Origin of the sequence: Nocardia sp. NBC_01329, assembly GCF_035956715.1 — a bacterium.
Taxonomy (GTDB): Bacteria; Actinomycetota; Actinomycetes; order Mycobacteriales; family Mycobacteriaceae; genus Nocardia.
In genome coordinates this window covers 287,893-747,980 of the sequence record NZ_CP108381.1, presented here as the reverse complement: position 1 = coordinate 747,980, position 460,088 = coordinate 287,893, and the positions used below count along the sequence as shown (strand labels likewise).

Below are 460,088 nucleotides of genomic sequence, written 5' to 3'. Positions count from 1 at the left end.
ATCCTGCACTGGTCCGCGAGCCGCCCCCGCCTCCGCAGGCTGGTCCACATCACCGGATACCGGGTCACCGTGCCCGAATCCGCCGAACACGATTACTCGGTCAGCGCCTACGGCGCCTCGAAATTCGAAGCCGATGCCGTACTGCGGGAACAGGCGAATTCCGTCGCGGTTCCGCTGACCATCGCCAATCCGAGCACCGTCCTCGGGCCGGGACAGTACATCGGCCTGGCCGAACTGGTGCGGGATCTCTGGAACGGTGATCTGCCCGCCCTGCCCGGTAACGCCGAAACCCTGTTGCCGATCCTCGATCTCGACTATTTCATCGACTTCCTCACGCTGCTGCCGGAGCAAGCGGATACAGCCGGCAAGTCCTATACCGTGCTCGACCCGGCGAGTCCACCGCTGCCGGAGATGATCGGCCTCCTGGCCCGCCATATGCACGTCCGTGCCCCGCGCTTCACGATCCCGCTGCCCCTGGTCGCCCGGCTGCCCGGCAAACTGACCGGGGTGGACCGGGAGCGACTGTCCTTCGTCGCCGGAGATCGTTACGACACTTCCCCCGCCGACGCGGTGGCCGAACGCGCGGGACTCACCGCACCGGCGGCCGGGACAGTGCTGCGGGCCTGGGCGGATCACCTGGTGAGCAGTCGATTCGGTGCGGGCCGGGCCGATCCGGCCGCCGGTTTCGACCGCGGCCTCTGGATCTCCGGCGAACGGAAGTCTCCGGAATTCGTGCTACTGCATGGCCTTCCCACCGACAGCGAAGCCTGGCGCGAGGTGCGCGACCTGGTGGGCGTACCGACCCTCGCCGCCGACCTCCCCGGCCTGGGCCGTTCGGCGCCGGGTACCGGTGAGCCGGATCAATGGCTCGACGATCTCATGGCTCCTGTCACCGGCCGCCCGATCCTGGTCGGCCATTCCCTCGGCTGCGTACCGGTACTCCGTTACGCGAGAGCGCATCCGGACCGAGTCGCGGGTGTCGTGCTGGTCGCCCCGGCCTTCTTGCAACCCCGCGGGTCTTGGCTCCTGCGTACGCCGATCGCCGCCGCGCTCCTGCGCCGGCTATCCGCCGAACGGCTGGCCGCCGCACTCCGGGTCCCGGCCGGCCCGGCGATCGAGAGCGCGAGTGCCAACCTGCGCCGCCCGGGGGTCGCGCGGCGCACCGTAGCGGCCCTGCGCGCCGCGAGTCGGCCCCGCGCGCATACGGCCGCGCGCCGCCTCCTCGACGAACTCACCGTGCCGGTCCATATCGTCGCCGGTTCCGATGACCCGCTCGCCACACCGGTCACCACGCCGATCACCGAGATCGACGACGCCGGTCACTACCCACATCTCACCCACCCTGGTGAGTCGGCCCGGACACTCGACGCGGTCCGGCAGAATTTCGCGAACCGTTCACCAGCGGAAACCGCGACCTCGAGGCACTGAGCCGAGACGCCCGGCCTGGACGACGTTGCCCAACACCCGGCCGGGCGGCAGGGCACCCTTCGAAGGCAGACCACTGCCCGCGATCTACCGCGATGTATCCACCGAAACTGCTCCCGACGGGACCGGCGGCAGCGCGGGCGCCACGGTCCTGGGGTCGACCCCGGCGAACGCAGGCGTGATGAACAATCCCGCCACCTCCTCCAGTTGCCGTGCCCGATGCAGCGGCCCCACCACAACCGGAACTGCCCCCGCATCACGCACCAGCGTTTCGACCACATCCAACGCAGCCGGTTCGTCCCCACACAGCAGGACGGTCGTCGTTGTTCCGGCCGCGCCCCATTGGGTGGACGGAACCAGATGGAATCCCTTCACCACCCGGCTACCCGGCGCGGCCTCGGCGATACGGTCGGCATTGGCGAGCCCCGGCGCGTTCAGCAGCACACCTACGCCGTGTTCGATCGGATTGGTCGGGTCGATGATCGGTATCCCGGCCAGACTCCCCTCGCCACCGCCGGCCGCCGCCACGACCGCACCGACCGCATCCCACGGCACCGCGAGCAGAACCGCGTCCGCGTCGCGAACCGCTTCCCGGCTATCGGCCGAGCGCGCTGCCGGGCCGAGTCGCCTCGCCAGTGCCGCCGCCTTCTCCGGCGTCCGGCCCGCCACGATGACCTGATGTCCGGCCCGCGCCCAGCACCCGCCGAGCGCTTCGGCCAGATGGCCCGTTCCCAGAATTGCGATCCGCACTGCCGGCTCCTTCGAATCCGCGCTGTCCTTTACGAGGGCTACCGTAGAAATGGAGATGCGCACCGATCGGTGCGTACCCGTCCGACGACGCTGGTGGACGATGACCGGAGACGACTACCGCAGTGCCGAACCGATCGCCGACTGCCGGCTGCGCGGGGCCCTCGACCTGTTCGCCCACACCTGGGACCCGGTCGTTCTCGCCGCGCTGGCCGACGGTCCCAGGCGGCGCGTCGACCTACGCACCGAGATCGGTGGGATCCGCGACAAGACGCTCACCGAAGCACTGCGGCGGCTCCTCGGCCGTGGCCTGGTGTTCCGGCGTCCGGACCCGGACGTGCCGCCCGGGGTGGAGTACCGCTTGACCGAACTCGGCACGAGCCTGGTGGAGGGCCCGCTGCGCGCATTGGCCGCGTGGGTGCGCGAGCACGGTGACGAACTCCCTGTACCCGAAGGCGCGGATCCCCCACTGCGCAGTTCCGGCTGACCCGGTACGGATCAGCTGCCCTCGGCCGGAGGACGGCTCCCGTCGGCCCGGCCCGTTCCCTGGCACCATCGTCACCGAAACCCCGGCCGCCGGAGCCTTCACCCGCAGCGGGTGACGACGGAGCGCGGCCGCCCGCCCTACAGTCCGCCCATGGGCAGACCCAACGCTGATCGGCCCCGACCGGCCGCCGCGTCCCGCGCGCAGCGCTGCGAACACGGCGCGCGGCAGCGGGAACGGACCCCGTTCGCTGTGGTCGCCGCCTTCGAACCGGCACCGGGCCGGGACCCGCTGGCTCTCCTCGAGTCGCAGGCGCCGGCGCGGGTGCCCGAACTGGTCCCGGTCCGCTACGGCCGGATGGCGGTCTCGCAGTTCTCCTTCTTCCGGGGGGCGGCACTGGTGATGGCCGATGATCTGGCCGGTTCGCCGAACACCGGTCTGCACACCCAGCTGTGCGGGGATGCCCATCTGAGCAATTTCGGGCTGTACGCGACCCCGGAACGTCAGCTCGCGTTCGACGTCAACGATTTCGACGAAACCTATCCCGGCCCCTTCGAATGGGATGTGAAACGACTCGTGGCCAGCCTCGCGGTGGCCGGGCGCGACAACGAGTTCAAGAAGAAGCAGCGCCGGCGTATCACCCGCGCCTGTGTGGCCGAGTACCGCGAGACGATGAGCTATCAGGCCGGGCGCGGTGAGCTGGATGTCTGGTACTCCCATATCGACGCCGGGAGAGATATGGCGGAACTACGCGATGTCCTCGATTCGTCGATGCGTAAACGGGTCCAGAAGACGATCGACAAGGCGTGGGGGCGCGACAGTTTCCAGGCCCTGTCCAAACTGACCACCCCGTGCGACGGGCAGCCGCGCATCGTCAGTATGCCGCCGCTGATCGTCCCGGTCGAGGAGCTCTTCGCCGGCGCCGACGCCGAATTCGTGCACCAGGCGCTGATGCGGCGCCTGACCGACTATCGCGGCACCCTGCAACCCGATCGCCGGTTCCTGCTCGACCGATTCGACTATGTGCATGCCGCGCGCAAGGTCGTCGGTGTGGGCAGTGTGGGCACCCGCACCTGGATCATCCTGCTGCGCGGGCCCGGCGACGAACCGCTGTTTCTACAGGCCAAGGAAGCACAGCCGTCGGTACTCGCGGGATATACCGCCGGGCCCGAGTACACCAACCAGGCGGAACGAGTGGTGAGCGGGCAGCGGCTCATGCAGGCGGCCAGCGATATCTTCCTGGGTTTCCAGCAGCACCCCGACCCCGACCCCGACGGCGTGATCCGCGATTTCTATATCCGTCAGCTCCGCGACGGCAAAGGTTCGGCGGTGATCGAGACCATGTCGCCGGACCTGATGGCCCTCTACGGCCGGCTGTGCGCGCGGGTGCTCGCCCAGGCCCACGCCCGCGGCGGTGACCGTTTCGCCATTGCCGGGTACCTCGGTTCCGACGACGAATTCGACGAGACGATAGCGGAATTCGCCGAGGACTACGCCGATCAGAACGCCCTCGACCACGCGGCCCTGCTCCGCGCGATCGCCGACGGGAAGATCACCGCGACACTGGGCACGGATTCGTAACAGCCATCCGCCGAATCGGCCCGGGCTCAGTTCACGACGGCGAAGGCGAAACCGTCCCAGCCCTTCGCACCCACCGTCTGGATCACGGTGGCGTCCACACGAGGTTCGTCGGCCAGCAGCTGGACGAGGTCCCGGCTCGCCCGCACCGCGGGGTCGTCGTTGTCCGCGTCCGCCAGCCGGCCGCCGCGCACCACATTGTCGACGACGACCACGGCACCGGGCCCGGTCAACCGCAGGGCCCACTGCACATAGTTGGAGTTGTTCACCTTGTCCGCGTCGATGAAGACCAGATCGTAGGGTTCCGGCTGTTCCTCCGCCAGCACCGGCAGATTGTCCAGGGCCGCGCCGACCCGGATATCGACCCGGTCGCCGACACCGGCACGATCCAGATTCGCACGGGCGACCGCGGCATGCCGCGGTTCGAATTCCAGGGTGGTCACGTGGCCCTGCTCACCGACTCCGCGCGCCAGCCACAGCGTGCTGAATCCGCCCAGTGTGCCGATCTCCAGAACGCGTTTCGCCCGGGTGGATCTGGCGAGCAGCGAGAGGAACTTGCCCTGCGCCTCGGACACATCGATGGCGGGCAGACCCGCGTCCGCGTTGGCCCGCAGGGTCGCGGTCGTCTCGCCGTCGCGGGCCAGCCGGTCCACCACGTACCGGTCCACATCAGCCCAATCCGGTGTGCTCATCCCCGCAGTCTGCCACCATCGAGGCCCGCCCGGTGGAACCCCGACCGCGCCCCGGCGCCGAGCGGAAGAGCGGTTATGAAGGCGGATTCGTTCGGAATGTCGGCCGGTAGGCCGCGGATGCTCATCGAGGCCTCGGCGGCGATATCGCCAGGGATATCGGTGTGGCGAGGTTGTCCTGCATCCACTGCATACCGGTCCGAGGTCGCCGGAATGCGCGGCGGGCGTCGGCCGCTCGATGAATTGCGCTTGCCCGCCTGCCCGTTGAGTTGGCGTCACGATCTGACGTGCCGTGGCGGCCGCGACCGCCGAACTCTTCGCCCGCAGCGAGGCCACCGGTTGCCGCCGTCGATGTAGGTACGGCGCTACTCGACGTCGCCTCCCCCGGCGATACCGAAGAGAAGGGCCTCGATACCCGCCCGGAACACCGCGTCGGCATCCACCGCGGCCCCACCGGCGGCCTCGCTGCGGGCGAAGAGTTCGGACAGATGGGGATAGTCACCGTGTCGCAGCATCGCCGCGATATGGTCGGCCCCGGCCGCAGCCGGGGCCACCTGTCCCGCGGCCTCCTGTGCGGAGAAAACCGTCACCCAGCCCGACAACATCGCGATACCGGTCATGGTGGCGGCCGGTTCCAGTCGCGCCGGGGCCAGTACCCCCACCATATGGTCGAGATAGCGCAGCCCGTTGGGGCCCAGCTCGCCGGGGTTCGCCCGGACCATCCACGGGTGGCGGCGGTACATGGCGCGCGCCTGGTCGGCGACCGAGAGGACATCTGCCCGCAGATCTCCGGTGGCCGAATCGAATTCGTACTCACCGGCTACCCGGTCGTACATCAGCGACACCAGATCGTCCTTACCCGAGACGTAGCGGTAGAGGGACGCCGCTCCGGTCCCGAGTTCCTCGGCCACCCGGCGCATCGATAGCGCCGGAAGACCCTCACCGTCGGCGAGCCGAACGCATACCGCGGCGATGTCGTCGAGGTTCAGTCCGGGCCGCGGACCGGGTCTGGGATCACCGGCCCGCAACCACAGCGTGTTCGTCGGATCAGCGGATGGCACCCGGTAAGCATGCCTCGAGCCAGTTGCGAACGCCGTTCGCATTCGGCTAGCTTTAACTGCGAACATTGTTCCCAATGAAGGAGTCGTCATGACCGCGATCGAGGTCGCCGGGCTGACCAAGAGGTACGGCGAACGCCCCGTCGCCGATACCGTCGACCTGCACGTGGACCCCGGCCGGGTACACGCCCTGCTCGGGCCGAACGGTTCGGGCAAGACCACGATCGTGCGGATGCTCGCCACCCTGCTCCGGCCCGACAGCGGCCGGGCCCGGATCGCCGGCTACGACACGGTCCGCGATACCGGCGAGGTCAAGCGGCGGATCGGGCTGGTCGGGCAGTTCCACGCGGTCGATCCACGGCTCACCGGGCTCGAGAACCTCACACTGTTCGGCCGGATGAACGGATTGTCCGGTCGGCAGGCACGGATTCACGCCGGAGAACTCCTGGACCGGTTCGATCTGGTCCACGCCGCCGACCGGCTCACCCGCGACTATTCGGGCGGGATGCGCCGCCGTCTCGATATCGTCGCCGCCATGGTGGTGCGTCCCGCCGTACTGTTCCTGGACGAGCCCACCACCGCACTCGACCCGCGAAGTCGCAACCAGATCTACAGCTATGTGACGGATTTCGTCGCCGAGGGCACCACCGTACTGCTCACCACGCAGTATCTGGACGAGGCCGACCGGCTGGCCGATACCGTCACCATCCTGGACGCGGGCCGGGTCGTCGCCACCGGCACCCCGCGAGCCCTCACCGCGGAGATCGGTGGCGGATTGGATCTGGTCGCCGACCCGCGGAAGTACACCGAGATAACCGGCGTCATCGCGGATTTCGGGGGCAGGCCGGTGGGTGAGGCACCCGCGCCCGGAGATCCGGAAGTGGCACTCTCCTACGCCTTCCGCTCCGCCGATATCCCCCTGCTACCGATCCTGCGGGCGCTCGACGAGATCGGTATCGATGTCCACGACATCGGCCGTCGCCGCGCCACACTCGACGATGCCTTCCTGGCCCTCACCGGCCCCGAACCGAGGACGACGACCCCGTGACCGCGACACTCCCCGCCCGCGTGCCCTCCACTCTTTCCGCCACCGCGATGACCTTCGGCCGGATCCTGTCGGCCTACCGCCACTCACCCGCACTGCTCGCGGTGACTCTCGCCGCGCCCGCGGGAATGATGCTGCTGTTCGGTTTCGTCTTCGGCGGCGCACTGTCCGGCGACGGGGATACCGGTGCCTACCGGTCCTACCTCACGCCCGGCGTGCTGGTTCTGGTGTCGGCGATGGGCCTGGCAGCCACCGCGTCGACCGCGAACGCGGACCTGAACAGCGGGCTCACCGACCGCTTCCGCGCCCTGCCACTGCCCACCTTCTCGATACCGGCGGGTCTGGCACTGGCGGAAACCCTGACCGGCGGTCTCGCTCTGCTGCTGATGTCGGGTATCGGCCTGGCGGCCGGCTGGCGAATCGATACCGGGATCGGGTCGGCGACCGCCGCGTTCGCGGTGCTGCTGCTGTTCCGGTTCGCGATCGGCTGGGTCGGAATCTGCCTGGGCGCGCTCGTCCGGGACGAGCAGATGCTCCAGCAGGTGGCGCCACTCGTCTTCGGCACCATCATGTTCTCGAATGTGTTCGTGCCCACCGAATCGATGCCCGGTGGCGTGCGCGCGGTCGCGGAATGGAATCCGGTGAGCGCGATCGTAGCCGCGGTACGCGACCTGTTCGGCGCGCCGGGCACCGTCCCCGAGGACGCGGCCTGGCCGTTGCGCGAGCCGGTCGCCGCCTCGCTGCTGTGGATCGCCGTGATCCTGGTGGTGACGGTCCCGGTGGTCCTGCGGCAGTACGGCGCGCTGCCGCGACGGTGAGCGGCGCTCACTTCTGGCGGGCGGTCCCGCCCAACGCTGGACACGCCGTAAAATCGCGCCCGCCCCGGCCGCACCCACTATCGTGATGACGCCGGCCGTATCGGAAGGCTGTACAGGGCAGCCGGTTCGAGGGGATGGTCACTATGCGCTGGTACGAGGTAGCTCCGTGCGGACCCGAATCCTTCTCGGCCCTCGCCGACGGATTCCTGCCCATGGCACACGAATTCGGTGAGCACGAGGGCTGGCAGGCCGGACTCACCGCCCAAGAGTCGAGCACCTATGCCCTGCTGCGCTGGGACCAGCACGGAAAACGCCTGTGTCAGCGGACCCGCCGACACATCCGCAATATCCCCGGGGACGAATTCTTCTGGGTCGTCGTACCCGATCGCGGTGAATTCGGCCTGCGGTTTCACGACGAGGTGACCAGTGTGCCGACCGGGCACGCTGTCATCGCGGGGCTGGAGGTCCCGTGCCGGCTGCACATACCCGATTCGGCGGCCTACGCGTTCCAGGTGCCGCGCACCGAGATCGAGCACCGGGTGCGGCCGGGCGCCCATATGAACCTCGTCCTCGATATGAACCGGGGGCTGGGGCGGATCGCCGCGGATATGATCCGCAGCGCCCACGCCGAACAATCCCGGTTGTCCGAACGTGAATTCAACGCGGTGTGCGATCGGGTCACCGAGTTGCTGTGCATGCTGGCGGTCGGCGACACGAAACCGCAGGCGGCGGACCGCGCACAGGTGGCCGAGAGCATCCGGCGGTACCTGCGGGGCCATATCGGCACATCCGATGTGCGCTTGCCCGCGGTCGCGCACGCGCTGGGCTGGTCGCCCCGGCAACTGCGGGTGGTGCTGAACGAGAGCGGGACGACCTTCCGGGACCTCCGCCGGGAGGAGGCCCTGCGGGTGGCGCGCGAACTTTTGGAGGACCCGCGCGCCACCATGACCATCGCGGAACTGGCGACCCGCTGCGGTTTCACACCCGCCTGGTTCTCCGCGGCGTTCAAGGAGCGCTTCGGCGTGACGCCCCGAGAGTTCCGGCGCAGCAGACGCGCCGAGCCCGCCGCCGCGCGGATATGAACCGGACGAGAACCCGGACCCGGCAGTCCGGATCCGGCCTTACGGCTTCAGCCGCACCGGAAGGCGCTCCGGACCCACCGTGCTGATCTGTACCGTGTACTCGACCGCGCTCGCGGGCACGGCCAGGGTCAGCTTCGGGTACCGGGTGAACAGCGTCTGCAGGGCGATCCGGCTCTCCAGCCGGGCCAGCGGCGCGCCCAGGCAGAAATGCGGTCCGCGACCGAAGGCGAGCTGGTCGCGGTGCTCGTGATCGATATCGAAGACATCGGCGTCGGAGTAGCGCAGCGGGTCCCGGCCGACGCCGCCGTGCCACAGCGTCGGTGAGCCTGCGGGGATGTCGACACCGGCGACGGTCACATCTTCGATGGGATAGCGCATGAGCGCACCCACCACCGAGGAGCTGTGGCGCAGCGCTTCCTCCACCACATCGGCCCAGCGATCTTCGTCCTGTGCCCGCGCGAGCTGGTCGGGGTGTTCGCGCAGTGCGACCACGGCGTTGCCCAGCAGATGCACCGTGGTCTCGTGACCGGCGACGATCACCAGCCACAGCATGCTGACCAGTTCTTCTTCGGTCAGTTCGTTCTCCGCGTTGGCCGCCAGCAGCGCCGAAGTCAGATCGTCACCGGGTTCGGCCCGTTTCCGGGCGAGCAGTTCGTAGAAATAGCCGCCCATCGCCGCCATGGCCGCGTGCGCTTCTTCGCCGGTACTCGTGACCGAGACGATCGTGAGCGTCCACTGCTTGAGCTGCGGCTGCTCGTCCACGGGCACCCCGAACAGATCGCAGATCACCCGAACGGGAAGGGGCGTGGTGTAGTTCGAGATCAGGTCGACCTCGTCGGTATCGGGGAAATTGTCGATGAGCTCGTCGGCGATCTGCTGGATCCGCGGTTCCAGCGCCGCGATCCGGGCCGGGGTGAACGCCTTGTTGATCGTCTGGCGCAACCGCCGGTGCGCGGCACCGTCCTGGTTGAGCATATGTTCGGCGTCGGTCAGGGCGCGCAGCGGCCAGTCGGCGGGAATCCGTCCGTCCCGCAGTGCCGGACAGTTCGAGGGATGTTTGGCGAAGAGCTTGTCGTCGAGCACCTCACCGGCGGCACGATGGCTGACCGCGATGTAGGCGCCGACCCCGCCGGGCAGTTCGATGGGCACGATCTCACCGGCCAGCCGTATCCGCTCGTGTGTCTCGAGAATTGATTCTCCGGGGGTCGGAAGCTGGATGATTTGCTCGGACATGCTGTCTCCCTGTGTTTTCGGTGCAACCAGGGAGAGTTTCAGGTGTCGCGCTCGGACCGCACAATCGATGCGCGACATCCTGCCCCGCACCGATAATCCGCTGCACCGAAACGTAATTCCGCGGCGTCGCCCCGTACTACTCGGCGTGCTTGCGAACCCTCAGATCGCGCACCGCGCCTTCCGATGCCGGGCGGGTGTTGTCGATGGTGAAGGCCACCCGGTCCGGCCGGTACCGGTCCTCGCCGTATTCGATCGGGGCCCCCGCCGCCGACGAGGTGTGCCGCCGTTCCCGCAGCAGCGGGGAACCCGCGGCGATTCCCAGCAGCGTCGCATCGGTCTCGTCGGCGCCGACCGCGTCGATGGTGTGCCGGGCCGAGTGCAGGTCCACCCCCAGGCCCGCGAGGTGCGCGTAGATCGACGCGGTATCCGGGTCGAAGTCGAACAGCAGCCGGCCGGCACTCTCGACGAAGGCGGCGCGTTCCACCATCACCGGTTCGCCGTCGAGCAACCGCAGCCGCAGGACCTCGATCACCGGGGTGCCCTCCTCGATTCGCAGTGCCGCCGCCGCATCGGCCGTGGCGCCTCGGCGGGCGATTTCCACGGTGCGCTGGCCGGGCGTCCGCCCGATCCGTTCGGCCCAGGCGGTGAAGGAGAGCAGCGTTTCGAACGGCTGCACGACCGCGGTCTCGCGCACCACCGGCCGGCGCCCCTGCCCGCCGCCGATGAGACCTTCGTGCCGAAGGGTCGCCAAGGCGGTGCGCACGGTGCCTCGGGAAGCTCCGAATTCGTGGCACAACTCGGATTCCGACGGCAGCGAGGCGCCTGCTGGGAGCTCGCCCAGCCGGATACGTTCCCGGAGTGCCGCGGTGACCCGGGCGTGCAGGGGTGGCGTCACAACGATCCTCTCGGCGGGTTACCCGAGGTCCGCTCAGCGGGGGCATGCGGGCTAGTTGAGCATACAAGTGACTCTCTTTCATTCTGAACTCTAGACTTTTCGCCTACTTACTGCCGAAACGGCCGGTGAACTTATATATACAAGTTGCCTGGATGCCTTGATCGCGCCGCGAGGATCTTGCGAGCATTCCGGCTATGGCACCCACCACCGACCCCGCTTCCCCCGAACTTCCGACCCATCCGGTCGACCTCGCCGTCGTCGGCGCCGGCATCGTCGGTCTCGCGCACGCGATCGATGCCGTGGAACGCGGGATGCGCGTCGCGGTCGTCGAACGCGACGCGCGCGCCGTCGGCGCCTCCATCCGCAACTTCGGTCATATCTGCGCGACCCCGCAGACCGGCGCCGCCCTCGACTACGCGCTGGCGGCTCGGGAGAAGTGGTTGCGCCTAGCCGGTCCGGCCGGATTCGAGATAACGCGAGCCGGAACACTGGTAGTGGCCCGTACCGCCGCCGAGCTCGGCGTACTCGAGGAGTTCGCGGCCGACCGCGGCGCCGAACAGGTGCGCCTGCTCGGCCGTGCCGAAGTGGCCCGGCTGTTCCCGCCGGCCGCGGATCCGGGCAGCGATATCGTCGGCGGCGCGCACCTGCCCCTCGATCTCCGAGTAGACCCCCGGGCTGCCGTTCCGGCGCTGGCGCGCTGGCTGACCTCGCGCGGTGCGCGATTCCTGTGGCACACCCATGTGGGCGCCGTATCCGAAGGCGTTGTGCACACCGCACGCGGGGAACTGGCCGCAGCCGCGATCGTGCACGCCGCCGGTCACGATATCGACCGCCTCTTTCCACTGATCGCCGAGGAGAACGGAGTGCGCCGCTGTCGGCTCCAGATGCTCGAGATCGCACCCCCCGGCGATATCCGCATCGAACCAGCAGTGCTCACCGGCTACTCCATGCTGCGCTACGGCGGATTGGCTGCCACCGCGGCCGCCGCGACGGTCCGGCGCGAGATCACCGACCGGGCCCCCGAAACTCTCGACGCCGTCATGAACCTCATGCTCACCCAGCGCCCGGACGGTTCGGTGGTGCTCGGCGACACCCACCACTACGCCCGCACCCATCTGCCCTTCGACGAGGAGGCTGTCGCGGACCTGGTGCTCCGCGAAGGCGCCCGGCTGTTCGGCGCCGACGCGCTGTCGGTGCGGAGACGGTGGCGCGGTGTCTACGCGGATTCGCCGGATACCGATTTCCTGGTGGCCGCACCCGCGCCCGGCGTTCGCGTCGTCTCGGTGACATCCGGGATCGGTATGACCACCGCGCTCGGCTTGGCGCCCACGGTCGTGGCTCAACTGGTGTGAGCGAGGTGAGGCCGGGTGACCCACCGTCGTGGATCACCCGGCCCCGGAAGATCAGCCCGCCGCGGTCTCGATCACCGCGGCGACCTCGCCCGGCTGCGAGACCAGCGAGGCGTGCGAGGCGTCGAGTTCGGTGGTCTGCGCGCCCATCCGCTCGGCCATGAACCGCTGCGAAGCCGGCGGGATGACCCGGTCCTGCTGAGAGACCAGGTACCAGCTCGGCATACCCGCCCACGACGGCGCGCTGGAGGGTTCCAGGTTGGCGGCCAGCGCGATCGAGTGCTGATGGGCGAGCATATCGGCGGCGGTGGCGTCGTCGACGTCCTGCGCGAAGACACTGTGGAAGGACTCGGGCGCCACGTAACCGTCGAGGTTGCGTCCCGCCACGCCCTGCGGATCGTCGACGACCTTCACCTGTAGTGCCGGGGGCAGCAGCTGGCTACCCGGGAACTGGATCGGGTTCAGGGCCAGCTGCGCGAATTCGCCCTGGGCCGGCGCGAAGGCCGCGACATAGACCATGGAGACGACGTCGGGGTCGTGCACATTGGTGATCACGAAGCCCCCGTAGGAGTGACCCACCAGCACGATGGGCCCTTCGACGGTGTCGAGGGTGCGCTGCACAGCGGCGGCGTCGTAGGCCGGTCCGCGCAGCGGGTTCTCCGGCGTCAGTACCTGGTAGCCCTGCCCGCGCAGCTGCGCGGCGACCCTGTCCCAGCTGGTCGGATCGGCGAACGCGCCGTGCACCAGCACCACCGTCGGCCGCGGTGCGGCCCAGGCGGGCATCGCGACGGCCGCCGTCGCGGCGAAGGCGATGAGGACGGCCAGCAGAGCATTACGCAGAGTGCGAATGATGGTCATCGGTCTCCCTGTCCGGTCTCGTTTCGATTTGCCACGAATTCGAGCAGTTCGGCGCGAACGACGCGCAGCGCCGCACAGGTGATACGGATGATCAGTGTAGCCGGGCCGACGCTGCGCGAAAGTGACGATTCAGCCGACGGACAGGCCTATTCCGGCGGCGAGATCGGCGAGCACCGCATCGAACAGCACCTCCGGATCGCTCACCGGCATCGGATAGTTCCCGAACACTTCCAGGGTGACATGCCCGTAGAGGCGCGCCCACATGGTCATCATCAGATATGCCACACCCACATCGAGTTTCTCGGCCGGGAACTTCTGCCCCGATTCCGCGAGAACGGCGAGCAGTTCCTCCTGGAATCCGATCAGATCCCCCCGCAGCGCTTCGGGGATGAGATCGGTCGGCGGTGTCGCCAGGTCGTAGGTCGCCAGCAGCCGGCCCGCGGCCTCCAGGAAGACCAACCCGAACGATTCGTCGAACCGGCGCAACCCGCCGGTGCCCCCGTCCGCCGGTGAAGCGAACACCAGGGTGAACTCGTTGCGATGGGCGAGCGCCCAGCACCGGAACCCCCGGCAGATGGCGAACAACCGGATCACCCCGTCATCGGGCAGTTCGGCCACCTGCGCGGCGAGTTCTTCGGACATGTGCACAACGACGTCCCGGCGCACCGCCGCCACCAGGTCTTCCCTGGACGGGTAGTAGCGGTAGAGGGCGGGCGCGGTGACCCCGAGGGCGCGCGCGATGGCGCGCAGGGTCAGCGCTTGGGCGCCCTGGTCGGCCAGGATGTCCCGGGCCACCCGCCGGATATCCGCGTCGCTGACCGCCGGCATCCGGCCTCGCCGCGCGGGTTGTGTCATTCGTATGCGACCTGCCAGTTCTTGATTCCGTTCAACCAACCCGACCGTAGCCGAACGGGTTCGGCGACCTGGCGCAGGTTCGGCATCACATCGGCGATGGCGTTGAAGATCAGGTCCAGTTGCAGGCGGGCCAGGTTCGCACCGACACAGTAGTGGGTGCCGGTGCCGCCGAAGCCCACGTGCGGGTTCGGGTTGCGGGTGACGTCGAACCGGAACGGATCGGTGAAATGGTCCTCGTCGAAGTTGGCGGAGGCGTAGAACAAACCCACCCGCTGGCCTTCGGCGATGGCCTGCCCGCCGATCTCGGTGTCCTGCAGCGTGGTGCGCTGGAAGGCGATGACCGGGGTGGCCCAGCGCACGATCTCGTCGGGCGCGGTACGCGGACGCTCGGCCCGGTACAGCTCCCACTGTTCCGGATTGTCGACGAAGGCCTTCATCCCGTGGGTGGTCGCGTTGCGGGTGGTCTCGTTACCGGCCACTGCCAGCAGGATGACGAACCAGGCGAATTCCTCCGACCCCAGCGCCTCGCCGTCGATATCGGCGCTGAGCAACTGTGTGACGATATCGTCGGCCGGGCAGCCCCGGCGTTCTTCGGCGAGATTCCAGGCGTAGCCCATCACCTGCGCGTTGGCCATCTTGTAGCTGTCGGCGTACTGAGGGTCGTCGTAACCCATCATCTGGTTGGACCACTCGAAGAGTTTGCCGCGGTCCTCCTGCGGCACACCGAGCAGTTCGGCGATCGCCTGCAGCGGTAGCTCGCACGCCACCTGCTCGACGAAATCGCCGCCGCCGTTCTTCTTGGCGTCGTGCACGATCCGTTCGGCGCGCTCGTGCAGCGCGTCGCGCAGACTCTGCACCGCGCGCGGGGTGAAGCCGCGGGAGATGATGCGGCGCAGTTTGTCGTGATCCGGCGGGTCGGTGTTGACCAGCATGGCGCGCTGGATATCGATCTCGTCGCGGGTGATCTCACCGTTGAAGCGGATCACCGCGGTATTGGCGTGGGTGGAGAAGACCTCGGAGTTCTTCGAGATCTCCTTGATGTGTTCGAGTTTGCTGACCACCCAGTAGCCGCCGTCGTCGAACCCGCTCACCCCGTTCGGCTGATCGACCCACCATACGGGGGAGGTCCGGCGCAGCTCGGCCCATTCCTCGATGGGCAGCCGGGCTGCCAAGAGGTCGGGATCGGTGAAATCGAAATCGTGGGAGAGGGACGGCGCGGCCACTCTGCCTCCTTCGAAGTTGATACACGCGGTTCGCGGAGGCCGAAGCGGCAGCGGAGGTATCGCGTCACTGCGTCTCCTTGCGGGAACCCTGTCCCCAGGAGTGAACCACACCACATCTCATTTGTGAATGGGTTTTAGTAAATAGTGTTCACATAACCCGGCCGCCACTCGATCGCGATCTTCAGGCAAATATTTCGCTACGTTTCTCCGGTCGCCCCCGATGCGCTGGGCGAACACGCCCCCGCATCGGACAATGAGATGTTCGGCCACATGACTACTGGCTATTCTGGTAGCCGCATGAGCACAACTCCCGACACCTCCGGAGGACGAAGCACATGACCACCATGGAAATGCCGCACGTCAGCGAATGCACAGTGAACAGCTGTTCGTACAATCACGACGGTTGCCACGCCTACGCGATCAATGTCTCCGGCCAGAACGGCAGCGCCGACTGCGCCACCTTCATCCCACTGGCGGTCCGGGGCGGCCTGGACACGGTCACCAGCATGGTCGGCGCTTGCCAGCGCGCCGATTGCGCACACAACGCCGACCTCGAATGCACGGCCGGTGAGATCCGGGTCGGCCCGGGCAGCGCCGACCATTCGGCCCGCTGTTCGACCTACACCCCGCGCTGACGGATCGGCCGGTCACCGACACCTTCGGGCGATCAGATCCACAACGGGTCCCCGTATACGACGCCCCGCTCATCCACGGCGTCCGATTTCATCTGGATTTCGGTGTACTGCCGGATCACCGCCGGCCCGATACATCCGTTGATGACCAGATGCACATCGTGGTACACCACCCGCCCCGGCACTCCCGGCACAATGTCCTTGTCCACCAACGGGACATCGGCGACCTCTCCGGGAGCGATCCCGATGGTGTACCCCGGGGACTCGTAGGTCACGCCCGCGCCGCCGGAGGCCCCGGTGAGCTCGACCGCGCACCCGACGTGATATCCCACGTGGAGTTCACCGCCCCCGCCCCCGTCGACGCTACTGTAAGCAGTCCCCGAGACGAAGACCTCGCGCACTGTCCCCGATGCGTTCAACGGCGGAACCTTGTTCACCGTCTCACCGGAATGTCCCACGACGAAAGCCGGTCCGTCCGCCGACGCGAACGTTTTCTCGTGCGGTGCCGAATAGACCACTTCGGCCTGGGCGGCAGGCGCTGAATTAATAAGAGAAATCAGAATCGAACCTGCGCCCATCGCACACGACAGAAGCCTTTTCGCGGGAGATTTCATGCGCGGAACAGTAACAGAGCGAACAGTTGACGCCGACTCGCCTGTCGGCGTGTCGATTCCGGTTCCTACCTGCGGTTCCGTCCCCGCGCTGCGCACTGGAACCGGCTCCGGAAAGCCCTCGGCACAGCGAGATTCTCGCCGGACGCACCGAGTGGCCGACTACCCGCTCCCCCATTCACACCGGCCGATCTCATCGGTGCAATGAACGGCACTGTTTCGGAAAAATTCTCCGCCGATACGCCGCGCGTGATCCAGGACGGAAATCCCGGCTCCCCGGTGAACGAAATGAACTACCCACGATCCCGACGCCGGTCGGCGGTGCGACTGTTTCCACGGAAACCGGGAGTAGATCGTGCGGATGGTGTCGCGGTATCGCCGGCACAGGTTCTCGGTATCGGTGGGGTCGGCGGCATCGAGCGGCCGGCGAACCTGCAGACCGACTCGGACGCCGCGGTGGTCACCGAATCCCACGAATGCCGGGCAATCCTCGACGGCCGTCTCGGTAGGTACCGTCCACATCCCGGCATGGCACCACCCCGTCCGGGGTGTCGGTCGGATGGTGCCGGTGGGTCAGCAGACCCTGGACGACTCGACCGGGAGCCAGCCCGAGAGCCGAATGATCTCCGCAGCGATCTCGGCAATACCGCGCCCATCGGTCACGACACGATGGACGCCCGGTCGACACCCGATATCCAGTCGGTGAGCCATGACCGCGCTGCGTTCGAGATGCGCGTCCAGAACAGAACCTATCTCCCGCTGGGAAAGTCGCTGGCGAGCAGTCTCATCTGTGCAGGTCAGCAGAATACCGACAGGCAGTGACGCGCTCCCGCAGCGGACAACTGGGCGTGAACCTCGAGACCGGGTTACGACCATAGCCAACCGTCGACGCTCGTCTCCGGGACCCGGATCGCCTATTTCGTGAGGCCCGCGTCTCCCCACACACCGTTGCCCGCCTGGCTGCAACTCTCCAGATTCCCACCGACGAACAAGAAACTGATCGTCAGGTTCTGCACACCCGTCACGGACACATCCACCGCCGGTGATTGCCCCACCGCGACGTTGCCCGAGGAATAGATCGATTTCCCGTCGGCGATCACCTCGAACTGGAGTACCGATTGGGAATTTCCGCCCTCGGCGATGCCGATTGTCGAGGAGAACCGCGACCATTCACGATTCAGGTTGTAGGTGTGGCTCACCTCGGTATCGCAACCGCTGAACTGCTGATAGATCGAATGCGGGTAGGAGGCGCCGTTGACCTGCATGGTCCCGGTATAGGCCGTTCCGCTGGTGGGCGACATATCCGCCAGGTACTGCTTGGGCAGCGGGGCGGCCGACGGGGCCGGGGCAGCGGGGGCCGAGCTCTCGCTCGTCGTAACTTCTTGTGCTGTATCGGTTTCCGCGTCTGTGGAACCTGCGCCGACGAGCAGCGAGACCACCAAACCGACGATGGCCAGCGCGACACCCGCTCCTGATACGAGCAATACCCCACGCTCGGTGCCGCGGGCGCTCTTACCGGGCCCGGCACCGGTCGCCAGTGAATTGGGGCGCGGGATCGGCCCGCGAGTGGGTTCGGTTGGGTTGGACACGCGCACACTCTTCTTCGACGGAACTCGACGGAGCCCGGCCGGGCGCCGCAGCAGAGATATACCACGCCGGGCGGAGTGATGGAATTGGAGCGCTGCGGTCGATTGTCCGGCTCGCCCGTTCGCGATTCGAATTTCCCGTGCTCGGCGGCGGAATATCGAAAAGATCAGCGGGCTTTGGCTTTTCACAGGTCCGGACCGAATGGCCCGCATCGGATGGGCGGCCCCGGGAAAGCCGCGGTGACGATGCGCCGAATCCACAGCAGAAGCAGCCGAAGACCAAGGCCTGCGCGAGTTGTAGCGGATCGACACCGCGGTGCCGGCCGTCGCGCGGGAGCTGCTCGACACCGAGTGCGCCACCAGCTGTGGTCCACCGCGTCCGGCCCGCCCCGCGACAGCACGGCGCGCGGCCCGGCCTCGCCGACCAGTCCGTGGATACGATCCTGCGCGCACTACAACCCGGCTCCTGAACACATCCGGACCTCGGCGCGGCACCAGCACCGGCGAGGCGGACGGAGATGGGTCACAACGTGCCACAGATCACCGCGCCGGAAAGGAACCGACGGTACGGTAGTGTCTCTGTAGTACCTGCGCCAGATGCGCACCCACGTACTCCTCCGTCGCGGATTACAGCCTTTCGCGTCGGGACCCGCGACACCGCCACCTCGAGTAGGCGCGGACAGACGGTCCGAACGGACGTCGCGGTATCACCTCCGATGCCGAAAGGCGCCCATATCTTCATGCTTGCCAACACTGCTGCTGTGCAGTCCTTCGCCGATCTCGGCGTACCCGCGGATATCGTCCGCCTGCTCGCCGGGGGCGGTATCACCCAGCCCTTCCCCATCCAGAGCGCGTCTCTGCCCGATACCCTCGCCGGCCGCGACGTCCTCGGACGCGGTAAGACCGGTAGCGGGAAAACCCTCGCGTTCGGTATTCCGGTGGTCGCGCTACTCGCCGACGCGAAGCGCGCACCGGGACGGCCCACCGGGCTGATCCTCGCGCCCACCCGCGAACTCGCGACCCAGATCGCGGCGACCGTCGCCCCGCTGGCCGAGGTCTGCGGCCTCCGGGTCACCACCGTATTCGGTGGGGTACCGGTGAATCGGCAGATCAAAACCCTCAAGCAGGGTGTCGATATCGTCGTCGCCTGCCCGGGCCGGCTCGAAGATCTGATGAAACAGCGCGCGGTATCGCTGGACGCCGTGCGGGTGACGGTGCTCGACGAGGCCGACCATATGGCCGATCTCGGATTCCTTCCCGGGGTGACCCGGATCCTCAACGCGACACCGCGCGACGGTCAGCGGCTGTTGTTCTCGGCGACGCTGGACAACGGCGTCGGGAAGCTGGTCGACCGGTTCATGCACGCCCCGGTCTCACATTCGGTCGACGAAGCCGCCGCGCCGCCGCCGAAGATGGAGCATCACGTCTTCGAGGTCGCCGGCGCCGCCGCCAAGAAAGACCTCGTCCGAGCCCTCGCCGCCGGTAGCGGACGACGCATTCTGTTCATGCGCACCAAGCACCATGCCCGCCGGCTCGCCGGCGAACTGACCCGCGCCGGTATCGCGGCCGTCGACCTGCACGGAAACCTTTCCCAGCCGGCCCGCGACCGTAATCTCGCCGCCTTCGCCGCGGGCACCGCCCGGGTGATGGTCGCGACCGATATCGCGGCCCGCGGTATCCACGTCGACGATCTCGAACTCGTGGTCCATGTCGACCCACCCGCTGAGCACAAGGCGTATCTGCACCGTTCCGGCCGCACGGCCCGCGCGGGCACCGCCGGCACCGTGGTCACGCTGGTACTGCCCGAACAGCGCAAGGATGTCGCGGCGCTGCTCCGGAAGGCCGGCATCGACGTGAGCCCGCGGCCGGTGACCCCCGATTCACCGGTTCTCGTCGGTCTCGCGGATTACTCCGTGCCCGCCGGACCCGCGGCCGGGCCCGGGACGGCCGCCGCTCGACCAGAGGCCACCCGGACCGCGACCGGCGGCCGGCGTGGACAGCGCGGCGGGTCGGGCACCCGCGCGGGCGACCACCCTGCTTCGACGAGGTCGAGCGGGCGCGCGACGGCGGGCGAACGGAGCCGGCCGGAGGGCGCCGATAAGCGATCGCGACAGGGCGAACGATCGGGTGCGGCCGAACATGCCGGGGCGCGGGGGTCCAGTGGCCGGCGCGGGAGTGCCACCGGGCGGGCCGGGAACCGGGCCACCGCCTCGGGCCACGAGGCCCGGCAACCAGCCACATCGCAGCGCAACCAGTCGGTGACCGGCGCGAAGCGCGGTACGGATTCGGCGCGCACCGGTGGCGCGAAGTCCACCTCCGGTCAATTCGACTCGGCACGAGGCCAGCAACGCCGGCCCCGCCGGGCCACTCGCCCCGCCGGCTCGTAAGGACCCGCTCACCGGGTCGGCCGCGACCGGGACAGTTCGCCCGGCACCGAGCCCGATACGACGACCGCCCGTCCTCGCGATACGCGAGGACGGGCGGTCGTTCTGTGGGACTCAGTGCGCGAGTACCGGTTCCCCTTCTGCCGGAGCCGGGAGAGCGTTCGGCAGCAGGAAGGCCAGCACTACCGCGCCGAAGACAAAAATGCCTGCGGCCCAGGTGAAGCTGGTGGTGTAGCTCTCGATGGCCGACTGAACGATGGTGATCTCGTTCGGCGTCCGGCCGGCCAGATAGCCGGTCGAGGCCGAGGCCGCGATGGTGCTCAGCAGTGCGGTCCCGATCGAACCACCCACCTGCTGGCTGGTGTTGATCATCGCGGAGGCGACCCCGGCGTCCTCGTGCTTCACCCCGGCGGTGGCACTCTGGAACGCCGTCGCCATCGCCCCACCGAGGCCGAGGCCGAGCAGGATCAGTCCGGGCAGGATATGCGAGGCGTATCCGGTGTCGAGGCCGATCCGGGTCAGCCAGGCCATCCCGAGCGCGGCGATCGCGAACCCGGTGCTGACGACCACCTTCGGGCCGAACTTCGGCAGCAGCAGTGACGGAGTCGTGGTGGAGGAAGCGACCATGGCGGCGACCATCGGCAGGAATGCCACACCGGTCATGATCGGCGAGTAGCCCAACGTCAGCTGCATGTAATAAGTGAGGAACAGGAAGATCGCGAACATCCCGATTCCCATCACGAACACCGCGAGATAGGCCCCACCGCGGGTGCGGTCGAGCACGATACGCAGCGGCAGCAACGGGTGTGCCACTCGCGTCTCGAGCCAGACGAACAGGCCGAGCAGCGCCGCGCCGCCGATGAGGAACGCCAGCGTGGCCGAATTCGTCCAGCCGTCGCTCTCGGCGTGGGAGAACCCGTAGACGATGCCGAACAGCGCGGCGGTGACCACGACCGTTCCCGGGATATCGAGCTTGGGCCGCGTGGTGGTGACATGCTTGGCCAGCAGCAGTACCGCCCCGACCAGCGCCACGGCCGCGAAGGCCAGGTTCACGAACATCACCCAGCGCCACGAGGCCCATTCGGTGAGCGCGCCGCCGAGCAGCAGGCCGATCGCGCCGCCGGTACCGGCGACCGCGCCGAAGATACCGAAGGCCTTCGCCCGTTCGGACGGTTCGGTGAAGGTGACGGTCAGCAGCGACAGCGCGGCCGGGGCGAGCACCGCGCCGAAAACGCCCTGGCCGATGCGGGCCGCGACCAGCATCTCGAAGTTGACGGCCGCGCCACCGATGGCGGAGGCCACCGAGAAGCCGATCAGGCCGACGATGAAGGTGTTACGGCGGCCGAACAAGTCGCTGAGGCGGCCCCCGAGCAGCAGCAGGCTGCCGAAGGCCAGCGCATAACCCGTGATGACCCACTGCCGACTGGCATCGTCGAAGCCCAGGTCACGCTGAGCCTCCGGGAGCGCGATGTTCACGACGGTCGCGTCCAGTACGACCATGAGCTGGGCTACGCCGAGTACGGCGAGGACCCACCAGCGCAGCGCGTGCGAACCGCGTCTGCCCGATGCTGTTTCCTGTGCGGACCGACCGCGATCGATCGTGGTAGTCATCTCGCCCCTTGGAGGAAGGTTGATTTCGGAGAAGGATCAGAGAAGCGGAGGAAAGTTCTCCGCTTGCATGAACGCTAACACAATAACGGAGGAATTGCCTCCACTTAATCCCGTCGTTGGTAGAATGCCGGTGTGAAACACGCCACGACCCTGCGCGCACCCCGGCGACTGCGCGCCGACGCCGCACGCAATCAGCAACGCATCGTCGAGGCGGCCAGCGAACTGTTCGCCGATCGCGGGCTGGAGATCACTCTCGACGACGTCGCCGAGCGAGCCGGCGTAGGTGTGGGCACGGTCTACCGCCGTTTCGCCAACAAGAAGGAACTCATCGCCGAGGTCTTCGAACACAGCCTCGGCGCGTTCGCCGAAGCCGCCGAAGCCAGCCGCGACCACCCGGATCCCTGGCTGAGTCTTGTCGAGTTCGTCGAATACGCGTGCCGCCACCTGGCCACGAATCGCGGATTCAGCGAGGTCATCCTCGAACTGGACCTCGAGACAGAACGTTTCCACGGCCTGCGCGACCGGATCAAACCCGCCGTCGCAGCGATCGTCGGCCGGGCCCGCGAAGCAGGGGTCCTGCAACCCGATATCGAACCGTCGGACCTCTTCGCGTTGATCCATATGGTGGACGGCTTGGCCGAATTCGCCAAACCGGTCAATCCCGAGATCTGGCGGCGCTATATGGCCATCGTCCTCAACGGAATCCGCGCGGATGACGTAGCCCGCCGGCAACTACCGGTCCGCGCACTGACCGACGACGAAGTCGACCGAGCGAAGACGGCCAACGCCGCCCCGTGCGTCGGCCGCCGCCGCTGACCGGAACCCGTAAACCCGTCTCACCCTGAGCACAGCTGTACGAGCCCACCCAGACCCCAGCGATCTGCTCCAGATCCAGCGACTCCGATGCGATGGTGCCGTCCGCGGCAACCGCAGTCCCGGGCACCGAACCCGCGCAGCCCGAAAACGGTATCGCCAGCGCCCACGGTTTTCGAGATTCTACGGCCTACCGCTGGATAGACCGCCGGAGTCGGGCTTGTCATCTGCCGGAGGCTCCCTGTCCGTTGAAGGCCCACCCTCTGTTGAAGTCTCACTCTCCGTGGAAGTTTCACCCTCCGTAGCAGGCCCGCTCTCGGTTGAAGACTCACCTTCCGTCGAAGACTCATCTTCCGTCGAAGACTCACCTTCCGTAGAAGACTTACTCTCGGTTGAAGACTTACTCTCAGTTGAAGACTCACCCTTCGTAGAAGACTCACCTTCCGTACCAGGCCCGCCCTCCGTCGAAGGCCCGCCCTCCGTAGAAGACTCACCTTCAGCCACAGGTCCATCATCTTTTGGAGGCTCGCCCTCCGTTGAAGGCTTACCCGGAGTCGGCTGGCCACTTTGCGGGGGTGTCGGAGTGGGAGCGGGCGCCGGAGCCTGCATGGAAGGTGGCTGAGCGTCGGACCGATCATCGTCGGAATCGCTGTCGTCTTCACTGTCGTCGTCTTCTCCGCCGAGACCCACCATGGCAGACACGAGACCCGCCATCGCGAGCGACGTCACCATGTCGCCGATGCCGCCGCCGGCGGCGGCGGCGCCCGAACCGGAGGGTTGAGTCTCCCCCTGGGTACCGCTCGGCTGGCCGCCCGAATCGGTTTCCTCTCCGGAAAGTCCATCGGATCCGAGTCCATCCGAGTCAGGATCGCTCGCTCCGGGATCGCTTGCTCCGGGATCGCTTGCTCCGGGATCGCTTGCTCCGGGATCGCTCGCTCCGGGATCAACCGTCCCCGGATCAACCGTCCCCGGATCAACCGCACCGGGATCAACTACGCCGGCTCCGGTCGGCCCGGGAATGCCCGCGCCGGGATCAGCCACCCCGGGATCAACCACACCGGGGGCAACCGTCCCGGGATCAACCGCACCAGGATCGACCGCGCCAAGTCCTCCGAGAGCGCCCGCGGCAGGGTCACCTGTCCCGACGCCCGCCCCCAGAGCTCCCGCCCCAGGATCAGTTGCTCCGGGATCGGTCGGCCCGCCGATACCGGGGGCTTCCGCAGAGTCCTCCCCGCCGAAACCGAGTTCATCACTCAACAAATATCCGCCAGCGCCGACAGCGGCGACGCCGCCCATGACCATGGCCGCGGTACTGGGCTTCCATTTCGAGTCCGAGCTGTCTTTATCACCGTCTTTGCCGTCTTTGTCGCTGTCTTTGTCGCTGTCTTTGTCGCTGTCTTTGTCGCTGTCCTTGTCGCCGTCCTTGTCGCCGTCCTTGTCGCCGTCCTTGTCGCCGTCCTTGTCGCCGTCCTTGTCAGCGTCCGGCTCCTCCGGAGTGTCCGGCTTCTTCTCCGAGGTAACCGGCTCCTCCGGGGTATCCGGCTTCTTCTCCGAGGTAACCGGCTCCTCCGGGGTATCCGGCTTCTTCTCCGAGGTAACCGGCTCCTCCGGGGTATCCGGCTTCTTCTCCGAGGTAACCGGCTCCTCCGGAGTGTCCGGCTTCTTCTCCGAGGTAACCGGCTCCTCCGGAGTGTCCGGCTTCTTCTCCGAGGTAACCGGCTCCTCCGGGGTATCCGGCTTCTTCTCCGAGGTAACCGGCTCCTCCGGGGTATCCGGCTTCTTCTCCGAGGTAACCGGCTCCTCCGGGGTATCCGGCTTCTTCTCCGAGGTAACCGGCTCCTCCGGGGTATCCGGCTTCTTCTCCGAGGTAACCGGCTCCTCCGGGGTATCCGGCTTCTTCTCCGAGGTAACCGGCTCCTCCGGGGTATCCGGCTTCTTCTCCGAGGTAACCGGCTCCTCCGGGGTATCCGGCTTCTTCTCCGAGGTAACCGGCTCCTCCGGGGTATCCGGCTTCTTCTCCGAGGTAACCGGCTCCTCCGGGGTATCCGGGGTATCCGGTCGGCCCTGATCCCCCGTATCGCCGTGCGTATTGCCGTCGCCACTATCGGAACCCCGACCCCGACCCCCGGTCGGCTCGATAGCCTCCGGGGCGCTGGCACGCCCCGGCCGCGGCGCGGACGTCGGCGGCGGGGCAGCGGGCCTCGCCGGAGCAGAGCCATCTGTGTGACCGCCCGGCGCACCCGCGCCGCCATCCGGCGTGGCCCGGCCCCCGCCTGTCAGCGATGAGGGGTCGCGCACCTGATATGACACCTGGGAGGTGTCGTTCCCGTTGTAACCCCGCCGGACCGGGTCATAGATATTGGGAATGTGGCCCGGGTTGATGATCGGCGGCGAACCATGGGGCGGCATTGCCATCGGGCCACTGGGTGGTGATGCCTGGCTTATGCGGTGCGCACCGTCCATATCCGCCCTGGCGAGACGGCTGACCGCGCTGCCGGCAGGGTCGGAACTGTTGCCCCGCAGTGCGCGTCCGGCGTGGCCGAATTTGCCTACCAACGTTTGCAGCGCCTCGATGACAGGCCGAAACAGCTTCACCGCTCATCCTCCGGCCTCGGATGAGGCCTTCTTCGTGCTCGATCAAGCGAGACCATCGGAATAGAACCTTCGCAACTGTGAGGTCTCCGCTGGGGACAGTCTGCTTTCGCAGTTGCTCGCCTGGTCGCCCCAGTCTGGGTTATCCCCACCGCCGGGGGTAGAACAACCGGTCACGCGGTGTGCCCCTGGCCCGGCCCCTGTTGCGCAATGTCGACACCGCACCGAATTGCGAACTAGCTTGTCCGAGAGCGACTTTCGCCGGCAGCCGGCTCTCCTTCCTTCGGTGAGGGTTCGGCAAGAACACTGTGGACCTGCTCGGTTTCTGGTGTCTCGACGCTCGACGATTCGGTGGGGGGCGGCGCGGTATCCGGTACGAACACCTGCGGGCCGGTGTGCGGGGGGTTATCGGATATCGGCGGCACCGCTTGGTGCGGTTCACCACCACGGTTGCCGGTTTCTCCGGCCGATACCGCCGGAACTTTCTCATCGGAGGGTTTCGCGGTGGGTGCGACACGTGCCACCTTTTTGCGGCCACGCGACCAGGGTGTTTGCGATGCCTTACGTCCGGAGGGTCGCTGATCGCCCGGTTTCGAGTCGGCCCCGGCTCGACCGGCACCCTGCGTCTTACCTGTCGTGGCGTCTGCGGGGCGCTGGCCGTTCGCGGCGGATGTCGCCTGCGACTGGGCCGGCGATGCCGAGGGAGTCCACTGGTCGGTTCCCGGAGTCGATGTTGCGGCCGTAGCGCCGCCCTGGTGTTGGGCCGCCGCCGATTCGGGTCGCTCCAGGCTGTGAGCGCTTTGTGGGCTTCCTGCCGAATTCCCATCGTGTCCGGAGGACTGAATTCGCTCCGCGGGGTTGCCGGTCGCGGAAAGAGCAGAGCCCGGTCCATCCAGCGGCATCGATTCCGGTGCGACGGCGGCCGGCCGGCCCGAATCGGTGGTTGGAGACGCGCCACCACGGGATCCGGCACTGCCCTCCGCATGACCGTCGCCGGGGCCGGAGGAACCGGCCTCCGTCCCCTTTGCGGACGACGCTCCGGGAGTCGGTTGTCCCGTCTCCTGGCTCTCCGACAATTCCCCGACAGTCGGTCGACTCGTTTCCGAGTCGCTCCCCGGCGACGGGACCGGAGATGTGCTCATCGGTTGATCGTTCAGGCCTGCGTCCACCGCCGGTGCCACTTCGGACGGGTCCGGCCACTCGGCGCGCTGGACAGTCAATCCGGGAGTCTCGAAGTCGAAGCCGTTCAGCTTCTCTCCGAATTTCTCGCCATGGGAGACCAGGTCGTCGGCATGGTTCTCCAATATCGCGACGTATCGGTTCACTTCCTCGGGGTCGATGTACAGACTCGACTCGGAGGCGGTGGTGGGCAAGGGAGGCGGGCGGAGTGCATCTCGGAGGAATTCGTCGAACTTCTTCAGGAGCGGTTCGATCGCTTTGATCATCACCTCAGCCGCGATGTACCACACCAAGACCTGTGCCATCGCCTTGAGAATCCGGCTCGCGGCGGAAGCCAGCAATGGGCCGGCAGCCGGGCCGATCGGACTGAGGACGGCCACCGTATAGCTTGCGACGAGCGCGGCGAGTTCGATCAGGACCGCGATCTGTATCGCCTCGATGACATCCGCCGCCACATCGAGCACCTGTGCTGTCACGCCGAATGCGGAATCCAGTTCCGCCATCTTCTCCTTGTGGTGGGCCCACCCCACCAGAATCGCCTGGTAGGAGTTCCCGGACATGGCCGATCCCAGGTCTTTCACAGCGCCGGACGCCCCGTCATAGGTTTCCCGGACGTCGCCGGCGAATTCACGGACGGTCCGGCTCAGCTCGCGGACCTGGTCCACGTCGACATCGGGGTACGGGATCCCCATCGCGTTGAGAAAGAGCACGACCTCGGTCGGTATGTGGATACTCAAGACCCGGGCCTCTTCGCAGTGGGTGCGGCGGCGGCCTGCACCGACCGACCGGACCGCGGCGTCCGCCCGCTGGGCACGCCCCCGACACGGTCATAGCGTCGGCACGCGACGTCGCCGGAGTCGCAGTGAGAGCGGTCTCTCCGCAGCCCGATGCTTCCGGTCTTCCAGGCTGATCGGCACACCGGCATTCCGAGGCCCCACACCTGAGCAGACTACCCAACGCCGAAATCCCGACGAAGCGATCTCAGCCCGCCGAAGCGCCGGTCACCCTGGACGAAAAGCCGGTCGGGGCCGCAGAGTCGGGTTCACACCACAGAGCAGGTGAGCCCAGTTCTTGCCAGCACAGGGAATAGCATTTCCGATCATCCGTCGACCATCCCCGCCGAACTCGCCTCGGAACCGGGCGGTCGCATGACGCATGCTGTTCACGGCCGAACATCGCCGGCCACGAGTGGGCGCATCAGCCTCTCGGTAGCGCCTGCACGATCCTGGTGATCCGGGCTCCGGCATCGCACACCTTCTCGATCTTCGCAGCGAGTGCGTCGCCTTCGAATTCTTCGGCCCGGCCACCCACACTGATGGACGCGACCACCGAACCGTCTCGCCCCAGGACCGGGGCCGCCACCGCGGCGACCCCGGGCAGATAGTCGGAGTTACTCACCGAGTAGCCGACCTCTCGGATCTCGTCGAGATGTTCGACGAGTACCCCCACATCGGTGATCGTTCGATCGGTGATGGCCGACAGGCCGCGGGCGATCCACTTGTCCCGCAGGGCATCCGAGTGAGCGAGCATCACGGTCGGTCCCGCCGCGGCGTGATACGGCATCACCGACCCGACATTGATCCCGGCGACGACGAGCGAGTTGCGGCCTTCGAGCAGATCGATGCAGACCGCGCCCTGTTCGGCCGGCACCATCAGATAGGCCGTGTTACCGAAGGCGGTCGCCAGTTCGGTCATGAACGGCTTTGCCGCCGAACGGATATCGAGTTTCGCCAGCGCCGCGGAACCGATCTCGAACACCGGCATCGCCACCCGGTAGGCGCCTTCTTCGGTGCGATCCACCCACCCCGCCTGGACCAAGGTCGCCATCAGTCGGAACACCGTGGTCTTGTTCATCCCGCTCGCCACGGTGAGGTCGTTCAACATCCAGGTGGGGCGGTCCGCACTGAAGTGACCGAGCAGCGTGCACGCCTTGAGAACGGCACCCACGACATCGCGCCCCCCGGACGCCTCGGACTCGGCGGGCACAGTCGCCTTCGGCTCGGATCCCACAACCGCCTTCGGCTCGGACGGCACAGCCACTTGATACTCACTCGCTTCCACGGTTCGGGCGATCGATGTCGCCACCTTACGAACTCGTTCATCGATCGGGGTTGACTTTGTGACCTGAACCACCTTACCGTCTCGTATCGAGATTTTGAAATGCATTCCGCATTGCGAAACGGAGAGTTGGACAGTGAGCAGCCCGACCTTGAAAGACCTCACGTCACGCGGCCTGGTCTACGCGCCCGGCGTATGGGACGGCCTGACCGCACGCCTCGCCGAACAGGCCGGTTTCAGCGCCCTGTGCGCCTCGGGATTCGCCGTCTCGGCGGCCCTGGGCCTCCCCGACGCCGAGCTCTACACCCAGACCGAGAACCTCCAGGCAGTCCGCACGATCCGCGAATCCTCGAAGCTGCCCCTGGTCGCCGATATCGACACCGGCTACGGCAACGCCGTCAACGCCGCCCGCACCGCCGCCAAGTTCGCCGACGCAGGTGTCGGCGGAATGTTCATGGAAGACCAAGTCTCCCCCAAGTCCTGCCCCATCTGCGTAGGCGACCCCGTCGACCTGATCAGCGTCGACGAAGCCACCGGCAAGATCCGGGCGGTCCGCGACTCGATCCCCGACGACGTACTCCTCATCGCCCGCACCGATGCCCGCGGCGACGACGCCATCCGCCGCGCCCAGGCCTACGTCGAAGCCGGCGCCGACATGATCATGCCGGTCACCAAGACCTTCACGACCGTCGAGGAATGGCAGCGCTGCCACGAGGAGGTCGGCGTCCCGCTTATGGCCACCCTCACCGCCTCGACCTGGACCGAACGCGATTTCACCCCCGAGATCCTCGACCAGATCGGCGTCCGCCTCGCCCTGCTGCCGACCCAGGTGCTGATGGCGGCGACCGGTGCCGCCCAGGAGGCGCTCCGGCGGCTCGCGTCGGGCGAAGCACCCGCCCAGGTCAGCGCCGACGCCCTCCAGCACCACGAGTTCGTCGAACTGATCGGCTTCCCCGAGGTCGAGGCCAAGCAGAACAAGTACCTACCCGCGAAACAGGACCGGTGACCGCCGTGGGCTACACGATGACCGAGAAGATCCTGGGCCGCGCCTCGGAGCAGGCCATGGTCCGCGCCGGCGAGAACCACGCGGTACAGCCATCGCGGATGATCGCCTACGACTTCCCCGGCTACACCGATGTGATGTTCCGCCAGATGCGCGACGACTTCGGGATCACCGAGTTGAAGGACCCGAGCCGCTACATCATCTTCATCGACCACATGCTCAGCAAGGGCAACGACAAGGAAACCGAAGTCCACCAGGTCACCCGCGACTGGTGCGAGTTCTACGGCATCGAGTTGCACGAGGGCCGCGGTATCGGCCATCAGCTCACCGCCGAACTCGGCTTGGCGATCCCCGGCGAATTCCTGGTCCATTTCGACGGCCACATCAGCGGAGTCGGCGCGTTCGGCGCCCTCGGCTGGGGTATCCGCCGCGACCTCATCGAAGCCTGGGTCACCGGCCAGGTCTTCGTCGATATCCCCGCCACCACCCGTTTCGACCTGGTCGGCGAGTTCCCGCCCGGCGTCGACAGCCGCGATCTCGTCCACACCATCATCGATATGGTCGGAGCCGACGGTTGCGCCCATCAGGTGATGGAATTCGGCGGCCCCGGCGCCCGCTCGATGGCCATCGACCACCGTCAGGGCCTGTGCGGAATGGCCATGTTCACCGGCGCCGTCTCGGCCGTCTTCGAACCCGACGACATCTCGCTGGCCTACGCGAACAAAGTCGCCCGCCGCAGCTTCGACCCGGTGTATCCCGACGCCGACGCCACCTACGCCGCCCGCTACGAGATCGACCTCGCCACCCTCACCCCCCGGGTGGTACTCCCCGGCTCGGCCCGCGCCGTCAACACCAAAACCGCCCAGGAACTCGCCGGCACCCCGATCACCAAAGCCTTCATCGGGTCCTGCGCCAGCGGCCGCATCGAAGACCTACGCGCCGCCGCCCTGGTCCTCGACGGCCGCAAAGTAGCGCCCGGCGTGGAGCTCAATGTCGTCCCCACCTCGCAGAAGGTCTACGAACAAGCCGAGAACGAGGGCATCCTCGACGTACTCCGCGCCGCAGGTGCGCATATCAATATATCGAGCTGCGACTTCTGCTTCGGCTACCAGAAACCCCTGCAAGCCGGCGAGAACTGCATCTCCACCGGCGTCCTCAACATCTCCGGCCGCATGGGCAGCCCCGACGCCAACATCTACATGGGCTCCCCCTACACCGTCGCCGCTAGCGCCCTGGCCGGCACCATCCAGGAGTCCGTTCAGTGAGCGCCTACCCACCCCCACCCGACGTGATCGAGGGCAAGGTCGCCTGGATATTCGGCGACGATTTCGATATCGACCTCGTCGTCGGCGTCGCCAACATCAAGTCCTACGACCCCGACCACCTGCGGTCGGTGTGTATGCAGGCCTACGACCCCTCCTTCGCCGACCGCGTCCGCCCCGGCGATATCATCGTCGGCGGCCGTAACTTCGGCTACGGTCATCCGCACTATCCGCCGATGGTCGCCCTCCGCAACGCGGGGATCTCGGCCATCGTCGCGGAATCCTTCTCGCCCGGCTTCTGGCGCGGCGAGACCTTCAACGGTATGCCGTTGATCACGATCCCCGGCGTCTCGACCTCGGTAAAGGTCGACGACCCCGTGGCCCTCGACTGGCGCACCGCCACCCTGCGCCTGCCCGAGGGAACCGACCTGGTCGGAACCCCACCGAGCCCGCGGACCATCAAGGTCATCGAAGCCGGTGGTTCGTATGAACTCCTGCTCGCCGAGCACGCACGCGAAAGACAGAGTCAATGACGAACACAGCACCTCGCGTCGGGTCCAGTGACCTCCACCCCTCCGGACCGCTGCCGGCGACAGCAGCGAAGAAGTCGAACTCGGTAGCCCGCCGCGCCGCCATCGCCGGCGGCGTCGGCACCCTCATCGAGTACTACGACTTCGCGGTCTACGGCTTCCTCGCCGTCACCATCGCACCCCTGTTCTTCCCCTCCGAGAATTCCGCGGTGTCGATCCTGTCGACCCTCGCCGTCTTCGGTGTCGCCTACGTGGCCCGCCCCCTCGGCGGTATCTTCTTCGGCCGTCTCGGCGACCGCCGCGGCCGCCGCTCCGCCCTCGTCTTGACCGTGGTGAGCATGGGCGTGGCCTGCGGCATCCTCGGCCTGCTCCCCACCCATTCGGCCGTCGGCGTCGTCGCACCCATCCTGCTGGTGCTCGTCCGTCTCGCCCAGGGCTTCTCGGCGGGCGGCGAAGTCGGCGGCGCGGCAACCTATATCGCCGAATCGGCACCGTCGGGCAAACGCGGCTTCTTCGGCTCCTTCACCCCGGTCGGCTCCACCCTCGGTTTCGCCGTGGCCGCCGCCGTCGTGGGCTTGGTATCGCTCGCAACCACAGATGAGCAGATGGAATCGTGGGGCTGGCGCATCCCGTTCCTGCTCGCCCTCCCCCTCGCCTACGTGTGCCTGCGCGTCCGTATGAAGCTCGAGGACACCCCCGAATTCGAGGAGATGGCCGAGAAGCAGCAGGTCACCAAGAGCCCGCTGCTCGACACCGTCACCAAGAACCCGTGGTCCGTTGCCCGCGTCGTCGGCGTCGCCATCGCCATGAACGGCTCCGGCTATATCGGCCTCACCTACTTCAGCGTCTACCTGATCAACGACCTCGGCTTCTCCAAAGACTCCGTCTACTGGACCTCCGCCATCGCCATCGCCCTGGCCTGCGCCACCTTCCCGCTCAGCGGTATGGCCACCGACAGGTGGGGCCGCAAACCGGTCCTCATCGCCGGCTACCTCGCCTACGTCGTGATCGCCCTCCCCGCCTTCATGATCATGGGCGCGACCAGCAGCATCCTCGTGATCGGCCTCGTCTACTTCCTCTACATGGTGCTGAACGGCGTAGTCCAGGTCCCCGCCTTCCCGCTGTTCACCGAACTCTTCCCCCGCACGGTCCGCTACACCGGCGTCTCGCTGGGCTTCAATATCGGCACCATCGCCGCCGGCGGCACCGCCCCCTACGTCGCCGCCCAGCTCGTCGAATCCACCGGCAACGCGATGTCGCCCGCCTACTGGGTGATGGGCGTCTGCGCCATCGGCCTCCTCACCGTCGCCACCATCCGCGAAACCAGCCGCAAGGAACTGCCTGCATGACCACCGGTAACACCGGGAAAGCCCCGTCCGCCGCACTTGATGAGGGTGCGGTGGACAGGGCATCCCGCCCGCGAGAGGTAAACGAACAGTTCGCCACCCTCGTGGCGGCATGGAACGACCGGGTCCAGCACGAACCCGACGCCCCGGCACTCGTCTACTTCGACACCACACTCACTGTCCGCGAGGCCGACGACCTCGCCAACGCACTCGCGGCCGCTTTCGCCGACCGCAGCGTGGGTCACGGTGAGCGGGTGGGCATCCACCTCCAGAACATCCCGCAATACGCGCTCGTCCTTCTCGCCCTGTGGAAACTCGGCGCGATCGCCCTGCTGCTCAACCCGATGTATCGCGGCCGCGAACTCCGCGAACTGGTCAGCGATGCCGAACCGGTCGGGATCATCACCACCGACCGCGATGTGCGGCAGGTCCGGGCGGATGTCGAGGGCACCACAGTCGGGTGGGTACTCGGCACCACGGAGTCGGACCTCCAGTCCCGCAACGACCCCCGCGTCTTCAAACCCGAAACCACCGCAGCCACCGAGGGCTCCGCAGACCATCCTGCCGATGCACCCGACCTACTCACTTTGGCCCACGAGTACGCCGGCCGGAAACCCCCAACGGTCCAGGTACACGGCGACGACCTCGCTTTCCTCGCCTACACCTCCGGCACCACCGGCCCGCCCAAGGGCGCGATGAACTCGCACGCCAACGTCCGCGCGGTAACCACCAGCTTCGCCGAACTCGCCGGCATCACCTCCGGCGACGTCGTCTTCGCCTTGGCCCCGCTGTTCCACATCACCGGAGCGGTCGTCATCGGCGCCCTCGCCCTCACCGAACGAACCTCCCTGGTCTTCACCGGCCGCTTCCACACCGACGTCGCCGTAGACGCCCTCCGCGAACACGGCGTCACCTACACCATCGGCTCCATCACCGCCTTCAACGCGATGATGAACTCGGAATACGCCACGGCCGAAGACTTCTCCACCATCAAAACGCTGTACAGCGGGGGTGCGCCGGTCCCACCGAGCACGGTCGCCCGATTCCAGGAACGCTTCGGCCACTACATCCACAACGCGTACGGCATGACCGAAACCTCCTCGGCAGTCACCGCAGTTCCTCCCGGAAAGAGTGCCCCGGTCGATCCGGACAGCGGCACCCTGTCCATTGGCCTACCGATGCCGGGAGTGAACGTCGAGGTGGTCGACCCCGAAGGCCAACCCCTCCCACCCGGCAGCCAAGGCGAACTCGTCGTCACCGGCCCCCAGGTCATCGGCGGATACTGGCGCAAACCAGAAGAATCCGAGGCCGCCCTACCCGAAGGTCGCCTTCGAACCGGGGACAGCGCGATCGTGGACGAAGAGGGCTGGGTCTACCTGGTCGACCGGATCAAGGACCAGATCAACGTCTCCGGGTACAAAGTCTGGCCGCGCGAGGTCGAGGACGTCCTCTACGAGCATCCGGCAGTGCTCGAAGCAGCGGTGGTAGGAATTCCTGACGAGTACCAAGGGGAGTCGGTTGCCGCCTATGTCTCGCTCAAGGACGGACACAACGCCCAAGCAGACGAGCTGGTCTCGTTCGCCAGAGAGCGTCTCTCACCCTACAAGCGCCCCAGAGTTGTGGAGATCTTGACAGACCTGCCAAAAACGCAGACCGGCAAGATTCGCCGCCGAGCGCTACGTGATCAACGACCGATGTCAGAAAGGCCCTGGTAATTCACGCACCGAGCCTTCGCGCTTGATCCACCACCACGTCTCTCAGATCGAAACTGAGGCCGCTAAACTCACCGGACCACCCGCGTTCGGCGCCAGCGCCGTCCGATAACTATCTAGTAGATGGTGACCCCACTTGGCGTAGTCAGACCAACCGGGCAAAATATCTGCATGACGGCTTGGCACGCACCGGAGCGCGGGGGTCCCCGGAACCTTGAACTGGTTTTCGATTCGGTCGTGAGATCCGATTCGACGCCCTCCAATCACGGCGAACCTTTGTTCGTTTTTCTAAATCGAGTTCACGGCGAGTTCTGGGACAAGACCAGAGACCTTATTCAAGAATGGATCAACCATATTCCGAATGAGGCCGAGTACCGAGAACTGAGAACAAGAATTCGATCCAATGACGACTACCAGTTCCGCAGCGCATTTCTTGAACTATACCTTCACGAGTCTCTCGTGCGAGCAGGGTTCAATGTTACAATTCACCCGGAGGTACTTCACACCACTCGACGCCCGGACTTCCATGCCGAGCGAGATGGAACCAGATTCTTTTTGGAGGCAATCTGCCCCGGGGCGAGCAAACACAGTATCGGAAAGATGCGTCGCAGTGAAGCTCTTTTCGATGCCGTGAACGCCATCAAGAACGACTACTTCTTCCTCTGGATCGTCAATCTCGATGAAGACGACGGGCCGGCACCGGCTGCCAGGCTGCGAAAGCAAATCGAGAAGTGGCTATCTAGCCTAGATCCCGAAAAATGCGGTGACGCTGCAGAATGGCCGATAGAAACCTTCTCGCTCGGTAGCTGGAGCCTCACAGTAAAGGCCATGCCCAAGCCCGTTCACAAAAGGGGAGCACATGAGCAAGCGATCGGTGTTTATGGCCACTATGGAGCGCAAAGAATAGACGAAGCGCCGAAGATAATGTCCGCAATCAGCGAAAAGCACAAGGCCTACGGCAATCTTGATGCACCCTTCATAATAGCGGTCGGAATGTACATGATCGACTCGGATCACTGGCATACCACAAATGCGTTATATGGAAACGAGGTCATGCAAATAGACTTGACAGAAAGATCCGGCTACGAAAATGTTGTCATCACTCGCGACTCGAATGGTTATTTCGGCGTTCCTTCCACGTGGATTCATCACCAGACTTCGGCTGTCCTCCTCGTAAATCAACTCATGCCCCATCATGTCCTCCAGGCAGAAGCAACACTGTGGAGGCATCCGAGTCCGTCGCACCCGCTCGCAGATAATCTGGGATTACCGTGGCCACAGGTAGTGTTCAACGGTCAGGGACTAACCAAGTCTCCCGCTCCGGTGTCATCCTCCGACTTCTTCAACCTTCCGCCCACCTGGCCGACCGGCGACCCGTGGCCACCTAGCTGACTTCGCACCTGACAGACATTTCACCGGGCGAAGTTAGCCGAGACCACCTGCCTAGACGAGTAATTCCCAGGGGTCAGTGATCATAGGCGGTGAGTGATCGGTGTATAGGTGCGCCGGTCTTGTCGTTGTGAGGGGCTCGGCAGATTCCGGACAGCGGCCTGAAGGGCTATTTCATGCTGCCGTCTGCCGATTCAGGTAATCGGCGTGCACCTGCAGTGGCGCCTTGTAGCCGAGTCCCGAGTGAAGACGTTTGCGATTGTAGAAGGTCTCGATGTATTCCACAACTGCGCGCCGTGCCTGATCCCGTGTTTCGAATGTCATTCGATGTAGCCATTCGTTCTTGAGGGTGCCGAAGAACGATTCGGCCATGCTGTTGTCCCAGCATACTCCCGTGCGGCCGACAGATTGCCGCATGTTCATCTGTCGCAGTTTCTTTCCGAAATCGTAGCTGGTGTAATTCGAGCCGCGGTCGCTGTGGAATATCGCCCGCGGTCGAATATCGATTCGGGTAGCGGTCATATCGAGTGCGTCGGCGATCAACGGGGTGCGGTAATGGTCGGACATCGACCAGCCGGCCACCATTTTCGTGTAGCAGTCGAGCACGGTCACCAAATACAGCCATCCCTGTTTCGTCCGGATATAGGTGATATCGGAGACGAACTTCTCACCCGGCGCCGTGGCGGTGAAATCACGGGCCACGAGGTCAGGGATCCGGTGGTCGATGTCAGCGTCGGTGGTGACCGGCCGCCATGGTTTCGGCTGGCACGGCACCAGATCCAGCTCCCGCATCAGCTTGCGGACGGTGTCATCGTCGACCTGGTGGCCCGAGGAGATCAGCACCGCGTGGACTCGCCGATGCCCGTAGGTGCCGTGGGAGTCGTCGAAGATCGCGGTGATCATCAGTTTCAGTTCTTCACGCCATTTCTCGTTCTCCGATGCCGGTCGGGTACACCATTCGTAATAGCCCGATCTGGACACACTCAGGTTCCTGCACATGAAGGCAACAGAGTAGGCCTTCTCCGCGTCCAGTTCTGCGATGAATTCGTATTTCACTGCTGCCGGCTCGCGAAGAAGGCCGCCTTAGAATCAACGGGTCAACGCAACGGTGCTGGTGGAGTGAGGGTTTGGTGGCACGGGTCGGTCGTCCGGGGATGTCGGATGCGGTAAAGGCGGAGTTGTGGCGGCGGTGGCGGGCCGGGGAGTCGATCAGCATGATCGCTCGGGCGCTGGACGTGGCCGCTGGGACGGTCTACACGCAGCTCAAGTACCACGGCGGGATCGCCCCGGCTCCCCGCCGGCCGCGAGCCGGACATCTCGACGCGCAGGAGCGGGAGACGATTTCGCGCGAGCTGAGCCGTGGAACGTCATTACGGGCCATCGCGGTCAGACTGGAACGGCCGCCGTCGACGATCAGCCGCGAGGTGGCCCGCAACGGCGGTCGTGACGCCTACCGGGCCCTCGCCGCCCAGGATCGTGCCGAGGAACGCCGACGCAGACCGAAACAGCGTGTGCTGGAACGTAATACCCGGCTGCGTGCGCATGTTGTGGAGAAGCTGCAGCTGGAGTGGTCACCGGATCAGATCGCCCGGCGGCTGCCCCTGGACCACGCCGACGACTCCGACATGCGGATCAGCCACGAGACCATCTACCGCAGCGTCTACACCAGCAGATGGAAGCTCATCCCGAAACATCTGGCCGAGACCGCACTGCGCACCCGAAGGCCGATCCGAAAGAACAAGCATCACAGCGTTAAAGGGCAGTGGAGATCGCAGATCATCGGTGCGCGTCCCATCGATGAACGACCCGAGGCCGCCGACAATCGCAGTGTTTCAGGACATCTGGAGGGTGATCTGATCCTCGGCGGGAAGACCAGCCAGGTCGCCACCCTGGTATGCCGCAAGACCCGGCACCTGACGATCGTGCAGCTCGCCGACCGGCGCGCCGAGACTCTCGCCGCCGCCCTTATCCAGCGCTACACCGTCATACCCACCGAGATGAAACGTACTCTGACCTGGGATCGGGGCATGGAGATGGCCGACCATCAGAAGTTCGCCACCGCGGCCGGCGTCGAGGTTTTCTTCGCCGCCCCGCGCAGCCCCTGGCAGCGCGGAACGAACGAGAACACGAACAAGCTACTACGCCAATACCTCCCCAAGAAAACTGATCTCGCGACATTCACTCAAGCCGAGCTCGACGCCATCGCCGATCGGCTCAATAACCGCCCACGTAAATGCCTCGGCTACCGCACCCCCGTCGAATGCGTTGCCTTGACCAGTTGAATCTAAGGCCGCTTTTTCCAGGAACTCGGCCTTCATCCGGAGCTCACGGTTCTCCCGCTCCAACTCACGCAGCCGCGCTCGCTCCGAAATCGCGAGCGGCTCTTCCTCGTCCGGGTGCTTCTTCCGGTAGGCCGCCACCCAATTGGTGAGCGTCCCGGAATTGATTCCCAGATCCCGTGCGACCGCCGCGATCGAACGACCGTCACTTTCCAGGACCATTTTCACGGCCTCGTCCTTGTACTCTGGTGAGTACTTTTTCCGCTGCTGAGCCACGACCTATTTTCCCTCATATTTCCGTCACTGCCCTATCAGGGGTCACTGTCCGGAGAGGGCCGGGCACCTCATTGTGCCAGATCGCAGCGGTGAGGGCGAGGAGTCGTTGCAGGACGCGGACGGTGACTCCGGCTGGGGTTTTGCCGCCGTGGCGTTCGAGGTCGAGCTGTCCTTTCAAGGTTTGGTTGATCGATTCGATGGTTTGTCGTAGCGGCTTGAACAGTCGGGTGCCGGGTCGGGTGGTGGTCTCACCTTTTCGGGTTGGACGCAGCAGTCGTAGGCCCGCTTCGGCGATGCGGGTTTCGAATGCGGCACCGAAGTAGTTCTTGTCGCCGATCAGCGTTTGTTCGGGCCGGTCCGCGACCAGGTGTGGGTCGGCCCGGAAGATGTCGAGCAGGGTTTCGCGTTCATCGGCTTTCGCGCCGGTCAAAGCGAACCCGACAGGTAGCCCACCGAGGGTGGCGACCAGATGTAGGCGTAGGCCCCAGAAGTAGCGGGAATGGGAGGCGCAGTAGCCGTATTCGGCCCATCCGGCCAGGTCCGAGCGGCGCACTGTTTCCTTCGATCTGCCGCACTCGACCGGTGTGGAGTCGATGACCCACACATCGTCGGTCCACAACGTCGTATCGACGGACAGTGCCCTGATCACGTTCTTGATCAGGGCGGCCGCATCCCGCAGCCGCTTGTTGTAGCCGGGTTGTTTGGGCAGGTACCGGAACAGATGAGTGAGGTGCTCGTGAGCGTGCCGTAACCATCGGGCCTCGGAGGTGAACCCGAGCAGGGCCTGCATCACCGACAACGTCACCAACTCCGCGTCGCTGAGCCGGGGCGTGAACCCGATCTCCGGACGCCACGGTGCCAGGTCGGGAGCGGCCTTCAACAGGTCGTCGATCTTGACATAGAGTGCTGTTGCGAGGGTGTTGATGTCGTTCGTCACAACACGATCTTGAACACCCTCGCTCGATCCTCTTGCCGCAACACCTTGCCGCCCAACCTATTTCGGACCATTACCTCTGCTTCTACCCACTGTCGAACTGGAAGCAAGACCATGCGCGCCACCATCGACGGGACACAGATCCGAACCCATGCGGACCTGCACAACGCTCTGTCGGGCCCCCTGGACTTCGGTCCGTACTACGGGCACAACCTGAACGCCCTGTGGGACCGCCTGACCACGGACGTCGAACGCCCGGTCGAGATCGTCTGGGAGAGCTCCGGGGTCAGCCGGGAGCTGATGGGTGTTGAAGCGTTCGAAGCGATCGCCTCCGTGCTGATCGAAGCCGCCGAGCTGGACGTGTCGAATCCGGTGGACGCGAGGCTCACGGTGCGCTTCGCCTGACGGGTGAGTGGACCCCTGAGCGCGGCCTGCCGCAGGCCGCGCTTGATATTTACAAGCACCAGGCCGCACCAAGCCAGGATCACCCCTGGGAATTACTCGTCTAGCCCGCGCATTCCACCAGTGGGGCAAACCCGAACAGTGCTACCGGGCACTGCGGGCTGCCGAACAAGCCGCTCCCGACGAAGTCCGCTACCGCAGACCCATCCAGAAGATCACCGCAGACTTGCTGCAACACCCGCAGGCTGCGACGCTGCCGGGCCTGCTGGCCTTCGCCAGGCGCACCGGCACGCATACGTAGTAGCCCGGCCGATCCACACGCCGCTACCCATCACTGCCGGGGTTCGAAATAAGTGACAAACACCCGAGAACCTCTTCCACGACGACCTGCTCGCCCGGGGCGGATACAACCCGGGAAACGACGGCGAAAGTTACGGCACCTATGACAGCTAAGAAGGTCCTGCTCGCGTTGCTGGTGTGCGCCGTTGTTGCGCTGACCGCATGTTCAGATGATGGAGGGTTGCTTTGGAGGAAGACCAGGCACTTTCGGCCGAACTGGCCGAACTGCGCCAGAACGGCGGATCGGTCAGCCTGCATGAGCTGACCGGCGGCGACTGGGATTCCATTTATGTGTCGCACCAGCCGGTCTCCCGCGACTACCTCGAGCGCGAGGTCGGGGGAAAGATCGACATGGACGAGACGTTCATGCAACGAGGGAACATTCTCGTCTTCCTGAGAAACGGTCAGATCGCGCGGGCAACCTACATCACCCCCGACCTGCTCCAGCCCGGTGAATACTCCAGCAGTGTCCGCATCACCGCAGACGGCTATCCCGCACTGCTCCAGATGTCCGAGTAGGGGCGGGCTGCGACACAATCGGCTGGCAGGTGTGGTGCCGGGCCGGTCTTCCCCGAAATTCCTCACCGGGCAGAGATGTGCGACCAGATCGCGGCATCGGTGACGGTGACGTTGAGGAATCCCGGCCCCGACGGCGTCACGGACTCGACGTGCGCGGCGTCGAGATGCCGCACCAGCGATGCTGCAAACTCGGCGGGCTCATGTTGCGGAAGATGCGGCCGTCCGACTACTGGGCGAGGAGTCGACGGTCGCACCTGCCTGATCAGAATGACGAGAAAGGGCTACTCGTACAACCGGGCCGCCTGCAAGACTGGGCAGGTGAGCACCCGCTATCCCTGTCCCAGCTGCGGACACCACGTGTTCGACGAGACGCCCGGCTCATTCGACATCTGTTCGGTCTGCACCTGGGAAGACGACCGAGTCCAGCTACGCTGGCCGACCATACCCGGAGGAGCCAACCGGATCTCACTGGTCGAAGCCCAGCGCAACTATCGAGACTTCAGCGCCTGCGACGATCGCGGCCGCACACACGCTCGATCCCCAGAAGCCGACGAACCACTCGACCCCGCCTGGCGTCCCATCGACCCCGCCCGCGACCACTTCGAAGACCCTCGAACCGGCCTCCGCCAGCCTTGGCCCGACGACCCCACCACGCTGTACTGGTGGCTACCGACATTCTGGCGACGTAACGCTCACAACAAGTGACTCCCATCGATCACCGCAGCCTCGTAGATTCTGATCGGGTCTGTCAGAATCCCCTCATGACTGCGGCACGCCCGGAACTCGTCATCTGGGATATCGACGGCACCCTGATCCCTGCCGACCTGAGATGGCTCCGAAGGGCTATCGCACGTACTTACGCTTTAGCGGAGCCCGATGTGGTTTTCCCGGCAGCGCGAGTGCATGGGTTCACCGACGAGTCGATCGTTGTCGAAACAGCTGTTACGTCGGGTATCCCGCAAGAACTGGCGCAGGCCGGCGTTGCTCGCTTCCACAACGAACTCGCGAAGGTGATGTCAGAAGGCGAAGAAGAGCTGGCGCGAGACCAACCGGCCTATGCCGGTGCGGCTGAGTCGATCGCCGAACTGGACAAACATGGGTTCGTTCAAACCGTCTTGACCGGCAACATGCGATATGCGGCAGAAGCCAAGCTGAGAGTGGCCGGCCTGGATTCGCTCCTGCGACTCGACCTCGGTGCTTACGGCTCGGATTCCCGGGACAGGCTGGAACTGACTGCTGTTGTCGCCGACCGATATCTCAGCCAGTTCGGAAGCCCGCTTTCCATTTCGCAGACTGTGGTTATAGGTGACGCTCCGAACGATATCTATTGTGCTCGGCATGCCGGCTTTCGGGTTATCGTCGTAACGCACCGGATGAAGCACAGCGAATTACTGGAACACTCTCCCGATGAGATCCTCGATGCCTTGGATCCGGACTCGGTTGTTTCCGCGGTCCAATCCCTGACCGGTACCGCTCACTGAATCTCGGTACTTCGGATCCGTTCCCGGAGCGCCCGGACAGGCTGCTCGTTGCGCCACGGTGTGGTTCTCTCGATTGCCCGATGTGCACGTTCGATACCACGTTGGTTACCCATGGCAACGAGACTGCTGTGGGTTTCTCCGAGAATCCGACACCCCTCTTCGAGTTCGCCGATCTGGTTGTATGCGCTCGCCAGGTCGACCTGTGCGGCGAGCCCCACATTCCGGTTCCCGTATCCAGTTGTGCTCAGTGCCGCGTCGAGAGCAACGATGGCTTTCCGGGGCTTGTTCAGGAAGAGCCAGCAAGTGCCTTCGTAGACAAGAAGCCGACTCGCATCCCAGTCACTGAAAAGCCCAGTACGGTCAACTTCATCAATGTCGTCAACTGCGCGCTGTGCGCGAGACAGCGCGTCCTGGCACTCCCGATCGAGCTCGAGCACCGCATATGCCTGGGCAAGCTCGGCGCCTATCCTTGCCCTGGCGGCAGGCGGCAAGCTATCCGTCATCGTCGCAGCGTCTCTGAGTATCCGCAGACCAATGATTACGTCGCCATCCGAGCCGATCAACGTCGCCGCATCCGACCGCAAGTTGCTTTCGAATATCCGAGCCACCCCTCCGATGACCGGATCACGCATGCTGTCTGCCAGCTTGCGAGCAAATGCGCAGTGCGAGAGCGCCATCGCACGATCGCCGACAGCACTCCATACTCGACTTGCAACAATGGAGGTCTCACCCAGCAGTGATCCGAGTCGTTCTTTCAGCCGGCTGTCGCTCGTATTCCGGAACAGGGCTGAAACAGTGTCCCGGTGTGCTTCGATGGGACCGAGGAGCGCACCCGGCGCCACGCTTTGGCGCTGGCCGGCCAGCAGACGGGTCACCTCGACGAGACTCGTGATCGCATGTTCGGACATCCGCTGCGACCGAAGGTGTGCACCGATCTGTTCGCGATCCAATGGCATGTCGAAATCTATGGCCTCCGATAGCGCCCCTGGATGAGTGCACGGGCCCAAGACGCCGATGGGCACACACTCACTTCGTTTATCCGCGGAACCCGCTGTGTCTACTCGGCTAACGTCGCGACGGGCGGCTTTCCGCTTTTGCTTGATCTGGTCGTGTAGCGCCATGAGCTCACCATCAGCGTCGAGCCCTGCATCTATAGCCGCAACAAGATCTCGGGAAGGTAGATTCGCGTCCTCCCATTCGGTCATGGACACGTACTGACGCGTATACCCGATTCGCGTTGCGAGTTCGCGCTGACTCAACCCCGCCGCCAGCCGCCGACGTTTTATTTCGCGCGCAAGTTCATCGGCCACCTGGGCGCGCTGACGATTGTGGTCGGGCACCACTACCCGTTCGACGTTCCCCTCCTGCATGACTCGATTCTGATGGAAAGTCCGCAACGGCAAGTCTCTTTCACAAGTTTTGCCACCTTTCTTGCCATTCGGTTCCACCGCTGTTCTGGGACTGACAGCCCACCGAATAGATCTCGAGGGGAACAGCAATGAGAACCACGGATGCCCGCGCAGTGACCGGATTTTCTCCGGACGAAGTGTCTTCAGTTGCTGCGGTCGGCAGACCCGCTGAGACCAGACGGTCCACGACACTGCATGGTCGCCAGGCCAGCTGTCACAATCACCGCGTCCTTCTGGAACGGATAGTTGCAGGGCTCCGCGCGCTCCACGACACCGACCCAATAGGTCCTTTTCAGACCGACCTTCCAATCCGCAACTACGCGCAGCCTGATCAGGCGGCGCCATGAACCACTCGATCGCGTTCGGCTGGATCGACTACGACATTAGCCGTGCTCCCGAATGGGATCGCGCCCAGGTACACCGCCTCGCCCGCCACCTCGGATACCGCCTCGTGTGGCCCGACGAACGATCGGTACTCCGGGTGGCCGACCAGGCACGCAACGCCCGAGCCGACCTGGTGATCCTGCCGGCGCCCGATCACCTGAGCCCGCTTGAGCTCAACGCGGTCATGGACGTGGCCGATGTGGAAACCGTGGTACCGCGACTCAGCTTCGCCCGCTGGGCATTCGCAAAGGTGAGTCCATGAGCGCCACGGTGGCGATCGGTTTCGCCATCGCGATCGGGCTACCGCTGCTGGTGATCGCGGCGACGATCTGGTGGCCGTGATGATCGGAGCACCGAACCGCTTCGCGCATGTGCACAAGTCGGCCGCGACCTATCTCGACGTCGCCACCAACGACCACGGCGACGAGAAGGGACTACTCGTATACCGGGCGTTGCAACGCGTCGAATCGCCTGAACCGCATCTCGTCGAGATCGGCCCGGGTGGCGGCGCTGCCGTCGACTACCTCGCGACGCGGGCAGCCGAGGAGCCACGCCCTGTACAACTCACACTGGTGGAGGCACCCGGCGTCTCCTCGACCTCGCTCACGGACGCGATCGGGCGGTTCAACGCGGTCGGGTCGTGCATGCTGGTGCACGGATGGGCTCAGGACATCGGGCGACTGTTGCGCGAACCGGTCGACGTGATCAGCGCGTCGGCCCTGATGCACGAGGTCTACTCCTACGGTGGCGGCTACTCCGGGCTGCACACCTTGATGCGAACCCTGCCGACCGTGCTCCACCCGTACGGTTACTTCGTCTACCGCGACGTCTACGCCGTCGCCGCACCGAGCCTGCACGAGCGGGTCGTGCAGTCCTACAGCTCACAATCCTGGTTGCAGTTCTGGCGCATGTTCGTCCCGCACTACCTGCGTGAAGGCACCCATCCCTATCACCATCACGACGACGAGGTCGTTGCGCGCCAGAACTCACGCATCGTGCCCGTAGCGGAACTGGATACTCGGGTGTGCGCGGTGATCGAAGCACCGGTCGGGCTGTTCCGCGAGGTACAACGGCACTACATCACCTGCCGCGGCCATGTCTGGCGTTCCGGGATCCTCGGGTTTCGGCCGGTTCTCGACGGACCACTGTCCAGAGACTGGATCGACTTCCGGACCGGCCACAAACGAGTGCACTACACCCTGACGGAATCGGATCGCATGCCGGCAATGCAACGGGCGAACGTCCTCGCGGTGAGTGAACCGTTCGACAATCACCACGTGATCGACGGAGATATCTTCGACGCCGTCAGCGACGTAGCCCTGATGGCATTCATGTCCGAGGCCGATCAGGGCGCCGACGACTGTGTCCGAACCTGGGATTCGTGGTTGACCCGCGAAGGCCGCGAGACCTACGCCTACCTCACCGTCGACGAGTTGCTTTCCGCGTTCGCGGTGCACTCGATCAACGCCCATCCCGGCCGAGACCTGGTCTTGATGCCGGTCTCGGCCGAGGATGTATTCACCCGCAACCGGCGCTACTACAACCGATTCCTCACCCACCGCCTATCGAACCCGCTCGTCGACGCGAAGCAGATGGTGCTGTTCCAGAACATCCCGCTGAGCGACACCGAAACCCTGCAACGCGCCCTCGGCACCCTGCAAACGATCTGCTCGAAACCGACACTCGCTCGACTACACACGGCAATTCACTGGAAAGGATGACCTCCCGCATGGACCTGATCGAGGTCGAACGCAAGCGCGAACTCGCCGACAGCGAACCCCTGCGCCGCCGCCTCGCCGAACTCGGCTATCGCGAAATCAGCTCGCTGACCGAAGTCGACACCTACTACAGCCGACCCGACGTCGACTACGTGGAAACCGTCGAATGCCTGCGGGTACGTCAGCGCGACGGCTCGGCCGAGATCACCTACAAGCCGCCGTCCAGCACAGCAACCCATTCGGATCACGGCGTCATCGCGAAACAGGAGACCAATGTTCAGCTGGCCGACACCGGCCAAGCGGGCGCGGCGAACGCACTGCTCGCGGCGGTCGGAATGGTCGAACTTGTCCGAGTTGAGAAGGCACGCACCACCTACCGCCGTCCAGGCAATGACGGCACGACCATAAGTATCGATATCCTCGCCGGGGTCGGCGCCTTCGTCGAAACCGAGATCCTCACCACTGACAGCGAGGACGCAGCTATCCAGCTCGCGGACATCGAACAGGCGATCGGTGTTTCCGCTCACCCAATCGTGCGCGTCCCGTACCGGGACCTGATGATGCACGCACACGCGACCTAGATTTTCACCTGTGCCGTCGAAATCCAAGACTTCGCCATCACGATCGGGCTACCGCACTCATCCGGTTGTTTCCCATTTAGGTACCATTTTGGTTCCCATTTCCCATTTCATTCCCATCGAGTGCCATTTGCTTGTGGCCATCGGCCTGGTAATAGCCGGTTTCGTGATCGCGATCGGACTGCCTCTGCTGGTGATCGCGGCGACGATCTGGTGGCCCTGATCGTCGCGTCGTGAAGGGGCCACCGGAACAAGGACCACTCCAGTCCTGGCTCGGACACCGTAATGCGACGGTGCAGCACGCTGACGGCGGCCGGACCTCACGCCGCGGGGTCGGTCGGCATCTTCAGTAGATGTCCACCGATGTCCGCCGGCAGTTCCAGCTTCCTGCCCAACGCGGAAACACACGCGACGAGAGCTTCGACCGTCGCGACCTCACCATGTTCGATCCGCGACACCCGCCCCGGGCTGACTCCCATGATCTCGGCCGAACCCGCCTGCGTGAACCCCAGCCGCTTCCGCTCCTCGGCAAGCTGGTAACCCCACTGCTCGGCCATGATCGACCGACGAAGACGCGCGGCCTCCTCTTCGCCCACACGGCGGCGATAGCCTTCACGATCCCAGTTGGAGAAGCTACTCATCGCCCTTCCTCCTCTGCCCGTTCCTTCAGATACACCGCGTACAGGAGGGGGTCGGCTCTGTACATACAAAGGCGGACTCGCGCAAATTCTCACCGGGTCTGCGTCCTGGAGACCGGGCCACGTGGTTTGACGTTGGCGCGCTGCGCACGCTTGTGCCCCGCTCTGCGCCACCATGCCTCGGCGTCGTCCAAGTGACCGCGGAGGCGGAGCCGTATCGCCATGTTGTGCATGGCGTCGGTGTGACCGGATTCGGCCGCCTGCTGATACCAGATGATGGCATCGTCGAATCGGAGAGTCCGGTCGAGCATGACGGCCAGGTTGTACATTGCGTCGGTATTCCCGGCTTCTCCCGCGAGCCGCCACCAACGCTCAGCGTCCTCCAAGAACTGTTCTTCGTAAAGCAGGTTTGCCAGATTACCCATCGCTTCGGGGTTACCCGACTCAGCAGCCTTGCGGTACCAGTCGTGGGCTTCAATGGACTGTTTGCGCGCGACCAGCAAATTGGCGAGATTGTTCATTGCACCGAGATGCCCCTGGGCCGCGGCACGCCGCCACAAGGCTTCCGCTCCGACGGTATCGCCCTGGTCGGCCGAGCGCTGTGCGCTTTCGAACAGGGACTCGCTATCCGCGTCCGTCCCCGGTGTGGTCGTAACCTCAGCATCGGTGGCCGGCTGGGGGTCAGGCGCGGTGAACAGGCGTAGCTCGCCGGCGATATTGACGCTTCGCCGCTGCGGCCGGGGCTGGCTGTTTTGATGCAGCATCCGATCAACCCTCTGATAGAGCTGATCCAGAGTCAGGCCGGTGTCTGCTGCGGCGCTCAACAGCGCACCGGTGAAAGCCGTATAGCGGTGACCTTCAGGCGCGAGTGACGTCTCGTCCCTCGCAGAGGACGTGATGGTGTAGGTACCCCTGATATCGATCTGTCCGCCGATCACGGCATCGGGCGAGCTCATCGCTTCGAACGCACGTCCCGAGAAACAACAGTCGAGGATCAGGATTCGGGCGCGGGCCCGACTTTCCATGAGCTCATCTCGGAGCGTCGTGAATGCCACCGAACTCCATTCGGGCTCTTCATGGTCGGTGTCGGGAAGCGCCAGGTACAGGCGTCCGCGCCGGTCCACCACACCATGACCGGTGTAGTAGACGAGCAGGACATCCTCGGCGTCACGCGCAGCCGCAGCGACAGCCTTTCCGACCTCGGCGCTCTGCCCGGGATCGCTGAGCACAGTGCAGTGCTCCTCGTCGAATGCTGCCCCGGGCCCGGTCAAGCTTCGGGCGAGGTCGCGGACGTTGTTGCCGGCAGCCGGAATGTCCGGGAATTCAGGATCGGAGTACCGGCTCACTCCGACGAGTGCGGCACGCCAACCGTTCCGTTTCCGCATCGCGTCACTATCGGTTGTCGAGCTGCTCCAGCATGGACTGCAGCGCTTGCGTGACTTCCGGCATCTTGACTCGTTCTGCATCGAGAGTGATCTCGGAGTCCGCACCGGCCTTGATAGTTATGGCGATCTTGGACCTCCGGAGAGTGAACCACGTGTTCAGCGACCTGGCGAGCGCGGTGGCCAGCCCACCGGCTCCGGCCGCGACGATCAGCACATCGGTCAGTCCACCCATCTGCCCGGGTCGAATTTGCTTCGGGGGCAGATCAACTCTGCCGCGCAGTTCATCGTTGTCGTTGAACCATTCGAGCAGCTGGAAGAGATCGTCGGCGCTGCCATCCATTTCGATGGTTACCTGGTCCACAGATTGCGTCATGCCTTCCGTCCTTTGCGTCGAGACCATACGCGGATGGTGGGTTTCGGTGCTCTCGCACGGATCACGGCAGATCCGGACCATGCTGGGCGTTGCGGCTCTGGCGGTATTGATCGGCCTCCGGCGTCTCGGTGAACTCGAGCATTCCATCGGCCACTTCCCGGAGGTGTTCCCGCACCTCGGCGGGTGTCGCACGAAAGAATTCACGACGCCGATTGACCTTGTTGATGCGCTTGTCCTCCAGCCGGCGGTGGAGCTCGGCTTCGATTCCGGCGGCGTCCTTGTCGAAGAACAGCGCGTGAACGTCGTATTTGAACGGCACCGACGCATTGCTGAGTTCGCTGATCCGCTCATACGGATGGAACCGTCGGGTCAACCCGATCTGCACTACGTCCGAACCGAACGCGCCGATATTGGAGATGACGTACACGTATCCGGCGCGAACATCGTCGACCCGGGCCTGGATGGAAGCGATGGCCCGATCCCGCTCCGCCAGCCTTTCGCGTAGCTCGGTCGCGGCATCGGTTTCCGCATTGCCTGCAGCCTCGAGGCCGGACAGGGCGTGGCGGTCCCTTTCCTGTTGCTGCTCGAGTTTCGTTTGCTCCCGAGCTAGTTCCTCCTGCGCCCGGCGTTCCTCGCGCAGCCGATCGCGTTCGTCGCGTTCCGCCTCTTTCTGACGTGCCAGCAATTCGAGATGATCGGCGGTCAGCTCCAGCTCGCGACGGCGAAGCCGGTGGTAGCCGGGAGCAATGCGTAGTTGCATGGTCGCACCGAACCGCTCGAGAGTGTCGGCCAGCCGGTCCAGACGGTCGAGCGTCTTGCCCAGCTTGTACGGCTTCAGACCGCGCACCAGGTTCTCGGCCTCTGCGTTATAGGCGCGCAGCATCAACTTCGAGTACTCCCGAATCATTCTGCGACCATCGGTGACCGACCCTTCGACCACCCACGTCTTCGGCGCCTCGATCGCACCGCCGTCACGACGAGCCAGAGCTTTGATCTCGCCCTGCAGTCGCCTCAACTCGTCTCGGTAGGCGACGGAGTCCGACAATGGGTGCCGGTATTCGTAGATCCCGATCTCCTGGAGGACGTGCTGCTCCCGCATATCGACCACCTGCTCCAACAGGTTGTCCAGCACCGCCTGCTTATCGGCGATCTGCGCCTCGAGCTGGGCCTGCAACCGCTGCATGTCGCCGAGCCCGAGGCCGCCGACCTGTTCCAGTTGCTCCCGTAGCCGCCGGTTTTCGGAGAGAGCTTCGGCGAGCGCATCCGCCTGCCTCTTCGCAAAGGCGCGAGCGCCGAACAACGGAACCTTCGACTGGTCCGCAGCGCCGGGATAGGCCTGCTCCGCGGACACCGCCCTCCGATCAGCCGTCCACGCCTGCCCATCCCAGTATCTCAGGAAGCCCTCGTTCTGCGGGTCGGGATACCAATCCGGTGACACCCTGCTCATGATCCCCCTTGTGACAGTTCGTCTTTCGAGAATGCCAGCTCACGCCGAGGCTCGCACAGCGAATCTCGAATCAACTCACACCGGAGTGAACTGACCGAACCGGTGCCGGCGCGCCCCCTGCTGACCACGCGAGGTATCGATAAGCACGCCGAGAAGCCGGACTCGGCGAGCCGCTATTTCTACTTCAGCACGAAACTCGGAATGATTCCTTCTCTTGGTCCGAGTTCGGAGGACAGTCGTCGAAATGAATTTCCCCGCACGAGCATCGGACGATTCCGTGACATCGGCCGTGCAGAGGCTGCACTCGCGAAGACCGAACGATGCGGGCGATCGAAGTCAAATCGGCAGGGAAACCAGGTATTGGGCGCCGGCCCAGCCCTCGACGACATCGACACAACTCTCTCGGAGCTGATGCAGCGGTCACCGAGGTTATCCGGCGTTGTCAACCCGGGAAAATATCTCGCCGGTGAGGCGCCACAGTTCGTCCGAAGTCACCTCACCCGGCCGAGACTGGACCGCAAGGTACAGGGAGTCCGCGGTCAATGCCCACTTGTCGAGATCATCCGATGTCGTGGTGATGAACGCGTGCTCGCCGTAGGTGCTTCGGAGTTCTTCAGGAACGGGCTCATGGTGGAAGAACGGCTCCGGATACAGATCCGCCTCCGCGGCGACCTCACGTTCACCGACCGGCACGTGTCGGGTGCTGACCAAGATGCTTCCCCGTACGTCGACCGAATCCGGCGACGGACAATACAGGACACAGAAGAACCGAGCGGGTTCGTCCTCGTCCACTACTTTCGGAGACAGCCCCTCGAACGCCGCAGGTAATATATCTTCGAGAGCTCCGGAATGACGCAAGCCGGTCAAGTCCGCGCTGTGACCGTCTACGCTGTGTGATGGTGACACCGAAGTCCTCCTGGTCGGTCCGAGGCTGTGGCCAATTCGCGGCTACAGCCGCTGACGGCGACTGACATCGTGGCACATGGAGACGTAACAATCGCTGTTCGGGGCGGTGTCAACCGACGCATCGGTGAGCTGCGGAGGTCGGATAGGCGGTGATGATGTCGCCGTTGGAGTCCTTGACAATGACGTTGTTCCAGAAGTAGTTGCCGGTCGATTCGCCATTACGCTTGTCGTACATCCAGATCTTGCGGGCGTAGCAGGTCTTGCCGTCCCGGTTCGATGTGGCTTCCGGATGCCGCAAGGCGGCCTCGATCGAGTAGTCCATCAGATTCATCCACTGGTCACCGGTGATCAGCGCCTTGTTCGACCAGTCGTCCAAATGGCGACCCTTGATGTGCTCGAACCCGTACTCCCGGTTGCCGCACACCATAAACGCCCGCCTACCGCCGTGGACGTCATAGGTTCCAATGGACTTGCGTTCGTCCGACATCCCACACGGACGGTACGGAGGAGCTCCGGGGCTCTGGGCAGTGCGACGCTGACCGTTCAAGCCGTCGCGTAAATGGTCGAGAGTGGCGCCTATCGGATCAGGCGCGCCCCAGGTGACCGTCGGTCCCGGAACCGCTGGCCACGAGTCGAGCGTGGTCGGCACGCCCGCAGCGGTCGCTCCGCCGCTGACGCCCATGATCGCGAAAGCGGCCATTCCCATCACGAACGCGGCCACCCTCCGGCGGGCAAACCTCGCACCGATCGGATTCCTGAGTGCAATCCGGTTCATTCGTCGCACCTTCCGTCGGACAACAACGAAATATGTTGCCTTCAGCAGGGTTCGACGCAGCTACCTGGGATATGGTTCCGTTGTTCTCACTAGCTTCGTAGGTAGGCACTCGTACAGTAGTCGATCCTTCAACCGGCTGTTGCCCGGCTACGATCGCACAGCGCGCCAGGCAGTACCTCCTCGGCGCCGACGGCCGGGCTTTCCTTGAAGCGATGCGGATGATCGACCGCGGCGAGATCGTCGGCGCCGCGACCGTAGTCGGTGTGTATCGGGCGCTGCTGGAGGACCGCGGGTTGGTGGCCGGCCGCACGCCCGAATCGGCGGAGCTTCGTTCACCGAATGGCTCGACGCCACCTACCCGGTCAAGGGCTGACCCCGCGGCCCCGTCCGATCAGCAGCCCTGCGGAGCCCGCCAGGCGTCCTGCGCGTAGGTGGTCGAGCCGACCATGGCGCCGATCATGCCGCCGATAATCCCGAACGGGATGGCCCCGACAAAGAAGACGGGCAGACCCGCGATCGCGCCGCTCCCGGTCCCGAGCAGGGCGCCCAGGCCGGCCCGAAGTTCGATGGAGTCGCCGGGCGCCATGCACGCCGCGATGGGCGCCACCGCCCCGGACCCCGGAACATCGGGTGCTTGCACCGGCGCGACCGGCGCGGGCGCCGGGGCGGGCTCGGCCGCCGCGACGCCCCCTGATCCAACAATGAGCAGCCCGGCAATGATGCTGCCGAGCACGGTGCGGGTCGATATCTTCAACATATGCGCGCAGTTCCCTGATCAGTCGAAAACAAGTATGCGACCTGAGTAGCCAGATCTGCGACCATAATGTCGTATCGGCCGGTGTAATGCTCGCTTTCGGTATCTCGGTCGGAGCAAGCCAGCAACCGTGCTCGTCGATGATCCGGCCTACCCCGCCGCCCCTCCTGCGCAGGTAGACCCGGTTTCAGTCCTCCCCCATGCCGTCGGCTCGAAGGAGTTGCCGTCCGGCTCTCGATCGGTTGAATCGGGTACAGCTCCTCCGCGCGACAAATCGCCTGCTCGTACCAGGGTGTTACCCGGCCTTGTCGCCGCCGGTCATCATGACCGCCGACCGCCACAGGTCGAACGCGAACAGCACTCGGATCATCGTCGGTCTTGGTCGCAACTGCTTCAAGCGGCCCAAAGCGCGGCGTCGTATGCCCGAGGAAGTCGGATTAGACCACCGACTATTCCGGGTTGAAGATGAAACTCGGAATAAGGGCCGTTTCATTCCGAGTTTCGGAGCGTGAGATCGACGACCTCGACGCAAGGGTCTGGCGACTGCTACTTCTGGTAGCGTCCGCCGCGTGAGCAAGATTCCGACGGCGGCCGAGGAGTCGCGGTTCTGGGAAATCATCGAGTCGGCGTGGGAACGGGTTGGTACCGACCCGAACGGGCTGCGAGGAGCCCTGATCGATCGCGAGAGCGATGATGAGGCATACGCCATTGACGAGTATCTGGAGGCGTTCCTCCACCATCTGGGTGCGCTGAGCGAGGGGCTGTCGGCGGCGGAACTGACTGCGTTGGACCGGGTGCTGGAGCGGAAGCTGTACGACATCGACCGCGCTGATATCCAGCAGGTGACCGATGGCTCGGATGACGGTTTTCTGTACTGCCGCGGGTTCATCGTCGCGATGGGCAGGGACTTCTACAATGCCGTGGTGGCCAACCCCGAAGTGGCCGTGCTGGACGCTGAATGTGAGGCCATGTGCTACTTCTTCGCGCATTTGCACGATGAGCGGTTCGGCGGCTTCCCGGACACCGGTTCCGGCATTTCCCGCGAGACCACATCGAACCAAGCTGGCTGGGACTGACCTTCTTCTTCGCCCAACAAGCTCTGTCGGCAGGAACTGATCAAACCGGTACAGCTGGTGCGGCGAGAGATGCTGGTGGGTGTCGCCGGACCTGTCGGCCTTCGCCGCGCCCCACCTTTTTCGCGGCATGAAAGCCAACCCATCGGCCACGTCGATGGTCGCCGCTACGACCGCCACCGACGTACTCCTGACCAAGGTCACCAGCACCCGGAGAATCGAACTGGCCGACCTGACGGCCGCTCACCGCGAACTCATGCGGAACGACCCGGCGGACGGCGACTACGCCGGACGCGTTCGCGACATGCAGAACTGGATCGGCGGCAGCAAGTACTCGCCACGCGATGCCCTGTACGTTCCTCCGCCGCCGGAAACCGTCGACGAATACCTGCAAGACCTCATCGGCTACGCGAACCGGGACAAAAGCGGACCCCCAGATCCGCGGTTCAGACAGGTCCTTCCAACCCTCTGCCCGCATCCTGATCTGTATATCGGCGACCCTGAACTTCGCCCCCTTCGGTAGCGCCAAAATCAGTTGCCGAGCGGTGTCCAAGGGTCAAATCGGCAGGGAAACCAGGTATGGGGCGCCAGCCCAGCCCTCGACGAGTTCGACGCACTCTGTCGGAGCTGATAGCAGCGGTCACGGAGGTTATCCGGCGTTGTGAACCTGAGTGTGTATCTGCCCGGGCCGGCGACGGTCAGCGCGGCCCGACGGCCGGGTAACGGGCTGCGGCGGTGACCGACCGGCGGACAGGGCCGGTCCGGTGCCGATGCGACGTCCGATTATCGCCAGCGGACGGTGCGCGGCAGACCGACAGTGAACATATGACCAAACCTTCCGCTATATCAGCCCTACAAGTCCTCGAAGGAATGTACCGGGCCGAAATCGAGTATCTCGCTGCCGGCGGTCCCGGTGCCGCCTCGTTCAGCACTCTCGAACCGTTCTTCGCCCCGGATGTCGAGCTGCGGCAGGCCGACAGCCTTCCTTACGGCGGAATCTGGCGCGGCCACGGGGGTTTGGAGCGGTTCTTCTTGGCCATGAGTGCGACCTGGGATCGATTCGAGATTGTCGGGCAAACGATCCTCTCCGATACCGATCCACTGGTCGCGCTGAACCACATACATGCGCGTTCCCGGGCCACCGGCCGCGAGCTCGAATTCCCCATCCTGCAAACGATCACCGTGACCGACGGCCGCATCACCGAGGTGCGGCCTTTCTACTGGGACACTGCGGCGATCACCGCAGTATGCGCACCCTCGCCTGGTCTCTCGCGAGAGGAGCACGGCGGGTAGCGCCGGAGCCGAAATACACCCGAAGTCCTACGCCCGGCCGGCGATCGACCCGTCGCAGGCGAGTCCGTTTCCGGTCGCTCGCGTGGCGGCGAGGAGCCTGGATCCCCAGTCCTTCATGAGGTCGGTCGCTTCGGGTGGCCCGTGCACGATGAACGGTGCTCCGATCGAGACGAGGCAGAAGGCCGCCCAGTCCAGGGATTCGGCGGCGATATGGACCTCGCACGAGCCAGGGTCGATGGCAGCGACGGTGCCGTAGTGGACGATCTCGGCTCTGACCCGTTCGGCGGAAGCCTGGATGGTGGCGTGCACCCGGTACCTGGAGGGCATCGACCCGATCCGGTCGCGGACGTATTCCACCGGATCGCCGCCGGGCATGCGGCGCGGTGCGAATCGTGCGCCGGTGCGGCGTGGTCGCGCGACCCGGTCGATTCGGAAGGTCCGCCAGTCGGCGCGATCGAGATCCCAGGCCACCAGGTAGAGGCGGCTTTCGACATTGACGATCTGATGCGGTTGGGCGGTGCGATGCGACGTGGCCGCGTCGCTGCCGCGGTAGGAGAACGAGACGGTATCGGCGTCCCGGCAGGCGAGCGCGAGAGTGGTCAATGCGGTGACATCGCCGATCACCGCACGGTTGTATCCATCACCGGCGGGGGTCGCGACCGTCCGGAGACTGTCGATCCGGCGGCGGATCCGGACCGGAAGGACCTGGACGATCTTGGCCATAGCGCTCATGGCAGCTTCCGCGGAGGCGGGATGGACGCCGGTGGCGATCTCCTTCAGCCCGAGCACCGTCGCGGCGGCCTCCTCCTCGCCCAGCACCAGTGGCGGCAGGCAGGCACCCGCGCTGAGCTGGTAGCCGCCGCCGGTTCCGCGCGTCGTGACGATCGGATAGCCGATCTCCTGGAGACCGAGTACATCGCGCCGGACGGTCCGCTCGCTGACATCGAGTCGGCGGGCGAGATCGGCACCGGACCAGTGGCGACGGCTTTGCAGCAGACCGAGAAGCGCGAGGGTGCGAGTGCTGGTGGACACATCCCGAGGTTAGGCGCGCTTGTGGCCATATCCTGTCCGCAACTGCGGCGAATCTGGGGTCACCAACCGAAAGGAAACAGTATGTCCACCACTCCCGCCGTCCCCCCGGCGCCCGCCGGATCCGCGACGGTCGACCCCTTCATCTGGACCGACGACGCGGCAGGTCTGCTCGACTTCCTCGTCGATGTGTTCGGGGCGATCGAGGTCCCCGAGGCGCGGACCGCCGATACCGACGGCCTGATTCTGCATTCCGAACTGCGGATGGGCGATTCGACGCTGACGATCGCCGATCGCAAACCGGACTGGCCGTATATGCCGTCCTTCGTCCGCGTCTACGTCGACGATCCGGCCGCCACGCTGAAACGCGCCGCCGCGCGTGGTGCGCGGATCGTGACCGAGCCGACGGATTTCTGGGGCGACGTACTCTCCCGCTTCGCCGACCCGTTCGGCCACCTGTGGTGGGTGTACAAGCACAATCCGGATAGCGCGTCCTGGGATGAAGGATCGGCGGACGGAACCGGCGAAGGCGACTGGGGGCAGGCCGATTCCGCCGAGGACGGCGCGGGCGAACAGTCCTGGGAGTCGTTCGCCACCCCGGAATTGACCGCCGTTCATTCCTCGCTCATGGAAGCGATGGCGTCGCTGCAGGATCCGCGCACCCGCTGACCCATCGGCTATGCCCTGCGGCCGCATATGCGCCGCAGGGCATCGGCATCCGAATTTCCGGGGCAGGGACTTCCGGGCCGCCCGTTGGGCCTGGGCCCGGTTCGTTCCCGGACTCCTGGTCATGACGGCGTTGTTCGGTACCGCCGGCACCGGCTCCAACCTCCAGCTCGACCTCCACAGCGGCACCCACCAGCGCCTGCTGGTCACGCCCCTGACCCGGTCGGCCCTCTTCCTGGGCCGCGCGATCAAGCGGTGACGCCGCATTGATCCCGTGATCGATTATCACAGGTCAGAGAGACCTTTCGCCAATTCCGGCACTTCATGCCGGAATTGGCATGAACAGGGGAAGCTAACTCGGTGTCCACTTGCCTGGGTGGACTTCAACGGCGCCGCAATGGGCTGCCCGCTACGGATGGTCCGACCAGTACCGCGCACTACAAGCCGACTCCGATCAGCGCCGGACGCCGCAACGCCTACTCGCCCGAGCTATCAAGGCATACGAAGAAGTACTGTCCGCGCAGGCGATCGCCACGCTGCGCCGTATCACGCTGGGAGCCGCTCGGAAAGAGTTGCGCGAAGCAGGTATCCAGCCGGTCGGACGTCCAACCGGCTGGTCCGACGCCGGCGAATTACCCGAGGTCGAATTAGACCTGACCGCCCTGGACCAGCGCTCAGCGCCCCAGAGACCGTTACTACCACCCATCAAATCAAACCCGCACCTCAACCGAACAGGCTTTGAGAAAGCTAGACCACTGTGTACTCGGCGCTGCAATCTCCGAAGCTGCGATTTTCATCGTTGCCGTGGTTGAAGGCTTGCAACACGAGGGCGATACGACCGGGTTCGGTTCGCACAGCGGGAATCGACAGCACATTGTCGGGGCCGTAGACCTTGGCAACCACCTCGGCTCCCCCGTTCCGGCCGGTGTCGAGATTCGCCCAGATCAGATTGAACTTTTGCTCGTAACTCGTTTCGGTTCCGGCATCGGTGAGCATGGTGAAGGTTGCGGCACCGGGACCGGCCGGTGCGGCGAAGGTCGCGCTGGAACCTCCGATGGTGGTGTCGTCCGGAGTCGGATAGGTGAACTCGCACAGCGCATCACCCTGGTCACTCGGGGCAGCTGAGACAGCGGGGGCCCCGCCCACCGCCATGCATACGGCGGCGATACCGAGCACTGTCGAACGAATTCGCTTCATCATTGTCCACCCTCTACTGGTTCTGGAATGTGGTCAACAGTAGCGTGATCGACGCGCGTGCCGACGACGATGCCCGTTTCACCTGTGTCGGATATCGGCGCCCTGCGCCCCGAGTTGCTCCAGAGCCTGGAGCGAGAGGAAGACCATAGGACCGGCATCCTCGAACTGGCTGCCGATGTTCCCGGCGATGCCGCCTTCCAGCGAAAGCTTTCCTGTCAAATCCACTTTGAGCTGCGGAGAGTCCTCGCCGAAGTCGAGATCCGCCAGATCGACCCACACGATATTGGGTCGCGTTGTGGACTCGTACACGTAACGCTTGTTCGTCAAGTCCAGAACTACCTGCCAAATCGTCTGCGACGCATCGGGTTTACCGGGATCCGGGATACGGAACGGCTGTGCCACATTGCGGACGAGGCTGAACATGCCGGCGATGGCTTCCAGTTGACTGTCCGGCTGGGGCAGACGCCTCGCGTAATACGCCGCCCGGGCGAAGCGATGCTCGGCCAGCGTATCGCCGGGCAACGGATCCTCTCCCCCGAGACCTGCCCAGCGCGTGAGCAGTTCGATCTGCTGATCGTATGTGGGAGAGTTCGTCATCACGCGATAGTCACGACTGTGGTAAACGTTCGGATGACCGTCGATGTACTCGATGATCGCCGAGTCGCCGTTCGCGTCGTCGAGAGCGAGGTGCAGCGCGGGCGGTACACCACCCGTCGGGTCGGGCATCTGCATGACCTGAACATTCGTTTCCGCGACCCAGTTCACGGCCTCGGTGACGGTGGCGAAATTGTCCAGGAAATACTGCAACCACATCGCCTGGCTCAACGCAGGACGAGAAGTGTCGCGTTCACCGTAGGTCGATTCGGCGAGCCACAGCACATGCCCGCCCAATCCTGCCTCGTTGAGACCGTCCACCGAGATGATGTCGAAGGCGGTGGCGATGACACTGCCATAACGAGAAGTCCAGGTGAGCTCACCGTCGACTCCGTCGTCACGGGTGACCCCCCGGGGTTGTTTCCACAAGTTGGTCATCAGGTCCTTGTGGAAGTCCATGTTCCGGCCTACCAGAACGGACCCGTTTGCGTCCGGCCAAACAACGCGAGTGCACATGAAGCCTCCTGGGCGTTTCACAATCGCAGAGGGTTGAGCCCACGCACCGAGCGAATCGGCCCGGCGTCGAGCACAGCGACACTTCACCGGAAGCCACTGCCCGGGAATCGTTCAGTCGAACGTGCTGTCCAGCCAATCGATCGTCTGCATACCGAACAGATCGGTGCCCCAGCCGTACAGGTTGGTGATCATCCGGGTCAGGCTGCAATCGGTCGGCGCGTAGGTCACATCGGTGCCCCTGGCGCGATACGTATCGGCCAGGGCGCGGGCGTCGCGGGCCGGCACCAGCGACATGGGGGAATCGTCGGCGGCGCACGAGGCGATCAAGATCTTGGATTCCGGCGTGCCCCGACCGAGTACGTTGTCGTCGAAGGCATGCTGGAAATCTGGTTCGTCGGCGGGATTGCGGCCCGTCTGGAACAGGGTGTGCAGCGGCAGGAACGGCAACCCGAAGTAGGCGGGTGTCTGGCATTGGGTGCGAAAGAAGTCGGCGACGGCCCGGCCCGCCGGATTCAATTTCTCGTCGATCCGCATCTCCGGGTACCAGGGCTCCAGGCCGAGCAGGGTGGCGAAGGCGAAGCCCGAACCCACCGAGCCGTCGGCTATGCGCATGAAATTGCGTGGTTCGACGACCATGCCTTCCAGCACAGTCGATTTCACATTCAGCTCGGGTGCGTAGTCCGGCTGCAGTTCGGCGGAGAAGCCCGCTCCCACACCGCCACCGGCGATCCCGAACAGGGCCGTCTGCGCGTCGGAATCGAGCCCCGCTTCGGGGAAAGCGACCGCCGCGCGGGCGCCGTCGAGTTGAGCGTGGGCAGCGAACTTCCCGGCGAAAACACCGTGCGGGCGCCGATCGGCGTCGTTGCCCACATCGGAGATCATCACGGCGTATCCCTTGCCGAACAACAGCGCGAGCGGGCCGAGCGCGGACCAGGACGCGCCGTCTATCGGCGCGCCACCGGTCCACTGGGTGCTGGGATGGCAACTCCAGCCCACGCTGTCGTTGGCCTCTTGGTAGGAGATGAGGCGGCGCTGCGAATTCGGCGTCCCATCCACCGGGACCATCAGGATCCCAGTGCTGATCACCGGGGTGGCGCCGTCGTTACCGGTGGTGACGTACATCAGTTTCCACGCGTCGAGGTTCGCCGGTTTCACCCCGGTGAACAACACATCGACCTTCTTCGCCTTCACTACCGTGCCGGGGCGCTCGGCACCGGTGAGCGGCGGTTCGTTGTAGAAGGGGTCGTCGGCGCGCAGCCCCCGGAAGATTTCCTCGGGCGAGGCGGGGGTGGCGTTCTGCAGGGTCCCGACAACGTACCCGTTGAAGACCTCGCCCAGCCCGGGTGTGCGCGGAGGCGCGAGGGCCCCGGGGCCGGCGGGCGGCGCCGGCTGGGGTACGGGAGGTTGGGCGCTGGACGTCGCGACCGCGGCCAGGACCAGCACCGAAGCACTGCACGCAGCCAGGGCTATCCGGCGAATACGCTGTGTGCCGCGGCGTAGGGGCCGAATGACGCGGCGATCGAGCTCAGACATCGTTACTCCGTATCCACAGGTATCCACACATATCAACGCACCTCAGTCCCGCCGCCGACGGGTACTGCGGCCGGTTCAGCCGCATCCAGCGGCGTCACTTGGATCTGCCGTAGCGCCGAATCGAGCAGCTGCGGAATGTTCAACAGGGGCCGATGCGATTCCAGCTGCACCTCGTAGGGCATTCGCAACGAAGCCTCCAACGCCGGCCACTCGTTCTCGACCTGAAACCGGTATTTCGGCAGCAATTCGGTGCTGATGTAATCCCAGCGTGGATCGAGCTCGGACCAGTTCCAGTCGGGCAGCGGAAGCGTCAGCAACGCGGGCCGGCCATCCACCATGGTGAACGGCACACGGACCGGACGGAATCGGCGCGGCGGTACGACTCCGGCCACGGACGGGGAACCGACCGCGCCGCTCAGATAGGTGACGGCTTCGCCGACCGAGCCCTTGTAGCCGCGTGCTTCATCCCACTGCGCGCCGATCGCCCAGTCCTGTTCTCTCCGCAGCAGGGCGGCGTTACCTTCTCCGATACGCGCGCCGTCTCCCGAGGCGATATCGCGCCAGGCGTTCATGATGCCCGCGTCGAAAAGCCCGGCGGCCTCGAATTCGGCGAGCGCCGGCAGCCCTTCGGTCACATAGGCCTCGTGCATGGGCATCAGATCGGAGAAAATATTCTTCTGCATCACCAGAATCAGGCCGATAAGGTATTGCAGATCCTGCGGAGTGATCCGCGGGCCGGCTTCGGCGAGCGCCGCCAGACCTCTCGGCAGCTGCGCAACGACCTGCGGTCCGGCGACCTGTTCCACCGCGCCGAGTATCGCGCGTGCTGTTTCGGAAAGCCCGGGCAGCCCGTAAATCCCGCCGAGCAACTCGAAGTCCACCAGTCCGCCAGCGAAATCGGCGCCCACCAGGCCACCCATACCTGCCCACTGCAGTTCCCGATGGGCCAGCTGTAGATCCTCGTAGTAACGGTAGGACTTGATCAGGTTGTCCCGGTTTGCCTGTACGCCAGCGCGCGGATTCCAGGCCGCCAGCTCGATTCCGGCACTGTTCGTGGCTTCGACCAGCCAGTACTGGTATAGGAGGGCAGCGTATCGCTGGGGCGCGACACCCTGCGCACGCACCTCGTCGAGCAGCGTGCGCAACCGGCCCGCGGCGTAGGGAAGTTCGGGATTCACACCGCCGGGCGCCACATCGGCCTTCCGATTGAGCAACGGCAGATCCAGATAAGCGGCCGATTCGGAGGCTTGGGCAGGAGCGACACCGACCAGTCCGAGTCCGATCGCGGCCACACCTGCCACCACGGCAGCGTGAAACGAGAAACCGAATCGCATCCCTCGGTCCAGCCTTTCTCTCACCAGATCGGCCAACTCGAAATTCGACTGTGGAACGTACTGCCGGGCCCCGACCGGATGCGGGACGCCCATTACCACACCGCACATATAGATAGCAAGGAGATAAACATATCCCTGGGTTCGGAGCAAGCCCGCCACGCGAGCGCCGGTCATTGCGTTCGCGACCGGATAAGCAAGAATCCCCACTCATCCGCGACGGACAAGGGCAGTGGGTGAGATCGTGACCCCCACCAAGCCGGCTTCATCATTCGAAGCCGACCCGTTCGTCGCGATCCGGGCTACGGCGGCGGGACGGCAGCTACCGGTTCGCCGCGAGCGCGGTGGCGATAACTTCCGCGCTGTAGGCGTGCAGAGCCTCGGCCGCGGACTTACCCGTCGCCGCGAGATAGGCGTCGACCAACCTGTTACCGGCGGAATACCCCGCTCCCGTCGGCAATCCGACCGGGGTCACGCCCAGGTGCTCGGCGATGGTGTCGCCGTGTACCCAGGCCGTGAAGTTCTGCATCCCGGTGATATCCAGCCCGGAAACAACTTTTGTGAACGACTCGTCGTCGTGCAGGGTCGGCACGCCGAGGCGGGCGTAGCCGAGATCGTCACCATAGAGTTCGCGAGCGAAGGCGTCGGCCAAACCCTCGCCCACCACATGCTCACCGACGGTGACCGTCATCGGATCCCACACCACACCGCCGGGGCTGTAGCGCAGGTTGTGGTGGAGTTCGTGCACCGCGGTGCACTCCAAACGCTCCAGGTTCTCCGGATAGGGCCACAAGGTGATCGTGATGTAGCCGGAGATACCGCCGAAGCCGGTGAGGCCCAGACTCGGAACCATGAAGTTGGTATCGCCCGGGTCGCCGAGCACCAGGAGCACGGTGATGTCCGGCGCCCGGAATCCCGTTGTCGCGGCGAGCAATACGGCTGCCGCGTCATCGACCGCTCGCTGCATGCGCTTCCAGGCATCGGCCGCCGCGAGCGTTTCGAGGGCGTCGAGGCAACGCTGTCCGTCGCGGTCGAGCGGGAACCCGGCCGACTGCCGGTGGAACGTCACCAGGTCCACCTCGCCCGGGAAGTACCGGTACATCCCGGTCGTGGGTTCGAGCATCGCCCGCAGCATGTCTTCCCGATCGGCCACCGGGGCCTGCAGGATTTGCTTCATAGTCGAGTAGGAGTCGAGAACAGTGATCGTCACCGGCGCGACGCTAAACCCTGACGTAGCGTGAGGTGCAACCCGAATCAGAACCCAGTCAGGTCGTAGGCCGTACTGCGGCCGCCCGAGTGCGAGCGTTCCAGAACCGCCGAGCTGCTGGAACGCACGCATGAACGCGGACATCGCCGCGGCGATCGACGCGTGCCGGGTGAGGACCGTGGCGACCTCCCCAGGGATACCCGCCGGCGGCCTCGTCACCCGCCTCGATCCGATGGCGTACCTGCGGTCGGCCGTCCCGGTCGGCGACGGCGCGATCGATGTCGGCGAGCTCCCTCGGGCAACGGCGGCTTGTCCGGCAACACCCGCCAGTTGTCGTCGCTATCGTGGACGACAAGGTCACCATTCAGCCGCTTGGGACAGTGGGACTCGCGAATCGGAAAGACGGCGTCGGATCATGGCAGAAGACCTGACCGTGACTCGGACGCTGGTGATACCCGCATCCGAGTTACGCGAGCGGTTCTCACGCTCGTCCGGCCCGGGCGGGCAGCACGTCAACACCACCGACAGCCGGGTTGAGCTGTCGTTCGACCTCGCCCGCTCGCCCTCCGTGCCGGAACGGATGCGCACCCGGATGCTCGATCGCTTGGCCACCCGCCTGGTCGACGGGGTGCTCACGATCGCCGCTTCGGAGCACCGCGCACAGCTGCAGAACCGCGCGGCCGCCCGCGACCGCCTGGCCTCGTTACTGCGTGACGCCGCTGCCGCCCCTCCGCCCGTTCGGCGCGCCACCAAGCCCTCGCGCGGCGCGAAGGAACGTCGCATCGCCGCGAAGAAGCGGCGCGGCATCACCAAGCGAAACCGCCGTGCCTTTCCCGACGACTAGGGTGATGTCAAGGAAGGCTGCCCCGCGCTGACGCGTGCGCTATGCCGGGGCCGACCTGGTGATCCTGCCGGCACCCGCCCACCTGAGCCCACTCGAGCCGAACGCGGTCACGGACATCGAGACCGTACTACCGCGCCTCAGCTTCGCACGCTGGAAATCCACGCAGGTGACACCATAATCGCCCTGGTAGTGATCGGTTTCGTGATCGCGATCGGACTACCGCTGCTGGTGATCAGCTTGCTCCGCGCCCGCCGGCCCGGCGGCGGTCCGGTCCGGCGGACCGGGCGACGTCACGCAGGGGCGCCGAGCGGCGGGTGCTCGAGCACGCGGGGCTTGTACTCGACCAGCTGGATGCGGCCGTCGAAGGTGCGGTGCCCGATCATCTCGAGGGCGACGTCCGGATAGCCGTCGTAGATGCGTTCAGCGCCCGTCGCCCCGGTGATCACCGGGAACATCACGACCCGGAAGCGGTCGACGAGTCCGGCTCGTAGCAGGGACCGGCTCAGGCTGAGACTGCCGATCGTGCTGAGGAGCCCCGAGCCACTCGACTTCATGGCGCGGACCGCGTCCACGGCGTCGTCGCGGACCAGCGTGGAGTTGGCCCACGTCAGTGGCTCCTCGAGCGAGGAGGAGAACACCACCTTGGACGCCTGCGTGAGCTCATCGACGGACGCCTCTTCTTCGGGCCTGAACTCGTCTTGACCATCCGGGACCTCACCGGCGGCGAAGCCCGACATCAGGCGGTAGGTGTTCGCTCCCATCAGGTAGGTGGGCTCGGGCTGCTCGCCGAGCCACGCGAGGTACTCCGGGCCCTCGAGGCCCCAGAACCCGGGCCATCCCTCGCCCGATGCGTAGCCGTCGAGAGAGGTGATGAAATCGACGAGAAGCTCCGACATGGCGGTGTCCTTTCCTACGGTGTCACAAGCTTCGACCGGCCGGGAGCCACAAACTCATCGGCCGCGGTGGCGAGAACCCATCGCCTCACCAGTACACCCACGAAACTGCGTTGCGGAGCACTCGACATGCGCCCAGCATGCCTTCGCGTCCGCGCTCTGCGAGGCATCCCCACGGATGCCGCGCTCGCAACGACCATCCCTACCCGCGCGATCCCTCAGAGATCAGTTCAGAATGAGCTTGAAGCCTCCTGGCGCTGTGCCGCAACCTATTTGACGACTTCTGTGTGGGTGACGCGGTGGTGACCGATGAGCTGTGGGTCAGGTTGGAGTCGTTGATTCCGGTGCCAGAGACGCTTCCGCACCCGGGCCGATATCGGTCCGATAGCCGGACCGCGCTGGAAGGCATCCTGTATGTGGTCCGCACCGGTATCGGGCGGAACCAGTCGCCGACCGGGTCGTTCGGCGTCTCGGTTGCGACCTGCTGGCGTCGGTTGAGCGAATGGTCGCAGGCGGGAGTGTGGCAGCAGGCATCACCTGATGCACTACTGAGTCCGGCCTGCTCGGCCATCTGCCTCCGGAAACTCATTCCGAACTGATCGCTGAAGGCGGGTCACACCGGTCGTCGCCGTCCGCACGTAAACGCGCTTCGTTCAATACGGTCCCACCTCCACGTGTCGTGATACTTTTCTGCCCGAATCGATCTGCTACAGCCGCGAGTCGGCGATTGCGGCGAACTACCCCCTGCTGGAGGTCAAGATCGTGACTCGTCCCTTTCTTCGTTTTCTGGGTGCGCTCGGCGGCATGGCATGCACGCTACTGGTGGCGACAACAGCACCCGCCGAACCGCTGTATCCGCACCCCGATCCGGACCCGTTCTACGCCGCCCCTGCCGACCTGGCGGCGCACCGACCAGGTGACGTACTCGACGTGCGGGTCCTGCCACCATTGGCCATCTTCCCCGGCGCCACGATCCGGCTGGTCGAGTTTCGTTCCACCAATTCGCGGGGCGCGCCGATCGCGGCGACCACCACGATCGCCACCCCCGCAGGTTATCGACCCGGCGCACCGCTGCTGTCGTATCAGCATTTCATCAATTCGCTCGGCACCGACTGCGCGGTATCGCACCGGCTGTACGGCGCTGATCTGAATCTGTCGATGATCATGCCGGCGTTGAGCATGTTGTTGCAGCAGGGCTGGAGTGTGACGCTGCCGGATCATCTCGGACCGCAGTTCGCACTCGGAGCCGGCCGTTTGGGTGGCCAAGTCACTTTGGACGGCATCCGGGCGGTGAAACAGCTGCCCGAACTCGCCGTTGCGGACAGCCCGGCGGTACTGGCCGGCTACTCCGGTGGCGGGCTCGCCACAGCATGGGCGGCGGTGCTGCAGCCGTCTTACGCGCCTGAGTTGCGGCTAGCGGGCGCGGCCATCGGTGGAGCCCCGATGAACCTGGTATCCATGGCGCGGGGGCTGGGCCACAATCCGCACCCGGCCTTCGGCTTGGCGATGGCGGCGGCCATCGGCCTGGAGCGGGAATATCCGAACCGGGTGCCGATCAGCTCGAATCTCAATCAGCGCGGTCTCGCGATCCGTGATGCGATGGCCAACAGTTGCACCAACGACATCCTCGCCATCGGCGCCGGTGGCAGCACTCGCCAGTTCGCCGCAAGCGCCTCCGTCTTCGACCAGCCCGATGCCTGGGCAGTGGTGGCGGAGAACAGCGTAGAACTCTACGACGGAGTACCGGCAATGCCTATATTCCAATGGCATTCGCCGTCCGACCCACTGATTCCGATCGACGCGATCAACAACACCAACCGCCGCTGGTGTGAGGCGGGGGTGCGATTGCAGACGCTGCAGGTCCCCGCGGTCGAGCATTTGTCCGCAGCGGTTGTAGGTGCCCCCGCGATGCTGCAGTGGCTCGAGGGTCGGGTTCGCGGCGAACCTGCGCCAGTCGCCTGCTGACGAATCGACACATCGGAAGGTTGTCGCGCGTCACAACAAACACACCGAGGACAGCCGCCTCATCGACCCGCGCGACAACCCCGCCGCCCGCCTGACCAAACCCGAACGCACCCGCTCCAACCGCCGCACTCTTCCCACATACCTGTTCGCGCAGATCGTCAAAATCGCCGCAACACCGGCAATGACCCGGACCTCGACAGCCTGCTGCGGATCACCCGGGCGGCCCGAGTCTGTCCGCACAGCACCTGCAGGTCCGCGGGCGTGGGTTCCGCCGGGTGGGCCAGCCCGGGCCGTCGCGGAGAGCGGCGCCGCAAGGGCGCGCTGGCGGCGTATCGGGACGCAGTGTTCGCCCCGGTCAAGCTCGCGCGGCACCTTCGGGCCAGATCATATCCACAGCCACCCACGCTGGTTCTGGTCGCGAATCTCGGCACCACCTTGGTCGCGAATCCCAACACCGCCCGATTTGGTGTTCGTGAATCTCGACCGCACCTCAGTCGGATGATCAGTATCGAACCGCAGCGCCGACGTCTGCTGTTCGCCACCCGTCAGGGGACGGCCTCACAGCGAGGCGTCGGACACCGACTGCCGTATTTCGTTGAGTGAACATGTTCCAAATCGCGATGCGATACCGGCGTTCGATGACCCGCCGAACGCCCTGTAATGCCGATGTGCGGGCATTCGGCGGAAGTCGTCGCTTTAACCTTCGGGGGTCTATCGTGACCCGGCGGCATGGCTAGCCGTGGTTCGTTGCGCCGTAACGTAATCCGTCGTACAGGATGGTGGCGATGTGTACCGCGTCGTCCTGCCAGCCGGTGGTCCGCATTCCGCAGATACCACCGAGGGCACGTAGGAGGACGCGGCCGCTGACACCGCCGCGCAGCAGGCACGCGTCGACGCCCGCAGCGAGCAGTTCGTCCAGGGCACGGGCCATCTCGGTGCGGGTGTCGTCGTAGATCGGGGAGTCGGTCGCCATGATGTTCTCCAGCACTTCGCCCATCCCTCTGCCTACTGCCGCATGCTCCACGAGCAGTAGCAGGAAGCTGCGCAGAGCTTCGTCCGGAGCGTGTAGCGCGAGCAACTGGGCAGGAGTTGCGCAGAGTTCGACCACCTCCTGGCGGTATACCTCCGCGACGAGCGCTTCGCGTGTTTCGAAATGGCGGTACAGCGTTCCGACGGACACGCCGGCTCGCCGAGCGATCGCCTCCACGTAGGCGTTACCGTCGGCGAGCAGCGCTGCGCGGGCCGCGCCCAGCAAGGCTTCACGATTGCGGCGGGCATCGGCGCGCAGTGGACGTGATGACGGCAATGATCCTCCGTAAGGTGAGTCCGACTCCGTTTAGGGTAAAGTTTCCGGAGTCGGGTTCACTTTACTGGGAGAGGACGCCCATGACGTTCGAGCACGAGGGACTCGCCGGGCAGCGAGTGCTGGTGACCGGTGGTAGCCGAGGGCTCGGGGAAGCGACGGCCCGTCGCTTTGTCGCCGCCGGCGCCACCGTGCTGACAGCCTCACGAACCGCACCACCGAAAGACCTGTCCGCCATCTACATTCCCGCCGATCTGCGGTCGGAGGCGGGAGTGGCCGAACTCGGGCGGCGCGTGTTGGACAGCTTCGGAGGCGTTGATGTCCTGGTCGACAACGCCGGAGCCGCAACCGGGACGATGCCGACCCTGCAGCGGTCCGACGCGTCCTGGCTCGCCGATCTGGAGATGAACCTGCTCAGCGCGATCCGCCTCGACCGAGCCCTGGTCCCGGGGATGGTCGAGCGCGGCTCCGGCGTGGTGGTGCACGTCTCCTCCATCGCCAGCCGACTCCCGCAACCCGACGAAGCGCCCTACGCCGCGGCGAAAGCGGCACTCAACGCCTACAGCCGCGAGTTGGCGACGGCGGTGGGCAAGCACGGAGTGCGCGTGGTGTGCGTGCTGCCGGGTTTCATCATGACCGAGGGAGCGGCCAGCCATCTTCAGCAGATAGCAGACAGCCAGGGCATCGGCGTCGGCGACATCGAGCAGCGGATCGTGGACCACCTCGAGATCCCGATGGGGCGCCCCGGCGAACCCGGGGACGTCGCGGAGATGATCGCCTTCCTCGCCTCCAGCCGCGCCAAGTGGCTCACCGGCGGGCAGTTCCGGGTCGACGGCGGCATCATCCCCGTGGTCTGAGCCGCACCCCGCATACAACAATCGAGGAGAAACACCATGAACGTCAGCCTGACGTCACTGATCATCGAAGCTGCCGACCTGGAGAGCGAGAGCGCGTTCTGGCACCGGCTACTCGGTGGCTCGATCACGACGACAGCAACGCACCACTTCCTGCAAACCGACGGATTCCCCGTGATTGTGATCCAGCACGCACCCGGCCACCAGCGACCCGAATGGCCCGACGGAATCTCCCAGCAGATGCACTTCGACCTCACTACCGACGACGCGAGGACGGCGGACCAGCGAGTGCTCGACGCCGGCGGCCGACGGCTGCGACCGACGGACGACGCCATCACCTCCACCCCTCAACCCTCTCGGGTATACGCCAGCCCCGCCGGACACCCCTTCTGCCTCCGCGCAGCCTGACCCGATCAAGGTCCTGACGCCCGGCAAGTCGACACACTCTTCTGCCGCCTATCGGTCACGCGGGGAGCGCGGACTCCTCGCCAAGCAAAGAGAGAACGCGTTCCAGTTCTGCCGTCGAGGTCCCCCAGCGGCAACGCAGCGATCCGTCACGACCACCGCCGACAACCCCAGCTACGTGAGGTCGGTTGGGTACCGCCGTACTGCAACCAGGCTGGTGCAGTGGTGTCGAGATTCGCGACCAGTCACGAACAAGACGCTGACGAAATTCGCGACCAAGCGGTGTCCGAATTCGCAATCAAAGCCAGCCCGCACCATCGGCACACTCGCGGTAGCGGGCGGCAACACCTTCGCGATCATGGGACGCGATCACACCAAGGCCGATGACCTGGCCGAGGCCCTGGGCGGCTGCGCGACAACGGGCAAGTGGCGCGCCGTCCCGACCGGGGACATCGTCATCGAGGCCCTGCTGTACGACAGTGTCGTTCCGGTCGTCACCGAGTACGGGGAACTCCCTCGCGGGCACGGTCATCGTCAACATCAGCAACCCCTTCGACGCCACGTTCGACGGACTGGCCCACAGCGAGGAGACCTCGATCGCGCAGGAAGTCGCCGAGGTAGCCCGGCCGGCGTCCGCAGAGCGCGTCGGGCTGTGTCATTCGTGTTTCGCCTCGTAGCGCAGCAGGACCGTGCCACCGGGGAAGGTGCGGTTCTCCAACAGTCGCAGGGAGATCCACGACGGCAGTGTCGGGAAAAACGGGGTGCCGCCGCCCACCGCGGTGGGCGAGACAACGATCCGGTACTCGTCCACCAGCCCGGCCTGCACGATCGGCGCGGCCAGCGTCGCTCCGGCCACCTCCAGCCTGCCGTCGGTTTCGGCTTTCAGTTTCGTCACCACCTCGACCGGGTCGCCGCGTTCCAGGCGGGAGTTCCAGTCGACCGACTCCAGGGTGCGTGAGAACACGACCTTGGGCATATCACGCCAGATGCGGGCGAAGTCGACGATCAGAGGGGTGGCGTCCGGAGCCTTGTCAGCGGTCGGCCAGTACGCGGACATCAGATCGTAGAGCCGCCGCCCGTAGAACGACAGGGCAATCCCCCGCTCGAAGTCGCACCAGTACCGGTGCAGCTCGTCACTCGGATCGCCCCAGTCGATGTTGCCTTGGGCATCGGCGATGTACCCGTCCACCGACACGTTGAAGCCATAGATGAGTTTGCCCATGGAGATCAGACTGCCCCGGAGGGCAGAACTCATCGCGACGCCACACGAGATATCGTCGAATGTCCCTGGGACCGAGACCCCCGGTCGGTGACGCTTGTTCCCGCCACGCGCTGGGCGCTGACGCCCCGCCCTCGTCTGCCGATGGGTGGACGTCGAAGCCGAGTACTGCAGTATGACGGCATGGCTGGTGAGAGTCCCGGGTATGAACCCAACGAATTGCTCGGGCGGTTGGTCGGGTTCCGCCTCTACTCCGTACAGTTCGTCATCGACTACGTCCAGTTGCACTTCGACGGCCCGACGCAGGACACACCTATCCTCAATTGCGACGTCATGCCGACCGTGGTGACCTCGGGCCGATCGTTCACGGACGGGTTTCCCGGATACGCGGAGGCACTGCGTTCGCTGATCTCGGGAACCGTGGTGCGTACGGAGGAAGCCACCGGGGTCGGCCTCAGGATCGAGCTCGACAGCGGGAGCGTCGTAGTGAATCCGGCACTCGATGAGCTTATAGGACCAGAGATCGCGATGTTGTCCGGTTTCACCGACGGGCATTGGATGTGCTGGCGGCCGGGCGAAGACTGTTTCTTCGCGTAGGTACGGGCGCCGAACAACGGGGCTTTCGGATGATCGTCGGTGCCGGGCCGGGCACGTTCTGCGGCGTCCTTTCGCCGGTGCAGACCTCGGGTCGGTGGTCCACGACTCGCCGTTCCGATACAGGCCCGGTACGCAGCCGCAGCGCTGCCCCCAGAATCATTCACCGACGCTTGCCGAGAATCGCTCGGGATCGGCGTGCCGGTGGCAGCTGGTGCCCGCGCTGACCGATGAGTTTCCCGTCGAGCGGACGTCATCCATCAGTAGCCCCCGAAAGCCCCCGAAAGCTCCCGAAAATCTGCTGAAGGATGTGACATGTCGGACAGTGAACCGGATGTTGTACTGGGACCGTTCTCGTCTCCGGACGCGCGGGCGACGCCGTGGGCGTCGGCGTCGGCCGTCATCGGGACGGCGGAGGTGTTCTGGCTTTCCACGGTGCGCCCGGACGGGCGACCGCACGTGACGCCGTTGTTGGCGGCGTGGAGTCTGGGTGGCATGTGCTTCACCACCGGCGGTCAGGAACGTAAGGCGCTCAACCTCGAACACAATCCGTACTGTGTGCTGACGACCGGTACGAACGCCTTGACCGGTGTCGATGTCGTTATCGAGGGGGTTGCGTCCGTCGTGGGTGAGCGCTCCGAGCGTGTACTGGCCGTCGCGGACTTCGAGCGGAAGTACGGAACGCATCTGACCGATCCCGCGGGGACCTGGTATCGGTTGGGCGAGGCGGTCATTGCCGGCGACGTCAGGCTGTATCGAGTCGCGCCCAGCATCGGTTTCGCGTTCGGCAAGTTGCCGACGTCCAGCCAGACTCGCTACACGTGGCCGAGCCGGTGAACATACCGACGGGGTGAGCGATCTCGGGCGCCTCCACTCACAAACGGACACCGCGGACTGTGACGGCCATGCGGCGAAGCCTGCCTCGTATCCGGCCGTCGGTGTCGGGCGTCAATGTCACGCCGGCCGTGTCGGCGATTCGGTCGGCTACCGCCGCCACCGGAGTCGTGTCGGTCCAGATATGTTCGGCGAACTCGGGTTTGCTCAGCTGTTCGAGGCAGAAGTCCAGCCTGTCCACCGCGAACTGTTCCGCACGCAGCCGCAGATCGCCCTGACCGACCGCTCGCAGAATGGGAGCGAAGCCGAGCCCACGATCGCGCAAACGATCCAGAACCGTCTCCCGGCGGGCCAGCAACGCGAAATGACGCACGTCGTGGCCGGATTCGCGCAACCGGCCGACCGTCTCGTCGAAGTATCGGAGGTCGGCGACGGTCATCGGGGCGATCACCACGCCCTCGTGCTCGCGCAGCACATGGTCCAGTACCTCGACCACGCCTTGCCGCCAGCTCGGATAGCGCTGGAAGTCGGTCCGGAGCTTCGGCGGCATCATCCGGTGCAGCCCGTATCCCACCATCTCCGGATCGCACACGACACTGCCGGGAAGCCGGCGGTGTAGCTCGAACGCGGTTTGTGTCTTTCCTCCGCCGAAGGGACCGTTGATCCAGAGCAGCATGATCACAAACCTATCCACACCGAAGTCTTGTGACACAGCCGGCCGAGCTCGAACATCCTTCGTGGCGCAACTCCTCCGAACGATCCAGCCTGGATAAGGCATGTGGGCAAGATCGTAGCTGCGAATCGGCGACTCGACCCTGCCGGTCGCCGATCGCAAGCCCGGCTGGCCGTATACCCCGACGACGCGTCGGCGCACGATACCGGCGTTTTCCGTCCCGCGACGGGGTCAGGGTACGAACACCTCGGCCGTTGCCGGAACACCCGGACGGTCGGTGCGCACCGTGAGCGCGACCCGCCCCGGGCCCGAGTCCACGTGCAGGTAGGACGGCCGGGAACTCGTGTTGCCCGCGGGAATGAAATGGCTCACCGAACCACTCCGGCCGGTGTCGAGGTTCCGCCAGTCCACGATCGCTGTGACATCACAGGCCAGGACCGTCGGCGCGAAATTGCCCAGCGGGGAGAAGCCCTGCGTGATCCGCAGTTCTATGGAATGGGCAGTCCCGGGAAAGGCGTGGTACTGGCCCAGGGGGCCGTCGTAGGCGACTCCGGCGGCACTCAGCATGCCGACGCAGATACCGTTGCCCAGCGTCCAGGCCGGGGCCGTCCGGACCTCTGTCATGGCGCAGGTACGGGGTCCGACATTGGACGCCCCGAGCTGGCAGGGATCGGCGGCGCCCGCGACGCCCGGCGCAGTCACGGCCATCGCTGCACCAACGAGTCCGGTAGCTGCTGTGGTAGCCAATTTTCGTGCGATCGTCATGCACGGATGATCGTGCACTGCCTCGTATGTATTACATTTCGCTCCGTCTCGGGATCGATCTCCCGGAGCGCTGTGGAGACAGGAATCGGACCTGCTGTTCTCGCCGGTAACGCCGTAGAATTGCGGTACCGACCCCGCGTATCGGACCGGCCACCTGGAAGGCAGGTGCACCAATGACGCATCACCATGATCCCCTTGCCGCCGGCATGCACACCGCACACACCTGGCTGCGGGCCGTCGCCGACGCACTGGGTACCGAAGATCTCACCTTCGCGCTACGTGCGCTGCGCGCGTGGATGCACACCGTCCGGGACCGGATAAGCGTGCCCAATTCCGCGCATCTCACCGCCCAACTACCCGATTTCCTGCGCGGCATCTGGTACGAGGGATGGGTGCCGAGCCGGGTACCGGGAAACCACGGCGTCGCGCAGTTCGTCGACGAGTTCGCGGAGCGCGCCGGAATCTCGGCGGGTGATGTGGCGTTCACCGCCGGCTGCGTCACTTCCGCGCTGGACCGGATGATGTCGCCCGGTCAGCTGAATCACGTGTTCGCCGTGTTCCCGGATCGCCTCGGCGTCGTGTTGCGCGGTGCGCGGCCGATGGCCGAGGCCTGACGCACCGCCGCCCGCCCCGAGCCCCCGGGTTCACCGAGCCGAAGGGACGGATATGCGCACCACATCGAACGAAGTCTGGCCGGCGCTACGGGTGGACGACTGGACCGATACCCGCGACACACTGCACATGTGGACGCAGATAGTCGGCAAACTCCGCCTGGCCCGCGCCCCGATGGTCAATCACTGGTGGCAGGTGACCCTTTATGTCTCCGCACGCGGATTGACCACCTCGGCGATCCCCTACGACCGCGGGATCTTCGATATCGAATTCGACTTCATCGACCACCAGCTACACATCCGGTCCTGCACCGGCGCGCGGCATCGGATCAATCTGGAGCCCAAGACCGTGGCCGCGTTCTACGAGGAAGTGATGGCCGCCCTGCGCGCGCTGGGTATCGACATCACGATCCTGGCCCGGCCGGTGGAGGTGGAACGCGCGATTCCGTTCGCCGAGGACACCACGCATGCCGCCTACGACCGGGACCACGCCAATACCTTCTGGCGCCAGTTGGTGGCCGCCGATCGCGTCCTGAACCGGTTCCGCGGGGAGTTCGTCGGCAAGGCCAGCCCCGTGCACTTCTTCTGGGGCGCGATGGACCTGGCCTATACCCGCTTCTCCGGGCGCAGCGCCCCACCACATCCGGGTGGGGCCCCGAACTGCGCCGACTGGGTCATGGTCGAAGGCTATTCACACGAACTGGCCAGTACCGGTTTCTGGCCCGGCGGCTCGGCCGAGGGCAGTTTCTACGCCTACGCCTATCCCGAGCCCGATGGATACGCGCAGACACCGATCCGGCCGCAGGCCGGCTACTACGACGCCTCCATCCATGAGTTCCTGCTTCCCTATGAAGCGGTGCGCACCGCCGACGAGCCCGAAGCCACCGTGCTGGAGTTCCTCCGATCCACCTACGATGCCGCCGCCGACGCCGCGGGCTGGGACCGCGAACACCTGAACGCGTTCGCGCCGCGGATGCGGTGACGCCACCACGAGAGAAGGGCCCACATCCTCGTGGATGCGGACCCTTCTCGTCAGTACACGTCACCCTTACACGTCACCCTTCGATCAGCTTGCGGCGCAGTCCCTCGGTGGCCACGACTATGGCGGGGACCAGCGTCAGGTGGGTGATCGACAGCGCGACCGTGGACGCGGTGTCGAAGTCGGCACCCACCGTCCCGCCGATGGTCGCGACGGCGAGCGCCGAACCGGTCACCGCGGCGACGCGCAGCACACCGATCCACCTGTAGGACAGCAGCGCGGCCGCGCCGAGACCGATCAGCATCGGGACCACGGTCATCATGATGATTCCGCCGGGAGCGACACTCTGCGCCTGGCCCGCATCGGCCGTTTCGAATGTGCCGCCGGCGGCCGCGCCGATCAGCCAGACGACGAGATTGGCCAGGAGAGCGGCGCCGATCGCACCGAAGACGGCGACAGGACGATTCAGTGCGGGGATGCGGACGGCGGTGCCGGAGAGAGTGGTCGCGGTGCTCATGATGATCTCCTGAGTTGTGCAGTTCGTGTGAAACCATCCTGAAACCTAAACAATTATTGAGGTCAATCCGATGAGGTCGAGACGTGCCGCAGATCACTCAGCACAGGATTCCGGCCCGCTCCGCCGGACACCACCGGCAGCACCGGCAGCACCGGCAGCACCGGCAGCACCGGCATCGGATCGCCCGCGGCCTCCGCGTCATCCATCAACCCGACCGGATCGCAGAACACGGCGCGCAATCGATCGACGACATCATCGACCCGGTGGCGCGGATGCCGATAGCCCGACAGCCACCGCAGGTTCGCCACCACCACCGGGTTCGGTGTGCCGCCTCCAGCCGTAGCAACCAGGCATCCGACAGCGCCAGCCCGGCCTGGCCACCAGCCGAGGTCACATACGCCAACTCGAACCCTTCGAGGTCCGCCGCTCCACCACCGAGCGACGTCGGCACCGACGTCACGGCCGCCAATTCTGCTACAGACCAACCGCATTCGGGGTTGCTTCGCCGAAGAGGCCCGAACTTCGCCAACTATCCCCGACACGACACTTCGGCCGACGCCGCCGTGTGTAATGTGGCCGGAAACCCGTTAGGCGATACGGCAGCTACTTCGGCCGGGAGGGAATCGGTTTCGATGTCCACACTGGTACTCAACGTCCGGTTCACTGCGCAGCCCGGCCGCGGGGAAGAAATGCGTGAGGTCCTGTTGGCAATGATCGAGCCGACCCTCGCCGAGGCGGGATGCGTCGGCTACGAACTCTTCTTCCACCCCGCCGACCCGACCCGCGCAGTGCTGATCGAGGAATGGGCCGACCGAGCGGCCCTGATCTCCCATTTCGAAACACCGCACCTGACAGCGTGTATCGCAGCCATGGACGATATCTTGGCCGAGCCGTTGCAGGTGCGGCAGTTCACCGAGGTCACGTAGAACTCGGTTCAGAATGAGTGCGCCGAGGGACAGATTCACCCGAGCCCTGCCGATACTCGAACGCGCGTCCGGCGTCGCGTTGATCGTGCTGGTATCCGGCCTCCTGCTGATGTGCGCCGGGACGCATCCTCGACTTCTCGAGCAGCGCGCCATAGGCCGTGGAGTACGCGACCCAGATCGCCGGCGCCTCCGTGACTCCGAGCCCGGCAGACCGGGCCGATGTCCGGGGCGGGCGATCAGCCCTCTTGCCACCGCGACGAGGGGGGAGCAGTGTGAAGGGACCGGTGGCGCCACCGGGGCGCCGCCTCGAGCAGAGAGGGGGTGGATCGTGTTCGCGCGATCTACCACCATTCAGGCGCGCCCCTCAGCTATCGATGCCGGGATTGCGCATATGCGAGATGTCGTTCTGCCCGCATTACGGGAGATCCCCGGGTGTATCGGGCTGTCGCTGCTGGTCGACCGGGACAACGGGCACTGCATCGCCACCAGTGCCTGGGAGTCCGAGGACGCGATGAACGACAATATGGAACAGGTCGGGCTGCTTCGTGACCGCGCAATGACGACGTTCGGTGGCAGCGCACAGATCGAGGAATGGGAGATCGCCGGTCTGCACAGGGCTCATCACGCGGATGAAGGAGCATGCGTGCGGGCGACGTGGGTCAAAACCGATCCGAGCCGTCTCGATTCGGCTGTCGAGATCTACAAGGCCGCCACCCTGCCCGCCATGGAGGACTTGGAGGGGTTCTGCAGTGCGAGCCTGATGATCAACCGGAAGTCCGGCCGCGCCGTATCGTGCACCAGCTATGACAGCGCCGAGGCGATGCGAGCCGGCCGTGAGCAGTCGGCTTCGCTGCGGGTCGATGCCGCCCGCCGGACCGGTGTCGAGGCCCTCGATGTGCGGGAGTTCGAACTGGCGCTCGCTCATCTCCGGGTTCCGGAAATGGCCTGATCGAATCGATCTCGGGCGAGCACCCGACAATGCCTTCACCGGTACCGCGCACCGCCACCGGATCCGAACGTGAGTGGCTGTTCGCGATGCTGGGAGGCTGCGGGCTACCCTCGGCATCCTCGCCAGACCGTTGGGCAGCAACCGATCTCGCCGCGCCGAGAAATGCTCGCCATGATTCTGGACCTGTGTCTCCCGCCGGGCATGCCATAGGGTTCGGTCGCCCTGTCTGTCACCGGCTACCGGAACCGGAGGATCGCCTCGTCGTCGCGGCGCCTCCCGGCCGTCGACCGGCCGTGCGATCACAGCTCGAACTCGTCGCCGGCACCCGCCGCTCGTCGCACGGTCGGCCGACGCCCCGGAAGGAGACCGATGTCATCAGTGCGTGGCCCCGCGATCGGGTTGTCCGTCTTCGGTGTCGTCGCACTGTGTTGCCTGAGCCTCGTCATGACCCGAGTGCGTGAACCGGTCGACAGCGCTGACGCCGAATACACGGCGGTCTTCGCCGATGTTTCCGGGCTGACCGCCGGTAGCGGTGTGCAGCTGGCCGGGGCCCGGATCGGAACCGTCACCGCGATCGATATCGCCGACGACACCACGGCGCAGTTGGAATTCTCCATCGACCGTGGCCGATCGGTCCTGGATACCACCCACGCCGCGGTCCGATATCAGAGCCTGCTCGGGCAGTACTACCTGGAACTGTTCGAGTCCCGGCCCGGAGGGTCCCCGCTTGCCGCCGGGGCGACGATTCCGCGCGAGCGGACCGGGCCGGGTTTCGACGTCTCGCGGCTGTTCGACGGGTTCCGACCCCTGTTCACGGCGCTCGACGTCGAGGAGCTGGGTCGGTTGGCGCAGAATGTGATTCGTGTCCTGCAGGGTGACAACGCGGGTATCGGACCGATCCTGACGGGTCTGGGCGACCTACTGCAGAATGCGACGAACGAACACGCGGCCGTCGCGGTGCTGATCCACAATCTGGGAAAGATCGCCGCCGAGATCGGCGGCACGGTCGAACAGGTCGCCGTGCTGATCGAGCGGATAGCCGGCCTCATCGAGCTGTTCGGCAACGCCGGCAAACTGGTGGAGTCGCTGTTCGCGGAGGATTCGACGATCGAGGGCGGACTTCTCGCTGAACCGGAATCTCGCATCGAAGGCGATCACCCGTCGCTGCACGAGCAGTTGCAGTTGCTCGCTTCCCGCCCCGATCAGCTCGTGGAAGTCCTGTCGCTGAAGCCGGAACTGATCGACGGGTTGGACTCGGATCATCCTGCGGGAAGCACGGTATCCGCTACCACCTGCCCGACCTGGCCGTTCGCCCCAGGGGGCCTGGCCGGAACGCAGGATCGGGCGGTATGTCGATGAAGGTCACCCAGAAGTGAGCGATACACAGCAGCGTGGCGGAGAGCGGATGCCCGACGAGCAACGCGCGTCCGGTTCGTGGGCCACCATCTCGGCGTGGGGGCTCGCCGCGGCGGCGTCCGCCGCCCTGGTGGTACTCCTCGGCTGGCGCTGGCATTCCGCCGAAACCGAGTTGGACGACCTGCGCGGCCGCATCGCCGATCGCGACCGTGCGGCCGCAGTCGCGGCGGACTACACCGAACGCTCGTTGACCTACGACTTCCGCAGTCTCGACGCCTTCTTCGCCGGTGTCCGGCAAGGAACTACCGCCGGGTTGTCCCATCGCTACGACACCGTCGGCGACACCCTCACGAAGGTCATGACCGAGGCCGAGGTCGTCGCGCAGGGCGAGGTCGTGAGCACCGCGATCGACGCCCTCGACGGCGACAACTTCATCGTCACGGTCTTCGCGAACCAGCAGACCCGCAATGTTCGGCACCCGGAACCGGTCGCCGCCTCCACCTTGGTCACCGTGAATGTGCAGCGCGTCGGCGATGAATGGCTTGTCGCCGACTATCGCCGGCGCTGAGCCGTCCCCTGGCGCGGCGGTCACCGAAGCTCGTGTCCCGGTCGAGAGATTTCTCAGGTCTGGCAACCGGATGTCTTGGGCCGCAGCACAACTGTGCAATGGTGGATCCCATGAGTGAGGAACGATTCGACGTCCGGCGTCAGATCGCGGCAACACCGGCCGAGATCTTCGCATTGTTGCGCTCGCCCGCCGGGCACGTGGCGATCGACAGTTCGGGCATGCTGCGGTCGGCGGAGGGCGGGCCCGTCACCGGGGTCGGGGACGAGTTCATCGTCCACATGGACCGTGAATCGCTCAACGACTTTCCGATGGGACGATACGACGTCACGGTGCTCATCACCGCATTCGAGGAGAACGCTCACCTCGAATGGACGGTCGTCGGCGTCTCCGACCCGCCGGTCGAACATCTCTACGGTTACCGCTTGGAGCCCAGCGAGATCGGCACCCTGGTGACGTCGTATTACGACTGGAGTCGGATCGCACCGCAATATCGTGAAATGGACATCTTCCCGCTCATTCCCGAAGCGGGACTGCGGGCCACCCTCGGTATCCTCGCCAGGACCGTCGAGAAGGATTAGCCGATCGACGACCGCCCTCGATGAGCCCCGCGATCAGGCGGGCCTCGACGAGCGGTGACCTGCCGAGACAGCTGCCTCGAGTGCGGCCGCCGGGGCGGTAGCGTGCTCACCGCCGTCCGCGGTGCTCATGTCGGTGGCGGATCTGCTGGCGCAGCACGCGATTCCGGAGGTCGATCTCCCGGTCGGCGCCGTCACCGTCTGTCTCGGTGGCGGATACCTGGTCTGGCTGCTCATCCGGGAGACCCGGCGCTGGTGAGCGACGGCGAGTACCGCCGGGCCGCCGCTCGACTTGAAACGGAACGGAACATTCCGCTATGCTTAAAACAGAAGGAAGCATTCCGTTCCAAAGGAGATCTCATGACCACCATCGACCCCTTCGTTGTCGACATTCCGCAGCCGGATGTGGACGACCTGCGCGAGCGACTGACCCGGGCACGCTGGACACCCGCCCTCCCGGGCACGAACTGGAGCCGCGGGGTACCGGTGGATTACCTGCGCGAGCTGGCCGACTACTGGCGGGACGAATTCGATTGGCGCGAGGCCGAGGCGGAACTGAACCGGTGGCCGCAGTTCACCACCGAGATCGACGGTCAGCGGATCCACTTCAAGCACATCCGCAGTGAGCGCCCGGCAGCGAAGGCCCTGTTGCTGCTGCACGACAATCCCGGCGGCGCAATGGGTTTGCTCGATGTGATCGAGCCGCTCTCGCGAGACTTCCACCTGGTGATCCCGTTCATGCCCGGTTTCGGGTTCTCCACCCCGCTGGCCGATACCGGGTGGACCGTGCCGCGGACCGCATCGGTATTCGCCGAGTTGATGACACGGCTGGGCTATGAGCGGTTCGGCGCCCACGGCGGTGGTGGCGGCGCGAACCTGTCCCTCGAGCTGGGCCGACAGGTGCCGGACCGGCTGATCGGCCTGCACGTCAACGCCTATGTCGCGATGCCGGACGAGAACGTCGACGGGCTCACCGAGGACGAACAGCGGCGGATGGCGGCGATCGACACATTCATGCGGGACGGGATCGGCTTCAACATCATCATGTCGACCAGACCGCAGACGATCGCGCACGGTCTCAACGACTCACCCATCGGCTTGCTCGCCTGGGTGGTAGAGAAGTTCAAGGAGTGGAGTGACCCGCAGGCCGACCTGCCCGAACGAGCGATCTCCAAGGACCAGATGCTCACCGATGTCAGCGTCCAATGGTTCACCGGCACATCGGGCTCGATCGCGCAGAGCTACCACGACCTGGCCCACGACCCGGCAGCCTGGGCGCCCAAGCCGCAGGTGACGGTGCCGACCGCGTTCGTCGTCGCGGCCGGCGACGTCACCGTCCGGCGGTTCGCCGAACGGGACACCACGGTGGCCCGATGGACCGAGATCGACAAAGCCGGCGCCTACCTCGCGCTGGAGCAGCCCGCTCTCCTCGTCGGCGACATCCGCGCCTTCTTCGGCGACCGGTGAACCGGAGACCGGCCCCGTCTCACAGCCGGTGAGAGCTCACAAACCCAGACCACGCGGCCTCCGGGTACGGTGGCTACCGCCCCCGAACACGGTGCGGTATTCCTGCTGACCAAAACTGGAAGTTATAGATGAGTTCTACCGCCGAAAAACTCGCCGACCTGCGTAAGAAGCTGGAGATCGCGCATGAACCGGCCGGCGAGGCGGGCGCCGCCAAACGAGCACGTAAGGGCATACCGTCCGCCCGCGACCGTATCGATATGCTGCTGGACCCGGGCACCTTCGTCGAACTCGGCGCGCTCGTGCGCAACCCCGCCGACAAGGACGCCCTGTACGGGGACGGCGTGGTGACCGGGCGCGGTCTGGTCGACGGACGACCGGTCGCTGTGTTCTCCCATGATCAGACGGTGTACGGCGGCACCATCGGCGAGATGTTCGGCCGCAAGGTCGCGGCGATCATGGAACTGGCGGGGAAGATGGGCTGCCCGCTGATCGGTATCAACGACTCCGGTGGCGCGCGTGTCCAGGAGGCCGTGACATCGCTGCGCTGGTACGGCGAGCTGGCGACCATGATGGAACCGCTCTCGGGTGCGGTGCCGATGGTTTCGCTCATTCTGGGCAACTGCGCGGCCGGGGCGGTTTACCAGCCGATCTGTACCGATGTCGTGGTGGCCACCGAGAGCGCGCATATGTTCGTCACCGGTCCCAAGATCATCGAGGACGCCATCGGTGAAAAGGTGGACATGGAGGAGTTGGGCGGGGCCTACAACCAGGCCGGCTACGGCAATATCCACCATGTCGCAAAGGACGAGGCGGCCGCCTTCGCGTGGGTCCGCAACTACCTGAGCTACCTGCCGTCGAGTGCCGTCGAGCTGCCGCCGGTCGTGAACCCCGGGCTGGAGCCGCAGGTCACCGAATCCGATCTGACGCTGAACACGCTCGTCCCCGACTCGGACAACGCGGTTTACGATATGCACGACGTACTGCTGCGGATCTTCGACGACGGCGAGTTCCACGAGATCGGCGCGGCGGCCACCAAGAATCTGATCACCGGTTTCGCCCGTGTCGACGGCAAGCCGGTGGGTGTGGTCGCCAACCAGCCCACTGTGCTGGCGGGTGCGCTCGACGCCAAAGCCAGTGACAAGGCAGCGCATTTCATCCATATCTGCAACGCCTTCGAGATCCCGCTGGTGCTGGTGGTCGATACCCCCGGCTTCCTTCCCGGCGTGGAACAGGAGAAAGTCGGCGTCATCAAACGAGGCGGCCGGTTCCTGTTCGCCTATGTGGAAGCCACCGTCCCCAAGGTGACCGTGGTGATCCGCAAAGCCTACGGCGGCGGGTGGGCCGTTATGGGCGCCAAGGCCCTCGGCTGCGATATCTACCTGGCCTGGCCCACCGCCCGTATCGCGGTCATGGGCGCGGAAAGCGCCGTCGGCCTGACCCAGCGAAAGGTGCTCGATGCCACCCCCGAGGATCAGCGCGACGAACTTCGCCGGCAGATGATCAACTTCTACAACGCGACCGTCGCGACCCCCTGGATCGCGGCCGAGCGCGGCTACATCGACAGTGTGATCGAGCCGTCGGCCACCCGCCTGGAACTCCGGCGTGCCTTGAGCCTGCTTCGCGACAAGAAGGTCATCCGCTACCCGCGTAAGCATCACCTGCTGCCGCTGTGAAACAGGTTCCGGCGGCACCGGATAGGCAGTGCCGGTGCCGGCTCGGAATGTTCGTCGACGCCGGGCGCGCGGCGTCCGATATCGGGTACGAGCAATGTAACGAAGCGGCACCTACGACCGAAACACGGAGCAGCGCACGCGTTCAGGGGTGCGTCACGGAAATCGAGGGGCGATCCATGCGTGGACACCGTTCGATGATCGATTCCGACAACTGAGAAAGATCGATATGCCCAGCTTCCTGAAGTACATCATTTTTCTGAACATCCTGACCATGCTCTCCAGTAGCTACTACTGATCCAGCCCCGGCGCGGCCGGTTTCCGGTCGCCGCCGCGGAGGGGCGCCCCGACACGGTGCAGATGCCCCAGCGCCTCGCGGTACGAGGAGATCAACCCGGTCTCGTGGTAGGGCACGCCGATTTCGGCACAGTAATCGCGGACAATCACCTGGGCGTGACGCAGATTCGGCGTCGGCATGCTCGGGAACAGATGGTGCTCGATCTGATAGTTGAGCCCGCCGAGGGCGATATCGGTCAACACGCCACCCCGGACGTTGCGGGAGGTCAGTACCTGCCGGCGTAGATAGTCCGGACGGTCGTCGCCGGTCAGGGTCGGCATGCCCTTGTGGTTCGGTGCGAAGGTGCAGCCCATGTACAGGCCGAACAAGGCCTGATGGACAGCGAGGAACGCGAAACCCTTGTCGGCGGGCAGAACCGCGAAAACCGCGGCCAGGTAGGCGGCGAAGTGACCGAAGAGCAGCGCGCCTTCGAGTAGGCGATGCTTCACCGACCGATTGCCGAGTGCCCGTACACCCGCTACATGGAGGTTCAGGCCCTCCAGCAGCAGTAGCGGGAAGAAGAGGAACGCCTGCGCCCGCCCGAGGAGACGAGCCAGACCACGGCTGGCCCGGGCCTGCCGTTGGGACCAGAGCAGAATATCGGGCGCGACATCGGGATCGAGCTCCTCGTGGTTCGGGTTGGCGTGATGCCGGGTGTGTTTGTCCTGCCACCAGCCGTAGGCCAGGCCGATACCGGCGTTGCCGACGACCCGGCCCACGATCGCCGTGGGCCGCCGCAGCCGGAACACCTGGCGGTGCGCGACATCGTGCATGACAAGTGCGACCTGGGCGAACACAACGGCCATGACCGCCGCGACCGCGAGCGTCCACCATGAGTCGCCGACCAGGACGAACGCCGCCCAGCCTGCCACGAACGCAAGCCCGACCAGGCTGAGCCGGACGCTGTAATAGGCGGGCCGCCGCTCCATCAATCCGGCGTCGGAGATCCGGCGCAGCAGACGGGCGTAATCACCGTCGGCGCCGCTGCGCCGCCGTGAACGTGGAGGTGAGTCGGGGATCAATGCCGGTGTCGTCATAGCTCTTCCTGAGTGTTGAGTCGGGGCCTGCCCCCACACGCTCGGGTTGCCGACCGGCCGATATCGATCGGAGATCTTATCCGGCGGATACCGTTCGGCGCGTAGGGACCGGACGACGAATTCTATGTAGGAGACGCTATCGGCCGGATTCTCGTCCCGGGTAATCCCCTGGTATGACGAGAGATCGCGCTGTGGTGTGGTATCCACATCGACGCGCCCCTGACTCCGGGAACTCCCTCCCGGACTGTTCCGGCCGGCCCGTCAGGCCGATGTCCCGATATCGACCACCCGCGCCCACTCCGGTGGCCCACTCCGAACGTACTCGGGATCGTGTTCGCTCCACGAGATCTTCCGGCGGAACAGCCCGACCACGGTCCGGCACCCGGGGCGGCTACTCGGCCAGGGAGTCTGACCGTCGGTCAGTACCACGAGCACATCGGGGGCGGGTCTGCTGCGAAGCGCTCTGGCGAACCCGGTGCGCAGATCCGTACCTCCCCCGCCCACCAGAGGTATCCCCTCCGCCCGGCACAACGGATGCACCACCTGTGCCGCGGCATCGCACGACAGCACGGTGACGAGATCGCGGCGACCGCCCACCGCACGGGAGATGGCCGCCACCTCGAGTAGCGCGCTTCCCAGTTCGGCGTCGCTGACCGAGCCCGAGGTATCGATGATCACGCTGACCCGGGGTGGCGCGCGCCGCAGGCTGGGCAGCACGGCGCCGGGCACCCCGGCCGAGCGGCGCGCCGGCCGGCCGTAGGTGTAGTCCTGACCTGCTCCGGGCGCGGAGGCCGCCGAGCGGAGAGCAGCACCCAGCAGGTCCCGCCACGGCTGCGGCGGGTGCAACGCCTCCTCGGCCCAGCGGCGCCACCCTTCGGGCGCGTTCCCCGGACGGCCGACGATCCCCTGCGCCACCCGGAAGCGGACCCCGGCGCGTTCCTGTTCGGTGAGACCGTCCGCGCCGTCGGGCCCCAGCTCCCATTCTCGGTCCAGCCCGTCCGCGCCGCTACCGCAGTCGAGCCAGGCCAGATCATCCGGGAAGTTCCCGAGCCGGAATTGCCGCAGATAGTCCTCCATGAGCTCGCCGGCGGACAACCCCAGAGTCTTCGGCAAAACCGCGCCTTCGGGCCGGACCAGCCCGTCGCCGAAGGCGTCGTCGTTGATCTCGGCATCGGCAGCGATGTTCATCCGCAGTCTTTCCGCCGGGCCGGTCAGGTCGTGCCGGCGGGCGAATCGGTCGCTGCGACCGTGATGGTCGCGCAGCAGATGCGACACCTCGTGCACCAGCACCGAGGCCAGCTCCTCCACCGGCGTGCAATCCACGAAGGCGGGCGAAACATAACACCGCCAGTACTTGTCCACGCCCATCGTCGGTACGCGTCGCGACTCGACGATATGCAGCGCGTAGAGGGCCGTCGCCAGATAGGGCCGGGCCCGGGCCGCCTGCAGGCGGGCGGCGAAGAGTTTGCCGGAGTCGAGCTCCGGGGCGTCGGTCATCGGCCGGTCTGCGCGGCGACGCGGGCCGCGCCGCGGTCCGCCCCCTGGGATACCGCGACCACGCCGGCGAGTTGTTCGATCGACGCCGGTACCTCCCAATTGTCGCCCCGCAAGGTGGCGAGCGTGGTCGCGGGCACGACCACCAGGTCCGGCGGGCCCGTTTCCGCCGCCTTGACGAGTACCGCCCACGCCGCGTCCCAGCGGGATTTCTCCGGACGCCGCCGGACGGCCGCCACCACCCCGTCGAGCACCGCTTGACGCAGATCACCGCGTTCGGGCAGGTCGACGGCGGAGGGGTCGGCCAGGAGTGTTTCGGGGTCCGGGAGGTCCATGCGGTCGATACTGCTCAGCAGTTCGAACCCGGGGCCGTCTCCCACAGTGCCGCGGACCAGCAGGGAGAGCACCTCCTGGGATGCGCCGGCCGCGGTGGCGAACGCGATCAGCCGCAATGTCATATCCCAGCTGCGTGGGGACGGCCAAGCACCGCCCCGGCGTGTTTCGCTGCTGGGGATCTGATGTACGAGGTTGGGGCGGGCCGCGAGAAGCCCGCATACCGCGCGGCGCGCGAACATCACCGCGTCGGCGAACTTCTCCGGCTCGAGTCGGGGCATAGTCGCGCGCGGCCAGATACCGCCGAGGCCGCGCACGACGACCTCGTGGTCGTGGATCCATTGCAGATGTACAAACCGGTTGGCCAGCGGTGGGCTCAGCTCCCAGCCGTCGGCCGCCGAGGAACGTGGGTTGGCCGCGGCCACGATCCGGACATCGGGCGGTAGTCGCAATGCGCCGATTCGTCGTTCGAGGACGAGGCGGAGCAGGGCGGCCTGTACGGCGGGCGGTGCCGTCGACAGTTCGTCCAGGAACAGCAGGCCCTGGCCGGCCCGCACCAGCCGCACCGCCCAGTCCGGCGGCGCCATCGGCACACCGTGTTGCGCGGGGTCGTCGCCGATGATGGGCAGGCCGGAGAAGTCGGACGGCTCGTGCACACTCGCGATCACCGTGGTCAGCGGAAGATCCAGGGATTCGGCGAGCTGAGTGAGGGCCGCCGTTTTTCCGATTCCCGGTTCGCCCCACAGGAGCACCGGCAGGTCGGCGGCCACCGCGAGCGTCAAGGCCTCCAGTTGGTCGTCGGTACGCACTTCGGTGGTCGAATCGTTCAGCAGGGTCAGCAGGTCGCCGGCGATATCGAGTTGGGAGAGGTGAGCTCGATCCGAGACAGGAGCGCTCTGGAGGTAAGCGGGCATATGTGAATCACCTTTGGGTCGTGAGGAATCGAACGGCGGCGGGGTTGCGCCGAGGGAGTGGGCTGTTGTTCAGCGTGCGGAGGCGTGGCGTGGATGCGCTCGGCGATCGCCGGGTCGCTGGTCGGTTTTGTTGCGGATGGGCGCGGCCCCGGACAGCCCTGCCCGGAACAGTCCGTAGGTGATCCGCTGTCGCGCGCACGCTTCCAGCTCGTTCCGCAACGGGCCCTCGCGCAGAACGGCGCCGGGGCCCAGCAGATCTTCGACGACGGCCAGCGCACCGGCGATGTCACCGTGGTCGAGACGCTCACGAACGCCGGCGAGACAGTCCGGCCGACGATGAGCCCGATCGATGGCCTGCAGACACGGCAGCGGAGTCCCGGTCAGGGCGACCAGCAGTTCCTCTCGGCGGATCTCGGCCGGGTCGTGATCGAGCGCGACCAGCACACCGCCGACCAGACCGATTCGGTGCTGCTCGCCCCGGCACTCCACCAGGTGCGCCCGGTCCGACCGCTGCGGAGCCCGATACGAATCGACCGGCGAACGATCCGGTACCAGCGCGGCGGCGACCAGCGGATGCAGCCGGTCGGCTGTGATCGCACCGGCGTGGATCAGTTCCAGGTCGGGCGCCGTCCAGGTCGCCGCATCGGGTAGGACGGGGAGTGCCGACACCGCACCACGCGGATACGACTCGGCGATCCGCACTGTGGGCGGATCGCCGCTGTCCGCGACGAGTTCGACGACGAGGTCTCGTCGTGCTCCGATCCGCACCCGCAGCGGCCCGCCGTGATGTCCTTCGGCCCGTAGCATTATCCGAGCCTCGTCCGCCCACCGCCCGACAGCGCAGCCTTCGGGCAGATTCTCCGGCAGTTCGGGTCTGGAGCCACCGGTATCCGAGAATTGATCCGCCCCGCAACGTAGCCGGAACTCATGGGCGCGTCGTGTGTCCCACAGGTGGCGGTGGAGATCGAACCGGAATCGCCGGTCCGGGCGGGGATGCGGACCGGTGCCGTCCCACAGCGCGAGGCCGACCCGCTGAACAGTATTCGCCCACGCGGGGGCGGTTCGAGCCACGAGATAGACCGAACCTGTTCTGCTGCCGTGCTTTCGACCGTCCGGCGATCCGTATCGTGCCAGCGCGATGGTCAGATCCGGCCGAAGCAACCCGTCGGGAGCGACTCTGGGCAGGTGCCAGCGCAACAGATCGGGAGCCAGATGGCTCAGATCCGCCCGGATCTCGGCTGCGAGATCTCGGCCGTACCGACGGGTCGATGACCGGATATCGATATCGACATCGAAACCCGCTGCGGCACAAGCCCCTGCCCAATCGCCGATATTGCGGCGGGCGGTCGCGGTTTCGATCATGGAGGGCGGCACGGCGAACTCACGCACGCGCCGCCAGAAGGAAATGCGGGAATCGTCCCTGTTCGTAATCGGAGTGCGCATCAGCACTCACCGTGTACGGACAGGACCCCCGATCTTTGCTCGGAGCAAGTAATCACAGGGTCGATCATATCGCTCTCCGCCGATGCCGACCATCCGAGACCCGCGAAAAGTATCGAATACCTTCACAGACAACAGGTTTCGGCAACCGACCGACCCTGGGCAGCACCGTCAATGGGCACCGAGCGCGTCGAGGATCATCGGCCGGGCGGTAGCGATCGCCTGCCCCCAGTAGGGCCAGGTGTGGGTGCCGGGGACGATATCGACACGAGCCGGGATACCCAGCGACGCGACTCGATCCCGGAAAATTCCGGCGGCTGCCGCGGCCATCGATTCCAAGGCCATCGCGTTCACCGTATTGCCGACCCCGTACGGCACATCCGGCGACCCGGGCAGGCCGTTTCCGGCCGAGATGTACATCGGCAGACCGCGCAGCAATTCCGCCTGCGTGGTCGGATCGTTGCGCTGCCAGGCGGGATCACCGGCCGGGCCCCACATATCGTCCACATTGAACCTGCCCTCGTCCCACAGCGCGGCGCGAACCGCTTCGTTCCACAGCGGGAAGGTCGGATTGACGAAACCGGAGAAGGAGCCGGCGAACTTGAACTGATCCCGGTGGTGCGCGGCCAGGGTCAGGGCCGCACCTCCGCCCATCGAGGCACCCACGATCGCGTTGTTCGTCCGCGAGACCCCATATCTCGCCAGGTAGGCAGGCAATTCCTCGGTGAGGAAGGTTTCCCATTTGTACGGGGTGACCTGGCCGTTGGTACTGCTCGGCCGATACCAGTCCGCGTAGAAACTGGAATGGCCGCCGACGGGGAACACCAGCGTGACGTTGTCGCCGGCGAACTGCCGCAGTACATCGGTATCGGTGGTCCACTGACTGTGATCGCGCGGTGCGCGCAGTCCGTCGAGCACGTAGAGCGCCGAACGGCCGCCACGCGCCGCCCACTGCACCTGAACTTCGATCGGGCCCATCCCCGACGGCACCACGAGTTTCTCGTACCCACCGGCCGGGGCCCGTAGTGCGGGGGCGACGATCGGCGCCGCATTCGCCATCGCCCCGGACAGCCCGGACAGCCCGGACAGCAGTGTCACCGCCGCGACAGCCGCACCGATCTTCCGCAGCCGCCCCGACACAACCCGCCGATTCTCCACTTGCACCCTGTACCCACCGTCGGTCTCGTATCGCGTCCAGCTGAGCACGGTACCGACCCGGACCCGACCTCCGCGCCCTCGGTATTTCCACCGCTGACAACCCCGGTAACCCTCGGGCCCACCGGAGCGCCGATCCAGACGCTCCGGGCGCACCCGAAGGGAGTCCGAAGTATCGCGTGTGCCGCTGATACGCGAATGCCTTGCGGCACCTCGAATCCGGCGGCGCGGGCGGACGGTGGCCGCTCGATCCCGGCGACAGCGGCCCGGTCGCCGTCGGCGAGCTCGCGGATCGCCGGTGCCATGACGGTGCCCCGTTCCGCTCCCCTGGTAGACGCGGCACCTACCGGTGTGTCAACGTTGTAGATCTACTGAATATCCGGGGATCGGAGCCACCTCGTGAAAGCTGAACCGTCCAACAATCGCAGAAAGGCCGCAGCCGGTCACCGGGACAGTCCGGTAACTCGGGCGGCGGTGCTGAACGCGGCGCTCGGGATCGTCGATCGCGACGGTGTCGACGGGCTGTCGATGCGACGCCTGGCCGAGGCCGTGGGCCGTGATCCGATGGTGATCTACCGGCATGTGCCGAACAAGGCCGCCGTCCTCGACGGTGTCGCCGAGGTCGTCTTCGCGGAATTATCGGTCGATGCCGCGGCGTCGGATTGGGTTGCCGAGATGCGACGGGTGGCCCGGGAGTTCCGGCGGGTGGCGTTGGCGCATCCGCGGGTGGTGCCGCTCCTGGTGACCCGACCGCTGGCGACCCCGCTCGGACAGCGGCCGGCGGTGGTGGTGCGGCCACTCGAGGACATGCTCGCCCTGCTCACGCGTGTGGGCTACACCGAGGTCGACGCGCTGCACATCTACCGGGCACTGTTCGGATTCCTGTACGGGCATGTCCTCAACGAGTTGCAGGAGATCGTGGAACGCCCGGAGGAAACCGACGATCTGCTGCGGCTGGGTTTGTATCGACTTTCGATCGGCGAGTTCCCGCTGGTACGAGGATTGGCATCGGCACTGGCGACCTATGACGGCGCCGTGGAACTCGAGCGCGGGCTCGATATCCTGCTGGCCGGTCTCGCGGCGACGTTGCCCGGGCCGGTTCCCGCCGCTGCGCCCGCTCCCGGCGACGCCACGCTGCCCGGACCGGATGACGCTCCCGCCACTCGGTGACAGGGCGTCTCGGGTCAGCCCGGGAACTGCTGCCGTGGCGCGACCGGGGTGAGGGTGGCGTCGAGGCCGGCGAGCAGGGCGTCGAGGCCACGTTCCAGCTCGGTGCCGCCGTCGTAGGCGGCCAGTTGCGAGGCGAGTCCGCGCAACAGCGGGAACTCGCCGATCGGCAGGTGGTGCAGACCGAGCCGCAGCAGGTCAGTGGCCTCTTCGGGGCGGTCGACGATTTCCTGTACCTCGTCGAGAGCATGTCCGTACAGGAATCCGAACAGTGCCCGGTAGATGCGCAACGCGTCGATTCCGCTGAAGTCGGCCCGGGTGAGCAGATCCAGAATATGTTCCAGTGGGCGCAGGGTGCCCGGCGGCCGCAGGCCGAGCGGGGTGGCCAACGGGTGGGTGACCAGGAGTGGCACCACATGCGGGTGCGCCATGGCGAGCCTGCGGAAGTCCCGGGCGACCATCCGTAACTGATGACGCCAGTCGGGATCGGCAGCATCGACTGTCAGTTGCCCGAGCACGAATTCGGTGACGCCGTCGAGGAGCGCGGCCTTGTTGTCGGCGTGCCGGTAGAGCGCCGCCGGGTCGCGGCCGAGCCGGTCGCCCAGACGCCGCATCGACAGCCGTTCGACACTGTCGCAGTCGATGATCTCGAGCGCGGCGGCCAGCATCATCTGGCGAGTCAGCGGAACGGCGCCGCAGTTGCCGGTGCGATCGCCCGGCCGGTGCCGGTCGGGCGGATGTGCTGTCGTGTCGTTCATCGCACGCTCCGCCTGTTCATCTATCGTTGATAACAGCGTAATTCTACACTGTAGACAGACGGTGTATTCGAGTCTAGTCTGTGGAGATAACCTGGATTCATGTGTCGACCGGTCGTCCGATCCGGGCGACCGCGACCGGACACGCATTCGGAGACGGGACCATTTCGATGGCCGCGAACAACACGATCACCGACCGATTTCGGGCAGCGAAAGCGAACCCGGCCGAACTGTGAGCGATTCCTCTCGCATGCGGGATGTTCGCACCGGCGACCGCTATCGATCAGGCCACGGCACGACACCCGGCGATTCGAGGGCATGAACAATGGCAATCACCGAAGTCGGTGCCTACGCGCACCTGAGCCCCACCGATATCGAAGCCCTCGGCGTCGAACTCGACGCGATCCGATGTGACATCGTCGATCAGCGAGGCAGCCGGGACGCGGCCTACATCCGCCGCACCATCGCCTTCCAGCGGGGACTGGACGCGTCGTCCCGGTTGGCGATCGCACTCAGCCGGAGCAGAGCGGGCTGGGTGCTGGGTACCGCCGGATTGGCGGTAGCCAAGAGTATCGAGAACATGGAACTCGGCCACAACGTCGGCCACGGTCAATGGGATTGGATGAACGACCCCGAAATCCATTCCGGCACCTGGGAGTGGGATATGGTCGGGCTGTCGTCGCAATGGCGCTACTCCCACAATTTCCGCCACCATATGTTCACCAATGTGGTCGGCATGGACGACGATATCGGCTTCGGCGTGATGCGCGTGACCCGAGACCAGCCGTGGCGGCCACGGCTGCTGTTGCAGCCGCTCCAGAATCTGCTGCTGGCGGCCGTGTTCGAGTGGGGCATCGCCCTGCACGACCTGTATTCCGAACGCGACCGCGCGGCCGGCCCCGAGGGAAAGACCGCGGAAACCAGGGCGTTCCTCACGAAGATCGGCAGGCAGCTCGGTAAGGATTATCTACTGTTCCCCGCGCTGAGCCGACGACGATGGCGTCGCACCCTCACCGCGAACGCGGCCGCCAATACCGCACGAAACCTGTGGGCCTATGTCGTGATCTTCTGCGGCCACTTTCCCGACGGGGCGGAGAAATTCGCTCCCACCGTGGTCGAGGAAGAATCGAAGGCCGAGTGGTATCTGCGCCAGATGCTGGGCACCGCCAATTTCGACGCCGGTCCGGTACTGGCATTCCTGAGCGGAAACCTGTGCTATCAGATCGAACACCACCTCTTCCCGGACCTGCCCAGCAACCGCTACGCCGAGATGAGTCGCCGGGTGCGGGCGTTATGCGACAAATACGATCTCCCGTACACCACCGGTCCCCTGCTGCGCCAATATCTATTGACCCTGCGCACCATTCACAAACTCGCTCTCCCGGACCATTTCCTGACCGCGACCAGCGACGACGCACCCGAGACGGCCTCGGAGAGGAAATTCCGGGACCGAAGCGAATCCGGCAACACCGACCTCGGTGGCCCGATCGGCCGGTGGGGCCTGCGCTCGGCACTTCGCGCGATGGCTGCCCGCCCGACCGACGGCGCGGCAGGCGGACGACGCGGCGGAGACCGGCAGCATCGACGGCGCCGGATGGCCTCGTAGCGATACGCACTTCGAGTCGCACAGCGGCACGAACAGCCGGCCCGACGGCTCCCGGCAGCGCCGCAGCCGACGTCGGCCGGATAAAGAAAGGTGAACATGTGCAAATCCGAACCAGCGGACCTCCGATTACCCACGAGGGCCGGTTTCGTTCACCGTGCAGCGGTCTGGGGCTGAGCATATGACTACGATCACCGTCTCCTACGCGCATCTGTTCCGGCTCAGTGACGAATGCGGGATCTTCGAACACGCGAGACTCACCGAACCCCTTGTCGAATACGGCTACTGCGTGGACGATGTCGCGCGCGGCCTCGTCGTCGCCATTCGTGAAGCCGAGCCCACCCAACAGCTGCTCGACCTCATCCAGGTGTATTTCGACTTCGTGGTCGATGCGCTCACTCCGGACGGACGTTGTCACAACCGGCGCGGATCGGACCGGCACTGGCAGGACGAACCGAGCCTCGACGATCACTGGGGCCGCGCGTTGTGGGCCCTGGGCACCGTTGTGGCACACCGGCCCGACCTGGCGCAGACCGCGCTGGCGCATTTCACGGTCGCTGCCCGGCAACGACCCCGTTCTGCTCGTGCGATGGCTTTCGGTGCGCTGGGCGCGGCCGAGGTCTTGCGCGCACACCCGGGAAATCACTGTGCCCGTGATTATTTGGACGATACGGCGATACTGATCGGTGCGCCCACCCGTCGATTCGACTGGCGGTGGCCCGAGTCACGACTGGAATACGCCAACGCCGTACTGGCCGAAGCGTTGCTCGTGGTCGGCTCGTTACCCGGCAGAGAGCGAATACAGGCGGACGGACTGGCGATGTTGCGCTGGCTACTCGAAACCGAGACGGCCGGCGATCACCTCTCGGTGACCCCGATCGACGGCTGGGCGACCGGGGAACCTCGCCCCGGTTTCGACCAGCAGCCCGTCGAGGTCGCATGTCTGGCCGATGCCTGCGCCCGCGCCTACGATGCCACCGCCGACCGCCGGTGGAAGGACGCGGTCATGCTGTGCGAAGCCTGGTTCCGGGGCGCCAACGATGTCGGCACCCCGCTGCTCGACCCGGACAGCTCCGGCTGTTCCGACGGATTGGACCACACCGGGAGCAACGAGAATCAAGGCGCTGAAGCGACTCTCGCGCTGCTCTCCACCCAGCAACAGGCCCGGCGACTGAGCCGGGAGTCGTAGGTACTGTGCGACACGTCGCGCGACAGGAGTGTCGATCATGACGCCACAACCGAACGGATTCAGCGCTCGCCGCCCGGAGTGGTCGGCCCGCCGCCTGCGGCTCGAGCTGGATGCCGCGGGCGGGGACGCCGACGGCGTCTGGTGGCCGCACAGCCGTGATCTCGTCGTCGAACTCGCACTCCTGTTCCGGGCGCTGCAACCCGGATTCGGTCCGGTCCGGCGCGTGATCTATCACCTCGACGAGTGGTCCACCGCACCGCGGGAGCTGGACAGCGGCGGGCGATGTATACGGCTCGACGGTTACCGGCGTCGGCCCGCGCGCGTTCTCGATATCGTCGGGGCCGGCACCACACTGACCCTTCGGCTCCTCACCCCGGTCGTCGAGGCCGGCGTGAGCACGGCCCGGCAGCTCAGGGATCCCGACGGTGGGTCGGAACTGGAAATCGCCACGTGGCTCAGAGCCCGTCAGCGCACTGCAGCGCGCCGAAGCGGATGAGAACGGCGACCGACAGGCCATATCCGGGCCCTATGGCGTAGACCTACACTGTTGACATCGAGCCCGGGTCAGCGTGTACTGGAAGTACCGAACAGATCCGAGAGATCGTCATGATCGTTATAGGGGCCGCTACCCGGTCCCGGTCAGGAGCGTCGCGATGACGCTACAACAGAAGAAGATCCCGCTGGAGCACCCAGCACGTTTCTCCCTCCGCAGCGGCGCGGCGCCGGCGTCGCGGCGGCTGCCGACACCGAGGGCACCGCGGCCCGGGATCGTGGACGGTGCCTGGTGGCCCCGTACCGACGATCTGGTCACCGAGCTCGCCGGTCTCGCGGCATTGCAGCGCGGACGGGCGGGCGCAGTCGATCGAATCATGTACGACACGGATACTTGGGGGCCGGCACCGAAGCGTACGACGGTCGGTGGGTGTCCGGTTCGCCTCGACGGATACCGGCATCTACCCGCGCACACTCTCTGTTTCCTGGGCTCGGACCGTACCCGCCGCGTTCTACTGGTGATCCCCGCGGAAACCGAGGCCGCGACCGCACAGGCGCTGCTGTCCGCCGCGTCCCGGCCCGGCAACGAACTCACCGCCGAAGAACTGATGTCAGCCGCCGAAGGCAACAGCCCGGAGCGCACCGCGGATGCCGCCGCGTTCCACCGCTGGGACAACGAAGGTGGCCACGGCGCGCCACCGCTTCGCACGCTCGCGCGAACCTCCGGTAGGCGGATATGACAGATGACCCGCAGGGCACGAGCGGTGGTCGCGCACCCGAGCGCGGCGACGGCCACCCCCGGACCCCGGCCGACGGCAGCCAGCCCTTCGCCGCACCCACCCGCACGCCGCGACTGGTGCTCGGCGACCCCGCCGCACCCACCGGGAGCCTCGACGGTGCGTGGTGGCCCAGGACCGACAATCTCACGACCGAATTGCACGACCTGATCACCGCCCTCACCACGCGCTTGGGGGCGACCACCCGGATCGCCTTCGACTGGAACCGGCTGAGCCTGTCTCAGCGAGGCATCGATCCTTCCGACGGGATCGAGGTCACCGGACCGCTTCCGGACCAGCCGCTCGAGGTGATGTATGTCTTCGGCGCGCACAATCGGCGAATACGAATACTGGTGATCCCGCCCGCCACGCCCGCTGACGCCGCGGAGACACAGATGCGCACGGCCGTGAGCGGCGCCGCGGACCATCCGAAGGCGTGAGGTTCCGCCCCGCGTTCTTTCGGCGGCGACGGGATCAGCGCCCGCGGCACTATCCGAACGCGCGTCCTTGCTCCCGATCGAGTTCTGTCTCGCTCTTGTTCTTCAGACCGAACACGTATACCAGCAGCGAAGCGAAGATGACGACGGTCACATACACGATGAACCACGTCACCTGCCCGCCGTTCTTCGCAGCCTGATAGATCATCGGCGCGGTCCCGCCGAACACCGAATTGGCCAGGGCGTAACCGACTCCCACTCCGAGGGCTCGGATACGAGAGGGAAACAGTTCGGCCTTGACGATGGCATTGATGGAGGTGTAACCGGTGAGCAGGACGTAGCCGACGCAGATCACCGACAGAGTCCCCACCACCGATGTCGCGTCCTGGAGGAAACCGATGAGGAACCAGGTGTAGGCGACGCCACCGATCCCGAAGAACACCAGGACGGGTTTGCGGCCCACCTTGTCGCTGATCAGCCCACCGACCGGCTGCAACACCATGAGGAAGATCAATCCGGCGAGGTTGATCCAGGTGGCCGTCATGCCCCGATCTTCGAAAGCGGTCTTGACCATGGCCGGAGCGTTCACGCTGTAGGTGTAGAACGCGAGGGTGCCACCCATGGTGACCAGGAAACAGAGCAGCAGCGGCCGCCAGTACTCGCGCAGCAGTACCCGAAGCGAGCCCGATTCGGTGTCCTCACCGCGCCGGACCGCGTCGAGCTGCTCCTCGGTGAGCGATTCGTCCATACTGCGGCGCAGCCAGAACACCACGACAGCGGCCACGCCGCCGATGAAGAAGGCTATCCGCCAGCCGAAATCGGAGATCTCCTGCTTGTCCAGGAACACCTGGAGTACCAACAGGGTGAGCTGGGCCAGCACATGACCACCGATCAGGGTCACGTACTGGAACGACGAGAAGAATCCGCGACGTTCCCGCGTGGCGGCCTCGGACATATAGGTGGCCGAGGCGCCGTACTCGCCACCGGTCGCGAACCCCTGCACCAGCCTGCACAGCACCAGGATCACGGCCGCCCCCAAGCCGATCGTCTCCCGGCCCGGCACGATCGCGATCACCATCGAACACGCCGCCATGAGGGAAACGCTGAAGGTCAGCGCCGCCCGCCGGCCGCGGCGATCGGCGTAGCGGCCGAAGAACCACGAGCCGACCGGACGCATGAGAAATGTGACGGCGAAGATCGCGTACACGTAGACGGTGGAGTTCTTGTCCGCCGAATCGAAGAAATGACTTTCGAAGTACGAGGCGAACACCGTGTAGACGTAGACGTCGTACCACTCGACGAGATTGCCCGAAGATCCGCGCAGCGTGTTCCAGACAGCGCGACGAGTCGCCGCCCGTGACGATGTGGGTTCGGCGGCCGGTGTTCCCCCGGTGGACACGTCCGGGTCCGGGGTGGTGGTCTCTGACATTCGTGATCCCTCTCGTTCACTCGTGCACAGAGTGCGCGGTGACCGGAGTCACGCGCCGCTCGCCACTCAGTGTGCAGGTAGGAACCACTTCACGGTGGCGGGGTCCGAAATATCGGGACTGGTCGGCGGCCTCACCAGCGGTTCCGCGTCGCCTCCGCCCCACCGACCACACCGTCGAGCTCCAGCCGGCGGTCGTCGTCGGCCCCGCCGTGTATCGCGAGAACGCCCGCACGCACGCACGCCGTTTTCTCCGGCATACCGTCCGGCTGTGCTCGGCGTCGCCGGGAACCGGGGACGTGGAATAGTAGTCCCGGTGAATACGCCGGTGACGGCAGCCGTTGTTGCGCTACGCAAAGGAAGTCGCCGCATCGAGGCGTCGGTGGGCCGAGCAGGTAGGAGCCTCAGGGCTACGGGGCACAGGCTGGCAGGCACGGTACGTAGTGCCGCAGAGACCTTCCGGCTCTCCGATCGGGAGATGGCTCGCCGCTTCGACGGGAGAATCGTTCCCGAGACGTTCGGTAACGCCCGGGGCAACCTCTGGCGACCCGAATTCGTCGTCGTGACCGGTCAATCGGCGGCGGGCAAGTCGACGGTCATTCGAGAGGTCGCCGACTCCTTCCGGAACCGGGGCGGCGCTGTCGTGCTGATCGGCGACGATCTGATGAAATTTCACCCGCGGTACGCGGAACTGCGGGTCCGCGACGATTTCACCGCTGGTGACCACATTTATCCCACGGCGGAGAGATGGCTCGACATGGCCATCGACCGTGCGATCGCCCAGCGCCACAACGTCATTCTCGAGGAGGGCGTGGGTGATCTCGCGCGCGCGGTTCGAACCATGCGCAAGTTCGACCACAACGACTACGGAGCACGGGTCGAGGCGCTCGCCGTCCGCCGGTTGCAGAGTCGGCTGTCCAACCTGAACCGCTTCCTGCGGGAACGCCTGGCGAGCGGCACCGGCCGATACGTTCCCACCGGCGCGCAGGACGCGTGTTACAACGGCTCCGCCGATCTGGTTCGAGTACTCGAGTCCGCGGAGCCGCCGGTATCGATCGAGGGCCTGCGGGTACGGTCGCGCACCGACGTGTTGTTCGAGAACGACCGGCTGTCGTCGGGTTCGTGGTCCAAGCAGCCGGAGGGATCGGAGTTGATGGAGTACGAGCGCAATCGACCGATGACGGCGGTCGAGCAGCGTAGCTTCGTCGATCAGCTGAAGGACCTGGACGAAGGCATCGCCCTCGGTCGGCAGCTTCGCCCCGACGAGGAACCGGTCTGGGAACGCTTGAGCACAGAGGCCGATGTGATCAAACAGTCGGCGATCCCGCTGCTCGGCCGGTTCGCGGAGTCGCTGTAGTGGCCGGGCCGCCTTCCGAATGGGAGCAGGTGCTGCACTACGAGGCCGCGGTGGATATCTTCACCAGCCTCATGGCGCAGTGCACAGCGGTCGAGTCGCTGGCCGAGCGCGCCGGCGACGTCATTGCGCGCGAGGAGATGCGGTCTCTGCGTCGGGCATACCTCGCCGAGTTGTCCGAACTCGATCCCCGCAACCGCGCGGCGGTCGACGAGACGATTCGTGAGTACGGCACCATCCTGGCGAGGAAAGTCGAGGCACCGCGGCCGGATCCGCCCGCGCGAAGCGGGCCACGTACCCGCGGACTCGACCGAGAAACGCGCGCCGCCCTGTTCCGGGATCGGATCGCACCGGAAACGATCGGGACGCCGTACCCCCGGGCGCGACCGGTGGCGGTGATCGTCACCGGTCCGCCGGGATCCGGGAAGACCACCGCATTGCGCCGCCGGTACCGCGACTGGGACGGTATCGCCCCGGCATTGATCGATCCGGGTAGCTATCGGGCATATCACCCGCATTGCTGGGATCTCGTCCTCGCCACCGATGCGCACGCCGACGACGTGCTCGGGCCGGACCTGCTGAAGTGGGCCGCCATGGCGGTCGACCACACTGTCGGCGACCGCGGCGACGTGCTGCTCGCGATCGGAACCGGTGGTCCGGACACTGCGGACGCCTACGCCACCGAGTTTCGCGCCGCCGGTTACCGAGTGGAGACCGAGGCGCTGACCGTCCCGGAGGACACCGCCGATCACGCGCTCTCGCTCCGCCACCGCTGCCGCTGCGGCAACTGGCCCGCCCTGGATATCCCGCCCGCGGTTACGGAGTAGGTTCCGCGGCGACGGGTTTCGGCGTGGATGGATCCGTGGCAGAAGATCGATCGGATCTCCCGGGGGTCTCGTCGCTCTGACACGGCGGCCGGGGCCGGTCGACCCGCGTCAGGAACACCTTCGTCTTCGGAGCGGCTACGGCGGGCCGGGCCGACCAGGGGGTGTCCGCCGGGGTGCGGAGGACGACAGGACCGGCGCGACGTTCGGCGCGACGGCGCGGCGGTCGCCGCGGCGAGCGGCCCGGCTGACCCGATCGCTCCGACCGACTCCAGGGCGTGGACCTCACGTTGTCGTCGGATTGCGGGCGATTCGGGGCGGCCGCCCGCGAACTCCCGTGGTCGCCGCCGGCGGCCGGCGCATTCCGATCGATCTGATCCGATGCCACCACGAGATGCGGTCCGGTGTCGGCTGTGGCCGGGGCGGCCGCTCGGAGATCGGCGTTGCCGCCGGGCGACGAGCCGGCCGTGCTGTCGAGCCGCTCCGGGGCTTCGGGCGCCGAGCGTTCGAACGTGCGAGAGATGCCGCTCCTGTCCGGATGCTCCCTTCCGCCGGTCGGGGACGAGTCGTCGCGAACGGATGTCACCGGACTGCGGGCCCAGGAGTTCACCGCCCGGGACGCGTCGTTCCCCGCCCGCTCGCCCGGTGCCGGTGCAGGTGCAGGGGCGTCCGGTTGCCGCGGTGGCGACGGCAACACATCCGTGCGAGACCACGAGGACGATGCGTCCGGCCCCGGCGACGCGGACAACGCATCAGCCCGCTCCGACGAGGCAGGTGTGCGAACCGTGGACTCCGGGGCCGTCGAACTGTCCGGGCCGGATGCTGTCCGCCCGACGGCCGGGCCCGGATCGCCTGGCCGCGATGGGGTGGTGAAGTCCAGCGACGCAACGTTATCGACGAACCGCACAGCGTGGTCCAGAACATCGTCGGCGTAATCGTCGAGCACCTGCGCGTAGCGCAGCACCTCGTCCGGTTCGATGCGCAATTCGGACTGGTTCGTACTCGGTGGCGGCACGCCGAGGGCGTCGGCGGCCTCGTCGACGACACCCTTGACCATGCGGGAGACGACGTCCTCCAGCGGTTCGACAGCCTTGCCGATCACCTCCGCGATGATGTAGCCGAGCAACATCTGCTCCAGCGCCGACACCACCCTGGTCGCGGCTTCCCGGATCGCGGCGGTGAGTGCCGCCGACACCCCCGCGGTCGCCACCGAGGCGGCCATCAGGCCGGCGTAACCGGCCGCCAATGCGGCGAGTTCGGCCAGCACTACAACCTTCACCACGGTGATCACCTGCGCGGCCGTGTCGAGTACCCGCGCCGCGATCCGGCAGGCGCGGTCGAGACCCGCCAGGTGGTCGGCGCTGATCCGCCCCCATGTCGCGACCAGCTGCTCATAGGAGTAGCCCGAGTACACCGAACCCATCTGCTGGATCGCGCCGGTCACCGACTCGTGGGTGCTCGCTACGCGGGTGGCGAAATCCCGTACCTGCCGCGCGAGTTCACGGATCTGATCCTCATCGATGTCCGGGTAGGGGACTCCCATGATGTTGAGGAACAGTGCTACCTCATGCGGTACTTCGACCGCCACGTCACGCCACCGAAACCGAATCTCTTTCCGACACATGCCAACGTTACGTCATCCCACCGCGGAGACTTCGCGCTCCCATGAGACGGTCGGTGCGGTCGGGGATGACACCCGGACCGGGCGGGTGAACGACAACCGGTCGGGATCTCGACGACGATGGAACTGATACTTTCAGGAGCCGTTGCCGACGACCTATTGTCCGGTCCGTGGCGCGAAACCCTCACCGCCGCTGCGGTGTCGAAGCCCTTCCGACGCGACCGCAATCACCTACGAGAGGTACTCGGGGTGCACTGTCGGCGAATCTCCGGCCACCAACGGCTTCGACCAGCAGGAATACTCCGGCGATGCCCTCGGCGGCGTTGGCCGATCGGACCCCCTCGCTACGTCGTGACAGATGACCTACCGGTCGCTCGACACGGCCGTTGATCCGGCAATCGCAGCAACCGACTCATTCATCGTCTCACTGACTGTCGGCAAGATCATAAGCAACGGACCGATCCAGCGGATCAAGCACGATTGAACAGGCATTTCCCGCGCCCCCCACCAGTTACGACAACACCTGTTTCATGTACCGTTAGATGACGGTACAGTTGTCGACGGCAATGTTTCGCAGGCCTTGACCCTGTGGACATCTCTCGATCGACAAACAGGGGAGGAAGCACCATGAGCCGACGCGCCGGCGTTGTCGAGTGTCGCCGATTGCCCCTTGCCCAGATCTGGCGAGCTCCAGGAAACGGCTCAGCTGAGCCGATACCAACGATCACCGAGGCTCGGGAGCTGGCGCCAGCGATCTTTTCGACCATCAGCACTTCTCGTAGTTTCGACAGGCCCTGGACCCCGAGTCCGATGCCCGCAACCGAGATGGCCGGTCGCGCACCAACCCGCTTGACCCAAAACTTCGCCGCGCCTACTACGTGAGCTCCGATGACACTCAACGGATTCGGCGACCGAGGTGAGAAGCGTAGCCGGCGAGCGCTACAAGGCGATTTCGGAAATGTGGACAAGATCGCCGGACCGAGAAAGTTGATTTTCGAAAATTCCAGCGCCGAGAAGGCCGGGTATCGGCCTGTAGGTAAATCACCTCGCGAGTGGAGAGATGACATATGACTTCCATAGCAGAATTAAAAAAACCAGCTGACTTCACGCCGGGAAAGATGACCGCAATGGACCAGCTCCGAGCCGAGAAAAGAGCTCTGAGACTTTCACTACTCGTCATCGGGACAATTATATTCGGAGTAGCCACCGAGTTTCTGGTGAAATCTTCGCTGGGCGCAGCGAGCTGGAATGTACTTGCGGAAGGAATTTCCCTTCACACCGGCATGACGTTCGGATGGGCCACCAATACTATTGCTGTCACCGTACTGCTCCTTTGGATTCCATTGAAAGAGAGGCCGGGACTCGGGACACTCTTGAATGTCTTTCTCGTGGGCATTGCCGCCGACGCGACAGCCGAACTCATACCCTATGCCGATTCTTTCCAGCAGCAGTTGCTGTATTATAGCGCCGGCCTGGTGATGCTATCTTTCTCTTGCGCGCTCTATCTCGGAGCACAGTTCGGTGCCGGCCCTCGCGATGGTCTCATGACCGGACTCGTTCGAGCGACAGGTAAACCTATCTGGATCGTTCGCACCATTATCGAACTCTTTGTAGTCGCTATCGGCTTCCTGTTAGGTGGAGTGGTCGGCTTCGGCACTTTATTGATCGCGATCGCGATGGGACCCTTGGTGCAGCTGTTCTTACGGTGGACCACGGTGCGACTGGCCCACAACGTATAGCAGTTGCTGGTAGCGGTCCCGAACCGAGGAGGAGCGACAACGGCGTCAGCTCCGACTCCGATGATTCGACAACGCCCTCGAACGAGCAGATGGTTGGTTCTTACCGGTCAGCTCCGCCGCGCGCCGACACTCGACGGCTGCATTTGCAGCGTCGGCGCGGATGGCCACCGGATCAGCTCCCGTGGGGCGGCAGGCCAGTTCGCCGCCGCGATACACAGCAGGATCACCAGATGCAGTGGCGCCGAAACCTCTTCGTAGACCGGCGCGTCGTCGATGACATGCGTTGTTACTGCGCCGGTGAGTAGCAACACCAACCCCGCAGCGCCGAGGAATCGGGACTGCCGGCGTGGAATAACCAACAGAATCGCACAAACCAGCTCCATCAGCCCGACCAGGTAACGCATATTCGGGTCGAAGCCCCAGTCGGCGAACTTCTCGGAATAGGCCGGGCCGAAGAAGGTCTCCCCAGGCCAGAATTTGGTTGCGAACCCCATAAAGAACTCGAAAGCCAAGAACCAGTACAAGCCGGTACGCAACCATGTTGGCACAGTGCGGCGTTTCAGCATTTTATTTCCTCCGGAAGTGCATGGACGATTCCCACCGTCCGGGGCGGGAACGGGTTCTTCCCGTTCGCAGATATGACAGTCCGGCTGCCGCGAATGTGACTCCTCGACGACACGACCTCGTGCCCGTCGCGGATGTCGTCGACAGTCAAGAAAGGGCGACGCCGGTCAGCCCCTTGGCGTACCCGTTGAGCTCGAGCCCGACCTGTTGGCCGCCCAGCCCGAACTGGATGTAGTACGGCTCGTCCACCACTGGTTCGACGCCCGGTAGCGTGCCGTAGAGCCCCTTTGCCTCGGCGAGGTTCGTTACGGGGAATATCAGGGTTCACCGGCGAGGTCACGGCTTCGTATCTCCTCTGTGCATCGTTGTCACACCGGCTCGGTTCGGCCGGTCATAGGTACTGACAGATCCCCCGGAAGGAATGTGACCGATGGACTACACCGAGTGGCTTATCAGAGAGTTCGAGGCCAACAGAACGCATCTGCGTGCCGTGGCATATCGCATGCTGGGGTCGGTCACCGACGCTGAGGATGCGGTGCAGGAGGCATGGATACGATTGAGCAGAGCCGACGTCGCCGACGTCGACAATCTGGCCGGCTGGCTGACCACGGTAGTCTCGCGGGTTTCCCTGAACGAGCTGCAACGCCGCAAGAGCCGCCGAGAACAGCTTTCCGGCACCGACGTGGTAGACGACAGGGCGGAGCGAGCCACCACGATCTCCCCCGAGCAGGAAACGATGATGGCCGATTCGGTCGGCTCGGCACTCTTGGTCGTCCTCGATACCCTCTCTCCGGCTGAACGACTCGCGTTCGTGTTGCACGACATGTTCGCTGTGCCATTCGACGAGATAGCCGAGATCGTCGGCCGTTCCAGCACAGCGACGCGTCAACTCGCCAGCCGCGCGCGACGCCGGGTCCACGGAATCGATCAACCCGCGGCGATCGACACCGCGCAGCGGAAACAGATCGTCGACGCATTCTTACGGGCCGCACGAACGGGCCGGTTCGACACCCTCCTCGAACTCCTCGACCCCGATGTGGTGGTGCGTGCGGACAACACCGTCGTCGCAGCCGGAGCCGCAGCGGAAGTCATCGGTGCCGACGCCGTGGCCCGAACCTTCACCGGCCGCGCACAGGGTGCCCGACCGGCCCTGGTCGACCGGGAACCGGGTGCGATCTGGACAGTCGGCGGTCGCCCGCGCATCGTCTTCACGTTCGCGATCCTGGACGCGAAGATCGTCGGCATCGAGATGATCGGCGATCCGGAAAAGATCGTCAGCATGGGTCTCTCCGACTACTGACGGCGACCGGCTCCGCCGTCAGCAGGCCGCGCTCGTCTGTCACATCGGGGCCTCCGGCGCGGTCAGATCGGTGTCAATGGAATCCGCCGTGGTCGGCGGAACACTTTCGAGGACCGATATGACCGAGATCCTGCGCATCGCGGCGAACAGCCGCTACCGAAGCGTTGTCTACTGGATAACCACCGCGATCGTCGCGTTCGAATCCGCGATGGGCGGTATATGGGACATCCTGCAGATCGATATCGTCCGCGACGTCGCCGTCGATCAGCTCGGCTACCCGCCCTACATCCTGGTGATTCTGGGAGTCGCCAAGATCCCCGGAGCCTTCGTGCTGGTGGCGCCGCGACTGCCGCGTCTGAAGGAATGGGTATATGCGGGTGTCTTTTTCATCTATCTCGGGGCGGCGATCTCGCTGGCGGTCCAGGGCGATCCCGCCGCAGTGGGGCCCCTCGGTTTTGCCACGATGACTTGTCTGTCGTGGGCAACCCGTCCCCGGGACCGCAGAACAATCGCGACCGGATCGTGGACACCAGGACGAGCCGACTCCAGCGACAAACCGAGATCGGCGACCACCATCGGCTTCTGGGCGACGACCGGCGTCGTGGCCATCGTCCTCTTCAGTGGTGGCATGGCCGATCTGCTGGGACGCGGTGCGACGGTCGCGGGAATGCTGGAGCTGGGATACCCCACGTATTTCATCACCATGCTCGGGGTTTGGAAGATATCGGGAGCCCTGGTGATACTCGCGCCCCGCCTCGGACGACTGAAAGAATGGGCATACGCTGGAGCGTTCTATAACTTTGCCGGCGCATTCGCCTCTCACATCGCGGCCGGATCATCCGTCGAACACCTCTGGTGGACGGCCTCGTTCGCGCTGTGCGTACTGACCTCATGGGCCCTGCGCCCCGCCTCGCGAAGCCTCGCGGCGGCATGAGAATGTCACAGGCGACTATCGCCTTGGAGTTGAATGGCTTGGCGGATTCGGGGTGCGGCCAGCTCGATTCGCTTGCGTACGACAGCGACGGGGATGAGGGCTTTGCCAGTGCTTCCGAGGTGTTCGGCGTGGTCGTAGTAGCACATCCAGGCGGGGTCTTCGGCGTGGTTGCGGGCGGCGAAGTGTTCGTCGGCGCGGGCGACTAGCGGCCCCAGTCGTGATTTCGCGGGCTGGTCGAGGCGGGCTTACTCTTTGATCTTTTCCAGTGGATACCCGGCGATGGAGAAGACGATGATCGAGTAGACAGCGATGCCGATCAAGACCGGGAGGGGTATACGGCGTTCGGGGTCGAGGGCGATGTAGATCGCGTAGGCGGCGGGCGGCAGGCAGAGCAGCGCTGCCGCGGTTTCCCAGTACGCGACGAGTTTGTTCGCCTTTTTCCGGCGTTCGGGGTCTGTCAGTGTCGTGTCGGGTATCCCTTCGCCGTATCCCTCCCGGTGGCTGGTCGCGACTCCCCGATAGCCCTTGGCAGCCGAATTCATGCAGGCCAGTGCCGCAACCGCGAAAATGAGAGCAACGATGAAAGCCTGCACTGAGTTTCCCTTCGGTGTCGGATGGCTCTTCGTCCTCCGGGCGGGCGGGTGCGGGCACCGGTGCTGTCTCCGATCTTTCGGATTGTGCGCCGATTCCTGGAGGCGCCTCGGGGGCGAGGGTCAGTTGTCGAGGTCGCGGCGTGTGTAGCCGTACAGTCCGGCCATCGTCATGGCGAGGGCTATCGCGGTGAGGGCGAGGGTCGCGCCGGGGTCCGGGGTGGTGTCGGGTACGGGGGCGAGGTGGGCGAAGGGGGAGATCTGGAGTACCCAGGCGGGGGCGCCCGCGCTTCGGGCGATGACGTCGAGGAGGAAGCCGCCGGCGACAGGGAGTGCGCCGAGGGCACCGACCGCGTTCGGGTACCAGCCCAGTGCGAGTACGGCGGCGCCGAGTGCCAGCAGGGCTACCGGGGCGATGTTGACTGCGCCGGCCAGGGCTTGTCCCGGTCCGAGCGGGGCGCCGGTGAGTGCCGCTCCGGCCCACAGACTGCCCGCCGCCGTTACCAGCAGGATCGCGATCCCGGTGGTGGTGGCGGCGATTTCGGCGCCGGCGAGCTGGTATCGGGACAGGGGCAAGCTGTGCAGGATGGTCGAACGGCGGGTTTTCTCGTCGGCGGCCACGGCCGCGATGCGGGTGGCGGCGTAGAGGCCGGTGGGAATGGCCAGGAGGGCGAACATCGCGGCGGCGAACCCTGGGGCCGAGCCGAGACCGCCGAATCCGGCGGTGGCGGCGAGTTCGGCGAATCTGGGTTTGTCGGTGAGGAATTCCAGAATCGAGGTGATCACCGCGCCGATGACCAGGAAGTAGGCGGCGATGCCTACCGCCCATCCGGTGGTGGGAGCCAGGGCACGGCGCGCGGCGAAACCGGTCACCGAACCCAGCAGCCGGGTGCGGGCGGGCCGTCTGTCCGGCACCTGGATCACCGCGGCGCCGAGCTCGCGGCGACGGGCGGTGGCCAGCGCGGCGAGTACCGATGCTGCGGCGGCGCCGATGAGGATCAGGACCGGCGCCAGATGGTTGCCGGCGTAGGGGGCGGCGCGGGCAGCGAGCCCGAAGGGGGTGAACCAGGTCAGCCAGGAGAGCGCGGAGACACCGTCGGCGAGCATGCGCAGTAGCAGGCCGACCCCGAGTACGGCGGAGGCGAGCCCGGTGGCCGCGCTTCGGGAGGGCAGCAGTTGCGCGGTGAGCAGCCCTGTCCCGGCGAAGGCTGTGGTGGCGCCGAATACGCAGAGGGCGTGGACGAGCGCGCCGGTGGTGTCGGTGCCGGTCGCGGTCAGGGCGATCCCCACTCCGGCGGCGATGGCGGCTGCGGCGAGGGTGAGTGTGACGGCGCTGCGCGTGACCAGGTCGAGCAGTCGGGCACGTCCGGCCAGCAGCAGGTCCCAGCGGCCACTGTCCTCTTCGCCGCGGGTCAGGCGGGTGGCGGCCAGCAGTGCCCACAGCCCGCACAGCACGAAGACGGGGGTGCCGGTGCGCCATACGGTGAAACCGCCGGGATCGTCGAGGGCGCGAGCGGCGCCGAACAGGACTCGGACGGCGGGGTTCTCGGTGAGCGCGCGCATGGCCTCGGAGTCGAGGGCGTCGGCGAACGTCGCCTGGTATTGGGCGGCGACGACGGCGGTCAGCCCGCCGGCGGTGAGAGCGACCAGTGCCGCGCTGCGCCGTAGTTGGCGCACGGTGAGTCGCGACAGTGCTCGCCCGGCTGCTGTTGTGGCAGTGGAGAGCTGGAGCGTGGCGGCGGTCATCGGGTGGCCTGGCCGTAGTAGTCGAGGAAGATCTCTTCGAGGGTGGGTTCGCGCAGTGACAGTGCCGTCACCTGGATTTCGGCGAGGGCGCGCAGCGCGGGCGCGGGTGGTCCGGACAGGGTGAACCGTATCCGGGTGCTGCCGATCTGCTCGATGGCGAGCACTCCGTCCACCCCGGCCAGTTCCGGTGGGTGGCCGTCGTAGGAGACCTCGACGGCGGTGCGTTGAAGTCGCCGCAACTCGGCCAGGCTGGCGATGTCGACGAGTCGGCCGGCGCGCAGGATCGCGACCCGGTCGCAGAGTGCTTCGACCTCACCGAGTTGGTGTGAACTCAAGAACACGGTCTGGCCGCGGTCGCGGGCTTCGGTGACGCAGCGGCGGAACTGGTGCTCCATCAGCGGGTCCAGGCCGCTGGTCGGTTCGTCGAGGACCAGCAGCGGGGCCCGGGTGGCGAACGCGGCGACCAACGCGACTTTCTGCCGGTTACCGGTGGAGTAGGTTTTGCCGGGCTTGTCCAGGTCGAGCGCGAACCGGTCGACCAGCTCGGTGCGGTAGCCGGTGTCGATGCCGGGTCCCACGCGGGCGAGCAGCTCCAGGATCTCGGCGCCGGTCAGCGTCGGCCACAGCGCCACATCGGCGGGTACGTAGGCGAGGTGGCGGTGTGCGGCGCGGACACCGCCGGCGTCGTCGCCGAAGATCCGGGCGGTGCCTGTGGTGGGTCGGATGAGGCCGAGCAGCATGCGGATGGTGGTCGATTTTCCGGCGCCGTTGGGGCCGAGGAAACCGAACACCTCGCCCGGGTTCACGGTCAAGGTGAGGTCGTCGACGGCGAGGGTGCGGCCGAATCGTTTGGACAGATGTTCGATCGAGATCGCCGCGCGGGTATCGCGGGCGGGCGCGGGCAGCGCCGCAGTGGTGGACATCGGAAGCCCTTCCGGGGTCGGCGAATATGACATTGCCGACCAGACTTCCCGGCGCACCTGGTGATGAGGCTACTCCGGTGCGGGCGCGCAACGGAGGGCTTTTCGACGAGATGGCCGACCCGGGGTCCGCAGGTCCGCATTTGCCCTGACAGGGGTCTTTACGGCATCTTTACGGTAGGAGAGCCGGGAAGTCTGGTCGGCACAGCCTGGTCCGGGAACGGGCCGGGCCCGTCAGCGATAGGTGAAGACCCTGCTCTCCTCATTCAGTACTTTCCCCGCCGCCGACCAGCGGCTTCTCCGGCCCGTAGCGGCCGATACCTGTTGGTGGACCGCCGAACCTCGCTTCTGGTTCTTCGAGCACGCCACTACTGCGGTGGACCGGCGGCCATCCGGCCCCGCCCCGCGGTGCAGCCATCGCGGTGAGCGTCGTTCAGCGGTCCGGCCGCGGCCTGTGTCACTCCGGCCGGCACCTGCGGTGAAGGCGGGACAGCGCCGATGAGCACCCCTGAGCCCCGCCCCGCTCTCCTGTCCCGCGGCTCCTGGCCGGAAGCTCGGCGGATCGCTTCGATCCTGCGCACCGAGACCGCCGGCGGGATTCTACTGATCATCGCCGCGGCGATCGGGCTGATCTGGGCCAATACGCCGTGGTCGCATGCTTATGAGGCCCTGCGCGATTTCGAGCTGGGACCGGTCGGGCTGCACTTGAACCTGTCGTTGGAGACCTGGGCGGCCGACGGGTTGCTCGCGGTGTTCTTCTTCGTGGTCGGCCTCGAACTCAAACGCGAGTTCGTCGCCGGCGACCTCCGCGATCCGCGCCGGGCGGCGCTGCCGGTCGTGGCCGCGATCGGCGGGATGATCGGCCCCGCGCTGATCTTCGTGGCATTCAATCTCGGCAACGGTGACGCCGTGCGGGGATGGGCGATCCCGACGGCGACAGACATCGCTTTCGCACTGGCGGTCCTCGCGGTGGTCAGCTCACATCTGCCCACCGCGCTGCGTACCTTTCTGCTCACCCTCGCCGTGGTCGACGACCTGCTCGCGGTCACCGTGATCGCGATCTTCTACACCGACGAACTGCATCTGCCCTACCTGGGACTGGCGGTGATTCCGCTTGCCGCGTTCGCGTTCGCGTTCGCGGTCCAGCGCCGGATCCGCTCACCGTGGGTACTGATACCGCTGGCACTGCTCACCTGGTGGCTGGTGCACCAGTCCGGAGTACATGCCACCGTGGCCGGAGTACTGCTGGGCTTCACCGTGCCCGTCCTGGCCACCCGCGCGGGCCCGGGCAACCCCTCACCGCAGGATCCGGGCCTGGCCGAAGCGTTCGAGCACCGGATCCGGCCGATCACCGCCGGGGTCGCGGTACCGATATTCGCGTTCTTCGCCGCCGGGGTCACCATCGGCGGAATCAGCGGGATCACCGATTCCCTCACCGACCGGGTCACGCTCGGCATCGTCGTGGGTCTGGTGGCCGGCAAGGCACTGGGCATCCTGTCCACCACCTTCCTGACCGCGAAACTCACCCGCGCCGAGCTGGACACGGATCTGAGCTGGGTCGACGTCGCCGGAGTGGCACTGCTCGGCGGTATCGGGTTCACGGTCTCGTTGCTGATCGGGGAACTGGCCTTCACCGATCAGCCGCTGCGCGAAGACCACGTCCGGATCGGGATCCTCATCGGCACCCTGACCGCGGCACTGCTGGCGACCGTCGTGCTGCGGCTGCGTAACCGCACCTACCGACGCATCGCCGAAGAAGAATCACGCGACGCCGACCACGACGGTATCCCCGACGTCTACCAGCAGAAGGACTGAAATAGAAGTTCCGGGTCAGGCATACAGCAGCACACTCAGCAGCACAGCGTGAGCCAGACCGAGCGCTGCGCCGACGAGTGCGCCTCGGATCGCGGTGTGCCCGACGGTGGTCCAGGTCAGAGGATATGGCCGGTTGCTGGAGTAGCTGACTCGGACGGGTACCTGTTGTCCTACGGGGTACTCACCGGGCACCGCGTATCGACGCCGCCGCCAGTCCGCGCCCTGATATTCCAACAGGGTGCGGCGAGAGCGCCGCGAGCACACGCACGAAGAAGACTCGTGCCCGGACCTACAGGTATGCGCCAGGACCACCGCCTCACGCCGACCGGTATAGCTGGGAGCGGACTTACTGCGCAGCGCCTCGTTGAACGGCACCAGCACGTGAAAGTAAGCCGCCCCGCACACCGCCCCCGCGGCCGCGGTGACAGCCACACCAGCGATCATCGCGACCAGGAACACCTCGGCATCGTATGGCAGCGCGAGATCAGCGGTTCCGGCAACAAGCGCGGCGCCGGAGCTTCGAGCTCCGGCGCCGCGCTGCTTTCACCTGCCTTACCCGTTCAGGTGCTCACCGGCTCCGAGGCCGGGGTCGAGGTGCGGCGGCGGCCGAAGTAGAGCAGTCCCGTGGCAAGCGCACCGATGAACAGTGCGAGCATGCCCGCGAACAGCGCGCCGGCACCGAAATTGGCGATCACAGGGATCGCGCCGGCGGTGACCAGCCCGCCGCCGAAGAACGGCTCCAGAATCAGCTGTTTGTAGCCGAATGCCTGGTATGCGGGCGTTTTCAGATCCGGGTCGGCGACGCGCAGCAGGATCAGACCGGTGGACGTCACCCCCATCGCCTGCCCGACATCAGCGATACCGCGTTCGAACCAGAAGTCGGGCAGCATCCGCCGAGCCAGGAACACGAACGCACCCACCGTCCACACCAGACCGGTGACCGCCAACAGTACGAACGGGCCCAGATTGGCGGCGATGGATTGCAGCGACAGGGTTCCCAGGGCAGCGATGACCAGGACATCGAGACTGAATCCCTGCAAACGTTCGATCAGCTGCACATCGACGATCTCTTCCTTGTCGAACACCTGGATCAAACCCTGCACGATGATGCCGCCGATCATCGCGATCGGGAACAGCGGCACATGCGCGAACAACTCCAAGGTGTCGGCCCACAGTTTCGACTCCAGCCACTGCAGCCCCGACAGGATCAGCCACCCGATCAGCACCGCCACCGCGAGCAACCCGAAATGCAGCGTCAACGGCTCGATCGAGGACGGATTGACCGTCAACGTCCCGGCCGAACGCCGCCGCTCCTTTTCCACCAGACCCGCCTGCTCCGACACCGACGGAGCAGCATTCGACTTCAACTCAGCGGTCTTGCCTGTGCGGACACCCCAGTTGATCAGCGCGATCCCGCACACCACACCGGACAGAATGCCGACGGTCGCCAGCCCCAGCGCCAGGTCCTGGCCTTCGGGGAAGTTGAATTCCTCGAACGTCCCGGCCATACCGGCCGCGGTCCCGTGCCCGCCCTCGAACCCGATCTCGATCAACGTGCCCGCCATCGCCGGCAGCCCGAACACCGGGCCCAGCACCAGCATCGCCAGCAGCAACCCGAACACGTACTGGCCGCTGGCGATAGTGATACCGAAGGTGATCTGCGGGCCCGCGACCCGGAACGCCTCGCGGGGCGACGGCAGCTTGTGCCCCATCAGCAAACCCGCGAACACCAGCGAGATCAACAGTCCCGGCAGCGTTTTCCACACGTCCAAGATCTCGGAGGTGAACAACCCCGACTCGGCGAACCGGTCCGTGCCCAACGCGGAAGCGATCCGCCCCAACACATCCGGGCCGATCAGCAACGCCAGCGCGCCACCGATGATCGAACTCGGAATGAACAGCTTCTGCGTCAGCCGCCACTTCACCCTGATGATCTTCGAAATCAGCATCATCACGCCGATCATCAGCAGCGCGAAACCGATCACTTCCGGGGACATTCCAACCCGCTTTCCTCGTAGTGTCGCCGCTCACACCTGAAACCGTGCTGGTCCGGCTGTGACGAACAGCAACCTTGCCGTTGTTTGACGGTACGATATACAACGGCCCAAAGACTTGTAAGGCGTTCTCCTCGATGGGAATACGTGCCTGCTACCGATCGACGAGCCGGACCCCGTGCGTCGCCGGCACCCACGAAGGAGCGGCCGCCGCCCGACCACGCGGACAGCGCTGCGGCCTGCCAACGGCTATGACTGCTGCTCCAGAAGCTACCGGACCCCATAACACCGGCCCTGCCGACCGAGGAACGGCCCACGCTGCGGCGGGCACGGCAACTCGACACAGAAGAAGTCGCGGAACTGATCGCCGGCTACCAGGCCGGAGCAACCGTGTACGAACTGGCCGCCCGTTTTGGCATCGAACGACGTACGGTCAGCACCATCCTCCACCGGCACCAGGTGCCCATGCGCCGCTGCGGTCTGTCTCCTGACCAGGTCGACACCGCCATCCACCTCTACCGGCTCGGCTGGTCACTGACACGCGTCGGCAACCACCTCGACGTCGCCCACACCACCGTCCTGGCCGCACTACGCCGACACGGAATACCCACCCGCGACTCCCACGGACGAGCACGACCGTCCTGAGTCGGCCACGTGGATGAGCGCCACCCGCACACGGCGTGGAAGAGCCTCGCATTACAGTGTCGATAGATCCGGCTGACCAGCCCCGAAAGGCGGCCACCAGCTATGCGGGTTGGGATCGGTTGGACTCGGCCGATGAGGTGTCCGGAGTCAGCGGAACCGCTGGGTGGCCTGCTCGATGGCGGTGTAGGAGATGCGTTCTTGCTCCAGCCGCACGGACCTGCCCAGAACCCCCTCCGCAAGGTCGGTGTAAAGGCTCGCTTCGTCCGGGCTGAGTAACTCGAGGTGCTCGCGGGTGGGGTTCGGCTCGGCGCCCCAGTGACTCTCGTGGGCAAGGGGACTGGTGCGGTCCATGAGCATGGACCGCGCACCTGCAAATGAGCGGCGCACGCTGTTCAGGATCGCGAATCCGTGGGTGTCGATGTCGCCCCAGTAGACGAGATTCTTCTGATCCAGCCACTTCAAGGGCTGCAACCGGGATGCTGCGTAGCCCTCACCGAAGATGACGACAGCGTCCTCGACAGACGGGAAAGCGAGGTAGGTGATCTCGTGCGGTCTAGCTGCTCGACGCCACGTCAGGCGCCCTGATCGGAAACAGTGGCGAGTCGCCCACCGCCGTCTATGTTGATGTGTCGCCGAGGAATCGCACGACATCGTCGACGAAATCCGAATGTGAGACCGCACCCATATGGCCGGTACCCGGATACCGGACCAGCCGCCCGTCCGGGATGCCGTCGGCGGTCTGCCGGAAGCTCTCGGCGCTGTAGGAGGTATCGCGCTCACCGCCGATGATCAAGGCCGGGACCATGATCTCGCCGAGGCGTTCGGTGACATCGAAACCATCTTCGGCAAGCAGGAAATGGTGGGTGTCGGCAGGCGACTTCGGCCGAACCAGCGGATCGACCAACCACATCGCCGCACCGACCAAACGCGCGCCCACCGGGTTGCCGACGGTGGTGAGCGCCATATGGTGCAGGCCGCGCCTGCCCGCCAGCACCGCCTCGGCGTAGCGCCGCTGACCGATCCGCAGCGCTGGATCCAGTCGGCAGGCCGCCGACACCACCACGAGCTTGCGCACCACGTCGGGATGATCGACGGCCAGTTGCAACGCGATCGAACCACCGGAGGACACCCCGAGGACATCGACCGGCTCACCGAACTCGGCACGCAACGCCTCGGCGTGTTCACCGGCGAGGTCGGCCATGGTGGCTCCGGCCGCCGTTCCCGGCGCCCGGCTCACCGCGTACACCCGGAAATTCCGTGCGAGCCCGGCCAGCTTTTTCAGCTCCGAGGACCGCATCCACCCGGTCGGATTCGCATGATCGGGAGTGAACCAGCGCAGGAAGACCAGCGGCCGTCCGTTACCCAACGCCAGATACGGCATTCCGTGCCGCAGCACGCCCTCGGTCACCGCGAACTCGTCGCCGCTCTTGCCCATCATCGCTCCGATCGTCGAATTGCTGTCGGCACCGACGCTGATCGCGCCGGTGCCCTCAAGAGATGACCTCTGAGGTCATGGATGCAGATCGTCCCGGTGGCTCCGGATCAACGCCTCCGGTCCGCGTCCGGAGGCGACGGTTGCGGAACGGGTGTTGCCCTGGTCTGCGATCGAGCAGCTCGGCGGACATTCCGGAAGGGCCAGTCATCGACCGGTCTCCTTCCATGTTCGGGTGCCTTATGTTCGGGAGTCCAAGCCCGGGATGATCACTGCGAAGGCCCGATCGGTCAAGTCGGCGGGGTCCGCTGCGCCGTCGCTGTCGCTCCAGCATTGGAGGACCGTGTTGAAGGCGGTCAGCGCCATTCCGGCAGCCATCCGCGGATAAAGATCGCGGTCAGGGTCGAGGTCGTGCCTGCGGGCTACTTGCGCGGTCAGGTCTCGGTGCCACTGCACCTGGCGTTCCAGGAAGCGCGAGCGGAGGGCGGGTGTACGCAGGATCAGTTGGACTACTCGGAGCGCCCGGTCGGCGTGATCGCCGCAGGCGGCGATGGGGACCCAGACAGCGTGCCGCCAGGCGACGGATGGGGGCTCGGCGATGGGGCGTGCGGCCAGTTCAGCGTGGATTCTCGTACCCATCTCGGCCAGGAACTGGACGACCACGTCCTCCTTCGACTCGAAATAGCGAAAAAAGGTGCGTTTGGAAACACCTGCAGCAGTGGTGATTTCGTCGACGGTGACCGCTTCGAAGCCCTTGCTCACCAGTAGCTGTAGCGCCGATTCGGTCAGCTCGCCGGCGACAAGTCGGCGTTTGCGCTCGGCCATGGTGATTCCGGCGGGATCAGTCACTCGACAAGCGTAGCGCACCATGCCGCATATGACACTTGCAGCCAGATTGACACTAAGTGACACTCCAGTCATCATGTGCCGTATGACTGAGCGAACATCCTGGGACGCCACGACGATTCCTGATCAGACCGGGCGGCTTTTCGTCATTACCGGGGCCAACAGCGGCCTCGGCCTGGCGACCACCCGGGCGATCGCCAGCAGGGGTGGGCGAGTGATCCTCGCCGTACGTGACAAGAACAAGGGACACCGCGCGGCCGCACGGATCAGCGCCGAGCAGCCAGGAGCTCGCCTGGAAGTTCGCAGCGTCGACTTGGCCGACCTCGATTCGATCCGAGCGTTCGCCGACCTAATTCGGGCAGACCATGACCGGCTGGATGTGCTGATCAACAACGCGGGCGTGCTGGCGCCACCACGCACCCTCAGTGCGCAGGGACACGAATTACAATTCGCCGCAAACCATCTCGGCCACTTCGCCCTCACCGGCCTGCTGCTCGACCTGCTCACCGGCGACGATTCACGAGTGGTCACGGTGACCTCGGCCAATCACCGTCAGGGACGGTTGTTCTTCGACGACCTCGCAGGCGAGCGCAAACTACGCGCCGATGCGTTTCTACAACCAGTCCAAGCTGGCCAACGCCGTCTTCGGCTGGGAGCTACACCGGCGACTGACTGCGCAGGGCAGTCAGGTCCGCAGCGTGCTCGCACACCCTGGTTACGCCGCCACCAACCTGCAGCGCGGCACACCCGTCGGCGCGATCCGGATGGTGTACGGCCGGATCCTCAGCCCGCTCGCCCAATCCCCGGACCAGGGCGCGTTACCGCAGCTGTTTGCCGCGACCGCACCCGAAGTGCGCGGCGGCGAGTTCATCGGGCCGGGCGGCGCGGGCGAATTGCGTGGCGCACCGAAGCGGGTGCGACTGTCCGCGGCGGCGACCGACATCGGAATAGGGCAGCGGCTCTGGGCGGTCTCGGAAAACTTGACGACCGTTCGATACACCTGAAGACACTCCTGCACCAGGGTCGGCCGCCGCAGGCGGTGTGTGGGCGAGCGTAGTTGTAGCGCTCGAACCATTGAGCGAGTGCGTCGTGGCGGGCCCGGACGCGACGGACCTCGACAACCGTGACCGGCGAAGAACAAGGCGGCGGCTTTCAGGAACCCCTAAGCCACGCTATGGGAACTCAGTATTCTCCGGTGGGCGGGCGGCGGTCGCCAGACGCTCGGCGAGGATATGCAGTTCGTCGCGAAGTTCGGGTGGCGCGTCGAGGGTGAAGGGTGCGTCGAGGGCGATGAGGGCCGTGGCGATCTTTTCGGGTGAGTCCGCGTGGATCGAGGCGGGTGTGTGCTGGCAGCAGGTCATCGACGCGGCGGCCGGTCACGGGCTGGCCCCGCTGAGTGGTTCGCTACCGCAAGTCGGTGCCGTGTCCTACAGCCTGGGGGGGCGGAATCGGACTGCTGGCCCGGCGATACGGTTACGCCGCCGATCAGGTGCGCCGCCTCGAACTCGTCACCGCCGACGGCCGGCTGCGTGAAGTGACGGCCGAGTTCGAGCCGGACCTGTTCTGGGCGTTGCGTGGCGGCGGCGGCAATTTCGGGGTGGTCACCGGCATGGAGATCGCCCTGGTACCGGTGCCGCGACTGTACGGGGGCGGGCTCTACTTCGACGCCGGCCCGGCGATTCTGGATGGCTGGCTGCGCTGGACGGCTTCCGTTCCGGAGGAGATGACCTCGGCGATACTGCTGATCCCGTTCCCCGACATCCCGGAAGTCCCCGACCCGCTGCGAGGACGTCTGGTCGCCCACATCCAGCTCGCCTACGCCGGAGACTCCGACGCGGGCGAGACAGTGATCGCGCCGCTGCGTGATCTCGGTACCTGTCTCGTGGACACCGTCCGCGATATGGCCTTCGCCGAGTCGGCCGCTGTATTCGACGATCCCTCCGACCCGCACTCCTATCAGGGCACCAACATCTTCCTCCGCGAAGGCACCGGGACAACCGAAACTATTCTGGCGCAGACCGGCTCGGAGCTGCCGCTCATCATCGGCCTACGCCATCTCGGCGGCGCGTTGTCCAGGCCACCGCAAGAACCCAGCGCGGTCGGCCACCGCGACGCCCGCTACCTGCTCAGCGTCCTGTCACCCGCGGACGGACTCGACCCCGACCTCCTGGGCACCGCGCACAACGGTGTCCTCGACGCGATACAGCCCTGGACGACCGGCGGATTCTCGCTGAACTTCCAGTTCGGGCCGGCCGACCCCACACGCATACCGGCCGGATACGCACCAGGGGACTACCAGCGCCTCCTCGACCTGAAAAAGCAGGTCGCCCCGATATTCCTCTTCCGGGGCGGCAACACCATCCCCGCCACCGCCCTCGGCAACGACTGAACCTTCGATACCGCCCAAAGGAACAGAAATGACAGAAAACTCGACGCGAGCGGCAGACGAAATTGAGGTGCCCGGCTCCCTCCGGACAGTGACCCTGATAAGGCGGTTACGGAAATGTGAGGGAAAATAGGTCGTGGCTCATCAGCGGAAGAAGTACTCGCCCGAGTACAAAGACGAGGCCGTGGCGCATGTGGACGAATGGGTTTCCACGATGCTGGAGACGGGCTCGATGAAGGGCAAGCCACTGGAGCCGTCGACGGTCCGGTTGGCGCTCGTCATGGTCCAGGAGGTCACCGAGTACGCGACCCGGCAAGGAATGATCCCCCGTGACCCTGCCGAATACGTGGATGCTCCGCGGCAGCGGCCGGGCAAGGTCACCTCCGCGGATGTGTGGACCCGCGAGCAGGTGCACACGTTCGCCGAGAAGGCGAAGGAGGATCGGCTGTATGCGGCTTTCCTGCTGTCGACCTACGGGCTTCGCCGATCGGAGGTGTGCGGCCTGCGCTGGTCCGACATCGACCTCACGCGAGAGACGTTGAGTATCGAGCAGGGGCACGTGGAGGTCGAGGGCAAGGAGCACGCGGTCGACGAGCCGAAAACGACGCGCTCGCGCCGTACGTTGCCGCTGCCGGCAGAGGCGGCTACGGCCTTGCGTGAACTGCGGACCCAGCAGGAAAAGGAGCGGGCGGCGTTGGGGCTGCCGTGGGATGAGGGCGCGCACATGTGTTCCTCGTTCGATGGTCGCCCGGTACTGCCGCGCACGTTCACAGGGTGGTTTCACCGCATCCGTATTGCAGCGGAGCTGCCCCGAATCACGCTGCGCAACCTCCGGCACACGTCGGTGTCAGTGATGCTGCACGCCAATGTTCCGGCGTCGACGGTCGCGGCGTGGCATGGTCACGATGTGCGGATGACGACCGCTGTCTACAACCGGGTGTATGACGAGGGTTTGACGACTGCGGCGGCGGCGATGTTCGGAGACATGGCCGAGGCTGTCTAGCTGGGCGCGGGCGGAAATCGAGTCCCCGCGCATTGGCAAGATCTTGGCACGCTGGCCGTGAAAAGAAAACAGGGCCGGTACAAATACCGGCCCTGATCTGCGTAAATGTAGTGGAGCTAAGGGGACTCGAACCCCTGACCCCCACACTGCCAGTGTGGTGCGCTACCAGCTGCGCCATAGCCCCGGATATTTGCCGCCGGTTCCCCGGCTGCCTGAACGAAGTTACACCACGTCGACACCAGGAACCAAATCGCCTGGATTCCGGGGGAACGCCGAGGTCACGGGGCCAGCTGCTGCACCCAGTCCGGCTCGTTGACATCGATCTTGGTAGCGACGTCGAACACACTGGGCGTGGCTGCGGCGCCGTCGAGGGCGGCCGTCAGATCGTCGAGTGTGGCGGCGGCCTGATCGGCTATCTGACCACGGCGGGCGCCGGAGGTGATGCATTCGCGGGCGGGTTCGGTGGCACCGGATTCGGTCGCGATGGTGAGCAGTTCGTCATCGCTGAGCTCGGAGCCCTCGTCCGGTTGCCGGGTGGTGAACAGGGTCTCGTGGAACTTCGAGTAGGTGGGGCCGGAACCGGTCTCCGCGACGCACTGCAGGGCGGCGATCGCGCGGGTGGAGTAGTCGCCGCTGGAGGATTTGGGGTCGAGGAAATTGACGAACCGGTAGCGGACGGCGAGTTTGCCCTCGTCGAGCTTCTGCGCGAGTTCCTGACCGTAGAGGGTTTCCAGGGTGCCGCAGGACGGGCACATGGGGTCCTCGTAGACCTCGATCGTCTTGGGGGCTTCCGGGTGGCCGAGGCGGACGCCGCCGTCGCTCTGCAGCGCCGCGGTCACCGCCTCGTTGTGTACCGTGCCGTAGCCGTCGTTGCGGACCTGGGCTTCCTCACGGCTGCCCCAGCGGTAGGCGAAGACCACGATCAGCGCGATCAGGACCAGGGCCAGTGCGCCGAGCGCGTAGGTGGTCCGGTTGGACATCGGCCGCGGCGTGTAGTCGGGCGACGAGTTGCTCACGCGACCACTCTGCCGTATCCGGGCGAACCGGTCACGTGTGAATCCGGCAGGCGCGAGTCAGGGCCGGGTTTCCGGCCGGCGGTCGAGACCGGTGGAGCGCGGAGAACCCGCGGCCGTGTCGACGGCGATGGCGCCGTTGTCCGTAGACTTCGATACGGAGACGCCGGAGCGCTCGGAGACGTTGTCCGGCGCCGGGGCCGCGGGGGCGCGGTCCATCGGTTCGGGGACGACCAGCCAGGCCAGTGCCGCGACGGCGAGCAAGGATCCGGTGACCGCGAGACCGGCACCGTAGGACAGCCGCTGTGCGATCGCGCCGACCACGATGGGTCCCAGGACCGTCCCCAGATCCTGGGCCATCTGGAATCCGGCGAGCATGGTGCCGCCACGGGCGCGGTTGCCGATGATATCGCCGACGGCGGCCTGCTGAGCGGGAGTGAACAGACCGGACCCGATACCGGCGACGAACGAGGTGGCCAGCAGCCAGGTCATATTCGGGGCGAGCCCTAGACCGGTGGTGCCGATCGCGCACACCAGGGCGCCGGAGATGAGCAGCGGGCGACGGCCGTGACGGTCGGACAACCGGCCGGAGAAGAACAGCACCGTCGCGTTGCCGGCGGCGAAAACGGTGAGCGCGACACCGGCCATTCCGGGCGATTGGCCCAGCACCTCCACCACCAGCAGCGGGACCAGCGCCATCCGGACGCCGAACACTGCGGCGCCGCTGGCGAAGTTGGAGAACAGGGCGGCCCGGTACTCCGGCCGCGCCAGCCCCTGCCGGAAACTGACGGTTGCCGCGTCGCGGCCCGATTCGAATTCGGTGATACGGGAGTCGCGCAGGTTGAAATAGACGACCGCGACGGCCAGCAGCAGGGCGACCGCGTAGATCAGGAACGGGGCACGCAGCCCGAAGCCGGCGAGGGCACCGCCGATCAGCGGCCCCGAGAGCCCGCCGATCAGGAAGCAGGTCGACCACAGCCCGGTGACCCGGCCTCGTTCGGTGGGCGGGGAGAGCCGGATCACCAACGCCATAGACGAGACGGTGAACATGGTGGAGCCGACTCCGCCGAGTGATCGCAGCACCATCAGTTGCCAGTAGGTCTGGGCGAAGGCGCTCGCACCCGTGGACACCGCGACGATCAGCAGACCGACCAGGTAGATCCGCCGCTCCCCCAGCAACTGCACCAACCGGCCGCTGACCGGCGCGAACAGCAGCCGCATGGCGGCGAAGGCGCTCACGATCGCCGAGGCGGCCGCCACTCCCACTCCGAAGCTGAGCGCGAACTGCGGCAGTACCGGCGACACCAGGCCGAATCCGATCGCGACACAGAAGGCGGCGCTGATCAGTACCCATATCTCGCTGGGGAGCGGGGGCTTCGCCGACGGGTTCGCACGCCGGCGGACCGGGAAGAGGCGGCGGAGTCGCGACGAGAGCACCGTGGCCTGCTCACCCGATCCGTTCGTACTCCCGGACCCGGGTCGATCATCTGCCACGGCCTCACCACTCACCCCGACAGTCAACGCCGGGGCGGACCCCGCAATTCCCCGCGTCTACGCGGGGTTTACCGGTCCGCGGGTCGGCAGGTGCCGGTCAGCACACCCCGCCGGCCCCGGCGATCTACCCGTCGGCCAGTACCCGCCCGACCATCTCCCGGGCTGCCTCCTGAACCTGCGCGAGGTGTTCGGTTCCGTGGAAGGACTCGGCGTAGATCTTGTATTTGTTCTCGGTACCCGAGGGCCGCGCCGCGAACCAGGCGTTCTCGGTGCTCACCTTCAATCCACCCAGTTCCGCGCCGTTGCCCCGGGCACGGGTGGCCACCTCGGTGATCGGTTCGCCCGCGATCTCGTCGCCGCTCACCTGTTCGGGACTGAGGCCGGCGAGCAATTTCTTCTGCTCGGGTTCGGCGGGAGCGTCGATACGGGCGTAGGCGGGGCTGCCGTAGCGGCGTTCGAGCTCGTGATAGCGGGTGGACGGGCTCTGCCCGGTGACCGCGGCGATCTCGGCGGCGAGCAGGGCCAGCAGGATGCCGTCCTTCTCGGTGGTCCACACGGTGCCGTCCATCCGCAGGAACGACGCACCCGCGCTCTCCTCACCACCGAACGCGAGACTGCCGCTGAACAGGCCCGGAACGAACCATTTGAAGCCGACCGGCACCTCGTGGACGTCTCGGCCGAGCACACTCACCACTCGGTCGATCATCGAGGAGGTGACCGCGGTTTTACCGATCTTGGTGAGTGCGTCCCAGCCGCGCCGGTTGGCCACCAGGTACTCGATGGCCACCGCCAGGTAATGGTTCGGGTTCATCAGTCCGCCGTCCGGAGTGACGATGCCGTGCCGGTCGGCGTCGGCATCGTTACCGGTGGAGATGTCGTAGTCGTCGCGGATGGCCACCAGCGAGGCCATGGCGTGCGGGGACGAGGGGTCCATCCGGATCTGTCCGTCGCTGTCGAGCGTCATGAAACGCCAGGTGGGGTCGACGCTCGGATTCACCACCTCGAGATCGAGGTCGTAACGCTGGCCGATCTCCTCCCAATAGTCGACGCTGGCGCCGCCCATGGGATCGGCGCCGAGCCGGATCCCCGCGCCGCGGATCGCGTCGAGGTTCAGCACCGCGGGCAGATCGGCGATGTAATGGTCGAGGTAGTCGTAACGGCCGACCGCGTCCATCGCCCGGGTGAGCGGGGCGCGCTTCACTCCGGCGAGGCCACCGTGCAACAGTTCGTTGGCGCGTGCGGCGATGCTGTCCGTAGCGCCGGTATCGGCCGGGCCACCGTGTGGGGGGTTGTATTTGATCCCGCCGTCGCGGGGCGGATTGTGCGACGGGGTCACCACGATGCCGTCGGCCTGATGCCGCGCGCCGTCCCGATTGTGGCGCACCACCGCGTGACTCAGCGCGGGCGTCGGGGTGTAGCGGCCGCGGGAATCGACCACGGCGCCGATATCGTTGCCGGCCAGCACTTCCAGAACGGTGGTCCAGGCAGGTTCGGACAAAGCGTGGGTGTCGCGGGCCAGATACACCGGACCGGTGATCCCCCGGGTCGCTCGATATTCGACGACAGCCTGCGTGATGGCCAGGATATGCGCTTCGTTGAAGGTGGCGTCCAGGCTGGAACCGCGGTGCCCCGAGGTACCGAAGATCACTCGCTGGTTGGGGTCGGCGGGGTCGGGAACCCGGCTGTAATACGCGGTCACCAGTCCCGGAACATCCACCAGATCGCTGGGGCGGGCGGGCCGTCCGGCTCGATTGTGGGCCATGCTCGGGTCTCCCTTCGTGGTCGGCCGCACGCGGCTGGTCATCGTGATCACCGGAACGGCCCCGGGGTCGTGGCCGCGACTTGTACCGCGTGGAGCCGGATCCCGGTGCGCACGACGGTGTCGAGCATGTGCGCACGTGCGCCGCCGGTGGCGATCCCGGCCCTCTCACACCCGGAAGCACCGCAGGCGGTGCGCGCACCGTGGAGTCCGAGCCGCATCCCCGTCGGCGCCTCTCGAAGCGTATGCGCACCGATGGACGCATCCGGCTGCGTCGAGCACACAATGCTAACCGCCGATGTGCGCCCGGGCAGCCGGGATTCGCCGGGCGTGGTGCCCGCGGCGGTCCCCGGGCACCGAGACACAGCATCGTGCAAACCGGCAGGCACCCCATATCCCGCGGTCGGCGCGCGCACCACCGCGGCCGATGATCCGGACCTTCCCGAAACACTCATGACCCGACCCCTCTCGCTCGTACCGTCCTACGTTGCGCTCGTGCCGACTGCGTTGCCCCGCTGCGCCGTCCGGTCGCCCACCGGGTGGCCGGCGTTCCAGCCGCGGACGGGGTCGGTGGACGACGATCACCGCGGCACGCGCCGGTGAGCCCCGCGGCGAGGGCTCCTGATCCGAGCAGTGTACGAACCCGGCCGGGGCGACCGGAAAGTGCGGTGAACCCACCCCCACATCCGGCACCGGAAACCGTGCGAATGGGTCGAAATGGGGCCGGAATTTCAGTGACCAGCAGCTTCGCCCGTCCAGTGGCCGGCGGCGCGATGCGGGTGCGCACCGGATCATCCGCTGCGGCAATTGCTCCCGATGCGAACGGCAGGTCGTGATCACCGGCAGCTGCCACGTCGGAGGACTTCGGCTGCCCGGCCGACGTTCCGGATCCACGCCGCCGATGGTTGTTCCGGGATCGGGTCGGCGGGATCGAAACCGATTCCCGCTGATTCGCGCGGCACCCGGGCCGCGCGTTCACCGCCGCCGCCACTGACGGTGAACGCGCTCAACGCGTGGCCGAGGTCGAGCAGGCCGAGACGGCGGAGCGGGGGCTTTCCTCACCCGCCTACGGCCCGCGGCCGGCGATTCTTCTCCGCGTCTCCTTCTCCACGTTGCCGCACACCGGCGGCCGTTTTCCCCTAGAGTTGGACGGGTGACCAAGTTATGGGTGAACTGGGCCGGTGACCAGCGCTGCACACCGGCACGGCTGTGCGCACCGCGCGATCACACAGAACTGGCCGCCGAACTCGCCCGGGCGAGCGAGGACGGCCATCGTGTCCGCGTCGCCGGTTCGGGCCATTCGTTCACCGACACCTGCCTCACCGACGGCGTGCTGCTGGACCTGTCCCGTATGAACCGCGCACTCGACGTCGATCGCGAGGCCGGGCTCGCCCGGGTGCAGGCCGGTATGACACTCGCGGCACTCAACAGCCGGCTCGACGAGCACGGCCTGGCGTTTCCCAACCTCGGCGATATCGACGTCCAGACGATCGCGGGCGCCACCGCGACCGCGACTCACGGCACCGGCGGGCGGCTGCCGAATATCTCCGCGGCCCTGCACGCGGTGGAACTGATGACGGCCGACGGCCGGATCGTGGAACTGACCGAGGAAACCGATGCCCAGGCCTGGCGGGCGGCCCGGGTGGGACTCGGCGCCCTGGGCGTGGTCACCGCGTTCACACTGCGATTGGTGCCCTCGTTCGTCCTCGAAGGTATCGAACGCCCGGTCCCGGTCGAAGAATTGCTCACGGACCTCGACACCTACATCGACGGCAACGACCATTTCGAGTTCTATATGTTCGCGCACAGCCCGATAGCGATGACCAAACGCAACAATCGCGTCGATCTGGCCCCGGCGCCACGACCCGAATCGGTGGATTGGTTCGCCGATATCCTGCTGTCCAACCACGTTTTCGACGGACTGTGCCGGCTCGCCCGCCGCAGACCTTCGCTCATTCCCTGGATCCAACGCGGCGCCGCTTACGCCGGTAGCTACCGTCGCCAGGTCGACCGGTCGTATCGGGTGTTCACCAGCCCCCGCCTGTTCCGGTTCACCGAGATGGAATACGCGATCCCTCGCGAGGATTCGGTCGCAGCGATCAGCGAGATCAAAGAGACAGCGAAGCGCTTCGACAGCCCGATGCCGATCGAGGTGCGCTGGGTGGCGGGCGACGATGCGTTCCTCTCCCCCGCGAGCGGCCGGGCGACCTGCTATATCGCGGTGCACCAGTACGAGGGGATGGACCACGAGCCGTTCTTCCGCGCTTGCGAGGCGATCTTCGACAGGTACGACGGGCGGCCGCACTGGGGCAAACGCCACTATCAGACGGCGGAGACCCTGCGTCGTCGTTACCCCGAATGGGACCGTTTCACGGCGGTTCGCCGGCGCTACGACCCCGCCGGCCGGTTCACCAACGACTATCTCGACCGGATACTCGGCCCGGTCTCAGCGGCCGAGGATGCGGTCGACCAGCGCGGGTAACGCGGCACCGATGGGTTCGCGCACTACTTCGGTCGCCAGCGAATCGTAGGGCGTGGGTTCGGCGTTGACGACGATCAGATCAGCCCCCGCCGCCACCGCCCGTCCGCACAGCAACGCCGCCGGTTCCACCTGCAACGAGGTGCCGACGGCCAGGAAGATATCCGCGGTCTCGGCGGCCAGCGTCGCTTTGACCAGCGTGCGGTGATCCAGGGCCTGGCCGAACATGATGACATCGGCCTTGAGCACACCACCGCACACCGGACAGGGCGGATCGGCTTCGCCCGCGGCCACCCGTTCCAGAGCGCCGGCCATGGAGGCGGAGTAGTCGCATTGCACGCAGACCACGTCGAACATATTGCCGTGGATCTCCACCACCCGCTTCGGCGTGGAACCGGCACGCTGATGCAGCCGGTCGATGTTCTGGGTGACGATCGTGAGCGCCCGGCCGGCCCGTTCCAGATCCACCAGGGCGCGGTGGGCACCGTTGGGTTCGGCCTTCCACGCGGGATTGTCGCGGCGGGCGAGCCAGGATTTCCGGCGTAGCTCCGGGTCGGCCAGATAGTGGTCGTAGGTGGACAGCAGTTCTGCGATCGGATCCTCGGTCCAGACCCCGCGTGGGCCGCGGAAATCGGGGATACCGCTGTCAGTGGAGATTCCGGCACCGGTGAGAGCGGCGAGACGACCGGTGCGCTCGTACCACTCGGTCACCGCTGCGCACCCGCGTCCGGAACCGGCCACCCGTGCAGTGCGCGGGACCACGGTGCCCGCCGGATTGGATTGCACATACCACGAGCTTAGGCAGCAGGTTCAGCACCCGGCATCGAGGCATTCCCGGGCCGATTTCAGTTAATAATCAGCAACATTTCGCGGCGTCCGGTCCACTGGAGGCCACCTTCGGATTCCCCCGGTCGCGTCAACCCACCCGAAACCAACTTGATGTCCTGGAACAGGCAATTTTGCTGAAAGATCACAAGCAGATCGCACCACCGAACCGTTGACCGAGGCCTACTGTGATGGTTGTCTCCAGATTTGCTGACAGGTGTCCAGGAGGAGATTTCTCCGTTACTGTGAAGTAGGTCGCCGCACCGACTCCGAAACGGAGGTTTTGCCATGGCTCGCCACCGCACACCCCGTACGGCAGACCTGCGGGTCGATTACCATATTTCCGGTGATTACGGCAGTAACGGTTTGATAACCCACGGCGCCGGGTACTCCGAAAATATGACAGCACTGCGTAACCGACCTGCCCGGATCGCCGGTATGGAATGGGGCACCGCGCTGCTGGCTCTCGCCACGTGCCTCATCTTCAGCACCGGTATCGCCGCTCTGACCCAGTCCTTCGCCACCGCACTGGTCGCCACCGCGAGCATCCTCGTCGGCCTCGGGATCGCGCTGCGGATCCTGAGATCCGCTCGCTGACACCGTATTCGCGCGCCCCGTCCGCGAATATCTGCCCGCACAGCTAGTCTGCGTGCATGGTATCCGGGGACGGGTCCGAGGACACCATCGGCGGGGACGGGGCCGATCGCTCCGGCGAACCCGCGGACGGCCCGCCACGGACCCGGAACACAGACCCGGCGGTCGAGAGCAGCTGGCTCGACCGCCGAATCCTTCCGACCGGCAGCGGCAGGCCACGCCTGTCCACGGTGCTGCTGGTCATCGCCTTCGCGGGGGTCTTCGTCCTCTATCTGGTACTCCAACCCGGCTGACCGGCCACCGGGAATAACCGGCTTGCCGCGGCCGCTTAAGGTTGTCGATATGAAGGAGAACGGGCGCAAGGTCATCGCGACCAACCGCCGGGCACGGCACAACTACACGATCCTGGACATCTACGAGGCCGGGATCGCGTTGGTCGGTACCGAGGTCAAGAGTCTGCGTGAGAGCAAGGCCTCACTGGTGGACGCCTTCGCGACCGTGGACAACGGGGAAGTATGGCTACGCGGCCTGCACATCCCCGAGTTCAGTCACGGCACCTGGACCAACCACGCACCGCGCCGGGTCCGCAAGCTGCTGCTGCACAAACGGGAGATCGAACGCCTGGTCGGCAAATCCCGCGAGGGAAACCAGACCCTGGTACCGCTGTCGATGTACTTCTCCGACGGCAAGGTGAAGGTCGAGCTCGCCCTCGCCAAAGGTAAGCAGGACTACGACAAACGGCAAGATCTGGCCCGGCGCACCGCTGAACGCGAGGTCACCCGTGAGATCGGCCGCCGCATCAAGGGCATGCGCTGAGCGGCCCGGCGACGCCGTAAATGGGAATGAACCGGGGTGGGTCAGGTGTTAACATGACAAGCCCGGCAAAGTGCCGGGACGCACGGGGCTGAACGGTTTCGACTGCGTACGTAGATTCAGGGGAAGCGTGTCGGTGCAGGCAGGAGACCACCGTAAGCGTCGCTGCAACCAATTAAGCGCCGATTCCAATCAGCGCGAGTACGCTCTCGCTGCCTAAGCGATAGCGTCTCTGTCGGCCCGAGGTTTGCCCTCGGCTTCGGTGCCGGCATCAGCTAGAGGGCTCACCGTGCGATTCGGTCGCGGAGTAGTACGGGACATCCAACAGCGACTGGGATCGTCATCCCGGCTTGTTCGCGAGACCGGGAGATCCGAGTAGAGGCCCAGCGAACTGCACACGGAGAAGCCTTGATGAAGCGGCGGAGGACCCGGGTTCGATTCCCGGCAGCTCCACTGAACTCCCCATCTGTTTCGGCAGGTGGGGAGTTGTTTTTTGCCACAAGCAGCCCGTCCAAGCGCAAAACAAGCGCATCCAAGTCGTCGGCGAACAGGTGCCCATAGAGATCCAGGGTCATGGTTGCGGACTTGTGGCCTAGCTGGCGCTGCACGACCTTGACGTTGGCACCAGTGGAGATCATGAGGCTCGCGGCCGTGTGGCGTAGTTGGTGCGCGGTCACCCGGGGAAAGGTGGGGTCGGCATCTTGGCATCGACGTACGGCGGCAGCAAACCAGTGGGTCGTGGTCGGCGGGCGCAGCGGCTCACCATCGGGACGCGACCAGACCAGCGCGTCAGCAGACTTACCGAGCAGCGGCCCGAGCATGTCCATAACGCCCCCGGTACCGCAATAGTGCGCCGTTCCCAGGTTTTCGGTGTGGTCATCACGGAGCGGCTGTTGACCTTGCTTGCCGACCGAACGATGTGGATGCGCCGGGCCTCGATATCGCGCGGTCGGAGTGCTGCCATCTCGCCCCAGCGCAGCCCCGAGTACGCCAGCAGGGCCACAATCTCCGGATGCTTGGCTTCGGCGACCAGCGCGGCAACTTGGGCATGCGTTAGGTAGTTGTGCTCGGTGGCCGAACGTCTGGGCAGCTTCACCCCGCGCGCCGGATTGGTCGGTATGCGGCTCTCCTCCACGGCCCGATCCAGGACGGCGCACAACACGGTGTGGATATCGGCGACGGTAGAGGGTGCGCGGTCGATTCCCGCTATCCAGTCGGTAACCTCCGGCCGGGTGATGGATGCGACCGAGCGCTCGCCCCAGAACGGCTCGACATGCACCCTCCACAGGCTCTCGCGCCGCGTAGACCATGAGACCTTGACATGCGCCTGCCGGGGTAGACCGAGTTCGCTCACCGTGATCCTGCCGCGCGCCGGGGCGATATAGGTCCGATCCAGCTTGGCCACCTCGACGGTGTTGGCGAACTGCTGGGCGGCTTGTCGGGTCTTGAAGCCGTTGCGCGCGGTCGTCCGGCCGTTGGGTTGGCGGTATCGGACCCGATATCTGCGCCCGGCCTTGATCGCGTAGCGCTGCACGCTGGCCACACCCCGACCCTAGACCCCGATGGTGGATGGTGGGAGCGCTACATCCATCCGTTTCGCAGCCGCCGACGCCGATATCGGGATAGATCGCGGTACGGGTCCGCCGGTATTTCCAGTTGGGGGCCAGGTACTCCCAGACCGGCACGCGCGACCCCGTACTTGGTGGATTGAGAGCTGATAGAGTTTCGGCAGTCGAAAGGGGGCGCTGTGGGCCGAATCTGGTTGCCGCTGTTGGCTTGCGCGGGACTGCTGGTCGCGGGTTGCGGAGAGACCACCGTCGAGGGGAGCCCGACCACCACAGAACGGCCGACCACAGTTGCGTTCAACCCATGCAGTGACCTGCCCGACGATGCACTGCGCGCGGCTGGACTGGACCCCGCAACTAAGAAGACCTCTGTCGACACTCCGACCGGCGGCGGCACCTGGAAGATCTGTTTCTGGCGGCCTGTCGACAAGACGCCCTATGCGGTGAGCATCGGCACGACCACGTTCACCCAGGATGATCTACCGGGTAACCCGACGATTACCGGCCTCTCGGATGTTCAGATCGGCTCGAGGGCCGGGAAAACCTACCGCCAGGCGAACAGCCCGTTGATGCTCCGGTGCTACGTCTCGATGCCGAGCGGCGGGGGCATGGCGAACGTCATCGTCGATTGGGATGCGTCGGAGAGGGAGACAGCCCCCGAGAAGCCACCGTGCAGTCTGGCGGTCGAGCAAGCTACCGAGCTGGAGCCATTTCTACCGAACTAAGGGGCGGCCGTGGCCGACGATCAAGAAGACCAGCTCAAGTACTGGCAGAACCTGCGGACCCAAGCCGAGAACGGCGAACTGCGGATGGACAAGACCGTCGGGGAGGCCCTGGCGAAGCGCTGCGACACGTTCATCGGCCAGCTAAACGACATGGTGGTCCAGGCTACGAACCTCCAATACATCTCGGGGTTCGGCGGGTTGCGGTCGGCGACTCAGCTATCGGACAAGTTCGCCAAGAAGGCGCTCGGGGATGAAGACTCGGCCGTGAACCGACTCACCAAGGCCATCGAGATCACCGGGCTGATGAAGCAAACCTTCGAGCTGTCGGTCAAGCAGATAGCAGAGACCGACGACCAGACCTCGAGCGCGCTGGGCAATGCCGGTCCGTCCTGAGTGTCTGAACCGGGGGGTGCGACAGTGCGCGACAGTGGGGCCGTTCGGACGGAGCGTCGACGCTGCGTCGACGGAGCGTCCCATTCCGCAAGGGCCCAAATACCCGGCACTACCTGCGTAAACAGCCGGATTTCCAATGCGCGGGCGTGGTCTAAGAGAAGGTAATCTTCTCTTACCCTCCTAAAGAGGGTATAGAGAAGTATTCCTTCCGGCGGAACCCCGCCGTCGGGGTATTCGCCCCTCTGGGGGGCTCACCCCTCCGAGCGGGGCCGCCGGGCAAGAAAGCGCAAAGACACCCGGGGGACGCTGGCCAGACCGCGCACCGCAAATACCCGCGAACACCCGCGCACCGAGAATACCCAGGCGCCCCGGCGCACCGAAGAATTCCCTGGGGCAGGACACACCCACGCCCACCGCACCCCGGACAGTCGACAGGCATAGCCCGCCCTGAGTACAGGGAGAGCCATAGGGCCGCGAAAATCGACTCTGGGTAGGTCGGCATACCCCGAGGCAATTTCAGTCTCCCAGAATGCCGATATTAGTTTGACGATTAAGTGTCAAAGGGGGCTCGGCAGTCGAATTCAGAGCCGGTGCGATTACGTGTACCAAACACGACGATTGCACACTCCACGGCAGATACGCGGTGGCCACTGGTTTAATTGCTAGTGGATTTAGATACCACAAACCTGACGACATCCCTCGGAAGAAATCGAACAATTATGATGCCGCCCCTCTCCGCGCCCGCCACCCAGCGCACCCGAGCAGCCCGAACCGCGCTTGCTCAGCTGTACCGCAAGGACCGCCGAGGAACCGCAGCTCAGATTGCCGACGCCCGCCGACACTACGCACACGTACGGCTGTTGGACTGGATCGCAGCCCTGACGAGCGATGACGACGGTCTGCGGGGGCCGGTCGCGCCGTTTACCGCCGAGCAGGTCGCCAGCCTCACCGAGACGATCAAGGCCGCCGGTAACAGGCGATGAGCAGGCAGCGACGCAGGCCGTTCGCGGCGCTCATCGACACAAAGCTGCTCGGCGACGCCGCCAGGCTATCCGTGTCGGCAAAGCTGCTCCGGGTCGAGCTATTCGCCCACTCGGCAGCCAACGGCACCAACGGCACCGTCACCCGCGACGACATCACGAGCGCGGCCTCGATTGCCAAACCCTGGCGTGCGGCCGTTCCGGCACTTATCGAGTCGGGCAGGCTGGTCGAGGTCGGGCCGGGCATGTGGAAGCTCACCGAGTGGGACGACACCCAGGCCTCGACTAAGCAGCTCGAAGAAAAAGCCAAGGCCAAGCGCGACCAGTACAAGCCGAGAGCCAAGAGGTCGAAGCCGGCCGCGCCCCAGAGCTCCGATTCGGAGCCGAAAACCGTTGTGCCACTACTTACTCCCGGCGAAGCCGTCGACAAGCACACAGCCGGGGAGTTGACCCAGAAGCAGGCGCGGGCGGCCATTCTCGACTACGAAGACCACCGGGCCGATGAGCTGGCGCAGGCGTGGGCGGCGCTCCAATTCACGGGCAAGAGAGATGGTCTCGAGGTCCGCCTAACGAAAGCCGCCTACCAGCTGTATAAGAACCGGGGCGAAGACGAGCCCATGCCCATGCTGCTGCATCACGCCCGGCGCCTGGCCCTGGAACTAACCGATCAGCCGCCGTGGGCCGAAGCGATAGAGCCCGAAGCCGGGTGGCCGATTCGAATGGTTGTGAACGAATCCCGCGACATCCCGGAAGAGTTCGGCCAGACCTCCGCCGACGCCGTGCGATGGGCAGAGGAGCAGCGCGATGCCACTATCCGGCAAGAGCTGTGCTCGGAAATCGCACTGAGCGGGCTCCCCGGGTGGGACCGGTCCAAGATCCCCGCCGATGAACAGCGGCCAATTCCCGCCCTGAGCTGATCGCGATCAAGAGTTCACATCCGATACGCGCCTGCTGAACCGAAAGCAGCCCGCCCTTACGCCCCCTATTTTGCCCATGAAATTCGAGGGGGCTTTCATTAACTCGACCGGAGGCTTACGCAAATGAACGACCACAGCGACGATCTCAAATTTACTGTGCCCGACGCCATCCAGGTCTTCCACCGCAAGGACGGGAGCATCGGGCTAATGGAGGTGTACGCCTACCTCGACGGGGAAGCCGATGTCGCCGTCCTCGAAAGCTATGGCGCGGGCAGCTGGTAATACCGCCGCAATGACCACCAGCACCACCACCCGCGCCCGCCGAGCCATGCGCCGCATCAGGAAAGCCGACTACCAAGCCCTGCTGTCGATCCTGGGCCCTGAGCGCACGCCGCCCGAGATCCTCGCCTGGTTGAAGCGCCACGAGCCCACCAAAAGCCGCAACGAGGGCACCGGAGGAGCAGCATGAACACGCCGGACATGATGGCCCAGGCGCCGACCCCGTTCGACATCAAGGTGCGCCAGATCATCGCCTGGGCCGTGAACCGGCTCGAACCCGACAACAAGGCTCGACGCATCCAAGAGGGCGATCGGCCACGCATTCACCCCGGCGAGTATTTGACCCGCTTCACCTGGGGGCGCGATTTCCGGGGTGAGCCACTGGACTTGATCCTGGTTCCGACCTTGGCGTTACGGGACGACTCGGTTACCGCCGAGGAGATGTCCGAACATGCCGAGTCGATACCGACCGCGCCGGACGATTCCGGATGAGTGGGACGCCTGATCACGACGATACCCACTCGTGCCGACAGGAAAATACCCCCCTAGGGTATACTAGTAGTTATAGATTCACGACAGGCCGGGATTCAGATTCCACCGTCGCCGAACGAGTCCGCTGGACCACCGGAGACCAAGCCAGTCGAACAAAGGCTGGAAGGCACCCCATGGCAGTAGACAAGTACCGAAATCGCACACTAGACGTCGAGTTCCGCTCGTTGGCGACCGCCGAAACATCAGACGGCAGGACCCTCTCCGGACTCGTCGCACCGTTCGACCAGACCACCACCATCGGCAACCGCAGCGAAGGCCACTTCAGAGAAACACTGAAGCCGGGCTGTTTCCGCAAAACGCTCAGCGAACGCGCCCCCGCCAAAATCCCGATGCTCTGGCAGCACGGCAGAGATTCGGCAGTAGGCGGAACGCTCCCCGTGGGTGTCTATACGCATCTCGAGGAACGCGCCGACGGGCTGTACGCCGAGGGGCGCGTCTTCCAGAATGCCCACGCCGAAGCGGTTCGAGAAGCCGTAGCCGCCGGGGCAGTAGGTGGAGCCTCCATCGGATTCCGCGTTATATCGGAGGTCTGGATGGATTCCGACGGCAAGCGGCTGCACGGTGAAAGCATCTGGCGCGCCATGGCCCGGCCGGGAAGCCTCATCGACCGCCTCGTTACGGAGGTCGCGCTCATCGAGATTTCCCTGACGGCCACTCCCGCCTACTCCGGAACCGCAGTCGGTGTGCGAAATCGTTCGACGACAACCATTCCCAGAGACACAGCGCTGGCAAAGCTCCGGCTGCTCGATGAACTCTGAAAGCCAAGGAATCATTTAGAATGAGCACCAACGACAACGAATACCCCGCAGTTCGCAAGCGCGCCCGGACCATCTCCGAGATGCGCGAAGATATCGCCGAAATGCGCGCCCGCGCCGACGAGATCATGACCCGCTCGGAGGGCGACCTCTCCGGTGATGACGCCGACCAGTTCGAGGAGCTGACCGCGAACCTCCAGCGTGCCAAGGCTGAACTAGCCGATGCCGAAGCCCGGGTACAGACCCTCAAGGGCGCAGGTTCCAACCAGGTCGACAGCCCTGCCGCCCCCCGCCGCACCGCCAACACCGGCCGCGACATCGCCATGCGCAGTATCGACGCCGGGACCAAGCGCGGCCTGCTCGACGGCGAAAGCGCCACCACGGCCGAAAAGTTCCTCAAGTCCGCTCCGGCGGGCAGCTGGGCCGAGCGGTATATCGCCACCACCGGCTCCGAAGCCTACGAGCGAGCATGGGCCAAGGCTGTATCGAGCGAGCGGGGCCACCTCACCTGGACCGGTGAAGAGTCCGAAGCCTTCCGGGCCGTGAGTACCGTGCAGAACGAAATGCGCGGGCTCGGACTGGGTTCGCAGGGCGGGGCGTATCAGGTGCCGCTCAGCCTGGACCCCTCGGTCATCCTCACCAACGCCGGTGCGGCCAACCCCCTCCGCGAAATCTCGCGCATCGTCCAGATCACCACGGATTCGTGGCACGGCGTGAATTCGGCTGGCGCAACTGCGGAGTGGAAGGCCGAAGCGGTCGAAATCGCCGATGGTAGCCCGACCTACACCGCGCCCGACATCACCGCGCACGCCTACGATGTGTTCTCGCCGTTCAGCTTCGAGGTCGAGATGGACGCGCTCAACTTCATCAAGGAGCTTCAGCGGGTCATCGCCGACGCCGCCGGTATCCACACCGGGCTGGCCTACGCGACGGGCGCCTCCTCGGGACAGCCCATCGGTATCCGCAAGGCGCTGATCGATTCGGCCGGTAGTGCGAGCCTGGTGGACGCTGCGGGTGAGGCCATCACCGACGCCGACATCTACAAGCTCCAGAACGCCCTACCGGCCCGATATCAGGTCGGTGCCTCTTGGTCATGAACCTCGCGACCCTAAACCACCTCCGCCAGCAGGAGACCGAATCCGGCGCACTTAAGTTCCCGACGCTGCACTCGGACAAGCCGACCCTCCTCGGCCGCCCGGTGCGCGAACTGAGCCAGCTACAGGGCAACTCGGACATCACCCCGGCAGCCAATGACACCGTCTACCCGGTCATCTATGGCAACTTCAGCAATTTCGTCATCGTCGACCGGCTGGGCGCATCATTCGAGGTGGTGCCGCATCTGTTCGGTGCCAACCAGCGCCCAACCGGCCAGCGTGGCGGATTCCTGTTCGGGCGCACCGGATCGGACTCGGTGAACGACAACGCCTTCCGGATGCTCAAGGTCACCACGACCGCCTGATATAGGCCCTCGGCCCCACAACTCCACAGTGTGAACTTCGACGGCGCGGGCCCCAATTGGTTTCAGTCCCAGATTGGTCCACGCCGTCGAATCGGCCGGTTGCGCGAGGTGGGGTGTTCTTCTTCCGCCCCAGTCCTGGCAGACCGCGAAGGGCTTTCTTCCTCAGACCTTTCGCGGATTCGCGCCGCTGGCCTCTTCGAGTGCAACCGCACCGCGACCGCAAGCCCCTCCTCTTGGGCAGGGCAAGTTGGGGTTTGGACGGCGCGCCGCATGCACTCACACAGGGTCCCGTCTTCTCTCGATGTTTCAACGCCTTTGCTCATGGCGGTGCGGCAGAGAAGACGGGACCCTGCTCTTTTACTCCGACAACATACACGGGGCGCTCACTATGAACACCAGGCATATCCAACTGGCCCGGCTTATTTGGCTGCGGAAGCAGGCCCGCCGATCGGGCAACACCGCCGCGTTATCCGTCCTCGACCGCCTGATATCCAACCATCCGGACCAGCGCACCCAGCCTCCGCGCCGCATCCCTCGTGTGGCTCGCGTACCGAAGCGGCAGCAGCAACAGAGATCGCTACGAGCCGTGCGCCGACGCCAGCCGTAGGGCCCCGTGGGCAGGGCAGGGAGGACGCCGGGCAGAGGGGCGCGAGGAGAGGTGCCCCGTGCGCGTACCCTGCCCACACCACCCTCAACTGCATCCTAAGGTTCAGTCAATAGCTATGAACCACAACAACGTTCAGCATTCGAGCTCTGCAATCGTCACCAGCCCAAAGCGCATTCCCTGTCGACCGACCTCCGCGCAGAACCTCAAGGGCACCCAGCGCCCCGCCGCCCGACTCGCGCAGACCCCCCACGGCTCCGCCGCCGGACACCCCGCGCAGCACCCCCAGCGCGCCCAGCGGACCCAGCAACATCCCCCCACCACCACGCCCCACTCGCGCAGGCATAAGCACCCGCAGGGCACCACGAACTGCCCAGAAACCGGCGCAGGAGTGGTCGACCTCGAGAGCGATGCTGGCCGGAAATCTCGGATGGGTGGCCCGGCCCCGGGGGGATATGCGGCCACGAGAATTCGACCAGCAGTTCCCGACCCGCCCTCGCGGAATTTCCCCCTCTAAGGTCGAAAAATTATAGGGCCCTGACCTGGGGTTTTGCGGATACCCGCTGGGAGCGGCACGATTTTCGCCAAAACCGCCCCGATTTCGCCCCGATTTGGACCACTTCCCGGGGCCCGAAAATGAGATTCTGACCTACCCTATTGAGGTAGTCGTCCCGACCAGAACGATAAGTGCGCGAGGGCATGCTGGCCGGGTTGGTGGCCGGTAAGGCTGGGCCCCGATATACCGCTTCGGTATGCCAGTGATGCCGATCTGAGACCAACCCGCCACCGAGGGCGTCATGACCTGTGCTTCTTACCGCAATTTGACCGCTTTTTACCCATCTGACCTGCGGTTTTACCGGCGTAGCGTCGATCCCATGACACTCACAACGAAGACCGCCACCACCCCCGAACAGCGCGCAGTCGGCAATGTCCTGGCCCTTCTGACCGAATACGCCCTAGCCGTCGAGGACGAAGAACTGGCCGGGCCGCTGGTGAAGCTCCTCAACGCGCTGCACACCGAGAACTCCTACGCACGCATCTCCCGAGGCTGCCTGACGCGGCTGTGGGATGCCGGGCTCACCACTTCACCGCTCCTCGGTTTGGAGATCCCGCCCGACGGCCCCGGCTATCAGGGATTCCTGTCGGAGGGTCGGGAGATCTACCGCGAACTGGCCGGGGGCATCTACGGCGTGGAGAAGTAAACGACCATCCCAAGCGCAAAACAAGCGCCGACCACCGGCTGGAACGAAAGAACCCAGCACATCAGCGCCGGTCACGACAGCAAACACTCATGGACTAGCGGGCTTTCCGGGTTCGATTCCCGGCAGCTCCACAACTGGGCCCCTTACCTGCAACGCAGGTGAGGGGTTTTCCATGCGCTGACGACCTGGAGGTCCGGGTGAGTCGTGGTCGACGGCCGGATTTGGTCCGCCATCGGACGGCCGTGTCCACAGCAGCCCGGCGGGGTCGCGCTGTGTAGCGACCACCGGGTGCAGCAGTTCGACGACCTCGATCGGCACCGCGACAGTTCGGCCGACGGTGCCGCCGGCAGGAAGACGGTCTCCAGCAGGAAGACGGTGACGGTCGGCCGGGCACGGTCTCGGAGAGGAGCCCGCACAGCAGCGGGCCGAGGCCGGTACCGACCGCGATTCCGACGGCACCCGCCGGGTGCGGCGGCGAAGATCAGTCCGGCGACTATGGCCAGTACGAGGGCGGGCACCAACCGCCTTACGCCCCGAACGGTCCGAGGTGACCCCGGAAACCAGGCGGGCGACGGCCATACCGTCGCCGACTGGGTACCGCCGCCGGAGCAGGTCTACTGCCGAGTAACTTTTCCTGTAACCGAGCTTTTCTGTAACCCATCGTCCCACATATGTGTATGATCGCACCTGCCGGTGAACCGCCGCCGCGACCGCGTCGCGCGCGGTGCTGGTGACGATCGAGGAGGATCGATGAGGCTGTTCGGCAACGCCGCCCCCACGCGGGCGACCGACCCGGGAGACGTCGCGTTGAACGCTCGTGACGTGCGCTTCGACTGGGCCGGAATACCGCTGCACTGGATGGCCGCCGAACCTATCGCCTCCCATGTGATGAACTCACTCAACCTGCTGTTGCCCGAGGGCGAACGCAGCTTCCTCACCACCTTCGGCGAGGCGCTCCCCTTCGTCCGGGACGCGAAATTGCGCGAGGACATGCTCGGTTTCATCGGTCAGGAGTCGATGCACGCCGAAACCCACGCCGGCTCTCACAGCATGCTGCTCACTGCCAACGGCATCGACCCGCGGCCCTTCCTCGAGCACGCGGAATACCTCTTCCGCAAGACCATCGGCCCACGACAGGGCACGGGCACGCGCGCCGGTCGGCAGCAGCTTGTCGACCGACTCGGGGTCATCGCCTCCCTCGAGCACTTCTTCGCCTTCCTCGGCGACTGGGTGCTCAACAGCGATCTGGAGAAGTTCGACGCCGACCCGCGCATGCTCGATCTGTACCGCTGGCACGGGGCCGAAGAGGTGGAGCATCGCAATGTGGCCCACGATGTCGCCGAATACTTCGGGGTGGGCTATTTCCGGCGCGGTGCGCTGATGTTGCTGGTTTTCCCGTCGTTCCTGGTGCTGCTGGTCCGCGGTACGAAATATCTGGTACACCGGGATCCTTCGCTGCCCGACCCGGGGTACCCGCGGCTGCTGCTGAAGATCTTCGGTGCCATGAGCCGGGGCGCGCTACCCGGAATCCCCGCGCTGCTGATCAGTGCGCTGTCGACATTCCGGCCGGGCTACAGCCCCGAATCGGTCGGATCCACCGCCCAGGCCATCGCCTACCTTGCGCAGTCGCCGGCCGCGCGGTCGGCCTCGTGACCGTCGCGGATCCGCGACCGGTGCCGCCACCCCCGCTACCGTCCGATCTTTACGGCGGCAGGCACGGTGATCGCACGCTGCGCCTGCTCGACGCGATGGTGAACGCGCGGATGCGCTGGACCGCGCTCACCAATCGGCGCGATGTGGCGACGCGCGCCGATGACCGGCGGATCCTTGTCCGCGTCGTCGAGCGGCAGGTGCGGGCACACGACAACGATGTGGTGAGCCTGCGACTGGCCGCGGTGGACGGCCGGCGGCTACCGGCGTGGCGACCGGGCGCGCATCTGGACCTGGAACTGCCGTCCGGGCGGCTACGTCAGTACTCACTGTGCGGTGATCCGGCCGATACCTCGACCTATCGGATCGCGGTGCGCCGCATCCCGGACGGCGGCGGCGGTTCGAACGAAGTACACCGCGAAATCTCGATCGGCTCCGCGCTGGTGGTTCGGGGCCCGCGCAACGCGTTCCCGTTCGCGGTGCCGGGTCACGGATCGCCTGCCACCCGGCTGCGTTTCGTGGCCGGCGGGATCGGCATCACCCCGATCCTGCCCATGATGCGGTTGGCGGACTCCCTCGGCGTCGAGTGGACCATGCTGTACACCGGCCGTGCCCGCGACACTCTGCCTTTCCTGGACGAAGTGGAACGCTTCGGCGACCGGGTCACCGTGCGTACCGACGACCGGTCCGGGCTGCCGGCGGGCGCCGAACTCGTGGACGGTGTACGCCGAGGAACCGCCGTGTACTGCTGCGGGCCGGCGCCGATGGTCGGCGCGGTCGCTGCCGCTGTGCGCGAGATACCCGGAGTGGAACTGCATTCCGAACGGTTCTCGGCGCCACCGATCGTCGGCGGCGCGCCCTTCGAGATCGAATTGGCCCGCAGCGGTGAGGTTCTCGATGTCCCGGCCGACAGGTCCGCCCTGGATGTGCTGCTGGCGCACCGGCCGGATCAGCCCTACTCGTGCCGCCAGGGCTTCTGCCGCACCTGCAAGGTCCGAGTCCTGGCCGGCTCCCCCGACCACCGCGATTCCGTCCTGTCCCCCGCCGAACGCGCCGACGGCGCCCTGCTCGCGTGCGTATCGCGTTGTGCGGGCGGGCGCCTGGTACTCGACCTGTAGATCCGCAAGCATCGAGGAGTTAGCGTGACTGAACCCGACCACGAACGTATCGCGACCCGGCGCACGGTTCGCAGCGGCGCCTTCGACCTCGCAGTCTACGAATACGGTGACCCCGCCGCAGAAACCGTGATCCTGGTGCACGGCTGGCCCGATACGAACCACCTCTGGCACGGAGTGATCCCGCTGCTGGCGAGGCAGTTCCACGTGGTCGCCTACGACACCCGCGGGCACGGCGCCTCGACCCGGACCGGCCGGGTCGCCGATTTCCGGCTCACCGAGCTCGCCGCGGATTTCTTCGCGGTCGCCGATGCGGTGAGCCCCGGGCGGCCGGTCCACGTCCTCGCGCACGACTGGGGTTCGGTACAGGTCTGGGAGGCCGTCTGCGAGCCGGGGGCGGTCGAACGTATCGGCTCGTTCACCTCGGTGTCCGGCCCGAATCTCGACCACCTGGGTAAATGGGTCCGCGACCGGCTCGGCAGCCCCAGCCCGCGTAATATCTGGCAACCGTTCACCCAATTGCTGTCCTCGGCCTATACCGGGTTCTTCATGACTCCCGGCCTCCCGCGCTGGGCTTTCGGGCTGCTCGCCACGGAACAACGCTGGCGGCGGGTCATCCAGATCATGAACGAGACCGCGCCCTCGACGATCGCCTTCGCCCCGACCCTGAAGCGGGATATGGTCGACGGCCTGCTCATCTATCGCGCGAATATTCTCGCGCATCTACTCAATCCGCGGGAACGGACCACCGACGTACCGGTCCAGCTCATCGTGGCGGGGCGCGATATCGCGGTCCGGCCCGCCGGCTACGACGATACGGCGCGATGGGTCTCGCGTTTGTGGCGTCGCGACGTACCCGCCGGTCACTGGATGCCGTTCTCGCACCCCGACCTGTTGGCCACCGCCACCACCGATTTCGTGGATGCCCTGCGCAGAGGCGAGGTCACTGCGGGCGTCACGCAGCGAATCGCCGGCGGGGAGCCGGCCCGCCGGTTGCGCGCGGTCCGGCCCACCGGCACCGACTGAATCGCACGGCACGAGTATTCGGCGGGATGATCCCCGGCCCGGAATCCGGGTTCACGACGCGGCCGGCGGCTCGGTGGGCTCCGGGTGGGCGCGGCGGAAACGCTCCCCCCAGGCCCGTATGTGCTCGATCAGTTCCGGAGGCTGCAGGACCCGGAAATCGGCGCCGAGCGATCCCAGCGACATGGTGGGCCAGTCCAGGGAGTCGGTGGTCATCGACACCCGGCAGCGTCCCGGATCGACCTCCTCGACCTTGCCCCACCGCCCGAGGTGTTGCCGGACGAACTCGGCCGGGGCGTCGACCAGCACCTCGATCCGGTGCGGATGCGGCATATTGTCCACCCCCGACCGGACGAATTCCGCGGCGTCGGCCGTGGGCAGTTCCCGGGGACGGAATCGTGAACCATCGCCCTCGGGGCCGATGAGCCGGTCGATCCGGAAGCTGCGCCAATCGTGGCGGGTCAGGTCGAACGCCACCAGGTACCAGCGTCGCCCCAGCGACACCAGGCGATACGGTTCGATGTGCCGCTCGGTGCGCCGGCCGTCCGCGGCGGTGTAGGTGAAACGCAACCGCTCGCTGTCGCGGCAGGCCATCGCGACCGCGGTGAGCGCTGCCGGGTCCGGTCCCGCGCCGGGGCGCCCACCACCCCAGTCGGCGGGGACCGTCATGGACCGGATCGCATCCACCCGCTTGCGCAGCCGGGGCGGCATCACCTGCACCACCTTCGCCAGCGCCCGCACCGAGGATTCCGCCACGCCTTCGACCATGCCCTGCATCGCGAACTGGAGTCCGACCACAAGCGCCACGGCCTCGTCGTCGTCGACCATCAGCGGGGGCAGCGCCGCCCCGGCGGCCAGCTGATAGCCGCCGTCTACACCCCGCTGGGCTTCCACCGGGTATCCCAGTTCCCGAAGCCGGTCGATATCGCGGCGCAACGTCCGCGGTGAAACCTGCAGCCGTGCGGCCAGGTCGTTACCGGGCCAGTATTTGTGGGTCTGCAGCAACGACAGCAGGCGCAACGTCCGTGTGCTCGTATTGGCCATACCGTCGATTGTTCTCGAATTGCGGTCGGATAGTGGCCGCTGGCCGGATTCCGTCGAGCGATGACGCGCCCCCACTCATCCGAGCGCCTGGCTAGCCGGAGCCGAGCGCACGCAGTGATACGCCGGTAATGGTGTCGGCGTGGATCGACCCGTCCGCGTGCTTGCGGCCGTAGACCAGGATCGGCGCGCCCTCGGCGATGGCCGCGATCGTGGTGGCGACCAGGACATAGACCTTGGTGTGCGCGTCGGCGTGGACGACGACCTCGGCATGGCTGATCTCGCTCATGACCGTGAGCGTGCTGCCGTCGTTGGTCAGGACCTTGCCCCAGGCGAAACCCGCCCCGATATCGGGGGATTCCACGGGGGGCTCCTGTTCGCGAGATGTCATGGTCGAGACGGCCGTGGCCGAGGTCGGGCCGGCGGCCATGTTCTGGCCGCTCGTCCGGCCGAGGTAGAAGAATCCCACCGCGAGCAGAACAGCGATCCCGATACACAGACCGACGAGTGCGTGACCGCTTGCGGGAAGCGATTCCAGGGCTTCGGTTTCCGGCACGAACCAGGCAGCGTCCGCCGAATCCCGGCGTTCCACCGGCGTCTGCGGGTAGCCACCCGAACGCCCGGAGTCCGACCGTGCGAACGGTGGCGGCGCCGGATGCGCGGCAGGTGTCGCCGCATCTTCCACGCCGCTACCCTGCGCGCTGGTGGGCGGACAGGCGGGCAGATCGTCGTCGTCTCCGGCCGCGGAGTCGGGGGTGCGCGCATCGTCCCCACCGCCGGACTCCTGTGCGGCGGAGCCGAGAAGACGAACCGAATCGAACGGCCCGGCAACCGCCGAGCGATCCCGGAACGCGCGGTTGGTCGAGGCACGGATTACACGAGGGTCCAAGTCGCCGAATTCACCGGCGGACAAACTCGGGGCGCGGCGTGACCGCGACCACGGAGTGTGCTTGTTGGACATACTGCCAGGTTAGGTCCTCTGTCCAGGCCCCTATCGTCACTGACGGGAGCAATCATCGGATGAAAGCGGTTCTGTAGCACCGACTTCCGCCGAGGCGGCTCATCCGGTCGCCAATACCTCCAGAACCTGTTCTCCGTATCGTGCCAGCTTGTTCTCGCCCACACCGTTCACCGTGCCCAGTGCCCCCAGATCTGCGGGCTTACGTGCGGCAATATCGCGCAGGGTGGCATCGTGGAACACCACATAGGCGGGGACGCCCTGTTCCTTGGCGGTTTCGGCCCGCCACTGCCGCAGTTTTTCGAACAGCGAGGTATCGGCGGGGTCGAGATCGACGGGGGCGGACCTCCCGGATTTCGCACTACGCGCCGCCCGGGAGGGAGTGGGCCGTTCGGGTTCGCGGCGCAATCGGACGGTGCGGCCTTCGAAGAGGACCGCTTCACTCGCCTCGGTCAGGGCGAGCACGCCGTAGTCCCCGTGGACCATGAGCAACCCCTGAGCCAGGAGCTGTCGGATCACACCGCGCCACTGGGTATCGCGCAGATCGGTGCCGATGCCGAACACACTGAGCTCATGGTGGTCGTACTGCTGCACCTTCTGATTCTGTTTGCCGAGCAGGATATCGATGAGATGGCCCGCGCCGAAGCTCTGACCGCGCTCCCGTTTCAGGCGCAGGACGGCCGAGAGCAGTTTCTGCGCGGCGACGGTGCCGTCCCAGGATTCGGGTGGATTCAGACAGGTATCGCAGTTCCCGCACGGCTGCGGTGGCTGGCCGAAATAGGCCAGCAACTGAGCACGGCGGCAGTCGACGGTCTCGCACAGCGCGAGCATCGCGTCGAGGTGCAGCTGCAACTGGCGGCGGTGCGCGGCATCGCCCTCGGAGGTCTCGATGAGTTTGCGCTGCTGCACCACGTCCTGCAGGCCGTAGACCATCCAGGCTGTGGACGGCAGCCCGTCCCGGCCGGCGCGTCCGGTCTCCTGGTAGTAGCCCTCGACGGACTTGGGCAGGTCGAGGTGGGCGACGAAACGGACGTCGGGTTTATCGATACCCATACCGAACGCGATGGTCGCGACGACCACCAGACCCTCCTCACGCAGGAAACGAGCTTGGTTCTCCGCGCGGGTCCGATGATCCAGTCCGGCGTGATACGGGACCGCCCGGATGCCGTTCTCGGTGAGGAACGCAGCCGTCTTCTCCACGGAATTGCGGGACAGGCAGTAGACGATCCCGGCGTCCCCGGGATGCTCGGCACGCAGGAAATCCAGGAGCTGGCGATCGGGCCGGTTCTTCGGTTCGATGCGGTACTGGATATTGGGCCGGTCGAAACTGGCCACGAACCGCTGCGCCTGTGCCAGATCCAGCCGGGTGATGATCTCGTCGCGAGTCTTCTCGGTCGCGGTGGCGGTGAGCGCGATCCGGGGCACATCGGGCCAGCGTTCGTGCAGCATGGACAACGCCAGGTAATCCGGGCGGAAATCGTGGCCCCACTGCGATACGCAGTGCGCCTCGTCGATCGCGAACAGCGCGACCCGGCCCCGGCCGAGCAACTGCGCGGTGGATTCCATCCGCAGCCGCTCGGGCGCCAGGTACAGCAGGTCGAGTTCACCGGCCACGAACTGCGCTTCCACCGCGCGCCGTTGGTCCGGGAACTGGGTGGAGTTGAGGAAACCGGCCCGCACCCCGAGCGCGCTGAGCGCGTCCACCTGGTCCTGCATGAGCGCGATCAGCGGGGAGACCACCACCCCGACACCGTCGCGGACCAGCGCGGGAATCTGGTAGCACAGCGATTTGCCGCCGCCGGTGGGCATGAGCACGAGTGCGTCGCCGCCGCCGATCACCTGGTCGACGATCGCACGCTGCTCCCCCCGGAAACTGTCGTAACCGAACACCCGGCTCAGAATCCGCTGTGCCGCATCGGTTCCGGTACCTGACTCGACAGCGGGCACGGTAGGGGCTTCGGGGGATTCCACGCGGCCCATCCTACGAGTCCCGGCGGACAGCCGGAGGGGCCCTCGGCGGGGGTACCGGGACAGAACCCGTTTTGCGCACATGTGGACATCGGCCACCGGCGCCTGCGCCCGCCGCCCGGTGTCGATCTCACCCCGGCCGATACCGCTAGGCGCTGATCAGAGAACCAGCTCACGGCCATTTCTCGAAAATTTCGGCCGGGCGGTAATTGAGGTCGGAAAGTGGCTGCTAGGGGCCATACCGTTGCTTTCGAACACGGATTCCACCGGACCCCTGACCGAAGGCGAAGACCATGGACGAGACCGCCACCCTCCCCGAGCCCGGCACCGGCGCGGCCCTCTCCGGCGAACAGGCCGACCTGCTCGCCGAACTGCGCGCCGCGCGCTTCTTCCTCCGCTTCACCACCCGTGACCTCACCGACGAGCAGGCCGCGGCCCGCCCCACACCCAGCGACCTGTGCCTGGGCGGGCTGATCAAGCACGTCACCGGGTGCGAACGCGGCTGGGTGGAGTCCATCGTCGACGGAAGCTCGACCTCCAAGGATTTCGACGATCTGACCGCCGAGGACTTCGCGGCTCGGGAGGACGAGTTCCGCATGCTGCCCGGCGAGACGCTGGCCGGGGTTCTCGCGGCCTATGACGAGGTGGCGCGGCGGACCGACGAGATGGTGGCCACCCTGCCCGACCTGGACGCGAAGTGGCCGCTGCCGAAAGCGCCCTGGTTCCAGGAGACCCACTGGTCCACGCGCCGGGTGCTGCTGCACATCATGGCCGAGACCACCCAGCACGCGGGGCACGCGGATATCATCCGCGAGGCGATCGACGGCGCCAAGACCATGGGCTGACCGGCCTGTGGAACACCCCCGCGTCCACTCGGGTGCGGGGGTGGTTGCGCCATTCGAGGACCGGTCGGCCGACACGATCACCGGTACGTCCGGCCGCATCCGGTCTCAGGAGGCGACGAGCCGCGACTCCACCTCGTCCGGTGCCGCGAGACGGCGGCGCCGGCTCGGCAGCAGCATCGTCGGATGGGCGGTGCTCCAGGCCGCGCCCGCGCAGATGAACTCCTTGACGCGGGCAGCGAACCGGCCGGTGAGAACGGTGGTCGTGGGCGCGTCCTCGCGAGTCACCCGCTGGACGATTCCGTCGCGGCGACCGAGGCTGATGCACTGCGTGGCGTAGCCGATGGTCGTCTCCGGGACCTTTCCGCCGGTCAACCGTGCGGCCAGGCTGTCGGCCGCATGCCAGGCCATCGGGCTCGCCGTCGCGCAGGCCATTCGCAGCGGCGCACCGCCCGCCCCTTCGGCCGACGCGGCATCGCCGATGGCGTACACATCGGGGTGCGATACCGAGCGCATCGTCGCGTCGACGACGATCCGGCCGGTAGCGGAGACCGCCAGCGTGGTCGCCGCCGCGATCGAATGGACGGTGAAACCGGCGGTCCACACCGTGACATCGGCCGCGATTCTGCGGCCATCCCCGACAGCCACCCCGTCGGCCTCGACACCGATGATGTCGGCGTTCTCGTGGACCGTGATACCGAGCCGGTCGAAGACCACACGCAGGTGATTGCGCGCTTTATCGTGGAGCCAGGAGCCGATGCCGCCGCGGGCGGCGATCGCGACCGCGAGGTCGGGCCGGGCCTCGGCTATCTCGGTGGCCGCTTCGACAGCGGTCAGACCACCACCGGCGACCAGTACAGTCGCCCCGGCGGTCAGTTCACCCAGGCGCGCCCGCAGCCGCAGCGCCGCCTGTTTCCCGGCGATATTGTGCGCGTATTCGGCGGCACCGGGGACGCCGTGGTCGGCGGAGGTACTGCCGAGGGCGTATACGAGAGTGTCGTAGCTGAGGGTTTCGGCGCTGTTCTGCCCGGTGATGGCGACGGTCCGGCGGTCCACGTCGACCGCCGTGACCAGGGCGGTCCGGACCTGGACTCCGCTTCCGGCGTAGACAGCGCGTAGCGGGCGGTGGGGCAATTCCTGTCCGGTCGCGAGCTGGTGCATACGCACTCGTTCGACGAAGTCGGGGTCGGCATTGACCATGGTGATCGCGAAGTCGTCGCGGTGCAGCCGCTTGGCCAGGCGACCGGCGGCGATTGCCCCGGCGTATCCGGCTCCGAGGACGACGATGTGGTGCTTCATGGCTGGGCTCCTATCTGATTGCACTCACCTCCTGAACCGAACAGCGGCGCGATCCCTGACAGGAAAGGATTGTGATGTGGGTCACCACGATGTCGCGAGCGGGACATGCGGACCGGTGGCCGCCCACTCGCGAGCGAGAGTGGCCAGTTTCGCGGGCGCGACCTGGAGGTGGATGGCAGCGATACCCGCATGCCCCACCTCGAGGCAGAAGAGGCCGTAGACCCGGTCACCGGCTTCGACCAGCACGGCCGGATCGCCGTTGACGACGGTCGCGTAGAAGGCGAGATCGTCGCCGACGAACGCCCGCTTGGCATCGGTCGGCCGGAACATGTTGCGCACGTAGCGAGCGATCGCGGCTGCTCCGACGACCGGAATCTTGCGGGCGGGGATCACACCGCCGCCGTCGGCCACACTGACCGCGCCGTCGGTGAGCAGCCGGACCAGCGGCTCGGTGTCGCCGCTGAGCGCCGCGGCCAGGAACTCCTCGGCGATCTTGCGGGCGGCCGCCGCGTCCACCTCGGTACGGGACCGGCTCACGCCGATATGCTGCCGGGCCCGCCGGTAGATCTGCTGGCAGTTGGATTCGCCGATGTCGAGGATCTGCGCGATATCGCGGTGCGAGTACCCGAATGCCTCGCGCAGCACGTACACCGCCCGCTCGTTCGGCGACAACCGCTCCATGAGCACGAGCATCGCGAGGGAAACCGATTCGCGCTGTTGCGCGGTCTCGGCCGGGCCGAGCATCGGGTCACCGGCGAGAACCGGCTCCGGGAGCCACTGCCCCACATAGGTTTCCCGTCTGGCCCGCGCCGAGGTGAGCTGATTGAGGCACAGATTGGTGAGCACCTTGGTCAGCCAGGCCTCGGGTGTCCCGATCAGTGTCCGATCCGCCGCGTGCCAGCGGAGGAAGGTCTCCTGTACCGCGTCCTCCGCGTCACCGGCCGACCCCAGCAGCCGATAGGCGATCGCCTCCAGGCGGCCCCGCGCGCCCTCGAAGAGATCCGCCTCGCGCGTACTGACCGACATCACCCCATCCTCGGCCATCCGCCCTGGTCGCGTCCACCGCGCCGGAGCAACTACCTCGCTGTCACCGGCGTGAGCGCACACAGCCCGCGACCCCGGCTCGCCACCGCCGGGCCTATCCGCCGAGACGGTTCAGAACCTGCCGGTGCAGAAGGCCGTTGGATGCCACCGCGTCCCCGCCGTGCGGCCCGCCCCGTCCGTCGAGGGCGGTGAAGGTCCCGCCGGCCTCGCGGATCAGGATGTCGAGCGCGGCCAGATCCCACAGCGAGACTTCGGGTTCGGTGGCGATATCCACCGCTCCTTCGGCGACCAAGCAGTAGTTGAAGAAGTCGCCGTAGCCGCGGACCCGCCAGACCTCGTCGGTGAGGTCGATGAACTTCTCCCGCAGGCCGCGGTCGCGCCAGCCGGAAAGGCTGGAGAACGCGAGGCTGGCCGACCCGAGATCGGCCACCGCGCTGACATTGATCGGCTGTGGGGCCCCGGGATGGAAACTCGACCAGGCGCCCTGCCCCGCCGCGGCCCACCAGCGACGGGCCAGCGCGGGCGCACTCACGACGCCGACCACCGGTACACCGTCCTCCAGCAGGGCGATGAGGGTGGCCCAGACCGGGACCCCGCGTACGAAGTTCTTGGTGCCGTCGATCGGGTCCACGACCCACTGCCGACCGGTGAATTCGGCGGTTCCACCGAACTCCTCGCCGAGGACAGCGTCCGCGGGACGACCGTGCCGCAGGATCCGGCGGATGGCCTCCTCCACCGCGAGATCGGCGTCCGATACCGGGGTGAGGTCCGGTTTGGCGTCGACCTTCAGATCCTGGGCACCGAACCGTTCCCGGGTTATCGCATCGGCCTCGTCGGCCAGCCGCAGCGCGAGTTCGAGATCAGAGGAGTGAGCAGCCACACCCGAACACTATCGAGTCGGTTCGGGCGCGGCCGCGTGCCGTGCCCGAACCGCGCGCCGTGCCGTCGCACGGACGGTCCGGTATTCAGGCCGCGACCGCACGGGCCGTCACCAGTGCCTCCGCCCACCAGTGCAGCCGGTCCAGCATCACCTGAGCCGCAGCCGCCGGCTCGTCGGGCGCGAGCAACTGCCCGTCCTCCCCGAACAGCAGGTAGTAGCGAGGGAACGAGACGTACTCACGCACGGTGTGCGCGTCGAGTTCGTTGAACACCTGCCGCAACTGTTCGATGGCCAGCAGGCCACCACTGGCCCCGCTGTAGCCGACGAACGCGATCGCTTTGCCCTGCCATTGGGTGAAATGCCAATCGATGACGGCTTTCAGGGAGGCCGGGAAGCTGCGGTTGTAGTCGGGGGTCACGACAACGAACGCGTCGGCGGCCGCGAGCCGTTCGGTCAGGTCGCGCATCCCCGCGGGGCGCGGCGGATTCGGTTCCAGCGCCGGAGGTACCGCGGGCAGTTCCAGTGGGGTCTCGGCGTCGGCCAGATCGATCACATCGATCTCGAACCGATCGTGGCCGGCGGCCTGCGCGGTGATCCACGAGGCGACGACCGGTCCGAAGCGGCCTTCGCGAACACTGCCGATGATCACCGCGAGACGCAGTGGCGTACTGGACATTCTGTGCTCCTTCGGTCGGGCGACCAGGCGGCCGCCGATTCCTGTCGAATCTGCCGTGGTGCGCGTCCGGTGGGGAGACCGTGCCGAGAGTGGTACTGCCACGGCCACCCTGAGCCGGGCACCGCGTCGTACCGTGGGCCTGTGAGCGAGAACGAGATGGGCCTGTTCCTGCGCAGCAGGCGCGACGCGGTGACACCGGCTCAGGTGGGGCTGCCCACCGGCGCCCGCCGCCGGGCGCCGGGGCTGCGCCGGTCGGAGCTCGCCACGCTGGCCGGGGTGAGCGTCGAATACATCACCCGTCTCGAACAGGGCCGCGACCGCAACCCGTCACCTCAGGTACTCGCGGCACTGGCCGACGCGCTTGCGCTCACCTCGGCAGAACGTATTCACCTGTACCGCCTGACCAAGGCGGATACCGGCTTCAACTGTATGGGCCGGGCCCGGCCCGGCCGGGAGATCCGGCCGATGGTCCGGGCGTTGCTCGATCAACTCGAACCCGCGGCGGCGGTCGTCGTCAATCGCCTCACCGAAGTCCTGGCCTGCACGGACGGCTACCGGCGGTTGATGGAACCGACCGGTGCAATGGATGGGGAGCATTTCGCCAACCTCGCCCTTTTCGCCTTCACCGATCCGCGGGCCCGCGCGGTCTATCCGGATTGGGATCGTCTGGCCGACCAGCTGGTGGCCACCCTCAAACAGGGCCCCTTCCGCGCCGACCCGGAGATCGCGGCCCTGGCCGACCAGCTCACCGTCACCGCCGGTGCGGCGTTCACCGACCGCGTCGCCACCGTGCCCAATCTGCCCGCGGCCACCGGCGTGACCCGGATGGCCCACCCGGCAGCCGGGACGCTGCGGCTGGCGTACGAGACCCTCGATCTGTTCGCCGACGACGATCAGCAGCTGATCGTCCATCTGCCCGCGGACCCGGCGACGGCCGATGCGCTGGACCGGCTGGCCGGCCACCGGCCCGGTAACCTGCGTGCCGTCCCGAGCTGAACCGTGGGCTCCGGCGGCGGCTACCGGCCCGCGCTGTTTCATCACGATGGACGCTCCTAGTAGCCTTGAACACCGTGCATCCAGACGTTACCGCCGACCTCGCCGAACTCGACGCGACTCTCAAGACCGTCGAATCGGTCCTCGATATCGAGGAGCTGCGCCGTCGCATAGACGAGCTGGAGCACCAGGCCGCCGACCCCGAGCTCTGGAACGACCAGGATCACGCCCAGCGGGTCACCAGTGAGCTGTCGCACGCGCAGGGTGAACTGCGCCGGGTAGCGGAGTTACGGCAGCGGCTCGAGGATCTGCCGGTGCTCTACGAGCTGGCGGAGGAGGAAGAGGGCGACGCGATGACCAGCGCGTTGGCCGACGCCGATGCCGAGCGCGCGGCGCTGCACACCGATGTCGAGGCCCTCGAGGTCCGGACATTGCTGTCGGGTGAGTACGACAAACGTGACGCGCTGGTCAATATCCGCTCCGGTGCGGGCGGGGTGGACGCGGCCGACTGGGCCGAGATGCTGATGCGCATGTACATCCGCTGGGCGGATCGGCACAAGTACGGCGTCGAGGTGTACGACACCTCCTACGCCGAAGAGGCCGGTATCAAGAGCGCCACCTTCGCGGTCAAGACTCCGTACGCCTACGGCACGCTCTCGGTGGAGATGGGCACGCACCGGCTGGTCCGGATCAGCCCGTTCGACAACCAGGGCCGCCGCCAGACCTCGTTCGCCGAGGTCGAGGTGCTGCCGGTGGTGGAGACCACCGACCATATCGAGATACCGGAGACCGATATCCGGGTCGATGTCTATCGTTCCTCCGGACCCGGTGGTCAGAGCGTCAACACCACCGACTCGGCGGTCCGGATCACCCATATCCCCACCGGGATCGTGGTCACCTGCCAGAACGAGAAGTCCCAGCTGCAGAACAAGGTTTCGGCCATGCGGGTGCTGCAGGCCAAACTGCTGGAGCGTAAACGGCAGGAGGAGCGCGCCCAGATGGATGCGCTCAAGACCAACGAGGGCGCGTCCTGGGGTAACCAGATGCGGTCCTATGTGCTGCACCCGTACCAGATGGTCAAGGATCTGCGCACGAACTACGAAGTCAACAACCCTTCGGCCGTACTCGACGGCGATATCGACGGATTCATCGAATCCGGTATCCGCTGGCGGATGAGTACAGTGCTGCAGGAAGGCTGACGACTCCCGATTCCGGGGTGTCGCAAGCCGTTCGGTGCATGCGAGAGCAGGTGGTCTGATGCATTCGGAGGGGGCCGAGGCCTTGGCGCTGTCGCTGGCGGCGCCGGGGTTGTCTTCGGATGTGACGTCGTGGCTGCGGTCGTCCGGTCTGGAGATCGTGCTGCTGGTACTCGGGGCGATGTTGTTCGCCCGTTTCGCCACCTATGCGCGCGACCGGGTGACCCAGAAGATCGATTCCGGGTTCCGCGGCGGTGACGCGCTGGTCCGCTCCGAGGAAGCCAAGCACCGGCACGCACTGGCACAGGTGCTCACCTGGGTGGTGCTGACCGTCGCCTACGTTCTGGTCGCGATGGAGGTGCTGGGGCGGTTGGGTTTCTCGATGTCGGGCCTGGTCGCGCCCGCCGCGGTACTCGGTGCCGCGCTCGGTTTCGGCGCGCAGCGCATCGTGCAGGACATCCTGGCCGGGTTCTTCCTCATCACCGAACGGCAGTACGGGTTCGGCGATGTGGTGCGGATCGCGGTGACCGGTATCCAGGATCCGGCCGAGGGCACGGTCGAGGATGTGACGCTGCGGGTCACCAAATTGCGCAACCCCGACGGTGAGGTGATCACCGTCCCGAACGGCCAGATCGTGAAGGTCACCAACCTGTCGAAGGATTGGGCCCGCGCGGCGATCGATGTGCCGGTCGCGGCGAGTGCCGATATCCTCCGGATCAACGAAGTGCTGCACGAGGTGGGCGGCCAGGCCTACCAGGACCCCCGGCTCGAACCGCTGCTGCTCGACGAGCCGACGGTGATGGGTGTGGAGGACCTGACCGTGGATCAGATGAATATCCGGATGGTCGCCCGGACGTTGCCGGGGAAACAGTTCGAAGTGAGTCGCGAACTACGGGTGCGAGTGGCCGCGGCCATGCGCCGGGAGGGTCTCAATGCGCGCCCGTAGATCGACGCTGATCCTGGCGTGCGGCTGGGTGGCGACCTTCGTGCTGTACCTGTTCGTGAAACCGGACCAGATCGCTGCGCCGAGACCGGAGCCCGCACCCACTGTTCCCGCCGTGCACCAGGTCCCTGTCCCGGTAGTTCCGGCCCGCTAGCAATCGCGCCACGGTCCCCGGGCCGCTTCGTTATCGAATGGTTACACTGTCTCCTCGTGATCACCCTGCGCAACGTCAGCAAGTCGTATCCGACCGCTACGCGACCGGCGCTGGAAAACATCACCGTCCATATCGACAAGGGTGAGTTCGTCTTCCTCATCGGTCCGTCGGGTTCGGGCAAATCGACCTTCATGCGGTTGCTGCTCAAAGAGGAGACACCGACCGACGGCGAGATCACGGTCGCCGATTTCCGGGTCGACCGGCTGCCGGGGCGGCGGGTGCCGCGATTGCGGCAGCGAATCGGGTGTGTTTTCCAGGATTTCCGGCTGCTGCAGCAGCGAACCGTCGCCCAGAACGTGGCGTTCGCCCTGGAGGTGATCGGAAAGCGCAGGCAGTTCATCGACCGGACCGTGCCCGAAGTACTCGAACTGGTCGGGCTGGGCAGCAAGGGCGATCGGTTGCCGACCGAACTGTCCGGCGGGGAACAGCAGCGGGTCGCGATCGCCCGGGCCTTCGTCAACCGGCCGCTGGTCCTGCTGGCCGACGAGCCCACCGGCAACCTCGACCCCGAGACGAGTTACGAGATCATGCTGCTGCTGGAACACATCAACCGGATGGGCACCACCGTGCTCATGGCCACCCACGATCCGCTGATCGTGGACGGTATGCGCCGGCGTGTAGTGGAGCTCTACGAAGGTCATCTGGTCCGTGACCAGGCAATGGGCGGTTACGAGGTGGGCCGGTAATGCGGGCGGGATTTCTGTTCGGCGAGGTCTCCGAGGGCCTGCGCCGCAATGTCACCATGACCGTCGCGATGATCCTGACCACCGCGGTCTCGCTGACCATGCTCGGCGGCGGTCTACTGGCGGTGCGTATCGCGGACAAGACCGAGCAGTACTTCCTGGACCGGCTCGAGGTTCGGCTGTACCTCACCGAGGACGTCTCCGCGACCGATCCCGATTGCGTGCACGATCCCTGCCGGCCACTGATGGCCGACCTCCAGGCCGTGGACGGTGTGCAGAACGTGCAATACCTGAACCGGGACGCGGCAGTCCGCGAGGCGAAGGAGAAGACCTTCAAGGACCAGCCGGAACTGGCCGAATACGTGAGCGAAACCCCGCTTCCGGCCTCGCTGCGGGTCAAGATGACCGACGCCTCGCTGTATCCGTCGATCTATGAGCAGTTCTACGATCGGCCCGGGGTCGGTATGGTCCGCAACGACAAGGACATCGTGGACCGGCTGGTCAGCCTGTTCGACGGATTGCGCAACGCGGCCTTCGGGATGGCCCTGCTCCAAGCGATGGCCGCACTGCTGCTGATCGCGAATATGGTGCAGATCGCGGCGTTCACCCGGCGCACGGAGGTGAGCATCATGCGCCTGGTGGGCGCGACCCGCTGGTATACCCAGTTGCCGTTCCTGCTGGAGGCGGTGGCCGCCGCCCTGGCCGGTGGCCTGCTGGCCACCGCGGGTCTTTTCGTGGCTCGGCCGTTGGTGATCGACCGCGCGCTGGGCGACCTGTTCGCCAGCAATGTGTTTCCCCAGATCACCTTCGACGATATCCTCACCACCGCCCTGATGGTCATGCCGGTCGGCGTACTGTTCGCCGGGCTCACCGCCTACGCGACCCTGCGCTGGTACGTCCGCGAGTAACCGGTCACCGACGCCGGAAACCCGGCCCTCGGCTCCCATTCGCGGTAACTCACCGACCGAGGTCCGCCCGCCCCGCCGCACGGGGCGGGCGGTCGCGGTTTCCGCACCTGCGACTTCGGCCGGGATGTCCACTCACCAGGAACCGTGGACCACTCGACGCCGTTCTTACTCAGCAGTAAGATAGCCTTACTCCGCAGTAAGATACCCGGGGTCCGACCCTCACCCCCGCGCGAGAAACAGGTGATGATGAGCATTCGAGACAGCGCTACCGAGCGGCGGTCGCACAACGGCGTCCGCCAGGAGAACGGGGTGGGCCTGCACCAACCCAAACGGGACTGGATGGGCGCCGCTATGCGGGTCATGTCGTCCATCACCGGGTCGGAGCTGGCAGAAAAGTACAACCTGCGCAAACCGATCGACCGGGCCGCCTACCAGAGCACCAAAACCGGTTTCCGGACCCTCGGTGCGGCCACCCGCGCCTTCAACAAGGTCGCCGGCGGCGGGACACCCAAGCGACTACCCGACAACGAGTCCAAGACCAAGGACTACTTCGACCTCACCCCCACCGACGAACAGCAGATGATCGTCGAAACAGTGCGCGAGTTCGCCGGCGAGATCCTGCGTCCGGCCGCGCACGACGCCGACGAAGCCGCCGCCGCGCCGAAGGATCTACTCGGCCGGGCCGCGGAACTGGGTATCACCCTGATCAACGTGCCCGAGGAGCTCGAGGGCGCAGCCACCGAACGCGGTGCCGTCACCAACACGCTGGTCGCCGAGGCCCTCGCACACGGCGATATGGGTCTGGCCCTGCCCCTGCTCGCGCCCAGCGGCGTCGCGGTCGCCCTGTCCCAGTGGGGTACCGATGCCCAGCAGCAGACCTATCTGCCTGCCTTCACCGGCGAGAACGTCCCGCAGGCTTCCGTGGTCATCAGCGAACCGCGCGCCCTCTTCGATCCGTTCAGCCTGCAGACCAAGGCCGTCCGCTCCCCCAGCGGCTACCGGCTGACCGGGGAGAAGAGCCTGGTCCCCGCCGCCGCCTACGCCGAGATCTTCGTCGTGGGCGCCGAACTCGACGGCCGCCCGGCACTGTTCGTGGTCGAATCCGACGCCAAAGGCCTGTCGGTGGAAGCCGATCCCAGCATGGGCCTGCGCGCAGCCGGACTCGGCCGGCTGGTGCTCGACAATGTCGCCGTCGCCGCCGACGCGATCCTCGGTGAGGGCGACGCGAAACAGCACGCCGCCGACTACCGCGACGCCGTCCAGCTCGCCCGCCTCGGCTGGGCAGCCCTGGCCACCGGCGCCGGCCAGGCCGTCCTCGACTACGTGATCCCCTACGTCAACGAGCGCGAAGCGTTCGGCGAACCGATCAGCAACCGCCAGGCGGTCGCGTTCATGGTCGCCGATATCGCCATCGAGCTCGACGGCCTGCGCCTGGTGACGCAACGTGGTGCCGCCCGCGCCGAACAAGGCCTGACCTTCGCCCGCGAAGCCGCACTCGCCAAGAAGCTGGCAGCGGACAAAGGGATGCGCTTCGGCCTGGACGGGGTCCAGCTGCTCGGCGGCCACGGCTTCACCAAGGAACACCCGGTCGAACGCTGGTACCGCGATCTGAGGGGTATCGCGGTCGCCGAAGGTGTGGTGCTCGTGTAATCGGCGCCGCCTTCGGCGTCGCGGGTTCGGGGCCCGCCCCGAACAAAAACAGTGACCGTCAGTCGGACGAGCTGAACATCCGGCCGAGACCCGAACACTCTGGGTGGACCACCCACCTCCGAACAACTTGCCGGTTCATCGCCAGGAGATTCTCATGATCAATCTCGAACTTCCCAAGAAGCTGCGGGCCAGTGCCAATCAGGCGCACCAGGTGGCCTCGCAGATCTTCCGTCCTATCTCGCGCAAATACGATCTCGGCGAGCACGAGTACCCGGTAGAGCTCGACACCATGGCCGCCATGGTCGACGGCCTCAGCGATTCCGGTACGCAGAAGATCAGCGGCGCCAGCGGGGGCCGCTCCGACGATGAGGCGCCCAGCACCGCTGTGCTCCTCAACGCCAACGGCGGCAATATGTCCGCGCTGCTCAACGCCCTGGAAACCTCCTGGGGCGATGTCGGGCTGATGCTGTCCATCCCATATCAGGGCCTGGGCAATGCCGCCATCGCCGCGGTAGCCACCGATGAGCAGCTGAAACGTTTCGGCAAGGTGTGGGCCTCGATGGCGATCACCGAACCCAGCTTCGGCTCCGATTCGGCCGCGGTCACCACCACGGCCGTCCTCGACGGTGACGAATGGGTGCTCAACGGCGAGAAGATCTTCGTCACCGCCGGTCAGCGCTCCACCCATATCGTGGTCTGGGCCTCGGTGGACCGCAGCCTCGGCCGCGCTGCCATCAAATCGTTCGTGGTCCCGCGCGATGCCCCCGGCCTGTCGGTGGCCCGGCTCGAGCACAAACTCGGTATCAAGGCTTCCGACACCGCGGTGCTGCTGCTGCAGGACTGCCGGATCCCGAAAGACAATATTCTCGGCAGCCCGGAAGTGAACGTGGAGAAGGGCTTCGCCGGGGTCATGCAGACCTTCGACAACACCCGGCCCATGGTCGCGGCCATGGCCATCGGGGTCACCCGCGCCGCGCTCGAGGAACTGCGGGCAATCCTCACCGACGCGGGCATCGGGATCTCCTATGACACCCCGGCCAACAATCAGCACGCCGCGGCGGCGGAATTCCTGCGAATGGAGGCCGACTACGAATCGGCCTATCTGCTGGCGCTGCGGGCAGCCTGGATGGCCGACAACAAGAAGCCCAATTCACTCGAGGCGTCGATGTCCAAGGCGAAGGCGGGCCGCACCGGTACCGATGTGACGCTGAAGTCCGTCGAACTCGCCGGCGCGGTCGGGTACTCGCAGCGACTGCTGCTGGAGAAGTGGGGTCGCGACGCCAAGATCCTCGACATCTTCGAAGGCACCCAGCAGATCCAGCAGCTGATCGTGGCCCGCCGGGTCCTGGGCAAGACCAGCGCCGAACTGAAATAGGCAGGTCAGACACGCAAAACCGGTCCGAGTCGCCACAATGACTCGGACCGGTTTCGTGTTTGCAGCGGGAGCACTCACCACCTGTATCAGCTCTCAGGCCGCCTGTAGGCCGTCAGCCGCGGGGAGCTCCCATAGGCCGGCGGCATCATCGACGGCCTGGCGCGCCCGCTCGTGACTGGACGGGAGCAGGTGGGTATAGACCCGGAGCGTGAATCCCGGATCCTCGTGTCCCAGGTAGTCAGCCAGCTCCTTGACACTCACCCCACGCCCGAGCAACTTGGACGCGTACAGGTGTCGCATAGCGTGCATACCGTCGGTCCGATTCCGGTAGGCCAAATCCGCTTTGCCGAATGCCGGTTTCCAGACGATCTTGTTGAACAGGTCACCGCTCAACGCCCTACCATCGGCTTTGACGATCAGCAGGCGAGCAGTCGCCAACTCGCCAGTTGCCGAGCCCCAAGGCAGAGTGACCGGCTGAGCCGGGAACCGCTTCAGGTGGCTATCGATCACATCGAGCAGTGTCCGCGACAGCGGGGCGTACCTGGTCTTTTCCCGCTTCGGTAGAGCGAACATCAGCGTGCCCTTGACGTACTTCACCTGACGCCGCACATGCACGGTCATCGCCTCGCGATCGATATCGTCCGGAGAAAGTCCGAGCACCTCACCTTGCCGGAGGCCCAGCCCGATCCCAATCGGCACCACCACCGAATACCGGTCACCGACCACGGTCACACCACGACGAACCAGGGCGACGCGTTCATCGGGCCAGATCTCGACCTTCGGGCTACGACGAACCGGCCGGCGAACCGTTTTTGCGCGGCACGGGTTCTCCCGAATCAGCCGATCATCCACGGCCGTCTCCAGCACACCAGCCACGACGTCGAACAGCACCGCCTTGTAATTGTCGGCGTACTTCCGTTCTTCGAGAGCGCTCACCCAGTCGCGAATGGTCGATGCCGCGATACGGCCAACCGGGAGATCACCGAACACTGGATAGATCCGCGATTCGAGCCGACTACGCAACGCTTCCCGGGTTGCGGGGTCGGCCGACTGAGCACGAACCCAGCTCTCGGCTTGTTGCCGGAACGTCTTCTTGGATGAACGCGGGTCGATGTACTTGCCCTCGCGCTTATCCGATTCGACCTCGATCAGGAAGTCGTCCGCGCGCTTCCGTTGCCGATCCGGAAATGACTTCGACCGCTCGAAACCCCCAGGGGGGATGTAGCGCACCCTGTAGCGCATCCCACGACCGTAGAGCTCCGTCTTCTCCATCACCGGCTTGCCTCGGCTGTTCAGGATGATGTTGTCGTCCTCATCCCGTTTCGGCCGCTGCCAACGATCCTCGACGTGCCCCATCAGGCCGCCTGCGCTTCCGGCTCAGCCCATGCCCGAACCGTCACCGGGTTGTATCGCAGGTGACGGCCCATCTTTCGGACCGGAGGCCCCTGCCCCAGCCACTTCCACTGATACAACGTCTTAACCGGGACATTCAGGAAGTAGGCCGCTTCCTCCACCGTCCACAGCCGATCTTCTGGCAGGTTCATCATGATCGCCCTCTCATGCTGCTTCCGCGATTGCCGAATATTCTTGGAGTGCTGGTGGACCGGCCGCGAGCAGTGCGCGGGTGTACTCGGCACGCCAGGTTTTGCGCTGGGCAATCGCCGACATGATCAGGTGATCCCGGGGCGGTGCCGAGCGGTCGCCGGGCCGGACGATCGAGAGCTTCAAATGTGAGGTGTCGGGTTTGACGATCCCCACCGAGGCGAGGAGTTGCCGAACAAATTCGGCGCGGTCGGCCTTGTGATCCGGGAGGGTCTTGTTCGACCACTGCCGGGAGACCAGGACTCGGCGTCCGGGCAGGCCGAGGGTGTCGCGGCGGTGTGCTTTGCCTTTGCAGCGGCCGGGGATCGTTTTCTCGGATGCCCCTTTGGGGACGACGCCGTAGCGCAGCCAGATCGGGCAGCGTTTCGAGCAGGGGGTGTGCTGGAGTTCGGCGTGGAGCCGGTTGTAGTGCCGGCGAGTGCGGTCGGAGTCTGTGTCGAGGACTTCGGCGATGGACTTTGTGAGGTATTTCGTCACATACCCGATCGCGCGATCGGCTTTGCGGCCCGGGACATGGCCACGGATGTCTGCGCGGTCCATCTGTTCCCCGAACCGGACTACGTGCGCGGGTTCGAGGTCGTCGACGTCGTCGAGGAGGTTTTGCACGTCGTCGAAGTCCAGCAGCGGGGAACCGGTGTCGGGGTGTACGAAGGTCATCCGGGTCGGGTTCCAGGTCGGGACGATGTCGCCGGGGTAGGTCTCGCTGTCGCGGTCGTGCGGGGGCCACCAGATGTTGCGGTAGGTCGCGGCGGTGACCTGGCGGATGATGTCGCGGGGCACGGTGCCTCGGATCAGGATGTGCAGGTGGGGTGCGCCGCGTTTCTGGGGTTCGACGGTGCCGTAGTACTGGATGTTCCAGCCGACCGCGCGGCGGAGGTTCTGGATCCATCGGTCGACCAACGCCGAGAAGTGGACGACATCGTGGGCGGCACGCTGGTAGTCGTAGTTGTTCGGGTTGACCGGTGAACCGTCGCCGACTGTTTCGCCTTTGTCGTTGACCGCGCCGTCTCGGTTGATGGCGCCGTAAGAGGGCATCGTGAGGGTGATGAACATCGAGGGTTGATGCCCGTCGGCGTAGGTGCGGCCAACCGTGGTTTTCTCGACCTTCAACCGTGGCAGGTTCGGGACATCCTGGCGGCGGCGCGTGGACCGAGTACGCCGGGCTTTGGGCTCGGTGTCGAGAGCGGGCAGACGTCCCCGGAACCCGGACTCTTTCATCTCCGCATCGAGATCGGCGACGACTTCCCGGATACCGGACATCATGTCGGCGTCGCCGTCTGCTTTGGCTTGCTGGTAGGTGTCGAACAGGTCCGAACGGGCGGCCAGCAGCGCGGTTTGGTGTTCGGTGGGGTCGGTCTTGTCGGTGTCGGGTTCGTGGTCGAGATGCCAGCCCTCGCGGCATTGGGTGATCCGCAGGAACCGGGCTTTGTCGGCGCAGGCCGGGCACACCGAGGCAATCGTGGACTTACACGGAGCCGCGACGTACTGCTCGGTGACGGTTTTGGGGTCGTAGGCCAGCATCGGTATCGGGCGGACACAGATGTGTTCCTGCTGGGCGAGTTCGTGGGCGACATCCCGGAAGTCCGGCAGGCTACGACGCTGGGCGGCTGTCTGCCGGACCGGGACGACCCCGCTTTCGGTCGAGGCCGTGGTGGTGTCCATCAGGCGGGGTGTCCTTCCAGCTTGGTCCACTGATCCACCCGAGGTGCGAGCACTGTGTCAGCGAGGGCGTCACCGTGGCGGAAGCGGAGTTCGACGGTGGCGGGGCCGATGATCGAGGCGTGGCATTGCTCGGCGTTGAACGCGTGGGCGATGGTCTCGGTACGCATCTCGTAGTCGGCCGGCGACTGGCCTTCCAGCATCCGCAGCTGCACTCGGTCGGTGCCGTCACCGATACCGACGGCCAGGAGTTTCGGTGTGGCGGTGCCGGTTTCGTAGGTCATGGCGAGGCGGCAGGCTTTCATCAGCCGGGCCCAGTTGCGGCGATACCGCCACCAAGTGAGGAACCGGGTCCGGGCACGGTCGGTGATCCACCGGTCGAACATGTCCGGGCGGGTTTTGCGCCACAGCAGCAGCACGGCCGTGAACGCGACCCCGATTGCGATCCCGGAGGGCAAGCCGACCAGCACACCGGCGGTGATCGCGAGGGCGAGTGGGAGGGAGATCGGCGGGAAGAGGATCGCCCAGTGGACAGCGACCCCGGCGCCGATGATCAGGTACCAGCCGGTGTTGAGGACGGCGAGGCCGAGTAGGTCGAACGGGTCACGGCGGTTCCGGGGGCCGGTGGTGACGGTGGCCGTGGTCGAACCGGTGGTGAGCGTGGTCGTGAAGTTCATGACAGGTTCTCCGGATCGAACAAATCGAGTTGGTCGGGGCAGGGTTCGTGCAGGTTCTTCCGAACCCGGCGGGGCTGTTTGCGGGGGGTGTGGTCGGTGGCGTGCACGACGAAGTGGAGACGTTCGTTCGGCTCGTCGGTGGCCGGTGTGCCGGTCATGCCGCTTGCCCCGATCCGTCGATCCGTACCGGTGCAGCGCGGCGGGGAGACTGCCCGGCCTGGTCGAAGGCATCGTGGAGGACACCCTGTACTGCACCGAGCACAGCGATGGCGTCGTCAACGGTCATGGTCAGTTGGAGGATTGCGGTGAACTGTGACTCTTTGTGCACGGTCACCTGCACCAGGTCCTGACCGTTGGGACCGTGTTGGAGGCTGGCGAAGACCTCTCCGGTATCACGGAGGCGGCCACGATCAGCTGAGACGGTGACCCGGCCGAAGTCCATGCCCTGACCTGGTTTCCAGTAGCTACGGACTGGCTCGCTCATGCCGCCCACCCCGAACCGTCGTCGCCGTTGTCGTGGTAGGTGGTGAAGTCCCAGCCCGGGATTTCTCCGGTGTCGGCGAGCATGCCCACAGCGACGGAGATGGGGTCGTGTCCGGCGCGTTCGAGAGCGCAGCGGCGGCGAGCGGCCAGGTCGATCACATCGGCAGCCATAGTGGGGGCGGGGATCGTGTTGCGGGTCATGGGTTTTCTCCGTTCGCGGTATGAGGTGGGTCGCGGATTCATGCCGCGATCGGGTCGAGTTCGTCGCCGAAATCGTCGGGGTCGAACCCGCTGTAGTCGCCCTGTGGGGACAGGTCGGGCTGTGCCGGGGAATAGGTGTCGACGATGCGGGTGATGTCGTCGTCGGAGACCCAGAAGGCACGGACCCGCTGGAAATCCTTGGAGCCGTCTTGCCCGACGTAGGCGACACCGGGTGTGGTGGTGGGGATCTCGTGGCAGCGCGCACCGCGATCCTTGGCACCTTGGCCGTGGACCATGGTCGTTTGGGCTGGTTCGGCGAAGCGCAGACCGATCCGGGTCGAGAACAGTTGCCGGTTGGGCATGTTCTCCTTCGACGGGTCCTGCACCGCGACGATCACGCTGTAGCCGACCGCACGCCCCTGGGTGAGGATCAAGCCGAGCAGCCGCAACCCCTCAGCCACCTGCTCGCGGGTCGCGAACGCCGACAACGCCGCGTACTCGTCGATGACGACGACCTTCAACGGTTCCTCGGCACTGGGTGTGAATTTGCGGATACCAGCGGCTTTGAACCGGGCCGCACGCTCTTGCATCTCGGCCTCAGCGGTTTTGAGCATGCCGATGATGCCGTCGGCGGTCCACTGGAAATCGGTCCACAACCGGTCTTCACCGGCACCGAACTCCATGCCGCCCTTCGGGTCACCCAACAGGATGTCCACCAGTCCGGCCTTGATCGCGGGACCGAGACCGTTCACGATCGACCACAACACGCTGCCTTTGCCCGACTCCGTAGCACCGGCGATGAGGATGTGGGAGTACATGACCCTCAGCCGCCACAGGTCGTGGTCCTCGGTCACCCCGATCGGCACAGCTTCCAGATCCACCCCATAGGCCAGCAAGCCAGTGACCGGGGACGAGTCGGCAAGGGTGTCGACGGTGCGCAGTTCCAGGTGCACAAACCCCGGAGACGGACTGGTCACCCGGACTTCGGGAACGGCGAAGTAGGCGGCCAGGGCTTCGCGGGTGGCGTCGGCTGCCCAATGCTGCAACGACTGTCCGCCCAGCATCTGGACTTCCACCAGCATCCCGGCATCGGTCAACGTCGCCGCCGTGATGTTCGGGTATCCGGTCTCCCAGGAGCCGAGGCCCAGGGCAGGCCACATCAGGGCCAGCTGTGCGGAATTGGTGACGATCGAGGCCGCCGGGCCCAGTTCCACCGGAACACCGGCGGTTTCGTCGGACGAGGCAGGGTCGGTGACACCGTCGAGGCGACGCCAGCGCCACATGGTGTAGGCGGTCACGGCCGCCGAGCCACCGAAGATGAACAGATCAGGCGAAAGCATCACACCACCCCCTGACCCTGCGGTTTGCCCAGGTCGCACAACAGGCGGCAACCCCGAGCATCGGCGGGCGGAACGGGGGTCTCGGTGCAGAACATGGTGCAGTCCTTGGCCGAGGGCGGCTTGTCCTCGCAGAACATCGAGCACGGAACCGGAGCAGGAGCCGCGACCGCATCGGCGGCGGGGCCGGTGACCAGCAGCGGCACGAGGACCGCGACGGCCAGGACAGTGGACTTCGAGAACATCAGGCACCCCCAACAGGGACAGCGAGCGGCAGCATCGTTTGCACCGGACGCGAGGAACGAACAGGACGAGTCGGCACGAACGGAGCCGGAGAAGCCGGGGCCGGGACCGGATCGGGAACCGGGACCAGGACAGGCACAGGCGACACGGCCGGTTCGGGATCGGAAACCGGATCGGTTACCGCTTCGGGAACAGATTCGGGAGCAGATTCGGCCGGCACAGGAACCGAAGCGGGTTCGGGATCGTCTACCGGTTCGGGCTCGGATCGGATCTGGGTGGGTGGATCCGTCGCGACGCGGAACAACAACGCGAGGCCGTGCGTGTCGACCAGCAGCGATATCGGAGCCACCGCCGCCACGAGGGCCGCAGCCCAACCAAGGGGTGAGTCACTGGCGACAACAGCGTGCACGGAGTTCCCGGCGATCGAGACCAGGGAACCGACAACCAGCACCCCGAGGAAGAACCGCCGCTCCGCCTTGTGGTTGGCACACACCAGGACACCGAACGTGGCCAACAGGATCGTGCCGTCCACGATCAGCGGGAACAACCACGCATCCGCCACCGGCATCCCGGCCAGTTTCGCGAGATCTTTGAGGGTGGAGAACGACAGCCGGAACGCTGCCGCCCCCACACCGAGGATGATGAGTGCGGCGGACCAGCGCGCAAGACGCATCATCCCCGCCGACCGATCCGCCGCCCGCATCACGACACCCCGGCCTGAGCAGGACCAGCCGGTGAGGTTTCCGCCGCATCGTGTTCAACCAGCGCGGCCGACAACTGAGATACCAGGTCGCGAGCCTCATCCGGGGACAACCAGGCAGTACCAGAACCCTCCGAGAACCGAAGCACCATGTGCGCCGGGTAATCGACATCCCCGAGACCGAGAGGTATAGCCCGGAGGTACTTCACCGTGATCGGCTCATCGGTCGCGACATGCAAACCCAGGCGAGCCATCACGCGGCCTTTCCGGCCGGACGAGCCGCACCCTGATCAGCCGGAGCCTGCTTCGCACCCGAGTTGTCCCCCGCGAAACCGGTCGCCCGGATGTTCCAGCCGATCGACTTGAACTCGCCCTGACCAGCCATCTTCGGCTTTACCTGCAACCCCTCCAACACGATCGGCCGCATACCGGGCGCAAGCTCCGGAGTCGAGGGAACCGGCATGACATCGGCGACGAACACCAGATCGAAACTCGCCTGCTTCGCGTTCGGTGCCGCCGGATCGGTGACGGTGGCCTTCCACAGCCGCTTACCGGAACCGTTGCCCTCCGCGTCCAGATCCTGACGCTGACGCTTCGGGGCATTGCGGTCGGCGTTGAACTCCAACATCGGCTCGACCTCACCCAGCAGGAACAGGCCCATCGGGAACGCGTCGGTGAACGCCGGGGTGAACCACAGATTCTTCATAGCCATGTTGAAATCTCCTCAGTCTGGGAAAGTCCGGTGATTTCCGGTGATTCAAGAGTAGCAACTGCTTTCGTTAAGAAGCAATTGCTTTCCTATCACCGAGACCAAACCGTTACATTCACTGAGAATCCCCAGGTAGTGGCGTCAGAACCAACTGCTACCCTCTAGGGCGCAACTGCTACCCGAAGGAGATGGCCGTGCCGGAACCGAAAAGCCAGCGCTCGTTACCTGCGCACTTGCGGGTCGCGCAGGCCATCCGGAATGACATCGAATCGGGCCGCTTGCGAGATGGCCAACGCCTTCCAAGCACCCGGGCGCTCGCCGACGAATGGAAAGCCAGTCAGCTCACGATCACCAAGGCGATGGAACAGCTTGCGGCCGATGGATACATCGCAAGCCACGATCGGTCAGGCCGAATTGTGACCACGCCGACATCTGTAAGCCTGGCAATCGCCCCACCGGTTCGGCCTGTCCGACCCCGGGTTGTATGCGTCGGCGGTTACGCAGGAAGCGGCAAAAGCGAGTTTGCGAGAACCCTTGCGCGAGAGACGAGTTGGGCAATTCTCGATAAGGACACCATCGCCCGGCCGATCATAGAACCCGCCCTTGAGGACCTTGGATCGACGATCGACGATCGAGAGTCGGACATCTACCTGAATCGGATACGGCCTCGCGAATACGAGGCACTGGCGGCCGTCATCCAGGACAACCTTGAGGTCGGAAACTCGGCGATAGCCGCTGCGCCGTACCTTCGCGAATTCGCCGACCAATCCTGGCTTGAGAACATGATCGCTCGCGCCGAGACCGAGGGCGCAGACGTGACGTTTGTCTGGGTACGGTGCTCACTCGCAACCATGCTGATGTACCTCCGTCGTCGAGGTGCCGCGCGAGACGCGTGGAAGTTGACACACTGGGAGGACTACAGCGCCAGGGTGGACCTCGATTTTCGGCCAGAGGTGGCGCACGTCGTCATCGACAATGACCCCGACAGCCCTCCACTGCGGAAGCAGGCTCAGCTACTGATTGAGAGTTTCCGCCGCGAGTCTGCAGCCCAATGAATATCGGTGTGCTGCTCTACGGCCCTCCAGCCAGCGGCAAGGACACCGTAACGGACGCACTCTCGCGACTAGACCCTCAATTCCAGCTGTTCGAGCGCCTCAAAGACGGCCCTGGGCGAACTGCTGGCTATCGAATGATCAGCCCCGAGCGATTCAACCAACTACGTGACTCCGGCGATCTCATCTGGACGAACACTCGCTATCGAGCGCGCTACGCGATCGATCGCTCCGGCCTGCTTCAGCTCCTGGAAGCCGGATGCACACCAGTCGTACACGCGGGTCAGCCAGAGGTGATCGGTGCGGTAGTTGCTGCCACGCCTACCGTTAGTTGGACAGTCGTCGAGCTCCATATGGACCGAGATTCGGCCATCTCTCGGATTGCGGCACGGGCAACCGGCGACTTTGCCGAACGCCTTGCTGCATGGGATGAAACCCCGCCGCTTACATCTCCAGCACTCACAATCAACACCACCCTCACTCCCCCGGACGCAGCAGCGAGCCTCATTCGGTCAACAGTCTGCAACTGAGACTCACCCCGGTTGGTTTTTCGACGGACGTCACCACCGCGCGGGTTGTTGCCGAATTTCGCCATATAGGTTCAAGAGCGGCGGCGCCTGCGCGCCGCCGCCACGCAACCCGGCGTGGCCTGGCTGCGCTGGCGGCCCCACCGGGCGCGTCGGCGGCACGCTGACGCCACCCGCTTCCGATCCGAGATGGTTGATTTCGATAACCGAGAAGTGTGGGAACCACGAGAGCCGTACCCGGCTTGCTCTCCCGCAGCCCGAGAACGAATCGGCCGGCAATCGCTCGTGGGGCCTGGCTGTGGTCCGGTCGCAGGAAGTTCGACACCGATCTGACCTGCGCGGATGGATTGCCGAAAGAATCTGGATGGCGACATCCGTACGTGGGGACTGGGCTGGTTGCGTAATCCCTGCCTCCTCATGGCCCGATTGTCTGACCTCACTCGGCCGAGTCAAGGGAAAGAGCGCCCTTGACACGACCTCCCTCAGCTCAGGATGGCCAGTATGAGGAAGCAGGGGAAGGGAAGTCACCCGGCTCGACGCCAGGCCGTATCCAGGCCGTCGGACGCCGGAAAAGCACCAGAACACACGAGAACTCCTGAGATGCATTCTCGCAGCTCAGGAGTGAAATATCGGGGATTACGCCAGCTCGGCCCTAACCGGCTGAAAGATCCTCGACATCTTCGAAGGCACCCAGCAGATCCAGCAGCTGATCGTGGCCCGCCGGGTCCTGGGCAAGACCAGCGCCGAACTGAAGTAAGCCGGGCGCACACGCGAAACCGGTGTGGTCCGCTGGGGGGATCACACCGGTTTCGGCTGTCGGCCGAAGAGCCTTTTCGCCTGCGCCGGTTCTCGGACCGCGTCACCGGAGGGAAGTTCCCCGATTCCTACCGCCTCGTCCACGACCCGGTAGGAAGGACACGTGCAGGATTCGCTCGCCGCTCGCATTCACTCCCACAACCTCGTCATCTCGCTGATCGCGGGGACTCGTGACAGGTACCGCAGTCGAATTCGGCCACGAACTCACCGACAACACCAAGGGCAGCCGCCCCGCCGGCTCCTCCCTTGTCCTCGAGTTCACCACCGCCGCCGGGAAAACAGTCCGGTTCGACGGCGACGCGGCCGCTTCCACGCTGTACACCGATATCGGCGATCGGGTTCCGGTCCGCTACGACCCCGAGAACCCAGGCCATGCGATGGTCGACAGAGATTTCCTTTTCTTCCGTCTCACCTTCTTGCCCCTGCTGCTTGGCGCATCCGGCGCCGCGGCGCTGCTGGCAGTGGGTTGGGCGATGCTGGTCTCCCGGAACGCACCAACGGCCGAACGCAAATCCTGATACCGACGCTGTCGCGCTCAGGTCAGGGGCACACCCGGTGCCGGATACGAAACCGCGACCGACCGGCTGCGCGGCGGTTCTGGACACCACCGGGGCCGAGTGACAGTGTGTGTGCGATCGGACCGTCCGGATGGGCGGCGCCGGATCCGCGTTCCACTCGACACCCCGCCGCGCCGGGACGAGTTCCACCCGCTCCATCAGCTGCACCTGTACCGAGTCACTGAGCAGTACCCCGGACCTCGCATCTGCAAGGAGACTGGTTATGCGCATATCGGCCTTTGCCCGTCGACTCCTCACCTCGGCCGTCGTAACCGCTGCGGCGACCGTGCTGTTCACCGGGCACGCGACCGCCGAACCCGCCCAGGTCGACTGGGAGGCGGCCACCCAGGCGCTGCACACCGCCACCGCCGGCGACCCGGCCGCCGAGCGGGCGATATCCCGACTGCTCGGCGACGCGAGAATTGCCGAGGCCTCCCGTGATGCCGCCCTGCCCGCGCAACCGTTCCAGATCCCCGCCGAATCCAACGTGGGCCGCGGCGGCGGACCCGGCATGTACGGATCCGGCCTGTCGCTGAACATCGACGGCTTCCGGTTCGGATTCTTCGGCGGACCGGGAACGATCGCCCCCAACCAGACCGGTGCGCGGCTGGATGTGGCGTGGCTGAATCTCGACAACGGCCGCAGCGGTATCGAGCAGCTGACCGAGCATATGGACATCATCGCCGACACCACCATCCGCACCCGGGCCATCGACCCGGGCCCGGGCATGATCGTCGCCGCCGTGTACGGCAACCTGTGGCATCGGTGGCCGGTACCGGTGAGCACGGAGCATCCGGACGGATTCCAGTACGTGCGCGGGGATATCACTCTCCCGTCGATGGGCGCGGTCTACAACTGACAGATAGCCGCAGGCCGGACACCGGGGTGTGTCGAATATTCGACACACCCCGGGCCGACCAGCTCCACGACCCGCCGGGTATGTCTCTTTTGTCCGGAGCGTATCTTGTGAGCGATTACACTTTCACTGCTACGGTGACCACCGATATGCCGTTCGGAATCGCTAGGTCGAGTACCGACGCGAGGATCTGTGGAGGTGTTCGAAGGTGAACCTGGCGCACACGCTGGAAGTCGTCAAGGCATACGGGCTGCTGCAGTCCACGGGATTCATCGATCTGAAGAATCCGGGGGAAACGCTGCGGACGCTGAAGGATTCCAAAACCTACATCCCGCAGGCCACCCTGATCATGCATTCCGCGCGGATCGCGCCGGACGCGCCCGGTCTGGCCGACGAGCGCGGCGAGCTGACCTATCGGGAACTGGACGAACAGTCCACCAAGATCGCCCACGGGCTGCGCAACGCGGGAATCACCGAGGGCACCGTGATCGGTATCCTCGCCCGCGATCATCGCGGCCTCATCCTCTCCATGGCCGCCGCCGGCAAACTCGGCGTCAAGATCGCGCTGATGAACACCGGCTTCGCGAAGCCGCAGTTCGCCGAGGTATGCGAACGGGAAAAGGTCAAGGCGGTTCTGCACGACAGCGAATTCTCGGGCCTGCTCGACGCCCTGCCTGCGGATATGCCCCGATTCCTCACCTGGGTCGACGAAGGTTCCGAACTGCCGGCGGGCGCGAGGACACTCGACGATCTCATCGCCGAGAACGGCACCGAGCCCCTGCCCGCCCCGGCGAAACCGGGCGGTTTCATCATCCTCACCAGCGGCACCACCGGCCTGCCGAAGGGCGCCCCGCGCGAGAAGGCCAGCCCGCTGGCCACCGCGCAGTTCCTGGACCGGATGCCCTTCCCGAAGCGCAGCACCGTCGCCATCGTCTCACCGATCTTCCACAGCACCGGTCTGGGCACCTACCTGGTGAGCATCGGGCTCACCAACAAGATCGTCATGCGGCGCCGGTTCGACGCCGAGGCCACCTTGAAGATGCTTTCCGACCACAAGGCCGAACTACTGGTCGCCGTGCCGACCATGCTGCACCGGATGGTGGAACTGCCCGCAGAGGTCCGCGCGAAGTACGACACGTCCGCACTGAAGGGGATCGTCCTGGCGGGATCCGCGTTGTCACCGGAACTGTGTGTCAAGGCGACCGAGGTGTTCGGCCCGGTCCTCTACAACCTCTACGGCTCCACCGAGGTCGCCATCGCCACGGTGGCCCAGCCGGCCGATCTCGCGAAAGCGCCCGGAACCGTCGGCCGCCCGCCGCTCACCTGCGATGTCCGTCTCTACGACGACAACGACAAGGCGGTGACCGCGAAAGACGTCACCGCTCGGATCTTCGTCCGCAGCGGTGCCCCCTTCGAGGGCTACACCGACGGCCGGCACAAGCAGATCATCGACGGTTACATGTCCAGCGGCGACGTCGGCCATTTCACCGAGGACGGCCTGCTCATGGTGGACGGTCGCGACGACGACATGATCGTGTCCGGCGGTGAGAACGTCTTCCCGCAGGAGGTCGAGAACCTGCTGCTGGAACGCGACGACATCTTCGACGCCGCGGTAGTCGGCGTGGACGATGCGGAGTTCGGCAAACGACTGCGCGCCTTCGTGGTCCCCGAGCCCGGCCGCACCCCGGAGGAAGCCGAGATCAAAACCTACGTCAAGGAGAACCTCGCCCGGTACAAGGTGCCGCGCGAGGTGGTCTTCCTCGACGATCTGCCGCGTAACCCGACCGGCAAACTGCTGCGCCGGGTGCTGGTGGAATACGAGGTCTGACAACAGTTCTCGACAGGGAAACCGGGAATGTTCACAGTATTATCCCGGTTTCCCTACTGTCCGAGACAATGGGATGGACGTCCCGCGCGCGGTTGCTAGGGTTGGCTTGCACAGGAGCTCGAGGAGGTAGGCCGCCGGCACCGGCGGTACGCCGCGGAAGGTTGTCACCGATGCCATTGTCGCTGCCCGGCCCCGTTCGCAAAGCCGGCGATATCGCCCTGGCCGTGAACGTGATGCGCAAACGCGGTCTCTTCGATCCGCTGCGGCTCGACCATGCCGTCCGGTCGATGAGCAACGCGTCCAAGTACGGTCCGTTCGCCGGGGTGGTCATGCATGCCGCACAGACCCGGCCCGAATCCCCCGCCATCGTCGACGAAAAGGGCGAGCTCACCTTCCGCGAACTCGACGATCGGTCGAACGCCTTCGCCCGCGGTCTCATCGAACGCGGCTTGCGGCCTGGTGACGTGGTGGCCGTCCTGGCCCGCGATCACCGGGGCATGGTCCTGAGCATGCTGACCGCGGGCAAACTCGGCCTGCGCGCGGTGCTGATGAACACCGGGTTCGCCAAACCGCAGTTCGCGGATGTGGCCGACCGGGAGAAGATCAAAGCGGTGCTGCACGACAGCGAGTTCTTCGAGCTGATGAGCGCCATACCCGCCGAGATCCCGCGGATCCTCACCTGGGTCGACGAATCCGATGACGCCGACCCCGCTGTCCCCACGGTCGAATCCCTGTCGGCGGGACGGTCCACCGCAGCACTGGCCGCCCCGGCCGAACCGGGTGGGACGGTCATCCTGACCAGCGGCACCACCGGCACGCCCAAGGGTGCCCCGCGCGACAAGGTGAGCCCGTTCATCACCGCCCAGTTCATCGACCGGGTGCCGTTGCCGACCGGCGGCACCATGGTGATGGCCGCGCCCATCTTCCACGGCACCGGACTGTCCCAGTTCTCGCTCGGACTCGCGCTGGGCAACCGGGTGATCTTCCAGCAGCGCCGGTTCGACCCCGAGGCCACCCTGGCCAATATCGCCCGCTACCGGGCGGACTCGCTGGTCGTGGTCCCCACCATGCTGCAACGCATCCTCGACCAGCCGAAAGAAATACTCGACCGCCACGATGTCTCCTCGATCCGGGTGATCTTCGCAGCGGGCTCGGCGATCCAGCCCGATGTGGTGGTGCGGACCGGCGAGCATTTCGGAGATGTGCTCTACAACTTGTACGGATCCACCGAATGCGCGGTCATCACGGTAGCGACACCGCAGGAACTGCGGAAATCGCCGACCACCGCGGGCCGGGCGCCGGTCGGGGTGCGGATAGCCCTCTATGACGAGAACCGCAAGCGGATCACCGAACCGAATGTCACCGGCACCATCTTCATCGACAACCCGCACGCCTTCAAGGCCTACACCGACGGACGCACCAAGGAGACCGTGGACGGCATGATGTCCAGCGGCGATGTCGGACATCTGGGCTCCGACGGCCTGCTGTTCATCGACGGCCGCGACGACGACATGATCGTCTCCGGCGGCGAGAACGTCTTCCCGCAGGAGGTCGAGCACCTCATCGCCGAACGGCCGGATGTGCTGGAAGCGGCGGTGGTCGGGGTGGACGATCGAGAATTCGGGAAACGACTGCGTGCCGTGGTGGTCCCGGGCCCGGATTCGAAGCGCGACGCCCAGGAGATCAGGGACTACGTCAAGGCCAACCTGGCACGCTACAAAGTCCCACGCGAGGTGGTCTTCCTCGACGAACTACCGCGCAACGCCACCGGGAAACTGCTGCGGAAACCGCTGACGGAGCTGGACGCCGAAAGCTGAACACAGCGGACCGGTATCGGTTCGCCGCGGTCGAGACGGGCCGTCGGATATCATCCCCGGGTGCGTATCAGGTTCGGCTCCACCAGCCCGGTGGATCATCGTGGCGCCGCTCGCGTCCGCGGTGCGGCGGCCGGCCTGATCTCGGGAGCCGCCTCGGTCGCGGCCCACGGATGGGCGGCCGGAACGAGCCCGCCCGATGGCACGGCCCTCACGCTGCTGGCCCTCGCCGCGGCGGCGGTCGGGGCTCTGGTCACCGGACTGGGCCCGTTGCGTACCGGTACCGCCGGGCTCACCGCGGCACTGCTGGCCGGGCAACTGCTCGGCCATATCAGCCTCGGCTGGGGGTCCGGGCACCTCCACCACGGTGATCTGCAACTGACCCCCGCCATGCTCACGGCCCATCTCCTCGTCGCCGGCGCCGCCGCGACGGTCGTGCGCGGCGCCGAATTCGCCTACCGCGTGGTCGCGACCGCCCTCGCCCGGCTGGTACCGGTCGCGCCCCGGCCGCCGGTGGTCCCGGACCCCCCGTCGCTCCGGGCCCTGCACCGCGATCGGGTCGTCGCATGGATTCTCGCGGCCGAAATCGGCCGCACCCGCGCACCGCCACGGGCCGTCCTGGTCTGATCTCCCACCCGGCAGTAGCGGCCGGGCGCTGTGTCTCGCTGTGGTTCGTCCGCACGCGCCCGCGCCCGTGGCCCGCCGGTTCCCTCCGCGCGGCGACTCCGAGACTCGGTGCGCGCCGCGTCCCCGCGCACCCCGGTCGTCTCCGGCCCGGTGCCGGACCAGTACAGGACGCAGGTAACAAGGATGAGTACCACCGAGGTCCCCGCGGTGCCCGACAGCGCTGCCCCGGCGACCAGCACACCCCGACGCGGCAGGGGTGCGTTCCGCGCGCTCGCGCTGCGGCTGCACTTCTACGCCGGTCTCTTCGTGGGACCGTTTCTCCTGATAGCGGCGGTGACCGGCGGGCTCTACGCCGTCGCACCCAGTATCGAATCATTCGTGAACCGGGATCTGCTGTATGTGGATTCGCGCGGTCCGCAACGGCCGTTGTCCGAGCAGGTGACCGCCGGGACCGCGGTCCGGCCGGACCTCGCTCTGGTCGCGGTCGCCCCCGCACCGGCGACGGGCGAGACCACCCGGGTGCTGTTCAGCGATCCCGCGCTGGGCGAATCCGAGCGCCGCGCCGTTTTCGTCGACCCGGTCACCGCACACCCCGTGGGCGAATCGGTGGTATACGGCAGTTCCGGCGCACTGTCCCTCCGAGCGTGGGTGTCCCAGTTACACCGGCACCTGCATCTCGGCGAGCCCGGCCGGTTGTACTCCGAACTGGCGGCGTCCTGGTTGTGGCTGATCGCCCTCGCCGGACTGGCGCTGTGGATCCGGCGGGTGTGGGCCAGGCGGCAGCGTGATTCGGCGGGGTGGCTGTTCGTGCCGAACCTGGCCGAGAACGAGCGCGAACGCCGGCTGAACTGGCACGCGGTGGTCGGAGTCTGGATCCTGCCGATGGCGCTACTGCTCTCGGCCACGGGTCTGACCTGGTCGACCTACGCGGGGGCCGATATCGAGAAGCTACGGGAGAACCTCAGCTGGACCACGCCCGCGGTCGAGACCGCACTGCCCGGCGCGGCAGCGCCCGCCCGGACCGGACACGCCGACCATCACAGCGGGCATCCGACGGGGCATTCGGTTCCGGCGGACCGGGTCCGGCAGTTGGACCGGGTGCTCGCCGCCGCCCGCGAGGCAGGTGTCACCGAGCCCGCCGAGATCACGATCCCGGCGGCCGACGGTACCGCGTTCGCCGTCAAGGAACGGCGGCTGCCGGGGACACTGACCGCGAACTCGGCCGCTGTGGACGGACCCACCGGCACCGTCACCGATCGGCTCCCCTACGCCGAGTGGCCGTTCATGGCCAAGATGGCGAACTGGGGCATCCAGCTCCATATGGGTCTCCTGTTCGGTCTGCCCAACCAGCTACTGCTGCTGGCTGCGGCTGCCGGACTGGTCACGGTGATCGTGCGCGGATACCTCATGTGGTGGCAGCGCCGCCCCACCCGGACGACCGGTACGTTCGCGCTGGGTAGGCCGCCGCGCCGGGGCGCTCTGCGCCGTTCGGCGGTCCTGGCGGTACCGGTGTCGGCCGCAGCGGCGCTGATCGGCTGGTTCGCTCCGGTATTCGGCCTGAGTCTGCTGGCGTTCCTCGTGATCGACGTTCTCGTGGGTGCCGTCCGCCGGGTCCGCCGGGCGGCCTGAGCGCCGGAATTCCGGCCGCGGGCGCCGGACGGGTGGCCGTGATATCCGCGATCGCCGCCGGTCCGCAAGCCGGATCCGGCCGCCGCGGGATCCGGTTCGGTGCCCGGTACGACCAGGGCACCGAATCGGATCAGTCGACCGGACCGGCTCCCGGCGAAGGCACGGCCTCGAAGGTCCGGGACTCGAATCCGCTGCGCGCGAGCCGCTCCCGAACAGAACCTTCGACCCGCCCGGCCGCAGCGGTGTCCACCAGCGCGATGATGCTGCCGCCGAATCCGCCACCGACCATCCGCGATCCGTGCGCGCCGGCCTCCCGGGCCGCGCCGACCGCGACATCGAGAACGTCGGTGGACACCTCGAAATCGTCGCGCAGAGAATCGTGTCCAGCATCCAGCAGCGGACCGATCTCCCGCGGGTCGGCACCCGACAGCAACAGCGCGGCCACGGCGCGCACTCGGTCGTTCTCGCTCACCACATGCCGTGCGCGCCGGTACAGCACGGGATCGGTGAGTCCGGACAACGCTGCGAGCTCGTCGATATCGCGCAGGGAGCCGACCCCGAGGGCCGCCGCGGCGGCCGCACATTCGGCACGACGGGTCCCGTACCCGCCCTCCGCGTGATCATGGGTTTGACCCGTATCGATGACGAGCAGCCGCAGACCGGCCGCGGCGAGGTCGAACGGGATCTGTTCGAAACCGCCTGTCGCGGCACCGGTGAATGCCCGCACATCCAGGAACAGCGCATGCCCTTCGGTACACAGAATGGATGCGGCGTGGTCGAGGATCCCGGTGGGCGCGCCTACATAGTCGTTCTCGGCCGCGCGGGCGATATCGATCAGTTCCCGGTCACCGACCGCCGGTGCGCACAGGTCCCGGATCGCCACCGCGGCGGCACAGCACAGCGCGGCCGACGAGGAAAGCCCCGCACCGGCCGGGACCGCGCCGTCGAATTCCAGTTCCGATCCCTCGATCCCGTGACCGCGGCGGCCGAACTCCGCGACCACCCCCAGTGGGTAGCGTGCCCAGCCCGGCAGCAGGTCCCGTTCGGTGGCCAGCGACCCGGCCGGCAGCCGAACCGATTCCCCCGGCCGCTGACGCGAACTGACCCGGACCAGATCGTCGGAATGCCGGGCACCTACGCAGGTGACCACGAGAGGTATCGCCAACGGCAGGACGAAACCGTCGTTGTAGTCGGTGTGCTCACCGATCAGGTTGACCCGGCCGGGCGCCGACCATCGACGACGCCCGCCGCTGCTCTCCTCGCGTTCCGTCACCGGACCACCGTACGAGCCGCCCGCCGGCGATCGAGATCCGCCGCGCCGCCGCCATCGAGACAGCTGTTACGACGTTGTTGTGCCAAGAGAGCGACAAATTCGACACTGCGTGTCATCATCGGATCCATAGTCCAGGTTTGGTGAGCCGATCGCACCACGAACGGCTCGGACATCCCCTCGTACAGGAACACTCGGTTTTCGTCAGCCGCCGCTCGATGGGCAGGTAGAGCACGACAGACAGATAAGGACCCAGGCCTGCGACGCGGCTCGATTTCACCGGGAATGGAGCGATCAAAGGGGGGCTGATGATCATCAGCGAACCGCAGGGAGCAGTACGGCACGGTATCCACCGGATACGGTACGGTGCAGTATTTTCCGTGATGGTGGGCTCGCCGGTCGTGCTACATCTGATACTCGGTACTCGGCTGTCGTCCGTGCTTGTCACCGTCCTGGCCGCCGCGGGGACCGTCGTCATGATCGGATTCGGCCTGCGTCGGCATCGGCCGTCGCATCCGCTGCCCTGGTATCTGCTGGCAGCGGCCGCACTCCCCTTCGCGGGCGGAACAGTGCTGCGCGAACTGACCACCTACGCGTCCACCCCTCTGGACGAGATCCTCACGCTCACCGGCTATATCGGCACCGGCCTGGCGGCCCTGCTGTGGTTGCGGCCGCGCCAGGCACGCGCCCATCCCGATGTCGCCCTGGACTCGGGGCTCATCGGGCTCGGCGCGCTGCTGGCATCCTGGATCTTCCTCATCGCACCGGTCCTGCACTCCGATGTCCCGGACGTGAACACGATTACCGCCGTGGTACTACCGGTCTGCGATGCTCTGATGCTCACGCTGCTGGCGCATTCGCTGGCCACCTCGAGCCGCTCGGAGACATCGCTGCGCCTGTTGCACATCGCCCTGGCCGGAGCGCTGGCGACCGACCTCGGCTATCGGCTGGCCGCGGCCGGTACGCTCGCCATCGACCCGGATGTACTGGTATTACCGCTGGTCGGCGCGTATCTCGCGGTCGGAGCGGCCGCTCTGCACCCGACCATGTCGGCACTGGGTGCGCCGCGATCGATCCGGCTCCACCATTCCCGCCAGCGCGCCAGCGTTATCGCCGTCGCCCTTGTGCTCTCGTCACTGGTGCCGGTCGCCCGGGCGCCGCTGAGCCCGCTCGACCAGATCATCGTGTCCTCGGTCCTGGCACTGTTGCTCATCGGGCTGTTGATCCGCAGTGAACGCGCCATCGGCCGCAGTTCCCGCAGTGAACGACGCGCCCGGTACCAGGCCGACCACGATCCGCTCACCGGACTACTCACCCGTTCAGCACTCCTGCGAGTTCTGCATCGCGACCACCGGGATTGGGCCGAACGCTCACTCTGCCTGTTGTTCATCGACCTGGACGAGTTCAAAGCGATCAACGACAGCTACGGGCACACCGTCGGCGACGAATTGATCGCCGACGCCGCCACCCGGATCCGTTCCACCGTGCGTCGTGACGATGTGGTCGCCCGCTACGGAGGCGACGAATTCATCGTCCTGGCCCCGCTGGACCGGATGGAAGCGACCAAAATGGCCGAGCGCCTGCTCGGTGTGTTCATGAAGCCGTTCCAGCTCAGCACCGGCGAAGTACCGCTGACCGCGAGTATCGGCCTGGCCTGCGGCGGCCCCCGCGATATCGACGCCAGTATCTACGACCTCATCCGGGACGCGGACGCGGCCATGTATCTGGCCAAGCGACGCGGATTCGGCTACATGTTCCACGACTCGATCCGGCACACCCCGGCCGAACCCAGCCGCCAGAGCTGGCGGCCACGAGAAACGGCTGTGTAATCTGCCCCGCCTCCGGCGAGCGTGGTCGGGACCCTCGTGGCCCCGACCACGGAGGCCGGAAAAGGCGTTACGCCGCCGGAATTCGTATCAGTCCGTCAGCTCATCGAGAAGTTTGCGGGCCTGTTCCAGCTCGGCCTGCAACTGCTGGACCTTGGCCTCCTGCGCACCCCGCACCGACTCCAGCAGACCGTCCACTACCTCGGACACCTCCGGCGGCAACAGTTTCGCGGCCTGCGCCACGGCCGTACCGGTGACCGGGACCGCGCGTACCGTCCGCTTCTTGCCCGCGGTGACGTCGACGGTCCACTCGCCATCGGCAGTGCCGTTGATGGTGACGGTGACCTCCGGCGCCTTGGTCTTACGCGCGGCCGGAGCCTTGGTCGCCTTGGCGGCGGCCGGGGTCCGCGGCGCCGCGGCCGGTTTCGCCTCGGCAGCAGCGCTCTTCGCCGCGGCGGAGGACTCGCCCGCCGGCTTCCGGTCCGCGGCCGAGGGGGCGGAGGTGGACGGGGACGCGGCGGGAGTCACGGGCGGTTCCTTCTTTCCGGGGGCGGGGGCGGGTGCGGGCGGTGGGGCGGCAGGTTTGTCACGCTGGGGTTTGACCAGCGTGACCTCGGTGGGACCGAAGGACAGTACATCCTTGGATCCGGTGGGCCGAATCTGCAGGAAGTCACCGTCGACGGGATCGCCGAGCGAGACCACCTTGCCCGACCGCCCTTCGGTGACCCCCACCGCGGCGGCGGTGAACCAGACCATCGGTGGGCGCCCCGACTCGATCTCCGCGGCGATCTGGTCGAGGTCGTTGTCGGACAGGGGTTTCGGCTTCGCGTTCGCTGATGTTCGCGACGGCATGGGCACTCCGGGCAATCTCGCTTGTTCGTCGAATAGCTGCGTGCACAGATGATGCCGCACCGTACCGACATTTTCACAAGCAGGCAGGGCAACGGCACCCGGCCGCCCATGGAACGTGTTCTATTATGGGCGCGGAATCCGGCCACCGAAGGAGTCACCGTGCCGTTGGACCCGACCGCCGCGGACCTGCGTGAGGCCGTACTGGCCTCCCCCCGCGCCGTGGCCGCGCACGACCGGACCGCGTGGGTGGGTCTGTTCGCCGCCGGTGCGGTCGTCAACGATCCGGTCGGCGCGGACCCGCACACCGGCCACGACGCGATCGCCCGGTTCTACGACACCTTCATCGCCCCCAACGACATCGTCTTCGACGTGGCCCACGATTTCGTGGGACCCGCGACCGTGCTCCGCGATCTCACCATCACCATCACGATGTCCACCGGCGCCCGGGTGCGGGTACCGATGCATCTGCGCTACGAGGTGATCGAGGAGGACGGCGCGCTGCGGATCGAATATCTGGCGGCCCACTGGGAGCTGGTCCCCATGATCGGGCAGCTCATGGGGACCGGACCGAAGGGCCTACGCGCGGGTACCCGGCTGGGCGTGCTGCTGCTACGCAATCAGGGCATGCGCGGACTCATCGGCATGGCGCGTGCGTGTACCGGTGTCGGCGGCGTGGGGAAACAGATCGCGAACCGGTTGTGCGCGGCGCTGGCCGCCGGCGATACGGCTACGGTCACCGCCCTGACCGGAGATCGGGGCACCGTGTGTTTGTGGTCGGGTGAGTCGATCACCACCACGGAACTGGCCGTGCGCGCCCGCGGACTGCGGCAGGGAAAAACGCTGTCGGCCGGGCGCTCGGTGACAGTCAGCGCCGATCTCCCGGCGGGCCCGGCCTTGATGATCTTCGATTTCCATCCCACCCTGGATCGGATCGAAACGGTGTGGGTGCACACCCGCACCGTTCCCACCCGGTAGCGGCCCGGATACGTTGCCGAGGCGCGACCTCGGGCCGGACCCGGCGGCGAAGTCCCGCGTCGCTTTCCCGCAGATCCCCTGGTGAAGGGCACAATTACACACCGACATGCCGCACTCTGTTTACTGAGACGCCGAGTCCCGGTAAATTCGTCCGCAGTAGAGATTTACGCCATACGCACGAGGAGGCATCGATGACGCCGTCGACTCTGCCGCGGGCTCCCAAGCTGGACACCCGGTACCGCGAGACCCTGGAAACGCTGTCGGAAGGCTCGGTGCACCGCCGATTCGATCCGTATCTCGATATCGAATGGGATGCGCCCGAACTCGCCCTCGATCGCGACGACCCCCGCTGGGTCCTGTCCCCCGAATACGATCCGCTCGGCGCGACCCGCTGGTATCGCGAGCTGCCACCCGAGCGGCAGATCGAGATCGGCCGGTGGCGGATCGCCAACGCGATCAAGGTGGGCGCGGCCTTCGAAACCGTGCTGATCCGCGGGATGATGCAGTACATCGCGAAACTGCCGAACGGGTCGCCGGAGTTCCGCTACTGCCTGCACGAGATGACCGAAGAGTGCAACCACATCCAGATGTTCCAGGAGCTGGTGAACCGGATCGGCGACGATGTCCCCGGTATGCGGCCCCTCTTCCGGGCACTGTCACCGTTCATCGGTGTAGCCGGCGGTTACGCACATGTGGTGCTGTTCCTCGGCATCCTCGGCGGCGAGGAGCCGATCGACCATTACCAGAAGGCCATGATCCGCAACGGCGCGAACCTTCCGCCGCTGGTGGTACGGACGATGGAGATCCATATCGCCGAGGAGGCGCGCCACATATCCTTCGCCGGCGAGTTCCTGCGGGCCCATATCGCCAAGCTCGGCCCGGTGTCGACCGCGCTGTGCGGTATCTCCTTCCCGCTGGCGCTGCGCTGGCTGGCCGGCGAGATCATGGCGCCGCCGCCGGAGTTCGCGCGCCGCTTCGACATCCCGCGTGAGGTGATCGACGAGGCCTTCTGGCGCAGTCCGCACTCCCGGCGGATCCTGTCCGGCTATTTCGGCGATATGCGCACCCTCGCCGCGGAAATCGGCCTGATGAACCCGGTCACCTCCCGGCTCTGGAAGGTGCTCGGGATCGACGGCGACCGCTCCCGCTACCGCAGCGAACCCGAACGCCGGGTCCGGGCCTCCGTGGCCTGACCCGGAACGGCCGGGCCGACCGACGGCGTTCGGCTCGGTCGCGGACGCGCGCGGTTACGAATTCCCGCCGCGCAATCCGGCGACCACCTCGGCCAGTTCCCGGTCCGGATCGACCGTGATGCTCGCGGTCCGGGCCACGCCGTCGAGGATGTACCACGCGTAATCGGACAGATCCGCGACCATCTGCGCGCGCGGCCGCCGCGACCCCGGATCGGCGACCCAGGCGGCGAGCACCCCTTCGACCATGGTCACCACGGCGAACGGCACCGGTTCCAGGGCCGCCGAATCGGCGTCCATGGTGCGGGCGATCGTCTCGATCAGTTCTCGTGACCGTTCCGATATCCGGATCTTGAGACTGGAGATCGCGTCGACACTGTCCGGGCCGTCCGCCGGTGGACCGGACCGCGCGAACGCGGCGAGGTTGGGATGGTCCCCCATCCAGTCCGCGACCGCCCGCACGGTGCGGGTGATGATCTCGCGCACCGAGCCGGACGATATGTCCAGCTGTGCGTCCAGCACGGCCTCTAGATGGTCGATCAGATACGACCGGATCCGCCGGTCCAGATCCTCCCGGCCACTGAACTGCCGGTACACCACCGATTTGGCGACCCCCGCCCGTTCGGCGATCTGCCGCACCGGCAGGTCCGCTCCCAGCGGATTCTCTTCGAGCAGTTCGACGGCGGCCCGCAGGATATGCAACCGGCGCTCGATGTTGTGCTGTTCCCAGCGCGCCTCGTAGCCGTTGACCGCCCCAGGAATCCGCGACCGCGGCGACGCCATCGACATGCTCGGGAGTGTACTCAGCACCGCCACCCCCAGGCGGCCCGCTCGCTCCCGACACCCCGGTACCCGTCCCAGCGGCGATTTCTTCACGGCGATTTCATATGCCGCACCGTTCTGCACGATCAAATGAAAGTACATTTACACGGGCATTAATTCGGGATTGCTCGCATACCGCACACACACATTGCGCAATACATTCGCCATATCTTACAAACCGGTCGTTTTGTCCACGCCGGGCCCGACGCGCCGCCTCGCGTAGCGCCGGAACGTGTTCTCGCACAGACATATCCAGAATACCGTGCGACCAGGCCGTTCCACTCGGAATAACTCACCGCGCTCGCTCGGATACGAATCCGTGGGCAGCCGGATCGAAAAAGGCTAGAATTACGGCACATTGGTACCGGGCGGGTCCGGCGATCTGCTGTCACCACGTTGCTCGGTCGCGGGAATTTCCGGCGACACCGGTCACGGGGGGCGGCGCAATCGGAGCAGCGTAGGAAATCACGCGGCGGCCCGCCGGCGCACCACGCGTACAGGAGGCAAGGATGCCCGACAACACCGGCCCCGAGGAGAACGACGTGGAATCGAACGCCGAGCATGCACCCGTGATCTGGCCGGAGCCCAGCCGGCTGGAGTCGTGGTGGCGCGACATCATGACCGACCCGGTCGCCGCGGCCCAGGCCGCGGAGCCGGAGCCGGCGCCACCGACCCTCAGCCGCAACGGCTGAGGGTCGCCTACCGGTCCACCGGCCGGACCCAGTGCCGCAACGCGTCGACCGATATCGCCGTTCGGTGCCGAAACAGAATGCGGTGCAGGGCACCTGTCCGTTCACCAGCCGCTCGAACAGCAGCGTGCGCTCGGCCGCCGTGCGCACACCGGCACCGACCTTGTCCGTCCACGCACAACCCCGTCACCGAACCGTCGGCACCGCACCGGGATCTGTCCGGGGTAGGACCGGTGGTATCACCCCCGGGCGGCCGGACTGCGGCAGCATGGAGGTATGGAGAGAGCCGAACTCGGAGCGGTGTTGCGTGCGGCCCGGTCCCGGATCGGTCCCGCGGCGGTAGGTATGCCGGCGGGTTTCCGGCGCCAGGTGCCCGGTCTACGGCGGGAAGAGGTCGCTCAGCTGGCGGGGATCAGCGTCGCCTACCTCACCCGACTCGAACAGGGCCGTGGGCCGACACCGTCGGTTCAGGTGCTGGGCGCCCTGGCCCGTGCACTGCGTTTGGACGGCGACGATCGCGATCTGATCTTCCACCTCGCCGGTTCCGCGCCGCCGCCGGATACCCGGGTGACGCGGCAACCGGGCCCCGGATCACGAGAGCTGCTCGACAGGCTGCAGCACCACCCGGCAGTACTGCTGTCCGCTGCCTCCGATGTGCTGGTCTGGAATCGGCTCGCCGTCGAACTGTTCGGCGATTTCGCGGAGCTGCCCGCACGGCAGCGCAATATGCTGCGGCTCCGATTCCTCGGGACCGGCCTGCCCCGGATGTCCGCCGACGCTATGCGCGCGATACCGGCCGAGCACTGCGTGGGAGGCCTCCGGGGCGCATACGCTCGCTACCCCGGCGATGGCCAGTTGCGCGCACTGGTCGCCGAACTCCGTGCACGCAGCGCCGATTTCGACCAAATTTGGCGCGCGGGTATCTCCCGCACACTCCGCTCGACCGCAGCCACCATAGACCACCCGGATTTCGGACCGCTCACCGTCCACGGTGACGCGCTGCGACTACCCGACGCCGATCAGACCCTGGTCCTCTACACCCCTGCCCCGGGACGCACAGCCGCGGTGTTCCGGCTCTGGCGCGATCGTGCAACGGAGGTACCGGCTGCCGGCACCGCGGCGGAGCAGTCCCTGTCGCCGGACGCATACCCGGTCCTCGAGGCCCTCGGCGGCACCTCGCACGGGAATCAGGCCGTGGGAGTGAGCCGGACCAGTGGGATCTCCCGGGTGGTGCGCTTCTGATAGTCCCCGTACGTCGGGTATTCGGCGACGATCCGGGACCACAACGGCGCCCGCTGCTCCGCGGTGAGAATATGTGCGGTCATCGCGCGACGGGGACCGTTGCGGAACGAAACCTCGACGGCCGGATTGTCCCGGAGGTTGCCGTACCACGCCGGATGCGCCGGATCGCCGGCCCGGGACGCCACGATGATGTACTCGTCGCCGTCGACGATCGGCGCGGTCAACATGACCGAGCGGGGCCGTCCGGTCTTACGACCCACAGTGGTCAACTCCAGCGCCGGCATCCCGAAGTACTCGGTGCCCAGACGACCGAAGCTGACGCGCAGCAGCGCTCGGTGCGCGGCGTTGACCGCCTTCAGCGTGAAATCAGATGGCACGACAGCTCATCCCTCCGGGTTGCGGCAGTTGATCCAGCAAAGCAGGTCCGTCATCCACGGGCAATGCAGCACCCGCACGGGCCGAGCACACTGTGGCACAACACCGCCCGCGATGCCGCCCACCCCACGCACAACGAATCCCATCAGCTCCGTTCACCGTGCACGGCCGGATCGATACATCCTCGAACACCCGGCACCCTCGAATCCGAGACCCGGCGAATTACAGTCTCGTAATTTACGAGATGCATTTCCGCTATCAGGAATCAGCTCGTTCGAAAATGCCTCGGGACCACCGATTTCGGCATGCACCTCTCGATATCGGCCCTATACCCTTTGCAATAACCAATAGATTGCCCATTCATCCGATGCCACGGCGGATCCAGGTCGCTACCCGCCGCGACCGGACGATCGCCCGCCCGCACTCGACTCGTGATGGACGATCACCCCCAGCGATTCGCTGCCCGATACCGCCGCTGCCCCACCGGCACCACGGATCGGGGTAACGCGGGCGAACGGGTCGACGCGAGCCGCTCGACACTCCGCGGTCAGCTCGACAGCGCAGCTCACCGACGGCGAGGAATACGGTCCGCCAGGCGGCGAGGGCACAGACACAGAAAGGAAGGCCCCGGAGAGTGATTTCTCCGGGGCCTTCCTTGTAGTAGCGGGGACAGGATTTGAACCTGCGACCTCTGGGTTATGAGCCCAGCGAGCTACCGAGCTGCTCCACCCCGCGTTGGGTGTCTCCAACAGTACGCACTGGCTCGCCGAACTCCAAAACGCGCCGCTGAGCTGGGCCTGAAGGTGTGGCACACACTCCCGAAGGCCGCTCGTCGAGCCACGGACAGCCCGGGGCAGCAGTCGCCGGCCGAAGAGGACAGGGAGTATGTAGTCCGAAGCCACACCGGGGCCATACGGTCCGATCCGCGCCCGGCACCGGTCACGGTGGAGAAGCGGCATGACAGAGACGAAAAGGCAGAGACGAAAAAAGCCCCGGAACCGCAGTTCCGGGGCTTTCTTCTTAGTAGCGGGGACAGGATTTGAACCTGCGACCTCTGGGTTATGAGCCCAGCGAGCTACCGAGCTGCTCCACCCCGCGTTGGGTGAACACAACACTACACACGGCTTCGGATTACTACCAAATCACCAGGTCATCACCATTTTCCCGAACGCCGGGCAGGCATCGCCACCCACCGTCGAGCCTCCTCGAGCTCCATCGGCACCCGTCGATGCCCCGGCGCCTTACGTTCCGCCGCCGACCCCGTCCACGACTCGGCATCGGAACGTTAACGGAGCGATTGCCCCGTATCTCGAGCGCTATACGCGTGACACGAATTACGATTTTCTAGTGATGCCTGTCACATATCCGTGTCGTAACAGAGGGCCTCGGGTACGGGGGAATTCCGGATATGACCTGGAGTTTTCTTGGTATTCCCGGTTTGCACCAATCGACTTATTGATAGTTATCGATACGTGATCTGACGAGATTTCTTCGTTACCGTCGTTCCCAGGCCCCGACCAACCGGGACGGGCCGACCGAACCGGAGAACGCCGGCAACCCTGTCCCACGGTTCGGATCAAACCCCGACACAACACCTGGGGACAGGGGCACGCAGCTTCCAACGCGCTGCCGGTGGGCACAGGGAGGGATTCGCATATGACCAAGACCCGAAAGTTCAGCACCCGCGCCCTCGGCTTGACCGCTATCGCCGGAGCTCTCGTTGCCGTCCCCTTCGGTCTTTCCACGGCCACCGCCTCAGCCCAATCGGGCAACTGGGACGCAGTCGCCCAGTGCGAGAGCAGCGGCAACTGGTCCACCAACACCGGCAACGGCTTCTACGGCGGCCTGCAGTTCACCCAGAGCACCTGGGAAGCCAACGGTGGTTCCGGTAGCGCCGCCAACGCCAGCCGCGAAGAGCAGATCCGTGTCGCCGAGAACGTGCTCGACACCCAGGGACCCGGCGCCTGGCCGGTGTGCGGTTCGTACCTGTGACCCCTTCCGGCGCGCGCTGAGCGCGCCGGAACCCGGTGCGTAGCGAGAGGCGCTGCCATCCACCCGGATGGCAGCGCCTCTTTCGTATCGCCGGGTGACCGGTCGGCTCGGGCACGAGCGTCCGCTGCCACAGTCCGGCACCGACCAGCGCTGGTTCGACCCATCGGCCGCGGGCCGCCCACCAGCCGTCCGGCAGAACCCGCATCCGATACGTCCTCGGCCCGCACGGACCACCCTGCAGAGAAAGAGGCGCTGCCATCCATGTGGATGGCAGCGCCTCTTCGTTATCTCCGGCGACACCGCCCGCCCGCGGCAGCCAGGGCGGGGCGGGGTGGCCTACCTGCCGCCCGCGTCCTGGTAGGCCTTCACAGCGACCTCCAGCTCGTCCAGCGCCCGGCCGAAGTCCTCGAAGTTACCGGTGCGCATCGCGGTACGCACCGCCTCGATCTTGCGGCTCAGTTGCGCCGCCGCAGCATCCTGGGCTGCCGAACCGGAACTCACCGGCGGCGGATTCGTCCCATCGGGTGCGGGTGTGCCCTGCTCGCCGGGCTCCTCACTCGCGGCCTGCTGCGGCTGCGGGGCCCCGGGACTGGGGCGCGTGGCCGGGTCACCGCCGGAAGGCGTCGCCAGCGCACCGGCACCGGGTAGTACCTGGTTCAACGCGTCCGCGAGAGTCGATCCGTAGCCGACCTTCACGCTCCCGGCCTGGTCGCGATAGCTCACCAGGACACGCAGCAACTGTGGGAACGTCGCCGTGTTCTGCCCGGTGTTGCGCTCGTTGTAGAAGGGCTCCACATACAAGATGCCGCCGTCGGCCACGGGCAACGTGAGCAGATTGCCGTATCTGATCTTGTTCGAGTTGGACAGCAGCGTCTTCTCCTGGGAGACCTGTGGCGCTGTCGTCATCGTGTTCTGCGTCTGCTGCGGACCCTGGGTCTGAGTATCGGTCGGTAACTGCAGGATGCGGAACTTGCCGTAACCGTCGGGGTCCGAGCGCACTGATATATAGGACGACAAGAACTGCCGGTTGTACCCGACCATCGCGCTGGTCAGATGGAAGACCGGCTTCCCGTCCTTCTCCGGATCACCCAGCAGCACGTAGTACGGCGGCTGGCTGGCCGATATACCCTCCACAGTCGGGTCGGCGGGGACCGACCAGAACGCGTTGTTGGTGAAGAACTCGCGCGGATCGTCCACGTGATACTTGGTCAGCATCTCGCGCTGCACCTTGAACAGGTCCTCCGGGTAGCGGAAGTGCTCGCGCAACTCGGCGCTGATCTCGTTCTCCGGGATCACCGCGTCCGGGAACACACCCCGCCAGGCCTGCAGGACCGGATCGCTGGAATCGGTCTCGTACAACTTCACGGTGCCGTCGTAGGCATCGACCGTCGCCTTGACCGAGTTCCGGATGTAACTGACCTCTTTACGCGGCAGCAAACGGCCGGTGCGCTGATCCACACTGTCCTCGACCGCCCCCTCGAGCGACGTCGTCTGGGCGTAGGGATAGCTGTCCAGCGTGGTGTAGGCATCCACGATCCAGACGATCCGCCCGTCCACGACCGCCGGATAGGCGTTACCGTCCGGGGTAAGCCAGGGCGCGACCTTCTCCACCCGGTCACGCGGCGACCGGTTGTAGAGGATCTTCGAATCGGCGCTGATCGCCGAGGAGAACAGAATATTGCGTTCGGCGTACTTGGCCGCGAACGCGAGCCGGTTGAACCAGTTCCCGATCGGCACCCCGCCGGAGCCGTCATAGGTGAAGCGGGCCTGGTCGGTGTCGTACTCGCGGGGGTTCTGGCCGTCCTTGGTACCGACGATGGCGTAGTCCGGATCGGACTGCGAGATCAGCTCGCCGTAGTAGATACGCGGCTGATCGACCTTGATCCGCTGCTGGTCCTTCGGCGTGAACAGATCGCTGACCAGGAAAATCGGATAACCCGAATCGCTGCTACCACCCGCCGCGTTCGGATCCTCGGACTGCGGCCGGTTGACCCGGTTCGCAGGAGCGGCGACGAAACCGTTGCCGTGTGTATAGACCGTGTGCTTGTTGATCCAGTCCGTCTGGTTACCGCTCAGGGTCGCCGGGGACAGTTCGCGGGCGGCCACGATATAGTCCTGGACCTGGCCGTTGAGCGAATACCGATCGATATCGAGCGCCTCGGGGAAGCCGTAGAAGTTCTTCAGCTGACGCAACTGGGTGAACGTCGGGGACAAGATGTTGGGATCCAGCAGCCGGGCGTTGCCGATGGTGGCGTAATCCACCGGCACATTCACCGGATTCTTGCTGCTCTCCCCCTTGTAATCGACGTATTCGATCTTGTCGTCGGTGATCCCGTAGGCCTGGCGGGTCGCATCGATATTGCGCTCGATGTACTCGCTCTCCTTCTCCGCCGCGTTCGGACGCACCGAGAACTGCTCCACCATGAGCGGCCATACCGCGCCCACCAGCACCGAGGACAGCACCAGCAACGCCGCCGCCATCGCGGGCACCCGCAGATCACGCAGCACGATCCCGGCGAAGAAAGCCAACGCACAGATGATCGCGATGGACAGCAGGATCAGTTTGGCCGGCAACACCGCGTTGATATCGGTGAACGAACCACCGTTGAAGGTCGGCTCCTTCCGGCTGCTCATCAGCAGCTGATACCGGTCGAACCAATACGCGACGGCCTTCAGCAACACGAACAACCCGGCCACCGCCGCCAACTGGACCCGCGCCGGAGTGGTGAGCACACCCTCCCGCCCGGTCAGCCGCAGCCCGCCGAAGATGTAGTGCGTCACCAGATTCGCGAAAAAAGCGATCACAATGGCGACGAACAGCCAGTTCAGCACCATACGGTAGAACGGCAGATCGAAGGCGTAGAAACCCACGTCGAGACCGAACTGCGGATCCGTGCGGCCGAAGGAACCACCATGCAGGAACAATTGCACGGTGACCCAGTTCGACTGGGCGACCAACCCCGACAAGATCCCCAACAGAGCCGGGATACCGAGCCCGAACAATTTCAGTTTCCCGAGCACGGTCGCCCGGTACCGGGCGACCGGATCGCCGGCGCCCGAGGTCGGCACGAATACCGGACGGGACCGATAGGCCAGCAACAACGCGAGCCACACGATCAACCCGACCATGAGGCCGACCACCGCGAAAACCGCGACCCTGGTCAGCAGCACGGTCAGGTAGACGCCGCGGAAATCGACCTCCCCGAACCACAGCCAGTTCGTATAGGTATCGATGAGCCGGGGCCCTACCAACAGCAGTGCGGCCAGCACCACCGCCGCCACCAGCAGCAGACGGCTGCGCCGGGACAGCGACGGTAAACCGGCGGGGGGGCGCATGCCCACGATGCCACTCTCCAGGGTCCGGCGGCGAAGGTACCGGTATCGCCACCGGCCGCTGCGCCGCAGTCCGAATTGTTTCGGTCGGGCCCAGTACGGACCCTCTGCGCCCACTTTACGGAAAACGGACATGTTCGCGACCGCAGGGTTCGGACGGTGTCGCAGCGCCGGATGCGAGGATGGTCCGGTGAGCGCCGATCTGCATGCCGAAATCGTCCTTGCCCGTTCCGTCCACGAGGTCGCGGAGTTCGTGGACGCCGAGGGCTGGGAAAGATCACCGCAGATGTTCGCGTTGGTCCGAACCGCGGATCTGGTGGCGGCCGAACCCGCGCTGATCGATCAGATCGACGCCGCGGACGAGCTGACACCGATCGCCCAGGACCCGCTACCCGATCATGTGGCCGGCGGCTCGATGGCACTCGACGAATTCCTCGCCACAACCAGCTGGCCCCCCGCGGTGGAGGGCTGCGTCCTGGTTCAGGAGATCGTAGTCCTCCCACCCGACGCCGAGGACGATCTCGACGAGGCCCTCACTCCATTGCTGGCCGACGCGGACGCCGCCGACGCGGCCGGCCGGGCCGCCGCCCACGCGCACCCGGGACGGCGCGAAGCCCGGCTGTTCGCGGCGGTGCTGCGTTCGGGAAACAGCCTGTGCCTGTTGCAGTTACGGCCCGAAGAGGACGAAGACGACGACGCCGACCTGGATCTCCGCACCTACCCGAACCTCGCACCGAACCTGGTAGAAGCGCTGCGGCACACATTCGAGGACACCGCCGAATAAGGGTGTATATGGCCCCGCCTTCGGCGGGGCGGGGGGGACTGTCGCTCCGATGGTGCTCAATGGTCACCGATCATGGGCGGCCGGAGGCACGCGCTCCAGGAACCGGGGGCGGGGAGGTGGGCCATCCGGAGATGACGGCGGGTGGTGTGGGTCGGGTTCAGGTCTCAGCTACAACTGGGCGCGGCCTGGCCCGCGGACAGATCCTCGAGTGCCTGTACGGCGCCGGCCAGCGTCTCCACCCGAACCAACCGGAGTCCCTCCGGGACCCGCTGGCTCGCCTCGTTGCAATTACCCGCCGGCACCAGGAACGTCTCCGCTCCCGCCTCCCGGGCGGCCATCATCTTGTACTGGATGCCGCCGATCGCACCGACCTTGCCGTTCTCGTCGATACTCCCGGTCCCCGCCACGAAGGAACCGCCGTCCAGATCTCCCGGACTCAGTTTCTCCACCAGCGCCAGGCTGAACATCAGCCCGGCCGACGGGCCACCGATATCGGCCAGGTTGAAATCGATCTGCACGGGCGGCGCCGCCGCCTCGGTGGGTGTCAACCCGAGAAAACCCTTGGCCTCGTCATCGGGCCGCGCAGCGAGGGTGACGTTCGCCGTCTGCTCGGCGCCGTCCCGCCGGTACACCATTGTGAGGACCGTCCCGGGGGCCCGGCTCGACACCTCGGTGACCACGTCCTGGGTGGTCGCGACCGGCTTACCGTTCACGCTCACGATCTGATCACCGGCGCGCAGCACATCATGGGCGGGGCCCTCCTCGGAGACCTCGTGCACCAGCACCGCGGTCGGCAGGTTCAGCTGATGCATGGCCGCGACCTCGGCATTGCTTTCCGACGTCGCGAAGTCCTGCTCGTTCGACTCGTCCACTTCCTCCCGGGACACCCCAGGCGGGTACACCTCGGCACGCGGCACGATCCCGTGCCGTCCACTGACCCAGAAACCGAGCGCCTCGAAAATCGTCAGCCCGTCCCGTACCGCGACCGTGGTCATGTTCAGATGCCCGCTGGTCCGGTCGACCTCCGCCCCGGAGACCTGCACGACCGCCAGGCCATCCACTTCACCCAGCGTATCGAAGGTGGGCCCGGGCCCCAACGCGACGAACGGCACGGTGTACACACTGCCCACCACACCGAACAGCAGAACCGGGAACAGAGCGACCAGAAGCGTGATGAGCCGACGATTCACCCGGCCAACACTAGCCATGCACACCCGAACAGTGCGGGACAGGCACGCGCGCGCGACCCAAGAGATCGCCGACCGCCGACCACGCGCAGGCCGGGCGGGGGTCAGCCCTGACGCGCGAGCGCCTGCTTCACCTCGGCCAAGGACGGATTGGTAGCGGTCGACCCGTCCGCGAACTTCAGAGTCGGCACCACATGATTACCGTTGTTCACACTGCCCACGAACTCCGCCGAAGCCGGATCCTGTTCGATATCGACCTCCACATAGGTGATCCCGGCCTCTTTCAGCTGGGTCTTCAACCGTCGGCAGTAGCCGCACCAGGTGGTCGAATACATGGTCAGATCCGGAGTCACATCAGTCACGAACAGAGCAACATCCGAGAGGTCACGTTTATTGCAGCGCTCGGTGCCTTTCCGATGCCACGGGCCCGGAGCCCTCAGGACTCGGCCCGCAGAACATCGGTGCATGGTGGAACGGGGTCGCGAAGTGATCCGGGGCGGACGCGTTCCCGAAGGCGGGGGCACGCTTGCTCGGAAAGGCGGGAAGCAGACTTGCTCGCCGAAGAGGCGAAGCAGACTTGCTCGCCGAAAAGGAAAGCAGACTTGCTCGCCAAAAAGGAAGCTGACTTGCTCGCCAAGGTGCTGTGTTTTTGGCGCGCTGGCGCGCGCGGGGGTTGAGGCCCTGAAGTCTCGCCGTTCAGGCCTCGAGACTCGCGCTTCGCGCATGCGCTTTCGAGGCCTGAACGGCGAGACGGCCTCAACCCTTTGGGGTGTCTCGTAAAACTCGACTCATGCGGGTTGCGTCGGGACTCGAGGGCGCGGTCGGCATGTGGACTTGCGCGTGGCAGGGATCATCGGGGGCTTCACTTGCCCGGCGGCGGCGCAACGCTGGAGGTCACGCCGATCGGGCTCTGCGGCTGTGACTTGGCATCTCGACCGATGGTCGCTGCGGGGCCACACCCATCCTCACTGTTTTACGAGGCCTCACTGTTTTACGAGGCCCACCAAGGTCGAGGCCCGTCTCGCCCTTGGCCGGAGGTGCTCAGCAGGTCACATTCTGCGGATGGCCGACCGCACGTCACATGCGCGAAGCGCGAGTCTCGGGCGCTGAACGGCGGGACCTCAGGGGCCTCGACCCGCGACGCCGCAGGCGGCGCCGAAAAACACAGCAATACACTGCTCCGGTGGGCGCAGTCGATCTCTCCGAGTTGGACCCGGAACAGGCCGCCGCCGTCCGCGCGCCGCGAGGGCCGGTGTGTGTGCTCGCCGGCGCCGGTACCGGGAAGACCCGCACCATCACCTATCGCATCGCGTATCTCGTAGCGGCGGGGCAGGTGCGGGCGGATCAGGTGCTGGCCGTCACCTTCACCGCGCGGGCGGCCGGGGAGCTGCGTGGACGGCTGCGGTCGCTGGGGCTCGGAGATGCCGCGTCGACGGTGCAGGCACGCACCTTTCATGCCGCCGCGCTGCGGCAGTTGCGGTATTTCTGGCCGCAGGTGGTGGGCGAGGTGCCGTGGCGGATGCTGGACAACAAGTTCCCGGTGGTCGCGCAGGCCGCGAACCGGGTCGGTCTGGCATCAGGTACCGAGAGCGTGAAGGATCTGCTGGGCGAGATCGAATGGGCCAAATCGTCGCTGGTGGCGCCCGAGGACTATGCCGCGGCGGCGGAGTCCCACCGGCGGGAGACGCCCTTCGCCCCCGCCCGGGTCGGGGAGGTCTACGCGGCCTATGAATCGGTGAAGATCACGCCGGAGGGTCTGCTGCTGGATTTCGACGATCTGCTGTTGCACACCGCCGCCGCGCTGGAGGACTATCCGTCGGTCGCCGACGAGTTCCGCGAACGCTACCGCTGTTTCGTTGTCGACGAATATCAGGACGTCACCCCGCTACAGCAGCGGGTGCTCGATGCCTGGCTGGGCGAACGCGACGATCTCACGGTCGTCGGGGATGCCAACCAGACCATCTATTCCTTCACCGGCGCCGGCCCGGGGCAGCTGCTGGACTTCTCCCGCCGGTTCCCGGATGCGACCGTGGTCCGGCTGGAGCGGGACTACCGGTCGACTCCGCAGGTCGTGGACCTCGCCAACCGGGTGATCGGGATGGCTAAGGGCCGGATCGCGGGGACCCGGCTGCAGCTGGTGGGGCAGCGAGCGGACGGACCGGAACCGGAGTTCGCCGAATACGACGAACTCGCCGTCGAGGCCGCCGATGTGGCCCGGCGGATCGACGAGCTGCTGGCTCGAGGCACTCCGGCCGCCGAGATCGCGGTGCTCTACCGGATCAACGCGCAATCAGAGGCCTATGAGCAGGCGCTGACCGAACGCGGGATCGCCTATCAGGTGCGCGGCGGCGAGGGTTTCTTCCAACGGCCGGAGGTACGTCAGGCTGTCCAGGAGCTGCGCCGCACGACAAACCGCGACGACCTGCCCGAGGCATCCACTTCTGGGAAGAAACTGATCAGCCTGGTGCGGGCGGCCTTGGCTCCGGTCGGTCTCACCGCATCCGCACCGTCCGGCACCCAGGCGCGCCAGCGGTGGGAGTCGCTGGTGGCGCTGGTCCGGCTGACCGAGGATCTCGTCGAACACGAACCGGATCTCACGGCATCGGGGCTACTGCGCGAGCTGGCCGCACGGGCCGAGGCCAGGCATCCACCGACCGTGCAAGGGGTGACGCTCGCCTCACTGCACGCAGCCAAGGGTCTGGAGTGGGACGCGGTGTTCCTGGTCGGGCTCAGCGACGGCACCCTGCCCATCTCCTATGCCTTGAACGGCGACGGTTCGGTCGCCGATGTGGCGGCTCTGGAAGAGGAGCGCCGACTGCTGTACGTGGGCGTGACCCGCGCCCGGATCCATCTCCGGTTGTCGTGGGCGTTGAGTCGCGGCGACGGCGATCGCCGCTCTCGGCGGCGTTCCCGGTTCCTCACCGGACTGGTGCCCGACAGCTCCCCCGCGTCCCGAATAGCCACTCCGGCGCGGCCCGACGCGAACCGCCCCGTCTGCCGGATATGCGGTCGCGCGCTGCTCGATTCGGAGACCCTGTTGCTGCGCCGGTGCAAGAACTGTGTGGGACAACCGGATACCGAACTGCTCGGCGCCCTGCAGGACTGGCGGCGGGAGAAGGCGGCCGAGCTCGCGGTCGACCCACGCGGGATCCTGGGGGTGAACACACTGACAGCGATTGCCGAGCAGCTGCCGGAGGACGAAGCGGGGCTGGCCGCACTGGGTATCGGTGAGAGCAAGATGCGCAAATACGGGGCGGAAGTGCTGGCGATCATCCGGTCCCGGCGCCGTTCGATCTCCCGCTTCGGGGGCGCCGGCGGAGAACTCGGCAAAACCGCAGGTAGAAAATAGGTTGTCGACTCCGGCGAGATTGCCTAAGGTGGAAATCGCGTTCGGGAGGGTTACATCCACGCGCACAGTTGAAACACAGTTGAGATCACGACCACGAGTACAGGAGGGAGGCAGTCAGATGAACAACACAACGAATTACGGCTTCGTCGCCGTAGTGCCGAATATGCGGTCGTCCGCTGCTTCCCGGGGGTTCCTCGCTTCGCAGGGGACCGGCCTGTCCTGCCTCGATATCGCCGGTGAGCAGGCGCGTATCCGCTATTCGCATCTGCCGAACATCGTCGAACCGCAGGACCAGTCCATCGCGAACTGGCACCCGGGGGCTGCACTGGCAGCCGTCGGCTCCTTCGCTATCGATCTCGCCGCAACACCCGCGGTGGCAGATAAGCGACCGGAAAGCCTTCGCAAAGGACACCGAGCGACCGTGAACAGGCGGCCCCACAGCCGACCAAGGTAGGGATCAACCCCACACCTCCTGGCCACGGGACGCAGATGCGGAACCGTGGCCAGAATTATTTTTTGGCCTTCAGCCCACAAGGCACCGGTTCCGCACAACGAACACCGAACCGCTGCATAACAAGCTGAAGGAGAACGACGTGGTCACCACCACCCAGAGCTGGCCGACGGCCACCACTGATGTGGCGTGTAGCACCGTGGCAACCGATCCCGGGGACCAGCGGCTTCCCGCTCTGCCCTGCCGGGCCGGGAATCCCGACCTGTGGTTCGCGGAGAGCCCGGGTCAGCTGGAAGAGGCCAAGGCGCTGTGCGCTTCCTGCCCGATCCGTAAGGGCTGCCTGACCGCGGCCATCGATCGGCGGGAGCCGTGGGGCGTCTGGGGCGGCGAGATCTTCGATCAGGGGGTCGTCATCGCTCGCAAGCGCCCGCGGGGCCGGCCGCGCAAGGTCGCCAGCTGTGTCTGACAGGGACTCCGTGTCCCCCACGGGTACACACCGACACCGGAAACGAGCCGCTCATCGCTTCGCCGATGAGCGGCTCGTTCGCTTGGAGGGTGGTTTCGACGGCCACGGTATCGCGACCTCCCCGCCTGTGGTTGATCCCTTGCGCCGGAACGGTTTTCAGGCGCTGTCGCGCTGCTCCCGGAATCCGGGCAGCCAGGTGGAGGCCAACTGCATGAACGGGACCTCGGCATCGAGCTGAGCGCAGATGCCGATCGACCCGCCGAGCACCCGGAAGATCATCAAGTATTCGGCCGGCAACACCATCGCCCGGGCGGTTTTCATCTCCGGGGACGAGTAATCGGTCGCCTTACCCGCCACGCGCTGCATCCAGCGCCGGGTGAAATGGAACGACTCGGTGCGGATCGGGTCGGTGAACGGGCGCAGGTACTCCTCGACCTCGGTGTCGGTGAGAGTCCGGCCCGGTAACACCCAGCCGTTCGCGTGCAGGAGCTCGGTGAGTTCGTCGTATTGCTCAGCGACCGCCAAGGCGAGGATACGGCCCAGCATGTCCGGGAAACCGCCCGGCAGCGGCGCGCAGGCACCGTAGTCGATCACCGCGAGCTTGCCCGCCGGGGTGATCATGAAGTTTCCCGGATGCGGATCGGCGTGCAGCAGACCCACCGTCTCGGGGGCCGAGAAATGGAACCGGCCCATCAGCCCGGCCACCCGGTCGCGCAGGGCGCGGGTGCCCTCCGGATCTGCCTGTCCGGCGCTGATGACGGCGGAAACCGGTGTGCCGTCGAGCCATTCGCTGACGATCACCTTGGGCGCGCTCGCGACCACCTTGGGCACCACGAATTCGGGATGTCCGTCATAGGCCTTGCTGAACGCCCGCTGGTTCGCGGCTTCGTTGCGATAGTCCAATTCCTCTTCGGTGCGTTCGGTGATCTCGGCCAGTAGCGGTTTCACATCGGCGCCCGGGATGACCTTCGCGAACAGGCCGGTCATCCGGTTCAGGGTGCGCAGATCGGCGCGCAGCGCCTCATCCGCGCCCGGGTACTGCACCTTCACCGCGACCCGACGCCCGTCCGACCAGACCGCCTTGTGCACCTGGCCGATACTCGCCGAAGCGGCCGGGATGTCCTCGAACTCCTGGAAGCGCTTACGCCAATCAGTGCCGAGTTGGTGGTCGAGAACCCGGTGCACGGTGGCGGCGGGCATCGGGGGCGCGGCCGCCTGCAGTTTGGTCAACGCCTCGCGATAGTGCTCGCCGAACTCCTCCGGAACGGCGGCCTCCATCACGCTGAGAGCCTGCCCGAACTTCATCGCACCGCCCTTGAGCTCCCCCAGCACGGCGAACAGCTGTTCGGCGGCTTTCTGGTTGAGCTCGGTGTTGATCTCCTTACGATCACCGCCCGCGAGCTTCTTGCCGAAACCGACCGCGGCGCGACCCGCTACCCCCAGCGGAATCTTAGCCAACTTCGCGTTGCGGGACATGGGCCGGCGCACGATCTCAGACACTCCCCCATAATGGCCGACAACCCCACCTATCTGCCACGGAAAACCGAAGAGAATTACCTTCGCGCCCGAATGTGAATGCCATCACACAGCATCTGGAGTGCTGTTCCCGAGACAACCGCAGCGGGGATGCGGCGCCCACGAGCGACGGTCCAGGAATCGGGTATCGAGGTCGAGTTCGAGAGTTCCGTCCAGCGTTTCCGGTGGACGGCTCGGTTCGCAGGCGATGATCGTCTCGAGCTCGCCGAGTGCCAGCGCGGCCACCGCGGCGATACCCGCGGGACCGGCGTGGCCGGTACGTCCGAGCAGTTGCGCGGCCAGCCGCGGCCAGTCCGCATCGTGGTCGGCCCTGGTCATATCCGCGCAGCGGAGGCAACTGGTGCGCCCGGGCTGCACCAGCGGTCCGACGATCCCCTTACCGTCCCGTAGCCGGACGACCAGATGAGCGGTCCGGGCCCGGGACAGATCGCGCACCACACGTGGGTCGGGGATCAGCGCGTCGGCGAGCACCACGAGGTCGGCCGGCCGGGCCCGGCCGTCGACATCACCGCGGTGATCACGTGATCGCTGCGGGCGGACACCCAGATCCCGCAGTCCGGCGGTGACGGCGTCGGTGAGCGGACCGATTCCGTGCACTCGGATCGTGCGCACCCGACCGGCGGGCCGGGGCGGGTGGACCAGCAGCCCTGCGGTATCGATCACATCGATCAGGGCAGTGGCCTGCCCGGGTTCCAGACCGAGCGAGCGAGCCTGCCAGATGATCGCGGGCAGGCTGCTCAGCCCATCGATCAACCGGAGAAACCTCAGCACCTGCTGGGTTTCCAAACCCGGGGCCGTGCAGAGCACGGCGGTTTCCGGATCCCAGCCCAGCTGAACCTGCCCGGTGGATCGGACCAGGATCGGCATCCGGGGATGTAGGAGCGGACCGCGTGGCCGCAGCGTCGTCATACATCGCAGTATGCGAGTGCCGTTACGGCACAACGGCTTCACCGGACCGGGTTGTCCACAGGGTCGCGGCCTGTGGACAACCTGCAATTGCCCACGTGAGGGCCTATCTGCGATGCATATCCCAGGCGTCTCCGAAAATCGTGCGGAATCAACCGGACGTGGCCACGATCAGCCCTGCCGAAATCTTCGGCACCGACCTGCCGCAGGGGCGCCCGCCGAGCGGTCGGCGCACCGGGAAGCCCGGACGATCCGGCCGGTACTCCGGCGCAGAGCGGTTCACCGGCGACCGGACCTCCGCTACTTCTTACCCGACTCGGGATCCTCCGGATCGGAATCCGGACGCTGCTCGCCGCCGGAATCCTCGGCCGCGTCGGCACCGCTGTCCCGCTTGCCGGCGGCTGCCTCGCGTTCGGCGGCCTCGGTCGCGGCCAGTTGGGCGAGCGGATCGTCGAAAGCGCCGGCGCCCCCACCGATCACCGAATCGATGAACCCCGCGGGTGCGTCGAGATCGCCGGCATCGGGAAGCAGATCGGGATGCGCCCAGACACCGTCGCGGGCGGCGATACCGGCATCATCGGTGAGGCGCTGCCACAGCGTCGCCGCCTCGCGCAGTTTGCGCGGACGCAGTTCCAGGCCCACCAGGGTGGCGAAGGTCTGTTCGGCGGGCCCGCCGGTGGCGCGGCGACGACGCAGTGTCTCGGCGAGCGCGCCCGCGCCGGGCAGCCGACCGCCGACCGCGGCGGCCACCACCACCTGCACCCAGCCCTCGATCAGGGCGAGCAGGGTTTCCAGCCGGTCCAGCGCCTGTTTCTGCTCGGGCGTCGTCTGCGGTTCGAAACTGCCCTGGGCGAGGATCTCCTCGAGTTTCGACGGATCGGTGAGCGCGGTGGGATCGAGATTGCGGGCAGCGTCCTCGAGCGCGGAGAAATCCATGGTGATCCCGCGCGCGTAGTCCTCGACGGCACCCAGGACCTGCTGACGCAGCCAGGGCACCTGGACGAACAGCCGCTGATGGGCGACCTCGCGGGCAGCGAGGAACACCATGATCTCGCTCTCCGGCTGTTCGAGTCCCTCGCTGAACTCCGAGATGGCGGTGGGCAGCAGCGCGGCGGTACCGGCCGGACCCAGCGGCAGGCCGATATCGGTACCGGTCAGCACCTCTTTGGCCAGCTGGCCCAGGGCTTGACCGAGCTGGGAACCGAAGGCCAGCCCGCCCATCTGCCCGAGCATGCCCATCATGGGGCCGGCCATATCGCGGGCTTCCTCGGGCAGCCCGGCGGTCCACATACCGGAGATCTGCTGGGCAACCGGATCGCACAACCGCTGCCAGGTGGGCAGCGTTTTCTCGATCCAGTCGTTCGCGGTCCAGGCGACGGTGCTCGTCGCACCGGCCGGGAAGGTGGTCGCGTCGTCCAACCACAGTTCGGCCAGATGCGCGGCATCGGCGACCGCGGTGGCGGCACCACCGGACACCGGCGGAACGGTTTTGCCGAGCTGCTGACGGGCCAATCGCTTGGCCACGTCATAGTTCACCGGGCCGCTGCCACCGCCGGTCATTCCCTGACCCATACCGCTGAGCATCTGGCCGAGCGAGGAGAGCATCTGGCCCAGCGACGCCGGGTCGAATCCGGCGCCACCGGCACCGAAACCGAAGGGGTCGTTACCGCCGCTGCCGCCGGGTTTGTCGCCGCGGCCGCGATCGTCGTCGTCGCCATGCGAGAACCCGAACGGGAGATCACTCATTCCGCCTCACCCGCCGGGATGACGTCCGGGTGCTGTCCGGGGAGCGCGCGCGAACCGTTCTCGGCCGGCGCTTCGTGAAGCTGCATATCGTCCATAGTAGGCGCGACGAACCGGCCGGTCCGCCCCGCCGGACGCTCTTCGCGCAGGGTGAACATCCCGGCGGGCCCGCGAGCGGGCGGGAAGACGCCCTATCACCGACCGGCGGCCACCCAGGATTCGACGATCGTCCGGGCGATCGAAATCGAACCGGGCAAGAGCAGCCGCGTGCTGGTCGCGGATGTGGCCGCACCATCCTCCGGCCGGGCCCGCCAATCACCCGCCGCCAGGGCGGTCCGCACTTCGTCGCGGGTGAACCAGTGCGCCTCGGCGATCTCTCCGTCGGAGAAGACCAGCGGCTGACCGGGGTCGGCCTGCGCGCAGAAACCGAGCATCAACGACCGCGGGAACGGCCAGGGTTGGCTGCCGAGGTATTCGATATCGCGGACATCGAGCCCGACCTCCTCCCTCATTTCCCGTTCGACGCATCGCTCCAGCGACTCGCCCGCCTCCACGAACCCGGCCAGCAGCGAGAACATAGTCTCCGGCCAGCTCGCCTGCCGGCCCAGCAGCACCCGGTCGGCGCCGTCGTGGATGAGACAGATCACAGCCGGGTCCGTACGCGGAAACTCCTCGCGACCGTCCTCGGCCACCCGAGACCAGCCTCCTTTGGCCGGTACGGTCGGTGTGCCGTCGATCCCGTGGAAAGCGGCGCCGGCGTGCCAATTGATCAGCGCCAGCGCGGCCGACATCACCCCGGCCGTGAAATCGTCGATCGAGGCGTCGGCGAGTTGACGCAGATCCCGGAGCGTCCCGGTGAGCGAGCTGTCGGCGACCGCCCACAGGTGGACACCGTCGTCGACGCCGAGGAAGACGGCCTCAGGGCTGGGTTCGGCCGAAAGTTCCAGGGTGGAATCCCAGATCAGCGCGCCCGACTCGTAGCGCACCGCACCGCGCCGCCCGACCCGCAGCAACCGGGCCGTGGCCCAGCCCTGTTTCAACGCCTGTTCGTCGGTGCGCAGATGGTCGGCACGGTCGAGCGCCGAACGGGACAGCAGGGGAATCTGGTTGAGTTGGAAGACGGCCACGTTCCGAGACTATCGCGACCCGGTAACGGGCGCGGCGGGTCAGCGGGCGCGACGGATGTAGAGCAGTTTGTCGCCGGATTCCAGGGCATCGACCGACGGTTCACCGACGCGGACAAGTACACCGGCCCGCACGACGCCGAGCACGATATCGCTGAGATGACGCGGCGACCCGCCGACCTCACTCGGTTCGACCTCGCGTTCGGCGACCGCGAAACCGTGCTCCGGGGTCAGCAGATCCTCCATCATCTCCACGACGCTGGGCGTCGTGGTGGCGATGCCGAGCAGGCGGCCCGTGGTCTCCGAAGAAACCACCACCGAATCGGCACCGGATTGCCGCAGCAGATGGGTGTTCTCCGATTCGCGGATGGAGGCGACGATCTTGGCCTTCTTGGTGAGCTCCCGGGCCGTGAGGGTGACCAGGACTGCGGTGTCGTCCCGATTGGTGGCCACGATGACCGACAACGCGTTCTGGACACCTGCCAGCCGCAGCACATCGGACTGGGTGGCCGAACCGTGCACGGTGACGAGCCCGGCGGTCGAGGCCGCTTCCAGGCTCACCGCGTCGGTGTCGACGACGACGATGTCGGCGGGTTGCACGCCGTCACCGAGCATGGCGTCGATGGCGGTACGGCCCTTGGTGCCGTACCCGACGACGACGGTGTGATTACGCACGGTGCGCCTCCAACGCTGGATCTTCAAGGCCTGGCGGGAACGTTCGGTGAGTACCGCCAGGGTGGTACCGACCAGGACGATGAGGAACAGCACTCGCAACGGCGTGATGACGAAGATGTTCACCAACCGGGCCGACGGCGTGACCGGCGCGATATCGCCGTACCCGGTGGTGGACAGCGATACGGTCGCGTAGTAGAACGCGTCCAGCAGGGTCACCGTTTCGTCGGCACTGTCCCGGTAGCCGTCCCGGCCGATATAGACGACGATCGCCGCCGCGCACAGTAGCCCGACCGCGAACATCACCCGCCGGGTCAACGATATCCAGGGGCTGCTCTGGGCCTCCGGGATACGGAGCAGGCCGACCAGCGCGAAATCCGGTGGCCCGGGCACGCCCCGGGCCCGGCTCCCGAGATCGGCGAACCGCGAACTCACCGGCGCCACCTTCCACCGGCCCGGCCGTCCCGCACACCGGTCACCCTCAGTCCCTCCGACACAGCTCGGGAGCCTACCCGCTCGCTGGTCGCCACGTCGGGCACCCGGTCACGGCGGGTATCTATGGTGGTGCCATGGCAGATACCACCCCGGCGGGCGCCCCGGATTCCGGTCGCACTCCGGCGCTACGACTGGCCGCGCTGCTCCTCGGCGCCGGCGTCGCGCATTTCGTCGCTCCCGAACTGTTCGATTCGACGATTCCCCCGCAGTTGCCCGGAAAGGCGCGCTCTTACACCTACTGGTCCGGTGTCGCCGAAATCGGCGTGGGTACTGCCCTGTTGGTCCCGCGCACGCGTCGGCTCGGCGGCCGCCTGGCGACTCTGCTGTTCATCGCGGTGTTCCCAGCGAATATCCAGCTCGCCGTCGATACGGTGCGCAATCCGAAGGCGCCCTCGGTACTCAAGGTGGTCTGGCTGCTGCGGCTGCCGCTGCAATGGCCGCTGATCTCCCGGGCGCTGACGGTGAGCCGCCGCTCGCCGCGGTACCGACTTCCCGAATGTAGGTGTGCCGGCAGCCGAATGCCCTAATCTCCTGTCTCGTCGTATCTCGTCTCATCCGGGCGGGTCGATTCGGTGAGCAGTGCCACCAGCTCCTCCGGGCCGGGTAGCCGCTCGGGCGCCACAGTGCGTCCGCTGCGCACGTAGTGGAAGGCGGCACCGATCCGCTCCAGCATCCGCTCTTCGGTCTCTCCGGTCCGCGCGGCCAGCAACCGGGCCCAGGCCAGCCGGTAGACCGCCAGCTGCACTGCGACCGCCACTTCGTCGGCCGGGCCGGGTTCGGCGCCGGTCTTCCAGTCGACAACGGTCCAGCCGCCGCCGGGTTCGGCGAACACCGCGTCCATCCGGCCCCGGATCACCACCCCGGCGATGGTGGTCTCGAACGGCACCTCGACCTCCACCGGGCGCCGCGCCGACCAGGGCGAGGACAGGAACGCGTCCTGCATCCGGGCCAGTTCGGCATCGGCGGCCGCCCCCGCGTCGGCCGCGCCGGGCAGATCGTCCAGACCGGGCAACTGGTCAGTGGCGAACCAGCGCTGTACCCAGGCATGGAAGGCGGTGCCGCGGCGGGCCAGTGGGTTGGGCGGATAAGGCAGCGGGCGGCGCAGCCGGGCGGCCAGCCTGCCCGGGTCGGCGCGCATTTCGACCAGAGCCGTCGCCGGGAGCTGCGTGGGCAGTTCGACCTCCGCCGCGGCGGCCGCACCGGCCCGGTACTCGGCGAGCAGCGCGTCGACATCAGCGACCCAACCGTCGGGGTCCGCATCGGGTTCCGGACCGTCCGCGCTTTCGGCCGATTCGGCCAGGGCCGCGTGCACGAGCGCGGCGCCCGCCTCGGTCTCGGCGCGGCGGTTCCCGAGCGGATCACCGGGCCAGGCTGCGGTGACCGGGGTGGTGGCCAGCGGATTCGGTTCGCCGGGTTCGGGTTCGGCGGCCCAGGACGCGATATCGACTCCGCTGCCGGGCTGTTCGGCAGCGGTTTTCACCTCGAGCAGGAATTCCGAGGGGCCTTTGGGCTTGTCTCCGGTTTCGGGCCAGTGATGGGCCGAGACGAGCAGGACCCGTTCGGTGCGGGTGAGCGCCACATAGAACAGGCGGCGGTCCTCGTCCAGCCGCCGCCGCGCCAGCGCCTCCTTGTGCGCGGTGAGACCTCGTTGCAGTTCGGCGCGATCGGTGACCTCGGACAGATCGAGCACCGGAACCCCGTCCGGGGACTCCGCGGTGGCCCTGTCACCGCGCAGGGTCGTGGGCAGTTCGGCCAGGGCACCCAGCCAGGTGTTCACCCCGCGAGTGGACGGAAACACATCGCGGGTGACGTGCGGTACCGCGACAACCTCCCATTCCAGCCCTTTGGCCGCGTGCACGGTGAGCACCTGGACACGGTCCGGGGCCACCTCGACCTCGCCGGGTTCCAGTCCGTTCTCCACCGATTCGGCGGCACTGAGGAAGGCGAGCAGGCCACCCAGGCTCGACGCGTCGGACCTACCTTCGCCACGGAAGATGTCGCCGGCGTATCCCGCGACCACCTCGGCGAAGGCATCCAGATGTTCACGTCCGGCACCGGAACCGGCCAGCGCGCGACGCGCCTGACTCTCGACCCCGACGCCGATGGTGCGTTCCACATCGGCGACCAGTTCGGTCAGCGGTTGCGCGGCCCGTTCACGCAGCGTCGCCAGTTCCCGGCCCAATGCGGTCACCCGCCGGTATCCGGCCACCGAATAGCGGTCCCGCGGACCGGGGTCGGCGATCGCGTCGGCCAGGCCTGCCCGTTCGGCGGGTTCGGGGGCGACCTCGTGCAGAGCCGTCGCCAGGGTCGCGGAATCGGTGATATCGGCGCCGGGGTCACGGCTGATCGACAGTTCGCGGGCCCGCCGGGCCAGCGCCGCCAGATCGGCGCTGCCGAGGCGCCAACGGGCGCCGGTGAGGATCCGGACAGCGGCGCTGCCGGCGGCGGGGTCGGCGATGAGGCGCAGCGTGGCGACGATATCGGCGACCTCCGGCGTCGACAACAGACCGCCCAGACCGACGATCTCGACCGGTAATCCCTGCGCCCGCAACGCCTCGGCCAGTTCGGCGGCATCGGCATTGCGGCGGATCAGCACTGCGGAGGTGGGTGGCGGCCGTTCGGCGGCGCGAGCCGCCACCCATTCGGCGGCGATCCGTTCGGCGATCCAACGGCGTTCACCGGCGACCGTATCGGTGAGCGCGAGCGCGACGGCACCCGATTGCGCACCCGGTTTCGCGCGCAGCGCATCGACGGTGACCCCGCCGCCGGCCCGAGCCGCCACGCGCAGTGGTTCCACGACCATATTCGCCAAGTCGAGCGCCTCGGGCGGGTTACGCCAACTGGTGAGCAGCGGCAGCACCGGCGCCGGAATATCCGGAGCGACCGGGAAATCCGTGGTGAAGCGCGGCAGGTTGGCGGCCGAGGCTCCACGCCAGCCGTAGATGGACTGCATGGGATCGCCGACTGCCGTCACCGAGAGCTCGGGCGCCGGGACCCCGCGGGCGCGCCGGCCGCGGAGCCGCGCCGGATAACCGGCACCGAACAGCGCGGACAGCAGGATGCGCTGCGCATGGCCGGTGTCCTGGTACTCGTCCAGCAGCACCAGCCGGAAGCGAGCACGCTCGGCCGTCGCCACCTCGGGGTGCTCGGCGGCCAGCCGCGCCGCGAGTGACATCTGGGCTCCGAAATCCAGGGCACCGCGCTGATGCAATGTTTCCCGGAGTTGCCGGACCAGCGGGAGCAGGGCGACGCGTTCCCGCTGCGCGCGCAGGATCGAGAGCAGATCCTTGTTCGGGCCGCCACGCTGCCGCGGGCCGGGCGGGAGGGTGTGCACGAGTTTCTCGAGTTCGGTATGCGCCTCGGCCAGGTCTTCGGGTTCCACCAGATGTTCGGCCAGCTGACCGGACAGCGCGAGCACCGCCTCGGTGACCGTCAGCGGCGAACGATCGGTCTCCAGATCTCCGTCCCAGCCACGCACCACCTGATGGGCGAGCTGCCACAGCTGGGTTTCGGTGAGCAGGGCTGCCGAGGGTTCCACCGGAAGCAACAGACCGTGCTCGCTCAGCAGCCGACCGGCATACGAGTGGTAGGTACTGATCTCAGGTTCCGCGCCGGCCAGGGTGGCGCGCAGATCACCCGATGGATCGAGATCGCGCAGCAACCGGGACCCGGCCAGCCGGGCCAGCCGAGTGCGGATCCGCGCCGTGAGCTGCTGGGCGGCTTTACGGGTGAAGGTCAGCCCGAGCACCTCTTCAGGTGTTACCAGCCGGTTGGCCACCATCCAGACCACCCGAGCCGCCATGGTCTCCGTTTTGCCCGCGCCCGCCCCGGCCACCACCAGCGCCGGACCGGGGGGCGCGGCGATCACCGCGGCTTGTTCGGCGGTCGGCGGGGGGAGCCCGAGTGCGTCGGCCAGATGTTCCGGCGAGACCCGGGCGCTCACTCGTCGGTCACCTGACGCCCGGCGTCCTGCACCGGGCAGCTGTTCTTCACGGCGCAGTGCCGGCAGCCCTCGTTGCGGATGGCCAGGAAGCCGGGGCCTTCGGTGCTCGCGGCCGCGGCGTGGATGGTCTCGCGCCAAGTGTCCAGCGCTTCGGCGTCCAGGGCAGGCTGTACCCGTTCCTTGGCGATCCCGCTGGATGCCGGTACCCCGACATACACCAGCCGGGCACCCCCGGGTTCGGGTTCGCCGGTGGTCTCCTCCTGCAGGGCGCCCGCGGCGGCCGCGACCTGATAGGTCGCCAGCTGCGCGTGCTGGACCGCATCTGCCTCGCTGACCGGACTCTTACCCGTTTTCACATCGACGATCACGAACCGGCCCTCGGCATCGCGTTCGAGCCGGTCGATCCGACCGCGGATCCGGACCTCGGGCGTATCTTTGCCCGCAGTGGGCATAGCACCGCCCGCGGTGGGCATAGCACCGCCCGCGGTGGGCATAGCACCGCCCGCGGTGGGCAAGACACCGCCCGGTGCGGGCAGGACACAGTCGACCGGCACCTCGATACCGGCCTGGGTGAGTTCACCGCGCGTGCTGCGGACCCAGGCGACGAACGCGTCCAGCATGGCCTCGGTGCGGCGCAGTTCCTGCCGGGAGTACCAGCCGGTCTCGGGATCGATATCGGACCAGCTCTTGGCGAGTTCGGCGCGGACCTGTTCGAGCGGTACCCGGCCCGCCAACGCCTGGACCAAGGTGTGCACCAGGGTTCCCTTGACCGCGTAGGGGTTTTCACCGTCCGAGCCGCCGTTCCGTTCCAGCGCCCACCGCAGCGGGCAGGTCCGCAGCAGTTCCACGGTCGACGGGGACAGCGCGATCGGCGCGTCGTCGTCCCACAGCGTCTCGGTGGAGCTGACTTCGGGCACGCCGTACCAGTCGTCGGGCGCGGTGCCGGGGATCCCGGCAAGCGCGAGCCGGGCCAACTGCCGCGCGGCGCGGTCACGGCGTTCGTCGCCGGCGTCCGGATCGCAGACCGCGGCGCGTAATTCGGCGATCAGCGCGTGCAGGGCGAGCACCCGGCCGGGTTCGGCGATCGGGAGCGCACCGGGTTCACCGCCGGTATCTCCGCCGAGCAGTTCGGCCAGAAACCGGGAAGGAACCAGATCACGGTCGCCGGTCACCGATTCCACCGCGGTCACCAGCAGCGACCGCCGGGCCCGGCTGCACGCCACGAACAGCAGCCGGCGTTCCTCGGCCAGAATCGGCGCCGCGCGACTGACCCGTTCGGTGATCCCGGCGATATCGTCCACCAGGTCCTCGGTGTGCAGCAGCGTGCCCCGAGGGCGGGGATCCGGCCAGATCCCCTCCTGGACTCCGGCGACGGCGACGACCTCCCATTCCCGGCCGGCCGCCGCGTGAGCGCTCAGCAGATCCACCGCCTCCTCCCGGTGCGCTCGCACGGCCCGGTCCTGCGGAATCTGCTGCTGGAGCAGATATTCGACGAAACCCTCGATGGTCGCGCCCGGCAGCCGGTCGGTATAGGCGGCCGCCGCGTCGAACAACGCTACGGCGGCGTCGAGATCACGGTCGGCCTGCATACCCGCCGCGCCCCCGCGCTCGGATTGTGCCAGCCAGCGCCGCTCGAGCCGCGACCCGGTCCACAAGGCCCACAGCACGTCTTCGAGCCCGCCGCCGTCGCGCCGGACCCGGCGCGCGCGGTCCAGCGCGCATGCCGCCCGGTTCAGCGGTGCGAGCTCGACCTCGGTGAGACCGGCCGGGATCCGGTCGTCACCGGAACCGAGCAGCAGATCCCGCAGCACCTCCGCCGAAGGGCGGTCGGGCGCCGCCGAAGGGCGGTCGGGCGCCGCCGAAGGGCGGTCGGGCGCCGCCGAAGGGCGGTCGGGCGCGGCGGCAGCGCGGGAACCCGGTATCGGGGAGGCACCTTCGCCGAAGCTCGGCGGCACCGGAAGTTCCGTTCCGGTATCTCCGGCCTCCGGCTCGACCGCGCCGGAGTACGACTCGGGCGGGAAGTCCTCGTCCTCGGCGGGAGGCTCGGGTGGGAGGCCCTCCCAAGGGTCGGTGGCGTAGTCCTCCTCGAGCCCGTACCAATCCGCGTCGGCCGCATGACGACCGATATCGGCGAAGGGATCCCGGGGCGCGGAGACATCGGTGGAGTCGGTGAGGTCGGTGGGGTCGTCGAGTCGATCGGGGTCGAGAACGGGCGGTTCGTCCACCGGTTCGAGCGGGAAGACCGCCGTGGGAGTGTCCGGGCCCGTGGTGCGGGCGAGTTCCACCGTGGTGCGGCGGATCCCGCGGCGCAGCCGGCGTAGGGCGATCGAATCGGCTCCGCCGAGGGGGCCGGCCAGCAAATCGAGCGCCTCGTCGGGCCCGAACAGGGATCGGGTGGTTCCGGTGCCGCGCGGTGTGGCTTCCGCCGCGAGTACCGCCCGCAAAGCCATCAGCATCCAGGCGGCGCCGCGGCGCCGGGCCAGCGGCATATCGTTCGCGGGCTGCGCGATCGGTACCCCGGCCGCCAGCAGGGCCCGGCGCAGCGGCGGCAGCAGCAGCGGAACCGAACGCACGACGACCGCCATCTCCGACCACGGCACCCCGTCGGTGAGATGGGCGCGACGCAGATGATCCGCGATCAGCGAGGCTTCCTTGGCCGGACTGCCCAGTACCCGGACCCGGACCACCGCCGGGTTGGGCTCCTCCGGGTCCGGTGGGAGGTCACCGCGGTCCGCGGGCCCCAGATCGGCCCGAGTGACCCGGTGTGCGGCGGCGCCCGGCAGCCGGGACGCGATCCGGGCGGTGGCGGTGTTGATCGCCGGACCGGATCGGTGGTTGTCGTAGAGGACGATGCGCCGCGCCTCCGGCACCTCGAATTCGGTGAGGAAGCGCGAATCCGCACCGCGGAAGGTGTAGACCGCCTGATCCGGATCACCGGCTACGACCGTGGTCGCGACACCCTCGGCCAGTACCCGCACCAGCAGCGCCGCCTGCGGATCCAGATGCTGGGCATCGTCGACGAGCAGACAACGCAGCCGCGTCCGTTCGGCCGCCAGCAGTTCGGCGTCACCGGCCAGTGCGTCCAGGGCCGCACCTATCAGTTCCGCAGCGTTCAGGGCAGGTGCCGAGGCTTCCGGTGCGGCCACCCCGACCGACCAGCGCAGCAGCATCGCCTGTTCGTAGCGCAGGGCGAAACCACCGGCCGCGACCCAGTCGGGCCGGTCGCGCCGCCGCCCGAGTTCGATCAGGTCCTCCGGGCCGAGTCCGCGCTCGGTGGCCCGCAACATGAGGTCGCGTAGTTCGTCGGCGAAACCGGTCAGGCCCAGCGCGGGCTGTAGTCGCCGGGGCCACAGCTCACCGGCTCCGGCGGCGATATCGGCGATATCGCCGCGCAACATCTCACGCAGCACCGCGTCCTGTTCGGCACCGGTGAGCAGCCGCGGCGCCGGGTTGCCGTGCCGCGCGGCCTGACGACGCAGAATTCCGAAAGAATACGAGTGGATAGTGCGGGCCAAGGGTTCCCGGGTGGCGCCGGGGGCGACCGGAGCGGGTGACGGCGAAGCCGGGGCGGGGAGCACGAAGAGCGGAACGGTGCCATCCGCGCCCGGCCCCGGCTCGTCGGAGATCCCCGCCACGACCGGCGCGCACACCGCCCAGTGGTCGAGCCGTTCGGTGAGCGCGGCCCGGGCCGCACCGGCCGCCTGTTTGGAGTGGGTGAGCAGGAGCACCGATTCCGGTTCCGCCCCGCCCGCGATCCGCGCGGCCGCCACATCGACCAGTAACGCCGTTTTCCCGGTGCCGGGACCGCCGAGCACTCGCCAGATCCGGTCCGCGCCCGGTTGCGCGTCGGTAGCCGCCGCAGCGGTGCCGAACAGCGCGCCGAGATCGGCACCCCAGGTCCGAGCCCGGGGAGCCGCCGCTTTCCGGCGCACCAGCCGCACCGGCCTATCCGAACGCACCACGACGGCTATTGCAACAGACGGGGCCGACACCACCGATACCACGTCGGACCCGCGCCCGGCGTGGTGTCGGTGCGCTCGGATAGAAATGTCATCGTGTCCACACTGCATGTTCATCGTTTCGGCCCGGCCGGCGGGCCGGTGCTACTGGCCCTGCACGGCCTGACCGGCCACGGGAAACGCTGGGCGGCACTGGCCACCGGATCACTGCCCGATATCCGGGTGATCGCCCCCGACCTGCGCGGACACGGCCGTTCCACCGCGCTGCCGCCGTGGGATCTCGAAACGATCGTCGCGGATCTGGTGGCGCTGATCACCGCGGAAACCGATGAGCCGGTACTGGTGGTGGCGCACTCCTTCGGCGGCGCGTGCGCACTGCATCTGGCCCGGCAGTACCCGGAACTGGTCCGTGGCCTGATACTGCTCGACCCGGCCGCGGCGCTGGACCCGGCCTGGTTGCACGAGATCGCCGAGGCCACCCTCGATTCGCCCGATTACACCGACACCGACGAGGCCCGGATGGACAAGCTCGCCACCGGCTGGGGCGCCGTCGCGCCGGAACTGCTGCGCGCCGAACTCGACGAGCATCTGGTGCCCACCGCGAACGGCCGGATGCGATGGCGGGTGGATACGGCGGCCCTGATCGCGTACTGGGGTCAGCTCGCTCGTGCGGTCGCACTTCCCGCACCCGGTCTCCCGACTGTGGTGGTCCGGGCCACGAAGGTGGATCCACCGTTCGTCACGCCCGGGCTCCTCACCGCTCTCGCCGACCGGCTCGGCGACGACCTGACCGTGCACGAATGGGATTGCGAGCATATGGTCGGCCAGATCCTGCCCGGTGAGACAGCGGCGTTGATCCGCACCGCGCTGTAGGCCCGGATGGTCACCACCGACGAACAGATCGAACGCGTACGCGAACTGGTCGCGTCGATCCCCGCGGGCCGGGTCGCGACCTACGGCGATATCGCCGCCGCGGCCGGACTGTCCACCCCGCGGACCGTGGGCTGGATCATGCGCACCGATGCCGCCGATCTGCCCTGGCACCGGGTCCTGGGCGCTTCCGGCAGACCGGCGGCCCACCTCGCCGCACGCCAGCTGCGGTTGCTGGCGGCCGAAGGTGTACCCGTCACGGACGGACGGGTACACCTGCGTAGCGCGCGTTACCCGTTCGACTGAGCCACCGGCGACCGGCCGGCTCAGGTCGGTCGACCGGGCGGACTCGCCCCGGCCGGTCGTCCGATTCCCCGCCGCCGAACCCGGACTCGCCCCGACGCGACCACTGTCCGCCGTATCACCCGGGGTCGAGAATCCGTTTCAGGAATCGCCGCGTCCGGTCCTGCCGCGGGTCGCCGATCACCTGATCCGCCGAGCCCCGCTCGACGATGACGCCCTCGTCGAGGAACAGAACCTGATCGGCCACTTGCCGGGCGAAACGGATCTCGTGGGTGACGATCACCATCGTCCAGTCCTGGGCCGCCAGATCCTTGATCACCGCGAGCACCTCGCCCACCAATTCCGGATCCAGTGCCGAGGTCGGCTCGTCGAACAGCACTACTCGCGGTTTCAGCGCCAGGGCACGCGCGATGCCGACCCGCTGCTGCTGTCCGCCCGAGAGTTGGAACGGATAGGTGTCGGCACGGTCGCCGAGTCCGACCTGGTCGAGCAGCGCCTTCGCCTCGGCCACGGCCTCCTCCCGGGGCCGCCGCTGCGCGACGACCGGACCCTCGATGACGTTCTCCAGCACTGTGCGGTGCGGGAAAAGATTGTGGGACTGGAAAACCATCCCGCTCTGTGCCCGCAGGCGGTTCGCCTCCCGGCGGCCGGCTCGGCCCGCCGGGAGCCGGGCGAAGTCGATCTCGACCTCGTCGATGCCGATCACGCCGCGCTCCGGGGTGTCCAGCGCGTTGAGTGACCGCAGCACGGTGGTCTTACCGGATCCGGAGGGGCCCAGCAGTACGGTCGAGGTCCCCCGCGGGGACTCGAATTCGATTCCGCGCAGGACCTGCCGGTCTCCGAAGGATTTCGCCAGCCCGTGTACCCGGATGCGCGCGGACTCGGTCTTGTGTTCGGTGGTGTCGGTCATTTGGCCACATACCTGTCGAATCGGGTCTCCAGTCGTTTCTGCGCGGCGGACAGGGCGACGCAGATCACCCAGTAGTACAGCGCGGCGAACGTGTAGAGCGCGAGGAAATCGTTGCTCTCGGCCGCCGCGAGCTGTGCCTCCCGGAACAATTCGGTCAGCAGCACCACTGAGCCCAGCGACGTGTCCTTGAGCAGCGAGAGCAGTGTGTTGGACAGCGGTGGCACCGCGGTTCTCGTCGCCTGCGGCAGGATGACGCGGCGCAGTGTCTGCGCATACCCCAGGCCGATCGTCGCCGCCGCCTCGAACTGCCCCTTCGGTACGGACAGGATCGCCGACCGGACCACTTCGGCCGCATAACCGGCCACATTGAGGCTGAAGGCGATCACGGCCGCGATGAACGGGTCGAACTTCAAACCGATCTGGGGCAGGCCGTAGAAGACGATGAACAGTTGAACCAGCAGCGGCGTGCCGCGAATGATCGAGATGAACGCGCGGGCCGGGCCGGCGAGGAACCGGTAAGGGGAGATCCGCGCGAGCGCCACCAGCAGCGCGAGCGCGAGCCCGATCGCGAAGCTCAGCGCGGTCAGCGGGATCGTCACCTCGACGAGACCGACGAACATCGGCCACGCCGCCCCGCGCAGCACTTCCCAGGTGTCGCGGTGACCGCGCCCTTCGGAGAGGTCGGCGGCACCGCCGTCGGGTACGGAGACGTCAGCCATGAAGTACTTCTCCGAGATATCGGCGAGCGTCCCGTCGGCCGATAAGGCGGCGATCGCCCGATTCGCCTGATCGAGTAGGGGTCCGTCGTCCTTGCGGAAGGCGAGTACCTGCTCACTGGCCGCCCCGGCGTCGCCGACGATTTCGATATCCGTGGATCCGGTACTGGCCAGGTAGTCGAGGACGGCGATGTTGTCGTTGACGATCGCGTCGACCCGGCCCTGGGTGAGCAGTGCCGCCGCCTGTGCGAACCCCTCGACCGCCTCGACCTCGGCACCGGCCTCCCGCGCGACCCGTGCCCAGTTGCTGGTGCTCGACTGCGCGGTGGTCCGGCCGGCGAGGTCGTCGACGCTCTGGATGCGCTCGTCGCCCGTGCGCCGGACGATCACCCCGTGTGAGTAGGTGTAGGTGCTGGACAGGCCGTACTTGCCCCGGCGCTCGTCGTTGACCGAGACCTGATTGGCGATGACGTCGATCCGGTCGGAATCCAGGGCGGGGAAGATCGCGTCCCATTGCGTCTCGACGAATTCGAGTTCCCAGCCGGCTCGGTCGGCGATCGCCTCGATCACCTCGATGTCGTAGCCGGTCAGCTGCTGGGTTCGCGGATCGTGGAACGAGAACGGCGGATAGGTGCCCTCGGTGCCGACCCGGACGACGGGTCGGTCGGGATCCTGAGCCGTCGCTACGCCCACCTGGGTGGTCCCGGTGAGTATCAGCAGCAGGAACAGCAGCGCGCCCCTGAACACGTGTCGCATAGGCGACCCCCTCGTATCGGCCGGGAATCGGTATCCGGCACTTCGGTGGAGGGTAATGCGATCGGGAGTCCGCGGCCGGGCGGACTGTTCGCGCGGCCGCGCGCTGGGGATTTCCGGCCGGAACGGAAACATTCGGGCGGTAACGCCACGCCTCCGGCCGGCTCATCGTCCCAGACGGCGAATAGCATGACCGTATGCCGAATTCTCCGCTGGCCCCGGATGTGATCGTGCTCGCCGGGGGGCGGGCCAGCCGGATGGGTGGCGTCGACAAACCGGGCCTCGTCGTCGGCGGACGATCCATGCTGGAGACGGCGCTGGCCGCAGCGGCGTCCCTCGGCCGGACGGTGGTGGTCGGTCCGCCCCGGCCGGCCCTCGGCACACATATCCGGCAGACCCGGGAGCCGGAACCGGGGTCGGGCCCGGTCGCCGCGCTCGCCGCCGGACTCGCCGCGCTCGGGGAGGGCCCGACCGCCCATATCGTCGTGCTCGCCGCCGACCTGCCCTTCCTCACCGATTCCGCGATCAGCGAATTGCTGCGGCACAGTGATGATTTCGACGCGGTGTTCGCCGCCGACCTCTCGGGGCGCCCCCAGTACCTCATCGGAGTGTGGCGGACCGAACCGCTGGTGGCCCGGCTTCGCGAACTGGACACCGTGATCAATCAGCCGATGAAAGCCCTGGTCCCGCTTCGTACGAATATCGTCGCGCTCGCCGGGGTCGACGACTGCGATACTCCCGGCGAGATCGATGCCGCACGCGCCGCGTTCGATACGCCGGCGAACGGAGACCCCCGCGGAACCGGTACAGCGGCAACCAGGCAGAGCGCATCGTCGGACGCCGAACCGCTCTCCCTGGATCAGGCACAGGAGATACTGCGCGACGAACTCACCCGGCTTCCCGAACGGCGGGCGGAACTGCACCGGGCCCGGGGCGCCGCCCTGGCCGCACCGCTGATCGCCGCCGAAGCACTACCTCGATTCGATGTCTCGGCGATGGACGGTTACGCGGTCGCGGGCGAAGGCCCATGGGAATTGCGCGCCGATATCGGCTTCGCCGGTGGGCAACGCCCCGATGGCCTGCACCCGGGCGAAGCGGTACGTATCGCCACCGGAGCTCAGGTCCCCGAGGGCACGACCCGGGTACTGCGCGACGAATTCGCTCGGACCGGCGCCGCGAACCGCTTGTACCGGCTGCCCGATGCCCCGGCGCGCTCCGATATCCGCCGGCGCGGCGAGGACCGCGACCTCGGCGACGAGATCGCCCCGGCGGGAACCACGGTGACCATCGCGCTCGTCTCCGCCTCGACGGCGGTAGAGGTCACCACCGCCACCGTCCGCGGCCCGGTCCGCGCCCGGATCGTCATGACCGGCGATGAGATCCGCAGCGCCGGCCCCTTACAGGCCGGGCAGACCCGCGATTCGATCGGTCCGATCCTGCCCGATCTGCTCGCTGCTCACGGCATCCCGGTGCTCGATCAGGTCCATCTACGCGATACCGCCCACGGTTTCGACCAGGTGCTGGCCACCGCGACCGACTGCGATCTGCTGGTCGTCGTCGGTGCCACCGGCGGCGGCGCGGCCGACCAGCTCCGTGGCGCCCTCGACCGCTGCGGGGGCCGCATCCTCGTGCCCCGGCTCGCCCTGCGTCCCGGCGGATCCACCGTTGTCGCCGAACTACCTACAGCGTCGACAGTTCTCGGACTCCCCGGCAACCCCTACGCGGCGATCGCGACCCTGCTGGCCCTGGTGCCCGCCATCGTCGGGGGCCGTACCGGTGCCCCGGCCCGGCGCAGCCCCACCGGGCCACTGCGCAATGCGGCCGAGATCTCCGGCCCGGTGACGCGGATCGTGCCCGCCCGGTACAGCGCCGGGGGCGGTTGGATCGGCGATCCCGCGATCCGCACCGCCCACCTCGGTGGGCTCGTCGATCGTGACGGGCTGGTCGTCGTCGCGCCGGGGGCCCGGGACGGCGACAGCGTGGAGTTCATCCCGCTGCCCTGAGGCGGACGGGTTTCGATCAGTCCGCCCGACCTGGCCGAACGGCGTTGTCACAGCCGAAGACACGCCAGCCGTCTCTTCCAGTTGTTGGGAAGTCCATATCGGCGCCACGACAGCCGATCATCTAAGCTGACTGCCCGATCCGACCGCGCCGCGGTCGCTCGAGCAGGTGCGAGGTACGCGATGTTCAGCGTTTTCCGGCGGGAGCGGAATCGGCGTCCGATATCCATCACGGCGGCCGCGTGCGCGGCAGCCGCAGTGCTCGGCGCGGCACTGGTCCCCGGGTCCGTCGCCGCGGCCACCCCTGCGGTGACCGTACATCCGGGGATGGAGATCCGGAATGTCCAGATCGTCGACGACACACCGTTGATTGCCCGCTGCACCATCGGGCTCACCGGGTCGATCGGCAAGGCTCAGTACGCGGTGACCGCGGGCCACTGCTACCGCGAGGGCGTCATCACCGACACGATCGGCAACCCGATCGGGTGGTTCGAATTCCATCGCCCCGAGAAAGACCGGGAACTCGGGTTCGGGTTGATCCGCCTCTACGAGGGAATAGGCGTCTCCGCCTCCATGGGACAATTCGGGCTGTCCTCAGTGGATATGAAACCGCGAGTGGGCCAGGAGGTCTGCAAGATCGGCTCCACCACGGGCTGGCGCTGCGGGTCGATTCTGGAGGCCAACGAGGATTGGCTCTACGCAACCAACACGCTCGGTGCCGAACCCGGTGATTCCGGAGCCGTGGTCTACCGGCAGACCTCCGACGGCCATGCCGCGTTCGTCGGCATTCTCGTCGCATACGAGGACGACGAATCTCACAACGCGGTGGTGGAGCCCGCCACCCGGCTGTTCGATCAGATCGACCGGTACGGCCCTACCCGCGACAACAAATTCGTGTGGTACCGGGTCTGATCTCGGCCGAGACAGAGCGCCGAGACAGAGCGCCGAGGCTCAGCCGCCGAGCGCCCCCGCGAAGACCGGCCAGGATCGGTGTAGATCGTCCTGCGTCTACGCCCCGATGTGGGTTGGTTCCCGGATGGAAATGGACGGTCGCCGGTATCCCGGCGGCTACGTTGCGGCCGGTCAACGCACTCCCACGCGGTCCACGTCGCGGACGGCGGCCCGATACCGATCCGCGATCAACCGGACCACGGCCGGGTGTACTCCGATCGGCTCGGCGACCCCGGTCGCGCCCGCCTGGTGCAGGCGTTCATGGAAGAGCCCGTGCGCGAGCAGATAGGAGGCGATGAACACTCGCTCCTGCCCGGTCACGCGCACCTGTGCCACCACCTCCGGAACTCGCGGTGTCCCGGTGGCGACATAGGCGGTACGCACCGGAGTCGCGAGTCGGGCGGTGAGCATGGCGGCGGCGCGGCGCACATCGGCTCGGGCACGCGGGTCCGAGGAACCCGCCGCGGCGAAGACCACGGCATCCCCGGGACGCCAACCGGCCGAACGCAACCGCACGGCCATGACGCGCGCCAGCGCGGGGTCCGGACCCATCGCCGCCGTGACGGTCACCGCCGGATGGCCGCTCTCCGCGATCTCTCGGGGAACATCCTGGTAGACGTGGTAGCCGGAGGCCAGGAACGCCGGAACCACCACCGCCGGAACGGGTTCGCCGGCCACAGTGGACCGGGCTGCCAGATCGCGCAGCACCTCGGCGGGCGAGGGACCGAGTACATCGACGAACGCGGTACGCAGGGCCGGGGACGCGGTCACCTCCGGTTCGAAACCCGCGGTCGGATCGGGCAAGCAACCGCAGATCGCGTGCCCGGGCCCGCCGAGCCGGGCCCGGTGGTCACGGCCCGGCGAACCCGGTGTGACGGTCTGCCCGCACCGGCCGGCCGGCGCATCCGCCCGGCCCGATTCGTGTCCTACTGCTTCGGCCAGCGCGGCGATCATCTGCACACCGCTGGCGCTGCGGGTACCGTGCGCGACCAGCACCAGCGCGGGCGCCGGGGCCCTCATCCCGGCACCACAGTGCGGACGTAGCGCGCGTTGCGCGCGGGGGCCGGCGCGGTATCAGCGTTGTTGTCGATGCATTCGGCGGGGTCCATGGCGAGCCGGTAACCGCGCTTGACCACGGTCTGGATCGCTTTCGGAGTGCCCAGCCCCGCCCGCAACCGGGCGATCGCGGTCTCCACGGCATGCGTATCGTCGCCGCCGCCGGGCAGCGCCGCCAGCAGATCCGCACGGGAGACGACCCGGCCGGGATGGCGGGCCAGCGCGCGCATCAGGGCCATGGGCGCCGGCGCGAGCTGTTTCACCGTACCGTCGACCACCACGCACGCACCGCGCACGCTGATGGTGTGCCCGGAGGCGTTGATCCGCCCGGCTCGACGCGGAAGCTCCTCGGCGACGTGGCGGGCCAGCGCGCCCAGCCGAGCCCGGCCCGGCATCGTGGTGGGCACGCCGAGTTCTTCGAGCGGGGCCGCGGTGATCGGCCCGACGCAAGCCGCCGGCACCCGACTGCGCAGCGCGTGCAATACGCCCTCGAGCACTCCGGTTTCCTTGGCGCGCATCAGCATCGACGCGACAGCCGGGGCGCTGGTGAAGGTCACACAGTCGATCGCCGAGGTCACGATGGCCTCGATCAACTGGTCCATCGGGCCGCGGTCCGCGGGCGGCTCCCACCGGTAGACAGGCACCGGCACCACATCGGCGCCCGCGCAGCGCAGCACCTCACAGAAATCGGGAATCGGCTCCCATTTGGTGGTGGCACCGTGCAACTGGACCGCGATCCGCACCCCCTCGACACCTTCGGCGAGCAGATGGTCCAGCACTTCGGCCGAGGACTCGGACGCCGGGGACCATTCCTCACGCAATTCGGCAGCCCGGATCGCTCCCTTGGCCTTGGGGCCGCGCGCAAGCATCCGGGTTCCGCCCAGAGTCGACCGTAATTGCTCGGCCAGGCCCCAACCCTCGGCGGCCTCCATCCAGCCGCGGAATCCGATACCGGTGGTGGCCACGGCGATCTGAGGCGGATGGGCGACGAGCTCACCGGTCACCCGCTCCAGTTCGGTGTCGTCGGCGAGCGGAATGATCCGGATGGCCGGCGCGGAGACAACCGAGGCGCCCCGCCGGGTGAGCAGCGTGGCGAATTCCTCGGCCCGGCGGGCCGCGGTGATACCGATCGTGAAACCGGCCAGCGAAGCGTTCGCGTCCGGAACCGTCATGCTGGGCAGCCGTTCGGGGCCACGGTCACGGGCCGGTCCGAGATCGACACCTGTCCGTCGTCCACGCGCACGGAATATACCGGCAGGCTCTCCGTATCGTTGTCCAGGCACCGCCCGTCGAGCAGCGAGAAGGCCTGCTTCAGCAACGGCGACGCGACCACCGGCTCCCCGCCGCGGTCGCCGACGATGCCGCGCGACATCACCGCCGCCCGGCCGAAGGGGTCGATATTGCCGACCGCGTACAGCGTCCCCTCGGGCAGCAAGAACAGGGCCGCCTGGGCGCCGCCGGGCAGTAGTACCGCCACACCGCGGCCGGGGATCAGGTATTCGAGCGGACATGCCCGGGTCCACCCTGTGGTAACGGCCGGAACGATCGCGGGACTATCGATAATGGTCATTGGGCCTCCTCAGAAGCTGGTACATACGGTCCGCGGAGGCCGCAGCGAAGGCGGAGGTATCGCATCATGAAGCCTCCTCAGAAGCTGGTACATACGGTCCGCGGAGGCCGCAGCGAAGGCGGAGGTATCGCATCACCCATTGGTACCGGCGGCCTGTTTCCTGACGGTTAAGCCGTCATTTCCCACTGGTAGCGGGCACGGTGGGCAGGCTCTCTCCATCCGGGCCACCCACCGCGCCCTCCATGGTCACGCTCCGCTACCTCCTCCGGGCACGGCGGGCAGGCTCCCACCATCCGGGCCCACCCACCGCACACTCCATGGTCACGCTCCGCTACCTCCTCCGGGCACGGCGGGCAGGCCCAGCAGCACCGGGACCTTTCGCTCACCGCTCTCGTCGAAGGTGATGGTCGGATCGGTCTCGGCCGGAGCGTTGACGAACGATACGAACCGGGAGAGCTTCTCCTCGTCGTCGAGGACAGCGGCCCATTCGTCGCGGTAACCGGCCACATGGGCGGTCATCGCCTGCTCCAGATCGGCGGCGATTCCGAGGCTGTCCGCGCAGACCACCTCACGGACGTAATCGATACCGAGATCCTCCTGCCAGGGCGCGGTGCGCTGCAGCCGATCCGCGGTACGGATGTAGAACATCAGGTAGCGGTCGATATAGGAGATCAGGGTCTCGTCGTCGAGATCCCCGGCCAGCAGCACCGCGTGTCTGGGAGTGAGACCGCCGTTGCCGCCGACGTAGAGGTTCCACCCGTTCTCGGTGGCGATGACACCCACATCCTTGCCGCGGGCCTCGGCGCATTCGCGAGCGCAACCGGAGACCGCCAGCTTCAATTTGTGCGGCGACCGCAATCCACGGTAGCGCTTCTCCAACAGTACGGCCATGCCCACCGAATCCTGCTGGCCGTAGCGGCACCAGGTGGATCCGACACAGCTCTTGACGGTGCGTAGCGATTTGCCGTACGCGTGGCCCGATTCCATGCCGGCGTCCACGAGCCGCTTCCAGATGAGCGGCAACTGTTCCACACGCGCCCCGAACAGGTCGATCCGCTGCCCGCCGGTGATCTTGGTGTAGAGGCCGAACTCCTTGGCGACCTCGCCGATCACGATCAGTTGCTCCGGCGTGACCTCCCCGCCCGGCATCCGCGGCACCACCGAGTAGGTGCCGTTCTTCTGCATATTGGCAAGGAAATGGTCGTTGGTGTCCTGGAGCGCGGCCTGTTCGCCCTCGAGAATGTGATCGCTGGAGGTGGAAGCCAGGATGGAGGCCACGGTCGGCTTGCAGATATCGCACCCGGTGCCCTTACCGTGCCGGGCGATCAGTTCGGAGAAGGTGCGGATACCGGTGGCCTGCACGGTCTGGAAGAGCTCCGCGCGCGACTGTGTGAAGTGCTCGCACAGGGCCTTGGACATCTCGACACCGGACTGTTCGAGCACCTTCTTGATCATCGGCACACAACCGCCGCAGGAAGTGCCGGCCTTGGTGCAGGCCTTGATGGCCGGGATATCGCAGGCGCCCTCGGCGATGGCACCGCAGATGGCGCCCTTGCTCACATCGTTGCAGGAGCAGATCTGTGCTTCGTCGGGCAGCGCGTCGGCACCCAGTTCCGCTCCGGCCGGGGAGATCAGCGCGGCCGGTTCGGCCGGCAGCGGCCGGCCCACCAGCGGGCGCAATGCGGCGTACTGGGTGGCGTCGCCGACCAGGATGCCGCCCAGCAGGGTCTGCGCGTCGTCGGAGATCACCAGTTTGGCGTAGGTGCCCCGCGCCGCGTCGTGCAGCACCACCGACAGCGCGCCCTCGGTGGTGCCGTGCGCGTCGCCGAAGCTCGCCACATCCACGCCGAGCAGTTTCAGCTTGGTGGACATATCGGCGCCGGGGAACTCACCGGCACCCCCCAACAGCCGGTCGGCCACGATCTCGGCGGTGGTGTACCCGGGCGCCACCAGGCCGTAGCAGACACCCTCGATCGCCGCGCATTCGCCGATGGCGTAGATGTTCGGATCCGAGGTGGCCAGGCCCAGGTCGGTGATCACACCACCGCGCGGGCCGACTTCGAGGCCGGCGTCGCGGGCTAGCCGGTCCCGCGGACGGACGCCCGCGGAGAACACCACGAGCGCGGCATCGATAACGCTCTCGTCGGACAAGCTGATCCGCAGCCGCTCGGCGGGGTCGGCCGCGTCGTCGCGTTCGATCCCGGCGGTGCCCACCCCGGTGTGCACTCGCAGCCCCAGGTCGGTGACCAGCTTCTCCAGGATCGCCCCGCCGCCCTCGTCCACCTGGGCCGGCATCAGGCGGTCGTTGTACTCCACCACGTGCGGGGTCAGCCCGAGCAGGCGCAGCGCGTTGGCGGCCTCCAGTCCGAGCAGGCCGCCGCCCACGACCACACCGTGCGCGCCCGGCCCGGCGGCGTCGGCGGCGGCCCTGATCCCGTCGAGGTCCTGGAGGGTCCGATAGACGAAGCACTCCGCGTGTTCGTGCCCCGGCACGGGGGGCACGAACGGGTAGGAACCGGTCGCCAGGACCAGCGCGTCGTAGTCGAGGACCTCACCGGAGGTGGTGGTGACCTTCTGGACGTCCTTGTCGATGATCTCGGCCCGCTGCCCGAGGCGCAGATCGACCAGATCGTCGCCGATGTACTCGTTACCCGGCAACGCCAGCGAGGCGGTTTCCCAGCTACCGACGTAGGCGGACAGGCCCACGCGGTCGTAGGCGGCGAGCTTTTCCTCACCGAGTACGACGACCTGCCACTGCCCCGCTTCGTCCCGCGCGCGGATCGCCTCGACGAACCGGTGCCCGACCATGCCGTGTCCGGCGACGACGACTGTTCTGCGCTGTGCGTTCATGGTGTCCTCCGTGGAGATCCGGTGTCAGAGGTTCGCCGACGACCGGGCGGACCGGGATTCGGTGGGCTGGGTGGGGGTACGGGAGCCGGATTCGGCCCGGCGGACCAGAGCCTCGGCAGCAGCGATGATCTCGCGGTCGCGAGCAGTAGCGCCGGGCCGGCGCAGGAACACCGCCCAGGTGACCAGGGCGCAGGCGATGTAGAAGGCCGTGAACACCCAGAAGGCGGTGGTGGCCGATCGGGTCGAGGAGTAGGACGACCGCAGTACCAGGTTGATACCGACTCCGCCGAGTGCGCCGATGGCACCGACGAACCCGATCAGCGCGCCGGAGGTGTTCTGTGCCCAGGCGGCGCGTTCGGCGGTGCTCACGTCCAGGCCACGGGATTTGGCGTCGAAGACCGACGGAATGATCTTGGTGACCGAGCCGTTGCCCAGGCCCGACAGAATGAACAGCGCCACGAAACCGGCCACCAGTACGCCCAGTACCGGACCCGAGAATCCCTTGTTCGAGCCGTCGGCGACGGTCGAGGCCACCGCCACCGCCACCGCCGCGACCGTCATGGCCGCGAAGGTGAACAGGGTCACCCTGCTGCCACCGATCCGGTCGGCGAGTTTGCCGCCGTAAGGGCGGGCGATCGACCCGAGCAGTGGTCCGATGAAGGCGATCTGCGCGGCGTGCAGCGTGGCCTGGGCGGCAGTGTCGCCACCGGCGACGAAACTGATCTGCAGGATCTGACCGAACGCGAAGCTGTATCCGATGAAAGAACCGAAGGTACCGATGTAGAGAAACGAAACAGCCCAGGACTGCGGCACTTTCAACGCGGTGAGCATGAAGGACAGATCGGCCTTCTGGTTGGGCAGGTTGTCCATGAACAATGCCGCGCCGAGCCCGGCGAGTACCACCAGCACCAGATAGGTCGCGCAGATCAGCGAGGCGTACGCGTTGCCGAGGGTCGCGATGACCAGTAGGCCGAGCAACTGGATGACGGGAACGCCGATATTTCCGCCGCCCGCGTTCATCCCCAGCGCCCAGCCCTTGAGGCGCTGCGGGTAGAAGGCGTTGATATTGGTCATCGAGGAGGCGAAGTTGCCGCCGCCCAGACCGGCGAACGCCGCCACGATCAGGAAAGTCGTATAGGACGTACCGGGTTGGTTCACGAAGTACAGGGTGAGAGCGGCCGGCACCAGCAGCACGGCCGCGCTGAACACCGTCCAGTTGCGGCCGCCGAACCGGGCCGTAGCGACCGTGTACGGGATCCGCAGGATGGCGCCGACCAGGGTGGGAACGGCGACGAGGAAGAATTTGCCCGCCGCGTCGATCCCATAGGTTTCGGTCGGCATGAACAGCACCATGACCGACCAGATGGACCAGATCGAGAATCCGATGTGCTCGGCGGCGACCGACCAGATGAGATTGCGGGTGGCGATCTTCTTACCGCCGGCCGCCCAGGCCGCGGTGTCCTCGGCATCCCAGCGCTCCAGCTTCGGGCGCCGGAACATCGCCGACAGGGCGTCTGCGCGACTTTCGGTCTCCGTGCTCACAAGGGCCTCCCAACGTGGTTCGACCCCACGGTAGGAAACCGGTATTGCGGCAATGCTGCCCAGAATGACCGTCGAATCAACGGTTTCTCACGCGGTTCGAACCGCTCAGGTGAGAAGGCCGCCGATGTCCGGGCGCGGGGTTCAGCGCGGCGAGATCGAATCCTCGAGCATCCGCGGTTTACAGGCCTGCCAGGCGCCGGTCAGCAGCACCAGAACCGACACACACAGCAGCGCGAAGGGTGCCGTCCACCCGTCGGTGAGTGTGTGCAGCATGCCGAACACCAGCGGTCCGACACAGGCCAGCGCATAGCCGACACCCTGGGTGAATCCCGACAGCGCCGCCGAACCGGCCGGTGTGCGGGTGCGCAGATTGATCAGGGTGAGCGTCATCGGGAAGGTACTCGGGCCCAGACCCAGGATCGCCACCCACAGCACAGGCACGCTCATGGGTGCGAAGAGCAATCCGGCGAAGCCCACGAAGAAGCACGCCGCGCAGCCGACAACCACCGGATAGGGGTTGGTGAGCCGGACCGCAACCGTGGGCGCGGTCAGGGCGGCGACCAGTCCGACGAGTGCGAACAGGGCGACCATCGAACCGCCGAACGCGGCGTCGGCACCGGCGTCGGCGAGGATCGTGGGCAGCCAGGTGAACATCGAGTAGGTGGTCAGCGAGGTCATACCGAAGGTGGCCGCCATTCCCCAGGCCAGCGGCGACCGCCACACCTGCGGCATCGGCGCGCTACCCGGGTCCGGCAGGCCGGTGGTGTCGGCGACCGCGCGACCGCGGCGAGCCCGCAGCACCCCGATCCAGGGCACGGCCGCCGCGAAGCCGAGCAGTGCCCACACTCCCAGCGATATACGCCATCCGTGCGCCTCGGCCAGCGGTACCGCCACCAGCGCGGGCAGCACCGTGCCGATCTGCACCATCGTGATGTAGAGCGCGCTGACCGTGGCGAGACGATCCGGGAAATAGCGTTTGACCAGCGGTGGGACCACGATATTGCCGATTCCCATACCGCCGAGCGCCAGCGCGGAGAACAGCAGCAACTCGACGGTTCCCGAGACGAGAACGCGTACCAGCATGCCCGTACCCGCGGCGGCCATCGCCGTCAGCGCGGTCCATTCCAGGCCCAACCGCCGGACCAGCATCGGTGTCAGCAGGCCCATGATGGAGAACATCAGGGTGGGGATCATGCCGAAGACGCCGACGACGGCGGTGGAGTAACCGATCTCCCGGCCGATGTCATCGGCGAGCGGTGTGAACGCGGTGACCGCGACCCGGAGAACCAAAGCGGACATGACGATCGCTGCGAGTACCAGTAAACGGCCCTCGATCAGACTGCGTTTCCGCTGCTCGAGGGGTGAATCGGCCGCTTGCGGGGTCTCGGGCAGCGCTGCAGTCACCGAGAAATCATAGGATGACCCTATGAGTGGGGCAATAAGATTGTGATGGGCGGTACTCTGTTGCCGTGCAAAGCGTGCGCCGCACCAGCCTCATCGCCCAGGTAACCGAGCAACTCAAAGAGGATATCCGCTCGGGACGCTGGCCGATCGGGACGCGGATCCCCACCGAACCCGAACTGGCCGAACTCACCGGCACCGGCCGCAACACCCTACGCGAAGCCGTTCAGGCACTGGTCCATGCCGGCATGCTGGAACGGCGGCAGGGCTCCGGTACCTACGTCATCGCGACCTCGGAAGTGGGCGGGACCCTAGCCAAATACTTCGCCGAGGCCGCCGAACGCGATGTCCTGGAACTACGCCACGGTATCGAGGCCACCGCCGCCGCATTGGCCGCGCACCGGCGCGACGACTCCGATATCGCCACCCTGCGCCGGCTACTCGACGATCGCAACCGGCTCTGGCGAGTAGACCGGACCGCGGCCATCGAGGCCGACGTCCAGTTGCACCGGGCGATCGTGCTCGCCAGTGGTAACGCCGTGTACATCGAGTTCTACGAATCGCTGCTCGGTTACATCGAATCCGGGATCCGGTCGCGTACCGACCGGATCGACAGTTGGTACGCCGCCGAACACGGCGAACTGGTGCAGGCGATCGTCGACGGCGATGCCGAACGGGCCGCCCGGACAACCCGCTGTTTCCTCGACACCCTGCTGGCCGACTACCCGGGCCACTGACTCATCAGGCGAGTGTGCCGGGGCAGTCGTCCCGGCGTACCTTCGCCTTCGCTCCAGCCGGGCGCGTCCACCTGCCCCGCACCCCGAACACATCACCCTCGGAAGCGATCCTGGCCGGGTTCCAGCGAGGTTACGGACCGATCACCCGGGTGTTCTCGTTCCGTGAGCGGGATTTGTGGCGATCGTCATTGCGCGCTATTTCATCGAAACACCCGGCTTCTAGCGTTTTCTCACATCACAACATCGCACTCGACCGCCCCGCTGCCGCGGCCGGGCAACCCCGGTCCGGGGGATCGGGTAACGACGAGAGGGACCCCGATGACCGCGCTGACCGCGCTAGCCGACACCGGCCATAGATCAACCGATACGGCAACGACTTTCACCCATCGGCGCCGGGGTCGCTGGATCGATCGGTGGGAACCCGACAACGAACGGTTCTGGAAATCCGGCGCCGATCGTACCGCCCGGAAGAACCTGCTGTTCTCGGTATTCGCGGAGAATCTCGGATTCAGCATCTGGGTCCTGTGGGCCAGCGTCGTCACCGGAATGGGCGCCGCCGGATTCGCTTTCCTCGACGGCCTCGGCAAGGGCGACCCGGCCGCGGTCAGCAACGCGCTGCTGCTCACTTCCATTCCGACACTGGTCGGTTCGACCCTGCGCATCCCCTACACATTCGCCATCCCGCGATTCGGCGGCCGGGCCTTCACCGCCTTCAGTGCCGCGATGCTGCTCATCCCCACCCTGGGCCTGATCTACTTCGTCAACCAGCCCGATACCCCGATGTGGGTTTTCGTGGGCCTGGCCGCGCTGTCCGGCTTCGGCGGCGGAAATTTCTCCTCGTCGATGGCGAATATCTCGTTCTTCTTCCCCGACGGCAAGAAGGGGGCGGCGCTCGGGATCAATGCCGCGGGCGGCAATCTCGGCGTCGCGCAGACCCAGTTGCTGGTGCCACTGCTGATCACGCTGGGCACTTATCTGACCGCGAAGGACGCCGCCGGATACCGGTTCGGCATCACCCTGTCGATATCGGTGTGGATCCCGTTCATACTGGCCGCCGCGTTCGGCGCGCTGCGCTATATGGACAGCCTGTCCACCGCGAGATCCGACGGACGCTCCTACAAACCCGCGCTGACCAACCACCACACCTGGGTGATGGCGTTCCTGTACATCGGCACCTTCGGATCGTTCATCGGGTTCTCGTTCGCCTTCCCCACGCTCATCAAGGCCAACTTCCCGGACCTGGCGAGTATCGGCTGGATCACCACCCTCGGCAATCTCGCCTTCCTCGGTGCGCTGGTCGGCTCTTTCTCCCGGCCGTTCGGCGGCTGGCTCTCGGACAAACTGGGCGGCGGAGCGAAGATCACCATCATGGTGTTCGGCGCGATGGCTGTGGCGGTCGCTCTCATCATGGCCGCCCTGGAGATGAAGAGCTTCCCGCTGTACCTGCTCGCCTTCCTGATGCTGTTCGTGCTCGCCGGGATCGGCAACGGTTCCACCTACCGGATGATCCCGTCCATCTTCAGCGCCGAGTCGAAGAGATACGTCTCCGATGATGGTCTGGAGCCGGCGGAAGCGGCCGCTTCGGCGAAGCGGCAGGCGGGCGCGGCCATCGGCGTCATCGGCGCGGTCGGCGCATTCGGCGGTTTCGTGCTCCAGCAGGCTCTGCGGCTGTCCAACACCCACTTCGGCACCATGGCGCCCGCGTTCTGGGCCTATGCCGCCGCGTTCCTGGTGATGGGCGGGGTCACCTGGTGGTGCTACAGCCGCACCGCGTTCGCGGTGGGCCGGGTTCCGTCACTGGCCCACGCCAACGTCTGAGGGCTTCATGGTCCAGGGATGGGGCCCGGCCGGTCCATACCGGCCGGGCGCCATCCGGTACCTCACCGTCCTCCGGTGTCGCTGTGCGAGTTCCCGCTCAGAGCAAGAATCGCACCATGTCCGCCGTCCGGACCAGCCCCGGCAGTGCTTCCGGTGTGGATCGCGGATGCAGAACATGCACCGCCAGCCGGAACATCACCGCGCGCAACAGCATCTGCGGCCATTCCGGCAGATCGGACCAGCGTTCCAGCAGACCGTCGTCGGCCCCGCCCCAGGACAATGCGTCCACCACCACCACACCCGCCGCCCACGCCGGCGGCCGCCAGTAGGGGGTGAGATCGGTGAGCGCGGGCGTCTGCGCACCGGCGAACAGCACGGTGCCGAACAGATCGCCGTGCACCAACTGCGGCGGAGTACGCACCGGCTTGCGCAACGTGGCCAGCTGACCGATCAGCTCCAAGCTGTGGCGCCCGTCCGGCGAGTTCTCCATCACCGCGCCCGCCGCGCGCAGCGTGCGCAGCGGCACCGCTTCCCATGCCGCACGGTCCGCGGCCACGAAAACATCCACGTCCAGCCACGGGGTGACCGGCGGCTGAGACAGGAACCTGGGCCGTTCCAAAGTGGCGGTCGCCTTGTGCAGCCGCAGCGAGACCGAGACCACCTCGTCGTGCCGCGGCTCCGGGCACCCTGGCATGAAGGTGTCGCACCGCCAGCCCGACACCACATACCGACCGTCGGTGGCCCGCACCGGCCGAGCCAGCCGCAGCCCGTCCACCCGCAGGCTCTCCCGGGCTTTGGCGGACCAGGCCGCCCGGGCGTGGTCGGCGACGGGGCTGAGCACCACATCACCGAGGCGCCAGCCGCCCTCCCAGTCGCCGAGGGCGACGGGGGTCATTTCCCGCAGACCGTACGTGGCCCGCACATGCTCGGGGGGTTCGACAGTGGTGGTCACGGCCGTACCGTACTCCCGCCATCGGGCCCCGCTACCGCGCCACACCGTGTCGTAGCAGGGCCGCGACCCGCCATGGCGCGCGCCGTCCACCAGACACGATGCTGCCTCGCCACCGGCACCCTTCCGCCGTTCACGCGCAGGTCAGCGACGTCCCCGGCGGTCCGATGGGTCCGGTTGTGGATCGTGGCTCAGTACACCGGCAGCGAAGGATCCACCTGGTGAGCCCAGGCGATGACCCCGCCCTGCAGATGTGTCGCGTCGGCGAAACCCGCCTGCTTGAGCGCGGCCAAGGCTTCGGCCGACCGGACACCCGTCTTGCAGTGCAGCACGATCTTGCGGTTCTGCGGCAGCTCCGCCAGCGCCTCACCCGAGAGGATGCGATCCTTCGGTATCAGGGTCGCGCCCTCGATGTGCACGATGTCCCACTCGACGGGTTCACGCACATCGATCAACTCCACATCGCCGGCGTCGAGCAGCTCCTTGAGCTCGCGGGCGGTCACGGTGGAACCGGCAGCCGCGGCCTGGCCCTCCTCGGACACCACACCGCAGAACGCCTCGTAATCGATCAATTCGGTAATCGGCTGACGCGCGGGATCACGACGCAATTTGATGGTCCGGTAGCTCATATCGAGTGCGTCGTACACCATGAGCCGGCCCAGCAGCGGGTCGCCGATACCGGTGATCAGTTTGATGGCCTCGGTCACCATGACCGAACCGATGGAGGCGCACAGCACCCCCAGCACGCCGCCCTCGGCGCAGGACGGCACCATTCCGGGCGGCGGGGCCTCCGGATAAAGGTCCCGATAGTTGATCCCGCGGCCGTCCGGAGCGTCCTCCCAGAACACCGAGACCTGGCCCTCGAACCGGTAGATCGAACCCCACACATACGGTTTGCCGGCCAGTACCGCGGCGTCGTTGACCAGATAGCGGGTCGCGAAGTTGTCGGTGCCGTCGACGATCAGGTCGTATTCGGCGAACAGTTCCACCGCGTTCTCCGGCTCCAGCCGGATCTTGTGCAGCCGCACATCGATCCCGGAGTTGATCTCCAGAATGGAATCGCGAGCACTATCGGCCTTGGGACGGCCGATATCGGATTCACCGTGGATGACCTGCCGCTGCAAATTGGAGGCGTCCACCTCGTCGAACTCGACGATGCCGAGAGTGCCCACCCCTGCCGCGGCCAGGTAGAGCAGCGCCGGGGAACCCAACCCGCCGGCGCCGATCACGAGCACCTTCGCGTTCTTCAACCGTTTCTGCCCGTCCATCCCGAGATCGGGGATGATCAGGTGACGGCTGTAACGGGCGACCTCGTCCCTGGTCAGCTCGACGGCGGGCTCCACAAGTGGGGGCAGGGACTGCGGTGATGACACGTCTTCGAACTCCTCGTATCGAAATAGCCGGATGTGGTGTGCGCGGGTGCTGTGCGTTCCCGGTGACCCGTAGCCGCTGTGACCCGCACCCACACCGGCGTAGGTTTTCCGTACAACGCCGCCGCGGGAACCATTCTTCCCGGGGTTGCCCGGTCTCGTGTGCGCGGGCTCAGCCGCGGTGGCATGTGCGCGAGCTCAGCCGCGGTGTCACGTGCGCGAGCTCAGCCGCGGTGTCACGTGCGCCGGCCTCAGCCGCGCGGATACGGCCAAGGGTTGAAGCGGCAGGTCTTCCCGTCCATCGGCACCACACCGTACGGATCCAGCGCGGCGATCTCATTGTTGGCGGTACCGAAGGTCTGCTGCATCATCACCGGGGCCAGGCCGCCCTCGCTCTCGCACGGCTGATGCTCGTGATAGCCGATCGCGTGCCCTACCTCATGGTTGACCTGGTACTGCCGGTAGGAGCCGATATCGCCGTCGAACGCCGGAGCCCCGCGCACCCAGCGCGCCTCGGACAACACCACCCGCGCCTCGTCGGAGTTGTAGCACGAGGAGTCGATGGGGATATCGAAACCACAGGCCGCGCGGGCGGTCCCCCGGGCGGTGAGCGAGATCCGGAAATCGGGTACCCCGCGGTCGACCCGTTGGAACGCGAACTTGCGGTCGTGCACCCAGCTCTTCGGGTTGCCGAGGGTCGATTCGACCAAGCGGGCCACCGAATCGTCGCCGCCGAAATTGCGTGTGTCGATACCGTTCTCGACCTCGACCGTATAGGTGAAGGTGTACTGCTCACCCGCACCCACCCGGGGCGAAGTGCCCGGGATGATCCGCCAGCTGCCCTTACCGGTCTCTGTGAACTTCCCGCCCTCGGGCAATGCCCCGATCGGCAGATCCTCCGGGAAACTGCCGTCGCCCGGCGGCGCACCGATGACCCCGGCGCTCGCCGGGGGCGGCCCGAGCGCCCCGAAACCCGGCTCGATCGGATCGGCGGTCCGGCCGGTACCGGTCCGCGCCGCGTCGACCACCACGAACACCGTCAACACCACCAGAACCGGCAGCGCATACACCCGCCAGCCATACCGGGACAGCACTAACCGATGCCGTCGCCGTCGACCACCGGCCGCGAGCCTGGCCACCGGCGGCGGATCACCGACCGGGTCCCGGCGCGCCGACAACGGCTCCCTGGATGCCTCGTCGTGCGACGTCGGCACCGTCCTCGCGGCGACCGCGAGCTCTGAATCCTGGGGGCGGTGCGCGCTGCGCCCGCTGCCGGAGAGGTTTTCCGGTCGGTCGGTCACAGTTCCACACTCTCACAACCCGCCGTAACGGCCACAATGGAAGTACCGCCATCAACGGGCGGACCGGGCCCACATCGGCCACTTTCCAGCATTCCTCAAGGGCAGCATGCGGATCGGGGCCGATCCCGGGTTCGCCCACCCGGGTCGGCAACAGCATCGGAAGCGAGTATGGTGCTCGAAAGACCCGGTACACACCCCTTTGCCGGGGAATCGACTGGGAGATCCGAATATGACCGACCTCGTGGACCGGATGACGTCCCGTTCGTCGTCCGGCACCGCCCCCAAACGCGGCACCCGGCTTCCCCGTGACGAACGGCGCCAGCAACTACTAGCGGCTGCCAGCGAGATCTTCGTACTACGCGGCTATCACGCCGCCGGTATGGACGAGATCTCCCAGTGCGCCGGAGTCAGCAAGCCTGTCCTGTACCAGCACTTCACCAGCAAGCTGGAACTTTACCTGGCCGTCCTGCAGAACTACGTCGACATGCTGGTGTCGAGCGTGCGCCAGGCGCTGCGCTCCACCACCGACAACAAACAGCGGGTCCGGGCGGCGGTCGCGGCCTACTACGACTTCGTGGACAACGAGATGCAGGGCTTCCGCCTGGTCTTCGAATCCGATCTCACCAACGAACCCCAGGTCCAACGCCGCGTCGAACAAGCCACCGAAGCCTGCGTCGACGCGGTCTACGACCTCGTAGCCCACGACTCCGGGCTCGACCCCTACCGGGCTCGCATCCTCGCGGTCGGCCTGGTCGGCGCCAGCCAATTCACCGCCCGGTACTGGCTGGAGGCTGACCGGCCGATCCCCAAGGACGAAGCCGTCGACACTACGGTCGCACTGGCCTGGGGCGGTCTGAAACACGTCCCCCTCCACCCGCTCCCCTGATCCACGCGACCGCAGATACGACGAAGCCCCCACCGGTCGTCCGGCGGGGGCTTCGGTTCGTTCGGGATCAGAACTCAGACCGCCGCGAAACCCACCCGGCCGCCGGTCACCGCACCGATCTCCACATAGGCGACCTTGCCGGCCTGGATCAGGTACTTACGGCCCTTCTCGTCGGCGAGTGCCAGCACGCCGCTCGCGGAACCCAGCGCCTCGGAAACCAGAGCCTCGACCTCCTCCGGACTCTGCGCACTGGCGATGACGAGTTCACGCGGGCTATCCGAAATACCGATCTTGACCTCCACGGCCAACCTCCGAACCTAGAGTCCTGTGCTGTCCCAGTAAGGCTAGTTCAGCCACCCCACCCCGGACACACGACGGGGTGCGCTGTCAGCGAACAGTGTTTATGGCGGCGCCTTCGGCGCCGCGGGGTCGGGGCCCTATCAACCCCGATTCTTCACTCCTGCGCTCAGTCGCTGCGCTCCTTCGCTTCGTCGCTCCAGAATCGGGGCGGGCCCCGACCATGGATGCCGACCATCCGGAGAAGGCGGGAGGTGTGTGCGGGGTTGCGCCCGGGCCGGCGTGAGTGGGTCCACCTCGGTCAGGGTGCTCGGACCTGACCGAGTCGGCCGACCGGCAAGGCCGGCGGCCTCATCGTCCGCGGCACGATCGACACCGTCGCTCGCCACGAGGGGTCAGAGGCCCAGGACGGCCATCCGCTCCGCATGCGCTGTCTGCATATGTTCGAACAGCGTGGCGATACCGTTCAGATCGCCGGTGGCCGCCAGGACCAGTTCGGTGAGTTCATCGCGTTGCGCCATCACGTACTGGGCCTGGGTGATCGCTTCACCGAGCAACCGCCGGCCCCACAGGGTCAGCCGGTCGCGCTCGGATCGACTGGTCGCGACGGCCCGGCGGACTTCTTCCACGACGAATTCGGAATGACCGGTGTCGGCGAGTACGTCGCGGACGACGGCCGCCACGTCCGGGCTCAGGGCACCGGCGATCTCACGGTAGAAGTCGGCGGCGATCCCGTCGCCGACATGGAATTTGACCATCGACTCCAGCCAGGTGGACGGGTCGGTGGAGCGATGGTAGTCGTCGAGCGCCCGCGTGAACGGGGCCATCGCTGCGTACACATCGGCGCCGCGCGCGGTCAGTGCCAGGTCGAGACGTTCGAAATGCGCGAGTTCGGCTGCCGCCATCCGCGCCACCGCGACCTTGCCGTGCAAACTCGGTGACAGTGAGGCTTCCTCGCTCAGCCGGTAGAACGCGGATATCTCGCCGTAGGCGAGTACGGCGAACAGGTCGGTCACGCCGGCATGATCGGCGGGAATCAGCGAACTGGACGAATCGCTCGGTGTTACACCCAACCCGGCGGGTGACTGTGCTCCCATGGAACTCCAGCGTAGTACGCCGCCGCCGCGTACCGCACCGGTCACACCGGTGTGGCCGCGTCTGTCACCCCTGCGTGGTGAGGAACTTGTCGAGATAGGTCCAGGTCGTCGCGCGCGCGGCGGCTCCGGCGAGGATGCCCAGATGCCCACCGGGTGCCGTCTCGTAGTGGACGGCTTTCGCACCGGTGAGGGTGCGCAGTCCGTGCTCGACCGCGCGGGCCGGGGTGATGACGTCGGCCGGTCCGCCGACCAGCAGCACCGGTGCGGTGATATCGGCCAGCCGGATCGGCCCCTGCCCGAAATCGACCACACCGCGCCCGATTTCGTCGCGCAACACCAGCCGGTTCCACAACTGCTGGTACACCCGGCCCGGATAGCCGGGCATATCGGCCATGAACCGATCGATGGCCTCCATCCGGGCCAGCGATTCGGTGCGGGCGAGGTTGTTGGCGACGAACCAGGGGCGTTTGACCTCACGGTCCCATGCGGTGATGCGGTAGCCGAGCCGGGTGAGCGGTGCCGGGACGCCGCCGACCGCGCGGAGGACAGCTCCCACGGCGTCGCCGGTCCCGGTGAGCCGCGCGGCGGCAGCCAGCTGCGGAGTGATCGGCATGGCGCTGTAGTTCAGTGGGGCGCCCACCGCGGTGATCGATCGCACCGGCAGGGCGGGGTCCGCGGCCGCGGTCAGCAGCGCCATGGTGCCGCCCAGTGACCAGCCGACCAGATCCACCTGCCGTTCACCACCGGCCGCGGCGCGGTCGGCGGCGGTGCGGCGGATCGCTTCGGGCAGGATGTCGTACACCCAGTCGTCGAAGCCCATCCGGCGGTCGGCGTAGGTGATCTCGCCGTAGTCGATCACGTACGGTGCGCGACCGGTCTCCAGCAGGAATTCCGCGAGACTCTGGCCGGGGCGCAGATCGAAACATCCGGCGGGCGCGGCCAGCGGCGGCACCAGCAGTACCGCGGCCGCCGAGAGGTCGGCGGTGCCCGCGAGCAGGCTCGGTTCGAAGCGCCGGAGTTGGCGGTGCGGTTCGTCCCACAGCACCGACGCCGGGGTGGGGCGGTGGCCCTCGACGCCGTCGCCGAAGGTGAGAGCCCAGGCGTTGCGCGCGGCCCGCTCGACGGCCCGGGACAGCTCCCCGTCCGGGTCCACCGCGCGGATGGCCCGATCGGCCAGGGCGATACCTCGGTCTGCGATGCTCACGGCACGAATCTCTCATACATGTATACGCCGGTACCAGCTATACCCGGCGCCCGGAAGTGCGGTGTGTGCCGAATCACTTCCTGGACACGACGGCGTCCGGGGTCGCGCGGGCAGTCGCCACACCGGGTGAAACGTTCTGCCGCACAGTACCGCTCACCCGGAACGGATCCGGAAACGAACAACGTCCAGCGAATTTGCGCCGACGCCTTTCGGAGCGCGGAACAATAGCACGCTACAATCGCGACGGACAACGGAAGAATTCAGCCGATCCATCAGAACCGGCAGCACCGAAAGTCGCGCACCCCGGGTGCGTCGTGCGGTGTCGGAGAATTCTCCCGGGTCCACAGGAAATGTGCGCGCACCAGATCCGCATCACCGATGCGCTGCGCCGATGTCCGAGCTTCGCTGCCCCGCTCGCGGGCACCTGCCGACATCCGGCGGCGGCCCGGGTGAGTATCGCAGGGCGGATCCGTGGTCGTCGCGGGCCGGCCGGTCCGCCCCACGCCTCGTGCGCGTGTAGCGCGATAACGAGGGAAGGCACGAACCTGAGCAAGATCACAGTAGAACCGGAACCCGGTCTGGCGGAGACACTGCTGACAGCCGAGTTGGACTCCGCACACACCGCACCGACTTTCACCGAACTGGGAGTGCGCGACGAAATCGTGCGCTCGCTCGGTGAGATCGGTATCGAACGCACTTTCGCAATCCAGGAACTCACCCTGCCCCTGGCGCTGGCCGGCGAGGATCTCATCGGCCAGGCCCGAACCGGTATGGGTAAAACCTTCGGTTTCGGAGTTCCGTTGCTCCATCGGATCAGCACCACCGAATCCGGGACCACGCCGCTGGACGGCACCCCGCGCGCCCTGGTCATCGTGCCCACGCGCGAACTGTGCATCCAGGTGACCAAAGATCTCGAGAACGCGGCGAAATATCTCCGCAACGAGAAGGGGCCACTCCAGGTCGCCTCCATCTACGGCGGCCGGCCCTACGAATCGCAGATCGCGGCACTGCGCTCGGGTGTGGATGTCGTGGTCGGCACTCCCGGCCGGCTGCTCGACCTGGCCGATCAGCAACATCTGATCCTCGGCAAAGTGGGCGTCCTGGTGTTGGACGAAGCCGACGAAATGCTCGATCTGGGCTTCCTGCCCGATATCGAACGCATTCTCGGAATGGTCCCGGACAAACGTCAGACGATGCTGTTCTCGGCGACCATGCCCGGGCCGATCATCACCCTGGCCCGGACATTTCTCACCCGCCCGACCCATATCCGGGCCGAGGAACCGCACGATTCCGCGGTCCACGACCGCACCGCGCAATTCGTCTACCGGGCGCACGCCCTGGACAAGAGCGAACTGGTCGCCCGGGTGCTGCAGGCCGAGAGCCGGGGCGCCACCATGATCTTCACCCGCACCAAACGCACTGCGCAGAAGGTCGCCGACGAATTGGCCGAACGCGGTTTCGCCGTCGGCGCCGTCCACGGTGACCTGGGGCAGATCGCGCGCGAGAAGGCCCTCACCAAATTCCGCAAAGGCACCATCGATGTCCTGGTCGCGACCGATGTCGCGGCGCGCGGTATCGATATCGACGATGTGACCCACGTCGTCAACTATCAATGCCCGGAGGACGAGAAGACCTATGTGCACCGGATCGGCCGCACCGGCCGGGCCGGTCGCACAGGTGTGGCGGTCACGCTGATCGATTGGGACGAACTGACCCGCTGGGCATCCATCGACGCCGCCCTGGGGCTGGGCATCCCCGAGCCGGTGGAAACCTATTCGCGCTCCCCGCACCTGTTCGCCGAACTGGGTATCCCAGAGGGCGTCACCGGCACCGTGGGCGCGCAGAAGCCCCAGCGCGACCCGGACGCCGTAGTGGTGGAACGCCCGGAGCGGGAACCCCGTAAACGCAACCGCAGGCGCACTCGCGCCGGGCAACCGCTGGAGGCGGAGACCACCGCGACCACGCCCGAGACCGATGCCCCGGCGGACGCCGGTGAGCAGACCGGGGAGGCCCCCGCCCGCCGACGGCGCAGGCGGCGGCGTCCGGCCGATACCGAGTCCGGTGCGCGCGAGGACAACGGTTCGACCGAGGCAGGCACCACCGAGGCTGAGGCAGGCACCGACAGCGCCGACAAGCCGGCCCGCCGCCGGCGGCGCCGCAAACCGGCCGACGCCGAGAACGGCGGAGAGCCCTCCCCGCGCGGGGAGGACGGCGGCACCGCCGTATCTCCGGTGAACGAGAGCGCGGCGGCCCAGGCCTGACCCGCACCACCACGAGCGCCGACGGTATCCACCGTCGGCGCTCGTGGTGTTTCCGGGTCCACGGGCCCGGTGGGAGGGTCGCGAGCACCATCGGGACGCGGACCGGCCATCCGTTACGCTCGCCTACGTGCTCGCACCTGAGCGGCGAACGCGCGCCGACGTCATCACCGCAGCCGCGATCGCCGTATTCGTGGTGGTCGCGGTGATTGTGGCATGGGCGACGAGCGGCGTGGCGAACACCGAATCCGTCGTCGCCGACGAGCCGGCCCGGCCCCCGCAGTCCGCCGCGAAACTGCCCGGGAAGCTCCAGGAGATGTGGCGTGCCTCCGATACGGCGACCACCCGGGCGCTCACTGCCGAAGGGGTGGTGGTCACCGGTGCCGACGGCAGCGTGGTCGGGCACGATCCCCGGACCGGCGCGCAGGTGTGGCGCTATACCCGCGAGCTGCCGCTGTGCGGGGTGGAATCTCAGTTCGGAATGGTCGTGGCCGTCTACCGCACCGATCGCGGCTGCAGTGAGACGACCATGGTCGCCGGTGCCGACGGGCAGCGACGGACCGCCCGCAGCAGTTATATGGATGATCGGCTGCGCCTGTCGGTGGACGGCACGTACGTGGTCGCCCAAGGACCCGACCGGCTCGAGGTCTGGCGTTCGGATCTGGTGCGCACCCTGGAGTACGGCTACGTCGACGCCAAGGAGAACTGGAAAACGCAGCCGCGTAAGGACTGCGAGCTCCTGTCCGCGGCGTCCAGTCCGTCCCGGCTGGTGGTATTGGAACGCTGCCCGGGCGAACCGGCGGACCGGATCTCCGTGCTGGCGCCCGCCCCCAAGGACGACAATGTCCCCGAGGAGTACGGGTCACACCTGCTGGAGGGCGCGGGCGCGGCTTCCGCCGATGCTCGCGTGATCGCGGTATCGGACAATCGGATCGCGGTCTACCAGCCGGGCATCGGCGGTGCCGACCCGGAGGCGCCGCGGCTGACCATCCTCGACGCCAAGGGCAATCCGATTGTCGCGCAGGAACTCTCGGCACCACTCGACCAGACCGCGGCGACCGTCCGCACCGGTTCGGCGTTCCTGGTGTTCACCGGGAACAGTGTCATCGCGCTGAACGCCGGAACGTTCGAGCCGATGTGGACCGCCGCCGACGCACTCGGCACGCCGGTGCCGATGGCCGGGAAGATCCTGCTGCCGGTACCCGGCGCGATCGCCGCCCTCGACCCGTCCACCGGCGCGCAGGTGAGCCGTATCCCGGTGGCACGTCCCGATTACGGCGGCGGCCCGATCTCGCTCGGCGTGCTGGGCAGCACGGTGCTGGAACACCGGGACGGCCAACTCGTGGCCCTCGGCGACCCGGCTACCACCGATTCGCCGCGCAGCGATACGGAGCGGCCCGCAAAACCGTTGCGCTGAACCGTTTTCTGTCGGTGCCCTCCGGCAGACTGCGCGCCATGACCGAAGCAGCGCGCTCCCTCGACGCGGCCCCCGTGGCCGGCCACCTCCGCTACGACGACCCCACCGCCCCGTGGAATCAGGCCACCGAGCGGGGCCCGGCCGACTGGAACACCGAGGTGATCCGGGAGTTCCGGGCCAACGGCGGACGGGTCGGCGGACCCTACGCGGGGGCCGAGCTGCTGCTGCTCACCACCACCGGTGCGCGTTCCGGCAAACGGCACGTGGTCCCACTGGGTGCGCTCTATCGTGGCGACACCCTTTACATCAGTTCCTTCGCCGAGGGCGGCTACCCATCCTGGTACCACAATGTGCGCGCCGATCCCGCGGTGATCGTGGAGTCGGGCGATCACGTCTACCACGGCACGGCCCGGGTACTCACCGGCGCGGCCTACGACGAATTCGCGGCCTGGGCGCTGGCGAACAATCCGCTGCTCGCCGAGTTCCAGGCCACCACCGACCAGCCGGTGCCCTTGGTCGTTCTCACCCTGGCGAAATGATTCCGGACACCTCCGGAGGCTCTGCTTCGCGGCCCGTATCCGGCCGGGCATGATGGACCATATGCCCGCCCCGGACACTGCCCGCGTGGTGCTGGTCCGCCACGGTGAGACCGATTGGTCGGTACAGCACCGCCATACCGGCCGCACCGACAGACCGCTCACCCCCACCGGCGCCCGGCAGGCCACGGCCGCCGCCCGAGTGCTGGCCGGCCTGGGACTGCGCGATCCCCTGGTCTACGTCAGTCCCCGGCTACGCGCGCGGCGCACCGCCGAACTGGCCGGGCTGGCCGAGACCACGATCGATCCCGACCTGGCCGAATGGGATTACGGTGATTACGAGGGCCGGACCACCCCGGAGATCCGGACCCAGGACCCGGGCTGGACGGTGTGGACGGGCTCGATACCGGGCGGCGAATCCGCCGCCGAGATCGGCGCCCGCGCCGACCGGGTACTGGCCAGGGCCACCGCGGCGCTCGGCCAACGTGATGTGGTCCTGGTCGGGCACGGCCATTTCTCCCGTGCCCTCATCGCCCGCTGGCTGGGTTTCGAGGTCCGGGAGGGTCGTCGTTTCGCACTCACCACGGCAGCGGTGAGCGTCTTGGGCTACGAACGCGAGGACGCCACACTGTGGGCGCACAATCTCCGCCCGGACCGCTCCCGATGAACCGCATACCCGCCCCCCGAACCTGTAAGGAGTCCGCACCCGTGACATCCGCCCCGCTGATCCGCCGCGCCGCGCCCGGCGATGTGCCCGCCCTGGTCGAGCTGGTCTACGCCCTGGCCGAGTACGAGAAAGCCCGGCACGAATGCACACTGACGGCCGAACAGTTGCATACCGCGCTGTTCGGTCCGGATCCCGCCGTTTTCGCCCATGTGGCGCTGCTGGACGGTGCGATCAGCGGTTGCGCCATCTGGTTCCTGAACTTCTCCACCTGGGACGGCGTATACGGCATCTACCTCGAGGACCTCTACGTCACGCCGGAGGCCCGCGGTGCCGGCTCCGGCCGGGCACTGCTCGCGACACTCGCGCAGGAGGCCCGCACCCGTGGTTACAGCCGGGTGAGCTGGTCGGTACTCACCTGGAACACACCCTCCATCGGGTTCTACGAATCCCTCGGCGCCCGAGTCCAGGACGATTGGGTCGGCTACCGCTTGTCCGGTGAAGCGCTCACCGCCCTGGCCGATACCGCGGAGTCCGCCGACGGATGAACCACCGCTGCGGTGAGTCCCCTCATTCCTCGATCGCGGAGCCGTACTCCTGCGCAGCCCAGCGCGAGGTGGGCGGCGCGAACAACAGCCCCAGCACACCCAGCGCCACCACCCCCAGCACCGTCCCGTACAGCGGCTGCCCCGAACCGAACAACAGCGACCACACGACCGGCAACAACAGCAGCTGAGCGATCACCGCGATCGCCCGCCCCCACCGCTGCCCGAACAGCAGCCCGATCCCGGAGGCCAGCACCGCACCCCCCAGAATCCCGAACCACATGGCCGTCCCGTACCCGCTGACATCGTCCTCCCGATGCCCCAGCAATGCCCGCACGATCAGCACCGCCGCCACGGTCACCGCGACCGCACCCTCCAGCGTCACCAACCCTCCGGCCCCGCGAACGGTCCCGGGCACACCACCGACGTCTTTTCGCTCGACCACCCGGCCAGCTTAGGTGGACATGCCCCCGGCACCGCCCGCAGCGTCACGCGATCGAGACCCCGAGATCCCGATCACATACCGGTCGAACCGAAGCGACGAGTGGCGAGCCGTCCAGACATTGCGATCACCGAGCACACGCAGTGCTGTGAGTCTCCGCGAACCGGTCGAGGCGCACGTTCGCCCAACACCTTTCGACGGCTCCGGATGCGCTGCCTCCGCGGGTCGTGGCCCGACCCACGGAGGCGGGGCCATCAACACAACCCCCGCGGCGCCGGAGGGGCCGCGATTCGACACAGTCCATTAAGGTGCGTAGGTGCGGACGTTGTTGATCGTCAACCCGAATGCGACCTCTACCACGGCGGCCACGCGTGATCTGCTCGCGCACGCCCTCGAGAGCCGGACCCAGTTGACGGTGGCGCACACGCAGCATCGCGGGCATGCCGCCGAGCTGGCGCAGTGGGCGGCGACCAACGAGATGGATCTGATCGTCGTGCACGGCGGGGACGGAACCGTCAACGAGACCATCAACGGGTTCGTGCCGCTTCCCCAAGTGGACGACGATCAGGTGTGGCGGCCACGGCTCGGGATCATTCCGGGGGGGTCGGCCAATGTGTTCGCGCGGTCGCTGAACATCAAACCCGATCCGGTGGCGGCCACCAATCAGTTGATCGATCTGTTGAAGGCCGGTGATTCGGATCGCCGAATCGGGTTGGGGCTCACCGATGATCGGTGGTTCTGTTTCAGCGCGGGGGTGGGACTGGATGCCGATGTGTGTGCCGCGATCGATACGGCGCGCGCCAAGGGGCATGCCGCGACGCCGTCGCGTTATCTGCTCACGACGGTCCGGCAGTTCTTCCGCGTCAAGCGGGACCGGCCCGAAGTCACCGTGCACGTGCCCGGGCGCGAACCTGTTTCCGGCGTTCATTACGCCTTTGTGACCAATACCAGTCCGTGGACTTATCTGAACGCCACTCCGGTACGCACCAATCCGGGTACCAGGTTCGAAACCGGACTCGGTGTGTTCGCCGTGCGAACCATGGCGTTACTGCCTACACTGCGCCTGGCGACACAACTGCTGTCGCCGCACTCCGAGCCGAAGTCGCGGAAATTGCTCCGTGACGACGACGTCCCGTCGGTGCGCATCACCTGCGCCGATCCGATCGGTCTGCAAATCGACGGCGACTTCATCGGCAAACGCGACGTGGTGGATTTCACCGCTGTACCCAACGTCCTGGACGTGGTCGCACCGCGACCGGTTTGAACCGACGCATTCGGGAAATTCATCCCGTTGTGCTGCAGAAACCGGCGTAGGCGAGTACAAAGGACTGCGGCGGTCCCGATGCGGGACTTCAGTGCGTGAGCTTCCCCACGGTGCATCGGATACCTATTGACATCTACGGTGTTCGTGAAAGCATTCACAAGCAACCGTGCGGAAACATTCAGTTCGCACAAGTGCACGACCCACCAACCGAACGGCGCCCTGTGCGGCGCCTTACAAAGGAGCAGAAGGAATGGACTGGCGCCATAAGGCCATCTGTCGCGATGAGGACCCTGAACTGTTTTTCCCGGTGGGCAACAGTGGTCCTGCGCTCGCGCAGATTGCCGATGCCAAGCTGGTCTGCGCTCGCTGCCCCGTTACCGCCGAATGCCTGTCCTGGGCTCTGGGATCCGGGCAGGACGCCGGTGTATGGGGCGGAATGAGTGAAGACGAGCGGCGTGCGCTCAAGCGCCGCAATGCGCGCACCCGCACTCGCACGACCGTCTAGAGCGCGGGGAAGCGATTACCGGACCCAGCCCGGCCCGGGGAGTCGCGAGTGCCCGGCACCAGCATTCTGGTGCCGGGCTGAATTTTTCTCCGATCGACTCCCACGGACAACTGATAGTTTGCAGGAATAAATTCCAGCAAATCATTGCCATGTTTCCGACCACAGACGATCACAGCTATGCATAATTGAAACCGGCGAGTTTCCGTCGGGTATCAACGTGCCGAACGACGCCCCAATGGCACCCGCAACACCGCGTCCGTTCCGATATCGGCGCCCGGGTGCAGGCCGATCGTACCGCCCAACTCTGCCGTCACCAGTGTGCGCACGATCTGCAGGCCCAGACTGTCGGAGGATTGCAGGCTGAATCCCTCCGGAAGCCCGCGCCCGTCATCGCTGATGATCACATCCAGCCAGCGTGCCGACCGCTCCGACCGAATGGTCACCGTACCGTTCTGGCCACCGTCGAAAGCGTGCTCGATAGCGTTCTGCACCAGTTCGGTCAGCACCATCACCAGCGGAGTCGCGCGTTCGGCCGAGAAAACCCCGAGCGATCCCGCACGCCGCACCGTGATCCGAGCCGTGTGCACGGTAGCGACATCAGCCATGATCGGCAGCAACCGGTCCACCACCTCGTCCAGATCGACTTCCTCATCGACGGACATGGACAGCATCTCGTGTACCGAGGCGATCGAGGTGACCCGGCGCACCGACTCGGTGAGCGCCACCCGCGCCTCGTCGTTCTCGGTGCGGCGCGCCTGCAACCGCAGCAGCGCGGCCACGGTCTGCAGATTGTTCTTCACCCGGTGATGGATCTCACGGATGGTGGCGTCCTTGCTGAGCAGCGCCCGGTCCCGGCGTTTGACCTCGGTGACATCACGCACCAGCACCGCGGCCCCAGCCAGTTCCCCGTGTGGCCGTAGTACCAGGGTGCGCAGCAGGACCGTGGCGCCACGCGCCTCCACCTCCATCCGACGGCCGGTACGCCCCGCCAACGCGGCCTGGATATCCCCGACCACCTCCTGCGCGTCGAACGGATCGGTGATCAGCGACCGCGTCGTCGTCGCCAGATCCTGCCCCGCCAGATCGGCCTGCAACCCCATCCGGTGATACGCCGACAACGCGTTCGGACTGGCGTAGGTGACGGTCCCCTCGGTATCGAGCCGGATGAATCCGTCCCCCGCCCGCGGACTGGAATGCGTGGCAGCGCGGTCCTCGGTGGTCGGGAACGTCCCGTCTGCCATCATCTGGCACAGATCGTCGGCGCACGCGACATAGGCGATCTCGAGGCTGCTGCGCACCCGCGATCGCTGCCGGTCGGTATCGCGGCTGAGTACCGCGATCACATCCTCCCCGCAACGCACCGGGATCGCTTCCCGGATCGCGTGCACCGGATGCGGGTGATAGACCCCCTGCGCCTCCCCCTCGGTATCGGTCCGCACGATCTCCCCGCGGGTGAGCGCCTCGATCACCTGCGAATGCTCCGCATGCCGCGCGGTGTTACCGACCAGATCCTCCAGATGCACCGTCGGCGCGGTAGTCGGCCGGCACTGCGCGACACAGACGATTTCGGCGCCATTGTGCACCGGCCCGTCCCCCACCCACAACAGCAGATCCGAGAACGAAAGGTCGGCGAGCAACTGCCAATCCCCGACCACCCGCTGCAGATGATCCACCGCCACCCCCGGCAGATCGGTGTGCTCGGCAAGCAGATCACTCAGTGTCGACATACCGACGAGCTTTTCACAGTGTTTATTTGCGGCGCCTTCGGCGCCGCGGGTCGGGGCCCTATTAACCCCGGCCACGGAGGTAGACCATCCGGAACAGACGGGAGGGGTGCGGACGTATGCCTCGATCGGGCTTGGGAAAAGGCTCAGAGCGCTGTCGGTACTCGATGGCCCCGATCTATGGACAACCGACTGCACGCGCTCAGACGCTTCGCTCCAGAACAGGGGACCCGACCACGAAGGTCGACCATCCGGAGTAGACGGAAAGTGAGTGTAGGGGCGGGTTCTCGGGGAACCGGGATTCACGGGTCCCGAGTGCTCAGTGTGGTCGGCGCGCGCTCCGGGCGGTCGCCGGACATGTTTCCGGTCACTGCGCCTCTTCGCTCGGCTCTTCGAACTCGGCCGCTGACAACAGCGGTGGATCATCCGGAGTAGCCGGGGGCCGTTGCGAACGTGACCCGAACCAGAGTGCGCCCACTGGCTTCGGTCGTGAACTCCGGCATCAGGTAATCGCGAATCTCGGTGTCAGTAGAATCCTCGACAACGATGGGAGTTGCATGTCGGAGGTCTCGCAGCTGACGGCGATTGATTCTGCGGGCGCGCTCTGGCCGGTCCTGCTTCGTCCGGGTGAGCTGTCGGTGACTCGAGTCGAATTGGTGAGTCAGGGCGTGTTCGGATCGGTTGATGACGACTATCTGAGCCGTCTGCTCGCGGTCCGCGAGTACCTGGAGGCGCGGGGGCAGCTGTTGTGTTGTCAGGGAGCTCGGCCGGATGTGTGGCCGTCGGGCATGTTGCGGCAGTTCGAGAATGGTCGGCGGGCATACGTTCTCGACCACGATCGCCGTGGTGGGGAGTTCGAGACAGTCGATATCTTCGCTCCGGCGCCGGCCGAGGTTGTCGTCAGCGTGGTGGAGCAGGGCAAGGCCGTCTTCGCGTTCTATGGCTTGCCCTGGCGGGGAGAGTAGCTGCTCGTCTGGCCTGCCGTGCTCGGCCCACTCCCCTTGCCTGATACCGATGTCCGGATTCGCGATCGCAAGAATCGCTCGCTCGGAGGCGGTGTCGAAATTCGCGATCAGCCGCCGCGAAGATTCACGATCAGAACCAGCTCACAAAGGTCGAGGTCGCGGCCCGCGTCCTGTCCAGAAGCGACCGAGCAGGGAACCGAGCACCCGGGTGCGTGCCGGAGGCACTCCAGAACCAACCCAGCCAACACCGAGCACGCCGTAACCCAGCCGAACTTCTCGAGAAGACTCCGCCTGCTCGAGGAGAACTCCGCACAGATCTTCCGTCCACTCCGGATGGTCCACCTCAGTGGTCGGGGCCCGCCCCGGTTCTGGAGCGACAGAGCGAAGGAGCGCAGCGACTGAGCGCCGGAGTGAAGAACCGGGGTTAATAGGGCCCCGACCCGCGCCGCCGAAGGCGGCGCCGAAACTACTGCACGACGGCGATCAGGTCGCCCTGCTGGAGTACCTGGCCGGGGGTGACCGCAATGGATGCGACTTCGCCGCCGATCTCGGTGATCACCGGGATCTCCATTTTCATCGATTCGAGCAGCACCAGGGTTTGGTCGACGGCGACCTGGTCGCCGACTTCGACTTCGACGGTGAGCACCGTGGAGACCATTTCCGCCCGCACTTCTTCCGCCATGACACCCCGTTCGCTAGGTTCGTTCCGGTCCGGGGCCGGGGCCCGCTGTACCGCCGTCGGTACAGCCAATCACACGTGGAACAATGGCGGGGATCAACATGTACTCCCCGCAGTCGCGGGATATGTCCCAGGAGGAGCTACCTATGGGTAAGCGTGGCCGCAAGAAGCGTAGCCGTAAGGGAAATGCCGCGAATCACGGCAAACGTCCCAACGCCTGAGCCGACCGGCTGAGGCCGGGGCACAGACCGGAACGGCCCGCACTTCGTCGAAGTGCGGGCCGTTCGTTGGTGTCGGGAGCGAATCGGGAGACGCTGTCAGGCCCGGCCCGGGTCGACCGGGAGGTCGCCGGCGCGGAAGGTGACCCCGCGGATCTCGACGGTGAGCCGTTCGCGGAGCGAATCGGGGGCCCGGTCGCCGCCGCATTTACGGTGCAGCATGCTCTTGATCTTCTCTTCGATGCCGTATGCCTCGATGCACGGCGCGCAGTGGTCCATATGGTGCTGGAGCCGTTCGCGGGTGTTGTCGTCGCATTCGCCGTCGAGCATGAGCCAGACGTCGGCCAGTACCGCCGTGCAGTCGAGCTCCATATCGGGATCGTGCTCGGTGCTCACTGCTTGACCTCCTGGCGTACCGCCGCGGCGGTATCGGCATCGCCGGGCGCGGCTGCGGTGCGGTTGAAGCCTCGCTCGCGCGCCACATCGGCGAGCAAACCTTTCAGTTGTTTCCGGCCGCGGTGCAGCCGGGACATCACCGTACCGATCGGAGTACCCATGATGTCGGCGATTTCCTTGTAGGGGAACCCTTCGACATCGGCGTAGTACACGGCCATCCGGAATTCTTCGGGCAGTTGTACGAGCGCGGCCTTGATGTCGTCGTCGGGGAGTGCGTCCAGGGCTTCGACTTCGGCGGAGCGCAGTCCGGTGGAGCTGTGCTCAGCGGTGGCCGCGAGCTGCCAGTCGGTGATCTCTTCGGTCGGATACTGCGCCGGCTGACGCTGTTTTTTGCGATACGAGTTGATGTAGGTGTTGGTGAGGATCCGGTAGAGCCAGGCCCGCAGGTTGGTGCCTTCTTTGAAGGATTTGAAACCGGCATAGGCCTTGACGTAGGTCTCCTGGACCAGGTCCTCGGCATCGGCGGGGTTGCGCGTCATCCGCAGGGCGGCGCCGTAGAGCTGGTCCAGCATGGGTAGCGCGTCCCGCTCGAACCGCTGGACCAGTTCGGCGGCGGTCTCCGGCTGCCCGGCAGGCCGCGCGTCGGCGCCGGTGTCGGTCGCCACGTCGTCCTCGCTCGTCACACGTGTCCCTTCGATCGGCTTACCAGCCGAATCTACCGGGAGTGTGAACTGCGGGAAGAACCGCGTGCGCGCCGGAGCCGGATCGTGGTGGACCGGGCGTGGTTCGACGAGAACGGACACCGTCACTCCTTCACTCTTGCGCGGGTCCGCACCGGCGGAACTCCTCCGTTCCACTCGATGCGCTGTTTCTGCCGCGTACAACTCACTGCGGTCACGAAGTGTTCCCCGACCACGGGAAAGACACCTCACAGTCCGGTCCGTCTCCCGTTCCGGCGGTAGGGTCCGGTCCATGGCAGCAGCCGCCACACCGGCGATCCGGGCATTGGTCTCCGCCCGTATCGCACACACCGTGCACAGTTATGACCACGATCCGCGGGCCGGCACCTTCGGGGCTGAGGCGGCCGATGTGCTGGGTGCCCGGCTCGGTGTCGAGGCGGGGCAGATCTTCAAGACGCTGGTGCTGGAATTGTCGACCGGCGCCCTTGCGGTCGCGGTGCTGCCGGTGTCCGTCACGCTGTCGCTGAAGGCCGCCGCGGCGGCGCTGGGGGCACCGAAGGCGGCCATGGCCGAACGCACCCGAGCCGAACGCGGTACCGGCTATGTTCTCGGCGGTATCTCGCCGCTGGGGCAGCGCAAGAGGCATCCGACGGTGGTGGACGTCTCGGCGCTGGACTGGGATCAGGTGTTCTGTAGCGCCGGGCGGCGAGGCCTCGAGGTCGCGCTCGCCCCCGCTGATCTGGTCCGGTTGACGGGCGCCGTCACCGCTGCGGTCACTGCCTGAGGCGGCGGTCCGCCCGGGCGGCTCTCCCGGCCCAGGGGCCGGAACCCCGCGCGCCGGTCCGCAATTCCCCAGGTCAAGGGGTCTCGTATGCGTTACTTGGTACGACCGATCGTCCGATCCCGAGGATGTGATGCGATATGTCTCCGCGCAAATCCGTGCGCACCGTGTTCTTCGCTGTATCCGCGGCTGCGGCATTGTGCGTCGGCCCCGTGGTGCTCGCAGCGCCGATGGCTCTCGCGGCGCCGGGTGAATTTCCGCTCGACGGCCGAGGCGGCTCCGAGAGCGAACCGGAGAGCAGCAGCCCGGAGAACGATCCGGGTAAGCGGGCCGAGAACGCCGGTGGCGGCCTGGCGACCGAAGTCATCGATCTCAGCGCCGACATGCTGAAATGTGGTTTGAGTATCGCTACTCCGGCAGTCAAGTGCCCTCTGGGTAGCTGAGCGAGGCGACTGCCCGGGGCGGTTCGCCGCCTCGGGCGGGCCCGATCATGCGATGGGTACGGGTTACAGCAGGGTGGTTTGTTCTGCCGTGCCTCCGACGGGTGCCAGTAGTTCCGGCCCGTTGTTGCGCACACTGTTCACCAGCGGTGAGACCGGCCGGGCCGCGATCTCGGCCACCAGTTCCGCGTTCGGCGGCCCGAGTAGTTCGGCCGGTGCCGGATGGTCGGGGTCCAGCCAGGCGTCCCAGTGTTCGGGGGGCAGGGGCAGGGGCATCCGATCGTGGATACGGGTGAGGTCCCCGATCGCGTCGGTGGTGAGGATCGTGCAGGACAGCAGTGGTTCGGGGTTGTCGAGCGAGCGATCTTTCCAGACCGACCACAGACCGGCCATGTAGAGCCGGGATCCGTCGGGGTGGGACATGAAGTACGGGTGTTTGACCACCTTGGGTTTCTTGCCTCTTCCCGGTCCGGCCGGGTCCGGCTCGACCAGCCATTCGTACCAGCCGTCCATCGGCACCAGGCAGCGCCGGTATTTCACCGCGTCCCGGAACGACGGGAGTGTCGCGGCCTTGTCCGCGCGCGCGTTGAACAGCGGTTTTCCCTTCACCGGGATGCCCGGTTCGGCGGCTTTCGTCCAATGCGGGATCAGACCCCACCGCATCCGCCGGATCCGGCGGCCGGGGGTGTCGTCGGGGTGTTCGTGGGTATGCCGGTCGACGACGGTGAGGATCTGGGTGGTGGGGGCGACGTTGTAGTTCACCCCCGGCATCCGGTCCGCGGAGGTGGTCGTGGCGCTGTCGAGCGCAGCGTCTCCGGCCGGCGGCCCGCTGCCGCCCGGCGGCCGGGGAGTTTCGGTCTCGTCGATGGCGTCCAGCTCGACCGCGAGCCGTCCGGGATCCGTCGTCGTCGCATACCGTCCGCACATATTCCGATACTTGCATCGACTACCGACAGATCAAGACAATTCCGGTCCGGTCCGCGACAATGATGCTAGTACTTGGTGACGTGTTGAGAGTTATGTCTTAGCATTCTCTCACCGGGACGCGGTGGTCACAGGCTGCCCGTTCACGCGCGCAGCCATACGCCCTACTTCCACCGAGGAGAATCTGTGACAACCACCGAAAACGCTACCGAGAAAGATTCGGTGCTCACCTCGGTCGATCCGGCCACCGGAGCGACCCTGGCCACGTACCCGATCGCCGACGAGAAGGCGGTCGCCGAGGCTGTCGCGAAGGCGCGTGCCGCCGCTCCCGTCTGGGAAGATCTGGGCTTCGACGGCCGGAAGAAAGCGCTGCTGCGCTGGTCCAGCCGGCTGGTGGCCAAGTCCGACGAATTCTGCGCGCTCATCCACGCCGAGAACGGCAAACCGCTCGACGACGCCTTCCTGGAACTGATGCTGGCGCTCGAGCACATCGCCTGGGCCGCCAAGCACGCCAAGAAGGTCCTCTCCCCGCAGAAGGTTCCGTCGGGCCCCCTGATGGCGAACTTCTCGGCCCGGATCGAATACCGGCCGCTCGGCGTCATCGGCGTCATCGGACCGTGGAACTACCCTGTCTACACACCCAATGGATCACTGGCCTATGCGCTGGCCGCCGGTAATACCGTGGTGTTCAAGCCTTCGGAATTCTCCACGGGTATCGGCAACTTCCTCGCCGAGGCCTTCTCCGAGGCCAACCCCGAACTGCCCGAGGGCGTATTCGTCGCGATCAACGGATTCGGCCCCACCGGGGCGGCCCTGGTGAAATCCGGCGTGGACAAGGTCGCGTTCACCGGTTCGGCTGCCACCGGCCGCAAGATCATGGCCTCGGCCGCCGACAACCTCACCCCGGTCCTGCTGGAATGCGGCGGCAAAGACGCCGTGATCGTGGCAGCGGACGCCGACGTGAAGGCCGCCGCCGACGCCATCGCGTGGGGCGCGACCTCCAACAGCGGGCAGACCTGCGCCGGCGTCGAACGCGTCTATGTCGACAAGTCTGTCAAGGAGGAGTTCCTCGCCGAACTGACCCGCATCCTCAAAGGCGTGAAGCCGGGTTCGGACAAGAACGCCGCCTACGGTCCGATGACCATGCCGAGCCAGATCGATATCGTCAAGAAGCATATCGACGCGGCCCTGGCCAGCGGCGGCAAGGCTGTGCTGGGCGGTCCGGAATCGATCAAGGGTCCCTTCGTCGAACCGGTCGTACTGGTCGACGTGGACGAGGACTCGGCGGCGGTCAAGGAAGAGACCTTCGGCCCGACCGTCACCGTCACCACGGTGGACAGCATCGACGAGGCGGTGGATCTGGCCAACAACACCACCTTCGGACTCGCCTCGGCGGTGTACTCGAAGAACCAGGGCCTCGAGATCGCCCGTCGGCTCGCGGTCGGCGCGACCTCGGTGAACTCGGTGCTCGGCTTCGCCGCCATCCCCGGCCTGCCCTTCGGCGGCAGCGGCGACTCCGGTATCGGCCGCATCCACGGTGAGCCGGGTTTGCGTGAATTCGTGCGACCACATTCGATAGCGGTGCAGCGCTTCACGATTCCCGGGATGGCATTGCAGAGCTACCGGCGCACCCAGACGAACATGAAGATGCTGCGCCGGATGGTTCCGCTGCTGCACGGCCGGAACAAGTAGTCCGACCGGCCACGAACGGAAACGCGATCGGTGGTGCTCGGCGACACACTTACGAGCACCACCGACACGCATGCCACCCCCATGCGCGAAGATGGTCGAGTGAGTTTCTGGCCAGCGCCCCATGTCGATGCCCCTGTGCATGCGACCGTCACCCTGCCCGGCTCCAAATCGATCACGAACAGAGCTCTGGTCCTGGCCGCGCTCGCCGACGGCCCCTCGACCATCACCGGTGCCCTGCGCAGTCGTGATACCGGCCTGATGATCGCGGCGCTGCGCGCTCTCGGCATTCAGATCATCGGTGACGCCGATACGCTCGCCGTCACCCCCACCCCACTCCAGGGTGGCCGGGTGGACTGCGGACTGGCCGGAACAGTGATGCGGTTCGTACCCCCGGTCGCGACCCTGGCGGCGGGTGATACCGCTTTCGACGGCGATATCGCCGCGCGGGTCCGCCCGCTGCGCACCATCCTGGACGCCCTGCGCGGGCTCGGCGCCGCTATCGAGGGTGACGCGCTCCCGTTCACCGTGCGCGGCTCGAGCGCCCTGCGCGGTGGCGCCATCACCATCGACGCCTCCGGCTCCTCCCAGTTCATCTCGGGACTGCTGTTGTCGGCCGCGCGGTTCGACGAGGGCGTCGTCGTACGCCATTCCGGAAATGCGCTGCCGTCCATGCCGCATATCGAGATGACGGTCGAGATGCTGCGCCGCGCCGATGTCACGGTCGAGGCGCCGGCCGATGTCCGGGGCGAGCAGACCTGGTCCGTCTCTCCCGGCCCGATCCGTGCGGTCGACTGGACCGTCGAACCGGACCTCTCGAACGCCACCCCGTTCCTGGCCGCGGCCGCGGTCACCGGCGGGCGGGTCAGCATTCCGCACTGGCCGCGGTTGACCACCCAGGCCGGCGACGTGATCCGGGAAATCCTGGTCCGAATGGGCGCCGAGGCCGGCTTCAGCGACGGCGCGCTCACCGTGACCGGTCCCGATCGACTTGCCGGCATCGATATCGACCTGCACGATGTGGGCGAACTGACGCCGACGGTCGCGGCGCTGGCGGCGCTGGCGGATTCGGAGTCACGGTTGCGCGGTATCTCCCATCTGCGCGGTCACGAAACCGATCGGCTCGCCGCCCTGTCCACCGAGATCAACCGGCTCGGCGGGCAGGTGACCGAAACGGAGGACGGCCTGGAGATCGTCCCGGCCCCGCTGCACGGCGGCCGTTGGCATTCCTACGCCGATCACCGGATGGCCACGGCCGGTGCGATTCTCGGTCTCGCCGTCCCGGGTATCGAGATCGAGGATATCGGTACCACCGCCAAGACCCTGCCCGATTTCGTCGCCCTGTGGGAATCGATGCTCGATCCGCAGACGGCCGAACCGGGAGCGGCTCACTGAGCCGGCGCGGCCGGACCACCGCCTCCTACGACGAATCCGATGTCCGGGTGCGTCCCGGGCGGAGTTCGCGGCCGCGGACCAAGACCCGCCCGGAGCATCGCGACGCGCAGCCGGCGATGGTCGTCTCGGTGGACCGGGGTCGCTGGGGCTGCGTACTCGACGGTGATCCGCAGCGGCTGCTGGTGGCCATGCGGGCCCGGGAATTGGGACGCACCCCCATCGTGGTCGGCGATCAGGTCGATGTGGTCGGCGATATCTCCGGCCGGGCCGATACGCTCGCGCGGATCGTCCGGGTCGCCGAGCGCACCACGGTGCTGCGACGCACCGCCGACGACACCGACCCGTTCGAGCGGGTGGTGGTCGGCAATGCCGAAAAGTTGTTCATCATGGTGGCCCTGGCCGATCCACCGCCGCGCACCGGTTTCGTCGAGCGGGCGATGGTGGCCGCCTACGCCGGCGGTCTGGAACCGGTGCTCTGTCTCACCAAGCACGATCTGGCCGGGGAGTCGGAGTTCGCGGCCGCGTTCGACGATCTGGATCTGTCCATCGTCTACGCCGGGATCGACGATCCGCTCGACGGGGCCCTGAACCAGCTCACCGGCCATATCACCTGTTTTCTGGGCCATTCCGGCGTGGGGAAATCCACCCTGGTGAACCGGCTGGTACCCGACGCCGAGCGGGCGGTCGGCGAAGTTTCCGGTGTCGGCAAGGGCAAACACACTTCTACACAATCGGTGGCGCTGCCGCTGCCCGGCGGCGGCTGGGTGATCGATACTCCGGGTATCCGGTCCTTCGGGCTCGCGCACATCACCCCCGACGATGTGATCGCGGCGTTCACCGATCTGGCCGAGGCGATCGAGAACTGTCCACGTGGCTGTACACATCTGGGTCCCCCCGCCGATCCCGAGTGCGCGCTCGACGAACTACCGGACCGAGCGCGCCGGGTCGAGGCGGTCCGCCAGCTACTGGTCGCGTTGAATTCCAATGATCAATGGTGAGAGCGGCGGCTGATCCCGGCTAGCGGGGTGGCGCGGTATGCATCACCATGGGCCGCGCCGGGAGATCGTCGACCGGTGCGGCGGCCGCCGCCCACCGCTTACCGGACCCGCTCCGCCGGCTCCTCGTCGTATGCCGTGGGGTCAGTGTGCGCGTACTGACCGACAGGCACTCAGAACCGCCCGGTCGAACCGGATCGACCGGATACAAAATCCTTTGTTATGCTTCAAACATAACAAGGAGGTCCCCGTGAACACCCTGAGCTCGATCCGGCTCTGCCTACTCGTCGGACTGCCACCGATCCTGGCCGCCGTTCCCAATATCGTGCTGCTGGCCGCAGCGGCCGATCGGCTGCCCGATCCGCTGGCGACCCATTTCGCCGCCGACGGTGCCGACGGGTTCACCGGGCGTATTGCGACCATGTTCGTCTCCGCCGGAATCGGCGCCGGCCTGGCCATCGTGTTCGCCGCGATCCTGCTGGCCGGAGTGCGCCGGAACCTACCGCTGCGCCGGGCCGACAGCGCCGTGGACCCGATCCGACTGCTCGTCGGAACCGCTTGGGGCGTGGGCGGATTCCTGGGGGTGATCATGCTGGCGGGCACGATCGCCAACCTCGACATGCCCGACCCCGCGCAGGTCACTCTGTCCGGCTGGGCGTTCGCGACCGCAGCCATCGCCGGACTGCTGCTGGCGGCGGCGGGCTGGATCGCGGCGCCGGAGAGCCCCGTCGAGGCGACGGCACCGGCGCCGGCCGAACCGCTCGCCATCGGGCGGACCGAAAAAGTCAGCTGGTCGCGACGGGCCGCATCGCCGTGGATGCTGATGGCCGGCGTGGTCGCGGTGCTCATGGGCGTGGTACTCGGGTTTGTCGCGCAACCACTGATCGGAGTACTGCTGGCCCTCACCGGGGTGCTGCTCGCCCATCTGGCGCTGCTGCGGGTAGTGGTGGATCAGCGCGGACTCACCGTGGGAATCGGACCACTCGGGTGGCCCCGATGGCGGCTGCGCCCCGAGGACATCGCCGAGGTGTCGGCCGAGGACATCTCGCCCCTGCAGTACGGCGGATACGGTATCCGGCTGATCCCGGGTGCCACCGCCGTCGTGCTGCGCGGCGGACCCGGCCTCGTGGTGACCCGCCGTTCGGGGCGCCGTTTCGTGGTCTCCGTCGACGATGCCGATACGGGTGCGGGTGTGCTGGCCGGTGTTGTCACTCGGGCGGGCTGAACCGATGCTGATCCGCGTGGACCCGGCGCGGCCGGAACCGCTGGCCGACCAGATCGCGGCCTGTGTGCGGCGGGCGATCGCCGACGGCGACGCACCTGCGGGCACCCGGTTGCCGGGTGCCCGCGAACTGGCGGCGTCGCTGGAGGTCAGCATCCATACCGTGCTCGCCGGATATCAGCGGTTGCGCGACGAAGGGTTGCTCGAACTGCGCCGCGGCCGGGGAGCCACGGTCCGCGCCGGTATCCCCGACGGTCGCGCCGCGGTGGTCGATCTGGCCCGGCAGCTCGTAGCCGCCGCCCGCCGTATCGACCTCGACGAAACGGAACTGCTCGAATTGGTTCGCGCCGCCGCGCACTGACTCGTGCCACCACCGGCCAGCGGTGGTACGACTCGCGGCTAGGCGACGGCCACGGCCGGAGTGCTCGGGGATCGAGCGTTGCGCGGTGAAAATGGCCGCGGCGTAACGAGCGGCGAAATCGTTACCGCTGGTCGAGGAGCCGGCCTGGACGAGAAGCGGCCGTCCCTGCGCCGAACGCGGGACATTGAGCGGGCCGCACACCTTGAACCGCTCGCCGTGATGATCGCCGGTGTGCGCCTTCGCGGGGCCGGCGAACACGCCGGACCCGGCGTCGAGGGCGGCTCGTCCGGGGTCCCGGAGGTGACAATATTCCATCCGGCCCGTCCACCGCTGATCTGATCGAGCGAGGCGAATTTGCGGGCCAGGTTGTAGGGCTCGTTGGAGTTGGTGCGACATCATCACCTGTCTAGAGAGCAACGCGCCAGCTGGACAGCCGACGCTCGACGAACACCAGGACCGTGTTGAAGATCAGGCCGACCAGCGCGATGGCGATGATCCCCGCGTACATATCGGGAATCTGGAAGTTGAGCTGCGCGGCCGTGATCAGATACCCCAGTCCGGCCTTCGCGCCGACCATCTCGGCCGCGATGAGCACCAGGATCGAGGACGCCGCGGCCATCCGAAGACCGGTGAAGATGGTCGGCACCGCCGCCGGCAACACGACCTTGTAGACCAGCGCGATCTGGGAGAAGCCCAGCGAACGGGCGGATTTGATGAGCAGCGGATCGACAGTGCGCACCCCGGAGATGGTGTTGAGCAGAATCGGGAAGGCGCACGCGTAGATCACCAGCGCCACTTTCGAGGTCTCGCCGATGCCCAGGATCAGGATGAACACCGGGAGCAATGCCAGTGCCGCCGTATTACGGAACAGTTCGAGGACCGGGTTCAGGAAATCGGCCACCGGCCGATACCAGGCGATCGCGACGCCCAGTGGCACCGCGATCGCCACCGCGATCACGAATCCGGTGAGCGCACGGGACAGACTGGTCGATATGTGCTCCCACAGCTGCCCGTTGGCGGTCAGCTCGAAGAAGGTCGCGGCGACCTCGGTGAACGGCGGCAGGAACACCTTGTCGACCAGACCCACCCGGGGCGCGACCTCCCAGAGGGCCAGGAACGCCAAGATCGCGACCGACGGTTTCACCACCCGCCAGGCCAGGGCGGCCAGGCGCTGCCCCCACTGGCGGGCCGCGATACGCGCCGGTGCAGTGGACCGCACGAGGGCAGGCTGCTCGGCCCCGGTGGCGCGCGGCGCGTCCAGGGTGCCGGTGGCGAGTGCGCTAGACATGCTGAACCTCTTCGATCGTCGAGATATCGGCGAGTTCGAGCGAGCGGGCACGTTCGACCTCGTCGTGCAGCAGCGACCAGATCCGGTGCCGCAGAGCACGGAACTCCGCACCGGAACGGATGTCCTCGGCGGTGCGGTCGATATCGATATCGACCACCGTTTTGACCCGGCCGGGGCGGGAGGTGAGTACGGCAACCCGCTGACCCAGATAGACCGCTTCGTCGATACCGTGGGTGATGAACAGGATCGTCTTACCGGTGCGCTCCCAGATCCGCAGCAATTCGTCCTGTAGCGATTCCCGGGTCTGCGCGTCCAGCGCGGCGAACGGTTCGTCCATCAGCAGCACTTCGGGGTCGAAGGCCAGACTGCGGGCGATCGCGACCCGCTGTTTCATCCCGCCGGACAGTTCGTGCGGGTAGCGGTCGGCGAATCCGGCCAGCCCGACCAGTTCGAGATAGTGTTCGGCGCGTTCGCGCCGCTCGGCCCTGGGCACACCCTTGGCCTCCAACCCGAACTCGATATTGCGGCGGGCACTGCGCCACGGCAGCAGCGCGTACTGCTGGAAAACGATTCCGCGGTCCAGACCGGGCCCGGTGATCGGTTTGCCGTCGAGCAGGATCTGCCCGGAGCTCGGAGTGCTCAGTCCGCCCAGCAGATCGAGCAGTGTGGACTTACCGCATCCGCTGGGCCCGACGAGGACCAGGAATTCCCCGGCCGCGAGGTCGAGAGTTATGTCCTCGACCGCGGTGAGGCCGGTTTTCTGACCTCGGATCGGGAACTTCTTGGTCACGCCGTCCAGGCGGAGTTTGGGTGTCGTGCTCATTTTTCACCGGCCGATGCTTGTCCGTCGGGTCCACCTTCGGCGGGGTAGGTGCCGTTGGCGTACGGGTTGTACTCGTTGGTGTAGAGATCGCGGGCCGCCGGCTTGTCCTGGTCGAGTTCGCCGTTACGGACCAGCCAGTCGATCCAGATCTGCAATTCGCGTTCGGCGATCACCGCGCCCGGCACCGGGATCCCGGAACTACGCCAATACTTCACAGGTTCGGCGCTTTCCGTACGTCCCCGCTTGTGGATGATGTCGAGGAAGCGGGCTATCACTTCTTCCCGCGGATGGATCTGGGTCCAGCGGACGGCCCGCGCGGTCCCCTGGACGAAATCACGCACCGCATCGGGATTCGCGGCGATGAAATCGTCGCGCATCACATACGTGCCGTAGCTGAACGCGCCGAACAGGTCCCGGTCGGTGAACAGGGGGCGGATACCGCCCCGGGCCAGGGCGCTCTCCCGCTGGATCGAGCTCAGGGTGGCGACATCGAGCTGGCCCTCGCGTAGCGCCTGCTCGGTGTTCACCGGCGGTACCACCACCAACTGCACCGATTTGATCTCGTCCTGGGTCAAGCCCTGCTGGGCGAGCCATTCGCGGGTGAGGAATTCGTGGTGCGCACCGAGGGTGTTCATCCCGATCTTCTTGCCGATCAGATCACGCGCCGACCGGATCGGGCTGTTCTCCAGCACGTAGTACCCGGTGTACTCGTTCGCGTCGGCACCGTAGGAGCTGAGCACCGAGGTGATGGGCGCGCCGGCCACGTTGAGTTTGACGACGGCACCGTTGAACGCCGATCCGAATTCGATCTCGCCGGTGGCCGCCGACTGGATGTCCTGTGGGCCGCTGGTGGTATCGCCGACCCATTCCAGCTGGATCCTGTCGTAATAGCCGAGGTCGGCGGCCAGCTCGTGGAATCCCACTTTCCCGGACCAGCCCTGATATCGCAGGATCGTCTTACCGTCGGCAGTTTCGGCGGCCTCGCCACCCGCGCCGCACCCACACAGCAGCATCACGAGGGCGGTGAGCACCGCGAGGCCTGCGGCGGCCCTCGGCCGCCACGTGCTGCGTATCGTATCCGGGCGTACTGGCATGGGTTCTGTCCCTTGTGATGTGGGTTGCGCTGCCCGGTTATCGTGCGGTTCACGACCGCGCCTGCGAACCCTTTACCTCAGGGCGAATCCAAACCTGCCGGGTTCGGACTGCCCGGCGCCACCCCCGGGTGTGGAACCTGGAAAATCCCCGGCTACCTCGCATTCGAGGAGATCCATCAGGCAAATTGATGGGATGTTCGGCGACGCAGCGAAAATCAGCAAACCAGCAGCTCGACGGCGGGTTAATATGCGGCACGCACCGAAGTTATTCGGCCGAGACGGCAACGAGACGTCGGCGCGATAGTCCGGCCCGAGCTGTCGGGGCAGGGCCGGGCTACCCATCCCCGTCCCGCACTATCGAACACAGAAGGAACGATGCTCAAAACTCTGGCCATCGGCGCGGTCGCATCCGCGCTCGTGTTCGGCAGCTTCTCCAGTGCCTCCGCACACCCCTACCCCGGCGTCTCGCGCCCGGGTTCCACGGGTGCGCACAGCCCGGCGGGTAAAGACGATTCCGTCGCGCAGCTACCCTTCGCGGACCGGGAATTCCTCCGGGCCAGCGCGTTCGACGACGAGAACCGCCAACTTCAGGACGCGGCGATCGCCCTCGCACACGCCCAGTGCGAATACCTCGGCACCTCCGGTAACACCGCGGCGAACCGCACCTACCTCGCCGAGGAGGCACGGCCGTTCGTGGAATACCCCTACATGTTCCTGGAAGCCGCAGTCAGGTCCTACTGCCCGCAGCACACCGTGATGAGCTGAGCCGGAGTCCCACGAATATTCCGGAACCCCTCCGAGACAGCGGCGCCGCTCTCCTGTACAGGAGAGCGGCGCCGTCGGTTCCGAGTCAGTGCTTACGAGGTGTCTTGGCGCCCCGGCCCTGTTTCGTCTGCGCCCGGGCGGCCTCACGGCGTTCCCGCCTGGTGCCCTGCCCCTGGCCGTCGGCACCGTACTCCTCCGCGTCGCTGTGCACCGCGGTACGTCCGCCCTCGTCCGGGCCCGAGTAGCTCAGGCCACGCGGGCCCGACTCGCCGATACCGCGGGCACGCAGAGCCGGAGGTGCGCCGTTGATGATCGGAAGCTTTTCGGTCGGGTACTGGCTCTCCGGCGGTACCGGCTGCGAGCCGATCGGGGAACGCAGCCCCGGATCCACCGCGACGCCCTCGGGCTGCGGCTGCTGAACCTCCACCTGGACGTTGAACAGGATGCCGACCGCGTCCTCCTTCAGCCCCTCCAGCATGTTGGCGAACATATCGAAGCCCTCGCGCTGATATTCCACCAGCGGATCACGCTGGGCCATGGCGCGGAGACCGATACCTTCCTTCAGGTAGTCCATCTCGTACAGGTGCTCACGCCATTTCCGGTCCAGCACCGACAGCAGGACCTGGCGTTCCAGCGTGCGCATACTTCCTGCGCCGGCCATCCCGTCGATTTCGGACTCACGCTGCTCATAGGCGGCGTGGGCATCGTCGAGCAGCGTATCGAGCAGGTCGTCGCGGGTCAGCTCACCGGCTTCACCGACCTCGGTCTCACCGGCGACGTCGCGATGGTTCAAACTCACCGGGTAGAGGGTTTTCAGTGCGCCCCACAGTTTGTCGAGGTCCCAGTCCTCCACGTAGCCCTCGGCGGTGGCACCGTCCACGTACGCGGTGATCACATCGGTGATCATGCTCTGGACCTGGCCCTCCATATCCTCACCGCGCAGAATCTGGTTGCGCTCCTCGTAGATGATGGTGCGCTGCTGGTTCATCACCTCGTCGTATTTGAGCACGTTCTTGCGGATCTCGAAGTTCTGCTGCTCGACCTGGGTCTGCGCGCTCTTGATCGCCTTGGAGACCATCTTCGCCTCGATCGGCACATCGTCGGGCAGGTTGAGCCGGGTCATGATCGATTCCAGCGCCGCGCCGTTGAAGCGGCGCATGAGCTCGTCACCGAGCGACAGATAGAAACGGGACTCACCCGGGTCACCCTGACGACCGGAGCGACCACGCAGCTGGTTGTCGATACGCCGGGAATCATGTCGTTCGGTACCGAGCACGTAGAGACCACCGGCCTCCTTCACCGCCTCGGCATCTTCGGCGACCTGCTTCTTGACCTTCTCCAGGGCGTGGAACCAGTTGGCCTGGTATTCATCGGGAGTGTTCACCGGGTCCAGGCCCTGCTGACGCAGCAATGTATCGGTGATGATGTCGGGGTTACCGCCGAGCACGATATCGGTACCACGACCGGCCATGTTGGTCGCGACGGTCACCGTGCCGGGGCGGCCCGCCTCGGCGATGATCTGCGCTTCCTTCTCATGGAACTTCGCGTTGAGGACGTTGTGCGGGACACCGCGTTTGGTGAGCTGTTTGGACAGATACTCCGAGCGGTCCACGCTGGTGGTGCCGATCAGCACCGGCTGGCCGGCCTGATGGCGTTCCACCACATCGTCGACGACGGCGTTGAACTTGGCCTCTTCGGTCTTGTAGATCAGATCGGCCTGATCGATCCTGATCGGCGGCTTGTTGGTCGGGATCGGGATGACGCCCAGGCTGTAGATCTGGTGCAGCTCGGCCGCCTCGGTCTCGGCGGTACCCGTCATGCCGGAGAGTTTGTCGTAGAGGCGAAAATAGTTCTGCAGCGTGATGGTGGCCAGGGTCTGGTTCTCCGGCTGGATCTCGACCCCTTCCTTGGCCTCGATCGCCTGGTGCATGCCCTCGTTGTAGCGGCGGCCGACCAGGATGCGCCCGGTGAACTCGTCGACGATGATGACCTCGCCGTCGCGGACGATGTAGTCCTTGTCCTTGGTGTAGAGCTCCTTGGCCTTGACGGAGTTGTTCAGGTAGCTCACGAGCGGCGAGTTGGCGGCCTCGTAGAGATTGTCGATTCCGAGCTGGTCCTCGACGAATTCCACGCCCGCTTCGTGCACACCGATGGTGCGTTTCTTGATATCGACCTCGTAGTGGAGATCTTTTTTCAGCAATGGGGCGATCCGGGCAAATTCGGCATACCACTTGCTGGAGGCATCCGCGGGGCCGGAGATGATGAGCGGAGTACGCGCCTCGTCGATCAGAATGGAGTCGACCTCGTCGACCACGGCGAAATTGTGGCCGCGCTGGACGAGATCGTCCAGCGAATGGGTCATATTGTCGCGCAGGTAGTCGAAGCCGAATTCGTTGTTGGTGCCGTAGGTGATATCGGCGTGGTAGGCCTCGCGTCGCTGCGGCGGCGTCATCCCGGACAGGATCGCGCCGACCTCGAGCCCGAGGAAACGGTGCACCCGGCCCATCCACTCGGAGTCACGTTTGGCCAGGTAGTCGTTGGTGGTGACGATATGCACACCGTCGCCGCTGATCGCGTTCAGATAGGCCGGCAGGACCGAGGTCAGGGTTTTGCCCTCACCGGTCTTCATCTCCGAGATATTGCCCAGATGCAGCGCCGCGCCGCCCATGATCTGCACTCGGTAGTGCTTTTGCTGCAGCACCCGCCACGAGGCCTCGCGTGCCACCGCGAACGCCTCGAGCAGCAGATCGTCGAGGGATTCGCCGTCGGCGTAGCGCTCGCGGAACTCGTCGGTCTTGGCACGCAGCTCGATATCGGTGAGGTCCTCGTAGTCGCCCTCGAGCCCGAGCACCTCGTCGGCGAGATGGGAGAGGCGCTTGACCATGCGACCCTCACCAAAACGTAGCAACCTCGTCAGTGTCAGCGCAGGCACGAGTCTCGTCAGTCCTCTGGGTCGGTCGGGTTTCGGCTCCGATGTTCACGGCGGCGCGGTCGCTGTCAAGGACCGCGTAGCCGCAGCTTGCTTCATGGTAATGCGGCTCCCATGGTAGGCGCCGTCGCGTACCCGGCCAGTGTGCCTCGGTCACATTCGACGGCCGACGGGGCCCGGCGCGGGTATATCACTGCGGTTCCCCGCGCAAGTCCTCGAATTTCATATCGGAATATCACACACAATGGTGCGGGAACAGGTGTCACCTGGTCACAATGGAGTCCGGATTCCGGACTCCGAAGGGGCAGACACCAGGGTGATAGCGAAGCTGACACCGCAGGACGCGGACTTCTTCCGGCTGGAATCGACCACTCATCCGGTACACATCGGATCACTGGCCGTTCTGGACAACACAGCCGACGACGGCGAGCGGATCCTCGACTACCAGGGTCTGGTCGATCTGGTGGAGTCACGGCTGCCCCTGGTACCCCGCTACCGGCGCAAGGTCCGCGAGATCCCGCTGTCGTTGGGCCGGCCGGTCTGGGTGGAGGACAGCCGTTTCGATATCACCTACCACCTGCGTCGTTCCGCGCTACCGTCACCGGGTAGCGACGAGCAGCTCCACGAACTGGTCGCCAGACTGGGTTCGCGGCCGCTGGACCCCGGCCGCCCGCTGTGGGAGATGTACCTGATCGAGGGTTTGAGCGGCGGGCGGTGCGCCCTCTACACCAAATCGCACGCCGCCCTGGTCGACGGGCACGCCGCCCTCGAGATCGGGCACGTCGTCGTCGACGGGGCCGAGTCCCCGCGGGAGATCGCCGACGATGCGTGGCTACCGGGTCGCGAACCCAGCGATACCGATCTGCTGCTGGGCGCGCTCGGGCATCTGGTGGCCCAGCCCGGCTCGGCGGTGGAGGTGCTGCGCGAGGTCGGCGCCGGCACCGCCGGCCTGATCGGCACGGCGAGCCGCACCTTGGACGGCGCCGTATCGGCGGTTCGGTCGGCCACCAGCAGCATGCCGAACAGCCCCATCAACGCGCGGACCTCCCGCCAGCGCAGGTTCACCGTCGCGGTCACCGACCTCGCCGACTACAAGCGGGTACATCAGCAGACCGGGTGCACGATCAACGACGTGGTACTGGCCGTGGTGACCGGCGCCCTGCGCAATTGGCTGCTGTCGAGGAACAAAGGTCTCACCGAATCGAGCGTGCTGCGCGCGGTGGTACCGATGTCCGGTTACAGCGGCGAGCCGGGTACCGGGCGCACGTTGCCGAGCGGGATCACACCGTTCCTGATCGACCTGCCGGTCGGCGAACCCAGCCCGGTGATGCGGCTCTCCCATATCTCGCACGCCACCGCCGAGGATGCCCGCGGGCGCCACGGTGTGCGGGCCGCGACCCTGGTGCATCTCGCCGGTTTCGCTCCGGCCAGCCTGCACGCGATGAGTGTGCGGGCAGCGAGTACGTTCGCAGACCATACGTTCAATCTGGTGATCACCAACGCGCCGGGCCCGCAGACGCCGATGTTCGTCGGTGGGGCGCGGATGCTGGAGATGTACCCGGTTTCGCCACTGCTGCGCAATCAGGCGACGAGTATCGGGATCACGTCCTACGACGGACGGGTCTGTTACGGACTCAACGCCGACCGCGAAGCGATGGCCGATATCGGGGTTCTGGCCGCTTCGGTGCCCGAATCGATGGAGGAGATACTCGGTGCCTGCCTCTGACCGCAAGACCATGCGGGTGTACGTGCCGGCCACCGTGCCGATGCTGCGCGAGCTCGTGGACACACGCGAACTGCACGCGGTGGGCGGGACGGCCTTCGCGCTCACCCCCACCCTGCGTGAGGCCTACGCGTCGGGGGACGACGAGGAGCTGGCCGAGGCCGCCATGGCCGAGGCCGCGCGGGCGGCGTTGCGGCTGCTCGCCGAGGAAGTGCACGGCTCCACTCCCCCCATGTATCGCCGTGCGGTGATCGCGGTGGACGTCACAGGTGCGACCCTGCGGCCCGACCTCGACGACGCGGTCGTGAAACTGGACGGACCGATCCAGTACAAGCGGATCGCCTCGGTTCATATGGACCTGGCCGAGGCCGAACCCGCGGTGGCCAAGGCGGTCGACATCATCGATGCCGCCGACCTGGGAGACGAGGACGCCGAGTTCGTCCTCGGCGACGCCGAGGACCATCAACTGGCCTGGTACGCAACCCAGGAACTGCCGTTCCTGATCGATCTGCTGTGAGCCCGGCGCTTGTGATCCCCGACGGTCGCCCCGCGCGACCGCTGTGAGCCGCAACTGGGTCTCCGGGCGCCGATCGCCTGCGACCCCGGGGGAACCTACGATGCCGTAACCTGGTGCCACGGCGCGCCCCGGGCGCGGAGAACACAGGAGAAGAACAGCGCAAATGGGCAGGAAACCGAACGCGATGACGGTGCGCGGTGTCAAGAACTGGCTGGAGGCGCCGGCGGCCGGTATCGCCGAGCGCGGCGGCAAACTGAATCTGCTGCGGGGCGCGGTGGCACGGGTCACCACCCCCCTGCTGCCCGACGACTATCTACATCTGGCCAACCCGCTGTGGTCGGCGCGGGAGTTGCGCGGCCGCGTCGTCGACGTCCGTAAGGAGACCGCCGATTCGGCGACCCTGGTGATCAAACCCGGCTGGGGATTCGATTTCCGCTACGAACCCGGGCAGTACATCGGAATCGGAATTCTCGTGGAAGGCCGCTGGCACTGGCGTTCGTATTCGCTGACCAGCCCGCCCGACTGGAACGACCCCCGCTACGGCAAGAAGGTCATCGCTATCGCGGTGAAGGCGATGCCGGAAGGTTTCCTGTCCAGCCACCTGGTCAACGGGGTGTCGGCCGGCACGGTCGTACGGCTGGCCGCCCCGCAGGGCGCCTTCGTGCTACCGTCCCCGCCGCCGCCGAAGGTGTTGTTCCTCACCGCCGGGTCCGGGATCACACCCGTCATGTCGATGCTGCGCGCCATGGATCGCCGCGACGTGGTGACCGATGTGGTGCACATCCATTCGGCACGGACCGCCGAGGACGTGATGTTCGCGGCCGAACTCGACGCGCTGCACGCCCGGCATCCCGGATTCGTCTCGCACGTCCACCTCACCGGCGAGAAGGGCAAGTTCGCGACCGAAACCCTGGACGAGCTCTACCCCGATTGGCGGGAACGCCAGACCTGGGCGTGCGGTCCCCTGGGCATGCTCGACGAGATCGAGAAGCACTGGCACGAAGCCGGTCTCGAATCGGCCCTGCACGTGGAACGGTTCGAGGTGGAGCGCTCGGCGACCACCGAGGGCGGCACCGTCACCTTCGGCAAGAGCGGCCGTACCGTGACTGTGGACGGGGCCACCACCTTGCTGGAGGCCGGCGAATCCGCTGGTGTTCAGCTGCCGTTCGGCTGCCGGATGGGCATCTGCCAGACGTGTGTGGTCACCTTGAGTTCGGGACATGCACGCGATCTTCGCAACGGAACCGAACGGTTCGAAGGAGAGAAAGTGCAGACGTGCATCTCGGCCGCGGCGGGTGACTGCACGCTCGAGGTGTGACCGCCGACGGTTCACCCGGTAGCCGGCACCTACAGGTACCCTCAGGTGAACCGCAGGTCGCTTCCCGGATCCGGGAAGATCACGGAGACCCGTTCGTGTTTCCGACCGATCCCGCTCTCGTCTTCGCAGACAGCGCCTACAGAAGGGACGCCGGTGGCAATCACCGACATCAGAGCCTTTGCCCACCTCGCGGCCGAGGATGTCGAGACACTGGGGCAAGAGCTCGACACTCTTCGGCGTTCGGTCGAACAATCACTGGGCGAACGGGATGCCCGGTACATCCGGCGCACCATCGCAGCACAGCGCGCCCTGGAACTCGCCGCCCGCGCCGTGCTGTTCGGTAGCCGCAACCGCTGGGCCTGGATGACCGGGACGGCCATGCTGTCGGTCGCCAAGATCATCGAGAACATGGAGCTCGGCCACAACATCAGCCACGGCCAGTGGGACTGGATGAACGATCCGGAGATCCACTCGACCAACTGGGAATGGGATATGACCGGGCCCTCCGCTCAGTGGCGGCGGGCGCACAACTACTCCCATCACACCTATACCAATGTGCTCGGCAAGGACGAGGACCTCGGTTTCGGTATTCTGCGGATGACTCGGGACGAACCGTGGCGACCGGTGCACCTGGTCCAGCCGGTCGCCAATATCGTGCTCGCCGCGGCCTTCGAGTGGGGCATCGCCCTGCACGATTGGACGATCGAGAAAGAGTTGACCGGGGTTTCCCGCTATCAGGTCTTCTCCGAGCCGAACAAGGCGTTCGCCCGCAAGATCACCCGTCAGGTCGCGAAGGATTTCCTGCTCTATCCCGCGGTCACCGGACCCGCGTTCCTGTCGACGCTGAAAGCGAACGCCACCGCGAACCTGATCCGCAATCTGTGGGCCTATGCCGTGATCTTCTGCGGCCATTTTCCCGACGGTGCGGAGAAGTTCACCGAGGAACAGCTCGAGGGCGAAACGCCCGGTGAATGGTATCTGCGTCAGATGCTGGGCAGCGCGAACTTCTCCGCGGGCCCGGTCATGGGTTTCATGAGTGGCAATCTGAGCTATCAGATCGAACATCACCTGTTCCCGGATCTGCCCAGCAATCGCTACCCCGAGGTCGCGGTCGGCGTCCGCGGACTCTGCGAGAAATACGATCTGCCCTACACCACCGGATCACTGGGCAAGCAATACCTGCTGGCCTTCCGCACCATTCACAAACTCGCCCTCCCCGACCGGTTCCTGCGGCGCACCGCCGACGATGCGCCGGAAACCTCCTCGGAACGCAAATTCGCCGGCGTCACGTTGCACCCGGGGTCGGAGAACCGGCCGTGGAGTATCGATCCGGCGACCGGAAAGCGCCGCGGGCTGCGCTGGGCGATGCACGAGGCGAAGATCGCGTTGCGCGCCAAAGCAGAGCACGAGAAAGAGGTGTTGCGGGGCGCCGAACGGACCCTGCGAGCCAAAGCCCGGCAGGAGCAGGATCTGCTCCGGCGGGCCCGACACGCTCTGCGTAAATCGCATACCTCGTACTCCGCCTGACCGGCCGTTCGGATTCGATAGCGAATTCGCCGGTGCGTGTAACACGCCCGCCGCAGCTCGCGATCATCCACATCGAGGCCCGAGTGTGACGCACGTCGGTGGCTTTTGCGCTTTACATATCACCCGGCTTTGGGACGCGCAATAGGGCGCACACCACATTTTCTGAGCAGATCCCCAAACTTACGGTGTCGTAACTTACGGTAGGGTAGCCGCCATGGCTATATCGGATGTCAAGGAATACGCGCATCTCACCGAGGCGGACGTGGAGGCTCTCGGAGCAGAGTTCGACGCGATTCGCCGGGACATCGAATCGACCCGGGGTGAACGGGACGCCCGATACATCCGCAATGTCATCAGACTGCAGCGCGCACTCGAAATCAGCGGCCGCACCGTATTGTTCGCCAGTTTCCTGCCCCCGGCCTGGCTGGCCGGCGTGGCGCTGCTCGGCACCGCCAAAATCATCGAGAACATGGAGATCGGGCACAATGTGATGCACGGTCAGTGGGACTGGATGAACGATCCGGAGATCCACTCCACGCATTGGGAATGGGATAACGCGGGCCCGTCCAAGCACTGGAAGCACACCCACAACTACCTGCACCACAAGTACACCAATGTCCTGGGGATGGACGACGATATCGGCTACGGCCTGCTCCGGGTCACGCGCGACCAGCGCTGGAAGCCGTTCTACATCGGTAACCCGGTCTACAACCTGGTGCTGCAATCGCTGTTCGAATACGGCGTCGCGATCCAGCATCTCGAACTCGGCAAGCTCGCCGCCGGAAAGTTCCCGGCGGGAACCCCCGAACGCGCGGAATTCGATCGCAAGGCCGGTGAGGTGAAGGCCAAGATCAAGAAGCAGGTGCTGAAGGATTATGTCGTCTTCCCGTTGCTGACCGGCCCCTCGTTCTTCCACACCCTCACCGCCGACCTCACGGCGAACGTGATCCGCAATGTCTGGACAAACGCGGTCATCTTCTGCGGCCACTTCCCCGACGGCGCGGAGAAATTCACCAAGGCCGATATCGACGGTGAGAGCCGGGCCCAGTGGTATCTGCGGCAGATGCTCGGCAGCGCCAATATCTCGGGCGGCAAGGTCATGCACTTCATGACCGGAAACCTCAGCCACCAGATCGAACACCACCTGTTCCCGGATCTCCCCAGCAATCGCTACGCGGAGGTCGCGGTACGGGTGCGCGAACTCTGCGATAAGTACGATCTGCCGTACACCACGGGTTCGCTGCCGGTTCAGTATTTCAAAGCCTGGCGCACCATCGCGAAACTGTCGCTGCCCAACAAATACCTGCGGCACACCACCGACGACGCCCCCGAAACCGCCTCGGAGCGGAAGTTCAACGGGCAGGCGGTATCCACATTCGACCCGGTGACCGGACAGCGGCGCGGCCTGCGCACCGCGATCGCGGAAGGCCGCCGCCGGCTCCGCCGACGCGCGGTCGCTCTGGCCGGCTGAGTTCCGACGCTGCGGGGTCGAACTCCGATATACCGCCGTGGGCCGGTTCGGGGGTCGATGCGCCCCCACCGGCCGCCGGCCAGGCCGCAACCGATGCGGGGCATGTGCACGCCGGCATCGAGTCGCAGTGCGTGGTCGGCGACAGCGCCCAGGCAGCGCGCGACGGCGTCGTAGCGGATCGGTGGCCCGTTGCTACCGGTACGCATACCGCGCTGGGCGACCATATCGGCCACCCACGTGTCGGCACGAACTCGGATCAGTTGGGTGGCACCGAGACCGAAGTCGGTGCCGGCTCGCTCGCGATGCAGCCGCGGTAGGCACGTTCCGGTTCCGGCCACCGCTTCGAGATCGCCAGGACGAAGCCCTTGCCCCACCCTCCGAGATCGTTGCAAACATGCGCGATGATCTTCGACCCCTTGGCCTGAGGGCTCGGCGCATCGCCTCTGATGACTCGCAGTGCCTGCACTCCGTGATGCTCACAGGGGCATAGTTGCGTGTCAACGCGTTTCCGTCGCTACCGGTCGCAGAGCGTGACACTCTCATGCCGCATACCGGTAGTTCCACGCCCAGCTCGAAAGGTGCCGCTGGTCGCGAGATCAGCGACGCCACCGTTTTCACAACACGGTCGCTCGACACCACCTGTGTCCGCACACACCGACCACACGCACCCCGGCGGGAACCACCAGGCCGAGCCGGCCCCCGCGCCTCTCGCAGACAAAGACAACAGCCACCGAACGTATCGAGTGCGGAACCGCGTCATCGGACCCGACTGCTCCGCCGGAACCAGAGCGGGAACAATGGCGCCGTGTGTGCAGCGGAGATGAGCGTTTACGAGGCCATCCGTACCCGCCGGGATGTACGGGCGGAATTCACCGGAGACCCCATCGACGACCCCACCCTGTGGCGAATTCTGGCGGCGGCGCACTGTGCGCCCAGTGTCGGTAATTCGCAGCCGTGGGATTTCGTTGTTGTTCGTGAACCGGACACACTGCGGAAGTTCGCGGGCCATGTGGCCGAGCGGCGGCTCGATTTCGCGCGTTCGCTGCCCGCCGAGCGGGCACGGACCTTCGCGCCGATCAAGATCGAGGGAATCGAGGAGAGCGGCACCGGGATCGTGGTCGTCCACGACGATGGGCGGGGCGGGCCCCAGATACTGGGCCGGGCCACCGTACCCGAAACCGGTTTGTACTCGACGATTCTCGCGATTCAGAACCTCTGGCTGGCCGCTACCGCCGAACAGATCGGAGTGGGGTGGGTGTCTTTCTACGACGAACCGTTCCTCGCCGACCTGATCGAGCTACCCGCGGGGGCCCGGCCGGTTGCCTGGCTCTGTATCGGCCCGGTCACCGAATTCCGACCCGTTCCCGATCTGGAACATTTCGGCTGGCGCGATCGGCGACCGCTGAGTGCCGCGGTGCACCGGGAGCGGTACACCGGCGCGACCAGCGAATGAGAAAGCCGACCGGCCCAGTGCGGACCGGTCGGCAGCAGTGTCGGCTATGCGAGCCTGATCAGGCCGTAATCGAAGGCGTGCCGGCGGTAGACCACCGACGGCCGATCGGTTTCCTTGTCCTGGAACAAGAAGAAATCGTGGCCCACCAACTCCATCTCGTACAAGGCATCGTCGACCGTCATGGGGATCGCGGAATGTACCTTCGTGCGCACGATATGACCGGGCCCCTCGTATTCGGGGTAGTCGGCCGCGAAATCGGAGCGATTCCGGCTGTGCGGGGAATGGTCGTGCGGGATATCGGAGAGAGCCTCGAGGAGGGCATCTTCGGCCAGTTCAGCGGTGGCGTCGTGCACAGAGACCGGGGTCTTCTCACCGTAGTGGACACGGCGGCGGTCTTTGGTGCGACGCAGCCGGCTCTCCAGCTTCGCGGTCACGGCCTCGAACGCGGCGTAGAAACTGTCCGCGCAGGCCTCGGCACGGACGATCGGGCCCTTACCGCGCGCGGTGATCTCCACCCGCTGGCAGTTCTTGCGTTGACGACGGTTGCGTTCGTGGAAGAGCTCCACGTCGAAGAGGAAGATCGATGGATCGAAGCGTTCCAGACGGGACAGCTTCTCCGACACATAGATTCGAAAATGGTCGGGGACCTCGACGTTGCGGCCCTTGACCACGATCTCCGCACGGGTATCCCGTGGTCGGTCGAGCTGATCGTCCAGCTCGGTCTGGGCTGTGTCCTGCACTGTCTGGGCTGTGTCCTGCACTGAAGGTCGTGAAGTAGTCGTCACGCGTACCTCCCGGATCTGGCCGCACACTCCTCGCATGCGGCGGGATGAAACGGTGCCGGCCATGTCGGATCCAGTCGGCCGGCACTTGGTGTACGAGGCCCACCTCCAAACTCCCGGATCGGGTGTGTGAACGCGACGCTAGTACGCGGATCGAAGGTTCGCCACTGTTCACGCAAATTTCCCGGATTCACCCGGCACACGTCACGAATACGCCATCCAGGCGTGTTCCTGCGGCAATGAGGGCGCGGGCGCAGGCCGATACCGTGGCGCCTGTCGTCAACACGTCGTCGACCAAGACGACCTGCGCATCGACCGCCCGCGCCGGTAGTGGCACAGCACTGACCCGACCGCGGAGATTGCGGTCGCGTTCGCGTGCCGTCAGACCGGCCGAATCGCGGACTCCCCACCAGACTCGCAGACAGGGCAGCACCTGGCAACTGCTCAGCGACTGCGCCGCGATCCGCGCGCATCGCAATACCGGGTCGCCGCCGCGGCGCCGTGCTGCCGCGCTCCGGCTCGGCGAGGGTACAAGTATCAAGGGCCGGTGCGGGGCTCGCAACTCGGCCAGTCCCCTGGCTAAGGCGAATCCGAGCGGGCGGGCGAGGTCGCGCCGGTTCCGTTCCTTGGCCGCGAGCACGGCCTGCCGGGCCGGTCCGCGATAGTGGCTCAGCGCCCAACAGGGCACGCCCGGGTCGGTCCGCGGATGCACCTGGATCGGGGGACCGGCGATACTGCGCGCACAGCGTGCACACCACGGTGTCCCGGATATCCGGCAGCCGGCGCATTCGATCGGTACGACCAGATCCAGCAGGGTCCGCATGGCGCCAGTGTGCCGGTGGGCACCGACATCACTACGGAGAAATCAGCCGGGCAGCACCGGGACGGCGTCGGCGCCGAGACCGGGAACCTCGCGCCAATAGGGGTCGCCACCCTCGGGAGTGCGGGTGAATTCCAGGACTGCCCGTGAGTCGGCGACGTACTGCCGTTCGATGGAGGCGGTGACCTGCCGGACCGGCGGGGTGAGGTTGCGGCCGCCGAGCGAGGCCATCCCGGAGCCGTCTATCTTCACGGTACGGACCGGGTCGACGTTACCGGCGGTGGCCAGGATGATCGTATCGTCGCTGAACCAGTCGACCGAGGTCGCGGCGGTACCGAGTTCGATGGCGATCTGCCGCGGCGCGGTGAGTGCGAAGGTACCGTCCGGCCGGCGCAGCACCATGGCGACGTACACCTTCCCGTCGGCGATCAATACTGTGCTCACCCCGTTGCGGGAGATCCGAAGTTCGGTGATCGGTAGTTCGAAAGCCGGTCCGGAATCCGGTGCCGTCAACTGGGTGGTATCCACCTCTTGCACCGACACCGTGCCGGTATCGAGATTGGTGACCGCCCGGATCATCCGGTTCCCGTCGATGACAGCCCAGGCGGCACTGCCGTCGGCGGTCCAGGACGGGCGGGTGATGGCGCCGCCCTCCGCGACCGGGAAGGCGTTGCCCCCGTAGCTACCCACCATCAGGGTGCGCTGCGGCTGCGGCGGCTGGCGACCCGCGTCGGCGACGGCCGCCACCAGTTTCCCGTCCGGAGACAGGCCGACCGATTGCAGGTTCTGCACATCACCGAAATATCCCGGGGCCGGAGCCGGGGCCCGGTTCTCCTCGACCTTGACGAGCTTGCCGTCGCGCAGTGCGTGCAGACCGATCAGCGACTCCGGCTGCACGGAGTCGGCGACCGGGCCCAGATCGTCGACCGACCAGCCGTTGCCGGCGAACCGCTCGTCCAGCGGCCGCCCGTCGTCGAGCAGCAGGTAGGGACCCAGCACATCGGCGCTCGCGAGGGTGAGTACCACTTGGGCCGCGAATAATTCACGGTCACGCGGGCTCATCTCGCCGATCCCGGTGAAATCGATCCGTACCCCACCCAGGCCCACTCCGACGCCTACCGGATCGCCGTTGGCCTTGGTGACGACACCACGCACCGCCACGGGCGGGGCCAGGTAATTGCGCACGACCGGAGCGATATACGGCTGCGGGCCGGCGATCAGTTTGTTCACCAGTTGCTGGGCCAGTTCGTCCGGGCGGCCCGCGACCCAGCGCAGGTCCGGTGCCAAATGCTGGCCGTCGGCGGTCACGAAGTACAGGGCGTGCCGACGGTAGGACTGAGTGAAGGCGCTGTACTCCATCACGACGCCGTCGGGCAGTTCGTCGATCCGCCATTGGCCGTCGATCCGGGTCATCTCGATCTTGTTCTCGATGATCCCGTCGACCGCGTGATACGACCCGTCCTCGGCGAGTTCGCCGACCTTGCGCGCGCGCAGCACGTAGGTCGCCTCGTTCTCGGTCCGCGATTCCCGCAGGGTGTCTGCCCGTTCCACGATCACGTGGGAGTCGACGTCGTTCCACTGGGTGGAGGCGGCGGGGGTCATGTACTGCCGAGCGGCCAGATGACCATCGGTGGGGTCGGCGGTCGCCTGCAGGAAATCCCGCAGCAGCAGATCCGGGTCACGGTTCTTGGTAGGAAGCGGAGGGCCCTCGGCGGTGGGTTCCTGGTTGATCGTGCCGAGGGCCTGGGGCTGCGAGGAATCGGGCAGATTAGCGCAACCAGCCGTGGTGGCCAGTCCGATCACCGCGGCCACCACGACGAGCAGCCGCAACCGCCGTAGGTGCGCGGTCATGATTTCTGGTCTCCACTGTCGGTGATCACAGCACCTCCGTCCGCCGGACCGGGCGGCCCCGGCTCTCCGGAGTCGTCGCGATCCGGATCCGAATCCTGCGCGGGCGTTTCGGAATCCGGATCGGCCGCCACTGATTCACTCGCCGGCGCACCGGCAGGGATGGGCCCGGTCACCGGCACATCGGATCGAGGAGTATCCGACTCCGAACCCGCGTCCGGAGCACCCGTTGCCGACAGGTCCCGGTCCGCTGTCTCGCCAACTGCGGGGCGGGGCGCCCAGGGCTCGGTCTCGGTGACCGGCGGTCCGAGTTCCACTCGCTCGCCGGCGGCTCGATCACTATCGCTGTGCGGCCGCTGCGGTGCGCGGCGCATACCCGGCTCCAAAGGCAGCGGGCTCTTTCCCAGCTTCTGACCACGGACCAACGGCAGCGTCAACCGGAAACTCGCGCCGACCCCCGGGCGCCCCCACGCCTCGAGTTTGCCGTCGTGCAGGTTGGCGTCCTCGACACTGATGGACAAGCCGAGCCCCGTCCCACCGGAGCGGCGCATCCGCGAAGGATCGGACCGCCAGAACCTGCTGAACACCAGTTTCTCCTCCCCCGGCCGCAGACCGACACCCTGATCCCGCACCACCACGGCGAGTGCGTTGGCTTCGGTATCGCCGCGCATCCGGATCAGGACGGGTTTGCCCTCGCTGTGATCGATCGCGTTGGCGAGCAGGTTGCGCAGCACCCGTTCCACCCGTCGCGGATCGACCTCGGCGACCACCGGTTCCTCGGGCAGATCGATGACGACCTCGACCCCGGCGTCGCGCGCCAGATGCCGCACTGTGGAGATGGCCGCGCGGACGCACATGCGGACATCTAGCGATTCGACCTGGAGCTCGGCGACACCGGCATCGTGACGCGAGATCTCCAGCAGATCGTTGAGCAGTCCTTCGAACCGGTCGAGTTCGGTGACCAGCAGTTCGGCACTGCGGGCCAGCGCGGGATCGAGATCGTCGCTGCTGCCGTGGATGAGATCGGCCGCCATCCGCACTGTGGTCAGCGGGGTACGCAGTTCATGGCTGACGTCGGAGGTGAAACGCCGTTGCAGATTGCCGAATTCCTCCAGCTGGTTGATCTGGTTGGAAAGACTCTCGGCCATTTCGTTGAAAGCTTTGGCCAGCCGGGCGATATCGTCGTCGCCGCGCACCAGCATGCGTTCCTTGAGCCGCCCGTCGGCGAAACGACCGGCGATCCGGGCAGCGGACCGGATCGGCAGCACCACCTGCCGCGTCACCAGGGCCGTGATGGCGGCCAGCAGGATCAGCAGCACCACACCGCCGACCAGCATGGTGCCGCGCATCAGTGCCAGGCTGCGTTCCTCGTTGCTCAACGGGAAGATCAGGTAGATCTCCAGGGTGGGCACCTCGGCGCTGGGGCTGCCGATGATGAGCGCGCGGCCGTGATAGCCGTCCGGATCCGCGACCGTGGCGAACTGGTAGCTGACCTGGTTGCGCTGGACGAACCGGCGCAACGCGTCGGGCACCTCTGTCATCGGCCCGGCGGTGATCACCTGCTGCGGGGTCCCGCCGATCATGCTCAGTGCCGAATCGAAACTGCCCGCCGCGCCGCCGGTGCGGTTCGAATCGCGCCGGTTGGACAGCGAGTCACGGGCGTCGATCAGCCGCTGCTGCTGGCTGGTGATGTCGTGGACCCCCGCCAGCTGGGTTTCGACCGTGTTGCGGACGCGGTCCATCTCCTCGACCCCGGCACTGATCTTGGCGTCCAGCAGCCGGTCGGTGATCTGGCTGGTCAGCACGACACCCAGCACTGTGATGACGATCAGGGACAGAGTCAGCGTCGAGACGATGACCCGCAGCTGCAACGAGCGCCGCCAGAGCAGACCCAGCGATTTTCCGACGTGCTGGAACCATTCGTTGACCGGTGTCAACGCCTGTCGCACGTCGGCGAGACGCCCGGATCGACCGACTTTCCGACCGGCGCCCGACCCTACGTGGTCGCGCAAGGTAGTGCCTCCGGACCCGGAAACGCGAGCCGGATCACGGCGGACCGGCCTTGTACCCCACACCGCGGACGGTCAGAACGATCTCGGGATTCTCCGGATCCTTCTCGACCTTCGCTCGAAGTCGCTGCACATGGACGTTCACCAGCCGGGTATCGGCGGCGTGCCGGTAACCCCAGACCTGTTCCAGCAGTACCTCGCGGGTGAACACCTGGCGGGGTTTGCGGGCCAATGCGACCAGCAGGTCGAACTCCAGCGGCGTGAGCGAGATCTGCGTGCCCTCACGGGTGACCTTGTGCGCCGGAACATCGATGACGACGTCGGCGATGTTCAGCAGCTCGGCCGGCTCCTCCTCGGTACGGCGCAGCCGGGCCCGTACCCGGGCCACCAGTTCCTTGGGCTTGAACGGTTTGACGATGTAGTCGTCGGCCCCGGATTCGAGGCCGAGTACCACATCGACGGTGTCGGTCTTGGCGGTGAGCATCACGATCGGCACACCGGAGTCGGCGCGCAGCACCCGGCATACATCGATGCCGTTCATCCCGGGCAGCATGAGATCGAGCAGCACCAGATCGGGGCGGATCTCACGGACTGCCGACAGGGCCTGGGTGCCGTCGCCGACCACGTGCGGATCGAACCCCTCGCCCCGCAGGACGATGGTGAGCATCTCCGCGAGCGCCATATCGTCGTCGACGACCAGAATCTTCGGCTTCATAGTTACTATGTTGTCATCTCCCGCGCTCGTAACGGGCCGCCACGCCACACAATGGCGCGTTCCCGCCGGATATCCAACACTAATTCGCGACCAATGCGGCGAGCCGCGCGGCCAATGAGTTCGTTTCGTCGGCGAGTCGGCCGGAACCTTCTTCTTCGGTGGACCGGAAAACCCACCAGGTTCCATACCAATCACGCCGAGCAAGATCACGGTACACCTCGGCGGTACGGTTCTGTAATCCGCCGTCGCGCTCGTAGGCGTCGAGCGCACGGGACTCGTCGAGTTCGCCTCGGCGGCGGGCGCGTAGCGCGGCTACCTCCGTGGGCACGTCGAGGAGCACCTGCACCCGGGGTATCGGAAGCTCGAAACGGCCGAATTCCAATTCGCCGACCCAGCGCACTATTTCCCCGTCCGCGGATTGGCCCAGTCGCGCGGCGTTGTAGGCGGCGTTGGAAGCGACATAGCGGTCCAGCAGGAGCACATCATTACCGGCCAGTAGTTTTGCGAGTTCGTCGGCAGCCCCGGCTCGGTCCAGCGCGAAGAGTGCCGCCATGGCATTCACCGATCCGGCCAGATCGCCGTGTCCACCGTGCAGAGCTTCCGCGGCCAGGTCGGCGTGCACGGAGCGACCGTATCTCGGGAAAGCCAAGGTGTCGACACGCAGTCCGCGCTGTTCGAGGGCCGCCGCCAGATGGCCGATCAAGGTACGTTTACCCGCACCGTCGAGGCCCTCGATAGCTATCAACACTCCCATGTCCAGGCAGAATACCCCGGTCGCACGCGAATCCTCTCGCCGGTTCTCCCGGACTACAACCGACGGGACGGGAAGAGGATCCGCCTGTGCCGACCACTACCTCACGTCGGGTTCCGGCGGAGCCGTGCTCGGCCGGAACCCGACGATCCACGGAAATCGGCCGGGAGGTCCGCGGCCCCGGCCCCGGACAGCAGGAGGCCGCCGGCATCTCCCGCGCCGGCGGCCTCCTGCGGACAACCGGATCAGTACCGGTAGTGCTCCGGCTTGAACGGCCCCTCGACATCGACATTGATGTACTCGGCCTGGTCCTTGGTGAGCTTGGTCAGGGTGCCGCCGAGCGCCTCCACATGGATCTTGGCGACCTTCTCGTCGAGCACCTTGGGCAGGCGGTAGACCTCGTTGTCGTATTCCTCCGGCTTCGTCCACAGTTCGATCTGGGCGATCACCTGGTTGGAGAAGCTGTTGCTCATCACGAACGAGGGGTGGCCGGTGGCGTTGCCGAGGTTGAGCAGACGCCCCTCCGACAGCACGATGATGGACTTACCGGATTCACCGAATGTCCACAGGTCGACCTGGGGTTTGATGTTCAACTTCGTCGCACCGGAACGTTCCAGGCCCGCCATATCGATTTCGTTGTCGAAATGGCCGATATTGCCCAGAATGGCCTGGGCCTTCATCGCCTTCATATGCTCGAGGGTGATGATGTCCTTGTTGCCGGTGGAGGTGATGACGATATCCGCGTCGCCGATCGCCTGCTCCACGGTCACCACATCGAAACCGTCCATCAGCGCCTGCAGGGCGTTGATGGGATCGATCTCGGTGACCTGGACCCGGGCACCCTGACCGGCCAGCGATTCCGCGCAACCCTTGCCGACGTCGCCGTACCCGCAGATCAGCACCTTTTTACCGCCGATGAGGACATCGGTGCCGCGGTTGATGCCGTCGATCAGCGAATGCCGGGTGCCGTACTTGTTGTCGAACTTCGACTTGGTGACCGAATCGTTGACGTTGATAGCCGGGAAAGTCAGCTCGCCCGCCGCGGCGAACTGGTAGAGCCGCAGGACGCCGGTGGTGGTCTCCTCGGTCACGCCCTTGACACTCTCGGCGATCGCGCTCCACTTGCCCTTATCGGTTTCGAACCGCTCGCGCAGCAGGTTCAGGAAAACAGTGTATTCCGCGGAATGCTCCTCGTCGGCGGGCGGAATCACCCCGGCCTTCTCGAACTGGGCGCCGCGCAGGACCAACATGGTGGCGTCGCCGCCGTCGTCGAGGATCATATTGGCCGGTTCGCCCGGCCAGGTGAGCATCTGTTCGGCGGCCCACCAGTATTCCTCCAGCGTCTCGCCCTTCCAGGCGAAAACCGGAGTGCCCTGCGGCGCGTCGATCGTGCCGTGCGGGCCCACGACCACGGCCGCGGCCGAGTGGTCCTGGGTGGAGAAGATATTGCAGGAAGCCCACCGCACCTGTGCGCCCAGTGCGGTGAGGGTTTCGATCAGTACGGCCGTCTGCACCGTCATGTGCAGCGAACCGGAGATCCGCGCGCCCTTCAGCGGGGCGACATCGGCGTACTCGCGGCGCAGGGCCATCAGCCCTGGCATCTCGTGCTCGGCCAGCCGGATCTCCTTGCGGCCGAATTCGGCCAGCGCCAGATCCGCGACCTTGTATTCGACACCGTTGCGAGTGTCGGTGCTCAGCGAGGTTCGAGGCAGTTCGGAGGTCGTCATCAGCGTGGATCAGCCTTCTCTCGGTATCGGTCTCGACCGCAAGGCTAGCGGGTTCCCCGACGCTGTGGCGCGGGTGTGCCGGTCGACGCGATCGCCGGTCGGTAACGCCCGTCCGGGGCCGGTGATCAGGCCGCGACCCGTCCCCGCACGGCCGCGAGAACGCGCTGTTCCTTACCGGGCGCGAGATTTGTCCGGGTGATATCGCCGTCGTAATGGGCGAGTACGCGCTTGTCCATGACCCGGCGCCACAGCGGCGGAATCACGGCGAGCACCACCATCGCCGCGTATCCGGCGGGCAGCTGGGGCGCCTCGTTCGAGCTGCGCAGGGTCTGATAGCGCCGGCCCGGGTTGGCGTGGTGATCGCTGTGCCGCTGCAGATGGAACAGGAAGATGTTGGTCACCAGACGGTCGCTGTTCCAGCTGTCCCGCGGGGTGCAGCGGCGGTACCGCCCGTTGGGCCTGCGTTCCCGCAGCAGCCCGTAGTGCTCGATGTAGTTGACCGTTTCCAGCAGTCCGGCGCCGAGTACCGCCTGCAGCAACAGATACGGCAGGATCTGCCAGCCGAAGACCAGCATCAGGGCGCCGAACAGCACCACCGTCATCGACCATGCCTGCAGAATGTGGTTACCCAGGCTCCACCAGCCGCTACCGGTCCGCTGCAACCGTTCCCGCTCCAGCGTGATCGCGGAGCGGAATCCACCGGCCACACTGCGCGGCAGGAATCTCCACAAACTCTCACCGAGCCGGGCGCTGGCGGGATCGTCCGGGGTCGCCACTCGCACATGGTGGCCCCTGTTGTGCTCGACGAAGAAATGCCCGTACCCCGACTGCGCCAGCGCTATCTTCGCGAGCAGGCGTTCCAGGTGTTCCACCCGGTGCCCGAGTTCGTGTGCCGCGTTGATACCGATCCCGGACACCAGGCCCAGGGTGGTGGCGAGCCCGATCTTGTCGACGATGCTCAGCTCGGCGCCGGACCACAGATAACCGGCGAGGGTGAGTCCGATCAGCTGGAAGGGCAGGAACAGATAGGTGCACCAGCGATAGAAACGATCGTTGGAGAGAGTCTCGTAGTCCTCGTCGCGAGGATTGGTGCCGTCGTCGCCGACCAGCACGTCCAGCAGCGGAATCATCACCAGCACCACGATCGGCCCGAGCCACCAGAACACCTCGAGGCCGGTGTGCAACACCAACTGCGAGGGCAACAGCGCACAGGCCGGCGCGATCAGTCCGAGAATCCACAGATGGCGTTTGGGATCGGCCGATCCAGTCGACTTGCCAACCAATTGCACTTTTGCTCCGCTACTGAGAACCGAACCGACAGCGGCCTACATCGTTGCAGAACCTGCGTCACTGATGAGTCTTTGTTCGCCCCGAACGTGGGCATTGTTACATGCAGGTACCTTACCGGCGGCTCACCATCGTGGCGAATTCATCGCAACTCGCGTTCGGCGAGCACGGCGGCGACGTAGGGACTGAAAACGCGTCCGAGTTCGGCGGGTGCGTCGTGCTCGGCCGGGGGCGGTGTCGGGATATAGCTGATCGCCAAACGCACCAGCGCATGCGCGAAGGTGAGAGCCTGCGCCGGGGTCAAAGCGATCCAGCTGCGCTGCATCACCGTCGACAGCCGCTCGGTGGCGTGCGCGATCAACGGGCCGGCGTCGAGGGTGATGAGCCGGAGCAGATCGAGTTTCACTTCCCCGAGCAGCAGCGACCGCACGAGCGGATCCTGCGCGGAATCGTGGAAATAGCTCGCCAGGCCTTCTCGGATGGATGCCTGCGCGTCGCCGATATTGGCGGCCAGCGCTGTTTCCACATGGTCGACGAGATCATCGGCGAGCCGAATGGCATAGGACTCGGCGAGGCCACCACGGGAGCCGAATTCGTTGTAGAGGGTCTGCCGGCTCACCCCGGCTCCGGCCGCCACCTCGGTGAGCGTGATCTTGGACCAGTCACGCTGCAACAACAGGTCTCGCATCGCGTCGAGGACGGCTGTGCGCAGCAACTCACGCGCAGACCCCTGGTTCGCATTCCGGGACCCGGTGCTCGGCATATCAGCGACACTTGCACGAATGCACCGCGGGAGTCAAAGTTTCAAGTTCGCTCGATTTCGATCATGAAGAAATCCGACTTGGCCGCCCCGCAGTCCGGACACGTCCAATCGTCGGGGATATCGTCCCAGCGTGTACCGGCCGCGATACACCGGTGCACCGTCACGTACGCAACACACTCACTTCGACGGTAAGCGCGAAGAGGCCCTGGAGCGGACACGTCTATGCGTTCGGTAAAGAACGGATTCGGGTCACGCATACTTTATGAAGCGGATGGCTCCCGGTCCGTCGCCCACCGAACCCACTGCTCGACCGTGATCGGCCGAGCAGTGGCAGTCTCACCGGATCAGTACATCGGCGTCCGGTGGCAGATCGCGCACCGCCCACCACCGCAGATCGGTGGATTCGGCACTGCGAACCGGGACAGCGTCGGCCGGCGCGGTGATCCGGAACAGCAGATCCAGATGACGAGTCGGTACGCCCAGTGAACAGGTGATCGGATGAGCCTGGGCGCCGTAGAGTTCCGGTTCGAGCCGCAGTCCCGGAATACCGGATTCCTCGGTGGCCTCGCGCAGCGCGGCATCGGCCACGGTCTCGTCCGCGGGCTCGCAGTGCCCGCCGAGCTGGATCCAGCGCCCTACCCGCGGATGCAAGGTGAGCAGTACTTCCCCGCCGTCGTGCGAGAACACCACGGCCGAGGCGGTGATATGACCGGGTACGTGCTCACGCAGGCAACCGCGGGGAGCCGCGCCAAGGAACGCGAGCATCGCCTCACGCAGCGAGGCGTCGGAGCCAAGGGCCGGTTTCCATGCAGTCAGCAGATCGGTTGCCGACGCGTGCAGCGATTCGGCGGTCACAGCTCGACCAGGCAGGTATCGGGGTCGCGCGGCGCACGCGGGGTGAGTTCCTCGGTGGGATACCCGATCGCGATGGCCCCCAGCGGGATCCATTCGTCGGCCAGGCCGAGCACCTCCCGGGTCACCTCCGGGGCGAAGATGGTCGACCCGATCCAGCAGCTGCCCAGCCCCTCGGTCGCGAGCGCGACCAGCAGTCCCTGGACCGCGGCACCGACCGCGACGGTGAACATGGTCCGTTCCGCGTCTCGGCGTCGTTCGTCGGGATAATCGTGAGCTCCGTCGGGGACGCAGAACGGGATGATCACCTCCGGCGCGTCGAACAGCAGGCGGCCGCGGTTCACGCGCCGCTCGATCCGCTCGGAGTCCAGGCCGTCCGCCGCGAGATCGGACCGCCACTTCTCGGCCATCGTCTCGAGCAAACGCTGCCGCCGGTCACCATCGCGCAACCAGACGAACCGTACCGGGCGGGTGTGGTGCGGCGCCGGCGCGGTGAGTGCCACCGCGACAGCGGTGCGTATCTGTTCGGGTTCCACCGGATCCGGTGCGAAGGCGCGGACCGATCGGCGCAGCAGCACCGCTTCCCCACGTCCCCGCTCGATCGCCTCGGCGGTACCGAGCCAGAACAGATCGTCGGTGCCCGGGCGCACCAGATCGGCTGCTGTCGAACCGTTGTCGACCGCGGTGAGCCCTCGGACCACCGCGATCGGGACACCGCCGAGCTTCCCCTTGACCAGGTCTGCGGCAGCGGCCAATTCGTCCGCGATCGCCACCTGGGTGACCTGGAGTTCGTTGCCCTGCCCGTCGACGGCGCCCGCGTAGTCGTGCAGCACGGGCAAACCCGCGGAGCCGATCGCCACATCCGTCTGTCCGTTGCGCCAGGCACGGCCCATGGTGTCGGTGACCACCACCGCGATCTCCACCCCGAGCCGGGTGCCCAGCGCCGACCGCAAACCTTTTGCGCTGCCATCGGGATCGGCGGGCAGCAGTACCAATTCGTCGTTTTCGACGTTGGACCCGTCGACCCCGGACGCGGCCTGCACGATGCCGAGACGGTTCTCGGTGATGAGGGTGCGACCCCGGCGGGCCACGACCCGCACCGCCTCTTGTTCGACAAGGCGGCGCCGCGCGGTATCGCGTTCCTCGGGATCGGTCGGTGCCGCGACGATCCGCCCCTCGGCCTTGGCGACGATTTTGCTGGTGACCACCAGGATGTCGCCGTCGGTGAGCCAGGGAGCCCGGGCGGCGATATGTTCGGCAAGATCGTCACCGGGCCGGAATTCCGGTAATCCGGTGATCGGCAGGATCTGCAATTGCGTCGCGGAATGATCGGGGATCGCGGCCTCCACCGACGGGTTCACGCTGGTCACGGCTTAACTCCTGCCAACTCGAGAGCCGCACGCACCATTTCGGCGGTGGTGGGCGGATCGGTCATCAAAAGGGGAACACTGCGCACCTGCACACCCGGAACCTCGGCGGTATCGGTGGTGTGTATCAGCCAGCCGTCGAGAATGCCTGTGGCCGAACGAGATCCGTAGTGACGCCCGACCGCCTCCGCCGAGGTCTCCACGCCGATCACCGACAGGCATTCGTCGGCCATCCCGCGCAACGGCTTTCCGTCGATCACCGGCGACACCCCGATCACCGGGGCCTCGGTGGTGCGCAGCGCGCCCCGAATTCCGGGCACCGAGAGGATCGATCCGACGCTCACAACCGGGTTCGATGGAGCGAGTAATACAACATCCGCACCGGCTATGAGTTCAGTCACATTCGGTGCCGGTTTGGCCTCATCCGCCCCGATTGTGGCGAATCCGTGGGTTTCGACGTCGGCACGGTACCGAACCCACCACTCCTGGAAATGGATCGCGCGGCGTTCGCCAGGACTGTCCGGATCGCTGATAACAACATGCGTTTCACAGCGATCGTCAGTTGCCGGGAGGAGTTTCACGCCCGGTTGCCATCGATTGCACAGCGCCTCGGTAACCGCCGAGAGGGGATACCCGGCGCGCAACATTTCGGTACGAACCAGGTGCGTCGCGATATCGCGGTCGCCCAGTCCGAACCAGTCGGGCTGCGCATGATATTTCGCGAGCTCCTCCTTGGCGTGCCAGGTTTCACCCAACCGGCCCCAACCGCGCTCCGGGTCGATTCCGCCACCGAGCGTATACATGCAGGTATCGAGGTCGGGACAGATTCTCAGCCCATGCATCCAGACATCGTCGCCCACGTTCACGATCGCGGAAACCTCCGCCTCGGGGAGCAGCTCCCGGACGCCCAGCAGGAACCGCGCGCCACCGACTCCGCCGACCAGGACGACGATACGGGGACCATTGGCGGGTGCGCTGTCCGCTTGTTGTGAAGTCACATCTGTACACCCTATGCCGCGCGGGAAATAGTGCGCGTTCCGCTATATTTGCCGCTCATTTGCTATTCGGGTCACAAGATCGACTCGGAATGCTGCGCGGGATAGTAACGGAATAGTGACGGTGGCTTGACCATCACCACAGGCGGCGTGTCTAATCACAGACATGTCATTCCGGGTCGCGCGGGAAGTACAAGGCGCGCATGGAAACTCGAACAGATGTTCGAATTGGAATGACACGTTCGGGGAAGTCCGCGAGACAACGTCGCGGAGTTTGGCCGTCGGCGTGCGCGTCGATCGACGGAAATGAATTCATTCTGCGCTAACACACAATGAGGAGGCGGAGCGATGGCCGATGATCTGGCCCCGGCCGGCATTCCGGTGGGTGTATCGCGAACCGATTCCACAGCAGGCGCAGCACAAGGCGTCGCTGCTGAAAACGGCTGGTCCGGACCTGATCGGAACGAGCATGAATCGACTCCCCGGCTCAGCCTGATCGTGACCGGTTTCGACGAGATGTTCGGCTCCATCGAAGAACAGTGGCAAGAACGCGCACTCTGCGCGGAGACAGACCCGGAGGCCTTCTTCCCGGAGAAGGGTGGCTCCACCCGCGAGGCCAAACGCATCTGCTTGGGATGCGAGGTCCGCGACGAATGCCTGGAATACGCGCTCGCGCACGATGAGCGCTTCGGAATCTGGGGCGGCCTGTCGGAGCGGGAGCGCCGGCGCCTCAAGCGCGGTATCGGCTGACGATCGGCGACCGTATGCGGCCGTACCGCTCGCGTCGGTGCGCCCCGGAGCATGTAGCCGGGGCGGGCCGTCGCGATCGGAGATAACTGACTAACGTTCTGCTCATGGCACGATCCCGCAACCGCAGACCCCCGACCGCCCGGTCGGTCAGCCGTCGCGGCCGCGGTGTCCGCGGCCCGATGCTGCCGCCGACTGTTCCGGCCTGGCGCACCCGGGGCCAGAAATTCGACCGGCTGGTCCTGGAAGCATTCGCCCCGCTGGACACCCGCTGGCACGATCGCCTCACCAAACTCGATATCGCCGTCGACGATGTGCCCAAAATCCGTCCACTGCACCCTGATTCGGTGACCTGGCCGGACGAGGTGGTCGCCGACGGCCCGGTCCCGCTGTCCCGGCTGATCCCGGCCGGTGTCGACCGGCACGGCACGCCCATCCGCGCCCGGGTGGTGCTGTTCCGCAAACCCCTCGAACTACGCGCCGGCGACCCCGACGATCTGGTGGAACTGCTGCGCGAGGTCCTGGTGCAGCAGATCGCGACCTACCTCGGGGTCGACCCGGACGTGATCGACCCCGAACCGGAATAGGCGTCGCCTTCGGCGCTGCGGGGTCGGGGCCCTCGTGACCCCGGCAACTGAGGCGGGATATCCGGCGTGGAGGGAATGTGGGTCTTCGGGGGAGCTGTGATCGATCTGGGGAAGTGGGTACGGTCATTGTTCGAATGGTCGGCTGTTCACACCCGAAGCGGTACGAATCACACTGCGCCGCGCCGTGCGTGGGCAGATCCATGAGCGTGTCTGCCCCACCCGCGCGGGTGGGGCGGGTTACGCTCGACGGCGTGATCTCCATGCGTCGTTGCTGCCGACCCGGCTGCAAGAATCCGGCCGTCGCGACGCTCACCTATGTCTACTCCGACTCCACCGCGGTGGTGGGCCCGTTGGCGACGGTGGCCGAACCTCATTCCTGGGATCTCTGCGCGACCCACGCCTCCCGGATCACCGCCCCCAAGGGCTGGGATATGGTCCGGCACGAAGGCGGCTTCTCCACCAGCCCCGACGACGACGATCTGACCGCGCTCGCCGAGGCCGTCCGGGAAGCCGGATTACGCCGCCGCCCGCCGGAACCCGACCAGCGGGGCTACCGCGAACACACTCCCCCGCCGCGCCCCACTCGCACCGGCCGCCGCGGACATCTGCGGGTACTCCCCGATCCCCCCAGCTGAGCTGCTTCTATCGCCCCGCCGGAGGCGGGGCCGTCAACGCACGCACTAGGGTAGTCGCCATGACAGTCGCCCGCTCTGCCGAGTCCGTGAACGCGGTGATCAAGGCTTACGACATCCGCGGTGTGGTCACCGACCAACTCGACGCCGGCTTCGTCCGGGACACCGGGGCGGCGTTCGCCCGGCTGATGCGGGGCGAGGACGCACGACGCATCGCGATCGGCCACGATATGCGCGCCTCATCTCCCGAGCTGGTGGCCGCTTTCGCCGAGGGCGTGCTCGCCCAGGGCCTGGATGTGGTCCATATCGGGCTGGCATCCACCGACGAGCTGTATTTCGCTTCGGGGCGGCTCGACTGCCCGGGCGCCATGTTCACCGCCAGCCACAATCCGGCGCGCTACAACGGCATCAAGCTCTGTCGCCCGCGCGCGCTGCCGGTGGGCCAGGACACCGGGTTGGCGACCATCGCGGACGAGCTGATCTCCGGCGTACCGAGTCACGACGGGGAACCGGGCACGGCCACCGAGGTCGATCTGCTCGACGACTACGCCGCCTTCCTGCGCGATCTGGTCGATCTCGGCAGCATCCGCCCGCTGACCATCGCGGTGGACGCAGGCAACGGGATGGGTGGGCATACCGTTCCCGCCGTGCTCGGTGCGCTGCCGCAGGTCGAGGTGGTCCCACTGTACTTCGAACTGGACGGCACCTTCCCCAATCACGAGGCCAACCCGCTCGATCCGAAGAATCTGGTGGATCTGCAGGCCCTGGTCCGCGATTGCGGCGCCGATATCGGCCTGGCATTCGACGGCGACGCCGACCGCTGCTTCGTGGTGGACGAGCTGGGTGAACCCGTTTCGCCGTCGGCCATCACCGCGCTGGTCGCCGAACGGGAACTCGCCGAGGAGCCCGGGGCCACCATCATCCACAATCTGATCACCTCGCGGTCGGTCCCGGAGTTGGTGACCGAACTGGGCGGCAACCCGGTGCGCTCGCGGGTGGGCCATTCGTTCATCAAACAACTGATGGCCACTTCGGGTGCGGTATTCGGCGGTGAGCATTCCGCGCACTACTACTTCCGGGATTTCTGGGGCGCCGATTCCGGCATGCTGGCCGCCCTGCACGTCTTGGCCGCCCTGGGCGAGGACAAACGGTCCGTTTCCGAGCTGATGGCGTCCTACACCGCCTACGCCGCCTCCGGTGAAATCAATTCGACCGTCGACGACGCCGCCGGCCGGACCGCCGGCGTCATCGACGCGTTCGCGGGGCGGGCAGTCTCGGTGGACCGATTGGACGGCGTCACCGTGCAACTACCCGACCACGCCTGGTTCAACCTCCGCGCCTCCAATACCGAACCGCTGCTGCGCCTCAACGTCGAAGCCAGGTCGCAGGACGAAGTAGACGCACTCGTGACCGAGATCCTGCGCATCGTCCGCGCCTGACTGGAATAGTGGAAATACACACCGTGGATTCGCCCGTTCCAAGGCCCGGTGTCCACGACGCGGGCGGTGGCGGCCGAGACCGACAACAGCGCGATGAGGGGAGGTGCCACGCCCGATGATCGCTGACACCCCGGTACTCGATCTGGACGATGCCGCAATGCTCGAGGCCGCCGATACCGGCGGGGCCCTCCGTTCGGCCGCGTCCGGTGGCGCCCAGGTGCGTGCCACCGCGGCCGCCGTGGCAGAAGGGGCGCTCGCCCGCCTGGACGGTCTGCGCCCGCGAAGCCTGCTGCTGGTATCCGGCCCCGGCCGGGCCGGCCGGGCCGCCGCCCTGCTCGTCGCGACGCTCGGTGACCGGGCCGGGCTCCCCCTGGTCCGGGCCACCTCGGTACCCGCCTGGGTAGGGCCGCTGGATGTGGTGCTGGTGGCCGGAGACGACGCCGGAGATCCCCTGCTCATCGACGGGGTCGACCGTGCGCTGCGTCGCGGCGCCGAAGTGGTCGTGGCAGCCCCGGACGAAGGGCCGCTGCGTGCCGCCGCGGCCGGGCGGGCGGCCCTGCTGGCACCCCGGGTGCCCGTACTCGACGAGAACCGCCTGCTGCGTTACCTCGGTGTCGGGATCGCGGTGCTGCGCGCGATCGACGGCCACCGCAGCGCCACATTCCTGCCCGAACTGGGTGAGCTGGCCGATGTCCTCGACATCGAGGCGCTGCGCGACGGCCCCCAACACGAGGTTTTCCACAATCCCGCCAAAAACCTGGCCGCGCGGACCCAGCAGCTCGGGTTGATCGTCGCCGGCGACACGGCGGCCACCACCGAGCTGGCCGTGCACGCAGCGGAGGTGCTACTGCAATCGGCGGGCCGCACCGCCACCGCTGTGGAACTGGCCGTAGCGATAACAGCCCTACCGCACCTGGTGAACGCCGCCACCGTGGCCGCTCCCGACTACGACCCGCTGTTCCACGACGAACAACTCGACGGCCCGCCACCGGTGGAGAAGAAGCGGATCTTCGTGTGCAGCACGGAATCCGATATCGTGACGGCCCGCCGCAAGATCGCCGTTTTCGGTGGCGCGGGTGGCGGCACCGTGGACGCCGACCTGATCACCGCCGATCTCGAATCGGCTCCGGCCGACCCATCGCGAGCCGGAACCCCGGTCCCCCAACCCGTTCCCACGCCGATCGGCGGAGAACTGGGACGTCTCGCCGTACTCGCGCTGCGCTGGGAGATGGCGGCGGCCTATCTGCGGCTGATCGGCGGCCGGGCGATCGCGGCGAGCGGTCCGGAAAGTTACGACGGGGGACAGTACTAGTGCACGAACTCGTGGGTGCGCTTCGCTCGTACGCCTGGGGCTCGCGCACCGCGCTCGCCGAACTCTGCGGCCGTCCGGTCCCCTCGGCGCATCCGGAAGCAGAACTGTGGTTCGGTGCCCATCCGGCCGACCCCGCCTACCTCCGCACCGACAACGGCACCCGGTCACTGCTGGAGGTGGTTTCGGAGAACCCCGGGGAAGAACTCGGCACGGCCGCCGAGCGTTTCGGCGACCGGCTGCCGTTCCTACTGAAGATCCTGGCCGCCGAAGAACCACTGTCGCTGCAAGCGCACCCGAGCGCCGAACAGGCGCGCTCCGGGTTCGCCCGGGAGAACCGCACCGGGGTGCCGTTCGATTCGCCCATGCGCAACTACCGCGACGACAGCCACAAACCCGAACTGGTGGTCGCCCTGGAACGATTCGAAGCACTCGCCGGTTTCCGCGACCCGCTGCGCACTGTGGACCTGTTCCGCGCCCTGGACGTCACCTCCCTGAACCAATACGCGGACCTACTCGCCGCCCAACCCGATTCCGACGGCCTGCGAACCCTTTTCACCAGCTGGATCACCCTCCCGCCGACTGTCCTGGACAAGCTACTGCCGACTGTGCTGGACGGCTGCGTGCGCTACCTGTCCAATTCCGAACGCGAATTCGCCGCCGAAGCCCGCACCACCCTGGAACTGGCCGAGGCCTACCCCGGCGACGCCGGCGTACTGGCCGCGATGCTGCTCAACCGGATCACCCTGCAACCCGGCCAAGGCCTTTTCCTCGCCGCCGGCAATCTGCACGCCTACCTGCACGGCGTCGGCGTCGAGATCATGGCCAACTCCGACAACGTGCTACGCGGCGGGCTGACACCCAAACACGTCGATGTCCCGGAGTTGCTGAAAGTCCTCGACTTCGAACCGATCGACCTACCGCTGGTCCTTCCCGAACCGGCAGGTGACGGTTCGGTCCGCTACCACACGCCCGCACCGGAATTCGCTCTGCGCCGTTTCGACCTCACCGCCGGTCCTGCGCTGGTGCCCCTGACCGACGCCGGCCCGGGAATCGTGCTGTGCACGGCCGGATCAGCCCGCTTGCTGGACGGCGACTCCGAGGTTTCGCTCACCCGAGGCGGCGCCGCCTGGGTCTCGGCCGCCGACAAAGACATCCGCGCCCAGGCCCCGGAGGAACCCGCGACCCTGTTCTGCGCTTGTGTGGGCGCTGCCTGAGCCCTACGCGACGGGCCGCGAAGACATCTCGGCTCGACGAGGCTCGGCGGGTAGGTTCGGACTGTCCTACTGCCGAGGCTAGCGCGTGCCGAGGCTAGCGCGCTCGGGTCACCCCGGGAGATGGCGCATCGCACTGATCCGTGGATGGCGAGTATGTGGGCCCACTCGTGAAGGTGCTGTGTTTTCGGCGCCGCCTGCGGCGGCACGGGGGTTGAGGCCCTGAGGTCTCGCCGTTCAGGCCTCGAGACTCGCGCTTCGAGGCCTGAACGGCGAGACGGCCTCACCCCTTTGGGGTGTCTCGTAAGACACGACTCGTACGGTTGCGTCGGGTTCGATATCTCGGTGGTGGCATGTAGATCGGTCGCGGGCGGGTCGGTTGTGAATCGAACTGGGCATATAGAGGCCACGGCCACAACGGCTTCCGTCTACTCCGGATGGTCCGCCCTCCGTCCCTGGGGCGCCCCCGGCCGAGAGCGACTGAGGGCGAGCAGGTGGCGGTCCCGAGAATGAAAACCATTGAGCACCTACAGACCGGTCAGCCCACCCCGGCCCCCGGACACATTTCCGCACCCACCTCCCTCTACTCCGGATAGCCGGCCACCCGTGTCGGGGCCCGCCCCGGTTCTGGAGCGACAGAGCGATGGAGCGCAGCGACTGAGCGCCGGAGTGAAGAACCGGGGTCACGAGGGCCCCGACCCGCGGCGCCGAAGGCGCCGCCATGAACACAGCATAGGCTGTTGCGCGGCTGTCGTATCGGAGCGATGCGGATGGTTCGGGCGTCGTAGTACAGGAGGGTGGCGGATGTCGGCTGGTGGAAGTAAGAAGGCGATTCTTGCCGCGTTGTCGGCGAACGCCGGGATCGCGGTAGCGAAGTTCGTGGGTGCCGCGATCACCGGGTCGGCGTCGATGCTGGCGGAGGGGGTGCACTCGGTCGCCGATACCGCCAATCAGGGGCTGTTGTTGTTCGGGCAGAATCGCGCCGAACAGCAAGCCGATGAGTTGCATCCGTTCGGGTACGGCCGGAGCCGCTACTTCTATTCGTTCGTAGTGGCGCTGGTGTTGTTCACCTTGGGTTCGGTGTATGCCCTGTACGAGGGTGTGCACAAGATCCAGCATCCCGAGGAGTTGAGTTCGCCGATCGTGGCCGTGGTGATCCTGGTGGTCGCTATCGTGCTGGAGACGTTCAGTTTCCGTACCGCGGTGAAGGAGTCGGCGCCGCTGAAGGGGCGGGCGAGCTGGTGGCAGTTCATCCGTAATTCGCGGAGCCCGGAGTTGCCGGTGGTGCTGCTGGAGGACACCGGTGCGTTGATCGGGCTGATCTTCGCGCTGGGCGGTGTGGGGCTCACCATGGTGACCGGTGATCCGGTGTGGGACGGTGTCGGCACGCTGGCGATCGGCGCACTGCTGGGTGTTATCGCGATCGTGCTGATCATCGAGATGCACAGTCTGCTGATCGGTGAGGGCGCGACCGCCGCGGAGGACGAGGCGATTCGCGCGAACCTGGTGGACGGGACGACGATCGACCGTCTCATCCATATCAAGACCCAGTACATCGGGCCGGAGGAGATGCTGGTGGCGGCGAAGGTCGCGGTGACACCGGGGCTGGATATCGCGCAGATCGCGGCGGGTATCGACGCGGCGGAGAGCCGGGTGCGCGCGGCAGTGCCCGCGGCGCGGGTCATCTATCTGGAGCCGGATCTGTATCGCGAGACCGTACGCGAACCCTAGGGTGCCGGATTCGACCCGGGAGCCGCGGTGAGCAGGGTGAGGGGGTCGGTGTGGTTGCCGAAGACCGTGCGTAGCGCGTGGCGGGCGGCATGCACCCCGCTCATACCGTGGACGCCGCCGCCGGGCGGGGTGGCCGCGGAACACAGGTATACGCCGGGTAGTCCGGTGCTGTAGGGATTCCAGCGCGGTACCGGCCGGAAGACGGTCTGTGCGAGGGTCATCGCGCCGGCGTTGATATCGCCGCCGATGTAGTTCGCGTTGTGGGCGGGCATTTCGGCGGCTGTACGGACGTGTTTCGCGAGGACGAGATCGCGGAAGCCGGGTGCGAATCGTTCGATCTGGTCGGTGACGAGTTCGCTGACGTCACGGTCGGAGCCGTGTGGAACGTGGGCGTAGGTGTAGAGGGTGTGCTGTCCTGCGGGGGCGCGGGTCGGGTCGACGACCCCGGGCTGGATGACCAGGGTGAAGGGCCGGTCGGTGTGTATTCCCGCGGCCACGGCGTGTTCGGCGGCCATCGCTTCGGCCCGGCTGCCGACCAGGTGCAGTGTTGCGGCTTCGGCGCATCCCGGAGCCTGCCAGGGCACCGGGCCCGCCAACGCGAAGTCCACCTTGCAGGCGCCACCGCCGTAGCGGTAGCGGTCGATTCGGCGACGGTAGCCGGCCGGGAGCCGATCGCCGGTGATGCGCACGAGTTCGGTCGGCGAGGTATCGCAGAGGATCGCGCGGGCTGTCCGGAATTCTTCCAGCGAGTCCACCCGGTGGCCGGTGTGTAGTCGTCCACCGCGGCGGCGCAGGTCGGCGGCCAGCGCGTCCATGATCGCCTGGCTACCGCCGCGCGGCACCGGCCAGCCGCCCGCGTGGGCGAGGGTGGCCAGCAGCAGTCCGGCGCCCACTGCCGGTAGTGCGCGCGGCGGAGTGATGACGTGTTCGGCCACCCCGGTGAACAGGGCGGGCGCGACGTTGCCGCGAAACCTCGTATTCCAGAGCGGGGACCCCTGTTCGAGCAGACGCAGGCCGAACCGGATCGTGGCGGGGCCCAGTGGTATGTGCCGCATATCCGACATCGCTGTCCGCGCCACGCCCGGCCAGTCGCGGACCAGGGGGCCGAACAGCGATCGCCAGGCCTTGCCGTCGGCGCCGAGGCCGGCCGCAGTCCGGTCGAGATCCCGCCAGGCCACTCCGGCGACGCCGCCGTCGAGCGGATGGGCGTAAGAGGCCTCGGGAGTGAGCAGTTCGACCCCGTGCGCGGGCAGGTCGAAAGCCTGGAAGAAGGGCGAGGCCACCGCCATCGGATGTGCGCCCGCGCATTCGTCGTGCCGGAAACCGGGCAGGGTCGTTTCGGCGGTACGACAGCCGCCACCCAGAGTTTCCGCGGCCTCGTACACGTCGACCTCGAGCCCCGCGGCGGCCATGGCCACCGCCGCCGCGAGGCCGTTGGGGCCGGAACCTACCACTACGACATCCGCCATCCCCCGATTCTGCCTCGCCGCCCGGATCAGGGTCGGATGGCCACCGCGTCCACCTCGAACAGCATGGTCGGCAGTGCCAGGGCGGCGACGCCGATCAGCGTCTGAACCGGTGGCCGCCCTCCCCAGATCTCGGCGATCTTCGTGCCGACGACGGTCAGTTTGGCCGCGTCGTGGTCGACGATATGGGTGCGCAGCTGGGCGATATCGGCGAAATCCAGTCCCACCGAACGCAGCGCGATGCCCAGGTTGTCGAACGCCCGGGCGACCTGACCGGCGAAATCATCGGTGGTGGTGGTGCCGTGCGCGTCGGAATCGTATTGGCCGGCCACGAACACGAGTTCGCCGCTGGTGACGGCCACGTGGCTGTAGCCGAACGGAACCGGATCGTGCAGAGCCGGCGGGTTGCTGATCTCGACGGACATGTGGATCTCCTCGGGTCGGGTGACTGTCTACAGAGATCCGACGAATCGGGCGCGGTGAGTGTGACATCACCGATGTCGGTAACCGCCCGGATCACCCGATGGACTCCCGGGCGCGAACGCGAGGACCGGTGTGCACGGGCAGACTCTCGTAGCCGTGCAGCGTGTAGAGCTGCCGGCGCCGCGGCGGACCGCTCAGCCGGAGATCGGGGAACTGTTCGAACAGGGCGCGCAGCGCGTGGGCCGCCTCCATCCGGGCGAGGCCGGCGCCGAGGCAGGCATGGATTCCGCTGCTGAAGCCGACGTGTTCCCTGGCGTTGGGACGGGTTATGTCGAAGCGGGCGGGATCGGGGAATATCGCCGGATCGCGGTTGGCGCCGGCCAGCGACAGCACCAAGGTCGTGCCCTCGGCCAACCGCCGACCCACTACTTCCACATCGGTGTGTGCCAGCCGCGCCGTGGTCTGCACCGGGGGGTCGAAGCGCAGGATCTCTTCGACCGCGCCGGGCCACAGGTCCGGCTCCGCCCGCAGGCGGGCGAGCTGATCGGGATGTTCGAGCAGCAGTACGATGCCCTTGGAGATGAGATTGACCGTGGTCTCGAAACCCGCGCCCATCAGCAGGGTCGCCGAGGCACAGAGTTCGTAGGTGGACAGTTCGCCCTTGCCGACCAGGCTGCTGAGGATATCGTCACCGGGCTCGGTGCGCAGTCGGCCGATATGGTCCAGCAGATAGTTCTGCACTGCTTCCGAGGAACGCATGGCGCGTTCGTGGGCGCTCCACGAGATCCCGATATCCAGCAGCGGGCTGATCGCATCGCCCCAGCGGAGGAACATCTCCCGATCGCGGTCGGGGAAACCGAGCATTTCGGAAATGATGGCAATCGGCACCTGCGCGGCGAACTGGCCCACCAGATCGGCGGGGCCGTCCTCGGGCAGGGCGCCGAGTAGTTCCTCGGTGACCGTGACGACCCGATCGCGCAAGCGCCCGATGGCACGCGGAGTGAACGCCGCCGCGACCGGTTTGCGCATCCTGGTGTGTTCGGGCTGGTCGAGCATCAGCATGGAGGGCGGATCGACGGGGTTGGCCGGGATCGGCCGCCGGGCCAGGGCGCGGCGGCCGAACTCCGGCAGCCGGATCAGCGCAGGCATACCTACTCCGAAGCGATTGTCCCGCAACACCTCCCGAACCACTGCGTGATCCACGGTGATCCAGAGAGGCCCGGCGCGGTGTACTCCGCCCTCTCCACGCAGTTCCTCGAGCAGCGGGTACGGGTTCGTGATCCCCTCGGGACCACCGTTGAGGCGGGCGAACAGATCCCCCCGGCGCAACTGCGCCTTCTTCGCGACCCGGATCAAACCGTGCTGATTCACCCAGCGGAAAACGTATTCCGGCTTCATCCCACCCACTCCTGTCGTGCCGACGGCTTCGTGCGCCGCTCTTCCGCGATCCGAGGGACGCACATACGGCGGCCGGTCGGCCCGGTCGTATTCCAACGTCCACCGGCACCGGAGGACCACCCGATACGAACGCTACGGAATATCCGGCGACCCGGGAACCTGCCGGAGTCGGAGCCCGGGACCTACCGTGGTAGGAGACGCGTCACAGAACGTGGGTGACCCGTTCGGTTTCCACCCGCCGCGCCCGCAGCGCCGGATCGGGTTCGGCCACCTGCACGAGGGAGGCTCCCGCGCCGAGCACCGAGAGAAAACCGTCGATCAATTCGGCGGGGGTGTCCCAGGTGGCACTGGACAGCACCCGATCGCCTTCGGAGAAGCCCTGCCGAGCAGCCGATTTCCGGGCTTCGGCGAGGACCTCGGAGACCGGCATACCGTCCAGGGCCGCACCGGTGCCGCCGGGCAGGAACTGATCGCCGTGCACCCGGACCGCTGACGCGTAATCGGTGACCCCGATCGGCAGATCGCGGACCGGTCCGCCCATGGGGTCCAGTGAGAGGGCCGCCACCTCGGGTGCGTCCTCGGTTTCGGCCAGCCGATCCGCGGCGGCGAAAACCAGCTCCGCGTCGGGATCGGCGCGCAGTACCACTTCGGTTCCGGCCCACCAGCAGCCGAGCAGGACCGCCGCGGTCTGCCAGTGCGCGGGTAACAGCACCGCGACCCGGGCACCCGGGGTGAGCCCGAATTCGTCGCGGATCAGGTTCCCGGTTTTGGCCGCCCAGTTGGCCAGGGTGAGCCCGGACAGCTCGATCCGGGCACCGGTCGCGTCGTCGTACCAGGTGACGCGGGGGCCTGCGGGGTCACGTTCCAGAATCGGCTCGAGGATCGCTTCGGGGAGGGTCGTTGCCTGGTCTATGTCACGCATCGTCTGCTTTCGGCGCTCAATTCACACAGGTGGGTCCGTCTTCGGCCGCCGCGATCGGCGGCGCGGGCGGCACCGGGGTGGCCGAGGTCGACGTACTGCCGAAATCGATCACGTCACCGCTACCGGATCCGGGGCCAGCGTAGTCGCTCGTCAGAACCACGTTCACCGCTCCCGTCGCGATCGACGGATCCGACACTACGGGAAGCCCGCCCAGCGCGGCCGCGACCGCCTTACCGCCCGGATCCGACGCCGACGGGGCGCGCACCTGACTCTGCGACACCGACGACCCATCGGAATAGTTACCCACGGCCCCCTGGGTGTAACCGAGACCGAGGAGTTCCTGTGCGACCGCACCCGCCAATCCGGAAACGGTACTCGAGTTGTAGACCGATACCTCGACATTCGCCGGGTTGACGTTCGGTGTGGTGGTCTCGGTCGCGGCCCGGCTGGTGGGCTCCTCCCCGACCAGCGCCGCGACATAGTCGTGCACTTCGTCGCGATCGACGCGGACCACCGATTCGCCGTTGGAGGTGGTGCCGTTGAGATCGGCGACCGGAACGGTCTCGAAGGTGACCTCCCCGGCGGCCAGGTCCTGGAGCTGGGTCAGGAATCCGAGCAGATCCCAGCCCTCGTCGAGGACTACGGTGCGCCCCACCGCGTCGCTGAGTTCGCGCAACCGGCTCGGATTGCTCAACGTATCGGCGCTGACAACCTGATGCACCAGTTGGGCCATGAACACCTGCTGGCGCACGATACGGTCCAGATCACCGCGTTCGAGATTGTGGCGTTGCCGCACGAAACTCAGTGCCTGGGGTCCGTCGAGCTTTTGCCGGCCACTCGGGAAATACGCTCCCGACATCGGTTCGTCGACAGCATGGCGCAGGCAGACATCCACGCCGCCGACCGCGTCGGTCAGCAGGACGAAGCCGAGCAGACTCACCTCGGCGTAGTGATCGACGGTGATACCGGTGAGCCCGGCCACCGATTCGATCAACGCCTGCCGTCCACGCTGCGTCGACTGCGCCTCGGCGTCGTCCTCCGATACGCCCTCGGCCAGTAGATCCTCCTGCACCGTCTGTTTGGTCACCCCGTACGCGGAGTTGATCTTGCCCTTGCCCGAACTCGGGATATCGACGTAGGCGTCGCGCGGAATCGAGATCGCCGTCGCCGACCGGCCGTCGTTCGGAACTCGGATCAGCACGATGGTGTCGGTATTGGTACCTATCTCGTCACCGGCGTGCAGCATGGCCCGCTCGGCGTCGCTGAGCGGATCACCCTTCGCGTCGGTCCGGGAATCCACGCCCACGAGCAGGATGTCCACCGCGCCGTCGCTGTGTCCACCCAAGCCCAGATCGCTGATCCGCTCGATATTCGAAACCAGCGAATCCACACCGCGCCAGGCGAACCCGGTTGCGACCAGCACAATGAGAGCAACCGATGCGACCAGAACCCGCACCGGACTCCACAACGTCGGCTCCCCACGCTGCGCCACCTCGGACTTCCTCTCCCCTTGTCGATGGCGGCGCCTCCGGCGCCGCGCGTCCGGGGCCCTCGTGACCCCGGTTCTTCACTCCGCCGCTCAGTCGCTGCGCTCCCTCGCCCTGTCGCTCCAGAACCGGGGCGGGCCCCGACCGTACGGATCGGTCGAGGACCCCGACCCATTTCGCGTATGCCGTCGAAACACCTTTCGCCCCACGCAGGCTAACCAACAGCAGCCCGGGTTACCCCGATTCGGCGGCCGACGGCGTGCCAGACTGGGCCGGTGAGCGCCGCCGTACCACCCGGAACCGAAGTCGCCGACCGCCTCCTCGTCACCGGGGCAGGTGGCCAGGTGGGTCGTGAACTACTCCGGCTGATACCCGCTATCCGCGCTTTCTCTCGGGCCGAGCTCGACATCACCGATCGGGCAGCGGTGGAATCGGTGGTCCGCCCGGGCGATATCGTGCTCAATTGTGCCGCGTTCACCGCGGTCGATCGGGCCGAATCCGAGCCCGGGGCCGCATTCACCGGAAACGAGACCGGCCCCGCGGTACTGGCGGCCGCCTGCGCCCGCGCCGGCGCACGGCTCGTCCACCTCTCCTCCGACTACGTCTTCCCCGGGACCGCCACGAGCCCGTATGAACCGGCCGATCCCACCGGTCCGACCACGGTGTACGGCCGCTCCAAACTCGCCGGCGAACGCGCGGTGCGCGAACTCTGCCCACAGTCCCATATCGTGCGGACGGCCTGGCTGTACTCCGGGACCGACGGTGATTTCGTGGCCACCATGCGCCGGCTCGAACGGGAACGCGACACCGTATCGGTGGTGAACGACCAGATCGGCTCCCCCACCTTCGCCGCCGATCTGGCCGCCGGGCTGCTCGAGCTGGCCGCGCGCCCCGCTGCCCCCGCTGTGCTGCATGCCACGAACGCCGGGCGGGCCAGCTGGTTCGATCTGGCCCGCGCGGTGTTCGGCGGGATCGGCGCCGACCCCGAGCGCGTCCGGCCGTGCACCACCGCGGAATTCCCCCGGCCCGCCCCCCGGCCCGCTTTCTCCGTACTGTCCGGCACCGCCTGGCACGACGCCGGCCTGACACCGTTGCGCCCGTGGGAATCCGCGCTGACCGAGGCACTCACCCGGGCCGCCCGTTAGGGTGGTGCGCTGTGAACGCTTCCGATAACCCGCACGACCGCCCACGTCTGGCCGTGGTCACGGTTACCTATTCGCCGGGCGAACATCTCGAGCATTTCATCAGCACCCTGACAACGGCCACCGCGGAGAAGCCGCAGGTCATCCTAGCCGACAACGGCTCCACCGACGGCGTCCCCGAACTCGTGGCCGACGCGAACGCCCATGTGCGTTTCCTACCCACCGGCGGCAATATCGGGTACGGCGGCGCCATCAACCGGGCCGTCGCCGAATTGGACCCCGACCTGGAATACGTCCTGATCGCCAACCCGGATATCCGCTGGGGCAACGATTCCATCGACATCATGCTGGAGGCCGCCCAGCGATGGCCCCGGGCCGGCGCCATCGGACCCATGGTTCTCGAACCCGACGGCAGCGTCTACCCCTCCGCCCGATCGGTCCCCGGAATCCTCGACGGTGCCGGTCACGCGATACTCGGTGCCGTCTGGAAGACCAACCCCTGGACCCGCCGCTACCGCCAGGAGAACCAGGAGATCTCCGAACGGACCGTCGGCTGGCTGTCCGGTTCGTGCCTGCTGGTGCGGCGCGCGGCGTTCGACTCGATCGAGGGTTTCGACTCCCGCTACTTCATGTACATGGAGGACGTCGACTTCGGCGACCGGATGGGCCGGGCCGGCTGGCACAACGTCTTCATTCCCGGCGCCGAGGTCACACATGCCAAAGGGCACGCGGCCAGCCGCCACCCCGAGACGATGCTGCCCGCCCACCACGCCAGCGCCTACCGCTTCCAGGCCGACCGGCATCCGCACTGGTGGCAGGCCCCACTGCGCTGGGCGCTGAAGGCCGGACTTGCGGTGCGCTGCCGGATTGCGGTTCGATCCGCTCTGCGAGCACGGGAGCGGGAGCAGGCCGGATAGACGACTCACCGCCCACCGTGCCGGGTCGATGATCGAATTGGGACAAGGGAGCTCCATGGCATCACAAGCAGGCGCGGACGCGGTGATTCTGGTCGGCGGAAAGGGGACGCGGCTGCGGCCGCTGACCCTGTCGGCGCCCAAGCCGATGCTCCCGACGGCCGGGGTACCGTTCCTGACCCATCTGCTGACCCGGATCGCGAGCGCCGGCCTGACCCATGTCGTGCTGGGCACCTCCTACAAGGCCGAGGTCTTCGAGGAGTACTTCGGCGACGGCGCCGAATTCGGCTTGGACCTCGAGTACGTCACCGAGACCGAACCGCTGGGCACCGGCGGCGGTATCCGCAATGTGCTACCCCGGCTCACCGCGGAGAACGTCATGGTGTTCAACGGTGACGTCCTCGGCGGTACCGATCTGCGCTCCATCCTGGAAACCCACGAGAAAACCGCGGCCGACGTCACGCTGCACCTGGTACGGGTCAGCGACCCGCGTGCCTTCGGCTGCGTACCGACCGACGCCGACGGCCGCGTCACGGCCTTCCTGGAGAAGACCCAGGACCCGCCGACCGATCAGATCAACGCCGGTTGTTATGTCTTCCGGCGCGAGTACATCGAGAAGATCCCGGCCGGGCGCCCGGTATCGGTGGAACGCGAAGTGTTCCCCGCTCTGCTGACCGAAGGCGCCCGCGTCCAGGGACACGTCGACACCTCGTACTGGCGGGATATGGGCACCCCCGAGGACTTCGTCCGCGGCTCCGCCGACCTGGTCCGAGGTATCGCCCCCTCCCCCGCACTCCCCGGCCAGCGCGGCGAATCCCTCGTCCACGAAGGCGCCGGTATCGCCCCCGGCGCACTTCTCATCGGCGGTACGGTCGTCGGTCGCGGGGCGGAAGTAGGAGCGGGTGCCCGCCTCGACGGCGCCATCCTGTTCGACGGCGCCAAGGTGGAAGCCGGGGCCACGGTGGAACGCTCCATAGTCGGCTTCGGAGCCCGTATCGGCCCCCGCGCCCTGGTCCGCGACGGTGTCATCGGCGACGGCGCCAGCGTGGGCGCCCGCTGCGAACTGCTCCGCGGTGCCCGAGTCTGGCCCGGCGTGGAGATCCCCGACGGCGGCATCCGCTTCTCCACCGACGTGTAATTTCGCGCCTTCGGTGCCGCGGACCGGCCTCGCCGAACTCGGACCGGCCTCGCCGAACTCGGACCGAGCGCCCGAGCGCCCGACCCGTCCGCGAACGGTGATCGCATACAAGCTCGGCCGCCCACACGAGCCGGCAGCCGATCCAGACGTCGAGTCCCGAAACAACCACCCGAATCCCGAAACAACCACCCGAATCCCGAAACAATTACCCGAGTCGAGTCATACGAGACACCCCAAAGGGTTGAGGCCGTCTCGCCGTTCAGGCCTCGAAGCGCATGCGACGTGCGGTCGGCCATCCGATGGACCGACCGTTGAGCACCTTCGGCCGAGGTGAACCCACCCAGGCCAGGGTCCGAGTCTCGAGGCCTGAACGGCGAGACTTCAGGGCCTCAACCCCCGCGCGCGCCAGCGCGCCAAAAACACAGCTCAAGCGAAACCTACTGCTCGTTCCCCCCATGCGGTGAGCAGATCACCTTCCGGATCCGGCGCTACGCGGTCGATCGTGTCGATCAGCAGCGTTTCCCGGGATTCCGGGTGATAGGGCGGCCAGTGTTTGGAGCCGTCCAGGGCCGCCGGGACGCCGTGGGCGGCGAAGGCCAGCCAGCGGCGCATCATCCGGCCCGATACCTCGGTGGCCTGTTTGCGGCCGCCGAGCCAGAAGGTGGGGTCGTGGTCGAAAGTGCCGAAGTTGCCGAATACGTAGGGCAGTTCGGTGGCGTGGCCGGCACCGACCCGAGCTGCCCGCAGCATGGGGGTGGCGTGGTCGAAGCGGTACATCCAGGTCCGTGAGTGTTGCGCGTGGCCGTCAGCGACCCATAGTGCGGGCATTCGGAACGCAGCGTCGGTGGACATGGCCAGCGCTCCTCGCGGCTTGGCCAGGTCGGGGTACACCGAGGTGATCTCCGCGAGCCGTTCGGCCGACAGTCCGGGATGCCCGGCCTGCACCTGTTCGAGCATCGTATTCACCGCTTCCGGAGTCACCGGCATGATCGGCGACCGGAACAGCCGGAACAGCGACGCCTCGTCCTTGTTGGTGCCGATGATGAGGGGGACACGATGGGATCGGCCGTCCCGGAAACGGTCGGTCGGGTATCCGGGCAGCAGATCCTCGTCCACCACGGGGGCCGCCGCCAGCGTCCCGGGGGCCTGCAACGGTACCTCGTCGATCAGTACGGCCGCGGCCCTGACTATCCGTTCGAGCGGGCATTCGAGCAGTTCACCGATGCGGGCCCGGGGCAGATCCATCAGTTGGCGGAACCGTTCGGCAACACCGGCCGCACGTTCCTGCCCGTACACGGTGGTCGCGGGCGGGCTCTGCGCGATGGCGCGCTGAAACAGGCCCGCGGCACGCGGCGCCGTCAGCATCGCGGTGACGCAACCCGCCCCGGAGGACTCTCCGAAGAGAGTCACATTGCCCGGGTCGCCGCCGAAGGCGCCGATATTGTCCTGTACCCATTCCAGGGCGGCGAGCTGGTCGAGGAGGCCCAGATTAGGGGCGAACTCGTCGGACAGCGACGACAGGTCCAGGAACCCGAGCGCGCCTATCCGGTAGTTCACCGTGACCACCACCGCGTCGCCGGTTTCGCAGAGGTGGCGGCCGTCGTAGACGGCCTGGGCGGCCGATCCCAGGCAGTAGGCGCCGCCGTGCAACCACACCAGTACCGGCCGGGGTTCGTCGGAGGCCGTGGCCGGGGCCCAGATATTGAGCCACAGACAGTCCTCGCCCATCGCCAGCGACTGGTCGATGGGCACGGTGTTGGCCATATCCTGTGGTGCGATCTGCCCGGAGACCACGCAATCGCGTACCCCGCCCCAGCTCATCGGGGGCCGTGGGGGCCGGAACCTACGGGGACCGGCGGGCGCGGCGGCGTACGGTACACCCCGCCAGACCGCTACCGCGCCCTCCCGGGTGCCGCGGACCGCACCGAACTCGGTTCGCGCCACCGGGGCGCGTTCGTCACCGACCGCAGGCGGCACCTCGAAGCACTGGACGTTCATCACAGACCTCCTCTACCTGTGCATTCGAGGGTACGACCGAAGTGGTTACACTTCGGTTTCGGAAATGTCGCGTTGCTCCGCGAATACCGGCCCCCGGACGGCTCTAGAATTCGGATATGCCGAGTTACGAGTTCCGCTGCCGCAGCTGCGGCGATACCTTCGAAGTCAACCGTCCGATGGCGCAGGCTTCGGATCCGGCGCATTGCCCGCACGGTCACGACGACACGGTCAAGCTGCTGACCACTTTCGCGACCACCGGCCGCGCGGCCGCCCCCGCGGTATCCGCGCCCGCCGCGTCGGCGGGTGGCTGCTGTGGGGGCGGTTGTTGCGCCTGATTTCCGCCCTGGACCGCCTCGATATTCGCGGGTGACCGGGGACAGAGCGCGGTTCGGCCACTGAAACCGGAGGCTCCGATCCTGCCCACAAATCATTTCGCGGCATCGGGATCCACGGCCGCACGGTCGCGGTCGATATGACCCAGATCGCGCGCCGGGGCGATCCGGTCCCGGACCCGCTGTTTGAGGACGGCGATATCCGGGAATCCGCCGTCGACTTTGCGCTCCCATATCTGCACCTCGTCGACCGTGATGCGGAAGACCCCGCCTTCGCCGGGAATCAACGCGACCTCACCTAAATCGGTGGTGAAGGTGGTCAGGAGTTCTTGCGCCATCCAGCTCGCCCGCAGCAGCCAGCGGCACTGGGTGCAGTATTCGATGGCGATACGCGGCATGAGGGGCACCATACCGGTGGGCTCGGCCCGCAGCCGGGCGACCGGTGCGGGGTCACCATCGTTCGATCTCGCCGTCGAGGTACTGCCAGAACCCGTCGACCCGGAGAAACCTGCTGGTCTCGTGCAATCGACCGCGACCGGCCTGGTCACGATAGTGCGCGGTGAATTCGACTGTCCCCGATTCGTCGAACGGGCCGCCCCCGGCTGTGCGCAGGATCTCCACGAAGAGCCAGCGGCGGTCGGCATCGAGCTCGAGCTCTCCGGGTCGGGTCGTGGCATGCCAGGAACGCAGCAGGTAGCCGGTATCGGCGAGGGCGAATGCGGTGAACCGGGAACGCATCAGCGCCGCGGCGCTGGGTGCCGGACGACCGGCCAGCAGCGGTCCGCAGCATTCACCGAAGGTATCGCCGCGACGGCACGGGCACGGCTTCGTATCGTCCACACTTCCGATTCTGCCCGGTGGCGGTGGCTCGGCGGGCTGTGCCGGCACGGTCATCCGGGGACGGCGGCCAGTTCCGTGGCTATCCGGGCGGTGTCGTCGCGCCAGCGGCGCAGCTCGGTGACGCCCGGCGCGAGTTCGTAGTCGTGGTGATGGGTGGCATGCGACAGCGCGGTCCACAGTGCGGCGATCCGGGCCGCCGTGAACGGGTCGGTGATCACCCGCAGGGCCAGCAGCTGGGCGCGCATCGGGCAGCGTGCCAGATCGGGTTCGGTTCGCGACCACAGATCGTCCACGGCCTGTTCGAGCGCTATCCGCAGGATCCACGCCGTCGCGCGCGACCAGACGCCGCCGGCGGCGGGCACCGAGCCGTCGAGGAGCCGGTCGGCCGCCGCCAGCCTTTCCCCGATGCTGGGGCGCGGCACCGTCTCACCGGCCGGGCGGGGCCGTACTCGGCCGGAGCGATTTCGCCCGCCGAGGCCCCGCCTCGCCCCCTCGGACCGGCGCGCGTTCACTGCGCCAGCCACTCGGCGAAGCGTTCGGTATCCGCGATCAGCTCAGCGAGATCACGCTCGATCGGAACGTGAGCCCCGGCCGTAGCGTCACGGACCACCTCGACCGCCCACCGGCCCTCCTGGGCGAGCTGTTTGTTCAGGTCGTCGATCCGATGCCCGGGACCCAGCACCGCGAGAGTGACCATGGCCCGGGTGGATTGAGCTCGATCGATGCGCCGCTGCACCTCCCGGTGATCCATTCCGTCGGCCAGCAGCACCCGTTTCGCCCGGGCCAGGCTCGCCGCTTCCAGCGCGGAACGGCAACAGGTGGCCACGAGCTCATCGGCTATGGTGCGCGGCAACTGCGGCGTGCGCAGTAGAGCACGGGCATCATCGAGGTAGCGGTGCACCGGGTCGCCGGCGGGGCGGATTTCCACCACCGACCGTTCTCGCCGCTGTACTTCGATGATCCGGGCATCGATCTGCATTCTCCGCACCGCCTCGGCCAGCCGGTCGTCGTGGGTGAACACCACCACCTGCCGTTCCCAGGCGACAGTGGCCAGGACCCGGGCCAGCCCGTCCACTTTGGCGGGGTCCATGGCCTGGACCGGATCGTCGATCACGACGAACCGGAACGGGCTTGCCGCGACGGTGGCGCGCGGCAGGAACAGCGCCAGTCCGAGCGCGTGCAGTTCACCTTGACTCATCACGCCCAGCGCGGCACCGTCGACCTCGTCGACGGTCACCTCCAGATGGACCCGGCGGGCGCTGTTCGCGTTGCCCTGCAGATGGATTCCGCCGAGTTCGACGCTGCTCTGCTGGCGCAGGGTCTGCCACACCCACCGCGCGGTTCCGGCCAACGGGGCGAGCCGTTCGTCGCGCACTCGCGCGGTAGCCGATTTCAGCCACTCCTCGGCCGCGCGAGTGGTCTGCAGCTCGGCGGCCTGCGCGGTGACGGCACGGGTGAGTTCGAGCCAGACTCGCAGCCGCGGCACGAACGGCGCCCATGCCTCGTCGAGCCGGTCGAGTTCCTTTCCGGCGCGCTGTTGGGCGAAACCCAGCTCCGCGCACAAGCGTTCGTGAACGGCGCGCAGACGGCCGGGTAACTCGTCGAGTTGCGGGGCCTCGGGCAGGCCCACCCAGTGAGCCCAGGTCTCGATCAGGCCGACAGTATCGAGGCCGGCGTTTTCGCCCGCGGTGATCAGTTCCGGTGGAAGGTTTCCCGTCGACGCCCGCAGATCGGCGAGGGCTCCGGTGAGATCGGCGCGGGCCAGCGCCAGATCCGGGGTCCGTATCGAAAGACCGTCGATGGCGGCCGCGGTGTCGAGCAGCCATTGCCGGTCCAGGGTGCCGTGACCGCATACCGGGCAGGGCACGATGTCGTGGCCGACGCGCTCGGCGTCCGGGCCGGCGGGCAGCGCCGGATCGGCCGACGACGCCGGTGGCGCGATCCGTACGTGGTCCACGACGTGCGCGTACGCGGCGCGCAACAGCTCGAGTATTCGCAGATCCGCGACCACTTCGGGTGCGGTCGCCCCGGCGACCGCGGCGACCGCGGCGGAGATCCGCTCGGCCAGTGCCTCGATACGGTCTGCGGAGGGCAGTTCCAGGGCCAGCACCGCGCGTAATGCCTCCGGTTCCGGACCGGCGGCGGTATCGGCCGTCAACTCCTCGAGTTCGGCGATTGCGGGTATCGGATCGCGCAGCAGCGCACCGGCGCGCAGCGCACGGCGATCGGTGACTTCGGCGAGCTCGGCCAGTAGGGTCTGCCGTTCCCGGCGGGCGGTCCGGGCCGCCCGCTCCAGATCCAGGCGGCGGACCCGGATCCGCTCGTGCGCGGCGATGAGCTCGTCCAGGCCCAGCAACTGGTGCAGAGCGTCGAACAGTTCGCTGGGCTTACCGTCGACCAGCGCGCCGAGCTCGCTGTAGGACAGGAACGGCCGGTACAGCTCCATGGGCATCGCCCAGGCGCCGCCGTCGAACACCCGCTCCGGGCCGTTCCCGCGGCGCTGGGTCCAGACACCGCCCGACAGCGGCTCGTCGGTGTCCCATTCCCGGGTGACGGTGAGCCCTGATTCCGGACCGTCGGTACGCATTTCCAGTTCCACCCGGACAGGCCCGGTCCGGTGCAGATTTCGCCAACCCTCGCGCCAGGTGGCCGAGCGGCCGTCCCAGCGGCGGTTACCTCCGGTCAGCGCGAGTTCCGCGGCTTCGGCGAAACTCGACTTCCCACTCCCGTTTCGGCCGGTCACCAGCGTCAGGCCCGGCCCGGCCGGTAGGTCGAGGGTGGTCTCGGGACCGATGCCCCGGAAGCCCCCCACCCGGACGGCGTTCAGGAATACCCCGGCGATCGCCGGGCTTGCCGCGCCACCGGCGGATTCGGCCGACGTGTTCGACGCTTCGAGGGCCGCACGAACGATTGCCGCCGCTTTGCCGGGAAGTTCCGGATCGGTATCGATACGGCGGGCGATCAATTCGGTGAGCCCTATCGATATTTCCCCGGATTCGGCACGCCCAGGCTCCACGAAAGTTCTCCACCCCTCGAGGCCACACGCCTGTCGAGCCCCCGCATGTGGCCGTACGGTCGAAAGCTCTGCGAAACGCTACCCGATAGCGGCCGATCCGGACAGAGCCGGTTCGCGGCTCCGTCCCGGACGGTTGCGGACACCACACCGGAACCGGACGCCTGGGAGCTGCGCACGGCCGACGGCGCGAACTGACCCGCGGGGATGGGATCTGGTCATCGGCCGGGCCGATCGGCTGCCGATGGCCACCCCTCGCCAACCCCGTCGGGTAGCTCGTCGGTGTGTCACCCTTCGGGGGTGGCTCGGTCTGGCCGAACAGAACAGAATGCCAGAGACGCCCGGATCGTGCAACATTTCCGGTACGCACGCGGCGCCCGAATACGGCTCGGCGACAAGACCTTCCGCTGGTGACCGGACTGCGAAGAGATTCTGTCGGTGGGATGCGATAGAAATCTCGGGACTGAGAAACGGGGGCACGATGACCGACCGAAACAGGTTCGCCGGATGACACAACGGTGGACCGACAACCAGGTGAGCGCACTCGCACCCGATACGAGTTCGCTTGCCGCCGCACGCAAACTGGCCGGAAAATGGTCCGGCACAGGCTGCTCCGAAACGGCACTGTGGGGTTTGTGCAAGGGGAGCGGGAAAACTCCGTACCAGACGATCGTCGATCTGACCGGCCCCGCCTTCCGCTGCTCCTGCCCGAGCCGGAAGTTCCCGTGTAAACACGCCCTGTCGCTGCTGATGCTCTGGTCGACGGGCACGGTGACCGAAACCGCCGATACGGCCGATTTCGCCGCCGAATGGATGGGCCGGCGCGCGGAGAAGGCAGCCGCCCCGCCGAAGAAACTCCGCAGTGACGGTCCGGCGACCACGCAGCAACGGCAGGAACGAGTGGAGGCCGGACTGGCCGAGCTCCGCACCTGGCTCGCCGACCAGGTACGCACCGGGCTGGCCCAGACAGATCGCTCACACGCGGCTTTCGAAGCGGTAGCCGCGCGGCTGGTGGACGCTCAGGCACCGGGGGCAGCCGCGGCGATGCGCCGTCTGCCCGATGCCGTGGTGCGGCGGCCGGATTGGCCGGAAGTGGTGCTGGGCCGGTTCTCGTGGTTGCACCTGCTCATCACCGCGCATACGAAACTGGATGCGCTGCCCGCCCCGTTGGCGGCCGCCGTCCGCAGCCGGATCGGGTATCCGACCTCCGCGGATTCGGTACAGGCCGAACCCACCGTCGGCGACCGATGGCTGACCGTCGGAATGCGCACCGGAGAAGAGGAGCGGCTGCACACCCGGCTCACCTGGCTCTACGGAATGCGCACCGGCCGCTGGGCATTGCTGGTCGACCATTCGTTCGGCTCCCCCGTCTTCATCGCGAACACCCCGCCGATCGGGCTGACGGCCGAATACGACCTGCACTTCTATCCGGTGGCGGCGCCGCTGCGCGCCGTGGTGGGACCGGACCGGGACGACACGGCACCCACGGCCGCCGAACTGCCGGCGACTGCCGGGTCGGGCAGTATCGCCACAGCACTGACGGATTTCGCGGCGGCGGTGGCCGCCGATCCCTGGCTCGAATCCTGGCCCGTACTGCTGCGCGGAGTGACACCCACTCAGCAGGGCGAGGACTGGCTGCTCGCCGAACCCGACGGTAGCGCGCTGCCGCTGGAGACACCCGAACAGCCGTGGCGGTTGCTCGCACTGTCCGGAGGGTGGCCGGTGACCGTCTTCGGCACCTGGACCGGCCGCCGACTCGAGGTGATCTCGGTAGTGGTCGGCGGTGAATTCCACGATGCCGGCCCGCCGGCGGATTCCGCCGGTCCGGCCGTCACCGCGACACCCGAGGCGGCGTCGATCGCCCTACTCGGCACCGCGCGAGGTGCGGCCGACCCGCCGGGACTTCCCGAACCGGTTGCCGCGACCGTCACGGCGTTGTCCGGCCGGGATGCCGCCGGTCGGCTGCTCGAGACCACCGCGCTGGACATGGCCTGGACTCGCGGCGGGTATCTGCCGCGCCGGATCGAAGTGCCCGGCGAACCGGCCGCCGAGGATCCGCGTCCGGTACTGCCGCGCCCGGCGGCCGACCGGCTGGCCCTGCTGATCGAATCCCGTCCCGATTTCCTACCCGAATGGTTTGCCGCCGCGGCGCCACACGATTACCGCGCCCCGGATCGGCTCACCGGCCAATTGCTCGAATTCGCCGCGGGCAACAGCGAGTTGCGCGAGGCGGCGCTGGCACTGGCCGGGGCTCGCGGCCGCTGGCTGGCCGGGCGGATTCCACGCTGGCACGATCTGGTCCGGCGCGATACCGCACAACCCGAGCCGGAGAACGAGACCTGGCACCTCGGGCGGCCACCGGAACGCCTGCGGTGGCTGACCGATCTGCGGCGCCGCGATCCGGCGGCCGCACGCGACGCGCTGGCTGAGGCCTGGTCCCGGGAATCGGGCGCGCCCAAGGCGGAACTGCTCGGCGTACTGGCCGATGGATCGAGTCCCGAGGACGAGGATCTGCTCGAACGCGCGCTGGACGATCGCCGGGGTGATGTGCGACGGACCGCCGCCGAGCTATTGGCCCGCCTGCCGGGCTCGGCTTTCGCCGAACGGATGACCGGTCGCGCGACCGCCTGGCTGAAATGCGCGGAGGCCGGTTCGGGCGAGGGCTCCGAGCTGATCGTCGGTATTCCGGAGAGCCTCGACAAGGCTTCGATCCGCGACGGATTCACCGACAGCACCACGGAGTTCGGGTACCGGTGGAACGGGCGACCGGATCTACCCGCTACCAGACTCCGGAAGTTGGTCGCCGGACTGCCACTGAGTTACTGGACCGAACCGCTCGGCCCGCCGGTTCGCGCCTGTGCCACGCGAGTGGACGATCGCTTCCGGCAACCGCTGTTCGACGGTTGGATGGACGCGGCGCTGGCCCAGCGCGATACCGACTGGGGCCACGCGCTGTTCACCGCCGGCCTGCCGTCGAATCTGGCCATCCTGCGCCGTCGCGAACTGTTCGCACTGATCCCCTCGGGCGATCAGCTCCGGCATCTGCTCGGGCTGGGGTCGGCCTGGTTGTCCGAACTCGAATCCCTGCTGCCCGCGATGGCCCATCCCTGGCCACCGGAACTCGCCCGGCACCTACTGCACCTGTTCGAAGAGCGAGCCCGGACGGCAGCGGCCCGGCGGGGCGCACCGGGGACCTATCCCAGCGCGCACCGTTCACTGCTGCACACCGCCACCCTCCATCTACCACCCGAATGCGCGGGTGCGGTCACCGCGCTGGCCGGCCGTTGCGAAGCCGACGACTGGGCGGCGGCCCTCGGAACGCTCGCCCACGACCTCCACCAACGATCCGTGATGCTCGAGGAGCTGAAATGACCACTGTCGCCACCGAATCCGCCCCGACACTGCTGCGCCCGCATGCCGAACAGTCGTTCGCCGACGAACTGCGGGCCCTCGGCGCCGCCGACGACCGGCCGCGCCCGCCCTCCTGGACGATGTCGCCGTGGGCGGTGGTGACCTACCTGCTGGGCGGCACCCTCGCCGACGGCACCGTGATCACGCCGAAGTATGTGGGACCGCGCCGGCTCATGGAGGTCGCGGTCGCGACCCTGGCCACCGATCGCGCCCTGCTGCTGCTCGGTGTGCCCGGCACCGCCAAGACCTGGGTCTCCGAACACCTCTCGGCGGCCATCAGCGGATCGTCGACCCTGCTGGTCCAGGGCACTTCGGGTACCGCCGAGGAGGCCATCCGGTACGGCTGGAACTACGCCCGGTTGCTCGCCGAAGGGCCGAGCGAGGCCGCACTGGTGCCCTCACCGATCCTCAACGCCATGCGTACCGGCGCGATCGCCCGGCTCGAGGAACTCACCCGGATCCCCTCGGATGTGCAGGACGCCCTGATCACGATCCTTTCGGAGAAGACCCTGCCGGTCCCCGAACTCGGGATGGAAGTCCAGGCCGCCAAGGGTTTCAACATCATCGCGACCGCCAACGACCGGGACCGCGGTGTGAACGAGCTGTCCTCGGCGCTCCGCCGCCGGTTCAACACCGTCGTGCTCCCGCTGCCGGGCAGTGAGGCCGACGAGATCGATATCGTGACCCGCCGGGTCGAACAGCTGGGCTCGGCCCTGGAACTGCCCGAGGTCCCGGCCGCCGCCGAGGAGGTGCGGCGCGTGGTGCGGATCTTCCGGGAGCTGCGGGCGGGTATGACCGCAGACGGCCGGACCAAACTGAAATCCCCGTCGGGCACACTTTCGACCGCCGAGGCGATCTCCGTGATCACCAACGGTATGGCTCTGTCGGCGCATTTCGGTGACGGGGTGTTGCGGGCGGCCGATATCGCGGGCGCGGTGGTCGGTTCGGTGATCAAGGATCCGGTGGCCGATTCGGTGGTGTGGACCGAATACCTCGAGGCCGTGGTCCGCGAACGCCGGGAGTGGTCCGATTTCTACCGCGCCTGCCGGGAGATCAACGGATGAGCCCCGCGGACGCGGGTGACCCCGGGCATACCCGGGTCTACGGAATACGCCACCACGGTCCCGGATCGGCCCGGTCGCTGCGCCTGGCTCTGGAAGAGTTCCGGCCGGACACCGTGCTGATCGAAGGTCCGGCGGACGCGGACCCGCTGGTGATCCACACCGCCGCCGCATCGATGGCGCCACCGGTCGCGCTGCTCGGTTATGTCTCCGACGAGCCGGCGCGCGCGGCGTTCTGGCCCTACGCGGTGTTCTCCCCGGAATGGCAGGCGCTGCGCTACGCGGTGGAAAACGATGTGCCGGTCCGCTTCTGCGATCTGCCCGCCGCCCAGGTACTGGCGGTCGACGATCGGTCCGGTGGTCGCGACGCCCTCGCCGAACTGGCGTCCGCGGGCGGATACGATGATGCCGAGCGCTGGTGGGACGCGGTGGTCGAATCGAGTTCGGACACCGGCACCTTCGCGGCCATCACCGAGGCCATGGCCGCGCTCCGGGAGACCGCACTCATCGAACCGGAGACCGGCACCGACGCCGGTGAGCCGGAACCCCGAGCGGGAGAGGGTGAACCGGGCGGTCCGGCCGCCGATGATCCGTCCGGCGGTTTCCCGGCCACCTCGGTCGACGAAGGCGGCGCTACCGAACCGGCGCCACCGGAACCCGAACCGCTGGTGCTCGATCGGCACACGCTGATCCGGGAAGCCCATATGCGACAGGTACTGCGCAAGGCACGCAAGGACGGCGCCCGCCGGATCGCCGTCGTCTGCGGCGCGTGGCATGCTCCCGCCCTCCAGGAGCCGCTCGGCCCGGCCGCTGCGGATATCCGCCTGCTGAAAGGTCTCCCGAAGGTCAAGTCCACCCTGACCTGGGTGCCGTGGACGCATTCCCGGCTCGCCGCGGCATCCGGTTACGGCGCGGGAGTCACCTCGCCGGGGTGGTATCACCATCTGTTCACCGAGACCGAGCGGCCCATCGCCTCCTGGCTCACCAAGGTCGCCGGCGTCCTGCGGGGCCACGACCTGCCGGTGTCGAGCGCCCACATCATCGAGGCCGTACGGCTGGCCGAAACCCTGGCCGCCCTACGGGGCCGGCCACTGGCCGGACTGTCCGAGGTCACCGAGGCGACGCGGGCCGTGCTGTGCGAGGGCGACGAGACCGTGCTGCGCTCGGTCGGTATGGAGCTGGTCGTCGGCGAGGCACTCGGCGCCGTACCGTCCGAGGCGCCGACCGTACCGCTGGAAGCCGATCTCCGAGCCGAGGCACGGACCCTGCGGCTGAAGCAGGAGACGCTGATCCGGACTCTGGACCTGGACCTGCGCAAAGAGCGCGATATCGCCAGATCCCGGCTGCTGCACCGGCTCCGGCTCCTGGGCGTGCACTGGGGCGTCCCCAGCGCCGGCACAGTGCGGTCGACGGGCACTTTCCGGGAGACCTGGGAACTGCGCTGGGAACCGGAATTCGCGGTCCGGGTGATCGAGGCGTCCCGATGGGGCACCACCGTGCGGGTGGCGGCCGAGGCAAAGATCCTCGATACGGCCGCACGGCCCGGCAGCGGGGTCACCGAACTCACCGAGGCACTGGAATTCGCGTTGCTCGCCGAACTGCCGGGTGCTCTCGACGGACTGATCGGCCGCCTCGGTTCGGCGGCGGCGGTGGACCACGATATGACCCATCTGCTGGCGGCGCTGCCGGGAGTGCTCCGCACACTGCGCTATGGGGATGTCCGGGGCACCGACACCTCCGCTCTGACCCACGTCGCGGACAGCATGCTGATCCGGATCTGCGCCGGCCTACCCGCCGCGGTCACCGGGCTCGGTGATGACACCGCGGCGGCGTTGCGCGATCAGCTCGATACCGCCACCACCGCGATTCGCACCCGTGACCACGCCGAATCCACCCGACAGTGGCTGGCGGTACTGGCTCGGCTGGCCGACCGGCCCGATGTGCACGGTCTGCTGGTGGGCCGGACGGTGCGCCTGCTCTGCGACGCCGACCGGTTCGATACCGACGAGGCGGCCCGGCGACTGTCGGCGGCGCTGTCGGTCGGCAATACCGCGGCCGCGAAGGCGGCATGGGTCGACGGTTTCGTCGGTGGCCGCGGACTGGTGCTGGTCCACGACCGGGCCCTGCTGCGACTCATCGACGATTGGCTCGCCGGGTTGGCCGAGGAACAGTTCGTCGAAGTCGTCCCGCTGTTGCGCCGCACTTTCGGTGCGTTCGAATCCGGGGAACGTCGCGCGATCGGCGCGGCGGTGCGCGACGGACGCCCGGCCACGACCGCCGCCACTACCGCTACCGACCCCGAGCGCGGCCTGCTCGCCCTGCGGACCGTCGCCGACATCCTGGGGGTGCCCGCATGAACATGACTACACCGCAAGGGATCACCGAGGAAGCGCGGTTGCGCCGTTGGCGTCTCGTCCTCGGTTCGGCCGCCGAACCGGCTCTCGGCGGCCTCGGTACCGCCGACGACAAAGCCATCGACAAGGCCCTCGGCGCGGTCTACGACACCGGCGCGGGTGGTTCACGTGGGGACCGGGCCGGTGGTCTCGGTGGTTCGGCCCCGCGGGTGGCCCGCTGGCTCGGTGATATCCGCACCTATTTCCCGTCGACCGTGGTCGAGGTCGTCCAACGCGATGCGGTGGAGCGGCTGAACCTCACCCAATTGCTGCTGGAACCCGAACTGATGGAGGCGGTCGAACCCGATGTGCATCTGGTCGGCACGCTGCTCAGCCTGAATCGGGTGATCCCGGAGACCACCAAGGCGACCGCCCGGATGGTGGTGTCGAAGGTCGTCGAAGAGATAGAACGACGGATCGCGACCAAGACGGCGGCCGCGGTGAGCGGGGCACTCAACCGCTCGGCTCGAACCTCGCGGCCCAAACCGCGCGATATCGATTTCGACCGAACCATCCGCAAGAACCTCGCGAACTATCTGCCGGAGCAGCGCACCATCATCGCCGAGCGACTGGTGGGTTACGGCAGGCGTGCCCAGACGGTGCATCGCGACGTGATCCTCGCGATCGACCAATCCGGTTCGATGGCCTCCAGCGTCGTCTACTCCTCGGTCTTCGGCGCGGTCCTGGCGTCGATGCGGTCGCTGCGTACCTCGCTGGTGGTCTTCGACACCGAGGTCGTGGACCTCACCGAGAAACTGGCCGACCCCGTCGATGTGTTGTTCGGCACCCAGCTGGGCGGCGGCACCTATATCAACCGTGCCATCGCCTACTGCCAAACGCTGATCACCCGCCCCGCCGACAGCCTGTTCTTCCTCATCTCCGATCTCTACGAGGGCGGAGTCCGGGAGGAAATGCTGCGCCGCGTACACGCCATGAAGGAGTCCGGCGTGCAGGTGGTGGTACTACTGGCGCTCTCCGACGACGGCGCGCCCTCCTATGACCGCGAGAACGCGGCGGCTCTGGCGGCGCTGGGTGTTCCGGCGTTCGCGTGCACCCCCGACCGGTTCCCGGACCTGCTGGCCCAGGCACTGAACCGGGGCGATCTCATGCACTGGGGCGACGAGAACCGCTGACCCGGGGCGAATTCGCCGATTCCGTGGTCCGGCCCGCACGGACCGGACCACGGAATCGGCGTCACAGATCGGCGATCGCGGCCAGCGGTGGGGTGCGAGCGGCTCGGATCGCCGGCCAGAGCGCGGCCAGGACACCCACGACGGCCGAGCCGACCAGCATGTACACCAGTTGATCCCACGGCACCGCGATCTGGTCCAACCCGAGATCACGCAGGGTGCGCAGGAACCCGACGCCCAGGACCAGGCCCAGGACCGCGCCGACCAGCGCGCCGAACACCGCGATCAGCATCGATTCCAGGTAGATCGTGCGACGTACCTGCGCACGCTGGGTGCCCACCGCGCGCAGCATGCCGATCTCTCGGCGCCGCTCCACCACCGACAACGCCAGCGTGTTGACGATACCGAGTACCGCGATCACCACGGCCAGCGCGAGCAGCCCGTACAGGATGGCCAGCAGATTATTGATCTGCTTCGCGTTCTCGCCCTTGAATTCCTCGCGATCCTGGACTTGCACGATCACGAATTCCTCGGTGGCACGCTCCAGATCGGTGCGCATGGACGCGAGGTCGGTGCCGGGCCGGGCCTTGATCAGCACCGCGGCGTCGACTCGCATGGCGACCGGTACCGCCCGCTCGTAGACCGTGGGCGGCACGATCAGCGGGCCCAGCACCTGCGAGTCCGCGTACACCCCGGAGACGGTCAGCGGAATCTCGGTACCGTCGAGGGTTTTCACCGCCAGCCGGTCGCCGGCGGTGACACCGTGTTCGGTGGCTTCATCCGCACCCATCAGGATCTCCGAATCCCCCAGTGTCGCCGAACCGCTGAGCATGTCCAGGTTCACGACCTGATCCAGGGCGCCGTCGGGTGAGGTGCCGAACTCGTCGTCGTCATCGATCTTCAACGCCACCGCACGCAATCCCACGGCATGCGCCGCTTCGGGTACCTTCGCCCGCACCGCGTCGGCGGCACCGGTCGGCACACCCATCAGCTGCGGTCCGGTGAGGACGTAGTCGGCTTCGATGCCCTGGTCCACCAGGCGGGAGATACTGACCTTCGCGGATTCGCCCAGCATTCCGATGGCGGTGACCAGCATCAGTCCCAGGGTCAGTGCGAAGGCCGTGGCGGCGGTGCGGCGCGGGTTGCGGATGGCGTTGTTGCGCGCCATCCGCCCGATCGACCCGAAGGGCCGGATCAGCCAGCCCAGCCCGGCCAGCACCGGACGCGACAGGGCGGGCGAGGCGAACAATACGGCCAGGATCAGCCCGAGCGCACCGACGCCGACCACCGCGGCCGCACCGCCACCGGTGTGACGGGCACCCAGCACCACCAGCACGATGCCCACCACCCCCAGCACCGCACCGGTCACCGTGCGGGCGCGTAGCGAGTCACCGGCGGAGGCGAATTCTTCCCGCATGGCCTGAACCGGCGGGATCCGGGAGGCTCGGCGGGCCGGTGCGTACGCGCTCACCACCGTCACCAGCAGACCGACCACGAAAGCTACCGCCACGGTCCGAGGCAGGACGGCCATCCGGCCGGTCGGTAACCCGAGATCGAAGGCATTCAGCAGACCGGCCAGGCCGTAGGCGAGCGCGATACCGGCCAGCAGTCCGAGCAGACTGCCGAGCACTCCCACGACCAGGGCTTCACCGACCACCGACCGGCCGACCTGACTGCGGCTCGCGCCGACGGCCCGCAGCAACGCCAGTTCGCGCAGCCGCTGCGCCACCAGCATCGAGAACGTGTTGTAGATGATGAAGGTGCCGACGATCAGCGCGATGGCGCCGAAGGCCAGCAGGAAGTAGTTCAGGAAGTTCAGCGCCTCGGAGATCTGGGCCCTCATATCGGCGCGCACCTGATCGCCGTTCTGCACCTTGTAGTCCGGGTACAGCATGGACAGCCGGTCGCGCAGAGTATCGCCCGCAATGCCTTCGGCCGCGATATCGAGGTAGGCGATATGCTCACCGTCGGTGAACAGTTCCCGGGCCTGGGCCTCGGTGAACTGCAACCCGATGAAGCCACCGGTATCCGAGGGTGGGGCGTAGGTGCCGGTGAGTGTTACATCGATGGGCCCGCCGAAGGAGGGCACGAGCACCTTGGTGTGGTCCCCGACTTTCAGGCCGGCCCGTTCGGCGGCGCCGGTATTCAGCGCTATCTGCCCTGGTCCGGCCGGAGGCGCGCCCGCCACGAACGGATCGGGTTCGGCGACTGCCTGCTGCGGCGGGATATAGGCCTGCCCCCAACTGGGGGCGCCGCCGGTCTGCACCGCCTTCTTCCCGGCCGGATCGAGCAGCACCACCGCGCCTTCGATACCCGGGGCCACCGTGCGGACCCCGTCCATACCGGCCACCCGGTCGACCACGTCCTGGGGAATACCCGCGGACTGCCGCTCCTCCGGGCTGATTCGCACATCGACACCCTTGGCCTCGCCGGCGAAGATCCCGTCGAAGGTGCGCTGCAACGTATCGGTGAAAACGAACGAGCCAGCGATGAACGCCGTCCCGAGTACCACCGAGAGCAGAGTCAGTACCAGCCGCACCTTGTGCGCGGCGAGATTGCGCAGGGCAACCCTGCGCATGGGATGGGCGGCCACTACCGGACCACCTCCGCAGCCCGGGTCCGCACCGCGGACCCCGCGCTCCGGCACGCCTCGTGGTGCGTCACCGGACCTCCAGCGCTTTCATCCGGTCCAGCACCGAATCGGCGGTCGGATCGCGCATCTCGTCCACGATCCGGCCGTCCGCCAGGAACACGACCCGGTCCGCGTAGGCCGCGGCGGTGGGTTCGTGGGTGACGATGACGACCGTCTGACCGAATTCGTCCACCGCCGCCCGCAGGATGGACAGAACCTCACCGGAGGATCGCGAGTCCAGGTTGCCGGTCGGTTCGTCGCCGAAGATGATCTGCGGTTTGCCCGCCAGCGCCCGCGCGCAGGCGACCCGCTGCTGCTGGCCGCCGGACAGTTCGCTGGGCCGGTGCCCTAGACGGTCCTCGAGACCGAGCCGTTTCAGCACAGTGGCGAGCCATTCGGCGTCCGGGGTGCGCCCGGCGATATCCAGCGGCAGGGTGATGTTCTCCAGCGCGGTCAGGGTCGGGACCAGGTTGAACGCTTGGAAGACGAAACCGATGCGGTCCCGCCGCAGCGCGGTCATCTGTTTGTCGGACAGATCGGTGAGTTCGGTGTCGCCGATCACCACCCGGCCCGAGCTCGCCTCGTCCAAGCCTGCCAGACAGTGCATGAGGGTCGATTTCCCGGACCCGGACGGGCCCATGATCGCGGTGAACTCGCCCCGCCCGAAATCGACCGATACGGCGTCCAGCGCGGTGACCCGCGTATCCCCGGTCCCGTAGACCTTGGTCAGTTCGATGGCGCCGGCGGCGACGGTGGACGGGGCGCCCGGCTCGGCCGGGTCCACGTCGACAGCGTGAGCAGTCATGGGTCCAGTCTGTCGGGCCGCCGCGAGAGGCGCCATCCGGGATGGCCCTGACTACCTGTACACCTCGCAGTGCCCGCCGATACGCGGGTGGGATGACAGGTCGCGACGGGATACGCGAGCGAAACGGCGGGCACCGCGTACCCGGTGCCCGCCGTTACCCATGCGCCTCAGTTCAGCGGCGCCGACTTCCACCAGGTCAGCATCTCGTCGATGGTGCCGACGATACCGTCGGTGTACATCAGATACTGGGCCCGTTCCGGCTGGTCGGTGAACACCGTGACCATCTTCGGGCCGTCACTGTCCCACTTGTAGTTGGTGTAGGTCTGGCCACCATTGGTGTCGCTGGATTTCTCCGAAGTCCCGGGCAGCCCCTTCACCACCGATTCCACCTCGGCCGCGGAGGCGTAGGCGTAGATCCGATAGAACGGGTCGTCGTTGTTGTTACCGCCGTAGCAGCGCCACTGCCAGGCCCATTTGCCGAGATCGGGTTCGCCGTCGTCGGGGCTGGGCGTATAGCTGTTGTCGGTTTCCCAGCATTTCGCACTGTTGTAGCCGACTTCTTCCGAGGTCGACTTCGGCACCAGCTGCGGGAACTCCTTACTGATGGAATCCGCGGTCGCGGGGACCGGCGCCGCGGTGGTCTGAGTGCTGGTCCCGGCGGCCGTGGGGTCGGTTCCACCGCCTCCGCCACTGGTGGCCAGTGCCACCACACCGATGACGACGCCGATCAGGACCACGAGCCCGATACAGATGGCGGCGATCAGCCCGGTATTCGAGGTAGACCGCCGCGGGCCCTGCGGGATCTGCGACATCGGCTGCGGGTAGCTGGTGGGCTGGGTGTATCCGCCCGGGGTCCCGCCGCCGAACGACTGGCCGACCGGATCGGTGTACCCGAGGGTGCCGCCGTAGGGCTGCTGATGCGGATCGCCGGGACCCTGCTGGAATCCGCTCGCGTACTGCTGCTGGCCCGGCGCCGCGTAGGGCTGGCCCTGGACTCCACTGCCGTACGGCTGCCCGTGGGTAGCGCTGCCGTACGGCTGCGAACCCTGGACGCCCGCATAGGGCTGTGCTCGAATGCCGCTGGCGTAGGGCTGAGGTGCGACAGTGCTGGGATATTGGTTCGCCCCGCTGTTGTAGGGGCCGGGCTGGTGGAGCGGATTGATCGCGGTCGGCGGGACTGCCTGCGGAATCCCCGGCGAACTGGGCGAGGCCAGCGCGTGTTTGGCGGCTTCGGCGAACTCGCTGCACGAGGCGAATCGGTCGTCGGGATGTTTCGCCATCGCCTTGGCCAGCACCACGTCCAGCGAGGGCGGCAGTTCCGGCCGGGCCGCGTGCAGTGACGGCGGCGGCGACTGCAGATGCCCCTGGATGACCCCCGCCGGGTTGGTGGAGGTGAACGGGCCGCTGCCGGTGAGCAACCAGTACAGCGAGCAGGCCAGCGAGTACTGGTCCGAACGGTGGTCGAGGTCGGCGCCGGTGAGCTGTTCCGGCGACGCGTAGGCCAGTGTGGCGGTGAACGTCCCGGTCTGGGTGAGATGTCCGGTGTCGTCACGCAGGCGGGCGATACCGAAATCGGTCAGGTAGACCCGCTCACCGCGGCCACCGGTGGAGCGGGCCAGCAGGATGTTGGCCGGTTTCACATCCCGGTGCATCACTCCCATACCGTGCGCGTAGTCGAGTGCGGACGCGGTTTCGGCGATGATCTGGACGGCACGTTCGGGCGGCAGCTTCTGCGGATCCACCGACGCGGCATCGATACCGTCGATGTACTGCATCGAGATCCACAGCTGTTCGTCCTCGAGACCACGGTCGTAGACCGTGACGATATTGGGGTGGTCCAGCCGGGCGACCAGATCGGCCTCCCGTTCGAATCTGGCGCGCACCTCCTTGTCGAAGAACATCTCCCGATTCAGCAGCTTGAGCGCTGTCATCCGCGGCAGCCGCGGATGTTTCGCGAGGTATACCGAGCCCATCCCACCCCGGCCGAGCTGCCGGTCGATGACATAGCCGGCGAAAACATCGCCGTTGGCCAGCATGGTTGCTCCAATTCCCGCCTGCGGGACCGGGACCCACCGGTACGCAGGCGTAGACGAAAAGCGTGTCCGGACCGCAGTGGTCCGGGCACGCGAAATCATCGAAACCATAGCAGCAGACGAGTTGGCCCCGAGGGCTCTCACCGGTACGCATACGCAGCCGCGACACGGCCGCAACGGGCACGACGCGGTGCGGCCGTCCCGCCCGAGTCCGGCGTCAGGGCGGACCCCCGGGGTCTGCGGGGGGCCGGTGGGGTTGCGCCGGCGGCGGGGTCACCCCGGGCCGGTTCCGGAAACCGGGAAGCTCGATCATCGCCGGTTCGGCCGGGCTCGAACGGTGCGGTCGATCGGGGCGGGTGACCCGCTCGTCGGCCGGAGTCGCGGTCTCGGGCGCACGCCGGGCCCCGGGGCCGGGCTGCTGGAACTCTGCCGAACCGTGGTGCGGTCCGGCACCCGGCGGTCGGTGGTCGCCGGGTGCCTGCGGCGGACCGCCCGGACCGGGTTGCCGGTATTCGGCGGACCGATAGGGCGGACCCGAGGTGGACTGCGGATATTCGGCAGGCGGGTATTCGGCGGATCGATGCCGAGGCGCCGCGGGGCCGGGGCGGCGGTATTCGGTGGACGGGTAGGGCGGCACGCCCCGGACCGGCGGCTGCCGGAACTCCCCCGATCCGTAACCCGGCGGAGGTCCGGGGCGCCGGCCGGTCGGTACCGGATGCCGTTGATCGGGCCGCAATCGAACCCCCGGCGGCCGTCCGCCGCGCGGCCCGCGGGGGCGCAGCGCCTGCGCGGCGGCGGCAGCGAATTCGGCGCAGCTGAGGAACCGGTCGGTGGGGCTCTTCGCCAGCGCCCGCGCCAGTACCTCGTCGAGCCCGGGCGGCAGCCCCGCCCGGATCCGGCTGACCCGGGGCACCGGAGCGGTCAGGTGGGCCTGGATGAGTTCGGCCGGATTGTTTCCCCGATATGGTCCGGACCCGGTGAGCAACCAGAACAATGTGCAGGCCAGCGAGTACTGATCGCCGCGTTGATCGAGTTTCGCGCCGGTGAGCTGTTCGGGTGCGGCGTAGGCGAGGGTCGCGGTGATGGTATCGGCCCCGGCGATGGTCGTTTCGGCATCACGCACCCCGGCGATACCGAAATCGGTGAGCAATACCCGTTCCGGCTGCCCGATGGGTGGTTTCGCGAGCAGGATGTTGCCCGGTTTCACATCCCGGTGCAGGACCCCGTTGGCGTGGGCGAAATCGAGGGCGATCCCGGTATCGGCGACGATCTGCACCGCCCGCCGCGGGTCGAGGACGTGCAGATCCACCAGCGAGGCGTCCGAGCCCGGTACGTACTGCATCGAGATCCAGAGCTGTTTTCCCTCGGCACCGCGGTCGTAGACGGTGACGATGTTCGGGTGCTCGAGCCGGCCCGCGAGTTCGGATTCGCGTTCGAAACGCAGCCGGATCTCTCGGTCGGAGTACAGCTGCGGGTTGAGCAGTTTCAGCGCGACCAGCCGCGGGAGCCGCGGATGCCGGGCGAGGAACACCATGCCCATTCCGCCGACGCCCAGTCGCCGCCGGATGGCATAGCCCGCGAAGTCGTCACCGGGCTCGAGCATGGCCGATTCCCCCTCATCGGGTCGTACGCGTTTCTACCGGTGTATCTTCCCGCACCACCCGGGCGCAACACGAGGCCCGGCTGTCGGTTCGGGCCGATAGTCTGACGGTATGCGCATTGGAGCACACGTCCGCACGGACAGCGACCCGATCGGGTACGGCGAGCGACTCGGCGCCGATGTCGTCCAATTGTTCGTGGTGGATCCGCAGAGCTGGGACAAGCCGCAACCGCATCCGGCGACCGAGCAGATCCGGGCCAGCCCGATCGACGTAGTGGTCCATTCCTCCTATCAGATCAATGTCGCCAGCACCAACAACCGATTGCGGATGCCCTCGCGCAATGCGGTGGCCCTGCAGGCACAGGCGGCCGCCGAACTCGGCGCGTTCGGGCTGGTCGTGCACGGCGGCCATGTACGGTCCGACGCCGAGATGGAGGCCGGGTTCGTCAACTGGCGCAAACTCTTCGAACGCCAGCAGGACAAGGGCGGGTTCGCGGTACCGATCCTGATCGAGAACACCGCCGGCGGGAACCATGCCATGGCCCGGTATTTCGACAATATCGCCCGCCTGTGGGACGCCGTGGGCGAATACGGTGCCGGGTTCTGCCTCGATACCTGTCACGCCTGGGCGGGCGGCGAGAATCTGGTAGGTGTGGTCGAGCGGATCCGGGCCATCACGGGCCGGATCGATCTGGTGCATCTCAACTCCTCCCGCGACGAGTTCGATTCGGGCGCCGACCGGCACGCCAACTTCGCCGAGGGCACCATCGATCCGGGCCTGCTCACCGAGGTGTGCCGTACCGCGGACGCACCGGTGGTGCTGGAGACCCCGGCCGAGGGTCTGGCCGACGATCTGGCCTATCTGCGCGAACATCTCGCGTAAGGCGTACCTCCGCCTTCGCTCCGGCCGTGCGCGTCCACAAGCAACCCCGAAAACAGCAACAACACACCCCCAACCCAGGCGTACCTCCCCCTTCGCTCCGGCCGGGTGCCGCACCGTTGTGATCAGCGCGACCGCAACCCTGTTCGGTGCCGGGGGCCGGTGGTGTGCTCGGAGAGCGAACGATTCCGCTCTCGAACCGTGAGGTGCTCATGACATCCGACAACACCACCCCCACCACCCTCCCCGTTGCGGTCAAACTCGGGTCCAGGATCGGAGCGCGGATCGACGGGGTGCGCTTGGGCGGTGACCTCGGCCCGGCGGCCGTGGAGACCATCCGCAAGGCACTGGTGGAACACAAGGTCATCTTCTTCCGCGGTCAGGACCAGCTCACCGAGGACGGTCAGTACGAGTTCGCCGAACTGCTCGGCAGCCCGACCACCCCGCATCCGACGGTCACCTCACACGGCGAGAAAACCCTGGCCATCGACTCGGAGTACGGCAGCGCCAACAGCTGGCACACCGATGTGACCTTCGTGGATCGGGTTCCGAAGGCGTCGATCCTGCGGGCGGTCACACTGCCGCCCTACGGTGGCACCACTACCTGGGCCTCTACCGTGGCGGCCTACGATTCACTGCCCGAGCCGCTGCGGCTGCTGGCCGAGAATTTGCGGGCCGTGCACACCAATGTCTACGACTATGTGGGCCGCCACGGCGAGAACCCCGACGAGAAGACCCGTGAGCACCGCGCCGAGTTCGAGTCCTCGTTGTACGAGACCGAACATCCGGTGGTGCGGGTGCACCCGGAGAGCGGGGAGCGCGCGCTGCTGCTCGGCCATTTCGTGCGGAACTTCGTCGGTTTCTCGACCACCGAATCGCAGACGCTGTTCCGGCTCTTCCAGGATCGGGTGACCCGGCTGGAGAACACGGTGCGCTGGGATTGGCAGCTCGGCGATGTCGCGATCTGGGACAACCGCGCGACTCAGCACTACGCGGTCAACGATTACGACGGTCTGCCCCGCCGGTTGACCCGGATCACCCTCGCCGGTGATATCCCGGTGGGTGTCGACGGCCGACCCAGCACCGTTCTCACCGGTGACGCCGAGCACTATTCGGTGGTCGAGGCGCCGCGGCGGCTGGCTTCCTGAGCCGGTTCGCCCCCTCGATCGGGCAGGCAGGAGCGCGGCCGGTCAAACCCCGTTGCGACCGTTCGAGGGGGCATCCGCCAGACTGGGGGCCATGAGCAACTGGCCACCGACAGGTTCGCCCCATGCGGCACCGGGCACTACCGGGGCCTTCCCGGGTGGTTCCGGGGGTTCCCGGAACCACACCTCGGGCCGGGTTCGGACCGCCGCGCTCGACGGCGCTCCGGGAGCCGCCCGGTGAAACGACGTCGCACCGCCCGCGGCCCACGGAGCCGCAATCGTCACGAACTGCGTGCGCCCGCGCACCGGCGCCCGACCGTCCACCCGAACCCCGCCGGGCTCTCGGACAAACCGTGCGGCGGCGTGATGTGTGTCCGCCCCGGGCCCGGTCAGCCCGAGAACGGATCTTGAGACCGCGCCGGGGCGGGGCTCAGCGCATACCGGGCATACCGGCGAAGAGGACCTCGAACACCGTCGGATGGTTCTGATAGATCCGGGTGGACGGGATGAAGGGATTCACCTCCGAGGTATCGGTGACCACGTAGTCGGCATGGCTGCCCGGCGCCCGGTCCAGCACCCCCGCGCAGCGCGGTCCGCCGGTGGCGTTCACCTTCGGCAGATCGTTCGGATACTGGTAGGCCTCGGCGCCGTACATGAAGCTCGCGTTGAACGAGGCACCCGGATTGCGGCCGCCGAACAGATCGTCGGCCAACGGCATGGCCTTGGCGAGCCCGCGGATGACGCAGTACAGGGCGGGTTTGTACGCATTGAGCAGGTCGGTCGTGGGTCGTAGCAGGTCCAGGGCGGTGACCAGGCTCTGCTCGTTCTCGTTCAGCACCGCGCCCGTGGTATCGGCCAGGCCGATCGTATCGAGCAACAGTGCGTCGAAGCTCTGTTCGTTATCCGTAAGGGTGTGACTCAGGGCCGTGACGTTGTCGACGGTGCGCAGCAGGTCGGGCGCCGTATCGGCGTAGAGGTTCGTCACCGCGGCGGTGGACCGGAAATCGTGTTGCAGCGCGGGCAGGCTCGGATTGAGCTCGCGCAGCAGGCGGTCCGCGTTCACCAGCAGGTCTCCGAGTAGCTGACCGCGGCCCTGGAGTGCGGTACCCAGGGCGGTGAGCGTCGCGTTGAGTTTCTCCGGTTGGACCATGTTCAGCACTTCGGTGAGTCGCTCGAACAGGGTGTTGAATTCGACGGTCACCGAATCACCGCGCAGTACCTGTCCCGGTTGTAGCCGGCCCGCGGGCTGCGCGGGCTCCACGAAATTCACGTACTTGGCGCCGAATACCGTGGTGGAGCGAATATCGACCTGCGCATTGCCCGGTACGAGCCGCATGAGGTCGGGATTCATATCCAGTTCGAGGCGTACTTCTCCGTTCTCCGGTTCGATCTTGCCGACCCGGCCGACCTCCGCACCGCGGAATTTCACCTTGGCGGCGGAGTCCATCACCAGCCCGCTGCGCGGCACCACGATGGTCACCGGTTCCTTGGGGGTGAATCCGCCGAAGAACATGACCAGCGAGAAGACCACGGCCAGGGCGATGATCAGCACCATCCCCAACGCCGCCAGCTTGTACTGCACAGCGGCCCAGACCTTGCGCAGCGTCGTTTCGCGATCGGACCGGTTGTGTATCGGTACCACCACTCACCTGCCTCGAACCGTTCGGCACCCCGGCGCGCCGAACTGAGCCGGATTTATGTCCAGACAGTTGTCCATGTTATGGCTGATTCAAGCCGGACGGGCGGTTTTCACCGATCACGTCCGGATTCCGCCGTATCACGCCGTTTTCGCAGGTAGAAAGTGAAAAAGGCCCGCTCACCACTGGGTGGGCGGGCCTCGATCATAAGCCGTTACGGCATGGGTTACAGCGCTTTCTCGATCGCCGCGATCAGCGTGTCCGCATCCGGTGTGGTAGTGGGCCGGAATCGCCCGGCCACGACACCGTCCCGGCCGATCAGGAACTTCTCGAAATTCCACTGCACATCCCCGGCCGCGCCCTCGGCGTCGGGAGTGTCGATGACCTCGCGGTACAGCGGATGCCGGCCGTCGCCGTTCACCTCGACCTTCTCCAGCAGGGGAAAGTCCACCCCGTAGGTGGTCGAGCAGAACTGCTGGATCTCGTCGGCGCTACCCGGTTCCTGGCCCATGAACTGGTTGCACGGGACACCGACCACGCTGAAACCACGGTCACCGTAGTTCTTCTGCAGTTCGACCAAGCCGGTGTACTGCGGTGTCAACCCGCATTTCGACGCGACATTGACCAGCAGTACCACCCGGTCGCCGACCAGCTCACCGAGCGTGGAAGCCGAACCGGACAGTGTGTTCACCGGAATATCTCGAACGTTCATTCGTAGCGCACCTGCCAACTCTTGATTCCGTTGATCCACCCCGAACGCAACCGTACCGGATCGGAAACGGATTTCAGGCCGGGCATGGCGTCGGCGATCGCGTTGAACATGAGGTCGATTTCCAGCCGGGCCAGGTTCGCACCCACACAGTAATGAGTGCCGGTGCCACCGAAGCCGACATGCGGATTCGGATCGCGCAGGATATCGAAGGTGAACGGTTCGTCGAAACCGGCTTCGTCGAAATTGGCCGAGCTGTAGAACAATCCGAGGCGCTGCCCCTTCTCGATCTCCCGGCCGCCCAGAATGTGATCCGCGGTGGCCGTGCGCTGGAAGGCCGTGACCGGAGTGGCCCAGCGCACGACCTCATCGGGTGTGGTACGCGGCCGCTGCTCCCGGTACAGCTCCCACTGTTCGGGGTGATCCACGAACGCCTTCATACCGTGGGTGATGGCGTTACGGGTGGTCTCGTTACCGGCGACCGCGAGCAGAATCACGAAGAAGCCGAACTCGTCGGAGGCCAGTCCGTCCCCGTCGACATCGGCGTTGACCAGCTGGGTGACGATATCGTCGGCCGGACAACCCCGCCGCTGCTCGGCCATGTTCCAGGCATAACCGAGGATCTCCGCCGAGGCCACGGTCGGGTCACCGTATTCGGGATCGTCGTAGTTGAGCATCTGGTTGGACCAGTCGAACACCTTGCGCCGGTCCTCCTGCGGGACCCCGAGCAGTTCGGCGATCGCCTGCAAGGGCAGTTCGCAGGCCACCTGGGTCACGAAATCACCGCCGCCGCTCTTCTTCGCCTCGTGCACGATCCGATGCGCGCGCTCGGTGAGCGCGTCACGCAGGCCCTCCACCGCGCGCGGGGTGAAACCCTTGGCGACGATGCGCCGCACCTTGGAATGCTTGGGTGGATCCATGTTCACCAGCAGCGCTTCGGTGAGCTGCATCTGGTCGGGGGTGATATCGCCGGGCAGCCGGACGATGGCCCCCTTCTGCTGCGACGAGTACAGCTCCGGGTTGCGGGAGAGTTCCTTGACGTCTTCCAGCGTGCTGACCACCCAGTAGCCGCCGTCGTTGAAACCGCCCGAAGTCTCGTCGGATTGGGCGTTCCACCACACCGGCGCGGTCCGCCGCAGCAGCGCGAATTCCTCGACCGGGCTGCGGTCGGCCCACAGCGCGGGGTCGGTGAAATCGAAGCCGGGAGGCAGTGCGGTTGCCATCAGGAGCCCTTTCCTTCTTCCGGGAGCGGCCGCAGCGGCGCTTCCGGTTGGACCTCGACGAGTACGAGATGGGCGCCCCGTGGAGTCCCGACGACCGCGGCGACCGCCCGCGCCAGATCGCCGGCGCGCAACATGTACGGATGGCGCGCCAAACCCCAGGCCTGCCAGGACTCCAGCAGCGGCCCCACCACCTCGGGTGAGGCGTTCATTCCCATACCGGTGACGGTCGGCCCCGGCCGTACCAGAGACGCCCGGATACCGGAGCCCTCCAACTCCATTCGCATCTGCTGCACCATGGCCTCGACCCCGGCCTTGGCGGCGCTGTAGGCGCCGTTCCACGGCCGCGGCAGTGGAGCGCAGTCGGAACTGATCAGCACCAGATCGCCGCGCCGCCGGGACAGCATCCCGGGCAGCACCGCGTGGGCCATACGGTGCGCGCCGATCAGATGGATCTGTACCTGATGCGCGAAATCGGCCGGGTCCATGTCCTGGATCAGCCCGAATTCGATATCGCCGGCCCCGGAGACCAGGATCTCGGTGGGCCCGATGGCCGCTTCCGACGCCGCCACGAATGCGTCCACCGAGGCCTGGTCGGTCACATCGAGACGGTGTGCGAACGCGGTGCCTCCATCGGCGCGGATCTTGCCGGCCAGATCTTCCAGGATCTCCACCCGGCGCGCACCGAGCGCCACCGGATGCCCCTGTGCGGCCAGTTCCACGGCGGTGGCGGCGCCGATACCCGACGAAGCACCGGCCACGATGGTCGGCCGTTTCTCGGGATGGGGGTTGAACCGGGGCATTTACCGCACCTCCACGGAGATCGGGAGCTCGGCGAAGCCCCGGACATTGGACGAGTGCACGCGGACGAATTCGTCCTCGCGGACTCGGTAGGACTTCACGCGTGCGGCGAATTCGCGCAGCGCGACCGTGGTTTCCAGACGGGCCAGATGCGCACCGAGGCAGAAGTGCACCCCGGCGCCGAAACTGGCCAGGTTGCCCTTTTCCGCACGGTCCAGGTCGAAGCTGTCACCGTCGTCGAACACATCGCTGTCCCGGTTGGCCGAACCGATCAGCAGCAGCACCTTCGACCCGGCCGGGATCACCCGGCCGTGGTATTCCAGTTCCTCGGTGGCGGTCCGCGCGACAATCTGGCTGGAGGTGTCGTAGCGCAGGGTCTCCTCGACCCAGTCCGGAACCCGCTCCGGATCGGCGGCGACCTTCGCGTATTCCGCCGGATTGCGGCCCGCCCAGTACAGGGCGTTGCCCAGCAGTTTGGTGGTGGTCTCGTTCCCGGCGACGACCATCAGGAACATGAAGCCGATGATCTCGTCGTCGGTGAGCCGGTCACCGTCGATCTCGGCCTCGAGCAGCGCGGAGGTGAGGTCGTCGACCGGCTTCTTCCGGCGCTGCGCGACCATGTCCGCGTAGTAGACGACCAGGTTCAGCGAGGCCTCGATCGCCGTATCCGGGACATCGGTGACGCCGTCCTCACGGTGCATGACCATATCCGCCATATGGCGGATCTCGTCGCGGTCGGCGACCGGTACGCCCATCAACTCGGAGATGACGTCCATCGGCAGTTTGCCGGCGAATTCCTGGATCCAGTCGAATTCACCGCGCAGCAGAGCCGGTTCCAGGTATTCGAGCGTCAATTCCCGGATGCGGGTCTCCATATCGGCCACCCGCTTGGGCGTGAAGCCCTTGAAGACCAGCTTGCGCATCCGCATATGGCGGGGGTCGTCCATGGCGAGGAACGACATGGTCTTGTGCGCGTGTGGTCCCCACGCCGCGGGGTCCAGCGAGACCCCGTTGGCGTTCGACAGCTGGGCCGCGTTGCGGAACCCCGCGGTGACATCCGCGTGCCGGGACAACGCGTAGAAATCGAGTTTCGCGTTGTAGTAGAGCGGCTCCTCCGCGCGCAGCCGGGCGTAGATCGGGTACGGGTCCTCGTGGAAGACGTAGTCGTACGGATCGAACGCCACCGGCTCCAACGATGCGGCCGTCATCGGACCCACCTCTGTTTCGATAACGAGTTCTCGCCGGGCGCGACCGATCGGCCGCCAGGGAGAGACACATAGCTGGACATGTGTCTGGACGGTACCAGCGGCGCGCCCCCGCGACAATGATCGCACGGGAATTGACTGTTCAGAAGCATGAAGACGACGGAGCTCAGAGAACAGCCGGCATTACCGACGCCGTCCGCCCCACCCATCGGGCACGATCAGCACGGAGCATGCACGATAGAACCAGTTCTTGCACTCGCGAAACAGTCCGGACTATATTCCATACACCTGTCCAGACAGTATTGGGGTCTTCCATGAACAGTCTTCTGCCCGGCGACAGTTCTCGACTGCTGATCGGCGGCAGCCTCATGCCCGGCGGCAACGGCGTGTTCGAGAATGTGAACCCGGCGACCGAAGAGATCATCGGCACGGCTGCCGACGCGGACGCGGCCGATATGAACGCCGCGATCGCCGCCGCCCGCATCGCCTTCGACGAGACCGACTGGTCCCGCGACCATGCCTTCCGGGTGCACTGCCTGGAGCAGTTGCAGGCGCGGCTGAAGGCGCACGCCGAGGAACTACGCGAGATCACCGTCGCCGAAGTAGGCGCGCCGATCATGTTCACCAGCGGGCCGCAGCTCGAGGGGCCCGTCGAGGATCTGAGCTTCGCTACCCGGCTGGCCGCGAACTATGAATGGGAAACCGAACTCGGCGTGGCCGCGCCGATGGGCATCAGCACCCACCGAGCACTGCGGCGCGAAGCGATCGGTGTGGTCGGCGCGATCACCCCGTGGAACTTCCCGCACCAGATCAACTTCGCGAAACTGGGCCCGGCACTGGCCGCCGGCAACACCATCGTCCTGAAGCCTGCCCCCGACACTCCGTGGTGCGCGGCGGCCCTGGCGTCGATCATCACCGAGGAAACCGATATCCCGCCCGGTGTGGTCAATATCGTCACTTCCTCCGACCACAACCTGGGTGCGCAGCTCTCGGCTGATCCGCGGGTCGATCTGATCAGCTTCACCGGGTCCACCAATACCGGTCGCGCCGTGATGGCCTCGGCCGCCGCCAATCTCAAGAAGACCTTCCTCGAACTCGGCGGGAAGTCGGCCTTCATCGTGCTCGACGATGCCGACCTCGCCACCGCGGTCGGCTACGCCGGGTTCTCGCTGTGTGTACACGCCGGTCAGGGCTGCGCCCTGTCGACCCGCCTGCTCGTACCGCGCAACAAGTACGACGAGGCGCTCGAGGCCGCCGCCAAGACGATGAGCAGTATCCGCCCCGGCGATCCCACGAATCCCGGCACCGTCTGCGGTCCGGTCATCTCCGACCGCCAGCGCACCCGGGTGCTCGGCTATATCGACAGCGCCCGCGCCGACGGCGGCCGGATCGTGGCCGGCGGCGGCCGCCCGGCCGAACACGACCGTGGGTTCTACGTCGAACCCACGGTTATCGCCGATCTGGACAACAGCGCCAAGGCCGCCCAGGAGGAGATATTCGGTCCCGTCCTGGTGGTCCTGCCCTACGACGGCGACGACGACGCCATCCGGATCGCCAACGATTCCCCGTACGGCCTGTCCGGCGCGGTCTGGGGTAAGGACCCCGAGCGCATCCGCCGGGTCACCGACCGGGTGCGCACCGGCACGCTCGGCGTCAACGGCGGTATGTGGTACAGCGCCGACGCGCCGTTCGGGGGCTACAAACAGTCCGGTATCGGCCGCGAGATGGGCGTCGCGGGGTTCGAGGAGTACCTGGAGACCAAACTCGTCGCCACCGCGCAGTAGGCCGGCGGAAGCGCATCGGGTGCCTGCACAGCCGGCGCGAACTCCGTACAGCGCAGCGGGGATATGTACCACCCGACAGCGCGAAAACCCTTTCCCGACAAACAATCTTTCCCGAACAGCGAGGAGCTCAACCCATGGCTCGTTTCACCGGCAGGACCGCCATTGTCACCGGCGCCGCCCGCGGTATCGGCGAGGTCTACGCGCAGGCGCTGGCCGCCGAGGGCGCGTCGGTCGTCGTCGCGGATCTGAACGAGGAGGGCGGTACGGCCGTCGCCGAGAAGATCGTGGCCGACGGCGGTACCGCAGCCTTCCATACCGTCGACGTCTCGGACCCCGATTCGGCGAAGGCGCTGGCCGATTTCACAGTCGAGAAGTACGGCAAGATCGATCATCTGGTCAACAACGCCGCCATCTACGGCGGGATGAAGCTCGATCTGCTGCTCACCGTGCCCTGGGATTACTACAAGAAGTTCATGTCGGTGAACCTGGACGGCGCGCTGGTGATGACCCGCGCGGTCTGGGAGAACATGGCCGCGAACGGCGGCGGTTCGATCGTCAACCAGTCCTCCACGGCGGCCTGGGTGTACTCCGGTTTCTACGGTCTGGCCAAGGTCGGTATCAACGGCCTCACCCAGCAGCTCGCCACCGAACTCGGTGGATCGAATATCCGGGTCAACGCGATCGCCCCCGGCCCCACCGATACCGAGGCCACCAAAACCACCACCCCACAGAGCATGGTCGAGGACATGGTGAACCGGTTGCCGCTCAAGCGGATGGGCACGCCCGATGATATGGCCGGTGCCTTGCTCTACCTGCTCTCCGACGACGCCTCCTGGGTCACCGGGCAGATCTTCTGCGTCGACGGCGGTCAGGTGATCCGCTGATGAGCGCCGACTCCGGCGCCGGCACGCGGGTGGGTTTCATCGGCCTGGGGTCGATGGGCGCGCCGATGGCGAAGAAGCTGCTGGACTGGCGCGGTGGGCTCACTGTCTGCGATACCCGCGCCGAAGCGCTCGAACCGTTCACCTCCGCCGGCGCGGAAGCGGCCGGGACAGCGGCCGAAGTGGCCGCGAAATGCGGGATCATCAGCATCGCGGTCGTCAACGATCAGCAGGTCCGCTCCGTACTGACCGGGGAGAACGGCGTACTCAGCACCGCCGCCCCCGGCACCGTGGTGGCCGTGCACTCCACCATCGGTGACGAATCGGCTGTCGAATTCGCCGGGCTCTGCGCCGAACACGGCGTGGATCTGATCGACGCACCGGTCAGCGGCGGCGCGGCGGGCGCGGACAGCGGACGGCTGGCAGTGATGATCGGCGGCAGCGACGAGGCGGTCGACGCGGTGCGCGAGCCCTTCGGTTGTTTCGCCGATATGGTCGTGCACGCGGGCGAAATCGGAGCCGGTACCCGGATGAAGCTCGCGCGTAACCTGTTGCATTTCATCTCCTTCACGGCCGCCACCGAGGCACAGCGGCTGGCCGAGGCCGCCGGGCTCGATATCACCGTGCTGGGCAAGGTGGTCCGCCATTCCGACGCGGTGACCGGCGGGGCGGGTTCGATCATGCTGCGCGATACGACAGCCCCGATCGACGAGGGCGACTTCTGGCTGTCGATCCTCACCCATGTGCGTGAACTCGGTGAGAAGGATCTGGCCCTTGCCCTGGATCTCGGCGGCCGGGTGGGCGCCGAACTTCCCCTGGCCGCACTGGCACTGACGCGATTGGGCGACGGCCTGGGTGTCGGCCGGGGTGCGGTCGCGGCCACCCGGGAAAATGGCACACCCGCCGACCAGGAGGCCGGCACAACCGCTGAGCGGGACAGTGCGGCAGCCGCTGAGCGGGACAGTGTGGCAGCCGCTGAGCGGGAGCCTTCCGCTTCCGGCGGGCCGGAACATGTCACCATCACCGGGCGGCAGGACGTCACCGCCACGGCAGCCGCGGCGCGAAACGATAGTAAGGATGACGAATAATGGCCGACCCCACCCCTCTCCGCCCCCTTCCCGCCGCCGAGGTCGGAACCTGGGACCGGACCGCCGATGTGGTGGTCGCCGGTTACGGGATCGCCGGAGTCTGCGCCGCCATCGAGGCCGCGCGGGCGGGCTCGGAAGTACTGATCCTGGAACGCACCAGTGGCTGGGGCGGCGCGGCGGCGCTGGCCGGGGGGTTCATCTACCTCGGCGGCGGGACCCCCTTGCAGAAGGCGCTCGGTTTCGAGGACAGCCCGGCGAACATGGAGAAGTTCATGCTCACCGCGCTGGGTCCCGGTGCGGACGAGGCCAAGATCGCCGACTACTGCCGGGGCAGTGTCGAGCACTACGAATGGCTGGTCGCCAACGGGGTGCCCTTCAAGGCGGAGTTCTGGGGAGAGCCCGGCTGGGAGCCCCCGCACGACGAGGGTCTGATGTATTCCGGCGGCGAGAACGCCGCACCTTTCAACACCGTCGCTGATCCGGCGCCGCGCGGGCACGTCCCGCAGATGAGCAATAAGCGGACAGGTTCCAAGGGCGGCGGCTACATGCTGATGAAACCGCTCGCCGAAACCGCCGAGAAGCTAGGTGTCACAGCGGAATACGATATTCGGATCCAGCGGCTCGTCGTCGACGGCGACCGCGTGGTCGGTGTGGTCGCCAAGCAGTACGGCAAAGAGTTGACGATCCGTGCCGAACGCGGAGTGGTTCTGGCAACGGGCAGTTTCGCCTACCACGACCGGATGATCGAGGGGTTCGCGCCCCGGCTCATCGGCCGCCCGGGCGCCGCCATCGAGGAACACGACGGTATCGCCATTCGGGTGGCGCAGGCCCTCGGCGCCGATCTGGCCCATATGGACGCCACCGAGGTCGCGTTCTTCGGCGATCCGCAGATGATGGCGCGCGGCATCCTGGTCAACGGACGCGGCCAGCGTTATGTCCCGGAGGACACCTATCCGGGCCGGATCGGTCAGATGACCCTGTTCCACCAGGAGAACCAGGCATATCTGATCATCGGCGAGGCCGCCTACGAGGAATCGCTGACCACCGAGACCTCCACCCCGTTCTTCCGGCAGCCGCCGACCTGGGCCGCGGAGACCATCACCGAACTCGAATCCGATATGGGCCTGCCCGAACTCGCCCTCCAGAGCACCGTCGAGCTGTACAACAAGCACGCGGTGGACGGTAAGGATCCGCTGCTGGGTAAGAAGCCGGAGTGGACCCAACCGCTGGAGGGCCCGTTCGCGGCCTTCGATATGCGCGGGTTCACCGCGGGATTCACCCTGGGTGGTCTGCGCACGGATCTGGATTCACGGGTGCTGCATGTGAGCGGTGAGCCCATCCCCGGACTGTTCGCCGCGGGGCGTTGCACCTCCGGAGTCTGCGCGGGTGGCTACGCCAGCGGGACCTCGCTGGGCGACGGCAGTTTCTACGGTCGCAGGGCCGGGATTGCGGCCGCGAAGAATTGAAACGGTACATTCAGACACATGTCCGAAGGTGAACCCCTCGTCGTCGAAGCGACCCGTCGACGCCTGTCCGCGAAACAGGCCGATACGGTCGACAAACTGACGAAGGCAGCGGTGGAGGTGCTGACACGCGAGGGGTTCGCGGGAATGACCATCCGGATGGTCGCCGCCGCCGCCGGTGTCGGCACAGCCACCGCGTACACCTACTTCTCGTCGAAGGAACATCTGGTCGCCGAGATCTTCTGGCGGCGGTTGGTGGCGGCGGATTCACCGGTCAGCGAGGACCCCGATCCGACCGTCCGGGTGGTGGCCGAACTGCGGGCGATCGCCATGCTGGTCGCCGACGACCAGGAGGTTTCCGGCGCCGTCACCAGTGCCCTGCTCGGCCGCGACCCAGATGTGGCACATCTGCGCGCCCGGATCGGCCTGGAGATCCGGACCCGGATCGAGCGGGCGCTGGGTCCCGATCCGGATCCCGAGGTGGTGGTCTCGCTGGAGCTGGTCTACGCGGGCGCCCTGGTCCGGGCCGGTATGGGCTATGCCTCCTACGCCGATATCGCCGATCTCATCGAGAAATCCGCGCTGTTGATCCTGCGCTGAGCATCGGGAAAGAAGCTTCGAAGAACTATGAACAAGCGTCCCAAGCAACTCGATTCGTCCTTCGTGCCGACTGTTGTCAAGTACATGTCCAAGGTCAACACCTGGGCCTACCGGAAAACCGGGGGACGGCTCGGCGGCACCTGGCGAGTCGGGGCGGGCCTGCGCAAACCGGTGCCCACACTGTTGCTCGACCATATCGGCCGCAAATCCGGCAAGCAGTTCACGGCCCCGCTGCTGTTCCTGCGTGACGACACGAACATCATCGTGGTCGCTTCGCAGGGCGGGCTGCCGAAGAACCCGCAGTGGTACCACAATCTCGTCGCGCAGCCGGATACCACCGTGCAGATCGGTAAGGACCGGATCCCGGTACGGGCCCGCCTCGCCGACGATGCCGAACGCGACCGGCTGTGGCCGAAACTGCTCGAACTGTACGCGGATTTCGACAACTACCAGTCGTGGACCGAACGCCGGATCCCGGTGTTCGTACTGGTCCCCCGCATGCCCTGAGGGTTCCGGTGGTCCGGCCCGGTCCGGGCGGACCACCGTGACGACCTGCCCCTCGGGCACCGGCGTTTCCACGACCGGCACCCCGCGACTGCTTCAGGCTTGTGCGGGCACATTGGCCCGCTCGGCGCCGATGGTGGTGTCGGGTCCGTGCCCGGTGTGCACCACGGTCTGGTCCGGTAGTGCGAACAGCCGCTCGTTGATGGAGGCGAGAATGGTCGGATAGTCGGAATAGGACCGGCCGGTCGCGCCGGGCCCACCCTCGAACAACGTATCGCCGCTGAACACTTCGGCACTCTCGGCGAAGTACAGGCAGCACGATCCCGGTGAATGCCCCGGAGTGTGCAGTATCCGCAGTTCCGCACCACCGACCCGGAACACCTCGCCGTCGGCGATCCGGCGGTACTCGACGCCGGGATGGGTTTGCTGCCAGAGCACATCGTCGTCGGGATGCAGGAAGATCGGCGCACCCGTCGCCGCCGACAGCGTGGGCGCCACAGTGACGTGATCGTTGTGCGCGTGCGTGCACACGACGGCGGTCACCCGGCGTCCGGCCACCGCCTCGAGTATCGGCTGCGCGGCGTGCGCGGCATCGATGATCAGCACTTCGCTGTCGTCGCCGACGAGCCAGATATTGTTCGCCACGTCCCAGCAGCCCCCGTCGAGGCAGAACTGCCCCTCGGTGACGATCCGTTCGACCCGGGCGGTCACAGCACGACCACCGAGCGCAGGACCTGCCCGCCGTGCATGGTGTGGAAGGCCTGTTCCACCGCGTCCAGCCCGATTCGTTCGGTCACGAACTTGTCCAGCGGCAACCGCCCCTGCCGGTACAGGTCGATCAACATCGGGAAATCCCGTTCCGGCAGGCAGTCCCCGTACCAGGATGATTTCAGCGAACCACCACGGCTGAAGAAATCGATGAGCGGCATCTCGAGTGTCATATCGGGAGTCGGCACCCCGACCAGCACTACAGTGCCGGCCAGGTCACGCGCGTAGAAAGCCTGCTTCCAGGTCTCCGGGCGGCCCACCGCGTCGATCACCACATCGGCGCCGAATCCCTCGGTGAGATCCTGGATCGCGGTGACTACGTCGGTGCCGGACGCGTCGACGGTGTGGGTCGCGCCGAGTTCGCGCGCCCAGTCGAGTTTCCGGGCGTCGGTATCCACCGCGATGATGGTGCCCGCGCCGGCCAGCCGGGCGCCGGCGATCGCGGCGTCACCGACTCCTCCGCAGCCGAGTACCGCCACCGAATCCCCGCGGCCGACATTTCCGGTGTTCACCGCCGCGCCCAGGCCCGCCATCACGCCGCAGCCGAGCAGCCCGGCCACCGCCGGGTCGGTCTCCGGGTCGACCTTGGTGCACTGGCCCTCGTGGACCAGGGTCTTGTCGGCGAAAGCGCCGATACCGAGCGCCGGGGTGAGTTCGGTGCCGTCCTCGAGCGTCATCGGCACACTCGCGTTGAAGGTGTCGAAGCAGTACCAGGGGCGGCCGCGCTTACACGCGCGGCACCGACCGCAGACCGCGCGCCAGTTCAAGATCACGAAATCGCCCGGCTCGACATGGGTGACCGCCGAGCCCACTGTCTCCACCACACCCGCGGCCTCGTGACCGAGCAGGAAGGGGAACTCGTCGTTGATTCCGCCCTCGCGATAGGTCAGATCGGTATGGCAAACCCCACACGCCTGGATCGTCACCACCACATCCCGTGGTCCGGGATCGGGGATGACGATCGGGACCAATTCGACCGGGGCGCCGGAACTACGGGCGATCACACCTCGAACCTGCTGGGGCACAGCGTCTCCTCTCGGGCGGTTATGCGGCAATGCGCGATGCCGCATACGTTATCGGTCCGCGGCGGTGCCGGGCAGTGCCTCACGCGCCCGGCTCAGCGTCGGCAAGGGTTGTCGGCAACCGATAATGGGCCCGGACGCACTGTGGCGGCGTACCCGCAGGGCACGCCGCCACAGTGTCGGCAAACACTCAGAGAACTCCCCAGGCCTGCAGCAGATAGGTCACGTTGGCGGCGATGGAGGTGACGACATTCGCCAGATTCAGGGCCGCGGACCCGGCTTCGATCATGTTCTACTCTTCTTTCTCATCCGTTCCGACCGGCGCCCAAAGTACCGGCGAACCCGGAGTCCGGCAAACGATCGACCGACGGGTAACTTCCCCGGAAAGCCGCAGCGAATCGGATGATCAACTGTCCGAAAAAGTGATCGGACACGTGTCCCACTCAGTGCGCGGAACGGGTCGCCGAAGCCCACGCGACCGCGCCCGATCGAGGTTCCGGGAGCGGAGGGCCCGAGTGCGCGCCGGCTCAGCCGGCGATACCCGCCTCGGGTTCGGGCCCGGGCGCGTCGGCCCGCAACTTGAGCAGCGTCAACCCCGCGGTACACGCCAGGATGAGACCGATCACACTGATCACCACATGGAGGGTCCCGATACCGAAAGCCGCGGCGCCCAGTCCGCCGGCGAAAACCAGCCAGCCCAGCACTCTGCCCACGGTCGTACCCGCACCACCCGATACGAGATCCGCCGCCGGCTCCGGGGCCGCCGCCACGGCGGGCTCCTCCGCCACGTCCGGCAGGTCGGTGGTGGTCTGGTCTCCCATCATCTACTCCTCGATGGCGCCGATCCGTAAATCGTTTCGCGCCTACCACTTCGATGCATCATCACCGAGAAAATCCGGTGTCTCATGCGTCACTTCAGCAACATACGCTACGACCACAACCCGAAGATTGTTACGTGACACAAGCCCGTGACACGCGGCTGATATCAATTCGATACCTGAAACGTACCCCGCCGCCACTTTTCTACACGCGGTAACCAGGGCGATCCGCCCATGCGGGACTAGTTCTCATGGGCACGCTCAATTAAGGTTGGGCCACTGACATATCACAGGAGCGTCACCGATGGAGAGCAAAACGAAGGTCGCTGGGCCACTGGCGGCCGCCGGGGCCGTTTCCCTCGGGCTGGTGCTCATCGGCGCGTGCGGGATCGGCCAAGAGGACACCTACGTACCGCCGCCGCCGATCCACTCGGGGCCACAGGCCGCCGAACCGGCGCAGTACACCGGCGATCCCGCCACGAGCGTCGCGAAAGTCCTGATACCCCCGTCACCGAGCTGGCGGATGGCCCCCGAACCGCCACCCCGGCGCACGCTTCCGCCGGAGTATCAGATCTCGGTCACCGCTTCCGCCGGGCCCGGCGCGGAGCCCGGCACCGGCGAAACCACCCGCCCGGTCACCCTGTCGACCACCCCCGAACCGTCCGCCTCCGCCGAGCCGAGCTGGACCACCGCTTCACTGCCGAGCCCACCGATCGAACCGGCGTACACCGAATCCCCCCTCCCCGCACCGGCTTCGACCTCCGAAGCGATCGTCCCGGCCCCGGCCGAGCCACCGGCACCCGCGCCACCGGCAGCCGCGCCACCGGCAGCCGCGCCCCCTGCCGCCGAACCTCCGGCAACCGAACCTCCCGCAGTGGCAGACGAGCAGAAGCCACCGGAAACCGAAACTGCGGAGACCTCCTCGGCAGAGCCCACGCCCGCCCGGCTCCCGGACGCGCCCCGCGCGGCTGCACCGACCACGGAGACGACCGCACCGGACACCACCGAGGGACCACCGAGCCCCGCGGTCCCCACCCCGACCGTCACCCGCCCGCTCGGTAACTGATCACCGGGACCGGGGCGAAGGCCGATGCGGGCGACGGATCTTCAGCGCTCGGCGTAGGCGACAGACCGCTGGGCAGCGGCGACCATCGGCCGCAGCGCGTTGGTGAACCCCTCGGCACCCACCGCCGCGATCTCGACATCCTTACCGGTATGGATCGCGTAGCGGCCGTCGTCGGCGATATCCACCCAGCACAGCACCCCGAAGGGTGCCGCACCCGTGACGCGGTGCACCCACACCACGATCTGGCCGATCCCGTCACGCGACTGCTTGAGCCTCTTGCGGATACGGCTCGGTACCCCAGGCCCGGACACCGGAACAGTGACCCGGTCCCGCCCGTCCTCGGCGACCTCGGCCCGCGGGGCGCGCAACCGTTCGCCGGCGCCGGCGGGCGCGGCCGGTAGAGCGGCGATCACCCGCACCGGAAGGGAACTCGAGGTGCCCGCGGTGATCCGTAGTTCCCCGCCTCGATCGGGATACGGACCCGGACGCTGAGTGGCGACCACTCCGATCCGGGCGGCCGAGGCGCCGAGCACCCGGACGGCCGGGGCACCGGCACCATCCTGGCCGAAGGCCGCCACGCTCACCTCGGGAGCCGCGAGAACCCGCAATGCGGCCTCCAGATCGGCGTCGAGGGTGCTGTCACACCACTGCCGCAGGGCGGGCAGCTGCGCGGCCCGCTCGGCGGAATCGCGGGCCGACAGCCGAACCGCCAGCGGGTAGGGAATGCGGTCGCCGACGGTCCGCTCCCAAGCCAGGGCGAACTGGTCCGGGGTCAGGATCCAGTTCACTCCGCTTCGGTCCACTCACCCAGAACCGGCGGGGTGGTGGGTTCCAGTGCACCGATCAACTGCCCGGCCGGTTCGCCCGGTTCCAGGTAGGTGAGGTCCTCGTCGCTGAAATGGAGATCGTCCTCGGCCGCATCGGTCCGCTCGGTACGCGGTGCGACCGGTGCGCTCGAACGAACGGAATCGGCCGCCATGGCGCCGCCCATCATGCCGCCGATCGCCCCCGCGCCCATCCCGGTGACCGCCTCGCCGCCCGACTGGCGCTGCTGCTCGTCCCGGGACCTTTCCTGGTCGGCATTCGACCCGGCCGGCCGGACCGGAGCAGCGAACAGGGGGACGCCGGCCGCCGACGCGGCCGTCGTCGAGGCGGTCCCGGCCCCGGCCGGAGCCGGGGCGGATGCGGCGGCGTGCGCACCGACCGGCTGCGCGGTAGCCGCGGTCGTGGTTTCCGCCGGCACACCGTCCGGTGCGGTAACCGGGGTACCGGACGCGACCGGGGCGAATGCGACCACTCGTCGGGCCGGTTCGATCGGGTCCGCCGCGCCGGGCCGGGATACCTCGGGCTTTCCGTCCACCGCGGTCGTGGCCACGGCCGGAGCGGACGAAGGTCGCTGTCCTACTGCGCTTTCCGGGCCGGAGTCCACGGTCGCCGCCGCGACGGTCGTGGACGGGACCTCGCTGCCGAGTACCGAATCCGGTAGCTCCGGGAATGCCGGCACCTGAGCGCCGGTGGGGATGAAGGCCCCGGTGTAGACACTGTCCATCACCCGGACCACCTCGGCGCGATCGTCGTCGGCCTGCCGCTGTACCGCGATATTGCCGGTGGCGGCGTGCGGATCCAGCAGGGCCGCCGCGAGATCCGGCTCGGCGCCGGCGGGTTCGGAGACCGCGGCACGCAGGGTTTCCGCCGCATCACCCGCCCGGCCCAGCCGCTGGCCGACCGTGGCGAGGACGTCGGCGAGGTGGCGTCCGGCGGCCTCGAAATCGCGCACCGCCGCCATGGCCAGACCCGCCGCCGACCCGCGCCAGCCGTCGGCGATGGCGCCGCGGATCTCGGTATGCGCCTGTGCCACCGCGTCGGTGAGGCCGGTCGCCGCACCCTGCCAGGCCTGGCCGCCGGTCTGGAGCACCGACGGGTTCAGCGCGGCCACCCCGGCATGGATCTGCTGATGGGTGAGGTTGTCGAACACTTCCACGGTGGGGGCGTACTCGGGGTCGACGCGATAGTGGACACCGCGTGCCCCGGCGCGGGGTAGTTCACGCATCGGCGACCCCCGTCCGCTCGGCCGCGGCGCCCAGTGCCGCGGCCATATCGGTATCGGCCTCCCGATAGGCCGCCGCGGCGGTGCGGAAGGTGTGTGCGAGTTGCCGGGCCGAGCCGGAGTAGCGGCGCAGCGCCGCGATCGCATCGGTGGCCTTGCCCTCGAACCCGGTGCGCAACGCCGCACCCGAGTCGAATCCCCCGAAACCGGGCAGGGATACCGCCGCGGTGAGAGTTTCGATCTGGGCGTCCACCTGGTCGGCGAGTTGTTCGTAGCGCAGTGCGCACCGCTCCGGTGCCCCCTCGGCCACCAGCACCCCGTCGATCCACAGCTGCCCGTCTTCGACGGCCGAATCGAGCGTGGTGATCGCGTTCGGCTCCATCGGTTCCCCCTTCCTGCTCCGCTGTCACACAGCGGATTTCACGGCCGTCGCACCGGCCCCGCGACGATCTCCTGTGTCCACTGCACGATATCCGCCGTCACCCGGGTGCGCACGCGCTCGTGCAGCAGATCGTGCCCGGCATCGGCGTATTCGCGCAGTTCCGCGGAGTCGCACCGCCGTGCCCAGGCACGGACCGGGTCGATCGGCGTCCGCCGGTCGTCCACTCCGTGAACTGCCAGTACAGGTGGCAACTGCCGCGCGGGGGAACCGGATCGATCGTCGAGCGCGCGCGACGGAGTACCGCACAGCACCAGCCCGGCGAATCGGTCCGCCGGTACTGCCGGATTCGCCGCGAGCGCAGGATCCAGGGCGGTCGGGGTGGCGCCCAGTACCGCGAGAGCGGTGAGTGCCCCCAGCGAATGGCCCATCAGCGTAAGCGGGAGCCGCGGCTCTTCCGCGCGGGCAACAGCGAAGAGTCCGGCCGCGCCGGCGACGAGATCGGACAGTACGGGAGGCGCCGCGGGATCCCCTTCACTGAGACCCTGCCCCGCCCAGTCCAGCATCCAGACGGCGATACCGGCGTGGTTCGAGCGCCGGGCGAATTCGTGATAATGCCCACTGTGCTGACCGGTGCCGGGTAGCAGTACGAGGCCCATCGTGGCCTCCTCGACCGGCCGGTACCGATAGTGCAGGCGGCCACTGGCGCCCTCGAAGAAACCCATGGCCGGGATTCTGACAAAGAATCGCGGCCATGGGGGCGCTACGTTTCCCGGCCCTCGTGCCTCGGCCGGGCCGGGGCGAACAGGTTCGGCTCGGCCGACCGGATCAAGCCGGAGCGGGTGCGGGCGCCGGGTTCGGCGCAGGCGCAGGTGCGGGGGCCGGAGCGCCGGGTTCCGCGGGCGGGGCGGCCGGCGCGGATTGCGGCGCCGGCGCGGGGGCGGGGACCGGCGCCTCGGGTACCGGGAACATGCCGACCGTGGGCGTCATCACACAGAGCGCGCCCGGATAGTCGATGGTGCCCCACATGGAGGCCAGGACGGTTCCCGGACCGCTCCGCACGGTCCTGGACAGCGACGGGGTGCCGAATTCGGTCTGGTCGTCGAGCATGTCGAGACCGCTGCGACCGTTGTTGATATTGATCCAGGCGACCACCAGACCCGAGGCCTGCGGGATACCCGAGTGCCCGGGGGTGGCGTGGAACGTCAGCGTGCCGGGTTCGCCCATGATGTTGGCGCTGGGGCCGTTGGCGGTACCGGCCGCGACGATGGTGGTGATCGGGCCGTTGCTACCGCAGCCGAAGGTCGGCGCCGCGTAGGCGAAGGGCGTGTAGAGGCCGACGGCGCTGATGGGGTCGGCCGCGACGTAACCGGCGTAACGCGCCAGCGCGTCCACGCCGGCGCGGTTCTCGGGCTGGCCGGCGATTCGCTCGGTGAGCGCCTGGATCGCCGCTTCCGCCGGGGTGGGTGCGGGCGCGGCCGCCGCCGGGGTGAAGGCGAGCGTTGCGCTGATGCCGATCGCGGCTGCCGTGGCCGCGGTGCGCGCAATGATTTTGTTGTGCACTGCTGACTCCCTACATCCGATCCGGGCGATGGTGCCGGATTCGGCCGGCGACCCCCCGCCCACCGCAGCAAAGTACCAGGCCGCTCAGGTCGCCGCCCGGTCACACTCCGCTCTCGTCCGCCGCGATCGACCCTGCGGCCCCGCTACATGTGATGCACTCGACACGGCAGTATTGCTCAGGGGTGTAAATTCTATGCGGGACAATCGAGACATACTTGGAGATGTGTATGAAATTAACTCTGTCTCCCGACGAGGTCACCTTCCGTGACGAGCTGCGGAAGATCTACACCACCGCCATCCCGGCCGAGATCCGGGAACGTGTGAAATACGGTCACGAACTCTCCCGCGAGGACGTCGTGGCATCACACCGGGCGCTCAACGAGCACGGCCTGGCCGTACCGAACTGGCCGGTGGAGTGGGGCGGCAAGGACTGGACCCCGATGCAGCGGCATCTATGGCAGGACGAGATGCAGCTGGCCAGCGTGCCGGACCCGCTGACCTTCAACGCCACCATGGTCGGCCCGGTCATCGCACAGTTCGGCTCCGAGGAACTGAAGAAGCGTTTCCTGCCGCCCACCGCCGACCTGGACATCTGGTGGTGCCAGGGCTTCTCCGAACCCGACGCGGGCTCGGACCTGGCTTCGCTGCGCACCACCGCCGTGCGCGACGGTGATTCCTACATCGTCAACGGCCAGAAGATCTGGACCACCCTCGCCCAGTGGGCGGACTGGATCTTCTGCCTGGTCCGCACCGACCCGACCGCCCCGAAGAAACAGGCCGGTATCTCGTTCCTGCTCTTCGACGTGAAATCACCCGGTGTCACCATCCGGCCGATCAAACTGATCGACGGCGGTTACGAAGTCAACGAGGTCTTCTTCGAAAACGTCCGGGTTGCGGCCGATCAACTGGTCGGTGAGGAGAACATGGGCTGGACCTACGCCAAGTTCCTGCTCGGCAACGAGCGCACCGGCATCACCGGGGTCGGTCGCACCAAGGTGCGGATCGGGGTGGCCAAGGAGTACGCGGCCGCCACCAGGTCCGGTTCCGGCACACTGCTGGAAGACCCGCTCTTCGCGGCGCGGATCGCGGAACTGGAAAACGAACTGCTCGCGCTCGAACTCACCCAGTTGCGCGTGGTGTCGAACTCCACCGAAGGCAAGCCGAACCCCGCCTCGTCGGTGCTGAAGATGCGCGGCTCGGAACTACAGCAGGCCGCCACCGAATTGCTGCTGGATATCGCCGGCCCCGACGCCCTGCCGGTACACGCCGGGGACATCGCTTCGCCGGAATGGGCGCAGCGCACCGGCCCGAGCTATCTCAACTACCGCAAGACAACCATCTACGGAGGTTCCAGCGAGGTGCAGCGCACCATCATCGCCTCCTCGATCCTCGGATTGTGAGGTCAGGTAATGGATTTCGATCTCACCGATGAACAGGCCCTACTCCGTGACACGGTGCGTGACCTGCTCAACCGCCACTACAACCCCGAATCCCGGCTCGCGGCCATCGGCACCGATCTCGGCTGGAGCCGCAAGGTCTGGGGTCAGCTCGCCGAACTCGGCGTGCTCGGGCTGAGCTTCGCCGAGAAAGACGGCGGAATGGAGGCCGGCCCGGTGGAGACCATGCTGGTACTCGAGGAGATCGGCCGCCGGCTGGCGCCGGAACCGCTGCTCGACGCGGTCCTGGTCCCGGGCGGCCTGATCAGCGCGGTCGGTACCCCCGACCAGCGCCAGCGCATCCTGCCCGAGGTCGCCGCGGGGACGAAACTGCTGGCCTTCGCACACGGCGAGCCCGGCTCCCGCTGGCCCGATCACGCCGTCGCCACCGCGGCCACCGCCCAGGGCGAGGCTTACACCCTCACCGGAACCAAGAATCCGGTACCGCACGGTGACTGCGCCGACGATCTGGTGGTCAGCGCGACCCTGCCCGACGGCGACCTGGGCCTGTTCCTGGTCGCCGCCGACGCCACCGGGGTCGATCGCACCGCATACGCGACGGTCGACGGCCTGCGCGGTGCCCAGGTGGTTCTGGACGGCGCACCGGCCGAACTGCTCGGCACCGGCGGCGACGCCACGAACGCCGTGAACGAGGTACTCACCCGAGCCCACGCCGCACTGTGCGCGGAATCCATCGGGGCGATGGAAGAGTCGCTACGCCTGACCACCGACTATCTGAAGACCCGCAAACAGTTCGGTGTCACGCTGTCGAAGTTCCAGACCCTCACCCAGCGGGCCGCGAACATGTACGTCTCGCTCGAACTGGCCCGGAGTATGAGCTACTACCTCACCGCATCGCTGGTCGATGCCGGTGATCCGGTGATCGCGTCCCGAGCGCGCCTGCAGGTCAGCCGGTCGGCGCGGCATATCGGCCAGGAAGCGATCCAGATGCACGGCGGTATCGGCGTCACATCCGAATACCCGGTGAGCCATTACGTCGCCCGGCTCACCGCCATCGAGCGCACCCTCGGTAGCTCGCTGGAGCATCTGCGGGTACTGACCGCGCAGGTCGCGGACTACGCCCAGCCGGAGCTCTGAGCGTACCTGCGCATTCGCTCCGGCCGTGCGCGCTCTGCGTACCTCCGCATTCGCTCCGGCCATGCGCGCTCTGCGTACCTGCGCATTCGCTCCGGCCCTGGACGCCCGGTACGGCTCACCGGGCGTCCGGCCGGAGCAGATCGGTCACCTCGGTATCGGCGAGCTGGTGGAAGTCGCGGTAGGCCCCGCCGACCCCGGCCAGCGTCTCGGGCGCCAGGGGGCACACCACCTCGTCGGCTTCGGCGCCGATCCGGTCGAGTGCCTCGGGCGCCGAGACCGGCACCGCGACCACGATCCGCCGGGGCTGCTGCGCGCGGGCGACCCGGCAGGCCACCACGACCGTCGCGCCGGTAGCCACCCCGTCGTCGACGATCACCACGGTCCGGCCCCGCAGCGGTAGCGGCGGCCGGTCACCACGCCACAGCGTGCGGCGCCGGTCCATTTCGGCACGCTCGTCTGCCTCGATCGCGTCCAGCCGTGCACGGTCCAGGCCGGTCTGCCGCAGTACATCGGCGTTCAGAACCCGGACACCCTCCTCGCCGATCGCCCCCGCCGCGAGTTCCGGTTGCCAGGGCACCCCCAGTTTGCGGACCAGCAGTATGTCCAGATCACCGCCGATGATCTCGCGGACCGCCGCCGCCACCGGGACCCCACCGCGGGGCAGTCCGAGCACCAGCGGATGCTCCGCACGCAGGTGCGTCAGTTCGCTTCCCAGCGCGCGCCCGGCGGTCTCACGGTCGGCGTAGAGCATTACCTGTCGACGCTACTCGCCTCCGGCACCTCGACGGCGAACCTGCGCAGGGCGAGGCTCGGATTCGTGCGGCGGACCCGGCTCACCAGGCCGATGTCCAGATCCGCGCGGGCGATACCGGGGGCGTCCGCGAGTTCGCTCAGGACCCGGCCCGTGGGGTCGACGATCATGGAGGCCCCGGCACCGCGTGGACCGCATTGGTCGGCCGCAGCGAGGTAGACGGTGTTCTCGATGGCCCGGGCCCGGAGCAACGTGGTCCACTGATCGACCTTGCCCGGTCCGGGGATCCACTGCGCGGGCAGCAACAGTACCTGCGCGCCGGCCGCGGCCAACCGGCGGAAACCCTCCGGGAACCGTAGATCGAAACAGGTCTGCAGACCGAAGGTGAGGCCGTCGGCGGTGAACAGCGCCAGATCGTCCAACGGCCCGGGGGCGACGACCTCCGATTCGCGCTGCCCGAACGCGTCGTAGAGGTGCACCTTGCGGTAGCGGGCCCGCAGCGACCCGTCGGGGCCGAGCGCCACCAGGGTGTTGTGGATCCGTTCGTCGCCGGGGGCGGCCGTCTCCACGACCCCGGCCACCAGGTAAACCCCGGTCTCGGCGGCCAGTTCGGACAGTGCCGTGACGAACGGGCCGTCGAGCGGTTGCGCGACCGCCAGGGCGCGCTCGTCGAGCCGGCCGAGGGCGAACATCGAGTACTCGGGAGCCACCACGATCCGCGCGCCCTGCTCTGCCGCGGCGCGCACCTGTGCGGCGAGCGCGACGAGATTGGCATCGATATCGGTATGCGGTGCGAACTGCGCGACCGCGAGAACCGTCGCGCCGTCGTGCGGGTCGGAAAGGTCGGTGGGGTCGGCGTTCATGCTGACACCGTATGGCCCGGTGGGCCGGACAACCAGGCCGTACCAGTAAACTCCTGGTCAATGAGCACCAATGAGGGCGACGACAGCGTCGGCGACAACCAAGGCGAGACCGAACCCGAAACCGCCGGACCGACCTTCGCAGATCTCGGTATCGATGACCGCATCCTTTCGGCCATCGCCGATGTCGGCTACGAATCGCCCTCCCCTATCCAGGCCGCGACCATCCCTCCGCTGCTGGCAGGCGCGGATGTGGTGGGTCTGGCGCAGACCGGTACCGGTAAGACGGCGGCCTTCGCCATCCCGGTTCTGATGGGGCTGCTGCAGGACCGGCCCACCGGTAAACAGCCGGCCGCACTGGTGCTCGCACCGACCCGTGAACTGGCGATCCAGGTCGCCGAGGCGTTCGGCCGCTACGCGACGCATATGCCGGACACCCATGTACTGCCGATCTACGGCGGTCAGAGCTACGGCGTACAGCTGTCGGGTCTCCGGCGGGGCGCCCAGGTCGTGGTGGGTACGCCCGGCCGCGTCATCGATCACCTGGAGAAGGGCACGCTGGATCTGTCGCAGCTGCGCTATCTGGTGCTCGACGAGGCCGACGAGATGCTGAAGATGGGGTTCCAGGAGGATGTCGAGCGCATCCTCGCCGATACCCCGGCCGATAAGCAGGTGGCGCTGTTCTCGGCGACCATGCCCGCGGCGATCCGCAAGATCTCCAAGCAGTACCTGCGTGAACCGGTCGAGATCACGGTCAAGGCCAAGACCAGCACCGCCACGAATATCGCCCAGCGGTGGGTGCTCGTCTCGCATCAGCGCAAACTCGACGCGCTCACCCGGATCCTCGAGGTGGAGTCCTTCGAGGCGATGATCATCTTCGTGCGCACCAAACAGGCCACCGAGGAACTGGCCGAGAAGCTGCGTGCCCGCGGGTTCTCCGCCGCGGCGATCAACGGCGATATCGCCCAGGCCCAGCGCGAGCGCACCATCGGCCAGCTGAAAGCGGGCACCCTCGACATCCTGGTCGCCACCGATGTCGCGGCCCGCGGCCTGGACGTGGACCGGATCTCGCATGTCGTGAACTACGACATTCCGCACGACACCGAGTCCTATGTGCACCGGATCGGCCGCACCGGCCGTGCGGGCCGCAGTGGTGAGGCCCTGCTGTTCGTCGCCCCCCGGGAACGACATCTGCTCAAATCCATCGAACGCGCGACCCGGCATCCGCTGACCGAGATGCAGCTGCCCAGCGTCGACGATGTGAACGCCCAGCGGGTCGCGAAATTCGGTGATGCCATCACCGAGAACCTCAGCTCCGATAATCTCGCGCTGTTCCGCAAGTTGATCGAGGACTACGAGCAGGAGCACAACACCCCGCTGGCCGATATCGCCGCCGCCCTGGCGGTGGCCGCGCAGGACGGCGAGAGCTTCTTCCTCGAACCCGAGCCGGAACCGGTGGAGCGGCCGCGCCGCGAACGCGCGCCGCGTCAATTCGAAGAAGGCGGCTTCGACGACCGCCGCGGGCCCTCCCGGCAGCGCACCACCGATGCCGAACTGGCCACTTATCGCATCAGCGTGGGCAAACGGCACCGGGTGGTGCCCGGTGCCATCGTCGGTGCCATCGCCAACGAAGGTGGTCTGCGACGCAGCGATTTCGGGCATATCAGTATCCGGCCCGACCACAGCCTGGTGGAACTGCCCGCCCACCTGCCACCGGAAACCCTGGAGGCACTGCGGCGCACTCGGATCAGCGGCATCCTGATCCAGCTGCAGCTCGATTCGGGCCCGCCCGGACATCGGGCGATCGGCCGCGGCCCCCGCCGCGAAGGCCCGAAGCGGCAGGATCGCCGGAAACCACGCTCCTGAATTTCCGGTCCGTTCCACCGGGTCGAACCCGGTGGTTACAGTGGGCCGGTCCGGTCCGTGTGTGCGCCGGCCGGTGTATCGCCCGGTCCGCGCGCAGCATCGGCCGGTGTGGCACTGGGCGCAGGAGGGCCGTGAGTGTTCGTTGTCGGTGATCGGGTGGTGTACGGCGCCACGGATCTGGTGCGCGGCGCGCGCTGCGAATTCGCGCTGCTCCGTGCCCTCGATGCCGAACTGGGCACCGTCCCGCTACCCGCCGGCGACGGGTGCGGGCCGGCCGTTTCCGATAGCGACGTGCCCGGTGCGACAGAGTTCGGCCGGGTATGCGGCGCCGTCCGGCAGCGGTACGCGGGTTCACTGATCGAGATCCCCCGGCCCAGAACTCATCCCGACCCGCTCCCGGCCCTTTCCGGCGCGCATACCGAAACCCTCGCCGCCCTCGGCGCCGGTGCCCCGGCTGTGGTGGATCCCCTGATCTTCGACGGAGAAGTCTTCGCGCATACGGAATTGATGACCCGGACCGGTGACGGGATAGCGCTGCACGGTGTGGGTGGACCGGGACCGGTCGCGACAGCGCTGCGGATGACCGTCGCCGCGGCGTTGCTCGCGGAGCAGTCGATCCGGGTCGCCCCACTGCTGTCGGTCTATTCGGGTACCGGGCCCCACACCGTCGCACTCGCCGACACCCGGCCGCTGTACCGGGCCCGGCGGCGGCGGACCACGGCGATCCTGGACGAGCATTCCAGCGAACTGCTTCCGGTGCAGTGGGGCGACCCCCGCTTCCGCGCGTGCCGGCAGTGTCCCACCTGTGTCGCCGCCCGGGCCGAGGCGCGGGATCTGCTGCTGGTCGCCGGAATGGACCTGCCCACCCGGGCGGCGTTGCGCGCCGCGGGCGTCACCACCATCGACAGCCTCACCACTCGCGCAGTGGCCGCCCCGGAGATACCCGCGCGGGTCCTGGCCCGGCTGCGCGCCCAGGCCGTCGTTCAACTGCGCCAAGAACATTCCGGCCGCGGCGAGTATGTCGCCACCGACTCGGCGGCGCTGGATATGCTGCCGCCCGCCACCCCCGGCGATCTCGCCCTGCAGGTGGAAGAAATAGCGTCCGGCCACCTTCGGATCGAGATCGCGGCCTGCGGTGGCGTCCGACTGACCCGCGAGATCCCGCTCGAATCCCCTTCCGGGCAGCTCGCTCCCGAGCGGCGGCGCGAGCGGCGCGCCGCCGGACGCCGCGCTTTCACCGATATCCTCGTCGCGCTCACCGAACCGCTGCTGACCGACCCCGATCTGCACATCTACCACTACACCGTCGCGGCTCGTACCTTCCTGCTGCACGCCGCGGCCCATCTCGGCACCGGTGAGGAGACCGTCGATGGGCTACTGCGGACGGGGAAGCTGGTCGATCTGTACCCGATCTTCCGAGGTGCTTTCGTCGCCGGTGCACAGAACTACACGCTGCCCGCGATCGCGGCCGTGATCGGCGCACCGTCGGGCGGATCGGGCGGCACCACCGTGCTGCGACTCGCCGACCGGTTGCGCGGCCATACGAGCCCACCGGCGACCGTAGCGCCCACCGGGCAGATCGAGACGCTGGACCGGCTGTTGCGCGAAACACCGCCGGCCCAGCCTTCTTCCACCGAAGCCGCGCTGGCCGAATTCGCCGCCCGGCGGGAGACCGCGGATCCGGCGGAGCCGCACCGCGTCGCGGAGTCGACAGCGGCGCTGCTCGGCTATCACCGCCGCGAACACCAACTGGCGTGGTGGGCGCATATCGACCGGCTGACCTATCCACTCGGCGAATGGACCGCCGAGCCCGGAGTGCTGGTCGCCGATTCGGCGGCAGTGGATACGAAATGGCATATCGGCCCCGGCGATACCGTGCGCCGCTTCCTGCGGCTGACCGGCCGACTCGCCGGTCCGAGTCCGGCACCGGGTACCGCGGTCCGTGTCGTCTACGAACCCGCGGTCCGTGCTCCCCGCGCCATCCGGACCTGCGGAACCGCCACCGTGCTCGGCTGTTCGGTGGAGGCGGATCTCGCCGATACCGTCCGGCTGGAAGAGACCTTGGCCCCCGGAGCCGAACCACACAGCGAACTGCCGGTGGCGCTGGTTCCCGCACCTCCGCTCCCGCCGGGTGCCGCGGTGGACGCGATCGAGGATATCGGCAGGCAACTGCTGGTGACGCTGCCCGCGATTCCCGGGACCGCGCTGTTCGACCTGCTCGCTCGCCGGCCGCCCCGGTTCCGCACCGCACCCCGGGTGCTCGGTGGCCCCGGCTTGCCGTCGGCCGAAGACGATCCGCGATCGGCGATCATTGCGGCGCTGCGAGATCTGGACCGTTCCTGCCTCGGCTTGCAGGCACCGACCGGTACCGGTCGCACCGCCATCCTGGCCGATGTGCTCGCCGCGCTGGTCACCGAGGACAACTGGCGTATCGGTATCGTCGCGCCGACCGCCGCACCGGTCGAGAACCTGCTCGACGCGGTGGTCCGCGCCGGTGTGCTGCCCGAACTGGTCGCCAAGAGCAAGGCGGTGGCCGTGGCTCCCGAATGGCTGGTGCTCGAACCCGAGCGCTATCCCCGGTTCCTGGCGAACGCCATCCGCGGCTGCGTCGTGGGCGGCACCCCCGCCGATTTCACCGATCCGGTTCGTATCCCGCGGGATTCGCTCGACCTGCTGGTGATCGCGGATGCGAACGCCTTCCCGCTGGCGACCACCGCCGCTGTATCGGTGAGCGCCCGGAATCTGCTGCTCACCGGCGATCCGGTCGCCCGGTACGACCCCGACCCCGGACCGCATCCGGAGCCGGTACGTACACCGGCACTCACCTGGTTCGCGGGCGGTCACACCACACTGCCCCCGACGCACGGCTACTTCCTCGGCCTGACCCGGCGCCTACATCCGGTTCTGAGCGACACGCTCTCACACCTCTACTTCGAAGACCGGTTGCGAGCGGCGCCCGCGCCCGCCCGGTCCGCCGATTCCGTGGAACCCGGTATCGCCACGGTGCTGGTGGATCATCACGGCAACAGCACCGCCGCCGATACCGAAGCCCGCGAGGTCCTGCAACAGATCAGAGATCTTCTGGGGCGGCGCTGGGACGACGGCACCGGGCTCCGCCCACTACAGCCGCACGATATCGTCGTGGTCTCGCCGCACCGGGCTCAGGTGAGCCGGATCCGGACCCAGCTGGCGCGGGCGCGGTTCGAAGAGGTGCTGGTCGGCACTCCGGAATTGCTTCGCGGACGGGAGGCCGCGGTGGTGCTGGTCTCGCTCGCGGCGTCGAGTCCCGAGGATTCTCCGGTGCCCGTCGGAACTCTGCTGTCCCCCGCACTGGTACACGATTCGGTGGGGCGGGCCCGCCGCCGCGCGGTGTTCGTGCGCTCGGCACTGCTGACCGAATTCCTTCCGGAAACACTGGAAGAATTGGCGAATATCTCCCGGTTCATCCGATTGGGAAATGATTGACATGATCGAGATTTTCAATCTACCGAGATAGTTCGTACCCGGCCGGCGGAATTATCCGGGCCACTGATAATCGAACCGAATTATCCGGCACGCCCGTGCCGAATTCGGCCGTCACTCACCCGAAACATTTCCCCTCGCCGCGATATGTCGGCACCTCGACCCGCGAACCGTCACCGTCCACCAGATACAGCCGGTCGAACCGTTCGCACAGCTCACCGGCCTTGGCATGGCGGAACCAGACCCGATCGCCGATCGACAGTTCCGCGGCCCCGGACAGCGGCGTCTGCACCTCACCGGCCCCTTCGTTCCCCAGCAGACGCAATCCCTTGGGCCACACCGGTTTCGGAACTCGTGCCGCTCCGGCCGGCCCGGAAGCGATATATCCTCCGGCGAATACCGTGGCGATCCCGGCCGCGGGCCGGCGCAGCACGGGCAGCGCGAAATACAGTGCGGGCCTTGGCCGAAACGACCGATAGTTGTCGAAAAGCGTCGGCACGTACAGGCCCGATCCCGCGGTGATCTCGGTGACTCCGGCGGCCGCGGCCGACATTTCGACTGAACCTGTCCCCCCACTGTTGACGATTTCGAGCGGCCCGGTCACCGACTGCACTGCGTCCAGTACCGCCGCCCGGCGCCGGCCGATCTCCCGGGCGGATGTCTTCTTCACCAGCCGCACCGGCAGCGACGTATCCGGAAGCCCGGCGATCTGCGCCTCGTAGGTCATCAATCCGACCACCCGGAAGCCACGGGACCGCGCCGTCCGGGCCAGCTCGGCGGCCTGTTCCGGGGTCCGGATCGGCGACCGGCGCACGCCGAGATGCACGGGCCCGATCCGCAGCGATGCGTCCACGTCCAGGCAGACGCGGGGCCGGACGGTGGCAGTGCCGAGCGCGGCCCGGATCAACTCCAGTTGCGCGATATCGTCGACCATCAGGGTGATCGACTCGGCCAGTTCGGGAGCGGCGCCGAGTTCGGCCAGCGCCGCATGATCGGCACTGGGGTAGCCGAGCAGGACATCCCGGGCGCCCCGGCGGACGAGCCAGATCGCCTCGGCCAGCGAATACGACATGAGACCGGCGAACCCGCCCGCGGCAGTCAGCCCGGCGCCGAGTACTTCTTCGAGGACGGCGCGACAGCGCACCGATTTACTGGCCACCCGAATGGGCCGCCCGGCTGCCCGGCGAACCAGGTCCGCGGCATTGGCACGCAGGACCGCCATGTCCACGGCGGCCAGTGGCGGATCGAGATCGGCGGTAGCCGCGTGCAGGGGGGCAATCGGCGAGGTCGCGCTCACCCCGACCACTCAACCACTGGACTGGTCAAACGTCCAGCTCTGCCGAGCGGGTGTCAGGCTTCGATCGCCCGGGTGACCAGATTGGACACCAGATCGTCGAAGGCCACCAGGATCACCTCGTCGTCGCAGTCGGCGAGCCACCGCAGCACCGAGCCCTGGACCACCATCATCACGTAGGACGCCACCGATTCGACCGGCTCTATCCAGCGGGTTCCGGACCTGGCGGCGCACAACTCCAGCCACTCGATCACATCGCGCTGCTGGGCGCGCTGCCGTTCGGAGATCACCGGATCGGGCGCGTAGTCCGAACCGGAATCCCAGTGCCTGCACAGGGACTGCACGGTCTTCGAATAAGCGTGGATCTGCTGCACCGGCGTCGACTTGACCAGCGGCCAGTAAGCACTCACCCCGGCGTGCAGCAACACTCGCAACGCGCGTAATCCGGCGAATTCCAGTACCGCGTCTGCATGATCGACCGCTTCACGCACGGCCGACCGAATCCGGACCTCCGCTATTTCTCCACGTACGCCCAACGCAAGCTCCCTCGGCAAACAACTCGCACACACCGGACCGAATACTCGGCACCGAAGTGGCCGGCCGGATCGCGTTGGCATCGGTCGGGAAGTAGCAGCCTAAACGATCCGTCATCTCAATATTAGAAGGTTTTCAGGGTTTGAGAACAGTTCTAACGGGAAACTCATACCCGAAGACTGTTTTGACGGCCCCTTCGGGCCGATATCGCATACCCCAGAACCTCGGTGCGCCGCACTCCCGGCCCATCCCGGACCGGCCCCGCGAAACATAACCGCACCGCCCTGGCGCCTCATGGCAGAGACCATCGGCAAGTCTACGACCACCCACGGCCGATCTTCGACGGCTGTGCGGCATCACACAACGCGCCCGATCGAACGCCGGTTAGCCTGATGCGGTGACAAGCTCTCCCCTCGCCGGGCATCTCCGGATCAGCGGCACATTCAACTTTCGAGATCTCGGCGGATTGCGCATCAGCGGCGGCGGGACGACAAGGCACGGAGTCCTGCTCCGGTCGGCCCAACTGAGCCGACTCGACGACGCCGGCCACACCACCCTCCGGGAACTGGGCGTCGGCGCCGTCCACGACCTGCGCGGGCACCGGGAGATCGAACGCGCCGGTGCCGATCGGCTACCACCGGAGGTCCGCCTCAGCATCACGCCCTTCGACGACGGTACGGTCACCGCCCCGCCACACGAGGCCGGTGCCGGTCGCCAGGATTCCCCGGGCGCCGCGCTCGCCTACATGATGGACGTGTACCGCAACTTCCCCGCCCGGCCCGAAGCCCACGCCGCCATCACCGCGCTGGCCGAGGCGATCGTGGCCGACCGCGGCGCGGTCCTCGTGCACTGCGCCGCCGGCAAGGACCGCACCGGCTGGACCATCGCCACCCTGCTGCGGGCGGTCGGGGTCGACGAGACCGACATCCTCGGCGACTACATGCTGAGCAACAAGGCCGTGGCCGAACTGCGCACGGCGCTGAGAGACGAGCTGGGCGCCGACCTGCCCCAAGCCGTCCTCGAAGTGCGCGAGGAATACCTGCGGGCCGGCCTGCGGGCCGGTCTCGACCTGCACGGCGACTTCGAGAGCTACCTGACCGCGGTAGGGTTCACCCCCGACCTGCGCGAACGCCTGCGGGAACGCCTGGTCGCCTGACCCTCAGGCGCTGCGCCGGACCAGACCGTCCGTGCCGATGCTCACACGGTCGCCGGTGTGGAACCAGCTACCGGTGAAGCGATCGGCCGTGCGCTGCGGATCGTTCCAGTAGCGCCTGGTCACGTTGGGGCCACGACACAGCAGCTCACCGTGCCCCGCCGCGGCCCGCGGCCCGCACAGCGCGAGCTCGGTACCGCCGAACGGAAAGCCGAGTACGGCACCATCGGTGTCCGCGGCCGGGCCGGCCGTCGGGCCCAGCGCGAGTCCGATACCGCTGGTCTCGGTGGCACCCCACACCGACCACTGCCGAGCGGACGGAAAGACCTCGCCGAGATCGCGCGCGAGGACCGGACCCGGATCGCCGGCGTCGGCCGGATCGGCCCGGTGGCCGGCCGTGCTGATCCGGATCACCCGATCGGTACGCAACCCGTCGTTCCGGCCCGCGGCCAGTTCGGGCAGCAGACCGCCGAGGATACGGGCACTGGCCGCGAGTGTGTCCACACCTTCGCGAGCGATCGCCTCCACGACCCCCGCCGCCTCCTGCGCCAGGACAACGGTGCCGCCGACGGCGAACGTCGGCAGCAACTGGTCGACGCAGCCGCTGGCATAGGCAAGCGGCTGCAACACCAGATTCCGCATACCGTCGGTCGGCAGATCGAGGGCGCCCACCATGGACCGGATCGCGGAGAGCAGATTCTCGTTGGTGAGTTCGACTCCGGTGGGGATCCCGCTCGCCCCGGCACCGCTGGTGTAGCAGAGCAGTGCCAGATCGTTGAGCGCCGCGCCGTCGTCGATGAACGCGGCGGCATCGGGCAGACCGGCCACCCAGCGGGCATCGCCGCGGGTGGCCCCGCATCCGCGGTCCGGCGCGCCCAGGACGAAATCGGCGTCGCTGTCGGCGATTACCCGATCGGCCAGCTCATCCGGGAGCCTGTGATGGACCAGGACCGGTACCGCGCCGCTGAGCAGCGCCCCGAGGAATGCCTGGACCCAGCGCACACCGGGCGGCATGTGCACGGCGACCCGGTCGCCGTAGCCGATCCCGTGTTCCTGTAGCCCCCCGGCCACCCGCGACGCCGAATGCCACAGCTCCCGGTAGGTGAGCCGGCCACCGCCGACCTCCACCACCGCCTCCCGGTTGGAAAACGCGTGGACCTGCAGATCGAGCAGTTCGGTGAGGGCGGGACTGAGATTTCCGTAGCGCAGGATGCCGTCCGCTCCCCTGGACAGCGGCGCCGTGGTGTCAGCGTCGACGATATGGAACTCCACCAGATCCGGCCGCCCGCCCGGCGGGCCACAGGTCCGTTCCCCAGGCGCGGACGGACCGGTCGCAGGCCCGATGGTCGTGGTCGTACCGGCTTGCATCGGACCTCCGCACAGTCGAACAGTCAGGCACCTGTGACTATATGATGCAGATCACAAACCTGGGTGCGGAGTCGGCGAATCGCCGGAATCGATTACCGAATCGTCATCCGCGGTGGCGTCGGTCGTCCGTCCGCGAACCTGCGGACAACCCGATCCGGCAGGCGCTCGAGGTGGCAGCCTGCCCGGCTGCCGCCTCGTTCAGCGCCCCCGGTAGGTCGCCTTGCCCGGGCCCAGTTCCAGGAAACTGCGTACCGCCTGCGGCAGATCCTCGGTTTCGAACAACTCGCCGGACACCTGGGGGGTCACCGAATCCGCGTGCGCCACCCCGCCCGACCGCCACGCCTCCACGATCCGCTTGGTCGCGGCGTGCGCGCGAGTCGGACCGTCGGCCAGCCGGTGAGCCAGCGCGACCGCCGCGGTATCGAGATCCTCGTGGATCTGATTCACCACACCCCAGTCACGCATGGTCTGCGCGTCGTACAGATCGCCGGTCATCACCAGTTCACGCGCCCGCCCGGAACCGGCCCGCTCGGCCAGCCGTTGCGGCCCGCCCATCGACGGGGTCAACCCCACCACGATCTCCACCAGCCCGAATCTCGCCTTCGGCGCGGCGAGGATCAGATCACAGGCCAACGCGATCTCGAAAGCGGCAGTGAGGGTGAGCGCGTGCGCCGCGAAGATCACCGGGCACGGCAGCGCCTCGATCGGATGGCTGATCCGGGCGAACAGGTCCTGCCACAACTGGGCTCCCTGGGCGACGGTGAGCCCGTCGAAGGTGTGCACATCCACCCCGCCCGAGACCACCTTCCCCTCGGCCCTGATCAACAGTGCCCGCGGCGGCCGCGCCGACAGTTCGGCGATATCGGCGACCAGCGCGTCGAACATGGCCTGGTCGAACAGATTCAGAGGCGGGCTGGCCAATGTCAGCGTGGCGACTTCGGCACCGCCTGCGGTGACCGTGCGGTCCAGCCGGGTGCGTCCGGTAGCGCTCATCTCCGGGTTCGACTCGCTCATGCCGTCAGCTTATCGGCCTGTCCTGCGAGACTGATTCCATGACCGACTCGGACACCGCACAGGGCACCTACGTCGAACCGGGCGAATTCACACGCGATACCAACTACATCACCACCCGGATCACCGCCGACGGCCGCGACGGCTACCCGGTCGAACCGGGCCGGTACCGGCTGGTCGCCGCCCGCGCCTGCCCGTGGGCCAATCGCACGCTGATCGCGCGGCGCCTGCTGGGCCTGGAATCGGCGATCTCGCTGGGTCTGTGCGGGCCGACCCACGACAAACTCAGCTGGACCTTCGACCTGGACCCGGGCGGGATCGACCCGGTGCTGAAGATCCCCCGCCTGCGCGACGCATACCTGGCCCGCTTCCCCGACTATCCGCGCGGCATCACCGTCCCCGCGATCGTGGACGTCCCGACCGGACAGGTCGTCACCAACGACTACGCCCAGATCACCCTCGACTTCTCCCTCGAATGGACCGAATACCACCGCGAAGGGGCGCCGGAACTGTATCCGCAAGCTCTGCGGCCGGAGATCGACGAGGTCGACGCGCGGGTGTTCCGCGAGGTCAACAACGGCGTCTACCGCTGTGGTTTCGCCGGCGCCCAGGATTCCTACGACGCGGCCTACGACCGGCTCTTCACCGCCCTGGACTGGCTGTCGGACCGCCTGACCGGACAGCGGTATCTCGTCGGCGACACCATCACCGAAGCCGATATCCGGCTGTTCACCACCCTGGCCCGGTTCGACCCGGTCTACCACGGCCACTTCAAATGCAACCGGAGCAAACTCGACGAGATGCCGGTGCTGTGGGCCTACGCGCGAGACCTGTTCCAGACCCCCGGTTTCGGCGATACGATCGACTTCGCCCAGATCAAGGACCACTATTACAAGGTCCATACGGATATCAACCCGACCCGGATCGTCCCCAAGGGCCCGAACCTGTCCAACTGGCTCACCCCGCACGGCCGCGAAGCCCTCGGCGGGCGCCCCTTCGGCGACGGCACACCCCCGCCTCCCCCGGTGCCGGAAGAGGTTGTACCAGAGGGCCACGGAGCGCGGTAGCCGGTCTTGCGGTGCGAACAGCCGGCTTCGCGCTTCGGAACCCGCCGGCCGGGTAGTCCGTTACCAGTCAGAGCGAACGCACGGCCTCCGTGCCCTACAGTGCACAGAGGCCGAAGAGGAGGGATGACGCCGTGCGTAACGGGGCATTGGAAAAGGCCGTGGTCGAGGCACTGGACCACGGTTCCCGGCTACAAGCACCCGCCGTCGCCAAGTACGTGGCGCGTTTGCGGCGAGCCCATCCCGACGAGTCACCAGCGCAGCTCGTCGACCGGCTGGAACGCCAGTATCTGCTGGCGGTGACGGGAAGCGGTAGCGCTGTGGGAGCATCGGCCGCGATTCCCGGAGTGGGTACGCTCGCCGCGCTGGCGGCGGTGAGCGCGGAGACCACTTTCTTCATGGAGGCGTCGGCACTGTTCACCCTCGCGGTGGCGTCGGTGCACGGGGTGCGGCCGGAGAACACCGAGCAGCGGCGGGCCCTGGTACTCGCGGTGGTGCTGGGTGACAGCGGGATGGAGATCGTCCAGAAGAGTGTCGGTACTTCGGCCAAGAATTGGGGCACCGTTTTCGCGAACAAGATCCCGGGCCTGTCGGGGATGAACGATTCGCTGTTGAAGCGGTTCATCGTGCGGTTCGTCACCAAGCGCGCCGCGTTGATGGTGGGCAAGGTGGTTCCGGCCGGGATCGGTGCCGTGATCGGCGGGTTCGGTAACCGGGCCTTGGGTAAGGCCACCGTGAACAACGCGCGCAAGGCGTTCGGACCCGCGCCGGCGTATTTCCCCGACGAGATGGTGATCGACGCGGAGGTGCCGCCCGCGCTGGACCAGCCGAGAAAGTCCCTTTCCCAAGGCGATTCGATTCAGGCGCAGCACGACGAAGCCGTTGTGCGCCGGCCGGGGAATCAGCAGCCGCCGACCGGGTCCCGGTGACTCCGGCGGCGCTCCCGGCGATTTCCGTCCGGGGTCTGAGCAAGCGGTACGAGGATTTCGCTATCGGTGCGCAGGACATCTCCTTCGATGTCGCGGCGGGGACCTGTGCCGCGCTGGTCGGACCGGCCGGATCCGGTAAATCGACCGTGGCCGGAATCCTGCTGGGTTTGCTCCCGCCGACGGCCGGCCGGGTCACGCTGGCGGAGGGCCGTAGCAGTTCGGCGGTGGGCGCCGTTCTCGCACCGCGCGGTCTGCATCCTCGGCGCACGGTCCGCGATCATCTGCGGGTGTACGCGGCGGCGGCCGGATGCCCGGACAGCCGGGTCCGCGCGGTGCTGAAGACCACCGGACTGACCGATCGCGCCGATACCGTTCCCGACGACCTCACGCCCGGTGAGGAGACACGTGCCGCCCTGGCGACGGCTCTGCTGCCCGACCCGCGGCTACTGATTCTCGACGACCCCGCCGCCGGTATGCAGCTGAGCGAACTGTCCTGGCTGCAGGGTTACCTGCGGAGTCACACCCGGCGCGGCGGCACGGTCCTGTTCACCGCGCCGACGCTGGTGACCGCGCTGCCGATCGCGGACCATCTGGTCGTGTTGAGCAACGGATCGGTCGTCTTTCAGGGCAGCCCGGCGCGATTGCGGAGACGCAACCCGGATCGGCTGGTGGTGGCGTCCTCGTCCTCGATCGCCGTCGCGACCGCGCTCGCCGCGCGCGGTTTCACCGACGCGGTCATCCGTCCCGACGAGCAGCTGGCCGTGGCCGACGCGACCGAGGACGATATCGTGGCCGCCGCCCGCGCGGCGGACGTCCGGCTGCACCGTATAGTCCCCGACCGAATCCATCCCGACCGGGTACTCGCCTCGCTGACCCACGGTGCCGCATCGCAGCCGGCGGGGCCCGGTATGCCGCCGCCCACCTCTATGCCGTACGGGGTTGCCCGATGATCGACGTCGTACCAGCGGAACTGATTCCGCCGGTTCTGTCCGAGTACCGCAAAGCGGTGTCCTTGCGGTACACCCGGATGCTGGCCGGCGCGCTCGTCGCCACGGCGATCGTGGCCGCCTCGGTGACCGCGGTCCTGGCCGGGCCGCGTGACCCGGAGGGCGATCCGGTGACCGGTGCCGCCACAATCGGCCTCTACCTGGCACTGTTCGCGGTGGTCGTGGCCGCGGCGGCGTTCGGAGCCGCGGGCGCGGCCGGCGAACACCAGCACAACACCCTGGTCATCACCGCGTTGTTCACGGTGGACCGGGACCGGCTGGCCGGGTCGAAATATCTGGTGACCGCCGCGGCCGCGTTCGCGGCCGCCCTGGCTGTCGAGATCGTGTCGATGGTCTGCCTGCTGCTGTTCGGCCGCGGCAAATTCGAGATCACGGCCGCGCTGTTCGCCGTACTCGGCGGCGGCCTGCTCGCGGCGGTGTGCTGGGCGGTGATCGGCACGGGAATCGGGCTGCTGCTGCGCTCTCCGGCGCTCGCGGTAGGCGCGATTCTGGTCTGGGTCCTGCTCGCCGAACCACTGCTGTGGGTAGTGACCGCGGGTATCGGCCTGCCGGGCGTGGTGACTCTGCTGCCCGGGTCGGCGACCCTGAGCACCGTACTGGTGGGGTCCTTCGACGACAGCGATCTCCTGGCCCCGACCCCGGCCGCGATCGTGGTGCTGCTGCTGTGGTCCATCGGCGCCGGTGCTGCGGGGTGGTGGGCACTGCGCCGGGCCGAACTGTGAACTCTGGGTTTATTTGCCCCGCCTTCGGCGGGGCGGGTCGGGGCCCTATCAACCCCGGTTCTTCACTCCGGCGCTCAGTCGCTGCGCTCCTTCACTCTGTCGCTCCAGAACCGGGGCGGGCCCCGACTGTGTGATTGCCCCGACGGCGGCGCAGCGTCGGGGAACAAGACCTTGTCACCGGGCGTCGTTATGGTCGATGACAGGTCGAGGTGAAGGGGGATCATGAGCGACGCATCTCCGGGATGGCTTCGCAGGCTGTGGTCGGAGTGCCGTCGCCATCGCGGCACGCTGGCCGGGATCGCGCTGGCGCTCGTGGCCGGCGCGGCGGCCGAGATCATCGCGCCCCTGCTCACCAAATGGGCCGTCGATTCGGCCACCAGCGGCGCCACCCGGGTGATCGGGATCGTCGCCGGACTGCTGGCAGTGCTCGCCGCGGGCCGGTTCGCCGCTTCGTTCGGGCGGCGGATGCTGGCCGGAAAATTATCGCTGGACGTGCAGCACGGGCTGCGGTTGCAGTTGCTCGGATCGCTGCAACGACTCGACGGCGCCGGTCAGGACGCGTTGCGCACCGGACAGGTGGTTTCGCGTTCGATCACCGATCTGCAACTGGTGCAATCGCTGCTGGCGATGGCCCCGCTCTCGGGGATGTCGTTCCTGCAGTTCGTGCTCGCCGCGGCGGTGATGCTGTGGCTGTCTCCGCCGCTGGCGGCGGTGGCACTGCTGATGGTGCCGCTGGTGATCGTGGTGGTGTACCGAATGCGGCCCCGGTTGCACGCCGCGACCTGGTCGGCCCAGCAGCGGGCGGCCGAACTCGCCCAGCATGTCGAGGAAACGGTCACCGGGGTCCGGGTGGTGAAGGGGTTCGGTCAGGAAGCCCGGATGGTCGACGTACTCGAAGAGCACGGGCGCCGGTTGTTCGCCGAACGGATGCGCGCGGCCGGTATCAACGCTCGCTTCTCCCCCACCTTGGCGGCGATCCCACAAGCCGGTCTGGTGGTCGTGATCGCTGTCGGTGGCTGGCTGGCGTTGCACGGCCAGATCGGGCTCGGCACCTTCCTCGCGTTCAGCGCCTATGTCACCACCATGACGACCTCCGCCCGCACCATGGCCTCGGTGATCATCCTCGCCCAGCTCACCCGGGCGGCCGCCGAGCGGGTGTATCAGGTGATCGACGCGGGGCCCGCGGTGGCCGATCCACCGCGACCGGTTCCGGTCCCGGACGGTCCGCTGGGTATCGAACTCGACGGAGTGATCTTCGGCTTCGATTCCACACAACCCGTACTGCGGGACCTCGACCTGCGGATACGGCCGGGCGAGACGGTGGCGATCATCGGCCCGGCGGGGGCGGGCAAGACCACGCTGTCGCTGCTGCTGCCGCGGTTCTACGCACCCGATGCCGGACGGATCCGGCTGCTGGGCACCGGCACCACGAAGCCGGTGGACATCGCCGACGTCTCGGCGGCGCAATTGCGGGCCGCGGTCGGCGTGGTCTTCGACGATCCGTTCCTGTTCAGCTCCAGTGTCGCCGCCAATATCGCGCTCGGTCGGCCCGATGCCACCGACGCCGAGATCCGCGATGCCGCGCGGCAGGCCGCGGCGGACGAGTTCATCGAAGAGCTCCCCGAGGGTTACGACACCGTCGTCGGCGAACGCGGTCTCACGCTGTCCGGTGGGCAGCGTCAGCGCATCGCCCTGGCCCGGGCGCTCCTGGCGCGGCCGCGCGTCCTGGTGCTCGACGACGCTACCTCCGCGGTGGACGCGGTGACCGAAGCCGCGATCTTCGGCTCTCTGCCCGATCAGGGTGCCCGCACCACGATCATCCTGGCCCACCGCGAATCCACCCTGGCGCACGCCGACCGGGTGATCCGCCTGCCCGAGCCGGAAACCGTGGCGGTCACCGGACCGGTGTCCGTGGCCGACCGGCTGCCCCCGGCCGCCTCCGCCGGCCGGTTCGGACCCTCGGCCGATCTCAGCGCGACACCGGAACTGCGCCGTGCCATCGAACGGTTGCCCGCGGCCACCGAACGGCCGGGGTTGGACGAGTCCCGGCTGCGCGAACCGGATCCGGGTTTCCGGTTGCGCCGCCTGTTGTGGCCGGTGCGGACACTCGTGCTGGCCTCGGTGGCCCTGCTCGCGCTCGACGCGTTGATCGGGATCGGTTTCCCGCCATTGGTTCGCCATGCGATCGACGCCGGGGTCACCGGTGGCGAGCCGTCCGCGCTCACCTGGTCGGCTGTGCTCGGCACCGGACTGGTGCTCGCGGGATGGGTGGCGGCCGCGGCGACCACCCTGCTCACCTCCCGCACCGGGGAGCGGGTTCTGTACGGATTACGTGTCCGCAGTTACGCGCATCTGCAACGGCTCGGTCTGGACTACTACGAGCGGGAACTGTCCGGCCGGATCATGACCCGGATGACCACCGATGTGGACGCGCTGTCGACCTTCCTGCAGACGGGGGTGTCCACCGCACTGGTGAGTGTGTTGTCGCTGGGCGGTATCGCGGTGGCCCTGCTCGTGATCGATCTACAGCTCGCGCTGGTGGTCCTGCTCGGTGTACTGCCCCCGCTGATCATCGCCACGGTGGTGTTCCGCCGGGTTTCCTCGGTGGCCTACACCGTCTCGCGGGAGCGGGTCTCCACCGTCAACGCCGATTTCCAGGAGAACATCGCCGGATTGCGGGCGGTCCAGGCCAACCGGCACGAACGACTCGCGGCGCACCGGTTCGCGGAGTATTCGGCGAGGTATCGGCGCAGCCGGATGCGCGCCCAGCGCGCCATCGCGCTGTATTTCGCGTTCGTGGCGTCGTGGACCGATCTGGCACTGGCCCTGGTGGTGTTCACCGGCGCGCACGCTGTGGCCGACGGCACCACCAGCACCGGCGTCCTGGTCGCGTTCGTGCTGTATCTGGAACTGCTGTTCGGCCCGGTCCAGCAGTTGTCCCAGGTCTTCGACGGTTACCAGCAGGCGCGGGTGGGCCTGCGCCGCATCGGTGATCTACTGCGCACCCCGTCCTCGATCGGTGCGGATCCGCCCGGAGCCGATCCGATCACCGCGGGGCTGCGGGGCGATCTCGCCCTGGATTCGGTGCGGTTCCGCTACCCGGGGACCGACCGGCCCGCTCTCGACGACGTGGACCTGTCGGTCGCGGCGGGCGGATCGCTGGCCCTGGTCGGTGCGACCGGCGCCGGGAAGTCCACCATCGTCAAACTGCTCGCCCGCCTCTACGACCTGTCCGGCACCGATACCGGCGCGATCCGCGTGGACGGCGTCGATATCCGCGATTACCGGCTGGACCGCTACCGGTCCAGGCTCGGGATGGTCCCGCAGGAAGCTCACCTCTTCACCGGCGATATCGCGAGCAACATCGCGTTCGGGAGACCTTTCGCGACCGAAGCCGAGATCGAGGAAGCCGCTCGCGCGGTGGGCGCGCAGGAGATGATCGCCGGGCTGCCCGGCGGATTCCACCGGGCTGTGGGAGAGCGCGGCCGCGGCCTCTCGGCGGGCCAGCGTCAGCTCATCGCTCTCGCCCGCGCCCAGTTGGTGGATCCCGATGTGCTGCTCCTCGACGAGGCCACCGCGACCCTCGACCCCGATACCGAGGAGAAAGTGCTGGCGGCGACCGGATCGCTCGCTCGTAACCGGACGACCGTCGTCGTCGCGCACCGGCTCGCGACAGCCGCGCGCGCCGATCGGATCGCCGTCGTGGAGCACGGCCGGATCGTGGAAGCCGGTACACACGCCGAGCTCGTGGCGGCCGGTGGGCACTATGCCCGCCTCTGGACAGCGGCCGGAAGCGGCGAAGGAATATTCTCGGTCGAGGACGAGTCGTCAACAATGAGGTCGGGTTTGTCCGGTGGTCGGTGACCGAGTGGTTGTGCGCGGGGGCATATCCTCGTCGGAGGGCGTATCGGTACCCATCCACCGAGGCCCTGTGCCGGGCACGTCACAAACGTCGCAGCGCGAAGAACGAAATGAGGCGAACACCTGCTGTGAGCAGCTCAAAATCCCAGTTCGGTCAGAACCAGTGGCTGGTCGACGAGATGTATCAGAAGTTCAAACAGGATCCATCCTCGGTCGACGCCAGCTGGCACGAGTTCCTCGCCGACTACACCCCCGAGATCGCCGGTGATCCCGGTAACACCCAATCCGCTCCGGCAGCCTCGGCCCCGACCTCGGCCGTGAACTCCGCTCCGGCCCCGGTTCCCGCCGAGAGCGCGTCCGTCGCGTCACGCGCCACCGCACCCACGGCGCCGGCTCGCACCGCCGCCCCGGCGGCCGCGCCCAAGGAAGCCCCGGCGGCCACCGCCGCCGCGCGCACCACCGCGGCCGCCGCGCAACAGCGGGCCCCGCAGACGACTCCGGCGCCGTCTTCGAATGCCGCCCCCACCTCGGGTGCGCCCAAGCCGGCTCCGGCAGCCGACGAGAAGAAGGTGCTGCGCGGTGCGGCCGCGGCGGTCGCCAAGAACATGGCGGCGTCGCTGACCATCCCGACCGCCACCAGCGTGCGGGCCGTTCCGGCCAAGCTGATGATCGACAACCGGCTGGTCATCAACAACCACCTCGCCCGCACCCGGGGCGGCAAGATCTCCTTCACCCATCTGCTCGGCTACGCGATCGTGCAGGCAGTGCGGTCGTTCCCGAACATGAACCGGCATTTCGCCGAGATCGACGGTAAGCCGAACGCGGTCACCCCCGCGCACACCAACCTCGGTCTGGCCATCGATCTGCCCGGCAAGGACGGCAGCCGGTCCCTGGTGGTGGCGGCGATCAAGGGCACCGAGGAGATGACCTTCGGTCAGTTCCACACCGCCTACGAGGACGTCGTCCGCCGGGCGCGCGACGGCAAACTGACCGCCGAGGATTTCAGTGGGGTCACCATCTCGCTGACCAATCCGGGCACCATCGGCACCGTGCACTCCGTACCGCGCCTGATGCAGGGCCAGGGCGCGATCATCGGCGCCGGTGCCATGGAGTACCCGGCGGAATTCCAGGGTATGAGCGACGAGCGGATCGCCGATATCGGTATCGGCAAGCTCATGACGCTGACCTCGACCTACGATCACCGCATCATCCAGGGCGCGGAATCCGGTGATTTCCTGCGCACCATCCACAAACTGCTGATCGCGGACGAGTTCTACGACGAGATCTTCCACGGTCTGGCGGTGCCGTACGAGCCGGTGCGCTGGCGCAAGGACATCAAGGAACGCGGTGTCGACAAGAGCACCCGCGTGCTGGAGATGATCGCCGCCTACCGCAACCGCGGTCACCTGATGGCCGATACCGATCCGCTGCGGCTGGTCAAGGACAAGTTCCGCAGCCACCCCGATCTGGATGTCACCCAGCACGGCCTCACCCTGTGGGACCTGGACCGCGAATTCAATGTCGGCGGTTTCCACGGCGAAGAGCGGATGAAGCTGCGCGATGTGCTGTCGGTGCTGCGTGATTCCTACTGTCGCCACGTCGGTGTGGAGTACACCCACATCCTCGAGGAAGACCAGCTCAAATGGATGCAGGACCGGGTCGAGCAGAGGCACGTCAAACCGACAGTCGCTCAGCAGAAGTACATCCTGAACCGGCTGAACGCGGCCGAGGCGTTCGAGACCTTCCTGCAGACCAAGTACGTCGGCCAGAAGCGCTTCTCGCTGGAGGGCGCCGAAACCGTCATCCCGATGATGGACGCCGTGATCGACCAGTGCGCCGAATACGCGCTGGACGAGGTGATCATCGGTATGCCGCACCGCGGCCGGCTCAATGTGCTGGCCAATATCGTGGGCAAGCCCTACTCGAAGATCTTCACCGAGTTCGAGGGCAATATGAACCCGGCCGCCACCCACGGCTCCGGCGATGTGAAGTACCACCTCGGGGCGCGCGGTAACTACCTGCAGATGTTCGGCGACAACGAGATCGAGGTCTCGCTGACCGCAAATCCGTCGCATCTGGAAGCGGTCGACCCGGTGCTCGAGGGCTTGGCTCGGGCCAAGCAGGATCTGCTGGACAAGGGCGACGGCCCGGAGGGCTTCTCGGTCGTGCCGCTGATGCTGCACGGTGACGCGGCATTCGCGGGCCAGGGTGTGGTGGCCGAGACCCTGAACCTGTCGGGGCTGCGCGGTTACCGCGTGGGCGGCACCATCCATATCGTGGTGAACAACCAGATCGGTTTCACCACGGCCCCGGAGAACAGCCGGTCCACCGAGTACTCCACCGATATCGCCAAGTTCATCGGCGCCCCGATCTTCCATGTCAACGGTGACGATCCGGAAGCATGCGACTGGGTGGCGCGCCTGGCGGTCGATTTCCGGCAGAAGTTCCGCAAGGACGTGGTCATCGACCTGATCTGCTACCGCCGTCGCGGCCACAACGAGGGCGACGACCCGTCGATGACCCAGCCGTACATGTACGACGTCATCGACACGAAACGCAGTGTCCGCAAGAGCTACACCGAGAGCTTGATCGGCCGCGGCGATATCTCGCTGAAAGAGGCCGAGGACGCGCTGCGCGACTACCAGGGCCAGTTGGAGCGGGTCTTCAACGAGGTCCGGGAACTGGAGAAGTACGCGCAGGGCCCGAGTGAATCGGTGGAGGACGATCAGCAGATCCCGTCCACCGTGCTCACCGCCGTCGACAAATCGGTCCTGCAGCGGATCGGTGACGCGTTCCTGAACGTGCCCGACGGCTTCAATGTGCATCCGCGTGTGCAGCCGGTGTTGGAGAAGCGCCGCGAAATGGCCTACGAGGGCAAGGTCGACTGGGCGTTCGCCGAGTTGCTGGCCTTCGGCACCCTGATCGACGAGGGGCGTGCGGTCCGGCTGACCGGCCAGGATTCGCGTCGCGGCACCTTCACCCAGCGGCATTCGGTGATCATCGACCGTAGGACCGCCGCCGAGTACACCCCGCTGCACAACATCAACAGCGCCAATCCCGGCTGGTTCGCGGTGCACGATTCGGCACTGAGCGAATATGCCGCCGTCGGTTTCGAATACGGCTATTCGCTGGGCAACCCGGACGCGCTGGTGCTCTGGGAGGCGCAGTTCGGCGACTTCGTCAACGGCGCCCAGTCGATCATCGACGAGTTCATCTCCTCCGGTGAGGCGAAGTGGGGCCAGCTGTCGGAGGTCGTACTGCTGCTGCCGCACGGGCACGAGGGTCAGGGCCCGGACCACACCTCCGGTCGTATCGAACGCTTCCTCCAGCTGTGCGCGGAGGGTTCGATGACGGTGGCGGTGCCCTCCACTCCGGCGAACTATTTCCATCTGTTGCGCCGGCACGCGCTGGACGGTATCCGCCGCCCGCTGATCGTTTTCACCCCGAAGTCGATGCTGCGCAACAAGGCCGTGGTCAGCGATCTGAAGGACTTCACCGAGAGCAAGTTCCGCTCGGTGTTCGACGAGCCCACCTATGAACAGGGCATCGGCGATCGCGGCGCGGTCAAGCGCGTCCTGCTGACCAGCGGCAAGCTCTACTACGAGCTGGCCGCCGCGAAGGCCAAGCGCAAGCGTGACGATATCGCCATCGTCCGGGTCGAGCAGCTCTATCCGCTGCCCAAGTTCCGGTTGAACGAGGCCCTGGAACGGTACTCGAACGCCACCGAGATCGCCTGGGTCCAGGAGGAACCGGCCAACCAGGGGGCCTGGCCGTTCTTCGGCCTGAACCTGCCGGAACTCCTGCCGGAGCGGCTGGGCCGCCTGCGCCGTATCTCGCGCCGCGCCATGTCGGCCCCGTCGTCGGGTTCGAACAAGGTGCACGCGGTGGAGCAGGCGGAGATCATCGAAGAGGCTTTCGCCCCGACCGACTGATCACCGTTTCCCCGACGCCGGGTGCGGACCACTGTCGATGTGGTCCGCACCCGGCGTCGGCCGTTTCCGGGTATGCCGTGCACTGGGCAGGTTCCGCGTCGAACGGGGGTGTACGTCGCAGTTTTCACTGCGTCCGCCCCTGCCGCGGGCGATTCGCCGTATCTTCGTTGTCGAAGGCCCTCCGTGCACTCCGAGGCTGGGAAGGCTCGTCCGGCAAGCACCTGACGTTCGTGGAATCCTACTGTCCACTCCGCGCCGAGAGCCGGTGGGAGACAAAGAAACCGGTGCTCGAACCCGGAAAGCTCCAGTGTCGGCAGGCCGGTATGCATGGGAGAAACAGATGACTCAGGAGCTTCAGCAGAACGGCAGCGCGGAAAAAATAACAGGTGGTCGGGAGCAGCGGCCGTCCCCGCTGGACGCGCTCATCTACGAACAGTCGGGCCTGGTCGTCGGCGCGATTCTGCACCTGACGGGTGCGCCCGCGCGGGGCGACGAACTCTGTGCCCATGTGACCGAGCGATTGTCCGCGCTGCCGTCCTTGTCGGTGGTGATGGTCGGCGAAGGACTTGCCGCACAGTGGGTTCAGCGGCGACCGCAGGTGGATCAGCACATTCGCGAGCACGAGTTGGCTGTAGGTGGCTCGGTGGAGGAGGCGACGCGCGAGTTGAGTCGGGCGCCGTTCCCCGCGGATGCTCCCCGATGGGACCTCACCGTCATCCACGGGTACGCCCCCGACCGTTATGCCATCTTCTACCGCGCCCATCACGGGCTCCAGGACGGGGGTGCCGTGGCGCACACCGTGGAGACCCTGTTCAGCGCCGACCCGGTACCGATCGAGCAGTCCTCCGGTGTGGTGCGGGCATTGACAGATCCGGCCGCGCCGTCCTGGCGGGACAAGGTCGGGGCCCTGAAATTCTTGGCTCGCACCACGGCCACCACCGATTTGTGGCCGCATCCCACCTACCGCTATTCGCAGGAGCGGGCCTTGAACTGGTCCGCGGTGCCGACGGAGGTGCTCCGGTCGGCGGGTCGCCGGTACGGCGGTACCGCGAACGACGCCTACGTAACGTCGGTGGCCCGTACCTTCGCCGGCTGGACAGCGGTGCATGCCACACACGCCTCCCGGTCGTTGCCGTTGAGCATCGCACTCAATATCCGGCGACCGGTCGATGTCGCTACGCCCGGTAACCAGACACTCGCGGGGCGCGTCATCGTGCCCGATCCCGGTATGCCGATCGCCTCGGTATTGCCGGCCACGATCGAGGCCGATCGTCTCTTGAAGTCCGCCACGCATCGCGAGGCGCTTCGCCGGTTGATCCAGGGTGCGCCGCGCAGGTTGGTGAATATGTCGATGTCCGCGCTTCTCGCACCCGAACGCGGAGCGATTTTCTGCTCGAATGTCGCCTTCCGGCATCCCTTGCAGTGGCAGGGATCTGCCGTATCCGCGATCGACCCGCTGGTCCTGCTACCGCTCGGGGCTCCTGCCGCAGCGTTGCTCTACAGCTACCGAGGCCGTTCATCAACGGTGTTCGTGACCGATCCCGCTCTGCCGCAGATGGATGACCTTCATACCGTATGGCAGCGCGAAGCGCACCAGCTCGCGGAGTCGGACACGTGAGATAGCCGTCATCGCCTGGAGCGCCGCGCCGGCCCACTACCGATACCCCGCCCATCGACGCCGGAGGAACTGATCATGACGACACCACACGATTCCCGGTCCCGCACCGACCGCATCGCGGCGGACGAAGCCGACCTCCGACGGCAGATAGACAAGGCCGCCGAAGGACTCCGGGCCGGAGATCTCGAGGCCCTGCGACAGCTGTACACGACCGATGTCGTGTCCTTCGATGTCGAGCCGCCCCTCCAGCACGTCGGGATAGCGGCGAAACTCGAGAACTGGGCGAAGGTGTTCCTGTTCTTCGACAGTGTGACCTACGAGATTCGGGACCTGACCTTCACCGTGGGCGATGACGTGGCGTTCGGGCATGCCTTCGCCCGGCTCGGCGGCACGCTGAAGAACGGGGCGGCGACGACCGGGATGTGGGTCCGGGTGACCTACGGCATGCGGAAGATCGACGGCACCTGGTTGATCGCGCACGACCAGGTGTCGGTGCCGTTCGATATGGCGAGCGGCGACGGCGTGGTCGACCTCGAGCCCTGAAGGTTCGCACGACCCCGGCCATCCGGGCGCGGGAGCGACCCGGTCGGCAACACGGTCGCCGTGTTCCGGCGTCCACCGTGGTCCGCCCGGACGGCAGTTACAGCGAGCCGCCACCGCCGATCAACCAGGGGTTGAAGGTGCACTGCAACGGCTGTGCGGGATCCAGGGCGTTGAGAATGATCGACAAGGTGCGTGGCGAGTACATCAGCGTCAGGTGATCGGAGAGGTCCTGTTCACACCCGTCCTGCAGGGTGACGTTGCGAACCAGCGCCCCCGGCCCGGCTTTCAGGAACGTCGAATCGTAGGGCGTCGTGATCTCGTCGTACCGGCTCCCGACCACGGTGTAATCGACACCCGGGACGGTGTCGCCGGCGGCATTGAGGTTGTTGACGAAATTCGAACCCACCGTCTGCTGGATGCCGGAGTGGCCCACGAATATCTCCACCAGGCCGAGCACGTCGATACCGAGGTTGTTGATCGCCCGGCCCAGTGCGCCGATACCGAGCAGAGTGGTCCCGTGGTGGGTCGCGCCGAAGGTGATCAGCCGGCGGACCTTCGTCGCGCCGCCTTCGAATTGCAGATACTGCCGGGAAACCGCGCCGCCCTGGGAGTGACCGACGATATTCACTTTCGCCGAACCGGTCGCCTGCAGGACCCGATCCACGAAGACCGCGATCTGTTTCGCGGAGTCCTCGATGTACCCGGTGCCGTTGGCACCCGGTAGGACCGTGCCGACGCCGCCGCCTTGGATCAGACCGGACCGACCGTAGTTGAAGGTGAAGACACAGTGACCGGCGTCGTGGATGGGCTGGGATACGAAAGCGAAGTTGTTGTAGGCGTTCTCCCAGGTCCCGTGGATGAGTACCACCGGTTCGGGATGTTCGGCGGTCGGCTTGCAATTCCAGTCGTTGCTGCCCGGTGGGGCCACATCGGGATTCAGCAGACCGTAGCCGAACGCGCCCAGGAACGAGGTGGACGGCGGCCCGGAGCCGACCGTATCCGTCGAATGCCCGCCGCGCAGACCCGAACTCGACCCCGAACCGCCGTAGCAGTCGCCCGAGCCGTTACCCGAGCCGGTACCGCTGCCGGAGTTGCACGCGGACCCGGACGCACTACCGGAATCGACGATCGGCCGGGCGGCCGGATCCTTCAGTCCGCCGGCGATCACATCGGCCAGCTGCTGCTCGTCCGAGGGCGCCGCGGGTTCGGCGGCGACCCCTGCTCCGGGCAGCCCGAACGCGAGGATCACCGCGCTCACCGCGAATCCGGTGCGCAGAAATCCGCGGATGGTGGTTCGTTTCATCAGTTGCCTCTCTGAACACAGGCGCGTTCCCGTCCCCGCAAGTGGTGGAATCCGCACCCGATAACCGCCGATGACGCTAAATTCGATCGCCGGTGATTTCGGCCGGAATACGCGCTGTCCGTAGAAGTCACGACCGGTGAAACGGCGACTGAGGACCGCGCACAGTAATTCCCCATCCGCTCCGGTCCGCGGGGGCGCGGGTGCCCGGTCGGAACCGGCGGCCTGGACCGCACGGCGGGATCGACGCGCCTGACCGAGGCCGAGGATCATTTCGACCCGGGCAGCCAGGGGAATGCGCGGACGACCCCGCGAACCGGATTCTCCCTTGCCGATCGCGCGGGTGTACTTGGATGGGCTGATGCTGCTCGATCTTCAATTGGATGCCCGGCCCGACCGTTACGAGGAGCGCGCTCGCACGCTCGCCGCGGCGGGCGCCGCGGGTCTGTTCACCTTCGAGGGACCCCATGATGTGCTGCTGCCGCTGGCGGCGGTGGCCGGGCGGGTCGATACCGACCTGATGACCAATGTCGCGATCGCCATGCCGCGCAGCCCGATGCATCTGGCGCACGCCGCCTGGGATCTGCAGCTCATGTCCGGGGGACGTTTCCGGCTGGGACTCGGGTCCCAGATCCGGCCGCATATCGAGAAGCGCTACGGCGCCACCTGGTCCGCCCCGGCTGCTCGGATGCGCGAGATCGTGCTCGCGGTGCGCGCGATCCTGACCTCCTGGCAGGACGGCACCCCCCTGGACTTCCGCGGTGAACACACCCGGCATACCCTCATGCCCGGCACTTTCGTCCCCGGACCCAATCCGTATGGCCCGCCACCGGTCCTGCTCGGCGCGCTCGGACCGCTCATGACCCGGACCGCCGCGGAGGTCGCGGACGGGCTGTTGGTGATGCCGTTCCACAGTTACCGGCATTTCCGGGAACGGACGCTGCCCGCCGTCGCGGCGGGGATGAAACAGGCCGGCCGAACCGAATTCCCGCTCTACCCGCAGGTCATCGTCGCAATGGGACGATCAGCGGATGAACTCGCGGCCGCATCGGTCGGAGTGCGCGGGCTACTGGCCTTCTACGGTTCGACCCCGGCGTACCGGCCGGTGCTCGATACCGAGGGCTGGGGTGCGCTCCAACCCGAACTCAACGTGCTCTCCAAATCCGGCGACATCATGCGTATGTTCGACCGGATCTCCGAGCCGATGCTCGAAACCCTGGCCGTACGCGGCACCCCGGAAGAGTGCGCCGCCGAGATCATCCGCCGCTTCGGCGATATCGCGGACCGGGTGTGCTGCTACTTCCCCGGATACGATCCTCCCGTCGAGCAGATCGCCGCCCTCGCCACCGCCTTACGCTGATATCACCTGGCTGACGTGGCCTGCACCCTCAGTCGCCGAGCTCGAGGATGGCTCTCGAGCTCGCCACGACGACCTCGGGCATCCAGTCGGGCACCGCGTTTCGCAGGTAGGGCCGCACCAGCCCGTAGGGCCCTTCGGCCGCGGCGACGCGCACGAGGGACCGGTGGCGATCGGTCGGCAGCGGATAACGCAGATCGGTCAGTTCCGCGAGGCGGCGATGGATCCCTTCGTTGACCTGCTCGACCTCCTCCCGACAGGACTCGGGCGCCGTCTGTACCAGCCGTGACTGCCGGTACAGCGTCATAGCGACAGCCTCCTGCGGATGGTCTCGGGTGAACGTCACTACGCACTCGGCCATGCCCAGGAGAGCATGCTCTGGGTCTTCATGGTCTCCGGCCGCGAGGTAATCGATATGGAAGCGTCGGACGCTGCGAAGCCACAGACAGACGAGGAGTTCCTCGCGTGACCGGAACCGATGATAGATCGACCCGGTCGGAGCCTCCAGTCGGCGAGCGATGTCTGCGATTCGCACGTCCGCGCCGTGCAGAAGCACTTCGTGGGCGCAGGCGTCGAGGATCCCGTCGGGGGTGAACTTGGCGGAGGGCACCAGAACAGGGTACAGCGTTGACGAATCCACGTTCTAGAATCTACAGTCTAGAACGATTCTGCTAATGGGCTCTGCGGTTCGCCTCTTCCTCTCCTCCAGGGCACCGACCCGAACCGCGACCGGAAGGACTCACACATGACACTCACGCCTATCGACAACAGCCCCCACCACATCGCTCCGCCCACCAAGCTCGTGACTACCGTGGGCGTGCTGGCTGCGGTGTGGTGCGCGATATTCGCAGCGATCAGCGTCTGGTTCGAGGTCACCGACAAGTTCGCTACCGGGCCGCATGCCGCGGAGGCGGAAGCGATTTCGGTGATGAACTGGTACGTCGCCGTCCTGAAGCTTCTCGGCGTGGCTGTGGCGGTGCTCGCCGTTACCCAGCCGCCGAAGTTCCTCCAGCCGAAAGCCGTGGGCACCCTCCTGTGGGCTGCCTTCTCGACAGTGGTCATCTACGTCGCGGGCAGCCTCACCCAGGCGGCAGTCATGCTGACCGGTGTGGCAGGCGACGCGGAGCGCCTCGATCTCGCATCGGGGGGGTATGTGTTCGCCTTTCTCCTCGCGGCCGCGGGATTCGGAATCCTCGCGGTCTCATACGCCAGGCGCGCCGGCCTGGGAAAGCGCGAAGTCCTGCTGGGCATATGCGGGGGACCGCTTGTGTTGGGCAGCGTCCTCGTCATCCTCCCCGCGGTGCTCAGAGCGACCGGGATGCTTTCCAGCTGAACGCTGCGCTACCGTCCACTGCGCCAACTCAGCGTGATCCTCAGCGCGACAAGGCGTATCGATACTTTCGGGGCGGCGATCGTATCGACATCGATGCCGTTCGAGGACAATCCTGTCGGCTACGTCGCGGCGGCACAGGTGGCCGAGGACCAGCTCGGATTCGACGCGACGCGCCGGAAGGCGCAGTCGGCCCAGTCGGTCGCGAAGGCGGAAGCACGTCCTACCTCGCTGGACATGAAGGCGGCGGCCCGATTCATTCGCGCCGCCGCCCACCCTCGGCGCCCCGCGCTGGGCGAGAGGCGATATCCCTAGCCCGGGTGCCGACGATCCGAGAACCGGCGCACCGACTCCGTCCGCTGTGTAGTAGGCCCGGAAGTGGGCCCGCTGACCGTTACGCTCACCCGTTGGCCGGATAGCCCATTCGGCCCATAAATATCGACGGATCCCTGTGCAGGGATGAGATACCGATCGTCACGCTAACATGCTGACCGGCGACAGGATGTCAGTAGCGTCGGGTGGTTGGCCGGATCTGACCTGGACTGCTGGTCGCCGGACCTGGCGGTGATTCGGCGCCTCGCTTCAGGGCGTTCCCCGATGTGCTGCGGCGGCCGGAGGGCGGGTTGGGGTATGTCCGGTGAGTTCGGCCGTGCGGGAAATCTTTTCGACCCTGTGGCAGGCGGCCATATGCCAGTGCCGGCGGCTCAGCCGTCGAAGTTGGTCCACGGGATTCCGAGCTGCCTCAGTGGCCGGAGAACGCTGCGATGTACCGCGCCGACCCACACCGAGGTGTTCCCGTTCCGCTGGTCCGTCGTCTCGGCGATGACGCCGGGTGCGACGTAGAAGTGTGTGGAGTCGTTCGGCCAGCGCCAGGCTTCCCACGGCACCGGAGTCAGTGTGGCTGTCAGCGTGTCGACGTGCTCGGCGGCCAGATTCGTGTGTAGGGCCTTGTAGGGGGCGTTCATCATGGCCTCGTACAGGGCGAACTGGAGAAGGAAACCGCTCATCGGCTGGTGCTCGCGGCGCAGCTCGAACCCGTCCTGGTCGATCCATACCTCAGGGTCGGGGCGCGATGGATCGAACAGCCAGGTGAATCCGCCCTGGTTCTCATCTCCGATGACGTTGTCGCCGGCCAGGCGTATCGCAGCGCCCTCGGTGAGGAGGTCATTCGGGTTCACGGGCACAGCAACGGACCCTACCGCCGTTGCGGATCGTGTTGGCCGCCCAGATCAGCGTCCGAGGGCCAGGATCGGTGTGTGGCGCTGGGGTACGAAGAGCTAGACGCACCGGCCAGGGCCGTGGTTCCACAATCCCGGAAACTAATGCCGCTCCCCAATATCTCTTTCCCAAATCCTGTGCGTCTATTTGGAGTAGACCTTCACCGACAAGATTCTGGAACGCCAACGCGATCGCCGCCGCCAAAGCCCGCGACGCCTACACCGGCCGCGCACCGGCCTGTCCACCGAACAGATCACCCACCTGTGGGAGCGAGCCGCCGCAGGGGAATCGAAATCGGTGCTGGCCGGCAAATTCGGTATCACCGAGTGGGGCGGGTCTGGCTGGTAGCGCCGAGCCGAGTTCGGAACGCCGCCGGCGTAGCAGCCGTTCAGTCCCAGAAGTTGAAGAGAGCGTCACCGACAGTCCCTGGCTGCCAGAAGCGGATTTCGGCTTGGTCTAGCTCAGGCCAGGCCGCCGCATCGAAAGGCCGAGCGAGTTCGGTCTCAGTAAGTACTTCGAACCCTGCTCGCTCGGCTCGATCGGACAGGGCAGTCACCAGCTCGGGTGCGTCGACAAAGGTCAGGGGACCTGACTCGCCCACACCGTTATCGGACGCGATCACCCGTGGCTCGGCGACCGCGAGCACAGCAGAATCGCGCAACGCAACCACTGCGAGGTGCCTCGGTGGTCAGCTGGTCGGGTTGGTCGGTGCTGGGGTATCGGTGGCCGAAGCCGCTGCGGTGTTGGGGATACGCGGCATCGGCGACTTTTCTCGTCACTGGCCCCCATGGGCCGAAACCCGCGCGGATCGCGCGGGTTTCTGTTCCCGTCGGCTCCTATATGGTGCGGACGTCCTGGGCCTGCGGGGCCCTTCTGACCTTGGCCGATCTCGAACTCGAACGCTGACCCTCATCGAGGAACTCCGGGAAGGGCGGATCAGTCCTGCTGCGTGAGTGTGGCGTTGATTTCGCGGGCTTCGGCGAGTTGGTCTTCGAGGATGATGATCCGGCACGCGGCTTCCAGGGGGGTGCCGGAGTCCACGAGTTCGCGGGCGCGGGCGGCGATACGTAGCTGGTATCGGGAGTAGCGGCGGTGCCCGCCGGGCGAGCGTTGCGGAACGATCAGTTTCGCGTCGTCCAAGGTGCGCAGGAACGCTTGGGTGGTGCCGAGCAGGTCGGCGGCCCGGCCCATGGTGTAGGCGGGGTAGTCGTCATCGTCGAACTTCTCGTTCGCGGTCGTGGGTTCAGAAATCGTGCGGCCTCCGGACGCCGAAGTGCCCCGGCGCCTGTGGCGCCGGGGCGTTGAAAGGGGGAATTACTTCGTCTTCCGACATGTAACCGAAACGTCGGTGATCACCCCGACCACATAACTTCGTGGGCGACCCGACGGGCAACGCCTCCTTTCTTCTCGTGGTACTTCCTCTTCTTTCCGTGCAACTTCACGTGCTTCCCGGTGGGCGGTGGGACCGTCGTACATGCTGGTCCCGTGGCTGCGCCCGCCGGTCCTGTCCTCACGGGCAGTTCGTCATCTCCCGTGCCCTTTGGATACTTCCTTCGTTTCCGACGAGACAGAAGTTACCGCACCTTGGTTGGAATGTCTACTGTTGCCGCTGCAGATTTTTTCGAGTGGTCGAGCCGGGTTGTCTCAGAGGTCCCGAGCGCCGCCGAGCACTGCCGCCTCTCGGTACGAGTCGTCGGCTCCGACCCCGCCGGCCCGTACCGAGGACCGATGGCGGTGACCTTCAGGCGCGCAGTGCCGCGGCCAGCGCCGGGTTCACCGCCATCGACAGCGCGAGCAGCGACTCCACCAGCAGTTCGATCAGGTCTTCCCGGGAGATGGGTTCGCCGCGCAGCCACGACAGGGTGGTTTCTTCGGTGAAGGCGACCCAGCCCCGGACCACGAGGACCAGGCGGGGCTGTTCGCGTTCCTCCGGGGACAGCGGTACCTGGGCGAGGATGATGTCGACGATCGCGCGCCGGGTCTGCTCCACCATGCCGACCAGCTCGGGGCTGGAACTGGTAGGGCCCCGCAGCAGGGCCAGGTACGAGGTGCGGTTCTCGCTGACGTAGTCGATATAGCGACCCACCGAGTCGCGCAGCATATCGAACAGGCTCAGCGTGGGGTCGGGGACGACGCGGGCCAGTAGTTCGGCGTTCGCGTGGCGGACGACTTCGAGCTGGAAGTCCTGTTTGGTGGGGAAATAGTGGAACAGCAGGCCCCGCGAGATCCCCGCCTGGGCCGCGATCTCGCTGACCGAAATGTCCTCGATCGCGCGTTCGCCGAGCATCTCGACGCCGAGGGCTATCAGCTGCGTCTTCCGTTCGCCCGGGCTCAATCGGACGCGCTTGACGGGTGCTTCCGGGCTCGTACTCACCTGTCCATCCTACTGAATGCCGTTCAATACTGTTGACTGCGACTCAATAAGCCCTTACGCTGACTATATGAGTCGCAAGGTTACAGACAAAGCTGTCGCTAACCAGCCCCCCCGCCATCTGCGGACGATCATCATCGGCAGCGGTTTCGCCGGTCTCGGCCTCGCCATCCGGCTGACCCAGCAGGGCCGCGAGGATTTCCTCGTTCTGGAACGCGGTAGCGATGTCGGTGGGACCTGGCGTGACAACACCTACCCAGGTGCCGCATGCGATGTGCCCTCGCACCTGTACTCGTACTCGTTCGCCCTCAACCCGGACTGGTCGCGATCGTTCTCCCGGCAGAGCGAGATCCAGGCCTACATCCAGGGCGTCGCGGGCAAGTACAACGTGCGCGACAAGCACCTTTTCGACTGCGATGTCACCGGCGCCCGCTGGAACGCCGAGACCGCGCAATGGGAAGTGACCACCAGCCGAGGTGATTTCACCGCCGACACCGTGGTGTCCGCGGTCGGCGCGCTCTGCGAGCCCAATCTGCCCGACATCAAAGGCATCAACAGCTTCGAGGGCGAGATCTTCCATTCGGCCCGGTGGAATCACGATTCCGATCTCGCGGGTAAACGGGTCGCGGTCATCGGCACCGGCGCGTCGGCCATCCAGATCGTTCCGGCCATCGCCGGCAGCGTCGCGCATCTCGACGTCTACCAGCGCACCGCGCCCTGGCTGCTGCCCCGGATGGACCGCCCCTACCTGTTGCCCGAGCGGTTGGCGTTCAAACACATCCCGGGCGCGCAGCGGCTGTCACGGGCCGCGATCTACGCCGCCCGCGAAACCCAGGTCGTCGGTCTGGCGAAATTCCCGCCGCTGATGCGTGGTTTCGAGGCGCTGGCCAAGGCCAAACTGGCCATCGAGATCCGCGATCCCGAACTCCGCAAGAAGGTCACCCCGAACTTCCGGATCGGCTGCAAACGCATGCTGATCTCCAACGAGTACTACCCGGCCCTGGACCGCGACAACGTCGACGTGGTCACCGACGGGATCGCCGAGATCCGCGCGAAGTCGATCGTGACGAAGGACGGCACGGAACGCGAGGTCGACGCGATCGTGGTCGCCACCGGATTCCACGTCACCGATTCCCCGGCCTACGAAACCATCTACGGCCGCGACGGCCGCAGCCTGACCGAGGTGTTCGACGATATCGGCCAGCAGGGTTACAAGGGTTCGGCGATCGCGAATTTCCCGAATATGTTCTTCCTACTCGGCCCCAACGTCGGCCTGGGCCACACTTCGATGGTGTACATGATCGAATCCCAGATCAACTACATCGCCGACGCGCTGGCGGCCTTCGAACGCCGGGATCTGCGCACGGTCGAAGTGCGCCGTTCGGCGCAGGACGCCTACAACACCGCCCTGCAGAAGAAACTCACCAAGAGCGTCTGGAGTACCGGCGGCTGCGCCAGCTGGTACCTGGACAAGCACGGCAACAACACGACCCTCTGGCCGGACTTCACCTTCGAATTCCGCCGGATCACAAGGAAATTCGATGTCGCCGCCTACGATACGACGACGGCTGCCGACGCATCCGCTCGACCTGATCTGAAAGTGGTGACCGCACCGTGAGCAACAATTCTGATTCCTACTTCCGCAACAAAGTCTGTGTCATCACCGGAGCCGGCTCCGGGATCGGGCGGGCGCTGGCCGTCAATCTCGCCCGGCGCGGCGCGAAACTGGCGCTTTCCGATATCGATACCGAAGGCCTTGCCGAAACCACCCGTCGCTGCGAAGAGCTGGGCGCGGAGGTGAAATCCGACCGGCTGAACGTGGCCGAACGCGAGGCCGTACTGCTGTACGCCGACGCGGTGAAACACCACTTCGGCGTCGTCCACCAGATCTACAACAATGCGGGTATCGCCCATCACGGCGATATCGTCAAAACCGACTTCAAAGACATCGAACGCATCATGGATGTCGATTTCTGGGGTGTGGTGAACGGGACCAAGGCGTTCCTGCCCTATCTCATCGAATCCGGCGACGGTCACGTAGTGAACGTGTCCAGCCTCTTCGGCCTGATCGCGGTGCCCGGCCAGGCGGCCTACAACTCGGCGAAGTTCGCGGTCCGCGGTTTCACCGAGGCGCTGCGCCAGGAAATGCTGGTGGATCGCACGCCGGTAAAGGTCACCTGCGTCCACCCCGGCGGCATCAAGACCGCCGTCGCCCGCAACGCCACCTACAGCGACGATATCGACGGCGCGGAAGCCAGTTCGATGTTCGACAAGTACCTCGCCATCCACAGCCCCGAAATGGCCGCGCAGACCATCGTCGACGGAGTCCGCAAGGGTCGTGGCCGGGTGCTCATCGGCTGGGAGGCCAAACTGCTGGACCTGTTCGTGCGCACCACCGCCGCGGGCTACCAGCGCATCGCGGTCGGCGTCGAACGACGCTTTCTGCCCTGATCGGTACCGAAGAAGGAACGAGATGCGAGATATCGCGCTGCCATTGCCGCTGGCGCGGGCGATCCTGGGCCCGATGTACCGGGTGGCGCTGCACTCCCGGCTGCCCTGGCGAGTCCAGCGAACCCTGATCGATGCCGGTTCGACGTTGCAGCCCGTACCCCCCGGTGTCCGGGTCGAGCGGATCCGGCTGGGTGGCCGCCCGGCCGAACGGCTCGCACCACCTACCCCCGTTCCCGCCGAACCCGCCGCCGTGCTGTATCTGCACGGCGGCGGGTACGCCGTGGGTTCGCTGGCTACGCATCGATCGCTCAACGGGCGGCTCGCCGCCGGAACCGGGCTGCCGGTCTACGCGATCGACTATCGGCTGGCACCCGAACACGCCTACCCGGCGGCGCTGGACGATGCGGAGGCCGCCTTCCTCGAACTGGTCACCGAACGCGGTTACCGGCCGGAACGGATCGCGATCGCCGGAGACTCGGCCGGCGGCGGCCTGTCGCTGGCGCTGGCCCAGCGGCTCATCGCCCGGCACGGGTACACACCGGCCGCGCTCGGTCTGATCGCGCCGTGGGTCGACCCGAACGAGCTCGCCGAACGCCCCCGCGATCTGGTCGTCAACGGCCCCTGGTCGCGTGCCTGCGCCACGGCCTACCTGGGGGCGGGCGATCCCGCCGACCCCGGTTACGCCCCGCTGCGCGGTGTCCTCGCCGGGCTGCCCCCGGTCTACATCCAAGCCGATGTCGACGAGCTACTGCACCCGCAGTGCGTCTCCCTCACGGCGGCGCTGCGGGATGCCGGGGTGGAGGTGTCCTTCACCGAGAGCCGGGGACTCTGGCATGTCGCCCAGCTACAGGCCGCCCTGATCGGTCAAGCTGCCGCGGCATTGACCGAAATGGCCGGTTTCCTGCGGCAAGCCGTCGATCAGCTACCACTGCGCGACCTAGGATGAAGGCTTGATCGGGACCGGTTTCGCCCTCGTTCCAGGGTGAGATCCAGGGCGTTTACCGGTGGCCCGCGCCCCGAGCAGTACCGGTGGCGTAAATTACCGACGAGTTGGCAAACAGGGAAAGGCAATGATGCGCGAGTTCGAAGCCCCGGCTTCCTACACAATCCCCGAAGACGCGAACAATTCCGACAACGTGTTCCGCTTCGCGAAAGAATCCCCCGCCGCGGTGATGTTCAACATCCCCGACGGTAAGGGCGGATGGCGCGATGTGCGAGCCGCGGAGTTCGCGACGGCGGTCACCGATGTGGCCAAGGGCCTCATCGCGTCGGGGGTCGAACTGGGCGACCGAGTCGCCATCATGGCCGCCACCCGCTACGAGTGGACACTGCTCGACTTCGCGATCTGGGCGGCCGGCGGTTGCACTGTGGCGATCTACGACAGTTCCTCGGCCGAACAGGCGCGCTGGATCCTGCAGGATTCGGCGACCGCGCTACTGATCGTCGAGAACGACAAGCACCGCGGCGTGCTCGCCGAGATCGACCCGGCCGAACTGCCCGCTCTGCGCGAAACCTTGCAGATCGACAAGGACGCGATCGATGACCTCGTCCGGCGCGGCGCCGACGTCGACGAACAGGTCGTGCACGATCGGCGCGCCCAGGTGAACGCGGCCTCACCGGCCACCCTGATCTACACCTCCGGGACCACGGGCCGGCCCAAGGGCGTCATGCTGAGCCACGCCAACCTGTACGCCGAATCCCGGGCCGACCGGATCGCGCTGGCGTCTTTCCTGACCCCCGGTAAGAAGACGCTGATGTTCCTGCCGTTGGCGCACGTCTTCGCCCGCGGGGTCAGTCTGGCCGCCTTCGACGCCAAAGTCACGGTCGCGCACACCTCCGACTGGAGCACGCTGGTCCAGCAGTTCGCCGAGCACCGGCCCGATTTCGTCCTGTCGGTACCGCGCGTTTTCGAGAAGGTGTTCAACGGCGCGGAGCAGAAGGCGCACGACGCGGGCAAGGGCAAGATCTTCGACGCCGCGGCGGCCACCGCGATCGAGTACAGCGAAGCCCTGGGCTCCGGGAAACCGGGTCTGCTGCTGCGCGCCAAACACGCCCTGTTCGACAAACTCGTCTACGGCAAGTTGCGTGCCGCCCTGGGCGGCAACTGCCAGGCCGCCGTCTCCGGTGGCGGCCCGCTCGGCGCTCGCCTCGGCCACTTCTTCCGTGGCGTCGGCGTCACCATCTTCGAGGGCTACGGCCTCACCGAGAGCACCGCCGCCGTCGCGGTCAACACCCCCGACCACATCCGGGTGGGTTCGGTCGGCCGGCCGCTCGAAGGCCACAGCGCCAAGATCGCGGAGGACGGCGAACTGCTGCTGCGCGGACCCGTGGTGTTCTCGGGCTACTGGGGTAACGAGCAAGCCACCGCGGACGCGTTCGCCGACGGCTGGTTCAAAACCGGTGACCTGGGGTCCATCGACGCCGACGGTTTCATCACGATCACCGGCCGGAAGAAGGAAATACTGGTCACCGCGGGCGGTAAGAACGTCTCCCCCGCACTCATGGAGGACCAGCTACGCGCGCATCCGCTGATCGGCCAGGTGATGGTGGTCGGTGACGGGAAACCCTTCATCGGCGCGCTCGTCACGCTGGACCCGGAAGCGCTGCCGGGCTGGAAGGAACGCAACGGCGTCGCCGCCGACGTCACGATCGCCGAACTGGTCGAGAACCCGGTCCTGGTCGCCGCGGTCGAGGCCGCGGTCGCGGAGACCAACAAGAAGGTCTCCAGGGCCGAGCAGATCAAGAAGATCAATATCCTGACCTCCGACTGGACCCAGGAGACCGGCGAACTCACCCCGAAGATGTCGCTGAAGCGCGCCGTCGTCATGAAGCAGTACGCAGCCGAGGTGGACAAGATCTACAGCTGATCCGATACACGCGCGGCCCCGGCGAGCTCATCGCTCACCGGGGCCGCAGTCATATCCCGGCAAAACCTCCGGCCGGCTCGCGGCGGTATCGAGATACCTATGGAACCCCGACCATCCGGTACTGAAGATTCTCCGGCAGCGACGGGACTCCGGCAGCACGCCGGGCAACCGCCGCGATTCCGCCGAAGGTCGCGTATAGCCGGACGCGACCTGCGCGGTAACCCCTAGTGGGCGAGAGAATTAGCCCGCTCCGAGTGCGCCGGGCCCGTCGGCCCGCCGGCAGGGTTACGGATGAACAGTGCCGAAGCGACCACCCCGACGAGCAGCAACGCGGCCGGTAGCAGGGTGGCCTGGCTCAGAGCGGTACTGAATGCCTGCTTCGCCGGTTCGGGCACCTGACCGTTGCTCATCCCCTCCCCAACGGGCGCGTCACCCAAACCCGTGGCGCTCATCCGAGCGGCGATCAGGGCGCTGATCGCCGCACTACCCAGCACCGAACCCACCTGACGGGTCGTGTTGTAGACACCCGCACCCGCACCTGCCTGCGCAATCGGCAGATTGTGGGTCGCCGTCGTCGCCAGCGGCGCCCAGATACAGGCGTTCGAAGCACCGGCCACCGCACCACCCACGACCAGCCAGGCGATGTTCGCGTGCGGGTCACGCATGATCAGGGCGAACCAGAAGATCGAGACCGCGAAGACGAGGAACCCGATTGTCGGGATGAGCCGCGGATGCATCCGGTCGGACAACCGACCGACGATCGGCGCGGCGATCCCGGTGACAACGGCCATCGGCGCCAGAACCAGCGCCGACCGGGTCGGCGACATTCCGTGCACGGCCTGCAGATAGAAGTACATCGGCACCATCACCGCGGTGACGGCGGCACCCATACTCGCTATGGCCAGATTCGACAGCGAGAAGTTACGGTCCCGGAACAGCGTCAGCGGCAACAACGGCTCCCCGGAACTACGGGCCTGCGTCACCACGAACACCGCCAACACCACGGTCCCGGCCACGATCATCGCCCAGATCTTCGCCGACCAGTCGCTGGTATTTCCCTCCTGGATACCGAACACCAGCAGGAACATGCCCACCGCACTCAGCACCACACCCACCAAATCGAATTTGCGCTCATGCGTCGGCAGCGCCGGAACCAACCAGACGGCAAGCGCGAAGGCCACGACACCGACCGGCACGTTGACAATGAAGATCCACTCCCAGCCGAGACCGTCGACCAGCACACCTCCCAGAATCGGACCCACCAGCGTCGCCAGCCCGGCGACCGCGCCCCACATACCCATGGCGGCGCCCCGATGGTCCGGCGGGAAGGTCCGGGTGATCACCGCCATGGTCTGCGGGGTCATCAACGCCGCACCCAATCCCTGCACAGCCCGCGCAGCGATCAGCGTCTCGATATCACCGGCCAGCCCGCACGCCAGCGACGACAGGGTGAACACCGCCAGACCGAACAGGTAGATATTCTTGGGCCCGAACCGGTCGCCCAGTCGCCCGGTGATCAACAAGGGTACGGCGTACGTGAGCAGATAGGCGCTCGTCACCCAGATGACCTGCGAGAAATCCGCATGCAGATCGGTCATGATCGCCGGATTGGCAACTGCCACGATGGTCACATCGAGCAGGATCATGAAGAATCCGACGACCAGCGCCCCCAAGGCGAGCCACGGATTACGTTGAGTGGGCATAGCTTCCATTCCTGTCCGAGCGGCGCCCGATGCGCCGGTTCGTGGATCTGTCGCGGTGCACCACACGATCGCACCACCCGGTGACTACCGGCTCACGGACGGACGGGGCGCGGGAACCGCAGTCTGCTCATGCCGTGGACACTTCGACTCCCGTTACGACGCCGCACGCCGCGCCAACATTCCGGGCATATCCGACCGATCGTAGTCCGGTCAGAGACCGTGCGCGTCCAGCCAGTCGCGAGCCAGCTCGCCGGGATCGGCGGCTTCGTCACGGACCCGCAACACCAGGATCGCGAGCTCGTCGGTCGTCAGCTCACCGGCCACATAGTTCAACTTCTCCAGCTGCCGGTCGTCGAGCTCCCCCTTGCGCACCAGCGCGAGCGGATTCTCCGGCCTGATCGCATCCTCCGGATCGGCGAGCACCTTCAGCCCATCGATGCCACCCGGCAGGAATTCGGCCGGACCGCCCAGCACAGCAGCCTGAACCCGGCCCTCGAGCAGCGCGAGCCGCAGTTCCCCTGGCCCCTGGAAGACCTCGGTCGAGGCGAACTCGCAGCCCGAGATCCGCCCCGCCGCCTCCGGTAGCTCCACCAGCCCCGGCACCGCCGCGATACCGGCGGCCATCGTCGCGCACCACGCACTCAATTGCTCCACCGAATCGATACCGCGCTGTTCGGCGACAGCGGCAGTGAGGACGATCCGCGGTTCGAGATCCGCGCCGTCGGCCGGATCGGAGGTAACTGTGCCCTGCGGCAACGACCCGTTCAATTCCCGCGTGACGGCCTTCGTGGTCACTGCCTCGGCACCGATGTTCAGGTCAGCGAGCAACGCGCCGTTGTGGTCCGGAGCCACCACGACAGTCCCCGCGTCCAACGCCGCCAGCATGCCCGACCGGCTTCCCGGCCCCGGCTCGACCCGCACCGCCGCACCCGTGCGCGCCAATGCCTGCGCGTAGATCTCGGCCAGCACGCGCGACTCCGCCGACGGCTGCGCCCCCACGACCAGCGGCTCGGGACCGGTATCACTCCCGCAGGAAACGGTCAGCACGGCGAGAACCGGCACCAGCACCCGAGCAACGACACGCATCGACGCCGCCAGCACCATCGCGCGAGACACCCACTTCCTCAACCAGCCCGCCGCACCCGTCCGGGCACCCGACAACCCCGAGAAATCTACAGGGTGCCCGAGGTCGGCTGTGGACGGCGCGGGGCGGATCCCGGGACAGATGGGGCGGGGGCAACGCTGAGACATGGCCGGGCACAACGTAAAGGTTGCTTGCTCATGAGGCGCGAGTCTCGAGGGCTGACCGGCGGGAGCCCCAGGCGCCGCAAAAAACTACAGCACCCGGCCCAGGGTGGCGGCCGAGTGCTGTAGTTGCGGTTACCGCCCGGGTAAGGCGGAACGTTTTATCAGGCGACGCCTTCCGCGCGGGCGGCGGCGGCGACCGCGTCGGCCACGGCGGGGGCGACGCGGGGGTCGAGCGGGCTGGGGACGATCTTGTCGACGGCGAGTTCGTCCGCGACGACGCCGAGGATGGCGTTGGCGGCGGCGAGCTTCATACCTTCGGTGATGCGCCGGGCACCGGCGTCGAGCGCGCCCTTGAACACGCCCGGGAAGGCGAGCACATTGTTGATCTGGTTCGGGAAGTCGCTACGCCCGGTGGCCACGATGCCCGCGTATTTACGGGCCACGTCGGGGTGGATCTCGGGGTCCGGGTTGGACATGGCGAACACGATGGATTCCGGTGCCATCGACGCGATGAGCTCTTCGCCGATGGTGCCTGCGGACAGGCCGAGGAACACGTCGGCGCCGGCGAGGGCGTCGGCAGCGGAGCCGGTGAGGCCACGCGGGTTGGTGCGCTGCGCGAGATCGGCTTTGACCGCGTTGAGGTCGCCGCGGTCACGGCTGACAATGCCCTTGGAGTCCAGGACCGTCACATCGGCGACGCCGGCAGCGAGCAGGATGTTGGTGCAGGCGACACCGGCGGCACCGGCGCCCGACACGACCACCTTGAGGCCGGAGGTGGCGCGGCCCTGCACGGCGGCGGCCCCGTTGAGGGCGGCCAGCACCACGATCGCGGTGCCGTGCTGGTCGTCGTGCATGACGGGGCAGTCGAGGGCTTCCACGACCCGCTTCTCGATCTCGAAGCAGCGGGGGGCGGAGATGTCCTCCAGGTTCACCGCGCCGAAGCTGGGCCGCAGGCGGATGAGGGTTTCGACGATTTCGTCGACATCCTTGGTGTCCAGCACGATCGGGATGGAGTCGAGTCCGGCGAACTTCTTGAACAGCGCCGATTTGCCTTCCATGACCGGCAGCGAGGCGCGCGGGCCGATATCGCCGAGGCCCAGCACAGCCGATCCGTCGCTGACCACGACCACCAGACGATCTGTCCAGGTGTAGCGCTTGGCCAGGGTCTCGTCTTCGGCGATGGCGCGGCTCACCTGTGCCACACCGGGCGTGTAGGCGATCGATAGATCGCGCTGGGTGGCCAGCGGCGAGCTGAGCTCGACCGAGAGCTTGCCGCCGAGGTGACCCGCGAAGATCTCCTCGTGAGTGATCGCCGAGAGGTCATCGACCTCATCTTTGCTGGCGGTGGCGTTCGGTGCGTCAGTCACAGAGGACACGTTTTCACTCCTGCTGGTTGCGGTCGTAACCGGTGGACGGTTACCGCCGGGTATTTGGTGTTATCTGCGTCATATCGTTCATCGGCGGCGCGACCAGGATGTTTCTCGGTAACGCCATGGCCCGGCCGATCCGGGAACCCGGGCACCGGGCGATCGACGGTGGCGCTGATTCGGGCAGCGACTGTCCGGGTGGATTTCGGACGGGTTGGTCCGAATGAACTCGACTGGCGCCCCACTCCGGCCGCGACGGTGCGTCGCGGAGCGGCAGGCGCCGAATATCCCCGACCCGGCGGTGGCAACGATCGGGAATCCGCCACATTCTGCCAGGTCCCGGACGGTTCGCCAAACCGGATGTCGCGGATTGCGTGTTTCGGACACCACGGGGTCAGCGTAGGCCGTGAGCATTACCTTCCCGTGAGCGGAAACTCGCGGGCGGCGGCATCTGCCGGTGAGACATCTCAGTGTGGTGGCAGGCCGCCGAGTGAAGCGGCATCCGCGCGGCCGGTATGCCGTGCGCTGCTCATCAACCCCACCACTGGGTCCACAGCAGAACAGCTCCCGATCCGAGCACCACCGCTGCCGCGACGAGACTCGCCGTACCGCGCACTCGATCCGAATAAACCTGCGCCACAACAGCTATCACCGCTACGGCGATATGCCAGGCCACCGATTCCGGGCCGGGCCCCGGGAAGCCGCGTCGTTCGCCGATCAGCGCCGCACCGACCACTACCAGTGCCAGCAGTACGAGTCCGGCCGCCGCGATACCGCTGATTCCGCGTATCGGTCTCATGAGGCCAGCACCGGCACACCGGTGGCTCTACCGGCCAGTTTCTCGAACTGCGCGGGTTCGGTGGTGCATTCGCCGAGACCGATGGTCTTGTTGTCGCCGTGGTAGTCCGAGGACCCTGTCGTCAACAGTCCGCATTCCGCGGCCAGATCACGCAGTGTCGCGCGATCCCGCGCATTGTGATCGGGGTGATCGACCTCCAGGCCACCCAGCCCGTGCGGTACCAGGTCGCGGACTTCCCGCAGATCCAGCAGCCGGCCCCGGCTGCGGGCCCGCCCGTGGGCGAGCACGCTGACGCCACCGGCCTCGGTGATCATCTCGACGGCCCGGCGCAGCGGCGTGTCGGCCTTCTCCACGTAGTAGGGGCCGTCCGAGGCGAGCAGGCCGGTGAACGCGGCGTTCACCGACGGCACCACGCCCGCTTCCACTAGAGCGCGGGCCAGATGCGGGCGGCCCGCGGCGGGTCCGGCAGCCGCGAGCACCTCGTCCGGATCGATCGGTAGCCCGTCCGCGGCCATCTGTTCGGCCATGGCGCGCAGCCGGTCGACCCGCTCGGCGCGCAGCCGTTCCCGTTCGACCGCGAACGCCCTGTCGGCGGGGTCGAAGAGGTAGGCCAGCAGGTGCACCGACACCGGGTATCCGTCGATGCCGCGGCCCACACACGACATCTCCATCCCGCGGACCAGCGTCAGCCCGGCCGGACGGGCGGCTTCGGCCTCGGCCCAACCGGCGGTGGTGTCGTGATCGGTGATCGCGACCACCTCCAGCCCGGTATCGGCCGCGTTGCGCACCAGCTCGGCCGGGCTGTCGGTGCCGTCGGAGGCATTGGAGTGGGTATGCAGATCGATGCGCACGCCGCCCAGTCTTCCAGTGCCGCGCCGCGACGGCATCGGGGCGGGCCGGTAGTACCTGCGCGAAGGCGCCCGCAGCCCGCTGTGCCGGAGACCGCCGGGCCGCGCAGTAGCCGCAAGTAGCATCGACGAATGCCTTCGATTCCGCTGCCGTTCCATGGCCCGGGGCGGAACCGACGCTCGACGACGGTCCCGCATATCCGGGTGCCCACCGCCCGCGCCATCGTCGACTGCGCGGTCTACGTGGACGGCACACGGCTACCCGGCCGATTCACCCACGAGAAAGCGCTCACCACGGCACGCGAACAGGGTGGTTTCGTCTGGCTGGGGCTACACGACCCCGACGCCGATCAGATGGGAGAGGTGGCCGCGACCTTCGGCCTGCACGCCCTGGCCGTCGAGGACGCGGTCCAAGCTCATCAGCGGCCCAAACTGGAACGCTACGACGACACCCTGGTGATGGTCATGCGCACTGTCGCCTACCGGGAGCACGAGCTGCACACAGTCAGCGAGATCGTCGAGACGGGCGAACTGATGATCTTCACCGCGCCGGATTTCGTGATCGCAGTCCGGCACGGCGAACATTCGCCCCTCGCGGTGGTACGCCGCGAGCTCGAGGCGGACCCGCAACGATTGAAGCTGGGGACCGGATCGGTGTTGCATGCCATCGCCGATCACGTGGTCGACACCTATATCGACGTCGTGCAAGCGGTGGAATTCGATATCGACGCGATGGAGGAAGAGGTGTTCACCCCACGCACCCCGATCACGGTCGAGGCGATCTATCAGCTCAAACGCGAGGTGGTGGAATTACGGCGCGCGGTGAACCCGCTGGCCCTCCCGCTACAGGTATTGGTGCACAAGGAGGATCTCCCGCTCGACGCGGAGATCCGGCGCTATCTGCGCGATGTCGCCGATCACCACACCGGCGTCGCCGAGCGCATCACCGATTTCGACGATTCGCTCAGCGCACTCATCAGCGCCGCACTCACCAAGATCACCGTCCAGCAGAACACGGATATGCGCAAGATCTCGGCGTGGGTCGCCATCGCCGCGGTCCCCACCATGATCGCCGGAATCTACGGTATGAATTTCGAACATATGCCGGAGCTGAAAACCAGCTGGGGCTATCCGGTGGTGCTCGTCATCATCATCGGAATCTGCCTGACTCTGCTGGGGCTGTTCCACCGCAACAACTGGCTCTGAACCGGCCCGCTCACAACGAGGCAGCTCCCCGGCCCGGGTCCAGGACATCGATCCCCGCCTCGGCCCAGGCATCGCGCAGCGCCTGCGCCCCCCGCACCCGAACCCATGCGGCTTCGGTGGCCGTCACCGGTGTCACCGCGAAATACCGCACCGGCTCGGCCGGATCCGGCAATTCGATCTCCGGGATCTCACCCGCACCGAGCAGTACCGCCGTGAACGGCGCGTCCCGCCAGATCGGCTCACCCAGATCCAGCAGCGCATCGGTCTGCAGAACAACGCCTTCGACCGCCGGCGCCGCGGCCAGCACACCCAGCGACCGGGCCACTCCGGCCCCTGCTCCGGCCGCCGCCCGCATGGTCAACATCAGCTCCGCGCGCGGCCCGCGCACCGGATCGGCGTGCAGATCCGCCGGATCGCCCATCGGATACCGCGACCCACCGACAGTCACGTAATGCGTCACTCCGTCGCCGGGGATACGCAGGATCTCGATCGGCTCCACACCGAGGAATGTCATCGAGGCCGCATCCACCGCGGCCGCCTCCACCCCGAAATGACCCACCACGGCCGCACGGACGCGTTCGATCACATCCATCCGCTAGATGGCCAGCTTCGCGAGCAGATCACGGGCCTGTTCGGCCGTCTTCGGATCGCACAGCACGTCGTAACGTCCCGCCACCAACTGCATGGTCGAGGCGAAATCACGCTGACCCCGGGTGGCCGCGTACGGGATGGTCGTCGAGATGACGCCGAAGATGATGCCGCCGACCAGACCCACCACGAGCGGGCCGGCCATACCGTTGGTGGTGAACAGGCTCAGCAACAGCCCCAGGAACAACCCGAGCCAGGCACCCGACACGACGCCCCCGCCGATCACCTTGCCCCAGTTCAACCGATACAGGACCCGCTCGACCTGCATCAGGTCCACACCGACGATGGTCACGTTCTGTACGGGGAACTGATTATCTGCCAGATGATCGACCGCGCGCTGCGCCTCGGCATAGGTCGGATACGAACCGATCGGCCACCCGGAAGGGGGCGTGGGCAGACCCTGCCTACCGCGATTCGTGCTCCCGAGAGGGTTAGTCATACGTCCATTCTGTCTTATTTGGCCCCGCATCGGCGTGCGGGTCGCAGGCGGGACGGGCCTCGACCTTTGTGGGCCTGGTAAGACTCGGCACCGAGGTGGTGCGACTGTTCTCGGAGGCGACGAATACGAGGTCTGCCCGAGACGCCGGAAACGAGGAACCCGGCGGAAATGGAGGTCAACTCGGCAGCGAACGGTCACCATACCGAGCGACGGGCAACCTCACGGCCCAAAAAGCCCCGACCGGCGTTCTACAACCGACCGGGAAACGGCACCCCCTGGCCCTGCAGTCCACATACCGACCGAGACGTCGAATCCCCGCGCAACCACATGAGTCGAGTTTTACGAGACACCCCAAAGGGTTGAGGCCGTCTCGCCGTTCAGGCCTCGAAGCGCATGCGCGAAGCGCGAGTCTCGAGGCCTGAACGGCGAGACTTCAGGGCCTCAACCCCCGCGCGCGCCAGCGCGCCAAAAACACAGCACCTTCACGAGCAACCTCACCACTCACTTTCACGAGCAACCTCACCACTCACCCTTCACGAGCAACCGGCAGGTCGAGGGCGTCACCGTGCACGGCTTCGGCTTTCACTCCTCACCACTCACCTTCACGAGCACACCCACCACTCACCCACACAAGCCAGCCCACCACTCACCCACACAAGCCAGATCGACCCGGCCGACCTGTCCAACCGTCCGCATCTATTCCGGCGGCGTGAAACCCGTGGTGCGTTCCATCCCCGCCGCGCGTCCCTTTTCCGCGATGACCACCGCCATTTTCGCGCTGGCCTCGTCGATCATCTCGTCGCCCAGCATGACCGCGCCGCGGGCGCCACCGGCCGAGGAAGTGTGGTAGGCGTAGGCGTCCAGGATGAGTTCAGCGTGGTCGTAATCGGATTGCCGGGGGCTGAAGATCTCGTTGGCCGCGTCGACCTGGCTCGGGTGCAGGACCCATTTTCCGTCGAAGCCCAGGGCCGCAGTGCGGCCCGCGGCACGGCGGAAGCCGTCTATATCGCGGATTTGCAGATAGGGGCCGTCGATGGCTTGGAGGCCGTGGGCGCGCGCCGTGAGCAGGATGGTCATCAGGATGTGGTGGTAGGCATCGCCGGTGTCGTAACCCTCGGGCTGCTCGCCGACCACGAGTGTGCGCATATTGATACTGGCCATGAAATCGGCCGGGCCGAAGACCAGCGTCTGTACCCGGGGGCTCGCGGTGGCGATCTCGTCGATATTGCGTAGGCCCAGCGCGTTCTCGATTTGCGGTTCGATACCGATCCGGCCGGGTTCGATCCCGTTGGCCCGTTCCAGCTGGCTCAGCAGCAGATCCAGCGCGCGTACCTGGCCGGCGTCGGTCACCTTCGGCAGCAGGATCGCGTCGAGGGCGGTTCCGGCGCCGTCGACCACCGAGATCACATCGGCGTAGGTCCACTGTGTGGTCCAGTCGTTGACCCGGACCACGCGGAGTTGATCGCCCCAGCCGGAGTCGTTGAGGGCCGCCACGATATTCGCGCGGGCCGCGGCCTTGGCATCGGGTGCGACAGCGTCCTCGAGGTCGAGGAAGATCTCATCCACCGGCAAGCCCTTGGCTTTGGCGATCATCTTCGGGTTGCTGCCCGGCACGGCGAGCACGGAACGGCGCGGCTTCATCAAGACTCCTGGGGTCGGCCCGGTCCGGCCCCGGAACATCTAGCCTGGCAACCATGGCAGCTACCAGGGTGTATATCGCCAGGCTGACGGGCCTGGCGGTGCTGGGGCCGGACGGCGAGTCTATCGGCCGTGTTCGTGACGTCGTGGTCGCCGTCCGGTACGACCGGCAGGAACCGCGTGTCCACGGCCTGGTGGTGGAGTTGCCGACCCGGCGCCGCATATTCGTCCCGATGCTGCGGGTGACCGCCATCGAACCCGGTTCGGTGACCTTGAACACCGGCAATGTGAGTCTGCGCCGGTTCGCGCAGCGGCCGGGTGAGTTGCTGGCCATGGCGCAGATCGTCGACTCCGCAGTGCGGGTGGAGGATCCGGATCTGCCCGATCTGGCCGGGATCGATGTGTTCGTGGTGGATCTGGGAATCACGCTGACCCGGACCCGGGACTGGCGGGTCTCCCGGGTCGCGGTGCGCGGGCATCGCCGGCTCGGGCGGCGGCGCACAGTGCACGTGGTGGACTGGGCCCGGGTTCAGGGGCTCACACCGTATGAGCTGGGGCGACCGGGTCAGGACGTGAGCACGTTGCTCGAACAGTTCGAGGGCCAGCGCGCCGCCGATGTCGCGCATATGTTGCGTGAACTTCCGGAGAAGCGCCGGCTGGAGGTGGCGGTGGCGCTCGACGACGAACGGCTCGCCGATGTGGTCCAGGAGCTGCCCGGGGACGATCAGCTGGAGTTGCTGGGGAAACTCGATATCGGGCGGGCGGCCGATGTCCTCGAGGCCATGGATCCCGACGATGCCGCCGACCTGCTGGGCGGGCTGCCGGAGAACGAAGCCGAATCGCTGCTGACGCTGATGGATCCGGAGGAGTCGGAGCCGGTCCGCCGGCTGCTCGAGCATTCCCCGGATACCGCCGGTGGACTGATGACGCCGGAGCCGGTGGTACTCACGCCGGCGACAACCGTCGCGGAGGCGCTGGCGCGGGTCCGCGATCCCGATCTGACGCCTGCGCTGGCCTCGATGGTGTTCGTGGTCCGGCCGCCGACGGCGACTCCGACCGGGCGCTATCTGGGATGTGTCCATCTGCAGCAGTTGCTGCGAGAGCCTCCCGCACATCTGGTGGGCGGGATCCTGGACACAGATCTGACGACGCTGCGCCCGGACGCGCCGCTCACCGCGGTGGCCCGCTTCTTCGCCAGCTACAACCTGGTGTGTGCGCCCGTGGTGGACGATCAGAATCATCTGCTGGGCGCGGTCAGCGTGGACGATGTGTTGGACCATCTGCTGCCGCACGGTTGGCGTGAGGACGAGCAACTGTTCGAGGGTGTACGGCAGTGACAGAGAAGAACACGGTGAGCCGGGCCGCGGCGAGCGCCCGGCAGCGGTTGGAGACACCGGTCGAATCCCGGTTCCGATTCGATTGGGACGCAGATGCGTTGGCGCGCGGCAGCGAGCGGATCGCCCGATTCCTGGGCACCGGGCGCTATCTGGCGATCCAGACGGTGGTGGTGATCGTCTGGATCATTCTGAACATCTTTGTCATCACGCTGCGCTGGGATCCCTATCCCTTCATCCTGCTGAATCTGGCCTTCTCCACTCAGGCCGCGTATGCCGCGCCGCTGATCCTGCTGGCCCAGAACCGGCAGGACAATCGGGACCGGGTATCGCTGGAGGAGGACCGGTTACGGGCCGCGCAGACCAAGGCGGATACCGAATTCCTGGCGCGGGAGCTGGCCGCGCTGCGGCTGGCGGTCGGCGAGGTGGCCACCCGTGACTATCTGAGGCGGGAACTGGACGAGATCCGCGACGCGCTCGATCGGATCGAGACAGCGGCGGGTGTGGGTCCGACGCGCCCGGACAAATCCTCCAAGCCGAAACGCAAGAAAACCTCCGGTCACAACCCGGTTACGGGCTCGGTTTCATCGCCTGTCGCGGACGAATGACCGGAAATCCGCAATATGCTCCTGACCGGTAGGTAACCTGGATCACGTTGTCCCGAGCGTGCCGTCCGGGAATGTCCGAGACGGTTGCTCACCTGTGACATGGAGGAACGGTGGAGCCGAATGCGGATACCTACCCCTGTGGCAATGTCGGCTCTGGTCATGGCGGGCCTGGTAGCAAGCGGTTCGGCTGCCCACACCACCTTGTCCTCGACTCCCCCGGAGGCTCCCGGGGCTAGGCTCGCCGCCGATACCGGACGCCTCGATGACACGGACGCTACCGTCGATGCGCCACTGCCCCAGACACTTGGAATGTTGCCGGTCGAGCGCTCGTCGCCACGGAAACTTCGCGCACTCAGCCCCTCCCCGGCCGACGGGATCCCGCCGTTCGGCGGCATCGTTCCACTGCAGACCATCAACCTGCCCCAGGGCGGTGGCGCCCTGGGCATTCCGGAGATCGTGCTGGCCGCCTATCGCAATGCCGAACTGGCACTGCAGTCCTCGACACCCGGCTGCGGCGTCACCTGGAATCTGCTCGCCGGGATCGGCCGCATCGAATCCGGGCACGCGAGCAACGGGCGCACGGATACCGCCGGCACCACCGACCCGCCCATCCTCGGTCCCGCACTGGACGGTTCACTGCCCGGTAACGAGGTCATCCGCGCGGCCGACGGCGGTTATGTGCGGGCGCTGGGACCCATGCAGTTCCTGCCGAGTACCTGGTCGCGCTATGCCGCCGACGGGAACGCCGACGGACACGCCGATCCGCACAATGTCTTCGACGCGGCACTGGGCGCCGGTAAGTATCTGTGCTCGGGCGGTCTGAATCTGCGTGACCCGCAGCAGGAGTTACGGGCGGTGCTGCGCTACAACAACTCGATGTCGTATGCGGCCAATGTGCTGAGCTGGTCGGCGGCCTATCGGACCGGTGGGCGTCCGGCCCCGGTCACGATCTCACCCGATTCGGTCCCGCCGGGCAGCCGGCCCACCGAATTACCCGGTGGCCCAACGGATCTACTGGCCGCACAGACCGACACCAGGGTCCCGCCGCCGCCACCGTCGCTGCCGGTGCAGATACCGCGGCCCGAACCCATGATCCGGATCCCGGGCCTGCCACCGATTCCCTGCGGCCTGCTGTGCCCGCCCGCTCCTGGGGCACCGAAGGTCGGAGAGGCGCTGCCCGATCCGGCTCCGGTCGTCCCGGACCCACCCGCCGGGCAGGCGGCTCCGGCACCCGCTCCCGGCGAACCCGCACCGGCACCGGCCGAATCCGCACCGGCACCGGCCGAATCCGCACCGGCCGCACCGGCGCCCGCCGAGAACCGGAACCCGCCCGCCCCCGCACCTGCACCGGCACCGGCGGCACCGCCGGCGATCACCCTCCCGGGCGGAATCGTCATCCCGCTCCCGATCGCCGCGGCCCCGGCCTCCGCCGCGCCGACCCCGGCACCCGAGACCTCGGCACCGGCGGCACCCAACGAACCCGCCCCACCCGCCTGACCAGACGATTCCGGCGTGGGCGTACCGCTCCCACCAGCGCCCGCGCCCGGGCCCGGCAGCAACCCGGCCCGGGCGCCGGGAGCGTGTCCGAGTGCGGGCGAACCGAGATACCAAGGGCCGGCGCGGCTTTCCCCCTTCCCACGTTCGCCGAAATAATGGTCACGGAGGAGTAACAAAGTGATCTCGGATGCGGTATCCTCGACGCAACAGGTCACGGAGCGGCAACGAACCACTCGTGACCGCAGGCTGTGCGTTGAGATGAAGGGCTTGAGTACGTGGGGCGTCACCGTAAACAGCAACCTGCCACCGTTTCCCGCAGCTCGGTGATCGCGCTCACCGGGCTGGTTCCGGCCGGTGTAGTGGCCACCAACGCCGCCGCGGCGATGGCTACCGATCCCACCGCGGCGTCGGTTGCCATGCAGATCTCGGCACTGAATGCCGAGCCCGCGCAGACCGCCGCCGCTCCGGCGGGGATCGACCCCTTCGCGATGCATGCCATGGCCAAGCAGTCCCCCGAGGCGCGGGTCGAGGTGAAAACGGTCTCGCTGGATCCGAACCGCCCCCGTAGCGTTCTGCCCGTCGCGGCGTCGGGCATCCCCGGTATCGCCGAAGCCGCCTATATCGGCGCCGCGCAGATCCTGGCCGACGAGAACCCCGACTGCAATATGCCGTGGACCATGCTGGCCGGGATCGGCCGGGTGGAGTCCACCCATATGAACAACGGCCGGGCCGATGTCGACGGTAATGCCCTCGCCCCGGTCTTCGGTCCGGTGTTGGACGGCAGCCTGTCGGGAAACAATGTCATCCACGATTCCGACGGCGGCGCCCTCGACGGGTTCAACGGCTACGACCGCGCGGTCGGGCCCATGCAGTTCCTGCCGGAGACGTGGACCCAGTTCGCCGCCGACGGTAACCGCGACGGAATCTCCGATCCGCAGAACTACTACGACGCCACGCTCACCGCCGGCAAGTACCTCTGCTCGGGCGGTACGGATATGCGTGATCCCGCCCAGCAGACCAGGGCGATCCTGCGCTACAACAACTCGATGGCCTACGTGGCGAACGTCATGGCGTGGGAGCAGTCGTACCAGACGGGGATCGCACCGCGGCCCGCGGAACTTCCCAAGATCTGACGCCACTACCATCGAGGTCATGCCAGTGGTAACGGAAGCGGAGGTGCGGGGCGCCCTCGCGAAGGTCGACGACCCGGAGATCCGCAAGCCGATCACCGAACTGGGCATGGTGAAGAGCATCCGGATCGAACCGGACGGCGACGTGCACATCGAGGTCTACCTGACCACGGCAGGCTGCCCGTTGCGCACCGAGATAACCCAGCGGGTCGGTACCGCGGTCGCCGATGTCCCCGGTGTGGGCGCGGTATCGGTCGATCTCGATGTGATGAGCGACGAACAGCGCACCGAACTGCGTAAACAGTTGCGCGGCGATTCCGCCGAGCCCGTTATCCCCTTCGCCCAGCCCGGGTCGCTGACCCGCGTGTACGCGGTCGCCTCCGGAAAGGGCGGGGTGGGGAAATCGAGCGTGACGGTCAACCTGGCCGCCGCTCTCGCCGAGCGTGGTCTGTCGGTCGGGGTGCTCGACGCCGATATCTACGGTCATTCCATCCCGCGCATGCTCGGTACCGACGCCCGGCCGACCCAGGTCGAGCGGATGATCATGCCGCCGGTAGCGCACGACGTGAAGATGATCTCGATCGCGCAGTTCACCAAGGGCAATACCCCGGTGGTGTGGCGTGGGCCCATGTTGCACCGCGCACTGCAGCAGTTCCTCGCGGACGTGTTCTGGGGCGATCTGGATGTACTGCTGCTCGATCTGCCGCCCGGTACCGGCGATGTGGCGATCTCCATCGCCCAACTGATCCCGAACGCGGAGATACTCGTCGTCACCACCCCACAGATCGCGGCCGCCGAGGTCGCCGAACGCGCGGGCGCCATCGCCCTGCAGACCCGGCAGCGGGTCGCCGGTGTGGTGGAGAACATGTCCTGGCTCGACCTCCCGGACGGCACCCGGATGGAGTTGTACGGGTCCGGCGGCGGTCAGGCGGTGGCCGATCGGCTCACCCGCGCGGTCGGCGCGGAGGTGCCACTGCTCGGCCAGATCCCGATCGAACAGGCACTGCGTGAAGCCGGCGACGAAGGCACTCCCATCGTTTTGAAGGATCCGGAGAGTCCGTCCGCCGTCGCGTTGCGTGCCGTAGCGGACAAACTCGCGATCCGCCGCCGAGGCCTGGCAGGTATGTCGCTCGGTATCGACACCACCCGCCACCTCTGAGCGCACATAGACTCGGTCCATGCTCACCCTGCTGCTCTACGTACTGATCGTCGGTTTGGTGGCCGCAGTCCTGTTCCTGCTGGCCAGCGCCCTGTTCGGGCGGTCGGAGGAACTGGGTCCGCTGCCCGAGGGCACCACGGCAACGGTGCTGCCGGTGGAGGGAATCAGCGGCGGGGATGTGCGAGCGCTGCGATTCCAGCAGGTGGTTCGCGGCTACAAGGCCGGTGAGGTCGATTGGGCGCTTGCCCGGCTGGCCGCGCGGATCGACGAATTGCAGGATCAACTGCTCGAGGCGCGCGCCGTCGGCGCCGCGCCCCACCCCGGACCGGAACAGCTGTGACCGATACCACGGCAGCCGATACGCTGATGCGCTGTCCTTGGTCGGTGGATTCGCAGCTCTACCGGGACTACCACGACCAGGAGTGGGGCCGCCCGCTCCACGGTAACGACGAACTGTTCGAGCGCGTGTGCCTGGAAGCGTTTCAATCGGGGCTGGCGTGGATCACGATCCTGCGCAAGCGGCCCGCTTTCCGGGAAGCATTCGCCGGATTCGTCATCGACCGGGTCGCAGAGTTCGGCGACCCGGATCGGGAGCGCCTGCTCGCCGACGCCGGCATTGTGCGTAATCGCGCAAAAATAGACGCGTGTATCGCCAATGCGAAAGTCGCGCGCGATCTGGATATCGGCCTGGACGAATTGCTGTGGTCGTTCGCCCCGCCCGCGCGGCCGCGGCCACGCGCTTTGCCCGATATTCCGGCGACGACGCCCGAATCCATCGCACTGGCAAAAGAATTGAAGCGGCGCGGTTTCCGTTTCGTCGGGCCGACCACCGCGTACGCGCTGATGCAGGCCACCGGCATGGTCGACGACCACCTGGCCGAATGCTGGGTCGATACCCGGCAAGCCACGATCGGCTGACCGATCACATTTGGACGTCGAGTGTCCGTCATCTCATGCGATAGGGAAGAATGGACCGAGTGCGGTCCGTCGTCTCGAACGGCGGACCGCCCGGTTGGTGACAACTGGAGTTCCGAGCAAGTGCGCAGCATACAGCGCAGATCTGGAGGGAGCAGAGGATGGCGGCCATGAAGCCCCGTACCGGGGACGGTCCCCTCGAGGCAACCAAGGAAGGCCGTGGGATCGTCATGCGGGTCCCACTCGAGGGTGGCGGGCGTCTGGTCGTAGAACTCACGCCGGACGAAGCCGCGGCACTCGGTGACGAATTGAAGAGTGTCACCAGCTAGACAGGTAGCCGAAAAGTCGGCGCTCGCCGCGGTCGCCGAGGTACTGAGCTGCCCCGAATGCGACCGCGGCCTGTCGCCCGTGGAGGGGGCGCTGCGCTGCGCTCACGGGCACAGTTTCGATATCGCCCGGCAGGGCTATATCAGTCTGCTCACCGGTGCGGCCACCAAAATGACCGGTGATTCCGCTGCCATGCTCGATGCGCGAGCCACTTTTCAAGGTGCCGGATATTTCACCCCGATCGCCGACGCGATCGCCGCGGCCACGGTGACGGGACACGACCCCGGCGCTCACGGAATCCTCGCGGATATCGGTGCGGGCACCGGCTACTACCTGGCACGCGTCCTGGACGCGTTCCCGGCTGCCCGCGGAATCGGATTGGATATCGCCAAACCGGCCGGGCGCCGATGTGCTCGCGCGCACCCGCGCGCGGCCGCGGTGGTCGCCGACGCCTGGCGCGGCCTGCCGATCCGGGACCAGACGCTCACGGCCGCGTTATCGGTGTTCGCCCCCCGCAACCCCGAGGCGGTGTCCCGGGTACTGGCACCCGGCGGTCGCTATATCGTCGTCACCCCCACTACCACCCATCTCGCCGAACTGATCGAACCGATCGGTATGGTCACCGTCGACCCGGAGAAGGACCGCCGCCTCGCCGAGGCCATGGCCGGGCGGTTCACCCGGACCGAGCACCGGACGATCGAATACGTGATGACCCTGCCTCGCGCCGATATCGCGAACCTGGTGGCGATGGGCCCGTCCGCACACCACGCGGACGCGGCTGCGGAGCGGATCGCCCGCCTGCCGGAGACCTTCGAGGTGACCGCATCGGTCACCGTCGGGACCTACCTGCCGAACTGACCTCACCGGTCGCGCACGGCAGCGGTGAGAACAGGGCAATCGCACTGCCACACTGAGCAATCCACTCGCGACGTGGACCTGATCGCCGGCGCCGCGCTCATCGTTTACAGACGGCGTGGTAGACGGCCAGGGTCTGTTCAGCGATCCGGTACCAGTCGAATTCGGCCCGGGCGCGGCGGCGACCGGCCGCGCCGAGTGCGGCCGCCGACGCCCGGTCCATCGCCAGTTCATTGATCGCGGCCGCCAGTTCGTGCTCGTAGGTATCGGTCTCGCCCGCCGCGAAAGGCACGAGCCGCCCGGTCCGCCCGTCGGCCACCACCTCGGGTATGCCGCCGACATCCGAGGCGATCACCGCCGTCGAACACGCCATTGCCTCGAGGTTCACGATTCCCAGCGGTTCGTAGACCGAGGGGCAGACGAATACGGTGGCGGCCGCCAGCAGCTGCCGGATCTGTTCGGTGGGCAGCATTTCGCGGACCCAGAACACGTTGCCCCGGCGGCTGTGCAACCCGGCCACTGCCTGGGCCACCTCTGCCTCCAACGCCGGTGTGTCCGGGGCGCCGGCACAGAGGACGAGCTGGATCTCCGGGTCGATATCGCGTGCGGCCGCGAGTAGATGGCCGACACCCTTCTGCCGGGTGATCCGCCCGACGAACACGGCCAGCGGTCGGTCCACCCGCACACCGAGTTCGTCGAGGATCCGGCGGCTACCCGGGGCCGGCGGGCCGGGATGCCAGACCTCCGCGTCGATCCCGTTGCGCACGACGTGCACACGCGTCGGGTCCAAGGCGGGATAGGCGTCCAGTACATCGCGGCGCATCCAGTCGCTCACCGCGATGACGCCCTCGGCGTGTTCCAGCGCGTTACGTTCCGACCAGGACGAGAGCCGGTAGCCGCCACCCAGCTGTTCGGCCTTCCACGGCCGACGCGGCTCCAGCGAATGAGTGGTGACCACATGCGGGATCCCGTACAGCGTGGCGGCCAGATGACCCGCCAGCCCCGAATACCAGGTATGCGAATGGACCACGTCCACCGCACCCACCGCGTCGGCCATCCGCAGTTGCGCCGACATCATCCGCAGGGCGGGATTGGCGCCGCCGAGGACCGGATCGGGATCGTGCACCCGAGCCTCGTCGCGGGGCGCACCCATACAGTGCACGGTCACCGCGCTCATCCGCCGCAACCGCGCCACCAGTTCGGTGACGTGCACGCCCGCACCCCCGTAGACCTCGGGTGGGAACTCTCGGGTCAGCATGGCCACCCGTAGCTCATCGGCTACGGACAGCTCGGCCGCACCGCTGGAACCGGAACTCACGAATTCACGGTAGCCGCCGAGCGGTCGATGCCCGCCGACCACCTCGTTCGGTAGTTTGGCACTGTGAGGAGCCAGCCGCACGTACTAGGAATCGTGCTCGCCGGTGGCGAGGGCAAGCGACTCTTTCCACTGACCGCCGACCGGGCCAAACCGGCCGTCCCGTTCGGCGGCGCCTATCGTCTCATCGACTTCGTGCTCAGCAATCTCGTCAATGCCGGTTTCCTCCGGATCTGTGTACTCACCCAGTACAAATCGCATTCGCTGGACCGGCATATCTCGCAGACCTGGCGCCTGTCCGGGTTCGCCGGTGAATACATCACGCCGGTCCCCGCGCAGCAGCGGCTCGGCCCACGCTGGTACACCGGCAGCGCCGACGCGATCATGCAATCGCTGAATCTCATCTACGACGAGGACCCGGACTACATCGTGGTCTTCGGCGCCGACCACGTCTACCGGATGGACCCGGAGCAGATGGTGGCCCACCACATCGATTCCGGCGCCGGGGTGACGGTGGCCGGTATCCGGGTGCCGCGCAGCGAGGCGGGCGCTTTCGGGTGTATCGATTCCGACGAATCCGGCCGCATAATCGGTTTCCTGGAGAAACCGGCGCATCCACCGGGAATCCCCGATGATCCGAATTCGACCTTCGCCTCGATGGGCAACTATGTCTTCAGCACCAAAGTGCTGGTGGACTCGATCAAGGCCGACGCCGAGGATTCCGACTCCGACCATGATATGGGTGGCGACATCATTCCGAGTCTGGTCTCGGCGGGCCAGGCCGCTGTCTATGATTTCGCCGACAACGAGGTGCCCGGGGCCCTCGAACGCGACCGCGGCTACTGGCGCGATGTCGGCACCATCGACGCGTTCTACGAAGCACATATGGATCTGGTGTCGGTGAATCCGGTGTTCAATCTCTACAACCGGCACTGGCCGATCCGTGGTGCGGCGGAGAACCTCCCGCCGGCGAAATTCGCACAGGGTGGGCTGGCCCAGGAAACCATCGTCGGGGCGGGCAGCATCCTGTCCGCGGCGACCGTACGCAATTCGGTACTCAGTGCCAATGTGATGGTGGACGACGGCGCCACAGTCGAGGGCAGTGTGCTGATGCCGGGTGTTCGGATCGGGCGGGGCGCGGTGGTCCGGCGCGCGATCCTGGACAAGAACGTCATGGTCTCCGAAGGCGAGATCATCGGCGTGGATCTGGAGCGCGACCGTTCCCGCTTCGCCATCAGCAACGGCGGTGTGGTCACCGTCGGCAAGGGCACCTGGGTCTGACCGTTCCGGTCCGCGCCCCGAGGTGCCCCTTCCCGGCGGGAGAGGGCACCTCGGGTGACGACCGATCAGCGCACGTCGCGGCCCCGCACACCGGCGAGACCGGTCATGATCAGTACCGCGGCGATCACCGTCACCGCGACGAACGGGGTCGCGGTGAACTCCGACCCCGGGACCTTCGAGGCGTGGCTGAACGGTTCCAGATCGCGGAACCATTGCGGGGCGCCGGAGAACGAACCGAGCAGGAAGACGGCGATCGCGGCGGTCAGCAGCCCCCACGCCACCGGCGTCCACCGCGGGACCAGCCCGAACAGCGCCAGAGTCACACCGGCGAAGAACCAGATCGCCGGCAGCTGGACGAGCGCCGCGCCCACCACGCCGGGCAGTTCCCCGCCGATATCGCCCTTGGCGATGCCGTAGGCCAGGCCGCCGAGCAACCCGGCGGTCAGCATGATCACCACGGGCCCGCCGAGCGCGAACATCAGATGGGTGGCGGCCCAGCGCACCCGGCCGACCGCCCCGCTGAGCACGGATTCGGCCTGGTGGCCGTTCTCCTCGCTGAACAGCCGCAGTGTCGCCGATACGGCGTACGCAGCGCCCGCGACCCCGAGCATGGTGAAGGCGTAGGCGATGAACGAATCCTCGATCGAATCGGAGCCGCCCATCCGGGTGATCAGATCGCGCAGCGTTTCGTTCTCGCCGAAACTGTCCCCGATACCCGCCACCACGCTGCCGATCACCACGCCGTACAGCCCGACTCCGATCGTCCAGGCCAGCAGTGTCCCGCGCTGCAACCGAACGGCCAGGCCGAACGGTCCGGCCAACTCTGGACCCGCCTGGGGTGCGCCCAGTCGTTCCGCGATGAGTCCCGCGCCGACGTCGCGTCGGCGCAGCAGCGCGTAAGCGGTTGTCACCAGCACCACCATCAGCGCCAGGTGCAGCAGCAGCACCCACCAGTGGTCGCCGGCGTACGGACGGATCTGTAACGACCAGCCCTGCGGGGACAGCCACGTCAGCGGATCCGCCGGGCCCGCCCCTGCCCGGGTGTCACCGATCGCCCGGAGGGTGAAGGTGACCGCGAGCACCGCGAAGGCCAGGCCGCGAGCCGGCCGGGCGCCGGTGCAGACCTGGGCCGTCACCGCGGCTACCGCCGCGAACACCATGCCGGACCCGGCCAGCGCGAGCCCGAAGGCCAGCGAGCCGCTCGCCGGGACACCGGTCGCGGCCAGACTCACGGCGCCGAGCAGACCCGTGAGCAACGACCCGCCTCCGGCCAGTATCAGTGCGGCTGCAAGGTTCGCGTACCGGCCGACCGATGTGGCGGCCAGGATCTCGCTGCGGCCCGTCTCCTCCTCGGCTCTGGTGTGCCGGATGATCGTGAGAATGGTCGCCACCGCGATCAAGGTGTGGAACATCCCCGCTTTCCAGATGCCCACCGCACCGATCGAGGTGTTGTAGATCGGCCCGTACATCGCCAGCTGCGCGGGACTGGCCAGAATTGTGGCCGCGAACGATGCCCGGTCTGCCTCGGTGGGATACACCGATTCGATACTCGCCACATAGACCGCGCCCAGCGGCAGGGAAAGCAGCAGAATCCACAGTGGCGCCACGATCCGGTCGCGGCGCAGGTACAGCCGCAGCAACCGGATGGTTCCGGTGAATCCGGTACGACTCGGGCGGTAGTCGAGCACGCTGTGCCGTGCTCCGGCGACAGCGGTCGTCATTTCCGTGCCCCCTCCAGCTCGGCGGCTTCCTCGCCGTTGATCGAGTAGTGGCGCATGAACAGCTCTTCCAGGGTCGGCGGCCGGCTGATCAGGCTGCTGACCCCGGTATCACCGAGTACGCGGATGAGTTCGGCGAGATGTGCACCGTCGACCTGGCAGCGCAGGGTGTGATCCTCCATGCTGACATCGGCCACCCCGGGGATGGCCGCGATGTCACCGGGATCGCCGGTGAGTTCCGCGGTGATGGAGGTGCGGCTCAGATGCCGCATGGACGCCAGCGTCCCCGTCTCCACCGTGCGACCGGATCGGATGATGGTGACCCGTTCACACAGCGCCTCGACCTCCGACAGGATATGGCTGGACAGCAGTACGGTCGCGCCCCGCTCGGCCGCCGCCGCGACGCATTCCCGGAATACCTGCTCCATCAGCGGATCCAGACCCGAGGTCGGCTCGTCCAGTAGCAGCAACCGGGCATGCGAGGAGAAGGCCGAGACCAGCGCCACCTTCTGCCGGTTGCCCTTGGAGTAGGTGCGCGCCTTTTTCCTGGGATCGAGTTCGTAGCGTTCGATCAGCTCGGCCCGGCGCGCGGTATCGAGACCGCCGCGCATCGAAGCCAGCAGGTCGATGGTCTCACCACCGCTCAGCGACGGCCACAGGGTGACGTCACCGGGAACGTAGGCGATCTCGCGATGCAGTGCCACCGCGTCCGCCCAGGGGTCGCGCCCGAGCATCCGCACTTCACCTGAGGTGCGCGCCAACAGCCCGAGCAGAATCCGGATGGTCGTGGACTTGCCGGCTCCATTGGGGCCCAGGAAGCCGTGGACTTCACCCTCGGACACTTCCAGGTCGAGTCCGTCCAGTGCCCGGACCTTTCCGAAGTGTTTGTGCAGATCCCGGATCCGAATTGCCGAAATCATCGTGTCTCCTCGTGGAACAGAGAGATGTGGGACAGAGAGATAGAGCGTTGATGGAAATGGGTTCGCGGGCGCGGCGGGTCGGACGCCGCGCGGGCTCAGTTCGCGTCGCCGGCGCTTCGGGCCGGCTCCGGCGTTTCTGGTGGTCGCGGCGCTTCCGGTGTATCCGCGGAAACGGCCTCCGGCGATTCGGCGGCTCGTTCCGCGCCGCAGGGGGCGGCATCCGTATCGGGTACTTCTCGCTCGGCGGCGGTGCGTGCGGCGGCGTCGGCGAGCAGGGCGTCCAGCATGGTCGAATCGGGGAGCAGCCCCTCGGTGTAGACCTCCACGGCGGGCAGCAACATCTGATCGCCGTACTCGCGCAGGGCCTGCCGGTAGTCGACGGCCCCGGAAGCCCCGGCACGCAACTGGATGAACAACAGCATGCCGCCGCCGTTGGCGGTCGCCAGGTAACGGGCCATCGCCTTCAGATCCCGTGGCCGGCGGATGGCACCGGCGCTGATGCCCGTCTCGAGGTACTGCTCGACATCCTCGACCATGTGCTCGAACAAGGATGAAGCGAGCTCACCTCCGGCCTGGAAGCTGCGCATCATATAGGCGATGATCGGCGCGTACTCCGCTATCTCGGCCAGTTGCTGCAGGAGATTCCCCGTTGAGGGCCGGCTCAGATAGCTCATCTTCGATTCACGGATAACCGCGCGTACATGGTCGTCGCATTCGCGCCGCAATCCGTCCTTGGAGCCGAAATGATGGTTGACCAAGCCCGGCGAAACTCCCGCCGCAGCGGCGATGGCGCGTACGCCGACTCCGAAACCCTCCTCCCCGAACCGGACGAGAGCCGCGTCGCGAATACGGGCCCGCGTGTTCAGATCATCGCTTGAACGCATGTTCAATACGCTAAACACTTGTTCAATCGTCGCGCAAGAGCCGACCCCGTAGAGATTCCGTAAAGAAACACACGACCGGCGATCACACCGGACTACCGCCACAAGTGGCGAGGTCAGCGCCCGGCGAAGTCGGCGAACGGCCTCGCTACCCCTTCGAGGCGCAGAGCAACCCGTCACCGAGCGGGATCAGGACACTGGTCAGACCGGGGTCCTCGGCGACATACCGGGTGGCCGAGCGCACCGCCTGGGTCGCCGCGTCACGATTGGCCGGATCGGGCACGCGGCCCCCGAGCAGCGCGTTGTGCAGCAGCACTGCCCCGCCCGCACGCAGCAGCCGCACCGCCTCGGCGATGTATTGCGGGTGCTCGATCGGCGCAGCATCGAGAAACACCAGGTCATAGGCACCGTCGGCCAGTCGCGGTAGCACATCCAGCGCGCGCCCGTTGATCAACCTGGTCCGAGCGAGCGGAATACCGGCGGCCCGGAAGGATTCCTTGGCGGCCCGCTGATGCTCGGGCTCGGAATCAATGGTGGTCAGCGTGCCGTCCTCGCGCATTCCGTCGAGCAGCCACAACCCGCTGACCCCGGCACCGGTTCCCACCTCGACCACCGCCCGCGCGTCCAGCAACTGCGCGTACATGCTCAGCAGAGCCCCGACAGACGGCGGTACCGGTGCCGCTCCCAGCTCGGTGGCCCGTTCGCGGGCGCTGACGAGTACCTCGTCCTCGACGACGGATTCCTCCACGTAGGCGAGATTGAGCTCCAGGTTCGATGCCACGCCCAAGAGGCTATGCCAAACGCGCGATTGCTGGTCGCAACATTCTCAGGTGTCCCTCAGGATCCCCATATCGGACCCACACCAGGAGACGGAAGAGTGAGGGCTACGCAAGACCACCTAACCGAACGCGCAGAAACGGGAACAACGGAGTACCGATCCGCCGTTGTAACCCATAAACGACGGCCCGAACAACGGGCCGCCTATTCGAGCCTACGCCTCGGTCCCGATCAGGAGGTTGTCACCATCCACATGGTCGATGCGGCACGCGAGTCCGCCACCTTGCCCGAACTTCCCCGGGCGCGCCCTTCGGCGACGACGGCCGGTCACGGCCTGCCCGGGCCGGACGAATTCGGTCCTCGACCGGTTACCGGGCCGGACTCGGAGGTAGCCGCACACCGCGACCCGGTGACCAAGGATCCCGCTCCGCCGGACGCCCTGATGGAGGTGCCCGATATGTCCAGTAACGACGATCGAGCCGAGGAATACGACGTCGTGCGGGCCGTGCAGGCCGCCACTGCCGACGCATCGTCCGAACTCGACAGCATGCTGCCGCTCACCGGCACCGCCGCCTTCGACGCCACCGGTGACCGAACGGTCATGCCGACCTGGGACGAATTGGTCCGCGAACACGCCGACCGGGTCTACCGGCTGGCCTATCGCCTGTCCGGTGACGCCCAGGACGCCGAAGACCTCACCCAGGAGACCTTCATCCGGGTTTTCCGTTCCCTGTCGAACTACCAGCCCGGCACGTTCGAGGGCTGGCTGCACCGCATCACCACCAACCTCTTCCTGGACATGGTCCGGCGCCGCGGCCGCATCCGGATGGAAGCGCTACCCGAGGACTACGACCGGGTTCCCGCCGACGGGCCCGGGCCCGAGCAGGTCTTCCACGACGCCAGGCTCGACCCGGATCTACAGTCCGCGCTGGACTCGCTGGCACCCGAGTTCCGCGCCGCGGTCGTACTCTGCGATATCGAGGGCCTGTCCTACGAGGAGATCGGCGCGACGCTCGGCGTGAAACTCGGAACGGTGCGCAGTCGGATCCATCGCGGCCGGCAGGCGCTGCGCGAGTATCTTGCGCATAATGGAGTCCAGGAGCGTTTCGCCGCCGAGGCGAGCTTCGGGTGATCCTGCGATCATGACGCCGGGATCACAGCAGTTCGTGATACCGGTCGGGAAGGATGGGCAGCGAATGAGTGGCGACTCCGAAACGCCCGGTCGTCGTTCCGCGCAGTTCCACTCCACCGAGCATCTGGCGAGCGAGGCAGTCGCCGCCTACGTCGATGGCGAACTGCGGATGAATCCTTACCTGCGTGCGGCCCAGCATCTTTCGGTGTGCCCGGAATGCGCCGCCGAGGTCGAGGCCCAGCAGCAGGCGCGAATCGCCCTGCGCCGCGCCTCCCACGTCTCGATCCCCACCGGCCTGCACGACAGCCTCTCCCGTATTCCGCTCGCCGAACCGCCCAGCGGGGCACAAACGCGGAATTCGGCCGAAAATCCGCGTAACGAGGCGGTATTCGGCTTCACGAGCCAAACTTTCTCGGCAACCTTCGACAGCTTCCGGTGGTCGGTGTGGTGGCGCAAGTAGAGTTTGCCGCGTGAGTTCCGAACCGACGCAGAATTCCCCTGCCGACAACCCTGATTCGGTGGACGAAAACGGTACGACGACCGATAACGGCACTCTGCGCCCGCGCGAGGCACCGGTACTGGCTCCCCGTCCGGTCTATCGACCTCATGTGGACTCACATACCGCGGGTGCCTTCCGCCGCCCGTCGGGTCAATCCGGATCCTTCGCCGCCCGCGGGGGGCGCCCGGACGCCGAGTCCTCGACCTCGATAGCACCCAAAGGTCCGCCCGAGGCAGTGCTGGCCGAAGCCTTCGGCCGCCCGCCCGGTTCCACCGAACTGCTGCAGCGCGACCCGGATGCCGACAGCGGACGTGAACCGGTGGCCGGCCCGGCCGATCCCTGGCGCGATCCGGAAGCAGCGGCCCGGCTGGGCGCCCCGGCTGTGCCCTCGCCGACCACACAGGAATTCCCGCACGCCGAGCAGCTCTCCGCGCGCCAGGTGCTGTTCGGTTCCCGGGTCGCACCCAAAGCCCTGCTCGTTCTCGGGGCGATCGCGCTGGCGATCGGCCTGGTCGGCGGCCTGGTGGGCCGATTGACCGCAGAGACGGCCTCGACTCTGACGTCGCGCAAAGTCAGCCTGGAACAGGCCGACAGCGATCAGCCGCACGGCCCGATCGCCCAGGTGGCCGATGCGGTACTGCCGTCGGTGGTCTCCATCCGCACCACGGTCGGCGACAACGGCGCCACCGGTTCCGGGGTCGTCATCGACGGCGACGGCTATATCGCCACCAACAACCACGTCATCTCCATGGCGGCCCAGGACCAGTCCGGGCGGGCCCGGATCCAGATCACCTTCTCCGACGGCACGCGGACCCCGGCCGATATCGTCGGCCGCGATCCCAAAAGCGACCTCGCGGTCCTCAAGGTAGATGTGAAAAATCTCACGGTCGCGCAGCTCGGTAAATCCGATGATGTGCAAGTCGGGGATGCGGTGCTGGCGATCGGATCGCCGCTGGGCCTGAGCAAAACGGTCACATCCGGCATCGTCAGCGCGTTGCACCGCCCCGTGAAACTCGAAGGCGAGGGCAGCGACACCAAGGCGGTCATCGATGCCGTACAGACCGACGCCTCGATCAACCCGGGTAATTCCGGCGGCGCACTGGTCGATGCGGACGGCCGGGTCATCGGTATCAATACCGCGATCCGTAGTGAGAGCGGCGGTTCGGTGGGTCTCGGCTTCGCCATCCCGGTGGACCAGGTAACCGAGGTCGCCCAGACCCTCATCCGCGACGGATCGATCCATCATCCGATGATCGGTGTGAGTGCCCGACAGAAGACGGTCGCCAACGAGGTCATGAGCGGTGCCGAGGTCGCCGATGTACAGCCGGGCAGTCCGGCGGCGAACGCGGGCATCGTCGAAGGCGATGTGATCGTGCGGATCGGCGATCGCGAAGTCACCAATCCCGACGAGCTGGTAGTGGCGGTTCAGTCGAACGAAATCGGACAAACGGTTAACGTGCAGCTCATCCGGGAAGGTCGGCAGGTGGATCTCCCGGTGACGCTGGCCTCCGACTGATCCGCTGGTCGCGGTGCCGGGTAGCCTGTAGGAGTGTTCAGCAGTATCGGGTGGGGCGAGATGCTCGTGCTACTCGTCGCCGCCCTCGTAATCCTCGGCCCGGAGCGCCTACCCGGCGCCGCTCGGTGGACTGCGCGAAGTCTGCGCCAGGTTCGCGATTACGCGACCGGCGCGACTTCGCAATTGCGGTCCGAACTCGGGCCCGAATTCGAGGAACTGCGTAAACCACTCGCCGATCTTCAAGAATTACGTGGGATGTCGCCGCGTTCGGTGGTGACGAAACATCTTCTGAACGGCGATGATTCCCTATTCCGGGATCTGGACGGCGCACTACCGGACAGCAAGAACGTGCTGGGCACCCACAGCGGTATGCCAGATTACCCGATGCCCAAGTTGGATAAACCCTTGGAACGCAACGAACGTCCCCCGATCGATACCGACGCCACCTGAGCGTCAACCAGTCTAGACGCAGTTCAGCGACTCGCTGTCTAGACTTCGCACATGTCGGCCGATGACGTGGCGCGGATATTCGCGATCGAAGACAAAGTCGAGCGACTCAAGGCCGCCACCGAAGGTGTCGCAGCGGCTCAGCAGACCATCAACGAGCTCACCCGAATTCGGCGTGCGGTGATCCGGGAGTTACACGCCGAGGGGTGGACTTTCGCCAGAATCGGTGCCGCCGCCGGGCTTTCCCGCGCCCGTATCCATCAGGTGAGCACGCAGGGCCCGGCGCCCGAAGGATTGTTCTTCGGGCACGGGCCGATGACCCTGCTGGTCCCGGATACCCGCGCGGGCAGGCTGATCGGGGCACCGGATCCGGCGGCCGCGCCGCGGCTCGCCGAACAGCTACGGGAACTGGGCTTCGCGGTCACCATCGAACCCTTCGCCCCGGGTCGGCCCATCGATCTACTGCGGGACGGCCTCATCGTGATCGGCGGTCCCGAACTCTCCCCCAGCCTGCGCCATCTCATCGCCGCCGACCCGCGGCTGCGTCGCGCCGTCGCCCGGCCCGGTGACGGCCGCCGCGGTATCGAGGATCGCGCCGCGCGGCGGATCTACCGTCCGGCCGGCCCGGAACCGCACGATATCGCCTACCTGGCCCGGCTCCCGCGCCCGGACGGCCGCGGTTCGATCCTCGTCCTCGACGGGTTGCACCCACCTGGCTCGCTCGGCGCGGTCCGGTTGCTCGCCACCAGGTTGGCGACCTTGCACGAGCGGGCAGCCAATCGCCGCTTCTCCGTGCTGGTCGGTGTCCGGTACGAACGCACCACCGGCGAGCCCGTGGACGCGGACCTGCTCACCCCGGTCTATCTTCACGAGCCGGTGGATTCCCGCCCACAGGCAGTACGCCAGCGGCGCTGACCGCACCGGAGAAGCGAAAGCCCGCGCACGACGGTTCCGACACGCCGAAACCGCTATAGCGACAGCGAATATCAGCTGGTCGAAGAATTGCTACTCTGTGCGCAGTAGGCCGATTTACCTTTACCGCGGCCGGTCGACCGAGCCCGGGGGTTCGATAGCCATAGAATTACTTTGCGCCGTTCGGTGCATCGTGGCGATGTCCGGCTCCGAAGAGATAATTCGTGGAGGCGCAGGTGAATGCGTTGATCATCGTGGCGATTGTCCTGGTCGCGGTGGGATTGCTGATTACCGTGACCCTGTGGCTGCGTAGTCCGGATTCCGCCGAGAGCGAGTATGTGACGGTCGCCGAACTCCAGGCCCGCCTCGAACACGAGCAGGAACCCGGCGAACAGGCCGCGGCCGAACGACCCGAGGAGCGGGATCGGGCGGAAACCGGCACACCCTCCGCCGAGGAATCCACGACAGATACCGACGAACCCGAGGTCCTCGGCCGCCCGACGCGGACGACCGGAGAGGACGAGGACCCGAGCACCGGAGACGAACTCCCGGGCGGAAAACCGGACCGGAACCACTGACGGCGACAGCGGCTCCGGCCGGTCGGCTCAAGCGGCCGCTACGCCCGGCCGGATGGTGTTCATCGGGGGTCGGTCGACCAGATCCACCGCGGTGCTGTGCGGGGTGAACTCGTCGCCGATCAACGGGAACTGGGTCAGGGCGACTCCGGAATCCGGGACGCCGCTGCGGCCCAGCACCGTGCCCAGGATCTGCCGGCTCATCACACCGAGATCGGCCAGCGGCCGGTTGCGATGGGTCCGAACGCCCAGATCGACCTGCCCGATCGCGCTCAGCCCCAGCCGATCGTAGGTGTCGAGCAACAACCCGATCTCCACCCCGTACCCCGGTGCGAACGGGACCGCCGTCAACAACTCCCGGGTACCGGCGTACTCACCGCCCAACGGCTGCAGGACCTGGGTGAGTCCGGGACGCAGCGCCGCCAGCAGCGGCCGCGCCACGAGTTCGGTCACCCGGCCGCCACCATGCTCGTCCACCCCACTGCCGTGCCGCAGCGGCCGGCGGTAATAGGCTTTCACCAGATGCAGGTCGGGGGTGGTGAGCAGCGGGCCGAGCAGTTTCGGCACGAAAGCCGGGTCGGGATCGATCAGATCGGAATCGACGAACGCCACCAGATCGCCGCTGGTCACCGCCAGCGAACGCCACAACACCTCCCCTTTGCCCGGGAAGGGCTCCAATTCGGGTACCGCCTGCTCCCGGGTGATCACCTCGGCCCCGGCCGCGCGGGCGCGTTCGGCGGTGGCGTCGGTCGACCCGGAATCCAGCACTACCAGTTCGTCCACCAGCGTGCCCAGCAGCGGCCGGATGCTGGCCACCACATCGGCGACGGTTCTCTCTTCGTTCAGCGCGGGCAGCACCACCGATACGGTGCGGCCGGCCTTGGCGGCGACCAGATCGGCCACCGACCAGTCGGGGGCGTCCCAAGTATGGGTCGACGCCCAGTCGGGCTCGTGCTGTGGAAATTTCATACGAGGCCTCGCAGAGTTCGTACAGGGGGCCGGATGCCCTGGATCGCGGCGATCATGTCCACGACGCGACGGGTCGCGGCGACCTCGTGCACACGGAAAACGCGAGCACCGGCCGCGGCCGACCATGCTGTTGCTGCCAATGTGCCCTCCAGCCGTTCGGAAAGTCCGACACCTAATGTCTCTCCGATGAAATCCTTATTGCTCAGCGCCATCAAGACCGGCCACCCGCTTTTAACAAGAACGTCCGCTGCCCGCAACAGTGCGAGCCCGTGATAGGTGTTCTTGCCGAAATCGTGGGTCGGATCGATCAGGATCGAATCCCGTCGCACCCCCGCCGCCGCGGCCCGCTCCGCTGCCCCGACCACTGTCTCGGTCACCTCTGCCACCACATCGGTGTACCGGACCCGATGCGGCCGCGTCCGCGGCACCGCCCCGCCGGTGTGACTGCATACGATCCCGGCCCCCGTCTCGGCGGCTACCGGCACCAGCTCCGGGTCCGCGCCCGCCCAGGTGTCGTTGATCAGGTCCGCGCCCTCGGCGACCGCGGCCCGCGCGACATCCGACCGCCAGGTATCGACACTGATCAGCAGGTCGGGGTACGTCTCCCGGATCGCCGCGACGAACGGCACGACCCGCCGCGACTCCTCGCCCGCGTCCACATGCTCCCCCGGCCCGGCCTTCACCCCGCCGATATCGACCAGATCGGCGCCCTCGTCCACCGCCCGCGCCACGGCGGCCAACGCGGCAGCATCGCTGAAGGTCGCACCACGGTCGTAGAAGGAATCCGGGGTGCGGTTCACAATGGCCATCACCAGCGCGCGATCCGTCGCGACGGTCCGGCCGCAAAGAGTCGGCAACGGCCGGACAGGCTCGAACATGGATCGAGTTTATGGCGACCGCTCGAACGCCGGAGCCCCGGGTACGGACCGGCTCCGACAAGTCGTGGACGGCGGCCGGCTCACGGAGGCGGAGTCCGGGTTCGCCGCAGACCGGCCTATCGAATACCGACGCGACCACATGAGTCGAGTCACACTTACTCTCCGCTCAGCGCGTCGAATGCCTCCGTTAGATCCGGTGTCAAGGTGATCCGGTCGAGGGCCTCCTGCGGGACGAAACCGCGGTCGTGGAGTTCGGTGAGCCAGGTGAACAGGCCGCTGTAGTGCCCGGCGGGATCCAGGATGGCCATCGGTTTGTCGTGCTGGCCGAGCTGGCCGCCGGTCCAGGTTTCGAAGAATTCCTCGAGCGTGCCGATTCCGCCGGGCAGCGTGAGGAAGGCGTCGGCGCGGTCCTCCATCACCTGTTTGCGCTGGCGCATCGTATCGGTCACGACCAGTTCGTCGGAGTCCACATCGGCCACTTCGCGGTGGACGAGATGTTTCGGGATGACCCCGATCGTGGCGGCGCCGCCGGCGCGGGCCGCGGTGGCCAGCGCGCCCATCATGGAGACGTTGCCGCCGCCGGACACCAACTGCCACCCGCGCTTCGCGATTTCGGCGCCGACACGGGCCGCCAAGGCGAGTTGTTCGGGGTCGGTGGTGCTCGCGGAGCAGTACACGCACAACGCGAAAGCTCGCGAGGTCACCATTCGTCCTCCGTACCGGATTTCTCGAGGGTAGCGTTGCCGGGCGCGTATTCCTGAATGATCCGGACCACTTCGTCGATATCGTCGGTGACGTGCAGCAGGTCGATATCTCCCGGGGAGATACGGCCGTCCGCGGCCAGCGAGTTCCGGATCCATTCCACCAGCGGCGCCCAGTACTTGCTGCCGAAGAGGATGATCGGGAATCGGGTGATCTTGCGGGTCTGCACCAGGGTGAGGGCCTCGAACAGTTCGTCGAGGGTTCCGTAGCCGCCGGGCATACAGACGAAGGCCTGGGAATACTTCACGAACATTGTCTTGCGTACGAAGAAGTACCGGAAGTTGATCCCCAGATCGACCCAGTCGTTGAGGCTCTGTTCGAACGGCAACTCGATACCGAGACCGATGGAGTAGCCGCCCGCTTCCGACGCCCCCCGGTTGGCGGCCTCCATCACACCGGGTCCACCGCCGGTGATCACCGCGAATCCGGCGGTCGCCAGGGCCGCGCCCAGCTCCCGCGCGGCCGTGTACTCCGGGTTGCCGGGGTCGGTGCGTGCCGAACCGAACACACTCACCGCACGCGGGACCTCTGCCAGGGCACCGAAGCCCTCGACGAATTCGGCCTGGATCCGCAGGACTCGCCATGGGTCGGTGTGCACCCAGTCGCTGTCGCTGCGCTGGTCCAGCAGATGCTGGTCGGCGGTCGTGCCTCGCGGGGTCCGTTCCCGGCGGAACATGAGGGGCCCGCGAAAGCGGGTCTTGGGTTTGCCGGCCATCCCGGATTCGGCGGCGTCGGTTGACATGGCCGACAGGCTACCGTGCACGCCGCATCGGCCTCCGGGGAGCGGATCCGGGTCGCGCCGCTACACCGACCCGGTGAGATACCCGCGCAGCATCTCGGTCACCGCGGTGATCTGTGCCAGCGGAACGTGCTCGTCACGTTTATGGGCGAGGTTGGGGTCGCCGGGGCCGAAGTTCACGGCGGGGATACCGCGGGCGGCGAAGCGGGAGACATCGGTCCACCCGTATTTCGCCCGGACTCCTGCCGAACCGTGCGCGCGTACCGTCTCGACGAGCCCGCGGGCCGCGGGGGCGGTGAGCCCGGGCAACGCACCGGCAGCAGCGTCGGTGACCTCGAGTTCGAGATCCAGCCCCGCGAACACCTCCCGTACGTGCTCGGTCGCCTGCTCCACCGAGCGGTCCGGGGCGAATCGGAAGTTCACCTCCACCTCGGCGGCGTCGGGCACCACATTGCCCGCGACCCCGCCCGCGACGCGGACTGCGGACAATCCTTCGCGGTAGCGGCAGCCGTCGATATCGACTTCCCGGGCACGATATTCCGAGAGCCGGGCCAGCACCGGCGCCAGCCGGTGGATGGCGTTGTCGCCCAGCCAGGAACGGGCCGAATGCGCGCGGACGCCCGCGGTGCTCAACCGGACCCGCAGCGTGCCCTGACAACCGGCCTCGATCCAGCCGCCGGAGGGCTCACCGAGAATCGCCAGATCGCCGTCCAGCCATTCCGGTACTTCCCGTTCGATGGCGTTGAGACCGTTGAACTCGGCGGAGATCTCCTCGCAGTCGTAGAAGATCAGAGTCAGATCGTGGACGGGTTCGGCGACGGTGGCCGCGAGATGCAGGAACACCGCGTCACCCGATTTCATATCGACCGAACCACAGCCGTAGAAGACCTCGGCATCGTTCTCGGTGGTGAACCGGCCCGGCACGTTGTCCGCGATCGGCACGGTATCGAGGTGCCCGGCCAGGACGACCCGCGACGGTAGCCCGCGGTTCGTCCGCGCGAGCACCACATTGCCGCGGCGCAGCACCTCGAAACCGCTGGTCTGGGTGCGTAGTGCCGCCTCTACGGCCGCGGTGATCGCGGCCTCGTCCCGGGATACGCTCGGGATATCGACGAGGGCCGCGGTGAGTGCGATGGGGTCGGCGTGCAGGTCGAGGGTCACGGGATACGAGCGTAGAGGGGCCCCGCCGTAACGGACCGCCGGTGGGTAGGCTTCGGTCTCGTGAGCACTCAGGGAGCATCCGCCATCGGCATCGCCAACGTGACCTCGGACGGGACCGTTCTGGACACCTGGTTTCCCAGCCCGGAGCTGGGCGAGTTCGGCGATACCGGCACCGAACGTCTCGCTACCGCACCCGCCGGACTCGCCGATCTGGTCGGCCCGGACACCGCGCGCGGCGTCGACGTGATGGCGGTACGCACCACCATCGCCGACCTGTCCGCCGCCCCGGTGGACGCCCACGATGTCTATCTGCGGCTGCATCTGCTCTCGCACCGTCTGGTCCGGCCACACCAGGTGAGCTTGGCGGGTCAGTTCGCCCTGCTCAGCAATGTGGTGTGGACCAATCACGGCCCGGCCGCGGTGGACGGATTCGAGACCACCCGCGCCAAACTGCGCGCGCGCGGACCGGTCACCGTGTACAGCATCGACAAGTTCCCGCGCATGGTCGACTACGTGGTCCCGTCCGGCGTCCGCATCGGTGACGCCGACCGGGTACGCCTGGGCGCGCATCTCGCAGCCGGAACCACCGTGATGCACGAGGGTTTCGTGAACTTCAACGCGGGCACGCTGGGCACCTCGATGGTGGAGGGCCGGATCTCCGCCGGCGTGGTCGTCGGCGACGGCTCCGATATCGGCGGCGGCTCCTCCACCATGGGAACTCTCTCCGGCGGCGGCACCACCGTCATCTCGATCGGTGAGCGGTCACTGCTGGGCGCCAACTCGGGCCTGGGCATCCCGCTCGGTGACGACTGCGTGGTCGAAGCCGGTCTCTACCTGACCGCCGGCACGAAGGTCACCGCCCCCGATGGCACCGTGGTGAAGGCCGCCGAGCTCAGCGGCAAGAACAACTTGCTGTTCCGTCGTAATTCGCGCACCGGGACCGTGGAGGTCGTCCCGCGCGCCGGCACGGGTATCGAACTCAACGAAGCCCTGCACGCCCACAACTAGTAACCGGGTCAGGCAACATTCGCTTCGCCGGAATGACGCTATTGGGACAATCGCTTCTTCTGGACCTTGCCCATGGCATTTCGGGGAAGGGAACCCACGAATCGGATTTCGCGGGGGCGTTTGTGGACCGAGAGCTCACCGGCCACGTGGTCGATGAGTTCCTGCTCGGTCGGCGCCGCCGCGCGCGGGACCACGAAGGCGACTATCCGCTGCCCGAGGTCCGCGTCGGGAAGGCCCACGACGGCCACTTCGGCGACCGCCGGATGACCCAGCAGCGAGGTTTCCACTTCCCCCGCACCGATCCGGTAGCCGCCGGACTTGATGAGATCGACCGATTCGCGCCCGACGATCCGATGGAACCCGTCCGCGTCGATGGCGGCGACATCTCCGGTGCGAAACCAGCCGTCTTCGGTCCAGCATTCCGCGGTGGCCTCCGGGCGGCCGTGGTAGCCGTCGAAGAGCATCGGTCCCCGCACCTGGAGTCCGCCGATGCCGGAGCCGTCGTGGGGAACCGGTCGGCCGGCTTCGTCGCGGAGCCGGGTCTCGACACCCTCGACCGGTACCCCGACCCAGCCGGGCCGTCGTTCCCCGTCCGCCCGGGCCGACAAGGTGATCATGGTTTCGCTCATCCCGTACCGTTCGACCGGCCGATGTCCGGTGAGTTCCGCGAGGCGTTCGAAGACCGGCACCGGCAGCGGGGCACTGCCGGAGATCAACAGCCGCGCGGCGGCCAGTTCTTTCGCCGCGGCGGGGTCCTCGGCGATCCGCGCCCAGACTGTCGGCACGCCGAAGTAGAGAGTGCCCGGGGCCGCCGCGTAATTCGCCGGGGTCGGTTTTCCGGTGTGCACGAGTGGGCTGCCCACCCGTAACGGTCCGAGCAGTCCCAAAATCAGACCGTGTACATGGAACAGCGGCAGGCCGTGGACCAGAACATCGGCCGCGGTCCAGGCCCATGCGCCGGCGAGTGCGTCGAGTCCGGCGGCGATCGCGCGCCGACTCAACACCACCCCTTTCGGGGCCCCGGTGGTTCCGGAGGTGTAGAGCACGAAAGCCGGTGCGCCCGCATCGGGTTCGGGATAGGTGTGCCAGGAGCGGGCGTGCAACCGCACCGGGACCACCGGCAGCGAAGTACCTTCCGGCGCTTCGCCCAGCCACGCCTGAGCCCCGGAATCAGCGAGCAGATGGTCGAGTTCGGCCGTTCCGGAATCGGGTGGCACCGGCACCACGGTCACCCCGGCGATCAGGCATCCGACCACGGCGAGCACCGTCGCCGCGGTCGGCCGGGCCAGCACCGCTACCCTCTCGGCTCGGGCGACCCGTTCGGCCACCGAGGTCGCGGCACCGAGGAGATCGCTGCGAGACAGCGTCACGCCGTCGATGGTCACGGCGTCCGGTATATCGGCGCCCGCGGCGACAGCGAGGGGGTCGAGTGAGCTGAGCAGGCGGTGGCCGTAGGACATGCGCCCAAACTACTGCCCCGGCCCGGTACGGATGGCCGACACCTGCCCGGCCGGTCCCGAGAATTCGGCGGAATTCGCGCGGAATCGAATAATTTCCGGCGCCACTTGACACATATAAGCTGCGGCGAGAGGGTGAAGCGTCAGCTTTCTCGAGCACTCGAAACGGTTGTTTCCATGACCAGCTCTCCCGCCGCGGAGCCGCCTGCACCCGGCTCCGCCGCCGAACCGCCCGATTCCGCCGGGCCGGCGCACGATGAGGAATTCGACTTCCGGCCCTATATCGATGGAGCCGCGATACTCGGCGCCGCCGCCAATGTCATCATGCAGCTCGCCGTACCCGGAGTTGGGTACGGCGTGCTGGAAAGCCCGGTCGACAGCGGAAAACTGACACTGCATCCGGTCAAACGCACGCGTACCACACTCACCTATCTCGCGGTTGCGCTGCTCGGCGACACCGATGAGCGAGCGGCCTACCGGAAAGCAGTAGACACTTCGCATCGCCAGGTGCGCTCGAACGCGCAGAGTCCGGTGCGGTACAACGCCTTCGACCGGGATCTGCAACTGTGGGTGGCCGCGTGCCTGTATCGGGGCGCACGCGATATCCGGGAACGGATGCGCGGCCGGCCCGATTCCGAACTCGAAGAAACGATCTATCGCCGTTCCGCACGATTGGGCACGACCCTGCAGGTACCGCCGGACTCGTGGCCCGCGAACCTGGCGGCCTTCGATCGCTACTGGACCGAAAACCTCGCGGCGACCAGGATCGATCCGCCGGTTCGGGACATGCTGAACGAGATCGTCGACCTGAAGATGTTCCCTCGTCCTGTCCAGCTCCTCGGCGGCCGGTTCAACCGGTGGGTCACCGCGGGCCTGCTACCGCCGCGTCTCCGCGCGGAAATGGGTATGACCTGGTCGGCGAGCGACGAACGCCGATTCGATCGCATGCTGCGTCGATTGGGCCGGGTATCGGCGGCGCTACCGGTGCCCCTGCGGAATTTCCCGATCAACGCGTATCTGTTCGATTTCCGGATCCGCCGCCGGTTCGGAACGAAACTCGTCTGAGCCGAATTCACGAATATGAAAACAACTCCGTTCGAATTTCAGGAATCGGTCACCTGGCTCGGCACCCGGAACGACACCGCCACATGATCGCGCGCGTATTTGCGCACGGCGATATCGTCGCCCAGCGGGATGACGGTCTGCGGCGTCAGTGCCAGCGACAGTGCGGTCCGCGCGATCATCTCGGCCAGCGGCAGTGGATCGTAGGCCGGCAGTTTGTCTTCGCCCTGGAGGCGGGTGATGAATTCGGCGACGTAATCGCGCCCCAATTCGATGACCGGCGCACCCTTGACGGTCAGGTAGGGCAGCACGATCTCCGGTTCGGTGTCGAGCAGCCGGTCCAAGAGTTCGTTACCGCGCAAACCGGCGAGGAACGCGACGAACAGTTCCACGATCTGGTCCTCGGCACCGGCGTCTCGCTCGATCTGCTGCTGGACCGCGGCGTCGACGCCCTCGATGAAATCGCGAGTCTGCGCCAGTCCGACCGCTTGGATCAGATCCGATTTACTGGAGAACCGCCGATACAGTGTGGCCAGCGAGAGGCCGCCACGCCGGGCGACCTCGACCATGCTCGTGCGTTTGATCCCGAAATCGAGGAACGCCTGCAAGGCCGCGGCCAGTACGGATTGATCCTGATCTCGGCGCGGCGATCGCACCAGGGGCAACAGTTGAGCCAGCGCACCCATCTCGGCACCTTTCCGCGCTCGGCGATGCAATGACGTAATAAGCATCGCACAACTTCACAAGCGGTTGACGCAAGATCGAGTGAATGAGATGGTTATCATATAATCGTCTCATAGGAAAGAGGTCGCCGATGACCGCTCCCCTGCCCGCTCCGATGAACGATCCCGAACCCCAGCGGCTGTACGCGCCCGACTTCGATGTGAACGATCACATCGTCGGGGTCACCGCCTTCCTCGGCGGCACGGCGAACGTCATCATGCAACTGGGACTGCGGCCGGTCGCCTACGGTGTGATGGAGAGCGACGTCAAGAGCGGCAACGTTATGGAGCACCCCTTCAAACGGCTGCGCACGACCCTCACCTACCTCGCCGTCGCAATGCTGGGGACCGAGGAAGAACGCAACGCCTACCGGCTCGCGGTCAACACCTCCCACCGCCATATCCGCACCAAACCCACCAGCCCGGTCAAATACAACGCCTTCGACCCGAAACTCCAACTATGGGTCGCGGCCTGCCTGTACTTCGGGTTCGTCGACCTTCTGGAGAAAGTCCGGGGCCCGATGGACGAAGCGACCGCCGACACCTTCTACGCCCACAGCATCCGCCTCGGCACCACCCTCCAGGTGCGGCCGGAGATGTGGCCGGCGGACCGGGCCGCGTTCTGGCAGTTCTGGGAGGACAACCTCGACGCGCTCGAGATCGACGACACCACCCGCGCCTACTTCGACGACCTCATCGACCTGAAGATGGTGGCACGACCGATCCAGTGGGTTTCGGCGAAATTCCACCGCTTCGTCGTCACCGGCTGCCTCCCGCCGCAGATCCGCGAGAAAATGCGGCTGACCTGGACCGAAGGTAACCAGCGCTGGTTCGACCGCACCATGAAGGCCATCGGCTTCGGCCTCAGATTCCAGCCCCGAGTCATACGCCAGTTCCCGATGAACTACTACCTGTGGGATATGCGCCGCCGCATGCGCAAAGGCAAACCCCTGGTCTGAATTTTCGGCGACGCCCGGCGACCTCTTACCGGTGTTCCGCTCAGTGCCCGGCAAGGGCACGTAGGAAGAACGTCAGATTGGCCGGCCTCTCCGCCAGCCTGCGCATGAGGTACCCGTACCACTGGCGACCGTAGGGCAGGTAGACCCGCACGAAATCGCCGCGGTCGGCCAGACGGAGTTGTTCGTCGGTGCGGATGCCGTAGAGCATCTGATATTCGAGGTCACCGGGGCGGCGGCCGGTGATCGTCGCGAGATCGGCCGCTGCCGCGAGCACCACCGGATCGTGGGAGGCCACGAGGGGCCGGCCCGCGCCGTGCATCAGGATCCGCAGGCAGCGCAGGTAGGCGCGGTCCACGTCGACCCGACGTTGACAGGCGACCGTTTCCGGTTCCCGGTAGGCCCCCTTGCACAGGCGCACCCGGGCGCCCGCGTCGGCGAGCTCGCGGCAATCGTCCGCGCTGCGGTACAGATACGCCTGGATCACGGTGCCCAGCCAAGGAAAGTCCGAACGGACCTCCCTCGTCGTGGCGAGAACGGCGGCGGTGGTGGTGTGGTCTTCGGCGTCCACCGTGACCCATACCCGGGCCTCGGCGGCTTTGGTGCACAGAGTGCGCAGATTCTCGGTGGCGATCGCCGGACCGTCGGCACCCAGCGCCTGCCCCAGCGCGGACAGTTTGACCGACACCTCGAGCGGTGCGGCCCCGGCGGGTACCTCCGCGGTCGGCAGGGCCGCGAGCTCGTTGATCAGCGCCAGGTATTCGGCTACCGCGGCCTCGGCCTGCGCGCGATCGGTGGTGTTCTCGCCGAGAAAATCGACGCTGACCGCACGCCCGCTCATGAGTAGCCTGCCCGCCGCCGCGACCAGATCCGAGCGGGCCTCGCCGGGTACGAAGCGCTGCACCATCGCGGCGGTGGCCGGACTGGTGGTCAGGGCACGTTTCACCCGATCGGAGCCGGCCGCGGCGAGGATCGCCGGACGTAGCGGATTCACTGTGTCGCCCGGCCATCGCGGCGAACCACGACCACATACCGCGCGACGGGCGGACAGGGGCCGCTCATCCTCGGTCCATATGCGGATAGCGGTGATCGGTGTGCGGAACGAAGGTTTCCTTGAGGGTGCGCGGCGCCACCCAGCGCAACAGGTTCAGTGGTGAACCCGCCTTGTCGTCGGTACCCGAAGCTCGTGCCCCGCCGAACGGCTGTTGCCCCACCACCGCACCGGTGGGCTTGTCGTTGACATAGAAGTTGCCGGCCGCGAAACGCAACACCTCGGCCGCTTCTTCCACCGCGTTCCGGTCCTGCGCGAAGACCGCGCCGGTGAGCGCGTACGGGGCGGCCGACTCCACCTCGGCCAGGATCGTCCGGTAGGCGTCGGGCTGGGAATCGTCGTACACGTGCACCGACAGGATCGGGCCGAAGTACTCGGTGGCGAACGATTCGTCGCGCGGATCGTCGGCGAGCAGCACGGTCGGCCGGACGAAATAGCCCTCGCTGTCGTCGTAGGTACCGCCCACCGGCACGTCCACGCCCGCGGCCCGCGCCCGTTCGATCGCGCGCACGCTCTTGTCATAGGCCCGCCGATCGATGACCGCGCCCCCGAAATTCGACAGATCCGCGATATCGCCGTAGCTCAGGGTCTCGGTGATCCCGAGGAAATCCTCGCCCATCTCCCGCCACAGCGATCTGGGCAGATACGCACGTGAGGCGGCCGAACACTTCTGACCCTGATACTCGTAGGCACCGCGGATCAGCGCTGTGCGCAACGCGGTGGGATCCGCCGAAGGATGCGCGACGATGAAATCCTTACCCCCGGTCTCCCCGACGATCCGCGGATACCCGTGGTACCGACCGATATCGGCCCCCACCTGGCTCCACAGATATCGGAAGGTGGTACCGGAACCGGTGAAATGGATACCGGCCAGGCGCGGGTCGGCCAGCGCGACTTCGGAGAGCTCTCGCCCGTCGCCGGTGACCATATTGATCACACCGGGCGGCAGACCCGCCGCCTCCAGCAGTTTCATCGTGTAATAGGCGGCCAGCGTCTGTGTGGGTGCGGGCTTCCACACGACGGTATTACCCATGAGCGCGGGCGCGGTGGGCAGATTGCCGGCAATCGCCGTGAAATTGAACGGTGTGACGGCGTAGACGAAACCCTCCAGCGGACGATAGTCGAGCCGGTTCCACACCCCCGCGCTCGATTGCGGCTGCTGCCCCAGGATGCCGCGGGCGAAAGAAACATTGAACCGCCAGAAGTCGACGAGTTCACACGGTGCGTCGATCTCGGCCTGCGCCGCCGATTTCGACTGCCCCAGCATGGTCGCCGCGGCCAGGGTTTCCCGCCACGGGCCGGCCAGCAGATCCGCGGCACGCAAGAGCACCGCGGCGCGTTCGTCGAACGGCAACGCCCGCCAATCCGGGGCGGCCGCGATCGCGGCGTCGACGGCGGCGGCGGCTTCGGTATGTGTGGTGTCGGTATAGGTCCCGAGTACCTGCCGGTGCCGATGCGGTGCGACGATCTCGCGACGCTCCCCGATTCCCGGACGATGCTTACCGCCGATGACCAGGGGGATCTCGGCCGTGCTGTCGGAGATATCAGCGAGCTCACCGAGCAACCGTTCCCGCTCAGGGCTGCCCGGTGCGTACGTGTGCACCGGCTCGTTACCGGGGGTGGGGACAACTGTGACAGCGTCCATACCCCAGGCTAGCTCCGCCCGACCGGCCCCGCCCGAACTCGACGCGCGAAACTCTGCGGAGTCGTTACCACACCGCCGCACGGACGCGGCTAATCAACACCGCCGCACGGACGCGGCCCATCCGCGCAGCCGCTGCGCGGCCGCATCGATCCGCTCGTCGGTGGCGGTCAATGCGATACGCACATGTTCGGCACCCGTAGGTCCGTAGAACTCGCCCGGAGCCGCCAAAATGCCCAGATCGGCCAGTCGATCGAGCGTGGACCGGCACGGCTCACCGCGCGTCGACCACAGATACAGTCCGGCCTCGGAGTGGTCGATACGGAAACCGGCGTCCAGCAGCGCGGAACGCAGGATCTCGCGGCGGGCCCGATACCGTTCCCGTTGCACCGATTCGTGCACATCGTCACCCAGCGCCGCCGCCATCGCGGCCTGGATCGGGAAAGGCACCATCATGCCGGAATGCTTCCGCACCGCCAGCAATTCGGCCACCAACGCCGGATCACCGGTCACGAACCCGGCCCGGTAGCTCGCCAGGTTCGACGTCTTGGACAGCGAATGCACCGCCAGCAGACCGGTATGGTCGCCGTCGCAGACCCGCGGATCCAGAATCGACACCGCCGATTCTTCCCAAGCCAACCCCAGATAGCACTCGTCGGACGCGACGACCGCGCCACGTTCACGCGCGAAAGTCACCACTTTCCGCAGATGCTCGACACCCAGCACTTTGCCGGTCGGATTCGACGGTGAATTGAGGTAGATGAGCGCCGGATTCTCCGGACCCAACCGGGTGAGCCCGTCGGCGCGCAGAATCCGCGTCCCGGCGAGCAGACCACCCACCTCGTAGGTCGGATACGCGACCTCGGGGATCACCACCAGATCCGCGGCGCCCAGTCCGAGCAGCCGTGGCAATCCGGCGATCAGCTCCTTGGTGCCGATCACCGGCAGCACCGCGGCCTCGTCCACCCCGGTGATACCGAAACGCCGAGTCAGCGCGGCCGCCGCCGCGGCCCGCAGCACCGGCGTGCCGTGCGTGGTCGGGTATCCGGGCACCTCGGCCACCGAGTTCAACGCCGAACGGATCAGCGGATCCACCGGATCGACCGGCGTACCCACCGACAGGTCGACGAGCCCGTCCGGATGCGCCGCAGCCCGCGCCTTCACCTCGGCGATGGTGTCCCACGGAAAGTCCGGCAACGCCGCACTCACCCGCCAGCGGGCGGAAACCTCGGTGTTCATCGGGACAGCGCCCTACTCATCTGCCATCGGAGGCAACTCTTTGATGAACGCCGGATCGGAATCGACCTTGCCCAGCTTGGTGGCGCCACCGGGCGAACCCAGCTCGTCGAAGAAGTCGACGTTGGCGTTGACATAACCGCTCCACTGATCGGGAGTGTCGTCCTCGTAGAAGATCGCCTCCACGGGGCAGACCGGCTCACACGCACCACAGTCGACGCATTCGTCGGGATGGATGTAGAGCATGCGCCCACCCTCGTAGATGCAGTCCACCGGGCATTCCTCGATGCACGCCTTGTCCTTCACGTCAACGCACGGTTCGGCGATGATGTACGTCACTCCCGCTCCTAGTCTTCCTCCGGGTAACTGCGCCCGCACACGAGTATCCCTGGCGCCCCACAGGCTACCCCCGGTGAGCCTGCCCTAATTCACGCGCGCTGACCCGCACGGGTCAGCGCAATGGCCCACGCGCCTAAACCAGTTCCAGTCCTGGCACCGCCGCACTCCTTTGGGGCGGGACACCGTAGGTGGTGGTGCGTTCCCGGACCGGGCGGCCGATTCCCTCGGCGATCTCTATGAGTTCGGCCACCGTCTTCGCCGACCCGTGCTGTGAACCGGCCATCCGCGAGATGGTCTCCTCCATGAGGGTGCCGCCGAGGTCGTTGGCGCCGCTGCTCAACATCACCCGGGTGCCGGTGGTGCCCAGTTTGACCCAGCTGGTCTGGATATTGTCGATCCGGCCGTGCAGCATGATCCGGGCCAGAGCATGCGCGGCGCGGTTGTCACGGTTGGTGGGCCCCGGGCGGGAGGCCCCGGCCAGGTAGAGCGGGGCGCTCTGGTGAACGAACGGGAGCAGGACGAATTCGGTGAAACCACCCGTCTCGTCCTGGATACCACGAAGCACGCGCAGGTGCCCGACCCAGTGGCTGGGGTTGTCGACGTGCCCGTACATCATGGTCGAGCTCGACCGGATCCCGACCTGATGTGCCGTGGTGACCACGTCGATCCAGGCAGAGGCGGGCAGCTTGCCCTTGGTGAGCACCCAGCGGACCTCGTCGTCGAGGATCTCCGCCGCCGTTCCCGGGATGGTGCCGAGCCCGGCTTCCCGCAGCGCGGTCAGCCAGTCCCGGACGCTCTCACCGCCGCGAGAGGCGCCGTTCACGATCTCCATCGGGCTGAATGCGTGGACATGAATCGACGGCACCCGCGCCTTCACCGCACGGACCAGATCCGCGTAGCCCGTCACCGGAAGATCAGGATCGATCCCGCCCTGCATGCACACCTCGGTGGCGCCGTCCACATACGCTTCCCAGGCACGATCCGCGACCTCGCCGGTGCTGAGCGTGAAGGCATCGGCATCGCCCTTACGCTGCGCGAACGCACAGAAACGGCAGCCGGTATAGCAGATATTGGTGAAGTTGATATTGCGATTCACCACATAGGTGACGTCGTCGCCGCAGACATCGCGGCGCAATTGATCGGCGAGACCCGCGACAGCCTCCAGATCTGCTCCGTCGGCGGTGGCCAGCGCCAGATACTGGGCGTCGGAAAGCCCGGCCGGATCCCGTTCCGCCGCCCGCAGCGCGGCCAGCACATCGGCGTCCAGCCGCTGCGGCGCGGCGGCCAGATCACGAACCTGCTCGCGGATGGTGTCCCAATCACCGAACGCGTTGTCGATATCGCTACGGGTATCGGTGTTGCGGCCGGCGGTATCGATCTCGGTGTTGAGATCGGTACGACCCGCCGACTCCCAGCTCTCGTCGGGTTCCTGCCAGGGCAGGCCCACCGGGAGCGCACCGGCCTTCGCCAGTCCGGTCTCGGCGTCGGTGAGGGCCGCGACGTGCGCACCGATCCGCGGATCGATCCACGGGTTCCCGGCCCGGACGTATTTCGGATGCGCGGAAGTGCGCTCGACCAGTTCGAAACCGGCGCCGGCGGTGATCTCGGCGAGGGTGTCCAGATTCGGCCAGGGCCGCTCGGGATTCACGTGGTCGGGGGTCACCGGCGAAACGCCGCCCCAATCGTCGATACCGGCTTCCAGCAAGGCGCGGCATTCGTCACCGGACACCAGATTCGGCGGCGCCTGGACCGAGACATCGGGCCCGAGCAGCAACCGGGTCACCGCGATGGTGGCCAGGAACTCGGTGAAGTCCGCGTCGGGCGCGTGCCGCATGGCGGTGTCGTCCTTGGCCCGGAAGTTCTGCACGATCACTTCCTGGATATGGCCGAACGCCTTGTGCTGTTTGCGGATCGCGGCGATCGTATCGGCGCGCTCGGCCATGTTCTCGCCGATACCCACCAGGATTCCGGTGGTGTAGGGCACCGACAGGCGGCCCGCGTCGGTGATGGCACGCAGCCGTACCGCCGGATCCTTGTCCGGGCTGCCGTAATGGCAGTTGCCCTTCTCGGTGAACAGACGCGTCGCGGTGGTCTCGAGCATCATGCCCATCGACTGCGCCACCGGCTTCAGTCGCGAGATCTCCTCCCACGACATCACCCCGGGATTCAGATGCGGCAGCAGCCCGGTTTCCTCGAGCACCAGGATGGACACCGCGCGCAGATAATCCAGAGTGGAGTCATAGCCGCGTTCGTCCAACCACTGAGCCGCCTCGGGCCAGCGCGCCTCGGGCCGATCACCCAAAGTGAACAGCGCTTCCTTACAACCCAGTTCGGCGCCGCGACGAGCGATATCGAGCACCTCGTCGGGTTCCAGGAACATCCCGCGACCCTGGGCGCGCAGTTTCCCCGGCACCGTCACGAAAGTGCAGTAGTGGCAGGTATCGCGGCACAGATGGGTGAGCGGGATGAAAACGTTGCGCGAATAGGTGATCGTGCTCGGTCGCCCGGCCGATTCGAGCCCGGCGTCGCGCACCCGCGCAGCGCTTCGGCACAGATCGACGAGGTCGGAGTCGCGAGCATGCAACAGCACCGTGGCCTCGTCGACGTTCAGCGTGACCCCGTCGCGGGCCCGGCGCAACGCCCGGCGCATGGCGGACGGGGTCGGCACGGGGGTCGGGACGGTCGGTTCGGGGAGCTCGGTCACGCCCTCGATCATGCGGCACACATCCGGAACTGTCTCCTCCCAGGTTGTTGAGCGTTCACAACCGCGGTGTATCTCGGGCTATTCCTCGCAGGTCGGGCTGTGTCTATTTGCCCCGCCTTCGGCGGGGCGGGTCGGGGCCCTCGTGACCCCGGCCACGGAGGCCGACCATCCGGAGTAGACGGAACGTGTGTGCGGAGGTGGGCCTTGGCCACCTGGGTCGGGTCACGACGCTGTCGGTGCTCGATGGTCGCCGATCTGTGGGCCACTGGCCGCACCTCACACCGTGCGACGATGAATATATGTCGCCCGACAGTTCACCGCGGTCACCGATCCTCCTGGCCGATCCGTCGTGGCGGCTCAGCCCGCGCGCAAAGACCCTCTGGACCGTGCAGATCGCGCTGTCGTGGCTCGTCGTGTTCGCCGTGCTGCTCGGGTGGGTCGTCTTCGACCCCGAGCGCCGAGCCTGGCAGGCGGTGGCAGCGGTGGTCGTGGTGGTGGTCGCCGTGCTATCCACAATCGTGATTCCGCGATGGCGCTTCCGGGTGCACCGCTGGGAAGTGACCGACGAGGCCGTGTACTCCCGATCGGGCTGGCTGACCCAGGAGAGCCGGGTCGCGCCGATCTCCCGGGTGCAGACCGTGGACACCGAACGCGGTCCACTGGAACGGATGCTCGACCTGTCGACGGTCACCGTGACGACCGCCTCTTCCGCCGGGGCCGTGCACATCAGCCTGCTGGACCGAGCGGTGGCCGAGCAGACGGTGACCCGGCTGACCGAGATCGCCGCCCGGCATCGCGGTGACGCCACATGACGGGACCCGAAGCGACCGGCGACAGCCACCCGGTCACAGCGCGGGAGCCGGCCACCATCCTCGATCGCGATGACGACGAGCCGTGGCTACGACTCGATCGCCGAATGCTGCTGGTGCACCCGGTCCAAGAGGTCGTGAAGTTCCTACCCGCGGTGATCGGCGCGGTGATCCTGGGTGTCAGCTCCGGAAACCCCCTGTACAGCCTGCTGGGCTTGGTGGTCGTGATCCCGTACGCAGCCACCCTCTGGTTCACCACCACCTACCGGGTCGGGCCGACCCATGTCGAACTCCGCACCGGACTGATCCGGCGGAAACGACTGTCGGTGCCGCGGGCGCGAATCCGTTCGGTGGATATCGAAGCCGACCCGCTGCACCGAATCCTGGGCCTGGCCGTAGTGGTGATCGGCACCGGCCGGGAAGCCGACACCGATGACCGCTTCCGGTTGGACGCGCTCGCTGCCGAGCACGTCCGGCCACTGCGCGCCGAACTGCTCGCCCACACCCGAGATATCCACTTCGCCGCCGACGATCCCACCCCGGCCCGCCTCGCCGAGAAGGGCGACACCAACCCCGAAACCGAAGAACTCGGCGGCGAGGAAATCGGACATTGGCAACCGAGCTGGGTCCGGTACGCACCGCTATCGCTCACCGGGTTCGCTCTCGCCGCATCGGCGCTCGGCGTCGCGGCACAATTCGGTTTCGGTGCCGCCGAGATCAGTATCAGCCGCAACACCGTCGACAGCGTCCGCGATTTCGGGTTGTTGTCACTGCTGCTGCTCGCGTTCGGCGCGCTGGCCGTCATGGTCGCGGTCGTCAGTATCGCCGCCTGCGCCCACTACCTGGCCACCAACTTCGGGCTGCGCGTCACCGATCACGGCAGCACCCTGCAGATCCGCCGTGGACTGTTCACATTGCGCCGGATAACCCTGGACACCGCGCGATTACGCGGCGCCACCCTCTGCGAACCGCTACTCCTGCGCCTGGCCGGAGCCGCACAACTGGAAGCGGTGATGACGGGAGAGAACCCGCGCCAGAAGATCTTGCCGCAATCCCCGCGCGCGGCCGTCGAACGGACAGCGGCCCGGCTGCTGAGTCCGCACCGGAACACCGGGACCTCCGACGGTCCCACCACGCTGTCGGCCCTCGCCGATGTTCCCCTGACCCGGCACGGTCCCGCCGCCCGGCGGCGCCGCTATATCCGGGCATGCTGGCCGGTTCCGCTCATCGCGGCGATCCTGATCGTCATATCGACGGCCGGCCTGAACCTTCCGGCCTGGTGGTGGCTGCTGCCGCTCGTCCTGATCCCTGTCTGCGCACTGCTCGCCGAGGATCGCTACCGCGGCCTCGGCCACGCCGTTGTCCCCACTGCCGATGGCTCCCCCACCTGGCTGATCGTCCGCTCCGGATCACTCGACCGGGAACGCACCTGCCTGGAGGCTCCCGGCATCATCGGCTGGACTGTCCGGCAGACCTTCTGGCAGCGCCGAGCCGGGCTGGCCACGGTCGGCGCCGCCACCGCCGCGGGCAAGAAGCTCTACCGAATCGAGGACATCCCCCTGGATCGGGCATGGGCGGTGCTGTGTCTGATCGATCCCGCCTCCGGCAAGGTCTGATCGATCCCGCCTCCGGCAAGGTCTGATCGATCCCGCCTCCGGCAAGGCAAGGCCGGAGCCCTCCTGACCGTGCTTCGCCGGCGACGTTCCGGAGCCCCGGGATATCAGGTCTGGCAGTGCCGGGTGGCAGCCTCGCGCAGATCGGGTTCGTCTGCGACAACACGCAGATCGGGGCGGGTATCCGGACTCGCGTGATCACCCGTCCACGACAACAGGGACCAGCGGGACAATCCGGACAGCGCCGAGCCGAGACTCAGAAAAGACCCGCTGGAGATCGCCGAACCGAATGATCCGATGGAGCCGATCGACAGGATCGACCCCACGCTTCCGATGGACAGAATCGAATACGCGGAGCCGATGGACAGGATCGATCCCTCTGAACGGATCGACAGAATCGACCGTGACGAGCGCCGGCTCCGAATACTCGGCTTGCGCGTACTTTCGACAGTCGCCATCACCCCGGTCTACCACAGCGGACCGCGGTCTGCCCGGCACTGAACATGCGACGCTCCGAACCCGACCGCCCGCTTCGGGGAGACCAGGGATCAACTCGATGTTCGCGGTCCGGCCGCCACCGGATAGCCCGGGCATTCGATGCACCCACCCGCGATCAATCGCTCACGGCGCGATCGCCGCCGACCACTCACCGCGCAGGGTCACGAGCGCCCCCGGCCTCTGCGGCACTGGTGCCGCGGACTGCTCAGCCGACGGTGAAGAAGCCGATGGTGGGCATGAACGTGCAGCTGCGGGTTTCGGTTTCGGTGGCCTGAGTGGTGAGCCCGCCGCCGATCACCGCGACAACCCGGCCGGTGCCGGTGTTCGCGATGGCCGAGAGAGTGGCCGGACCGTCGGGGTTGATCTCGGCCTCGTCGGTCAGCGGCTGCGAGCCGGCCTCACCGGTGTCCAGGTTCCGCCACTGCACCATCAACGGCTGTGCCTGTTCGGCCGTCGGGCGTTCGGTACCCAGCGCGGTGAACACGAAACCGGTCTGGCCGGCGGCCGGTCCCGGCGGCGGCAACTGCGCCGGGCCGGGTACCGCGAGGGCGGTGCCGATCGAATCGCCGGACGGGGCGATGCAGCCCTTGCCGATGGTCGGGTACAGGAACTGGGCGATCGCCGGCCCCGTTTCGGGGATCTCCGGGCCACCGCCGCCGCTGCCGTCGAGGAACGTGATGACCCGTTCCAGTGTGGATTCGATCTGCGGGGGCAGATTCACCGTGTCCAGCAGCGCGCGGGCCTGGGCCAGGATCGCCGCCTGCGGGCTCCCCGGTGCGGCGACGTTCTTGGCCGCCGGAGCCGGTGCGTTGACGATGGCCGGGGCCAGGGCGGCGAGAACGTCGACGGGTACCCCTTCGGGGACCATCGGGACGCTGCTCACCGACGCCTCGGTGGCCGGATCCGCGACGGCTGTCGCGGGCGCCACGAGGGAGGCGCCCGCCGCAATGGCGAGCGCGGACATTGCGATCCGCGATCCTCGGGTGCGAAGCACTGGTCTAGCCGTCCTTACCTCGGGTACATCTGGGCGACGCTGAAAAGCCGTCGTTTCGGGGTCACTCTAAGGACACTGACGCGCGTTGTACAGCACCGGGGCCGGGATTGCGACCCCCGATTCGCTGTGCTACTGGACAGTAGCGGATAACGGAAGTGACAGGTGTGAAAATTGAGGCGATTGCGCACTCGTGACTCATCGGTTGCTCGATGGTTACCGGAGCCGGTGTGCCCCGTTTGCCGCCTCCGCATCGCGCACATTCCGGGCTCGCGATCGCCCGGAAAACGGTGGGGTTAATGTATTCCGGGCCGGAAAATCCGGCCGACGCGCCCAACAGCACCGGGTCCGGCCGCCGGCCCGAACCGACTCGAAAGCTCGTGTATTGACTCAGCCCAGCGGCGCCCGGACCGACATTCGGGGGTTCGTACCGTTTCGCCTGGCCCTGGTAGCGCTCGGGATCACCGTGCTGGCGCGGCTGTTGTGGATGCTGTTGACTCCGAACGGCATGAATCTGGTCGACCTGCACGTCTATGTCGACGGGTCGGCAGCCCTGCTCACCGACCATCTCTACGACTTCACCTACGCCGAGAAGACACCGGACTTCCCGCTGCCCTTCACCTATCCACCGTTCGCCGCGGTGGTGTTCTTCCCCCTGCATTACCTGCCGTTCACCGTGGTCGCGATGCTCTGGCTTTTCGCCATCGTCGCGGCGCTGTACTGGGTGGTGCGGATCGCGTTCGAACTGATGCTCGGGCGGGAGGCGCTGCGCGAACCGCGGTGGCGCACCACCATGGTGGCGTGGACCGCGGCCGGGCTGTGGTTCGAACCGGTTCGCACGACCATCGACTACGGACAGGTCAACATCTTCCTGATGCTCGGGGTGATGATCGCGATCCGCAGCTCCCGGTGGTGGCTGTCGGGAACTCTGGTGGGCGCGGTCGCGGGTATCAAACTGACGCCGGCGATCAGCGGTCTGTACTTCGTGGCCCGGCGGCGCTGGGCGGCCGCCGTCTGGTCGGCGGTGGTGTTCGGGCTGACGGTGGCGGCCAGTTTCCTCATCAATCCCGAGGAGACCCGCCGGTATTTCGGCACCCTGCTCGGCGACGCCGACCGGATCGGGCCGGTGGGCTCGGTGTGGAACCAATCGATGCGCGGCGCGCTGAGCCGGCTGCTGGGCAGCGATGTGGGCACCGGACCGTGGTGGATCGCGGGTGTTCTCGTGACATCGGCACTGGGCTGGTTCGCCTGGCGGGCCCTGCGCCGCGACGATCTCCTGGGCACAGCGCTGATCGTGCAGCTGTTCGGGCTGATGATCTCGCCCATCTCCTGGTCCCACCATTGGGGTTGGCTGCTGCCGACTGTGCTCTGGCTGCTCCACGGACCGTACCGGGCAGTGGCGGGCGCGCGGATCCTGGCCGGTTACTGGCTGATCATGACCCTGATCGGCGCCCCCTGGGTCCTGTCGTTCCTGCAGGATTCGATCTGGACCATCTCCCGCTGGGGCGTCTGGTCCTGGCTCGGCACGGTCTATGTGATCGGCGCGCTGGCGCTCTACGGCTGGATCATCTGGGCCGGCCGGACGGCCGCGCGGACGGCTAGGGCGCCAGTCGATCTATCTCCCGGGCCAGCGCCACGTCCTGTGCCGTGAGCCCACCCGCGGAATGCGTGGACAAGGTGAAGGTGACCTTGCGCCACCGGATATCGATATCGGGATGGTGATTCGCCGATTCGGCGATATCGGCGACCTGTCGCACGAGTTCGATTCCGGCGGGGAATGTGGCCGCCTCGACGGTGCGGGTCAATGCGTCACCGGCCCGGGTCCATTCCGGCAGCGATTCCAGGGCCGCGGTGATATCGGATTCGGAGAGCAGTGGTGTGGTCATCTCGGCGTGGTACCCCGGAATCCCTTTCCTACAACCCGACCGTCGGCCTTCATGCCGACGCCCCGAGCGTCGACAGAGATCGACTCAGGCGGCTCGCGCCTTCTTCAGCCCCTTCTTCAGTTCTTTGCCGGAAGCACCCCCGGCTTCCAGGCGCTTCATCCGCATGATGACCACAGGGCATTTCACGCAGCGCGTCTTCTTCCGACAGCACTTCTTCTTCGGCTTGAGGCTCGAAACCTCGCTCGCCTTGACCTTGCCCATGTGGGTTAGCATACCCTTACCTCTAGGCGCCGCCAGCAGGCCACCAGGACCCCGGTAGGGTGTAACCGGCCCAGATGCCCGGTGAGTTTCGAATCTCCCTGTCGCAGGGTCCGGCCGCAAGCAACAGTTAACCAGCAGGAGGAACCGGCGTGTCGTCTACACGCGATTTTCGCAACGTAGCCATCGTGGCCCACGTCGACCACGGTAAAACGACGCTCGTCGACGCCATGCTGCGGCAGTCCGGCGCATTCGCCGAGCGAGCCGAACCGGTCGACCGAGTGATGGACTCCGGCGATCTGGAGCGCGAGAAGGGCATCACCATTCTCGCCAAGAACACCGCCGTACACCGGCACCATCCCGACGGCAGCGTCACCGTCATCAATGTCATCGATACCCCCGGCCACGCCGATTTCGGCGGCGAGGTCGAGCGCGGCCTGTCCATGGTCGACGGTGTGGTGCTGCTGGTCGACGCCTCCGAGGGCCCGCTCCCGCAGACCCGGTTCGTCCTGCGCAAGGCGCTCGCCGCCTGCCTGCCGGTGATCCTGGTCGTCAACAAGACCGACCGCCCCGACGCTCGTATCGCCGAGGTCGTCGAGGAGAGCCACGACCTGCTGTTGGACCTGGCCTCCGATCTCGACGACGACGCCGCCGAAGCCGCCGAACTCGCTCTCGACCTGCCGGTGCTCTACGCCTCGGGTCGCGCCGGCAAGGCCTCCAAGGAGCAGCCGCAGAACGGCGAGGTACCGAACGCGGAGAATCTCGACGCGCTGTTCGACGTACTGTTCGAGAACATCCCCGCCCCCAAGGGCGATATCGCCGCACCGCTGCAGGCCCATGTCACCAACCTCGACGCCTCCGCCTTCCTGGGCAGGCTGGCGCTGGTGCGGATCCACAACGGCGAGCTCCGCAAGGGCCAGAACGTCGCATGGATGCACGCGGACGGGGTCAAGAGCGTCAAGATCACCGAACTGCTGCAGACCGTCGGCGTCGAGCGGCAGCCCGGTGAGGTCGCGGTGGCCGGCGATATCGTCGCGGTCGCGGGAATCACCGACATCATGATCGGCGACACCCTCGCCGATCCGGAGAACCCGGTCGCGCTGCCCCGGATCACGGTCGACGAACCCGCCATCTCGGTGGTCATCGGCACCAACACCTCGCCGCTGGTCGGCCGGGTACAGGGGCACAAGCTCACCGCCCGCATGGTGAAATCACGGCTCGATCAGGAACTGGTGGGCAATGTCTCACTGCGAGTCCTCGATATCGGCCGACCCGACGCCTGGGAGGTGCAGGGCCGTGGCGAACTCGCGCTGGCGATCCTGGTCGAACAGATGCGGCGTGAGGGTTTCGAGCTGACCGTCGGCAAACCGCAGGTGGTGACCCGGCAGGTCGACGGCAAGGTGCACGAGCCCTACGAAGAGCTCACCATCGACTGCCCGGACGAATACCTCGGCGCCATCACCCAGCTGCTGGCCGCCCGCAAGGGCAAAATGGTGCAGATGAACAACCACGCCGCGGGTTGGGTGCGGATGGAATTCATCGTGCCCTCGCGTGGGCTGATCGGATTCCGCACCGATTTCCTGACCGAGACCCGCGGCACCGGTATCGCCAATGCCGTCTCGCACGGGTACGCGCCGTGGGCCGGGGAGATCCGGGCCCGGCACACCGGATCGCTGGTCTCCGACCGCACCGGCAGTGTCACCCCGTTCGCCATGATCCAGCTCTCCGACCGCGGACAGTTCTTCGTGGAACCGGGCGCGGAAACCTATGAGGGCATGGTTGTCGGGATCAATCCGCGCGCCGAGGATCTCGATATCAATGTGACCAAGGAGAAAAAGCTCACCAATATGCGATCCTCCACCGCCGATGTGATGGAGACGCTCGCCAAGCCGTTGCAGCTGGACCTGGAAATGGCCATGGAATTCTGCGCGGCCGACGAATGTGTCGAGGTGACGCCGGAGTTCGTGCGGGTGCGCAAAGTCACGTTGGGAGCAAACGAACGGGCCCGGGAACTGTCGCGTCGCAAGGCGCGCGACCGGGCCGCGCTGTAAGCGGTTCCGCTGCCGGACGGGGCGGCGCGGGGTTGGGTAGAGTGCCGAACGTGATTTCGGGGAGGCGCGCGGTGTGGCGCGGGCTGCTTGTGCTCTCGGCGGTGCTCGTTCCGGTGCTGGCCGGATGCACCGCCGACCCGCCGCCGCCCATCGCCAGTACGGACAGCCCCAAAACCGAACCGGCGCAGCCCACCAAGAACACCGTCGTCGTCGCCATCGACGACATCGGTATCGGGTTCAATCCACATCTGCGCTCCGATCAGTCGCCCGCGACCGCCGCGGTGGCGGCCATGGTGCTGCCGAGCCCGTTCCGGCCGACTCCCGATCCGGCGCTGCCGGGCGGCACGCTGTGGGTACCGGATACCGCGTTGATCGACTCGGCGACGGTCACCTCCCAGGCACCGTTCACTGTCACCTACAAGCTGAAAGATCAGGCCAACTGGTCCGACGGCGCGCCCATCGCCGCCGAGGATTTCCACTACCTGTGGCAGCAGATGATCACGCAGCCGGGTGTGATCGACCCGGCCGGATACCGGCTCATCTCCGAGGTCCGGTCCTCGGGTGGTGGTAAAACGGTCTCCGTAGTGTTCGACCGGCCGTATCCGGCCTGGCCGCAACTGTTCGCGAATCTGCTGCCCGCACATCTGATGAAGGATTCCCCCGGGGGTTTCCAGCGCACGCTGGTCGAGCAGATCCCGGTATCGGGCGGGAATTTCACCATCGAATCCGCCGATCCCGGCCGCGACGAGATCCTCCTGGAACGTAACGACCGGTTCTGGGGCACGCCCGCCCGACCCGACCAGATCCTGCTGCGCCGCGGCGGCACGCCCGCCCAGCTGGCGGATTCACTGCGCACCGGCGATACCCAGATGGCGCTCGTACACGGCGGCGTGGCCACCCAGGCCCAGCTGGCCGCGATCCCCTCGGTTCGCACCGCGATAATGCCGCAATCCCGGCAACTGCGTCTCACTCTCAACGGACGGGACGGGGTCCTCGCCGACCATCGAGTCCGGACCTCGATCCTGGCGCTGTTGGATCCCGCGCTGTTGGCCACTGTCGGCGCGCAGACCGGCAACTGGGTGGAACCGGTGCGCGCGCAGGTGCTCTCCCCCTCCGACCCGGGCTACGCTCCGACCGAACCGCCCCGCCTCAGCCCCGACCAGGCGTTCGGCCTGCTGGCCGAAGCCGGCTTCGGCCGCGCCCCGGAGCCGCCGCCGGTCTCGGCGACCTCCCCGGCGCCGCGACCCCGCTCACTGGCCCGCAACGGGGAGCCGCTGGTGCTCCGGATCGGCGCGGTGACCGGCGACGATACCGCGCTGGCGGTGGCCAATACCGCCGCCGACCAGTTGCGCAGTGCCGGGATCGATGCGTCGGTGCGCAATCTCGCCGCCGACGAACTGTATGGCAAAGGCCTGGTCGACACCGAGATCGACGCGGTCGTCGGCTGGGAAGCGACCGGTGGTGATCCCGCCACGGCGCTGGCCTCCCGCTACGGGTGCCAGCCCGCGGCACCGACCACGCCCCCCACCGACGGTGAGAAGACCGAGGTTCCGGCGGCCGTGGAAGCGGCCCGCCGGGCACCGAGCAACCTGTCCGGTGTCTGTGATCAGCAGTTCCAGCCCGCGATCGACGGCGCCGTGCACGGTGTGGAGGTGCCGCGGACCTTGGGCGAGGCCGAACCACGGCTGTGGGGAGAGTCCACGGTGCTGCCGATCGTGCAGGACAATGTTGTGGCCGCCGCCGGTCCTTCGGTGGACGGCGCTTCACTGAGCGGCGCGATCCAGGCCGGGATCTTCGGCGATGCGGCGATGTGGCGGCGGGTCCCGTGACCGGATCCGGCGCCCGAGCTACGGGTGGACTGCTGCTGGTCCACGCCCATCCCGACGACGAGACCATCACCACCGGCGGCACCATCGCCCACTATCGGCGTCTCGGTATCCCGGTGACCGTGGTGACGTGCACACTCGGCGAAGAGGGCGAGGTGCTCGGCGAACAGTGGGCCGGGCTGACCGCCGACCGCGCCGACCAGCTGGGCGGGTACCGGATCGGCGAACTCACCCGCGCCCTGGCCGAACTCGATGCCGGGCCGCCGTATTTCCTGGGCGGCGCCGGCCGCTGGCGTGACTCCGGGATGGCCGGAACCCCCACGGCCGAGCATCCGCGGGCGTTCGTCGGCTCCGGTGCGGAATCGGTGCGGGCCCTCACCGAGGTGATCCTCGAACTGCGTCCGCGAGTGGTGGTGACCTACGATCCAGACGGCGGATACGGCCACCCGGACCATATCGAGGCCAACCGCGTGACCACCGAAGCCGTCGAAGCCGCCGCCGCGCAAGGCTGGGACACGCCCAAGTTCTATTGGACCGTGACCGACGCGGATATCCTGAGCGACCATCTGCGGGCCCTTGCCCGGCGCACCGTCGACGGGCTGCCCGGGGCGCTACCACACGGCTGGCGGCTGCCCGCGGAGAACGAGTTGGCCAGTGTGCCCGGTAATTCGGTGACCACGACGATCGATGTCGCCGACGTGCTCCCGAACAAACGTGCGGCACTACGAGCACACACCACCCAGCTCACAGTCGCACCATCCGGCCGGGAGTTCGCGCTGACCAATATGATCGCCCAGCCGGTTCTACCGGAGGAGCATTACATTCTGGTCCGCGGACGCGCCTGGACCGGCGGGCCGGACGGCCGGGAAGGCGATCTCTTCGCCGGGCTGGCGTAGCCGCATGACACCCACGCCGGAATAGACTCGCCATCATGCAGCACTCGGAATCGGACAGCGGGATCGACCCCGGCGCCGCGGCGACCACGCGGTGGTGTTCGACTCGGTGGCACCGGTGACCGCCGTGGACGCTCCGCCGGATGCGGATACCCGGTCACGCTGGGCCGCGCTGGCCACCGGGGTGTTCGGTCCGGTGCTGATCGTGATCCTGATCGTGGACGCGGTGCTCACGCTGGCGCTGGAGGTGCTCTATCTACCCCTCTATATCGGCGGTGTCGCGGTGCCACTGGCCGCGTTGATCGCCGCGCCGGTGAATGTGGCGCTGGTATGGGCGGCCGCGACGGTGACGACCCGGTCGACCGTATTGTTCCTGCCGATCGCCGCCTGGCTGGCCGCTTTCCTGATCGCGGCGAGCCGCGGCCCAGGCGGAGATGTCCCGCTACGCAGCGACTTGCCGACCCTGCTGTTGTTCCTGTGCGGAGCGGTGGCACCGCTGATCTACATGTACGTGGCCGCCAACCGGACCGAACGCCCGCTGCGCTGACCTGCCCGCCGAACGCCGGTTCTCACCACGCCCCGTACTCCGGGACAAGGATGTCGTTCACATCCACCCCCACCCCGTCGACCGTGCGGTCATCGATCTCGAACTGGTGCAGATGCGCGGCCGGGTGGACATATCCCGGCGCCGTCCCCCAGTCGTGCTGCCAGAACCAGGCACCCACCCCGGCCGTGCGAGCCAGATCGATGGTCGGCGCGTTGGCATACACACCGGTGTTCTCCCGGCCGATCACCGCCTGCCAGCCGAGCAGATACGGCAGGATCATGGTCGCGAACTCCACCGGATTCGGGTTGTCGTCGATCGATGCGTAGATCGGCCGGTTGTCCGGCCCGCCGGCGGCCCGGTGCAGAGCCAGCCCCCGCTCGCCGTGACGGCGACCGGCATCGTATCCACCGCGCCAATCGGCGGTAGGTCCCTTGCCGAATTGGTAACAGGACACGATCCGCAACCCTGCGGCCCGCAGATCCGCTACTTCGTCGGCCAGCAACGGTTTTCCGGCCATCCATTCCGCTCCCGGCCGCCGATCGGACACATAGCGGATGACACCGGTGTGGCCGGCCGCCCGGATCGCCGCCGCGGACGGCACGCCCCCGGCGTAATCGAGCAGAGTCCCCAACGAGGCAGCGCCGGCGCGAGAAGCCCCGAGAACCGAACCCACGGCACCCACGGCACCCACGGCGACGGCGGCAGCCGTATAGCCGAGCAGAGCACGACGAGACAGTGCAGAAACCATCGCGGACTCCTTCGCACACCCCGGGTGAACAACAACGGCGTGCCCGGCGCACCTTCCCCTGAGCACTTCGTGCGCCGGGAGCCTCGAACGTGCAGCCATTCCATCACATTCACACCCGAACCGCCATCACCAACTCCCCCACGATCTGGCCGAGTTTCCCACCCCTGGAGAACTTCGACCCGTGTTCCGAGCGATCTCAGAGCAGGCGGTCTATTCGTTCCCCCACGTCCAGGGTGCGCATCGCCGGGTCGGCCAGTTCGCCTCGGACTACCCGGACCACCTGCGCGACGATCTGTTTCTTGATTCCCGCCAGTACGCCCAGCACTGCCGCGCGCCTGCCTCGGGCCGCGTATTCGAGGCGGATGTTCTCCCGGATCGGCGGGTCTACTTCGACCACGATGAGCAGCGGATCCGCGGCGTGCGCGGTGAGTTGCAGCGGTATCTCGATATCCGCGCGGTAGTGGTTGTCCTTGAGGACGCTGACCGTGATGTCGAGGGAGACCGGGACGAGGAGCTCGAACCGGACCAGCGCGATATCGTCGTCGGCCGTGGTGGTTTCCGGTATCCGGTCGGTGAGTTCGGGTCGTCCGACCTCACCGCGCACCGCGACTTCCGCCGCCGCGCGGGGGCCGGCTCGCATGGGGCCGATCTCGATTCGGCGGCCGGCGAGGTGGGTCACGAATTGTTCGAGGCGGTCGCGGGTGACGATGCGGGGGAAGAAGCGCCGGCCGAATTCCGCGTAGTCGATCCAGTCGAATTCGGTGCGGGTGCGGTGCGGGGAGCGTTCGCGGGCGACGATGGCCTCGATGTCGTAGATCCGGCTGCGCATCACGCCCGGGTCGCGCAGCATCGCGTTCACGCGGTGGGCCACTTCGCGCTGCAGCAGTCCCGCGATCGGGTCGAGCAGCCATTCGGCCACCGATTCGGCGGCGGACAGACGCAGCAGCACGCTCACATCGGTGGGCTCTACCCGGGGTATATCGATAACGATCAGCAGCGGGTCGGCGGTGCGGGCGTGGAAGGTGAGACCGATCGATACCACGGTTTCCGACCGCAGCGGTTTGCCGCCGAGCAGTATCTTGACCCGCAGTGATACCGGTATCCGCACGTCGAAGGCTATTTCGGAGCCGCGCCGCACCACCACCGGGCGGTCGATCCGGCCTTCGGCGAGGAATCCGGCGAGCCCGGCGGGTACCAGGTTGAGCGGCCCGATGGTCAGTCCGCGCCCGGTGATCCCGGCGACCGCCGCCTCGATCCGCCGTTCGGTCACCGCGTGGGTGACGAACCGTCTGCCGAACTCGGCGTAGTCGATCCATCCCGGCTCGCCTACTTCGATCGGTTCCATGAGTCGTTCCGACACCTCTACCTCCACCGACTGAGCGTCACGCTACGCGATGAAGGTATCGATCCGGCAAGCCCGTCACCACCCGGGTGGCAGCTGCCCGTAACCGACGATGTGGATATCGGGGGACGGCGGTGGGGTCCCAGGGTTCGATACCGACCGCGTCGCCCTCGTTACCGCCGATCGTGGTGAAAGTGCCGTTGTCGGCCACAGCAGTCACGAATATGCACGTTACATACCCTGTGTATCGTGCACAATTTTGTATTCGGGCGAAACAGACGACATAGTGTCCGAATGTCCGATTCGGTTGCACTGCCCGCCCTCACCGCGGCGGACCGCCGGGATCCCGCCGTCCTGGCGCGGCTCGTCCTGGAACTGAACCTGCTGTCCCGGCAGTACCCGGCCGCCCGCCGGAATTCGCCGTTCCAGCTGGACAGATCCGCCTACCTCATCCTCACCCGGCTGCGGTTGGGTGACCCGCTGACCCTGCGCGAACTGGCCGAAGCGTTCGGACTGGATGTATCCACTGTCAACCGTCAGGTCGCCGCCATGCTCGACCAGGACCTGGTGGAGCGGGTTCCCGATCCCGACGGCGGGGTCGCCCGCAAGGTCCGGCCCAGCGAAAAAGGTCTGCGGCTGTTCGAAGCCGACCTCGCCCTGCAGCGCCGCGGCGTCGGCTCCGTGCTCACCGGCTGGCCCGACGACGAAGTCGAACAGTTGGTCCGGCTGCTGGGGCGGTTCAACGAAGGGGTCGAGGGATTGGCCCGCCACCCTTGGCCGCGACCCCATCCGAGCACCGGTTATCCGCTCCTCTGAGAGCGAACCCGGTGGTCACCCGGCGTTCTCCGGCAGCCGGTACCGTTGAGCCATGATCACGCTCAAAAAGGAAGACGGCGCAGCCGATCTCGCTGGGATCGCCAAGCTGAGTGTCGGTGTCAGCTGGGACCCCTCCGCGGGCGCCAGTGGTGGTGCGCTCGGCTGGGCGCGCCGCAAGAAAGGTGTCGACCTGGACCTGATCGCCATTCTCATGCAGGGCAGCGAACCCGTCCGTTTCGCCGGATTGGATTCGCTGGACCCGCTGGGAAACGGCTCGGTCCTGCACTCCGGCGACGAGCAGACCGGCGCGGCGGCCGGTGACGACGAAACCGTCCACGTCACCTTCGCCGAGGTCCCGGGCGGTATCGACGCCGTCGTCTTCGTCGCGGCCGCGTTCAAGAAGGGCAGTTCGTTCGAGAAGGCGAACAACATCTCCTTCAAGGTCTACGACGCCACCGGCGGCAGCAGCCAGCAAGTGGCCGATATCTGGCCGTCACTGCTGGGCAGCGACAATGCCAACGCCGTGGCCCGCGCGTTCCGTAACGGCGATATCTGGCAGCTCGAGGTGCTCAACCGCAAAGGCAAGATCAAACAGGGCGATAAGCAGGCACTGCTGCGGTTCGCCATGGGTGGTGCCGGCTCCTGAACCGGCGTGTGATCAGCTCGCCGCCCAGCCCGACCAGTGCGTGATATCGAGCGCGACAACCGGTCCGGGCGGCGGCTCCGCCACATAGACGGGGTAGCGCGCGGTCAGGTGATCCAGGCCCGCGCGCGCCTCGTCTCCCGTCAAAATCCGTGCCGTGCCGTCGGCGCGCACCCACCACAGGCGCGACCAGTCCTCGTCATAGAAATCGGTGAGTACGGCGATTTCCGGGTTCGCTTCGATATTGGCGAGCCTACGCAGCGCGGTGGTCGATTTCGGTTTGGCGTCGACCGCGGTGTAAGCCGTATCGCCGGCGAGCGCGAACACTATCGGCACCAGATGCGGCGTTCCCTCGCTGGTGACGGTCGCCAGCCGGGCCACCCGGGCCGCAGCGAATCGTGCCCGCGCCTGAGCCCGGTCCAGCCGCATCAGACCTCCTCGCTCACCGATTCCGCGCAGTCCCGGAACCGAATCAACGCCGCCGGCCCCGCAGATAGTCGCTGACCACCGCGGCACCGAGCCCGTCCAGATCGGGTGCCACCACTCGTCCGCCGCTGCGGCGGGCCAGCAGATCGACGAACGCGGCCAGGCGCGGTTCCTCTCCCAGCATGAACACCGAGATCGAGGCCCCCAGCCGGGCCAGCGAATCCACCTGGGTCATGGTCACGGCCAGGGTCCGGCGATCCGGCGGCCAGTTGAAGTAGGCCGTACCGTCCGGGTCCAGATGCGCGGTCGGCTCACCGTCGGTGACGACGAGCACGACCGGGACAGCGTCCGGATGCCGCCGCAGATGCCGTTCGGCCAGCAGTAGCGCGTGGTGCAGATTCGTCCCCTGCTCCCACACCGGTTCCAGCCCGGTCAGTTCCGTGATGTCCACCGTCCCGGCGTGCCGCCCGAAGGTGATCAGTTCGAGGGCGTCGGACCGGAACCGGGTACTGATCAGATGCTGTAGGGCCAGCGCAGTCCGTTTCATCGGCACCCAGCGCCCGTCCTGCACCATCGACCACGAGGTGTCGACGCACAGGGCGACCACCGCACGGGACCGCTGTTCGGTCTCGGCGATCTCCACATCCGCGACATCCAGGGTCACCGACGGGCTCCCGGTGGAAGCCGAACGCAGGACCGCGTTGCGTACCGTACGCGACACATCCCAGGGCTCGGTATCGCCGAACTGCCACGGCCGGCTCGCACCGGTAGGCTCCCCCGCCGCTCCCGCCAGCGCTGTTTCACGCCGGCCCGTGCGGCTACGCAGTTTCCCGACGATATCGCGGAGCGCGACCTCCCCGAGCCGCCGCAGCGCCTTCGGAGTCAATCGCAGGGAACCGTCCGGAGCCTGCTCGAACAGGCCCTGCCGCCGCAGTTCCCGTTCCAGTTCGGCCAGCCGGGCCGCATCCACCCGGGCGTCGGCGCCGATCTGGCGCTCCAGCATCTCCAGGTCGATGTCCTCCAGCCGCGCACCGGGATAGGACTGGGCGAGCTGGGCGGCGAGTTCGTCGAGTTCGCCGAGATCCTGCATGGCTGCCACGGCCTCGCCCATACCCAGCGGATCGTCACCGCGGAAACGCCGCGCCGACTCCCAATCCTGGCCGGGGCGCAGGTCCCGCAGCTTCGCGTCGAGGTCGGTGATCTGCTGCGCTATCCGCGGATCCCCGAACGCCTGCCCGACGAGCTCGTTCAGTTCCGCCCGCTGCTGCGCCGACATCGAATTCATCATCCGTTGCGCCGCCGCGGCACGCGCGGCGAGCGTATCGATCAATTCCTCGGTATCGTGCGGATTCTCCGGGAAGAACTTCCCGTGTTCGGCCATGAACTCGGCGAACCGCGCTTCGGTGTCCTCGCCACGGGCATGGGCGGCGAGCAGATCGTTGAGGTCCGACATCATCTGCCGGACCCGCTCCACATCCTGTGGTGTCGTGCTCCGCAGCGCCTGCTTCATCCCCTGGAAACGGGATTCCAGCAATTCCTCGCCGAGCAGGTCGCGGATCTTCTGGTAATTCTCCCGGCCGGTCTCCGAACGCCAGGGGTATTCGCCGAGCTCGTTCACCGCGCCCGCAGTACTCGACGGCAATGCGTCCAATCGCATTTCGGCGAAACGGGCATCGTCGGAGGGGTCCGGGAACAGCGCACGCCGCTCGGCCTCGAGCGCCCGATCCAGCAGTTCTCGTACCTGCTGCAGGGTGCCGTCCAGGCGGTGGGACCGCGAGATCTCGGCCCGCCGCTCCCAGAGACGGCGCGTGATCTCCTCCAGCCCGGGCATCCCGGATGTCCCGCGCCGCAACAGTTCCTCGAGCGCCGAACGCGGCGAGGAACCTTCCATCACCTCACGCCCGATCTCCGACAGCGCCTCCCGCAGATCGAGCGGGGGCGCCAGCGGATCGGGCCCTTCGTGATAGGGCCCGTAGGAGTATCGGTCGGACGCTGTCATCACACCTCTTCGAAACCGGGTGTGGCGGTCACCCGCCGTACACCGCACTGCCCTCGTCGTCGGAATCCTTGGCCACCTGCCGCGCCAGATACAGGGACTCCAGGGCGAATTCGACCGCCGCGGCGATCCGCTGCGGCGGATCACCCGCCACCACACCCAGCCGCAATGCCACTTCGTGCAGCACCGGCAGTTCCGGCAGCGCGGACAGGACCTGAGTACCCGGCACCCGTTCGCCCGTCGTCACCAGATGCCCCTCGTCCACCGCGTCGGCCAGCGGCCGTAGATCCAGTCCGCCGAGCCGGTCCCGGGCGGTATCGGCGACGGCCCGCCGCAGCATATGGGTGAGATGCTCCTGTTCGCGGCCCTCCTCACCGGATTCGAATTCCAGTTTCCCACGCAGTACCGCCGGCACCGATTCCAGATCCACCGGCCGGGCCACCGCCGGGTCCTCCCCGGTCAGCGCGGCCCGTCGCAGCGCCGCGGCGGCCACGGTCTCGGCGGCCGCCACCGCGAAGCGGGCCGATACACCGGAGCGCTGGTCGATGGCGGGAGATTCCCGCAACCGCCGCACGAAGCGGGCCAGCACCTCGATCAACGGATCACCCACCTCGGCGACCAGTTCGGCCTCCTGCCGCACCAGCGCCATCTCCGCTTCGACGGTCAGTGGGTAATGCGTGCGGATCTCGGCGCCGAAGCGGTCCTTGAGCGGCGTGATGATCCGGCCGCGGTTGGTGTAGTCCTCGGGGTTCGCGGTCGCCACCAGCAGCACATCCAGCGGCAGCCGCAGGGTGTAGCCGCGCACCTGGATATCGCGCTCCTCCATGACATTCAGCAGCGCGACCTGGATCCGTTCGGCGAGGTCGGGCAGTTCGTTGACGGCCACGATCCCCCGGTGCGCACGCGGCACCAGCCCGAAGTGGATGGTCTCGGGATCACCCAGGCTGCGGCCCTCGGCGACCTTCACCGGGTCCACATCGCCGATGAGATCACCCACCGAGGTATCCGGGGTCGCGAGTTTCTCGGCATAGCGCTGCGAACGGTGCCGCCACGCCACCGGCAGATCGTCGCCCGACTCGGCGGCCCGGCGCCGCCCCTGCGGACTGATCGGTTCCAGCGGATGTTCACCCAGTTCCGCGCCCTCGATGACCGGGGTCCATTCGTCGAGCAATTCGACGACGGTCCGCAGAAGGCGAGTCTTACCCTGCCCGCGCTCACCCAGCAGCACCACATCGTGACCCGCCAGCAACGCGCGCTCCAGCTGGGGCAGCACGGTCCGGTCGAACCCGACGATCCCGGGCCACGGATCGTCTCCCGACGCCAGCCGGGCCAGCAGATTTTCCCGGATCTCGGCCTTGACACTTCGCGGCGCGTACCCGGCCGCCCGCAACGCGCCCGCGGTGGTGGGCAGGTCTGTTGGCACAGTCACTTCACTGACGCTACGACGATTTGGCCCATCGGTCGACAAGTATCACGGCGGGCCCGCCGCTCGGGCGCTCCCGGCGGCGGCGCGAGAGCTTCAGGAGGCGCCGGACTCCAGCCGCCGACGCAGCGTATCCAGACCGTCTCCGTGCAGGTCGGCGACCGCGACCGCCCGCGCCGAGAACACCAGCAGCAGCGACAGCAGCGGGCCGCGCACCTGCGGCCCCGACCCCGAGGTGAACTCCGCGTCCTCGGCCGCCAAGGTGAGCCCGGCGGCGAGTTCCTTGCCACCGCCGAAACTCGCCGAGGTTCGCAACTGCAGCCGCAATGCGTCGGCGGTGGCCTGCACCGGGTACTCACGAGTGATCCCCAGTGGCCGCCGGATGTCCTCCCCGTGCACGATCATCTCGACCAGCCTGCTGTCACGCGGAGCGGGCGGTGTGACCGTTCGATCCAGTACCGCCCGTAACCGGTCCAGCGTCTCGGCGGGGGTCGCGGCGCGTTCCCGTTCGACGCCGTTCTCGGTGAACCGGTCGAAATCGAATCGCGCCCGCGCGAATTGCCAGCAGAAAACGGGTACCGACGTTTTCGCGGTGGCCACGATATGCGCGAGTACGTCGTGCACGGTCCACCCGGAGCACAAGGAGGGAGTCGCCCACTGTTCACCGGTGAGTCCTTCGAGATCCGCTATGAGCGCCGTCCGCTCGGACCGGACGGTCGGCCACACGTTCTCCACAGCGCCTCCAGATCGGCTCGGGCCCCGGTTCGCGGGGTGACGAACCGCACACTACGGATCGGCACCGACATATCCGCCCCTGTCCGACCCGCACACCCGAAGATCTGGCGATCCCGGGGCCACGGGGCACGATCGGCACTGGTCCATCGCCGGATCGTCGCGCAGTCGAGCTCGCGAGCCGGGCCCGCCGTCCGGACGGCACCGGGCGGCCGATCAGCCGCGCGCTGCTCCGGAAACCAGCGCCTCCTCCCAGAGCCGCCGCAGGATCGTCGGCGCCGAATCCGCCGATGCCTCCCGGAACCCCGTACCCGCCCACAGAGCCATATCTCCGGCGATGTATTTCTCGGCCGCGGCCGCCCGGATCGGACTGGTCAGATGATGGATCTGCGGATACGCGGCCGGCGCCGTGCCGTATTCGGCGATGAATTCATTGGCCAGCCCGCGGGCCGGTCGGCCGGAGAACACTCGTGTCACGATCGTCTCGGTGAACCGGGCATCGGCGAGCGCGTCCTTGTGCGCCGTTTTCGCCCCGGATTCGGCACTGCGCAGGAACGCGGTACCGAGTTGGGCAGCAACCGCCCCGTGTGCGAGTACCTCGACGATGCGCGCCCCGTCGGAGATCCCGCCCGCGGCGACCACGGGCAACGGGCACCACACCATGATCTCGTCGAGGAGATCGATCAGCGGTGTCGTACCCGGCTCGTCCTCGACCTCGAATGTCCCCCGGTGGCCACCGCCTTCGGGCCCCTGTAGACACAACGCGTCGACTCCCGCCTCCACCGCGGCTCGCGCCTCGTCCGGGCCGGTCACAGTCGCGATCACCGCCGACCCCGCGGCACGCAACCGTCGCACGGTTTCCACCGGCGGCAGCCCGAAGGTCAGCGAGACCACCGGCACCCGCTGATCGATCACCAGATCCACCTTCTCGGCGAACCGGTCGTCGTCGAATTCCCGGACCGCGGGTACTTCGATCCCGTACCGCCGCGCGGTTCCCCCGAGCCTCGTCCGGTACCGTTCCACCGCCGCGCCATCGTACGAATTACGCTGCGGCACGAAGAGATTCACACCGAATGCCGCATCGGTACGTTCGCGGACCTCGCGTATCTGCAGCGCTACCGCCTCGGGAGTCTTGTACCCGGCCGCGAGGAATCCCAGACCGCCGGCCTCCGCGACACCGGCCACCAGCTCCGGCGTCGAGGGGCCACCCGCCATCGGCGCCGCCACGATCGGCACAGCGAGATCTCCGAATTCGAACACCATCCACCTCCACGGTCGACTTCGAATCGAACGATATTCAGCCTGCTCGCCGCTCAGCGCGGCGCTGCCACCGGGTGGCCGTCACTGTTGCTTCCATCACGGACCAAGCCCGGTCCGGACCGTCGACCAGCCCGGTCACCGCTGGTCACGTAGCGTTTCGATCGGACCGGGTCGACCGATGGAAGAGTGCGACCATGACCGAGGAGCGACCATTGCCCGAGACCGCCCACGATAGCGCTTCGCCGGTGGACTTCCCGTACTACAACGGCCGCCCGGTACCGATCAGCGGCGGCCGGTGGTGGGCGGTGATGGCGGCGTGCGTCGCGGGTTTCGTCTTCCTGGTGCTGCCGATCCCGTGGGGAACGGCCGGCCGGATCGTCCCCGCCGTCGTGTTCTTCGCCCTGCCGCTGGCGGCGCTCGCTTATGTGGTGCCCGGGAACTGGAAGGCGATCTTCGGCCGGGTACGGGGCCGCGAGATACGGATCATGCTGGGCATCGGGGTGCTGAACGTGCTGGTCACTTTCGCCATCGGCCTGCTCGTGCACGCATTCTTCGATGTCGATCCCAACCCCGCCGTCGAGGGGTTGCGCGATACCGGCGCGGTCGAACGGATCGTGTTCTTCCTCTGCACTGTGCCGCAACTGTTCGGGGAGGAACTCGTCACCGTCCTGCCGCTGCTGGCACTCCTGTACGCGGGCACCCATCGGTTCGGCTGGTCGCGGCGTACCGCGCTCGTTGTCGCCTGGGTGGTTACGGCGGTGATATTCGCACTGCTGCATCTGCCGACCTACGACTGGAATATCGTTCAATGCCTGCTCATCATCGGGCCGGCCCGATTGATCCTTTCGACGGCCTACCTGTGGACGAAGAACATCTGGGTCAGCACCGGCGCCCATATCGTCAACGACTGGATCCTGTTCGGGCTCGCGCTACTGGTGGCCGGTTCCGGTGCGGCCGCCCTGGCTTGACGGGCCTATCCGTGCTCGTGGGATGACGCTGCTCATGAGATGACACTGCTCATGGGGTGACGATCGGGAAGGCGGGATCGAAATCGTCGAGTATCGCGGCCAGATCGGTCAGCGCCGCGTGATCGCCCGCGAGCCGGACCACACCCGAGGCCGCCAATTCTTCGGCCATCGCCGGTTTCAGTAGCATCCCGGTGAGTGCCTTCTTCGAACCGGTCACCGTGAGACGGGGTTCCGGCGTGCTTCCGCGCCGGGCGTTGAGCACGCCGCGGCGTACCCACATGGTCCACTGTTCTCCGAGATCGGTGAAGTCGAGAGCGATGGTGATATCGACCCCGTCGGCCCGATCCCCGACGATGTGCACCGCGACGAAGTCGAAGAGGATATCGATCGGCATGGCGAGGACGGAATCCTCGCTGGCGGTGACGTACGGTGCCGGCTGCACCCCGAGCCGCAGTTCCTTCGCGGCGCTGAGGAACACTCCACGCCATTGCGGGCCCTCGGCCTGGTACCCCATCTGTTCGTAAGAGTCGGCCTGGAGTTCGCGGGCCTCGGTGTTCTCGGGGTCGGCGAAGACCAGCGCGTGCAGGATCTGTGCGGCCCAGCGGTAGTCGGCCGCCGCGACGGCGCGCTTGCCCTCGGCCAGGATCGCGTCGGCCCCGGCGAATTCGACGAAACGGCGCGCCGATTCGACCGGTGGGTGCGGATGCAACGAGACCGGGTCGCCGTCCCACATACCCAGTTCCTTGGTGAACACCGCGCGCACATCGTGGTGCAGGGTGCCGTGGTAACCGCGGTTGGCCCAGTCGCGGCGTAATTCCTCCGGTAGTTCGATCACCTCGGCGGCCTCGAGCGGTGTGTAACCCTTGTTGGCCAGCCGTAAGGCCTGGTCGTGGATGTATTTGTAGGTGTCGCGCTGGGATTCGAGAAAGGCGGTGAGCCGGTCGTTACCCCAGACCGGCCAGGTGTGCGGGCCGTAGTGCACCTCGGCTTCGCCGCCCCAGCGTTCCAGGGTCTCGTCGAGATAGCGGGCGAAATTCCGGGCGTCGCGGGTGCGCGCGCCGCGCAGGGTCTGAATGTTGTGCAGTGAGTGGTTGGCGTTCTCCGCACAGGTGAGCGCCTTGAACTGCGGGATCCAGATATGCATCTCCTCCGGCGCCTCGGTATCGGGCGCGTACAGGAATTCGAATTCCACCCCCGCGATCTCGCGTTTCGTACCCGTCTCGGTGATCAGATCGGTGGGCGAGATATAAGAGATCAGCGGACCCGCGGTGCTGATGATGCCGATCCCGCAGGTGAGGTGGCCGCGCGCGTCGAGGTCGAGTAGGCCGCCGAAGGCATAGAAGCTACGCCGGGCCATGGCATTACCGGCGATGACGTTCTCACCGATGGCGTATTTGTCGAATTGATGTCCCGGCGCGATGATCGGCACCTTTCCCGAAGCGACGTCCGCGGGATCGACGACACCTTTCACACCGCCGTAGTGGTCGATATGGGTATGTGTGTAGATCACCGCGGCCACCGGTTTATCGCTGACATGTTCCCGGATCAGGCTCATCCCTTGCCGAGCCGACTCCACGCCCGCCATACAGTCGATGACGATCAACCCGCCGTCGCCCTCCACCACGGTGAGGTTGGCGATATCGTTGCCGCGCACCTGGTAGACGCTGTCGGTGACCTGGTAGAGCCCGCCGAGGGCGATCAGCTGACTCTGCCGCCACAGACTCGGATTCACCGATTCGGGTGCCGGATCGTCCTCGCCGATCCAGTCGAGCGCGTGCGCGTCGAATACGATCGATCCCCCGTCGTCCACGACATTGCCCGGGAGTTCGGCGATCAGTCCCCGGCGCACATCGCCGAAATCCTGCCGGTTCGCCAGATCGTAGAGGGCGGCCGCATCGTGGTTGGTCCGGGCCGTCGCCGCTGTCGCAGGTTCGGGTTCATAGCACATACCGGCAGTTCCTCCCTGATGAACGGGGTCGTTCGGCTCCGAAAGGGTAGGCCGGGACCCATCCGGCGGGATTCGCCCGAAACGGGTGAACCGTGGCAGCCGTACCCGGGCCTCGTATCGATGCATAATGCCGGTGACCGTGGCGCATCTCGTGACGTCGCGCCTACCTCCCCGCAGGAGAAGAGGGTATGTCCGATTCGAGTACGTTCGTCGTCGAACGCGCGACCACTATCGCCGCTCCCGAACCCCGGATACGTGCACTCGTCGACGACTTCCATCATTGGCGTGACTGGTCGCCGTGGGAGGACGCCGATCCCGACCTGCACCGGGCCTACTCCGGTCCCGGTTCGGGAGTGGGTGCCCGCTACGACTGGACGGGCAACCGCAAGGCGGGTGCCGGGGCGATGACGATCACCGCGTCCGAGCCCGGGCGGGTCGGGATCGACCTGGACTTCCGCAAACCGTTCAAGAACCGGAACGAGGTGACATTCCTGCTGGTACCGACCGGCGACACCACCGAGGTGACCTGGCGGATGACCGGCCGCAAGAACCTGTTCTTCACACTGTTCGGCTTCCTGTTCCCCATGGACCGGTTCATCGGGCCCGACTTCGAGAAGGGTCTCGTGCGGTTGAAGGGCCGAGCCGAGGCATCCGCCTGATCCACTCCCGGAATCGACCACGATGAACGACAGCGCGGGCGCGGTGGAGCTCACCGTGCCCGCGCTGTCGAAGCGGCCCGGCTTCAGCCCGCGGTGTGCGCGGCGGGATCCGGTACGGAGAACCCGGTGATCCGTTCGGGTGTCACGCGGACGATGAACCGGCGGAGATTCTCGGGTTCGGGAGGCGGGTTCTGGCCCAGGTATTTCTGCGAGAGTCGCACCGGCAGCGTCTTGTCCGGGTCCTCGATCAATTCGGCGGTGCCCTGGATATCCACGGAGCGATAGGGGTTCGCGGAATCGAAGACGGTGAGCCCGATCCGGGGGTCTCGGGTCAGATTCCGGACCTTGCGGCGACCGGTCGTCGAGGAGAACAGGATCGCGTCGCCTTCCCGGTCCATCCAGACCACCGAGGTCTGGGGCCGGCCGTCCGGTTCGATGGTCGCCACCGTGGCGAAGTTCTTCCCGTCCAGCAGACGGCGCGCTTCGTCGGTCAGTTCGATCGTCATGACAATTCCTTCGTTTCGTTTCCGGTGATATCAGGCGACCGGAGCGGCCGGGCGATCCGCGCGAGTCGGGAGAGCGGTGGTGGATACGGGCCGCAGCACGGTGACCGCGACACCGAGAGCGGCCACCAGTAGCGCGGCGGCGACGGCGAAAGCCACCCGGTACCCGCCGGTCAGTGCCTCGGAAGTGGGTGTTGCGGAGTCCAGCAGCGCACCGGTGCGGGCGGCGGCGACAGTGGTCAGCACCGCGACACCGAGCGCCATCCCGATCTGCTGGGTGGTGTTGAACAGCCCGGAGACCAGTCCCGCGTCACCGGCTTCGGCACCGGACATACCCAGCGCGGTGAGCGCCGGAAGGACCAGCCCGAATCCGGCGATCAGCACCATCACCGGCAGCAGGTCCGGAAGGTAGGAGGCGTGCACCGGCAACCATGCGAGCCGGACCATGGCTGCTGCCAAGAGCAGCAGACCCGCGATCAGCACTGCGCGTTCACCGAACCGGATGATGAGCCGGGCCGAGACGAACAGCGATACCCCGCCGATCGTGACGGCGGCGGGCAGCATGGCCAGGCCGGTCTCCAGTGCTCCGTAGCCGAGCACACGCTGCAGATAGAGCGCGAGCAGGACCTGGAAGGCGAACATCGCCGAAACCGTCAGCATCTGCACCAGGTTGGCCCCGGTGACATTGCGGGAGCGGAAGATCCGCAGCGGGAGCAGCGGGTCATCGATCCGGGATTGCCGCAGGACGAAAAAGGCCAGCAGCGCGAGAGATACGGCTCCGAGCCCGAGGGTGTGGCCCGAAGTCCAGCCGTGGTCTTCGATCTCGACCACCGTGTAGATACCGAGCATCAGTGCGCCGGTGACCAGCGCGGCACCGGGCAGATCGGCCCGGCGGGCCGGACCGTTCGCCCGATCCGCCGGCAGCACCGCGATCGCCAGAGCCACCGTGGCCAGGCCTATCGGCACATTGATCAGGAAGATCCAGTGCCAGCCGAAGGCGTCGGTCAGTACTCCGCCGAGGACCTGTCCGATCGCGGCACCGGCGGCGCCGGTGAAGCTGAAGACACCGATCGCTGCCTTGCGCTGCCGGTTCTCGGTGAACAGTGTCACCAGGATGCCCAGCGCGACGGCGGATGCCGAGGCGCTCCCGACTCCTTGGAGAAAGCGGGCCGCGATCAGCATCGCGGGAGTGGTGGCCGCACCGGCGAGCAGCGATGCCACGGTGAATATCGCGTTCCCGATCAGGAAGATCGTTTTACGGCCGACGAGGTCGCCCAGGCGGCCGCCCAACAGTAGTAGCCCACCGAAGGCGATCAGATAGGCATTGACCGTCCAGCTCAGTCCGGCGGCGGTGAATCCCAGGTCCCGCTGGATTTCCGGGAGGGCAACCGTGACGATGCTGCCGTCGAGGACGGTCATCAGGGTGGCGGCCGACAATACGGCGAGGGCGAGACGTGCGGGATAGCTCATGGTGTTCTCCTGTCCGGAACCCGACAGGAGAGACTGTAGTAGATAGTTTTGTTGCAGACAATCTGTTGGAGATCTACCGCCTGGCGCGGCGCGCGGCGGACGGCGCCTCCACCGCCTCGGCGAGATAGCCCTCGGTCAGATTTCGCAGCACCCGCAGCAGCGCCTCCCGCTCGGCGGGCGGCAGCGATCCGAGCGCCGCGCCGTGCACACCATCCACGATCCGCTGACTACGCTCGGCGACCTTGCGCCCCGCATCGGTGACGGCGATGATCCGAGCCCGGCGATCAGCCGCGGAAGGACGCCGTTCGGCCAGCCCGGCCTTCTCCAGCGCGTCCACGGTGACCACCATCGTGGTCTTGTCCATATCGCCGATGACCGCGAGTTGCGCCTGGGTACGCTCCTCCTCCAGGGCATGGACGAGCACACAGTGCATACGGGCCGTCAGCCCGATCTCCGCCAACGCCGCCGCCATCCGGGTACGCAGGACATGGCTGGTGCGATCGAGCAGAAACGACAGGTCCGGTTCGGCGCGGACAGGGGCCATTGCGGTCATGGGCCCATAGTAGTTCCGTTGCAGATCTTCTAGGGCGAGCCGATCCCGGAGCCGGTCGGCCCTCGGAGACGATATCGACGGTCGTAGCGATCTCGGCCGGCATCGCCGGAGGGCCGGAAGCGCGAACAACTCCTACGACGCCCGTGCCTCTAGACTTGCCGTACAGCTCGAAGCGCTATCCGTTCCTACTGGGTGCGCACCTCGTTTCACGGTGCGCCGACACGTGCGCCCGCCCCGCGGCGACCGCGCACGACACTTCGACCCGAGGCGGCGCTGATGACAGACGTCGACTATTGCGTGGTAGGTGGGGGATTTGCCGGACTGACCGCGGCCCTGCGACTGAAACAGGCGGGGCGGAGCGTGGCGCTGCTGGAAGCGCGCGACCGGCTCGGTGGGCGGACGTTCACCGAAACCCGGCCGGACGGGTCCTGGATCGATCGCGGCGGGGCCTGGATCGGGCCCGGTCAAGATCGGATCCGCGGTCTGATGCGGGACTACGGGGTGCCGAGCTACAAGCAGTACACCGACGGTGAGGCGATGATGCTCGTCGAGGGCAAGCAGTATCGCTACACCGGCACCATTCCGTGGTCGATGAGCCCATGGGTGTCGATGAATCTCGGCGCCGCCCTGCTCGACCTGGGACATCTCTGCAAGACCATCCCGCTCGACGCGCCGTGGACGGCCGAACAGGCCGACCGATGGGATCGCATCACCCTGGCGCATTGGCTGAATACCCATGTCGTGTCGAAAGCCGCCCACGAACTCCTCGAGACGGCCATCGCCGGCGCTTACACCTCCGCCGCGTCGGAAGTATCGCTGCTGTTCGCCCTGTACCAGATGGCGTCCGGCGGCGGGCCCGGCTTCGTCCTGGGTATCGAGGACGGTGCTCAGGATTCCCGGCCGGTGGGCGGAATGGGAGCCATCTATCGCCCGATGGCGGCCGAACTCGGCGACGCCGTCCATCTTGCCCGGCCCGTGAAACGCATCCAGCAGGATACCGACGGGGTCACGGTGTTCTCCGGCAAGACAACCGTGCGCGCCCGCCGCGTGATCGTGGCCGTTCCCTTGGCGGTCGCGAGCCAGATCCGCTACGAACCGATGCTGCCGGTCGACCGGTCGTTCCTGCACCAGCGGATGCCCAGCGGCGCCATCATCAAGATCGCGGTCGTATACGACGAGCCGTTCTGGCGGCACGACGGCCTATCGGGCCAGTCGGCGGCACCGGGCTCACCGGCCACCATCACCATCGACGCCTGCACCGACACCGGGCGGCCCGGCGTTCTCTGCGTCATCGTGGAGGGACCGATCGCACGGCGGATCGGACAACTCGACCACGCCGACCGGCGGCAGACGATCCTCGACGCCCTCGCCGAACGCTTCGGGGACCGGGCCCGCACCCCGGTCGACTACGTCGAACACAACTGGAGCAGCGAGCGCTATTCCGGCGGCGGCATGCTCAGTCACGCACCGACCGGTGTCCTCACGCAGTTCGGCCCCACCTTGCGGGAGCCGTGCGGCCGGATCCACTGGGCCGGCACCGAGAGTTCCGCGATCATGTGCGGATGGGTCGACGGTGCGGTCCGGTCGGGCGAACGGGCGGCCGACGAAGTGCTGGTAGAGGACATAGTGACCGCCTCCGGAACTCGCGCGAGCGGTTCCGGGACCCACCGCGATACGACCCGATGACCACGGTGCTCCGCCGCGGCTGTTCGAACTACAAGTTCCACTACCTGAACCGAGAACCGCTGCGGAATCTCACCGACCGCCGGCTGAAGGAGTAGAGGATGCGGATCAACATCACCAGCGTCTGGGTCGACGACCAAGCCGAGGCACTGACCTTCTATACCGACATACTCGGCTTCGTGAAGAAGACCGACGTACC

418 protein-coding genes, 3 tRNA genes, 1 other RNA gene and 10 pseudogenes (2 of these 432 only partly in view) are annotated in these 460,088 nt (G+C 67.0%); 216 read left to right on the top strand and 216 right to left on the bottom strand.

Annotated features, from left to right (window positions below; all coding sequences use genetic code 11):
- A protein-coding gene (locus OG405_RS03460) for an alpha/beta fold hydrolase (RefSeq protein WP_327150192.1) crosses the window boundary here: on the top strand, nt 1-1,428 show its 3' portion. It extends 324 nt beyond the left edge of the window; the window shows 1,428 of its 1,752 coding nt (coding positions 325-1,752); its start codon lies off the left edge, out of view; its stop codon occupies nt 1,426-1,428.
- 84 nt (nt 1,429-1,512) lie between these two features.
- Here OG405_RS03460 and OG405_RS03455 read toward each other — a convergent pair whose 3' ends face one another.
- A complete protein-coding gene (locus OG405_RS03455; RefSeq protein WP_327150191.1) occupies nt 1,513-2,175 on the bottom strand; it encodes an NADPH-dependent F420 reductase in 663 nt (220 codons plus the stop codon).
- 100 nt (nt 2,176-2,275) lie between these two features.
- On the opposite strand from OG405_RS03455, the gene OG405_RS03450 reads away from it, so the two are divergent.
- Nucleotides 2,276-2,659, top strand: coding sequence for a winged helix-turn-helix transcriptional regulator (locus OG405_RS03450; RefSeq protein WP_327150190.1), 384 nt, complete (start codon nt 2,276-2,278; stop codon nt 2,657-2,659).
- 150 nt (nt 2,660-2,809) lie between these two features.
- Entirely contained in the window at nt 2,810-4,237 is a 1,428-nt protein-coding gene (locus OG405_RS03445) for a DUF2252 domain-containing protein (RefSeq protein WP_327150189.1), read from the top strand.
- Nucleotides 4,238-4,263: 26 nt separating this feature from the next.
- Here the strand turns inward: OG405_RS03445 and OG405_RS03440 are convergent, their stop codons facing one another.
- Both OG405_RS03440 and OG405_RS03435 read right to left on the bottom strand, forming a co-directional pair.
- Nucleotides 4,264-4,926: an O-methyltransferase gene (locus OG405_RS03440; protein ID WP_327150188.1), complete on the bottom strand. Its 663-nt coding sequence runs from the start codon at nt 4,924-4,926 to the stop codon at nt 4,264-4,266.
- 362 nt (nt 4,927-5,288) lie between these two features.
- On the bottom strand, nt 5,289-5,984 hold the full coding sequence (locus tag OG405_RS03435) for a TetR/AcrR family transcriptional regulator (RefSeq protein WP_327150187.1): 696 nt from the start codon (nt 5,982-5,984) through the stop codon (nt 5,289-5,291).
- Nucleotides 5,985-6,072: 88 nt separating this feature from the next.
- Between OG405_RS03435 and OG405_RS03430 the strand changes: the two genes are divergently transcribed.
- The 3 genes from OG405_RS03430 to OG405_RS03420 all read left to right on the top strand — a co-directional run bounded on the left by OG405_RS03430 (nt 6,073) and on the right by OG405_RS03420 (nt 8,926).
- On the top strand, nt 6,073-7,029 hold the full coding sequence (locus OG405_RS03430; protein WP_327150186.1) for an ATP-binding cassette domain-containing protein: 957 nt from the start codon (nt 6,073-6,075) through the stop codon (nt 7,027-7,029).
- Nucleotides 7,026-7,844: an ABC transporter permease gene (locus tag OG405_RS03425; RefSeq protein ID WP_327150185.1), complete on the top strand. Its 819-nt coding sequence runs from the start codon at nt 7,026-7,028 to the stop codon at nt 7,842-7,844. Before OG405_RS03430 ends, OG405_RS03425 begins: the two co-directional genes overlap by 4 nt.
- A gap of 143 nt (nt 7,845-7,987) precedes the next feature.
- On the top strand, nt 7,988-8,926 hold the full coding sequence (locus OG405_RS03420) for a helix-turn-helix transcriptional regulator (protein ID WP_327150184.1): 939 nt from the start codon (nt 7,988-7,990) through the stop codon (nt 8,924-8,926).
- 39 nt (nt 8,927-8,965) lie between these two features.
- Here OG405_RS03420 and OG405_RS03415 read toward each other — a convergent pair whose 3' ends face one another.
- A complete protein-coding gene (locus tag OG405_RS03415) occupies nt 8,966-10,159 on the bottom strand; it encodes a cytochrome P450 family protein (protein ID WP_327150182.1) in 1,194 nt (397 codons plus the stop codon).
- Nucleotides 10,160-10,295: 136 nt separating this feature from the next.
- The gene (locus tag OG405_RS03410) at nt 10,296-11,054 is read right to left on the bottom strand and encodes a GntR family transcriptional regulator (protein ID WP_327150180.1); all 759 of its coding nucleotides are present in this window, start codon (nt 11,052-11,054) and stop codon (nt 10,296-10,298) included.
- Nucleotides 11,055-11,248: 194 nt separating this feature from the next.
- Between OG405_RS03410 and OG405_RS03405 the strand changes: the two genes are divergently transcribed.
- Nucleotides 11,249-12,406, top strand: a complete 1,158-nt coding sequence (locus tag OG405_RS03405) for a TIGR03364 family FAD-dependent oxidoreductase (RefSeq protein ID WP_327150179.1) — start codon at nt 11,249-11,251, stop codon at nt 12,404-12,406.
- A gap of 51 nt (nt 12,407-12,457) precedes the next feature.
- Here OG405_RS03405 and OG405_RS03400 read toward each other — a convergent pair whose 3' ends face one another.
- The 3 genes from OG405_RS03400 to OG405_RS03390 all read right to left on the bottom strand — a co-directional run bounded on the left by OG405_RS03400 (nt 12,458) and on the right by OG405_RS03390 (nt 15,339).
- Nucleotides 12,458-13,261: an alpha/beta hydrolase gene (locus OG405_RS03400; protein ID WP_327150178.1), complete on the bottom strand. Its 804-nt coding sequence runs from the start codon at nt 13,259-13,261 to the stop codon at nt 12,458-12,460.
- 129 nt (nt 13,262-13,390) lie between these two features.
- The gene (locus OG405_RS03395) at nt 13,391-14,116 is read right to left on the bottom strand and encodes a TetR/AcrR family transcriptional regulator (RefSeq protein ID WP_327150177.1); all 726 of its coding nucleotides are present in this window, start codon (nt 14,114-14,116) and stop codon (nt 13,391-13,393) included.
- The gene (locus tag OG405_RS03390) at nt 14,113-15,339 is read right to left on the bottom strand and encodes a cytochrome P450 (protein WP_327150176.1); all 1,227 of its coding nucleotides are present in this window, start codon (nt 15,337-15,339) and stop codon (nt 14,113-14,115) included. The genes OG405_RS03395 and OG405_RS03390 overlap by 4 nt, the downstream gene beginning before the upstream one ends.
- Before the next feature lie 335 nt (nt 15,340-15,674).
- On the opposite strand from OG405_RS03390, the gene OG405_RS03385 reads away from it, so the two are divergent.
- On the top strand, nt 15,675-15,974 hold the full coding sequence (locus OG405_RS03385; protein ID WP_327150175.1) for a DUF1540 domain-containing protein: 300 nt from the start codon (nt 15,675-15,677) through the stop codon (nt 15,972-15,974).
- Nucleotides 15,975-16,006: 32 nt separating this feature from the next.
- Here the strand turns inward: OG405_RS03385 and OG405_RS03380 are convergent, their stop codons facing one another.
- Both OG405_RS03380 and OG405_RS03375 read right to left on the bottom strand, forming a co-directional pair.
- On the bottom strand, nt 16,007-16,585 hold the full coding sequence (locus OG405_RS03380) for an MspA family porin (protein WP_327150174.1): 579 nt from the start codon (nt 16,583-16,585) through the stop codon (nt 16,007-16,009).
- A 911-nt stretch (nt 16,586-17,496) separates the two neighbouring features.
- Complete coding sequence (locus OG405_RS03375) at nt 17,497-18,171, bottom strand: NPCBM/NEW2 domain-containing protein (protein ID WP_327150173.1); 675 nt, start codon at nt 18,169-18,171, stop codon at nt 17,497-17,499.
- Nucleotides 18,172-18,908: 737 nt separating this feature from the next.
- Between OG405_RS03375 and OG405_RS03370 the strand changes: the two genes are divergently transcribed.
- Nucleotides 18,909-20,555 (top strand): DEAD/DEAH box helicase, encoded by a 1,647-nt coding sequence (locus OG405_RS03370; protein ID WP_327150172.1) that lies wholly within the window; start codon nt 18,909-18,911, stop codon nt 20,553-20,555.
- 111 nt (nt 20,556-20,666) lie between these two features.
- On the opposite strand, the gene OG405_RS03365 is transcribed toward OG405_RS03370, so the two are convergent.
- Entirely contained in the window at nt 20,667-22,163 is a 1,497-nt protein-coding gene (locus OG405_RS03365; protein ID WP_327150171.1) for an MFS transporter, read from the bottom strand.
- A 132-nt stretch (nt 22,164-22,295) separates the two neighbouring features.
- Here OG405_RS03365 and OG405_RS03360 point away from each other — a divergent pair, with 132 nt between their 5' ends.
- Nucleotides 22,296-22,979: a TetR/AcrR family transcriptional regulator gene (locus OG405_RS03360; RefSeq protein WP_327150170.1), complete on the top strand. Its 684-nt coding sequence runs from the start codon at nt 22,296-22,298 to the stop codon at nt 22,977-22,979.
- 180 nt (nt 22,980-23,159) lie between these two features.
- Here OG405_RS03360 and OG405_RS03355 read toward each other — a convergent pair whose 3' ends face one another.
- From OG405_RS03355 to OG405_RS03345, 3 genes are all read right to left on the bottom strand, one after another.
- Nucleotides 23,160-25,274 carry a hypothetical protein gene (locus tag OG405_RS03355; RefSeq protein ID WP_327150169.1) on the bottom strand — a complete coding sequence of 705 codons (2,115 nt, stop codon included), beginning with the start codon at nt 25,272-25,274 and terminating at the stop codon, nt 23,160-23,162.
- A gap of 530 nt (nt 25,275-25,804) precedes the next feature.
- On the bottom strand, nt 25,805-27,484 hold the full coding sequence (locus tag OG405_RS03350) for a WXG100-like domain-containing protein (RefSeq protein ID WP_327150168.1): 1,680 nt from the start codon (nt 27,482-27,484) through the stop codon (nt 25,805-25,807).
- A gap of 460 nt (nt 27,485-27,944) precedes the next feature.
- Nucleotides 27,945-28,781, bottom strand: a complete 837-nt coding sequence (locus OG405_RS03345; protein WP_327150167.1) for an IclR family transcriptional regulator — start codon at nt 28,779-28,781, stop codon at nt 27,945-27,947.
- Nucleotides 28,782-28,941: 160 nt separating this feature from the next.
- On the opposite strand from OG405_RS03345, the gene OG405_RS03340 reads away from it, so the two are divergent.
- From OG405_RS03340 to OG405_RS03315, 6 genes are all read left to right on the top strand, one after another.
- Complete coding sequence (locus OG405_RS03340) at nt 28,942-29,811, top strand: isocitrate lyase/PEP mutase family protein (protein ID WP_327150166.1); 870 nt, start codon at nt 28,942-28,944, stop codon at nt 29,809-29,811.
- Between the two features lie 17 nt (nt 29,812-29,828).
- The gene (locus OG405_RS03335; protein WP_442790717.1) at nt 29,829-31,073 is read left to right on the top strand and encodes a 3-isopropylmalate dehydratase large subunit; all 1,245 of its coding nucleotides are present in this window, start codon (nt 29,829-29,831) and stop codon (nt 31,071-31,073) included.
- Entirely contained in the window at nt 31,070-31,603 is a 534-nt protein-coding gene (locus OG405_RS03330) for a 3-isopropylmalate dehydratase (protein WP_327150165.1), read from the top strand. The genes OG405_RS03335 and OG405_RS03330 overlap by 4 nt, the downstream gene beginning before the upstream one ends.
- Nucleotides 31,600-32,949, top strand: coding sequence for an MFS transporter (locus OG405_RS03325; protein ID WP_327150164.1), 1,350 nt, complete (start codon nt 31,600-31,602; stop codon nt 32,947-32,949). The genes OG405_RS03330 and OG405_RS03325 overlap by 4 nt, the downstream gene beginning before the upstream one ends.
- A complete protein-coding gene (locus OG405_RS03320) occupies nt 32,946-34,661 on the top strand; it encodes a class I adenylate-forming enzyme family protein (protein WP_327150163.1) in 1,716 nt (571 codons plus the stop codon). Before OG405_RS03325 ends, OG405_RS03320 begins: the two co-directional genes overlap by 4 nt.
- A gap of 168 nt (nt 34,662-34,829) precedes the next feature.
- Complete coding sequence (locus OG405_RS03315; RefSeq protein ID WP_327150162.1) at nt 34,830-36,050, top strand: hypothetical protein; 1,221 nt, start codon at nt 34,830-34,832, stop codon at nt 36,048-36,050.
- Between the two features lie 171 nt (nt 36,051-36,221).
- On the opposite strand, the pseudogene OG405_RS03310 reads toward OG405_RS03315, so the two are convergent.
- A pseudogene (locus tag OG405_RS03310) lies at nt 36,222-37,109 on the bottom strand (IS3 family transposase); the annotation flags it as partial.
- 92 nt (nt 37,110-37,201) lie between these two features.
- On the opposite strand from OG405_RS03310, the gene OG405_RS03305 reads away from it, so the two are divergent.
- Nucleotides 37,202-38,329 (top strand): IS30 family transposase, encoded by a 1,128-nt coding sequence (locus OG405_RS03305; RefSeq protein WP_327150161.1) that lies wholly within the window; start codon nt 37,202-37,204, stop codon nt 38,327-38,329.
- A 9-nt stretch (nt 38,330-38,338) separates the two neighbouring features.
- On the opposite strand, the pseudogene OG405_RS03300 reads toward OG405_RS03305, so the two are convergent.
- Both OG405_RS03300 and OG405_RS03295 read right to left on the bottom strand, forming a co-directional pair.
- Nucleotides 38,339-38,548 (bottom strand): annotated as a pseudogene (locus OG405_RS03300) (transposase); the annotation flags it as partial.
- Nucleotides 38,549-38,615: 67 nt separating this feature from the next.
- Nucleotides 38,616-39,539: an IS982 family transposase gene (locus OG405_RS03295; RefSeq protein ID WP_327150160.1), complete on the bottom strand. Its 924-nt coding sequence runs from the start codon at nt 39,537-39,539 to the stop codon at nt 38,616-38,618.
- Between the two features lie 111 nt (nt 39,540-39,650).
- Between OG405_RS03295 and OG405_RS03290 the strand changes: the two genes are divergently transcribed.
- Nucleotides 39,651-39,941, top strand: coding sequence for a barstar family protein (locus OG405_RS03290; RefSeq protein ID WP_327150159.1), 291 nt, complete (start codon nt 39,651-39,653; stop codon nt 39,939-39,941).
- A gap of 522 nt (nt 39,942-40,463) precedes the next feature.
- Entirely contained in the window at nt 40,464-40,796 is a 333-nt protein-coding gene (locus OG405_RS03285; protein ID WP_327150158.1) for a hypothetical protein, read from the top strand.
- Nucleotides 40,797-40,858: 62 nt separating this feature from the next.
- Here the strand turns inward: OG405_RS03285 and OG405_RS03280 are convergent, their stop codons facing one another.
- On the bottom strand, nt 40,859-40,969 hold the full coding sequence (locus OG405_RS03280; RefSeq protein WP_327150157.1) for a hypothetical protein: 111 nt from the start codon (nt 40,967-40,969) through the stop codon (nt 40,859-40,861).
- A 145-nt stretch (nt 40,970-41,114) separates the two neighbouring features.
- Between OG405_RS03280 and OG405_RS03275 the strand changes: the two genes are divergently transcribed.
- Nucleotides 41,115-41,501 (top strand): CPCC family cysteine-rich protein, encoded by a 387-nt coding sequence (locus OG405_RS03275; RefSeq protein WP_327150156.1) that lies wholly within the window; start codon nt 41,115-41,117, stop codon nt 41,499-41,501.
- A gap of 56 nt (nt 41,502-41,557) precedes the next feature.
- Nucleotides 41,558-42,277 (top strand): HAD family hydrolase, encoded by a 720-nt coding sequence (locus OG405_RS03270; protein ID WP_327150155.1) that lies wholly within the window; start codon nt 41,558-41,560, stop codon nt 42,275-42,277.
- Here the strand turns inward: OG405_RS03270 and OG405_RS03265 are convergent.
- The gene (locus tag OG405_RS03265) at nt 42,271-43,647 is read right to left on the bottom strand and encodes a helix-turn-helix domain-containing protein (RefSeq protein WP_327150154.1); all 1,377 of its coding nucleotides are present in this window, start codon (nt 43,645-43,647) and stop codon (nt 42,271-42,273) included. The two genes, OG405_RS03270 and OG405_RS03265, sit on opposite strands and share 7 nt — an antisense overlap.
- A 382-nt stretch (nt 43,648-44,029) precedes the next feature.
- Here OG405_RS03265 and OG405_RS03260 point away from each other — a divergent pair, with 382 nt between their 5' ends.
- From OG405_RS03260 to OG405_RS03245, 4 genes are all read left to right on the top strand, one after another.
- Nucleotides 44,030-44,332, top strand: coding sequence for a hypothetical protein (locus OG405_RS03260; RefSeq protein ID WP_327150153.1), 303 nt, complete (start codon nt 44,030-44,032; stop codon nt 44,330-44,332).
- A 79-nt stretch (nt 44,333-44,411) separates the two neighbouring features.
- Complete coding sequence (locus OG405_RS03255; RefSeq protein ID WP_327150152.1) at nt 44,412-45,791, top strand: hypothetical protein; 1,380 nt, start codon at nt 44,412-44,414, stop codon at nt 45,789-45,791.
- Nucleotides 45,788-46,369, top strand: coding sequence for a class IV adenylate cyclase (gene cyaB / locus OG405_RS03250; protein WP_327150151.1), 582 nt, complete (start codon nt 45,788-45,790; stop codon nt 46,367-46,369). The genes OG405_RS03255 and cyaB overlap by 4 nt, the downstream gene beginning before the upstream one ends.
- Nucleotides 46,370-46,379: 10 nt before the next feature.
- Nucleotides 46,380-46,589 (top strand): hypothetical protein, encoded by a 210-nt coding sequence (locus tag OG405_RS03245; RefSeq protein WP_327150150.1) that lies wholly within the window; start codon nt 46,380-46,382, stop codon nt 46,587-46,589.
- A gap of 97 nt (nt 46,590-46,686) precedes the next feature.
- Here OG405_RS03245 and OG405_RS03240 read toward each other — a convergent pair whose 3' ends face one another.
- The 8 genes and pseudogenes from OG405_RS03240 to OG405_RS29090 all read right to left on the bottom strand — a co-directional run.
- Complete coding sequence (locus OG405_RS03240; RefSeq protein WP_327150149.1) at nt 46,687-47,007, bottom strand: helix-turn-helix domain-containing protein; 321 nt, start codon at nt 47,005-47,007, stop codon at nt 46,687-46,689.
- 89 nt (nt 47,008-47,096) lie between these two features.
- Complete coding sequence (locus tag OG405_RS03235) at nt 47,097-48,389, bottom strand: caspase, EACC1-associated type (RefSeq protein ID WP_327152184.1); 1,293 nt, start codon at nt 48,387-48,389, stop codon at nt 47,097-47,099.
- Between the two features lie 7 nt (nt 48,390-48,396).
- The gene (locus tag OG405_RS03230; RefSeq protein ID WP_327150148.1) at nt 48,397-48,762 is read right to left on the bottom strand and encodes an effector-associated constant component EACC1; all 366 of its coding nucleotides are present in this window, start codon (nt 48,760-48,762) and stop codon (nt 48,397-48,399) included.
- Between the two features lie 61 nt (nt 48,763-48,823).
- A complete protein-coding gene (locus OG405_RS03225; RefSeq protein ID WP_327150147.1) occupies nt 48,824-50,209 on the bottom strand; it encodes a DUF4041 domain-containing protein in 1,386 nt (461 codons plus the stop codon).
- A 429-nt stretch (nt 50,210-50,638) separates the two neighbouring features.
- Nucleotides 50,639-50,920 carry a hypothetical protein gene (locus OG405_RS03220; protein ID WP_327150146.1) on the bottom strand — a complete coding sequence of 94 codons (282 nt, stop codon included), beginning with the start codon at nt 50,918-50,920 and terminating at the stop codon, nt 50,639-50,641.
- Between the two features lie 304 nt (nt 50,921-51,224).
- Nucleotides 51,225-51,890: a hypothetical protein gene (locus OG405_RS03215; RefSeq protein WP_327150145.1), complete on the bottom strand. Its 666-nt coding sequence runs from the start codon at nt 51,888-51,890 to the stop codon at nt 51,225-51,227.
- Nucleotides 51,891-52,281: 391 nt separating this feature from the next.
- Nucleotides 52,282-52,647, bottom strand: a complete 366-nt coding sequence (locus tag OG405_RS03210) for a hypothetical protein (protein ID WP_327150144.1) — start codon at nt 52,645-52,647, stop codon at nt 52,282-52,284.
- A gap of 295 nt (nt 52,648-52,942) precedes the next feature.
- A pseudogene (locus OG405_RS29090) lies at nt 52,943-53,038 on the bottom strand (type II toxin-antitoxin system RelE/ParE family toxin); the annotation flags it as partial.
- A gap of 175 nt (nt 53,039-53,213) precedes the next feature.
- Here OG405_RS29090 and OG405_RS03205 point away from each other — a divergent pair.
- The 3 genes from OG405_RS03205 to OG405_RS03195 all read left to right on the top strand — a co-directional run bounded on the left by OG405_RS03205 (nt 53,214) and on the right by OG405_RS03195 (nt 55,010).
- Nucleotides 53,214-53,720, top strand: coding sequence for a DUF4240 domain-containing protein (locus OG405_RS03205; protein ID WP_327150143.1), 507 nt, complete (start codon nt 53,214-53,216; stop codon nt 53,718-53,720).
- A gap of 79 nt (nt 53,721-53,799) precedes the next feature.
- On the top strand, nt 53,800-54,240 hold the full coding sequence (locus tag OG405_RS03200) for a hypothetical protein (protein ID WP_327150142.1): 441 nt from the start codon (nt 53,800-53,802) through the stop codon (nt 54,238-54,240).
- Between the two features lie 302 nt (nt 54,241-54,542).
- Nucleotides 54,543-55,010 carry a nuclear transport factor 2 family protein gene (locus OG405_RS03195; RefSeq protein ID WP_327150141.1) on the top strand — a complete coding sequence of 156 codons (468 nt, stop codon included), beginning with the start codon at nt 54,543-54,545 and terminating at the stop codon, nt 55,008-55,010.
- Between the two features lie 27 nt (nt 55,011-55,037).
- On the opposite strand, the gene OG405_RS03190 is transcribed toward OG405_RS03195, so the two are convergent.
- Nucleotides 55,038-56,042 (bottom strand): helix-turn-helix transcriptional regulator, encoded by a 1,005-nt coding sequence (locus OG405_RS03190; protein ID WP_327150140.1) that lies wholly within the window; start codon nt 56,040-56,042, stop codon nt 55,038-55,040.
- Between the two features lie 81 nt (nt 56,043-56,123).
- Between OG405_RS03190 and OG405_RS03185 the strand changes: the two genes are divergently transcribed.
- Nucleotides 56,124-56,708 (top strand): VOC family protein, encoded by a 585-nt coding sequence (locus OG405_RS03185; protein ID WP_327150139.1) that lies wholly within the window; start codon nt 56,124-56,126, stop codon nt 56,706-56,708.
- A gap of 121 nt (nt 56,709-56,829) precedes the next feature.
- Nucleotides 56,830-56,964, top strand: a complete 135-nt coding sequence (locus OG405_RS03180; RefSeq protein ID WP_327150138.1) for a hypothetical protein — start codon at nt 56,830-56,832, stop codon at nt 56,962-56,964.
- A 488-nt stretch (nt 56,965-57,452) separates the two neighbouring features.
- On the opposite strand, the gene OG405_RS03175 is transcribed toward OG405_RS03180, so the two are convergent.
- The 5 genes from OG405_RS03175 to OG405_RS03155 all read right to left on the bottom strand — a co-directional run bounded on the left by OG405_RS03175 (nt 57,453) and on the right by OG405_RS03155 (nt 63,086).
- Nucleotides 57,453-57,905 carry a hypothetical protein gene (locus tag OG405_RS03175; RefSeq protein WP_327150137.1) on the bottom strand — a complete coding sequence of 151 codons (453 nt, stop codon included), beginning with the start codon at nt 57,903-57,905 and terminating at the stop codon, nt 57,453-57,455.
- A gap of 75 nt (nt 57,906-57,980) precedes the next feature.
- Entirely contained in the window at nt 57,981-59,012 is a 1,032-nt protein-coding gene (locus OG405_RS03170; RefSeq protein ID WP_327150136.1) for a linear amide C-N hydrolase, read from the bottom strand.
- Between the two features lie 111 nt (nt 59,013-59,123).
- A complete protein-coding gene (locus OG405_RS03165) occupies nt 59,124-60,545 on the bottom strand; it encodes a lipase family protein (RefSeq protein WP_327150135.1) in 1,422 nt (473 codons plus the stop codon).
- Between the two features lie 32 nt (nt 60,546-60,577).
- On the bottom strand, nt 60,578-61,879 hold the full coding sequence (locus tag OG405_RS03160) for a hypothetical protein (protein WP_327152183.1): 1,302 nt from the start codon (nt 61,877-61,879) through the stop codon (nt 60,578-60,580).
- A gap of 319 nt (nt 61,880-62,198) precedes the next feature.
- Nucleotides 62,199-63,086, bottom strand: coding sequence for a DUF2268 domain-containing protein (locus OG405_RS03155; protein ID WP_327150134.1), 888 nt, complete (start codon nt 63,084-63,086; stop codon nt 62,199-62,201).
- Nucleotides 63,087-63,534: 448 nt separating this feature from the next.
- On the opposite strand from OG405_RS03155, the pseudogene arfB reads away from it, so the two are divergent.
- Nucleotides 63,535-63,927: pseudogene (gene arfB / locus OG405_RS03150) on the top strand (alternative ribosome rescue aminoacyl-tRNA hydrolase ArfB); the annotation flags it as partial.
- Nucleotides 63,928-64,217: 290 nt separating this feature from the next.
- On the opposite strand, the gene OG405_RS03145 reads toward arfB, so the two are convergent.
- Entirely contained in the window at nt 64,218-64,823 is a 606-nt protein-coding gene (locus OG405_RS03145) for a dihydrofolate reductase family protein (protein ID WP_327150133.1), read from the bottom strand.
- A 284-nt stretch (nt 64,824-65,107) separates the two neighbouring features.
- On the opposite strand from OG405_RS03145, the gene OG405_RS29085 reads away from it, so the two are divergent.
- The gene (locus OG405_RS29085) at nt 65,108-65,419 is read left to right on the top strand and encodes a transposase (protein WP_442790655.1); all 312 of its coding nucleotides are present in this window, start codon (nt 65,108-65,110) and stop codon (nt 65,417-65,419) included.
- A gap of 205 nt (nt 65,420-65,624) precedes the next feature.
- Nucleotides 65,625-66,785 (top strand): lipase family protein, encoded by a 1,161-nt coding sequence (locus OG405_RS03140; protein ID WP_327150132.1) that lies wholly within the window; start codon nt 65,625-65,627, stop codon nt 66,783-66,785.
- 733 nt (nt 66,786-67,518) lie between these two features.
- Here OG405_RS03140 and OG405_RS03135 read toward each other — a convergent pair.
- Complete coding sequence (locus tag OG405_RS03135) at nt 67,519-68,091, bottom strand: TetR/AcrR family transcriptional regulator (protein ID WP_327150131.1); 573 nt, start codon at nt 68,089-68,091, stop codon at nt 67,519-67,521.
- 80 nt (nt 68,092-68,171) lie between these two features.
- Between OG405_RS03135 and OG405_RS03130 the strand changes: the two genes are divergently transcribed.
- On the top strand, nt 68,172-68,945 hold the full coding sequence (locus OG405_RS03130) for an oxidoreductase (protein ID WP_327150130.1): 774 nt from the start codon (nt 68,172-68,174) through the stop codon (nt 68,943-68,945).
- 36 nt (nt 68,946-68,981) lie between these two features.
- Nucleotides 68,982-69,350 carry a VOC family protein gene (locus OG405_RS03125; protein ID WP_327150129.1) on the top strand — a complete coding sequence of 123 codons (369 nt, stop codon included), beginning with the start codon at nt 68,982-68,984 and terminating at the stop codon, nt 69,348-69,350.
- A gap of 295 nt (nt 69,351-69,645) precedes the next feature.
- Here OG405_RS03125 and OG405_RS03120 read toward each other — a convergent pair whose 3' ends face one another.
- Nucleotides 69,646-69,888, bottom strand: a complete 243-nt coding sequence (locus OG405_RS03120) for a hypothetical protein (protein ID WP_327150128.1) — start codon at nt 69,886-69,888, stop codon at nt 69,646-69,648.
- Nucleotides 69,889-70,002: 114 nt separating this feature from the next.
- The gene (locus OG405_RS03115; RefSeq protein ID WP_327152182.1) at nt 70,003-70,569 is read right to left on the bottom strand and encodes a dihydrofolate reductase family protein; all 567 of its coding nucleotides are present in this window, start codon (nt 70,567-70,569) and stop codon (nt 70,003-70,005) included.
- A 180-nt stretch (nt 70,570-70,749) separates the two neighbouring features.
- Between OG405_RS03115 and OG405_RS03110 the strand changes: the two genes are divergently transcribed.
- Both OG405_RS03110 and OG405_RS03105 read left to right on the top strand, forming a co-directional pair.
- Nucleotides 70,750-71,163 carry a hypothetical protein gene (locus tag OG405_RS03110; protein WP_327150127.1) on the top strand — a complete coding sequence of 138 codons (414 nt, stop codon included), beginning with the start codon at nt 70,750-70,752 and terminating at the stop codon, nt 71,161-71,163.
- A 312-nt stretch (nt 71,164-71,475) separates the two neighbouring features.
- On the top strand, nt 71,476-71,997 hold the full coding sequence (locus OG405_RS03105) for a pyridoxamine 5'-phosphate oxidase family protein (protein ID WP_327150126.1): 522 nt from the start codon (nt 71,476-71,478) through the stop codon (nt 71,995-71,997).
- 37 nt (nt 71,998-72,034) lie between these two features.
- Here the strand turns inward: OG405_RS03105 and OG405_RS03100 are convergent, their stop codons facing one another.
- Together OG405_RS03100 and OG405_RS03095 are read right to left on the bottom strand one after the other, a co-directional pair.
- Nucleotides 72,035-72,670 carry an AAA family ATPase gene (locus tag OG405_RS03100; protein ID WP_327150125.1) on the bottom strand — a complete coding sequence of 212 codons (636 nt, stop codon included), beginning with the start codon at nt 72,668-72,670 and terminating at the stop codon, nt 72,035-72,037.
- 228 nt (nt 72,671-72,898) lie between these two features.
- Nucleotides 72,899-73,375, bottom strand: coding sequence for a hypothetical protein (locus OG405_RS03095; protein ID WP_327150124.1), 477 nt, complete (start codon nt 73,373-73,375; stop codon nt 72,899-72,901).
- Between the two features lie 230 nt (nt 73,376-73,605).
- Between OG405_RS03095 and OG405_RS03090 the strand changes: the two genes are divergently transcribed.
- Both OG405_RS03090 and OG405_RS03085 read left to right on the top strand, forming a co-directional pair.
- Entirely contained in the window at nt 73,606-74,046 is a 441-nt protein-coding gene (locus OG405_RS03090; RefSeq protein ID WP_327150123.1) for a DUF2267 domain-containing protein, read from the top strand.
- 52 nt (nt 74,047-74,098) lie between these two features.
- Nucleotides 74,099-75,025: a DUF5996 family protein gene (locus tag OG405_RS03085; RefSeq protein WP_327150122.1), complete on the top strand. Its 927-nt coding sequence runs from the start codon at nt 74,099-74,101 to the stop codon at nt 75,023-75,025.
- Between the two features lie 73 nt (nt 75,026-75,098).
- Here OG405_RS03085 and OG405_RS03080 read toward each other — a convergent pair whose 3' ends face one another.
- Nucleotides 75,099-75,539, bottom strand: a complete 441-nt coding sequence (locus OG405_RS03080; protein ID WP_327150121.1) for a DUF6069 family protein — start codon at nt 75,537-75,539, stop codon at nt 75,099-75,101.
- Nucleotides 75,540-75,601: 62 nt separating this feature from the next.
- Nucleotides 75,602-75,853 carry a hypothetical protein gene (locus OG405_RS03075; RefSeq protein WP_327150120.1) on the bottom strand — a complete coding sequence of 84 codons (252 nt, stop codon included), beginning with the start codon at nt 75,851-75,853 and terminating at the stop codon, nt 75,602-75,604.
- A 318-nt stretch (nt 75,854-76,171) separates the two neighbouring features.
- Here OG405_RS03075 and OG405_RS03070 point away from each other — a divergent pair, with 318 nt between their 5' ends.
- From OG405_RS03070 to OG405_RS03035, 8 genes are all read left to right on the top strand, one after another.
- Nucleotides 76,172-76,465, top strand: coding sequence for a putative quinol monooxygenase (locus OG405_RS03070; protein WP_327150119.1), 294 nt, complete (start codon nt 76,172-76,174; stop codon nt 76,463-76,465).
- Nucleotides 76,466-76,793: 328 nt separating this feature from the next.
- Entirely contained in the window at nt 76,794-77,414 is a 621-nt protein-coding gene (locus tag OG405_RS03065; RefSeq protein WP_327150118.1) for an antibiotic biosynthesis monooxygenase, read from the top strand.
- 369 nt (nt 77,415-77,783) lie between these two features.
- Complete coding sequence (locus tag OG405_RS03060; RefSeq protein WP_327150117.1) at nt 77,784-78,773, top strand: MlaD family protein; 990 nt, start codon at nt 77,784-77,786, stop codon at nt 78,771-78,773.
- A 13-nt stretch (nt 78,774-78,786) separates the two neighbouring features.
- Complete coding sequence (locus tag OG405_RS03055) at nt 78,787-79,338, top strand: hypothetical protein (RefSeq protein WP_327150116.1); 552 nt, start codon at nt 78,787-78,789, stop codon at nt 79,336-79,338.
- Nucleotides 79,339-79,448: 110 nt separating this feature from the next.
- Nucleotides 79,449-79,916 carry an SRPBCC family protein gene (locus OG405_RS03050; RefSeq protein ID WP_327150115.1) on the top strand — a complete coding sequence of 156 codons (468 nt, stop codon included), beginning with the start codon at nt 79,449-79,451 and terminating at the stop codon, nt 79,914-79,916.
- A gap of 127 nt (nt 79,917-80,043) precedes the next feature.
- Nucleotides 80,044-80,172, top strand: coding sequence for a hypothetical protein (locus OG405_RS03045; RefSeq protein ID WP_327150114.1), 129 nt, complete (start codon nt 80,044-80,046; stop codon nt 80,170-80,172).
- Nucleotides 80,169-81,380, top strand: a complete 1,212-nt coding sequence (locus OG405_RS03040) for an epoxide hydrolase family protein (RefSeq protein WP_327150113.1) — start codon at nt 80,169-80,171, stop codon at nt 81,378-81,380. Before OG405_RS03045 ends, OG405_RS03040 begins: the two co-directional genes overlap by 4 nt.
- Before the next feature lie 128 nt (nt 81,381-81,508).
- Nucleotides 81,509-83,053, top strand: a complete 1,545-nt coding sequence (locus OG405_RS03035) for an acyl-CoA carboxylase subunit beta (protein ID WP_327150112.1) — start codon at nt 81,509-81,511, stop codon at nt 83,051-83,053.
- Nucleotides 83,054-83,341: 288 nt separating this feature from the next.
- Here OG405_RS03035 and OG405_RS03030 read toward each other — a convergent pair whose 3' ends face one another.
- The 5 genes from OG405_RS03030 to OG405_RS03010 form a co-directional block, all read right to left on the bottom strand.
- Nucleotides 83,342-84,424 (bottom strand): fatty acid desaturase family protein, encoded by a 1,083-nt coding sequence (locus OG405_RS03030; protein ID WP_327150111.1) that lies wholly within the window; start codon nt 84,422-84,424, stop codon nt 83,342-83,344.
- A 261-nt stretch (nt 84,425-84,685) separates the two neighbouring features.
- The gene (locus OG405_RS03025) at nt 84,686-85,921 is read right to left on the bottom strand and encodes a vWA domain-containing protein (RefSeq protein ID WP_327150110.1); all 1,236 of its coding nucleotides are present in this window, start codon (nt 85,919-85,921) and stop codon (nt 84,686-84,688) included.
- Entirely contained in the window at nt 85,918-87,165 is a 1,248-nt protein-coding gene (locus OG405_RS03020) for an AAA family ATPase (protein WP_327150109.1), read from the bottom strand. The genes OG405_RS03025 and OG405_RS03020 overlap by 4 nt, the downstream gene beginning before the upstream one ends.
- A gap of 69 nt (nt 87,166-87,234) precedes the next feature.
- Nucleotides 87,235-88,608 (bottom strand): hypothetical protein, encoded by a 1,374-nt coding sequence (locus OG405_RS03015; protein ID WP_327150108.1) that lies wholly within the window; start codon nt 88,606-88,608, stop codon nt 87,235-87,237.
- Between the two features lie 168 nt (nt 88,609-88,776).
- A complete protein-coding gene (locus tag OG405_RS03010) occupies nt 88,777-89,769 on the bottom strand; it encodes an alpha/beta hydrolase (RefSeq protein ID WP_327150107.1) in 993 nt (330 codons plus the stop codon).
- Nucleotides 89,770-90,159: 390 nt separating this feature from the next.
- On the opposite strand from OG405_RS03010, the gene OG405_RS03005 reads away from it, so the two are divergent.
- On the top strand, nt 90,160-90,930 hold the full coding sequence (locus OG405_RS03005; RefSeq protein WP_327150106.1) for a TetR/AcrR family transcriptional regulator C-terminal domain-containing protein: 771 nt from the start codon (nt 90,160-90,162) through the stop codon (nt 90,928-90,930).
- Between the two features lie 14 nt (nt 90,931-90,944).
- Here the strand turns inward: OG405_RS03005 and OG405_RS03000 are convergent, their stop codons facing one another.
- Nucleotides 90,945-91,598, bottom strand: a complete 654-nt coding sequence (locus OG405_RS03000; RefSeq protein ID WP_327152181.1) for a TetR/AcrR family transcriptional regulator C-terminal domain-containing protein — start codon at nt 91,596-91,598, stop codon at nt 90,945-90,947.
- 409 nt (nt 91,599-92,007) lie between these two features.
- On the opposite strand from OG405_RS03000, the gene OG405_RS02995 reads away from it, so the two are divergent.
- The 5 genes from OG405_RS02995 to OG405_RS02975 all read left to right on the top strand — a co-directional run bounded on the left by OG405_RS02995 (nt 92,008) and on the right by OG405_RS02975 (nt 96,182).
- The gene (locus OG405_RS02995) at nt 92,008-93,288 is read left to right on the top strand and encodes a fatty acid desaturase family protein (RefSeq protein ID WP_327150105.1); all 1,281 of its coding nucleotides are present in this window, start codon (nt 92,008-92,010) and stop codon (nt 93,286-93,288) included.
- 178 nt (nt 93,289-93,466) lie between these two features.
- Entirely contained in the window at nt 93,467-94,474 is a 1,008-nt protein-coding gene (locus OG405_RS02990) for a glycosyltransferase (protein ID WP_327150104.1), read from the top strand.
- A 37-nt stretch (nt 94,475-94,511) separates the two neighbouring features.
- Nucleotides 94,512-94,970, top strand: coding sequence for a DUF5994 family protein (locus OG405_RS02985; protein ID WP_327150103.1), 459 nt, complete (start codon nt 94,512-94,514; stop codon nt 94,968-94,970).
- A 157-nt stretch (nt 94,971-95,127) separates the two neighbouring features.
- Nucleotides 95,128-95,706: a DUF5994 family protein gene (locus OG405_RS02980; RefSeq protein WP_327150102.1), complete on the top strand. Its 579-nt coding sequence runs from the start codon at nt 95,128-95,130 to the stop codon at nt 95,704-95,706.
- Complete coding sequence (locus OG405_RS02975; RefSeq protein ID WP_327150101.1) at nt 95,703-96,182, top strand: DUF5994 family protein; 480 nt, start codon at nt 95,703-95,705, stop codon at nt 96,180-96,182. Before OG405_RS02980 ends, OG405_RS02975 begins: the two co-directional genes overlap by 4 nt.
- Before the next feature lie 49 nt (nt 96,183-96,231).
- On the opposite strand, the gene OG405_RS02970 is transcribed toward OG405_RS02975, so the two are convergent.
- On the bottom strand, nt 96,232-97,608 hold the full coding sequence (locus OG405_RS02970; RefSeq protein ID WP_327150100.1) for an MFS transporter: 1,377 nt from the start codon (nt 97,606-97,608) through the stop codon (nt 96,232-96,234).
- A 131-nt stretch (nt 97,609-97,739) separates the two neighbouring features.
- Entirely contained in the window at nt 97,740-97,865 is a 126-nt protein-coding gene (locus OG405_RS02965) for a hypothetical protein (RefSeq protein WP_327150099.1), read from the bottom strand.
- A gap of 218 nt (nt 97,866-98,083) precedes the next feature.
- Between OG405_RS02965 and OG405_RS02960 the strand changes: the two genes are divergently transcribed.
- On the top strand, nt 98,084-98,962 hold the full coding sequence (locus tag OG405_RS02960; protein WP_327150098.1) for a zeta toxin family protein: 879 nt from the start codon (nt 98,084-98,086) through the stop codon (nt 98,960-98,962).
- Nucleotides 98,962-99,786, top strand: a complete 825-nt coding sequence (locus tag OG405_RS02955; RefSeq protein ID WP_327150097.1) for a zeta toxin family protein — start codon at nt 98,962-98,964, stop codon at nt 99,784-99,786. Before OG405_RS02960 ends, OG405_RS02955 begins: the two co-directional genes overlap by 1 nt.
- Here OG405_RS02955 and OG405_RS02950 read toward each other — a convergent pair.
- Nucleotides 99,776-101,371, bottom strand: a complete 1,596-nt coding sequence (locus OG405_RS02950; RefSeq protein WP_327150096.1) for a WXG100-like domain-containing protein — start codon at nt 101,369-101,371, stop codon at nt 99,776-99,778. The genes OG405_RS02955 and OG405_RS02950 overlap by 11 nt on opposite strands.
- Nucleotides 101,372-102,471: 1,100 nt before the next feature.
- Here OG405_RS02950 and yczE point away from each other — a divergent pair.
- Nucleotides 102,472-103,143 carry a membrane protein YczE gene (gene yczE / locus OG405_RS02945; RefSeq protein WP_327150095.1) on the top strand — a complete coding sequence of 224 codons (672 nt, stop codon included), beginning with the start codon at nt 102,472-102,474 and terminating at the stop codon, nt 103,141-103,143.
- A 107-nt stretch (nt 103,144-103,250) separates the two neighbouring features.
- Here yczE and OG405_RS02940 read toward each other — a convergent pair whose 3' ends face one another.
- Complete coding sequence (locus OG405_RS02940) at nt 103,251-103,709, bottom strand: DoxX family protein (protein WP_327150094.1); 459 nt, start codon at nt 103,707-103,709, stop codon at nt 103,251-103,253.
- A 428-nt stretch (nt 103,710-104,137) separates the two neighbouring features.
- Between OG405_RS02940 and OG405_RS02935 the strand changes: the two genes are divergently transcribed.
- Together OG405_RS02935 and OG405_RS02930 are read left to right on the top strand one after the other, a co-directional pair.
- Nucleotides 104,138-105,007 (top strand): sigma-70 family RNA polymerase sigma factor, encoded by an 870-nt coding sequence (locus tag OG405_RS02935; protein ID WP_327150093.1) that lies wholly within the window; start codon nt 104,138-104,140, stop codon nt 105,005-105,007.
- A 118-nt stretch (nt 105,008-105,125) separates the two neighbouring features.
- Nucleotides 105,126-105,941: a DoxX family protein gene (locus OG405_RS02930; protein ID WP_327150092.1), complete on the top strand. Its 816-nt coding sequence runs from the start codon at nt 105,126-105,128 to the stop codon at nt 105,939-105,941.
- A gap of 245 nt (nt 105,942-106,186) precedes the next feature.
- On the opposite strand, the gene OG405_RS02925 is transcribed toward OG405_RS02930, so the two are convergent.
- The 3 genes from OG405_RS02925 to OG405_RS02915 all read right to left on the bottom strand — a co-directional run bounded on the left by OG405_RS02925 (nt 106,187) and on the right by OG405_RS02915 (nt 109,200).
- Nucleotides 106,187-106,534, bottom strand: a complete 348-nt coding sequence (locus tag OG405_RS02925; RefSeq protein ID WP_327150091.1) for a hypothetical protein — start codon at nt 106,532-106,534, stop codon at nt 106,187-106,189.
- A 120-nt stretch (nt 106,535-106,654) separates the two neighbouring features.
- The gene (locus OG405_RS02920; protein WP_327150090.1) at nt 106,655-108,277 is read right to left on the bottom strand and encodes a polyketide antibiotic transporter; all 1,623 of its coding nucleotides are present in this window, start codon (nt 108,275-108,277) and stop codon (nt 106,655-106,657) included.
- Complete coding sequence (locus tag OG405_RS02915; RefSeq protein WP_327150089.1) at nt 108,274-109,200, bottom strand: ABC transporter ATP-binding protein; 927 nt, start codon at nt 109,198-109,200, stop codon at nt 108,274-108,276. The genes OG405_RS02920 and OG405_RS02915 overlap by 4 nt, the downstream gene beginning before the upstream one ends.
- A 495-nt stretch (nt 109,201-109,695) precedes the next feature.
- Here OG405_RS02915 and nhaA point away from each other — a divergent pair, with 495 nt between their 5' ends.
- Nucleotides 109,696-111,012 (top strand): Na+/H+ antiporter NhaA, encoded by a 1,317-nt coding sequence (nhaA, locus tag OG405_RS02910; protein WP_327150088.1) that lies wholly within the window; start codon nt 109,696-109,698, stop codon nt 111,010-111,012.
- Between the two features lie 15 nt (nt 111,013-111,027).
- Here nhaA and OG405_RS02905 read toward each other — a convergent pair whose 3' ends face one another.
- Nucleotides 111,028-111,471 carry a hypothetical protein gene (locus tag OG405_RS02905; RefSeq protein WP_327150087.1) on the bottom strand — a complete coding sequence of 148 codons (444 nt, stop codon included), beginning with the start codon at nt 111,469-111,471 and terminating at the stop codon, nt 111,028-111,030.
- A 101-nt stretch (nt 111,472-111,572) separates the two neighbouring features.
- On the bottom strand, nt 111,573-113,009 hold the full coding sequence (locus OG405_RS02900; protein WP_327150086.1) for a sodium/glutamate symporter: 1,437 nt from the start codon (nt 113,007-113,009) through the stop codon (nt 111,573-111,575).
- A 387-nt stretch (nt 113,010-113,396) separates the two neighbouring features.
- On the opposite strand from OG405_RS02900, the gene OG405_RS02895 reads away from it, so the two are divergent.
- Nucleotides 113,397-113,651, top strand: coding sequence for a hypothetical protein (locus OG405_RS02895; RefSeq protein WP_327150085.1), 255 nt, complete (start codon nt 113,397-113,399; stop codon nt 113,649-113,651).
- Nucleotides 113,652-113,798: 147 nt separating this feature from the next.
- On the opposite strand, the gene OG405_RS02890 is transcribed toward OG405_RS02895, so the two are convergent.
- The 3 genes from OG405_RS02890 to OG405_RS02880 all read right to left on the bottom strand — a co-directional run bounded on the left by OG405_RS02890 (nt 113,799) and on the right by OG405_RS02880 (nt 115,932).
- Nucleotides 113,799-114,302, bottom strand: coding sequence for a DUF2220 domain-containing protein (locus tag OG405_RS02890; RefSeq protein ID WP_327150084.1), 504 nt, complete (start codon nt 114,300-114,302; stop codon nt 113,799-113,801).
- Nucleotides 114,268-115,089 (bottom strand): alpha/beta fold hydrolase, encoded by an 822-nt coding sequence (locus tag OG405_RS02885; protein WP_327150083.1) that lies wholly within the window; start codon nt 115,087-115,089, stop codon nt 114,268-114,270. The genes OG405_RS02890 and OG405_RS02885 overlap by 35 nt, the downstream gene beginning before the upstream one ends.
- Nucleotides 115,090-115,323: 234 nt before the next feature.
- A complete protein-coding gene (locus tag OG405_RS02880; protein ID WP_327150082.1) occupies nt 115,324-115,932 on the bottom strand; it encodes an acyl-CoA-like ligand-binding transcription factor in 609 nt (202 codons plus the stop codon).
- 82 nt (nt 115,933-116,014) lie between these two features.
- On the opposite strand from OG405_RS02880, the pseudogene OG405_RS02875 reads away from it, so the two are divergent.
- From OG405_RS02875 to OG405_RS02865, 3 genes and pseudogenes are all read left to right on the top strand, one after another.
- Nucleotides 116,015-116,933, top strand: a pseudogene (locus OG405_RS02875) (oxidoreductase).
- A gap of 413 nt (nt 116,934-117,346) precedes the next feature.
- Nucleotides 117,347-118,318 (top strand): FAD-binding oxidoreductase, encoded by a 972-nt coding sequence (locus OG405_RS02870; protein ID WP_327150081.1) that lies wholly within the window; start codon nt 117,347-117,349, stop codon nt 118,316-118,318.
- A 181-nt stretch (nt 118,319-118,499) separates the two neighbouring features.
- Nucleotides 118,500-119,318 carry a site-specific integrase gene (locus tag OG405_RS02865; RefSeq protein WP_327150080.1) on the top strand — a complete coding sequence of 273 codons (819 nt, stop codon included), beginning with the start codon at nt 118,500-118,502 and terminating at the stop codon, nt 119,316-119,318.
- Between the two features lie 111 nt (nt 119,319-119,429).
- Here OG405_RS02865 and OG405_RS02860 read toward each other — a convergent pair.
- The 4 genes from OG405_RS02860 to pgm all read right to left on the bottom strand — a co-directional run bounded on the left by OG405_RS02860 (nt 119,430) and on the right by pgm (nt 123,587).
- A tRNA-Ala gene (locus OG405_RS02860) sits at nt 119,430-119,502 on the bottom strand.
- 94 nt (nt 119,503-119,596) lie between these two features.
- Complete coding sequence (locus OG405_RS02855) at nt 119,597-120,334, bottom strand: DsbA family protein (protein ID WP_327150079.1); 738 nt, start codon at nt 120,332-120,334, stop codon at nt 119,597-119,599.
- A gap of 57 nt (nt 120,335-120,391) precedes the next feature.
- Nucleotides 120,392-121,687 carry an MFS transporter gene (locus OG405_RS02850; RefSeq protein WP_327152180.1) on the bottom strand — a complete coding sequence of 432 codons (1,296 nt, stop codon included), beginning with the start codon at nt 121,685-121,687 and terminating at the stop codon, nt 120,392-120,394.
- A gap of 262 nt (nt 121,688-121,949) precedes the next feature.
- A complete protein-coding gene (pgm, locus tag OG405_RS02845; protein WP_327150078.1) occupies nt 121,950-123,587 on the bottom strand; it encodes a phosphoglucomutase (alpha-D-glucose-1,6-bisphosphate-dependent) in 1,638 nt (545 codons plus the stop codon).
- A 1,150-nt stretch (nt 123,588-124,737) separates the two neighbouring features.
- On the opposite strand from pgm, the gene OG405_RS02840 reads away from it, so the two are divergent.
- Nucleotides 124,738-126,066, top strand: a complete 1,329-nt coding sequence (locus tag OG405_RS02840; protein WP_327150077.1) for a D-arabinono-1,4-lactone oxidase — start codon at nt 124,738-124,740, stop codon at nt 126,064-126,066.
- Here OG405_RS02840 and OG405_RS02835 read toward each other — a convergent pair.
- Nucleotides 126,031-126,774, bottom strand: coding sequence for an SIR2 family NAD-dependent protein deacylase (locus tag OG405_RS02835; RefSeq protein ID WP_327150076.1), 744 nt, complete (start codon nt 126,772-126,774; stop codon nt 126,031-126,033). The two genes, OG405_RS02840 and OG405_RS02835, sit on opposite strands and share 36 nt — an antisense overlap.
- Nucleotides 126,775-127,176: 402 nt before the next feature.
- On the opposite strand from OG405_RS02835, the gene OG405_RS02830 reads away from it, so the two are divergent.
- The 4 genes from OG405_RS02830 to ssrA all read left to right on the top strand — a co-directional run bounded on the left by OG405_RS02830 (nt 127,177) and on the right by ssrA (nt 128,751).
- On the top strand, nt 127,177-127,485 hold the full coding sequence (locus tag OG405_RS02830) for a hypothetical protein (RefSeq protein ID WP_327150075.1): 309 nt from the start codon (nt 127,177-127,179) through the stop codon (nt 127,483-127,485).
- A 56-nt stretch (nt 127,486-127,541) separates the two neighbouring features.
- Complete coding sequence (locus tag OG405_RS02825) at nt 127,542-127,775, top strand: hypothetical protein (protein ID WP_327150074.1); 234 nt, start codon at nt 127,542-127,544, stop codon at nt 127,773-127,775.
- A 49-nt stretch (nt 127,776-127,824) separates the two neighbouring features.
- Entirely contained in the window at nt 127,825-128,298 is a 474-nt protein-coding gene (smpB, locus tag OG405_RS02820) for an SsrA-binding protein SmpB (protein WP_327150073.1), read from the top strand.
- Nucleotides 128,299-128,382: 84 nt separating this feature from the next.
- Nucleotides 128,383-128,751: a transfer-messenger RNA gene (ssrA, locus tag OG405_RS02815) on the top strand.
- A 152-nt stretch (nt 128,752-128,903) separates the two neighbouring features.
- Here the strand turns inward: ssrA and OG405_RS02810 are convergent.
- Nucleotides 128,904-129,116 (bottom strand): annotated as a pseudogene (locus OG405_RS02810) (hypothetical protein); the annotation flags it as partial.
- A gap of 926 nt (nt 129,117-130,042) precedes the next feature.
- Here OG405_RS02810 and OG405_RS02805 point away from each other — a divergent pair.
- The 13 genes and pseudogenes from OG405_RS02805 to OG405_RS02740 all read left to right on the top strand — a co-directional run bounded on the left by OG405_RS02805 (nt 130,043) and on the right by OG405_RS02740 (nt 141,517).
- Nucleotides 130,043-130,585, top strand: coding sequence for a DUF3558 domain-containing protein (locus OG405_RS02805; protein WP_327150072.1), 543 nt, complete (start codon nt 130,043-130,045; stop codon nt 130,583-130,585).
- Nucleotides 130,586-130,594: 9 nt separating this feature from the next.
- Entirely contained in the window at nt 130,595-130,978 is a 384-nt protein-coding gene (locus tag OG405_RS02800; protein ID WP_327150071.1) for a hypothetical protein, read from the top strand.
- A 719-nt stretch (nt 130,979-131,697) separates the two neighbouring features.
- Entirely contained in the window at nt 131,698-131,961 is a 264-nt protein-coding gene (locus OG405_RS02795) for a hypothetical protein (protein WP_327150070.1), read from the top strand.
- The gene (locus OG405_RS02790) at nt 131,958-132,875 is read left to right on the top strand and encodes a hypothetical protein (RefSeq protein WP_327150069.1); all 918 of its coding nucleotides are present in this window, start codon (nt 131,958-131,960) and stop codon (nt 132,873-132,875) included. The genes OG405_RS02795 and OG405_RS02790 overlap by 4 nt, the downstream gene beginning before the upstream one ends.
- A 123-nt stretch (nt 132,876-132,998) precedes the next feature.
- A complete protein-coding gene (locus tag OG405_RS02785; protein WP_327150068.1) occupies nt 132,999-133,157 on the top strand; it encodes a hypothetical protein in 159 nt (52 codons plus the stop codon).
- Nucleotides 133,158-133,167: 10 nt separating this feature from the next.
- Entirely contained in the window at nt 133,168-133,344 is a 177-nt protein-coding gene (locus OG405_RS02780; protein ID WP_327150067.1) for a hypothetical protein, read from the top strand.
- Entirely contained in the window at nt 133,341-133,646 is a 306-nt protein-coding gene (locus tag OG405_RS02775; protein ID WP_327150066.1) for a hypothetical protein, read from the top strand. The genes OG405_RS02780 and OG405_RS02775 overlap by 4 nt, the downstream gene beginning before the upstream one ends.
- 224 nt (nt 133,647-133,870) lie before the next feature.
- The gene (locus tag OG405_RS02770; protein ID WP_327150065.1) at nt 133,871-134,464 is read left to right on the top strand and encodes an HK97 family phage prohead protease; all 594 of its coding nucleotides are present in this window, start codon (nt 133,871-133,873) and stop codon (nt 134,462-134,464) included.
- Nucleotides 134,465-134,484: 20 nt separating this feature from the next.
- Nucleotides 134,485-135,920 (top strand): annotated as a pseudogene (locus tag OG405_RS02765) (phage major capsid protein).
- A gap of 1,479 nt (nt 135,921-137,399) precedes the next feature.
- Nucleotides 137,400-137,726 carry a hypothetical protein gene (locus tag OG405_RS02755; RefSeq protein WP_327150062.1) on the top strand — a complete coding sequence of 109 codons (327 nt, stop codon included), beginning with the start codon at nt 137,400-137,402 and terminating at the stop codon, nt 137,724-137,726.
- 750 nt (nt 137,727-138,476) lie between these two features.
- Complete coding sequence (locus OG405_RS02750; RefSeq protein WP_327150061.1) at nt 138,477-139,379, top strand: metal-dependent hydrolase; 903 nt, start codon at nt 138,477-138,479, stop codon at nt 139,377-139,379.
- Complete coding sequence (locus tag OG405_RS02745; protein ID WP_442790654.1) at nt 139,376-140,494, top strand: PDR/VanB family oxidoreductase; 1,119 nt, start codon at nt 139,376-139,378, stop codon at nt 140,492-140,494. Before OG405_RS02750 ends, OG405_RS02745 begins: the two co-directional genes overlap by 4 nt.
- Before the next feature lie 24 nt (nt 140,495-140,518).
- Nucleotides 140,519-141,517 (top strand): alpha/beta fold hydrolase, encoded by a 999-nt coding sequence (locus tag OG405_RS02740; protein WP_327150060.1) that lies wholly within the window; start codon nt 140,519-140,521, stop codon nt 141,515-141,517.
- 51 nt (nt 141,518-141,568) lie between these two features.
- On the opposite strand, the gene OG405_RS02735 is transcribed toward OG405_RS02740, so the two are convergent.
- From OG405_RS02735 to recQ, 3 genes are all read right to left on the bottom strand, one after another.
- On the bottom strand, nt 141,569-142,558 hold the full coding sequence (locus OG405_RS02735; protein ID WP_327150059.1) for a helix-turn-helix transcriptional regulator: 990 nt from the start codon (nt 142,556-142,558) through the stop codon (nt 141,569-141,571).
- 91 nt (nt 142,559-142,649) lie between these two features.
- Nucleotides 142,650-143,516: a hypothetical protein gene (locus OG405_RS02730; RefSeq protein WP_327150058.1), complete on the bottom strand. Its 867-nt coding sequence runs from the start codon at nt 143,514-143,516 to the stop codon at nt 142,650-142,652.
- 99 nt (nt 143,517-143,615) lie between these two features.
- Nucleotides 143,616-145,484 (bottom strand): DNA helicase RecQ, encoded by a 1,869-nt coding sequence (recQ, locus tag OG405_RS02725; RefSeq protein WP_327150057.1) that lies wholly within the window; start codon nt 145,482-145,484, stop codon nt 143,616-143,618.
- Nucleotides 145,485-145,774: 290 nt separating this feature from the next.
- On the opposite strand from recQ, the gene OG405_RS02720 reads away from it, so the two are divergent.
- Nucleotides 145,775-146,326: a DinB family protein gene (locus tag OG405_RS02720; RefSeq protein ID WP_327150056.1), complete on the top strand. Its 552-nt coding sequence runs from the start codon at nt 145,775-145,777 to the stop codon at nt 146,324-146,326.
- Between the two features lie 105 nt (nt 146,327-146,431).
- Here the strand turns inward: OG405_RS02720 and OG405_RS02715 are convergent, their stop codons facing one another.
- From OG405_RS02715 to OG405_RS02700, 4 genes are all read right to left on the bottom strand, one after another.
- Nucleotides 146,432-147,622, bottom strand: coding sequence for an NAD(P)/FAD-dependent oxidoreductase (locus OG405_RS02715; RefSeq protein ID WP_327150055.1), 1,191 nt, complete (start codon nt 147,620-147,622; stop codon nt 146,432-146,434).
- An 81-nt stretch (nt 147,623-147,703) separates the two neighbouring features.
- Nucleotides 147,704-148,648, bottom strand: a complete 945-nt coding sequence (gene sigJ, locus OG405_RS02710; RefSeq protein WP_327150054.1) for an RNA polymerase sigma factor SigJ — start codon at nt 148,646-148,648, stop codon at nt 147,704-147,706.
- Between the two features lie 112 nt (nt 148,649-148,760).
- Nucleotides 148,761-149,546: a histidinol-phosphatase gene (gene hisN, locus OG405_RS02705; RefSeq protein ID WP_327150053.1), complete on the bottom strand. Its 786-nt coding sequence runs from the start codon at nt 149,544-149,546 to the stop codon at nt 148,761-148,763.
- A gap of 85 nt (nt 149,547-149,631) precedes the next feature.
- Nucleotides 149,632-150,222: an NADPH-dependent FMN reductase gene (locus OG405_RS02700; RefSeq protein WP_327150052.1), complete on the bottom strand. Its 591-nt coding sequence runs from the start codon at nt 150,220-150,222 to the stop codon at nt 149,632-149,634.
- Between the two features lie 141 nt (nt 150,223-150,363).
- Here OG405_RS02700 and OG405_RS02695 point away from each other — a divergent pair, with 141 nt between their 5' ends.
- The 8 genes from OG405_RS02695 (at nt 150,364) to OG405_RS02660 (ending at nt 158,184) form a co-directional block, all read left to right on the top strand.
- A complete protein-coding gene (locus OG405_RS02695) occupies nt 150,364-151,218 on the top strand; it encodes a helix-turn-helix domain-containing protein (protein WP_327150051.1) in 855 nt (284 codons plus the stop codon).
- Nucleotides 151,219-151,292: 74 nt separating this feature from the next.
- Nucleotides 151,293-152,414 (top strand): peptide chain release factor 2, encoded by a 1,122-nt coding sequence (gene prfB, locus OG405_RS02690; protein ID WP_327150050.1) that lies wholly within the window; start codon nt 151,293-151,295, stop codon nt 152,412-152,414.
- 58 nt (nt 152,415-152,472) lie between these two features.
- Complete coding sequence (locus tag OG405_RS02685; protein WP_327150049.1) at nt 152,473-153,357, top strand: mechanosensitive ion channel family protein; 885 nt, start codon at nt 152,473-152,475, stop codon at nt 153,355-153,357.
- Nucleotides 153,344-153,508: a hypothetical protein gene (locus OG405_RS02680; protein WP_327150048.1), complete on the top strand. Its 165-nt coding sequence runs from the start codon at nt 153,344-153,346 to the stop codon at nt 153,506-153,508. The genes OG405_RS02685 and OG405_RS02680 overlap by 14 nt, the downstream gene beginning before the upstream one ends.
- Nucleotides 153,509-153,564: 56 nt before the next feature.
- Nucleotides 153,565-154,254 carry a cell division ATP-binding protein FtsE gene (gene ftsE, locus OG405_RS02675; RefSeq protein WP_327150047.1) on the top strand — a complete coding sequence of 230 codons (690 nt, stop codon included), beginning with the start codon at nt 153,565-153,567 and terminating at the stop codon, nt 154,252-154,254.
- Nucleotides 154,254-155,159, top strand: a complete 906-nt coding sequence (ftsX, locus tag OG405_RS02670) for a permease-like cell division protein FtsX (protein WP_327150046.1) — start codon at nt 154,254-154,256, stop codon at nt 155,157-155,159. The genes ftsE and ftsX overlap by 1 nt, the downstream gene beginning before the upstream one ends.
- A 240-nt stretch (nt 155,160-155,399) precedes the next feature.
- The gene (locus tag OG405_RS02665; RefSeq protein WP_442790653.1) at nt 155,400-156,809 is read left to right on the top strand and encodes an acyl-CoA dehydrogenase family protein; all 1,410 of its coding nucleotides are present in this window, start codon (nt 155,400-155,402) and stop codon (nt 156,807-156,809) included.
- Between the two features lie 154 nt (nt 156,810-156,963).
- Entirely contained in the window at nt 156,964-158,184 is a 1,221-nt protein-coding gene (locus OG405_RS02660; protein WP_327150044.1) for an acyl-CoA dehydrogenase family protein, read from the top strand.
- Nucleotides 158,185-158,277: 93 nt separating this feature from the next.
- On the opposite strand, the gene OG405_RS02655 is transcribed toward OG405_RS02660, so the two are convergent.
- The 11 genes from OG405_RS02655 to OG405_RS02605 all read right to left on the bottom strand — a co-directional run bounded on the left by OG405_RS02655 (nt 158,278) and on the right by OG405_RS02605 (nt 165,798).
- Entirely contained in the window at nt 158,278-159,540 is a 1,263-nt protein-coding gene (locus OG405_RS02655) for a tyrosine-type recombinase/integrase (RefSeq protein WP_327150043.1), read from the bottom strand.
- Nucleotides 159,540-159,731 (bottom strand): helix-turn-helix transcriptional regulator, encoded by a 192-nt coding sequence (locus tag OG405_RS02650; RefSeq protein WP_327150042.1) that lies wholly within the window; start codon nt 159,729-159,731, stop codon nt 159,540-159,542. The genes OG405_RS02655 and OG405_RS02650 overlap by 1 nt, the downstream gene beginning before the upstream one ends.
- A gap of 10 nt (nt 159,732-159,741) precedes the next feature.
- On the bottom strand, nt 159,742-161,448 hold the full coding sequence (locus tag OG405_RS02645; RefSeq protein ID WP_327150041.1) for a replication initiator: 1,707 nt from the start codon (nt 161,446-161,448) through the stop codon (nt 159,742-159,744).
- Nucleotides 161,448-162,122: a hypothetical protein gene (locus OG405_RS02640; RefSeq protein WP_327150040.1), complete on the bottom strand. Its 675-nt coding sequence runs from the start codon at nt 162,120-162,122 to the stop codon at nt 161,448-161,450. Before OG405_RS02640 ends, OG405_RS02645 begins: the two co-directional genes overlap by 1 nt.
- The gene (locus OG405_RS02635) at nt 162,119-162,280 is read right to left on the bottom strand and encodes a hypothetical protein (protein ID WP_327150039.1); all 162 of its coding nucleotides are present in this window, start codon (nt 162,278-162,280) and stop codon (nt 162,119-162,121) included. The genes OG405_RS02640 and OG405_RS02635 overlap by 4 nt, the downstream gene beginning before the upstream one ends.
- Entirely contained in the window at nt 162,277-162,606 is a 330-nt protein-coding gene (locus tag OG405_RS02630; protein WP_327150038.1) for a hypothetical protein, read from the bottom strand. The genes OG405_RS02635 and OG405_RS02630 overlap by 4 nt, the downstream gene beginning before the upstream one ends.
- On the bottom strand, nt 162,603-162,806 hold the full coding sequence (locus tag OG405_RS02625) for a hypothetical protein (RefSeq protein ID WP_327150037.1): 204 nt from the start codon (nt 162,804-162,806) through the stop codon (nt 162,603-162,605). The genes OG405_RS02630 and OG405_RS02625 overlap by 4 nt, the downstream gene beginning before the upstream one ends.
- Before the next feature lie 38 nt (nt 162,807-162,844).
- Nucleotides 162,845-164,146 (bottom strand): FtsK/SpoIIIE domain-containing protein, encoded by a 1,302-nt coding sequence (locus tag OG405_RS02620; protein ID WP_327150036.1) that lies wholly within the window; start codon nt 164,144-164,146, stop codon nt 162,845-162,847.
- A complete protein-coding gene (locus OG405_RS02615) occupies nt 164,146-164,388 on the bottom strand; it encodes a hypothetical protein (RefSeq protein WP_327150035.1) in 243 nt (80 codons plus the stop codon). Before OG405_RS02615 ends, OG405_RS02620 begins: the two co-directional genes overlap by 1 nt.
- Nucleotides 164,388-165,089 carry a DUF2637 domain-containing protein gene (locus OG405_RS02610; protein ID WP_327150034.1) on the bottom strand — a complete coding sequence of 234 codons (702 nt, stop codon included), beginning with the start codon at nt 165,087-165,089 and terminating at the stop codon, nt 164,388-164,390. The genes OG405_RS02615 and OG405_RS02610 overlap by 1 nt, the downstream gene beginning before the upstream one ends.
- Before the next feature lie 250 nt (nt 165,090-165,339).
- Nucleotides 165,340-165,798: a hypothetical protein gene (locus tag OG405_RS02605; RefSeq protein ID WP_327150033.1), complete on the bottom strand. Its 459-nt coding sequence runs from the start codon at nt 165,796-165,798 to the stop codon at nt 165,340-165,342.
- Nucleotides 165,799-165,989: 191 nt separating this feature from the next.
- On the opposite strand from OG405_RS02605, the gene OG405_RS02600 reads away from it, so the two are divergent.
- The 7 genes from OG405_RS02600 to OG405_RS02570 all read left to right on the top strand — a co-directional run bounded on the left by OG405_RS02600 (nt 165,990) and on the right by OG405_RS02570 (nt 175,501).
- On the top strand, nt 165,990-166,850 hold the full coding sequence (locus OG405_RS02600; protein WP_327150032.1) for an AAA family ATPase: 861 nt from the start codon (nt 165,990-165,992) through the stop codon (nt 166,848-166,850).
- Between the two features lie 1,510 nt (nt 166,851-168,360).
- Nucleotides 168,361-168,708 (top strand): DUF3592 domain-containing protein, encoded by a 348-nt coding sequence (locus OG405_RS02595; protein ID WP_327150031.1) that lies wholly within the window; start codon nt 168,361-168,363, stop codon nt 168,706-168,708.
- A gap of 262 nt (nt 168,709-168,970) precedes the next feature.
- A complete protein-coding gene (locus OG405_RS02590; RefSeq protein WP_327150030.1) occupies nt 168,971-169,606 on the top strand; it encodes a hypothetical protein in 636 nt (211 codons plus the stop codon).
- A gap of 205 nt (nt 169,607-169,811) precedes the next feature.
- Nucleotides 169,812-171,431, top strand: coding sequence for an acyl-CoA synthetase (locus tag OG405_RS02585; RefSeq protein WP_327150029.1), 1,620 nt, complete (start codon nt 169,812-169,814; stop codon nt 171,429-171,431).
- 170 nt (nt 171,432-171,601) lie between these two features.
- On the top strand, nt 171,602-173,248 hold the full coding sequence (locus tag OG405_RS02580) for an acyl-CoA synthetase (protein ID WP_327150028.1): 1,647 nt from the start codon (nt 171,602-171,604) through the stop codon (nt 173,246-173,248).
- A 60-nt stretch (nt 173,249-173,308) separates the two neighbouring features.
- Nucleotides 173,309-173,872: a hypothetical protein gene (locus OG405_RS02575; RefSeq protein ID WP_327150027.1), complete on the top strand. Its 564-nt coding sequence runs from the start codon at nt 173,309-173,311 to the stop codon at nt 173,870-173,872.
- A gap of 183 nt (nt 173,873-174,055) precedes the next feature.
- Nucleotides 174,056-175,501, top strand: a complete 1,446-nt coding sequence (locus OG405_RS02570) for a PepSY-associated TM helix domain-containing protein (RefSeq protein ID WP_327150026.1) — start codon at nt 174,056-174,058, stop codon at nt 175,499-175,501.
- Nucleotides 175,502-175,631: 130 nt separating this feature from the next.
- Here the strand turns inward: OG405_RS02570 and galK are convergent, their stop codons facing one another.
- Nucleotides 175,632-176,774: a galactokinase gene (gene galK / locus OG405_RS02565; RefSeq protein ID WP_327150025.1), complete on the bottom strand. Its 1,143-nt coding sequence runs from the start codon at nt 176,772-176,774 to the stop codon at nt 175,632-175,634.
- A 434-nt stretch (nt 176,775-177,208) separates the two neighbouring features.
- Here galK and OG405_RS02560 point away from each other — a divergent pair, with 434 nt between their 5' ends.
- Nucleotides 177,209-178,600 (top strand): GGDEF domain-containing protein, encoded by a 1,392-nt coding sequence (locus OG405_RS02560; RefSeq protein ID WP_327150024.1) that lies wholly within the window; start codon nt 177,209-177,211, stop codon nt 178,598-178,600.
- Between the two features lie 87 nt (nt 178,601-178,687).
- On the opposite strand, the gene OG405_RS02555 is transcribed toward OG405_RS02560, so the two are convergent.
- Nucleotides 178,688-179,449, bottom strand: coding sequence for a DUF6319 family protein (locus OG405_RS02555; RefSeq protein ID WP_327150023.1), 762 nt, complete (start codon nt 179,447-179,449; stop codon nt 178,688-178,690).
- 159 nt (nt 179,450-179,608) lie between these two features.
- On the opposite strand from OG405_RS02555, the gene OG405_RS02550 reads away from it, so the two are divergent.
- Together OG405_RS02550 and OG405_RS02545 are read left to right on the top strand one after the other, a co-directional pair.
- Nucleotides 179,609-180,424 carry a nuclear transport factor 2 family protein gene (locus OG405_RS02550; protein WP_327150022.1) on the top strand — a complete coding sequence of 272 codons (816 nt, stop codon included), beginning with the start codon at nt 179,609-179,611 and terminating at the stop codon, nt 180,422-180,424.
- Nucleotides 180,425-180,615: 191 nt separating this feature from the next.
- A complete protein-coding gene (locus OG405_RS02545; RefSeq protein ID WP_327150021.1) occupies nt 180,616-181,617 on the top strand; it encodes an AurF N-oxygenase family protein in 1,002 nt (333 codons plus the stop codon).
- A 54-nt stretch (nt 181,618-181,671) separates the two neighbouring features.
- Here OG405_RS02545 and OG405_RS02540 read toward each other — a convergent pair whose 3' ends face one another.
- On the bottom strand, nt 181,672-182,403 hold the full coding sequence (locus OG405_RS02540) for a TetR/AcrR family transcriptional regulator (protein ID WP_327150020.1): 732 nt from the start codon (nt 182,401-182,403) through the stop codon (nt 181,672-181,674).
- Nucleotides 182,404-182,945: 542 nt separating this feature from the next.
- Between OG405_RS02540 and OG405_RS02535 the strand changes: the two genes are divergently transcribed.
- The gene (locus tag OG405_RS02535) at nt 182,946-183,128 is read left to right on the top strand and encodes a hypothetical protein (protein ID WP_327150019.1); all 183 of its coding nucleotides are present in this window, start codon (nt 182,946-182,948) and stop codon (nt 183,126-183,128) included.
- 273 nt (nt 183,129-183,401) lie between these two features.
- Nucleotides 183,402-184,367, top strand: a complete 966-nt coding sequence (locus OG405_RS02530) for a helix-turn-helix transcriptional regulator (RefSeq protein WP_327150018.1) — start codon at nt 183,402-183,404, stop codon at nt 184,365-184,367.
- Here OG405_RS02530 and OG405_RS02525 read toward each other — a convergent pair.
- From OG405_RS02525 to OG405_RS02515, 3 genes are all read right to left on the bottom strand, one after another.
- Nucleotides 184,313-184,744, bottom strand: a complete 432-nt coding sequence (locus tag OG405_RS02525) for a nitroreductase/quinone reductase family protein (protein WP_327150017.1) — start codon at nt 184,742-184,744, stop codon at nt 184,313-184,315. The genes OG405_RS02530 and OG405_RS02525 overlap by 55 nt on opposite strands.
- Nucleotides 184,745-185,403: 659 nt before the next feature.
- Nucleotides 185,404-185,477: transfer RNA gene (locus OG405_RS02520), tRNA-Met, on the bottom strand.
- A 289-nt stretch (nt 185,478-185,766) separates the two neighbouring features.
- Nucleotides 185,767-185,840 (bottom strand) — tRNA-Met (locus tag OG405_RS02515).
- 558 nt (nt 185,841-186,398) lie between these two features.
- Here OG405_RS02515 and OG405_RS02510 point away from each other — a divergent pair.
- A complete protein-coding gene (locus tag OG405_RS02510; protein ID WP_327150016.1) occupies nt 186,399-186,734 on the top strand; it encodes a transglycosylase family protein in 336 nt (111 codons plus the stop codon).
- Nucleotides 186,735-187,070: 336 nt separating this feature from the next.
- Here OG405_RS02510 and OG405_RS02505 read toward each other — a convergent pair whose 3' ends face one another.
- Entirely contained in the window at nt 187,071-190,076 is a 3,006-nt protein-coding gene (locus OG405_RS02505; RefSeq protein WP_327150015.1) for a UPF0182 family protein, read from the bottom strand.
- A 181-nt stretch (nt 190,077-190,257) separates the two neighbouring features.
- Here OG405_RS02505 and OG405_RS02500 point away from each other — a divergent pair, with 181 nt between their 5' ends.
- Nucleotides 190,258-190,851: a PPA1309 family protein gene (locus OG405_RS02500; RefSeq protein WP_327150014.1), complete on the top strand. Its 594-nt coding sequence runs from the start codon at nt 190,258-190,260 to the stop codon at nt 190,849-190,851.
- 164 nt (nt 190,852-191,015) lie between these two features.
- Here the strand turns inward: OG405_RS02500 and OG405_RS02495 are convergent, their stop codons facing one another.
- On the bottom strand, nt 191,016-192,041 hold the full coding sequence (locus OG405_RS02495; RefSeq protein WP_327150013.1) for a YlbL family protein: 1,026 nt from the start codon (nt 192,039-192,041) through the stop codon (nt 191,016-191,018).
- Nucleotides 192,042-192,142: 101 nt separating this feature from the next.
- The gene (locus OG405_RS02490; RefSeq protein WP_327152625.1) at nt 192,143-192,373 is read right to left on the bottom strand and encodes a mycoredoxin; all 231 of its coding nucleotides are present in this window, start codon (nt 192,371-192,373) and stop codon (nt 192,143-192,145) included.
- Nucleotides 192,374-193,119: 746 nt separating this feature from the next.
- Between OG405_RS02490 and OG405_RS02485 the strand changes: the two genes are divergently transcribed.
- The 3 genes from OG405_RS02485 to OG405_RS02475 all read left to right on the top strand — a co-directional run bounded on the left by OG405_RS02485 (nt 193,120) and on the right by OG405_RS02475 (nt 196,304).
- Nucleotides 193,120-195,387 carry an ATP-dependent DNA helicase UvrD2 gene (locus OG405_RS02485; RefSeq protein ID WP_442790652.1) on the top strand — a complete coding sequence of 756 codons (2,268 nt, stop codon included), beginning with the start codon at nt 193,120-193,122 and terminating at the stop codon, nt 195,385-195,387.
- A 118-nt stretch (nt 195,388-195,505) separates the two neighbouring features.
- Nucleotides 195,506-195,841 carry a hypothetical protein gene (locus tag OG405_RS02480; protein WP_327150011.1) on the top strand — a complete coding sequence of 112 codons (336 nt, stop codon included), beginning with the start codon at nt 195,506-195,508 and terminating at the stop codon, nt 195,839-195,841.
- Nucleotides 195,842-196,022: 181 nt separating this feature from the next.
- Nucleotides 196,023-196,304 carry a WhiB family transcriptional regulator gene (locus OG405_RS02475; RefSeq protein WP_327152624.1) on the top strand — a complete coding sequence of 94 codons (282 nt, stop codon included), beginning with the start codon at nt 196,023-196,025 and terminating at the stop codon, nt 196,302-196,304.
- 156 nt (nt 196,305-196,460) lie between these two features.
- Here OG405_RS02475 and OG405_RS02470 read toward each other — a convergent pair whose 3' ends face one another.
- The 5 genes from OG405_RS02470 to OG405_RS02450 form a co-directional block, all read right to left on the bottom strand.
- Nucleotides 196,461-197,780 (bottom strand): ABC1 kinase family protein, encoded by a 1,320-nt coding sequence (locus tag OG405_RS02470; RefSeq protein ID WP_327152623.1) that lies wholly within the window; start codon nt 197,778-197,780, stop codon nt 196,461-196,463.
- 105 nt (nt 197,781-197,885) lie between these two features.
- A complete protein-coding gene (locus tag OG405_RS02465; RefSeq protein ID WP_327150010.1) occupies nt 197,886-198,749 on the bottom strand; it encodes a TOMM precursor leader peptide-binding protein in 864 nt (287 codons plus the stop codon).
- A gap of 297 nt (nt 198,750-199,046) precedes the next feature.
- The gene (locus OG405_RS02460; RefSeq protein ID WP_327150009.1) at nt 199,047-200,492 is read right to left on the bottom strand and encodes a zinc-dependent metalloprotease; all 1,446 of its coding nucleotides are present in this window, start codon (nt 200,490-200,492) and stop codon (nt 199,047-199,049) included.
- Between the two features lie 191 nt (nt 200,493-200,683).
- On the bottom strand, nt 200,684-201,616 hold the full coding sequence (gene nudC, locus OG405_RS02455) for an NAD(+) diphosphatase (protein WP_327150007.1): 933 nt from the start codon (nt 201,614-201,616) through the stop codon (nt 200,684-200,686).
- A 39-nt stretch (nt 201,617-201,655) separates the two neighbouring features.
- On the bottom strand, nt 201,656-202,720 hold the full coding sequence (locus OG405_RS02450; protein WP_327150006.1) for a potassium channel family protein: 1,065 nt from the start codon (nt 202,718-202,720) through the stop codon (nt 201,656-201,658).
- Nucleotides 202,721-202,854: 134 nt separating this feature from the next.
- On the opposite strand from OG405_RS02450, the gene OG405_RS02445 reads away from it, so the two are divergent.
- The gene (locus tag OG405_RS02445; RefSeq protein WP_327150005.1) at nt 202,855-203,307 is read left to right on the top strand and encodes a DoxX family protein; all 453 of its coding nucleotides are present in this window, start codon (nt 202,855-202,857) and stop codon (nt 203,305-203,307) included.
- Here OG405_RS02445 and OG405_RS02440 read toward each other — a convergent pair.
- The gene (locus OG405_RS02440; protein ID WP_327150004.1) at nt 203,304-206,723 is read right to left on the bottom strand and encodes an ATP-dependent helicase; all 3,420 of its coding nucleotides are present in this window, start codon (nt 206,721-206,723) and stop codon (nt 203,304-203,306) included. The two genes, OG405_RS02445 and OG405_RS02440, sit on opposite strands and share 4 nt — an antisense overlap.
- Nucleotides 206,720-210,685, bottom strand: a complete 3,966-nt coding sequence (locus tag OG405_RS02435) for a PD-(D/E)XK nuclease family protein (protein ID WP_442790651.1) — start codon at nt 210,683-210,685, stop codon at nt 206,720-206,722. Before OG405_RS02435 ends, OG405_RS02440 begins: the two co-directional genes overlap by 4 nt.
- Before the next feature lie 93 nt (nt 210,686-210,778).
- Between OG405_RS02435 and OG405_RS02430 the strand changes: the two genes are divergently transcribed.
- Together OG405_RS02430 and OG405_RS02425 are read left to right on the top strand one after the other, a co-directional pair.
- Nucleotides 210,779-211,555 (top strand): alpha/beta hydrolase, encoded by a 777-nt coding sequence (locus tag OG405_RS02430; protein ID WP_327150003.1) that lies wholly within the window; start codon nt 210,779-210,781, stop codon nt 211,553-211,555.
- A 6-nt stretch (nt 211,556-211,561) separates the two neighbouring features.
- Nucleotides 211,562-211,858: an MGMT family protein gene (locus OG405_RS02425; protein ID WP_327150002.1), complete on the top strand. Its 297-nt coding sequence runs from the start codon at nt 211,562-211,564 to the stop codon at nt 211,856-211,858.
- A gap of 115 nt (nt 211,859-211,973) precedes the next feature.
- Here OG405_RS02425 and OG405_RS02420 read toward each other — a convergent pair whose 3' ends face one another.
- Together OG405_RS02420 and OG405_RS02415 are read right to left on the bottom strand one after the other, a co-directional pair.
- The gene (locus tag OG405_RS02420; protein ID WP_327150001.1) at nt 211,974-212,765 is read right to left on the bottom strand and encodes an amino acid ABC transporter ATP-binding protein; all 792 of its coding nucleotides are present in this window, start codon (nt 212,763-212,765) and stop codon (nt 211,974-211,976) included.
- A complete protein-coding gene (locus OG405_RS02415) occupies nt 212,762-214,237 on the bottom strand; it encodes an ABC transporter substrate-binding protein/permease (RefSeq protein ID WP_327150000.1) in 1,476 nt (491 codons plus the stop codon). The genes OG405_RS02420 and OG405_RS02415 overlap by 4 nt, the downstream gene beginning before the upstream one ends.
- Nucleotides 214,238-214,431: 194 nt before the next feature.
- Between OG405_RS02415 and OG405_RS02410 the strand changes: the two genes are divergently transcribed.
- A complete protein-coding gene (locus OG405_RS02410; protein WP_327149999.1) occupies nt 214,432-216,237 on the top strand; it encodes an NTP transferase domain-containing protein in 1,806 nt (601 codons plus the stop codon).
- Between the two features lie 180 nt (nt 216,238-216,417).
- On the top strand, nt 216,418-217,146 hold the full coding sequence (locus OG405_RS02405) for a hypothetical protein (RefSeq protein WP_327149998.1): 729 nt from the start codon (nt 216,418-216,420) through the stop codon (nt 217,144-217,146).
- A 171-nt stretch (nt 217,147-217,317) separates the two neighbouring features.
- Here OG405_RS02405 and OG405_RS02400 read toward each other — a convergent pair whose 3' ends face one another.
- From OG405_RS02400 to OG405_RS02375, 6 genes are all read right to left on the bottom strand, one after another.
- A complete protein-coding gene (locus tag OG405_RS02400) occupies nt 217,318-218,205 on the bottom strand; it encodes a sirohydrochlorin chelatase (RefSeq protein WP_327149997.1) in 888 nt (295 codons plus the stop codon).
- Nucleotides 218,202-219,413, bottom strand: coding sequence for a uroporphyrinogen-III synthase (locus OG405_RS02395; RefSeq protein WP_327149996.1), 1,212 nt, complete (start codon nt 219,411-219,413; stop codon nt 218,202-218,204). The genes OG405_RS02400 and OG405_RS02395 overlap by 4 nt, the downstream gene beginning before the upstream one ends.
- Entirely contained in the window at nt 219,410-219,811 is a 402-nt protein-coding gene (gene nirD, locus OG405_RS02390) for a nitrite reductase small subunit NirD (protein WP_327149995.1), read from the bottom strand. Before nirD ends, OG405_RS02395 begins: the two co-directional genes overlap by 4 nt.
- 321 nt (nt 219,812-220,132) lie before the next feature.
- Nucleotides 220,133-222,661 carry a nitrite reductase large subunit NirB gene (gene nirB, locus OG405_RS02385; protein ID WP_327149994.1) on the bottom strand — a complete coding sequence of 843 codons (2,529 nt, stop codon included), beginning with the start codon at nt 222,659-222,661 and terminating at the stop codon, nt 220,133-220,135.
- Between the two features lie 24 nt (nt 222,662-222,685).
- Nucleotides 222,686-224,161, bottom strand: coding sequence for a nitrate/nitrite transporter (locus OG405_RS02380; protein ID WP_327152621.1), 1,476 nt, complete (start codon nt 224,159-224,161; stop codon nt 222,686-222,688).
- Nucleotides 224,162-224,344: 183 nt separating this feature from the next.
- Entirely contained in the window at nt 224,345-225,607 is a 1,263-nt protein-coding gene (locus tag OG405_RS02375) for an MFS transporter (RefSeq protein ID WP_327149993.1), read from the bottom strand.
- 65 nt (nt 225,608-225,672) lie between these two features.
- Between OG405_RS02375 and OG405_RS02370 the strand changes: the two genes are divergently transcribed.
- Complete coding sequence (locus tag OG405_RS02370; protein ID WP_327149992.1) at nt 225,673-226,341, top strand: FadR/GntR family transcriptional regulator; 669 nt, start codon at nt 225,673-225,675, stop codon at nt 226,339-226,341.
- Nucleotides 226,342-226,659: 318 nt separating this feature from the next.
- A complete protein-coding gene (locus OG405_RS02365) occupies nt 226,660-228,159 on the top strand; it encodes an MFS transporter (RefSeq protein WP_327149991.1) in 1,500 nt (499 codons plus the stop codon).
- 97 nt (nt 228,160-228,256) lie between these two features.
- On the opposite strand, the gene OG405_RS02360 is transcribed toward OG405_RS02365, so the two are convergent.
- The 3 genes from OG405_RS02360 to OG405_RS02350 all read right to left on the bottom strand — a co-directional run bounded on the left by OG405_RS02360 (nt 228,257) and on the right by OG405_RS02350 (nt 231,779).
- Nucleotides 228,257-229,054: a TIGR02569 family protein gene (locus OG405_RS02360; protein WP_327152620.1), complete on the bottom strand. Its 798-nt coding sequence runs from the start codon at nt 229,052-229,054 to the stop codon at nt 228,257-228,259.
- A gap of 245 nt (nt 229,055-229,299) precedes the next feature.
- Nucleotides 229,300-230,481 (bottom strand): adenylyltransferase/sulfurtransferase MoeZ, encoded by a 1,182-nt coding sequence (moeZ, locus tag OG405_RS02355; RefSeq protein WP_327149990.1) that lies wholly within the window; start codon nt 230,479-230,481, stop codon nt 229,300-229,302.
- A 248-nt stretch (nt 230,482-230,729) separates the two neighbouring features.
- Nucleotides 230,730-231,779, bottom strand: coding sequence for a DUF3152 domain-containing protein (locus OG405_RS02350; RefSeq protein WP_327149989.1), 1,050 nt, complete (start codon nt 231,777-231,779; stop codon nt 230,730-230,732).
- Nucleotides 231,780-232,008: 229 nt separating this feature from the next.
- Between OG405_RS02350 and OG405_RS02345 the strand changes: the two genes are divergently transcribed.
- Nucleotides 232,009-232,665: a TetR/AcrR family transcriptional regulator gene (locus OG405_RS02345; protein WP_327149988.1), complete on the top strand. Its 657-nt coding sequence runs from the start codon at nt 232,009-232,011 to the stop codon at nt 232,663-232,665.
- Nucleotides 232,666-232,739: 74 nt separating this feature from the next.
- On the opposite strand, the gene OG405_RS02340 is transcribed toward OG405_RS02345, so the two are convergent.
- From OG405_RS02340 to OG405_RS02330, 3 genes are all read right to left on the bottom strand, one after another.
- On the bottom strand, nt 232,740-232,967 hold the full coding sequence (locus tag OG405_RS02340) for a DUF3107 domain-containing protein (protein ID WP_327149987.1): 228 nt from the start codon (nt 232,965-232,967) through the stop codon (nt 232,740-232,742).
- Nucleotides 232,968-233,357: 390 nt separating this feature from the next.
- A complete protein-coding gene (locus OG405_RS02335) occupies nt 233,358-234,059 on the bottom strand; it encodes a ferritin-like fold-containing protein (RefSeq protein ID WP_327149986.1) in 702 nt (233 codons plus the stop codon).
- Between the two features lie 64 nt (nt 234,060-234,123).
- On the bottom strand, nt 234,124-235,263 hold the full coding sequence (locus OG405_RS02330) for an alpha/beta fold hydrolase (protein WP_327149985.1): 1,140 nt from the start codon (nt 235,261-235,263) through the stop codon (nt 234,124-234,126).
- Nucleotides 235,264-235,841: 578 nt separating this feature from the next.
- Between OG405_RS02330 and OG405_RS02325 the strand changes: the two genes are divergently transcribed.
- The 5 genes from OG405_RS02325 to OG405_RS02305 all read left to right on the top strand — a co-directional run bounded on the left by OG405_RS02325 (nt 235,842) and on the right by OG405_RS02305 (nt 240,686).
- Nucleotides 235,842-237,524 carry a DEAD/DEAH box helicase gene (locus OG405_RS02325; RefSeq protein ID WP_327152619.1) on the top strand — a complete coding sequence of 561 codons (1,683 nt, stop codon included), beginning with the start codon at nt 235,842-235,844 and terminating at the stop codon, nt 237,522-237,524.
- A 127-nt stretch (nt 237,525-237,651) separates the two neighbouring features.
- The gene (locus tag OG405_RS02320; protein WP_327149984.1) at nt 237,652-238,938 is read left to right on the top strand and encodes an Rv3212 family protein; all 1,287 of its coding nucleotides are present in this window, start codon (nt 237,652-237,654) and stop codon (nt 238,936-238,938) included.
- Nucleotides 238,939-238,976: 38 nt separating this feature from the next.
- The gene (locus OG405_RS02315) at nt 238,977-239,477 is read left to right on the top strand and encodes a nitroreductase/quinone reductase family protein (protein WP_327149983.1); all 501 of its coding nucleotides are present in this window, start codon (nt 238,977-238,979) and stop codon (nt 239,475-239,477) included.
- An 85-nt stretch (nt 239,478-239,562) separates the two neighbouring features.
- Nucleotides 239,563-240,141 carry an acid phosphatase gene (locus OG405_RS02310; RefSeq protein ID WP_442790812.1) on the top strand — a complete coding sequence of 193 codons (579 nt, stop codon included), beginning with the start codon at nt 239,563-239,565 and terminating at the stop codon, nt 240,139-240,141.
- Nucleotides 240,142-240,197: 56 nt separating this feature from the next.
- Nucleotides 240,198-240,686, top strand: coding sequence for a GNAT family N-acetyltransferase (locus tag OG405_RS02305; RefSeq protein WP_327152618.1), 489 nt, complete (start codon nt 240,198-240,200; stop codon nt 240,684-240,686).
- A gap of 22 nt (nt 240,687-240,708) precedes the next feature.
- Here OG405_RS02305 and OG405_RS02300 read toward each other — a convergent pair whose 3' ends face one another.
- Nucleotides 240,709-241,128: a hypothetical protein gene (locus OG405_RS02300; protein WP_327149981.1), complete on the bottom strand. Its 420-nt coding sequence runs from the start codon at nt 241,126-241,128 to the stop codon at nt 240,709-240,711.
- 313 nt (nt 241,129-241,441) lie between these two features.
- Between OG405_RS02300 and OG405_RS02295 the strand changes: the two genes are divergently transcribed.
- Both OG405_RS02295 and OG405_RS02290 read left to right on the top strand, forming a co-directional pair.
- Nucleotides 241,442-242,389, top strand: coding sequence for a diacylglycerol/lipid kinase family protein (locus OG405_RS02295; protein WP_327149980.1), 948 nt, complete (start codon nt 241,442-241,444; stop codon nt 242,387-242,389).
- A gap of 250 nt (nt 242,390-242,639) precedes the next feature.
- Nucleotides 242,640-242,894, top strand: coding sequence for a WhiB family transcriptional regulator (locus OG405_RS02290; RefSeq protein WP_327149979.1), 255 nt, complete (start codon nt 242,640-242,642; stop codon nt 242,892-242,894).
- A 212-nt stretch (nt 242,895-243,106) separates the two neighbouring features.
- On the opposite strand, the gene OG405_RS02285 is transcribed toward OG405_RS02290, so the two are convergent.
- On the bottom strand, nt 243,107-244,621 hold the full coding sequence (locus OG405_RS02285; RefSeq protein ID WP_327149977.1) for a sensor histidine kinase: 1,515 nt from the start codon (nt 244,619-244,621) through the stop codon (nt 243,107-243,109).
- A gap of 554 nt (nt 244,622-245,175) precedes the next feature.
- Here OG405_RS02285 and OG405_RS02280 point away from each other — a divergent pair.
- Nucleotides 245,176-245,583 (top strand): hypothetical protein, encoded by a 408-nt coding sequence (locus tag OG405_RS02280; RefSeq protein WP_327149976.1) that lies wholly within the window; start codon nt 245,176-245,178, stop codon nt 245,581-245,583.
- Between the two features lie 466 nt (nt 245,584-246,049).
- On the opposite strand, the gene OG405_RS02275 is transcribed toward OG405_RS02280, so the two are convergent.
- Nucleotides 246,050-246,265: a biotin/lipoyl-binding carrier protein gene (locus OG405_RS02275; protein WP_327149975.1), complete on the bottom strand. Its 216-nt coding sequence runs from the start codon at nt 246,263-246,265 to the stop codon at nt 246,050-246,052.
- Nucleotides 246,266-246,408: 143 nt separating this feature from the next.
- On the opposite strand from OG405_RS02275, the gene OG405_RS29080 reads away from it, so the two are divergent.
- Nucleotides 246,409-246,483: a 50S ribosomal protein bL37 gene (locus OG405_RS29080; RefSeq protein WP_022597109.1), complete on the top strand. Its 75-nt coding sequence runs from the start codon at nt 246,409-246,411 to the stop codon at nt 246,481-246,483.
- Between the two features lie 96 nt (nt 246,484-246,579).
- Here the strand turns inward: OG405_RS29080 and rsrA are convergent, their stop codons facing one another.
- Complete coding sequence (gene rsrA, locus OG405_RS02270) at nt 246,580-246,852, bottom strand: mycothiol system anti-sigma-R factor (protein WP_327152617.1); 273 nt, start codon at nt 246,850-246,852, stop codon at nt 246,580-246,582.
- Between the two features lie 20 nt (nt 246,853-246,872).
- On the bottom strand, nt 246,873-247,559 hold the full coding sequence (locus OG405_RS02265) for a sigma-70 family RNA polymerase sigma factor (RefSeq protein WP_442790650.1): 687 nt from the start codon (nt 247,557-247,559) through the stop codon (nt 246,873-246,875).
- A 289-nt stretch (nt 247,560-247,848) separates the two neighbouring features.
- Here OG405_RS02265 and ybaK point away from each other — a divergent pair, with 289 nt between their 5' ends.
- A complete protein-coding gene (ybaK, locus tag OG405_RS02260; protein ID WP_327149974.1) occupies nt 247,849-248,340 on the top strand; it encodes a Cys-tRNA(Pro) deacylase in 492 nt (163 codons plus the stop codon).
- A 137-nt stretch (nt 248,341-248,477) separates the two neighbouring features.
- Nucleotides 248,478-248,780 (top strand): hypothetical protein, encoded by a 303-nt coding sequence (locus tag OG405_RS02255; protein WP_327149973.1) that lies wholly within the window; start codon nt 248,478-248,480, stop codon nt 248,778-248,780.
- 63 nt (nt 248,781-248,843) lie between these two features.
- On the opposite strand, the gene OG405_RS02250 is transcribed toward OG405_RS02255, so the two are convergent.
- Nucleotides 248,844-249,704, bottom strand: coding sequence for an SOS response-associated peptidase (locus tag OG405_RS02250; RefSeq protein WP_327149972.1), 861 nt, complete (start codon nt 249,702-249,704; stop codon nt 248,844-248,846).
- A gap of 183 nt (nt 249,705-249,887) precedes the next feature.
- On the opposite strand from OG405_RS02250, the gene OG405_RS02245 reads away from it, so the two are divergent.
- From OG405_RS02245 to OG405_RS02225, 5 genes are all read left to right on the top strand, one after another.
- The gene (locus OG405_RS02245; RefSeq protein WP_327149971.1) at nt 249,888-251,393 is read left to right on the top strand and encodes an aldehyde dehydrogenase family protein; all 1,506 of its coding nucleotides are present in this window, start codon (nt 249,888-249,890) and stop codon (nt 251,391-251,393) included.
- An 81-nt stretch (nt 251,394-251,474) separates the two neighbouring features.
- Nucleotides 251,475-252,785 carry a 3-phosphoshikimate 1-carboxyvinyltransferase gene (gene aroA / locus OG405_RS02240; RefSeq protein ID WP_327149970.1) on the top strand — a complete coding sequence of 437 codons (1,311 nt, stop codon included), beginning with the start codon at nt 251,475-251,477 and terminating at the stop codon, nt 252,783-252,785.
- The gene (gene rsgA, locus OG405_RS02235) at nt 252,782-253,783 is read left to right on the top strand and encodes a ribosome small subunit-dependent GTPase A (RefSeq protein ID WP_327152615.1); all 1,002 of its coding nucleotides are present in this window, start codon (nt 252,782-252,784) and stop codon (nt 253,781-253,783) included. The genes aroA and rsgA overlap by 4 nt, the downstream gene beginning before the upstream one ends.
- 247 nt (nt 253,784-254,030) lie before the next feature.
- Entirely contained in the window at nt 254,031-255,005 is a 975-nt protein-coding gene (locus OG405_RS02230; RefSeq protein WP_327149969.1) for a hypothetical protein, read from the top strand.
- Nucleotides 255,006-255,009: 4 nt separating this feature from the next.
- A complete protein-coding gene (locus OG405_RS02225; protein WP_327149968.1) occupies nt 255,010-255,363 on the top strand; it encodes a GntR family transcriptional regulator in 354 nt (117 codons plus the stop codon).
- Between the two features lie 12 nt (nt 255,364-255,375).
- Here OG405_RS02225 and OG405_RS02220 read toward each other — a convergent pair.
- The 4 genes and pseudogenes from OG405_RS02220 to OG405_RS02205 form a co-directional block, all read right to left on the bottom strand.
- Nucleotides 255,376-255,752 (bottom strand): annotated as a pseudogene (locus OG405_RS02220) (LLM class flavin-dependent oxidoreductase); the annotation flags it as partial.
- Between the two features lie 17 nt (nt 255,753-255,769).
- Nucleotides 255,770-256,651, bottom strand: a complete 882-nt coding sequence (locus OG405_RS02215; RefSeq protein WP_327149967.1) for an ABC transporter permease — start codon at nt 256,649-256,651, stop codon at nt 255,770-255,772.
- Entirely contained in the window at nt 256,644-257,474 is an 831-nt protein-coding gene (locus tag OG405_RS02210) for an ABC transporter ATP-binding protein (RefSeq protein ID WP_327149966.1), read from the bottom strand. The genes OG405_RS02215 and OG405_RS02210 overlap by 8 nt, the downstream gene beginning before the upstream one ends.
- Nucleotides 257,471-258,568, bottom strand: a complete 1,098-nt coding sequence (locus OG405_RS02205; protein WP_442790649.1) for an ABC transporter substrate-binding protein — start codon at nt 258,566-258,568, stop codon at nt 257,471-257,473. Before OG405_RS02205 ends, OG405_RS02210 begins: the two co-directional genes overlap by 4 nt.
- A 375-nt stretch (nt 258,569-258,943) precedes the next feature.
- Here OG405_RS02205 and OG405_RS02200 point away from each other — a divergent pair, with 375 nt between their 5' ends.
- The gene (locus tag OG405_RS02200) at nt 258,944-259,333 is read left to right on the top strand and encodes a DUF732 domain-containing protein (protein ID WP_327149965.1); all 390 of its coding nucleotides are present in this window, start codon (nt 258,944-258,946) and stop codon (nt 259,331-259,333) included.
- A gap of 85 nt (nt 259,334-259,418) precedes the next feature.
- Here OG405_RS02200 and secA read toward each other — a convergent pair whose 3' ends face one another.
- Nucleotides 259,419-262,265: a preprotein translocase subunit SecA gene (gene secA, locus OG405_RS02195; RefSeq protein WP_327149964.1), complete on the bottom strand. Its 2,847-nt coding sequence runs from the start codon at nt 262,263-262,265 to the stop codon at nt 259,419-259,421.
- Nucleotides 262,266-262,578: 313 nt separating this feature from the next.
- Between secA and OG405_RS02190 the strand changes: the two genes are divergently transcribed.
- The 6 genes from OG405_RS02190 (at nt 262,579) to bluB (ending at nt 270,271) form a co-directional block, all read left to right on the top strand.
- Nucleotides 262,579-263,988: a WS/DGAT/MGAT family O-acyltransferase gene (locus tag OG405_RS02190; protein ID WP_327149963.1), complete on the top strand. Its 1,410-nt coding sequence runs from the start codon at nt 262,579-262,581 to the stop codon at nt 263,986-263,988.
- A gap of 10 nt (nt 263,989-263,998) precedes the next feature.
- Nucleotides 263,999-264,502, top strand: coding sequence for a DUF6912 family protein (locus OG405_RS02185; protein ID WP_327152613.1), 504 nt, complete (start codon nt 263,999-264,001; stop codon nt 264,500-264,502).
- 163 nt (nt 264,503-264,665) lie between these two features.
- Nucleotides 264,666-265,820 carry a ferredoxin reductase gene (locus tag OG405_RS02180; protein WP_442790648.1) on the top strand — a complete coding sequence of 385 codons (1,155 nt, stop codon included), beginning with the start codon at nt 264,666-264,668 and terminating at the stop codon, nt 265,818-265,820.
- Between the two features lie 153 nt (nt 265,821-265,973).
- Nucleotides 265,974-267,347, top strand: a complete 1,374-nt coding sequence (locus tag OG405_RS02175) for a fatty acid desaturase family protein (protein WP_327149962.1) — start codon at nt 265,974-265,976, stop codon at nt 267,345-267,347.
- A gap of 214 nt (nt 267,348-267,561) precedes the next feature.
- Nucleotides 267,562-268,818: a fatty acid desaturase family protein gene (locus tag OG405_RS02170; protein WP_327149961.1), complete on the top strand. Its 1,257-nt coding sequence runs from the start codon at nt 267,562-267,564 to the stop codon at nt 268,816-268,818.
- Nucleotides 268,819-269,638: 820 nt separating this feature from the next.
- Entirely contained in the window at nt 269,639-270,271 is a 633-nt protein-coding gene (gene bluB / locus OG405_RS02165; RefSeq protein ID WP_327149960.1) for a 5,6-dimethylbenzimidazole synthase, read from the top strand.
- Nucleotides 270,272-270,315: 44 nt separating this feature from the next.
- On the opposite strand, the gene hpf is transcribed toward bluB, so the two are convergent.
- The 13 genes and pseudogenes from hpf to cofD form a co-directional block, all read right to left on the bottom strand.
- A complete protein-coding gene (gene hpf / locus OG405_RS02160; protein ID WP_442790647.1) occupies nt 270,316-271,011 on the bottom strand; it encodes a ribosome hibernation-promoting factor, HPF/YfiA family in 696 nt (231 codons plus the stop codon).
- 232 nt (nt 271,012-271,243) lie between these two features.
- Complete coding sequence (locus OG405_RS02155; protein WP_327149959.1) at nt 271,244-271,876, bottom strand: ComF family protein; 633 nt, start codon at nt 271,874-271,876, stop codon at nt 271,244-271,246.
- Between the two features lie 42 nt (nt 271,877-271,918).
- Nucleotides 271,919-273,724, bottom strand: coding sequence for an MtrAB system accessory lipoprotein LpqB (lpqB, locus tag OG405_RS02150; RefSeq protein WP_327149958.1), 1,806 nt, complete (start codon nt 273,722-273,724; stop codon nt 271,919-271,921).
- Nucleotides 273,721-275,670 carry an MtrAB system histidine kinase MtrB gene (gene mtrB, locus OG405_RS02145; RefSeq protein WP_442790646.1) on the bottom strand — a complete coding sequence of 650 codons (1,950 nt, stop codon included), beginning with the start codon at nt 275,668-275,670 and terminating at the stop codon, nt 273,721-273,723. Before mtrB ends, lpqB begins: the two co-directional genes overlap by 4 nt.
- Before the next feature lie 97 nt (nt 275,671-275,767).
- On the bottom strand, nt 275,768-276,445 hold the full coding sequence (gene mtrA, locus OG405_RS02140) for an MtrAB system response regulator MtrA (RefSeq protein WP_442790645.1): 678 nt from the start codon (nt 276,443-276,445) through the stop codon (nt 275,768-275,770).
- 79 nt (nt 276,446-276,524) lie between these two features.
- Complete coding sequence (locus tag OG405_RS02135) at nt 276,525-277,199, bottom strand: dTMP kinase (RefSeq protein WP_327149957.1); 675 nt, start codon at nt 277,197-277,199, stop codon at nt 276,525-276,527.
- Nucleotides 277,200-277,441: 242 nt separating this feature from the next.
- Nucleotides 277,442-278,923, bottom strand: coding sequence for an adenosylhomocysteinase (gene ahcY, locus OG405_RS02130; protein ID WP_327149956.1), 1,482 nt, complete (start codon nt 278,921-278,923; stop codon nt 277,442-277,444).
- A gap of 125 nt (nt 278,924-279,048) precedes the next feature.
- Nucleotides 279,049-280,212: an alkane 1-monooxygenase gene (locus OG405_RS02125; protein WP_442790644.1), complete on the bottom strand. Its 1,164-nt coding sequence runs from the start codon at nt 280,210-280,212 to the stop codon at nt 279,049-279,051.
- A gap of 140 nt (nt 280,213-280,352) precedes the next feature.
- On the bottom strand, nt 280,353-280,973 hold the full coding sequence (locus tag OG405_RS02120; RefSeq protein ID WP_327149955.1) for a TetR/AcrR family transcriptional regulator: 621 nt from the start codon (nt 280,971-280,973) through the stop codon (nt 280,353-280,355).
- A gap of 41 nt (nt 280,974-281,014) precedes the next feature.
- A pseudogene (locus OG405_RS02115) lies at nt 281,015-281,119 on the bottom strand (rubredoxin); the annotation flags it as partial.
- A 190-nt stretch (nt 281,120-281,309) separates the two neighbouring features.
- Nucleotides 281,310-281,828, bottom strand: a complete 519-nt coding sequence (locus OG405_RS02110; RefSeq protein ID WP_327149954.1) for an NUDIX hydrolase — start codon at nt 281,826-281,828, stop codon at nt 281,310-281,312.
- Entirely contained in the window at nt 281,825-283,186 is a 1,362-nt protein-coding gene (locus OG405_RS02105; protein WP_327152607.1) for a coenzyme F420-0:L-glutamate ligase, read from the bottom strand. Before OG405_RS02105 ends, OG405_RS02110 begins: the two co-directional genes overlap by 4 nt.
- A 5-nt stretch (nt 283,187-283,191) precedes the next feature.
- Nucleotides 283,192-284,190, bottom strand: a complete 999-nt coding sequence (gene cofD / locus OG405_RS02100) for a 2-phospho-L-lactate transferase (protein ID WP_327149953.1) — start codon at nt 284,188-284,190, stop codon at nt 283,192-283,194.
- 513 nt (nt 284,191-284,703) lie between these two features.
- Here cofD and OG405_RS02095 point away from each other — a divergent pair.
- The 7 genes from OG405_RS02095 (at nt 284,704) to OG405_RS02065 (ending at nt 291,846) form a co-directional block, all read left to right on the top strand.
- Nucleotides 284,704-284,937, top strand: a complete 234-nt coding sequence (locus tag OG405_RS02095; protein WP_030523343.1) for a WhiB family transcriptional regulator — start codon at nt 284,704-284,706, stop codon at nt 284,935-284,937.
- 104 nt (nt 284,938-285,041) lie between these two features.
- On the top strand, nt 285,042-285,521 hold the full coding sequence (locus OG405_RS02090; RefSeq protein WP_168165638.1) for a metallopeptidase family protein: 480 nt from the start codon (nt 285,042-285,044) through the stop codon (nt 285,519-285,521).
- A 260-nt stretch (nt 285,522-285,781) separates the two neighbouring features.
- Entirely contained in the window at nt 285,782-286,156 is a 375-nt protein-coding gene (locus OG405_RS02085; protein WP_442790811.1) for a DUF3499 domain-containing protein, read from the top strand.
- 59 nt (nt 286,157-286,215) lie between these two features.
- Nucleotides 286,216-287,592, top strand: a complete 1,377-nt coding sequence (locus OG405_RS02080; protein WP_327149952.1) for a phosphomannomutase/phosphoglucomutase — start codon at nt 286,216-286,218, stop codon at nt 287,590-287,592.
- A gap of 115 nt (nt 287,593-287,707) precedes the next feature.
- Nucleotides 287,708-288,904, top strand: coding sequence for a tobH protein (locus OG405_RS02075; protein ID WP_327149951.1), 1,197 nt, complete (start codon nt 287,708-287,710; stop codon nt 288,902-288,904).
- Nucleotides 288,904-290,118, top strand: coding sequence for a mannose-6-phosphate isomerase, class I (gene manA / locus OG405_RS02070; protein ID WP_327149950.1), 1,215 nt, complete (start codon nt 288,904-288,906; stop codon nt 290,116-290,118). The genes OG405_RS02075 and manA overlap by 1 nt, the downstream gene beginning before the upstream one ends.
- An 801-nt stretch (nt 290,119-290,919) precedes the next feature.
- Nucleotides 290,920-291,846: a cation diffusion facilitator family transporter gene (locus tag OG405_RS02065; protein WP_327149949.1), complete on the top strand. Its 927-nt coding sequence runs from the start codon at nt 290,920-290,922 to the stop codon at nt 291,844-291,846.
- Here the strand turns inward: OG405_RS02065 and OG405_RS02060 are convergent.
- The 5 genes from OG405_RS02060 to OG405_RS02040 all read right to left on the bottom strand — a co-directional run bounded on the left by OG405_RS02060 (nt 291,843) and on the right by OG405_RS02040 (nt 297,547).
- Complete coding sequence (locus tag OG405_RS02060) at nt 291,843-293,315, bottom strand: phytoene desaturase family protein (RefSeq protein WP_327149948.1); 1,473 nt, start codon at nt 293,313-293,315, stop codon at nt 291,843-291,845. The genes OG405_RS02065 and OG405_RS02060 overlap by 4 nt on opposite strands.
- Nucleotides 293,316-293,341: 26 nt before the next feature.
- Complete coding sequence (locus OG405_RS02055) at nt 293,342-293,737, bottom strand: RidA family protein (protein WP_327149947.1); 396 nt, start codon at nt 293,735-293,737, stop codon at nt 293,342-293,344.
- Nucleotides 293,738-293,828: 91 nt separating this feature from the next.
- Nucleotides 293,829-295,133 carry a cytochrome P450 gene (locus tag OG405_RS02050; RefSeq protein WP_327149946.1) on the bottom strand — a complete coding sequence of 435 codons (1,305 nt, stop codon included), beginning with the start codon at nt 295,131-295,133 and terminating at the stop codon, nt 293,829-293,831.
- A 202-nt stretch (nt 295,134-295,335) separates the two neighbouring features.
- A complete protein-coding gene (locus OG405_RS02045; RefSeq protein WP_327149945.1) occupies nt 295,336-296,055 on the bottom strand; it encodes a TIGR03089 family protein in 720 nt (239 codons plus the stop codon).
- A gap of 16 nt (nt 296,056-296,071) precedes the next feature.
- Nucleotides 296,072-297,547 carry an LCP family protein gene (locus tag OG405_RS02040; protein WP_327149944.1) on the bottom strand — a complete coding sequence of 492 codons (1,476 nt, stop codon included), beginning with the start codon at nt 297,545-297,547 and terminating at the stop codon, nt 296,072-296,074.
- Nucleotides 297,548-297,817: 270 nt separating this feature from the next.
- Between OG405_RS02040 and rfbD the strand changes: the two genes are divergently transcribed.
- The 3 genes from rfbD to OG405_RS02025 are packed head-to-tail and all read left to right on the top strand — an operon-like array spanning nt 297,818 to nt 300,736.
- Nucleotides 297,818-298,687 (top strand): dTDP-4-dehydrorhamnose reductase, encoded by an 870-nt coding sequence (gene rfbD / locus OG405_RS02035; protein WP_327149943.1) that lies wholly within the window; start codon nt 297,818-297,820, stop codon nt 298,685-298,687.
- 11 nt (nt 298,688-298,698) lie between these two features.
- On the top strand, nt 298,699-299,601 hold the full coding sequence (locus OG405_RS02030) for a glycosyltransferase family 2 protein (protein WP_327149942.1): 903 nt from the start codon (nt 298,699-298,701) through the stop codon (nt 299,599-299,601).
- 55 nt (nt 299,602-299,656) lie between these two features.
- Complete coding sequence (locus tag OG405_RS02025; RefSeq protein WP_327149941.1) at nt 299,657-300,736, top strand: NDP-sugar synthase; 1,080 nt, start codon at nt 299,657-299,659, stop codon at nt 300,734-300,736.
- A gap of 426 nt (nt 300,737-301,162) precedes the next feature.
- Here OG405_RS02025 and OG405_RS02020 read toward each other — a convergent pair whose 3' ends face one another.
- Entirely contained in the window at nt 301,163-302,734 is a 1,572-nt protein-coding gene (locus OG405_RS02020; RefSeq protein WP_327149940.1) for a carboxylesterase/lipase family protein, read from the bottom strand.
- A gap of 116 nt (nt 302,735-302,850) precedes the next feature.
- Between OG405_RS02020 and OG405_RS02015 the strand changes: the two genes are divergently transcribed.
- Nucleotides 302,851-303,069 carry an FmdB family zinc ribbon protein gene (locus OG405_RS02015; protein ID WP_327149939.1) on the top strand — a complete coding sequence of 73 codons (219 nt, stop codon included), beginning with the start codon at nt 302,851-302,853 and terminating at the stop codon, nt 303,067-303,069.
- Nucleotides 303,070-303,161: 92 nt separating this feature from the next.
- Here OG405_RS02015 and OG405_RS02010 read toward each other — a convergent pair whose 3' ends face one another.
- The 4 genes from OG405_RS02010 to OG405_RS01995 all read right to left on the bottom strand — a co-directional run bounded on the left by OG405_RS02010 (nt 303,162) and on the right by OG405_RS01995 (nt 306,922).
- Nucleotides 303,162-303,464, bottom strand: coding sequence for a SelT/SelW/SelH family protein (locus tag OG405_RS02010; RefSeq protein WP_327149938.1), 303 nt, complete (start codon nt 303,462-303,464; stop codon nt 303,162-303,164).
- Nucleotides 303,465-303,516: 52 nt separating this feature from the next.
- Complete coding sequence (locus OG405_RS02005; RefSeq protein ID WP_442790643.1) at nt 303,517-303,906, bottom strand: YchJ family protein; 390 nt, start codon at nt 303,904-303,906, stop codon at nt 303,517-303,519.
- Nucleotides 303,907-303,956: 50 nt separating this feature from the next.
- Entirely contained in the window at nt 303,957-304,328 is a 372-nt protein-coding gene (locus OG405_RS02000) for a hypothetical protein (protein WP_327149937.1), read from the bottom strand.
- 86 nt (nt 304,329-304,414) lie between these two features.
- Nucleotides 304,415-306,922: an AAA family ATPase gene (locus OG405_RS01995; RefSeq protein WP_327149936.1), complete on the bottom strand. Its 2,508-nt coding sequence runs from the start codon at nt 306,920-306,922 to the stop codon at nt 304,415-304,417.
- A gap of 504 nt (nt 306,923-307,426) precedes the next feature.
- On the opposite strand from OG405_RS01995, the gene OG405_RS01990 reads away from it, so the two are divergent.
- From OG405_RS01990 to OG405_RS01975, 4 genes are read left to right on the top strand one after another with little or no spacing between them, the layout of a single operon-like run.
- On the top strand, nt 307,427-310,291 hold the full coding sequence (locus tag OG405_RS01990) for an SWIM zinc finger family protein (RefSeq protein ID WP_327149935.1): 2,865 nt from the start codon (nt 307,427-307,429) through the stop codon (nt 310,289-310,291).
- Nucleotides 310,288-311,394, top strand: a complete 1,107-nt coding sequence (locus OG405_RS01985; RefSeq protein ID WP_327149934.1) for an ATP-binding protein — start codon at nt 310,288-310,290, stop codon at nt 311,392-311,394. Before OG405_RS01990 ends, OG405_RS01985 begins: the two co-directional genes overlap by 4 nt.
- Complete coding sequence (locus tag OG405_RS01980) at nt 311,391-313,748, top strand: DUF5682 family protein (RefSeq protein WP_327149933.1); 2,358 nt, start codon at nt 311,391-311,393, stop codon at nt 313,746-313,748. Before OG405_RS01985 ends, OG405_RS01980 begins: the two co-directional genes overlap by 4 nt.
- Nucleotides 313,749-313,750: 2 nt before the next feature.
- The gene (locus OG405_RS01975) at nt 313,751-314,917 is read left to right on the top strand and encodes a VWA domain-containing protein (protein WP_327149932.1); all 1,167 of its coding nucleotides are present in this window, start codon (nt 313,751-313,753) and stop codon (nt 314,915-314,917) included.
- A gap of 61 nt (nt 314,918-314,978) precedes the next feature.
- Here OG405_RS01975 and OG405_RS01970 read toward each other — a convergent pair whose 3' ends face one another.
- The 4 genes from OG405_RS01970 to OG405_RS01955 all read right to left on the bottom strand — a co-directional run bounded on the left by OG405_RS01970 (nt 314,979) and on the right by OG405_RS01955 (nt 321,987).
- Nucleotides 314,979-317,492, bottom strand: coding sequence for an ABC transporter permease (locus OG405_RS01970; RefSeq protein ID WP_327152604.1), 2,514 nt, complete (start codon nt 317,490-317,492; stop codon nt 314,979-314,981).
- Nucleotides 317,493-317,574: 82 nt separating this feature from the next.
- Nucleotides 317,575-318,351 carry an ABC transporter ATP-binding protein gene (locus tag OG405_RS01965; protein ID WP_327149931.1) on the bottom strand — a complete coding sequence of 259 codons (777 nt, stop codon included), beginning with the start codon at nt 318,349-318,351 and terminating at the stop codon, nt 317,575-317,577.
- Between the two features lie 167 nt (nt 318,352-318,518).
- Nucleotides 318,519-320,387, bottom strand: coding sequence for a serine/threonine protein kinase (locus OG405_RS01960; RefSeq protein ID WP_327149930.1), 1,869 nt, complete (start codon nt 320,385-320,387; stop codon nt 318,519-318,521).
- Nucleotides 320,388-320,601: 214 nt separating this feature from the next.
- Nucleotides 320,602-321,987: a protein kinase domain-containing protein gene (locus tag OG405_RS01955; protein ID WP_327149929.1), complete on the bottom strand. Its 1,386-nt coding sequence runs from the start codon at nt 321,985-321,987 to the stop codon at nt 320,602-320,604.
- Between the two features lie 109 nt (nt 321,988-322,096).
- On the opposite strand from OG405_RS01955, the gene OG405_RS01950 reads away from it, so the two are divergent.
- Nucleotides 322,097-322,867 carry a deoxyribonuclease IV gene (locus tag OG405_RS01950; RefSeq protein WP_327149928.1) on the top strand — a complete coding sequence of 257 codons (771 nt, stop codon included), beginning with the start codon at nt 322,097-322,099 and terminating at the stop codon, nt 322,865-322,867.
- Between the two features lie 209 nt (nt 322,868-323,076).
- The gene (locus OG405_RS01945) at nt 323,077-324,012 is read left to right on the top strand and encodes a TauD/TfdA dioxygenase family protein (protein WP_327149927.1); all 936 of its coding nucleotides are present in this window, start codon (nt 323,077-323,079) and stop codon (nt 324,010-324,012) included.
- A 427-nt stretch (nt 324,013-324,439) separates the two neighbouring features.
- Here the strand turns inward: OG405_RS01945 and OG405_RS01940 are convergent, their stop codons facing one another.
- From OG405_RS01940 to OG405_RS01920, 5 genes are all read right to left on the bottom strand, one after another.
- Nucleotides 324,440-325,564 carry an MCE family protein gene (locus OG405_RS01940; RefSeq protein ID WP_327152603.1) on the bottom strand — a complete coding sequence of 375 codons (1,125 nt, stop codon included), beginning with the start codon at nt 325,562-325,564 and terminating at the stop codon, nt 324,440-324,442.
- 308 nt (nt 325,565-325,872) lie between these two features.
- Nucleotides 325,873-326,358, bottom strand: coding sequence for a glutathione peroxidase (locus OG405_RS01935; RefSeq protein WP_327149926.1), 486 nt, complete (start codon nt 326,356-326,358; stop codon nt 325,873-325,875).
- Entirely contained in the window at nt 326,355-327,578 is a 1,224-nt protein-coding gene (locus tag OG405_RS01930) for a cytochrome P450 (RefSeq protein WP_442790642.1), read from the bottom strand. The genes OG405_RS01935 and OG405_RS01930 overlap by 4 nt, the downstream gene beginning before the upstream one ends.
- Entirely contained in the window at nt 327,578-328,378 is an 801-nt protein-coding gene (locus tag OG405_RS01925) for an SDR family oxidoreductase (RefSeq protein ID WP_327149925.1), read from the bottom strand. The genes OG405_RS01930 and OG405_RS01925 overlap by 1 nt, the downstream gene beginning before the upstream one ends.
- Entirely contained in the window at nt 328,379-329,584 is a 1,206-nt protein-coding gene (locus OG405_RS01920) for a cytochrome P450 (protein ID WP_327149924.1), read from the bottom strand. It abuts the gene before it with no gap.
- Nucleotides 329,585-329,895: 311 nt separating this feature from the next.
- On the opposite strand from OG405_RS01920, the gene OG405_RS01915 reads away from it, so the two are divergent.
- The 6 genes and pseudogenes from OG405_RS01915 to OG405_RS01890 all read left to right on the top strand — a co-directional run bounded on the left by OG405_RS01915 (nt 329,896) and on the right by OG405_RS01890 (nt 335,904).
- Nucleotides 329,896-331,365: an aldehyde dehydrogenase gene (locus OG405_RS01915; protein ID WP_327149923.1), complete on the top strand. Its 1,470-nt coding sequence runs from the start codon at nt 329,896-329,898 to the stop codon at nt 331,363-331,365.
- Between the two features lie 134 nt (nt 331,366-331,499).
- Nucleotides 331,500-332,249: an SDR family oxidoreductase gene (locus OG405_RS01910; protein WP_327149922.1), complete on the top strand. Its 750-nt coding sequence runs from the start codon at nt 331,500-331,502 to the stop codon at nt 332,247-332,249.
- Nucleotides 332,249-333,133: pseudogene (locus tag OG405_RS01905) on the top strand (NAD(P)-dependent oxidoreductase); the annotation flags it as partial. The gene OG405_RS01910 and the pseudogene OG405_RS01905, both read left to right, overlap by 1 nt.
- 200 nt (nt 333,134-333,333) lie before the next feature.
- A complete protein-coding gene (locus OG405_RS01900; RefSeq protein ID WP_327149921.1) occupies nt 333,334-334,800 on the top strand; it encodes an FAD-dependent oxidoreductase in 1,467 nt (488 codons plus the stop codon).
- A gap of 18 nt (nt 334,801-334,818) precedes the next feature.
- Nucleotides 334,819-335,397 (top strand): TetR/AcrR family transcriptional regulator, encoded by a 579-nt coding sequence (locus OG405_RS01895; RefSeq protein WP_327149920.1) that lies wholly within the window; start codon nt 334,819-334,821, stop codon nt 335,395-335,397.
- A 27-nt stretch (nt 335,398-335,424) separates the two neighbouring features.
- Nucleotides 335,425-335,904: a nitroreductase family deazaflavin-dependent oxidoreductase gene (locus tag OG405_RS01890; protein WP_327149919.1), complete on the top strand. Its 480-nt coding sequence runs from the start codon at nt 335,425-335,427 to the stop codon at nt 335,902-335,904.
- A 93-nt stretch (nt 335,905-335,997) separates the two neighbouring features.
- Here OG405_RS01890 and OG405_RS01885 read toward each other — a convergent pair whose 3' ends face one another.
- The 3 genes from OG405_RS01885 to OG405_RS01875 all read right to left on the bottom strand — a co-directional run bounded on the left by OG405_RS01885 (nt 335,998) and on the right by OG405_RS01875 (nt 338,515).
- Nucleotides 335,998-336,612 (bottom strand): MBL fold metallo-hydrolase, encoded by a 615-nt coding sequence (locus OG405_RS01885; protein WP_327149918.1) that lies wholly within the window; start codon nt 336,610-336,612, stop codon nt 335,998-336,000.
- Nucleotides 336,609-337,694: an S-(hydroxymethyl)mycothiol dehydrogenase gene (locus OG405_RS01880; RefSeq protein ID WP_327149917.1), complete on the bottom strand. Its 1,086-nt coding sequence runs from the start codon at nt 337,692-337,694 to the stop codon at nt 336,609-336,611. Before OG405_RS01880 ends, OG405_RS01885 begins: the two co-directional genes overlap by 4 nt.
- Before the next feature lie 524 nt (nt 337,695-338,218).
- On the bottom strand, nt 338,219-338,515 hold the full coding sequence (locus tag OG405_RS01875) for a hypothetical protein (protein ID WP_327149916.1): 297 nt from the start codon (nt 338,513-338,515) through the stop codon (nt 338,219-338,221).
- A 298-nt stretch (nt 338,516-338,813) separates the two neighbouring features.
- On the opposite strand from OG405_RS01875, the gene OG405_RS01870 reads away from it, so the two are divergent.
- Nucleotides 338,814-339,575 (top strand): hypothetical protein, encoded by a 762-nt coding sequence (locus OG405_RS01870; protein ID WP_327149915.1) that lies wholly within the window; start codon nt 338,814-338,816, stop codon nt 339,573-339,575.
- 41 nt (nt 339,576-339,616) lie between these two features.
- Here the strand turns inward: OG405_RS01870 and OG405_RS01865 are convergent, their stop codons facing one another.
- The 5 genes from OG405_RS01865 to OG405_RS01845 all read right to left on the bottom strand — a co-directional run bounded on the left by OG405_RS01865 (nt 339,617) and on the right by OG405_RS01845 (nt 343,564).
- Nucleotides 339,617-340,363: an ESX secretion-associated protein EspG gene (locus OG405_RS01865; RefSeq protein ID WP_327149914.1), complete on the bottom strand. Its 747-nt coding sequence runs from the start codon at nt 340,361-340,363 to the stop codon at nt 339,617-339,619.
- Nucleotides 340,360-341,625, bottom strand: a complete 1,266-nt coding sequence (locus OG405_RS01860) for a PPE domain-containing protein (RefSeq protein ID WP_327149913.1) — start codon at nt 341,623-341,625, stop codon at nt 340,360-340,362. The genes OG405_RS01865 and OG405_RS01860 overlap by 4 nt, the downstream gene beginning before the upstream one ends.
- A complete protein-coding gene (locus tag OG405_RS01855) occupies nt 341,618-342,004 on the bottom strand; it encodes a hypothetical protein (RefSeq protein WP_327149912.1) in 387 nt (128 codons plus the stop codon). Before OG405_RS01855 ends, OG405_RS01860 begins: the two co-directional genes overlap by 8 nt.
- Nucleotides 342,005-342,042: 38 nt before the next feature.
- Nucleotides 342,043-342,726: an alpha/beta hydrolase gene (locus tag OG405_RS01850; RefSeq protein WP_327149911.1), complete on the bottom strand. Its 684-nt coding sequence runs from the start codon at nt 342,724-342,726 to the stop codon at nt 342,043-342,045.
- 103 nt (nt 342,727-342,829) lie between these two features.
- Entirely contained in the window at nt 342,830-343,564 is a 735-nt protein-coding gene (locus OG405_RS01845) for a hypothetical protein (RefSeq protein WP_327149910.1), read from the bottom strand.
- A 227-nt stretch (nt 343,565-343,791) separates the two neighbouring features.
- Here OG405_RS01845 and OG405_RS01840 point away from each other — a divergent pair, with 227 nt between their 5' ends.
- Nucleotides 343,792-344,964, top strand: coding sequence for an acyl-CoA dehydrogenase family protein (locus tag OG405_RS01840; protein WP_327149909.1), 1,173 nt, complete (start codon nt 343,792-343,794; stop codon nt 344,962-344,964).
- A 9-nt stretch (nt 344,965-344,973) separates the two neighbouring features.
- On the top strand, nt 344,974-346,098 hold the full coding sequence (locus OG405_RS01835; protein WP_327149908.1) for an acyl-CoA dehydrogenase family protein: 1,125 nt from the start codon (nt 344,974-344,976) through the stop codon (nt 346,096-346,098).
- Between the two features lie 115 nt (nt 346,099-346,213).
- Here the strand turns inward: OG405_RS01835 and OG405_RS01830 are convergent, their stop codons facing one another.
- Nucleotides 346,214-346,849, bottom strand: a complete 636-nt coding sequence (locus OG405_RS01830) for a phosphoribosyltransferase (RefSeq protein WP_327149907.1) — start codon at nt 346,847-346,849, stop codon at nt 346,214-346,216.
- Nucleotides 346,849-347,712: a carbon-nitrogen hydrolase family protein gene (locus tag OG405_RS01825; RefSeq protein ID WP_327149906.1), complete on the bottom strand. Its 864-nt coding sequence runs from the start codon at nt 347,710-347,712 to the stop codon at nt 346,849-346,851. The genes OG405_RS01830 and OG405_RS01825 overlap by 1 nt, the downstream gene beginning before the upstream one ends.
- A 60-nt stretch (nt 347,713-347,772) precedes the next feature.
- On the opposite strand from OG405_RS01825, the gene OG405_RS01820 reads away from it, so the two are divergent.
- Together OG405_RS01820 and OG405_RS01815 are read left to right on the top strand one after the other, a co-directional pair.
- Entirely contained in the window at nt 347,773-349,575 is a 1,803-nt protein-coding gene (locus tag OG405_RS01820) for a DEAD/DEAH box helicase (RefSeq protein WP_327149905.1), read from the top strand.
- Nucleotides 349,576-349,710: 135 nt separating this feature from the next.
- On the top strand, nt 349,711-353,040 hold the full coding sequence (locus OG405_RS01815; protein WP_327149904.1) for an AAA domain-containing protein: 3,330 nt from the start codon (nt 349,711-349,713) through the stop codon (nt 353,038-353,040).
- Nucleotides 353,041-353,155: 115 nt separating this feature from the next.
- On the opposite strand, the gene OG405_RS01810 is transcribed toward OG405_RS01815, so the two are convergent.
- Both OG405_RS01810 and OG405_RS01805 read right to left on the bottom strand, forming a co-directional pair.
- Nucleotides 353,156-354,343, bottom strand: a complete 1,188-nt coding sequence (locus OG405_RS01810; protein ID WP_442790641.1) for an amino acid deaminase/aldolase — start codon at nt 354,341-354,343, stop codon at nt 353,156-353,158.
- A gap of 44 nt (nt 354,344-354,387) precedes the next feature.
- Nucleotides 354,388-354,822, bottom strand: coding sequence for a TetR family transcriptional regulator (locus tag OG405_RS01805; protein ID WP_327149902.1), 435 nt, complete (start codon nt 354,820-354,822; stop codon nt 354,388-354,390).
- A gap of 440 nt (nt 354,823-355,262) precedes the next feature.
- Between OG405_RS01805 and OG405_RS01800 the strand changes: the two genes are divergently transcribed.
- A complete protein-coding gene (locus tag OG405_RS01800) occupies nt 355,263-356,021 on the top strand; it encodes a tyrosine-protein phosphatase (protein WP_327149901.1) in 759 nt (252 codons plus the stop codon).
- Between the two features lie 3 nt (nt 356,022-356,024).
- Here the strand turns inward: OG405_RS01800 and OG405_RS01795 are convergent, their stop codons facing one another.
- Nucleotides 356,025-357,386, bottom strand: coding sequence for a class I adenylate-forming enzyme family protein (locus OG405_RS01795; protein WP_327149900.1), 1,362 nt, complete (start codon nt 357,384-357,386; stop codon nt 356,025-356,027).
- Between the two features lie 198 nt (nt 357,387-357,584).
- The gene (locus OG405_RS01790) at nt 357,585-358,379 is read right to left on the bottom strand and encodes an enoyl-CoA hydratase/isomerase family protein (protein WP_327152601.1); all 795 of its coding nucleotides are present in this window, start codon (nt 358,377-358,379) and stop codon (nt 357,585-357,587) included.
- A gap of 59 nt (nt 358,380-358,438) precedes the next feature.
- On the opposite strand from OG405_RS01790, the gene OG405_RS01785 reads away from it, so the two are divergent.
- From OG405_RS01785 to OG405_RS01750, 8 genes are all read left to right on the top strand, one after another.
- Nucleotides 358,439-359,464: a glutathione S-transferase family protein gene (locus OG405_RS01785; RefSeq protein WP_327149899.1), complete on the top strand. Its 1,026-nt coding sequence runs from the start codon at nt 358,439-358,441 to the stop codon at nt 359,462-359,464.
- Between the two features lie 146 nt (nt 359,465-359,610).
- A complete protein-coding gene (locus OG405_RS01780; protein ID WP_442790810.1) occupies nt 359,611-360,390 on the top strand; it encodes a hypothetical protein in 780 nt (259 codons plus the stop codon).
- Nucleotides 360,387-361,340 carry an ABC transporter ATP-binding protein gene (locus OG405_RS01775; RefSeq protein ID WP_327149897.1) on the top strand — a complete coding sequence of 318 codons (954 nt, stop codon included), beginning with the start codon at nt 360,387-360,389 and terminating at the stop codon, nt 361,338-361,340. Before OG405_RS01780 ends, OG405_RS01775 begins: the two co-directional genes overlap by 4 nt.
- Entirely contained in the window at nt 361,337-362,119 is a 783-nt protein-coding gene (locus OG405_RS01770) for an ABC transporter permease (protein ID WP_327149896.1), read from the top strand. The genes OG405_RS01775 and OG405_RS01770 overlap by 4 nt, the downstream gene beginning before the upstream one ends.
- A 222-nt stretch (nt 362,120-362,341) precedes the next feature.
- Nucleotides 362,342-365,983, top strand: coding sequence for an ABC transporter ATP-binding protein (locus OG405_RS01765; protein ID WP_327149895.1), 3,642 nt, complete (start codon nt 362,342-362,344; stop codon nt 365,981-365,983).
- A gap of 107 nt (nt 365,984-366,090) precedes the next feature.
- Nucleotides 366,091-369,912, top strand: coding sequence for a multifunctional oxoglutarate decarboxylase/oxoglutarate dehydrogenase thiamine pyrophosphate-binding subunit/dihydrolipoyllysine-residue succinyltransferase subunit (locus tag OG405_RS01760; RefSeq protein ID WP_327149894.1), 3,822 nt, complete (start codon nt 366,091-366,093; stop codon nt 369,910-369,912).
- A 340-nt stretch (nt 369,913-370,252) separates the two neighbouring features.
- Nucleotides 370,253-371,530 carry a wax ester/triacylglycerol synthase domain-containing protein gene (locus OG405_RS01755; RefSeq protein WP_327149893.1) on the top strand — a complete coding sequence of 426 codons (1,278 nt, stop codon included), beginning with the start codon at nt 370,253-370,255 and terminating at the stop codon, nt 371,528-371,530.
- A gap of 75 nt (nt 371,531-371,605) precedes the next feature.
- Nucleotides 371,606-372,073 carry a YybH family protein gene (locus OG405_RS01750; protein WP_327149892.1) on the top strand — a complete coding sequence of 156 codons (468 nt, stop codon included), beginning with the start codon at nt 371,606-371,608 and terminating at the stop codon, nt 372,071-372,073.
- Nucleotides 372,074-372,170: 97 nt separating this feature from the next.
- Here OG405_RS01750 and OG405_RS01745 read toward each other — a convergent pair whose 3' ends face one another.
- Nucleotides 372,171-373,376: an esterase/lipase family protein gene (locus OG405_RS01745; RefSeq protein WP_327149891.1), complete on the bottom strand. Its 1,206-nt coding sequence runs from the start codon at nt 373,374-373,376 to the stop codon at nt 372,171-372,173.
- A 358-nt stretch (nt 373,377-373,734) separates the two neighbouring features.
- Between OG405_RS01745 and OG405_RS01740 the strand changes: the two genes are divergently transcribed.
- Nucleotides 373,735-374,733: a TIGR03617 family F420-dependent LLM class oxidoreductase gene (locus OG405_RS01740; RefSeq protein ID WP_327149890.1), complete on the top strand. Its 999-nt coding sequence runs from the start codon at nt 373,735-373,737 to the stop codon at nt 374,731-374,733.
- A gap of 28 nt (nt 374,734-374,761) precedes the next feature.
- On the opposite strand, the gene OG405_RS01735 is transcribed toward OG405_RS01740, so the two are convergent.
- Complete coding sequence (locus tag OG405_RS01735) at nt 374,762-375,037, bottom strand: hypothetical protein (protein ID WP_327149889.1); 276 nt, start codon at nt 375,035-375,037, stop codon at nt 374,762-374,764.
- A gap of 18 nt (nt 375,038-375,055) precedes the next feature.
- On the opposite strand from OG405_RS01735, the gene OG405_RS01730 reads away from it, so the two are divergent.
- The 3 genes from OG405_RS01730 (at nt 375,056) to OG405_RS01720 (ending at nt 376,375) form a co-directional block, all read left to right on the top strand.
- Nucleotides 375,056-375,199, top strand: coding sequence for a hypothetical protein (locus OG405_RS01730; protein WP_327149888.1), 144 nt, complete (start codon nt 375,056-375,058; stop codon nt 375,197-375,199).
- 276 nt (nt 375,200-375,475) lie between these two features.
- Nucleotides 375,476-376,063, top strand: coding sequence for a hypothetical protein (locus OG405_RS01725; RefSeq protein ID WP_327149887.1), 588 nt, complete (start codon nt 375,476-375,478; stop codon nt 376,061-376,063).
- Nucleotides 376,064-376,156: 93 nt separating this feature from the next.
- Nucleotides 376,157-376,375 carry a hypothetical protein gene (locus OG405_RS01720; protein WP_327149886.1) on the top strand — a complete coding sequence of 73 codons (219 nt, stop codon included), beginning with the start codon at nt 376,157-376,159 and terminating at the stop codon, nt 376,373-376,375.
- Between the two features lie 389 nt (nt 376,376-376,764).
- Here OG405_RS01720 and OG405_RS01715 read toward each other — a convergent pair whose 3' ends face one another.
- The 3 genes from OG405_RS01715 to OG405_RS01705 form a co-directional block, all read right to left on the bottom strand.
- Nucleotides 376,765-377,244 (bottom strand): hypothetical protein, encoded by a 480-nt coding sequence (locus OG405_RS01715; protein ID WP_327149885.1) that lies wholly within the window; start codon nt 377,242-377,244, stop codon nt 376,765-376,767.
- A 970-nt stretch (nt 377,245-378,214) separates the two neighbouring features.
- Nucleotides 378,215-378,469, bottom strand: coding sequence for a MerR family transcriptional regulator (locus OG405_RS01710; RefSeq protein WP_327149884.1), 255 nt, complete (start codon nt 378,467-378,469; stop codon nt 378,215-378,217).
- 550 nt (nt 378,470-379,019) lie between these two features.
- A complete protein-coding gene (locus OG405_RS01705) occupies nt 379,020-379,652 on the bottom strand; it encodes a TetR/AcrR family transcriptional regulator (RefSeq protein WP_327149883.1) in 633 nt (210 codons plus the stop codon).
- Nucleotides 379,653-379,719: 67 nt separating this feature from the next.
- Here OG405_RS01705 and OG405_RS01700 point away from each other — a divergent pair, with 67 nt between their 5' ends.
- The 4 genes from OG405_RS01700 to OG405_RS01685 all read left to right on the top strand — a co-directional run bounded on the left by OG405_RS01700 (nt 379,720) and on the right by OG405_RS01685 (nt 384,967).
- On the top strand, nt 379,720-381,267 hold the full coding sequence (locus OG405_RS01700; protein ID WP_327149882.1) for a flavin-containing monooxygenase: 1,548 nt from the start codon (nt 379,720-379,722) through the stop codon (nt 381,265-381,267).
- Complete coding sequence (locus OG405_RS01695) at nt 381,264-382,100, top strand: SDR family NAD(P)-dependent oxidoreductase (RefSeq protein WP_327149881.1); 837 nt, start codon at nt 381,264-381,266, stop codon at nt 382,098-382,100. The genes OG405_RS01700 and OG405_RS01695 overlap by 4 nt, the downstream gene beginning before the upstream one ends.
- 22 nt (nt 382,101-382,122) lie before the next feature.
- The gene (locus tag OG405_RS01690; protein WP_327149880.1) at nt 382,123-383,046 is read left to right on the top strand and encodes an alpha/beta hydrolase; all 924 of its coding nucleotides are present in this window, start codon (nt 382,123-382,125) and stop codon (nt 383,044-383,046) included.
- A 127-nt stretch (nt 383,047-383,173) separates the two neighbouring features.
- Nucleotides 383,174-384,967: an AMP-dependent synthetase/ligase gene (locus OG405_RS01685; RefSeq protein ID WP_327152600.1), complete on the top strand. Its 1,794-nt coding sequence runs from the start codon at nt 383,174-383,176 to the stop codon at nt 384,965-384,967.
- Between the two features lie 224 nt (nt 384,968-385,191).
- Here OG405_RS01685 and OG405_RS01680 read toward each other — a convergent pair whose 3' ends face one another.
- From OG405_RS01680 to OG405_RS01660, 5 genes are all read right to left on the bottom strand, one after another.
- On the bottom strand, nt 385,192-386,670 hold the full coding sequence (locus OG405_RS01680; protein ID WP_327149879.1) for a DHA2 family efflux MFS transporter permease subunit: 1,479 nt from the start codon (nt 386,668-386,670) through the stop codon (nt 385,192-385,194).
- A gap of 210 nt (nt 386,671-386,880) precedes the next feature.
- Entirely contained in the window at nt 386,881-387,786 is a 906-nt protein-coding gene (locus tag OG405_RS01675; protein ID WP_327149878.1) for a glycine betaine ABC transporter substrate-binding protein, read from the bottom strand.
- Between the two features lie 293 nt (nt 387,787-388,079).
- A complete protein-coding gene (locus tag OG405_RS01670; RefSeq protein ID WP_327152599.1) occupies nt 388,080-389,285 on the bottom strand; it encodes an NAD(P)-dependent malic enzyme in 1,206 nt (401 codons plus the stop codon).
- 532 nt (nt 389,286-389,817) lie between these two features.
- Nucleotides 389,818-390,084, bottom strand: coding sequence for a hypothetical protein (locus tag OG405_RS01665; RefSeq protein WP_327149877.1), 267 nt, complete (start codon nt 390,082-390,084; stop codon nt 389,818-389,820).
- Nucleotides 390,081-390,935 carry a PHP domain-containing protein gene (locus OG405_RS01660; RefSeq protein WP_327149876.1) on the bottom strand — a complete coding sequence of 285 codons (855 nt, stop codon included), beginning with the start codon at nt 390,933-390,935 and terminating at the stop codon, nt 390,081-390,083. The genes OG405_RS01665 and OG405_RS01660 overlap by 4 nt, the downstream gene beginning before the upstream one ends.
- Before the next feature lie 129 nt (nt 390,936-391,064).
- Here OG405_RS01660 and OG405_RS01655 point away from each other — a divergent pair, with 129 nt between their 5' ends.
- Nucleotides 391,065-392,138 carry a magnesium and cobalt transport protein CorA gene (locus OG405_RS01655; protein ID WP_327149875.1) on the top strand — a complete coding sequence of 358 codons (1,074 nt, stop codon included), beginning with the start codon at nt 391,065-391,067 and terminating at the stop codon, nt 392,136-392,138.
- Nucleotides 392,139-392,148: 10 nt separating this feature from the next.
- Here the strand turns inward: OG405_RS01655 and OG405_RS01650 are convergent, their stop codons facing one another.
- The 3 genes from OG405_RS01650 to OG405_RS01640 form a co-directional block, all read right to left on the bottom strand.
- Nucleotides 392,149-392,730 (bottom strand): suppressor of fused domain protein, encoded by a 582-nt coding sequence (locus OG405_RS01650; RefSeq protein ID WP_327149874.1) that lies wholly within the window; start codon nt 392,728-392,730, stop codon nt 392,149-392,151.
- A 3-nt stretch (nt 392,731-392,733) separates the two neighbouring features.
- Nucleotides 392,734-393,225, bottom strand: coding sequence for a general stress protein (locus OG405_RS01645; RefSeq protein WP_327149873.1), 492 nt, complete (start codon nt 393,223-393,225; stop codon nt 392,734-392,736).
- A 696-nt stretch (nt 393,226-393,921) separates the two neighbouring features.
- A complete protein-coding gene (locus OG405_RS01640) occupies nt 393,922-394,866 on the bottom strand; it encodes an HpcH/HpaI aldolase/citrate lyase family protein (RefSeq protein WP_327149872.1) in 945 nt (314 codons plus the stop codon).
- A 53-nt stretch (nt 394,867-394,919) separates the two neighbouring features.
- Between OG405_RS01640 and OG405_RS01635 the strand changes: the two genes are divergently transcribed.
- From OG405_RS01635 to OG405_RS01595, 9 genes are all read left to right on the top strand, one after another.
- A complete protein-coding gene (locus OG405_RS01635; protein ID WP_327149871.1) occupies nt 394,920-396,200 on the top strand; it encodes a magnesium transporter MgtE N-terminal domain-containing protein in 1,281 nt (426 codons plus the stop codon).
- Nucleotides 396,201-396,214: 14 nt separating this feature from the next.
- Nucleotides 396,215-396,805 carry a DUF1003 domain-containing protein gene (locus tag OG405_RS01630; protein ID WP_327152598.1) on the top strand — a complete coding sequence of 197 codons (591 nt, stop codon included), beginning with the start codon at nt 396,215-396,217 and terminating at the stop codon, nt 396,803-396,805.
- Between the two features lie 144 nt (nt 396,806-396,949).
- Nucleotides 396,950-398,302: a lytic transglycosylase domain-containing protein gene (locus OG405_RS01625; protein ID WP_327149870.1), complete on the top strand. Its 1,353-nt coding sequence runs from the start codon at nt 396,950-396,952 to the stop codon at nt 398,300-398,302.
- 275 nt (nt 398,303-398,577) lie between these two features.
- The gene (locus tag OG405_RS01620) at nt 398,578-399,435 is read left to right on the top strand and encodes a lytic transglycosylase domain-containing protein (protein WP_327149869.1); all 858 of its coding nucleotides are present in this window, start codon (nt 398,578-398,580) and stop codon (nt 399,433-399,435) included.
- Between the two features lie 19 nt (nt 399,436-399,454).
- Nucleotides 399,455-400,591: an Mrp/NBP35 family ATP-binding protein gene (locus OG405_RS01615; RefSeq protein ID WP_327149868.1), complete on the top strand. Its 1,137-nt coding sequence runs from the start codon at nt 399,455-399,457 to the stop codon at nt 400,589-400,591.
- A gap of 19 nt (nt 400,592-400,610) precedes the next feature.
- On the top strand, nt 400,611-400,931 hold the full coding sequence (locus OG405_RS01610) for a DivIVA domain-containing protein (protein WP_327149867.1): 321 nt from the start codon (nt 400,611-400,613) through the stop codon (nt 400,929-400,931).
- Between the two features lie 26 nt (nt 400,932-400,957).
- Nucleotides 400,958-401,509 (top strand): DNA-3-methyladenine glycosylase I, encoded by a 552-nt coding sequence (locus OG405_RS01605; RefSeq protein WP_327152597.1) that lies wholly within the window; start codon nt 400,958-400,960, stop codon nt 401,507-401,509.
- A gap of 158 nt (nt 401,510-401,667) precedes the next feature.
- Complete coding sequence (locus OG405_RS01600; RefSeq protein ID WP_011211259.1) at nt 401,668-401,835, top strand: DUF3117 domain-containing protein; 168 nt, start codon at nt 401,668-401,670, stop codon at nt 401,833-401,835.
- Entirely contained in the window at nt 401,822-402,691 is an 870-nt protein-coding gene (locus OG405_RS01595) for a putative RNA methyltransferase (protein ID WP_327149866.1), read from the top strand. Before OG405_RS01600 ends, OG405_RS01595 begins: the two co-directional genes overlap by 14 nt.
- Before the next feature lie 97 nt (nt 402,692-402,788).
- Here the strand turns inward: OG405_RS01595 and glgA are convergent, their stop codons facing one another.
- Nucleotides 402,789-403,946, bottom strand: coding sequence for a glycogen synthase (glgA, locus tag OG405_RS01590; protein ID WP_327152596.1), 1,158 nt, complete (start codon nt 403,944-403,946; stop codon nt 402,789-402,791).
- A gap of 123 nt (nt 403,947-404,069) precedes the next feature.
- Between glgA and glgC the strand changes: the two genes are divergently transcribed.
- Nucleotides 404,070-405,284 carry a glucose-1-phosphate adenylyltransferase gene (gene glgC, locus OG405_RS01585; RefSeq protein WP_327149865.1) on the top strand — a complete coding sequence of 405 codons (1,215 nt, stop codon included), beginning with the start codon at nt 404,070-404,072 and terminating at the stop codon, nt 405,282-405,284.
- A 65-nt stretch (nt 405,285-405,349) separates the two neighbouring features.
- On the opposite strand, the gene OG405_RS01580 is transcribed toward glgC, so the two are convergent.
- The 4 genes from OG405_RS01580 to OG405_RS01565 all read right to left on the bottom strand — a co-directional run bounded on the left by OG405_RS01580 (nt 405,350) and on the right by OG405_RS01565 (nt 409,584).
- Nucleotides 405,350-407,005: an ABC transporter permease gene (locus tag OG405_RS01580; protein WP_327149864.1), complete on the bottom strand. Its 1,656-nt coding sequence runs from the start codon at nt 407,003-407,005 to the stop codon at nt 405,350-405,352.
- The gene (locus OG405_RS01575; protein WP_327149863.1) at nt 407,002-407,922 is read right to left on the bottom strand and encodes an ABC transporter ATP-binding protein; all 921 of its coding nucleotides are present in this window, start codon (nt 407,920-407,922) and stop codon (nt 407,002-407,004) included. The genes OG405_RS01580 and OG405_RS01575 overlap by 4 nt, the downstream gene beginning before the upstream one ends.
- A 95-nt stretch (nt 407,923-408,017) precedes the next feature.
- Nucleotides 408,018-408,806 (bottom strand): TetR/AcrR family transcriptional regulator, encoded by a 789-nt coding sequence (locus OG405_RS01570; protein WP_327149862.1) that lies wholly within the window; start codon nt 408,804-408,806, stop codon nt 408,018-408,020.
- Nucleotides 408,807-408,951: 145 nt separating this feature from the next.
- Nucleotides 408,952-409,584: an O-methyltransferase gene (locus OG405_RS01565; RefSeq protein WP_442790640.1), complete on the bottom strand. Its 633-nt coding sequence runs from the start codon at nt 409,582-409,584 to the stop codon at nt 408,952-408,954.
- A gap of 453 nt (nt 409,585-410,037) precedes the next feature.
- Between OG405_RS01565 and sigE the strand changes: the two genes are divergently transcribed.
- The 6 genes from sigE to OG405_RS01535 all read left to right on the top strand — a co-directional run bounded on the left by sigE (nt 410,038) and on the right by OG405_RS01535 (nt 414,664).
- Nucleotides 410,038-410,712 carry an RNA polymerase sigma factor SigE gene (gene sigE / locus OG405_RS01560; protein ID WP_327152595.1) on the top strand — a complete coding sequence of 225 codons (675 nt, stop codon included), beginning with the start codon at nt 410,038-410,040 and terminating at the stop codon, nt 410,710-410,712.
- 64 nt (nt 410,713-410,776) lie between these two features.
- On the top strand, nt 410,777-411,172 hold the full coding sequence (locus OG405_RS01555; protein WP_327149860.1) for a hypothetical protein: 396 nt from the start codon (nt 410,777-410,779) through the stop codon (nt 411,170-411,172).
- A 58-nt stretch (nt 411,173-411,230) separates the two neighbouring features.
- Nucleotides 411,231-412,727, top strand: coding sequence for a S1C family serine protease (locus tag OG405_RS01550; protein ID WP_327152594.1), 1,497 nt, complete (start codon nt 411,231-411,233; stop codon nt 412,725-412,727).
- A gap of 33 nt (nt 412,728-412,760) precedes the next feature.
- Nucleotides 412,761-413,177 carry a Sec-independent protein translocase protein TatB gene (gene tatB, locus OG405_RS01545; protein ID WP_327149859.1) on the top strand — a complete coding sequence of 139 codons (417 nt, stop codon included), beginning with the start codon at nt 412,761-412,763 and terminating at the stop codon, nt 413,175-413,177.
- Nucleotides 413,178-413,228: 51 nt separating this feature from the next.
- The gene (locus tag OG405_RS01540) at nt 413,229-414,089 is read left to right on the top strand and encodes a hypothetical protein (protein WP_327149858.1); all 861 of its coding nucleotides are present in this window, start codon (nt 413,229-413,231) and stop codon (nt 414,087-414,089) included.
- A 221-nt stretch (nt 414,090-414,310) separates the two neighbouring features.
- Nucleotides 414,311-414,664, top strand: a complete 354-nt coding sequence (locus OG405_RS01535; RefSeq protein ID WP_327149857.1) for a hypothetical protein — start codon at nt 414,311-414,313, stop codon at nt 414,662-414,664.
- Nucleotides 414,665-414,691: 27 nt separating this feature from the next.
- On the opposite strand, the gene OG405_RS01530 is transcribed toward OG405_RS01535, so the two are convergent.
- The 5 genes from OG405_RS01530 to dapE all read right to left on the bottom strand — a co-directional run bounded on the left by OG405_RS01530 (nt 414,692) and on the right by dapE (nt 419,170).
- Nucleotides 414,692-415,630 (bottom strand): glucosyl-3-phosphoglycerate synthase, encoded by a 939-nt coding sequence (locus OG405_RS01530; RefSeq protein WP_327149856.1) that lies wholly within the window; start codon nt 415,628-415,630, stop codon nt 414,692-414,694.
- Nucleotides 415,627-416,508: a dihydropteroate synthase gene (folP, locus tag OG405_RS01525; protein WP_327149855.1), complete on the bottom strand. Its 882-nt coding sequence runs from the start codon at nt 416,506-416,508 to the stop codon at nt 415,627-415,629. The genes OG405_RS01530 and folP overlap by 4 nt, the downstream gene beginning before the upstream one ends.
- A gap of 155 nt (nt 416,509-416,663) precedes the next feature.
- The gene (locus OG405_RS01520; protein ID WP_327149854.1) at nt 416,664-417,215 is read right to left on the bottom strand and encodes a TIGR00730 family Rossman fold protein; all 552 of its coding nucleotides are present in this window, start codon (nt 417,213-417,215) and stop codon (nt 416,664-416,666) included.
- Nucleotides 417,209-418,012 (bottom strand): TIGR00730 family Rossman fold protein, encoded by an 804-nt coding sequence (locus tag OG405_RS01515; protein ID WP_442790639.1) that lies wholly within the window; start codon nt 418,010-418,012, stop codon nt 417,209-417,211. The genes OG405_RS01520 and OG405_RS01515 overlap by 7 nt, the downstream gene beginning before the upstream one ends.
- A gap of 60 nt (nt 418,013-418,072) precedes the next feature.
- Nucleotides 418,073-419,170, bottom strand: coding sequence for a succinyl-diaminopimelate desuccinylase (gene dapE / locus OG405_RS01510; RefSeq protein WP_327149853.1), 1,098 nt, complete (start codon nt 419,168-419,170; stop codon nt 418,073-418,075).
- Nucleotides 419,171-419,230: 60 nt separating this feature from the next.
- Here dapE and dapD point away from each other — a divergent pair, with 60 nt between their 5' ends.
- Nucleotides 419,231-420,178 carry a 2,3,4,5-tetrahydropyridine-2,6-dicarboxylate N-succinyltransferase gene (gene dapD / locus OG405_RS01505; protein WP_327149852.1) on the top strand — a complete coding sequence of 316 codons (948 nt, stop codon included), beginning with the start codon at nt 419,231-419,233 and terminating at the stop codon, nt 420,176-420,178.
- Between the two features lie 38 nt (nt 420,179-420,216).
- On the opposite strand, the gene OG405_RS01500 is transcribed toward dapD, so the two are convergent.
- Nucleotides 420,217-421,638 (bottom strand): acyl-CoA synthetase, encoded by a 1,422-nt coding sequence (locus OG405_RS01500; RefSeq protein ID WP_327149851.1) that lies wholly within the window; start codon nt 421,636-421,638, stop codon nt 420,217-420,219.
- A gap of 174 nt (nt 421,639-421,812) precedes the next feature.
- On the opposite strand from OG405_RS01500, the gene OG405_RS01495 reads away from it, so the two are divergent.
- Entirely contained in the window at nt 421,813-422,700 is an 888-nt protein-coding gene (locus OG405_RS01495) for an oxygenase MpaB family protein (RefSeq protein ID WP_327149850.1), read from the top strand.
- A 38-nt stretch (nt 422,701-422,738) separates the two neighbouring features.
- Here OG405_RS01495 and OG405_RS01490 read toward each other — a convergent pair whose 3' ends face one another.
- On the bottom strand, nt 422,739-423,383 hold the full coding sequence (locus tag OG405_RS01490; RefSeq protein ID WP_327149849.1) for a TetR/AcrR family transcriptional regulator: 645 nt from the start codon (nt 423,381-423,383) through the stop codon (nt 422,739-422,741).
- A gap of 128 nt (nt 423,384-423,511) precedes the next feature.
- Here OG405_RS01490 and OG405_RS01485 point away from each other — a divergent pair, with 128 nt between their 5' ends.
- Nucleotides 423,512-424,378 carry an oxygenase MpaB family protein gene (locus OG405_RS01485; RefSeq protein ID WP_327149848.1) on the top strand — a complete coding sequence of 289 codons (867 nt, stop codon included), beginning with the start codon at nt 423,512-423,514 and terminating at the stop codon, nt 424,376-424,378.
- Between the two features lie 40 nt (nt 424,379-424,418).
- On the opposite strand, the gene OG405_RS01480 is transcribed toward OG405_RS01485, so the two are convergent.
- The 5 genes from OG405_RS01480 to OG405_RS01460 all read right to left on the bottom strand — a co-directional run bounded on the left by OG405_RS01480 (nt 424,419) and on the right by OG405_RS01460 (nt 431,359).
- Nucleotides 424,419-425,369 carry a proline dehydrogenase family protein gene (locus OG405_RS01480; protein ID WP_327149847.1) on the bottom strand — a complete coding sequence of 317 codons (951 nt, stop codon included), beginning with the start codon at nt 425,367-425,369 and terminating at the stop codon, nt 424,419-424,421.
- 64 nt (nt 425,370-425,433) lie between these two features.
- Nucleotides 425,434-427,071 (bottom strand): L-glutamate gamma-semialdehyde dehydrogenase, encoded by a 1,638-nt coding sequence (gene pruA / locus OG405_RS01475; RefSeq protein ID WP_327149846.1) that lies wholly within the window; start codon nt 427,069-427,071, stop codon nt 425,434-425,436.
- Nucleotides 427,072-427,164: 93 nt separating this feature from the next.
- Nucleotides 427,165-428,307, bottom strand: a complete 1,143-nt coding sequence (gene dapC, locus OG405_RS01470; protein ID WP_327149845.1) for a succinyldiaminopimelate transaminase — start codon at nt 428,305-428,307, stop codon at nt 427,165-427,167.
- Between the two features lie 12 nt (nt 428,308-428,319).
- Nucleotides 428,320-428,643: a ferredoxin gene (fdxA, locus tag OG405_RS01465; RefSeq protein WP_039826451.1), complete on the bottom strand. Its 324-nt coding sequence runs from the start codon at nt 428,641-428,643 to the stop codon at nt 428,320-428,322.
- Between the two features lie 133 nt (nt 428,644-428,776).
- Complete coding sequence (locus tag OG405_RS01460) at nt 428,777-431,359, bottom strand: bifunctional FO biosynthesis protein CofGH (protein WP_327149843.1); 2,583 nt, start codon at nt 431,357-431,359, stop codon at nt 428,777-428,779.
- Between the two features lie 287 nt (nt 431,360-431,646).
- On the opposite strand from OG405_RS01460, the gene OG405_RS01455 reads away from it, so the two are divergent.
- The gene (locus OG405_RS01455) at nt 431,647-432,159 is read left to right on the top strand and encodes a PH domain-containing protein (RefSeq protein WP_327149842.1); all 513 of its coding nucleotides are present in this window, start codon (nt 431,647-431,649) and stop codon (nt 432,157-432,159) included.
- Nucleotides 432,156-433,772, top strand: a complete 1,617-nt coding sequence (locus OG405_RS01450) for a PH domain-containing protein (protein ID WP_327149841.1) — start codon at nt 432,156-432,158, stop codon at nt 433,770-433,772. The genes OG405_RS01455 and OG405_RS01450 overlap by 4 nt, the downstream gene beginning before the upstream one ends.
- A 104-nt stretch (nt 433,773-433,876) precedes the next feature.
- On the opposite strand, the gene OG405_RS01445 is transcribed toward OG405_RS01450, so the two are convergent.
- Together OG405_RS01445 and OG405_RS01440 are read right to left on the bottom strand one after the other, a co-directional pair.
- The gene (locus OG405_RS01445) at nt 433,877-434,227 is read right to left on the bottom strand and encodes a hypothetical protein (RefSeq protein WP_327149840.1); all 351 of its coding nucleotides are present in this window, start codon (nt 434,225-434,227) and stop codon (nt 433,877-433,879) included.
- 245 nt (nt 434,228-434,472) lie between these two features.
- The gene (locus OG405_RS01440) at nt 434,473-435,231 is read right to left on the bottom strand and encodes an Rv1157c family protein (RefSeq protein WP_327149839.1); all 759 of its coding nucleotides are present in this window, start codon (nt 435,229-435,231) and stop codon (nt 434,473-434,475) included.
- Between the two features lie 514 nt (nt 435,232-435,745).
- Here OG405_RS01440 and OG405_RS01435 point away from each other — a divergent pair.
- On the top strand, nt 435,746-436,909 hold the full coding sequence (locus tag OG405_RS01435) for a mannosyltransferase (protein ID WP_327152592.1): 1,164 nt from the start codon (nt 435,746-435,748) through the stop codon (nt 436,907-436,909).
- Here OG405_RS01435 and OG405_RS01430 read toward each other — a convergent pair.
- On the bottom strand, nt 436,857-437,144 hold the full coding sequence (locus OG405_RS01430) for a 4a-hydroxytetrahydrobiopterin dehydratase (protein WP_327149838.1): 288 nt from the start codon (nt 437,142-437,144) through the stop codon (nt 436,857-436,859). The two genes, OG405_RS01435 and OG405_RS01430, sit on opposite strands and share 53 nt — an antisense overlap.
- 84 nt (nt 437,145-437,228) lie before the next feature.
- Nucleotides 437,229-437,405, bottom strand: coding sequence for a hypothetical protein (locus OG405_RS01425; protein ID WP_327149837.1), 177 nt, complete (start codon nt 437,403-437,405; stop codon nt 437,229-437,231).
- A gap of 149 nt (nt 437,406-437,554) precedes the next feature.
- Between OG405_RS01425 and typA the strand changes: the two genes are divergently transcribed.
- The 4 genes from typA to OG405_RS01405 all read left to right on the top strand — a co-directional run bounded on the left by typA (nt 437,555) and on the right by OG405_RS01405 (nt 442,719).
- Nucleotides 437,555-439,453, top strand: coding sequence for a translational GTPase TypA (gene typA, locus OG405_RS01420; protein WP_327149836.1), 1,899 nt, complete (start codon nt 437,555-437,557; stop codon nt 439,451-439,453).
- A 41-nt stretch (nt 439,454-439,494) separates the two neighbouring features.
- Nucleotides 439,495-441,282: an ABC transporter family substrate-binding protein gene (locus tag OG405_RS01415; protein WP_327149835.1), complete on the top strand. Its 1,788-nt coding sequence runs from the start codon at nt 439,495-439,497 to the stop codon at nt 441,280-441,282.
- Entirely contained in the window at nt 441,279-442,175 is an 897-nt protein-coding gene (mshB, locus tag OG405_RS01410; RefSeq protein ID WP_327149834.1) for an N-acetyl-1-D-myo-inositol-2-amino-2-deoxy-alpha-D-glucopyranoside deacetylase, read from the top strand. The genes OG405_RS01415 and mshB overlap by 4 nt, the downstream gene beginning before the upstream one ends.
- 115 nt (nt 442,176-442,290) lie before the next feature.
- Nucleotides 442,291-442,719 carry a hypothetical protein gene (locus OG405_RS01405; RefSeq protein WP_327149833.1) on the top strand — a complete coding sequence of 143 codons (429 nt, stop codon included), beginning with the start codon at nt 442,291-442,293 and terminating at the stop codon, nt 442,717-442,719.
- A 22-nt stretch (nt 442,720-442,741) separates the two neighbouring features.
- Here the strand turns inward: OG405_RS01405 and OG405_RS01400 are convergent, their stop codons facing one another.
- The 3 genes from OG405_RS01400 to OG405_RS01390 all read right to left on the bottom strand — a co-directional run bounded on the left by OG405_RS01400 (nt 442,742) and on the right by OG405_RS01390 (nt 445,029).
- On the bottom strand, nt 442,742-443,467 hold the full coding sequence (locus OG405_RS01400) for a DUF1906 domain-containing protein (protein WP_327149832.1): 726 nt from the start codon (nt 443,465-443,467) through the stop codon (nt 442,742-442,744).
- A 196-nt stretch (nt 443,468-443,663) separates the two neighbouring features.
- Nucleotides 443,664-444,827 carry a hypothetical protein gene (locus OG405_RS01395; protein ID WP_327149831.1) on the bottom strand — a complete coding sequence of 388 codons (1,164 nt, stop codon included), beginning with the start codon at nt 444,825-444,827 and terminating at the stop codon, nt 443,664-443,666.
- 22 nt (nt 444,828-444,849) lie between these two features.
- Entirely contained in the window at nt 444,850-445,029 is a 180-nt protein-coding gene (locus tag OG405_RS01390; RefSeq protein WP_327149830.1) for a hypothetical protein, read from the bottom strand.
- A gap of 74 nt (nt 445,030-445,103) precedes the next feature.
- Here OG405_RS01390 and OG405_RS01385 point away from each other — a divergent pair, with 74 nt between their 5' ends.
- Nucleotides 445,104-445,625: a MarR family winged helix-turn-helix transcriptional regulator gene (locus OG405_RS01385; protein ID WP_327149829.1), complete on the top strand. Its 522-nt coding sequence runs from the start codon at nt 445,104-445,106 to the stop codon at nt 445,623-445,625.
- Nucleotides 445,626-445,677: 52 nt separating this feature from the next.
- Nucleotides 445,678-446,271, top strand: a complete 594-nt coding sequence (locus tag OG405_RS01380) for a TerD family protein (protein ID WP_327149828.1) — start codon at nt 445,678-445,680, stop codon at nt 446,269-446,271.
- A 12-nt stretch (nt 446,272-446,283) separates the two neighbouring features.
- Here the strand turns inward: OG405_RS01380 and OG405_RS01375 are convergent, their stop codons facing one another.
- The 5 genes from OG405_RS01375 to OG405_RS01355 all read right to left on the bottom strand — a co-directional run bounded on the left by OG405_RS01375 (nt 446,284) and on the right by OG405_RS01355 (nt 452,108).
- Entirely contained in the window at nt 446,284-446,691 is a 408-nt protein-coding gene (locus tag OG405_RS01375) for a TIGR03668 family PPOX class F420-dependent oxidoreductase (protein WP_442790809.1), read from the bottom strand.
- Between the two features lie 49 nt (nt 446,692-446,740).
- On the bottom strand, nt 446,741-448,693 hold the full coding sequence (locus tag OG405_RS01370) for a vWA domain-containing protein (protein ID WP_327149826.1): 1,953 nt from the start codon (nt 448,691-448,693) through the stop codon (nt 446,741-446,743).
- A 28-nt stretch (nt 448,694-448,721) separates the two neighbouring features.
- Nucleotides 448,722-450,119, bottom strand: a complete 1,398-nt coding sequence (locus OG405_RS01365) for a sigma 54-interacting transcriptional regulator (protein WP_327149825.1) — start codon at nt 450,117-450,119, stop codon at nt 448,722-448,724.
- Nucleotides 450,120-450,209: 90 nt separating this feature from the next.
- Nucleotides 450,210-450,848, bottom strand: coding sequence for a maleylpyruvate isomerase family mycothiol-dependent enzyme (locus OG405_RS01360; protein WP_327149824.1), 639 nt, complete (start codon nt 450,846-450,848; stop codon nt 450,210-450,212).
- A 213-nt stretch (nt 450,849-451,061) separates the two neighbouring features.
- Nucleotides 451,062-452,108, bottom strand: coding sequence for an NAD(P)H-dependent flavin oxidoreductase (locus OG405_RS01355; RefSeq protein WP_327149823.1), 1,047 nt, complete (start codon nt 452,106-452,108; stop codon nt 451,062-451,064).
- Nucleotides 452,109-452,299: 191 nt separating this feature from the next.
- Here OG405_RS01355 and OG405_RS01350 point away from each other — a divergent pair, with 191 nt between their 5' ends.
- Nucleotides 452,300-453,073 (top strand): CPBP family intramembrane glutamic endopeptidase, encoded by a 774-nt coding sequence (locus tag OG405_RS01350; protein ID WP_327149822.1) that lies wholly within the window; start codon nt 452,300-452,302, stop codon nt 453,071-453,073.
- Between the two features lie 49 nt (nt 453,074-453,122).
- Here the strand turns inward: OG405_RS01350 and OG405_RS01345 are convergent, their stop codons facing one another.
- Nucleotides 453,123-455,021 carry an alkyl/aryl-sulfatase gene (locus OG405_RS01345; protein ID WP_327149821.1) on the bottom strand — a complete coding sequence of 633 codons (1,899 nt, stop codon included), beginning with the start codon at nt 455,019-455,021 and terminating at the stop codon, nt 453,123-453,125.
- Between the two features lie 188 nt (nt 455,022-455,209).
- Here OG405_RS01345 and OG405_RS01340 point away from each other — a divergent pair, with 188 nt between their 5' ends.
- The gene (locus OG405_RS01340; RefSeq protein WP_327149820.1) at nt 455,210-455,680 is read left to right on the top strand and encodes an SRPBCC family protein; all 471 of its coding nucleotides are present in this window, start codon (nt 455,210-455,212) and stop codon (nt 455,678-455,680) included.
- A gap of 83 nt (nt 455,681-455,763) precedes the next feature.
- Here OG405_RS01340 and OG405_RS01335 read toward each other — a convergent pair whose 3' ends face one another.
- From OG405_RS01335 to OG405_RS01325, 3 genes are all read right to left on the bottom strand, one after another.
- Nucleotides 455,764-456,186: a PPOX class F420-dependent oxidoreductase gene (locus tag OG405_RS01335; RefSeq protein ID WP_327149819.1), complete on the bottom strand. Its 423-nt coding sequence runs from the start codon at nt 456,184-456,186 to the stop codon at nt 455,764-455,766.
- Nucleotides 456,187-456,216: 30 nt separating this feature from the next.
- A complete protein-coding gene (locus tag OG405_RS01330) occupies nt 456,217-457,653 on the bottom strand; it encodes a DHA2 family efflux MFS transporter permease subunit (protein WP_327149818.1) in 1,437 nt (478 codons plus the stop codon).
- Between the two features lie 73 nt (nt 457,654-457,726).
- On the bottom strand, nt 457,727-458,206 hold the full coding sequence (locus OG405_RS01325) for a MarR family winged helix-turn-helix transcriptional regulator (RefSeq protein WP_327149817.1): 480 nt from the start codon (nt 458,204-458,206) through the stop codon (nt 457,727-457,729).
- A 276-nt stretch (nt 458,207-458,482) separates the two neighbouring features.
- On the opposite strand from OG405_RS01325, the gene OG405_RS01320 reads away from it, so the two are divergent.
- Complete coding sequence (locus OG405_RS01320; RefSeq protein ID WP_327149816.1) at nt 458,483-459,892, top strand: flavin monoamine oxidase family protein; 1,410 nt, start codon at nt 458,483-458,485, stop codon at nt 459,890-459,892.
- 98 nt (nt 459,893-459,990) lie between these two features.
- Nucleotides 459,991-460,088, top strand: partial view of a VOC family protein gene (locus OG405_RS01315; protein ID WP_327149815.1) — the start only. The gene runs 292 nt beyond the window's last position; 98 of the gene's 390 nt are visible here — the first part of the coding sequence; its start codon is at nt 459,991-459,993; its stop codon lies beyond the right edge, outside the window.

What these genes read in the sequence shown, in the direction of transcription:
- OG405_RS02485 (WP_442790652.1), top strand. Translation starts at nt 193,120, where the DNA reads ATGCGCGAAGCGCGAGTCTCGGGCGCTGAACGGCGGGACCTCAGGGGC.
- OG405_RS01335 (WP_327149819.1), bottom strand. Translation starts at nt 456,186, where the DNA reads ATGACGATCGAACTGACCGACGAAGCGCGCCGTCTGCTGGACGGGAAG.
- OG405_RS02250 (WP_327149972.1), bottom strand. Translation starts at nt 249,704, where the DNA reads ATGTGCGGACGGTATGCGACGACGACGGATCCCGGACGGCTCGCGGTC.
- OG405_RS01380 (WP_327149828.1), top strand. Translation starts at nt 445,678, where the DNA reads ATGATCACGCTCAAAAAGGAAGACGGCGCAGCCGATCTCGCTGGGATC.
- OG405_RS02625 (WP_327150037.1), bottom strand. Translation starts at nt 162,806, where the DNA reads ATGACCCGCAACACGATCCCCGCCCCCACTATGGCTGCCGATGTGATC.
- OG405_RS02990 (WP_327150104.1), top strand. Translation starts at nt 93,467, where the DNA reads ATGACTACGATCACCGTCTCCTACGCGCATCTGTTCCGGCTCAGTGAC.
- OG405_RS03080 (WP_327150121.1), bottom strand. Translation starts at nt 75,539, where the DNA reads ATGAGCACCGCGACCACTCTCTCCGGCACCGCCGTCCGCATCCCCGCA.
- OG405_RS02090 (WP_168165638.1), top strand. Translation starts at nt 285,042, where the DNA reads ATGGCACGATCCCGCAACCGCAGACCCCCGACCGCCCGGTCGGTCAGC.
- OG405_RS02960 (WP_327150098.1), top strand. Translation starts at nt 98,084, where the DNA reads ATGGCTCGCCGCTTCGACGGGAGAATCGTTCCCGAGACGTTCGGTAAC.
- OG405_RS03315 (WP_327150162.1), top strand. Translation starts at nt 34,830, where the DNA reads ATGACGGCTTGGCACGCACCGGAGCGCGGGGGTCCCCGGAACCTTGAA.
- OG405_RS02255 (WP_327149973.1), top strand. Translation starts at nt 248,478, where the DNA reads ATGTCTCCGCGCAAATCCGTGCGCACCGTGTTCTTCGCTGTATCCGCG.
- OG405_RS01450 (WP_327149841.1), top strand. Translation starts at nt 432,156, where the DNA reads ATGACGGGACCCGAAGCGACCGGCGACAGCCACCCGGTCACAGCGCGG.
- OG405_RS02055 (WP_327149947.1), bottom strand. Translation starts at nt 293,737, where the DNA reads ATGTCCGTCGAGATCAGCAACCCGCCGGCTCTGCACGATCCGGTTCCG.
- OG405_RS01455 (WP_327149842.1), top strand. Translation starts at nt 431,647, where the DNA reads ATGTCGCCCGACAGTTCACCGCGGTCACCGATCCTCCTGGCCGATCCG.
- OG405_RS01985 (WP_327149934.1), top strand. Translation starts at nt 310,288, where the DNA reads ATGACCACTGTCGCCACCGAATCCGCCCCGACACTGCTGCGCCCGCAT.
- OG405_RS01515 (WP_442790639.1), bottom strand. Translation starts at nt 418,012, where the DNA reads ATGTCAACCGACGCCGCCGAATCCGGGATGGCCGGCAAACCCAAGACC.
- OG405_RS02155 (WP_327149959.1), bottom strand. Translation starts at nt 271,876, where the DNA reads ATGCGGACCCTGCTGGATCTGGTCGTACCGATCGAATGCGCCGGCTGC.
- OG405_RS03085 (WP_327150122.1), top strand. Translation starts at nt 74,099, where the DNA reads ATGCGCACCACATCGAACGAAGTCTGGCCGGCGCTACGGGTGGACGAC.
- OG405_RS01370 (WP_327149826.1), bottom strand. Translation starts at nt 448,693, where the DNA reads ATGACAGCGTCCGACCGATACTCCTACGGGCCCTATCACGAAGGGCCC.
- OG405_RS02490 (WP_327152625.1), bottom strand. Translation starts at nt 192,373, where the DNA reads ATGTATTCGACCACCTGGTGCGGCTACTGCCGACGGTTGAAGACCCAG.
- OG405_RS02080 (WP_327149952.1), top strand. Translation starts at nt 286,216, where the DNA reads ATGACAGTCGCCCGCTCTGCCGAGTCCGTGAACGCGGTGATCAAGGCT.
- OG405_RS02020 (WP_327149940.1), bottom strand. Translation starts at nt 302,734, where the DNA reads ATGAACGTCCAGTGCTTCGAGGTGCCGCCTGCGGTCGGTGACGAACGC.
- OG405_RS01635 (WP_327149871.1), top strand. Translation starts at nt 394,920, where the DNA reads ATGGCAGCTACCAGGGTGTATATCGCCAGGCTGACGGGCCTGGCGGTG.
- OG405_RS02970 (WP_327150100.1), bottom strand. Translation starts at nt 97,608, where the DNA reads ATGTCAGAGACCACCACCCCGGACCCGGACGTGTCCACCGGGGGAACA.
- OG405_RS01485 (WP_327149848.1), top strand. Translation starts at nt 423,512, where the DNA reads ATGACCGCTCCCCTGCCCGCTCCGATGAACGATCCCGAACCCCAGCGG.
- OG405_RS01325 (WP_327149817.1), bottom strand. Translation starts at nt 458,206, where the DNA reads ATGACCGCAATGGCCCCTGTCCGCGCCGAACCGGACCTGTCGTTTCTG.
- OG405_RS01540 (WP_327149858.1), top strand. Translation starts at nt 413,229, where the DNA reads ATGTCGGCCGATGACGTGGCGCGGATATTCGCGATCGAAGACAAAGTC.
- OG405_RS02460 (WP_327150009.1), bottom strand. Translation starts at nt 200,492, where the DNA reads ATGAGTGATCTCCCGTTCGGGTTCTCGCATGGCGACGACGACGATCGC.
- OG405_RS01950 (WP_327149928.1), top strand. Translation starts at nt 322,097, where the DNA reads ATGCGCATTGGAGCACACGTCCGCACGGACAGCGACCCGATCGGGTAC.
- OG405_RS02465 (WP_327150010.1), bottom strand. Translation starts at nt 198,749, where the DNA reads ATGACGACGCTGCGGCCACGCGGTCCGCTCCTACATCCCCGGATGCCG.
- nirD (WP_327149995.1), bottom strand. Translation starts at nt 219,811, where the DNA reads ATGACCATTATCGATAGTCCCGCGATCGTTCCGGCCGTTACCACAGGG.
- OG405_RS02425 (WP_327150002.1), top strand. Translation starts at nt 211,562, where the DNA reads ATGGTCACCACCGACGAACAGATCGAACGCGTACGCGAACTGGTCGCG.
- OG405_RS01955 (WP_327149929.1), bottom strand. Translation starts at nt 321,987, where the DNA reads ATGCTCGAGCCCGGTGACGACTTCGCGGGCTATGCCATCCGGCGGCGA.
- OG405_RS01850 (WP_327149911.1), bottom strand. Translation starts at nt 342,726, where the DNA reads ATGGGTTTCTTCGAGGGCGCCAGTGGCCGCCTGCACTATCGGTACCGG.
- OG405_RS01900 (WP_327149921.1), top strand. Translation starts at nt 333,334, where the DNA reads ATGGCCGACCCCACCCCTCTCCGCCCCCTTCCCGCCGCCGAGGTCGGA.
- OG405_RS01785 (WP_327149899.1), top strand. Translation starts at nt 358,439, where the DNA reads ATGACCGACTCGGACACCGCACAGGGCACCTACGTCGAACCGGGCGAA.
- OG405_RS01765 (WP_327149895.1), top strand. Translation starts at nt 362,342, where the DNA reads ATGAGCGACGCATCTCCGGGATGGCTTCGCAGGCTGTGGTCGGAGTGC.
- OG405_RS02135 (WP_327149957.1), bottom strand. Translation starts at nt 277,199, where the DNA reads ATGGGAGTGTTGATAGCTATCGAGGGCCTCGACGGTGCGGGTAAACGT.
- OG405_RS02380 (WP_327152621.1), bottom strand. Translation starts at nt 224,161, where the DNA reads ATGTTCCGGCGCCCGAAGCTGGAGCGCTGGGATGCCGAGGACACCGCG.
- OG405_RS02680 (WP_327150048.1), top strand. Translation starts at nt 153,344, where the DNA reads ATGCGCGCCCGTAGATCGACGCTGATCCTGGCGTGCGGCTGGGTGGCG.
- OG405_RS03290 (WP_327150159.1), top strand. Translation starts at nt 39,651, where the DNA reads ATGCGCGCCACCATCGACGGGACACAGATCCGAACCCATGCGGACCTG.
- OG405_RS02345 (WP_327149988.1), top strand. Translation starts at nt 232,009, where the DNA reads ATGACCGACCTCGTGGACCGGATGACGTCCCGTTCGTCGTCCGGCACC.
- OG405_RS03000 (WP_327152181.1), bottom strand. Translation starts at nt 91,598, where the DNA reads ATGATGCTGGCCGCCGCGCTCGAGATCATCGACTGCGACAGTGTCGAA.
- OG405_RS02885 (WP_327150083.1), bottom strand. Translation starts at nt 115,089, where the DNA reads ATGATGGGCAAGAGCGGCGACGAGTTCGCGGTGACCGAGGGCGTGCTG.
- OG405_RS02750 (WP_327150061.1), top strand. Translation starts at nt 138,477, where the DNA reads ATGAGGCTGTTCGGCAACGCCGCCCCCACGCGGGCGACCGACCCGGGA.
- OG405_RS01795 (WP_327149900.1), bottom strand. Translation starts at nt 357,386, where the DNA reads ATGCAAGCCGGTACGACCACGACCATCGGGCCTGCGACCGGTCCGTCC.
- OG405_RS02285 (WP_327149977.1), bottom strand. Translation starts at nt 244,621, where the DNA reads ATGTCGACACTGAGTGATCTGCTTGCCGAGCACACCGATCTGCCGGGG.
- OG405_RS03365 (WP_327150171.1), bottom strand. Translation starts at nt 22,163, where the DNA reads ATGACTACCACGATCGATCGCGGTCGGTCCGCACAGGAAACAGCATCG.
- OG405_RS02470 (WP_327152623.1), bottom strand. Translation starts at nt 197,780, where the DNA reads ATGTCCCGCAACGCGAAGTTGGCTAAGATTCCGCTGGGGGTAGCGGGT.
- OG405_RS01915 (WP_327149923.1), top strand. Translation starts at nt 329,896, where the DNA reads ATGAACAGTCTTCTGCCCGGCGACAGTTCTCGACTGCTGATCGGCGGC.
- OG405_RS03385 (WP_327150175.1), top strand. Translation starts at nt 15,675, where the DNA reads ATGACCACCATGGAAATGCCGCACGTCAGCGAATGCACAGTGAACAGC.
- nirB (WP_327149994.1), bottom strand. Translation starts at nt 222,661, where the DNA reads ATGAACGCACAGCGCAGAACAGTCGTCGTCGCCGGACACGGCATGGTC.
- OG405_RS02790 (WP_327150069.1), top strand. Translation starts at nt 131,958, where the DNA reads ATGAGCAGGCAGCGACGCAGGCCGTTCGCGGCGCTCATCGACACAAAG.
- OG405_RS01870 (WP_327149915.1), top strand. Translation starts at nt 338,814, where the DNA reads ATGGAGAGCAAAACGAAGGTCGCTGGGCCACTGGCGGCCGCCGGGGCC.
- OG405_RS03115 (WP_327152182.1), bottom strand. Translation starts at nt 70,569, where the DNA reads ATGGGCAAACTCATCTATGGCTTCAACGTGTCGGTGGACGGGTACATC.
- OG405_RS02225 (WP_327149968.1), top strand. Translation starts at nt 255,010, where the DNA reads ATGCTGATCCGCGTGGACCCGGCGCGGCCGGAACCGCTGGCCGACCAG.
- OG405_RS02395 (WP_327149996.1), bottom strand. Translation starts at nt 219,413, where the DNA reads ATGACGGTTCCGGACGCGAACGCTTCGCTGGCCGGTTTCACGATCGGT.
- OG405_RS03165 (WP_327150135.1), bottom strand. Translation starts at nt 60,545, where the DNA reads ATGTCTGAGCTCGATCGCCGCGTCATTCGGCCCCTACGCCGCGGCACA.
- OG405_RS01960 (WP_327149930.1), bottom strand. Translation starts at nt 320,387, where the DNA reads ATGCTGGCCAACGGCGATGTTTTCGCCGGCTATGTCATCGACCGGCAG.
- OG405_RS01760 (WP_327149894.1), top strand. Translation starts at nt 366,091, where the DNA reads ATGAGGCGAACACCTGCTGTGAGCAGCTCAAAATCCCAGTTCGGTCAG.
- OG405_RS01530 (WP_327149856.1), bottom strand. Translation starts at nt 415,630, where the DNA reads ATGAAATTTCCACAGCACGAGCCCGACTGGGCGTCGACCCATACTTGG.
- OG405_RS01330 (WP_327149818.1), bottom strand. Translation starts at nt 457,653, where the DNA reads ATGAGCTATCCCGCACGTCTCGCCCTCGCCGTATTGTCGGCCGCCACC.
- OG405_RS02170 (WP_327149961.1), top strand. Translation starts at nt 267,562, where the DNA reads ATGGCTATATCGGATGTCAAGGAATACGCGCATCTCACCGAGGCGGAC.
- OG405_RS02900 (WP_327150086.1), bottom strand. Translation starts at nt 113,009, where the DNA reads ATGTCCCCGGAAGTGATCGGTTTCGCGCTGCTGATGATCGGCGTGATG.
- OG405_RS02785 (WP_327150068.1), top strand. Translation starts at nt 132,999, where the DNA reads ATGAACGACCACAGCGACGATCTCAAATTTACTGTGCCCGACGCCATC.
- OG405_RS01990 (WP_327149935.1), top strand. Translation starts at nt 307,427, where the DNA reads ATGACACAACGGTGGACCGACAACCAGGTGAGCGCACTCGCACCCGAT.
- OG405_RS01625 (WP_327149870.1), top strand. Translation starts at nt 396,950, where the DNA reads ATGTCGGCTCTGGTCATGGCGGGCCTGGTAGCAAGCGGTTCGGCTGCC.
- OG405_RS01730 (WP_327149888.1), top strand. Translation starts at nt 375,056, where the DNA reads ATGGTCTCGGGTGAACGTCACTACGCACTCGGCCATGCCCAGGAGAGC.
- OG405_RS02075 (WP_327149951.1), top strand. Translation starts at nt 287,708, where the DNA reads ATGATCGCTGACACCCCGGTACTCGATCTGGACGATGCCGCAATGCTC.
- OG405_RS01350 (WP_327149822.1), top strand. Translation starts at nt 452,300, where the DNA reads ATGACCGAGGAGCGACCATTGCCCGAGACCGCCCACGATAGCGCTTCG.
- OG405_RS03140 (WP_327150132.1), top strand. Translation starts at nt 65,625, where the DNA reads ATGGCATGCACGCTACTGGTGGCGACAACAGCACCCGCCGAACCGCTG.
- OG405_RS03030 (WP_327150111.1), bottom strand. Translation starts at nt 84,424, where the DNA reads ATGACGACACCGGCATTGATCCCCGACTCACCTCCACGTTCACGGCGG.
- OG405_RS02580 (WP_327150028.1), top strand. Translation starts at nt 171,602, where the DNA reads ATGCCATTGTCGCTGCCCGGCCCCGTTCGCAAAGCCGGCGATATCGCC.
- lpqB (WP_327149958.1), bottom strand. Translation starts at nt 273,724, where the DNA reads ATGACCGCGCACCTACGGCGGTTGCGGCTGCTCGTCGTGGTGGCCGCG.
- OG405_RS02730 (WP_327150058.1), bottom strand. Translation starts at nt 143,516, where the DNA reads ATGTCCAACAAGCACACTCCGTGGTCGCGGTCACGCCGCGCCCCGAGT.
- OG405_RS02980 (WP_327150102.1), top strand. Translation starts at nt 95,128, where the DNA reads ATGACGCTACAACAGAAGAAGATCCCGCTGGAGCACCCAGCACGTTTC.
- OG405_RS02205 (WP_442790649.1), bottom strand. Translation starts at nt 258,568, where the DNA reads ATGCCAGTACGCCCGGATACGATACGCAGCACGTGGCGGCCGAGGGCC.
- OG405_RS01495 (WP_327149850.1), top strand. Translation starts at nt 421,813, where the DNA reads ATGACCAGCTCTCCCGCCGCGGAGCCGCCTGCACCCGGCTCCGCCGCC.
- OG405_RS02210 (WP_327149966.1), bottom strand. Translation starts at nt 257,474, where the DNA reads ATGAGCACGACACCCAAACTCCGCCTGGACGGCGTGACCAAGAAGTTC.
- OG405_RS03230 (WP_327150148.1), bottom strand. Translation starts at nt 48,762, where the DNA reads ATGACGCAATCTGTGGACCAGGTAACCATCGAAATGGATGGCAGCGCC.
- OG405_RS02590 (WP_327150030.1), top strand. Translation starts at nt 168,971, where the DNA reads ATGCGCATATCGGCCTTTGCCCGTCGACTCCTCACCTCGGCCGTCGTA.
- OG405_RS01610 (WP_327149867.1), top strand. Translation starts at nt 400,611, where the DNA reads ATGCTCACCCTGCTGCTCTACGTACTGATCGTCGGTTTGGTGGCCGCA.
- OG405_RS03420 (WP_327150184.1), top strand. Translation starts at nt 7,988, where the DNA reads ATGCGCTGGTACGAGGTAGCTCCGTGCGGACCCGAATCCTTCTCGGCC.
- yczE (WP_327150095.1), top strand. Translation starts at nt 102,472, where the DNA reads ATGACTTCCATAGCAGAATTAAAAAAACCAGCTGACTTCACGCCGGGA.
- OG405_RS02985 (WP_327150103.1), top strand. Translation starts at nt 94,512, where the DNA reads ATGACGCCACAACCGAACGGATTCAGCGCTCGCCGCCCGGAGTGGTCG.
- OG405_RS01520 (WP_327149854.1), bottom strand. Translation starts at nt 417,215, where the DNA reads ATGGTGACCTCGCGAGCTTTCGCGTTGTGCGTGTACTGCTCCGCGAGC.
- OG405_RS01445 (WP_327149840.1), bottom strand. Translation starts at nt 434,227, where the DNA reads ATGGCGACTGTCGAAAGTACGCGCAAGCCGAGTATTCGGAGCCGGCGC.
- dapC (WP_327149845.1), bottom strand. Translation starts at nt 428,307, where the DNA reads ATGAACACCGAGGTTTCCGCCCGCTGGCGGGTGAGTGCGGCGTTGCCG.
- OG405_RS01830 (WP_327149907.1), bottom strand. Translation starts at nt 346,849, where the DNA reads ATGCTCTACGCCGACCGTGAGACCGCCGGGCGCGCGCTGGGAAGCGAA.
- OG405_RS01875 (WP_327149916.1), bottom strand. Translation starts at nt 338,515, where the DNA reads ATGATGGGAGACCAGACCACCACCGACCTGCCGGACGTGGCGGAGGAG.
- OG405_RS01755 (WP_327149893.1), top strand. Translation starts at nt 370,253, where the DNA reads ATGACTCAGGAGCTTCAGCAGAACGGCAGCGCGGAAAAAATAACAGGT.
- OG405_RS01685 (WP_327152600.1), top strand. Translation starts at nt 383,174, where the DNA reads ATGCGCGAGTTCGAAGCCCCGGCTTCCTACACAATCCCCGAAGACGCG.
- OG405_RS01940 (WP_327152603.1), bottom strand. Translation starts at nt 325,564, where the DNA reads ATGGTGCTGATCATCGCCCTGGCCGTGGTCTTCTCGCTGGTCATGTTC.
- OG405_RS01500 (WP_327149851.1), bottom strand. Translation starts at nt 421,638, where the DNA reads ATGTCCTACGGCCACCGCCTGCTCAGCTCACTCGACCCCCTCGCTGTC.
- OG405_RS01910 (WP_327149922.1), top strand. Translation starts at nt 331,500, where the DNA reads ATGGCTCGTTTCACCGGCAGGACCGCCATTGTCACCGGCGCCGCCCGC.
- OG405_RS03185 (WP_327150139.1), top strand. Translation starts at nt 56,124, where the DNA reads ATGTCCACCACTCCCGCCGTCCCCCCGGCGCCCGCCGGATCCGCGACG.
- OG405_RS02360 (WP_327152620.1), bottom strand. Translation starts at nt 229,054, where the DNA reads ATGACCCCCGTCGCCCTCGGCGACTGGGAGGGCGGCTGGCGCCTCGGT.
- OG405_RS01320 (WP_327149816.1), top strand. Translation starts at nt 458,483, where the DNA reads ATGACAGACGTCGACTATTGCGTGGTAGGTGGGGGATTTGCCGGACTG.
- OG405_RS03405 (WP_327150179.1), top strand. Translation starts at nt 11,249, where the DNA reads ATGGCACCCACCACCGACCCCGCTTCCCCCGAACTTCCGACCCATCCG.
- OG405_RS01720 (WP_327149886.1), top strand. Translation starts at nt 376,157, where the DNA reads ATGCCGTTCGAGGACAATCCTGTCGGCTACGTCGCGGCGGCACAGGTG.
- OG405_RS03050 (WP_327150115.1), top strand. Translation starts at nt 79,449, where the DNA reads ATGAGTGAGGAACGATTCGACGTCCGGCGTCAGATCGCGGCAACACCG.
- OG405_RS03100 (WP_327150125.1), bottom strand. Translation starts at nt 72,670, where the DNA reads ATGCTGCTCTGGATCAACGGTCCCTTCGGCGGAGGAAAGACACAAACC.
- OG405_RS02200 (WP_327149965.1), top strand. Translation starts at nt 258,944, where the DNA reads ATGCTCAAAACTCTGGCCATCGGCGCGGTCGCATCCGCGCTCGTGTTC.
- OG405_RS03270 (WP_327150155.1), top strand. Translation starts at nt 41,558, where the DNA reads ATGACTGCGGCACGCCCGGAACTCGTCATCTGGGATATCGACGGCACC.
- OG405_RS03335 (WP_442790717.1), top strand. Translation starts at nt 29,829, where the DNA reads ATGACCGAGAAGATCCTGGGCCGCGCCTCGGAGCAGGCCATGGTCCGC.
- OG405_RS02655 (WP_327150043.1), bottom strand. Translation starts at nt 159,540, where the DNA reads ATGGGGCACGTCGAGGATCGTTGGCAGCGGCCGAAACGGGATGAGGAC.
- OG405_RS01945 (WP_327149927.1), top strand. Translation starts at nt 323,077, where the DNA reads ATGACATCCGACAACACCACCCCCACCACCCTCCCCGTTGCGGTCAAA.
- OG405_RS01690 (WP_327149880.1), top strand. Translation starts at nt 382,123, where the DNA reads ATGCGAGATATCGCGCTGCCATTGCCGCTGGCGCGGGCGATCCTGGGC.
- OG405_RS03060 (WP_327150117.1), top strand. Translation starts at nt 77,784, where the DNA reads ATGTCATCAGTGCGTGGCCCCGCGATCGGGTTGTCCGTCTTCGGTGTC.
- OG405_RS03015 (WP_327150108.1), bottom strand. Translation starts at nt 88,608, where the DNA reads ATGCGCACTCCGATTACGAACAGGGACGATTCCCGCATTTCCTTCTGG.
- pruA (WP_327149846.1), bottom strand. Translation starts at nt 427,071, where the DNA reads ATGGACGCTGTCACAGTTGTCCCCACCCCCGGTAACGAGCCGGTGCAC.
- OG405_RS01890 (WP_327149919.1), top strand. Translation starts at nt 335,425, where the DNA reads ATGAACAAGCGTCCCAAGCAACTCGATTCGTCCTTCGTGCCGACTGTT.
- OG405_RS01435 (WP_327152592.1), top strand. Translation starts at nt 435,746, where the DNA reads ATGCTGTTGACTCCGAACGGCATGAATCTGGTCGACCTGCACGTCTAT.
- OG405_RS02975 (WP_327150101.1), top strand. Translation starts at nt 95,703, where the DNA reads ATGACAGATGACCCGCAGGGCACGAGCGGTGGTCGCGCACCCGAGCGC.
- OG405_RS03370 (WP_327150172.1), top strand. Translation starts at nt 18,909, where the DNA reads ATGCTTGCCAACACTGCTGCTGTGCAGTCCTTCGCCGATCTCGGCGTA.
- OG405_RS03025 (WP_327150110.1), bottom strand. Translation starts at nt 85,921, where the DNA reads ATGACCGACGCCCCGGAGCTCGACTCCGGCAAACTCTTCGCCGCCCGC.
- OG405_RS03160 (WP_327152183.1), bottom strand. Translation starts at nt 61,879, where the DNA reads ATGCGATTCGGTTTCTCGTTTCACGCTGCCGTGGTGGCAGGTGTGGCC.
- OG405_RS01665 (WP_327149877.1), bottom strand. Translation starts at nt 390,084, where the DNA reads ATGAGACCGATACGCGGAATCAGCGGTATCGCGGCGGCCGGACTCGTA.
- OG405_RS01740 (WP_327149890.1), top strand. Translation starts at nt 373,735, where the DNA reads ATGCTGCTCGATCTTCAATTGGATGCCCGGCCCGACCGTTACGAGGAG.
- OG405_RS01770 (WP_327149896.1), top strand. Translation starts at nt 361,337, where the DNA reads ATGATCGACGTCGTACCAGCGGAACTGATTCCGCCGGTTCTGTCCGAG.
- OG405_RS02290 (WP_327149979.1), top strand. Translation starts at nt 242,640, where the DNA reads ATGGACTGGCGCCATAAGGCCATCTGTCGCGATGAGGACCCTGAACTG.
- OG405_RS01425 (WP_327149837.1), bottom strand. Translation starts at nt 437,405, where the DNA reads ATGGGCAAGGTCAAGGCGAGCGAGGTTTCGAGCCTCAAGCCGAAGAAG.
- OG405_RS03145 (WP_327150133.1), bottom strand. Translation starts at nt 64,823, where the DNA reads ATGTCGGAGCTTCTCGTCGATTTCATCACCTCTCTCGACGGCTACGCA.
- OG405_RS01355 (WP_327149823.1), bottom strand. Translation starts at nt 452,108, where the DNA reads ATGGTGTTCGAATTCGGAGATCTCGCTGTGCCGATCGTGGCGGCGCCG.
- OG405_RS01970 (WP_327152604.1), bottom strand. Translation starts at nt 317,492, where the DNA reads ATGCGCAGGGTTGCCCTGCGCAATCTCGCCGCGCACAAGGTGCGGCTG.
- OG405_RS01340 (WP_327149820.1), top strand. Translation starts at nt 455,210, where the DNA reads ATGTCCGATTCGAGTACGTTCGTCGTCGAACGCGCGACCACTATCGCC.
- OG405_RS03130 (WP_327150130.1), top strand. Translation starts at nt 68,172, where the DNA reads ATGACGTTCGAGCACGAGGGACTCGCCGGGCAGCGAGTGCTGGTGACC.
- OG405_RS02940 (WP_327150094.1), bottom strand. Translation starts at nt 103,709, where the DNA reads ATGCTGAAACGCCGCACTGTGCCAACATGGTTGCGTACCGGCTTGTAC.
- OG405_RS01930 (WP_442790642.1), bottom strand. Translation starts at nt 327,578, where the DNA reads ATGGCAACCGCACTGCCTCCCGGCTTCGATTTCACCGACCCCGCGCTG.
- OG405_RS01575 (WP_327149863.1), bottom strand. Translation starts at nt 407,922, where the DNA reads ATGATTTCGGCAATTCGGATCCGGGATCTGCACAAACACTTCGGAAAG.
- OG405_RS02660 (WP_327150044.1), top strand. Translation starts at nt 156,964, where the DNA reads ATGATCAATCTCGAACTTCCCAAGAAGCTGCGGGCCAGTGCCAATCAG.
- OG405_RS01975 (WP_327149932.1), top strand. Translation starts at nt 313,751, where the DNA reads ATGACTACACCGCAAGGGATCACCGAGGAAGCGCGGTTGCGCCGTTGG.
- OG405_RS03195 (WP_327150141.1), top strand. Translation starts at nt 54,543, where the DNA reads ATGACCAAACCTTCCGCTATATCAGCCCTACAAGTCCTCGAAGGAATG.
- OG405_RS01895 (WP_327149920.1), top strand. Translation starts at nt 334,819, where the DNA reads ATGTCCGAAGGTGAACCCCTCGTCGTCGAAGCGACCCGTCGACGCCTG.
- OG405_RS03415 (WP_327150182.1), bottom strand. Translation starts at nt 10,159, where the DNA reads ATGTCCGAGCAAATCATCCAGCTTCCGACCCCCGGAGAATCAATTCTC.
- OG405_RS02605 (WP_327150033.1), bottom strand. Translation starts at nt 165,798, where the DNA reads ATGGCTATGAAGAATCTGTGGTTCACCCCGGCGTTCACCGACGCGTTC.
- OG405_RS01570 (WP_327149862.1), bottom strand. Translation starts at nt 408,806, where the DNA reads ATGCGTTCAAGCGATGATCTGAACACGCGGGCCCGTATTCGCGACGCG.
- OG405_RS02570 (WP_327150026.1), top strand. Translation starts at nt 174,056, where the DNA reads ATGAGTACCACCGAGGTCCCCGCGGTGCCCGACAGCGCTGCCCCGGCG.
- OG405_RS01385 (WP_327149829.1), top strand. Translation starts at nt 445,104, where the DNA reads ATGTCCGATTCGGTTGCACTGCCCGCCCTCACCGCGGCGGACCGCCGG.
- OG405_RS02045 (WP_327149945.1), bottom strand. Translation starts at nt 296,055, where the DNA reads ATGCGTGACATAGACCAGGCAACGACCCTCCCCGAAGCGATCCTCGAG.
- OG405_RS01750 (WP_327149892.1), top strand. Translation starts at nt 371,606, where the DNA reads ATGACGACACCACACGATTCCCGGTCCCGCACCGACCGCATCGCGGCG.
- OG405_RS01935 (WP_327149926.1), bottom strand. Translation starts at nt 326,358, where the DNA reads ATGAACGTTCGAGATATTCCGGTGAACACACTGTCCGGTTCGGCTTCC.
- OG405_RS01640 (WP_327149872.1), bottom strand. Translation starts at nt 394,866, where the DNA reads ATGAAGCCGCGCCGTTCCGTGCTCGCCGTGCCGGGCAGCAACCCGAAG.
- OG405_RS02920 (WP_327150090.1), bottom strand. Translation starts at nt 108,277, where the DNA reads ATGACCGCCGCCACGCTCCAGCTCTCCACTGCCACAACAGCAGCCGGG.
- OG405_RS02420 (WP_327150001.1), bottom strand. Translation starts at nt 212,765, where the DNA reads ATGACCGACACCACCGAACACAAGACCGAGTCCGCGCGCATCCGGGTA.
- OG405_RS02685 (WP_327150049.1), top strand. Translation starts at nt 152,473, where the DNA reads ATGCATTCGGAGGGGGCCGAGGCCTTGGCGCTGTCGCTGGCGGCGCCG.
- sigE (WP_327152595.1), top strand. Translation starts at nt 410,038, where the DNA reads ATGTCCAGTAACGACGATCGAGCCGAGGAATACGACGTCGTGCGGGCC.
- OG405_RS03095 (WP_327150124.1), bottom strand. Translation starts at nt 73,375, where the DNA reads ATGGCCGTGACTGCGCCGGGCGTCGCGGGCGCCGCCGATCCCTGCCAG.
- OG405_RS02540 (WP_327150020.1), bottom strand. Translation starts at nt 182,403, where the DNA reads ATGTCGATGGCGTCGCCGCGGTCGCGGATTCCTGGGGCGGTCAACGGC.
- OG405_RS02065 (WP_327149949.1), top strand. Translation starts at nt 290,920, where the DNA reads ATGTCGGCTGGTGGAAGTAAGAAGGCGATTCTTGCCGCGTTGTCGGCG.
- OG405_RS02780 (WP_327150067.1), top strand. Translation starts at nt 133,168, where the DNA reads ATGACCACCAGCACCACCACCCGCGCCCGCCGAGCCATGCGCCGCATC.
- OG405_RS03255 (WP_327150152.1), top strand. Translation starts at nt 44,412, where the DNA reads ATGATCGGAGCACCGAACCGCTTCGCGCATGTGCACAAGTCGGCCGCG.
- OG405_RS02445 (WP_327150005.1), top strand. Translation starts at nt 202,855, where the DNA reads ATGGCAGATACCACCCCGGCGGGCGCCCCGGATTCCGGTCGCACTCCG.
- OG405_RS03445 (WP_327150189.1), top strand. Translation starts at nt 2,810, where the DNA reads ATGGGCAGACCCAACGCTGATCGGCCCCGACCGGCCGCCGCGTCCCGC.
- OG405_RS03380 (WP_327150174.1), bottom strand. Translation starts at nt 16,585, where the DNA reads ATGAAATCTCCCGCGAAAAGGCTTCTGTCGTGTGCGATGGGCGCAGGT.
- OG405_RS02995 (WP_327150105.1), top strand. Translation starts at nt 92,008, where the DNA reads ATGGCAATCACCGAAGTCGGTGCCTACGCGCACCTGAGCCCCACCGAT.
- OG405_RS02965 (WP_327150099.1), bottom strand. Translation starts at nt 97,865, where the DNA reads ATGCCGGAGAAAACGGCGTGCGTGCGTGCGGGCGTTCTCGCGATACAC.
- OG405_RS03215 (WP_327150145.1), bottom strand. Translation starts at nt 51,890, where the DNA reads ATGAACCGGATTGCACTCAGGAATCCGATCGGTGCGAGGTTTGCCCGC.
- OG405_RS02720 (WP_327150056.1), top strand. Translation starts at nt 145,775, where the DNA reads ATGGACGAGACCGCCACCCTCCCCGAGCCCGGCACCGGCGCGGCCCTC.
- OG405_RS02555 (WP_327150023.1), bottom strand. Translation starts at nt 179,449, where the DNA reads ATGCCGTCGCGAACATCAGCGAACGCGAAGCCGAAACCCCTGTCCGAC.
- OG405_RS02405 (WP_327149998.1), top strand. Translation starts at nt 216,418, where the DNA reads ATGTTCAGCGTTTTCCGGCGGGAGCGGAATCGGCGTCCGATATCCATC.
- OG405_RS02085 (WP_442790811.1), top strand. Translation starts at nt 285,782, where the DNA reads ATGCGTCGTTGCTGCCGACCCGGCTGCAAGAATCCGGCCGTCGCGACG.
- OG405_RS01440 (WP_327149839.1), bottom strand. Translation starts at nt 435,231, where the DNA reads ATGTCCGCGCTCGCCATTGCGGCGGGCGCCTCCCTCGTGGCGCCCGCG.
- OG405_RS01825 (WP_327149906.1), bottom strand. Translation starts at nt 347,712, where the DNA reads ATGAACGCCGACCCCACCGACCTTTCCGACCCGCACGACGGCGCGACG.
- OG405_RS02630 (WP_327150038.1), bottom strand. Translation starts at nt 162,606, where the DNA reads ATGAGCGAGCCAGTCCGTAGCTACTGGAAACCAGGTCAGGGCATGGAC.
- OG405_RS01650 (WP_327149874.1), bottom strand. Translation starts at nt 392,730, where the DNA reads ATGGATGTGATCGAACGCGTCCGTGCGGCCGTGGTGGGTCATTTCGGG.
- OG405_RS01980 (WP_327149933.1), top strand. Translation starts at nt 311,391, where the DNA reads ATGAGCCCCGCGGACGCGGGTGACCCCGGGCATACCCGGGTCTACGGA.
- OG405_RS02635 (WP_327150039.1), bottom strand. Translation starts at nt 162,280, where the DNA reads ATGACCGGCACACCGGCCACCGACGAGCCGAACGAACGTCTCCACTTC.
- OG405_RS01490 (WP_327149849.1), bottom strand. Translation starts at nt 423,383, where the DNA reads ATGGGTGCGCTGGCTCAACTGTTGCCCCTGGTGCGATCGCCGCGCCGA.
- OG405_RS01965 (WP_327149931.1), bottom strand. Translation starts at nt 318,351, where the DNA reads ATGACTGCTCACGCTGTCGACGTGGACCCGGCCGAGCCGGGCGCCCCG.
- ftsX (WP_327150046.1), top strand. Translation starts at nt 154,254, where the DNA reads ATGCGGGCGGGATTTCTGTTCGGCGAGGTCTCCGAGGGCCTGCGCCGC.
- OG405_RS03395 (WP_327150177.1), bottom strand. Translation starts at nt 14,116, where the DNA reads ATGACACAACCCGCGCGGCGAGGCCGGATGCCGGCGGTCAGCGACGCG.
- OG405_RS01645 (WP_327149873.1), bottom strand. Translation starts at nt 393,225, where the DNA reads ATGACTAACCCTCTCGGGAGCACGAATCGCGGTAGGCAGGGTCTGCCC.
- OG405_RS03070 (WP_327150119.1), top strand. Translation starts at nt 76,172, where the DNA reads ATGTCCACACTGGTACTCAACGTCCGGTTCACTGCGCAGCCCGGCCGC.
- OG405_RS01920 (WP_327149924.1), bottom strand. Translation starts at nt 329,584, where the DNA reads ATGACGGCCGCATCGTTGGAGCCGGTGGCGTTCGATCCGTACGACTAC.
- OG405_RS02025 (WP_327149941.1), top strand. Translation starts at nt 299,657, where the DNA reads ATGGCATCACAAGCAGGCGCGGACGCGGTGATTCTGGTCGGCGGAAAG.
- ybaK (WP_327149974.1), top strand. Translation starts at nt 247,849, where the DNA reads ATGGCAGCAGCCGCCACACCGGCGATCCGGGCATTGGTCTCCGCCCGT.
- OG405_RS03120 (WP_327150128.1), bottom strand. Translation starts at nt 69,888, where the DNA reads ATGTTGACGATGACCGTGCCCGCGAGGGAGTTCCCCGTACTCGGTGAC.
- OG405_RS02010 (WP_327149938.1), bottom strand. Translation starts at nt 303,464, where the DNA reads ATGCCGCGTATCGCCATCGAATACTGCACCCAGTGCCGCTGGCTGCTG.
- OG405_RS02275 (WP_327149975.1), bottom strand. Translation starts at nt 246,265, where the DNA reads ATGGCGGAAGAAGTGCGGGCGGAAATGGTCTCCACGGTGCTCACCGTC.
- cyaB (WP_327150151.1), top strand. Translation starts at nt 45,788, where the DNA reads ATGACCTCCCGCATGGACCTGATCGAGGTCGAACGCAAGCGCGAACTC.
- ahcY (WP_327149956.1), bottom strand. Translation starts at nt 278,923, where the DNA reads ATGACGACCTCCGAACTGCCTCGAACCTCGCTGAGCACCGACACTCGC.
- OG405_RS02510 (WP_327150016.1), top strand. Translation starts at nt 186,399, where the DNA reads ATGACCAAGACCCGAAAGTTCAGCACCCGCGCCCTCGGCTTGACCGCT.
- OG405_RS01790 (WP_327152601.1), bottom strand. Translation starts at nt 358,379, where the DNA reads ATGAGCGCTACCGGACGCACCCGGCTGGACCGCACGGTCACCGCAGGC.
- OG405_RS01555 (WP_327149860.1), top strand. Translation starts at nt 410,777, where the DNA reads ATGAGTGGCGACTCCGAAACGCCCGGTCGTCGTTCCGCGCAGTTCCAC.
- OG405_RS02715 (WP_327150055.1), bottom strand. Translation starts at nt 147,622, where the DNA reads ATGAAGCACCACATCGTCGTCCTCGGAGCCGGATACGCCGGGGCAATC.
- OG405_RS01860 (WP_327149913.1), bottom strand. Translation starts at nt 341,625, where the DNA reads ATGCGTGAACTACCCCGCGCCGGGGCACGCGGTGTCCACTATCGCGTC.
- OG405_RS02610 (WP_327150034.1), bottom strand. Translation starts at nt 165,089, where the DNA reads ATGCGGGCGGCGGATCGGTCGGCGGGGATGATGCGTCTTGCGCGCTGG.
- OG405_RS02735 (WP_327150059.1), bottom strand. Translation starts at nt 142,558, where the DNA reads ATGGCCAATACGAGCACACGGACGTTGCGCCTGCTGTCGTTGCTGCAG.
- OG405_RS02050 (WP_327149946.1), bottom strand. Translation starts at nt 295,133, where the DNA reads ATGAAGCCGGAATACGTTTTCCGCTGGGTGAATCAGCACGGTTTGATC.
- OG405_RS02480 (WP_327150011.1), top strand. Translation starts at nt 195,506, where the DNA reads ATGAACAACACAACGAATTACGGCTTCGTCGCCGTAGTGCCGAATATG.
- OG405_RS03045 (WP_327150114.1), top strand. Translation starts at nt 80,044, where the DNA reads ATGTCGGTGGCGGATCTGCTGGCGCAGCACGCGATTCCGGAGGTCGAT.
- OG405_RS02120 (WP_327149955.1), bottom strand. Translation starts at nt 280,973, where the DNA reads ATGCCGAGCACCGGGTCCCGGAATGCGAACCAGGGGTCTGCGCGTGAG.
- OG405_RS02410 (WP_327149999.1), top strand. Translation starts at nt 214,432, where the DNA reads ATGCCGAATTCTCCGCTGGCCCCGGATGTGATCGTGCTCGCCGGGGGG.
- OG405_RS03265 (WP_327150154.1), bottom strand. Translation starts at nt 43,647, where the DNA reads ATGCAGGAGGGGAACGTCGAACGGGTAGTGGTGCCCGACCACAATCGT.
- OG405_RS02645 (WP_327150041.1), bottom strand. Translation starts at nt 161,448, where the DNA reads ATGGACACCACCACGGCCTCGACCGAAAGCGGGGTCGTCCCGGTCCGG.
- OG405_RS02180 (WP_442790648.1), top strand. Translation starts at nt 264,666, where the DNA reads ATGGGCAGGAAACCGAACGCGATGACGGTGCGCGGTGTCAAGAACTGG.
- OG405_RS01400 (WP_327149832.1), bottom strand. Translation starts at nt 443,467, where the DNA reads ATGGTTTCTGCACTGTCTCGTCGTGCTCTGCTCGGCTATACGGCTGCC.
- OG405_RS02015 (WP_327149939.1), top strand. Translation starts at nt 302,851, where the DNA reads ATGCCGAGTTACGAGTTCCGCTGCCGCAGCTGCGGCGATACCTTCGAA.
- OG405_RS02825 (WP_327150074.1), top strand. Translation starts at nt 127,542, where the DNA reads ATGGTATCCGGGGACGGGTCCGAGGACACCATCGGCGGGGACGGGGCC.
- sigJ (WP_327150054.1), bottom strand. Translation starts at nt 148,648, where the DNA reads ATGTCGGTCAGTACGCGCGAGGCGGATCTCTTCGAGGGCGCGCGGGGC.
- OG405_RS02620 (WP_327150036.1), bottom strand. Translation starts at nt 164,146, where the DNA reads ATGCTTTCGCCTGATCTGTTCATCTTCGGTGGCTCGGCGGCCGTGACC.
- OG405_RS02890 (WP_327150084.1), bottom strand. Translation starts at nt 114,302, where the DNA reads ATGTCGTGCGATTCCTCGGCGACACATCAACATAGACGGCGGTGGGCG.
- OG405_RS02640 (WP_327150040.1), bottom strand. Translation starts at nt 162,122, where the DNA reads ATGAACTTCACGACCACGCTCACCACCGGTTCGACCACGGCCACCGTC.
- OG405_RS03125 (WP_327150129.1), top strand. Translation starts at nt 68,982, where the DNA reads ATGAACGTCAGCCTGACGTCACTGATCATCGAAGCTGCCGACCTGGAG.
- glgA (WP_327152596.1), bottom strand. Translation starts at nt 403,946, where the DNA reads ATGCTGACCCGAGAGTTCCCACCCGAGGTCTACGGGGGTGCGGGCGTG.
- OG405_RS01710 (WP_327149884.1), bottom strand. Translation starts at nt 378,469, where the DNA reads ATGGGCCGGGCCGCCGACCTGCTCGGCACCACCCAAGCGTTCCTGCGC.
- OG405_RS03170 (WP_327150136.1), bottom strand. Translation starts at nt 59,012, where the DNA reads ATGTGCACTCGCGTTGTTTGGCCGGACGCAAACGGGTCCGTTCTGGTA.
- OG405_RS03400 (WP_327150178.1), bottom strand. Translation starts at nt 13,261, where the DNA reads ATGACCATCATTCGCACTCTGCGTAATGCTCTGCTGGCCGTCCTCATC.
- OG405_RS03450 (WP_327150190.1), top strand. Translation starts at nt 2,276, where the DNA reads ATGACCGGAGACGACTACCGCAGTGCCGAACCGATCGCCGACTGCCGG.
- OG405_RS02315 (WP_327149983.1), top strand. Translation starts at nt 238,977, where the DNA reads ATGACCGAAGCAGCGCGCTCCCTCGACGCGGCCCCCGTGGCCGGCCAC.
- OG405_RS03320 (WP_327150163.1), top strand. Translation starts at nt 32,946, where the DNA reads ATGACCACCGGTAACACCGGGAAAGCCCCGTCCGCCGCACTTGATGAG.
- OG405_RS01430 (WP_327149838.1), bottom strand. Translation starts at nt 437,144, where the DNA reads ATGACCACACCACTGCTCTCCGAATCCGATATCACCGCGGCCCTGGAA.
- OG405_RS01835 (WP_327149908.1), top strand. Translation starts at nt 344,974, where the DNA reads ATGGATTTCGATCTCACCGATGAACAGGCCCTACTCCGTGACACGGTG.
- OG405_RS02530 (WP_327150018.1), top strand. Translation starts at nt 183,402, where the DNA reads ATGGAGAGAGCCGAACTCGGAGCGGTGTTGCGTGCGGCCCGGTCCCGG.
- OG405_RS03210 (WP_327150144.1), bottom strand. Translation starts at nt 52,647, where the DNA reads ATGTTGAAGATATCGACCCGCACCGTGCTCGGCAGCATCATTGCCGGG.
- OG405_RS02830 (WP_327150075.1), top strand. Translation starts at nt 127,177, where the DNA reads ATGGCTCGCCACCGCACACCCCGTACGGCAGACCTGCGGGTCGATTAC.
- OG405_RS01840 (WP_327149909.1), top strand. Translation starts at nt 343,792, where the DNA reads ATGAAATTAACTCTGTCTCCCGACGAGGTCACCTTCCGTGACGAGCTG.
- OG405_RS02700 (WP_327150052.1), bottom strand. Translation starts at nt 150,222, where the DNA reads ATGTCCAGTACGCCACTGCGTCTCGCGGTGATCATCGGCAGTGTTCGC.
- OG405_RS01460 (WP_327149843.1), bottom strand. Translation starts at nt 431,359, where the DNA reads ATGATCGAGGGCGTGACCGAGCTCCCCGAACCGACCGTCCCGACCCCC.
- pgm (WP_327150078.1), bottom strand. Translation starts at nt 123,587, where the DNA reads ATGGCCCACAATCGAGCCGGACGGCCCGCCCGCCCCAGCGATCTGGTG.
- OG405_RS03325 (WP_327150164.1), top strand. Translation starts at nt 31,600, where the DNA reads ATGACGAACACAGCACCTCGCGTCGGGTCCAGTGACCTCCACCCCTCC.
- OG405_RS02060 (WP_327149948.1), bottom strand. Translation starts at nt 293,315, where the DNA reads ATGGCGGATGTCGTAGTGGTAGGTTCCGGCCCCAACGGCCTCGCGGCG.
- OG405_RS03305 (WP_327150161.1), top strand. Translation starts at nt 37,202, where the DNA reads ATGTCGGATGCGGTAAAGGCGGAGTTGTGGCGGCGGTGGCGGGCCGGG.
- OG405_RS03110 (WP_327150127.1), top strand. Translation starts at nt 70,750, where the DNA reads ATGGCTGGTGAGAGTCCCGGGTATGAACCCAACGAATTGCTCGGGCGG.
- OG405_RS01820 (WP_327149905.1), top strand. Translation starts at nt 347,773, where the DNA reads ATGAGCACCAATGAGGGCGACGACAGCGTCGGCGACAACCAAGGCGAG.
- OG405_RS03035 (WP_327150112.1), top strand. Translation starts at nt 81,509, where the DNA reads ATGAGTTCTACCGCCGAAAAACTCGCCGACCTGCGTAAGAAGCTGGAG.
- OG405_RS03180 (WP_327150138.1), top strand. Translation starts at nt 56,830, where the DNA reads ATGACGGCGTTGTTCGGTACCGCCGGCACCGGCTCCAACCTCCAGCTC.
- bluB (WP_327149960.1), top strand. Translation starts at nt 269,639, where the DNA reads ATGAGCGTTTACGAGGCCATCCGTACCCGCCGGGATGTACGGGCGGAA.
- OG405_RS01580 (WP_327149864.1), bottom strand. Translation starts at nt 407,005, where the DNA reads ATGACGACCGCTGTCGCCGGAGCACGGCACAGCGTGCTCGACTACCGC.
- nhaA (WP_327150088.1), top strand. Translation starts at nt 109,696, where the DNA reads ATGAGCACCCCTGAGCCCCGCCCCGCTCTCCTGTCCCGCGGCTCCTGG.
- OG405_RS01655 (WP_327149875.1), top strand. Translation starts at nt 391,065, where the DNA reads ATGCCTTCGATTCCGCTGCCGTTCCATGGCCCGGGGCGGAACCGACGC.
- OG405_RS03440 (WP_327150188.1), bottom strand. Translation starts at nt 4,926, where the DNA reads ATGAGCACACCGGATTGGGCTGATGTGGACCGGTACGTGGTGGACCGG.
- OG405_RS02915 (WP_327150089.1), bottom strand. Translation starts at nt 109,200, where the DNA reads ATGTCCACCACTGCGGCGCTGCCCGCGCCCGCCCGCGATACCCGCGCG.
- OG405_RS02365 (WP_327149991.1), top strand. Translation starts at nt 226,660, where the DNA reads ATGACCGCGCTGACCGCGCTAGCCGACACCGGCCATAGATCAACCGAT.
- OG405_RS01855 (WP_327149912.1), bottom strand. Translation starts at nt 342,004, where the DNA reads ATGGAGCCGAACGCGATCACCACGCTCGATTCGGCCGTCGAAGACGGG.
- OG405_RS02935 (WP_327150093.1), top strand. Translation starts at nt 104,138, where the DNA reads ATGGACTACACCGAGTGGCTTATCAGAGAGTTCGAGGCCAACAGAACG.
- OG405_RS03175 (WP_327150137.1), bottom strand. Translation starts at nt 57,905, where the DNA reads ATGATGAAGCGAATTCGTTCGACAGTGCTCGGTATCGCCGCCGTATGC.
- OG405_RS03260 (WP_327150153.1), top strand. Translation starts at nt 44,030, where the DNA reads ATGAACCACTCGATCGCGTTCGGCTGGATCGACTACGACATTAGCCGT.
- OG405_RS02280 (WP_327149976.1), top strand. Translation starts at nt 245,176, where the DNA reads ATGTCGGAGGTCTCGCAGCTGACGGCGATTGATTCTGCGGGCGCGCTC.
- OG405_RS03105 (WP_327150126.1), top strand. Translation starts at nt 71,476, where the DNA reads ATGTCGGACAGTGAACCGGATGTTGTACTGGGACCGTTCTCGTCTCCG.
- OG405_RS01605 (WP_327152597.1), top strand. Translation starts at nt 400,958, where the DNA reads ATGCGCTGTCCTTGGTCGGTGGATTCGCAGCTCTACCGGGACTACCAC.
- OG405_RS03240 (WP_327150149.1), bottom strand. Translation starts at nt 47,007, where the DNA reads ATGAGTAGCTTCTCCAACTGGGATCGTGAAGGCTATCGCCGCCGTGTG.
- rsrA (WP_327152617.1), bottom strand. Translation starts at nt 246,852, where the DNA reads ATGGAGCTCGACTGCACGGCGGTACTGGCCGACGTCTGGCTCATGCTC.
- OG405_RS03090 (WP_327150123.1), top strand. Translation starts at nt 73,606, where the DNA reads ATGACGCATCACCATGATCCCCTTGCCGCCGGCATGCACACCGCACAC.
- smpB (WP_327150073.1), top strand. Translation starts at nt 127,825, where the DNA reads ATGAAGGAGAACGGGCGCAAGGTCATCGCGACCAACCGCCGGGCACGG.
- OG405_RS01600 (WP_011211259.1), top strand. Translation starts at nt 401,668, where the DNA reads ATGGCGGCCATGAAGCCCCGTACCGGGGACGGTCCCCTCGAGGCAACC.
- OG405_RS03430 (WP_327150186.1), top strand. Translation starts at nt 6,073, where the DNA reads ATGACCGCGATCGAGGTCGCCGGGCTGACCAAGAGGTACGGCGAACGC.
- OG405_RS01700 (WP_327149882.1), top strand. Translation starts at nt 379,720, where the DNA reads ATGAGTCGCAAGGTTACAGACAAAGCTGTCGCTAACCAGCCCCCCCGC.
- OG405_RS03235 (WP_327152184.1), bottom strand. Translation starts at nt 48,389, where the DNA reads ATGCGGAAACGGAACGGTTGGCGTGCCGCACTCGTCGGAGTGAGCCGG.
- OG405_RS02095 (WP_030523343.1), top strand. Translation starts at nt 284,704, where the DNA reads ATGTTCGGCTCCATCGAAGAACAGTGGCAAGAACGCGCACTCTGCGCG.
- OG405_RS01925 (WP_327149925.1), bottom strand. Translation starts at nt 328,378, where the DNA reads ATGCCCCGGTTCAACCCCCATCCCGAGAAACGGCCGACCATCGTGGCC.
- OG405_RS02415 (WP_327150000.1), bottom strand. Translation starts at nt 214,237, where the DNA reads ATGCGACACGTGTTCAGGGGCGCGCTGCTGTTCCTGCTGCTGATACTC.
- OG405_RS03225 (WP_327150147.1), bottom strand. Translation starts at nt 50,209, where the DNA reads ATGAGCAGGGTGTCACCGGATTGGTATCCCGACCCGCAGAACGAGGGC.
- OG405_RS02615 (WP_327150035.1), bottom strand. Translation starts at nt 164,388, where the DNA reads ATGTTCTCGAAGTCCACTGTCCTGGCCGTCGCGGTCCTCGTGCCGCTG.
- OG405_RS02400 (WP_327149997.1), bottom strand. Translation starts at nt 218,205, where the DNA reads ATGAGGGCCCCGGCGCCCGCGCTGGTGCTGGTCGCGCACGGTACCCGC.
- OG405_RS02775 (WP_327150066.1), top strand. Translation starts at nt 133,341, where the DNA reads ATGAACACGCCGGACATGATGGCCCAGGCGCCGACCCCGTTCGACATC.
- OG405_RS01615 (WP_327149868.1), top strand. Translation starts at nt 399,455, where the DNA reads ATGCCAGTGGTAACGGAAGCGGAGGTGCGGGGCGCCCTCGCGAAGGTC.
- OG405_RS01735 (WP_327149889.1), bottom strand. Translation starts at nt 375,037, where the DNA reads ATGACGCTGTACCGGCAGTCACGGCTGGTACAGACGGCGCCCGAGTCC.
- OG405_RS02535 (WP_327150019.1), top strand. Translation starts at nt 182,946, where the DNA reads ATGCCCGACAACACCGGCCCCGAGGAGAACGACGTGGAATCGAACGCC.
- OG405_RS02335 (WP_327149986.1), bottom strand. Translation starts at nt 234,059, where the DNA reads ATGGGAGCACAGTCACCCGCCGGGTTGGGTGTAACACCGAGCGATTCG.
- OG405_RS02650 (WP_327150042.1), bottom strand. Translation starts at nt 159,731, where the DNA reads ATGATGAACCTGCCAGAAGATCGGCTGTGGACGGTGGAGGAAGCGGCC.
- OG405_RS01725 (WP_327149887.1), top strand. Translation starts at nt 375,476, where the DNA reads ATGACACTCACGCCTATCGACAACAGCCCCCACCACATCGCTCCGCCC.
- aroA (WP_327149970.1), top strand. Translation starts at nt 251,475, where the DNA reads ATGCGCGAAGATGGTCGAGTGAGTTTCTGGCCAGCGCCCCATGTCGAT.
- OG405_RS03020 (WP_327150109.1), bottom strand. Translation starts at nt 87,165, where the DNA reads ATGCCCGCTTACCTCCAGAGCGCTCCTGTCTCGGATCGAGCTCACCTC.
- OG405_RS02185 (WP_327152613.1), top strand. Translation starts at nt 263,999, where the DNA reads ATGCGGGTGTACGTGCCGGCCACCGTGCCGATGCTGCGCGAGCTCGTG.
- OG405_RS02215 (WP_327149967.1), bottom strand. Translation starts at nt 256,651, where the DNA reads ATGTCTAGCGCACTCGCCACCGGCACCCTGGACGCGCCGCGCGCCACC.
- OG405_RS02795 (WP_327150070.1), top strand. Translation starts at nt 131,698, where the DNA reads ATGATGCCGCCCCTCTCCGCGCCCGCCACCCAGCGCACCCGAGCAGCC.
- OG405_RS02755 (WP_327150062.1), top strand. Translation starts at nt 137,400, where the DNA reads ATGACACTCACAACGAAGACCGCCACCACCCCCGAACAGCGCGCAGTC.
- OG405_RS01745 (WP_327149891.1), bottom strand. Translation starts at nt 373,376, where the DNA reads ATGAAACGAACCACCATCCGCGGATTTCTGCGCACCGGATTCGCGGTG.
- OG405_RS02545 (WP_327150021.1), top strand. Translation starts at nt 180,616, where the DNA reads ATGACGCCGTCGACTCTGCCGCGGGCTCCCAAGCTGGACACCCGGTAC.
- OG405_RS02930 (WP_327150092.1), top strand. Translation starts at nt 105,126, where the DNA reads ATGACCGAGATCCTGCGCATCGCGGCGAACAGCCGCTACCGAAGCGTT.
- OG405_RS01680 (WP_327149879.1), bottom strand. Translation starts at nt 386,670, where the DNA reads ATGCCCACTCAACGTAATCCGTGGCTCGCCTTGGGGGCGCTGGTCGTC.
- OG405_RS01345 (WP_327149821.1), bottom strand. Translation starts at nt 455,021, where the DNA reads ATGTGCTATGAACCCGAACCTGCGACAGCGGCGACGGCCCGGACCAAC.
- folP (WP_327149855.1), bottom strand. Translation starts at nt 416,508, where the DNA reads ATGTTCGAGCCTGTCCGGCCGTTGCCGACTCTTTGCGGCCGGACCGTC.
- mtrA (WP_442790645.1), bottom strand. Translation starts at nt 276,445, where the DNA reads ATGAAGCCGAAGATTCTGGTCGTCGACGACGATATGGCGCTCGCGGAG.